Genomic DNA, 459,471 nt, shown 5'->3' with positions numbered 1-459,471 from the left:
TAACGCGTTAGCTTCGACACTGATCTCCGAGTTGAGACCAACATCCAGTTCGCATCGTTTAGGGCGTGGACTACCAGGGTATCTAATCCTGTTTGCTCCCCACGCTTTCGTGCCTCAGCGTCAGTGTTGTCCCAGATGGCCGCCTTCGCCACTGATGTTCCTCCCGATCTCTACGCATTTCACCGCTACACCGGGAATTCCACCATCCTCTGACACACTCTAGCTCGCCAGTATCCATTGCCATTCCCAGGTTGAGCCCGGGGCTTTCACAACAGACTTAACGAACCGCCTACGCACGCTTTACGCCCAGTAATTCCGATTAACGCTTGCACCCTCCGTATTACCGCGGCTGCTGGCACGGAGTTAGCCGGTGCTTATTCCTCAGGTACCGTCAGACTGCAAAGGTATTAACCTTGCAGATTTCGCTCCTGATAAAAGTGCTTTACAACCCGAGGGCCTTCTTCACACACGCGGCATTGCTGGATCAGGCTTGCGCCCATTGTCCAATATTCCCCACTGCTGCCTCCCGTAGGAGTCTGGGCCGTGTCTCAGTCCCAGTGTGGCTGATCATCCTCTCAGACCAGCTAGCGATCGTCGCCTTGGTAAGCCGTTACCTTACCAACTAGCTAATCGCACATCGGTCCATCCAACCGCGCGAGGTCTTGCGATCCCCCGCTTTCTCCCGTAGGACGTATGCGGTATTAGCGTAAGTTTCCCTACGTTATCCCCCACGTCTGGGTAGGTCCCGATGCATTACTCACCCGTCCGCCACTCGCCACCCACAGAGCAAGCTCTGCTGTGCTGCCGTTCGACTTGCATGTGTTAAGCATGCCGCCAGCGTTCAATCTGAGCCAGGATCAAACTCTTCACTTAAGTTTTCGACCATCCGAGGATGATCTATCTTTCTGAAGTGCTTAACCCCAACAAGAAATAAACTCATTGCTGACTTTGTTTCTAGTGGGACACTTGCATTTGGTTGACTACTTCAGTCCACCGCAAGGCGTCCACACAATTCACCTGCGCACACTGTCAAAGATCTTTCCGCTTACCGCCGAAGCATTTCGCTTTCTGCGTCAGGACGTTTCGTCCTAGTGAGCCGCCCATTCTATATCGTTTTTCGTTTCCGTCAACACCCTCGTGAAACTTTTTTTCGAGGTTGTCGCCGAGGCGATACAGCTGCCGTAGCGTTCGTCTTTCGACGTGGGCCGCTGCGGGGAGGCGAATAATACGGTTTTCAGAAAGGTCTGCAACCCCCTTTCGTGAATTATTTTTGAAATACGCGTTAAATCAGGCGGATACGGGCGAAATTTCTTTTGCCAACCTGGAGCACGCCTTCGAATCCGGCCGTGAATACGCGGGAAGCGTCCTCCACGACGTCGCCATCGATGCGGACCGCACGTTCCTTGATCTTCCGGTTTGCCTCGGAATTGCTCGGCGTGACGCCCGCGGCGGTCAGAAGAGCGGCCAGCCGGAAGCCTTCGACCGGAGCTTCGATGTCCGACAACGGAAGCAGACTGGTATCGCCCTGCCCGGTCACCACCGCGTTCCAGCCGGCGATCGCCTGCTCGGCCGCCGCCGCATCGTGGAAACGTGTCGCCAGTTCCCGAGCCAGGCGAAGCTTGGCCTCGCGCGGATTGAGCGCGCCCGAGGCGACATCCGCCTTCATGACGGTCAGCTCGTCCAGCGACACCTCGAAACTCAGCAGCTCGAACCAGCGCCACATGAGCTCGTCGCCGATCTTCATAGTCTTGGTGACGATGTCGATGGCTGGCTCATTGATACCGATGTAGTTGCCCAGGGACTTGGACATCTTGTTGACGCCGTCCAGGCCTTCCAGCAGCGGCATGGTCAGAACGATCTGCGGCGCCTGGCCGTGGTGCTCCTGCAGGGCACGGCCCATCAGCAGGTTGAACTTCTGGTCGGTACCGCCCAGTTCGACATCGGCCTCCAGCGCCACCGAGTCGTAGCCCTGGGTCAGGGGATACAGGAACTCATGGATGGCGATGGGCTGTTCGGACTTGTAGCGCTTCTGGAAGTCATCGCGCTCGAGCATGCGTGCGACCGTATGAGTGGCGGCCAGCCGGATCATGTCAGCCGCGCCCATCTTGCCGAACCACTCGGAGTTGAAGCGCAGTTCGGTCTTCTCCCGGTCCAGCACCTTATAGACCTGCTCGGCGTAGGTCTCCGCGTTGGCCAGGACATCCTCACGGGTGAGGGCCTTGCGGGTCACGTTCTTGCCGGTAGGGTCGCCGATCATTCCGGTGAAGTCGCCGATCAGGAAAATGACCTGATGCCCCAGGTCCTGAAACTGGCGCATCTTGTTGAGCAGCACCGTGTGGCCGATATGAAGATCGGGCGCGGTTGGATCGAAGCCAGCCTTGATGCGCAGCGGGCGCCCCGTCTTGAGGCGTGCCTCGAGGTCGTCCTTCTTGATGATCTCGTCCGCGCCTCGCGCGATCAGCGCCAGGGCCTGCTCCAGCTCGTTCATGCTCACTCTCTATAGGTATGTAGGTCTGCGACCTTCACATTTGTGTGTGAAGACGCCGTAGCGGTTAATTGTGCGTTAACCCTACGATGCGTTGCAAAGCCTTGATGGAAAAGGCGTTGACGGCCTTTACACGAGGCCGTTATGGTACGCGACAACTCGGGGCGAGCGGATATTACAAAGACAATGGCTGATCTGAACCGCGGAGCGCACAGCGCTCGCAAGCAGGCAATCCGGCGCAAGGCACAGCGCCGTCACGCGCACTTCTACGATACGCGTGCCCATTGGTCGTTCAGCCGCAACGCCTCGGCCGAGCCGCTCAGCTGGAGCCGCGAGCGCTGGATCCTCGCCGGTACCGCTTTCCTGCTGGTCATTCTGTCCGCTCTCGTGATCCCCGCCTGGGCCGGCGCTATGAAGAAGGAGACGGCGATCGTCGCCACCGCCGTCACCGTGCCCGCCGCGGCCCCTGGAACACCGACCGCCAATTCACTCGCGCATGCCGTCGTCCCGCTTGCCCTGCCCAAGATCGATCCCGCGTCGATCAAGCCGATCGCCCCGATCGAGGAATGGCAGACGGTGCAGGTCAAGGCCGGCCAGACCCTTGCCGACATCTTCCTCGCCCAGGGCCTGTCGATGACCGACCTGCAGCACGTCATCGACGGCGCGGGCGGTGCGAAGGTGTTCCACCAGATCAAGCCGGGCCAGGAGTTCCAGTTCCTGGTCGGTGCCGACCACACACTCAAGGGCGTGCGTTTCGATCAGGACGAGGCCAACATCGCCACCCTGCGTATCGACGGCGACAAACCGCAGCTCACCACCCAGACGCGTGACGTACAGCGTCGCGAGCACATCGCGCACGGCGTCATCGACAGCTCGCTGTTCGGCGCGGCCTCGCAGGCCGGCATGAGCAACGCGATGGTGCTGAAGCTCGCCGAGGTGTTCAAGTTCGATATCGACTTCGTGCAGGACCTGCGCGTCGGCGACAACTTCACCGTCGTCTACGATGACGTGTACAGCGATGGCGCGTTCCTGCGGGAAGGCGACATCGTCGCCGCCGAGTTCGTCAATCAGGGCAAGCGTTACACCGCCTACCGGTACAAGAACGGCGACGGCAAATACAGCTACTTCAGCGAGGAGGGTCGCCCGCTCACCGGTTCCTTCCTGCGCATCCCGGTCGACTTCACCCGCATCTCCTCGCAGTTCAGCGCCGGCCGCATGCATCCGATCCTCGGCAAGATGCGCGCTCACAAGGGCGTGGACTACGCCGCGCCCACCGGCACGCCGATCCACGCCGCCGGCGATGGCGTCGTCAAGTTCCGTGGCTGGATGAACGGCTACGGCAACTTCGTGGTCATTCAGCACAACGCCACGATCAGCACTGCCTACGGCCATATGTCCAGGTTCGCCAACCTGCGCGTCGGCCAGCGTGTCAGCCAGGGCAGCACCATCGGTTTTGTCGGCATGACCGGCCTCGCCACCGGCCCGCATCTGCACTACGAATTCCGCGTCAACAACGTGCAGCGCGATCCGCAGACGGTGACCCTGCCCAAGCCCGAGCCGCTTCCGGCCGCGCAGCTGGCCAGGTTCAAGAAGGAAGTGGTCGGTCCGCAGCTCGCCCGCCTGAAGCAGGTCGACAACAGCACCAGGCTTGCACGCGCCGACAACGGCACGAAAAGCACCGACTGATTCGTGGCCAACGCTGACGGCCTCTACATCGGCCTCATTTCCGGGACCAGCGCCGACGGCATCGACGCCGCGCTGGTCCGCTTCGAGAACGAGTCGCCGGCGCTTGTCGCCGGACTGACGCATCCCTGGAACGATGATCTGCGCCGGCTGATCCTCGCCGTAGCGCAGGACGAGGAGCGACTCGACCTCGACCGCTATGGGCGGCTCGATGTCGCCGTAGGCCTGGCCTTCGCGGAGGCGGCGCACGCCGTACTCGGCATGGCGGGCGTACGCGCCGATGAGGTCGTCGCCATCGGTTCGCACGGGCAGACGATTCGTCATCGCCCGGGTGGAGACCACCCGTTCACCCTGCAGATCGGCGACGCCTCCGTGATCGCGGAGCGTACGCGCATCGATACCGTGGCCGACTTCCGCCGCGCCGACGTGGCCGCCGGCGGCCAGGGCGCGCCGCTGGTGCCGGCGTTCCACGCGACGGTACTGCGTCCCTCGGCCGGTTCGCGCGTCGTACTCAATCTGGGCGGCATCGCCAACGTGACACGGCTGGGCGCGGACGGTGGCGTCACCGGCTTCGATACCGGTCCCGCGAACGGATTGATGGACGCGTGGTGTCTTCGTCATCGCGGCGAAGCGTTCGACAGGGACGGCCGCTTCGCGGCATCGGGCCGGATCGACGAACGCCTGCTTGCCCGGTTGCTGGACGACGCCTACTTCGCCCTGCCACCGCCCAAGAGCACCGGTCGCGAACATTTCCACCTCGCGTGGCTGGACATGCATCCGCGCGTGGCCGAACTGCCTCCTGAAGACGTGCAGGCGACACTGCTCGCCCTGAGCGCGGTGAGTATCGCCGACGCGATCGGGCGGCATGCGCCGGATGCCGTCGACGTCATCGCCTGCGGTGGTGGCGTGCATAACGCCGCGCTGATGGGCGCGATCGCCGCCCGCCTCGAAGGGCGCCCGCTGCTGCGGAGCACGCAGTTCGGGATCGATCCCGACATGATGGAGGCAATGGCGTTCGCGTGGCTTGCTTATCGCCGACTGCGCGGCGAGCCGGGAAACCTGGCGGCGGTGACAGGGGCGACTGGCCCCCGGCTGCTGGGTGCCCTCTACGCGGCACCGCTGAGCTGAATCCATCGAGCGACGGCTAGAACGTCTCGGACGGCTGTGACGCCTGCCGGGTCGCGGCGTCGGCGAGCGACGACGGCGAGGCTTGCGCCAGCGCCGCGAGTGCCTCCTGGAACGCCGCCTGCTCTTCGGCATCCCACGCACCGGTGAGGTGGGCGATGTCACCGGGTTCGAGCAACAGCTCGCTGAACACGTCGCCCGGACTCAGACCCAGCCCGTAACGCAACGCGTGGAGAATGACTTCATTGATCGACCAGCGGCGTTCCCGGGCGAGCGCTTTGATCCGCTCAGCCATTTGCTCGTCGATATGTCTTACAACAATATCTGGCACGTGCGTTACCTCCTCGCGCATGCCCCCTGTGCCGGAAATCTTACACAGTTTTGGCACGTTGCAAAGACAGGCCGTTCGGCCTAATCCGTGTTGACGGCCCCGGGACGCGGCATCTTACGCCACAGCAGACCCAGCAGAACGAGCGTCGGCACGATGGAAACCGTACTTACGATGAAGAGCGCCGCGTAACCGGAATCCTTGACCAGAAAGCCGGAAAGACCGCCCATCAGCTTGCCGGGCAGGTTCGCCAGCGCACTGAGCAAGGCGTACTGCGTGGCGGTGAACTGTCGGTTGACCAGCCCCGACATGAAGGCCACCAGCACGGGGCCCGCGAAACCTTGCGCGAAGTTGTCCCCCGACAACGTCGCCACGAAAGCCCACGTCTGCCCCGGATTCATCGCCATCAGCAGATAGAGCAGGTTCGACAACGCGACACCGACAGCGGCCACGGCGAGCAGGCGCCGCATCTCGAAGCGGGTCACGGCCCAGCCGCCCAGCAAGGCGCCGGCGATGCCGATGATGACGCCATACACCTTGGAGACCTCGGCGATCTGCGTCTTACTGAAGCCCGCATCCAGATAGAACGGATACGCCATGACGCCGAGCATCTGATCCGGTAGGCGGAACAAGGCCACGAAAAGCAGCAGCGCCAGTGCCAGGCCAAGGCCGTAACGGGACAGGAAATCGCGGAACGGACCGACGAAGCCCTCCTGAATGGCGACGCTCAGCGGCACGCGCTCGCGCACGCGGTGCTCCGGCTCGCGCGCCACCAGCACCGCCACGATGGGAACGACGAGCAGCGCGCATATCGCGACGTAGCCGCGCTGCCAGCCGAGCGCATCGGCCACGATCAGGATGCCTGCGCCGCCCGCAATGAGGCCGAGGCGGTAGCCGAGCGTGTACGTGGCCGCGAGGGCACCCTGCGCTTCCGGCGGAGCGATCTCGACTCGGTACGCATCCACCACGATGTCGATGGTCGCGCCGGCGAAGGCGGCCACCAGCGTCACGCCCATGAAACGCGCCAGCGAAAGGGTCGGCGGGAAGCTCGCCATGCCGAGCAGACCGATACCGAGCAGGATCAGGGCGAACAGCAACCAGCCGCGACGCAGTCCCAGTCGTCCGAATAAAGGCAGGCGCCACTTGTCGACCAGGGGCGCCCAGAGAAACTTGAAGTTGTAGGCAAACGTGACGTAACTGGCGACGCCGATGGCGCCGTAGTCGACGCCCGACTCCTTCAGCCACGCGGACAGCGTATTGCCGACCAGCAGGAATGGCAGGCCGGACGCCAGGCCGAAGAACAGCATGATGACCGCGCCCGGCTGGGCGAACGCGGCGCTGACGCCACGCAGGCCCTTGTAGCGGGACGCGCCTGGCGCCTGGCTCACTCGGCGTAATCCACGATGAAGGGGGCGTGGTCCGAGAAACGCTCGTCACGGTAGATCGAGCAGTCGCGCAGGCGGTCGCGCAGACCCGGCGTCACGATCTGGTAATCGATACGCCAACCCACGTTGTTGGCGCGGGCCTGGCCGCGGTTGGACCACCAGGTGTACTCGACGGCGTCGGGCTTCAGCGCACGGAAGCTGTCCACCCAGCCGATCTCCTTGAAGAGCAGGTCGAGCCAGGCACGTTCTTCGGGCAGACAGCCCGAGTTCTTCTGGTTCGACGTCCAGTTCTTGATGTCGTTTTTCGTATGGACGATGTTCCAGTCGCCACAGAGCACGTATTCGCGTCCGCTGGCCGCCCACTCACGGAAAATCGGGGTCAGCCATTCCATGATCCGGAACTTGTACTGCTGACGCTCGTCACCGGATGAGCCCGACGGGATGTAGAACGAGACTACGCTGAGGTTGCCGTAGCGCGCCTCGATATACCGCCCTTCGCAATCGAAGTCCTCGCGGCCCAGCGACACGCGTACTTCGTCCGGCTCGCGCTTCGAGTAGATCGCCACGCCGCTGTAGCCCTTCTTGCTGCGCGCGTCGTGATAGAAGCAGTGATGGCCGTCCGGACGGAACATCGGATCGGTGAGCTGCGACTCCTGGGCCTTGGTTTCCTGCAGGCAGACGACGTCCGCATCCTGTGCGCGAAGCCAGTCGAAGACACCCTTCGTGGCGGCGGAGCGGATACCGTTGGCGTTCAGAGAAATGATGCGCATGGGACCTTGATCGGGTATTCGACGATCCCGCCATCATACCTGCGCCTACAATGAGCGCATGAGCCAGCCCGTCCGCGTCACGCCTGTCACCGCCGAACTCCGCCACGCCGTCCTCGATGTCGCGGTGCACCCGGCCCAGCTGCCCTTTGTCGGACGCACGGTCGATTCGATGGCCGATGCCGCCGTCTGCCCGGGCAGCGAGGCCCTGGCCCTGCTGGTCGAGGATGATGTCGTCGGTTACGTGCGCATCGACCGTCATGCGGTGGCCCTGGGCGACCATCCCCTGGTGGACGGCGCGGTCGCGCTGCGCAGCTTCATGATCGATGCCCGCTGGCAGGGGAAAGGCCTGGGGCGTCGCGCCCTGGATGGCATCCAGGCTTATGTCGAAGGCCGGCACCCGGACAAGGAGCGCATCCTGCTGATGGTGAACGTACGCAACGAGGCGGCGGTCCACGTCTACCGCAGCGCCGGGTACCTCGAACACGACGAGCTGTACCATGGCGGCCCGATCGGCCCGCAGTACGTGATGTGGCGCCTGTTGCATCCCTGGAAACCCTGAGAGAGACCGACGTGCACGACTACCAGCGCGAATTCATTGAACTGACCCTTGCCCGTGACGTGCTGCGCTTCGGCGAGTTCACGTTGAAGTCGGGTCGCAGCAGCCCCTACTTTTTCAACATGGGCCGGATCGACTCCGGTGCCGCCCTCGCCCGGCTCGGCCGTTCGTACGCCGCCGCCGCGACGCGCTCCGGCGTCCCTTTCGACATGCTGTTCGGCCCGGCTTACAAGGGGATCGCCCTGGCCGCCGCGACCGCGATCGCTCTGGCCGACACCCAGGACCGGGACGTGCCGTGGGCCTACAACCGCAAGGAGGCCAAGGAGCACGGTGAAGGCGGCACGCTCGTCGGCGCACCGCTCAAGGGCCGCGTGCTGATCGTCGACGACGTGATGACCGCCGGCACCGCCGTGCGCGAATCGCTCGAACTGATCAGGTCGCAGGGCGCCGAGCCTGCCGGCGTGCTTATCGCGCTCGACCGCCAGGAACGCGGCCAGGGCGAGCTGTCGGCGGCACAGGAAGTGGCGGCACAGTTCGGTATCCCGGTCGTCGCCATCGCCACCCTCGCCGATGTGCTCACCTACGCGGGGGAGCGCCCTGAACTGGCCAGCGAACACGGTCGCCTGCTGGCTTATCGCGAACGATACGGTGTCAGCGCCTGACCGAAAACGGCGACTGCGTCACGCGTAAAAGGCCGCTTGCGTCCGGCAAGCTGGCCTCTCCCCGTGCGCTGGCTATACTCAGCCGACAGGAGGGGGACATCATGCAGGCAGTTCGTTACATCCTCGCGGGGGCGGCACTGTGCCTTGGCACGACCGCGTTCGCCGCGGGTCAGGACAATACGAGAAACAACAGCGCGTTCCGTTACAAGTGGAAGGATGCGAGCGGCCAGTCGTTTTTCAGCGACAGCCTGACGTCCGATGCGATGAAAGCCGGCTACGACGTCGTCAACTCGCAAGGCGTCGTGATCAAACACGTCGACCGTCAGCTGACCACGGACGAACGCGCCGCCGCGAAGAAGCTGGCCGATCAGCAGGCAGCCGCCCAGGCCGCCGCCGATCAGCAAAGGCGCGACGACGCGCAGCTGCTCAACGCGTATCCCAATGAAGCCGCCTTCGCCACGGCGAAGCAAGCCGAACTGGACAACGTCGAACAGGCGGCGCGCACCACGCGGCTGAACCTGCAGGGACAGGAGAAGGCACTGGCTGACCTGCTCAACCGCGCAGGCGACCTCGAACGCGGCAAGCAGCCCGTACCGCCGTATCTGAGTTCCCGTATCACCGATCAGCGCAACACGGTGGCCGCCCTGCGCGCCACGTTGCAGCGCCAGATGTCCGCGAAGGACGCGGCCCAGGTGAACATGGACGCACAGCTGAAGCACTACCGCGAACTGAAGGCCGCCGCCGGCCGCTGAGGCCGGCGGATCACCGCTCAGAACGGCAGGGGCAGGTTCCGGTCGACCGCCAGCAGGCGCTGGCGGAAGGCCTGCTTGATACGCTCGAGCGACTTCGCGTTGTCGGCATCGAAACGGAAGATCAGGGCCGGCGACGTATTGGATGCACGCACCAGCCCCCAACCATCCGGCCAGTCGACACGGATACCGTCGATCGTCGTGACCCGGGCGTCTTCGAAGCTGGATACGGCGCTGAAGCTTTCCATAAAGCGGAACGCCGCGCCTTCCTCCGCGACCGGCATTTTCAGCTCCGGGGTGGACACGCTCCTGGGCAGCGCATCGAACAATTCCGCCACGCTGCGTTCCTCGAGATCGCCGGCAACGATCTCGAGCAGGCGGGCGGCGGCGTAGATGCCGTCGTCGAAGCCATACCAGCGATTGTTGTCCGCGAAGAAGAAGTGGCCGCTCATCTCACCGGCCAGCGCGGCCCCGGTGTCGCGCATCTTGCTCTTGATCAGCGAATGTCCGGTGCGCCACATCAGCGGAACGCCGGCGGCATCCTGGATGACCTTGCGAAGATGGCCCGTGCACTTGACGTCGTAGATGACGGTCGCACCCGGATTGCGGGACAGCACGTCCTGAGCGAACAGCATCAGCAGCCGGTCGGCGAAGATGATCTCCCCGCTGGCCGTGACCACGCCGAGCCGGTCGCCATCGCCGTCGAACGCGATGCCCAGATCGGCACCGATGGTATGCACCGCCGCGATCAGGTCGCCCAGATTACGCGGGTCGGACGGATCGGGGTGATGGTTCGGGAAACGACCGTCGACCTCGCAGTACAGCGGAATGACTTCGCAGCCGATGTCCTCGAGGACACGGGGCGCGACGACACCGGCTGCGCCATTGCCCGCATCGACCACCACTTTCAGGCGGCGCTCCGCGGAGACGTCACCGACGATGCGGGCCACATACGGCTCGATGATCGACTGCTCACGCCAGGTGCCGACGCCGTCTTCCCGCAGCCGGCCGTCTACGATCCGGCGGTACAGATCGGTGATGGCGGCATCGGCCAGCGTCTCGGCGCCGACCACGATCTTGAAACCGTTGTGGTCCGCCGCGTTATGACTGCCAGTGACGGCCACACCGCAGCCGGTACCCAGATGGTAGGCGGCGAAATACACCAACGGCGTGGGAACCAGGCCGATATCGATCACGTCGATGCCGGCGGCACGCAGGCCGTCCGACAATCCCGCGGTCAGCGCTTCACCCGACAGACGGCCGTCCCGGCCGACCACGATCTCGTGCAGACCGCGTTCGGTCATCAGACCGCCGATGGCCTGACCGATACGGCGTGCCACGTCGGCTGTGAGCGACGTGCCGACCACGCCGCGGATGTCGTAGGCGCGGAAGATCGACGGATCGATCGCCGCCGGAGCGGTTGCCGGCGCACGCACCGTCTCGCGGACCACGTTGCCGCCTGCCTGTGGCGTCGGCGGGAGGCGCGGCCTCCGCGGCACGTCGGCGACGAGGATCTCGGGCTCGGGCTCGGCTTCGACGACCGTCGGCTGACGACGGCTGGACCAGAGCAGGAAGGCACCGCCGCCCAGCCCGATGAGGGTGAGCAACACGGCCAGGAGTTCGGAATGCGGGATGACGATGAAGGCCTCGGGCATCGCCGCCTTTACATACAAGGAGGTACCGGCGATGACGATCTCCTGCCCGTCCACCCCGACGGAACGCGAACCTTTGGCAAGCAGCGTCGTGCCGGTGTCGCCATCGCCTTGCCTCAGGGCCAGGCGACCGCCGCCCGGCGAGGATGCTTCGAAACGCGCCGCCATGTCGTCGAACGGATACTCGAGCCACGCCCAGGCGCGCACCGTACCGCCGACCGAAATCGGTTCGGCGACCGAGAGATTGCGCTCGCTGCCATGCAGGGTCGTCGCCGCGACCGGCGGCTCGGACGAGCCGAGGGCCGCCATCAGCTGCGCCGCCTTGGCATAGCCGAATTCGCGGAAGTTGGCCCGGACCACTTCGTCCAGCCCGGCGCTGTACACCTCGACGACCTTCGCCGCCGGCAACAGGGCATGTAACCGCGCGGCCGCCGCGGCGTGATCGTCGATCGCCGCTTCCACGGATGGGTCGGCCGCCGCGCGAAGGAACTGCTGGCGTTTCGCGCCGTAAAGGCTGGCAAGCTCGCTCACGGTCTGCCGCTGCGCAGCACGCGTACGCTCGGCCGCGGCGCTTTCGTCCGCGATCAGCCAGGCCTGCCACGCACAGAACGCACCCGCCACGATAAGCAGCGTCGCGCCGGCCAGCGGCAGCAAACGTCGCAGATCGGTCCGGGACCCCCGCCCTTCCCCACCCTCTTTCCCAGCCATGGTGCCCCTTGTATCCCTCGGCGAATCAGCCAATACCGGTCGAACCGAACCCGCCTTCGCCCCGCTGCGAAGGTGCGAATCCTTCCACTACGCGCAACCGCGCTCGTCCCACCGGAACTAGCAATAATTGCGCAACCCGGTCACCCGGCGCGATGGTCACATGTGCGTTTCCACGATTCCAGCACGAAATCATCAGCGGCCCCTGGTAGTCGGCATCGATGACGCCCACCAGATTGCCCATGACCAGACCCTGTTTATGCCCCAGGCCCGAGCGCGGCACGATCAGAGCACACCAGGCCGGGTCGCCGATGTGAATGGCCAGACCCGTCGGTACCAGGAGGCTCTCACCGGGGGCCAGCGTCACGGGGGCATCCACCGCCGCCCGCAGATCCATGCCGGCACTGCCGCCGGTGGCCTGCTCAGGCAAGGGAATGGTGTCGCCGAGCCGCGGGTCGAGGATCTTCAGTTCGATGTCGATCAAGAGGTGTGTCCGTGTGCAGCCAGGAAATGATGGGCGACATGCTGGATCAGCTGGCGCGCCAGTTCGGTCTTCGGCATCTCGGGTAGCGCGATGTCGCCATCGGGCCAGTAGAGATGCAGTGCGTTGTCCGCCACCTCGAAGCCCTTGCCCACCCCCACTTCGTTGGCGGCGATCATGTCCAGGCCCTTGCGACGCAGCTTGTCCTGGGCGTAACCGGACACCTCCCGCGTTTCGGCGGCGAAGCCGACGAGGTACGGATGCACCGGTTGCGCGGCGAGCGTCCCGATGATGTCCGGGTTCTCGGCCAGTTCGAGGCGTAACGGCGCACCGTCGGCCTTCTTTAGCTTGTGACCGGCGACATCGGCGGGACGGTAGTCGCCGACCGCGGCGGCGCCGATGTAGATAGCCGCGCCGTCGGATGCGGACAGCACGGCGTCGTGCATCTGACGGGCGCTGCGCACATCCACGCGTCGTACGCCGTGGGGTGTCGGCAGCGATACCGGGCCGGCAACGAGGGTGACGTCCGCGCCGGCATCGCGTGCGGCGGCAGCCACCGCGAAGCCCATGCGGCCCGAGCTGCGGTTGCCGATAAAGCGTACGGGATCGATGTCCTCGTACGTAGGGCCGGCGCTGACCACGACGCGACGGCCGCGCAGCGACTGATCGCCGAACGAGGCGACGAGGATGTCGCGGAGTTCATGCGGCTCGAGCATGCGACCCGAGCCGATGTCGCCACAGGCCTGATCGCCGTCGGCGGGACCGAGGACGCCGACACCTCTGACCCGGAGCGTGCCGACATTCGCCTGTACGGCGAGGTTGGCCCACATCTGCTGGTTCATCGCCGGAGCGACGTAAACAGGCGCGGCGGTGGCGAGCACCACGGTGGTCAGCAGGTCGTCGGCATGGCCGTGCGCGAGCCGCGCGAGGGTGTCGGCACTCGCCGGGGCGATCAGGACGCGCTCCGCCCAGCGAGCCAGTTCGATGTGACCCATCGCGGCCTCGCCCTGCTCGTCCCACAGGCTGACCCGCACCGGCTGCCCCGAAAGCGCCTGGAAGGTGGTCGGTGTGACGAAATGCGTGGCGCCTTCCGTCATCACCACGCGCACCTCGGCCTCGAGGTCGCGCAGGCGGCGGACGAGTTCGCAGATCTTGTAGGCGGCGATACCACCGGTAACGCCAATGAGGATGCGACGCTGGCGAAGACTCATGGCAAAACGGCGCGGTGACGAGGGGTCATCAAGCTTAGCGGACCGGCTCATGCCTCGCACCCATATTGCCCCGCATTTTCAGAATCGTTCTATCGCCATTCGTCCGCGACGATCCTAAGTTGGGGATCTCTCCGGCCGCGGGCTGGTCATCAGGAAGAACGACTCATGAAGCGGGGGCACCTCCATCGTTCGGCCGTGCGCGACAACGCACCGGCATTCAACGCGACGACCGCCGGCGCGCCCGGCGTACGCGGTCTGACCATCCGGGAGTGGCCGGTCGGCGACCGCCCTCGCGAACGCCTGCTGGCTCACGGCGCGAGCGCGCTGTCCGACGCGGAGCTGCTCGCCGTCGTCCTCGGTAACGGTGTCGCCGGACGGGATGCCGTCGCCACCGGCCGGGCACTGCTCGCCCAGGCGGGCAGCCTGGGCCGTCTGCTCTCGGATCCCGACCAGCTGCCCAGACTCAGCGGCGTCGGGCCCGCCAAGCGGGCACGGCTGGTCGCGACCATCGAACTGGCCCGCCGGTCGTTGAAAGAAGAACTCACCGACCTGCCGGCCATCGGTTCCTCGGAAGATAGCGCCGCCTACCTCAAGGCCCGGCTGCGGCACCTTCCTTACGAGGTGTTCGCCTGCCTGTTCCTGGATACCCGGCACCGGGTGCTCGGGTATGAAGAACTGTTCCGCGGCACGCTCGACGGTGCCAGCGTCTATCCGCGCGAGGTCGTCCGGGCCTGCCTGCGCCACCACGCGGGGGCGGTGATCCTCGCCCACAACCACCCGTCCGGCGTAGCCGAACCGAGCCGGGCGGACCGCGAGATCACCCGCGTGCTGGTCGACGCCCTCAAACTCATGGATATCCGGGTTCTCGATCATCTGGTGATCGGGCAGGGCGAGCCGGTGTCCATGGCGGACCGGGGACTTATCTGAGACCGGATTTCAGGCAAAAAAAACGGCGCGAGTGCCGCTCGCGCCGTTGGGGTCACCATTTCGAGGGAGGGGCGTGGTGAGCCCTTTGTGCCGTTGGGCCGGGGAGACACCGGGCACACGATGAATTGTGACGATGGGCGATGACAGCCCCGTGACGCGGCGGCGCATCGCGTGTGACGCGTGCGGTGGAACGCTCCGGGAACGACGCCGCGGCACTTGCAGGATTCGAGTTATGCACATTGCGCCGATTTGCCACTTGGACGTCACAGCTTGTGTCTCGGCGCAAGTCAGTCTCGCAAGTCACTGTTTGAAATAGGCTTTAGTTGTTACGCGACGATGTCAACGAGGCGCGATGTGGCGCGGGGTCGCAGCGCGTCGTTATTGCCCACAGAGTTATCCACAGGCTGTGGAAAACGGGCCGTTGCCTTGGGCGACCGGCCGGCGCGGCCCTTCTGATAGGATTGCCGGTTCCATATCCGCGTCGCCCATCCCGTGAAAGCACAGTTGAAACAACTCGTCCTGCAGGCCATCGGGGCTATGCGGGAGTCCGGCAAACTGCCGTCCGATTTCGTCGCGCCCACGTTCGTGATCGAGCGCACGCGCAGCCGCGAGCACGGCGACTTCGCCACCAACGTGGCCATGATGATGGCCAAGGCCGCCGGCCGTAAGCCACGCGATCTCGCCACGGACCTGGTCGAAGCGCTTCCCGCTTCCTCCCTGGTCGGCAAGGTCGAGATCGCCGGCCCGGGCTTCATCAACTTCTTCCTGGCGCCGGCCGCCTTTCACGCCGAGATCGATCGCGCGCTGGCCGAAGGCGACCGCTACGGGCACAACCGGGACGGCGGTGGCCGTACGGCGGGCGTCGAGTTCGTCTCGGCCAACCCGACCGGCCCGCTGCATGTCGGCCATGGCCGCGCGGCGGCGATCGGCGACAGCCTGAGTCGCCTGCTGGCCGCCAGCGGCTGGAAAGTGTTCCGCGAGTTCTATTACAACGACGCGGGCGTGCAGATCGCAAACCTGGCCCTGTCCACGCAGGCGCGCGCCAGGGGCATCGCCCCGGACGAAGCGGGCTGGCCGGAATCCGGCTACCGCGGCGACTACATTGCCGAAGTGGCCCGCGCCTTTCTGGCGAAGGAATCGGTCGAAGCCGACGGCGAGACCGTTGTCGGTACCGGCGACGCCGACAACCTGGACGATATCCGTCGCTTCGCCGTGGCCTACCTGCGCAACGAGCAGGACCTGGACCTCAAGGCGTTCGGTGTCGGTTTCGACGTGTATTACCTCGAGTCGTCGCTCTACAGCGAGGGCCGGGTCGACGAGACCGTAAAGGAACTCGTGGCCCACGGACATACCTACGAGGAAGGCGGCGCGCTGTGGCTCCGCTCGACGGATTTCGGTGACGACAAGGACCGCGTCATGCGCAAGTCCGATGGTACGTTCACCTATTTTCTCCCGGACGTGGCCTACCACCGTACCAAGTGGCAGCGCGGCTACGAGCGCGCCATCACCGAGCTGGGTTCGGATCATCACGGGTCGCTGGCCCGCGTGAAAGCCGGCCTGCAGGCGCTGGATACCGGCATTCCGAAGAACTGGCCGGAATACGTGCTGCACCAGATGGTGACGGTGATGCGCGGCGGCGAAGAGGTGAAGATCTCCAAGCGCGCCGGTTCCTACGTCACCCTGCGCGACCTCATCGACGAAGCGGGCCGTGACGCCACGCGTTACTTCCTGATCGCCCGCAAGGCGGATTCGCAGCTGGTCTTCGACATCGACCTGGCCCGCTCGCAGAGCAACGACAACCCGGTCTATTACATCCAGTACGCGCATGCACGCGCCAGCCGCGTCTTCCGCGAACTGGCCGACCGCGGCCTGTCCACGGATCGGGGCAACGGTCTCGCGAAGCTCGACCTGCTCGCCACCGAGCACGAGTCGGCGCTGATGGTCGAGCTGTCGCGTTACCCCGAAATGGTCGAGTCGGCAGCCGCCAATCTGGAACCGCACCTGATCGCGCAGTATCTGCGCGAACTCGCGGGCGCGCTCCACAGTTACTATCACGAGCATAAGTGGATCGTGGACGACGCCGATCTGCGTGACGCCCGCCTCGCGCTTGTGGCGGCCACGCAGCAGGTGCTTCGCAACGGTCTGGATCTGCTGGGCATTTCGGCCCCGGAGAGCATGTAAATGGCAACACGCAAGAAGGCGACGAAAGGCCGTCAGGCCGTCCGCAACGGTTCGAGCGGCGGCATGCCCGGCTGGGGCTGGGCACTGATCGGCATCCTCGCCGGCGCCCTGCTCATGGCCTTCGCCATGCGCGGCACGCTGATTCCCATGATGCAGAAGCAGCAGGGCCCGGCGCCAAACCCGGAAGCCACCGCGCAGAAGGGCAGCGACCCGGGCGTCGTCGAGCAGACCGCACCCGAGAAACCGAAGAAGCCGTCGTACGATTTCTACTCGGTGCTCTCGGAGAAGGAAGTCCGCATTCCGGACGCCGAGATCCGCGCCCAGGCCAGTGCCGAAGCCCAGCAGCAGAAACAGCAGCAACTGGCCGCGCAACAGACCCAGCAGGCGCAGGCTCAGCAGGCTGCCGCCGCCCAGCAGCAGGCTCAGGTGCAGCAGGCCGCGGCGAATCTGCCGAAGGCCGCGACGCAGACGGTCACCGCCGCTCCGTCACAGCCCGCCGCCCCCGCTGCCGCGACGGGCAGCCCGGGTTACCTGTTGCAGGTTGGCGCGTTCCCGAGCGCCGCCGATGCGGAGGCATTGAAGGCCAAGCTCGCGTTGCAGGGCTTCGTTGCCAACGTCCAGTCGGTGAAGGTCGGCTCGCAGACCTACAACCGCGTGCGTCTCGGCCCGTTCAAGTCCGCGACCGATCTGGAAGGCACCAAGCAGCGCCTGCAGTCGGCGGGCATCAGCGCGATTGCCCTGAAGGAAGGCGGCTGAGGTCACTCCCCCGCCGCCGCCAAAAAAATCCCGCCGAACGGCGGGATTTTTTTTGAAGCGATGTACCCGCCTGTCAGTCAGCGCGTTTCAGGCGAATGAGTGCCGAAATGTCGTCATCGCCGTAGCCCTGCGACATCAGTTCGGCGAAGTCGGCCAGCGACTGTTCGATGATGGTGCGGTTGGTACCCGCGTCCTTCGCGATACCGCGCACGATGCCGAGGTCCTTGTGCAGCAGCGCCAGCTTGAAGCCCACCGAAAACTCGTTGCGCAGCATCGTCGCGCCACGCTTGTCGAGGAACCAGTTGCCCGCCGCGCCCGCCGCCAGCGTCGGAATGAGGCGATCCGCTTGCAGACCGAGCGCTTCACCCAGCGCGAGCCCTTCCGTCACCGCGTGGGCAATGCCCGCGACCAGCACCTGATTGACCGCCTTGGTTGCCTGGCCGCTGCCGACCGCGCCCATGTGCGTGATACGCGCCCCATAGGCTTCCAGCACCGGACGTGCTCGCTCGAGCACCTCCGCGTCGCCGCCGACCATCACGGACAACGTGCCGTTCTTCGCGCCTTCGACGCCGCCGGACACCGGCGCATCCAGGAACAGCGCACCCACATCGGCGAGCAGGCTGGCGGCCTTCTTCGCCGTGGCGGGAGCGACGGTCGAGTGATCGACGACGATCGCTCCCCTCTTCAATGACGGAGCCAACGCTTCCACCACGCCGATGACGTCCGCATCCGCACTGACGCACAGGGCGATCACGTCACATGACGAGGCAATGCCCGCGAGATCGGGCGCGTCGACACCAAGCTCCTTCGCCAGCGCATCGGCCTTCGCCTGTGAGCGATTACCGACCGCGGCCAGCAGGCCCTTCGCATGAAGATGTCCCGCCATGGGGGCGCCCATCGCGCCGAGTCCGATGAATGCTGCCTTGAGGGTCATCCCGAAAACCTTTGTCGATGTCTGAAAAGAGACGCGGCGCCCTGAGGCGCCGCGGTTGGAATCAACGCCCTGCGGTTTCCGCCAGGTACGTGTAGCCGGTGAGGCCCTTGTCCAGCGAGGCGGACAACATCTCCGCCTCGGCGCCGGTAATGCCTGCCGCGGCCAGCCGGTCGGTGTAGGACTGGCGCAGCTGCCTGAGGTCGTAACCCACGTAGTCGAGCATCAGGTCCGTCGTGTCGCCATGACGCACGTGCGCGAACTCGTAACCGTCGGCCGTCGCGCGGACATTCACCGCGTCGGTGTCGCCGAACAGGTTGTGGATGTCGCCCAGGGTTTCCTGGTACGCGCCGACCATGAAGATACCGAGGCGGTACGACTGGTCGTCACGCAGGGCGTGCAGCGGCAGGCTGACGTCCACGCCTTCGGCATCCACGTAATGATCGATACGGCCGTCCGAGTCGCAGGTGAGGTCGGCGATCACGCCCCGGCGCGTGGGTTCCTCGTCCAGACGTGAGATCGGCACGATCGGGAAGATCTGATCGATCGCCCAGATATCCGGCACCGACTCGAACACGGAGAAGTTCACGAAGTACTTGTCGACCAGCTTCTCGTCCAGGTCGTCCAGCGCCTGACGATGCGCGCGCTCCGCCGGCAGCAGGCGCGGACGCACCGCGTTGGCGATCGCGTAGAACAGGTCGTCGAGCTTCGCGCGGTCGCGCAGGTCGAGCTGACCCAGCGCGTAGAGCGCCTGGCCCTCGGCGAAGTGATGCTGCGCTTCGTGGAACAGCTCCAGCGGCGGGCGGCTGTCGAGCTCGGCGTGCGTCTCGCGAAGGTGACGCAGCACCGTCGGCTCGTCCGCGCGCGGCGCGGGCACCGAACCCTCGGGTACCTCTTCCACCTCGGTGACGTTGACCACCATCACCGCGTGGTGCGCGGTCATCGCGCGACCGGACTCGGTGAAGATGACCGGCGCCTTCATGCCGTGCTCGGCGACGGCCTCGGCCAGCGGCTGCACGATGCTGGCGGCGTACTGGCCCAGGCTGTAGTTGATCGAGTTATAGCTGCGCGAGCGGGTGCCTTCGTAATCCACGCCCAGACCGCCGCCCACGTCGACGACGTCGATGGGCACGCCCAGCCGGTGCAGTTCGACGAAGTAGCGCACGGCTTCGCGCATGCCGGCGGCAATATCGCGCACGTTGGAGATCTGCGAGCCCATGTGGAAGTGCTGCAGCCTCAGCGTGTGCTTGAGGCCCGCGGCGTCGAGGCGTTCGATCAGCTCCAGCACCTGACCGGGGCTGAGACCGAACTTGCCCTTGTCGCCACCGGTGTTCTGCCACTTGCCGGCACCGATCGAGGCCAGGCGCACGCGCACGCCGAGCAGCGGTTCGACATCCAGCGCCTTCGCCTCGGCGAACACGTGGTCGAGCTCGGAGAGCTTCTCGATGACGATGTGGACGCGCAGACCGAGCTTGCGCCCGATCAGGGCGAGACGGACGTACTCGCGGTCCTTATAACCGTTGCAGACCACCATGCTGCCGGGGCGGGCATAGGCGAGCACGGCCATCAGTTCCGGCTTGGAACCGGCCTCGAGGCCGAAACCCTCTTCGCCCGCGGCGACCAGTTCGCTGACGACGCCGCGCTGCTGGTTGACCTTGATCGGATAGATAGCCGTGTAGGAACCGGCGTACTTGGCGTCATCGATCGCCTTGGCGAACGCCTGCTGCAGGCGCGCCAGACGGTCGGCGAGGATATCCGGGAAGCGGACGAGCAACGGCAGGCGCAGGCCCTGGGCCGTGGCCTGATCGACAATGGCCGGCAGGTCGAGGGCCGGGCCCTCGTCGCCGCGCGGGCGCATCTGCAGGTGACCGTTGCCGGCCACATCCACGTAGCCGTTGCTCCAGTGTGGGATCGCGTAAGTCAGCTTCGCGCGTTCGGTGGTCCAGTTCGTCATGGTGGCGACGATCTCCCTCGTGATTGTGTCGTGTCCCCGTGGGGGGCGCGGAACAGTCGCAGCGGCGAACTTTGACCTGAAGCGAGTCTGGCGACCGGGAGCCTCGCACGCCGCGGGGCCGACCAGACAGGGTCTGCGCCGTCCGGGGAGACGGGGCAGACCGCGTATTGTAGCGGCGACGGATGACATCCGTGTATCGCCCCGCCCGGGGCAACATCGCCATCAGGGACGACCTACATTTGTGCCAGGGCAAGGACTTGGCCGATTCCGGACCCGGAGCCGGTACAATCCCGTGTTTGGTCCCTTACCTCTTTTCAGGATCCGAGTCATGTCGCAACAGCAGCTCAGCTGGTTTACCGAAGCCCACCAGGCCTCCGGCTCATCCATCGGTTTCCGTGTCGAGCGCCTGCTGCACGCCGAGAAGACCGAATTCCAGACCATCGAGATCTACCAGACCACCGACTGGGGCAATCTCATGGTGATCGACGGCTGCGTCATGCTGACCAGCCGCGACAACTTCCTGTACCACGAGATGATGACCCATCCGGCGCTGTTCACCCACGCCCGGGCCAAGCGTGTCGTCATCATCGGTGGCGGCGACTGCGGCACCCTGCGCGAAGTGCTCAAGCACGAGGAAGTCGAGAAGGCCACCCAGGTGGAGATCGACGAGCGCGTCACCCGGCTTGCCGAGCAGTACTTCCCGGAACTGTGCGACGCCAACAACGACCCGCGCGCCGAGCTGCTCTTCATCGACGGCATCAAGTACATGGCCGAGGCGGATCCGGAGTCCATCGACCTGATCATCGTCGACTCGACCGACCCGGTGGGTCCGGCCGAAGGCCTGTTCAACGCCGCCTTCTACGCCAGCTGCTACAAGGCCCTGCGCCACGGCGGCATCCTCGTGCAGCAGTCGGAATCCCCGCTGGCCCACATCGAGCTGATCAAGGCCATGCGTTCGGCCATGCGCACCTCGGGCTTCAAGGCCGTGCGTACCCTGCCCTTCCCGCAGCCGTGCTACCCCACCGGCTGGTGGAGCTGCACCATGGCCCGCAAGGACGGCGACCTGTCCGGTTTCCGCGAGCGCGGCGCCATCAGCAAGGGCTTCCCGACGAAGTACTACAACGCTGAAATCCACAAGGGTGCGCTGGCGCAGCCGGAGTTCATGCGGACCGAACTGGGCGACTGACTGAATCTGTAGGAGCGCGCCCTGCGCGCGATGTAAGGAATTCGCGCGCAGGGCGCGCTCCTACAGGCGGTTCAATAAAAAACGGGCGCCCATGGGCGCCCGTTTTTTTTGGCTCAATTCAGGCCGGCCTACTGCTCGACCTTAGCCGGCTCCCATCCCGCCGGGGCTTCCGCCGGCATGCCGTAGGCACGCAGCGAAGCCAGCACCACGCTCATCTCGGTGCCGCCGCTGCGCGCCAGCGACAGCAGCTTCTGCGCCGTCACCTTGTCGCCCTGGGCCTGGACGTTGAGCTGCGCGAAGCGCTGCATCTGCCAGACCAGGTTCATGCGAGCGGTCTTCGCGGACTGCTGCTCGGCGGTGTCGGTGGACAGCGTTTCACGCAGATGCAGGCCCAGCGAACGACCGAGCGGGCTGCTGCCCCACTCCAGAACCTTCGCGAGTTTCAGGCAGTCGCCCACCACGCCGGCATCGCTCTTGTTGTCTTCGCAGTACTTCGCCGTGACCTGGAACCCAGGCATCGGCTGCGCGCTGGCCAGACCGAAAACGATGACCATCTGCACGCCGGCCGCGCCCGCGCCCTGCAGCGGATTGAAGGTGTCCGGCGGTGGCGGCAGCTGGCTGACCGAGTTGGCCAGCGCCTTGAGGCTGGAGCCGAGATAATCGTCGTAAATCCTGGCGTTGGCGGCACGGGCGAGATCGCTGCGCGTATCCTTGCCGGCACCGTTATGGTCGTCGACGCCCAGCTTGAGCAACCAGACGGCCGCGTTGTCCGGCGCCTGCTTCTGCAGCGTGGCCAGGGCGTCCGCGTTCGGGCAGGCGCCCGCCTTGGCGTCACAGTCGGCCAGCGAGGCCCAGGTGACCGCCGGGCCCGCGTCGGCATTGCGCGACGCGCGCTCGAGAAGGGCGTGGTAGCTCAGCACCTCGGGCGGATTGGCCAGCGGGCGCGCCAGCAGCGCGGCGCCCAGCAGCGGCTCGGCTTCGGTGCGCAGCGCCAGGACACTGGCCAGATCTTTCTGGAACTGCAGCAGGGCCTTGGTCTGGTCCTTCTGCGCTACCGGCGCCTTGAGCGGCCCCTTTGCCGGACCCTGGGCACCGGCCCAGGGCGTGGCGGCAAAGGCCGGCATCGAGAGCAGACCCGCAAGGGCCAGGGTCAGCACGCGATATCCGCGCATCAGCCATCTCCGTGAAATAAAGCGACAAGAATACGGTTCGACCATGAACGCAGGCTGCGCCGTTTCGGGGTCATCGGCGGCGGACATTGTTACCATCGACATCCAATGTGGGGATCGCCGACTCGACATCGAGCATGGCAGCGACACAATCCTGCGACAGAACAGGAGTTTACGATGGATCAATTCGCACTTTTTAACGACGCGCGCACCGGCTTCTTCGTAGGCTGGGGCACGCTGTCGCTGATCAACGCAGGGCTGGCCCAGGGCAAGAACCGCGGCGGCCTGCTCTGGTGGTTCCTCTCGCTGTTTCTCGGCCCTGTCGCCACCCTCATTCTCGTGGTCATGCCGAAGGTTCGTACCAAACTGTTCTGATAGGCTAGAACCACTCCTATGGCAGGTGCTCGCGGATGCTTACGACGCTCGTGGCAAGCAGCAAGGGTGGTTGCGGAAAGACGACGCTGGTCACCCAGCTCGCGACCCACTGGGTCCAGTCCGGCAAGCAGACGGCGATCATCGACGCGGATCGCCAGCATTCCAGCCTGCGCTGGGCAGGCCGTCGTCCCGAGAACGTTCCCGCCGTCACCGCCATCGAGGGCAGTCGCAAGGCCTTCGACCGCCTGCCGGGCGACGTTCAGCGGGTGATCGTCGACACACCCGCGGGCGTCGATGAAAAAGACCTCGAGCCCTACCTGGAGAAGGCGGACGTCATCCTCGTGCCGGTACTTCCCTCGCACTTCGATCTCGACGCCACGCTCGATTTTCTTACCGTGCTGCGCGGCATCCCGCGCGTGAAGCGCGGAAAGCTGCCGGTCGGCCTGGTCGGCAACCGGCTCAAGCCGTGGACCAACGCCAGCCAGGCCGCCATTGCCGAACTCGGCGAGCGCGCGCCCTTTCCCGTCGTCGCGGAACTTCGCGACTCACAAGCGTACGTCTTGCTCACGGCGCTCGGTAAGGGCATCTTCGATTACCACTCGGAAAACGTACGCGGACACCAGGACGACTGGGGAAAACTGCTTCGCTGGATCAAACGAAGCACCTGAGCCGACGTGGGACGCGTCATGACCCGCCACGATACGTGGCCTAGCGGAGGACGGTACCCATGCACGAACTCATCCTGTTGCGCCATGCCGAGGCAGAGCCCGGCCATGACGGCAAAGACGACCGCGAGCGAAAACTCACCGAACACGGCCGCAACGAAGCCCGCGCCGCCGGCGAATGGCTGTCCAGCCATGGCGTGAAATACGACCGCATCCTGTGTTCCCCCGCGGAGCGCACCAAAGAGACCGCCGCGCTGGCCCTCGGCCAGGTCGAGCCCACTTACGTACAGGAAATCTACGACGCCACGCCCGGCGATCTGTTCGACGTGCTCGACACGCAGTCGGACGCGGAACGCGTGGTGCTGGTAGGACACAACCCCGGTATTGAACAACTGGTCGCGTTCCTTGTCGAAGGACGGTCCGAGGACTACCGCGGCATGCCACCAGGTGGCATGGCTCGACTCGTCTTCACCGGCAAGCTGGAGCCGGGCAAGGCCAAACTCGAGACATTCTGGTCACCTCCCAACTGAGTCCCCGTTGATGCGTCACCTGCTGTGGGCGATCGCCTTGCTTCTGTCGGCGGCTTCGGCTTCGGCCGCCGACCTGCGGATCGACCCGACCCGTTCGCGGGCCGAGTTCGCCGTTCGCCTGCTGTGGGTGAGTACCGTCTCCGGTAGCTTCGAGGGCATCCGGGGCGACCTGTCCATCGACCGCGAAGCGCGCACGGCCGTCGTGCGCGCCGTGCTCGACACCGAAAGCATCCGCATGGAATCGGCCCGCCTGCGCCGCTGGGTGCTGGCGCCGGAATTCTTCGACTCGGTGCACTACCCGCAGATCCTGTTCACGTCCGACCCGCTGCCCCTGGAACTCATCAGCCGCGGCGGCGAGATCAAAGGCAAGCTGACCATGCGCGGGGTCACCCGGGACGAAACCTTCCACCTGCAGGCCACCCGCTGCCCGGCCGACGCGCTGGCCGGTTGCGTGCTTCAGCTGCAGGGCACGATCGACCGTACCGATTTCGAGATGCGGGGCCGCCGTGGGGCCCTTTCGGACCGCGTGAACCTCGGCATGGCCATCGTCCTCGACCATCCCTGACGAAAACTCACGTGACGTTGGCGTGGGTCGCCTATGATCCCCGCCATGCGCCACCTCCGATTGTTCTTACTCCTTGCCGCCATCCTGGCTGCCACCGGCTGTTCGCTGTCCACACAGCGCATCCGGAAGGCCGATGCCGTGGTCACGCTGACCGTGGACCGGCAGAGCAATTGCGCGCGGGCGGACCACTGCGCCCAGCCCTCGGCGCTGCTCGACGCCGCCGTCGAAGCCGACGCCGCCTCGACCGACGCGCGCCCCGTGCACGTGGCCACGCTGCTGGAAGACGGCGAAACCGCCATGGCGGCGCGGATCAATCTGATTCGCGCCGCGAAGCGGACGATCGACGTGCAGACGTATATCTGGGAGCAGGACGACGCGGGCAAGCTGGTCCTCGACGAGCTGGTCCAGGCCGCGCGCCGCGGTGTGCGCGTGCGGATCCTCGCCGACCAGCTGTTCTCTTTTCGCGATGCCGGCCTGCTGGCGGGGCTGGCGCGCGCCAGCGATCACATGGAGATCCGCCTCTACAATCCGACCTTCCACAGCGCGCGTACGCCGCCGCTGGAGTTCGCGGCGGGCATCATCTGCTGCTTCTTCAAGTTCAACCAGCGGATGCACAACAAGCTGATCGTGGTGGACGACCTGATCGGCATCACGGGCGGCCGCAATTACGAAGACCGCTACTTCGACTGGGACGGCACCTTCGACTACGTCGACCGCGACGTGATGATCGGCGGCCCGGCCGCGAAGGCCATGGGCGCCAGCTTCGAGCAGTTCTGGAACCACAAGCGCGCCGTGCGCCTGACCCACCTGCGCGACGTGAACAGGGAGCTGGTTCGCGACACCGACGACCCACGCCACTGGACGACGCCTCAGTACGAAAACCCCGAACGTGTCGCCACCATGGTGGCGGACGCCGAGAATCCGGGCTGGATCGCCGACAGGATCCAGCGCGACACCCTGCGTTTGAACCGGGTGGAATATCTGTCGGACCTGCCAGGCAAGACCGACGAGCCCAAACGTCGTGAAGCCCGCGCGCTCACCCGGCACATCATGGGCCTGGTGCGTAACGCGAGAAGCGAAGTGATCCTGCAGACGCCCTATCTGGTGATGAGCAAGCCGGCGAAGAAGATCTTCAGCGGGCTGCATCGGAAGCCGGTCCCGCCGCGCGTCGTCGTGTCGACCAACTCGCTGGCCTCGACGGACGCCTTCGCGGTGTATGCGATGTCCTATAAGCACCGCAAACGCTACCTCACCGACTACGGCTTCGAGATCTACGAGATGAAGCCGCGCCCGGCAAACGGGGATCCCGACGCCCTCGAAGGCCAGAGCAATGACGTGGTCACGCCGCCGCTGCTCACCGGCTCGGGGAGCGGCAGCGGCGCCAGCAAGACCGGACGTCGTGCCGGCAACCGGCTGGTGCCGGCGGGCCCACCGTCGGAATCCACCGGATTCATGGCCCTTGGCGGCCGCCGCGTACGTCAGGGACCGCGCACTCGTCCGGCACCCCTGCTCACGCAGGGCGTGCGCTTCGGCCTGCATGCCAAGTCGATCGTGGTGGACGACACGTTCGCCATGGTCGGCACGCACAACTTCGATCCACGCTCCGACCACTACAACACCGAGTCCGGCGTCATCGTGTACGACAAGCGCTTTTCGGATCGCCTGCGTGACTCGATCATGCAGGACACCCGCCCGGAAAACGCCTGGGTCATCGGGCCGAGGGAGAAGAAAATCCCCGTGCTGTCGTCGGTCAACGAGTTCATCGGCGACGTCTCGGAACGGCTGCCGTTCTTCGACCTGTGGCCGTTCCGCTATGCCACGAGCTATGAGCTCAAGCCCGGCTGCATTCCGATGCGCTGGACCGACCCGAAGTTCTTCGAATGCTACGAGCCGGTCGGCGACTTCCCGGAAGTGGACGTGTCGCTCAAGCTGATCTACACGCGCATGATCACCGCCTTCGGCTCATCCGCCTCGGGCATTCTCTGACGCTCAGTAAGGGCGGGTGAGCTCGAAGCGGACCGGGAGGTCGGCGGTGTAGCGCGGGGCACGATTCTCCGCACTGGCGAAGCGCCAGTTGCGCACGGCTTCTTCGGCCGCATGGTCCAGATCCATGTCGCCGCTGGAACGCCCCACGGAGACCTCGGCGACATCGCCCTCGGGCGTGACGGTCACACTGAGGATGACCTGGCCTTCGCGATTGGCGCGCAGCGCTGACATCGGATAACGCGGCGACGGCGTATAGACCGGCACCAGCGCTTCGGGCACATGGCGTGGCGTGGCGGCGACGCGTGGCGGCATCGGCGCCGGGCGGCTCACCGCCGCGACGGATTCTGGCCGCGCGCGGGGCCTGGCGACCGGCCTGGACGACAGGTGCATGGCTTCGGGCATCACCACTTCGGCGAACGGTCGTGTGGCGGGCGCGCGCTCGTATGTGAGCGCGGTGAGCCAGCTCGTACCGGCGATGCCGAGCACGAGCCCAAGGGCACTGAGGGAAGTACTGGTGCGAAGTGCGAACATGCGGACTCTGGAGCAGGATCAGGGGCGTTCGAGGATCGCCGTCACACCCATGCCGCCCGCGGTGCAGATCGAGATCAGGCCACGGCCCGAGCCCTTCTGCTCCAGCATTTTCGCCAGCGTGGCGACGATGCGCGCACCCGTGGCCGCGAACGGGTGACCGGACGCGAGACTGGAACCGTTGACGTTGAGTTTTGCGGGGTCGATCGATCCCAGCGGACCATCGAGGCCCAGCCGGTTACGGCAATAGTCGTCGTTTTCCCATGCACGCAATGTGCACAACACCTGGGCGGCGAACGCCTCGTGGATTTCGTAGAAGTCGAAATCCTGCAAGGTCAGGCCCGCACGCCTGAGCATGCGCGGCACGGCCACCGTCGGCGCCATCAGCAGGCCTTCGCCGTGGACGAAATCCACGGCCGAGACCTCGGAGTGAGTGAAATACGCCTGGATGCTGAGGCCACGCGACGCGGCCCACTCGTCGCTGGCCAGCAGCACGGCGGCGGCGCCGTCGGACAGGCCGGTGGAGTTGCCGGCGGTCAACGTGCCCTGACCCGACGTCCGGTCGAAGGCGGGCTTCAGCGAGCCGAGCTTTTCCAGCGTGGAGTCCGGACGCAGAAAGCCGTCGCGCTTCAGACCACGGAAGGGCACGACCAGATCGTCGAGCAGGCCGGCGTCGTAAGCGGCGCCCAGCTTCTGGTGGCTGGCCAGGGCCAGCTGATCCTGCTCGAGGCGGCCGACCTTCCATTCCTTCGCCATCAGCTCGCAGTGGTCGCCCATGGACTTGCCGGTGCGCGGCTCGGCCACGCCGGGGAAAGACGGCTTGAGCTCCCTGAGCTTGAAGCCGCGCGTGGCGACCTGCAGCTTTTCTTTCAGGGTCCTGGCGCGGTTGAGCGCCAGCAGGCGCTTGCGCAGCTTCTGCCCGTAGACGATGGGCACGTCGCTCGTGGTGTCCGAGCCCCCGGCGATGCCCGCTTCGATCTGGCCCGTGGCGATCTTGTTGGCGATCAGGATGGCGTTGTCCAGCGAGGTACCGCAGGCGCGGGCCGAGGTGATACCCGGGGTGGTCGGCGCCAGGCCGGACGAGAGCAGCGCTTCACGCGCCAGGTTCCAGTCCGAGGAGTGCCGGATGACCGCACCCATCGCGACTTCACCCAGCTCCACGCCGTGCAGGCCGAACTTCTCGACGAGCGCGCCGAGCACCTTCACCGACATCCCGAAATTGCCGACATCCGCATAGGCGGTGTTATTACGACAGAACGGAATTCGGACGCCGCCGACCACACCCACACGCTTTTGCGTCTTTTCCATGCTTTTGAGGGACTGTCCAGATCGAAGTGGGAGCCCGACCGGCGGGCCGGATCGAAGGCGAAGGGATCGCGGACGCCGACGATCGCCGACGAACGCGTATCGGCAAGGCTAACCCGCATCCCGTCCCGGCGAAAGCCCGCCGGGTCGCAATGATAGAATCGCGTTCCTTTGCCGTTCGGAAAACGCCGCCGTGAACGAGTCGCTGATCGCCTGCCCCGCTGTCCTGGCCCTCGAACTGGCCGGGGGCGAGATGCCCGATCGCCTCGAGCTAACGCGCGACGAAGCGCAGACCCTCGCCGCACTGGTGGCCGACGACCTGCGCGCCCTGCTGCCCGGCGTCGAGTCCTCGCGCTTCGCGCTGGCCGGCGCCCTGTTCGACGGCGTCGAGCTGCTTCGCCCCGGCTTCCCGGTGCTGGCAACGCTGGAAGAACTGGCCCGTCGGGTGCCGCGCGTCGTCACCGCCGGGGGCGTGGTCGCCTTCGGCACGCACGAAGGCCATATGCCGGCCCAGCCGCTGGTGCCGGACCCGCACTTCGCCGGCGGTCCGATGCGACTGATTCCGTGGATGCTGCTGGTGCCCGCCGACCAGGTGGAAGACCTGTCCCAGGCCATGGAGCGCGAACTGGCCGCCAAGGGCGAGGCCGGTACCGCGACGTCGGATTTCCTGATGCGCACGCTGGGCATGCGCCTCGAGCACGCCCGCTACCTCACCCGCGACGACCTGCTGGCGCTGACCTGCGTGCAGTACGAGCACGTCAATCTGGCGCCGCTCTGGACGATGCTCGAAGCCGCGCTGCTCACGCCTTACAAGGACGAGACGGCCCTCGGCTCCCGCGGGCTGCCGCTGCGCTACGCCGAAGGACGCGTCGAGATCCCGGGTCTGGCCGCTTGGTTCGCGCGCGACGCGAACAAGGGTAGCAACGCCGCTCACGAGCTGGCTGGCACGCTGTTCGAACTGCGCCAGTACGCCGCGCTGCTCGCCGCCCATCACGTGCACCTGGTGATGCAGGACATGCCGGCGACCGAGGGTTTCCTGATCGAAACGATGGCCGACCCGGACCCGTCCGCAGCCGCGCCGCGTATCTATGCGCACGAAGCGGCCGGTCTCGGCATGGCGGCGATCACGATCGCCCAGCCGGTTCCCGGCAAGGCCCGCGTTCTGGCGAACGGCTTCCCGCTGGCGCCGGACGCGCTCACTCCGCTGCTGGAGGCGCTGGCCGAGCGGTACGGTACCGACAGCGAAGTGCACACGCTGGGCCGGATCATGCTGGACGCCGACGGCGCACTTACGGCACCGGCTCCGGCGCTGCATTGAAGGCGGCGGCAAGGCTTCACATTTAAGCCGAGTCCGAATATACGCGGGCAGTTCGACCCATTAGAGTGGGCGAACGTGAATACCCATACCACCGACTGGCCCGCGTACCTCCTCGACCGTGCACCGGCGATGATCGCTTACGTCGGTACGGATGGCTGCTTTCGTTACGCGAGCCCCGCGTTCCTCGCCTGGATGAACGTGACGTCCGATGGAATCACGGGGCAGCGTGCGGAAGATCGCCTGCCGGCCCCCATGAACGGGGCGATCGCGGACGGCATCCGTGCGGTGTTGACCGGCGAGCCGATGGTCGGCGACCTGGGCATCGCCCACGCGATCCCGGGCCGCTACGCACAGGCGACGTTCTCACCCGATCGCGACGAGTCCGGGCAACTGCTCGGCGTGTCCATCGTGCTCGCCGATATCTCCGGGCGTCGCGCGCTCGAGACACGAATGCGTGAGAGCGAACGACGATTCGCGCTGGCATTCCGTTACGCGTCGATCGGTGTCGCGCTCGTCCTCCCGGACGGTCGCTGGCTGCAGGTCAACGAAGCGCTGTGTTCGATGCTCGGATACACCGAAGACGAGTTGCTCGCTTCCGCATTCCAGGCCGTGACCCACCCCGATGACCTCGCCGCCGATCTGGCCCTCGTCAGGATGGTGCTGGCCGGCGAACACCCGTCCTACACGATGGAAAAGCGCTACGTGCACCGTGACGGCCACACCGTGCACGGCATGCTCAGCGTATCGCTCGTGCGTGACGAACACGGCGAGCCGCTCTACTTCATCTCGCAGGTGCAGGACATCAGCGAGCGCAAGGCCTTCGAAGACGCGCTGTTCCGCGAGCGCGAACTGGCCGAAGTCACGCTGAAGTCCATCGGCGATGCGGTCATCACGACGGATCCCGACATGATCGTGACCTCGCTCAACCCCATCGCCGAAGCGATGACGGGATGGACGAGCCACGAAGCGGTCGGGCGCCCGATGGACGAGATCTTCCAGTTGCGCGAGACGCTGTCGGGCCTGCCCATTCCCAATCCGCTGATCGCCGCCGTCCAGAAAAACGCCATCGTCGGCCTGACCACCGATGCGACCCTCATTCATCGCAACGGCTTCGAAAGCCCGATCGAGGATTCCGCGGCGCCGATCCATGACCACACCGGTAACGTCGTCGGCGGTGTCGTCGTGTTTCACGACGTGAGCGAGACGCGCGCGCTGGCGCTGAAGATGGCGCACCTGGCGCATCACGACACGCTGACGGGTCTGCCCAACCGTGCGCTGCTGCAGTCGCGCATGGAGTTCGCGGCGACGGTGGCGTCACGTCGCAACCAGCGCGCCGCGCTGCTCTTCGTCGACATCGATCACTTCAAGCAGATCAACGACACCATGGGCCACGCCGCCGGCGATGCGCTGCTGCAGGAAGTGGCGCGGCGCATCCGTGCGGCCGTGCGCTCCGATGACACGGTCAGTCGCCTCGGCGGTGACGAGTTCGTCGTGCTGCTCCCGCTGATCGACGGACCGTCGGATGCGAGCCTCGTGGCGGAGAAAGTACTCGCCGCCTGCAGCCAGGCGGTGAGCGTCGACGCCTCCGCGCTGACGATCAGTTTCAGCATCGGTATCAGCGTGTATCCGGACGACGCACCGGATGCCGAGTCCCTGCTGCGCAATGCCGACACGGCGATGTACGAAGCGAAGATGCAGGGGCGCAACGGATACCGGTTCTTCAATCCCAGCATGAACGAGCGAAACACCGCACGTGTGCGTATCGAAGTGGAACTGCGCAAGGCGCTCGCCCGCGGTGAGCTGAGCCTGCATTACCAGCCCAAGGTCGACGTGGACCTGGGTAGCATCGTCGGCGCCGAAGCGCTGCTGCGCTGGCAGGTCAACGGCGAGGATGTGTATACGCCAGAGCAGTTCATCCCGGTGGCCGAGGATTGCGGGCTCATCGTTCCGATCGGCGAATGGGCGTTACGCGAAGCCTGCCGCCAGGCGGAGATCTGGACGCGCCGCTACCGGCCGCTGTCGGTGTCCGTCAATGTCTCGGCGTTGCAGTTCCAGCACACTCGCTTCTTCGAATCGCTCAGCGGAATCATTGCCGACAGCGGCATCCATCCGACGCTGCTCGAGCTGGAACTCACCGAGCGCACCGTCATGGAAGGCGGCGACCACATCGCGGCGCTGCTGCATCGGATCAAGTCGCTGGGCGTATTGCTGAGCCTCGACGATTTCGGTACGGGCTATTGCAGCCTGTCGTACCTCAAGCACTTCCCCATCGACACGCTGAAGATCGATCGTGCCTTTGTCCGCGATGTCGCCGTCGACAACGACAGTGCCGCCATCGTCAGCGCCATCATCGCGATGGGCAGGGGGATGAACAAGCAGGTGCTTGCGGAGGGCGTGGAGAGCAACGAGCAGGCGCGCTTCCTCAGCCATGCCGGCTGCCCGTTGATGCAGGGCTTCCTCTTCGGGAAGGGGGTATCCGCGAAAGAATTCGAGGCGCGGATCGCGGCGGTGGATACCGGGGATTTGCGGGTCACCGGCACCTGAAGCGGCTTTTGCACGAGCCAGCCTGCTGGCGGTATCAGCCCGTCACCGCCCCAACGCCGCCTCATACATGAAGTAATGACACCGCTCCATTCCCAGTCCCGCGTAGGTCCGCTGCGCGCGCTCGTTCTCCAGCTCCACGTAAAGCCTGAGACCCACCGCACCCGCGCCTTCGGCCATCGCCTTCACGTGCCGGTATAACCCGGCAAACACCCCGTTCCGGCGAGCCTCGGCGATCACGTAAACGCTCTGCACCCACCAGAAATCGCCGCAGCGCCAGTCGCTCCACTCGTACGTGACGAGCAGGCAGCCCACGGCCACGCCGTTCAGTTCGGCAACAAGATAGAAGCCCCGCCGCGGCTCATCGAACACCGCGCGCACGCCTCGTCCGATCACCTCCGGGTCGAGCCGCTTTTCCTCCGTCTCCCACGCCATGGCGATATTCCAGCCGGCGATCGCGTCGGCGTCTTCGGGACCCGCGCGGCGAATGTCCAGGCTCATGTGTCTTATCCGTTGGAGGGCCGTCGCTTGCGCGACGCACCGAGTTTGCGTGTGAGGGTATTGCGGCCGACACCGAGCGCCGCCGCGGCATGCTGCCGGTGTCCGTCGTTGGCGACCAGCGCCACCTGTAACAGCGTTTTGTCCAGGGCGTCGCGGGCACGCGCGTGGACGTCCACCTCGCCTTGCGCGAGCGCGTCCTGCGCCCAGAGGCGCAGCGCGTCCGTCCATTCCGCGCTGCGCGTTTCGCGTGCCGGCAGGTTGCCGAGATCGCCCGCGAGGATTTCCAGCCCGGGCGCCACGACCGCCAGTCGGCGGCACAGGTTTTCCAGCTCGCGGACGTTGCCGGGATAGTCGCGCTGCTCCACGAGTTTCATGGCCCCGCGCGAAAAGCGCTTCGGCGGCACGCCGAGTTCGGCCGCCGCCCTGGCGAGAAAGTGGCGCGCGAGCAGCGGTATATCGCCGCGACGCTGACGCAAGGAAGGCAGTTCGATACGAACCACGTCGAGGCGATGTTTCAGATCCGCGCGGAACAGGCCCTGCGTCACCCGCGCATCCAGATCCTGATGCGTCGCCGCCACGATGCGCACATTGCTGCGAATGGACTCACGCCCGCCCACGCGGTAGAACTCACCGCCCGCCAGTACACGCAGCAACCGCGTCTGCAGACCGATCGGCATGTCGCCGATTTCGTCGAGGAAGAGCGTGCCGCCTTCCGCCTGCTCGAAGCGTCCGGCGTGGCGGCGCGTGGCACCGGTAAAGGCACCCGCTTCGTGGCCGAACATCTCGCTTTCCAGCAGTTCCGAAGGAATGGCCGCGGTGTTCAGCGCGACATAGGGCTTGCCGTTACGCGCACTCTCTTCATGCAGCGCACGGGCTACCAGTTCCTTGCCCGTGCCGGTCTCGCCGGTGATCAACACATTGAGGTCGCTGGCCGCGACACGACCGATCAGGCGAAACACCTCGCGCATCGCCATGCTCTCGCCAAGCAAGGCGTGCTCGTCGGTGCGCGGCGGCGGTGGCACGACTTCTTCGTGCGCGGCCGCGAGCGTGCGCTCAACCGCTTCCACCGCCTGATCGAGATCGAACGGCTTGGCAAGATAGTCGGCCGCTCCGGCGCGATACGCCGCCGCCGTCGTCGCCACGTCGGTATACGCACTCATGACGATCACGGGACCGATGTTCCGGCGCGTGAGGTCTTCGAGCAGGCGCAAGCCGTTCTCGCCCGGCATGCGCACATCGGTCACCAGTAAGGCGGGGCGACTCTCGTGCAGCGCCGCGCGTACCGCCTCGCCCGCGCTGAACTCGCGCACCGTATGACCCGCGTCGCGCAGGGCCTCCGCCAGGACGAAACGCACGCCGCGATCGTCGTCGGCGATCCAGATCTCAGTCATGGTGCCGCTCCATCGGGAGGTACAGGGAGAACACGGTCTCGCCGGGTCGGCTCGTGTAGCGTAAATCGCCGCCGTGTTCGAGCGCGATTTCGCGCGATAGCGCCAGGCCGAGGCCCGTGCCGTCGGCGCGTCCGGAGACCAGTGGCTGGAACAGGGAGTCGCGTAATTCGTCGGCCACGCCGGGGCCATCGTCGATCACGTCCACCCGCAGCGCCGCGCGCACCGTGCGCTCGCCCAGACGCGCACCGTGCTCGACACGCGTGCGTAGGATGACCGTCGACGCGCCCGCTTCGCTGGCGTTGCGGGTGAGATTCAGCAGAACCTGGAGCAGACGATCCGGGTCGCCGACGCTGTCCGGCAGGCTGGGATCGAAATCGTGGCGGACGCGCGGGGCATCGACCTCCGCCACGACGAGGCCTTCCAGCCGTTCGAGCAGTTCGTGGACGTTGACCGGGCCGAGGCGCGCGGCACCACCGTGCCGGAGCAGGCCGTCGGCCAGTGCGGCGAGACGATCGGCCTCGGAGATCACCATCTGCGCCAGCTGACGGAGGTCGCTGTCGACGACGCGGCGTTCGAGAAGCTGGGCGGCGCCACGCAATCCGGCGAGCGGGTTCTTCACCTCGTGGGCGAAGCCGCGCAGGGTGGCCGAGAGCGGCGTGCCGGTGTTAGTCGACAGGTCGGGCGCCAGCGGGTGAACTTCGATCAGGACGCGACCGTCGTCGAGGGGCTGGAGGATCAGATCGGCGGTGACTTCGCGGCCCCGGGCCACACCAAAGGTGACGGCGCGGAGGTTGTAGGCACGCCGTTCCAGGGCGGCGCGGTCGATCTGGCCGGCCAGCGCGGGCTCGCGCATCAGGGCGGTCAGATGCTGGCCGATGGCGGTCCGGGGGCCGACTTCGAGGAATTCGCCGAGCGCGGGGTTGATCCATGCCACGCGGCCGTCGATGGAAACGACCGCCAGGCCGGTGCCCAGGAGGGTTAAGAGGTCTGCCTGATCGGGTGCATGCATTGCACCAATGTAGGGAGAGGCAGGGGTTGGTGCAATGGGATAAATTCTGGGGGGCCGACGGAACCCGCAAGGCCAATCCCCAATGAACATGTCGCTCAACGACGAACAACTCCTGCGACGCATCGACGAAGTTCTGCACTACCGCTGGGACCCACTCGGCGTCTCGGATAGTCCCGAGGCCAGAGACGAATACGAAAGCTACGTCCCCCGGACCTTCCAGCTACTCAAAGCCACCACCGATGGCAGCGATGTTGCCGACTACCTGCACTGGTTGAATACCGAACAGATGGGCGTAGGCGCCAACCGAAAACACGATGCGGAAATCGTCGACTTGCTTATGCGTTGGCGCGACCAGCTGTCGGACTAGCGTTACACCGGTGGCAGCGACGCAAGCCCGTGCCGTCGCCGCTGCCACCGCTTCCTCTCCGACGCTTTACTTCGACGGCAGCTGCTTTGCCATCTCGAGGTGATGCTGGAGCGTCGGGAGGGTCTTCGTCGCGAAGGATCGGATCGCCCCGACCTGCCCAGTTGAAGGTGCCGCGGAACTCGTCGGCAGCATCCGAGCGGGTGTTGAACTCGACCATCACCCCGCCCGGCGCGCAGGAAGGAGCGCGATCCGCGATCGTTGTGTACATGGTGGGGACGATGACTTGTATAGATGGCGCCACGACAGCCGCGCTCAGTCGCAACAGTCATTAGACCGAAATCAGGAGACGGCCTCACCGAAGCACGGTTTCAGCGAGGCCTCTTACTACTGAACCGTGCTATCCGTCGGCATGGGCACAGGCGGTGCCGACACCCAGAAACATAATCCTGACCCGGTACTATCGTGGTGTGGCGTCGTGACTCACACCTCCGGAAGGCGTCTTCATCCCAAAGGCGAGGCGCAGCCATGCGAACCTTCGCACGCAACCTTCGTACAGGACGAAGGATGCGCCCATGCTTAAGGCCACGATGGCGACGTACTTTGTCCAGGGCATCCACTCGTACTGAACGACGTAATACCCAACGCCGACGATGACCGTCTGATGCAGGATGTAAAGAGGATAACTGGCCTCCCTCGCCCAGATGAGCAGCGGATTGGCAAAAGAAAGGTAACGATAGCCATAGCCAAGGAAAACCATGACCCATAACCACGTAAAGATATTAGCTCCGAGGTGATCGGCGATCGAATCATGGCTGATGACTCCGGTATTGAAGCCGGAGATAAGCAGGACGAACACCGCCATCCCCATAACTAGTGACCACCGCCGAAACTGACATAGCCACTTCCACATATCCGGCGTCGAGGCCATCAAGTATCCGTAGGTAGTCAGTAGCAGGTAGTGATTGAAGATGTACCAGTCACCGACTAGGTTATGTGTTTCCGGAAACAGTGGTTTCAGGAGGTGCTCGTTGATGCCGAGGGGCACCCCCAGGAGGAAAAGCCACGTTCCTGGTGCTATATGTCGCGCCGTCCGCTTCCACCAGAGCATCAACGGAAGCAGCAACAGGATGTAGACGTAGAGATAAAGGATGAACCAGAGGTGGTGCCAGCTCAGATTCCACTGTCCCTGAAGCCGCCATTCGTAGTAGACCTGCGGCGGCAAGACAAGGGACGCGCCCGCTATGAGGGGCAGGACCAGCTTCTTTGTCCGCTCCCGCAGGAATTGCTCCGTGGTGCGTCGTCTGAGTGCAAACCACATGCCGGCGCCGGCGATGACGAACAGAAGTGGCATGCGCAGCCGGTGAGTGATGTCCATAGGCCATTGCAGGGAGGGAATAGTCTCGTCGTTGACGATGTGCCAGCCCCAGCCGACAAAAATCATTCCCGCATGAAAGAAGAACAGCACGGAGATGGCGATGACACGCAGCCAGTCCAGGAAGTCGTATCGGTCGTGCAAATCGTCGGTAGCAACCATGGCTTGCGTCTCCTGTCTCGATGATGAGCAGGAGCCTGACCGACGGATCGTTGGCTGGCAGCAGATGAGGGGCGGATAGCGACGTTGGCGGGGTGAGGTGGGGTTACCGGCCCATGAGTGCGAAGAAGGCGTCGCGATATCGCCGGCTGAGCCGGAGAGCACGACCGTTGCGAAGATGAATCTCGTAGTCACCCTTGAAGAGCGGCGAGAGCGATCCGATGGCCCCAAGATTCACCGCTGTCGACCTGTGGATGCGCACGAATCGCGTTTCGCCCAATTGCGATAACAGGTCCTGCAGCGTCCTGCGCAGCAGGTAGGTGCGCGTCGTGGTGTGTACACGGACGTAGTTATCGTCGGCCTCGAGCCATTCGACGGATGTAGCATCGACCAGCTGAAGTCGTTCACCATCCGGCACAAGGAGACGCTCGCACGGGGCCCGTGCCCGTCCGATCGCCACGGCTGTTGAGCCGGATTCGCGGGAGTGCAGTCGCTCGCGGACACGCTGCACGGTGCGCGCCAGGCGGTCCCTGTCGTAAGGCTTGAGCAGGTAGTCGATGGCGTTAAGATCATAGGCCCTCACGGCATGCTCGTCGAAGGCCGTGACAAAGACGATCAGCGGCGCGCTCGCGGGCTCGAGATGCGCGGCCACTTCGAGCCCCGACAGCGTCGGCATCTGAACATCCAGAAACGCCACATCGGGGCGGAGCTGCTCGATACACCGCGCCGCAGATAGCCCATCCTCCGCCGATCCGACAACGGTCATGTCCGGTTGCTCCGCCAGCCAGCGCTCGAGCTTCTCGCGGGCGGGTGCTTCGTCATCGGCGACCAAGGCGCGAATCACGGCATGACCCCCGCCAGCGGTATCGCGATGCGCGCGGCAACGCAATCGCCCTCGTTGCGGATAACCAGGGACGCAGCAGCGCCATATATGATGCTCAGCCGCTCCCGGCAGTTGCGCAGTCCCACTCCGTCCTGCTGATCCTCCGCGAGGAGGGTGCCCGAGTTGCTTACGACGATTTGCAGCAGGCTGCCTGCGCGCCGGGCACCAACTTCGATATGAACGGGCGTCGTCGTGCGCTCGACGCCGTGCTTGAAAGCGTTCTCAAGCAGAGGTTGGAGCAACAGTGCGGGCACGGCGACACTTAGAATCGTATCGTCGGTCTGCCAGCTGAGTGTCACGCGGTGACGGAACCGCTCGCGCATGATCTCCGCGTAAAGCGCTAGCGTGCGGAGCTCCTCGGTGAGCAGCGTCATCTCATTCCCGTGAGTCCTCAGACTTATGCGAAGCAGGTCGCCGAGCGTCGTGACCAGCCGGTCCGCCCTTGCCACGTCGGTGTGCATCAGCGCGGAGACAGTGTTGAGTGCGTTGAACAGGAAGTGCGGTCGCAGCTGGCCTTGAAGTTGTGCGAGCTGTGCTTCGGCCAGCGCCCTCTGAGTTTGCAGCAAGCGGTGCCGTTGGACCCGCCATTGCGCATAGGAGTCGACGCCAAAGAGCACGCCTAACCAAAGACCCGTGAAGATCGTCAGCTTGACGCTTTCATACACCACAACGAAGCCCCACCCGGGATGCTGGTAGCTAAGACCCATCATGGCGTAGACGCCCGTTCGTATCGCGTAAGCCATCGCGATCCACGTGACGACAACCACTGGGAGCCATCGCAGGTAAGCACCAAACCATCGGAGGGGCTTCGCTAAATACGGGGCATAGCGCCCGCGCACGCGAATCGCGAGCAACATCCAGTTCGTCGCGATCAGCGCCGAGCTCCCCTCCCAAAGGACGGGTTCCCACCAGTGGGTCACTGGATTCCGGAGCGCATCCTGGAGCGAGGCGCTGATCATGAGCAGCCAGAAGGCCGCCCAGAACGCGGCGAAGGTTTTCACGGGGAATGTCGTGCCGTTCGTCATGGGTGCGAGTGTAGCCATCCCCGGGGTGCGGGGTGTCGACTATGGGGTGAGCGGGACGTCGCCTGCACGGCACGGGACACGATGCCCTCTCCGCTACCGTTGGAACCCACCCGGCGTCCCGTCCATGCCGTCCTGCCATCTTCCGGGCAGATCACAGGAACTTGGCCGCCATGCCCGAGGCAGCCAGCGGCTCGACCGTTTGTCTGCATAGCGGCTGCAACGCCGTGATGGATCGCGCACATCGCCGCTGCTACTGCTGTCTCTCCCGATTCGGAGACATCATGGACATCGCCGCCCACCTTATGAGCCCGGAGCCGCTTGGCTGGCTCGCCTCCCTGATACTGCTCGGGACGATCGGGCGACAAATCTGGCGACAAGCGCACGCGCCCACCGTCGAGGGCGTTTCGAAATGGCTTTTCATCGGGCAGATGGCGGCTTCGCTGCTGTATCTCGTCTACAGCGTTCTCGTGAAGAACCCGGTGTTCATCGCGAGTAACGCTGCCCTGCTGATCGCCGGCATCACCGGTCAGATCATTTACCTGAAACGAAAGCACAGGGACGAAGCCGCCAGGGAGTAACTGAGCTTTACTTCGACGGCAGCTGCTTTGCCATCTCGAGGTGATGCTGGAGCGTTGGGAGGGTCTTCGTCGCGAAGGCCTTCAGTTCGGGGTCTTTGCCGGTGCTGGACTCCGTCGTGAACAGCTTGATGACCTTTTCGTGGTCCGCGACCATTTTCGTCTTGAACGCCGTATCGAAAGCCGCGCCGTCCTTCTTACCGATCGATGCGGCCGCGGTAGCGTCCGCAGGCATTGGCGCGGTCGATACAGGTATGGACTTGGCCGCGGCGATGGTCTTGAGTTCGTCGCCCGCCTTTGTATGGTCGTCCACCATCGTCTGGCCGAACGTCTTGACGTCGCTGGACGCGCCCTTTTCCGCCCCGAGCTTTCCGAGCGTGACTTCAGCAAGCCCTGCCGCGCTTGCCTTTTTCACGAAGGCCGCATCCGGCGCTGTCGACGCTGCCATGTCGGCAGGGGGGTGGGCGAACGCGGCGGCGCCGAAAGACATTGAAACAGCGGCAGCAAGAATGAGGACGCGCGAACGGGACTGGCTCATGATGAAACTCCGTCGGAAGGTGCATACGGTTTGGCACCTATGGCATGAAGCACCTGTGCACGAACGGTCGTGGCCTGTCACGCAGACGCTCGGCGCATAGCCACTCACACAAAGTGAGCCGGCGCAACCGTACCTTTACCTGGCGTATTTCATCCATGTCCATGGCGCCGTCACGCGCGTCGCCCCGGTTGAACACACGGCATGTCGGACACTCGGTGCTCAGTCAGCCAGCACACAGGTGCAAGCCAATGTTCAGTCACAACAAGCGACTTCAGTACACCGTTCGCGTTTCGGAATCCAATCCTGCCCTTGCAAATCTGCTTCTCGAGCAGTTCGGCGGACCGCAGGGTGAGTTAGCCGCCGCTATGCGGTACTTCACGCAGGCTCTGGCTGAAGAAGATATGGGCCGGAAAGACATGTTGCTCGACATCGCCACAGAGGAACTGAGCCATCTCGAGGTGATCGGCTCGCTCGTCGCGATGCTCAACCGCGGCGCGAAGGGCAGGCTCGCGGAAGCGGTCGAGTCGGAGGCCGAGCTTTTCCGCTCGCTCCAAGGTGCTGGCAATGACAGCCACGTTACGCAGGTGTTGTTCGGTGGCGGTCCCGCACTGATCAACTCCGCCGGCGTGCCGTTCTCGGGTGCCTATGTCGACTCCATCGGTGAGCCGACAGCCGACCTGCGATCGAACATCGCTGCGGAAGCGAGGGCCAAGATCGTCTATGAGCGCCTGATCAATGTGACCGAAGACGTCGGCGTCAAGGATGCACTGACTTTTCTCATGACCCGCGAAATCGCGCATCAGAAATCGTTCGAAAAGGCCCTCTACTCCATGGACAAGAGCTTCCCGCCGGGTAAGTTGCCGGGCGATCCGCGCTTCACCAGCCTCTATGTCAACACGTCCACCGGTGAAGGTGACGCGGCAGGCCCCTGGAACCGCGGTGAGCAGTGGGAAGTGATGACGCCGAACGACCAGAACATCCCTGTCGATGGCGGTGACGGGCAGGCGTCGGTTCAACTGTCGAGTGATGAAGAAGCGGTGGTCGGTCTCTTCGCCACCCGCGGAGCGTCGGATTCGTCGCGGGATCCAGTGACGGGTGCCGATCTTGGCGTCCTTCAGCAGGAACCGAAAAAGTAAGCGCGCGCTACTAACGTCCGGTTTAAGCGACAGCGATAAAAAAGGTGCCTGCGATAACGCGGGCACCTTTTTTTAGATAATCCGTCCGATAACGACCGGTGTGCCCTCACTCGATGACGTAGTGGATCGGCTTGAACCGGAAGTTATTCGACATACCTGCCGAGCACGCGGTCAGTCCGATGACGAGATCCATGTGCGCCCTGAAGCGCGTCTTGTCGCCCGGTTTACTCAACGGCGGCTCGACAGTAAGCGTGCCTGTCTCGCCGTTGACAGGAACATTCATGAAGACGTTGAAGGCCGTCGGGATCTGATCCCCGGTAATACCGTGCGGCTCGAGTGCGGCGCGCAGATTGCCGAAGCAGCCACGATGCGGCTCCGTATGTCCATACAGCTTACGGAACATCTCCGCCGAGCATGGCGCGAGAAGAAAGTCGTGTCGTCCTACATCGTCCTCGGTGATTTCCAGCATCACCGAGCTGCGGTTGGAATAGAGAAGATCGCCGGTGGACAGGTAGATCTTGCTTGCATAATCGAGCGTCCGACCCGATGACAGGACCTCGGCTTTATCCGCCAGGGCAAAGGCGATGAGGTCCGCCACCTGCTCACCCTCGGGATCGATGACGGTCAGCGTCTGCCCGGCCCTCAACACGAAGGCGACACCGCTCTGAGGTTCGATCACCGTCGTCATTGCTTGCTTCCCACTGGCTTAAACGGGCACTCCCATGACCCCTCGATGTGGCGGCCGCTGTATTGCAGGGCCTCGGAGCTCTCGCCATGGACAGCGAGCATGGGGTTTGCGGAGCCATTGAGTTCCACGTCTCGCTCGATGATCGCTTCTCGAAGCCTGTCGTAGCGTCCCTGCTGGCGTAGGAATTCAAATTGAGCGTGCAGATTGAACACCATGGCCGGATGCGCCAGGCGTCGCGCCGCACGACTGGCGCCCGGGTGAAGACCGATCACGTAGAAACTCTTGCCGCCGACGCTCATGGAAAACTTCTCGGAGGTGGGATCGGCACTGACCGTCTCGTCCCACGCGAAGCGCTTGCTGTCGACCTCGTGAATACCCTGAAGACGCGCGAACAGGTGCGTCTCGAAGGCTTCTTCGTCGAGCGACGGCGTCCGGGGGAAATGCACCACCAGGCTATGAAACACGTGCTCGGGCTTGCGACGCGTGGCAAAGTCCTCGATCGCGGCGGCGATGGCCGCATCGTCTTTGCCGCAGCGCAGGTCGGTCGCCTCGAAGTGAGTGACCTGATCGCGGGCATGTGCCGTTTTTGCGGCAAGACACGGGAACTGCTGGCTGGAAAGGTGCGCTGCGAATACTGAAGTGACTGATGAGACCGACATGAGTGCGCCCGCTTATACAAGGCTCTCATGGTGGAATGGCGCCCGTGAAATGGCGGGCGGCTCGTCGTGAGCGCCTCGCGATCAATGTGGTCGCACGCTTTCATGAGCGGCACGCGCCGTTCACATGGGCCGAGGCTCGAGCCGCGCCCGCGTTGCCTTCTCGCGCCCCGGGCAGCATGCACTTCTCCGCCTGTCACGGCCACGGCTGAACAAGCAACCTAGTCTTCTTCCGCCGCCTCACGTCCCTGCTGGCGGATCAGCGCCTCTTCCCGGGCGTCATTGATCGACTGCCGGATACTGTCGAGATCGACTTCGCTTTCATCCGGTTCGAAATGGCCCGTCAGCTCGGTATCGGGGCGGAGTTCGCCAGCCTGGAACAAAGCCCACATCTCCTCGCCGTACCACGTCTCCAGCAACTCCGGCGCCGAACGCCCAAGGTAGGCCGTGAGATTGTTGACGTCACGCAGGAGCATCGTGCGCGCCGCATTGTTGCCCGCCGCACTGACGACCTGCGGAAAATCGATGACCACCGGGCCATCCGGCCCGACAAGCACGTTGTACGCGGAGAGATCACCGTGGATCAGTCCGGAGCACAGCATCAGCACGACCTGTCTGACCAGAATCCGGTGATATTCCAGGGCATCCGCGGCGCTGAGATCGACCTCGCCCAGACGGGGCGCTGACAGGCCATCGGCATCGGTAACCAGCTCCATCACCAGCACGCCGTGGAAATACCCAAACGGTTCGGGGACGCGAACGCCTGCGTCGCGCAACTGGTAGAGCGCGTCGACCTCGGCGTTCTTCCAGGCGACTTCCTGCTGCTTGCGGCCGTACTTGCTGCCTTTGCCGATAGCGCGCGCCTCGCGGCTGCTGCTTACCTTGCGGCCTTCCTGATACTGGACACGCTGCTGAAAGCTGCGGTGCGCCATGTCCTTATAGACCTTGGCGCAGCGCACGTCGTCGCCACTACGGACGACGTACACCGCCGCCTCCTTGCCACTTTTGAGGGGCCGGAGCACGTCGTCGATGATGCCGTCGTCGATCAACGGCTGCAGGCCTTGGGGGATCTTCAATTTATTTACGGGTCGGTGGCATGGCGGAGACTGCCATTAACCCTTAATTCTCACATTTTCCTGAACTTAGCGCCAATTCCGCGAATTAACGGACCACGACAACCTTGCCGATCATGCTTCCGGCTTCGACGAGGGCATGCGCCTTGATCAGACCCGCGGCATCGAAACCGTCGATGCGCTGCGTGAGCGTGTGCACCAGGTCACCGCGATCGACGAGTTCGGCGACACGGCGAAGCAACGCATGCTGTCGCGCGATGGTTCGGGTAGTGAAGATCGGCCGGGTATACATGAGTTCCCAATGGATCGAGATGGACTTGTTCTTGAACGGCCCGATATCCAGGGCCTTAGGATCGTCGATCAGCGCGAACTTGCCCTCCGGCCGTATGACGGCGGCAATCTGCGGGACGTAGACGGCGCTGGCATTCAGACCGGCGACGTAGTCGACGCTCTCGATACCCAGCGCTTTGAGCTGGTCTTCCCACGGCTGGCTGTGATCGATGACGTGATGCGCGCCATGCTGCAGAACCCAATCGCGTGTTTCAGCGCGGGACGCCGTACCGATCACCGTCACACCGGTCAGCCGACGCGCAAGCTGGGTCAGGATCGAACCGACACCACCGGCGGCTCCGGTCACCAGCAGCACCTGATTCTCGGTGGGGTCGGCCTCGTGGATACGCAGGCGGTCGAACAGCAATTCCCATGCGGTGATCGCGGTCAGCGGGAGCGACGCCGCCTCGGCGAAGTCCAATGACGTCGGCATCGGGCCGACGACCCGCTCGTCGACGGCCTGCAACTCGCTGTTGCTCCCCGGACGCGTGATATCACCCGCGTACCAGACCCGGTCGCCCGGCTTGAAGCGCGTGGCCAACGGTCCGGTCGCACGAACGATGCCTGCCGCGTCCCAGCCGATGATGCGCGCGCCGTCCGAGGGGACGTCGCCATGCTTGCGAACTTTGGTATCGACCGGATTGACAGATACGGCCCGCACCTCGACAAGGATGTCGTGGTCACGCGGCGTCGGCTCGGGGACCTCGATGTCCTGAAACGCCTGCGGATGGTCGATCGTCTGATTGCTGTAGAAGCCGATGGCTTTCATGGGTGCACCCTTCTGTTAGCGAGGAGCACATTGTGTCTTTACGTGGATTCAGGAAAAATCCCCAATCATCGTTAACACTTTCTGCGAAATCACGATAATGATCCGGCTCGATGATGTGCAGATATTCGTTCAGACCGTGGACGCGGGCACCTTCTCCGAGGCCGCCCGGCAGCTCAATATCGCGCCGGGTCTGGCGAGCGTTGCGGTACAGCGGCTGGAAAAGGCCGTTGAGGCCCGGCTCTTCACCCGCTCGACCCGCAGCATGCAGCTCTCCGAAGACGGCGAACGCTATCTCCCGCATGCCCGGGCGATGCTCGAAGCCCAGCTTCAGGGCAAGCAGGCCCTGGCGCATGCGCAGGAGGCGCTGTCGGGAACGCTGCGTCTGTCCGTCTCATCCGACCTGGGCCGCAATCTGCTGCTGGGCTGGCTGGATACGTTTCAGCACCGGCACCCCGGCCTGTCGTTGCATGTGCGCCTGAGCGACCGACTCGCCGACCTCGTGAAGCATCCCGTCGACGCCGCAGTGCGCTACGGCCCGTTATCGGACTCGTCGCTGGTAGCCATGCCGCTGATCGAGAACAATCGGCGCGCGCTCTGCGCTTCGCCCGCTTACCTGGAACGTCACGGCACACCCTCGGGCGTGGACGACCTGCGCAGGCACAACTGCCTGCGTTTCGTCTGGAGCGAGCAGGTCCACGAGCGCTGGCGGTTCACCCTGCCTGGCGGCGATAAGACGGTGACCGTAACGGGCAACCGCGTCAGCGATGACGCGGATGCCGTACGACGCTGGGCCGTGGCGGCTGAAGGCCTGATCTATAAGTCGCGACTGGACTTGATCAATGACATTGCCTCCGGTCGTCTGCGCGAGATATTTCCGCATGCCCACTGCGAGCCGTCACCGCTCAATCTCGTATGTGCGCACCGGTCGCGACTGACCCCGGCGATCACGCAGTTGAGGGATTTTCTGCGTGATCGATGTGAGGAGCTGGCGGCTAGCCTTCCGGCCGCCGTCTAACCATTTAGCAGCTTGCAGCTCTGACCGATGAGCCGTGAAGTCGAGGCCAGTGCGTTCGGCACCAGACTAACGCCTCCGAGATAAGAAGCTTCTATCGCTGAAGATTCATGGCGGGAGCTTGATGAGGCTGGCCATCCAGAACATCCTGACGAATCTGCTGCTGTTGCTGTTGCTGCTGCGCCCGATCTTGGTGTTGCTGAAATTGCAGCATGGCCGCGGGCCAAGCGGCGGAACTGAGTTCCACGGGTGTATTTACAGCACTGACTGTGTCCACGCTCGCGTGCTGCATAGTGTGACCACTTAACTGTCCCCCCAGCCCCTGCCCGGCCCATAAACGACTTGCGTCTTCGTTAAATGCCAAGCTATCTATACGCGAGAGACCCTGGGCCCTCGCCTCGACGGTCAGGGCGCATGCCAAGTTATCGCTACGTTGATCGGGAACGCGGCCGCAATCTCGATCAAGGCGATGGACTTGGTCACGCGTTCGTAAATAGAAGCCGTTATCAGGATGCGCAGGCGAATCTAGCCGTTGCGACTCCGAAGATCGAGCTTGATAAGTCGTTGCTCTGCCGCGCGCAACGATCTGATCATTCACGGCGACCAAATCTTGAGGGCTGGCCGCACCAGTTACCGGACGCCCTGCCGCGCGCTGGAACGATTCCAAAGCCTCTTTAGTCGCCCGTCCAAAATGTCCGTCGGGCACGATCGCTCGACCATCGTTTGTAAGATAGCCAAGCTCCGCGAGCTTGGTTTGGAGGTCATTTACCCGGTCGCCACTTCCCCCCACCTTCAGAGGTCGCGCTTCGCGCTCTAATTGTCCGATTTCCGCCTGAGTTGCCGGCACACCAGTTGAATCGAACTTAACAAGGGCTTCCTTCTCTGCCTGCATTCGAAACTCGAGGTTTTGCTGAATGCGCCCCGATGACCGATGAAAATCCTGATTCACATGGCGCAGCTTTGTATCGTGAGTGGCCTCAATAAGATCTTTATCTGAAACTTGCCCCAAGTCGTATCCGTCTCCGAAGCGCTCGCGCAGCCCGCGGTCGATTATCCCTGTCGTATTGCCGCGATACTGGACGGACATGCTCCAAACCATATCCTGCACGGCGGGACCGCGAGAACTCAAATCAAGGCCTGCATTAGCGAGCCGCGTCATCTGCGGGTCGTAATGGGTAGTTTTGATAAAGTCATGCTGACTGGTGCCGAAGGCCGGTTCATCGCGCGCCAGCCGAGACCACACTTCATCAAATGCCTCAGTCGCAGGAACTCGGCCTTCAAACTGCGACTTGTAAGCGGACCAGTTGACGTACTCGGTCGCGGTCCCCACAGCGCTGGACAACTGATATGTTCCGTAAGAAACCCCGCCGTGATCGCCCGCTCCACCTGATATGGTACCCGGTCCGGCCACGCCACTTTCGAAGTACGACGACGTTTGACCCAACGTCCATGCTGATTGATTACTCACGTAATTCTCCTTGTAAGTCAGTTCATTTGATGCGCGACTCTAAATCGGTAGCTCGCTTAGCTGTCTCGCCTACAAGACAGTCTGCGGATGCCACCTCCTGCCCCTGGCCCGAATCAGGTTCCGGCGCGCAATAGCGCTCCTTATGTTCGATCCATTGGCGTTCCTCATCTCGCAAGGCGTTTCGCTGCGGCTGGGCCAGCGTCTTCATGAGATTCTTGTACGACACGTTGAGACGCTTATCCTGGAAGTCGTATTCCAGCCGACTACACCTAAGCATCGTAGGCGTTACGCTGCCACTTTCGTTAAGACAACGTTGATATGACGGTCTAATTTTGATGGCGGCACTCTCGGCAACGACATCATCACCGGCGGAATCAGCAACTTTCGCAGCGTTACCCACGAGAGGCACTAGCGCGAACGCTAGGCATGAAAACATTCGTCCCGGCATCTCGCGAATCCTTACGGTGATAGGCATGACGAATCATAGCTCGACGAACGCCTTTACCCAAAGCACCAAACCGGCAACACCGCATGCCCTACAGACAACCCCAAGTTGTTTGATACGGCCACCACGTTGCCTGCGTCGATGCTCTTCACAGCCTCGCGGGCAGCCATGCGCAATGAGGTGAAAGTCGCGAGCCAGTGGTGCTAAGAACATCCCTGACCCGCTAACCACTACCAACTCAGGAACAGTCGATATGGCTACCACCGATCATACGGCACCCGCTCGCCCGTCGGAGCCCCCGGCGACAAACCCATCGGTCTCCAGACCGTCTGCGTATCCCGCTTACACGGTTGAAGATCCGCGGCGCCAGCTCGTTTTCTGAGTATTTTCTGGCTGCCGTCGCCACATACTTCGTCAATCACCAAGTCCGGCGCCCGGTCATGGGCAGCTGATCAAACCGCGAATCCGTTTGATCCGCGGCACGCCGTGCCATGTCCGGCGTGCCGCACCTCGATAGTGGTCGGCTTAGGCAAGGAGAACGTTATGGAGCATCGCGTCACCTACCACACGGATCCGGAGACGAACCCGCATGACCTCATGAACGAAGCGGCGTAGTGGCTTCAGTACGCGCGGGGTCTTGCTGGGCTTCTGGCCGATCTGATCCACGAGGCGGAATCCGTCGACTGCCAACGGATGGCACTGGGGCGGTAAGCGCCCTTCGCACATGGGCATTCAGTGCATGGCCCAGGCACACGTCCGCATGTGCTGGGAGCAATCGACGTCGCACACGCCGGGTCAGGCTTTTGCCTGCGCAGCATTCGCCTGTCGCAGCGCCGGCAGCATGTCCTGCGGGTCAGGACGACGCGTGTAATCCGGATTGACTTCGGCATACAGGATCGTTCCGTCGCGATCGATGACGTAACGTGCCGGCATGGGCAGCGTCCAGCTCGGATCGCCATTGAACGCGGGCAGGTCATTCTTCAGACCCCGGTACAACTCGATCAGATAGTCCGGCATCTGGAAACGCAGGCCGAACGCATCTGCCACATCGTTATGGCCGTCCGACAGAATCGGAAAACTTAGCTCGTTCTGCCGCGACGATTTCCGGCTGCTGGCAGGAAGCTGTGGCGAGATGGCGACCAGTTTCGCGCCCAACGCCGCGAACTCCGGCAGCGCGGCCTGCAGCGCCTGCAATTCCATATTGCAGTACGGGCACCACACGCCCCGGTAAAAGCTGATCACCAGCGACCCGGTGCGAAGGAGGTCGTCCGAGGACACCGGCCTGCCATCGGGATCGGGAAGGGTAAAGGCCGGTGCTTTGTCGCCCGCCTTCAGGGCGCGGGTGGCCGCGCCGGATGCGATCAGCTCGGCGGTGGCGCGATGCATGGTTTCAATGACCGTATAGGGGACGCTGTACGGCGGCTTGCCGGCTTCGAAGTCGGCCTTGAAGGCGTCGAGTCGTTCTTGCAGGGACATGGCGTTGTTCTCCTTAAGCCTGAGTCATCGAACGGGCGACTTCCGCCGCGCTGATACCTTCCAGTGCCAGGCCGTAGCCCGCACCTTCATCGACGATGCGGCGCAGTTTCTGGGTCAGCGCGATGCGGGTATAACGCGCGGTCAGTGGCGGCAGCGCGGCCAGCGACTCGGCGATTTCACGTGCACGCGGCAGAAGGTCGGCGGCGGGGACCACCTCGTTCACCGCACCCCATTCCTTCGCGGTCTTCGCGTCGAGCACCTGGCGGGTGAGCACGAAGTAGCGGCCGCGCACGCTGCCGATCACTTCGGGCCAGAGCAGGTTCACGCCGTCGCCCGGGACGATGCCGAAATCGAAATGCGGTTTGTCCTGGAAAACGGTCTCGGGCGTTGCCAGTACGATGTCGGCGAGCAGCGCGTATTCGGAGTGCAACAACACCGGACCATTGAGTGCGGCGATCAGCGGCACCTCGATGTCGAGGATGTTCATCAGGACCTTTTTTCCCTCACGGAAAATCTTGTCGTACCCGAGCGGACTGAAGAAGTCGAAACCCTCCGGGCTGATCGCATCCATGAAGGCATCGCCACTGCCGGTGAGAATGACCACGCGGTTCTCCGGATCGGAACCGATGTCGTGGAAGAGATCGACGAACTGCTCATGGGTGTGACCGTTGAACACCAGTTTGTCGCCATCGGTGTGCAATGCGACTTCGAGGACGCCGGTGTCGGAGCGGGTCAGGCGAGCATTGGCGTAGCGGTTGCGGTACGAATCGAAGCGGGACATGTCACGTTTCCTGTGGTGTGCGAGTCGGGAGAGTTCAGGCGGAAGGCACGAGCGCGTTGATCTTCGCGATGGCGCGCTGAGTAGCGGGTCGGCTTGCAACGGCGTCGTACCAGCGGGCTACGTGTGGCGTGGTGTCGAATGAGACACCGGCGAATTCGCGGCGCCAGAGCCAGCCGAAGTGCGCGATGTCGGCAATGGAGTAGTCGTCACCGGCGACGAAGGGGCGCAGCGCGAGCACGCTGTCGAGCATGCCCAGCGTGCGCTGCGCTTCTTTGCTGAAGCGCTCGATAGCGAGGGGCTGCGGCTCGGCCGCCTGGCGCTGGAAGAAACCACTCTGACCGAAGGCCGGGCCGAGACCGGATGCGTGGAAGAACAGCTGCTCGAAGACGCGGGCTCGTGCTTCGCCCGTTGCCGGGAGAAGCTTGCCCTCACGTTCGGCGAGGTAAACCAGGATGGCGGCAGACTCGGTCAGCACCAGCGTCTCTCCGGCCCTGGCGTCGATCAGCACCGGCACCTTGCCGTTCGGATTGAGGGCGAGGAAGGTGGGAGCGCGCTGCTCGCCCTGTTTGACGTTGACGCCATGCAGTTCGTAGTCGAGCCCGAGTTCCTCAAGGGCGACAGGCACCTTGATGCTGTTGGGGGTGGCGAAGGCGTGGACGTGAAACATGCGATGGGCTCCTCGGAGGGTTCTGAGCAGCATCTGTTTGCCGCCGGATGAGCACATGGTGGCCCTGCGCCCATCGACACGGCAGATGGCGCGAAGCGATAATGCTCATTCCTTTGAGGAATACCCATGGATCGCTTTCAGGCCATGACCGCCTTCGTCCGGGTAGTCGACACCGGCTCGTTTTCCGCCGCGGCGCGCCTGCTGCACGTCGGCCAGCCCGCTGTGTCCAAGACGGTGGCGCAGCTGGAAGACCGGCTCGGCGTCCGCCTGTTGAACCGCTCGACCCACGGCCTCAGCCCGACCGAGGCGGGACTTCGCTTTTACGAACGGGCTACCGCCTCGCTGCAGGAGGCTGACGAGGCGGAACTGGCGGCGCGCGACGCGAGCCTCGGGCTGTCGGGCCGGTTGCGCGTTTCGGCGGCGACGACGTTCGCCCGTCTGCATGTCGTGCCTCACCTGCCCCGTTTCCTCGCGGACCATCCGGAACTGCAGGTCGACATGATTCTCGACGACCGCGTCATTGACCTCGTGGCGGAGGGCGTGGATCTGTCGCTGCGCATGGGTACGCTGAACGACTCCGGCGCCGTCGCACAGAAGCTGGCGACGGGTGGACGCTCGCTCCTCGCGACACCGGCTTACCTCAAACGTGCGGGCGAGCCGAAGCGACCGGCCGACCTGGCGGACTATCAGGTCATCGCTGGCAGCCAGTTCGTCGGGGCATGGGCATTCACGCGTGACGGTACCGAAGTTTCCGTGCAAGTCAGCGGTCGCGCGCGCTTCAGCGCCGCCGAAGGTATCCGCGCTGCCGTGCTCGCGGGCATGGGGCTGACCGTCGCCTCGGACTGGATGTTTGCCGACGAGATCGCCAGCGGCACGGTCAAGCGCGTGCTGACCGACTGGACGCTGCCATCCATCGATCTGTGGGCCGTCTATCCGTCGGGCCGGCTGGCCAGCGCGAAAGCCAGGCAGTTCGCTTCGTTCGTGCAGGGAGCACTGGCTGGCCATTAACGAAAGCCCGTGCGATCCTTCGCCCACGAAGACCGCGAAAAACGGCTGCCACGTCCCGATCGGGGCAGCCGAATACACGTCACCCCGCTTTCGCGTGGTCGGCCAGCGTTCCCACCGATATCCGTCGGCCTCAGGAGCGCGCCATGACTATCCAGCACACCTCACGCATCGCCATTGTCGGCGCCGGCCTCGGCGGTCTCACCCTCGCACGCGTGCTGCACATCAACGGCATTGCTTCGACCATCGTCGAAGCCGAAACATCGGCGACGGCGAGAGCTCAGGGCCGCTTGCTCGACATCCACGCGTACAACGGTCAGATCGGCCTGAAGGCGGCCGGTCTCTACGAGGCGTTTCTCGCGCTCGCCCTCCCGGGAGAGGATGCGAAGCGCATCGTCGACAGGAACGGCGAGGTTCTGCTCGATAAACCGGGGTCGCCCGACACGGCGCGGCCCGAGGTCGATCGTGGCGCGCTGCGCCAGCTGCTGATCGATTCCTTGCCGGACGACACCATCCAGTGGGGCCGCAAGCTGACGCGGGCGAGCCGCCTTGGCGATGGCCAGCACGAGCTCGTCTTCGCGGACGGTTCGACCATGACCACTGACCTGTTGGTCGGTGCCGATGGCGCCTGGTCGAAGGTCCGGCCACTGCTGTCTTCCGCCAGGCCCGCGTACGTCGGCACCACCTTCGTCGAGTTACGCCTGTTCGCTGGGGATACGACACACAGAGTCAGCGCCGGGGCCATCGGCAACGGTACGCTGATGGCGGTTCAACCAGGCGAGGGCATCCTCGCGCACCGATATGCCGACGGAACGCTGCATACCTATGTCGCGTTGAACCGGCCGGAAACATGGATCGACGCTCTCGACTTCACCGAGCCAAAGGAAGCGCTCCGCCGTGTGGCGGAAGCCTTCGAAGGTTGGGCGCCGTCGCTGAGAGCTCTGGTCACCGACAGCGACACGCTTCCCATCGTGCGCGCGATCCACGCATTGCCGATCGATCACCGCTGGGCGCGCCTCGAAGGCGTGACCTTGCTGGGCGATGCCGCCCACCTGATGTCGCCCTTCGCGGGCGAAGGCGCGAACCTCGCCATCCTCGACGGCGCCGAGCTGGCTCTGGCGCTACGCGAGCATCGGGGTGACATCGAGGCCGCGCTCACCGCCTATGAAGCAGCGCTCTTCCCTCGCAGTGCGCACTTCGCCGCGCTGACGGCACACAACCATCGGCGCTTCTTCGGCGACGACGCACCACACAGCGTCGTCGAGCTGTTCAGCGCACACTGACCGCCTCAGAACGCGAGCGCCAGCGACGCCTGCGCCACGTTGTCGTTCAGCCCCTTACCCGAGTGTTCGTGGCGCACGTCGAGCCGAAGATGCAATCCGTTGAGGAACCGGGCCTCCGCGCCCACGGTATAGCGGCTGACGTTGCGCATCGCGCGCGTCGACAGACTCGTGTCGTCCATGGCGATCCGCGGCGAGTGGTTGTTGTGGATACGGTCGTAACCCGCATACGGCATCCAGTGCGTATCGCCGATCTGTCGCAGGTCGCCCGCCACCTGCAGGCCCGCAAGCACCTGCGTGTTCGGACGGCTGTCGAACCGGACGCGCGTAGCGCCCGCCTCGACGTGCTGCTCGCGCTGCAGCCGGCTTTGGGCGGCGGCCATATGCGGACGGAACACGATCGCCTTGTCGCCGCCCATCGGCCAGCGACTGTCATAGGCACCCTCGACCGTGAGATCGGCGGAGGTGAGCCGGTAGCTCTCGGACGGCAGACCTTGTCCGTGCACTTCGTTGCGGTAACGTGCGCCCGAAAGTTCCGCCGTCGCCGAGAAGCCGGACAGGCCCTGCGGATTCTGTCGGTAATCCGCGTAGACGCCCAGCTGCGTCCCCCTGGTTCGACCTGTGGCGTGGAAGCCGGTCAGCGGCGAGCGCGTCGACGTATGGGTATCGCCGAAACCGACGCGAGCGCCGATCGCCAGATGGTCACCGACCATCGCACCCGCGCCCGCCTGGACGACATTGTCCTGTGCCGCGATCGTGCCGCCGTCGGCACTGGCCTCGTAACGACGGTCGCTATGCTGGTTTGTCATCCACACGGAGCCACGCATATCCCAGTCTTCCGGCATGGCACCGACCAGACGGTTGCCCAGCCAGCGACCCTCCTGAAACATCGATCGTGCGGCGACGGACTGGGCCAGGTAAATGTTGCCTTCGGGGCGGATCGCGTTGATCTCCGGAGGCTGCGGGGCATCCGTCGGCGATACGGGGGGCGTAGCCGGTGTGACGACAACCGGGGGCGGCGTCGCCGTGTCGCCGGGCGGCGTGGGCACTGCCGGTACATCCGGAGTCGAACCGGCACCGGGATCGGGCGTCGCAGGCGGCGTGACCGGCGTCGTGGGCACCGGCGTCAGCGTGCTGCTCAGGTACCAGTTCTTGCTGGCGGCCACACCATGGGTGGTACCGCGCCGCACGAAGTAATCGTATGCGCCCGCGACGACGCGGCCTTCCTGCACGAACTCGCCGCCGGACGTACCGTCGACCTGCGCCAGCAGGTGGCCGTCCTGACTCGAAGGCGTACCCGCGATCAGTCCGCCCGGACCGCCCGCGTTCGCGATGGCGACGATGGACGTGCCCGTGGTGTTGCCGTGGACGTGCAGCACCGGCGTCCGGGTCGTCGTGTCGTCGCCCAGATAGGTGTTGATCAGCAGCAGGCTCAGATCGTGGCCGGTGTAATCGCCCATGACGTCGAACGTCGTGCCCACGTGCCGCAGTGCGAGCGTGCCCGCATTGTCCAGCGACCCGACCGACATGCCGGCGGTGTTGTCGCCGGACTGGAGGATGGCGCTCTTGCTCACCGCGAAGGCCGCGTTGTCGTTGCGCCCATTGACGACGACCATGCCGCCCAGCACGTTGCCCTTGCCGTGATAGGTGTTGTCGCCGTTGAGCACGAGCGTGCCGTCGCCGGACTTGTCGAAGCCGCCCGCGAGCGTCGTGCTGACGTTACCCAGCGTGGCGGCATCGTTGTTGTAGATGCCGGTGGTGACCGCGTCGGCGCGTTCGTCGCCGATATCGTTGTCGAAGTACGCCACCTGTCCCGCGGGAATGGCCAGCTTGCTCTGGCCCCAGGCGAACTGTTTGTAGCCGCCGATGGCGGCGTCACGATTGACCTCGCCCCAGCCGGTGTTCTCGTCGATATTGTCGGTACCCCGGGGATCGGCCGTCCCGAGGATCACTTCCGTGAGGTTGCGCGCCGTCATCCACGGATAGCGCTGCACGACTTCGGCGGTGACGCCGTTCGCGTTGGGGGCGGACCAGGACGTGCCGGCACCGTTGCTGTAGAGATACCGTCCGTTGGCGGAGCGGATGGGGTTACCGTCCGCGTCGCGTTGCAAGGTGCCCTGAGGGGCCGCCACGCAGTAGTACTTCGTGCCGTGGCACGAGGTGAGGTTGGTCGAGAAATCACCCGTGTACTGATTGGTCCCGGTGACCGGGATGACGTGCCCGAAGTATTTGGTGTCATAGCTCGGCGACATGCCGACAGGAACCGTGCTCGCCCACGATGGGTCGTTGCCGGCGGCAAGCAGCAGCAGGCCGTCGTTGGCCACGACCTTGTCGAGCGCGGCGATTTCCGACGGCTGGAGCGAGCCATACCAGACGAGTTCCGACGCGCTCATCACCCTTGCGTGATACCCGTTGGGATCGCTGGCGACGGCGAAGGTCTGCGCCCAGTTGCTGGTCCAGCCTGTCAGCAATGTCACACCCGGCGCCTGCTGGAGCAGGGTGTAGTTCATCCACGGGCCGTGATTGTTCTTCCTGGCGAGCGCGCCGTAGCCAATACCGCCGGGATCGCTGGCGCTGTCGTAAAGCCCGACGTAATTTCCGTCGACCTTGTAGACATTGTTCTTATAGCCGGACATGTCCGGGTAGTCGCCCTGCGAATCGACGACACCCGGCCCATTGAACGACAGCGGATTGATACCGCCGTCGTAATGAAACACGCGCACGCCGCTGCCATCGATATGCGAGCGCTCGGCATCGGAAGCCTGCTGGTAGATCGACGTCGTCGTCGCGCTCCAGGCGCTGGTCGGCACGGTCGTGGCGACCGCCGCCGTGACGACCAGGCACGCGCCGAGATTGACGGGGCGTCGTGGCGCCTCGGGCTCCTCGGGTGGCTCGCCCGGTACGTATTCGGTGATGACTTCCATGCGCCGCGTTTCGCGGTTCCACTCGATCCGACTGCTGATGTACATGTCGCCCCTGTCCCCTGCCCCTGACGCCAGCCACCTTCACGCCGGACAACAGCGGCGGGGACTTTGCGCATTTTCGGCAAAGTTAGCAAAAACTTGCCAACCGGTACGTGACGGACTGGGCGAAATCGCAACCTGCCCGGACGGCTATGCCAACAGGGAGACATCGGTGTCGGACATCAGGGTCTGCCGCTGACGCAGCCCAGGGAACCAGTGCATCCACAGCGCCGTGACCAGCAGGGTACCCACGCCGCCGACGATCACCGCGGGCACGGCACCCACCCACGCAGCGAGCATGCCCGACTCGAATGCGCCCAGCTGGTTCGATGTATTCACGAAGATCGAATTGATCGCGCCGACACGGCCGCGCATTGCGTCGGGGGTTTCGACCTGAACCAGTGCACTGCGAATCACCATGCTGACCATGTCGAAGCCGCCGAGCAGCACCAGCGCCAGTAAGGACGTCCACAGTTGCGTGGACAAGGCAAACCCGATGGTGGACAGACCGAACCCTGCGACGCAGCCGAACATGAGGTGACCGACGCGCTTGTCGAGCGGATAACGCGCCAGCCACAGACCCACCGCTACCGCTCCGATGGATGGCGCCATGCGCAACATGCCCAGACCTAACGGACCGGTATGCAGGACGTCCTTCGCGAACACCGGCAGCAGCGCCGTCGCGCCACCGAGCAGCACCGCGAACAGATCCAGCGAAATGACACCGACGATGTCGGGACGAGCGCGGATGAAGTGCACGCCGGCGAAAAGGTCCTTGCGTGTGACCGGTATGCGTGGCGCCAGCGCCTGCTGGTAGGGAAGCCGTGTGACCAGCGCCCCCGACACGATCGTCAACAGCGCGGCGATCGCGTAGACCGTCGCCGGCCCGGCGAGGTACAGCAGCCCGCCGAAGACGGGCCCCGCGATCGACGCGAACTCATCCACCGCCGCGCTTGCCGCACTGGCACGGGCCAGTCCGCTTGCGGGCACCAGGCCAGGCACCATGCTCTGAAACGCCGGGCCGCGGATCGCGGCGGCGATGCCACTGATATTGACCAGCGCGAGAACGTCGAGGCGGCTGACCGCACCCGTCGCCGAGCATGCCCACAACCCGGCCAACGCAAGGCAGGCGATCGCCTGTGCCGTCCCCACCAGCAGACGCCGGTCGTAACGGTCGGCCATATGCCCGGCGGGCAACACGAAAATCAGCGACGGAAGAAACCGCGCAAGGCCGATCAGCCCCAGGTCGGACGCACGGCCGGTGGTGGCGTAAAGCTGCCAGGCCACCGCGGTCGCGGCCATCTCGATGGCCACGCCCGAACAACAGAAGGCGATCAGGAAGGCGATCAGCCCTTGGCGGGCAGCCTGCGGAGGAAGGTCTCGGATCATCGGATCGACTCAATGGCGCGCTATCGACGCATCGTGAGGCGTGATGTTAGGGTGCCCTTTTCCAGCCTTCGCGCGGCAAATGGGCACTACCTATCGCAAAAAGGACATGGTCCAGTGCCAGCGGCAGCACTACCCCGCAGGGACGGTGATTCCGGAGCATCGCCACGACTACCACCAGTTGCTATACGCAAAGGACGGCCTGCTGGTGGTGCATTCGCCCGTGGGCCGCTGGGTCGTTCCACCTACCCGCGCCATCTGGATGCCTGCGGGCACCACGCACTCCTCGCGCTGTGTGGGCGACGTCCAGCAACGTAACGTGTCGGTCGAGCTCGAGGCCGGATTCGAGCTGCCCTCCACGCCCTGCGCCGTCGAAGTGGGACCGCTGCTCCGGCAGCTGATGCAGGCGGCGGAGACGGTCACCTACCCTTATGACGAGGACTCCCGGGACGGCCGTGTCATGCGGCTGATCGTGGACGAACTGCAGACGCTGGCCGTACTTCCGCTGCACCTGCCCCACCCTGCGGACGAGCGCCTCGCAGCGATCTGCGCGCACATCACGGCGCACCCGGATGACACCGCGACACTCGAGCAGTGGGCCACGCATACGGCCCTGCATGTAAAAACGATTCAGCGCCTTTTTACCCGCGAGCTCGGTATGACCTTCGGGCAATGGCGGCAGCGATCCCGCCTGCTCGCCGGACTGGAACGTCTGGCGCAGGGCCTGCCGGTGATCGACGTGGCGCTGAGCCTGGGCTATGACAGCCCGAGCGCGTTTTCAGCCATGTTCCGCAAGCACTTCGGGTTGTCGCCTGGTGCGTTTTTCAAACCGACCGGACGGCTTCGTTAGGCAACGGCCCTAGGCCGCGACAGGCGCCTCTACGCTGGCGGCGCGCTCGCCCCACTGGGTTTTCACCGCATGGGTACCCATAGAACGCTGATGCCACGTAGCCAGTCGTGGCCCCCAACCCAGCGGAGCACCATAGCCATGAGTGACACCACACCGTACGTACCGCCCAAGGTCTGGACCGTGCCGGACACCGGCGGCGGCGCGTTCGCCAACATCAACCGGCCGGTGGCCGGGGCCACGCATGAAGCGCCTCTGCCGGTCGGTGAGCATCCGTTGCAGCTCTACTCTCTGGCTACGCCCAACGGGCAGAAGGTCAGCATCATGCTCGAGGAGCTGCTGGCCCTGGGTCATGCCGGGGCCGAATACGATGCATGGCTGATCCGCATCAACGAGGGCAACCAGTTCGGTTCCGGTTTCGTCGAGGTCAATCCCAACTCCAAGATCCCGGCACTGGTCGACCGCAGCACGCCCACGCCGACGCGCGTGTTCGAATCCGGCGCGATCCTGGTGTATCTGGCCGAGAAGTTCGGCGCGTTGCTGCCGACCGAACCGTCGGCCCGTGCCGAAACCATGAGCTGGTTGTTCTGGCAGATGGGGTCGGCACCGTTCGTCGGCGGCGGTTTCGGTCACTTCTATGCGTATGCGCCGGAAAAGCTGGAATACCCGATCAACCGTTATGCGATGGAGACCAAGCGCCAGCTCGACGTGCTCGATCGCCAGCTGGCGACGCATCGCTACGTGGCGGGCGACGACTACTCGATAGCGGATATCGCCATCTGGCCGTGGTACGGCGGCCTCGTGCTGGGGCAGTTGTATGGCGCCGCGGAGTTCCTCGATGTCGGCACGTACACCCATCTCCAGCGCTGGGCCAGGGAGGTGGCGTCGCGCCGCGCGGTGATCCGCGGCCGGAAAGTGAACCGCGTGATGGGCGATCCCGCCGGCCAGGTGCCCGAGCGGCACCAGGCCAGCGATCTGGACTGACGCTGCGGATGCTGACCCTTGGCCGATAAGCGGGGCACCTTCACATAGTTTTCACCCATGTCAAAGTGGCACGTTCGATGTGGGAATACCGCACTCTTTCGGGCAACATAAAGCGCTTAGCCGTTGACGCTGCATCAGCTGATTAAGGCCATCGCGGCGGGTGCCGCGCGGTCGGTGTTCTCCACGCGCAGGGCGTGAAGACGATCAGTGGCTGGAGTTTTTATGCAATCGCAAATCGCGACCGCACCGGCGCTGGACTTGTCCAACTGTGCTGACGAACCGATTCGCACCCCCGGCGCCGTGCAGCCGTACGGCGTCGTGTTGGTCGTCGACCCCGAAACGCTGACGGTCAGTGAGTCTGCCGTCGCTGACGCCCGCATCGTCGAGGCGTTCGGCGAGCCGCTGGGCGCGGCGCTGGACAGCGTGTTGGGTGGCCACCTTTCCGGGTGGTCGGAGTCGATCACCGCACTGGAGGTCGGCACGTCGAGCTATCTGGGCATGGTGACCCTGGGCAGCCACGGACAGCATCACGCTCTCGCGCATCGCACCGATGCCGATCTGCTGATCGTCGAACTCGAGCAGTCAGTGCCGGGCGAGTCCGGCTCGCTCGAGGCGCTGTATCCCGTGATCCGCCGTTTCATGAGTGAGATCGAGCAGGCCTCCAGCGTCGGTAAGCTTTGCGAACTGGGTGCGCAATACGTGCGCCAGCTGACGCATTTCGATCGCACGCTCGTTTACCGCTTCGACGAGGAATGGAACGGGTCGGTCATCGCCGAGGACCGCAACGACGTACTGCCGTCCTATATGGACCTGCGCTTCCCGGAATCGGATATCCCGGCACAGGCCCGGGAGCTTTACCGGCGCAACCGCGTCCGCCTGATCCCGGACAACAACTACCGGAGCATCCCGCTCGTTCGCGCGCCACCGTATCGGGCGGCGCCACCCACGGACCTCAGCCCGTGCGTGCTCCGCAGTGTTTCTCCCATGCACCTGGAATACATGCGCAACATGGGCACGGGTGCCTCCATGTCCATATCGCTGCTGCACGACAGCCACCTGTGGGGCCTGATCTCCTGCCACAACGAGGCCACGAAGCGTGTTCCGTACCACGTCCGTACCGCTTGCGAGCTGATCGGGCAGATCCTTTCGCTCCAGATCGCCGAGAAGGAACGCGTCGGCAACGTCGAGGAGCGCGCCACGCGTCGCGCCGCACAGATGCATCTGTTGGGTCGCATGTCGGGCGAACAGGACTTCATCCTTGCGCTCAAGCGCGACCAGACGAGTTTCCTCGCCATGACCGGCGCGTCCGGCGCCGCCATCGTGCAGAACGACGAATGCATCCTCATGGGCGAATGCCCCACCGACGAGGAAGTACGCGCCCTGATTCCCTGGCTCACCGAGCGCAGGGGCAACGACGATGTCTTCAGCACGGACCGTCTGCCTGCCGAATGGCCGGCGGCCGAAGCGTATGCCGAGCGCGCCAGCGGCGTGCTGGCGATTACCATCTCGCAGTTGCACGACAGTTATCTGATCTGGTTCCGGCCGGAGGTCATCCGGACGGTACGCTGGGGCGGCGAGCCACGCAAAGTCATTTCTGGCGAGAAGATTTCGCCGCGACTGTCGTTTGAAGCATGGAAAGAGACGGTACGACTTCGTTCGCTGCCGTGGACCGATGTCGATCGCGACGCGGCCATGGATCTGCGCGTCGCCATCGTCGACATCGTGCTGCGCAAAGCCGAGGAAATGGCGCTCCTCAACGAGAAGCTCACACGCAGCAACAAAGAGCTGGAAGCCTTCTCGTATTCGGTGAGCCACGATCTGCGGGCACCCTTCCGTCATATCGTCGGGTACTCGGAGTTGCTGGCCTCGGCCGCGAACGACCGGCTCGACGACACGGAGCGACGCTTCCTCGACACCATCGTGGATTCCGCCAAATCGGCGGGCCGGCTGGTTGACGATCTGCTGAGCTTCTCGCAGCTGGGCCGTTCGACCATGGGCACCATGACGATCAACATGGGCACTCTGGTCGAGGACGTCCGGCAGCGTCTTGAGATGGAGGCGCTCGGCCGCAACATCCGATGGACCATCGCGACGCTGCCATCGGTCAAGGCCGACCCGGCCATGCTGCGACTGGTATGGCAGAACCTCATCTCCAATGCCCTTAAGTTCACTCGGGACAGTCCCGAGCCAGCCATCGAAGTGGGCCACGAGCGTGGCGACGAGGAATCGATCTTTTTCGTCCGCGACAATGGTTGCGGATTCGACATGCGCTACGTCGACAAACTTTTCGGCGTCTTTCAGCGTCTGCACCACGTAGAAGAGTACGAAGGAACAGGCATCGGTCTGGCGCACGTGCGCCGGATCGTCAGCCGCCATGGAGGCAGGACCTGGGCGGAGAGCATTCTCGGCCAGGGAGCGACCATTTATTTTTCCATTCCCGACTCAGTAAGAGGCCATTCGTGAGGGATCTCAGACCCATTCTTCTCGTTGAAGACAGCCCCAAGGACGCGGAGCTCACCCTGGCCGCCTTGTCCCGCTGCCAGCTGCTCAACGAAGTCACTCATGTGCGCGACGGTGTCGAAGCGCTCGAATACCTCCGCAGCGAAGGCAAGTATGTGGACGCCGCCCACGGCGGTCCCGTCGTCGTTCTTCTCGATCTGAAGCTGCCCAAGCTCACCGGCCTGGAAGTCCTCGAGGAGGTGCGTCGCGATCCCAAGCTGAGCAGCACGCCGATCGTGATGCTTACCTCGTCGCGCGAGGAACAGGACCTGGTGGCCAGCTACAAGCTGGGCGTAAACGCTTTCGTCGTAAAGCCGGTGGACTTCAAGGAATTCTTCGAGGCCATTCAGGGACTCGGCATGTTCTGGGGCATCACCAACCAGCCGCCGCCGCCCATCCGTCCCATTCTCCCCTCGAGCCGCGACGCATGATCGAAGCGGTACCCGGCACGCCGATACGTATCCTGCTGCTGGAAGACAGCGCGCTCGATGCGGAACTGATCACGGCCCAGCTGCGCCTCGCCAGGCTCAGCGTCGCCATCCACAGGGTGTGGACGCGCGACACGTTCCTTGCGGCGCTGTTCGAACGTCGCTTCGATGTCATCCTGTCGGATCACCTGTTGCCCGGCTTCGATGGAGACAGCGCGCTCGTGCTGGCGCGTGAACACGCGCCCGAGCTGCCCTTCATCTTTGTGTCCGGCACCCTGACCGAGGAACTCGCAGTTCAGGCACTGAAGCGCGGCGCCCGCGACTACGTGGTGAAGCAACGGCTCCAGCGATTGCCCGATGCCATCCTGCGCGGGCTTCGCGAAAACGAAGAGCTGAACAAGCTTCGCCTCGCGGAGGAAAACCTGCGACTGAGCCAGGAGCGCCTGCAGTCGATCGCCGATGCGCTTCCCGCCCTGATCGGACACCTCGATGCCGGACATCGCTACTTGTTCGCCAATGATGCGCACAGGCACTGGGTAGGCCTCGCGCCTGACCGGCTGGTCGGCATGCATGCCGGCGACGTCTTCGGAAGAGACTGGTTCGCCGGCGCCGAGCCGTTCCTCGTACGCGCCATCGCAGGCGAACGCACCACCTTCGAGATCGAGCTGCCCGGACACGCCGGTGACGCGGCCCGGCACGCCCAGATCGACTGCGTGGCCGAAATCGCATCCGACGGCACGATTGCCGGCTATTACATGCTCGCGCGCGATATCAGTGAGCTCAAGCGTGCCGAGCTCGCGCTCAAGGAAACCAACGGCTCGCTCGAGCGCCAGGTGATCGATCACTCCGTGGCCTTGCAGGGCAGTGAGAGCCGGCTGGAGGCCATCTTCGAGTCCAGCTTTCAGCTGCAGATCCTGCTTGCGCCCGACGGCACGATCATCGATGCGAATGTCGCCTCGCTCGCCGCGGTACTGCTGGAAAAGCGCGAAGTGCGCGGCCAGCGGCTGAGCGAGTCCGCCTGGTTCGCGTCGACACCCGGGTCGGCAAGCGTCGTGGAGACGGCCATTGCCGGCGCCGCGGACGGCAGATCGTCGCGTCAGGAGTTCGAGCTGCAACTGGCGACCGGCTTGCGCAGTTTCGAGTTCTCCTTCCGTCCACTACGCGACCCCGCGGGCGCGATTACCGCCATGGTGGCCGAGGCTGTGGAAACCACCGCGCGCCGCGAGGCCGAGCGCGCACTGCAGCAGGCTCAGAAGATCGAGGCCATCGGCCAGCTCACCGGTGGCATTGCTCACGACTTCAACAACATCCTGACGATCATCACGGGCAACATCGAAGTCGTGAAGATGCTCCTGGACCGGCCGGACTCGGCGGAGAAATCCGGGCGGGCGCTGGATAATGCGCTGAAGGGCGTATCCAACGCGGCAAGCCTCACACAGAGGCTGCTGGCCTTCGCTCGCAGGCAACCGCTGATCGCTCAGCCCGTCGACTGCCGGGCCCAGGTGCTCGGCATGGGCGACATGCTGCGGCGTGCGCTCGGCGAACTGGTCCAGCTGAAGATCGTTGCGCCGGAGGTGTGGTCCGTGGAACTCGACCCGGCCCAGTTCGAGGCGTCACTGCTGAATCTCGCCGTCAACGCCAGGGATGCGATGCCGTCGGGCGGCGCGCTTACCATCGAACTCGGCAACGCGCATCTGGGCGAAGGCGATACGGCCCGTCTTCCCGGTCTCGATCCGGGCCAATACGTCATGTTGCGCGTCAAGGACACGGGCGAAGGCATGTCCGCCGAGACCATGGCCCGCGTGTTCGAGCCGTTCTTCACCACCAAGGAAGTCGGCAAGGGGACGGGGCTGGGCTTGTCGATGGTGTACGGCTTCGTCCAGCAGTCGGGCGGGCAGGTGCTCCTCGAATCGACGGTCGGCGTCGGCACCGTGATCACGCTGATCTTCCCGCGTTCGATGAGCGCACTGCCGGTCTCGCACGATAGCGGCACCGGCAGCGACGAACACGAGAAGCGGGAGGCGACCATCCTGGTGTCCGAAGACAACGACGATGTCCGTGCCTATGTCGTCGAGGTGCTGAGGGACATCGGGTATCGCGTGCTCGAAGCGCACGACGGCGAGTCGGCGATCAGGCTCCTCGAACGCCCCGACGTCGCCGTGGACCTGCTGCTCTCCGACGTCGTCATGCCCGGGATGTCGGGATGGGAACTGGCGCAGCGGGCCCGGCGCATCAAGAGCGGACTGAAGGTGCTCTTCATGTCGGGCTACCCGCGAAACCTCGCCGCGAACGAAGACACGGTCAGGGACGCGGGTATTCTCGCCAAACCGTTCACGCGTTCCGATCTGGCGCATGCGGTAGGTCTCGCTGTCGACGGTGCGCAGGAAAAGGATTCACGGCGATCCCAGCAGAGGGACGCGCGCTGACGAGCGCGCGCCCTGCGCCTTATGCGACGGTGACCGGCCGTGGCGATTTCCTGAACGTCAGCCACAGCGCCGACAGCAGGAAGTAAAAACCGCCGAAGGCGGCGTACGGAGCGATCTGCGCCACGGACGGCGCGTTGTCGAAGGCCTTGAACACGAAGTGCACGCCCGCGAGTGCCGACTGGGCGCCGCTGATCATCATGAAGGCCTGGCCGCCCAGCTTGCGGCGACGGATACCCACGGCCAGCTGAAACAGGCCGGCAAGCAGTGCCCACATGCCAAAGACCAGCACGCCACCTTCGTTGCCGCGCAACGTGAAGGCAACGGCCATGGCGACCGCCGTAATGATGCTGGTCAGCGCATTGAAGCGCTGGCCCGGATTGGCCGCGAGCCCGCCACTGCGGCGCGCGTCGATGACATTCGCGATCGCGTCCCACGCCGGATAGATGACCAGCAGAGTGCCGGCGACCAGGGGAGGCGCCTTGGCGGCGGCAAAAACGATGGCGACCCAGGCAAAAGCCACGATGGCGCGGAGATAGTAAAAATTGCGAAGCGTATTCACGGGGAAGTCCATGGCGGGAGAGTCGCCACCCTACTAGTAGGATGGCTGGCCGTCAATGTGCCATGCCTGGACCAGCGCGCGCTACCTACCAGCTGGTAGACTTACCCGATGACTACGCAGCAGAAACTCGTCGATTCCGCGCGCCAGCTGATCCAGATGCGGGGCTACAACGGCTTCAGCTACGCGGACGTGGCCGAACAGGTGCAGGTGAAGAAGGCCAGCATCCACCACCATTTCCCGTCCAAGTCCGATCTGGCGAAAGCCGTGGTCGAGCGGTCGCGCGGCATCATCGCCGAGCAGACCCGGTCGCTCGCCGCCGGGGCGTTCGATCCGGAAGAACAACTGGCGATGTACACCGGTTACTGGGAGAAGTGCATCGCCGATGCATCGGCGCCCTTCTGCGTGGCGGGCATGCTCGCCACCGAGCTGCCGACGCTGCCGGGCGATCTCGCCGACGCCGTACGCGCGCACTTCCGCGACCTGTCGAACTGGCTCGAGACGCTGTTGACCCGCGGCGCGCAGATGGGGCGCTTCACGCTCCAGGGATCGGCTCGCCTGGAGGCCGAGTCGTTCATGTCGCTCGTCTACGGAGCGATGCTCACGGCCCGCGCGTACGGCGAGCCGAAGGTGTTCGCGGATATCGTCGACAACGGTCTCAGAAAGCTGCTGTTGCCCGAGGCGGGGCGATAGCTCTACCCGAACGGCGTTCCCGCCATGGCCGCCTTGACACCGAGCGTGCCCTGATCGATCAGCGCGAGAAAGGTGGCTGCCGCCCTCGCCGCATCCTGATCGCGACGGTACCGGCGGTGTGACTGGATGAGTGCGACGGACCACGTCGCCAGCAGCATGTCCGCCGCCAGGTGCGCGTCGGCGTCGTCCGCTTCCCGTCCGGCTCCCTCGGCCATGACCACCGCGATGAGCTGAGCGACCTCGTCGCGCAGGGCACGCACGCGAGCCTTCAGCGTTTCGCTGGCTTCGATCGTCTCCACCGAACGCTGGCCGCCGGGCGTAAAACGGATATACGGACTGCCTTCGGCGACCAGGTGATGAGCGAGCCTCCGCAACGCCTCGCCCGGGCTGACGCCAGGAGCGCGCTCGCGGAGAATGGTGCGAAGGAGTTCACGGGCCTGTTCGTCGTGATCGAAAAACATGTCCTCCTTGCGTGGGAAGTGATTGAACACCGTCATGCGGCCGACTTCGGCACCGGCGGCGATCTCTTCCACCGTGACGTGGTCGAAGCCCCGCTCGAGAAAGAGGCGGTTGGCAACGCGGGAAATGGTGTTCCGGATGACGAGCCGTCGGCGAGCACGGAGGTCCATGGTCGCGGAATCATTGGACGTAGACATAAGATATGGATATCACAAAATATGTACTAAGTACATAATGTTACGAAACCTTTCAGCGCGCCTTCCGGCGAGCGGCGCGGCCGGCGGCTAAAACAACTCGCTCTGCTGCGACACCAGCACGTCGAACCGGCCACCTACCTGCGGAAGGATCGCGTCGGCGATCGGCCTCAGCTGATGCTCGAGGTAGTGCTCGTAGTCGATGGAAGAGCGCCTCAATTCTACCGGCTCGGGACCGTTGAGCGTCATGACGTAACGGATCCAGCCACCGTTCTGGTATTGCTGCTGGCGACCTGTCCGCGCGTTGTACTCGTCGGCCATACGTGCCGCACGAACCTGCGGGGGCGTCGTGCGATCGTACGAATCGAGTTTTCCGCGAAGCCGCTTGCGGTAGATGAGTTGACCGTCTAGCCGTCCTTCCCGCATGTCGCGAACGTAAGACTTGATGAAATCGTCGTACGGCTCGCCGCGGAAGATCCTGCCGAACAGATCCTGCTGAAAACGCTTCGCCAGCGGGGTCCAGTCGCTGCGAACGGTTTCAAGACCGCGGAAGACGAGCTCCTCCCTTCCGTCGTCATCGACGACCAGCCCGGCGTACCGCTTCTTGCTGCCCATCTCGCTGTTGCGGATGGTCGGCATGAAAAACCGCTGGTAGTGCGTGTCGAACTCGATCTCGAGGAACGAGTCGATGTCGACATCCGCTTTCAGCTTCGCGGCCCACGCGGCATTGATGCGTGACACCAGCCCATCGGCGATGGCTTGTGCCTCTGCTTCACCGTATCGGCGCCCCAGCCAGATGAAGATGGAATCGGTGTCACCATAGATCGCCTCGTAACCCTCGGCTTCGACCCATGCGCGCGTCTGCCGCATGATTTCGTGCCCACGCAGTGTGATCGCGGATATCAGCCGGGGATCGAAGAAGCGTGCGTCCGGCGAACCCAGCACGCCGGTGAACGCATTCATCAGCAGCTTGAATGCCTGGGATAACGGCGTGTTGCCATCCCGCTTCGCCTTGTCCCTACCCGTCCACAACTGAGCGATCAAGCCCGGCAAGCAATGCGTCGTCCGCGAAAAGCGGGTATCGAGCGGACCGGGAATCGAGGCCGCCGGGTCGGTCGTCAACATGCCCTCGACGAGGCCGATAGGATCGACCAGGAACGTCCGGATGATCGACGGATAGAGACTTTTATAGTCCAGCACCAGGATCGAATCGTAGATGCCGGGACGGCTGTCCATCACGAAACCACCCGGATAGGACTCACCGGTGGGCCTGCCCATCCGCGGCGCCACGTAACCCTCGCGGTGCATGCGCGGCAGGTACAGGTACGTGAAGGCGGCGATCGAGCCACCCGAACGATCCACCTGCAGGCCAGTGACGTTGGCGCGCTCGAGAAGGAAGTCCATCAGGCGGGTCTTTTCGAAAATGCGCGTGACGAGTTCGCAGTCGTGCAGGTTGTAGCGGGCCAGTGCCACTTTGTCCTCATGGAACCTGCGCTCGATCTCCGCCATGCGACTGTACGGATCGTCGATGTCCTTGCCCTCGCCGAGCAGCTCCTGCGACACGGCCTCCAGGCTGAATGACGCAAAGCTCCATGAGCCCGACCGCAAGGCTTCGATGCCATCGATGGGAACACGTCCGGGAATGGATGCGAAGACGTAGTTGTCGCGCCTGCGATGGTCACGCCAGTCGATCGGGGTGCCACCCCTGCCGAGCGTCAGCACGAGTCCGGAGCGGTCAGCACATGCCTGCAGCAGGCGCAGGTCGAACTGGATCAGGTTCCATCCGATGATGACGTCGGGGTCGTAGTGCCGGAACCAGTTGTTCAGTGCGGTGATGAGCTGCGACCGGTCATCGACATACACCAGGTCGAAATCATCGGGCGCGGCATCGCCGTCCTGCGGACGGCCGAGCATGTAGACCTGCCGCTGGCCGCAGCCTTCCAGCGCGATGGAATAGACCTCGCCTTCGGCGCTGGTCTCGATATCCAGCGACACCCATTTCAACGTGGGACGGTATGTGTCGCCGGGGCGAAGACGCGGATTGACGAGCGTCGCCGCCTCGCCGTCTTCCGCCTCGATCGTCACCGCCGCGGTGATGAAGCGCTCCATCAGGTAGCGATCGTCCGGACGGATATCCGCTTCGTGCAGCGCGATGCCCCGCTCGGCGAGCTGCTTCTCCAGCGCGAGCATCGTCCGGTAGCCTCGGACGTAGACGCCGAGTACGGGATCCTGGCCGAAGGTTTTCAGCGGGAGGGGTGTCAGTTCCACCGATGCATCATTGCGCGCGACCGCTTCGATAGCGTCACGGGCTGACGCCGCCACGAAAGCGACGCTGCGTTGTCCGGTGATGACGATGCGACGCGCACCGGCCTCGGTGGCGACCCACAGTTCGATCTCGCTGCCGTCCTTGGTGTCACGCCAGTTGCGGGTGAGGATGTAGCCGTTCTGGAGGGGCGTGGTCACCGGAATAGTGTAGCGGTAGCATTTGCGGTTTCGGAAACGGAGTTGGTGCATGACCGACGGCGTAAAACTCCCGGAGCGGGTGGTGCCTTTCCCCCGGTCGATCAGCGAAGAGGCCCAGGCGGCGCTGCGGCGGCTGGTCGATGCACAGGGCGTGCCGGTGAATTCGCTGCACGTGATGCCAGCGCCTGAGGATCGCGATGCCTGGATGCAGGTCAAGGCGGCCGTCGACCGGCAATATGCGGCGGGTATGAAAGGTCTCGCCGGCACGCTCAAGGCCAGCGTCGAGACCCGTATCGTCGGCGATGCCACCGTACACGTAGCCACACCGGAAGACATGGCTTCCGCCGAGCGTGCCTATATCGACCTGCACGGCGGCGCCCTGGTATTCGGTGGCGGAGAGGCGTGCCGCGTCGGCGCGCAGATGCAGGCCGTCTTGCACCGTGTGCGCTGCTACGGAGTGGACTACCGCATGCCTCCGGAGCATCCCTATCCTGCCGCGCTGGACGACTGCATGGCGATCTATCGCCATGTGCTGGAGGAATACGCGCCCGACAACATCGTTATCGGTGGCCGCTCGGCGGGCGGCAATCTTGCCGCCGCCATGGTGCTCCGGGCGCGAGACGAAGGATTGCCGCTGCCGGCTGGCGTCGTGCTGCTGTCGCCCGAGCTGGACCTCACCGAGTCGGGTGACAGCTTCGAGGTCAATCGCCTTGTCGACGTGGTACTGGCGGGGTCGCTGATGCCGAACAACCTGCTGTATGCCGGTGGCGCCGATCTGAGTCACCCTTACCTGTCGCCACTGTTCGGTGATTTCAGCCAGGGATTTCCTCCGGTATTTCTGCAGAGCGGGACGCGCGATCTGTTCCTGTCGACCGCGGTGCGTATGCATCGACTGTTGCGCCGTGCCAACGTGCCTGTGGAGTTGCATGTGTTCGAGGCTATGCCCCATGGGGGATTCATGGGGGCGCCGGAGGACCGGGAGCTGGCTGGGGAGGTTGCGCGGTTTGTTCGCGAACGCTGGCTCTCGCCCCAGAGTCGGCCAGCATCTGGCGGCATCCACCTGTCGCCCAAGGGAGCTCCACTTAAGTAAATGATTCGAAATGGACTTCTTTTCTGACCCGGAAGGTTCCTGCGAAAGGTACGGGACCGAAACCGAGTAAAGCCGCTGGATCGAGCGTTGCGCCGAGATCGAGGTTCGTCAAATTGCGCGATTTCACATCACGCCTCCTGCCGAAATTTCGCCTACTATCACGCCATGAACACATCCCTGACGACACCGACCGAAAAGCGCCGCGGCAGCATCGCCTGCGTCGGCATGGGTATCACGCTGGGCTCGCATCTGACGCCGCTGTCGCGGAGTCATATCGAGCAGGCGGACGTGGTGTTTGCGGCCCTCGCCGACAACGTGACGGAGCTCTGGCTGCAACGTATGCATCCGGATGTGCGCAGCCTTCAGAAGTACTATTCCGCCGGCAAATCGCGCATGAAGACCTACCGGGAGTGGGTCGAACTCATGATCGCCGAAGTTCGGGCCGGCAAGCGCGTCTGCGCCGTCTTCTATGGTCACCCTGGCATCTTCGCCTGGTCCCCTCATAAGGTCATCCAGCTCGCACGCGCCGAAGGTTACGAAGCCCACATGGAGGCCGGGGTGTCAGCGGAAGACTGTCTCTATGCGGACCTGGGGATCGATCCCGGAAGCCTGGGATGCCAGCATATAGAGGCCAGCCAGATGCTGTTCTACGAACGAACGCTGGACACCACCGGCCACGTGATTCTCTGGCAGCTTGGCGTGCTGGGAGACCGGTCGCTGGGGCGTTTCACCACACCGCGCCCTTACCGCGAACTCCTCGTCGAACGCCTGCTGCGTGACTACCCTGCCGACCACCAGGTCATCGTCTATCGTGCGGCGACACTTCCGGTCGAGGCGACGCGTATCGAGAGGGTTTCCCTGGTCGACTTTCCGAATGTCGAACTGACGGGGCAGGAAACACTGGTACTACCGCCGACAGGACCGCTGAAGAGGAATGTCGCCATGCGGGCTCGCCTGGATGCCCTCGATGCCGTGCACGCCGCGGATCTGGAAATAGCTGCGTCGGTGTAGTGCGCTAAAGAAAGCGCCAGAGCCGCCGATATCGCGCCTGGCATTGGAAAGAAAGCGTCACCGGCGCGCCTGCTCAGGTCGCCGCGGAGTTGAAGACAGGGGGAAAATATGCACGATACGATCGATTTGCTCGAGGCCATCGGCAGCAATGCCGCGCTCCGGCATGCCTCACCGGAGGAGCTGGCATCACTGCTCGAAGAGAACGATGCTTCGCAGGGCTTGCGCGACTTCAGTGTGTCAGGCGATGACACCGCCCTGACGAAAGAGCTGGGCCTGACCAAGATGCACGGCGAGCACCACAGTCAGACGGGCGCTCACGAAGGCGACGACGACGACGACGATCACGATCACGATCACGATCATCACGATGACGAAGATGATGACGATGGTGATGAAGGTGACAGCGACGATTCACCCGATCAGCCGAACGATCCCGACAAACCGCGCTGAACCGTCGCCGGCATGGCAACCACGTGCTCACAGCGCCTGCTTTCCTGGCTACTCTCGGCAGGATTCATACTGTGCGTGCTGGCCATGCCGGCGGCTTCCATGCCGGTCGTCGCTGACGAAACCGGCATCGACCAGCTTGAGCGGGTGGATGCCATACGGACGTCGGATCACGCCAGCTTCGTCGAGGCGCTGGCACGCCTGCACAGGAACGAGGCTCGCCTGAGTTCCCGCGACAAGTGGTATCTGCGTTTTCTGGACGGGTGGGAGATCAACTTCGCAGGACGCTACCCGGAGGCCGAGTTGGTTCTTCGAGATGTCATCGAGCACTCTGCCGACGAGACGCTGGAAACACGCGCCACCGCGTTACTGATGAACAACCTCAGTCAGCAAGGTAAGTACGCCGAAAGCTACGCCCTGGCAACGCGTGCCGCCGAGACCCTTCCGCAGGTGCGAGATCCGCTCGCTCGCTTCGTTCTCCTTGCAAACCTGTCCGAGATGCTCACGTTTGCAGGTCAGCCGGAACTCGGCCTGAAGTACGCCGACATGATGGTGAGCGAAGTGCCGCCCGGCAATACGCCGTGCCAGGCTCTGGTCGAACGCGTTGCCGCGCTGGAAGGCAGCCGGTCGCTCAATTCCCGCAGTCCCGAGCTTCTGAAAACCATAGATATCTGCACGGCCGCGGGTCAACCCGTGTATGCGGATACGGTGTCTCTCATCCTGATCGACCGCCTTGTCGATGAGGGAAAGTTTCCGGAGGCGATGGCTGCCGTGGATCGCCTCACACCGACCATCAAGGCGACGCAATACTTCCCTCATGTCATGAGCGTGGCAACCCAGCGCGCCAGGATCTACTTCCAGCTAGGCAATTTCTCAGAAGCAGGAAAAGCTGCACTGGAAGCCGTGAACATGGGCCATCCCGGCGACGTCGATGACGCACTGAGGGGCGCGTACCGCGTTTTGTACCTGATCGAAAAGTCGAAGGGCCATTTCGCTGACGCATTGCGGTACTACGAACACTACGTATCTCAGGATCAGGGTTACCTTCGGGACGCGAGAGTGCGGAACGTCGCCTATGAGGCGGCACGCCAGCACTTCCTCACCGAAAAGCTCGAAACCGAAGGCCTCAGCAAGGAGAACCGCATCCTGCGTCTGCAACAGGACCTCGACGGTAAGGCGGTGGAGACCAGCCGTCTCTACATCGCCATGCTGGTGCTGGCGTTGCTTTCCATCGTCTTCTGGATGGTCCGCATCAAACGCTCTCAGCTGCGTTTCAAATGGCTGTCCGCCTGCGATGGCCTTACCGGCATCTTCCACCACCAGCACTTCATGACCGAGGCGGAGCGTGCACTGCGTACGCTGGAGAAGCGCCGGGGCCACGGCTGCCTTGTCTCGTTCGACCTCGACCACTTCAAGCAAGTCAACGACACTCACGGCCACGCCGTGGGCGATGCCGTACTTAAACATGCCGTGGCGATCACCAAGTCGCATCTCCGTCGCGCCGACATCTTCGGTCGTCTCGGCGGCGAAGAGTTCGGCATCCTGCTGGTGGATGCGCCTTGCCTGCAGGGCATGGTCATCGCCGAGCAGCTTCGCGCGGCGTTCGAGGTATCACCGCTGATCATCGACGATCTGGTGGTTCCGTTCTCGGCCAGCCTGGGCCTCGCCAGTACCGAGAGGATCGGCTACGACCTCTCGCCGCTGTGTCGCGCTTCCGATGCGGCGCTTTACCAGGCCAAGCGTGCCGGTCGCAATCGCCTTGTGATCCACGGCGATACGGGTGATGCAGGCACCCTTCCGCTGCCTCTTCCCTTCGGGCTGCCTGCTCGCCGCGGCACCGCATGACCGGTCGTTTGTGCTTTGTGCTGGTCGTTCTGCTGGCCTGTTCCGGCGTGGCTGTGGCCGCCGCCTCACCAGGTGACATCGACACGCGCATGATGCAGGCGGAGAAGCTTCGACTGAAGGATCACGCCCGCTTCGTGACGCTGCTGGAGAAGCTCCACCAAGATCTTCCGCAGATGGACCCGAAGCAGACGTGGCGACTGCGCTACAACGATGCTTGGGAAAGCATGTTCGAGGGGCACTATCCGGCCTCCGAAGCCGATTTCCGCGAGATCATCGCGCACTCGGGTGATGCCGCGCTTGTCGCCAAGTCGACGGCGTTGCTGATGGACAATCTCGCACTTCAGGCGCGTTATGCCGATGCCTATGTCGAGGCGAATCGTGCGACCGACATGCTCCCTCGCGTCACGGATCCGCAGGCACGCTTCACCCTGTTGTCGCATCTTTCGCAGACGCTCAATTTCGCCGGACAGCAGGACCTCGCGCTGAAATACGCCGAGATGATGGTACCCGCGACACCGCCCGGCGAATCGCCCTGCCCGGCCCTGTACATGAAGACCGCCGCGCTGGAGGGCCTCAAACGACTGACGTCGACGAGTCCCGAGCTCGCGGAAGCCATCGCCAGCTGTACGGCGAATGGTGAGCCGGTGATCGGAAACGCGGCCTCCCTCATCCTTGTCGACATGTACATCGCCGAGCGCGCGCCGACGGAGGCGATGGCCGTGCTCGACCGGATCGAACCGTCCATTCGGGCGAGCGGTTACTTTCCCGCGCTGGTGGCGATGACCAAGCATCGTGGCCAGGCGTACCAGCAGATGGGTAACCTCGCGGAGGCGCGAAGGTGGGCACTGCAAGCCGTCACCATGAGTCACCCTGGCGACTTCAACGAGTGGCTCAGGGATGCGTATCAGGTTCTCTACGAAGTGGAGAAGGCGTCCGGAAATGCCGCTGCGGCACTCCGGTACCACGAGCAATACGTCAGGCAGGAACAGAGCTTTCGCCACGATGTCAACGCACGGGCCATGGCCTATCAGGCGGCACGCCAGCGCGTGCTCGCACAGCGCATGCAGGCGGCGCAACTGATCGAGGAGAACGACATCCTGCGGCTGCAGGGCGAGCTGGACGAAAAGGCGCTGGAGATGAGCCGGCTGCATATCGGCCTGATGGTCATTGCGCTGTTGGCGCTCGGACTCTGGATGGTCAGGCTGAGGCGGTCGCAGCTTCGGTTCAAACGTCTGTCCGCCCATGATGGCCTGACAGGAATTTTCATCCAGCAGCACTTCATCGGCGAGATGGCGCGCATGCTCGGTAAGCTGAAGCGGCGACAGGCGACCGCCTGTTACGTCACGCTCGACCTCGATCACTTCAAGGTCGTCAACGATACCTACGGCCACACCGTGGGCGACGCGGCCCTGAAGCACGCCGTCGAGGTGTGCAAGGCGCAGCTTCGGCCGGCCGACCTGTTCGGGCGACTGGGCGGCGAGGAGTTTGGCATGGTGCTTCCCGCCACGTCACGCGAGCAGGGCCGAGCCGTCGCCGAGCGCATGCGATCCGCCGTCCACGGCAACCCTATGCCGACCGAGGACGGTTCGGTCGCGCTGGCCGCGAGCATCGGTGTCGCGTGTACCGATACCATCGGCTACGACGTGCAGCGCCTCTGCCGTGCGGCGGACACCGCGCTCTATCGTGCCAAGGGTGAGGGCAGAAACCGTGTCGTCGTCGACGGCGATTCCGAGCCAGACGACGGGTCGCCCTGAACGTATCGTGCCCTCAGACGAGGTCCGCGGCGAAGTATCCGAGATAGTCGAGCCCGGCGACCGCCATGCCGGCGGGTGACGCGTGCGATGCGCCAATTTCGACGAGCGCGTCATAGGTGGGCTGGCGATTCGTCACCAGCTGCCACGACCTGTCGTCGCCCGGAAAGCGATCGCCATCGGCACCGAGCGTCGCGTTGAGCGCAGCGAGCAGCGCCTCGCGCGACGGCGAATGAATCACCATGCCCTCATTGGACAAGGCCGCCGTCGCGCAACCGAGCATCGCGCACAGCTGCGGCTTGAGTGCCGCATCGTAGGCATCCGCATCGCGCGAACACACGATCGTCGATGCAAGGTCCGCATTGGCCCAGCGCCCGTCGTCCGCGATGATCGGCGTCTCGCCTTCCCAGGCCTCCGGTGGGCAGAGCTTGGCTCGAGGATCCAGCGCGATGAACGGATTCACCTCGGCGGGATAGATACGGCACGTCGCCGGCCGGCGGTCGTAGATACCGCAGCGCTTGTCCGGCAGCAGGTTGGGGCACGGCCCGTCGAACGACGCCATCAGCGTCACGATGACCCGGATCGGCAGGGAGCCGCTCATCGCCTCGAACGAACGTCGCCGTTTGTGCATGGCGGGCAGGTTGTCGTCGGACGGTTCCGACGGCCAGGGAATGGCTTCGCAAAAGAGCTGCACCTCGTGACCGTCGCGCAGCCAGCCGACGGCCTCCGCCAGGCTCAGTGGCAGGCGGAGGCCGTGGCAGCAGCGGCCACACATCGTGCAGTCGAACCGGACCATTGCTCAGTCAGGACATCGCAGGGAGACGGTCGAGGAGTTTATCCAGCGTGACGGGGTATTCACGAGTGCGTACGCCGGTGGCGTTGTGAACGGCGTTGGCGATCGCCGCCGCGACACCGCACAGACCCAGCTCGCCCACGCCCTTGGCCTTCATCGGTGACGAGATCGGATCGGCCTCGTCGAGGAAGACGACTTCCTGGTGCGGGATATCGGCATGCACCGGAACCTCGTAGCCCGCCAGATCGTGGTTGACGAAGAAGCCGAGGCGCTTGTCGACGACCAGCTCTTCCATCAACGCCGCGCCCACGCCCATGGTCATCGCACCGATCACCTGGCTGCGCGCGGATTTGGGGTTGAGGATGCGCCCGGCCGCGCAGACGGCGAGCATGCGCCGCATACGGATCTCACCCGTCGCGGCGTCGACACCCACCTCGACGAAGTGCGAGCCGAAGGTCGACTGCTGGTACTTCTTGGCGAGGTCGCCGTATTCCATGGTGTCTTCCGCGACCAGTTCGCCGTCGCGCGTGGCTTGTGCCAGCGGCAGCGTGCGTCCGCCGGACGCGACGTGGCCGTCTTCGAAGACGGCGGTGGCGGGGTCGAGACCCAGCTTTGCCGCGATAGCCTCACGGAGTTTGACGCAGGCCGCATACACGCCGGCCGTCGAGCTGTTCGCGCCCCACTGTCCGCCGGAACCGGACGATACGGGCAACGACGAGTCGCCAAGAACAACGTTCACGGCCTCCAGCGGAAGACCGAGCATCTCGGCCGCGGTCGCCGCGATGATCGTGTACGAGCCCGTGCCGATATCGGTCATGTCGGTTTCGACGGTGGCCCGGCCGTCCTTGCCCAGACGAACGCGCGCGCCGGACTTCATCACCAGATTGTTGCGGATGGCGGCGGCGACGCCCATGCCCACGATCCAGCGGCCGTCACGTACGCTGCCCGGGGTCTGGCTCCGTTTGCTCCAGCCGAACCGTTGGGCACCGTCGCGCAGGCACTTGACCAGCTGCCGCTGGGAGAACGGGCGCTCCGGATGCTCGGGGTCGACCTGGGTATCGTTGAGGATGCGGAACTCGACCGGATCCATCTTCAGCTTCTCGGCCATCTCGTCCATGGCGATCTCGAGGGCCATCAGCCCGGACGCCTCGCCCGGCGCGCGCATGGCGTTGCCCTCGGGAAGGTCGAGCACGGCAAGACGTGTCGCCGTCATGCGGTTGGCACCCGCGTAGAGGAGGCGCGTCTGCTGGACGGCCGTTTCGGGGCCACCACCGGGCAGGTCGCCCGACCAGCCTTCATGGGCGATGGCCTGGATCTTCCCCGCCGTGTCCGTGCCGATGCGAATACGCTGAATCGTCGCCGGGCGATGCGTGGTGTTGTTGAACATGACCGGACGCGGCAACGTGACCGCGACGGCACGCCGGGCCGCTCGCGCGCCCAGCGCGGCGAGCAGGGCGTCGGAACGGACGAACAGCTTGCCGCCGAAGCCACCGCCGATGTACGGGGAGATCAGACGCACGTTTTCCTTGGGGATGCCGAGCGTAAGCGCGACATCGCCCTTACCCCAGTTGATCATCTGGTTGGATGTCCACAGGGTGAGCTTATCGCCGTCCCACTTCGCGATGGAGGCATGGGGCTCCATCATCGCGTGCGCATGGTCGGGCGTGCGATAGGTCGCATCGAGCTTGACCGGCGACGCGGCGAACGCCCCGTCGAGATCGCCCCGCGAGGTGTCGGCGTCGGGATCGTCCGGTTTGATGGCACCGTCTTTCATCGCGGCCAGATCGAACTGTCCCGGCGTGCGCGCGTAATCGACATGCACTAGCGACGCGGCGGCGCGCGCCTGTTCGAAGGTCTCCGCGACCACGACGGCGATCGCCTGGTGGTAGTGCTGGATCTCCGGGCCACCCAGCAAGGTGGCCGTGTTGTATTTGCCCTTGCCAAGTTTTCCCGCGTCGGCCGCGGTGACGATGGCGAGCACGCCTGGCGCCCGTCGCGCGACGCTGGTGTCGATGTTGACGATGCGGCCGTGGGCGATCGCGGCGGGCACGATGTAACCGTAGGCGTGGTCCGGCGTGGCGGCATGCTGCTCGTAGGCGTAGGGTGCCGTGCCGGTCGTTTTCAACGGTCCGTCGATCCGGTCATGCGGCTGGCCGACGACCTTCATGCGATCGATCGGATTGGTCGTGGCGGGTTTATCGAATTTCATGGCTCAGCCCCTCGCCTCGGCCAGTACCGCGCTTAGTGTGCGCTCCACCAGCGGAACCTTGAACGCGTTCTCCCCGGTCGGTTGCGCGCCGGCAAGCAGCGTTGCAGTGACCGCCTTCGCGCCCTGCGGCATCGCCGCCTCGGCCGCCTCCACGCGCCATGGCTTGTGCGCCACACCGCCCAGCGCCACACGGCCGCTGCCATCCTTCTGCACCACGGCGGCGACGGAAATCAGCGCGAATGCATACGACGCGCGATCGCGCACCTTGTGATAGATATGCGTGCCGCCTGGCGGCTTCGGCAGCGTCACCGCGGTGATCAGCTCACCGGGCGCCAGCACGTTCTCGATGTGGGGTGTCGCACCGGGGAGCGTATGAAAGTCCGCGATGGGGATACGTCGTGTCTTGCCGTCCGGCTGAACGGTTTCGACGGTGGCATCGAGCGCCCGCATGGCGACCGCCATGTCGCTCGGATGGGTCGCTATGCAGGAGGTGCTGACACCGACGATGCCATGCGACCGGCTGAAGCCACCGATGGCGGCACAACCGCTGCCCGGCAGGCGCTTGTTGCATGCCTGATTGGTGTCGTAGAAATACGGGCAACGCGTCCGCTGCAGCAGATTGCCGGCCGTCGTAGCCTTGTTACGCAGCTGGCCCGACGCACCCGCGACGAGTGCTCGCGTCAGCAGACCATAGGCACGCCGCACGCGTGCATCGGCGGCAAGATCCGTATTGCGTACCAGTGCCCCGATGCGCAGACCACCGTCTTCGGTCGCCGCGATCGTATCCAGATCGAGACCGTTGACGTCGATGAGATGCTCGGGCTGCTCGATCTCGAGCTTCATCAGGTCGAGCAGGTTGGTGCCACCGGCGATGAATTTCGTATTGCGCTGACGAGCCGCGGCGGCGGCGGCGGCGGCGGGACTGGTGGCACGCTCGTACGTGAAGGGCTTCATGCCTTGCTCCCCGCTACTTCGGTGATCGCTTCCACGATGTTGGAGTACGCGCCGCAACGGCAGATGTTGCCGCTCATGCGTTCGCGGATTTCTGTCGCACTGACCGTGGCCCGTGTGGTGAGGCTGCCGCTCACGTGACTGGGAATGTCATCGTGAATTTCGTCGAGTACGGCGACCGCGCTGCAGATCTGTCCGGGCGTGCAATAGCCGCACTGATAGCCGTCGTGTTTCACGAAGGCGGCCTGCATCGGGTGAAGCTTTTGCGGCGTACCGAGGCCTTCGATGGTCGTGACCTGTGCGCCCTCGTGCATCACCGCCAGGCTCAGGCAGCTGTTGATGCGACGTCCGTCCACGATGACCGTGCATGCGCCACACTGACCATGGTCGCAGCCCTTCTTGGTGCCGGTGAGGTGCAGATGCTCGCGCAAGGCGTCGAGCAGAGTGGTGCGCGTATCCAGCGTCAGCGATTGTGGCTTGCCGTTGACGTGCATCGACAGTGTTGCCGTGACCGGCTGCCGGGGCGGTGCCGGCGTCGCGGCCCTGGCGACGAGAGGAGGTACGGCGGTTGCGCTGGCGGTGGCCGCACCCAACTTGAGGAAGGTGCGGCGGGAAAGTTTTGGTGCGTTCACTGTGTCCACTTGGGTGGGCCTCTGTCAGTGTCGATGCGATCGACCGGGATGGCCTGCCTTACTCGCCCGATGTTAAGGCGTAAAATGTCCTGTGATTGATAGCAAATTTCGAATGACGCGATGTATGGGTTTCATGAAAGCGGTGGCGCTTCTCGCGTGCCTGACGCTATGTAGCGCGTCATATAGCGCAAGAGCGACCGACGCCACGCGCACGCTCGCGCAGTTGCAGCACACGGCGTTACGCGGCGAGGACGGCGCGCCTGCCGGCGCGACCGCGATGGCGCAGACCGAGGATGGCTGGCTGTGGCTGAGCACGCCCGCCGGCCTGTACCGCTACGACGGCTTCTCGTTCGAGAAAGTGCCGTTGCTGCCACCGATGTCCAACGAGACCAACGCGACGTGGAGCCTGTTCGCCGCGCCCGGCGGCGACCTCTGGGTCGGACTCGCCAATGGCGGCGTCGCGCGCCTCCGGCACGGCGCCGTCACGCTGTACGACCAGGCGGATGGATTGCCGCACGGCGTCGTCGTGCTCGGTATGCGTTCGGCGAGTGACGGCGCGATATGGGGTGTGACCGAAGTCGGCCTGTTCCGCTTCGACGGCGTGCGCTGGAAGCACGTCGATGCCAGCTGGGGTGTGCCCGACAGGCCTAAGCAGCTGTTCGACGACGGTCGCGGCGGACTGTGGATCGGCGCGCCGGCGGGCTTCTACCGGTTGGCACCGCATGCGCGGCACTTCGAACGTATCGAGCTTTCGCCTCACGGCGGCGGCATGTTGTTGCGCGGACCGCAGGGCCGGATCGTGGTCATCGACCATGGCGGCGGTCAGGTACGTCTCGCGGAAGGCGACTGGGGCAAGCCCCATGCCGTCGACCAGGAGCGGCGCGCGAACAGCGATACGGTGACTTTCGACCGCGACGGCAACCTCTGGACCGTGGCCTGCGCCGCCGACCTCTGCCGTGGCAGCTGGCAGGACGTGCAGCGCGAGGGCATGCACGGATTCGACGCCTCGGTGCCGCAGACGTTCGGCGAATCGGCGGGCCTGAGCTCCGAGGCCACGATGACACTGATGGAAGACCGCGACGGGGACGTCTGGGTCAGCACGAAGATGGGCGTCGACCGCTTCCGCGACAGCTGGCTCGCGCGTGTGCGGTTCCCCAGCACGGAGTCTTACTTCGCACTGGTCGAGGATGGCGACGGCCGCGTGTTCACGGGGACATCGGCGCGTAGCGTGCACATGGACCGCCTCTGGGCACTGACGCCCGATCCGGTGGCGCTGTCCGGCTTCGGTGGCGCGGTGGTCAGTGCGTTTCGCGATACCGACGGCACGGTATGGCTAGGTGGCACCGGTCAGCTGTGGCGCATGCGCGACGGGCGACCCGTGGCCGTCGACCTGCCACGCGGTGCCGCGGCGCGCGATGCCATCGTACAGGCGATCGCGCGGGACGGCGCCGGTCGCCTGTGGATCTCCATGCGCCTGATGGGTGTCTTCGCGCTGGACGACGACGGCTGGGTGCCGGCGGCGCAGATCGCCGCGTTCCCCGAACTGGCCCCCGCACTCATCCACGTGGACCGCCAGGGGCGACCGTGGTTCGGTTACCTGGACGGGTCGGTCGCCCTGCTGGACGGCACGAAGCTGACGCGGTACGGCGCCGACCAGGGCCTTGGACTGGGTCCGGTGACGGCGATCGCCAGTGTGGACGGCCATCTGGTGGTCGCAGCCGAGCACGCGCTTACCTTCCTGGACGGCGACCGGTTCGTGCGCGTCGTGCCCGACCGGGCGGGCGCGCTGGATTCCGCCACCGGCATCGTTGAGAGCAAGGACGGCGGCATCTGGATCTACGGCACGGCCGGTGTCACACACTTCACGCGCGGCGAGTGGCGGGCGGTGCTCGCTCATCCGGAGCGTCCCGCGCATGTCGATCCGCTCACGATGGAAGATGGTCTGGGCGGCCCCGCGCAACTCGTGCGTCCGCTGCCGACCGCCCTTGCGGCACGCGACGGACGCCTCTGGTTCGCCGGCGCGCAAGGCCTGGCCTGGCTCGATCCCACGCGGCAGCCAGCGCCGCGGCCGCCGCCGCCCACGGTCATCCGTCGCATCGTCTCCGGCGGCAAGAGCTTCGATCCCGATGCCGTCGTCGTCATGAAACGGAGCCGCGACCTGGACGTGTCCTATACCGCCATCGCTCCGGGCTATCCCAACGGCGTGACGTTCCGCTACCGGCTGGACGGCGAAGACGCGGGCTGGCACGACGCCGGATCGCGTCGCGAGGCGTCTTACGGACAATTACGACCGGGACGCTATACGTTCATCGTCGAGGCCTCGTACGACCGCGTGCGCTGGAATCGCGCGGAGACGGTCGACATCGAAGTGCTGCCGCGTTTCATCGAATCCGTGTGGTTCAAGCTGCTGTGCGTGCTCGTGCTCGGCGCTCTGATCTGGTCGGTCCATCGCTGGCGTGTCGGTGCGCTGACCAGCCAGCTGCGGCTGCGCCTCAACGAACGCCACAACGAACGGGAGCGCATCGCCCGCGAGCTGCACGACACGCTGCTGCAAGGCGCGCAAGGGCTGGTCCTTCGCTTCCAGGCGCTGGTCGACCGCCTGTCCGACGACGACGCATCGCGTGCGGCGCTGGAGCGGGCCATCGACCGCGCCGAGCATCTGCTGGTCGAGGGTCGCGATCGCGTACAGGGCCTGCGTTCGGGACGCACGTCGGGTGGCGAGCTCGCGGACCGTCTGGCCATGCTCGCCCGCGACATGGACGAGACCATCGTCGTGCATGTCTCAGGCAAGCCCCGCAACGTCAACGGCCTGGTGCAGGACGAGATCTACAGCATCGTGCGGGAAGCACTGGGTAATGCGATCCAGCACAGCCACGCGCGGATCATCGCGGTGTCGCTGCAGTTCTCGCGACGGGTCCTGCAGGTCGCGGTGCACGACGATGGCGTGGGATTCCTGGAAAGCGTTGTCGTACCGCACGAGGACAAGCGCTTCGGTGTCATCGGGATGCGCGAACGCGCGGCGCACATCGGTGCCCGATTCACCCTGCGCACGGCGCCGCTTCGCGGCACCGAGATACGCCTCGCCGTGCCTGCACGGTTCGCGTACCTGCACGGGACTGCCGGCATCCTGCCGCGATGGCGGTCGTCGTGGCGGGCACGACGGGCACGGCGGCATCCGGATCGTTGAGCCTCACCCGCTTCGTTCTACCCGGACAAAATAGGTTCGTGAGCCGAATAAGCCGTCCATTCGGCTCATTTCGTGAGCCGAATAGACCCTATAATCGGCTCATGACATCGTACTCGCCCCGCTGGATCTGGCAGCAACCCGGATGGCCCACTTTCCACTGGGACGAACAGGCGCTGTCCACACCGCTGCGCGAATGCCATCTGCTGCAGGGCAAACTGCTCGGACTTGCAGGCACGGTGGCTGACGATGTCGAAGCCTCTGAAGAACTCGACAGCCTGCTCCGCAACGTCATCACCTCATCGGCCATCGAGGGTGAGACGCTCAACGCGGCGTCGGTCCGCTCGTCACTCGCGCGACGGCTCGGCGTGGTCACCGATGCCAGGGGCGCGACGCCACGTAGTGAGGGCCTCGCCTCATTGATGGTGGACGCAACGCACGGGTACGACTCCCCACTCGATATGGCTCGCTTGCTTCGCTGGCATGTCTGGCTCTTTCCGACAGGCGATTCGGTGCTTCCGTCGCGTATTCATGTGGGTGAGCTGCGCGGCAAGGAGCCGATGCAGGTGGTCTCGGGCCGGATCGATCGCCCCATCGTTCACTTCGAGGCGCCGCCCCGCGATGGCCTCGAAGAGCAGCTCACCGCCTTTCTCGCCTGGTTCGATGCCAGCCGCGAGGACCGCACGCTGGATCCGCTGCTGCGTGCCGGCCTCGCGCATTTCTGGTTCGTCACCCTGCATCCGTTTGACGATGGCAACGGCCGCCTGACCCGCGCGCTCACCGATCTGGCACTCGCACAAGCCGGCCATGAGGCGATTCGTTTTCATGCCATGTCGGTGAGCATCCTGGCCGACAGGCAGGGCTATTACGATGTCCTCGAAGCGAGCCAGAAGGGCGGCCTGGACATCACCCCATGGCTGCTCTGGTTTCTGACCACGCTGAAGGACAGCCTGGAGCGTGCCCTCGCGCAGATCGACCGCGTGCTGGCGAAGGCCCGTTTCTGGAACCGGCATCGGGCCGACCATCTCTCAGCGGAGCAGGTCAAGGTGCTCAACCGCCTGCTCGATGGCGGTGAGCGCGGATTCGCGCACGGCATCAGCGCGTCGCAGTACGGCGCGGTCGCCGGGGTTTCCAAAGCCACCGCCACGCGTCACCTTGCCGAACTGCTCGATAAAGGTTGCCTCGTCCGTCTTCCGGGCGGTGGCCGCAGTACGCGCTACGCCATCCCCTGACTCGGGTATAAGCAGAGCCATGAACATCACCCTCGACGAAATCCAGAACTTCATCGCAGTCGTCGATACCGGGTCGATCACCAGCGCCGCGCAGCAACTCGACCAGACCGTGTCCGCGGCGAGCCGCACACTCGCACGGCTGGAGCAGAAGCTGAAGACCACGCTGTTGCGCCGGACCACACGGCGGCTGGAACTCACCGATGAGGGCGAGGCGTTTCTCGAACGTGCCCGCGAGATCGTCGCCGCCGTCGAAAACGCGGAAGAGCAGATGGCGACGCGACAGAGCCGACCGGCGGGCCGGCTGCGCGTCGATGCCGCCACGCCGTTCATGTTGCACGTGGTGGTGCCGCTGATCGCGGGATATCGCGAGCGGTTTCCCGACGTCGAGCTCGAACTGCTCAGCAGCGAAGGCTTTATCGACCTGCTCGAGCGACGCACCGACGTGGCCTTGCGCATCGGTCGCCTGAAGGACTCCACCCTGCACGCGCGACCGATCGGAACGAGTCAGATACGTTGTCTCGCCAGTCCGGCCTATCTCGCTCGCCATGGCGAGCCAGGCACGCCCGCGGATCTACCGAAGCACTCATTGCTCGGCTTCACCGAGCCCGAGTCGCTCAACGAGTGGCCGCTGCTCGACGAGAAGCACTTACCCGTACGCATCAAGCCGACCATCCGTGCCGCGAGTGGCGAGACCCTTCGTCAGCTGGCGATCGAAGGCAACGGCATCGTCTGCCTCTCCGACTTCATGACGCACGCGGATCGCGCCGCGGGCCGGCTGGTCGAAGTACTGCCGCAACACCGTACCGAGTTTCGCCAGCCGATCAACGCCGTGTACTACCGCAATACCGCGATTTCGGCACGCATCGCGTCTTTCGTGACCTATCTCAGCGAAGCGATCGGCGAGAACGGATTCTGCGAATGACCACCCGAAGTGGGACGCGCATCCCACTTTCAGCACACGGGTGTCCCACGCACGTCATCTGACGTGGCAAGAATGACACCGCTCGCGAACAGGGGAAATCTCCAATCGCCTGGGGAATCAACATGCTCGATCGCTTCGCACGCGTACTCTGCGCCGTCGTCGTCTTCACCGTCGCCGGTGTGGTCCACGCTTCCGACACCGCTTGCCCACAGTTTTTTCAGGGGGAACAGGCGCCCGACCTCATCGACACGTCGCTCGCCGAACGCACCACCGTCGTCTGCAACGATGCCTATGCCTTGATCGCATCGGGCGTGACCAAGGGGCCGCTCTGGTCCGCCGAACACCTCACCGCCGCTCAGATCGCCGATGCGCAGAACACGCCGCGAAAGGACGCGTTCCACGCGGAAACCGCCATTCCCGAGGAGGATCGCTCCCAGCTGGCCGACTACAAGGGCAGTGGCTACGACCGCGGCCACATGACACCGTCAGGCGATGAGCCCAACGCCGCGGCGCAGAAGCAGAGCTTCTCGCTCGCGAACATGGTGCCGCAGAACCACACGCTCAACACGGGCAAGTGGGAGCGCATCGAAACCAGCCTGCGCACGCTGGTGACGGAAGACGGTGAGGCCTGGGTCGTCACGGGCCCCGCCTTCGATGGCCCCACGCCCGATACGATCGGCGCGGATGCCGTCATCGTGCCCAACTACACCTGGAAGGCGGTTTACATTCCGGCCGAAGGCGGCGCCGCCGTATGGCGCTGCTCCAACGTCGACGCCCCGGTCTGCGCGGTCGTGTCGGTCGACACGATCATCGACGAAACCGGCATCGATCCGTTCCCGACGCTGAGCGCCACGGTGAAGAGCAAGGCGATCTCGCTGCCGCTGCCCAACTGAAGCGCTTCGCGTCAGACGCCCGGCGGGTTCGAGTCGATCACCTCGACCTTCCCGCCCGTGCTCGCCGGCGACATGCTTTCGTCGGTCGCAAGCAACACGGAGCCGGGCGTCAACAGCGGCAGCAGCTTTTCCATGAATTCGCGCGGCACCGCGACGCGGTCGGCGAGGGCGTCATCCACGACCTTGCCCGCTTCGTCGCCGTGCCCGGGGATGCCGATGGTGATCCAGTTGGGCATCCGCAGGCCCGCGCGGTTCGGCGTATCGGCCATATAGCCCTGCCCGACGATGAAGGCATGCGTACCGGTCAACGGGTCGTTGACTTCCACGCGGCTGCGACCGATCTCGATGCCATTGCGGAAGACCACGACACGGCCGTCCGGCACGCTGAGCACCATCGAGATGGGCCCCGTGGGCGAGGCATCGGGATTCCAGCGGTATGGCTCGCCCTCGGCCAGCGGTGGCAGATCGAGGTCCGCGCCGTTGCGCGGATCGATCGGGATCACCGCACTCGGGTGGACGACGGTCACGGGCGCGGTGCCTTCCTTCGCGACCACCACGGTCATGCCCATGTTGGTCGACTCGAACAGCAACCGCGCGAACTCCGTCGGCAGATGCACACAGCCGTGCGACTCGGGATAACCCGGCAATCCGCCCGCGTGCAGGGCGACGCCGTCCCAGGTAAGGCGCTCCTGGTACGGCATCGGTGCGTTGTCGTACTTCTTGGAGTGGTGGTCCTTGTCCTTCTGCAGGATCGTGAACACGCCGGTGGGCGTCTCGTAGCCTTTTTTTCCAGTGCTCACGGTACTGACACCGATGAGGATGCCGTTGCGATACGCGTACGCGCGCTGCTCGGTCAGGCTCACGATCACTGCCATGGGCCCGGGTGAGGCACCTCGCCCACCCCATATCCATTCGCCCGGTTTCAGCTGCGACGGCGGCACATCGGCCGCGCTGGATTGCTTCGCACCCCACACCGGCACGGCCGCCGTAGCCGTCGAAGCGAGCGACAAGGACAACGCCATGGTCAGCAGCACACGTTTCATGCGAATTTCCGGTTTCCCGCGCCCCAGTGGCGGAATATATATCTAGCCCGAATGTAATGGCGACGGTTTGGTCCCGCTTGTAGCGGGTGACCGCCGCCGATGCCCCGCTTCGCCGGTGAGGATGCTGAGCATGGGCCGGCGAGCGCCGGGGGCCTTGCCCAGCGGACCGAAGCAGAGGTCGCGCCACCACGCGAGCACCGTGTAATCGGACTGGAACAGCGGGGTCAGCCAGCGGCTCATGCGCTGATATATGCGGACATGCGCGTGGCGCTGGCGGCGGTACGCCTCGAGCGCTTGCCCGACATCGGCTTGCTCATCCAGGCACTCGGCGAGGGCCGCCGCGTCCAGCAGCGCCATGTTGACGCCCTGCCCGAGTTGCGGACTCATGGCATGCGCCGCATCGCCGATGACGACGAGGCGGCCGCGATGGGGCTGACGCAGCACCACGTCGCGATAGCGGGCACGATTGAGTTGTTCCGCCCGGTCCAGATGCGCGATGTGCGGTGTGAGCTCGGGCCACAGCGTGGCGACCTGCGCCTTCAGCCCATCGATGGCACCATCGTCGAACCGTTCGACCGCGTCTCCGGGAAGGCTGTAGTAGAACGTGACCCAGCGCCCCTCGTGCCCTGGCCGTTCACCCACGGGGAGCATGCCGATCATGCATTTCGTGCCCGCGTAGCGCTGCAGCAGGTGTGTGGGCGCATGCCAGTCGTCGATACGCAGGAGGCACCACACAGCGCCCCATGGATACATGCGTTCGCGGCGAACGTTGCCTTCGCAGTGTGTTCGCAAGGCGGAATGCGCGCCATCCGCTGCGATCACCAGGTCATATGGGCCGCGTACCGTGCCGGCCTCGTCGCGAATCGTCCCCGCCGTCGGGTCGTACGCGACGATACGATGTCCCGTACGTACCTGGGCTGCGCCGGCATGCGCCTCGCGCAGCAACTCGAAGAGGGCGCCGCGCGTCATACCCAGGCCGAAGCATTCCGCACGACGATCGGCATAGCGCATGGCCATGACCGCCCGCCCGCGTGGCGTGGCACCGTGGAGTTCGTCGATACGCTGACCCAGTGCGAGCGCGCGTGGAAGCAGGCCCATCCGTTCCAGTACGGCGAGGCCCGTCGGCTGCAACAGAAATCCCGCGCCCACGGGACCCAGTAACGGACTCTTTTCGAAAACGGTCACGTCGTGCCCGCGCTCCGACAAGAGGATGGCGCTGGCCTGTCCGGCCGTTCCGTAGCCCACGATGCCGATCTTCATGCGTCCCTTCCTTCCGATGACGTGAGGATACACGACGAAATGTCCACACTGGACTCGATGTATTGCCACGGGCGATGATCCGCGCATGTACGATTTTCTTGCCGCCTTCGTCCCCGTCGCCGATGCGATCGCCACCGTGCTGCGTCCGCATGCCGAGGTCGTGATCCACGATCTCGGCACGGGAACCATTCGTCACATCGCCAACCGTCTGTCGCCGCGTCATCCGGGCGATGGCTCGCTGACGGAACTGGACGATATCGAATCGCTGGACGAAGCGGTGATCGGCCCGTATTCCAAGACGAACTGGGACGGACGCCGACTGAAGTCGATCACCGCCGTGCTTCGCGACGGGCGCCGACGCGCCGTGGGACTGCTGTGCATCAACGTCGACGTCAGCATGTTCGAGTCGATGCAGGCCATGGCGAAGGACTTCCTGCGCTTCGGTGAAACCGAGGCAAAGCCCTCCGCGCTCTTTCGCAACGACTGGCGCGAGGAGGTCAACGATCTCGTCGGGCAGTTCCTCACGGATCACGGCACGACGCTGGCGGTGATGGCGATCGAGCAGCGCGAGGCCCTCGTGCGACTGCTCGAGAGCCGCGGCCTGTTCGACGTGCGTAACGCCGCTTCCTATGTTGCGCCCCTGCTAGGGCTGTCGCGCGCGACGTTGTACAAGACCCTGAAAGCGGTCCGCGAGACCGTCTGACGGACCCCCGGTTGACGTCGGGACCAGGATGCGCTTAGATACTTAGCAACTTTGCTAATTAGCGAAATACATGGCCATCGACAAAGTCTTCGAAGCGCTCGCTTCCCGGCCTCGCCGCGAGATCCTGGCGTACCTGTCCGCCGCGGAGCTGAGCGCGGGCGAGATCGCCAGCCGTTTCGACATGAGCGCACCCTCCATTTCGCGCCACTTGTCGGTGCTGGAAGGCGCCGGTCTGGTGACCAGCGAGAAGCGCGGCCAGTTCGTCGTTTATCAGCTCAACCGGGACAGCCTGGTCAACACGCTGACCGGCTTCGCCTTCGAGATCTGCCCGGTGGGCAAGCCGCTCAAGCGGGAATCGCGCAAGTTGTCCACGAAGAAAACCGCGGGCTGATCGCCACCGTCACGGGATACAGGGGAGTTTCCATGTCGCATCGTTCGCACGCCGTCGCATCGTTTCCCAGCGTCACCCTGCCCTCGCCGGCGGGTGGCGTACCGGTCGAGATCTCATTGATCGCACAGCTGGGACACGGTGCGGGGAGCCAGCTGGTAGCCGCGTCCTCCGCGCGTCAACGGGCGCATGCCGCGTTCGTCGACGAACTCGACGAACCCTCGGCCAGGCTGGGCGGCACGCATTTCGAACACGGCGACCCGACTTCCCTTTATACCTTCGCCGTGGGCGCGGACGGCCACCCCTTCCACCGGCACGCGGGCCACCGCGTTTTCACGGCGATATCGGGAAGCAGCGGTGCACTGCTGCGCTTCTGCACGGCGACGCCCGCCCAGCTCGAGGCCGACCCGGCGCATTTTCTGCGTGCTCTGCGTCATGTGGAGATCCCGCCGGACTCGATGTTCACCGTGCGCTTCGGCGGTGGTACCTGGCATCAGTTTCTGCCGCTGCGGGCGGGTTCCGGTCACCCGGCCTTCTTCGCGCTGTCGTGCCATACCAACGAGCTCGGTGGCGACCTCACCGAGGAGGCGCGTCGCCGGGTGCTGGCCGATGACGCGACCATCCCCTCACTGACCGAACTGCTTCCGGATGCCGTGCTGGCCCTGCTCGAGCGGACGCCGGCGGCGAGCATGCACGTTCCCACGGCATCGCTGTCACTCGAAGCGCCGCCCGGCTCGCTACAGGTCACCCTGTGTGGATTCGCCCGCCGCGTCGTGGGCGCGGCGCGCGCCGCGATCGCCCGCTGGACTCGCCCGGGCGGCTTTCTCGCCAGGACCGACGGTTGGCATACCGTCATCGAACTCGCCGAGCCGGAGGCGGACTCGCTGCTGCGCGACCAGTTCGTCGGACGTATGGACCACCAGGACAGCTTTCGCCTTGCGCTGGCCGACGTGCAGCCCCTCCACGCCAGGGCGTCGGTGCTACTCGCCGATCTGCTCGAAGCCTTCGTGCAACATCCACCGGCGGGCGTCTCGCGGCTGATGGCGCTCCGCAACCTGCTGGTCCGGCCGCTGGGACTGCGCCGCTCGCCGCTGGCATGTCCGGTCTCGTCGCTACTCGCGCCGGCGGACAAGCATGTCTTCGCCGGGCGCTTTCCGGTACTCGACCAGCGCGTCGACGCGGGCGATACGTTCGCCCAGGTGGTTCTGGGCGCCGATGACAAGCATCTCGCCTTCCGCTCCTGCGTATCGCTGCGCGTCATCGATGGGCGCGTCGACATCACGCTCGGCACCCGCGTGCGCTGCCGCAACGCCTTCGGCCGTGCGTATCTGCGACTGATCGATGGTGTGCACCGGCGCTACGTCAGCCCGGTCGTGTTGCGCAGCGCCGTGCAGTATGCGTTCGCAACGGCCGGCAGGCAGGAGCCGGCCGCGCGTCGGGCGTCCATGCCCGCGGGATGGTGAGCGAGCGTTACGCCGCCTCGCTTTCCAGCACGAAGTAGGCGACCTCGCGGCGAAGGATTTCCGCGCTCTCGCGCATCGCGTGACTGGCCGAGGCCGCCTGCTGCACGAGCGCCGCGTTCTCGCGTGTCGTCTCATCGATGCCACGAATGGCCCCACCGATGCGTGCGATGCCTTCGCTCTGTTCACGGGTGGCGTCCATCACCGAGGCGACGAGACCGCTGAGGGTCACCACGCGGTCCGCGATGCTGTGCAGCACCTGGCCCGCGCGATCCACCGACACGACGCCGGCTTGCACCGCCTCATCGCTGGCCGCGACCAGGGCACGAATGTCCCTGGCGGTTGCGCCGCAGCGTTGCGCCAGTGCGCGGACCTCGGAAGCGACCACAGCGAAGCCACGGCCATGTTCGCCCGCCCGCGCCGCCTCGACCGCCGCATTCAGCGCGAGCAGGTTGGTCTGGAAGGCGATCTGCTCCACCAGATCCAGCATCTCGCTCATCTGCTCGCTGGTGCGCTGGATCTCGCGCATGTTGCCGACCGCATCCTGAGCCACACGGTGGCCCTCGTCCGTCATCTCACGGGTGTCGATGACGGCACGGCTGGCGGCAGTCGCATGGCCCAGGCCGTCCGAGACCGCGCCAGCCATCTCGCTCATCGAGGCCGTGGTGAGGTCGACGTGCGCGGACTGCGTGCGCGTGCGCTCGTTCAACGCCTCGTTACCCCGGGCGATGCCGGTGGCCGCGTGAGCGACGTGGTCGGCGCGGTCGCGCACCTGGGTCACCACGTTGCCGAGCTGGGCATCCATCGCCGCCAGCGACGACAGCAGCTTGCCGATCTCATCGTCGCGACCGATCTCGACGCGTGTGCCCAGGGTACCACCGGCGATGGAGGCTGCCACGTCCGCCGCCTGGCGCAGGCGCCGGCCAAGCGAGCGGATGATCGCGACATCCATGACGCTGGCGATCAGCAACGCGATACCGAGCAATACGGCGGAGAAAACGCCACCCTTCGCAATGTCGGCGCGCTGTGCCGCGGCTTCGGCCTTGCCGTTGTCGAGCGCCAGCGCGAAGAGGTTGGAGAAGTCGCTCTTCAGGGGGCCGACGGCCGACTGGACGTCGTTTGAAAGCTGCAGCTGCGCCAGATCGAACTGCTCCGTCTTGAGCAGCTCGATGACGTCGTCGACCGCCTTATCGGCCGCCTTGCGGTGTTCGGCAGCCAGGGTGACCAGCCTGGCCTGCGCCTTGCCCAGGCCGCTGGCCGTGAGCGACTTCCACTGTTTGTCGATGTCATGGCGGTTGCTGCCGATCGCGGTGACCGCGTCGTCGACGGCGGAGGGCAACCGCATCAGCGTCGCATGCACCAGCGCATCGAGCAGGTCGTTGTAATCGTTCTGGATGTGACCGACATCGGCGACGGGCGCCAGCGTGTCTGTCACCACGGACTGCAGGCGGTCGTCGGCGGTGCAAAGCTGCACCCCGCCGACGATCCAGAGCGCCAGCAGCAAAAAGATCGTGCCGGCGAGACGAAGCGAAAGACGTGCACGCAGGGTGAGCGTCGGCAGGGCGAAGCGAGGAAAGGGCATGACACACTCGGGGAGAGCGGGGGTGCCTCCCTATCGGCTCCGCGTGCCGGGACTTTAGCGAAAATCCGAATATTATGGTTTTATTTCAATGACTTGAAGATGTCATGACAGCGCCCGGGGGATGGCTCGTCGTGGCAGTCGCCACGTTCACGCCGTTACGTCGTCGTCGGCGTCGTATGCGCCACGTTTCTGCGTGCGAAGTTCCTCGAGGCGCGCGCTGAGTCCGGCCTCGACGTGGTCGTAGGCGTCGCCGCCCAGCACCAGCCGGCGTGGTGGATTGTCCAGGTCCACGGTTTCGATCATCGCGCGCGCCATCTTTTCGGGATTGCCGCGGATGACGAAGGCGCCTGACACGATGCCGCGCCGAAGCTCGCCCACCGGGGTGTCGTCGTAGACCGCCATCGGCTCAGGCGTCACCAGGCCCTTGCCGAAGTCGGTCTTCGACGGACCCGGTTCGACGATGAGGAAATCGATGCCGAACGATGCGACCTCCTGCAGCACCGATTCAACGAAGCCTTCGATGCCCCACTTCGAGGCGTGGTACAGGCTAAAGTTGGGATAGGCGATCTGGCCGCCTTCGGACGACACCTGCACGATACGGCCACCACCCCGCTCACGCAGCCGGGGGATGGCGGCACGGATGACCTGGATGGATCCGATGAGATTGGTATCGATGATGCGCTGGATCTGCTCGTCGGTGACTTCTTCCGCCGCACCGAAGAGCCCGTAGCCCGCGTTGTTGACGACGATATCGACGCGACCTCCGTCGAAGGCTTTCTGGACGCCTTCGCGGATCGACGCGGTGTCCGTCAGGTCCATGATGACGACATCGAGCGCGTCGCCATACCGCGTCTTGAGATCGTCGAGAGCGCCGGGTTGGCGCAGCGTGCCGACGACACGGTCACCGCGCGCCAGCAGCATTTCGGTCAGAAGGCGGCCGAAGCCGGAGGACGTGCCGGTAATGAACCAGGTCTTGCTCATGGTGCCCACCTCGGAGTGTGTCGTCGCGATGCGCGACGGGTCGACTACCAAGCTAGGGGCGGAAGCGAATGAAGACTATCCGACGAGATGCGGATGAGACGATGCAGGATCCGGGACAATCAGGCCGTCGCGACCTCGGCCGGACTGATGTTCCACCGGTCGACGATGAATCCGTCGGAGTTCACCCCCAGCGGCGTGTATCCGCAATTGCCATGCCGGTAACTCGCGTACTCGCCACCGTTCAGAAGCGCACCCAGCGTCGCCGTCATGCAATGCCCGTGCGTCACCACCGCCACGCGCCGGTAAGGCAACGCACGGATATCCGCCAGCGCGGCAAGCACACGTGACGCCACCTCATGCAACGACTCGCCGCCCACGGCGGCGACGGCGGGATCGTGGCCACGCAGCACCGCGACCATCGCCGGATCTTCCTCGAACACGTCCGCGACCGAACGACCCTCCAGCACGCCGAAGGCCCGCTCGACCAGACGCGCGTCCACGGTGGTGGTGCAACCGACGATACCCGCGGCGACTTCACCCGTGTGCATGGCCCGCCCCAGCGTGGATGTCACGATGTGCTCCACGCCCCGCGCGGCGAGCACGCGTCCCAGCGACCGTGCCTGTTCGATGCCCGCCGCGGTAAGCGGGCTGTCCGCGCGGCCTTGTGCGCGTCCGGCCACATTCCATTCGGTTTCGCCGTGACGGGCGAGGATCAGGTGTTCGAGCATGCGGATGTCTGCCGGTACTGCGGGGGAGCCCGCGATTGTACCGGTCCAATTCAACGCAGCTGACTGTCCTTGCTGCCGCGGCGGTTGTAGCCGCTGAAGCTGGCTTCCTCGCGATCGGCCTCTTCCTGACATGCCACGCACAGGCGTACGCCAGGCACCGCTTTCCGGCGCGCGTCCGGGATCGGTTTGTCGCACGCTTCGCAGTGCTCGAGACCCGGGCCGCTGGGCATATGGCTGCGCGCCCGTTTTACGGCGTCTTCGATGGTCGCGTCGATCTGGTCCTGTACGGCGGTATCACCCGCCCATCCGGTTGCCATGACTCACCTCCACGGCTGGCGCTCAGCCTTCTTAAATGGTGGCAAGTGACTGGTTTTAAAGGTGTGAAGAGTATCGCTCGTGCGGCCGGACTCGGTCAGCGCGGCTCGTCGTACAGACCCAGCTCCGTCACCCCGGGCTGCCTGCCGAACACCGTCAGTCGCACCCGTTTCGCCGTGACCCGCCCGATCTCGTGAAACTGGTAAGGGGCCGGGGTACCGCCGGAGGCGATCTCCACCCAGCCACCGTCACGCTCCATCTCCACCTTGTAACGGGTGATCCTGGACGTATCGCCATAGCCATCGACATGTATCGGCTCGACGATCGATATCGTATTGAACGACACCGGCTGTTCGGATCGAATCTCGATCCAGCCGTCGGTCTTCCCCTTGTCCGCCAGCCAGTACGAGCGGTAATCATCGTCGAACGCGAGATCGGGACCCACCGCCTCGTCACTGGCGCTGGCCCAGGCGGGCTTGCCGGCGGCCAGATCGGGTGTGGTGATGAGCACCGCGCGCCCCACCTTCGGTGCCGGACCCGTGTTCTTCCACAGTGAACCGATCTCGGCGAGCCGCGCCACCGCGTTGTCGTCGAACCGGCCGTGGCGGTTGGGCGCCACGTTGAGGATCAGGTTGCAATGGTTTTCGTTGAACGGCACCAGCCACTCGTCGACGATGGTCTTCGCCGAGGCGAGTTCGGAGGTGGGGTAGGCCTTCTTCCAGAACCAGTCGCTTTGCAACGTCGTACCTGACTGCGACGGCACCGGACTGTCCGCGGGAATCTTCTGGCCCGCGTGCTGCTCGTACTGTTTGATATCCGTGTAGAAGAGCGCCGTGCCCGGATAGCTTCCCGCGTTATGGTCCGTCACCAGGCAGTCCGGCTGCAGGGACTTCACCAGGTCGTAGATCTCGCGATACGGTAACTCAGCATAAGAAATGCGCGACCACGATGCGTTCCATCCATCGAGAATCAACGCGGTGAGCGGCCCGTAGCCCGTGAGCAGCTCGGTGAGCTGCGCCTTGATCAGCGCGATTTTTTCAGGTGTGACGGTGCGCGCGCGGATGTCCTGACGCAGGTCGAGGATCGAGAAATACAGGCAGACCTTCAGCCCGGCCTTTCGGAACGAGTCGACGTAGCGGCGCACCACATCGTGCGGATACGACGACTGCATGACGTTCGCGCTGCCGGTTTTCGTCGGCCACAGGCAGAAGCCGTCGTGGTGTTTCGTGGTCAGGCACGCGTAGCCCATGTTCGCGGATGTCGCCGCGCGCGCCCACTGGTCGGTGTCGAGGTGCTTCGGATCGAACAGCTCCGGCGAAAGCAGCGGATCGCCCCATTCGCGCTCTTCGAAGGTCGCCATATTCAGATGGATGAACATGCCGAAGCGAAGGTCGAGGAAGGACTGCTGCAACTGCTGCATGTGGACCGGATCGACGATGACGCCCGTTCGCGTGCCGATCAGCGGAGCCCCTGTCGACCTGGCAACCGGCCAGAGGCCGCTCCCGATGGTACCGGCGAAGGCAAGCGCCTTCGCGAAGTCACGACGATTCAAGGGCGCGCTCCCCGCATTGGATGACGATCGACTTTCGTCGGTACGGCGACACGTGTCAACGCGCCGGGGTCTCAGAGATCGTCGAAGTGCGACGGCGACGCATCCCTGAACTGCTCGACCAGCATGCCGATGAAGGCGGAGACTTTACGGGAGACATGCCGCTGCGGCGGGTACAACGCCCAGACCTCCAGACCGCGCCCGTCGATACGCCCCCATTCGACGAGCCTGCCTTCCTCGAGGTCCTTCCGGATGAGCGACGCGGGGAGGATCGCCGCGCCGATTCCCTCCAGCGCGGCGTCGTAAATCATCGCCATCGACGACAGACGAAGCACCTCGCGCGGCGTCAGCGTGGACACGCCATCGGTCACCCTCACGCGCCAGGGCTCGGCGCCCTGCGCCGCGCGCAGGACGATGGCCGGGAACTCGCCGCCGTCGGCCGGGCGCCTAAGCGACGGCACCGCGGCGACCGTCGGCCGGTCGCGAAGGAAGCAGCGGCCGGCCAGATCCGTGCTGGGCTCAGGGTTGGCCCGAATGACCAGGTCGAAGCCATCCTTCAGCGGGTCGACGAAGCGATCGTCGATCACGACGTCCAGCTGCACGCCGGGGTACCGTTGTGCGAAGCGCGCCGCCAGCCGGCCCAGCCCGCGATGGGCGAACAGGACCGGCGCGCTCACCCGGAGCTTTCCGCGAGGCGCGCCGGACGCCGATGCGAGGTCCGCCGCCACGTCGTCGATCCGGTCCAGCATGGCGCGCGTCTCGGCATGCAGGGTCGCCCCCTCGTCGGTCAGGCGGAAAGGCCTTGCGCCGCGGTCGATGAGCCGGGCTCCCAGTACATCCTCCAGTTCGCGTACCCGTCGCGACAAGGTTGCCTTGGGTCGCCCCGTGGCCCGGCTGGCCGCACCGAAGCCACCATGCAGCGCGACGGCGTTGAAGTCCGAGAGGGCATGCAGATCCATGGTGTTCCGCTGACGAGACAGGATGTCCCGATCTTGCGCCTTTCGTCTCATATGCGAAACACCGAGATTAGTGGTCATCCCAACCACCGAGGCATCGATCATGAGCATTCTCGTCACTGGCGCCACCGGCAGCATCGGCTCCGCCGTCATCGAACGGCTGGCCGCCGAAGGCGCGCCGGTCCGCGCACTCACCCGTGCACCCGGGAACTACAAGGCACCCGCCGGCGTCCAGTCCGTCGCCGGCGATATGACCGACATCCCATCCATGCGCGCCGCGCTGCAGGGCGTCGACACCCTGTTCCTGTTGAATGCCGTGGTCCCCGATGAACTCACCCAGGCCCTCGCTACCCTCGGTCTGGCGCGCGAGGCGGGCATCCAGCGCATCGTCTACCTGTCGGTGCTCAACGGCGACCGCTTCACCGACGTCCCGCACTTCACCGTGAAGTACGCCGTGGAGCGCGCGATCGAGCAGTTCGACCTGCCCGCGACCGTGCTGCGACCGTCGTATTTCATGCAGAACGACGCCAACATCAAGGACGTCATCGCCCAGCATGGGGTTTACCCGATGGCGCTGGGCAAGGTGGGCGTTTCGATGGTGGATACCCGCGATATCGCCGACGTCGCCGCCGCGTCGTTGCTTCGCCGTAGCCGCGCGTCGGGCGCCCTGCCCCGTGAAGTCATCGAGCTGGTCGGTCCCGACGCGATCACAGGCGAAGGCGCCGCGGCGATCTGGAGCGAGGCGCTGGGACGTCCCGTCGCCTACGGTGGCGACGACCTGGATGCCGCCGAAGCCAACATCGCCCGCCAGCAACCGTCGTGGGCGGCGTACGATCTGCGCCTGATGCTTGCGCGGTTCCACGCCGACGGCATGCTGGCCAAGCCGGCGGCGAACGGCATCATGACCTCGGTGCTCGGCCGCGCACCGCGCAGCTATCGCGACTTCGTCCGTGAAACGGTGGCGTCCATGACAACGACCTGACGACGGAGCTTGTCCAGGCGGCGGGCCGGGAGCGCATCGACATGTCTTCCGGCAGGTGCCTTTCCCGTCCGCCTCCCCCTAGGATGCTCCGGGAAAGGGAGAACGACGATGACGACGGAAGAATGGCTGAAGCACGGCATAAGCCTGGCCTGGTGGGTACTGCTGGCGTGGTGGATCTGGAGCGCCTGGGGTAACAAGACCGCGACCCGGGGCGAGCCATGGCTCACACGGCTGACGCTCTACTGGCTGCCTCTGGTGGTCGCTTTCGGCCTGCTCGGTCCGGGCGAGTGGTTCGGCCATACCTGGCTGCGTGAGGCGATTCTGCCGCACACCGTGCCCGTCTTCGCCGTCGCCTTCGCATTTGCCGTCTCGGGCGTGGCGCTGGCGATCTGGTCTCGCGTCATTCTGGGACGCAACTGGAGCAGCGTGGTGCAGATCAAACACGACCACGAGCTGATCGAAACCGGACCGTATCGCTACATCCGTCATCCCATCTATACCGGCATCCTGATGGCCTTCATCGGCTCGTCGATCCAGGCCGGAGACGTGCGCGTCATCCTCGCCGTAGCGATCCTGTTCGCTTCGTTCTGGCGGAAGCTGCGCATGGAGGAACGGATGCTCGGTGAGACGTTCGGCGACAGCTATGTCGCCTACAAGCGGCGCACGAAGGCCCTCATCCCCGGGCTGCTCTGATCCACGGTGGCGCGCCGCAGGACGCGCTACCCTTCGCACATGAGCCCGACCGACCATCCCTCCGGAGACGAGGTCGACGCCGTCCCCTGCTCCGCGGCGGCGCGACGCTGGACCCTGGTCGCCGCTATCGTCGGTTCGGGCATGGCCTTCGTCGACGGCACCATCGTCAACGTGGCGCTCCCTGCGATTCAGCGTGCCATGCAGGCGACCACCGCGGATGCACAGTGGGTCATGGAAGCCTATGCGCTGCTGTTGTCGGCACTCCTGCTGGTGGGCGGCGTACTGGGCGATCGCTTCGGTCGACGCCGCGTGTTCGCGCTCGGCGCCATCGTATTCACCATCGCCTCCGCGGCCTGCGCGGCCTCGCCGGGCATCGGCTGGCTGGTCGGGGCCCGGGCGGTGCAAGGCCTGGGCGCGGCGTTGCTGGTGCCCGGCAGCCTCTCCCTGATCACCTCGGCCTACCCGAAAAATCTGCGCGGTGCGGCGATCGGCACATGGTCGGCCTTCAGTGGCGTCACCGCCGCCATCGGTCCCGTGCTCGGCGGCTTTCTCGTCGAACACGTGTCGTGGCACTGGGCGTTTCTGATCAACCTTCCGCTGGGTATCGCGCTGGTGGCGATCTGTCACGCCCATGTGCCGGAAAGCCGTGGCGCGACGACGGGCCGGGTCGACATCGCGGGAGCGTGCCTGGCGACAGTCGGTCTCGCGGGTATCGTTTATGCGTTGATCGAAGCACAGATAGAAGGGTGGACGGCCGTCGATGTCGTGCTGGCGGCACTCACCGGCATCGCGGCGCTGATCGCCTTTGTCATCGTCGAGCGACGCGTCACCGCGCCAATGTTGCCACTCGGCCTCTTTCGCGACCGGCGGTTCGCGGGTGCCAATATCCTGACCCTTCTGCTGTATGCCGCGCTGGGTGGCAGCATGTTCTTCGTTCCGCTGAACCTGATTCAGGTGCAGGGCTACGGGGCCACCGCCGCCGGTGCCTCCTTGCTGCCCTTCGTCGCCATCATGTTCTTGCTGTCGCGCTGGAGCGGGCGCCTGGTGGACGTGGTCGGCGCGCGCCTGCCGCTGATCGTCGGTCCGACCGTGGCTGCCGCCGGCTTCGCGCTTTACACGGTTCCCGGTGTGGGCGGCTCGTACTGGACGACCTTCTTTCCGGCGGCCGTCGTGCTCGGCCTCGGCATGAGCATCACCATCGCGCCACTGACCACCACCGTGATGAACGCGCTTGCTCCCTCGCTGGCCGGCACGGCGTCCGGCATCAACAACGCCGTGTCGCGCGTAGCGGGGCTGCTCGCCATCGCCCTGTTCGGTGTCGTGCTGACGCATGGGTTCGACATGGCGCTGGAGTCGGCACGCATGCATACGCGCCTGCCCAGCGAGCTCGTCGAAACGATCTTCGCGCAGAAGGCGAAACTCGCCGGCATCGAGCTGCCGCCCGGTTCGGCCGCGGCCCGCCGTATGGTGGGCGAGGCCTTCGTCGCCGGCTTTCGCCACGTCATGTGGCTGTCGGCGGCACTCGCCGTGATGGCGGCGGTCGCGGCCGCCATCACGATCCGCGACACGCCGGACGAGCGTCAGAAGCCCTTCTGAATCTGTACCCAGGCGCGGACGTCGTGCGTCTCGCCGACGATCGCGGGACGAGCGCCGATCGGGTGGGCGACGTCGGCGCTGACCGACCACTGGTTCTCGCCCTGCCAGCGCAGGCCCAGACCGGCGTCCTGCGTGTGGACGCTGTTGGTACCCGGCGCGAACGTGTCCTTGTAGATGGATACGCGACCGCCGTCGACGAAGGCCATCGCGATCCACGTACCCGGCATGCCGGGATGCAGCGTACGGCGATACTCCAGGTTGAGCATCTGACCCTGCGTGCCGGCCAGTGCGCCGGTGTCGTAGCCGCGCACGTTGTTGGCGCCACCGAGATAGAACTGCTCGGCGGTGTCGACGTTCTTGTTCGCCCACTGGCCCTGGAAGCCGACGTAGATCGCGTTATTCTCCGACAGCTGCTGCAGCCGTGCGATGGACAGCGAGTACTTCAGGTAGTGGCCCCTGGTCTGCGCGCTGATCGCGTCGACGAACTCGGCGAACGCGTCGTCGAAGCCCAGCCGGCCGTAGGTCGCGGCCAGGCTGAAGTTGGTCACGCCGTGCATGTCGCGCTGGTCGCCGGCGAGCGTGGCCGTCCAGCCGTTCGTGTGACGCCGCGTACGCACGTCGACGATGTCGATCATGTCGTTGAGGCGGCGGCGGTCGTAGCCGAGCTGACCGTACAGGTTGCCTTCCGTGGAACGGATGATGGGCTGGCTGACGAACACGCTGGCCACCTGGGCCGTGCCGTGTGCGTCGAGCACGCGCAGATCGCCCTTGAGCTTGTAGTCGAGCGAGGAGACCGCCGCGCCGACCACGGTGCCCTGGCCATTGAGCAGGTAGCGGTAGCCCAGGCGCCCGTAGTTCATGTTGGAGCCGGCGCTGAGCGCCGTGGCATCGAGCACGTCGCCCTGGTGCAGCAGGCTGTTGACGCTGAACGTACCGGTCGCCCGCGCGCGGCCGGTGTATCGGTTGCCGTAGTCGTCAAGTGCGACCAGACCCGTGTAGCGCGGACGGTCATCCGCACGTACGGCCAGGTCGGAGGTGCCGGGCTCGTCGCCCGGGCGCAGCACCGAGCTCTCCGTCACACCCGGAATGTCACCGAACAACAGCAGGCTGCGATCGAAACCGTGCGAGGAGATCGGCATACCGCTGCTCAGCGGATCGAGTGTCGCCTGCAACGGACCGTCGTGCGTGGTGCTGTGATTCTCCAGCGTGACCTTGCCCAGCCGTGCTTCCTGCACGGCGATGCGCACCGTGCCGCCCGACAGCGTCTGCGCCGGCACATACGCGATCGTCAGCGGGTAACCCTTGTCGCGATAGGCGGCGGTGATCTTCGCCGCCAGTTCGTTGAGCTGGGACAGCGTCAGATCGCGGCCCTCGCCCGGCGCGACCAGGGCGTGCACATCGGCCGCCGGAAGCAACGTGGCACCGGTCACCTCGATCGTCGTGACGTGGAACGGTGCGCTGTCGCTGGTGGCTTCGGCGACGACCGGGGCGACTTTCAGGCCGGTGTCGTCGCTACGCGTCGGCTGCGGCGGCGCCGGCAGCTGACGCAGCAGGTCGCCGGTCTGAGGCGCGCGCGTCTGTGCCTGCGCGCCGCCGGCCAGAGCAAGGAGGATGCACGCACCGAGAACATGCGCGGTGCCGCGGGGGAACGAGACTGTCTTCATCGATAAGCCGTTACAAAAGGAAAAGGGAGGTCGGAGGCGGCGGAGCGACGCATCAATGCATCGCATCCGCCGGCGCGCGTACGCCGCCCTCGACCACCTGCAGGGAGAGGCCCGGCACGAAGTCCGCGCGCTGCGCGTTCTTCTCCACCGGCTGGCGCGTCTTCTTGTGGTTGCCGCTGTACTGACCCACGGTGACGTTGGAGGCGACACCGTAAGGCGTAGCGATCGCGTCCGGATTGAGCACCGCATCGATCTGCGTCAGCGCGGTAGCCGAGGCACCCTGCGACGAGTTCTGGTTGATGTTCGCCACCGTGTCGGCCGTCGTGTTGAACGCGTAGTTGCCCGCATCCACGCCGGTCGCGCCGATATCGCTGACCGACACCGGCTTGCGCAGACCGACCGCCGGATCGGCGAAGAGCGCGCTTCCCGCGATGAAGTTCACCACGTCACCCGGCAGGATGCCGCTGGTACCGAGCAACGCGCGGTCGGTGCTGTTGCCATCGAAGTACTTGTCGGTACCGACCGCGGTGACGACGACGGAACGCTTCGTGATGCTGGCCGTGGTCTGCGGGTTGAAGGTCAGCGCGTAGTTCGATGCGTCGTCGCCGGCGATACCGCCGGTCACGTTCACCGTCTTGCCGTTGCCCGCGTTCTTGTCGACGAAGCTCCCCGAGGTCGAGAGGCCGACCTGGTCACCGGCCAGCACGCCGGTGAGCGTCCCATGCGTCACCGCGCCGGTGCCGCCGTCATAGACCTTGTCGTCGGCAGCGATGCCGGCGGTGATGCCCAGCGGCGTGACCGTCGCCACATCGCGGCCACCGGCCAGCGTGTAGTTGTCGGCGAGCGTCGTGCCGTTGCCCGTCAAGGCGAGCGTGCCCAGCCCGGACAGTGCACGCTGGGTCGCGACGTTTTTGCTGGCCAGCACGCCGGCGCCGGAGAGCGTCAGCGACTCGCCCGCGATACCGGCGATCACGCCCTGGTTGCCGAACATCGCGGCGCCGGCGATGGCCGTCGCGTCGTAGACGCGGGTACCGGTCAGATCGAGCACGACCTTGCCGATGTCGGCGGTGGTCGTGGCGTTGCTGCTCAGCGTGTAGTTGCCCGCATCGGCACCCGTGAGGGTACCGGCGACGTTCACCGTCCTGGCCGTGCCCGCGTTCTTGTCGACGAAGTCGCCGCGGGAGGCGATACCGAGGTCGTCGCCGGCGAGTACACCGGTCAGCGCGCCCTGCGTCTGCGCCGTGGTGGTCCCGTCGTAGGTCTTGTCGTGAGCCCCGATCGTGCCGAGCACGATCAAGGGCGTAATGTCGCCGGTGGTCAGCGCCGTCGCGTTATACGTGTAGTTGGCGGCATCGGTACCGGAGGCCGAGATGCCGGTGACGGTAACCGTCTTGCCGGTGCCGACGTTCTTCGTGTCATAGAGCGCGCCGGTGCCGTTGAAGACCACCTGATCGCCACCGATGACGCCCGTGGACGACAGCGCGGCGGTGGCCAGCGTATTCGCGTCGTAGACCTTCGTGGCGCCCTGCGCGTCGACGGTGATCTGCTTCGGCGTGATGGTCGCCCAGTGCGAACCACCGACCAGCGTGTAGTTGGTCGACAGCGCGCTGCCGTTGCCCTGCAGGCCGAGCGTACCCAGCGACACGAGGCCCTTCCCGGTCCCGACATTTTTGTCGGCGACCGAACCCGCGCCCGAGAGCGTAAGGGTGTCGCCGTTGATGCCGTCCACCTGGAAGTCGCCGGCGAACGCGCTGGCGGCGATGGCGGTCGAGCCGTCGTAGACACGCTCGCCGTGCAGATCGATGACATACGGCGTGACCGTCGCGAGCGTCGTCGAGCTCGTATTCCAGATGTAGTTGCCCGCGTCGGCGCCGCCGGCGGCGATACCGCTGGTGGTCACGGTCTTGCCGGTACGCGCGTTGGCGTCGTCGAAGCTGGCCCCACTGCTGGAGAAGGTGACGACGTCGCTGCCGAGCACGCCACTGGCGGAGAGTGCGCTCGAGGCGCCCGTGTTGCCGTCGTAAACCTTGTCGCTCGCGACCGTGCTTACGATGACGCTGGCCCTGGCGATCGATGCCGTCGTCGTACTGTTGGCGGTGACGACATAGTTGTTCAGATCGTTGCCGGCCAGTACGCCCGATACGGTCACCGTCTTGTCAGCGCCAGCGTTCTTGTCCGCAAAGCTGCCGGTGGTCGAGCTGTACGACAGGCTGTCGCCGGAAATGACGCCGGTGAGCGTACCGTGCGTGGTCGCGTTCGTCGTGGTGTCGTAGGTGCGGCTGTCGGCGACGATGCTGCCCGTGATGTTCTTCGGGCTGATCCTGGCGATGGCGGATGCCGTGGTGTTCACGGTGTAGTTGCCTGCATCGGCTCCCGACGCACCGATCCCCGTCACGGCGATCGACTTGTTCGCGCCGCCGTTCTTGTCGCTGAACAGCGCACCCGTGTAACCGAGGCTCAGATCGTCGCCGCTGAAGATGTGATCCCCCGCCAGTGACACCGACGCGGTGCGCGAGGCATCGTAGACCTTGTCGACGCCCGTTGCCGTCACGGTCAGCGCATACGGCGTGATGACGAAGCGATCCACACCACCGGCGAGCGAGTAGTTGCCCGCGCTCGCCGTATCGATGCCCGTCAGCGCGAGGCTGCCCAGCCCCAGATTACCCGTGCCGTCGGCCGCCCGGTTGTAGGTGCCGACGTTCTTCGAGCTGGTCGTGCCGGCGCCGCTGAGGCTCAGCTTCTCGCCGTTCACACCGTTGACCACGCCATTGGTACCGAAGAGACTCGCCGCCACCGACGCCGTCTGGTCGTAGGCACGCGTGCCCGTCAGGCTGATGATGTAAGGCGTGACGTTCGCATGCGTCGTGGCCGCCGTATTGCTGAGCGTGTAGTTGGCAGCGTCGGCGCCGCTTGCGGTGATGCCGGTGAGTGACACCAGCTTGCCGTCGCCCACGTCCCTGGTATCGAAGGTGTTGGTCGACGCGCTGAACGTCACCTTGTCGCCCGGTGCCAGGCCAGCGCTGCCGAGCGTGGCGCCCGACGCCGTGGTGCCGTCATAGACCTTGTTCACGCCGGTGGCGGCCACCGCGATCGCCTTGGCCGTGATGTCGGCGCGGACATCCGTGGGCTGGACGATCGTATAATTGCCCTTGTCGGCGCCGTCGATGCCGATGGCCGTGGTCACGACCTTGTTGGTGCCGACGTTCTTCGTATCGAACGTACCGACCGCCGTGTTGGTCATCGTGACGACATCGGCACCCAGTACGCCTTCCAGGACGGAGCCGTGCAGCGCCGCATCTCGGGTGCCGTCATAGGTCCTGCTGTCCGCGAACGTACCGGTAACTCTCAGTGTCGCCTTGTTGACGATGTAGTTATACGTGCCGCCGGTCAGCGTGTAGTTCGATGCCAGGTAGGCGCCATTGTTGCCGAGCGTGAGGCCACTCGCATCGAAGCCGGCGCCGTTCTTGTAGGTGCCCACGTTCTTGCTGCTCAGAGTACCTGCGCCACCCAACACCAGCGATTCGCCGGAGACGAGGTTGCCGAGGCTCAGCGTACCGGCTGACGCGGCCGTCGTGGTGTCATAGGTCCGCGAACCGGACAGGTTCAGCACGCGCGGAGTGATGTTGGCCGTGGCCGTCGCGCTGCTGTTGCTCAGCGTGTAGTTGCCGGCGTCTCCGCCGCCCTTGGTGATGCCGTTGACCGTGACGGTACGGCCGTCCTGGACATCCTTGCCGTCGAAGTTGCTCGAGGTGCTGGCGAACGTGACCGTGTCACCCACGACCACCCCGGCGGACGCCAGCGCCGTGGTCGCTGCCGTCGTACCGTCGTACTGCTTGTTCTGCGCGGTGGCCGTGGCGGTGATGGCCTTCGCCGAGATCGTCGCCGAGATATCCGTCGGCTGAATCACGACGTAGTTGGTCGCGTCGTTGCCGGTCACCTGCATCGACGTCGTGACGCCACGCGTGCCGACATTCTTGCTGGCGAACGTACCGGTGGCCGTGGTCGCCCCATCGAGTGTCACGGCATCGCTGCCGAGCACACCCTGGAGCGTCGCACCGCTCAACTGCGCGACGGTGTTGCCGTCGTAGACCTTGTCCGCGGCCGTCGTGTTGATCACGGTAAGCGACGCGGGCGTAATGGTCACCCAGTCGATACCGCCGGCGAGCGTGTAATTGCCGACCGTGCTGCCGCCGCTGGCACCCAGGGTCAGTGTGCCGAAGTCCGCGAAGGCACGCTTCGAGCCGACATTCTTGGTCACCAGGTTACCGGAGCCGGTCAGCGTCAGCTTCTCGCCGTTGACACCGGCGACCGTGCCGCCGGAGGTGAACAGGGAAGCGTCCGCGCCGACGGTCGCGTCGTAGACCCGCGTGCTCATCAGGTTGATGATGAACGGCGTGATGGTGCCGAGCGTGCCGGTGGCCGCGGTCGGCAGCGAGTAGTTTGCGAGATTGGTACCGCTGTCGGCGACGAAGTCGGAAACCGACAACGTGGATTTCAGACCGATGTGGCTGCCAGCGTTCACCGTGACGTAATTCGCGGTGGATGACTGCGGGATGGTGGCGCCCTGGCCGGTGACGAAGCCGTCGAGCGTGTAATCGCTCGCCAGCAGGGTCACGGAGTCCGATCCATCGTACGGCTTGGTCGGATTGCCGGTGATGGACGCCGTCACGGCGCGCCTGGCGATATCGGCGGTGAGACCGGCGAACTGGTCGATACGGTAGTTCGACGCACGACTGCCGCTCAGGCCGAGGCCCGTCACGGTCACCGCCTGACCGGTGATCGCGTTCGCGGAGCGAACGGTGCCGGTGGCAACGGTGGCGTCGAGCGCGACATTGCCCTGATCGCTGGAGAACACGCCGCCGAGGACGGCGCCGCTCGAGTTCAGGCCGATCGTGGTGTTGCCGTCGTAGGTCTTGTTGATCGCCGTGATGCCGGTGAGCGTCAGGGTGTACGGATTGATCGTTGCGGTCAGGCCCGTGAGGGGCTGCAGCGCGTAGTTACCGGCGTCGCTGCCCGAGATCGAGAAGCCGAGCGGCGTCACGGCCTTGCCGGTACCCGCGTCCGCGGTGGCGAAGGTGCCGGTCGTTCCGCGAGTCAGCGTGACCGTACCGTTCCTCGCGTCGTCGGCGACCAGGCCGACAAGCGATGCGCCGGCGCTGTTGAGCGTGGCGGCGGTCGTCGTGTCGTAGGTCTTGTTCACCGCCGACACCCCGAGGATGTACAGCGGCGCCGCCGTGATCGAACCCGGACCGGTAGCGGTCAGATCGAGCGTGTAGTTGGACAGGTCGGTGCCGCTGTTGGCCAGGTACGACGTGGTCGCCATCTGGGCCGTGATGGTCTTGCCGGTGCCGACGTTGCGGTTGTCGAAGTCGACGAACTTCGAAGGAACGATCTGCGCGCCCTCACCGTTGGCGAAACCGGAGATCGCGTAGTCGTCCGCCGTGAGCGAGATATACGTGGTGCCGTTGTACACCTTCGTCGGCGTATTGACGATCGCGGCGGTAAGCAATGCCGGCGTGATCTCGCCCGTGCCGTAGGCGGCGGTGGGCAGCGGCGTGTAGTTGGAAAGGTCGGTGCCACCGTAGGGCGTGTAGTCGGAGTCGGTGAGCGAGACGCTGACCGGCTGCCTGCCGACGTTCTTGCTCGCGTATGTGCCCGTGGTCTTGGTGATGTAGACACCCTCGCCCGGCACGAATGCCTTGGCAGGGTCATTGACGGTGATCGTGTAGTCGCCGCCGCTGGTCGGGCTGCCCGCGATGAGCGTCGCCAGCAGGCTGCCGTCGTAGGCACGGGTCGGGTTGCCGCTGATCACCACCGACAGCGCGCCGAGGTCGCGCTGGGTGATCGTGCCGTAGCCACTGATGCTGGTGGGCAGGACGTAGTTGGAGAGCAGCGTGCTCCCGGTCGCCACGAAGTTGTTCGTGCCGACGGCCGCGGTGACGTCACGCGTGCCCACGTCCTTGTCGCTATACGTACCGACGGTCTGATTGACCGTGGCGCCCTCGCCGGCGATGAAACCGTACACCTGATAGTTGCTGGCGTTGAGCGTGGCGGCGGTCGTACCGTCGTACTGACGCGACGGGTTGCCGACGATGGTCCAGGTGAGCGGCGCCTTGGCGATCGTGCCCGCACCCACGATGTCGCTGGTGAAGCTGTAGTTCGACAGTGACGCGCCGTTGCCCAGCGTGAAGTCGGAACCTTCCAGGTGCGCCGTGACGGTACGCGAGCCCGCGTTGGCACTGTCGTAGGAAGCGGACGAAGCCTGCTTCACCGTCGCCGTTTCGCCGCCCTGCAGGCCGACGATCTGCACGTTGCCTTCCACCAGATTCGCCGTCGTGGTGCCGTTGTAGAGGCGTGTCGGGTTGCCGATGATGCTCAGGTCGAGGTGGCGCTGGGCGATATTGGCGGAAAGACCGGTCGGCTGGGTCAGTGTGTAGTTGCCCAGACCGTTGCCCGCCAGCGAAAAGCCGCTCGCCGACACAGCGATGCCCGTGCCGACATTCTTGCTGGCGAAGGTACCCGTGCCGCCCGTGGTCACCAGCGAGACCGTGGCCGCGTCGGAACCGACGACGCCGACCAGCTGGGGATTCTGCAACAGCAGAGCCGCCGCCGTGGTGGCGTCGTAGTCCTTGCTCACGGCGGACACGCCGTTGATGGTCAACGCCCTGGGCGTGATCGACGCGGTGATGTCCGACTGCAGTACCAGGTCGTAATTGGACGCCTTGCTGCCGACCAGCTGGAAGCCGGTCGCGGTGACCGACTTGCCGTTGCCGGCATTGGCGTTCGCGAACAGGCCGGCGCCGGCGCTCGTGTCGAGCGTCGCGTCCGCCGTGTCGCCCGAGATCACGCCGAAGATGGAGGCGCGCGACTTATCCAGTGTGTCGACCGCGCTGCCGTCGTAGATCTTGTCGGTACCGATCAGGCCCGAGAGCTGAACCTTGGCCTTGTTGATGGTGCCCATGCCCGTGGCGACCGTGGGCAACGCGTAGTTGGCCAGGTTGGTACCGTTGGCGGCGACGAAGTTCGATGCCACGAAGTTGGCGGTGATGTTGACCGCACCCGCACTGGCCGAATCGTATAGCACGCTGTTCGGCTGGCTGAACGTGATGCTCTCACCCGACACCAGGCCACTGGTCAGGTAGTTGGACGACGTCAGCGTCGCCGTCTGCGTCCCGTTGTACGTCTTGGTCGGGTTGTTGACGATCGCGATGCCGAGCTGCTTCGGATCGATCAGGCCGATGCTGGCCGTCTGGCCTGTCCCGGTGACGGTATAGCCGTAGACGGGGATCGCGCCGGTCGCGTCGGCGAACGTATAGGCCGACGTCGCGGAGGGGGCGGTGACGACAATGCCGCTCGCCGCGTCCTTACTCGCATACGTACCGGCCACAGCGCGCATCGTGTTGCCGTCGACGAGGCCGGTCCGGGTGAAGTTGGCGTCGGTCAGACTGGCGGCCGTGGTGCCGTCGTACGCTTTCTCAACCGTACCGGTCAGCGCCGTGATCGCGACCGTCGGCGCGAGCTGGTAGAGGAAACCGTTGCCGGTGCCCTGGGGCGTCGCGCCCGCCCCGGCGTTGTACTGGATGAACTGCGGGGTGAGGCCGCCGCGCGTGTCGCTCGTCGGGCTCGCCGAATACACCAGCCACTTGCCGGAAGCGGACGACAACGCACTGGCACCCGCGTTGTTGATGAACTGGTTCGCCGCGGTCAGCGTGACGCCGGTGCCGCCTGCGATCGTGCCCGCCGTGCCCAGCGTGATGTTGCCGTTGCCACCGTTGCCGTTGGCCTTGATCACGACGCCACCCGCGCCGGTGATCGCGCTGTTGACATTGACCGCCCGGTAGGCGTCGAGGGTAAGCGTGGCGCTGGCGTTGGTCCAGGCGATCGGCGCGTTGACGGTGATGTCGCCCGAGCCGGAGGCGTTCGTCACGCCCTGGCCGCTGGCGCCGGTGGCTGTCGTCTGCTCGGTGACGCTGGTGCCGCCGTTGAGCGTGGTGGAGATCGTATTCGCGGCGGTCGCGTCGATGGTCAGGTCATAGGGATCGACCAGCCACGTGCCCGACTTGCCCTTCGGCGCACTGGCGGTGATGGCCGCCGCACCGATGTGCGCGTAAGCGCCGGAGGTCTCGATCGTACCGCCATCGCCACCGTTCGGCGCGCTGGCGTCGAGCGCGCCTTCCACGTTGACGTGGCCGGCTTTCATGCCACCCAGCAGAACGATCTGACCGTTGTGGTTTTCGACGGTCTGCGCGCGCACGACGCCCGTGTTGTTCACGGTGCTGGCCAGCAGCGAGTCCGCCGCGCCCGCCGTCATGAAGACGCGACCGCCGTCGGCCTGCACCAGCTGACGGTTCTCGACCAGGTTGTCGAGCGTGCTGCGATCCACCTGCAGATGCATCAGGCGGCTGCCGTCGAAGGTCAGCGTGATGGCGCTGCCGCCGCCCATCGCCACCGTACCCAGCTGAGCCGAGACCGTGCCCTGGTTGGATACGCTGTTGCCGAGCAGCGCGATGTAACCACCGCTGGCGGCGCGCAGGCTGCCCTTGTTGACGACGCTGCCCTTACCGTTGCCGCTGAAGGTGCGGGTGCCGGACGTGAGCGCGTCATCGGAGGTGTCCAGCGTGGACGCCACCAGGCCACCCACGTTGACCTGCGCACCTTCACCGAACAACACGCCGTTCGGATTGATGAGCCAGACCTGTCCGTTGGCGTTGAGGTGACCGTAGATATCCGACGCCTTGTTACCGAGGATCCGGTTCACGGCGATGGCGTCGCTGCCCGGCTGGACGAAGTTGACCGTTTCGTTGGCGCCGATATCGAAGGTCTGCCAGTTCAGCGACAGGCGCTGGGTGGTCTGGTTGATCGTCGTGGTCGTGCCGTCCTGATGAATCGTGCCGATGCCGGCCGACACCTGTCCGCCCGTCTGCCCCGCCTGCGCGGCGCCGGTGGCGCTCAGTGCGAGCGACACCGCCACGGCGATGGTCGCGAGGCGCGGTGCGCGCGAAAGGCTGCCGCCTGCGACGGCGGGGCGGCTGTTGCGGGCGAGTTCGCTGGCGGCGACCCACTGGCAGGTGGCGACGTTCCAGCACAGACGATAGATACGGTTCATTCGGGCGGTCTTCCTTAGAGCGCATGCAAACGCAGGGGCGCACCCGGCATCGGAACCGAGTGGAAAAGACAGCTATCGGGAAGCCCCCCTGAGGACTTAGCGCGGCGACGACGTACGTGGCCTGCGCTTTTTCGGCATATTAAACGAGGCGATGCCGCCTTGTCTCGGGCGGGTTGTGAAATGCCGATTTAGTGCTCGTTTCGTCCGGGTAGAATATCGTTATTCGTGACGAGGGACACACAAAAGTCCACGAATGCCCTGACCTTTGGCGGTGCGTGTCGGCGCGAGGGGTAGAAGGCATAAAGAGGGAAGGTTTCGCCGTTCCACTCGGGAAACAGTTCGACGAGCCGGCCGTCGGCCAGGGCGCTCTGGACACTGGCGGCGAGTACCTGCGCCACACCCGCGCCGGCCAGGCACACGGCGTACATCGTTCCCGAGTCGTTGACCAGCAAAGGGCCGGTCGTCTGCACGGGCACCACCTTGCCGCGCCGATGAAACTCCCACTCGAACGGGCGCCGGGTGACCGGATCTCGGAACTGGATGCAGCGGTGTGCCGCAAGCTCGGACGGGTTCGACGGCCGACCGTGCTTTTTGAGGTAGGACGGCGCGGCAACGGTCAGCACACGGGTATCGAGCAGTTTGCGCGCTACGAGTGAAGACGAGGGTGGTTCGCAGAAGCGTACGGAGACGTCGATGCCCTCGCCAATCAGGTCGCCAAGGTCGTCGCGCGTCACGATCTCAACCTCGAGACCGGGGTAGCGCGAAAGGAAGGCCTCCAGTCGCGGTGCCACGATCTGCCAGGAAAACATCGGATCGAGACTGACCCGAAGGCGTCCACGTACGGCCTGTGCATCGCCGGCGGCCGACCATGCCGCGTCCTCGATCCCCGACAGCAGGGGGCTTACGCGGTCGTAGAGACGCTCGCCTTCGTCGGTCAGGCTCACCGAGCGTGTCGTCCGGTGCAGGAGGCGCACGCCCAGGCGCGTCTCGAGCCGGCCGATGGCGCGGCTGACGCCCGAAGGCGACAGCCCGAGCGCCTCGGCGGCGCGGGCGAAATTGCCGGTCTCCACGACCGAGACCAGCACGGAAAGGTTGCCGAGAAATCGGCCATCGGTGGACATGGGGGAGCACCTTGCGGGTGAAACGCACGGTCGGAGGATGCCACGTTCACTCATGACATAACCTCATGAAAGAACTGCATACAGGTCGCTTCAGTCACGACTGGCCGCTCACTAATCTTCTCCCGGTCCCCCACGCCCCAGGAAAAAGCTCATGTACGCCATCACCGGAATCACGGGCCAGGTCGGCAGCGCGCTGGCCGATGCCTTGTTCGCCGCAGGAAGGCCGGTCCGCGCCGTCGTGCGCGATGCGAGCAAGGCGAAGCCCTTCGTCGCGCGCGGCGCGGAAGTCGCGGTCGCCGAGCTTCATGACACGGCCGCGTTGACGCGCGCCTTCAGCGGTGCCGAAGCCGTGTTCATCCTGCTCCCGCCGGTCTTCGATCCCGCGCCCGATTTCCTGACGGCCGAGGATCCGGCCATCGCGTCCATCCACGACGCGCTGCTGGCCGCCCGGCCGAAACAGGTGGTCGCACTGTCGACCATCGGTGCCGACGCGACGCAGGAGAACCTGCTGTCGCGGCTCACCCGCATGGAACGGGTGCTCGGCGGCCTGCCCGTTCCCGTCACCTTCCTGCGGGCGGGGTGGTTTCTCGAGAACGCGCGGTGGGATGTGGCCTCGGCCCGCGATGACGGCGTCATCGACAGTTTCCTGGCACCCCTGGACCGGAAGATCGCGATGGTTGCTACCAGGGATGTGGGCCAGCTGGCGGCGTCCCTGCTCGACGAACGTGGCGAAGGCCATCGCGTGGTTGAGCTGGAGGGAGCCGGGCGTGTCAGCCCGAACGACATCGCCGCGGCATTCTCCAGGGCGCTCGGACGTGACGTGCGTGCGCGTCTGGTGCCACGCGCCACGTGGGCCGCGCGATTCACCGCCGACGGCATGAGCAACCCAACGCCGCGGATGCGGATGATCGACGGGTTCAACGAGGGCTGGATCGATTTCGGCGCCGACGCTATCAAGGGGACCACCAGCCTCGACGTCGTCATGGCCGGATTGTTGTCGAAGCCGGCCGGCTGAGTGCCTAGAACCAGAGACGAACGCCGGCCACCCAGCGGCGGTCGGTGATGCGTTGACCGCGGCCCGAGGCCAGATCCGCCGTGCCGCCGGTCAGGTGCTCCCAGGCGACACCCACATACGGGGCGACGGACCGGCGGATTTCATAGCGCAGACGCAGGCCGCCGTCGACTCTGGATATGCCGGATCGAATGCCACGGGCGATGTCGTTCTTGCCGTAAGCGTTGAGCTCGATTTCCGGCTGGAGGATCAATCGCTGCGTAAGCAGCAGTTCGTACTCCACGCGAACCCGTGCAGCCGTACGACCGCCCTGGCCCGCGTACGCGGTGGCCTCGACCTCGAACCAGTACGGCGCGAGGCCCTGCATGCCGAACGCCGCCCAGTTCCGTTTCGGGCCGGCGCCGAGGTCACGCCGCACGCCAAGCTGCGTATCCCAGAACGTCGCCACGGCGTGGCTCCAGAGCACTTCCACATCACCGTCCTGCGAACGGCCGTCGCTTCGATCGCCCTCGCTCCGAACCCAGAGCTTGTCGCGATCATTGCCGTACCAGCCCTCCGCCTCCCACGATTGCCCATGACCACCCTGCCCCGCATAAGCCTCGAGGTTGTCGATCAGCAACATACCCGTGGATGACGTGTCGTCCATGTCCATCATGTGCATGTCGTGCGCCGACATCGGGGCCACGCCGTCGGACCAGTCGCCACTGCGCGCATCGGCCGGCGCCTTGCCGCCCTGCATGGGGCCCATTTCCATCCCCCCGTTAGTGCTCGTGTGGCCCATGCCCGCCATGCCGCTCATGTCGTGACCGGCGTGGTCCGGCGAGTCATGCGGGTCCGCAGGCGATGCCGCGGGTGCGGACGCGGCCGGCGGCGGATCGTCATGCATCGTCGAATGATCCATGCCCTGCATGTCTTGCATGTCCTTCATGGACTGGGCCGCGACGATACCCGGCATCATCGCCAGCGCGACCAGCGCGGCACGCCACGTCATGACACCACCACTTCGCGGAACATGCCCGCTTCCATGTGATAGAGCATGTGACAGTGAAACGCCCAGCGTCCGGGATTGTCCGCCGTCACCGCATAGCTCACCTGTTGCGCGGGCTGGATGTTGACGGTGTGTTTGCGTACCTGAAACGCGCCGTCGGGAGATTCGATCTCGCTCCACATGCCGTGCAGATGAATGGGGTGATTCATCATGGTGTCGTTGACCAGCGTCACGCGAAGACGCTCGCCCGAGCGGAAGTGCACCGGCTTCGCCTCGGAATATTTCAGGCCATCGAACGACCACATGAAGCGTTCCATGTTGCCGGTAAGGTGAAGTTCGATCGTACGCGAGGGCTCGCGCGTATCGAGCGCGCCGCCGAGGGTATGCAGGTCCGCATAGGTCAGGACGCGATGCGCACGATCGCGCAGGCCGACGCCCGGGTCGTCCAGGTTGGTGCGCGGCATGTCCACACGCATATCCACACCGGCTCCATACTCGGAACGCGCGTGGTGAGCCATGACCATGCCGCTGTCATCGGCGGCATCATCCCCCATCGAACCCATCATGTCACGCATGGCCAGCCGTGGGCGCGGATCGAGCGGCGGTACGGCGGCCGCCATACCTTCTCGCGGCGCAAGCGTGGCGCGCGCGTAGCCTGAGCGATCGATGGACTGAGCGAAGATCGTGTAGGCGCGATCGTCGCCCGGCTCCACGATAACGTCATAGGTCTCGGCCGCCGAGAGTCGCAGTTCATCCACGAGCACGGGCTCGACGTCCTGACCATCGGCTGCGATCACACGCAGGCGCAGCCCGGGAATACGCAGGTCGAAAATCGAATTGGACGAACCGTTGATGAGCCGGAGGCGCACGCGCTCGCCGGGCCGGAACAGACCCGTCCAGTTGGCCGCCGGAGTCGCTCCATTCACCAGGTACGTGTAGGTTGCGCCGGATACGTCGGCAAGGTCGCTCATATTCATGCGCATGCGATTCCACATGCTGCGCATCGACGCGGCCTCGCCCAGGCCTTTGGCGCGTGCATCCCGGAGGAAATCGGATAGCGTCGGCTGTCCGTAGTTGTAGACGTCGCTCCGGGTCCGCAGCTTCGCATAGACGCGTTCGGGATCTTCGTCGGTCCAGTCGCTGATCAGGAGAACATAGTCCCGATCGGCGACGTGACGCTCACCCTCTTGCGGCTCGATGACGATCGCGCCATACAGGCCGCTTTGTTCCTGAAATCGACTGTGCGCGTGGTACCAGTACGTACCCGACTGCCGGATCGGAAAGCGATAGGTGAAGCTGGATCCTGCCGGGACGCCGTCGAAACTGATGCCAGGCACGCCGTCCTGATCGGCGGGCACGATCAGGCCGTGCCAGTGGATCGACGACGTCGTGTCGAGATGGTTTTTCACGTGCAGGCTGACGGTCTCGCCCTCCTTCCAGCGCAAAGTCGGACCCGGAACGCCGCCGTTGACCGTTACCGCACGGCGCGCCCGGCCCGTGAAGTCCACGGAAGCTTCGCGAATCTCCAGGTCCATGGCGTTGCCGGCCAATAACGACGCCGGCGACATCGGATCCGTGGCCCAGGCTGGCCGGATCAATCCCAACCCGAGACCGACGCCCGCCGTGGTCAGCCCCTGCACGAACCGGCGGCGCGGCAGAAGGATCGAAGGGACGTCGGAACGGCGCATGTCGGTGGGCTTTTTGGCGGTCGAAACCGCAGCCTAGCGATGGCACGACCTGATCGACAACTCTGGACGTGGCTCCGGGCGGTTTCGGCCTCAGCGATAAGCCACATTGATGGTGATGTGAGCATTGGCGACACCGGGAGCGATGTCCGCGCCCGTCGTCCGGTATCGCGCCCGAAACCCCAGCTGCTGCCCTTCCGTGCGCGCAGGCAGGACCATCGGCGTCGGGTTATTGGGGAGCGCCTGGGCGTCGGGGTCGTCGCTGCGTAGCTCGATGGCGACGCCTGTCGCCGCCCCCGGGCCGCTCAGCTTGAACAGCGACGCCTCGTCGGCGTCGGGCGTGCCGGTAAAACTCATCAGCATCTGCGTGGCGTTCGTGCATCCTGTGACGACCAGCGACTGTGTCGCCCAGTGACTACTGCCTGCCAGCCTGAGATCGCGTGCGTCGACGTTACCGAGTGCGAAGACGAGGTGCCTGGAGGCGAAGGCGCAGGTCGGTCGTTGTGGCTCGATACGCGCGTCCATCAGGTCGACCCAGACCTGAGACTGGTCGTCGTACCCAGCACGTGCCAGCGTCCCGGTCGACAGGTTACCGCCCGTGGTGACCTCGCCCGTCTTGATCAGCTGAACGCGGAAGTGAGCGTTCGACAGCTGACCCTTGAAGGTCCAGGGGATGAATTCGCGCTCCGGAAGGACGCGCTCACCGTAGCTGCTGTTGAAGAAATAGACCCGGATGCCGACACCGGGCACGTTGGTTTCATAGATGTTGTCGCCCAGGGCACTGGGTGAGCCGAACAAGGCCAGGCTGCCCGTACGCGTCGGCTTGATGCATTTGAACTGGGGTGCGTTCCACGCGGCTGTGCTCTTCTCCGCGAGCACCGTACCGCGCGCGGTCCCGGCCGGCACGGATACCGTCCCGAAGGAAAGGGCCTGACCGACACCCTGCGATGGATGCGTTATGCAACGTGCCGATGCCATCCCCGGTATGACGGACGCGGCGACGGCCATGACGACGGCGAGAAAGGAGGCGCGGCAGGGGCAGGAGCACATGATCGGACTCGCTCGGAAAGGGGCCCGGCCACTCTGCCTGTCAGTAGGACGCGACCCCATACGGCGATTCTGAAAATGGGATGTCGGCGCCCTGCCCGCTCCACGGCGCATTCACCGCACGTCATCAATGATCGCGGGATGAGCCTGCACGAGTACAAGCGCAAGCGAAACTTCGGACGTACGCGCGAGCCGGCCCCCGAAGGCTCCGCTCGCGCCGGACGCGCCATCTTCGTCGTCCAGCTGCACCATGCCTCACGTCGTCACTTCGATTTTCGTCTGCAGGTAGGCGATACGCTACGCAGCTGGGCCGTGCCCAAGGGCCCAAGTTACGACCCGAAGGTGAAGCGACTCGCCGTGGAGGTGGAGGACCACCCGGTGTCGTACGCGGACTTCGAAGGCGATATCGCCGAAGGCTACGGCAAGGGTCACGTCGATCTTTTCGACCGCGGCGTATGGGCAACCCGTGGCGATGCCGAGGCGCAGCTGCACAAGGGACATCTGGTCTTCGAGTTGTTCGGCGAACGGCTCAAGGGAACCTGGCACCTGGTACGCAGCGGCAGAAAAGAACGCCAGCCCGCATGGTTCCTCATCAAGGCCGACGACGCGTATGCCGGCGATGTCGAAGCGGACGACCTGCTCGATGCGACGATGCGCGAAAGCACGCGTCGTGCCGCGAAGACCCCGGCGAAGCGCAGCGCGGCCGCCAGGGCCACGGCTCGCGACAAGGTCGTCCCGAAGGTCCGCAAGGTGTCCACGGCCGTGCTGACGAAGGCGGCGGTGGCGCTCGACGGCTCGCACAAGGCAAAGGCGTCCGGCGACTTCTTCGCTCCTCAGCTTGCGCGTCTGCGCGAGGTGCCACCGCAGGGCGACGCATGGCTGCACGAGGTCAAATGGGACGGCTATCGCATCGTCGCGACACTGCTCAAGGGAAAGGCAAGGCTGTGGTCGCGTAACGGGTTGCCATGGAACGAGCGTCTGCCCGAGATCGTGCAGGCGCTGGAAGCGCTCGGCCTGGACAGCGCACGTCTGGATGGCGAACTCATCGCGCTGGACGGCGAAGGGCGCAGCAACTTCAACGCGCTGCAGCGCACGCTGTCCGGCGAGGCACAGGCGCCGCTGGTCTACATGCTGTTCGACCTCCCCTTCATCCAGGGACACGACCTGAGTCGCGTACCGCTGATCGAGCGCAAGGCACTCCTTCAGCGCCTGCTCGCACATGCACCCGCCCACCTTGGTTTCAGCTCGCATACCGTGGGGCATGGCGACGATGTCTTCGCCATGGCGATGGAGCAGAAGCTCGAAGGCATCATCGCCAAACGTGTCGACGGCGGTTACCACGGCGGGCGCGGCGACGACTGGCAGAAGATCAAACGGCTGGAGAGCGACGAGTTCGCCGTCGTCGGATACACGCCGGCCAAGGGCTCGCGACTTGCGTTCGGATCGTTGCTTCTCGCGCGACCGAACGGAAAAGGAAGCTGGACCTACGTAGGTCGCGTGGGCACGGGTTTTACCGATGCGATGCTGCGCGACCTCGGCGACACGCTGGCCAGAGGCGGCACGAAAAAACCCGGGGTACGCATCGAGAACATCGACCCGATGCTGCGTGGCGCGTTATGGGTCCAGCCCACTGTCGTCGCCGAAGTCTATTTCCGCGGCATCGGCAACAAGACACTTCTGCGTCAGCCGAGCCTCAAGGCCCTGCGCGTCGACAAGTCCATCGGGGATCTTGGCGACAGCGATCGCACGCCAGCGAAAACCCGCACTGCCGGCAAGACGGCGAAGCGAACCGGGGCGAAGGCGCCAGCGAAAAAAATCGACTCCGACGACACGATCATCATCACCCATCCGGACCGTCTCGTCTTTCCCGCTGACAAGATCAGCAAGCAGGACGTCGTCGACTACTACAAACAGGTCATGCCATGGCTGCTGCCCGGCATCCATGACCGCCCGACCTCGACCATCCGATGTCCCGGCGGCATCGATTCGCCGTGCTTCTTTCAGAAACACATGGTGGCGGGCCTCGAGCACACGGGTCAGGCGAAGCTCAAGGAGGAGACGGGTGCGCAGGCGGTCTATCTGTATCCACGTGACGAGACGGGCGTCATGGAACTGCTGCAGTTCGGCGCCGTGGAGTTTCACCCCTGGGGCTCGCACGTCGACAGTCCCGATGTGGCGGATCGCGTCGTGTTCGACCTTGACCCGGGTGACGACGTCGCGTGGTCGCGCGTCGTGGCCGCGGCGCGGATGACGCGCGGTTTCCTTGCCGACCTCGGACTGGTGTCGTTCGTTCGCACCACAGGAGGCAAGGGCCTTCACGTCGTCGTCCCGCTGAATCCCGGCGCGGCGTGGAAAGAAGTGAAGGCTTTCGCGCGCGGGTTTGCCGAAGCGCTCGCCGCGGCGCACCCGCTGGAGTTCGTCGCGACCGCGACCAAGCGATTCCGGCAAGGCAGGATCTATGTCGATTATCTGCGCAACGGACGCGGCGCCACCGCCGTGGCGTCCTACTCGCTACGGTCGCGGGTCGGCGCTCCCGTGGCGGTTCCGCTGCGCTGGGAGGAGCTTGGCAAGGTGCGCTCAGGCGCGGCGTTCGACATCCGGTCCACGCCTAAGCGGCTGGCCCGACTGAAGAAAGACCCCTGGGAGGGAATCGATAGCGTGAAACAGAGCCTGGATTCGGTCACCCGCAAGCTGGCGGGTCAATGAGCGCGCCGACCCTGTAAACTGCGCCATCTCCACCAAGCCGGCCCTTCATGCTCGCCTCGCTTCCCGCCTTCCTGCGCATACCCCTCGCCTGCGTGCTGCTGCTCGCCAACACGGTGCTGCATGTGACGCCGTTGTTCCTGCTGACGCTGGTGCGCCTGATCCTGCCCTTGCAGGTGCTGCGCCGGGGCGTCTCGAGAATACTGGTGTGGATCGCCGAGAGCTGGCTTGGCTTCAATGGCTGGATGTTCGGTGTTTTCACTCGCACGCGCTGGCTGGTCGAGGGCGACCAGGACCTCAGTCCACGTGAGAATTATCTGGTCGTGTGCAATCACCAGAGCTGGGTCGATATTCCGGCGCTGCAGAAAGTGTTCAACCGCCGTATTCCGTTCATGCGTTTCTTCCTAAAGAGCCAGCTGATCTGGGTGCCGCTGCTCGGACCCGCCTGGTGGGCGCTCGATTTCCCGTTCATGAAGCGTCATTCACGCCAGGAGCTCGAGGCCAGGCCGGAGCTGCGCGGCAAGGATCGCGAGGCGACGCGTCGCGCGTGCGAAAAGTTCCGTCACCTGCCGGTCGCGATCATGAACTTCACCGAAGGCACGCGATTCACGCCGGCGAAGCACGACGCGCAGGGTTCGCCGTACGAGCATCTGCTGCGTCCCAAGGCGGGTGGCGTCGCGTTCGTCATCGACGCGATGGGCGATGCGATACGGCAGATTCTCGATGTGACCATCGTTTACCCCGATGGTCCGACCTCGATGATGGACATGATCGCGGGACGCATCCGCGAGATTCGCATCCACATCCGTCGCATCCCCATCCCGTCCGCCATGCGCGGCGATTACGAAGGCGATGCCGTGTTCCGCGAGCGCTTTCAGACATGGGTCAACGAGCTCTGGGCGGAGAAAGACGCGCGCATCGCATCGATGCTGACGCGGCAGGTGTAACGGCCCTGCGGCAAGTGGCGACGGAGATGCAGCGTCAGTGAGCCGTCTCTTTCGCCAGGCGCTCTTCCAGTTTCCGCCTGCCTGCATCGGCGTAGGTGGCGCAGGTCTTGCCTTCGGCCTGTTCCGGGTGCGGCGCGAGCAGCACATCGCACGGTTGTAACGCCCCGAGGCGCTGGATGGCTTGCCGGTAAGCCGTGACATACGCGGGATGATCCGCAAAGCGATAGCCGTCCGCGGCGAAGGCGCCGAGACTATCCGCGAACACGATCTGCTTGCAGGCCGCGCCCTCGCACGATTGCCATGTCCACGCCGTGCCTCCCGGCGTGTGTCCCGGCGTGAGGTGCGCCGTCAGCGTGAGTGAGCCAACGCGGACGACGCTGCCTTCCACGATGTCTCCCTTTGCTTCTACCGCGGGATACAACGGTGCTTCCCCATGCTGCGGATCGTCCACGTCGTTGCCGCCAAGAGCAAGTTCCTTCGCGGCCGCCGCCGTGGCTCGCACCGGTGCGCCGGTATCGCGCGCCAGCCTGGCGATACCGCCCGCGTGATCGGCATGCGCGTGCGAGTTGAGGATCAGCTTGATGTCCTCGATGCGAAAGCCGAGCTTGCGGATATTGGCTTCAACCAGCGTCGCATTCTCCGGCAGCGTCGCATCGATCAGCACATGACCCTGCGGTGAGGTGATCAGGATCGAGGACAGTCCCCTGGTGCCGACGAAGTACGTGTTGCCATAGATGACATGCGGCGCGACCGGCTCGGTCCACGCCGGGTTCATGGCCGCGGAGGCGGGCAGGGCGATACAGGCGGCGAGGGCGGACAGGGTGCGGCGCATGGTGTGATTCCCTGGGACTGGAGATCCGCAGGATAGGGCGCCGCGCGGGACCGTGGAGGGGCGGGATTCTGTCGCGGCGATGGCACGGAATGCGCGGTGCCGCGGCTTACCGGTCCCTGGCTTTAGGCCTTCGCTGACGCGCCCGCCAGAACAGAAACCCCGTCACCAGCAGAAACATCGGCAGCAGGCCGGTGAAACAGGCAACGACGCGCCAGAGCCAGCCACCCACGGCGGCGGAATGGATCGGGAACAACGCGTTGGCCAGGCGGCCGCCTGGCCCCAGCTTCGTCGCATCGTCACCGCCCAGCACGGTCGCCGTGGCAGGGTCGATCCACAGCGAACTGCGGCCGGCGCGATTCCATTCCCCGGGACGGCGGATACGGGCCACCACGGTACCGCTTTCCTTCGACGGCAGGATCAGGCGGGTGATCACGGCATCCGGCGCGGCGGCCTGCGCCGCCACGAGCACGCGGGCCCAGTCGATGCTTACGGAGGCCGGGGCGACCTTCGGCGGTTTCGGGCGCGCCGGCTCGCTGAAGGCCGCGGCGAGACCGTTACGCACGGCGCCGCGATAAGCCATCGTAGTGCCGGTACCGATCATCACGATGAGCAGGGGCAGGGCGACGATGCCCACCGCACGGTGGAAGCTTGCCCAGCGAAGGGTGGGCGGATTCGTGTGCGGCTTCAGATGCCTGATCGCGCGCTGGCGGCCCGGCCAGTACAGCCACACGCCGGAGAAAAGCATGAAAAGGCCCGTGAAGGCGACCACGCCCAGCACGGTTTCACCGACCTCGCCCGTGAGCAGGTGCGTGTGCCAGTCGAGCAGCATCAGCAGGGGATCGCCATCCAGCTTGCGCTTCAGCAGCAGCTCGCCCGTGCCTGCGTCGTAGTACGCGCGATTGCCGCCGCGTTCCTGGGCTTCCCACACGGGAAATTCGGCGTCGGGCAGCGAGACACCGCGCATGCCCTTGCCCGCGGGTGAAGCGAGGATGGCCGAAAGCCCACGCCCCTGAATGGCCAGGTCGGGCAGGGGCCGGTGGGCGAGCGCGGGGTGGCTGCCGACGAACAGCGGCTCCTCGAAGAGCAGCACGCTGCCGGACAGGGTCACCAGCGCCAGCAACAGGCCCAGCGTGAGCCCGAGCCAGAGGTGCAGCGTTTTCAGCCAGGCACGAAAGCGGCGCGGGCGAACGGTCATAACGAGAGGGCCACCGGGCGTGCGGAAAGGCGGCCATCGTAAGTGCGAATGATTCTCAGATCAAATTCATCGGAGGATAGTCCCCGGGCTGACGCCTCAGAGTTCGATGATGCCGCGCCGAAGCGCGATAGCGACGGCATGGGTGCGGTCGTTGGCCTGCAGCTTCGCCAGGATGCTCTTCATGTGCGCCTTGACCGTTTCCTCGGCGATGCCGAGTGAGGCGGCCACGTCGCGGTTGGCCTCGCCGCGGGCCACGTGAGTAATGACCTGGGTTTCGCGCGGCGTGAGTTCGTCGTCCCCGGCATGACCGGCCATTTCCTGGGCGATCTCTTCCGGCACGCGTCGCTTGCCGTCCATGATCTGATGGATGGTGGTCAGCATCTCTTTGCGCAGCTCGCTCTTCAGCAGGTAACCCTGCGCACCCGCGCGAAACGCACGCAGTGCCTGCACGTCGCCGCGGTAGGTCGTCAGTACCAGGATGCGGGCGTCGGGGAACTCGGCGCGGATCGCCTCGATCGCCGCGATGCCGCCGATACCGGGCATCTGCAGGTCCATGAGGGTAAGGTCCGGGCGATACGCCCGGTAGCGTTCGATGGCTTCTTCACCACTACCCGCCTCGGCCACCAGGGTGAGCCCGTGCTGGCCTTCGATCACGGCCGCGATCCCCTCACGGAGGAGCGGATGATCGTCGACGGTCATGATTCGGATGGGTGTCATCGTCCCAGTATCGCCGAAGCGTATGCGCCGGCGCATGTAAAGACGTGCTCTCCACCATGGCCTTGCGAGCATCGCCCGATGGCGACGAAACGTTCCAGACCGACGAAAAAGGCCCCGGGCCGCCTGTATACGGGCATGGGCGGTTGGACGTTCGCGCCCTGGCGCGGGCCGTTCTATCCGGAGGGGCTGGTCCAGAAACGGGAGCTCGAATACGCCAGCAGGCAGGTGTCTGCCATCGAGATCAACGGTACCTACTACCGATCTCCCGATATCGACACGTATCGTCGCTGGGCTGCGGAAACGCCGGAGGATTTCGTGTTTTCGGTGAAGGCGCCGCGGCATATCGTGCAGAGTCGCGCCCTCGCCTCGACGGGCGAGCGGATCGGGCGGTTTCTCGATGGCGCCATCGGCCTGGGTGACCGGCTGGGAGCCGTGCTCTGGCAGTTCCTGCCCACGCGCAAGTTCGATCCCGACGATATCGCCGGCTTCCTCGACCTGCTGCCGGATCGTCATGAGGGCGTGGCATTACGCCACGCTGTCGAGGTGCGCCACGAGAGCTTCATGGACGAGCGCTGGCTGACGCTGGCCCGGGACCGTGGCGTCTCCACTGTGTTCACCGATTCTCCCGATCACCCCTCATTCGCGGATCTGACCGGCCCCTTCGTCTACGCGCGGCTCATGCGCAGCCGGGCCAGGGAGAAGCACGGCTATCCCGCGAAGGAACTGAAGGCATGGGCTGCCCACGCGGCGGCGTGGACGGCAGGCGACGACCCGGCTGACCTGCCGCATGTCGTCGAGCCGCAGGCGTCCGGCCAGCCGCGCGATGCCTTCGTCTTCTTCATTTCCGCCGCCAAGGAACGCAATCCGGCAGCCGCTGTCGCGCTCGGCAAGCTCGCCGACGACGCATAATTATCCCATTCCCCGAACGGACGAACCATGGACCGTCTTATCCAGAACCACCTGATCGACCTTTTCGCCGAACACGAGGTAGGCCTTGAGCCGGACGAAGACTGGCTGCTGACCGAAGGCGACGACTTTCCCGCCCTGCGCGGCATCTGGCACGAAGGCAAGGATGGCGGCATGGGCCGCCTGGACATCGACATCGTCCTGGACGAAGAGCGCACGATCGAAGAGAGCTTCGGTGGCATCGGCACGGGCAAAGCGGGTTGCCGCGATGCGCTGGACAGCTTCGCGCGTAACGATTTCTACGTCGTGCTGGCCGCGTGCTGGCACCTGGTCGACAAGCGTAAGCTGGCCGTGCATGAGCTGACCGCCGGCGCGCATCGGTTTACCGTTTACGTCGGCGATTTCACGCTGCGTGGTGAGCAGGATGCGCCAGTGGAGATTCCGGAGGACGGGTTGTCGGCTCTCGAGGCGGCGATCGCCACCGCGCCGCTGACGAACGACGTGCACTGGATTCGCGTGTTTTACGGCAACGTGGGCGACGGTAAGTCGCAGGTCGAGGTGTTGCTCGACAACGAGCCATGGGCGGCGGGGCACAAGGCGATCGCGTCCGTGGAATGGCCGAGGCATGAGGCTTATTACAGTTTGCGGAATTTTATTGCTTTGGTGCCTGTGGACTGAGGTATACGGGCTTTCGCGCGCGGGGCGCGCTCCTACGGGGTGCGTTGCCAGTCTTCGGGCTTCAGGATCTGGAACCAGCCTTCGCGCGCGGTACGCTTGCCGAGCTTCAACACCTCGGCGTCGCGGGAGAACAGCACCGCGGCGCCGGATGCCATCGCCAGTTCGAGAAACTTCTGGTCGTCCGGGTCGCGGCAGCGCGGCGGAGTCACGGCGGGCGTTTCCGCAGGCAACACCGCGACCAGGCGGTCGAAGAGCATCTCGGCCGCCATCCGACGTGACTGCTGCAGCTTCAACGCCGGATAGTCCAGTACCGCCAGCCATTCGTTGCGGCAGTCCGCGCGCGTCACCGCCTCGACGTCGCCTGACTCGATCGCCGCAAGCAGCGTCGCGGCACGCGGATCGCCGAAGACGAACGCGTCGAGGCAGACGTTGGTGTCCAGGACGACGCGCACGTGAGCCTCAGGCCGCGGCGCGAGCGGCCAGCACCGCGTGCTGCGCGGACACGATGCTGTACGAGCGCTTGCGTGCTTCGTGATCGAAGATCTGCGCGGTGATGATCAGCTCGTCGGCACCGGTGCGCGCGATGAACGCCTCGAGCCCGTCGCGGACGCTGCCGGGTGAACCGACCACGGCACACGACAGCGCATGGTCCACCTGCGCCTTCTCCATCGGCGTCCACACGCCCTCCATCGAATTCACCGGCGGCGGCAACAGACCCGGTGCGCCACGACGCAGATTCCAGAACGCCTGCTGTTGCGAGGTGAACAGCTTGCGTGCTTCTTCATCGGTGTCGGCCGCGACCACGTTGATGCCGAGCATCGCGTAGGGCTTATCGAGCACGGCGGACGGACGGAACATGTGCCGGTAGACCTCGAGCGCCTTCATCATCATGTCGGGCGCGAAATGCGAGGCGAAGGCAAAGGGCAGGCCGAGGTGCGCGGCGAGCTGCGCGCTGAACAGGCTGGAACCCAGCAACCAGATCGGGACGTTGGTATCCATGCCCGGCACGGCACGCACCGTCTGACCGGGCAGCTGCGGGCCGAGGAACATCTGCAGTTCCTGCACGTCGTCCGGGAAACGGTCGTCGCTGGGCCCCATGGAGCGACGCAAGGCACGGGCCGTGCCCTGATCGGTGCCCGGTGCGCGACCCAGACCGAGGTCGATACGACCCGGGTATAGCGAGGCCAGCGTACCGAACTGCTCGGCGATCACCAGCGGCGCATGGTTGGGCAGCATGACGCCGCCCGAGCCTACGCGAATCGTGCTCGTCCCTTCCGCGATATAGCCGATCACGACCGAGGTGGCCGCGCTGGCGATGCCGGTCATGTTGTGATGCTCGGCCAGCCAGTATCGGTGGAAACCCAGTGACTCCGCGTGGCGGGCGAGATCGCGCGAGTTGCGCAGCGATTCGCCCGGGTTGGAGCCACGGGCAACGGGGGACAGGTCGAGCACCGAAAACGGAATCATCCGCGAACACCTCAGAAAGTGGGGAGGCGGACGGACCGCCCATGCGTTCCAGATGGGCCGCGGGGACCCGGATTGCAACCCTCAAGAGGTCGTCCGGGAAACGATCCGTTCCGGTGAACGATGCGCCGCAACGCGTGCGGAAGAGGAAAATACACCCATTCACTCATCCAGTCCGGTAATCCCGGGGGAGCACGACATGATCGACGTCCGCAGCTTCGCCAGCCTCGGCGGCGCCAACCACGGTTGGCTCGACGCGAAGCACCACTTCTCGTTTGCGTCGTACCACGATCAGAAACGTATGGGCTGGGGCGCGCTCCGCGTCTGGAACGACGACACCATCGCCGCGGGTACCGGCTTCCCGGCGCACCCGCATTCGGACATGGAGATCATCACCTATGTGCGCGAAGGCGCGATCACCCATGAAGACAGCCTGGGCAACAAGGGCCGTACCGAAGCGGGCGACGTGCAGGTCATGAGCGCCGGCACAGGCATCCGCCACGCCGAGTACAACGCCGAGCCGGACGCCACCCGGATCTTCCAGATCTGGATCATCCCGGACGGCGAGCGCAAGGCGCCCTCGTGGGGTACCCGTCCGTTCCCGAAGGGCGAGCGCTCGGGTCAGTTCGTCGCCCTGGCCAGCGGCATGGCCGGCGACGGCGACGCCTTGCCGATCCGGACCGACGCCCGCGTGCTCGGCGCCAGCGTGAAGGCCGGCGAGACGGTGGAATACGTGCTGGGCGAAGGTCGCTATGCCTACATGGTGCCGGCGGCTGGTAGCGTTCAGATCAACGGCCAGACGCTGAACAAGGGCGATGGCGCCGCGATCCGCGACGAGACCCGCCTGAGCATCACCGCGACGACCGACGCGGAACTGGTCCTGGTCGATACCGCGGCCTGAGCCACACCGGAGGTATGCTGTGGGTCATGACGACCCACAGCACCGCCTACCTCGACAACCCCGTTCTCGATACGGACAGCTACAAGGCCAGTCACTGGCTGCAATACCCGCCCGGAACCGACGCGACGTTCTTCTACGTGGAATCGCGCGGTGGCACGTACGAGAGCACGGTGTTTTTCGGCCTGCAGGCCATCCTCAAGTCACAGCTGGGGCGCATCGTCACCCACGCCCATGTCGACGAGGCGCGCGACTTCTTCGCCGCCCATGGCGAACCTTTCAATGAAGACGGCTGGCGCCGCATCGTGGATGTCCACGGCGGTCGCCTGCCTGTACGCATACGCGCCGTTCCGGAAGGCCATGTCGTGCCGACGCACCAGGCGCTCGTCACGATCGAATCCACGGACCCCGAAGCCTACTGGCTGCCGTCGTACCTCGAGACCCTGCTGCTGCGCCTCTGGTATCCGGTGACGGTTTCGACCATCAGCTGGCAGGCACGCCGGACCATCCTGCACTACCTGGAGAAAACCTCGGACGATACCGCCGGGCAGATTCCTTTCAAGCTGCACGACTTCGGCGCGCGCGGCGTCTCCAGCGCGGAATCCGCCGGCCTCGGCGGCATGGCGCATCTGGTCAACTTCATGGGCACGGATACGGTGTCGGGCGTGCTCGCCGCACGTGCGTTCTATGGCGAGCCCATGGCGGGTTATTCGATACCCGCCGCCGAGCACAGCACGATCACCAGCTGGGGTCGCGAACACGAAGTGGACGCCTACCGGAACATGCTAAGGCGCTTCGCGAAACCCGGGTCGCTCGTCGCCGTCGTGTCGGACAGTTACGACATCTATCACGCGATCGGCGAGCACTGGGGCAAGACACTGCGCGACGACGTCATCGCCTCCGGTGCCACCGTCGTCATACGTCCCGACTCCGGCGATCCGGTCGAGGTGGTCCATCGCTGCGTCAGCCTGCTCAACGACGCCTTCGGCAGCACGGTCAACGCGAAGGGTTACCGCGTGCTCAACCACGTCCGCGTGATTCAGGGCGACGGCGTCAACCCCGGCAGCATCCGGGCGATCCTCGAACGACTCAGCGCGGCCGGGTATTCGGCGGACAACCTGGCCTTCGGCATGGGTGGCGCGTTGTTGCAGAAGCTCACCCGCGACACGCAGAAGTTCGCCCTGAAATGTTCCGCCGCGCGCATCGACGGCGAGTGGCGCGATGTCTGGAAAGACCCCGTCACCGATCAGGGCAAGATGTCCAAGCGCGGCCGCATGACGCTGGTGCGGCACCGTGAGTACGGCAGCTACCGCACCGTGGCGCTGCCGGACGGTGCGGTCTCGCTACCCGCCGATCAGCTGGAACACGGCTGGGAGGAAGCGATGGTCACCGTCTGGGAAAACGGTGAACTGCTGAGCGACTGGAGCTTCGCCGACGTACGCCAGCGCGCCGCATCGGGCCGCTGACGCGACCCATCGGTCGCGACACGGGGCTTGCGGGCACGCTGGTGTCGCGACCAGGGTCGCTCCTACAAGGAGCCGGGTGTGGTTGTCGCGGCCGTCTGGTGGGGCGCCCCGTGCTTCATCAGGCCGTTGGTAAACAGATACGCCGCCGACTGGTAGTACGTGATCGCCGCATCCGCGTCCGCCTGATCGAAGGTCTTCACGGGCGTGGCATCGCCCGTCGCCCGCTGCGGCAGCATTTCCTTTACCGGCTGACGCGGCACCAGCGAGGTCACGGTCTCACCGTGCAGGTAACCCAGCTCCTGATAGGTGCTGATGAAGGCGCGCTCGCGGCCCGGCTCCAGCTTGAACAGGTCATAGCCGTAGAAGCGCGACGCGTAGCTGAAATGCAGCAGGCCGAGGATCGTCGGCGGGATATCTATCTGGCTCATGAGCCGGTCCACGCGGCCCGGTGCGATGTGTGCCGGCGAGTAGATGTACAGCGGGATGTGGTAACGATCGACCGGCAGGCTCGTCTTGCCCGCGCTGGTGGCGCAATGGTCCGCGGTGATGACGAAGATCGTGTCCCTGAACCAGGGTTTCGTCGCGGCGCGCCTGAGGAAGTCACCCAGCGCCCAGTCCGTGTACGCCACCGCCGCGGTGCGACGGCCCTGGGGCAGGTTGACGCGCCCCTCGGGGAAGGTAAACGGGCGATGATTGGACGTCGTCATGACGTGGCCGAAATACGGCTTGCCTTTGGCATACGCGTCGTCCATACGCTTGATCACCAGCGTGAACAGGTCCTCGTCGGCCACACCCCAGACGTTCTCCGTGTGGATGTCCTTGCTGTCGATGGCATTGCGATCCACCGCGGTATAGCCATTGCTGGCGAAGAAGTGGTTCATGTTGTCGAAGTAGCCATAGCCGCCGTAGAGGAACTCGGAGGCGTAGCCCTTCGCGTTGAACACGTCCGCGAGCGACCAGAGGTTTTCGTTGTCCGGCCGCTTGACGATGGATTCGCCCGGGGTCGGCGGCACGGACAGCGCCAGCGCTTCGAGCCCGCGCACCGTACGCGTACCGTTGGCATAGAGCTGGCTGAAGAACAGGCTCTTCGAGGCCAGCGCATCCAGGTTGGGCATCAGGTGCTTGTGCTTGCTGACATCGAGGCCTTCGACGTAGTCGCCGGACAGGCTTTCGACGCTGATCAGCACGACATTGAGCTTCTGCTCGGGGCCGTCACCGGCGATGGTGCGCGTGATATCCATCGGATCGTCGCTGGTGAACGTCGCGTCCGGCGTCTTCAGCTGCGCGCGGAGGTTGGCGAACATCGCCTTGTCCGGCAATGTCGGGTAGTACTTGGCATAGTCGAGTTCGTTTTCGCGAAACGCGGCGAAGAACTGGTAAGGCCCGTTACCGGCCAGTTCGTTGACGTAGTTGTTGTCCGAGCGGTCCTTCATGGAGCCATCGACGGCGAAGCTGACGACGACGGTCAGTACCAGCCAGACGCCGACCACCGCGCTGCGGGCGCCGAAGCGCGAACCATCGTCTCGCGCCGCCAGCGCGTGGCGGCTGAAGAAGATCAGGGCGATGGTGGCGGCCAGCAGCATGAGCGACCAGGTGACGATCGGGTACGACTCGCGGATGTTGCCGACGACCTCGTGGGTGTAGACCAGATAGTCCACCGCGATGAAGTTGAATCGCGCGCTGAACTCACCCCAGAACACCAGCTCGGCCGCCGCCAGGTAAAGCACGAAGAAGGCGAGCACGAAACAGAAGCCGAGGAAGATCCGCTGGCCCCAGCGCGAGACGTAGGCGCGCCGCGGCAGGAGCCAGAGGACCAGCAGCATGGGCCAGGCGAAATAGACGAACTCGACCACGTCGTAGCCGAAGCCGACCAGGAACAGGTACACCCACTTGGCCGGGCTGGCCGGAACCTCGTGTCCCGTCTTGATCAGGAGGACCAGGCGGACGAGGAAGGCGACGCCGACGAACAGGATGCCGAACCACAGCAACGGCCGGAAGGGCTGGCGAAGGGCGCCTGGCGCGGAGGAAACAGGGGTCATGACGCCTCGCAAGAAAAAGCCGGCCGGTGCACGGCCAGGATCGGCCATGAGCGTATGCACGCGGGCTTACGTCTGGCTTTCCCGGAGCTTAGTTCCAGCTTCGCAGAATAAAGATGCGATTCCGGCCTCGCAGGAAAAGCCGATCTGCCGCGAGAACGCGCCTTGTGGCAACCTACGCAGTCTTAGGATCGATACGACTGGGAGCCACGGCACCGTGGGAGAAGAAACAAGGGCGGAGCTCCCGACGACCGATCAACCCCTGGCCACCAAGCCTGCGCTGTACGCGACGCTGATCCGTCGTGCCGGCGGCCCGTTGCTGTCCGTCGTTCTGCTCTGCCTCGCCCTGTGGGCGCTCAAGTCGATGGCCAGCGAAGTGACCTACCGCCAGATCGGCGGCTATGTCCACGCGCTGCCCAACAGCGATATCGCCCTGGCCGTGCTGCTGACCGGCGCCGGTTTCGCCGTGATGACGCTTTACGACTGGTTCGGTCTGGCCAGCGTCGGTAAACGGCTGCCGCCCAAGCGCGTAGGGCTGATCTCGTTCATCAGCTATGCCTTCTCCAACGCGCTGGGCATGTCGCTGCTCGTTTCCGGCTCGATCCGCTACCGCTTCTACGTGCAGGCGGGCCTGACGCCGGGTGAGATCGCCCGCGTGGTGCTCTATACGACCCTGAGCTTCTGGCTCGGCCTGTGCGCGCTGACGGGCGTCACCCTGCTGCTTGTGCCCATTCCGCCGGACGTGCCGCTGTCGGGCCTGCGCATCCCCCTGGCTATCGTCCTGTCTCTGGTGCCGCTGGCCTGGTTCGTCGCCTCGCTCACCGTGCGCCGCCCCATCCGCATCTGGCGCTGGGCGATTAACACGCCGACGCCGGCCATGGCGGCACGGCAGATTCTGATCGGCGCGCTCGACTGGGGTCTGGCGGCCGGTGTGCTCTACGTGCTGATGCCGCAGGAGATCTCGGCGGGTTTCGGTCACTTTCTGGCGATCTTCGTGCTGGCCCAGATGGCCGGCCTGATCAGCCATGTGCCCGGCGGGCTGGGTGTGTTCGAAGCGGTGATGCTGGCCGGCTTCGGCGCGACGGGTAACCACGGGCTCGAGGCTCCGATCCTCGGCTCGCTGACGGTCTTCCGCGCCGTCTATTACCTGTTGCCGCTGTGCGCGGCGACCGTGCTGGTGGTCTGGAGGGAGATCCGCGCGCTGCGCCACGCCGCCCTCATCACGCCGTGGTTCAGCGGCCTGTTGCCGCCGTTCTTCGCCGGGCTGACCCTGGTCGCCGGCGCGGTCCTCCTGTTCTCGGGTGCCACCCTGGCGATCCCCGGGCGCATGGAAATCCTGCGCGGCTTCGTCCCGCTGCCACTGGTGGAGGTCTCGCACTTCCTTTCCAGCGTCGTCGGCATGATGCTGCTGATCCTCGCGCGCGGTCTGCAGCGCCGCCTGGACGCGGCCTACGTCCTGACGCTGGTGCTGCTGGTACTCGGCGCCGTCCTCTCGATGCTCAAGGGCATCGACTACGAGGAAGCCACGCTGCTGTCGTTGCTCGCCCTGGCGCTGGCACCGGCCCACCGCCATTTCTACCGCCGTGCGTCATTGTTCCGCGCCAGCTTCTCGCCCGGCTGGGTGCTGGCCATCGGCGCCGTACTGGCGTGCTCGACCTGGCTGGTCTTCTTCAGCTTCAAGCACGTCGAATACAGCAACAACCTGTGGTGGGAGTTCAGTTTCCGCCACGGCGGTGCGCCGCGGGCACTTCGCGCGCTGGTCGGCGCCATGGCCGCGCTGCTGTTGTTCGGTCTGGCCAATCTGATCCGCCCGGCGCGTACCCGACGCACCCGTCCCGGCGAGGCGGAGATCGCGCGCGCCTTGCCGCTGGTGAAGTCGTTCGACTCCGCCCAGGCCCATCTGGCGCTGGTCGGCGACAAGATGCTGCGGTTCGCACCGGACGACCGCGCCTTCATCATGTACGACGTGGAAGGACGCAGCTGGGTCGCCATGGGCGACCCCGTCGGCACCGACGAGGACGCGCGCCGTGAACTGGTGTGGAGCTTCCGCGAGGAATGCGAGCGCGCCGGCGGCTGGCCCCTGTTCTACCAGGTGCGCCCGGAAGATCTGGACCTGTATCTCGACGTGGGCATGAGCCTGCTGAAGATCGGCGAGGAAGCACGGGTACGGCTGGAAACGTTCAACCTCGACGGCAAGTCGAAGAAGACGCTGCGCGGCACCGTGAACAAGCTGCAGCGCGACGGCCTGCGCATGGAGATCGTTCCCGCCGAGGGCGTACCCGCGTTGCTGCCGCGCCTCAAGGCGATTTCCGACGCCTGGATGCACGACAAGAAGGTCCGCGAGAAGCGTTTTTCCCTCGGTCTGTTCGACGAGCGTTATCTTTGTCGCACACCGATGGCCGTCGTCTGGCAGGGCGACGAGCCGGTCGCGTTCGCCAACATGTTCCTCACCGAGTCGATGGAAGAAGCCTCCGTGGACCTCATGCGCCACCTTCCCGACGGTCCTTCCGGCATCATGGATTTCCTGTTCATCGAGCTGATGGTCTGGTCGAAGGCTCAGGGCTATCGCTGGTTCAATCTCGGCATGGCGCCGTTGTCCGGCTTGCAGAACCGCCGTACCGCGCCGCTCTGGAGCCGTTTCGGCGCCATGGTGTTCGGCCGCGGTGAGCGCTTCTACAATTTCCGTGGCCTGCATCGCTACAAAGACAAGTTCGACCCCGAATGGGAACCGCGCTATATCGCGGTGCCCGGCGGTATCGCGCTGCCGCTGGCCCTGGCCAACGTCGCCAGCCTCATTTCCGGTGGCATCGGCGGCGTAGTCCGCCGGTGAGGAAGATCGTGAAAAAAACCCTGCGTTATGTGCTGTCCGCCATCGGCGTCCTCCTCGTGCTCGGCGTGCTGGCATGGCATCCGTGGACGCGTGCGTCCATGGAGAAGTCCACGGTCGAACTTCCCGCCCTGACGGCACCGCCCAGGGGCCAGGAGGATCTCCTCGTCGTCATCTACTCCGGTGACGGCGGCTGGTGGGATCTCGATCAGCGCCTGGGTGCCGTGTTCACCGGCCGGGGGCTGCCCGTGGCGGGAGTGAGCACGTTCACCTACTTCTGGCGTTATCGCTCGCCGGATGAGTCCGCCCATGACCTCGACGGGCTGCTGGACCGTTACACCAAGCTCTGGAACAAGCAGCGCGTGCTGCTGATCGGGTACTCGTTCGGGGCGGACGTGCTGCCGACCATCGTCGGTAAGCTGAGGCCGGACAACCGCGTCAGGCTGACGCAGCTGGTTCTGCTTTCAGCCAGCCGTGACGTCAACTTCGAGATCGAACTCGAGGGCTACATGCAGCAGGGCTGGTGGACGACGCACACTCACAATCTCATGCAGTGGATTCATCCCGTCGTACACACGGATGCGTTCCCCCCCATGGCCGCGCTGGGTGGCCACCCACCCATGGCATGCTACTACGGGACGGAGGACGCGGACGACAGCGGTTGCACCGATCCCAGGCTGCCGTCGTTCGTCACCGTGTACAAGAAGCCCGGTTCGCACCACTTCGATGAGAATTACGACGTCCTGGCGACGGAACTGATCGAACGGATGCCAGCGAAGGCGTCGACGTCGCCTTAACCTCGTTTCCGGCCGATGGCTCGCGAAACGCTGTCACGAAACGTTCACCGCCCTGCCACCGAAAGTTGCCTCCGGACCGCTCAACCTGCCGACTCGGGTGGGAAGTACGGCAGGAGACGATCGATGCAACGCACACCAGGTCAACGGAACTATGGATCCTCCGACGCCGCTCGCCTGCGCAGTCTGGCCAGCCGCGGTGTCGCTCTGTCGCCGCCGCAACCAAGGCCGGCGACGAGCAAGCGTAAGGAGCGCTCGGACGGCAGCCGGTCGGGTTCGGCGTCGGTGAATCCGTTGCCTCGCGGTCACTCGCCCGCCTGACGCGTGCGCGGGCAGCACCCGGCCGTGTAAGGCAATCCGGTGCTAATTTTAAGAATTCTCCTATATCCCTCGTCGGATCAGGTGCGGAAGATAGCGTCATGTCCCACCGGCCCCGTGCCGTGACGGACTAACGAATCGCCGATGACCGATCCGACGGCAGGATGCCGTCTGTCCCTAGAATCAGGATCGATCCCCCCCTTCATCGGCGGTGGTGCTGCGCCGGCTTCGTCGGGCCGCATCCAGGTGGTTTACCACCCGACCCAGGGACGGTCGTCATGGCCCTCCGCGTGAGCGCGAGGGCCATGTTTTTTTGTAGGCTTGCCTGATGGGCTGCCTACCGATTCCTCTCTTCGCGCTGCTGGGCTTCGGCCTCGGCTATCTCGTCGACAACCGTCCGGGCTCGCTGTGGGGCGGCGGAGTCGGGCTGCTGATCGGTCTGGTCGGAACGGCGCTGGTGATACGCGCCATGCGGCGGGCCAATCGATCGCCTTAGGCCTTCTTGCCGAAGAAGACGGAAATCCCCAGGCCACCGATGAAGGAAGGACCGTGGCCGCCGATGCGATGCAGGGCATACGCATCCAGTTGCGCATGGTCGCCGATGGAGTAGGCCACACCGCCGCCGGCCTGCAGCTCATTGCCGTCGTCGGCGTCGTGAATGGCGTCGGCTTCGAGGTAGGCCATCCAGTTTTCACCGAACTTGCGGCCGAACGTCGGTGCCAGCGTCCAGCTGTTCCTGCCCTTGAGGCGGTCGACATTGGCGTAAAGCGTGTTCTGGTGGTTGTCGTCCGGCTGCCACTGGCCGGTCGCGCCCAGGCTGTACTGCTTCGCGCCGTTGCCGAAATCCTCGTCGCCGTTGGCGAAGGTGACGTTGGCCAGCGCGGCCCAGCTGAAGCCGTTGCCGCTATCGGACGAGCCACCCGGTGCGATCTTCACACCGACGTTGGTGTCGCCGTGGCCGACGGCATGGCGACGCGAGCCCATGCCGCGTTCTTCCAGACGGTTCCAGGCGGAGCCACCGACCTGAAGTTCAGCCGGGCCACCGAGCCCGATGCGGATGAGGCTGTCGGCGGTGTACGTGCGATCGAGATACCCGTCCTGACGCTGGCGTTCGTAGGTCGGCAGGCCTTGTTCGAGCGCCAGCGTGCCGGCGGGGAGGACGCTGGTGGCGAAGCCGGCGCCGGGACGGTCGAAGTCCGGCGGATCGGCGAACGCCGGACCGGCGAGAGACAGGAGTAAAGCGGCGGTGAGGACGGGGCGCAGGTTCATGCGTGCATTTTGGCGATCGGGTGTCGCGACGCCGTGCAGGCCGTCGCGACCGGGCTCGCCGGCAGCGCCGGCTCCCACCAGCGCCTCGCCCCTACCCCGACCTCAGGGTGCCTTGACGACCGGAAAGCTCTCACCGATCGTCACGGCCTTCTCGCCGGCGACATCCGTCGCCGAGCGGGCGAGCCGCACGGTGTAACTACCGGGCGCCACGCGCCAGCGCTTGCCGGCGTTGTCGTAGCGCGCCAGCGCCAGCGGCTCGAGCGGGATGTCGACGCGACGGCTCGCACCCGGTTCGAGCGCGACCTTGCTCCACCCGGCCAGACGGCGCGTGGCCGCATCGGGCGCGGTGACGTAGATCTGTGGCACATCGGCGGCGGCGACCTTGCCGGTGTTCTTCACCGTCACATGCGCCACCGGGTTGCCCTTCGGGTCTTTATCGACCGCGAAGTCGCTGTAGGCGAAGCTCGAGTAGGTCAGGCCGTAGCCGAAAGCGAACAGCGGCTCGCGCTTCGTCTTCTCGAACCAGCGGTAGCCGACATCGGCCCCTTCGATGTTGTAGTCGATGCTGTCCGCCGGCGCGTCCTTGTTACCCAGGCCAGCCGCCTGAATCGCCGGGCGTGGCAGCTGCGATTCGTCCTTCGGCCAGCTGACCGGCAGACGACCCGAGGGCGAGACCTCGCCGTAAAGCAGGCGCGCGATCGCATCGCCGCCGCCCGAACCCGGGTACCAGGCCTGCAGCACACCGCCCACGCTGTCGAGCCACGGCATCTTCACCGCGCCGTTGGTTTCCAGCACGACGACGGTCTTCGGATTGGCTTTCGCCACGGCGGCGACCAGGGCGTTATCGGCCGCGGAAAGCCCCATGTCGGGCGCGTCGTACGATTCGGCAGCCCACTTGCTGACGAAGACCACCGCCACGTCCGCGGATGCGGCGGCCTTCGCGGCGGCCGCGGCATCGGTCCCGGCGTCGAAGCTGACCTTCTCGCCCAGCTGCTTCATGAAAGTCAGCGGCGCGGAGGCGTGATAGCGCACGGGACCCGGCCAGCCCGTGGGCTCCAGGCCCGGCACCGGATCGCCGCCTTCATCGGTGACGGTCGACGAACCACCGCCCGCGAGCACGCCCTTGTCGGCGTGGGCACCGATCACCACGACCGACTGGCCCTTGCGCGACAGCGGCAGCAGGCCACCCTCGTTGCGCAGCAGGACCGCGCCGGCTTCCAGGCCGTCACGTGCGATGCGACGGTCGGCCACGTACGGGACCGGCTTCGTCGCCCTGGTGGGGATCGGGTCGTCGATGACGCCGTGGGCGAACAGGCTGCGCATGATCCGCTTCGCCATGTCGTCCAGCCGCGCCTTCGGCACCTCGCCCGAGGCGACGGCCTTCCGCAGCGGCTGATCGAAGAACACTTCCTTGTCGAACACCTCGCCCGCCGATTCCTGATCCAGACCGGCCAGCGCGGCCTTGGCGCCGCTGTGAACGCCGCCCCAGTCGGACATGACGAAGCCCTTGAAGCCCCATTCCTGCTTCAGCACCTGGTTGAGCAGCCAGTCGTGCTCGCCCGCGAAGGTGCCATTGATGCGGTTGTACGAAGACATCACCGAGGCGGGATCGCCGTGGGCGATGGCGATCTGGAAGGCCAGCAGGTCGGACTCGCGCAGGGCGACCGGGTCGATCTCGGCGCTGTGCGTGTTGCGGCCGGTCTCGAGGTCGTTGATGGCGAAGTGCTTCACCGTCGCGACGATCTTCGCCTCCTGCACACCCTTCACGGTGGCACCGACGATGGTGCCGGCGAGCACCGGGTCTTCACCCGCGTATTCGAAGTTGCGGCCGTTGCGCGGATCGCGCACGAGGTTCACGCCGCCGGAGAGAAGCACGCCGTAGCCCTTGCCGCGCGCTTCGCCACCGATCATCCGACCGCCGGCATGGGCGATGGCGGTATCGAAACTGGCCGCGGTGGCAAGGCCGGCCGGCAGCGAGATCGCGCCCTTACCGTCGATGCCGGGCTTGTTCACGCCGAGGCCGGCGTCCGTTTCGTTGATGGCGGGCAGACCGAGGCGGGGCAGGGCCGGGACGTAGCCGGCACCGCCGACCGCACCCTCGGGCACGCCATGCTTGTCGCTGGCCAGGCCGAAGTCCGAACGGATGATGCGGAATTTCTCATCGTCGGTCATAGCCGAGACCAGCAGCTCGGCACGGCGGTCCGGCGACAGCGAGCGGTCCATCCAGGGCCGTCCGGGCGGCGTGGCGGCGCTGACAGAGGCGGAGAGGCCCGCGGCGACGGCGAAGGCGAGGGCGGAGCGGCGCGCGATATCGGACATGGTTTTCCATTCGATCCGGGGGAAACGAGCAACCATCGCCAAGTAACGTTTTCATCGCAACCGGCGAGACGGGTGAGGGTTAGTCTAGAGGCTTGTCCGGCAAGCTGTCGGCCCCCACTTAAGTGGTTCAATGAATTCACAAAAGTCGACGCCGCTCGCCGCTTTTCATCCCGCCGTCGCGGCCTGGTTCGCGAACACGTTTCCGGCGCCCACGGAGGCGCAGGTCGCCGCGTGGCCGGCGATCCGCTCGGGGCGCCCGACGCTGGTCGCCGCGCCCACGGGTTCGGGCAAGACACTGACCGCCTTCCTTTCCGCCATCGACGCGCTGGTGCGCGAAGGCGTGCGTGACGGCGGTCTGCGCGACCGCACCACCATCCTGTACGTCTCGCCGCTCAAGGCCCTGTCGAACGACATCCGGATCAACCTCGAGGCGCCCCTGGCCGGCATTCGCGAGCAGTTGCGCCAGCAAGGCCTGCCCGACCTCGAGATCCGCACCGCGGTACGCACCGGCGACACCCCGTCGTCGGACCGCGAGCGCATGAAGCGCCGGCCGCCGCACATCCTGGTGACCACGCCGGAATCGCTCTACGTACTGCTGGGCTCCGACTCGGGCCGGACGATGCTGCGCGACGTGCGCGAGGTCATCGTGGACGAGATCCACGCGGTGGCCGCGAGCAAGCGCGGCAGTCATATGGCGGTATCGCTGGAGCGGCTGGAAGCGCTCGCGCAGCGTCGCATTACGCGTATCGGCCTGTCCGCCACGCAGAAGCCGATCGAGAAGGTCGCCGCCTTCCTGACCGGGGGCGCGTACGACGACTGCGCCATCATCGACATCGGGCATGCGCGCAAGCGCGACCTCGCCCTCGAAGTACCGCCCGTACCGCTCGAAGCGGTGATGTCCAACGACATGTGGGAGCTGGTCTACAACCGGCTGGCCAACCTGATCGAGCAGCACCGCACCACCCTGATTTTCGTCAATACGCGGCGCATGGCCGAACGTCTCTCGCGCCATCTCTCCGAGCGGCTGGGCCGCGACGCGGTGACGGCGCACCATGGCAGCCTGTCGCGCGATCAGCGTCTCGACGCCGAGCAACGCCTGAAGAAAGGTGAGTTACGCGCCCTGGTGGCGACCGCGTCGCTCGAGCTGGGTATCGATATCGGCGACATCGACCTGGTCTGCCAGATCGCGTCGCCGCGCTCGATCGCGGCGTTTCTGCAACGCGCGGGCCGTGCGAGCCACAACGTCGGCGGTACCCCGAAAGCCCGCCTGTTCCCCACGTCGCGTGACGACCTGATCGAGTGCACGGCGTTGCTGGATTGCGTACGCCGCGGCGAGCTCGACGCGCTGATCATGCCGCACGAGCCACTCGACGTTCTGGCCCAGCAGATCGTCGCCGAAGTGTCCTGCCAGGAGTGGGACGAAGATGCCCTGTACGATCTCATCCGTCGCGCGTACCCGTTCCGCGAACTGAGCCGGGCCACCTTCGACGAGACCGTGCGCATGCTGGCCGAAGGCTTCACCACGCGCGTGGGCCCACGGGGGTCTTACATTCATCGCGACGCGGTCAACAAACGCCTGCGTGAGCGTCGTGGTGCCCGGCTGACCGCCGTGACCTCGGGCGGTACGATCCCCGAGACGGGCGATTACAACGTCATGCTGGAACCGCAAGCGACCGTGGTCGGCACCGTCAACGAAGACTTCGCCGTGGAGAGCCTCGCGGGCGACGTCTTCCAGCTGGGCAACCGTTCCTACCGGATCATCCGCGTGGAGATGGGCCGCCTGCGCGTCGAGGATGCGCAAGGGCAGCCGCCGAACATTCCGTTCTGGCTGGGCGAGGCACCGGGCCGTACCGATGAGCTGTCCATCGGTGTGTCGCGCCTGCGGACCGACATCTCGGCGAAGTTCGACGAAGGCGGTCGCGAGGGCGCGCTCGACTGGCTGATGTCCGACCTCGGCCTGTCGAAAGCGGCCGCGGAACAGATCGTGGACTACCTGTTCCGTGCACGCGCGGCGCTGGGTGCGTTGCCTACGCGCGACACGCTGGTCATGGAGCGTTTCTTCGACGAATCCGGCGGCACGCAGCTGATCATTCACACGCCTTACGGCAGCCGGATCAACCGGGCGTGGGGCCTCGCCCTGCGCAAACGTTTCTGCCGCAAGTTCAACTTCGAACTGCAGGCGGCCGCCACCGAAGACGCCATCGTGCTCTCGTTGTCGACCAGCCACAGCTTCCCGCTCGATGAAGTCGCGCGTTACCTGCACTCGAATTCGGCGGAGCACGTGCTGATCCAGGCCTTGCTCGATGCGCCGCTGTTCGGTGTGCGCTGGCGCTGGAACGCGACCACCGCGCTGGCGTTGCCGCGCTTCACCGGCGGCAGGAAAGTCGCACCGCAATTGCAGCGGATGAAAAGCGAAGATCTGCTGGCGACGGTATTCCCCGATCAGGTCGCCTGCGCGGAAAATCTGGTCGGCGAGCGGGAAGTGCCCGACCATCCGCTGGTGAAGCAGACGCTGGAAGACTGCCTGCATGAAGCGATGGACAGCGAAGGATGGCTGACGATACTTCGCGGCCTCGAGTCGGGAGCGATCAGGATGGTGGCGCGCGACCTCGCCACACCGTCGCCCCTGGCCGCCGAGGTGCTCAGCGCCGCCCCCTACGCCTTCCTCGACGACGCGCCGCTGGAGGAGCGTCGTACGCAGGCCGTGCAGTCGCGGCGCTGGAACGATGCCGAGACCGCCGACGATCTCGGCCGGCTCGACGCGGACGCCATCGCGTCGGTGCGCGAGGAAGCATGGCCGGAGGCGCGCAGTGCCGATGAGATGCATGAGGCGCTGGTGCAGCTCGGCGCGGTGACCGAGGCGGAAGTGTCGCAAAACACGAGCTGGGCGAAGCTGCTCGCCGCACTGGCGAAAGATGCGCGCGCGACGGCCTTGTCGACCGGCACCACGACCCTGTGGGTCGCGGCGGAACGCCTGCCCGCGTGGCGCGCCATCCACCCGGACGCCAGACTGACACCCGCCATTGCCGCGCCGGCCGAGTTCGAGTCGCCGCTGTGGACGCCCGAATCGGCGCTGATCGATCTGGTACGCGGACGCCTCGGCGGTCTCGGCCCGGTCCCGGCGGGTGTGCTTGCTTCATCGCTCGGGGTCTCCACAAGCGACGTGGATCTCGCGCTGACCTCGCTGGAAACCGAGGGCTACGTCATGCGCGGGCCGTTCTCGCCCGGCGTGACGGACACCGAGTGGTGCGAGCGTCATCTGCTCGCACGTATCCATCGGTACACCATCGGGCGCCTGCGTCGCGAAATCGAACCGGTCGCACCGCGCGACTACCTGCGCTTCCTGCTCGACTGGCAGCACCTCACCCGGGCCACTCAGGTCGCCGGTCCGGACGCGCTGGCGGGCGTCATCGGCCAGCTCGAAGGGTTCGAGGCGGCCGCTGGCGCGTGGGAATCCGAACTGCTGCCCGCGCGCGTCGGTGATTACGGTATCGGCTGGCTGGACGACCTCTGCCGTGCGGGCCGGGTCGTATGGAGCCGTCTCCGTCTGGGCACGGGCAGTGGCGGCCCCGTGCGCGCGACACCCATCGTGCTGCTGCCGCGTCGCCAGCTGTCGGTGTGGTCCGCCGCCGCACCGCCACCCGATGTCGAGACCGTGCTGTCTTCACGTGCGGAGGCGGTAGCCGATGCGTTACGCGATGAGGGCGCGTTGTTCTTCGACGAGATCGCGACAACGACTCGTCTCCTGCGTACCGAACTGGAGGATGCACTGGGCGAACTGGTCGCGGCGGGCCGCGTCACGGCGGACAGCTTCGCCGGCCTACGTGCGTTGCTGCTGCCCGCGGCGAAGCGTAACGGGAGCCGTCACCGCCGCACCCGGCGGCACATGCTCAGCGGCATCGAAGACGCGGGCCGCTGGTCGCTCGCGCGCCGGCCCAGCGAACAACGCAACGACGCCGATGGCCTGGAGCACATCGCGCGCACGCTGCTGCGTCGCTACGGTGTGGTCAGCTGGAAGATTCTCGAGCGCGAGGCCGCGTGGCTGCCGTCATGGCGCGAACTGCGTCGTGTGTATCACCGGCTGGAAGCGCGCGGGGAGATTCGCGGCGGGCGCTTCGTCGACGGTCTGGTCGGCGAACAGTTCGCCTTGCCGGAGGCGTTGCCGGCGTTGCGGCAGATCCGTCATCGCGAGCACGACGGCGAGATCGTCTGCATCGCGGGGACGGACCCGGCGAATCTGGTCGGCAACGTCGTGGCTTCGGGGAAAGTGCCTTCGGTCATCGGCAACCGCATCGCCATCCGTGACGGGATTCCGCTGGCGGCGATGGTGGCGGGGAAGTTCGTCGCGCTCACGCCGCTCGAGGGTGATGACGAGCGGGAAGCGCGCGGCGCGTTGCAGCGCCACGCGACCTTCCCGACCGCGTTGTCGTTTTAATCAGCGCAGCTGGATATCGCCGATCACCCAGAGCTTCGGGCCGGGCTTGCCCGTGACCACGAAGCAGAGATCATGCGTACCCTCGCGCTTGGGCAGGATGCCCTGCAAGGTGGCGCGGCTGTCCTTCGCGGGCGCCAGCGGGATGGTGCTCAGCTTCGGGCCGTCGCAGGTGTCCTGATGTACTTCGATCTCACCAGCCGCCGAGCGCGCCTTGCGTGACACGATGCCCGCCGTGTCCTTCCACAGGGCGTAGTTGTACGGCAGGCGGTCGACCGTGACATCGACGCCATAGCGACCATCGAGCCTGACCCCCTTCCACACCCAGCACGTATTCATGATGTCCACCTTGTAGACCGGGCGGACGCCATCGACGGCGTTGGCGGCCTCGAGGCGCAGCACGAGCTTGTCGCCGCAGGTGTCGAGCTCATCGCTGGAGCGGTGCAGCAGCGACTTCGCATCGATCGCGCGATCGCGCGGGCCGGCAAGACCGAAGCCACCCGCGAAGGCATTCGCACGCACCGTCGTCGGCAACGCGACGTCGAAGGGCGCGCTGTACGCGGTGGACTGCGCGGTCGGTGCCGAACCGTCGGTGGTGTAGCGGATCGTGCCGTAGCCGCTCTGGGTCGAGAGCGTGACGCGCGCCTTGTCGTCCGCGGCGGCCTCCGTGGCGATCGCTACCGCATAGACGCTGTCCGCCGGGACGATACCCGCCGCGCGATAGCGCGACATCTGCGCCGGCAGCCTTGCGATGAAGCTGTTCCAGTCGGCCTTCGGCGACCAGGTGCGCTCGGCGACCGCGGCGATACGCGGGAAGATGGCGTGCTGAATGCGGTACCAGTTAGGCTGGTACTCGGTGAAGAGCGTGACCTGCTCACCAAGCACGTGGTCGGCCTTGTCGGGCGCGATATCCGACGGCACCGGTTCGAAATCGTAGAGGGTCTTCAGCGTCTGGCCGGACGGGCGGCCCGGCGGCTCGTCCGGCAGCGTGGACTGCAGCTGGTCGAGGTACAGCGTCGGCGACGGCGCCATGACCACATCGTGGCCGGCATTCGCCGCCTTGATCGCACCCCTGGTCCCGCGCCACGACATGACGGTGGCGGTGGCCGGCACCTTGCCGTCGAGGATCTCGTCCCAGCCGATCAGGCGGCGACCGTGCTTGTCCAGGTAGTCGCCGATGCGGGCGACGAACCAGCCCTGCATCTTCTCTTCATCCGTGATGCCCAGCGACTTCATCTTCGCCTGCACCGCCTTCGAATGTTCCCACTCGTCCTTGGCCGCCTCATCGCCACCGACGTGGATATACGTCGACGGGAAGATCGCCATGACCTCGTCGAGCACGTCCTGCATGACCACAAAGGTGGCGTCGTCGGTATTGAACAAGGCCGTGTTGACGCCCCAGTCGCCGGAGACCGCCAGTTTCTTGCCGTTGCCGAGCTTCGGATAGGACGCGACCGCCGCCTGCGCATGACCAGGCATTTCGATTTCCGGCACGACGGTGATGTGGCGCTCGGCGGCATAGGCGACGATCTGCTTCGCCTCGTCCTGCGTGTAGAAGCCGCAGTACGGCTTGTCTTCGCCACCGGTGAGGGCGACGTCCGGCCCGATCGCCTTGCGGCAGGCACCGGTTTCGGTGAGCTTCGGGTACTTGTCGATCTGCAGTCGCCAGCCCTGGTCGTCGGTGAGGTGCCAGTGGAAGGTGTTGAGCTTGTGCATGGCCATCTGGTCGAGCAGGTGCTCGATCTCGCTCACCGACTGGAAATGTCGGCTGGAGTCGAGCATCAGGCCGCGCCATTCGAAGCGGGGGGCATCGACGATATGCACGCCGGGCACACCGCCCTGGGCCGCCGGATCGGTCAGCAGCTGCCAGTAGGTCACCGCGCCGTAGAAGAGGCCCGTTTCATCGTTGGCGGCGATGCGAACGCCCTTGCCGTCGACGTCGAGCGTATAGGCCTCGCGGCCCTTGATCGCCGCACTGGTGGCCAGGCTGATGCCGCCCGACTTCGGCTTGCCCTCGCCGATGGCGAGAGTGATGCCGCGCGCCTGACGAACCCAGCTCTGCAGCTGAGCGGCGACGTGCTTCGCCGCGGTATCGCCGGGCGTCACCGTGATGGTCGCCGTGGCGTCGAGCCTGAAGCGGCCCGGCGTGCGCTGAAGCTGCGCAGGCTGCGGAATGAGGGAAAGCGGCATGTTATCGACGGGACCCGTCTCGCGTTTCGGCTGCTGATCGGCACAAGCGGTGAGGCCGACGGCCAGGGCGAGCAGGAGGGTACGGCGCATCGATGACTCCGGAGGTCTGACGTTCGGGCCACGATTGTGGCGAACCATCGTGACGGTGGGAAGCAAAAAAAAGCGGGCCCGATAAGGAGGATCGGGCCCGTGGGGAATGGAGCTTCAGAGGGGTTGGCGGCCATCCATGGCCGCCCGGACGTACCGCGTATCAGAGGTCGAAGTGCACCGAGGCCATGTAGCGGCGACCGGTGGTGTACTTGGCGACCGGCATCGAGGTGACGGTCAGGTACTGCTTGTACTTCTCGTTGGTCAGATTCATGCCTGCGAGCGTGAACGAGACCGCCTTGTTGAGTTTCCAGCCGAGCGTGGCACCCAGGTCGCCATAGTCGGCCGTGGTGGCCGGCGGCGCACCGGCGATGTAACCGCCGGCCAGATACTTGCTGCGCCAGTTGTACGTGACGCGGGCACTGAAGGGACCGTTCTCGTAGTACGGGCTGATCGAGTAGGCGTTCTGCGAGTTGTACGGCAGGGCGCCGCCGGAATCGAGCGTACCCTTGGCGTAGGTATAGCTCGCCGTCGTGCCGAAGCCGGTATCCCAGAACGCCTGCTGATAGCTGATGCTGCCGCCGCGAACCTTGCCCGAGCCGGTATTGCGCGGACGGCTGATCGAGTACGTGCAGAAGCCGTCGGCGGTGCACAGACCCTGCGCGACCTGACGTGCGAACGTCGTCGGATCGTTGACCAGGCCGGAGTTGAACTGCGTCTCGTTGGCCGAGTCGACGACCGTGTAGTTGTCGATCTGCTTCAGGAAGCCAGTGACGGCCAGGTAGGACTGCGGTGCGAAATACCATTCGGCGGAGACCGAGTAGTTCTTCGACTTATAGTCCTTCAGGTCCGGGTTGCCACCCGAGCCGGTCAGCACCGAATCGTTGAGGAACAGGTTGTTCACCTGCATGTTGTACGGCGGACGCGCGATCACCTTGGCGGCTGCGGCACGCAGCACGACTTCATCGGTCAGGTCGTACGCGACGTTGAGGCTGGGCAGCCAGTTTTTCGACGTGCGCGACGAGGTCTGCCACGAACCGGCCGGTGCCGGGAGCACCGGGGCGCCGCTGTAGTTGAAGCCCGAGCCGTCGGTCTTGGTGTCGACGTAGCGGATACCGAAGTTGCCGTGGAAACCGCCACCCGCGAAATTCGCCTGGGCGTAAGCGGCATTGGTCTTTTCGACCAGATTATACGTGCCGTTGAGGTACGTACCCGGGTCTTCGTTGCCACCGTTGGTGTTACGCACCCACGCGTACTGTGCTGCCTTGTCCGGCATCACGTGGCTCGCGGAACCGTCGAGGCCATCGAGAGCGTCCAGCGTGTGGGTGAAACCGCCGAAGCCGAGCGCGGCAAGGTTGGTCGGTGCGTTGCCACCATAGACATGCGCCTGCATGCCTTCTTCATGACGATTCCAGCGGTAGCCGACGGCCACTTCGTTGATGAAGGAATCGAAATACTTCGAGAAGTCGAGCTGGCCGTACGTATCGCGCGACGAGGCGGAATAGTTGCCGTAGTTGCCCGGCCAGCCGCCGAGGCCGGCGACGTCACCCATATGCCAGTTGGCCGGATCGCGTGCGGCGGCGGGGCTGTCGAAATTGAAGCCCTTGTTGATGTCCCAGGTGTAACCGCCGGCGTAGACCGGCTCCATCACCGCCTGAGAAATGCTGTTGTTTTCGGCCTTGCTATAACCGGCGGCGCCGGACACCTTCCAGCTGTCGCCACGGTACTCGGACTTCAGGTCGAAGGCCGACGTGCGCACGACCGACTTGCGAATGTTGCTGTCGAACGTGTCCTGCGCGATGGCCGGGCAGTTCGGCGAGTCGTTGCCGCAGACATGGCCGCCCGTGACGACGCCGTTCGGACCCTGGTTGAAGCTGGTCACGTTACCCGGCGTGGCGCCGGTGAACGGATACAGCGACTGGTTCCAGTTGTCGAAGTTCTCGCGGACGAACAGGCTGTTGATGTCGATGTCCCAGTTGTTTGTGGGACGAATCTGGAAACCGAGCGTCGCGGTGTCGCGCTTGCGCTTCTGCTGGAACCAGGCCGAGTTGATCTCGTCGGGCACCTTGGCATTCGGGTCGAGCGTGCCATTGGCGATGCCGGCGGCGACGGCCGGGCTGGCGGCCCACTTGGATACCGGGCTGTAACTGAAGATCTCGAAACCCTGGCGGTCGATCTTCTCTTCGTAATGCTGGATGGAACTGATGATGCCGAAGGTCTTGCTGTCGTTATGCCAGCTGTACAGCGCCGAGCCGTTCGGGCGCGAGCCCGCGGTGCCCTGGTCGTTGTAGTTCAGGCCGAACGAACCGCGAACGGTGTTGGCCGGCAGGTCGAGCGGCTGCAACGTGTGCAGGAGCACGGTACCGCCAAGGCTGCCTTCGGTCAGGCGTGCTTCGGGCGACTTGTAGACTTCCAGGCGACCGACGATTTCCGGTGCCAGCATGGTGAAATCGAAGCCGCGGTTCGGCTGCGCGCCGTACTGCCACGGCGTCTGCGACACGGGCTGGCCGTTCAGGAACGTCAGGTTGAGGCTCGGATCGGTGCCATCGATCGACACGCGATCGCCCTGGCCGAACTGACGGTCGATGGTGACGCCCGGGATCTGCGTCATCGCTTCGGCGACGTTGGTGTTGGGGAACTTGCCGATGTCTTCGGCCGTCACGGCCTCGACGATCGCGTCGGCATTGCGCTTGGTGTCCAGCGACTTCTCGAGACTGGCCCGGATGCCGGTAACGGTGACGCCCTCGAGCTGCGCGGCCTTGGCGGCGTCAGCTTTTTCCTGGGCGGTCTGCGTCTTCGCAGGTGTTGTCGACGCGTCCTGCGCGGCGGCCATACCCGTGAAACAACACAATCCGGCGATGATGCTCGCCGCGAGCAGGTTTCTACGATGCGACATGGTGTCCTCCCCTCAGAGGAAAAGCTTTCGTTGCTATCGAAGGGTCTTGCGACCCGGTGGCTTACTGAGCCTGCGTTCCTTTCCCGCTCTTCACTGAGCGGTCGAACCGTGCAGGTAGAGACCGGCGGCACCGATCACTCCCAACTGTCCGTGGTCCATCAGACGTACCGGCACTTGCTGGAGAAAGGCGCGCATGACGCCCTTGTTGAAGAACCTGTTGGCAAAGCTGCTGGCGAGCAGGTGATCGCGGACCTGAGGCAGGATGCCGCCAGCCAGGAACACACCACCGCGTGCGCCGTAGAGCATCGCGAGATCGCCGACGAAACTGCCGAGCACGCCGCAGAACACATCCAGCGCTTCCACGGCGGCGGGATCGCTTCCGCTGAGTGCGGCGCTGGTGACAGCGGCCGGTTCGGTCAGGGTCGCGGGCGTCCCGCGCAGCGTCGAAATGGCTTTGTAGAGGTTGACGAGGCCCGGGCCCGAGAGGGCGGTCTCGTACGACACGTAATCGCGGCCGCGGGCGAGTTCGCCGAGGATGGCGACCTCGCGCTCGTTACCCGGCGCGAAGGAAATCTGACCGGCCTCGGTCGGCAGCACGGTGGCGTGCGGCGAGCCCGGCAGGAGCACCGCCGAACCCAGACCCGTACCCGGCCCCATCACCAGGACGGGACCCACGGCCGGCTCGGCGCTGGTCTCGATGATGGCGGTGGTTTCGTGGCTGCGCAGAAACTGGCAGGCGTAGGCCACCGCTTCGAAATCGTTGACCACGGCCAGGCCGTGCAGTCCGAGGGTCTCACGGATGTCACCGATGGAGACCGGCCAGGGCAGGTTCTCGTTGACGATGGCATCGCCCAGTACGTAACCGGCGCTGGCCACGGCGCAGTGTTCGATCGCTTCATGGCCGTCGAGACGGCCGATGAAATCGCCGAGCACGGCGGTCAGGCTGGGCCAGTCGGCGCAGGCATACCGCTCGTATATCAGGACATCGATGGCATTCGAACCGGACGAACGACGGACCAGGCCGATGCGGGCATGCGTTCCGCCCACGTCGGCGGCGATGAACGCCCCGGACCGCGACGCACGCAGAAGATCCCGCTGTTTGGCCGATTCGCCCACGCCCTGCCCCTTGATGCCCCTGATTCGTTTTCAGTCTGTGATTGGAATGACAACGTTGTCAACAGGACAAATGGCTAGGACATTGCGCAATCGATCACGCACTGCAGCAGGAAACGGTTTCACATGACGTCGACGGCCTCCACGACCTTGCGTCGCACGGCCTTCCGGCGGGCATGCGGTTGGCGCGCAAGCGGTTTGACGCGCCGCGACATCGAAAGTCAGAAAAGCGTGCGGCGGATTTCGTGGTGCGTTCGTTCCGATTGACAACGTTGCGCACACGAGTCAATAAAGGGACAAATTAGGGGCATACCACGTGAGGGGAACATCCATGTCGTCCACTGCAGGTGCTGTCGAAGAGACACGCCATTCCAGCCTGGTACCGATGATCATCATCGGCGTCCTGTTCTTCATCTTCGGCTTCGTGACGTGGCTCAACGGGCCGTTGATCACGTTCGTCAAGCTGGCCTTCAACCTGGACGACGTCAACGCCTTCCTCGTACCGATGGCCTTCTATCTCTCGTACTTCTTCCTCGCCCTGCCCTCGTCCTTCATCCTGAAGAAGACCGGCATGAAGAAGGGCATGGGGCTCGGCCTGTTCGTCATGGCCATCGGCGCCGTGATGTTCGGCCAGTTCGTCACGATGCGTATCTATCCGGGCGCACTCACCGGTCTGTTCGTGATCGGTGCCGGCCTCTCGCTGCTGCAGACCGCGTCCAATCCGTATATCTCGATCCTCGGTCCGATCGACAGCGCGGCACAACGCATCGCGTTCATGGGCATCTGCAACAAGATCGCCGGCGCGCTCGCACCGTTCGTGTTCGGTGCCGTGGTCATGAGCAACATCGGTTCGTTCGACAAGCAGATCGCCGCCGCGGCGACACCTGGCGAAAAAGACGCGCTGCTGGCCGCGTTCGCGGCCAAGGTGCACATGCCCTACATGGTGATGGCGGCACTGCTGGTCGTGCTCGCGGTCTGGGTGGTGCGTTCGTCACTGCCTGAAATCAAGGCGTCGCACGACAATTCCGAGCGGGCCATCGGTCACGACAAGGGCAGCGTTTTCAGCTTCCCGCATCTGTGGCTGGGCGTGCTCTGCCTGTTCGTGTACGTAGGTGTGGAAGTGATGGCCGGCGATGCCATCGGCACGTACGGTCAGGGCTTCGGCATGACGCCCGAAGACACCAAGCACTTCACCTCGTATACCTTGTTCGCCATGCTGCTCGGCTACGTCGCGGGCCTGCTGCTGATTCCGAAATTCGTGTCGCAGCAGCGCTATCTTGCGATTTCGGCGATTCTCGGTGTGCTGTTCTCGATCGGCACGTACGTGACCACCGGTTACACCTCGGTCGCCTTCGTCGCCGCGCTGGGTTTCGCCAACGCCATGATGTGGCCGGCGATCTTCCCGCTGGCGATCAAGGGGCTCGGTCGCCTGACCGAATTCGGCTCGGCCTTCCTGATCATGGGCATCGCCGGTGGCGCGCTCATCCCGCAGATTTTCGCGCACCTCAAGCAGGTCTATGACTTCCAGGCCGTGTTCCTCTGCGTGATGGTCCCCTGCTACCTGTACATCCTCTACTACGGCGCGGCCGGCCACCGGGTCGGCCAGCACGGCGGCAGGTAAGCCGGCATCTTCGCTCCGTGACGGCCATCCAGTAGGATGGCCGTCCTGCTATCGAGGGTCGTAGATTGCGAAGCCCTACCATCAAGGACGTGGCCGAACGGGCCGGCGTGTCACTGAAGACCGTCTCCCGTGTCATCAACCACGAGCCGTCCGTCCACGCCCGCACCCGTGAAAAGGTGCAGCGCGCTATCGATGCGCTGGATTACCAGCCCGACCAGGCCGCCCGCAGCCTGCGCAGCCAGCGCACGTATGCGCTGGGCCTGGTGTATGACAATCCCAATGCGCACTACGTCATCGCCATGCAGAATGGCGTGCTCTCGGTCTGCCGCGAGCGCGGTTTCGGCCTGCAGATCCATCCCTGCGATTCGTCGCTGCCCAAGCTGGCCGATCAGCTGTGCGATCTGGTCCGGCGCAACCGGCTGGCCGGCCTCGTTCTTTGCCCGCCGATGTCCGAGCAGCCGAAGCTGCTCGCCGCGCTGACCGAGCAGAAGGTGCCGTTTGTCCGCATCATTTCCGCGCGGCAGGATCCCCAGGACGGCTGGCCGTGCGTTTTCGTCGACGACCGCGACGCGGCGTATGCCATTACCGAGCATCTGATCCAGCTGGGCCATCACCGCATCGGCTTCCTCTGGGGTGGCAAGGAGCACCGGTCGAGCCCGGAGCGCTATCAGGGTTATGAGGATGCGCTGCGCGAATATGGCCTGCCGGTCGACAAGAAGCTGGTGGTTGAGGGCGACTATTCGTTCGACGATGGTTTTCGTGGCGCGCGCAAGCTGCTTGCGCTGAAGGAGCCGCCTACCGCGATCTTTGGCTCCAACGACGAGATCGCAGCCGGTGTCCTTGCTGCCGCGCGTTCGGGCGGTGTCGACGTGCCGTGGGAGCTGTCGATCGCCGGTTTTGAGGACAGTCCGTTTTCGAAGCAATCGTGGCCTGCGCTGACCACCGCGCGGCAGAACACCGAGGAAATCGGCCGGCATGCGGCGCAGCGGTTGATCGCGGAGCTCGAACACGACGATCCGGCGCATGTGCTGGCCAACGAGGGCTTCAGTCCGGATCTGGTGGTGCGTGGATCGACGGCGCCGCGGCGGCTCTGAGGCGGTTCGGGTTCGGGTTCCGGCTCGGCTTCGCCATTGCGGCGGGATTTGCACTGAGGGCAGGGCGCCGTCGGGTGCCATTCTCGTCGCTAGGTCCTCCTACGGCCTTCGCCTTCGTGCGGAAGCGCTCCGAGAACGGCACCCGACGGCGCCTTCCATGCGGTGCGGTTTAGGGGCGGCGAGCGCAAAGCGGCGTCCCGGCTCAGAACCGCGCTTTGCTCGCGCCGAAATGCGATGCCACGTATGGAGGGGAGTCGTTGGCTGCCGTTCCTGGAGCGCTTCCGCACGAAGGCGAAGGCCGTAGGAGGACCTAGCGACAGGAACGGCAGCCAACGGCTCCCCCGCCGCCACACACCCCCATCTACAGCCTTTTAACACCTTTTTTCCTATACTTCCCGGGTTGTCCGCGCCGCGTCGTGCTTCGATGCATCTTGCCGGCAACCACCGAGTCCCTTTAGCGGACCGTTCGCGCGCCGCCGTCTGGCCTGGCGCATCCCTTTCGATGGGCGGTATGCACCGGCTGCGTATGCGTGTGCCCGCTCGCGTGACAGGATTTATCTCCATGCAGGACCGACACGGGCAAGAAGCCCATTTCGGCTGGTTTACCCGCCGCCGCAAACATCTCAAGCCCGATGATCTGACCATCGTCGACGAGTCCATGCTCAGGCGTGCCGTGGGTGCCGCCGCACTCGGCAACGCGATGGAATGGTTCGATTTCGGTGTCTACGGCTACCTCGCCGTGACGCTCGGCCATGTCTTCTTTCCAGGGAGCAGCCCGACCGCGCAGGTGATCGCGACCTTCGCGACGTTTACCGTCGCGTTTCTCGTGCGGCCGATCGGTGGACTGGTCTTCGGGCCACTCGGCGATCGCTTCGGGCGGCAGAAGGTGCTGGCGGCGACGATGATCATGATGGCGGCGGGGACGTTCGCCATCGGCCTGATTCCCAGCTACGCCACGATTGGTTTGTGGGCACCGGCGCTGCTGTTGCTCGCACGACTGCTGCAGGGTTTCTCGACCGGCGGTGAGTATGGCGGTGCGGCGACCTTCATCGCCGAATACTCGACCGATGCGCGACGCGGACAGATGGGCAGCTGGCTCGAGTTCGGAACGTTGGGCGGTTACATCGCGGGTGCCGGTGTGGTGACCGCGCTGACGACGCTGCTCACCACCGGGCAGATGCTGGACTGGGGTTGGCGCGTACCGTTCCTGGTGGCGGGTCCGCTGGGCCTGCTCGGGCTTTACATGCGCATGAAGCTCGAAGAGACCCCCGCATTCAAGGCGCATGCCGATGCGATGGAGGCGGCGGGCGACATGCCGCGCGTATCGTTGAAGGAGCTCGTCTCCGTGCATGGCCCGCAGCTGCTGAAATGCATCGGCCTCGTGCTGGTCTTCAACGTCACCGACTACATGTTGCTGACCTACATGCCGAGCTATCTCACGGTGACGATGGGATACAGCGAGGCCAAGGGCCTGTTGCTGATCCTCATCGTGATGCTGGTGATGATGCCGCTCAATGTGGTGGGCGGTTTCTTCAGCGATCGTCTTGGCCGTCGTCCGATGATCATCGGTGCGTGTACCGCGATGTTCGTGCTCGCCATCCCTTGCATGTGGCTGGTGGGCACGGGCAACGACTGGCTGATCTTCGCGGGCCTCATGGGACTCGGCATCGCGCTCGTCTGCTTTACCAGCACGATGCCCGCCACGTTGCCGGCGTTGTTCTATACGCCGGTGCGTTACAGCGCGCTGTCCATTGCGTTCAACATCTCGGTGTCGCTGTTCGGCGGCACGACGCCGCTGGTGACCGCATGGCTCGTCGAGCGCACGGGCGATCCGATGCTGCCGGCGTATTACCTGATGGGCGCGGCGGTGATTGGCATCGTCACGATGCTCTTCGTACGCGAGACGGCGGGGCTGCCGTTGCGTGGGTCGCCGCCGGCGGTGGCGGACCATGCGGCAGCGAAGGAACTACTCGCGGGGGATGCGCCGTTGACGGTGGATGAGACGTTGCCGGTGGCGGCGGTGTCCGAGGGTCATGCGGAGCCCGTTGCTCGCTGATGAGCGTCGCCAGCAGGGCTGGCTCCTACCCGGTCGCGACGGACGGGTGGGAGCTTACGCTGTTGGCGATCGGGATCAGGCCCCGGTCATGATCCCGATCGCCGCGATGGCGATGGCCAGGCCCGTCCAGTTCAGCCAGGTCAGTTTTTCGCGGAAGGCGATCGCGCCGACCAGCGCGCCGAGCACCATCACCCCCACGTTCATCGATGCGAACACCAGCGACGGATCGTTGGGCAGCGCGATATGTCCGCGGATGTAGAAAAGAATGTTGGCGAAGTTGGCGGCTCCCAGCAGCACGCCGAAGCCGATGCTGCGCGGCGAGAGGGGCGCCTTACGCGCGATCGCCCGTCCGATCACGACGATCCAGCAGAGCACCATGGCGATCAGGAACGAGGCGAGCATCGCACTGGGGAAGGGTGCACCGGCCTTGGCGAGCATCTTGAAGCAGATGTCGATCACGCCGAAGCCGACGAAGACGGCAAGCGGTGCGGTCCAGCCGGCCCGATCGGTCTGCCCGCGATCCCGGCGCCAGAGCACGCACAGGACGGCGACGAAGGCGAGGGCGATGCCCAGGCCCTTGCGCTCGGTCATGACGTCGCCGAGGAAAGCGAACGCGGCGATCAGCGAGAAGAACAGCGACAGGCGCTGGGCGACGTCGGTGCGAACGATGCCCGCACTGCGGACGGATCGCGCCAGCATCACGAAGATGGCGGGGAGAAAGACGCCTAGCAGGAGGAGGGGGACGTAGGTCTCCTTCGCCGCGACGGCGGCCTGCGGCGTGGCGCCGAGCAGCCCGTACGCCATGGCGGCGGCCACTATGTAGTTGGTGGCGACGGCCTGGAAGATGTCGACGTTCGCGCGGCGCGCGAGTTTGAGCAGCACGGACACGGCCACGCTGAAGGCGATGGCTAGGGCGATGTAGAGCATGGCTGGGAGGGCCGGTGAGGCTTGGGGTGCGAAGGATCGCATGTGGATGGGGCGGGTTACGAGCCAGACGCCGCTTTGTGGGATCGGACAGCTGGCTCGTTGCGGTGCAAAGCCTCATTCGCGATAGGGCGGGTGAGGGTTCGCGCGCGGGGCGCGCTCCTACGTACGCACGGCGTGGGCGTGGGGCGTGCTAATACGTCAGGCGCGGGGCGCGCTCCTACGTTAGCGGCGCAGTTGCGCCGCTTCGCGCGCGAGGGCTTCGATGGCGGGCCAGTCGGAGGTGGCGAGCAGGTTGGCGGGGGTCAGCCACGAACCGCCGACGCAGACGACGTTGGGCAGCGCGAGGAACTCGGGTGCGTTGGCGAGGCTGACGCCGCCGGTGGGGCAGAAGCGGATCTGCGGCAGCGGGCTGGCCCAAGCACCGATGAGCTTCGGGCCGCCGGCCGGAATGGCCGGGAAGAACTTCTGGAAGCGATAACCACGCTCCAGCAGTTCCATGGCCTCGCTGGACGTCGCCGCGCCGGGAAGCAGCGGCAGCTCGTGATCGTCGGCGGCATCGAGCAGACGCGGCGCGCTGCCCGGCGACACGGCGAACTTCGCGCCGGCCTTGTAAGCGTTCTCGAGGTCGCGAGCGGTCAGCACCGTTCCCACACCGACGAAGGCCCCTTCGACTTCCGCGGCGATCGCGCGGACGGCGTCGAGTGCGGCGGGCGTACGCAGGGTGACTTCGATGGCGGGGATGCCACCGGCGACCAGCGCGCGCGCCATGCCGACCGCCTTCGAGGCGTCCTCGATGATGACGACCGGCACCACCGGCGCCAGGCGCAGCGTGGACTCGACACTCTGTTGCTTCGCTTCGTTACTCATCAGGAACTGCTCCAAAGGATCAGAAAACGCCGGCACCGAGGTCGGCCGTGACGGCGGACTGACGGAACATGGCGAAGAGCTCGCGGCCCATGCCGGTGTGGTGCATGGCCAGATCGATGTTGTCGGGGATGCGGCTGTTCCACTCGTCCGCGTCGACCAGGACCTCAATGGTACCTGCCACGGCATCGAGACGAACCATGTCGCCCGTGCGCACGCGGGCGATGGGACCGCCGGCTTCCGCCTCGGGGGTCACGTGGATCGCGGCAGGCACGCGCCCCGACGCCCCGGACATGCGACCGTCGGTGAGCAGGGCGACGCGATGCCCGCGATCCTGCAGCAGGCTCAGCGTCGGCGTGAGCTTGTGCAACTCCGGCATGCCACGCGCGCGCGGCCCCTGAAAGCGCACCACGGCGATGAAATCGCGATTGAGCTCACCGCGATCGAACGCGGCTTTGACGTCGTCCTGCTCGTCGAAGACGATCGCCGGTGCCTCGACGATCATGCGATCTTCCGGCACGGACGAGATCTTGATCACGCCGCGACCGACATTGCCCTTGAGCATGCGCAAGCCACCGTCATGACGGAACGGCTCCGCGATAGTGCGCAGTACGCCGCGGTTGCCGCTTTCCTTCGAGACCGGCTTCCAGACCAATGCGTCGCCTTCGAGAACGGGCGTGGTGCGATAGGCATCCAGGCCGCGGCCCATGATCGTGTCGACGTCGCCGTGCAGCAGGCCGGCATCGAGCAGCTGATCCATCAGGAAGCCCATGCCGCCGGCTTCGTGGAAGTGGTTCACGTCGGCGTAGCCGTTCGGATAGACGCGTGCGAGCAACGGCACGACCGCGGACAGCGCATCGAAGTCGTCCCAGCGCAGTTCCACGCCGGCCGCGCGTGCGATGGCGACGAGATGCAGCAGATGGTTGGTCGAGCCGCCCGTCGCGTGCAGTCCGATCACGCCGTTCACGATGGAGCGCTCGTCGACGATACGGCCGATCGGCAGGTATTCATCGCCCAGCGCATCGATCGCCAGCACGCGCTCCACCGTGGCGCGCGTGAGGGCGTCACGCAGCGGCGTATCCGGCGCCTCGAAGCTCGCGCCCGGCAGATGCAGGCCCATGATCTCCATCAGCATCTGGTTGGAGTTCGCGGTGCCGTAGAACGTGCAGGTACCCGACCCGTGATACGAACGCGCTTCCGCGTCGAGCAGTTCCGCGCGTGTCGCCTTGCCGGCGGCGAAGGCCTGACGGACCTTCGATTTCTCTTCGTTCGGAATACCGGACGGCATCGGACCCGACGGCACGAACGCGCTGGCGAGATGGCCGAAGCTCAGCGCGCCGATCAGCATGCCCGGCACGATCTTGTCGCAGATGCCGAGATACAGCGCGCCTTCGTACATGTCGTGCGAGAGCGATACGGCGGTCGCCATGGCGATGAGGTCGCGCGAGAACAGCGACAGCTCCATGCCCGGACGACCCTGGGTGACGCCGTCGCACATGGCCGGCACGCCACCGGCGACCTGCGCGGTGGCGCCGAAGTCTCGTGCGATCCGACGGATCAGTTCCGGGTAGCGCTCGTACGGCTGATGCGCCGAGAGCATGTCGTTGTACGAGGTGACGATGGCGATATTCGACGCGTGGCCGTTGCGCAGCGCGTCCTTGTCGTTCTCACCGCACGCGGCGAAACCGTGCGCGAGATTGCCGCACGACAGGTGATGGCGTTTGGCGCCCGTCCCGCGGGCGGCGTCGATCCTGGCGAGGTACGCGGCGCGCGAGGTGCGACTGCGCTCGACGATACGCTGCGTCACCTCGGCAACGATGGGATGAAGGGTCATGGCGTGTTCCTGAGGCTTTGACCGGGCGGTCGGTGCCGCGCGCCTGACGCGCGGCGGTTGAACGATGGATCAGGCGGCCCAGTAGACGTCCACGGGCACGCGGTCCTGCTTGAGCACGGCGGCGATCGGGAAGTCTTCACCGGCCTGAGCCCTGGCGAGCACGTCTTTCTTGTCCGCACCTTCGATGTGCAGGTAGAGCGTGCGCGTATCGAGCACGCGCGGCAGGCTGAGCGTGATGCGCGGCTCACCCGCACCGCCGGCACGCATCGAGAGCACGCTCCGCGTACCGTTGAGGTCGAGCGCTTCGGCGAGGTGGTCGCCGCCGGGGAAAAACGACGCGGTGTGGCCGTCCGGACCCATGCCGAGCACGACGACATCGAACGGCTTGCCGAGCGCGTCGACCTTCTCGCCCACGCCCTGGAGCGCGGCATCGACGTCGTCGGCATGCGCCTTGTCGAACAGCGGCAGGAAGGCGGCGACGTGCGCTTCGTGCGCGATCAGGGTGTTCCTGACCATGCGCGCATTGGAACGCTCGTTGTCTTCGTCGACCCAGCGCTCGTCGACCAGCGTGATGGTGACCTTCGACCAGTCGATCTCCTGCTCGGCGAGCACGGCGAACATGACCTTGGGCGTGCCGCCGCCGGAAACGGCGATGCTGGCCTTGCCGCGCGCCTTGATCGCGGCGTCGAGCTTGCCGGCGATGTCGCGCGCCAGCGCATCGGCGAGAGTGAGCTTATCGGCGAAATCGTGCTGATGGATCTTGGCGTTCATGCTGCGTCCTCGGCCCAGGTACGGCCATCGCGTTCAATGAGCGCCACGGCGGCGCTCGGACCCCAGGTACCCGCGGTGTACGGCTTCGGCGTATCGCCGCTGCCCTCCCAGGCTTCGAGGATGGGACCGGCCCAGTTCCATGCGGCTTCGACTTCGTCGCGGCGCATGAACAGGGTCGGGTTACCACGCACGACGTCGAGGATCAGCCGCTCGTAGGCATCGGGCTGCTGCACGCCGAACGCCGCCGCGAAACTCATGTCGAGCGGCACGTGGCGCAGGCGCAGGCCACCCGGACCCGGATGCTTGATGGTCAGCCACAGCTTGACGCCCTCGTCCGGCTGCAGACGCAGCGTCAGGCGGTTGGGCAGCAGCGGACCGTTGGTGGGATCGAAGATGGAATGCGGCAAGGCGCGGAACGTCACCACGATCTCCGAGACCCGGCTAGGAAGGCGCTTGCCGGTGCGCAGGTAGAACGGCACACCCGCCCAGCGCCAGTTACCGATCTCCGCCTTGAGGGCGACGAAGGTTTCGGTCCTGGACTGGTCGCTGCCGAGTTCGTCGAGATAGCCCGGGACGCCCTGACCTTCGGCCGCGCCGGCGCGGTACTGCCCGCGCACGGTGAGGTTGCCGGCGTTGCTGGCGTTGATCGGGCGCAGCGAACGCAGCACTTTGAGTTTTTCGTCACGCACGGCATCGGGCGCCAGCGACGAAGGCGGCTCCATGGCGAGCATGCAGACCAGCTGCAGGATGTGGTTCTGGACCATGTCGCGCAGCGCGCCGGCACGATCGTAGTAGCCCGCGCGATGACCGACGCCGACCGTCTCGGCGACGGTGATCTGCACGTGGTCGATGTGCTGGGCATTCCACAGCGGCTCGAACAGGGCGTTGCCGAAGCGCAGCGCCAGCAGGTTCTGCACCGTTTCCTTGCCGAGGTAATGATCGATCCGGTAGGTCTGCGACTCGTTGAAGACCCGGGCCACCGCGTCGTTGATCGCGTTGGCGCTTTCCAGATCGCGACCGATCGGCTTCTCCAGCACCACGCGCGAGCGCTCGCCGTTGAGACCGAGCGACCCGAGGCGCTGGCAGATGTCGGTGAAGATGTCCGGCGCGGTCGACAGGTAGAACACGCGGATGTGCTGCGCCTGCTGCTGCATCAGCGCGGCGAATTCATCCCAGCCTTCTTCCTTGCGCGCGTCGAGCGAGCGGTAGGAAACCATCTGGATGAACGCGTCCAGCTGGGCCGGAGCCACGTGGGACACGCCTTTCTCGACCGAGGAGCGGACCAGGTCGCGGTAGCCCGCATCGTCGAGGGCCTCGCGGGCCACGCCGATGAGGCGGCTGCTGGGCTGGATCTGGCCGTCCACGAAGCGATGGAACAGCGCGGGAAGAAGCTTGCGGACGGCGAGGTCGCCGGTGCCGCCGAAGATGACCAGATCGAAAGGTTCGATCGGGAGGAGATGAGCGCTCACGACAGTGGCCTGCTGGGATCGATGGGTATGCCGACGGATCGTACCAGTGACATACCAGGTCATACCAGCCCCGTACCACTCAGCGCGGCGTTTCCCGTCGCGTTTCAAGGCGATCGCGCCGCAAAAACGTTTACGGTCCTGCTTTGTATCGTGCAAACGCTTGTTTGAATCCCCCACTGGTATTCGCCGGCCTGGACAGTCTTGCCGCAGTGGTCGTTGATTGGTATCTTCTCGACCATGGAAAGCGCCCTCGTCGCCGAATACCAACGCCTGCAGTACGACCCGGCCGCCCGGCAGCCGCTGGCGTACATGCGCCTGCGTCGCGCCATCCGCAACGTGATCGAAAACGGCGAGGTGCAGGTCGGCCATGCGCTGCCCAGCGAGCGCGACCTGGCCAGGGCCCTCACCCTGTCCCGGGTCACCGTGCGCAAGGCCATCGGCGGCCTGGTCGAGGATGGTCTGCTCACGCAGCGTCATGGCGCGGGCACCTTCGTGTCCGAGCGCATCGTCAAGCCGCTGTCGCGGATGACCAGTTTCACCGAGGATCTTCGCGCCCGCGGCCTCAATCCGCGCTCGGAGTTCTTCGAACGCGCCATCGGTGAGGTCACGCCGGAAGAAGCCATGGCGATGAATCTCTCACCCGGCACCCAGGTGGTCCGGCTGCACCGCCTGCGCTACGCGGGCGACGAGCCGCTGGCGATCGAGCGCAGCGCCGTGCCGCTCAACCTGCTGCCCGACCCCAGCCTGGTCGAGGATTCCCTCTACGAAGCGCTCGACACGCTGGGCAACCGCCCGCGACGCGCGTTGCAACGCCTGCGCGCGGTGGTGCTGGGCCCTGCCCAGACCCGGCTGCTCCGGCTCGGCGCCGGCAGTGCCGGCCTGAATATCGAGCGGCGCAGCTTCCTCGACGACGGCCGCATCGTCGAGTTCACGTGTTCCTGGTATCGCGGGGACATCTACGACTTCGTCGCCGAACTGCAGAGCGACTGACGGACCCTTCTTCATGACGATCCAGCCGCAAGACACCCTGATGTACCGCGAAGCGCACGAGACCGCCGAGGTCGTCGAGCGGCAGCTTGCCCTTAACGACGCCGTGATCGGCGCCCTTGCCGAACGCCTGCGCGCGAATCCGCCGCGCATGGTGATCACCTGCGCCCGTGGCAGCTCGGATCACGCGGCCATGTACGCGAAGTACGTATTCGAAACGCAGCTGGGCGTCGTCACCGCCTCGGCCTCGCCGTCGGTCACCTCGATTTACCACGCCGCGCAGCGCCTCGATGGCGCGCTTTACGTCGCCGTATCCCAGTCGGGCAAGAGCCCGGATCTGGTCCGCAACGCCGAGGCCGCGAAGAAGGCCGGTGCGTACGTCGTGGCGCTGGTCAACGTGATCGACTCGCCGCTGGCGGACGTCGCGGACGTGGTCGTCCCGCTGCACGCGGGTCCGGAAACCAGCGTCGCCGCGACCAAGAGCTATCTCGGCGCGCTGTTCGCGATTCTGCATATCGCCGCCCGCTGGAGTGGCAAGGCCGAGATCGCCGACGCCCTTGTCGCGTTGCCCGCGCAGCTGCGCCAGGGCTGGGATGCCGACTGGTCGTCGCTGACGGAAGGCCTCGTCGATGCGCACAACCTGTTCGTGGTCGGTCGTGGCTTCGGCTTCGCCGGTGCGCTGGAAGCGGCGCTCAAGTTCAAGGAAACCTGCGGCCTGCATGCCGAAGCCTTCAGCGCGGCCGAAGTGAAACACGGCCCGATGGCGCTGGTCGGCCCGGACTTCCCGGTGCTCTTCTTCGCGCAGAACGACGACACGCTCCCGGGCGTGCTCGATGTCGCCGCCGAGTTCCGCAAGCGTGGCGCCAATGTCTGGATCGCCGCGCCGGGTGCGACGGGTGAGGGTGTGCTGCCGCTGGTCGCCACCGCACCGATCGCCGCGCCGCTGATCACGGTGCAGAGCTTCTACCGCGCCACGGCGGCGCTCGCGCTGAAGCGCGGCTTCAATCCAGACGTGCCGCCGCACCTGAATAAAGTCACCGAGACCGTCTGACCGCCACCCTCAAGGAATCGCCATGACCCTCGCCCTCGTCAACGGCCGTGTGCTTACCGACAACGGATTCCAGAGCGGCTTTGCCGTGCTGGTCGACGATGGAAAGATCACCGGACTGGCGCTGCCGTCCGATCCGCGCGTGCGCGCGGCGGAGCGCCATGACCTCGGCGGTCGCACCTTGCTGCCCGGCTTCATCGACTGCCAGGTCAACGGCGGCGGCGGCGTGTTGTTCAACGATTCACCGACGGTCGACGCGATCCGCACGATCGGCGAGGCACACGCGAGATTCGGCACCACGGGTTTTCTGCCCACGCTGATCAGTGACGACGCGGACGTCATGGCGAAAGCCATCGATGCCGTGAACGACGCGGTCGCCCAGGGCGTGCCGGGCGTGCTCGGCATCCATCTGGAAGGCCCGTTCATCGCACCCGAGCGCAAGGGCGTGCACGACCCGGCCAAGTTTCGCATCGCCGATGCCGACGATGTCGCGATGGTCGCGCGGCGCCACGGCGGCGTGACCCTGCTGACGCTGGCTCCCGAGCGCGCTTCCGCGGAAGTACTCCAGCAGCTGGTCGCCAACGGCGTCATCGTGGCCGCGGGCCACACGGCCGCCGACTACGAGACCACGCGCCATGCACTGGCGACGGGCGTGCGCGGCTTCACCCATCTGTTCAACGCGATGACACCCTTCACCAGCCGCGAGCCTGGCGTCGTCGGTGCCGCGCTCGAAGACCAGGCCAGCTGGTGCGGTCTGATCGTCGACGGCCACCACGTGCACCCGACCTCGCTGCGTGTCGCCATCGCGGCGAAGGCGCCACGGAAGATGATGCTGGTCACCGACGCGATGCCGCCCGTGGGGTCGGACAATCCGAACTTCGTGCTCAAGGGCGAAACCATCACCGTGCGCGACGGCGTCTGCCAGACGGCGGACGGCACGCTGGCCGGCTCCGCGCTGGACATGGCCACGGCCGTGCGCAATACGGTCGACATGGTTGGCGTGGCCTACGACGAAGCCGCGCGCATGGCGTCGACGTATCCGGCCGCGTTCCTCGGCCTCGGCGCCACCCACGGTCATATCGCCGCCGGTTACCGCGCCGACTTCGTCGTGATGGACGAGACCCATACGGTGATCGAAACCTGGATCGGCGGCGAGCGCGTTTACGCCGCAGGCTGATCGGGCGGTCGTGACAGCGCCCCACCCTCCGGTTAAAGTCGCGGGGTTCGGGTGTCCCCGGGGCGTCGCGCCACGGGGATGAAACGGGAAGCCGGTGCGCCGCCTCTGCGGCAAGGCCGGCACTGCCCCCGCAACGGTAAGCGCCCGGGGTCGTCACGGCCCCTCGGACACGGCTTCAGCCACTGCGACAGCGGGAAGGCGCCGGTCCGACACCCCCTCGGGGACGGCGTGAGTCCGGAGACCGGCCCGACGACGCGCCCCGTGAGCCATCCCGGGGCGTCGTCCCGTTTCGGGCGATTCGCGGAGGGCGAATCCGGACAGTCATCCGGGTTCCGCCCGTGTGCCGTTCGCCGTATGTCCTCCTCGCGCGCCCTTTGAGCTACGCATTGCCGCGCTATGCGGCGGAGGAAGACCGTTCCATGAAGAAGACCCTGCTCGCGGCAGCCCTGCTGTCGTCGATCGCCGCTGCCCACGCGGCCGACGCCCCTGACGCCCTCGATCCCGTGATCGTCACCGCGACCCGCACGGCCACGCCGCTGGACGAGGTACTCGCCCCGGTGACCGTGATCACCCACGAAGACATCGAGCGTCTGCAGCCGCGTAACGTCCAGGACCTGCTCGCCGGCCTGCCCGGCGTGGTCATGGCCAACACCGGCGGTATCGGCCAGCAGACCTCGCTGTTCATGCGTGGCAGCAACTCCTCGCACACGCTGGTCCTCGTGGACGGTGTCCGTGTGGGTACCGTGGGCGCGGGTCTGCCGGCTTACGAGCAGCTGCCGGTCGAGCAGATCGACCACATCGAGGTCGTCCGCGGTCCGCGCTCGAGCCTTTACGGGTCCGACGCGATCGGCGGCGTCATCCAGATCTTCACCCGCCACGGCCAGGCCGGCGAAGCGCCCACCCCGAGCCTCTCGGTCACCGGCGGCAGCCACGGCTACACCGCCGGCCAGGTCGGCGTGTCGGGCGGCACGACCCACGGCTGGTACAACGCCAGCCTCGGCGGCCAGTACACCTCGGGCATCAACGCCTGCCGCATCGGCGCGGGCACGGCGTTCAAGGGCTGCTTCACCGACGAGCCGGACCATGACGCCTATCGCACGTACAACGGCGCACTGTCGGGCGGTTACCGCTGGGACGACGGCACCGAGCTCACCGGCAGCTGGCTGCGCAGCAAGGGCGATATCGAATACGACGGCGACTACCAGAACCTGACCCGACGCTCGCAGCAGGTCGCCGGCGCGAAGCTGGCTTTCGACGTGCTGTCCGCATGGCGCATGTCGGTCAGTCTGGGCCAGAACCAGGACCGCGCCGACAACTACCTCAACGGCGCCGACAAGGGCTATTACGACGCAGACTTCAACTACGTCACCGGTGCCGACAAGCTGCGCGTGGGATATCTGTACTCTAAGCGCAATCAGGGTTCCTGGCAGAACGACTTCACGCTGGCCCCGGGCCAGACGCTGAGCGCCGGCGTCGACTACCAGCAGGAAAAGCTGAGCAGCGACACGGAATACCTCAAGGACACCCGCAACAATACGGGCGTGTTCGCGCTGTACCAGGGCGTGTTCGGCCCGCATGAGATCCAGCTGTCGGCCCGCCACGACCACAACACCCAGTTCGGCAACCACACGACCGGCTCGGCCGCCTATGGCTTCCGTTTCGACAACGGCATGAAGGTCACGGCCTCTTATGGCACCGCCTTCCACGCGCCGACCTTCAACGACGAGTACTACCCGTATGGCGTGCCCACGGTGAACCTCAAGCCGGAGAAGTCGCGCACCGCCGAGATCGGCCTGTCGGGTCGTCCGGGCATCTGGAACTGGGCCGTCAATGCCTACCAGAGCCAGGTCGACGACCTGATCGGCTACGACGCGAACTTCCTGCCGGTCAACGTCAGCAAGGCCCGCCTGCGCGGCCTCGAAGGCCAGGTGGGCGCGGACGTCGATGGCTGGCACGTGCGCGGCTACCTGACGCTGCAGCAGCCGCTGGACCGGGACAGCGGGTTCGAGAAGGACAACATGCTGGCCCGCCGTCCGCGTCGCACCGGTCGCGTGGATCTGGACAAGGACCTGGGCGCGCTGACGCTGGGTGGCTCGGTCTACGCCTCGGGTTACAGCTACGACGATGCGGCCAATACGACGCGTCTGGGTGGCTACACGACCGCGGATCTGCGTGCCACCTGGCACCTGGACGATGCCTGGAGCGTGCAGGGCCGGGTCGCGAACGTGGCGGACAAGCGGTACGAGACGGCGGCGTATTACAACCAGCTGGGGCGGACCTACTATGTGACCGTGCGGTTCTCGCCCGTACGCTGAGGGAGCACCGTGTAGGAGCGCGCCTGCGCGCGATGTTTCACGGCATCGCGCGCAGGCGCGCTCCTCCCCCTTGCGCCGGGTTCTGGCAAACGCCGCACCCCTGCCTTCCGGCAGGGCCCCCACTAAAGGCACACGCCACGGACCGGCGCGGACGTCATAAAGTCCCCGGGCGCGGGTATGCTTCCCGCGATCACAGGAAGTGTCGTGAACGTTTTTGCACCTTTCATTCGCCGGCCGATCGGAACCTCGCTGCTTGCGGCGGGGCTCGTGCTGTGCGGCTCCATCGCCTACATGCTGCTCGGCGTGGCGGCCCTGCCGTCCATCGAAGTGCCCGCCGTCTTCATCCAGACGCAGATGCCCGGTGCGAACGCGCAGACGATGGCCTCGACCATCATCGCCCCCCTGGAGCGCCACCTCGGCCAGATCCCGGGCGTGGACCAGATGTATTCCAACAGCTCGGAAGGCAGCGGCTTCGTCCGTCTGCGTTTCAGCATGGACCGCTCCACCGATGCCGCCGCCCGCGACGTGCAGGCCGCGATCAACGCGTCCGCCGCCGACCTGCCGGCCGGCATGCCCAGCCCCCCGCAGTACTTCAAGTTCGACACCGGCCAGATTCCCGTCCTGCTGGTCTCGTTCACCTCGAAGTCGCTGCCGCCGGACAAGCTCTACGACGTTGTCGATACCCTGATCCGGCCCGCGGTGGCGCAGATCGATGGCGTGTCGCGCGTACAGGTCTTTGGCGGGACCCCGCACGCCGTGCGCGTGGAGCTGGATACCCGCGCGTTGTCGTCCAAGGGGCTCACCGCCAACGATGTGTCCAATGCGCTGCACGCCGCCAACGTGACCTCGCCGCAGGGCCTGCTGTCCGACGGCAAGGCACAGATGACGGTCGTCGCGAATGACAGCATTCGCGACGCGAAGGACTTCGGCGACATCCTCATCGCGATGCGCAACAACGTGCCGGTGCGCCTCTCGGACATCGCCCGCGTCTACAACGGCCAGCAGGACCAGTACCAGGCCGCATGGTTCCAGGGCGAGCGCTCGGTCACCATGCAGATGAGCAAGCGTCCGGAGGCGAACTCCATCGCCACCGCCGACGCGATCCGTGCCGCGCTGCCGCGCTTCCGTTCGCTGCTGCCGGCGGACGCGAAGGTCACCCCCATCTTCGACCTGACCCAGACCACGCAGTCCGCGCTGCACGAGGTCAAGGTCGCGCTGCTGATCAGTATCGTCATGGTCTTCCTGGTCATGATGGTGTTCCTGCGCCGTCTCGGTCCGACGCTGATCGCGACGCTGAGCGTGCCGTTGTCCCTGGCCGGCGCCTTCGTGGTGATGTGGACACTCGGCTATACGCTCAACACGATGTCGCTGATGGCGCTGGTGCTGTGCATCGGCTTCGTCGTCGATGACGCCATCGTGGTCATCGAGAACATCGTCCGGCACATGGAGAACGGCAGCAAACCGATGCCGGCGTCACTTGAAGGCGTGCGCGAGATCGGCTTCACCGTGATGTCGATCACGCTGTCGCTGGTGGCGGTGTTCGCGCCGCTGCTGTTCGGCAACAACATGATCACCAAGTTGCTGCGCGAGTTCTCGGTGACCCTGGCGGCGGCCGTGCTGATTTCGGCCATCGTGTCGCTGACGCTCACGCCGGCACTCTGCGCGCGCTATCTCAAGCACGACGAGCCCGACCGCCAGCCAGGCCGCGTCGAGCGCGCGCTGGAACGCTTCGACCGCGGGTTTCTGCGCCTGTATGAGCGCGGACTGGACTGGGCGATGCGCCATCGGCGGGTCATGCGCTGGCAGCCACTCATCCTGCTTTTCGCCACCTTCGCGCTGGGCTTCGCCGTGGTGAAGACCGCCGGCGGCAATTTCATGCCCGACGAGGACACGGGCATGCTGCAGGCCGAGGTCACCGCGGACGCCAACATTTCGCCGGACGAGATGTCGCGACGGCTCAAACGCGTCGGCGAAATGATGCAGAACGATCCGGCCGTCGCCGATGTCACCACACTGCTCGGCAGCGGTAACGATGGCGCGGCCGTCGGCAACAGCGGCACCATGTTCATCGATCTGAAGAAGAAGGGGAGCGGCCCGGATCTGCGCCATGAATCCATGAAGGAATTCATGGATCGCAAGGGCAAGGAGTACGACAAGCTCTCCGATGTCCAGGTCTTCATGAATCCCGTGCAGTTCCTCGGCGGGAGCGGGGGTAACAGCAACCGCGGGCAGTATTCGTTCCAGCTGATCAGTACCGGCGGCGAACCGTTGCAGCCCTGGACGCTGAAGCTGGTGCGTCAGATGCGCAGCATGAAGGAGTTCCGCGACGTCGGCAGCGACTTCGACATCGTCGGCAAGCAACAGATGCTGAAGGTGGACCGCGATGCGGCGGGCCGCCTGAACGTCGGCATGGGCGATGTCGATTCGGCGCTGTACAACTCGTTCGGCCAGCGCCAGGTGTCGATCATCTATTCGGACATCAACCAGTACTGGGTGGTGCTGACCTCGGCGGCCGCGCAGGAGCTCAGTCCCGGCGCGCTGCTCAACACGTACGTGAAGAATTCACTCGGCACGATGATTCCGCTCTCGGCGGTGGCGCACATCGAGCCCGTGGCGACGCCGAGTGCGGTCACCCACCAGAACCAGCTCGAATCGGCCGACATCACCTACAACCTCGCGCCGAAGATCACGCCCGATAAGGGCAACAGTCTGGCCGAGGAGGCCGTACGCCGGATCAATTTGCCGGAAGGCGTGCGCATGGACGTCACCGGCACCAATCAGCGCATGCGGGACGCGCAGTCCAACGGCATGGTGCTGCTGGTCGGCGCGATCCTCGCCGTCTACATCGTGCTCGGAATTCTCTACGAGAGTCTCGGCCATCCGTTGACGATCATCTCGACGTTGCCGGCGGCGGGTGCCGGTGCGTTCCTGGCGATGCTGGTCACGCAGACGCAGCTGACCCTGATGGCGATCATCTCGGTCTTGCTGTTGATCGGTATCGTGAAGAAGAACGCCATCCTGATGGTCGACTTCGCACTCGTGGCCCAGCGTGAACACGGCATGTCGCCGGTCGACGCGATTCGTCAGGCGGCCCTGGTCCGCTTCCGTCCGATCACCATGACCACCCTCGTCGCGATGGGTGCCGCACTGCCGCTGGCGATCGGGTTCGGTGTCGGCTCGGAAATGCGACGGCCGCTCGGCATCGCGATCGTCGGCGGCTTGCTGGTCTCGCAGCTGCTTACGCTGCTGAGTACGCCCGCGATCTACCTGTGGAATCACGACCGCAAGGAGCGCAAGGTGAAGCGCTTACACCGGCGCATGCTGAAGCGTCGGTATAAGCGCTGGATGAAGATCCGCAAGGCGCGCAAGACCCGATAGCCTTCCATGCATACCGGCTTTTCGCAGGAGCCAGCCCTGCTGGCGACAGGAGTTACGGCAAGCTCCCATCGCCAGCAGGGCTGGCTCCTACCGAAGCTGGCGTCGCCGGAAGCATATGCGCCTTCTTCCAGCTGCCGCGCCGGTAATACACCGTCGTAATCGCGATCGACACCAGCGACCCGACCGGAAAGCTCCACCAGATGGCATCCGCGCCCCACCTCGGTTCCAGCAGGGCGGCAAACGGATAGCGCACCAGCCACATCGATATCACCAGCACGATCAGTGGCAGCATGACCGCGCCCGTGGCCCGCACCACGCCGAACATGACGAACGTGACGCCGAACAGCAGGAACGACCACACGACGATGTGATTGAGATGCTGGGCGATGCCGATGGCCGAGCTGTCCTCCCCGAGGAACAGCGCCAGCGCGGCGCGGTTGAACAGGTAGATGATGAGCACGAGCGTGCCGGTCAGCGTGAAGTTGGTCAGCACGCCTGCGCGGCCGATGCCCGCGACGCGATCCCAGCGCTTCGCGCCCACGTTCTGCGCGACCATCGACGACACCGCCGAACCGATCGCCAGCGCGGGCATCTGGATGTACGTCCACAACTGGGCCGCCGCGCCATAAGCCGCCGTGGTCTGCGAGCCGTGGCGGTTGACCAGCGACATCATGATGATCGCCGAGGACGAGATGACGATCATCTGCGCGCCCATCGGCAGACCCTTCATCACCAGCTGCCTGAGCAGGACCGGTTCCGGAATCAGCAGACGCAGTTCGTGCCGGTGAATGCAGAGGAAGTGCTTGCGGTGATAAAGCCACGCGATCAGCGCCAGCAACGAAACGACCTGCGCGATCAGGGTGGCCACGGCGGAGCCCGCGATACCCATCGCGGGGACCGGTCCCAGGCCGAAGATGAAGAGCGGATTGAGCGCGACGTCGAGCACGACCGAAACCAGCATGAAGGCGAAGGGCGTGCGTGAGTCGCCCGCACCGCGCAGCGTCATCATCAGAAACGTGTACAGATACATCGCCGGCAGAGCGACGAAGATGATGCGCAGGTAGTCGGTCGCGAACGGCAGCGCATCGTGCGGCGTGCCCATGGCCCGCAGCATGAGCGGCGTCGCGATGAAACCGCCCAGCGCGACGAGCACCGACAGCACGACGAAGAAACCGAGACCGGTGCCCACCACACGCCGCGCCTCGGGCACGTCGTGCGCGCCGAGCGTCTGGCCGACCATGATGGTCGTCGCCATGCCGACGCCGAAGACGACTCCGAGCAGGAAGAACAGGATCAGGTTGGCATTGGAGGTGGCCGCGAACGCTGACTCGCCGAGAAAGTGTCCCACCCAGATCGCATTCACCGATGCGTTCAGCGACTGGAGGACGTTGGCGCCCAGGATAGGCAGCGAAAACAGCAGCAGGGTCCTGGCGATCGGCCCTTCCGTCAGCGCGCCACGCGGCGGCGTCATGTCTCGTCGCCGGCGCGCGACACCAGCAGGCGCACGTAGTGGCGTACATCGGCCGGCCATGCGTCGGTCAGCGCGGTGAAGCGAGCGGCGTCCTGACGGTGGAACGCGCGGGAGGCTTCTTCGTAGCCGGGAAGATCGCCGGCCAGCGCCAGCATGACGCGATCGACCGCCTCGCGCGCCGCACGGACGCGGTCGGCCGGTGCGCCCTCGCGGCTTGCCGCTTCCACCAGACGACGCAGCGCCACGGAGGCGCCGCCCGGCTGCGCCGCTAGCCACTCCCAGTGACGCGGAAGCAACGTGACCTCCCGGGCGACCACGCCAAGTTTTGGACGCCCCGGCCCGCGGCGGGCTGGCGGCTCGGCGACGGGGAGGCGCGCAAGCACATCTTGGACAGTGCCCCGGTAGTCGATGTCGACGACACGGCCGGTCGCATCGTCGTAGACGGTGGGTGTGACGTGCGGGTCGGCGTCGAGGCGGACCTTGCAGCGTTCCGCGACCGCCGCCAGCGATCCGTGGGCAATGCGCTCGGTAGCGATGAAGGCGGTGTAAGTCGACATGGAGGTGGCCGGGACAAGAGCGATGATCAATTTTTACCCGGATCAAACGTGTCGTCAATAGTCTCCGGGTAAAACCGATCCCGATTCTGCCGCGGCGATCCGCCTGGGCAGGGCTTCCGACAGCCAGTCGACGAATGCCCGAAGACGCGCGTTGTGTCGGCGGGCGGGTGGATAGACGAGATAGATCGGCAGAGCCGTGGGTCGCCAGTCGTCCAGCACCGACACGAGCGCGCCGCGAGCGATGTGCGGCGCCACGGTGAAGGCCAGCGCCTGCGCTATACCCAGACCGGCGAGCGCCGCAGCCGTGTGGGCATTGCTCTCGTTGACCTCGATAGCTGCCGGCACATGCACCTCGACGTCCCGGTTGTCGCGCCGGAAGCGCAGCGGGACAGGACGCCCCGTGCGGACCGCGGCATAGCCGATGACCTCGTGACCATCGCGCTCGATCGCCTCAGGTGTATCGGGCGTGCCGCGGCGCGCGAAGTAGCCGGGCGTTGCGCAGAGGGTGATCGAGGCATCCGCGATCTTCTTGGTCACGAGGTTCGGATCGTCGGCGGTGCTGCGGATCGCGCAGTCGATGCCTTCGCCGATGAGGTCCACCGTGCGATCGGTCACACCGACCTGCACACGAATGCCGGGATAGCGGGCACGGAAATCGGGCAGGTCCGGAAGGATCAGGCGGGCGGCGACGGAGCCGCCCGTGTCGATGCGCAGGTTGCCGACGGGACTGGCCTGACCACCGGCAAGCGTGGTCTCAAACGCGTCGAGCTCGCCCAGCAACTGCTGCGTGTGTTCGTAGTAGGCGGCGCCTTCGGTGGTGACCGTCACCCGCCGGGTCGTGCGCTCGAGAAGGCGGACGCCCAGTTCCGCCTCGAGGCCCTGGATCAGCTTGGTCACGGTGGACTTGGGCATGCGCAAGGCGTCCGCCGCCCGGCCGAAGCCGCCGGTCTCAACGAGACGCCCGAACACTCTGATAGCGAGGAAGTGATCCATCTTTGTTTCCGTGCGGGAATAATCAAATCGCGATTCGATTATTTATCCACGCAGCGCAAATAGCCAGAATGCTCTCCAACGGCCGCACCGCGGCCATCGGAGCGCTGTCATGAAAACCCTCGCCACCAGCAACATCCACACCACCCGTCACGCCGGCAAGATCGTCCTGGTCACCGGCGGCAGCTCGGGCCTCGGGCTTGCCACCGCGGAGCGCTTTGTCCGCGAGGGCGCCACCGTGTACATCACCGGCCGCCGCCAGGCCGAGCTGGACGAGGCCGCCGCGAAGCTGGGTGTCATCGCCATCCAGGGCGACATCGCGAAGGCCGCCGATCTCGATCGTATCTTCGCCACGATCCGCGAGAAGAGCGGTCGCCTCGACATCCTGTTCGCCAATGCGGGCGGCGGCGAGTTCACTTCGCTGGACCAGGTGACCGAAGCGCAGTTCGACAAGTACTTCGGGATCAACGTCAAGGGCACGCTGTTCACGGTGCAGAAGGCGCTGTCGCTCATGGGCCCGGGTAGTGCGATCGTGCTCAACGGTTCGGCGGTGTCGATCAAGGGCCCGGCCGCGTTCGGCGTATATGCCGCGACCAAGGCGGCCGTGCGCTCACTGGCGCGGACCTGGGCGAGCGATCTGAAGGGTCGCGACATCCGCATCAATGTGGTGGCGCCGGGCACCGTCGTGACGCCGGGCTACAAGACGGAGCTTGGCATGAACGACCAGCAGATCGCCGACTTCACGGCATATACCGCAAGCATCACGCCACTGGGTCGCACGGGTACGCCGGATGAGGTCGCCGCGGCGGTCTCGTTCCTCGCCTCGGACGACGCGAGCTACATCACCGGTGTCGAGTTGTTCGTGGATGGCGGGCAGACGCAGATCTGACCGGTGAACGTCGCCTGCAGGCTGGCTGCCAGCCCGCAGGCGATCCCGCGGCGGCGGGTGGCTTACAACGGCATCTGCACGGTGTCGGAAACGGCCATCTCCAGCGCCTCGATCGGCACCGGCCGGGAGAACAGGTATCCCTGCATGGACACGCAGCCCTCCGCGAGCAGCCAGCGACGCTGGCTCTCGGTCTCGACACCCTCGGCGACGACTTCGAGATTCAGGCTGCGCGCCAGAAAGACGATCGAACGACAGATGGACGCATTGCCCGCGTCGTCGAGCAGACTTACCGTGAAGTGACGGTCCACCTTGATCTTGTCCAGGGGCAACCGCGACAGGTAAGTGAGATTGGAATACCCGGTGCCGAAGTCATCCAGCGAGATGCTCACGCCCATCGCGCGCAACTCGTGCAACGTGCGAATGGCCCGCTCGGGTTCCTGCATGAAGGCGCTTTCGGTCAGTTCGAGCTCGAGCGACGACGCACTCGCCCCGGTCTCCGCCAGCGCGAGTTTGACCTCGGCCACCAGATCGCTGTGCACCAGCTGTTGCGCCGAGATATTCACCGCGATCCGGCAATCCGGACCCAGCCGTTCGGTGACCCGACGCTGTTGACGGCATGCCTCACGCAGCACCCATTGACCGATCTGCACGATGGCGCCGGTCTCTTCCAGGAGCGGCACGAGCTTGTCGTTACCGACGAGGTCCGCCGGCGCCGATGGCCAGCGCAGCAGCGCCTCGACACCGATCACGCGCCCGTCGTCACCGGCGTGCTGGGTCTGCCATGCCAGCGCCAGCTCATGGCCCAGGTTCGCACCGGACAACCGGGTAAGGACGGTCAGACGCGCCATCGCCGTGGCGTGCATATCCGCCGAATAGCGTCTCCAGGTGTGACGGCCCGACCGCTTCGCGTCGTACATGGCCGTATCCGCGTTACGGATGAGCGTGTCCGCGTCGCTGCCATCGCGCGTGGCGAAGGCGACACCGATGCTGCACTTCAGACGCTGCATCGAACCGCCGACGGTGAGCGGCTCTTCGATCGCTTGCTGGATCACCGGCAATACGGCAAGCACTTCGGCGGGCGGGCAGGTGAAGGGGAGCATCGCCACGAACTCGTCGCCACCGAATCGGCCGACCTGTCCCACACCGTCCAGCGCGTCGCCAAGCCGCAAGGTCACGTCGCGCAGCACCTGATCGCCAAGTGCATGGCCGAGCGCATCGTTGATCACCTTGAAATGGTCGAGGTCGATGAACAGGACCATCAGGCCCGAGCCGTCGCGGATGCAGTCCGCCACGAGCTCGTCGAGCCGCTCGCGCAGGGCGCGCCGGTTGGGCAGCCCCGTCAGTTCGTCGTGCATGGCCTGATGATTGAGGCGCTCTTCATAAAGACGCTGCTCGGTCACGTCGCGCATGATCACCAGGGCGCCGGTGCCTTTCGTGTCGCGGTAATTGGACAGTGCCAGTTCCGCTTCGAAGGGCATGCCGTGATCCGGGTTGAGCCAGGCCATGATGTTGGCGCCTTCGGGCGGCCGCGCACCCAGCGCTTCGAGCGCCTCCTCATCCATGAAGCTGGCCGCCAGACGACCGACCAGGCTGTGTCCCGCACTGCCCATCCGCTCTTCCGCCAGCGGGTTGGCGTAGTCGATACGCCCGTCGCGGACGATGGCGAGCGGCAACGGGACGCGCGCCAGCAGCTGACGGTAGGCCGTCGCGCTGGCGGCCAGATCGCGGTCCGTGCTTTCCAGGCGCTGACGGGTCTCGTGCAGCGCGGTGATTTCAGTGATCGTACCGGCCACGATCGCGTGGCCTTCTTCGTTGGTGATTCGTTCGGCGCGCAAATGGACCCGCACCTCTCGCCCGTCCTCACGACAAAGACGGTGCTCCAATTCAAACGGACCCTCTTCCGATCGGAAACGCTGAACCCACGCATCAATGCCGGGGCGGTCGTCGGGGTGGACGAGTTCCCGATAGGCGCCATGGAAGGAAATGTGCTCGTGAGGAGAGCCCGTGATCTCGTGGACATGCCCCGACCAGATGACGGATCCGGTATCGAGGTCGCTCTCCCACAGGCCGATGCGCCCGGTTCGCTGGACGTCACCCAGATGACGGGCCGAGCGCGACAGCGCATCGACGAGCCGTGACTGGCGGCGGTACACGCGATCGAAGGCGGCCGCGAAGACCTGGATCAGGACGATGAGAGCCAGCGCGGCCAGCAAGGTCTCCCGTGCCTGGCGCCACCAGTCGGCACGTAGGACTGCGCGGTCCAGGGAGGAACGGGCGACGAAGGGATAGGTGGTCGATACGGCCCACGCGCCCAGCCGACGGTCATCGTCCGCGGAGCCCGCGGCGCCCAGCGTCACCGCGCCTTGCGTCCATCCAGGCACGTCCCGGTCGACGTTGCTGGTGAACCGCTGTCCCGACACCGAGAACACCGCGATCTCGGCGCTGCTCCCGAGCATGGTCCGGCGCATGGCGTCACGCAGGCGCTCCGCGTCGATAACGGTACCGAACGCGGCCGGCTGCGCGACGCGTGCGTCCACGGTGACACGGACGCTGGAAGGCCGACCGGGCTCGCCTGCGACGACGGCCACCCGTACGCTCGCACCGAGTGCCCGCTGCCGCGGCGCATCGAGCACGTCGCGCCAGGCCGCCCAGGGCGCCGAGGTAAAGGCGACGACGTTACCTGCGCCATCCAGGGCGACAAAGGATGGCAATTCCGGGTGGCGCACCTGCACCTCCCCCAGGCGCATGTGCAGCGGGCCCGGGTCGGGACCGTCGACGGCGTTGCGAAGAGCGAGCAGCGGACCAAGGCTCCAATTGACCTGTTGGTCGAGCAGGCGCACCACGGCTCCCGCGGATGCCGCGAGCTGCCGCTTGTGCGTGGCCAGCATGCGGGAGTAGGCCTGCGATTGCAGAAGGGCGACCAGCGCGGCGATGCCCAGGGACAGGACGGCGGATACGGCCCAGATCGCCAGACGAATCCGGCGAGCGCGCACCCTCGTCGCTCCCTTTACCGTCGCGCCTCCCACCGTGCCTAGCCCCCTGATGTCGTGCGGGCGCCGCCCCCGGCCAGGCCCCGTCGCTCTGTAACGGCAACTCGGGGTGTGCCTTGAACGCCACGGTGAAAGAAACTGGCGGCACGGTCCGACAAGCCCGGGAAAGATACGGCGCGAATAATTGCAGGAGCGCCCCTTTTTTCACGCCGACTCAACACTATTTACCGAACCATCCGGTTCATAAAAATACGTCCCAGCATAAGGACCACCCCCCGCCATGCGCTCTTCCCGTTTCGCTCTCGGCGCCCTCGCCGCGCTCTCCCTCGCCGCCACGGCGCTCCCCGCGGCTGCCGAAACCCACCTGGAAGTGCAGGGGGGCCGCAGCTACATGGACGACTACGGCACCAACGCTTTCTTTGTGGAGTCCGTGTTCGACGCCCGTCAGATGGGCCAGAGCCGGTTCACCTGGTCCCCGGACGTCTCCATCGGCTACATCAAGGGCCGCGACATCGGCCGGTATGAGAACTCCCATCCCGGCGTGACCAACAACGTCTGGGTCGGCGCCGCCGGTGCCCGCCTCCACTACGGCAGCGAAGGCGACTGGTACCGCCCCTTCTTCTTCAGCTTCCAGGTCGCGGGCACCGCCGGCGGTCGCACGCAGGCGCTGTCGAGCGGTTACGAGTTCGTCAGCACGCTCGGCTGGCAGTACAAGAACGTCAGCTTCCAGGTCCGTCACATCTCCAACGGCAGCTTCCAGGAGCCGAACCGTGGCGAGACGATGGCGCTGGTGGGTATCGGCTTCGATATCTGAGCGCGTTGGTGGCAAAAAAAGAGCCGGCGCTGCAAAGCGCCGGCTCTTTTTTATTTCCCGATGGCCGGATCAGTGTCCCGAAGCGGCCGGTCCTGCCTTCGCCGCGAACGGCGGCTTCGCCAGCCATACGACGAAGATCAGGGCGACGAACACGAAACCGAGCAGGTAGAACACCTCGTTGAACGAGATCTGGTACGCCTGATTGGTGATCATCGCGTTGACCGACGACACCGCGTACTGCGGGTCGCCATGGCCGATCTGAGTCAGCGCAGCCTGCGTCGTCGGGTTGAAGGGTGTGAAGTTCTCCGCCAGCCGCTCATGGTGGACGATGGCACGGTGATCCCACAGGAACGTGGTCAGCGACGCCGCGAAGCTGCCGCCCAGCGTGCGCAGGAAGGTGGCCAGACCGGAGCCCGCCGCGATCTCACGCGGCTGCAGGTCCGACAGCAGGATGCTCAGCACCGGCATGAAGAACAACGCCACGCCCAGGCCCTGAATCAGCTGGACCATCGCGACACTGTAGAAGTTGATGTCGAGATAGAAGTCCGACCGCATGAAGCACGTCGCACCCATGACGATGAACGCACCCGAGGCCAGCACGCGCAGGTCGAACTTGTGCGCATAGCGTCCGACGAACGGCGTCAGGATCACCGGGATGATGCCGAGCGGCGCCGCCGCGAGACCCGCCCATGTCGACGTGTACCCGACGTTTCGCTGCAACCACTGCGGCACCAGCAGACCGATGGCGAAGAACGCCGCGTACGCCAGCACCAGACACAAGGTGCCCATCGCGAAATTGCGATGCCTGAAGAGCTTCAGGTTGACGATCGGATCCTTGTCGGTGAGCTCCCAGATCAGGAACACGGCCAGGCCGATGGCGGCGATGATCGCGGTGATCACGATGAAGGTGGACGAGAACCAGTCCTCGTCGTTGCCCTTGTCGAGCACCACCTGCAACGCGCCCACGCCGATGATCAGCGTGATGAGGCCCACGTAGTCGATCTTGGGCTTCTCGGTGACTTCCGGCCGGCCCTTCATCTGGTTCGCCACGACGAAGCTGGCGAAGATGCCGATCGGCACGTTGATGAAGAAGATCCACGGCCAGGTGTAGTTGTCGGTGATCCAGCCGCCGAGGATCGGACCCGCGATGGGCGCGACGACGGTGACCATCGCCAGCAACGCGAGCGCCATGCCTCGTTTGGCCGGTGGGTAGATCGAGATCAGGAGCGACTGCGTGATCGGGTACATCGGTCCCGCGACCGCGCCCTGGATGGCGCGGAACACGATCAGCATGGTCATGCTCTGGGCGATGCCGCACAGGAACGACGCGAGCGAGAACAAAAGCGTCGCCCATACGAACAGCTTGGTCTCACCGAAACGACGGGTGAGGAAGCCGGTCAGCGGCAGGGCGATCGCGTTGCTCACCGCGAACGAGGTGATCACCCAGGTGCTCTGGTTGGAGCTGACACCCAGGTTACCCGCGATGGTCGGCAACGACACGTTCGCGATCGTCGTGTCGAGCACCTGCATGAAGGTAGCGAGCGATAACCCGACCGTGGACAGCGCCAGATTGGGCGGTCGAAATTCGGTGCTCATGAATAAACCTTACCTGGGAGCCTGCTGCTGCTCGGCACCTTCACCGGCGGACGCGTTTTCATGGATCACGCGGGCGATGTCCTTGTCGGCATCGGCAAGCTGCTTGTCGTAGATCGGCGTCGAGAACTCGGGCTTCGTGGGCGACTGCTTCGCCAGCAACGCACCGCTCTGGTCATGCAGCGACACGGTCACCTTGGTCGACAGGCCCAGGCGCAGCGGCTTGTCTTCCAGCTGCTTCGGCTCGGTGAAGACGACGCGGACCGGCACGCGCTGCACGATCTTGATCCAGTTACCCGTGGCGTTCTGCGCCGGCAGGATGGAGAACGCGCTGCCGCTGCCGACACCCAGGCTGCGGATCTTCGCCTTGTACACCGTGTCGCCACCGTAGACGTCGGCGGTGACGTCGACCGGCTGGCCGATACGCATTTTGGTCAGCTGCGTTTCCTTGAAGTTGGCGTCGATCCAGACCTCATGCAGTGGCACGACGGCCATCAGGGCGGCGCCCGGCTGGACCCGCTGACCGACCTGTACGCTGCGCTTGGCGACATAGCCGTCGACCGGGGCGACCAGCGTCGAGCGGACGAAGTCGAGGTAGGCGGAGCGAAGCTTGGCGGCGGCGGCACGCACGTCCGGATGCGAGGACACCACGGTGTCGTCGACCAGCACCTTGTTGCTGCTGTACGACTGCCTGGCGGACGCGAGGCTGCTCTCGGCGGAGGTCAGCGTATCGGCGGCGTGCGACAGTTCTTCCGCGGAGATGGCACCCGACTTCGCGAGATCGCGACGGCGGTTGTAATCCTGGCGGGCGCGGTCGACGGCGGTCTGGCGCACCGCGACATCGGCCTGCGCCGAGGTCACGTTGTTGTAGAGGCCACGCACGCGACGCACGGTGTTGGCGAGGTTGGCGCGCGCGCTTTCCAGGTTCACTTCGGCGTCGCTGGGGTCGAGCTTGACCAGCACGTCGCCCTGGTGGACGAGGTCGCCGTCGTCGGCGCCGATCGAGGTGACCGTACCGGCGATCTGCGGGGTGATCTGCACGACGTTGCCGTTGACGTAGGCGTCGTCGGTATCTTCATACCAGCGGCCGTCGACGAAGTACCAGATCACCCAGCCGATGATGGCGAGGACGATGACGAGTACCAGCAGCTTGAGGAAGAAGCCGCGGCGGCTCTTCGGCGGCGGTGCGACGACGGCGCCGGCGGGGGCGGTGGTTTCTTGTGACATCGGAAGAGGCCTCGAGATGAATGCTTAGTGGGTTGCCGGCGCTGCGGTGACGACCGACGGGTCATCGGCCGCGGGGCGGAAGCCGCCACCAAGCGCCTGAATGAGTTGGACGGACGTGTCGACCTGCTGGGCCTTCAGCGATGCCATGCGCTGCTCGGCTTCGAGCAGCTGCTGGCGCACCACGAGCGATTCCAGGTAGCTGCCGACACCGGCCTTGTAGCGCTGCTGCGACAGGTCGTAGGCCTGCTGGGCCGCATCCTGCGCGCGCTGCTGCGCCTGAATCTGCGTGCCGATCGAGTCGAGCCCGGACAGGTCGTCCTGCACTTCGTTGAGCGCGCCGACCAGCGTCTTGTTGTACTGCGCGACCGCCAGATCGTAATCCGCATCCTTGCCGGCGAGATTCGCGCGAAGGCGACCGCCGTCGAAGATGGGCAGCGAGAACGCCGGCAGCACCTGCCAGAAGCGCGCCTGCGAGGCGAACAGGTTTTCCGTGCCCCCGGCGAGCTGCGCGGCGAGTACGCCGAGCGTCACGTTGGGCAGAAATGCCTTCTTCGCCGAGACGATGTCCTTCGAGGCCGCCTCGACGCGCCAGCGCGCGGCGACGAGGTCGGCACGGTGACCGAGCAGATCGGCCGGCAGGTTGGCCGGGATGGCGACGGCGGCCGGCGTGAGCGCGGCGGGGCGGGCGATGTCGAGGCCGCGATCCGGGCCCTTCCCGAGCAGCACGCTGAGCGACGTGCGCGAGCTGTCGATCGCACGCTGCGCCACCGCGATCTCACGTTCGGCCGAGGCCACTTCGCTGTCGGCCTGCTTCACCTGCATCTGGTTGTCGACACCGGCGGCTACGCGCTGCACGGTCAGCTTCTGTGATGCATGCGTCCGGTCGAGTTCGGCATTGGCGACGTCGAGCTGCGTGAACGCGTAGCCCAGCTGCGTGTAGGCACGGGCAACGTTGGTCGAGATTTCGATGCGTGCGGCGCGCGCATCGACCTCAGCCGCACGCTGCGAACCCACGGCCGCTTCGAACGCGGCACGCTTGCCGCCCCACAGGTCGAGGTCCCAGTTGAAACTACCGTAGCCGTACTTGGTCCACGAGAAATGGTTGCCCGGGGGATCCGGCAGCAACGAGCCCGGCAGATGCGCACCGGCGACACCGCCACCTACGTTGAACGTGGGATCGCGCGCTGCGTCAGCCGAACCGGACTGCGCCTGAGCCTGACGCACGCGGGCGTCGGCGGTGGCGAGGTCGGGGTTGTCTTTCAACGCCTCTTCGATCAGCGAGGAGAGCTGGCTGTCACCCAGTCCGGTCCACCAGTCGGCGGCCGGCCACCCCGCCGGAGACACGGGGACCTTCGCCAGGCTGCGCTCGGCGTGAAGGGAGGACGGGTCGGTCAGGGTGCCTTGCGGATCCAGGCCACGGCTGGTGACACAGCCGGAAAGGATCAACGCGGCCCCGACGGCCGCCACGAGAGTGTGCAGACGCATTGCGTATTGCCTCGGACGTTTAGTTCAGTCTTTTTCGCGAAGCGCGTTGAGCACGCGCCCCAGGTAGTCGTGCAGCTTCTCGCGCTCGTCCTCGGTCAGCCCCTTCTGGGCGCGCTCGAGGGTCGCGAGGTTGCTTTCGTGCAGGTGCTTCCACAGCGCCACGCCGGCCTCGGTAAGGTCGATGCGCAGCGCGCGGCGGTCCTGCTCATGCGGCTGGCGGCGGAGGTAACCCTTCGCTTCCAGCTGGTCCAGCTGCCGGGTCATGGCGCCGCCGTCGAGGTCGACCGAGCGGGCCAGTTCGGTGGCGGTCATCGCGCCGCAGGTCGCCAGGCGCTTGAGCACATGAAACTGGGTGAATTTGAGATCCGCGCCCTGCGCGGCAAGATCGAACTCGATAGCCCGGACGATCTCACTACGCACCATGCCGACGAGGGCACCCAGGCTGTCGGGGTTGTCGTAGACGGGGCAAGGATTGTTCATGGACGAGCATTCTATTGCCCGAATTATAGTTGTCAAGGCAAATATGCGTTCAGCATATATTGCCGTGTGTGAATCAGTTCATCCTTCGTCGGCCAGGAGGGCCGCGAGCGCAGGGTCGCGGACCGCGAAAAGGTCGAAGACGCCGAGCGCGCGGAGGGTCGGAAGCTGTGCCAGGAGCCTCGGCTCCAGCCGCCGGCGCTGTTCTTCCGGGGTGCCGGGATCGAGCATGGCGTGCGCGCAGGCGACGAAGGTCACCAGGGCATCGCCGGCTTCGCGGCCTTCAGTGGCGTCGTGGAAATCGTTCGTGACGAGACGGATCATGCGGGTCTCCTTCGTCGAAACGGGACAGATACTTGGGGAAGCAGATATTAGCCATGACGGGTATAGGCCTGATATCGTTAGTTGGCCAAGTTATGTCGAGGAACGGCCAAGATGGGTCATGATGCAGTCCACGCCCTGCTCGAAAGCGCCGAGGGTCCGCCGCTGGTGGCCTACGAGGTTCGCGGCCAGATCCCAAAAATGGAAAGCGACTGGCACAGCCACGTGCGAGGTCAGTTTTTTTATGTGGAAGAAGGCTTTGTCACCAACCAGACGGAGCACGGCTCCTACCTGCTGCCTCCTCATCGCGCCGGCTGGATGCCCCCGGGCACGCTGCATACCATCAGCATGACCGGACCGATGCACGCCTGGGGTGTCTTCATCGCGCCCTGCGCGGCGGGAGGTCTGCCCGATCGTCCCTGCGTGGTCGGGGTCAACGACCTGATCCGGTCGATCATCCGGCGCGCCGCGAGCTGGCCGGTGGACGTCGCCGAGCCCGACCCGGCTCGCGACCGCCTGCTGGCGGTGCTGCTCGATGAGTTGCACGGCGCTCCCGTCGAGCCCCTCCATCTGCCGATGCCCACGGACCGGCGCCTCCGTCGCGTGGCCGTCGCGATGTACGAGCACCCGGAGGACACGCGCGGCATCGAGGACTGGGCGAACTGGGCAGGCATGTCGACGCGTACCCTGACGCGGCTGTTCCGGCAGGAGACCCAGTGCAGCGTCGCGCAGTGGCGGCAGCAGGCAAGGCTGACTCGGGCGCTCGAGCGCCTGGCGACCGGCGAGCCGGTCTCGGTGGTATCCGACGCGCTGGGCTACGCGACGCCCAGCGCGTTCGTCGCGATGTTCCGCAAGGCGTTCGGCGATTCGCCAGGACGCTATCTGGCGAGACAGGCGGCTCTCACCTGACCCCGTTCTCCCAGAACGCCTCTTCCTCGACCGGCTTGCACATCCACAGCCCTTCGAACGTATAGCTGTCGCCGCCGTCCCGGGTCACGACATCGACGGCGACCCGGCCGTAACGCCAGGGCCCGCGCTGACCCGGGTCGCCTTCGTCATGACACGCGCGCGTCGCGGTGTAGGTGCCCGTCACCGGATCTGTCATCGCCGCTGCCTGCTCCCGGCACTTCGCCATGGCTTCGTCGTGGCTGGGCAAGGTGTGGTCGCCGGAAACGAAACGTTCTTCGCCGCATTCCACGGCGGCGGCGAAGACGGGAACGAAGACGAGCAGGGCGCCCACCAGGGTGAGGACGTGGGAAACGCGCCGGTTACAGAAACGGAGATACGAAGACTGCACGTGGATGCCTCAGGCGTGGGGGACGCCGAGGCTGCGCAAACGAGCGGGGTAAAAGAATCCGAAAATTCTGAAAAATCACGCCGCTTCCAGCCGGTGCGACGCGGATCACACGGAGGCGCCGGTCAGCCTGCCGGAAACCGGTATCCCACGCCGGGTTCCGTCCTCAGCCAGCGTGGCGTGGTCGGATCGTCGCCCAGTTTCTGACGCAGCTTGCCCATCACGATGCGCAGGTAGTGCGTGTCCTGCGTATGCGTCGGTCCCCAGACCTCACGCAGGATCTGCTGCTGGCTGACCACGCGACCCGGATGGCGGACCAGCAGCGACAGCACCGCGAACTCCTTGCGCGTGAGCGCCACCGGCGCACCGTCCAGCAGCACTTCCCGGCGGGCAAGGTCGATCGCGAGACGGCCATCGTCGTAACGCACCGCGGCCTCCGCGTCGCCGCCACGGGCGGCTTGCCGAAGCAGCACGCGCAGACGCGCCATCAACTCCTGAATGCCGAACGGCTTGGTCACGTAGTCGTTGGCGCCAGCGTCGAGCGCGCGGACCTTCTCCGCTTCGGTATCGCGCACCGAGAGCATCAGTACGGGTACCTGACTCCACTGACGGATCTCGCGAAGCACGTCGTGCCCTTCGAGGTCGGGCAGGCCGATGTCGAGGATGACCACGTCGGGCGACTGCGTCGCCGCGAGGCCGAGGCCTTCCTGACCTGTCGAGGCCAGCAGCACGTGATAACCCTCGGCGCGCAGACCGATGTCCAGGAAGCGGCGGATCTGAGCTTCGTCGTCGATGACCAGGACACGGGGGGCCGAGGCATTCATGGGGCTTCGTCAGGAGGCGGCGGCAAGGGCAGCGAGACGCGAATGGTCGTGCCTCCGCCGACGTGGGGCAAGGCCTCCACGCTGCCGCCGTGCGCGCCGATCATGCCCCGGCAGATCGCGAGGCCCAGCCCGGTGCCGTGGCCGCCCCGGTCGCCACGCGACACCGAATAGAACATGTCGAAGATCCGCGCCCGCTCGTCCTCGGGAATGCCGGGCCCACGGTCGGCCACATCGACCAGCAGGCGGCCCGCTTCGGTACGCACCGTCACGCGCATCGGCTCCCCGGGCGGCGTGAACCGGGCACCGTTCTCGAGGATGTTGAACAGCGCCTGCTCGACGAGCGCCGGGTGGACGTGCAGGAGGACGGTGTCATGTGGCAGGTGCATGTCGACGCGCACCTCCGGAAAGAGCTTGCGCATGCGTGATACGGCGGCGGCGACGATCTCGCCCGCGTCGACCCAGTCGCGATTGAGTTTCAGCGTACCGTGGCCCAGCCGCGTCATGTCGAGCAGGTTCTGGATGTAGCGGTCCAGGCGCTGGCCTTCACCGAGGATCGCCTGCAGCAGCTCCTGGCGCTCGCTGTCGGGCAGCTGCTTGTCGTAGCTGATCAGCGTACCGGCGGAACCGATCATGGAGGCGAGCGGAGACCGCAGGTCGTGCGAGACCGAGGAGAGCAGTGCGTTGCGCAGGCGCTCGGTCTCCCCCTGCACGCGCGCGCTTTCCAGTTCCGAGGCGAGGCGCGCGCGGTCGAGCGCCTGCCCGATGTCCTGCACCATCGCCAGCGCCAGGCCGCGGCGGTCGGCATCGGGTTCACGCATGCCCGGCGGAAAGCGCAGGGCGGCCACGCCGCCGCGCTGATGCTCGCTGCCCAGCGGCAGCATCCAGCAGGAAGCGCCGTTGAGGGTGTCGGTGTACCGACCGGCGGGCTCCGCGTGTCCGTCGGACCAGTCGGCGGCGGCGAGATCCTGGGCGGAGAGCAGGAAGGCCGAGGGTGCGGTGCTGGCGACCCCGAGTTCGCCACCGGCTTCCCGCGCGAGTATGGCGACGTCGATGTCCAGTGCCCTCGCCAGCGCCTGCGCACCGGCCGCTCTCACGCTTTCGGCATCCGCGCTCGTCGCCAGCTGTTGCCCGAGCGCGACGAGCGCGCGGGCGCGAACCTGGGCCGCACGCAACGACGTGACCTGTCCGGCGAGGCGGGTGGCCAGGCGGCTGCAGACCAGCGCGGCCACGAGAAACAGTGTCACCGCCAGTACGTCGTCCGCGTTGGCGATCGCCAGCGTGTAACGCGGCGGGGCGAAGAAGAAGTTGTAGCCCAGGAAGCTCAGCAGCGCCGCATACACCGCCACCGCCATGCGGGTGCGTACCGCGACCACCAGCACCGCCGTCAGGAAAATCAGCGAGAGGTTGGCCACCGAAAGAAACCGGTCGGCGACGAAGGACAGGGCCATCGCGATCGCGGTGGCGAGTGTGGCGAACCCGTAGTCACGCCGCGAACCGCCGTCTTCGATCCGCAGCCGCAGGCGCGACTGGGCGCGCTGCGTCGGGGTGGCGACGATGGTCAGTTCGAGGTGAGCGGCGCGCCTCAGCAGTTGCTGGGTCAGCGAGTAGCCGAGCCGGCGGGCGATGGGCCGCTCTCGCGTGCGACCGACGATGATCTGACCGGCGCCTTCGCGATCGGCCCAGGCGATCAGTTCCTCCGCGACCGCATGGCCGCGCAGGATCACCGCCTCACCGCCAAGACGGCGAGCAAGACGCATCGCGGCGTCCACACGTTCGCGACGGGCGCTGTCGGGACCGCCGCGGTCGACGAACAGCACGCTCCACGGGGCACCGCGACGCTCCGCGATACGCCGGGTGATGCGGACGAGATATTCGCTCTGGTCGTGACCGTCGATCGCGGCCATGACCCGTCGCCGTACGGGCATCGCGTCGCCGCGCGCGAGCATGTGCTCGCGCAGGTCGCTGTCGACGTGGGCGGCCACGGTTTCCACGGCAAGCTCGCGAAGCGCGGCGAGATTGGTCGGTGAGAAGAACGCGTCCAGCGCCACGGCCGCCGTTTCCGGCACGTAGACCTTGCCTTGCTTGAGCCGGCCGATCAGTTCGCGCGGCGGCAGGTCGACCAGGACGATATCGCGTGCGCGGTCGAGGAAGACGTCCGGCACCGTTTCGCGCACGGCGACGTTGGTGATCCTCCTCACCTGGTCGTTGAGGCTCTCGACGTGCTGCACGTTGAGCGCCGTGTAGACCTCGATGCCGGCATCGAGCAGTTCGGCGATGTCCTGCCAGCGGCGCGTGTGCCGACCGCCAGGCAGATTGGTATGCGCGAGTTCGTCGACGAGGATGACCGCCGGCTTGCGCGCAAGCGCCGCCTCGAGATCGAACTCCCTGAAGTCGCGGCCGGCATAGCGAACCGGACGGGTCGGGAGTATCTCGATCCCTTCGAGCAGGGCCGCGGTCTCGCTACGACCGTGGGTCTCGACCAGGCCCACCACGACATCGACGCCCTGCCGTTTCAGATCCCGCGCGGCGGACAGCATCGCGTACGTCTTGCCGACGCCGGGGGCGGCGCCGAGGAAGATCTTCAGGCGCTGGCCGTCCTCCTCCTTCACCGCGTTGAGCAGCGCGTCGGCGCGGGCGTCTCGGACATCGTTCATGGCGTGGGGCCGCAGGAGTTGAGGAAAGGGTAGCCGAAGTGCTGCCGGCTCCGGTGGGAGCCGGCCCTGGCGGCGACCCGGTGTTACCTCCCCGCCTGATCAAGCGCGAGGTTCAGCCGCAACACGTTGACCCGGGGCTCCCCAAGCACACCGAACTGACGCCCTTCGGTGTTCGCCGCGATCAGCTCCCGCACCTTCTCCGCGCGAATACCCCTCGCCCGGGCCACGCGCCCCGCCTGAAACTCCGCCGCCGCCGGAGTGATCTCCGGATCGAGGCCACTGGCCGAGGCCGTCACCAGATCCACCGGCACGGGCGCCCGGTTCTCCGGGTCCGCGGCGCGCAGTGCGGCGATACGCTGCTTCACCGCGTCCGTCAGGGCCGGATTGGTGGGACCGAGATTGGAGCCCGTGGATGCCGCCGCATTGTTCGGCCCGGGCGTGGTCGCCGACGGGCGCCCCCAGACATAACGCGGTGCGGTGAACGACTGTCCGATCAGTGCCGAACCGACCGGCTTACCGTCGCGCTCGATCAGGCTGCCAGCCGCCTGCTTCGGAAACAGCAGCATGGACAGTCCGCCAACCACGACGGGATAAGCGACGCCGGTGATCGCGGTCATCATAAGCAGCATCACGAAGGCGTTACGCAACAGGGTAGTCATGGCCATGATCCTCAGTAGTGCCAGATCGCATCGACGATCGCGCTGAGCTGGTAGCCCTTGCGGCCACCGTCGTAAGCGTCGACGTCATAGGATTTCTCGTAACGGATTTCGGGGCGGATCTCGACGTCCGGGCTGACCCAGTGGGTCATGCCGAGCGTGTGGGTCGTGTAGCGCGTGGCGTAGCCGGTACGCTGACCTTTCTGGTCGTTGTACCACTCGTTGCGGAACGAGATCATGTTGAGCGGACTGATCGCCACGTTGATGTAGTTGACGATGCCGTACTCGCCCGCCTTGCCCGCCACCGGCGAGGAACCGGCCACGCCGGGCTCGCCACCGGGGCCATAGCCCGCGATGTTGCGGCCGTACATGTAGTACGCCTCGGTGAGGATGTGGACGTCGTCGCTGAAGCGGTGGCCCCAGGTCGTGACGTACATCTGCACGTTGTTGTAGTTGTAGTCGTCGGTGTTGAAGCTGTTGACGCAGGGGTACAACATGTCGTTGTTGTCTTTCGACACCCAGCGCACGCAGGCCTGCAAGGTCGGACGCGACGAGTGGTTCCACACGGCGGTGTCGTTGCCGCCGTTGATACCCAGCTGCACGGTCCACTGCGCGTTGAGCCGTGTGGTCGTCATCACGCCCATCTGCGTATACGGATCCGCCGTGTAAAGCACCGAATGCGTGACGAGGTAGTTGTTGGGCGAAAACTGGGCCTCGATGTCCGGCAGCGACAGATAGCGTCCCACGCGCACGACCATGCCCTCGGCGATATGCGGCAGGTAGAGATCCGCATAGAACAGCATGGGATCGTAGCCGTAGGTCTTGCCCGTCTGCGGCTGATCGGCACGGGGGTTGTTCAGCAACTGATTGCTGAAGACGCCCTTCATGGTGGTGTAGTGATAGTCGTAGCCGTAAAGGTTGTCGAGGTGGAAGCCCCAGTCGATATGGTCGGTCTGCACCGTGTCGGGGATACGCTCGATGCGCAGCAAGGCCTGGTTGAACTCGGCGCGGTTGGGGCGCGTCGCGTACGACAGCGGGTAGTTGGTGTGGGACGAGCTGCTCGCATTGACCGACCCGTTCAGCCAGCCGTAGATCTCGATGCGGTTATCGGTCATCCATTTGCCGAAGCGGTTGCACGCCAGCGCCTTCTCCAGCGGATACCTCGAATTGAGGTTGGGCACGCCGATCGGATAGGCGACACCGCCGAGCTGCCATTCCGCCGAGGGGAACGGCGGTGACGGGAGCGGCGAGGCCATGGCACGGCGTGGCGCCGCCGGTGCATCGGGGTCGGCGGGCTGGGCGTCTTCGCGATAGGCGGCGGCGAAGCGCGAAGCGAAGCCCTGAGAGCAGTCGTCGCTGCCGGAAGCCATCGCACGGGTGACGGGGGCGATGGCGAGACAGGCGGCGAGAAGAGCATAACGAGTGGTGCGCATGGCGTTGTTTACCGATCCCTTCCGGGACCCCTTTTCGGTGAGTAGGAGAGTGGTGCTTTGAATCAGATACCGGCGTAGCCGCCGAGCGCGTAGTCGTCCTCGTCGCGCGTCACGGTCGTCACGACGACGCGCGGTCCGATGACCCTGGCCGGCACGCTGGCGACCGTCGCGGGGACGTCGGGGGCGACGACGCGAACTTCCATGTCGAGGTCGGCGCTGTCTTCGATGAGCACGGTGAGCTTCACGGAATGCATGGGATGACGCCTCTTTTCAGGCCAGTCCGATCAGGACCAGCAACATGTCGATCAGCTTGATGCCGATGAACGGCACGACGATGCCGCCCAGACCGTAGACCAGCAGGTTCCGGCGCAGCAGGGCGGCGGCACCCAGGGCGCGATACGCGACACCCTTCAACGCGAGCGGAATCAGAAAAATGATGATGAGCGCGTTGAAGATCACCGCCGACAGGATCGCGCTCTGCGGTGTGGCCAGGTGCATCACGTTGAGCGCATCGAGTGCGGGATACGTCGTGGCGAATGCCGCGGGGATGATCGCGAAATACTTGGCGATGTCGTTGGAGATCGAGAACGTGGTGAGCGCGCCGCGCGTGATGAGCATCTGCTTGCCGATACCGACCACTTCGATCAGCTTGGTCGGATTCGAATCCAGATCCACCATGTTGCCGGCTTCCTTCGCCGCCTGGGTGCCGCTGTTCATGGCCACGGCGACATCGGCCTGTGCAAGGGCGGGCGCATCGTTGGTGCCGTCGCCACACATCGCCACCAGGCGGTTCTCGGCCTGCATGTCACGGATCAGCTTGAGCTTCGCTTCCGGCGTCGCCTCGGCCAGGAAATCGTCCACGCCCGCTTCGGCGGCGATCGCCGCGGCGGTCAGGGGGTTGTCGCCGGTGACCATCACCGTACGGATGCCCATCTTGCGCATCTCGGCGAAGCGCTCCTTGATACCGTCCTTGACGATATCCTTCAGTTCGACGACGCCGAGCGTGAGCGAGCCGTCCACGACGATCAGCGGTGTGGCGCCGCGACGTGCGACATCCTCGGCCATACGACGCACCAGCGGTGGCATGTGGCTGTCCTGGGTGTCGAGATAGCGTTCCACGGCATCCATCGCACCCTTGCGGATATGCCGCGTGCCCACATCGACGCCGCTCATGCGGGTCTGCGCGGTAAAGGGTACGAAGACGGCGCCGCGATCGGTGGCCGGACGCCCGGCCATCGCGACGAAGCGTGCCGCGAGCGTCACGATGCTGCGGCCTTCCGGAGTCTCGTCCGCCCGCGAGGCGAGCTCGGCGGCTTCAGCCAGTTCGCGCTCCTCGATACCCGGTGCCGGATGGAAGGCGACGGCCTGGCGGTTGCCCAGCGTGATGGTGCCGGTCTTGTCGAGCAGCAGCACGTCGACGTCACCGGCCGCCTCGACGGCGCGACCCGACGTGGCGATGACGTTGGCGCGGATCATGCGGTCCATACCGGCGATACCGATCGCCGACAGCAGGGCACCGATCGTGGTCGGAATCAGGCAGACGAGCAGCGCGATGAGGACCGTGAGGGTGATCGGATGGCCGACACCCGCGGCCTGCACGCTGTAGATCGAGTACGGCAGCAGCGTGGCGCAGGCGAGCAGGAAGATCAGGGTGAACTTGGCCAGCAGGATCGTCAGCGCGATCTCGTTCGGCGTCTTGCGGCGCGATGCGCCTTCCACCATCGAGATCATGCGGTCCAGAAAGCTCTCGCCGGGGTTGCTGGTGATGCGGACCACCAGCCAGTCGGACAGCACCCGGGTGCCTCCGGTCACCGCGCTGCGGTCGCCACCGGATTCCCGGATGACCGGTGCCGATTCGCCGGTAATGGCGCTCTCGTCGACGCTGGCGGCGCCGACCACGACTTCGCCGTCGCCCGGGACGATGTCGCCCGCGTCGACCAGCACGAAGTGGCCGGTGCGCAGTTCGCTCGACGGCGTGAAGACGATGGCGGCATCACGGTCCGCCGAAGCCAGCTTCTTTGCCGCGACATCGCGGCGCGAACCTCGCAGGGCATCGGCCTGTGCCTTGCCGCGGCCTTCGGCCAGGGCTTCGGCGAAGTTCGCGAACAGCAGGGTGAACCACAGCCAGAGCGCGACCCAGAAGATGAAGGTCGTCGGCGCTTCACCGTGTCCTGTCAGCGCCTGGATCCAGAGAAGGCTGGTCAGCACGCTGCAGACGAAGACGACGAACATCACCGGGTTACGGAACTGCAGGCGCGGTGAGAGCTTGCGGAACGCGTCACCGAGGGCGCGTGTCACCAGCGCGCGGTCGAAACCGCGCGGGGCGTTATGGGCTTGGGTAGTCATGGATCAGTGGCCCGTGGCGGACATCAGTTGTTCGGCGATAGGCCCAAGGGCCAGTGCCGGAAGGAAGGTCAGTGCGCCCACGACGATGACGATGCAGGCAAGCAGCGTGATGAACAGCGGCGTGTGCGTGGGCAGTGTCCCGGCGCTCTCGGGGACGTGCTTCTTCGCCGCGAGCGAGCCGGCCATGGCCAGCATCGCGATCGCCAGCGGGAAGCGAGCGAGGAACATGCAGATGCCGAGCAGAACGTTCCAGAACGGCGTGTTCGCCGACAGACCACCGAACGCGCTGCCGTTGTTGTTCGCCGCCGAACTGACCGCGTAGAGCATCTCGCTGAAGCCATGAGCGCCGGGATTGGAGACGCCCGCGACGCCGGCCTTCGACATCACCGCGATGGCGGTGCCGATGACGACCAGCGCGCACGGCAGAAGCACCGCCAGGCTGGCCATCTTCATCTCGTGCGCCTCGATCTTCTTGCCGAGGTATTCCGGTGTGCGTCCCACCATCAGGCCGGCGATGAAGACCGCGACCACGGCGAAGGCAAGCATGCCGTACAGGCCCGAGCCGACACCGCCGAAGATCACCTCGCCCAGCTGCATGAGCCACATGGGTACGAGACCGCCCAGCGGTGTCAGCGAGTCGTGCATGGTATTCACCGCGCCGCAGGACGCGGCCGTGGTGATCGCGGCGAACAGGCCCGAGGCGGCGATACCGAAGCGGGTTTCCTTGCCTTCCATGTTGCCGCCCGCCTGCAGGCTGGAGGCCTGGGCATCGATGGCCAGACCGTGCAGCGCGGGGTTGCCCGCCTGCTCCGCGGCGACCAGACCGACGGTCAGCGGCACGAAAATGAGCAGCATGGTGGCGAGGATCGCCCAGCCCTGGCGGCGATCGCCGACCATGCTGCCGAAGGTGTAGCAAAGTGCCGCCGGAATCAGGAAGATCGAAAGCATCTCGACGAAGTTCGAGAACGGTGTCGGGTTCTCGAACGGGTGCGCGGAGTTGGCGTTGAAGAATCCGCCGCCATTCGTGCCGAGCATCTTGATCGCGATCTGCGAAGCGGCCGGGCCCATCGGCAGCGTCTGCGTGCCCTGCTGCACCGTGGCGACGTCGAGGTAGGGCGCCAGGTTCTGGACCACACCCTGCGATACGAGAAGCAACGCGATGACCAGCGAGAATGGCACCAGCACGTAGAGCGTGGCGCGGGTCATATCGACCCAGAAGTTTCCGACGGCGGACGCGCCCCGGCGACTGAAGCCGCGGATCACCGCGATCAGCACGGCGATACCGGTGGCGGCGGACAGGAAGTTCTGCACGGCCAGGCCGAGCGCCTGGGTGAGGTAACTCATCGTCGACTCACCCGCGTAACCCTGCCAGTTGGTGTTGGTGGCAAAGCTGATCGCGGTATTCATCGCCGAGTCCGGCGACACGGCGCCGAAGTGCTGCGGATTCAGCGGCAACCATGCCTGAGCACGCTGCAACAGATAGACCACGGCAAGACCCGCCACGTTGAACGCGAGCATGGCGATGGCATAGCGGGTCCAGCTCATGTCTTCGCCGGCGCGGATGCCCGAGACGCGATAGAGCGCGCGTTCGATACGACCGCCGAAACGGGTGACCTTGTTCGGTTCGTCGGCGAAGACCAGCGCCATGTACTGGCCGACCGGCTTCACCAGCACCAGCAGGATCGCCAGGAAGAGGCCGATCTGAAAGATGTCGTTAGCGCTCATTCGAACCACTCCGGCTTGAGGAGGGCCACGCAGAGGTAACCGGTCAGCGCCACCGCGATGGCGGTGGCCAGGATGTAAACGAGAGACATAGGGGTTTCCTCAGCGCCGGCCGAGCCGGTCGCAGATCATGAGGAAGCCGATCGTCATGGCCGTGAGCACGATGACGAGAAGGACGTACAGGAGTTCCACGGGTGTGTTCCGTCGAAGAGGACGGTGCGCATTGTTCGCTTTGCGCGATATTTACGGTGTATCGGCCAGCCCCCCGGGCGTAACGTTTGCGTAAAGAAACACACGAGTTGACAGTTGCCAGAGACGAGTTCAAGAATCCATGGGCGCTCCGAGCGCTGAACGGACCCTTGCACTCAGAGGAGCAGGATGCTCATGGACCCGGCATATATCGACACGGTGAAAGCGCTGTGCGGACGAATCTCGATGTCAGCCTTTGACACCGTGTTCCGGCTTCGCGTCGAGCGTGACGTCAAGGCGCCCAAGGACGGCCGTATCTTTCTTCAGGTGGAATACGACACGCCTTGCGCGAACACGGGCGAGCGCCGCGCGTTTCGGGGGCGGAAGTGGTACCTCTCGGACCACATGATCGACGACGAAGTGGTCAAGACCGCCCTGGCCGCCTTCGAGGCCACCATGCGCCACGAGTGCCTCGAGGGCTTCAAGGTCGACGGCGTGACGCTGGTCAATCCGCATGTTCATTTCGAGGAGCTTTTGCGGATTTCATCGAGAGAGGTCTCGCGACCCGATCCGGTCACCGTCGAAGATAGCTAGGTTACGTCGCGGCTTTCGCCGGGTTCGGCCGTATTCGTGCAGGCGGCGCCTACGACGGATGGCCGGTGCCGTGGTACCGAAGGCCAGCGTAGGGTGGATTGGGCGCAACGACGCCCACCGCAAAAGGACTTGCCGATGTCTGCCCCGACTCCCACCGCGACGCCCCGGGCCAATACGTTTTCCGCGGACTACCCGTCTCTGTTCGGAGACCTTTCGGTCGACCAGTGCCTTCCGGACGCGCTACAGAGCAAGCTCGGGCCCTTCGCCTATCTGAAAATGCTGTTCGACGTGGCGAGTTCTCTGGAGAAACGGTTCGACGACGCACCGAAAAGCCCGCTCGAAAGGCGTCGTCCGGACATCCCTGCGTTGCTTCTGGACGAGCCCGCGTTGAAGCGCCGCGTCCCCCGGCTCACGCTGGTCAACGACATCCTTGAAGCCTTGATCGTGGGTACCGCCAAGGCCGATCGAACGAACCGCGCAGCGTGCGCGGACATCCTGGCGGAGGCCAGCTGGCCTCCGACGCTGCCGTTCGACGGTGCCTGGGACAGGATCATGCAGGTCCATTGGTATAAGGATCTCCTGCGCTGGGACACCTTGAGGCAGGTCGATCGCGACTATCCCGGCTTTGCCTGCGGTGCGCCCGCCGCCGTCGGTATGCGCGAGGTGCTGCCGCTGTGCACCCACCTGTCGCCCGCCCAGATACGTAACCTGGTGGTTCCGGAGTCCACGTCGCTTGATGCCGCTCCCGGGGCCACCGATCCCTCTTCCGCCTCACTGCGGACGCGTCTCGGACTCCCGGCCGACGTGTCCGTCGACAGTCTCACGGCGAGCGCCTCATTCCTGAAGGTGACCGGCCTCAACCGCAAGCGGCTTCGGCAGCTCCTTGCGGTCAATGGTGTAGCCGGGGCAGGCGACACCGCCCAGGTGTCCTCCGTGCGGGTGAGTGACGCGGGAAAGCCAGGCGCATCGCCGGATAGCAGTGCGTTCGGTGCAAGCTACCTCAACGACGGCGCCACAGCGCCGCTGCGTCTCGTCCGCGCCGGCAGCGACAGCGGGTCGGCGGTGACGATCGAAGGGCTGACCGCCGCCCATCTCGACCGGGTCTGGCGAATCCTGCGCATTCAGGCAGGCATGGACCTGTCCTTTGCGCACATCGACCGCTTGCTCCAGGCGGCCTTCGGTGCGCAGCAGATCGAAAAAGGGCGGCGTATCGACCTCAACGTCCTTCGCGTGCTGGGTCTCTACGCACACTTGCGCGATAGCCGATCCGTGGATCTCGACGCCTACGCGGCGGTCGTACATGAGATCTCCCCTTATGCCACCGGGCGCGACACCTCGTATTTCGATCGGCTATTCGCGCCGGGACGTGCCCATGCGCCGCCGGTCATGGATGGTGCGCCCTTCGCGATCGAGGCGTCGTCCGCTGAAAGTTCTGCTGCCGCGCCACTGGTGGCAGATGCGACCGTGCGCGCGTTATGCCTGGGGCTGGGTCTTCGTGAAGAGACTGTGCTTCGCTACCTTGGCTGGATCCGGGATGCGCGAGGCGAGCGCGCACCCACCCGCACGCTGGATTTCATCTCCGCCTGCCATCGTCTCGCGTTACTGCCGCGGTGGCTGGGCATAGCCGATGAGAATGAAGCGTCCGCCCTGCTGGAACTCTTCCGGAGCACGCAAGGCACACTCTTTGCGCAGCTGGCTCAGCCGCGGCTGAACACCGAAAAAGGGACCGACGCTCCTGACATCGTCGATGCGATCGTCACGCTGATGAACATGCGGGACTGGTTGCGCGAGCACGAACTGCCTCCCGCACGCCTCTTCGCCGTGCTCGCACCGGGCGCCGCCCGGACCGCGACCATCGATTCCGCGGACCAGGTCGTCACATACCATCGGACCGGCGGAACCACGGGCCTGATTCACAAGACCGACCTGGCGCCCATCTTCGACCGCCTTGCTTTTGCCGTCGATGCGGACGACGAGGACACCGACCCCTTCGTGCTGCTTGCGTCGCTGATTCGACCGGACGGCAGGCTTCAAAAGGCCGCCTTCCTGATGACCGACATGGAGAGCATGCGCGCGACGGTCCACGACCTGCTGGTCGAGGCGCCCTTCCAGCTCACGCGGGAAGATGTGGCGACGGGAACGTACGCCGCCACCCTGGATAGCCTGTTTCCGGAACACTTGCTTGAAGAGGCAGACGCCGAGTCGCGGTTCGACGAAGCCGTCCGGAAAACAACCGACATCCTCTGGGCAGCGCGACGTACCCAGATGGATCGCGCAAGCGATATGCTCGCGGCCATCGTGCCCAGCATCAAGGATGCGAAGCTTCGGGAGTGCGTCGGGCGCTGGATCGCCGTGAGCCAGGAAGACCTGCTCGCGCTATACCTGGAACACGCTGGACGCACACAGATCGGCCGCCTGGCGGGCGCGTTTCGACAACCCGGCGAACTGGTCGCCCTGCTCGGCCTCACCACGGACGATGTGGATGCGGTCGCCGCGCTTCCACGGAAGTTCGGGCTCGATGAGCGAACGGAAGATGGATCCCCGGGCGTCATCGACCTTCGCACGGTCTACCGGCTGACGGAGTGGAACCTCGTCGTGAGCGAAGCGGCACGCCGGGCAGGCAACGCGCCATCCGATACAGCCTCACGGCTGATCGCATGGCTGCGCGGTGACCCGGTCACACTGGAGGCCACCCTCGGTGTACCCAAGGAATTATTGAAACTGGGCAACGCCGCCCCAGCCGACGTGCACGACCTGGCGTGGCTTCTCCGCGTTCTGGCGCTTGCCGATCGATCGGGTATCGCGCCGGGTGCGATCGTCGCCCTGTCGGCCTCGCATGCGGGCAGCAACCCCGCGTGGCTTTCGGCGGTCGCCAATCAACTCATGGCCAACTTCGGTGAAGCCGACCGGGCGACGATGATCGGTCGGCACGACGCATCCCGCCGCGATGCCATGCTTGCCTGGCTACACGTTCATGCGAGGGATGCCGATAACCAGCCATTTGCCGACCGGGATGCGTTAGCCGACTGGCTTTTGACGGACATCTCCGTGGGTCTCGAACCCCAGACGACACGTGTCGATGCGGCGGTAAGCAGCCTTCAGCTATACATCCATCGACTGCTGAGCGGGCTGGAGAGGCGCCTCGATACCGCCAAAGACATGAGGGCGGTTCGGGAAGCCTGGACGACGTACCAGGCGCGTTACGAGGACTGGCGCTCTCGCGAAGAGCGAGCGCTCTACCCCGAGAACTACATCGAGCCGGGCCGCCGGCAACACAAGACGCGTGCTTTCAGCGACCTCGAAACGCAGCTTGCCCAGGGGCAGGCACGTCCCGCCGATATCGAAACGAACCTGCTTTCGTATCTGACGACGTTCGAGCGCGTCAGCAACATTCAGGCCATATCCGGTTATCACGACGGCATAGATCCCGTCAGCAACAAGCTGCACATCATCGGGCAGAGCAACGCAGAACCGCCGGAGTACTTCTGGCGCACCGCGGATATGTCGGTCAAGGCACCGGGTGATCAGTTCTCCATGCTTGCATGGAGTGACTGGCGAGCGATCGATCTTCCACTGGTAGGCGAACTGGTCACGTGCAAATTGCCACCCAGGCCAGACAAGGCGCAACTCGATAAAGCGGCTGCCGACCTGGATGCGAAGCGCGAACGCAAAGGCGAAAGTCAGAAGGCCGAAGAAACTGCAACGAAGAAGGCACTCGCATCGCGAGCCGTCGCAGCCAGGCCTCAGCCCACCAAGGAGGAGATTGACCAGGCTACCGCCGACGAAGCGGCATCCTCTGTTGCCATCGAACAGGCGAATAAGGCAGCCGCGGATTTCTACCAGGCGGAATTCTCATTGAAGGCTGCGCATGCGAGAGCCAACGACCCCCGGGATGAAGTGCCGGTCATTCGTCCGCTGACCATCGACGGGCGCCCTTATGTCGTCTGGGTGGAGCGGGACGTTTCACCCATCGTCTTCGACGATCAGGACCGCGCGAGCGCCTACTACGTCATGAGAGTGTGCTTCTGCTATCAGGAATCGGACGGACACTGGAGCTCGGCAAACAAGCTGCTCGAACTGAACGGGCGGTCTGCCGACGGCAATCGACGAAAGCCCACAAGCGACGACCAGATTAACGGCATGTGCAAGCAACGTCTCAACCTCGTCACCCGTGAGTACCAACCGACGTTGGCCGTCATGGAGAACCGCAAGGGAAAGCGGCGTCGCCATGAGCCCTTGCTGGTGGCACTGCTGCTCGACAGCAAGATGGCGACTTCCGATGTGTTCCTCATCCGCGCCGTCGACGAAGGCGCGGCTTCCCTCGATATGTCGAACAAGGTCGAGCGAGAGCGCCGCACGCAACTGAAGTTAGCCCCGCCGGCAGCATACAGCCCTTATTTCATCGCCGTGCGTGATCTTCTGCTCGTCGACAAGCGACGGCTCGACGCGGATGCCTCGGACAAGCTCGAGCGGAAGCTCGTTTTAAACTGGCAAAAGCTTTTCAGCGACCCTCGCGTCGTACAGCATCCCTATCTTGGAACACGCTATCGCCTCACTTCAGGGAAAGATTCGGAAACCTCGGATGAGGACGTGAGGGAAGCGGTTGCAAAGAAAGCGATCATGCTGGACTCGCAGCCAGCGACGCTGACGGCTGTGCTTTCCGAAGATGGCGAGCGCATGAAAGTCACGGGGACCGTCGACAGCGTGTGGCGGAACCGCGAACGCGTCATCGTCGACGACAGGGATATTCACGGTCGTGAGGATGTCGCGGAAATCCTCGTCGACGAGAGCATGATCGTCACCATTGAGTCGGCGACTGGAAGATTTCCTCATCTCCAATGGGTTAAGGGCGCGCTCTTTCCTGACGGCGATTTCACCGCGATCGGCGCTCGTTCATCTCGCACCTTCGCTGTCCGTTTTACCGCAGACGCTAGACCCGATAGGGCGATTCCTGTCAGCTACCGACTCCTCACGGAGCACGCGACGCCCACAAGGAAGCGCAAGTTCTCGGTAATTCATTCCGGAGAAATTCACGTTCTCGCTGGCGATCTCAGACCTTTTCTTCAACCTTCACCGGCTGACGATCGTGTAAGAGAAGAAATTGACGCGATAGCGGTATATGTTGCCTTTCTCATAAGCAGATCGGCTTGGAAAACGAATGAACTGGGTCCCGGTGTCGGAGACTACGACGAGTTGATCGATTTTGAGCCAGTTCGACTCGATGTAGATTACGAAAACAAGAGGGTTAAGCTTGACACATCGGATTGGATCGGCACGGTGGTCTACGTGAATGTCGGCCACGACTGGGTCCGATATACCGTTAGAGGCATCAAACAGCTATCCAACCAATCCGTCGGTTCCGTTTTCGTTCCGAAAGCCCGCGCCGAGCAGGGAGAAGCGATCAAATACGTCCCTCTGCCGATCACCGCAAAGCTTCAGTCCGGCGCGGTGACGACCACCATATCCGACGACTCGAGTCTATTGGGCGACCTGCAGAATGTGCATCTGGATGCACTCCACGCTTGTGCCGAAGCAGATAAACAGGCGGCCAGAACATGGCTGCCGAAACTCGACCCTTTTACGTGGCGTGTCGACAACCGCTCCTACGATGAGGCGATGGGTCGTCCTGGAGCCGAGCAGGACACCAACGTCGCCGTCGCGCTGAAAGGTTCCGTACCATTCCTCCGGGCGGTTCAGTCGCTGAACCGCGAACAAAAAGAGGCATTGCGCGTAGCCTTCTCCGCATCCCTCTTTCAAACCGTATCGGACGCCGGAGGGGCTGAACTGGGCGCGCGAGCGGTCGAGAATATCGTCCGCTTCGCCATGAGTCATGCCGAGTCGTACGGCAACCTTTACGCTCGTCTGATCGCCGCCTTCGGTAGTGAAGGCACGAGGGGCAACGAGCCTTTCAAGAAAAAGCTGTACATGGAGAAAATGGGCCGAAAGAAGATCGAGGCATATTTCCCCGTCGATCCCGACACCAGAACCTATCCGATCACCCTGTCGCTCGAGGTTCCGGACGATCCCGCCAACGATCCGGAGGGCAAAGCGAGCACGTGGCTCACGCTGAAACGCACGTTTACCCTGGTCGACCGGGCCGAGGAAGCATCGTCGCCGGACGATCGCGTGCCGACCGTCTACATCTGGCACAACACATCGAATGCGCAATATCTGGACCTGGATGAGTCCGGTCGGCCGCCGGTGCGCCTGAACACCTTGTTCGGAAAACCGCTCGTCGGCCGGGCCGCTCGCTCGATGGACGCCGTTCTCTCCTTCGACACGCAGACGCTGCCGGAGCCTGCCCTTCGCAAGGGTGAAAGCGGCGGTTTCGTCGATTTTCGTGGAGCCAACGGACTTTATTTCTGGGAGTTGTTCTTCCATGTCCCCTGGCTGATCGCGTGGAACCTGCGCGAGAAGCGCGAGTACGCAGCGGCGTGGAACTGGTGCAGTCAGTATCTCTTCGACCCCTATCGCGGACAGACGACGAGCGCGACACCCCCTCGCCCGTTCTGGAACAGCATGCCACTCGTGTATCCGATGTCGGTAGCCTCCGATACGGGCGAGGCACCGGAGCTGGCAGGTTACGCGGACCACGTGCATTTCCAGAAAGCCCTACATGCTTTCGCGGTTGGCCTGTGGCTGATGCAGGGCGATGAGCTGTTTCGCAAGCTGACGCCGGAGAGCCTGCAGGAAGCATGGCTGTGCTACCAACGTGCCCTGCGGCTTATCGGTACGCTGGAAGAGCCAGGTGACGCCGCGCCCTGGAGGCCAGTCACGTTACGTTCGCTGGGTGACGCCTTTGTCGCGCCGGTCAACCTGCGTCTTCGGGAGACACGGGATCTCATTCTCAGTCGCTTGTCCAACCTTCGCCACGGCCGGGCGATCGATGGGACGTTGCTACCGTACATCGGCCGCGGTGTGGATGAATCGCTGACGTTTAGCGGTGGCCGGGGTGGCACCGGCGCCATGCAGGACCTCCTGCGAATGAACCAGATTCCTCATCACCGGTTCCGTGATGGGCTGGCTTTCGCGCAGGCCGCCGTGGAGCGGCTGACCGATCTGGGGCGCTACCTTTTCCACATCGCGGAACATGAAGCGGATAACGCGTACGAGGTCGAAAAGCAGACGACCCTGATGGCGGTTTCGGATTTCGATGTGTCACTGCGCAGGCAGGCGATCGTGACGGTCGAGCGCGAAGGTATGACCTTGAAGGCCAGCCGACGGAATGTGGAAAAGCGAGTCAGGCATTACACCGAGCAAATGGGTCGCAGTCCACTCGAAATTCTTGCTTCGACGACCGGGTACAGCGCCGTTGCGATGCTTTACGCGACGAGCGCTCCCCTTCTGGCAAAGGTTCCCCTTAAATCCCTGATGAATGTGCTTGGGATGTCGACGGGCGGTAATAAGTGGGACGCTGCCCCCGAAGCCATCGAAAAAAAGATGGAGACCTTTGCCGAAGCGACCCGCCTCCTGGCCGAGGATTTGCGTACGGAAGCTGCCTATAACCGGCGGGATGACGAATTCAGGCTCGAGATCGAACTGGCGCGAGGTGACCTCGAGATTTTGTCGGCTCAGGAGGCGGAGCAGGCGTCTCGCCTCGCCACGGCCAGAAAGGAACTCGACCAGGCCGTCGCACAGCAAAGTCGCCTACGCACCGAGTTCGCGACACTGACCAGCGGCTTCGCCATCGCCGACACCTATACCTGGATGCTCGGACGCCTCGGCGAACTCTACGCGTCCGCCTACCAGTCCGTATTGAGCCTGTGCCTTTCGGCGGAAGCCAGCTACATGTTCGAGACCGGCGATTTCGGCACGCGCCATGTACGGCTGGATGCGTGGCAGGGTGCGTGGCGGGGCATGTTCGCCGGCGAGGCGCTACAGAACGACCTGCAGGCGATGCAGAGCTCGTACCTGCGAGTACACGAACGACGCCCGCTGATTCACAAAGACATCTCCATCGCCACGCTCGCTGGCGGTGGGCCCAGGACGACACCGGGCAAGGATGCCGCGGGCAGGGATGTTTCGGTGAGGACGTTCGACAACAAACAGCTCGCCGAAGGACTCAGGAAGAACCGCCTGTGGATCCGTTTGAGCCAGAAGGTGTTCGACGAAGATTATCCCGGCCACTACCTGCGGCAGATCAGGCACGTGTCGGTGGAGTTCAAGCTGAAGCCGGACGCGAAGACGCTCACCGAAACGAGCGTCCTCCGTGCGGTTCTCACCCAGCGGGCCAACAACCTGCATGTCAGCCCCGACATGGAAGGCGCGAGATGGCTACGGGGGCCGGGTTCCGAGACCCCGTCCTCGATTCGGCGCAACCTGCGAGCCAACGAGTCCATCCTGATTTCATCCACAAAACCGCGCGTGCACGACGATCCGATGGCGACCGTCGTACTGCGGAATGAATTCATGGACGGCCGATATACGCCCTTCGAAGGTACGGGCGCGGTTTCCGACTGGACGCTGACGCTTCCCGGCGATGAGGCGATGAGGGCGGCCTACGCCGAGGACATAGAGGACATCGTCCTGCGGCTCGACTACTCGGCCGTATGGGGCGGGGGGACCTTCACCTTTCAGGTGAAAGAACTCATGCAGGAGAATACCAAGGCACCGCCGACGACAAGGGTGGTTTCTAGCCATGCGCCTGCCCAACCGGGTGCAGACGCCCGGAGCGAAGCGGGTGTCCGTCGTTTCATCGCGAACCTCGCTATCGCGTGGCGGGCGTTGAAGGCTTCAACTAAAGAGACGCGGGACGAAAAGCTGAAATTGCTTCAGACCTTCTACGTCCTGAGGGACGTCAAGGGCATCGACATAAGCATTGATAACGAGCAGCACAGGCTAGGTCGGACCGCATTGCAATCCGCGGATTGCGTCGTCAGCGACCCGGGAGAGTCGCCGACCGTCACCTATGAGCATCCGTACGATCTTGGCGGCATCAAGGAACAGCTCAAGCTGCGGTGGACACGCAACGGTTACCAGGTTGTCGAACATACCGTGGGAAATTCCCCGGCACAGCCGCCCGGCGAGCCCGGCAGCCCGGAAGCACCTGGCTCGCCACAGACGTCCGATGAGCCCGACGAGCCGCAGGCGCCCGATGTACCGGGGGTTCCGGACGTGCCGGATGTCCCGCCTGTCTCGCCTGTCCCGCCTGTCCCGCCTGTCCCGCCTGTCCCACCTGTCCCCCCTGTCCCGGATGTTCCGGATGTTCCCGATCAGCCCGCTGAGCCAGAGGATACCCAGCGCCCATCGGCCAACCTTTCGTGGCCCCAGCGCAGTGGCGAAGGTGGCGAAGCACCAGACTGGGATACTGCCGAAGAGATCAGTGCAAAAAAGATGATCGAGACGTTCTACGCAATCTGGCCTGGCACCTCCGATGACAAAGCTAAGGCCGAGATCAACGAGCTCTTCGCTCTACAAGACATCGACGACGTCGTATCGGCTTTTCACGACACATCCGTCCTGGCGATCGTCCGATACAGCGCGAGCATCTTCTACCCTGGCACGCCAGAGCGTGTGTTTGCCTTGAAGCTCTTCGTCGACGTCAAGGACGGCAACAGACGCTTCTACAAACGACGCGACCTCTTCCAATTCCAGGCGGGCAAACTCAACTTCGCAATGCGATATTGGGAGCCCAGTTAGCCTTCAGGGGCTGCGCTCCAGCCGCTCACGAAACAGCTCATCGATCCGCCGATACTCGTCGTACCAGGAGTCGGCATGGACGAACCCATGCCGCTCCATCGGATACAGCGACATCCAGAAATTTTTCTTGTGCAGTTCGATGAAGCGCTGGTACAGGCGGATCGAATCGCTCGCGAGCACGTTGTCGTCGATGAGACCGTGCTCGATCAGCAGCGGGTCGGCCAGCTTGTCGGCGTAGTTAATCGGCGAGCTGGTCGCATACGCCTCGGGATCGATCTGCGGATCGTTGAGGATGTTGGATGTGTACTCGTGGTTGTAGCTGGTCCAGTCGGATACCGGACGCAACGCGGCACCGGCAGCGAATTCGCCCGGCGCGCGCAGCAGGGCGATCAGCGTCATGAACCCGCCGTAGCTACCGCCGTAGATGCCCACGCGCTTGCTGTCCACGCCCTGGTTCTTCACCAGCCAGGCCTTGCCGTCGAGCAGGTCATCCAGTTCGGGATGGCCCATCTGGCGGTAGATGGCGGTGCGCCAGTCGCGGCCGTAACCCTTCGACGCGCGGTAATCCATGTCGAGCACGACGTAGCCCCGCTGGACGAGCAGGTTGTGGAACATCTGCTCGCGGAAGTACGCGGGATACGACAGGTGCACGTTCTGCAGGTAGCCCGCCCCGTGCACGAAGATCACGGCAGGGCGCGATGCGGCTGCCGCAGCGTCGGCCGGTCCGTAGAACTTGGCGTAGATGCTGCCCGCCCCGTGGCTCGAAGGCACTTCGACGATCTTCGGCGCGATCCACTCGCGTTCCTTGTAGCCCGGCTTGCGCGTATCGGTGAGTTCGCGCGGTGCGCCGCCGTCGACGCCAACGGTCGACAACTGCGAAGGCACGTACGGCGACGAGTGCAGCACCGCCAGCGAACGTCCGTCCGGCGACAGCGAGAAATCGTCGAGACTGCCGTACTGCGTGACACGGCGCAGTTCGCCACCCGTTGACGGCACACGGTAGATGTCGTAGCTGTACGGCGCGACCTTGTTGCTGCGCACGTAGAACGTACCGCCATCCGGGCTGAGCACCGGGTGGTCGACCTCGAAGCGGCCGGAGGTCAGCGCCGTGGCCTTGCCGCCCAGCGCACGCGTATAGAGCTGCGCAAAGCCGGATTCTTCGCTCAGGTACCAGAGCGTACGGCCATCGTTCAGCCAGCCGAAGTCGTTGCCGTCCCAGTTGATCCAGGCCTTGTCGGTCAGGCGGTGCTGGCTGACCAGCATGTGCCTGCCGAAGTCGACCGTGGCGATCCAGCGATCCTTGTTGTCGATCGCGCGAAGCTGCACGGCGACGTTGCGGCCATCGTCGCTCCAGACGATGCCCGGGCTGTATTCGCCATTGACGATGACCGGGCGCGTCTTCGGAGCGGCCAGCGCATCGGCTCGGTCGTTCTTGCCGCCCTTGCGCAGCGCGGCGACGGTTTTCGCACGCAGGTCGGCCAGCGGGTCGACGCCGATGCCGGGCAACGTCTTCGTGTCGAGGTCGTAGCTGGTGTGCGTGCTCAGGTCGAGCAGACGCAGCGACTGCGGCGCGGGGTCGCTGCGGCCGACGTACGCGCGCGTCGCTTCAGGCTCGGCGTAGCCCGAGTCGGTCACGTAGTGGGTGAGGTCGGCGATCTTGCCGGCGTCCGCATCCTTGGCCTGGGTGACGACGAGGAGCCAGTGGCCGTCGGGCGAGAGCGAGGTATCGGCGACGCTGACGTTCTTGCCCAGCCAGAAGGGCGCGGGCGCACGACCGGGGTCGGCGGCGGCGAGGGCGTCCTTCTCGGCCTTCATTGCCGCCTCGTCGGCGCGCAGACCGCGCAGGGTGGAGAACAGCTTTTGCTGATCGTCTTCGAGGTCGTCGGAGGTCTTTGCCCTGGGGTCGTCCTTTTCCTCGAGCACCGCCGCTTTGCCGGCAGGGCCACCGGCAACGGCATAGGCGAACCAGTCGTTGCCCGCGCGGAACGTCAGCAGGCGCCCATCGAGGGAAAAGCGCGGCTGACTTTCAGTCGCTTCCGTACGCGTGACCTGCACCGTGGTCCCCCTTCCAAGGTCGCGGAGAAAGACGTCACCGTGGCGGATGAAAGCGGCATGGCGATGGTCGCGGTCGAACACCAGCTTCGTACCGTCGGCATTCGCCGCCGCCTTCGGATCGAGGCGTTCCGGCGCCCCGCCGTTGGCGCCGACGCGGTAGAGGTCGCGCACGGGCGTGCCGTCATGTTTCAGCGAGTAATACACCTCGCGGCCATCGACGCCCCAGTACGCGTCTTCCACCGCCGGCCCGATCCAGTCCGGGTCCGCCATGATCGTCTCCATGTCGAGCGGAGGCAGCGGCGGCGCGGCCAGCGACGGCGCGGCGGCAAAGGCGGTGAGCAGGGCGGCGGCAAGTACACGCATCGGGCGGATCCCGGGAATGGCAAAGCGGACGAGCATAACCCGCCAGCCACCCCTTTCGGCACGGCAAGTCCCCCCGCCCGGTTTGCTACGCTCGACGCCTTCCCACCCTGGAGTCGATCCCATGCGCGCCTTTGTCCCCCGCCTGCTCGCCGTGAGCCTGTTCGTCGCCTGCGGTGCCCATGCCGCGACGAGCCAGGCCCCCGCCACGCCGAAGCGCATGGTCTCCGAAACCCTGGCCGGCCAGCCGGTCAACGACCCGTACCGCTGGCTCGAGAACCCCGAGGCCGCCGACGTCAAACAGTGGATCGATGCCCAGAACGCCTACACCGAAGCCACCATCGGCGCGATGCCGCTGGGCAAGGCGCTGAGCACCCGCGTCCGCGAACTGGCGATCACGTCGACCACGCGCAGTTCGCCGACGCTCGCCGGCGGCACCCTGTTCTACTTCGAAAACACCCCGCCGCAGGCACAACCGCTGCTGGTGGCGAAGGCGTGGCCCGATGGTCCGACGCGCACGCTGGTCGACCCGAACCAGGGTGACGGCGGTACCGCGATTACCGAATACTGGCCGTCGCCCAGCGGCAGGTACCTGGCCTATGGCACGGCGGAAGGCGGCAGCGAACTGACCACCATCCACATCCTCGACACCACGACCGGTAAGGCGTTGCCCGACCTGCTGCCCCTGGCCGGCGGCGGCACCACACCGCAGGCGCTCGCCTGGGATGCCGATGAGAAGGGCGTGACCTACGCGCGTTTCGAGACGCCCGCCGCGGGCCAGGCGCTGCGCGAGTTCGACGCGGTGCTCGCGCATCACACGATCGGCGAGGCCGCCACGAAGGACCGCACCGTTTTCGGCAAGGGCTACTCGCATGTCGCCGAGTACATCCTGCTCGAGGGCAAGGGAGGTGCGTCCACCGCGCTGCTCGCCAATGAAGGCGACGGCGGCCCGGCGGAGGTGTACCTGCGGCAGGGCAAGGGCGAGTTCAAGCGCGTGCTGGGCCGCGATGCGGACGTGCGCTCCGCCGCGTGGGTCGGCGACCGCCTGATCGTCGTCGCTTTCGCCGATGCGCCGCGTGGCAGACTCGTCGCCGTCGGCGCCGATGGCAAGCGCAGCGATGTGCTCGCCCAGGGTGACGGTGCGATTCAGCGTGTCTCCGCCATGGGCGACGGGTTTCTCGTCGTGCGCAGCGCCGGCCCCGACTGGTGGGCGGATCAGTACGACGCGAAGGCCACCCTGATCCGCCGCGTGCCGTTGCCGGCGACCGGCATCACGATCGGCGGCGTCGCTTCCGAAGCCGGACAGAACAAGGCCTTGCTGAGCTACGGCGGCTGGACCACCCCGACCCGCTGGGCGGAGTACGACGGCGCCAGCGGCACGTTGAAAACCGTGTTCGAGGTAAAGCCCGCCGCGGACTATTCGAAGGTGAAGGTGTCGCGCATCGACGGCGTCTCGAAGGACGGCACGAAGATTCCCGTCACCGTGATTTCGATGGATGGGATCACCCCGAACGGCAAGCGGCCGACCATCCTCTACAGCTATGGCGGTTTCGGTCTTCCGGTCACGCCGGGCTTCGTCGGCGCCAACCTGGCCTGGCTGGAGCGTGGCGGCGTGCTCGCTTACGCCAACATTCGCGGCGGCAACGAATTCGGTGAAGCGTGGCACGAGCAGGGCCAGAAGCAGCGCAAGCAGAACGTGTTCGACGACTTCTACGCCGCCTCTCAGGCGCTGATCGATACGAAATGGACCGACCGCGGCCACCTCGGCATCCTCGGCGGCAGCAACGGCGGCCTGTTGATGGGCGCCGCGCTGACGCAGCATCCGGAGCAGTACCGCGCCGTGGTCGGCGCCGTCGGCATCTATGACGTGCCGCGTCACGAGACGGCTTTTGCGAATGGCCCGTACAACGTGAGCGAGTACGGCAGCACGACGGATCCGGTGATCGCGAAGGCGATGCTGGCGTATTCGCCGCTGCACAACGTCAGGGCGGGGACGAAGTATCCGGCGGTGCTGCTCACCACGGGCGCCAACGATCCACGCGTCGCGCCATGGCAGTCGCGCAAGTTCGCCGCCGCGTTGCAGGATGCCTCGACTTCCGGTCAGCCGGTGCTGTTGCTCACGCGGATGAACGCGGGGCATGGCATCGGTGCGCCTTTCAGCCAGCGGGTAGGTAATGCGGCGTTGCAGTTGACCTTCTTTGCGACGGAACTGGGGCTCGGCGAGTAAGCGTTCGCCAACGGGGCTGGCTCCCACCGGGTAGCCAGCCTATCCTTGCGAGGCGGCCAGGGGAGGCCGCCTCAAACAAGGATGCCTGCGTGATCGTGTCGGACCTGTTCACCCTGCCCGCTTTCGTGGCCTATCTGGCCCTGGGCGTGTTTTATTTCGTCGCCTTCGTGGTGACCTACATCTGGATCACGCCGCAGCGGGAAATGGCGCTGATCCGCGAGGGCAATCTCTCGGCGGCGATCAGCCTCGGCGGTGCGGCCATCGGCTTCGTACAGCCACTGGCGAGTGCGATCGCGCACAGCGTGAGCCTTCTGGATCTCGCTCTCTGGGGTCTGGTCGCCTGGGTCGTCCAGTTGTTGACCCACCTCGTCCTGCGCCTCGTCGTGCGCGACCTGCGTGGCCGGATCGAAGCGGACGTCCGCTCCGTGGCACTGTTCGTGGCGATCGTGGCGGCCTGTGTCGGCACGCTCAACGCCGCGGCGATGACGTACTGAGGACGGCTCACCATGTCCGAACGTCCTGAGTCCGATCGTCCCGTCAAACCGGCCTCCTGGTCCATCGATCTGCCGCGCGGTTACAACGCTCCGACACGCCTCTCTGAGGAGCCGCTGACCCGACGCCGGTCGGTTGCGATCGCGCTTGGCCTCCTGGGTGCGACGGTGGCCGGCTATGCCGCCTTCGGCGGCAAGGATGTCCAACGCAACAGCTACGCCTCGCTTGAGGACTGCGAGCACGACTACGCCACCGGGCAGTGCACGCAGGACCAGCCCGTGTCGGGAAGCGGCGGTGGCCATTCGGCCGGCTATCACTACTACGGCCCCTGGTATCGCAGCGACTGGCGCGGCAACGCGTTCAAGGGTGACCCGGGTCCGGGGCGCACCGTTGCGGGTGGCGGCGGCTTCGCCGGCCACGGCCCGACCGGCTTCGATTTCGGCAGCCGCGGAGGCTTCGGCTCGAGCGGACGCGTCTCGGCGCGGGGCGGCTGATGCGCCGCGAGACCATCGTCCCTCGCAAGGACTGGCAGACGCACGTCGAAGCCATCGGCTTTGGTTTTCACACCATCGACGGCAAAACGTACTGGCGCGAGGATGCCTGCTACGTGTTCGACGAAGCGCAGGTCGACGTGCTCGAGGCCGCCACGGCCGAATTGCATGCGCTGTGTCTCGAAGCCGTCGACCGGATCGTGCGCGACGGCCGCTACACCGAGCTCGGCCTCGATGACCGCGCCGCACGATTGATCGAGCGCAGCTGGTTCGACCGGGACCCTGCGCTTTACGGTCGCATGGACCTGTCGTACGACGGTCGCTCGGCGCCGAAGCTGCTCGAGTACAACGCGGATACACCGACGTCGCTGTTCGAAGCCTCGGTCGTGCAGTGGTACTGGCTGGAAGAAGTCGCCTCCGACGCGGATCAGTTCAATTCGATCCACGAGAAGCTGATCGACCGCTGGCGCACCGTCGGAGGTGGACCGCGTGTGCACTTCGCGGCGTGTTACGACAACCCTGAAGACGCGACCACGACCGACTACCTCGTGGACACCTGCCGGCAGGCCGGGCACGACGTGCAGGCGCTGGACATCGAGGACATCGGCTGGTCGGGCAAGGCATTCATCGACCTGGCCGACCGTCCCATCGACCGGCTGTTCAAGCTGTATCCGTGGGAATGGCTGATGAGCGAAGCGTTCGCGCAACACATTCCCGCAAGCGGCACGCGCTGGCTCGAGCCGCCGTGGAAAATGCTGCTGTCGAACAAGGCGATTCTCCCGTTGCTGTGGGAGTTCTTTCCGGGGCACCCGAATCTTCTCGCAGCGAGCAGGCGGCGCGAAGACATCGTCGGCGCGGCGGTCGCCAAGCCTTACTGGGGTCGCGAAGGTGAGGGCATCGCGGTGCTCGATACCCATGAGCGGGGTGCGCAGACGCCGCTTACCGTGTATCAGGCGCTCGCACCGCTGCCGGTGTTCCAGGGTCGGCACGCGTTGGTCGGTTCCTGGGTGATCGGCGATGAGCCGGCCGGCATCGGCATCCGCGAGGATGACGACCGGATCACGCGCAACACCAGCTGCTTCGTGCCGCATCTGTTTCGTTGAGGGCGGTTACTCGAAGGGGCGACGCTCTGATGGGAGCCAGCCCGCGCAGGTGTCACGTACCTGCGGGCAACACCCGGTCGAGATACGCCTGCAATGCCTCGGCCTGCGCGGCAGCAAAGACGCCCGCCACATAACCGTCCGGCCGGATCAGCATGGCCGCACGATCCGGCACACCGTAAAAGGCGGCGAACTGACCGAGATGGTCGTCGAACTCCAGTCCGGGTCCGATCCGGTGGATGTGCATACCGGCGCGTGGAGCGAACGACGCCGACCCGCTCACCAGCAACGTCCAGTGCGTTCCCCTGAAAAGATGAAAGAGCCGCGTGGCGCCGCCACCCGCGCCGCGCACGTTTGCATCCGGTGCGCGACTCCCCGGTGCAAGATGACTGGCGGCGTCTGACACGAAGGACAGCGGCGATTCGGCGTAATCCAGATCCAGCTGCTGTACCTCGCGGCCCCGGCGGTTATCGCCTTTTTTGAATCCCTCGAGCAGACGCGTGGAAAGGCCCAGCATCCCGGCGGCGATCGGGCGACGCTCGGCCTCGTAGGTATCGAGCAGCGACCCGGGTGCACCGCGAAGCACGGCCGCCAGTTTCCAGCCGAGGTTGTAGGCATCCTGGAGACTGGTATTGAGGCCCTGGCCGCCGGTCGGCGGATGGATATGCGCCGCATCGCCTGCGAGAAAGACGCGGCCGTCGCGATAGCGATCCGCCAGCCGCGCGTTCATGGTGTATGCCGAGGCCCAGGACACCGAACGCAGCACGATGTCCTCACGACCCGTCGCCTCGACGACACGGCGAGTCAGCCCTTCGGCGGAAAGATCGATGTCGCCTTCGAGCGGAATGGGGCCCTGAATCTGGAACAGTTCGCTGCCCGCAAGCGGACAGATGCTGAGGTGCTTACCATCACCGCCGTCGAACCGATGCCAGACGTCGCGCGACAGACCTTCCAGAATCACGTCGGCCACGATCGCTCTCACGCCCAGTGTCTTACCGGGAAAGTCGATGCCCAACGCACCGCGGACCAAGCTTCGTCCGCCGTCGCATCCGATCAGATAGCGGGCGCGGATGACCTCGTCGCCTCGTTCGTTCCGCACGGTGGCTTCAACGCCCGTGTCAATCGTAGCGAAGCCGGTCAGCTCCACACCGAATTCGACCGCCGATCCGAGCTCGAGAAGACGCTCGCGCATCAGCTTCTCTGTGAGGAACTGCGGAAGCATCAGCGGCAGCCGATACGGCTCCGCTGGCGTCGGGGGGTGATCGGCCCCGACCATTTCCTCGTCGACGAAGGAGCCGTCGGCGGCGTACTTGCGCACCGGAGGATAGATGCCGCCCGTCGCCATGGCCCGGTCCAGGAGGCCTAAGTCTTCGAAGACCTCCTGGCTGCGCGGCTGAATACCCTTGCCACGGGAGCCCTGAAAGGGCGAGGGGAGCTTTTCGATCAGGCGAAAAGCGATGCCACGGCGGGCCAGATCGATAGCCAGGGTCAGGCCGGCCGCTCCGGCACCGCAGATCAGGACGTCAACGGAATCACGCATGGGGAACCTCCGAATCGTGTGCAATATGCACATATCGGAGGCGAGGCTAAGCCTGCATCAAAGAAAGTGCAAGATACACATATCTCGTCAGATCCAGGCGTCCGCGTGTATCTGGCGTCGGCGCCGATCGATCTCCGGGGGATATCGGGGCTGGTAGGATTCGGAGTCTTCGAATACCGGGACACGTCATGCTGCCTACCGTCGAACAGGAAACCCGTCCATCGCCCGTCTGGTCGGTGATCTGGCTGCATGGGCTCGGCGCGGACGGCAATGACTTCGCGCCGATCGTGCCTGAGCTGGCCGATCCATCGTGGCCGGCGATCCGCTTCGTGTTTCCGCATGCGCCGGTCAGGCCGGTGACGGTGAACAACGGCGTGCCCATGCGCGCCTGGTACGACATCAAAGGCTTGTCCATCGCGGACAAGCAGGACGCCGAAGGCATCCGCGCTTCCATCGACGAAGTCGAGGCGCTGATCGCCCGCGAGGTGGAGCGTGGCGTGCCCGCATCACGGATCGTACTGGCCGGCTTTTCGCAGGGCGGCGCGATGGCGTTGTCGGCTGGCCTGAGACATCGCGAAGGTCTCGCCGGCCTGCTGATTCTTTCGGCCTACCTGCCCCTGCACGACACCATCGAAGCCGAGCGCAGTGGCGCCAACCACGCCACGCCGATCTTCTGGGGCCACGGCAGCGCCGATCCGGTCGTACCGATGGCGCTGGGCGAGCACTCGCGGCAGGTGCTCGAGCTGCTCGGCCATCGCGTGGACTGGCACAGCTATCCGATGGCTCATCAGGTAAGCCTGCCGGAGCTCGTCGACATCCGCGCCTGGTTCTCCGGGCTCTTCGCCAACGCGTGATCCCGCGCGCGTCGGCGCGTGCGGGCATCCGGCATACTCGCCGCATGTCCGCCGCCCCTACCGACTCGACCCAGGGCTTGCGCCCTCCGTCGGCGCCTCTGCCCGACTTCTGCAGCCTGCCGCTGCTGTTCGCGTTGCTGGTGGTCGGGTCGCTCACGGTCACCCTCATGTGCCTGGCACCCGGCAGCCACGCCGACTGGCGCGACTACGGCACGGCGGTGCTTTTCACCAGCTGGCTGTCGGTCCTGCTGACGGTGGCGCTGTGCAAACTGCGGCCGTGGATGCAGCGTCTTCCCGGGATGCTGCCGTATGCCGCGGTGTGGCTCGTACTCGTCATGCTGGTGGCGGCGAGCGCCGCTCTGCTTGGCTGGGTCGACCACAGCATCAGGACAGGCATGACGCCGGCGTCGCGCACCGGCTTCGTGCGCGACGCCAGCATCGCCACGGGGCTGCTCGGTGCCGGCTTGCTCCGCTACTTCTACGTCGTCGCGCAATGGCAGGCCCGGGTCGCCGCTGCCGCACAGGCACAGGTCGCGGCGCTGCAGGCACGCATCCGCCCGCATTTCCTCTTCAACAGCATGAATGCGGTGGCCGCGCTGATTCGCGTCGATCCGGACGCGGCCGAACGCACCGTCGAGAACCTGGGCGAGTTGTTCCGCGCGGCGCTGGGCAGCGATCATCATGCGGTAGGCACGCTGGGCGACGAGTGGACGCTGGTCGACCGTTATCTCGAGATCGAGTCCCTGCGCCTGGGCGACCGGCTGCGCGTCGAGCGCGACATCGACGTACCCGCCGATCTGCCGTTGCCCCACCTGCTGCTGCAGCCGCTGGTCGAGAACGCGGTTCGTCATGGCGTGCAGCCCAGCCGCACCGGTGGAAGCATTCGTCTTGCCGGACGACGTGTCCCCGGTGGCGTGGAGATCGTGATCGAGAACTCGCTTTCCGATGCTCTGCCGACGCCCGGTACGGGACATGGCCTGCGCAACGTGCGCGAACGCGTCGCCTATCATTTCGGCCAGCGCGCCAGCGTGCGTGCGGAACAGCGCGAGGGCCATTTCATCGTCACCGTTTTTCTGCCGGAGTCCGCGCATGCGCGTCCTGATCGCCGATGACGAGCCGCTGGCGCGCGCACGCCTGAAGGCGTTGCTGGCGCCACGCGACGACGTGGAAATCGTCGGCGAGGCCGCAGACGGCGATGCGGTGATCGCCGCCTGCGCGTCGTTGCGACCGGACCTCGTGCTGCTCGATGTGGAAATGCCTGGCTTGTCGGGTACCGCCGTCGCCGTGCAACTGGCCACGCTCGTCGAGCGTCCGCAGGTCATTTTCTGCACGGCCTACGAGCAACACGCGCTGAGCGCTTTCGACCTCGGTGCGACCGACTACGTGCTCAAACCCATACGCGCGGAGCGTCTGGCCGAGGCGCTGGATCGTGCCGCGACGCGCACGGTACGCGCCTCTCAGCCGTCGCGTAACGCGTGGCTCCGTGCGCGCAGTGGCAACGACGAAGTCCGTGTGGCGCTCGACGACGTGCTCTATCTCCTCGCCGACGAGAAGTACGTCGCCGTGCATCATGGCGGCGGGATGTGGCTGATCGACGAGTCGCTGCGCCAGCTCGAGATCGCGCATGGCGAGCGCCTGATCCGCCTGCACCGCAACTGCCTGGTGCCGCGTACACGCCTGGTAGGTCTGAAGACACTGACGGACGGTCGCGTGATGGCGCGCCTGGCCGGTACCGAGGTCACACCCGAAGTCAGCCGGCGCAACCTTCCCGCGGTACGCCAGCTGCTTCGCGCGGAGGCCGGCTGAGGCCGCGTGACACGTCGCCGCGCTGCACGCCGGGTTGGATTGCGGGACAATCACGCTTTCGACCGAGCCAGCGCCAGGATCCCATGACCGCACCGCTTCGCATCGCCACGCGCAAGAGCGCGTTGGCCCTCTGGCAGGCCGAACACGTGGCCAGCCTTCTGCGCCAGGCGCATCCCGGCCTGGTCGTGGAACTGGTTCCGCTTTCCACGCGGGGTGACGAGATCCTCGACCGTTCGCTGGCGACCATCGGCGGCAAGGGCCTGTTTCTCAAGGAGCTCGAAGTCGCGATGCAGGACGGTCGCGCCGACATCGCCGTGCATTCGCTGAAGGACGTGCCGGCCGAGCTCGAACCCGGCTTCACGCTGTCGGCGATCCTGCCGCGTGCCGATGCCGCCGACGCCTTCATCAGCAACGACTACGCCACGCTGTCCGACCTGCCGAACGGCGCCCGGGTCGGTACCTCGTCACTGCGGCGTCAGGCACAGCTCCGCGCTGTGCGCGGCGACCTCCAGCTGCTCGACCTACGCGGTAACGTGAATACCCGACTGGCCAAGCTGGACGAGGGGCATTACGACGCCATCATCCTCGCCTGCGCAGGCGTCGAACGGCTCGGCCTCGGCCATCGCATCACCGCACGCCTGGCCAGCCCGGACTGGCTGCCGGCACCGGGGCAGGGTGCCATCGCGGTGGAATCCCTCGCCAGCGACACACGCGTCAACGAGCTGCTGGCCGTACTGACGGATGAAGACACGCTACTAGCCGTCAACGCGGAGCGTGCCATGAACGAGCAGCTGGGTGGCAGCTGCGCCGTGGCCATCGGCGCCTGGTGCGTGGTCGCGGAACACGGCCTGACGTTGCACGGCATGGTCGGCAATGCGCTCACGGGCGAGTTGCTGCATGCGCAGGCCGACAACGCCTCGGACGACCCGGTCACGCTGGGCCACGAAGTGGCGGCGATGCTGATCGGCCTGGGCGCGGACGAGTTTCTGAAACCGCAGCGCTAGCTGCGGCTGACGCTGGCAACGGCTCACGCTTGCTGCCGCTGACGCTGGCCGCTGCTGTTGTAGGAGCGCGCCCCGCGCGCGAAAAGCCAACGAAGCGAAGATGCGGCAAGGCTACCGCTTCACCGCTCCGTTGGCTTTTCGCGCGCGGGGCGCGCTCCTACAAAAAGGCGCGCTTCGCTTAGAAGTTGTAAACCAGGTTAGTCGTGGTCAGCTTATCCGTGCTGACGGTACCCGGCTGCGTGTCGCTGTTGTAGCGGATCTGGTAGCCGATCTTCAGCGCCAGCTTCTTCGTCATGCTGACCGAGAGGCCGATGTCGTTCTGGTAGTACTGGTTCTTCGAGCCCGCTTCCACCAGCAGCGTGTCTTCCAGTGCCGTGTTGTCGGTCAGGCGGTATTTCGCGTTGATCAGGCCACGGCCGACCACTTCGCTTTCAGCGTCGGGCTTGTATTCCTCGGTCGCCGCGGTGCCATCGGCATTCAGTACCGGCGTGCCGTCGGCGTTGACCAGATCGCGGGTCGACTTCGCCGGCTGGTAGCGCTTGAAACCGGGACCGATTTCGAAGGAAAGCTCGGCTTTCTCGTTCTTCAGAGCGATATAACCGTAGCCGACCGACACGATGCCCTGCCAGAGATTGGCGCCGAAGTCGTCGTGCTCGTAACGCGCCGCCGTGACGACGTAGCTGCGCGGATCGAATTTGTAGCCCACCGACGCACCGGTGTCGTAACGGTTCGCCGTGGTGCTGAACTGACTGTTGCCGTCCCCGTCATCCACTTCGCCCTTGGAGCGCAGGCCGTTGAGGTAGAAGTTGTTCTTCCACAGCTCGTTTTCCTGGTTGAATCCGATCTTGGCGTTGGCATTTTCCGAGCGGGAGTTGCCCCGCGAGGACGCGAAGCCGAATTCGCCGTTGCCGGTCCACCCGCCGTTTTTCGCGGCGTCGGCGTTCTGGTCGGGAGTGGCAGCCGGATTGGCGGTCGCGTCCTGGGCCGACGCGGTGAACGGCAGCGCGGCAAGGACGAGCGTGGCGAGAAGGAGTTTTTTCATCGTCTACCCGTAGATGGAATGGAAGGTGGCGTCAGCCGTGAACCCACTGTGCGTAAGCCCGGCCATAAAGCCGCTGCTCGAGACATTGACCGATAATGCAGCTTAACGCGGCCAGACCGGCGGCCACCGGCAGCAGCGGTCCCGCGGGGTGCGAAACGAGCAAAACGCAGGGCAAACCGACCGAGAGCACCGCGACGGTGAAGCGCCAGGCCAGCAACGAGACCGCCGTCCGCCCCGTCGTGAAGTACCCGGTGGCACCGCTCTCTTCGGCAAGCTGGCGCAAGGCGCGCCAGCGCATGCCCTCGACGACGCCCAGCGCGAGCGCCACCGCGAGCAGCGCGAGTCGCCACGGATTGAGCGGATTGATCGGGACCTCGCTCTGCAGCGCGACGCATAGCCAGAACCACAGGCCGCCGGCGAACAGCGCCGACACGGTGCGGCCCAGGGGCAGGGCGTTGGCAACCGATGCCACGGACACCGGCAGATGGCGCGAGGCACCTCGCGCCGTATAGACCAGCGTGGCGAGGCTGCAGAGCATCAGCGCGGCGCCTGCCAGCCGCGTCGCCCAAAAGTCGTTGCCACCCCGCGCCAGCCCGGCAAGCGCCAGCATCGGCAGGTAATTGGCCATGGCCACCATGCCCTCGGCCGTGGGCATCATGCGCTTGACGGGGTCCCAGCCATGCCACGCCGGCGCGAAGGGAAGGCGCAGGCACGTCGCCACGAGGCCGAGGCTTACCAGTACCAGGCCGATCGAGAGCGGGACCAGTACCTCGCCCCGGCCATCGGGATACAGGCCGAGCGCCAGGGCCGTGCCCAGCACCATCCACAGGCCATAGCCGGCCGCCATCGCGGTCTGGACGACGACACCTGGCGTCGAGAACAAGCTCTGGACAGGCGTGACTTCGCCAGGCCGGTCCAGGGGATCCAGCGCGACGGAAGGGGCGTCGTTGGGTTCCGCCATGGTCGGGGAGGGCCTTCGGCGAATCGCAAAGAGGCATTTTTGCGCCTTATGGCGCCCGGCGCAAACGGGCATGTCGCGTCGCCCGCGAGACTCCCTTGCGGACGGCTCCCGGCGACGCCATGCTTGGCCTGCGTAGATACGGGCGTCACGCCCGCGCGGACACACTTTCCGAAGCTCCATCCTGCCGGCGACACACATGGACCGCTACGAGCGCATTCTCACCCTGCACCGACTCCTGAAGTCCGCCCATTACCCGGTACCCCTGTCCCGGTTGATGGACGAGCTGGAGTGTTCACGCGCCACGCTCTACCGCGATGTGGCCTTCCTGCGCGATGCGCTCGGCGCGCCCGTGCAGAGCGTCGCAGGCGAGCAGGCGTCGTTCCGCTACGAGGCGGGCGAGGGCGATTCGTTTGAATTGCCCGGCTTGTGGCTGACCAGCGACGAGCTGGCCGCCCTTATGGCGCTGAACGAACTGATCGGCCGCTCCGACCCAGGCGTGCTCGCCGGCGCCCTGGCGCCGTTCAAGGCGCGCATCGAACGTCTGCTGTCCGATCACGGCAGCGGCAAGGCGCTGCCGGTCGATCGCATCCGGGTGATTTCCTGGGGCGCGCGCAAGATGGACCAACAGGTCTTCCGCATCGTCGCGGGCGCCACGCTGGAGCGACGTCAGGTCAGCTTCCGCTACCGCGCGCGCACCACCAATTCCGACACGAAGCGTACGGTCTCGCCGCAGCGCCTGACCCACTATCGCGACAACTGGTACCTCGATGTCTGGGACCACGACCGCGAAGCGCTGCGCAGCTTCGCCGTCGACCGCATTGCCGACCCGCAGGCGCTCGACGCGAAAGCCAGGGATGTCGAGGACGCCGAGCTCAACGATCTGCTCGCGTCCAGCTATGGCATCTTCGCCGGCAAGCCGAAGGCCTGGGCGACCATCCGCTTCTCGTCGCATGCCGCTCGCTGGGTGGCCGACGAGCACTGGCACTCGCAGCAGAAGGGCGAATGGCTGGGCGACGGCCGTTACGAGCTCAAGGTGCCGTATTCCAACTCCCGCGAATTGCTGATGGACGTGCTGAAGTACGGTCCCGACGCCGAGATCGTCGCACCGCTGCCGTTACGCGAAGAAATGAAGATCCTGCTGCAACTGGCCTTGTCCGGTTACCAGAACGGTTCGAACCACTCCCACTGAGCGCCGCCGTTACATGAGTGACTTCGATATCGCCGAAACCGGCGCCCTGCCCGCTCTCAGCACCGAACCCCGTAAACCCCGCGTCGCGCTTGCCCTCGGGGCGGGCGCGGCCAAGGGTCTGGCCCACATCGGTGCCATCGAGGTCCTCGAACAGCGCGGCTTCGAGATCGTCGCCATTGCCGGCACGTCGATGGGGGCGCTGATCGGCGGCATCTACGGCATGGGCAAGCTCGACATCTATCGCGACTGGGTCTCCACGCTGGCCCGCTTCGACGTGCTGCGTCTGGTCGACTGGAGCTTCTCCGGCGGTGGCTTCATCAAGGGCGACCGGATCATGGCCGCCCTGCGCGAGCTGATCGGTGAGGTCAATATCGAGGAGTTGCCGATCGCCTATACGGCGGTGGCGACCGACATCGACCGGGAACGCGAAGTCTGGCTGACGCGCGGGCCGCTGTTCGACGCCATACGTGCATCGATCGCCATTCCGACGCTGTTCCGGCCCTATACGCATGAAGGTCGTCGTCTGGTCGACGGCGCCTTGCTCAACCCGTTGCCCGTCCTGCCGTTGATGCGCGAAGAGGCCGATTACGTGTTCGCGGTAAGCGTCGATGGCGCGGCTGAAATGCAGAAGCCGCCCGAGAAAAACGTCACCGCCGTGGCCGATCATGGCTACACGGCGAAGCTGGGGCGGCTCTTCGGACGGGTGTTACCCGCCGGCGACGGCAAGCCGAAGCTCAAGGACCCCGGCGCGTTCGACCTGATGACCCAGTCGATGGACCTGATGCAGGCCAATCTGTCACGGTTGCGTCTGGCGGCCTATCCGCCCGACCTGCTGATCGAGATCCCGCGTAACGTGTCCACGGTGTACGAGTTTTACCGGGCGCGCGAACTGATCGAACTCGGCCGCGTGCGTACCGAGCAGATGCTCGACAGCTGGCAGCCGCGGCACCTGCACCTTGGTTAGAGTTCTTCGGTACGCGTGACCTTGGCGCGGCGCATGAGCCACGCCACGCCACGCAGGTCGGCAAGGCCGACCCAAAGGCGGTCCAGCATGCCGTACTTGGAGGTGCCCGCCGTGCGCGGACGATGACCGACCGGCACGCTCTGGCTGGCAAACCCCGCACGCTTCACCAGCGCCGGCAGATACCGGTGCATGTGATCGAAATAGGGCAGCCGCATGAACGTCTCCCGCTCGAACAGCTTGAGGCCGCAGCCGGTATCCGGGGTGCTGTCCTTGAGCATGCGCGAGCGCACCGCGTTGGCGACCCTGGACGAGATCCGCTTGTTGAAGCTGTCGCGACGGGTCACGCGCCATCCGGCGAACAGCTTCAGATCCGGTGCCGCGCCCGCCCGCGCCTCGAGCAGCTTCGGAATATCGGCCGGATCGTTCTGGCCGTCGCCGTCGAGCGTGGCGATCCACGGCGCGCGCGCGTTGCGCACACCGTTCCAGACGGCCGTGCTCTGGCCGCTTCGGGTAACGTGGCGAATGATCCGCAGTTCCGGGTACTGAGCGCGGGCGGCGGTCAGCACGGCGACGCTGTCGTCGGTGCTGTCATCGTCGACGTAGATGATCTCGAAGTCGATCCGGCCACGCAGTGCCGAGGCGATCTCGGCGAGGAGGGGCGGGATGTTGTCGCGCTCGTTGAAGACGGGCACGACCACGGCGAGGTCGGTCATCGCTTTTCCGGGGCTGGAGGATTCGGGGCGGCATTATCGCCCAAGCGGCCGCCCATGGGGCCGCGAAAGCGGCCGTTCGTTCAGATCTGGCCGACGCTGGGAGCGACCGGCCCCTCGAGGGCCTCGCGCCAGCCGCGGGCCACGGCGTCCATGGTGTTGCGGCTCGCGCCTTGCGCCATCACCACCAGGGTGCCGCCGCTCAGGGCGATCTGCCGGCCATCCCAGCCGTCGCGGTGGAAGTCGCTGTCGGCATCGCTCATCTTGCCCGGCATATAGAGGGCGACCACGGGCTCGTCGTTCATCCGCGTCACCAGATGCACCGCCGGGTACGGCCCAACGGTGCAGTCGTGCACGTAGGTGACGCCAGCGGGCGCGGGCCCCTTCAGATGGGCGGAACGGCCGATAAAACCGGCTTCGACCTGGGCGTCGGTCATGGGGCGAGTCATGTTCAGGGAGTCCATTTCCCAGGGCATGTGCGCCACGGCGAGCGCGGGCAGTGAGGTGCCATCCATGTGACGCCACAACAGGCCGACACCGCCGAAGGCGATCAGGACGGATGCCGCCATGGCCATCCACGACCGGCGTCGGCGCACCTGTCCGCGACGCTCCTGGGTCGCATGGGCGAGCAGAATGCGATCGGCCAGCCCGTCGGGCACGGGGATACCCGCCAACGCCGTTTCGAAGTCGTCCTCGAAACGCTGCGCACGCTGCCAGAACGGGGCGCAACCCTCGTCGCAGCTGTCACGATGCGCCAACAGGTCGGCATCGCGGGAACGCGGTTCGGCGGTGATCCGGCGGCGGAAGTCGAGGCAGTTCACGTCCGTCCCCCTTCGGCCGCGGCACGTCCGCCAAGCATCGCCTTGAGGCGCTGACGGGCACGAAACAACTGGGTCATGACCGCACCCGGCTGTTGCTGGGTGGCTTCGGCGATCTCGTCGCAGCTCATCCCGCCCAATACCTGCATGGCCAGCGGCTCCCGATATTTTTCAGGCAGTTTCAGCATCGCGTCGCGCACCTGGGCGGCGTCGCCACTCCGTTCGGGGCTGGCAAAGGCAGCATCCTCGGGGACGTTGTCGTCCAGCTCCACCGTGTCGAAACGTTTGCGCTCGTAGAGTCGGGCATGCTCCCGGCGAAGGATGGTAATCAGCCACGGCTTGGCCGATTCCGCGTCACGCAGGGCGTCGAGGTTCTTCCACGCGCGCAGGAAGGTCTCCTGGACCAGATCCTGGGCGACGGTTTCGGAGCGCGACAGCCAGAAGGCGAACCGGTAAAGGTCGGCCGACAGGGCGCGCACCATGGCTTCGTACTGGCGCTGCTTCGGGTTCACGTCCTTATGGACCGGAGGCATACGGATTTCCTTTCAGGCCGGCCGCTCAGCGGACCTTCGTCAGGATGCCGTCCAGCTCGTCGAGGCTGTGGTAATGAATGACGAGCTTGCCCTTGCCGCCGCGACCGTGCGCCAGCTCGACACGGGTGGCGAAGCGCTCGGCCAGCTCGCGCTCGAGGTTGGCGATGTTCGGGTCGACCGCGTTGGTTTTGGCCTTGCCCTTCGGCGCCAGCTGGGCCTTGCGGGCCGCTTCTTCCAGTTCGCGCACGGTCCAGCCGTGGCGTGCCGCCTCGAGCGCGAGCGGCTCGGCAATGCTGGCGGGCAGGGTCAGCAGGGCGCGGGCGTGGCCCATCTCGAGCTTGCTCTGGTCGAGCAGCTGCTTGATCGACTCGGGCAGGTCGATCAGGCGCAGGAGGTTGGAGACCGCCGCGCGCGACCGGCCCACGGCATCGGCCGCCTGCTGGTGGGTCAGGTCGAACTCGTCGATGAGGCGCTGAAGTGCCTGGGCTTCCTCGAGCGGTGTCAGCTCCTGGCGCTGGATGTTCTCGATCAGCGCCATGGCCAGCACGGACTGCTCGGGCACGTCCTTCACGAGCGCCGGGATCTCGCTCATCGAGGCACGCTGGGCAGCGCGCCAGCGGCGCTCACCGGCGATCAGCTCGTAGCTGTTCTTGCCGATGGCGCGGACGACCACTGGCTGGATCAGGCCCTGAGCCTTGATCGAGGCGGCCAGTTCGTCGAGGGCTTCGTCGTTCCAGTGCCGGCGCGGCTGGTACTTGCCCGCCTGGATCTGATGGATGGGCAGCGTACGCAGCTCGCCTTCCTGCTCGATCACCGAGGGAGGCGCCTCCGGACCGGTGCCGCCGCCAAGCAGGGCATCCAGGCCACGGCCAAGACCACGTTTCTTAGGTGCTGCCATGGGGGTTCCTCAGGAAGTCGTCGGGGCGGCGTCGGAGGCGCCGGTCGCCGCTTCGTCGACAGCGGGCTCCGCGGCGACGTCGCCGCCGGCCGCCGCGTGGCGGGCGCGCTCGCGGCGGATGATCTCGCCGGCAAGACCGATGTAAGCGATGGCGCCGCGCGAACCGCGGTCGTACAGATGAATGGGCTGGCCGTGGCTGGGCGCCTCGGCAAGACGCACGTTGCGCGGGATGATCGAGCGCAGTACCTGGTCGCCGAAATGCTGGGTCAGCTGGGCCGACACCTCGTTACCGAGGTTGTTGCGCACGTCGTACATGGTCCGCAGCAGGCCTTCGACCTCCAGCTGCGGATTCAGGCGCTGGCGCACGGCCGAGATGGTGTCGAGCAGGCTCGAGAGTCCCTCGAGCGCGAAGTACTCGCACTGCACGGGAATCAGCACGCCGTCGGCGGCGGTCAGCGCGTTCAGCGTCAGCAGGTGCAGGGACGGCGGGCAGTCGATGATGATGGTGTCGTAGTTATCCGACACCTTGCCAAGCTGTTCTTTCAGGCGGTGCTCGCGCGCCAGACCGTCCATCAGCTTCAGCTCGGCGGCGGTGAGGTCGCCATTGCCCGGAAGAAGATCGAAGGCGGCTTCGGTACGGACGAGAACGTCGGCGATACCGACCTCATCGAGCAGCACTTCGCAGCCATTAGGCTTGGTTTCGTACTTGTCCACACCCGAGGCCATGGTCGCGTTGCCCTGCGGATCCAGGTCGACGAGCAGCACCTTACGCTTCGCGGCGGCCAGGGCCGCGGCAAGGTTGACGGAGGTGGTGGTCTTGCCAACGCCGCCCTTCTGGTTAGCGACTGCGATGATGCGGGCCATGGGCTGTGGTTCGCTGCCGTGCGCGGAAAGGGCGTTAGCGTAGCATCGACGGGCGGTTTCGCCCTAGACAGCCTGCAGACGGTTCAGTCCCGCCGGATCACCACGAGATGCCGCTCACCTTCCACACCCGGCACGGTCAGCGCGTGAATCGCCTCGACCTTGAACCCATCGGGCACGCCGTCCAGCTCCTCGGCGGGATGCTTGCCCTTCATCGCCAGCCACACGCCACCCGGCGCCAGCAGGTGGCCGCCCCAGCCGAGCATGTCGGCCAGGCTGGCGAAGGCACGCGCAGTGATGCACTCGTACGTGCCCTCGACCTCCTCCACGCGACTCTGAAGGGCTCGCCCATTAGTCAGCTTCAGCGAACGGATGGCCTCGCGCAGGAATCGGACCTTCTTGCCGTTGGAGTCGACCATCAGCACTTCGCGCGCCGGCTCGGCGATGGCTAACGGAATACCGGGCAAGCCTGGGCCCGTGCCCAGGTCGGCAAGAGTGCGGCCTTCCACGAAGGGAATGATCGCCAGCGAGTCGAGCAGGTGCCGCGTGACCATCTCGTCCGCGTTGCGGACCGCGGTGAGGTTGTACGCCGAGTTCCAGCGCTCCAGCAGCTCGCGGTAGTCGAGCAGACGGGAGACCGCATCCTCCGGGAGGGTGACACGGAGGGCGGCGATGCCGCGTTCGAGCTGGAATTTCAGGGCTTCGCGGGTGGTCATGTAGGAATGTATCGATCGTCGAGGACGTCATTATGCGTCAGGAGCGGAACAGATCTCTCAACGGGTTGCCAAGCTCTCGTTCCGATCGGAACATGCTCGGTATTACGTCCAGGACCGACGTTGAAACTCCTATGACCCATACGATCCCACCCGCCGAGTCATTGATCGTCGAATTCAAGAGCGACCGATCGCGCCTGGGTGATGACCAGCTAATCGATGCGATCGTAGGATTTGCGAACGCGCAGGGCGGCGAACTGTGGCTTGGTGTAGAGGACGACGGCACGCCAACTGGGCTGCACGCCGATCACATGAGGCTCGATGGCATGGCGGGGCTCGTGGCGTCACGGACGTCGCCTTCCGTGACGGTATCGGTCAGCGCCATCGAAGTATCAGGCACCACCGTTGCCCGCATCTTCGTGAGACCGTCTGTGGGAGAGGTGTGTACTAAGAGCGGAAAATACTTGCAAAGGCGGCTTAAGTCGGACGGAACGCCTGAGAACGCGCCCATGCTTCCCCACGAACGATCAAGCAGGGCAGCCTCGTTTGGCGAAATGGATGTCTCCGCGCATCCGGTAGCCAACAGCACGCTGGACGATTTCGATCCACTTGAAATAGAGCGACTTAGACAAAGCATCCGGCGGTACGGTGGCGACGAGAAGCTCTTGGAGCTCGATGACGAGGCCCTGGAAGGAGCGCTGGGGTTCTTTCGGGTACATGAGGGGACCCGCACGCCGACGCTGACCGGCATTCTCCTGATCGGCCGAGAAGAGTCGCTGCGCCGCCTGGTGCCGACGCACGAGCTTGCATTTCAGGTGCTTGATCGGGAGGCCGTTGAGTTCAACGAATTTCAACGCTTTCCATTGCTCAAAGCACTGAACTGGCTTGAGACCAATTTCCGGCCGTACAACCGGGAAAGGGAAGTACAGGTTGATCTCTTCCGCGTGCCGGTCCCGCTAGTCGACATGAATGCATTTCGCGAAGCCGTAGCGAACGCTTTGGTCCACCGTGATTACCATCGACGTGGTGCGGTGCACGTTCGCCTTGAAGACGATGCGCTGGCCGTCAGTAATCCCGGCGGCCTCGTAGATGGTGTCACGCTGGCTAATCTGCTCACCACCGAGCCCCGTCCACGAAACCCCTGTCTTGCCGATGCCATGAAAAGAATCGGGCTGGTAGAGCGATCGGGGCGAGGCGTCGATACGATTTACAGGGGTATGCTTCGTTTTGGCAGACCCGAACCTGCCTACGAGGTGACCGACAGCAGTGTGGCCTTGCGCATGTCAACGGTCGATCCCGACATGGCGTTCCTCAAGTTGATCATCGACGAAGAGGCGCGAACTAACCGCACGCTTCCCATCGATAGCCTGATTGCGCTTGCTTCTCTCAAAGATGCAAAGCGGCTTTCCGTAGAGGACATCGCGAAACGGATTCATCGAGATCCGGCTCGTGCCAAACGCACCCTTGAAGCCCTGGTTGAGGCGGGTCTTGTCGAGGCTCACGGGGGAACCCCGAGGACTCGTAGTTACATGCTCGCGGCTCGCCTGTACCACGTTACCGGCAAGCGCGCGGAGTTCACGCGGCAAGTCGGTTTTTCTTCGATCCAGCACGAACAGATGGCGCTCAACTTCGTGAAGCAGCACGGCCGAATCAGGCGATCGGACGTAATCGAGCTCTGCCGGATCACGCCTGAACAGGCTCGCCTGCTGCTGAAGAAGCTAAGAGACGAGGACGCACTTATTCAGCACGGAATGAGACGTGGGGCTTTTTATACGCTGGGGGAGGCGGGCTAGTCTCACCAGTTTCGAGATTTGAATTTGTCGTTTGAAGTTGCCACACACGCCCCTGGCCAGTTGCGTCACTGCATATGTGCCGCACTTTCAGCGAGTTGCGAATTGCTGAAGCTTCCTACGCGGAACATTCCCAAGGACTTTGAGGTTACGTTTGCGGTACCTGAAACAGTAAAGGCGGCCGTTGGCCGCCTCTGGATATCGTGCTTCGAAGCTATCAGGCCGCGTCGAGTTCGACGCGGGTCACCAGCATGCCGCGGGCACGCAGCGAACCGTTGACGGCGTGCTTGAGCTGGGTGCCGAAGGCGCGGCGATCGGCATGGTGAGCCGTGGCGGAGTCGCGCAGTGCGGCAACGACGTTGCTGCGGATCATTTCCGGCGCGTCGTCGATCACTTCATCGGCCGCTTCCGGCTCGAGGACCTGCCAGTACACCGTGCCGCCGTCGAAACGCAGCACCTGGCCACCGAGGTCGATCTTATGGGCAACGCGATCGATCACCGGGAGCACCACGTGCGTACCGGCGGTGAGCAGCGACGTGGCGCCGCCGAGACGGCGAACGCTGTAGACCTGACCCTCGGGAATGCGACGAACCGACGCCGCTGCGAGAGCGAAGGCGATGACGGTGGTGGCGATGAGGGCGGTGGTCAACATGGCTGCTACATCAATCGGTTATCGGCTATTCCTGTCGCATCGCATAGCGAGACACGCCATGACGATGATCGGTGAGGTGTTAATTCTAATTTAACGAGAGGGGTTAACGCTAGTTTTACGAACCCCCTGTATTCAGTTAGCGGACGGTTTGGTCAAAACTTGAGCAGTGGTTACCGTTTGACCACCGATCCCGGCGACCCGGCCGATGCATTGAGAAATTTCCTAGAGCGTCTGGCCGTCGAGACCGGGCCTTTTGCCATACGCAGGGCGTAACAGCCCGACGCGTTGCTCTCCCGCCAGCAAATGATAATAATTATCAATCAGTCACTTGTCCGGCGCGTCCCATGAATGTCCTCGGTTGCCTGGCGGCGCTCATCGCCATGGCGCTCGCTTATCTCTGCTCGCGCAACCAGCGGCTGCTGGCTCGTCCGATCGGTCGAGCTGGCCGCATCGGAGCGTGGGCGTTCGCCGTGATGGCGCTGCTGGCATGGATCGCCGCCGAGACGTCGCTGCCGGGCGTCTTCGCCGCCCTGACGGCCCTGATGTTCGGCGCCGTGGCATGGCCCTACGTCACCTGGCTGTTCAGGCCCGCCACCGAACGGAAGCCTCGCTGATGCTCGCCAAGACCTTCGCCGGCATCCTGCTCGGCCTGCCCCTCACGCTGGCGCTCATTTCCGTCGTGATCTGGATCTGGCCGGGCTCCAGCGAGGCGGTGACCCTGCCGGTGATGATGGCTTTCTTTCCGCTCTGGGTCGGGATCATGGGCGCGACCTATATGTTCCGCAGCGGTCCCCGTGCCTGGGCCTGGCTGGCGGTCGCCAACCTGAGTGCCTTCGCGGCGCTGTGGGTGGCCAAACACACGCTCCCGGGGCTATGAGCCGATGAAAGCCTCCACGATCCGCACCTTCACCACCGTGCATACCTGGACCGGCCTCTTGGCCGGCTTCGCGCTGTTCATCGCGTTCTACGCGGGCGCGCTGACCATGTTCCACGACGAGATCGACACCTGGGCCGTGCCGCGTGCCGAGATGGCCCGGGCCGACGCGCTGGACCGCGGACACGTGATGCTCGCCGACATCGTCGCCAGACATCCCGCGGCAGGCGAAAGCATCGGCGTCACGTACCCGGCCGAACATCCGTCGCACGAAGTGGCGGCGTACTGGATGGAAAAGGACGGCAGCTGGCGCACCCAGTCGCTGGACGACACCGCGGCCCGCGATGCGGAAGACCACGAGCACGGTCTGGCCGACTTCATCTACGAGCTGCATTACGACCTCTGCATCCCCGCGATCGGTATCTACCTGATGGGCGTGGTCAGCATCATTTACGGGCTGGCCCTGCTGACCGGCGTGCTGATTCACCTGCCCAATCTCGTCCGCGAGATGTTCGCGCTGCGCCCGGGCCACAACCTGAAGCGGTTGTGGCAGGACGCGCACAACGTTATCGGTATTCTCAGTCTGCCTTTCCACATCATTTTCGCCGTCACCGGCGCGTTGCTCTGCCTGACCCTGGTGATGCTGGTCGCCTTCAACACGGTGGCCTTCGACGGCAAGCTCATGGGCGCGTTCGAGCGGATGACCAGCGCGTTGCCGGAGACGAAGGACAAGGGCGGCAGTGCCGTCATGCTGACCCCGGCCGAGCTGGGCGCGCGGGCACGGCAGGCCGCGATCGCCGCGGGCGCGGCGGATTTCGAGCCCGATTACATGCGCTACGTGCATTACGGTCATCAGGGGGCGGCGGCGGAAGTGCGCGGCACGTCGACCAGGACTCTGGGCGAGTACGGCATGGTCGCGCTCGATGCGGTGGACGGACACGTGATGAAGGTACAGGTGACCGGCGCCCGGGACGCGAACCACGCGACTTACTCGGCGATCTTCGGCCTGCACTTCGGTACCTTCGGTTCCCTGTCGCTGCGCTGGCTGTACTTCCTGCTGGGCCTCGCCGGCGCCTTCCTTTTCTATTCGGGCAACCTTCTCTACATAGAGACGCGCCGCAAACGCCGCCAGGCGGACCAGCCGATGAAGGTGCGTGCGATGGCCACCGCGACCGTCGGCGTGTGCATCGGCTCGTGCTTCGCCATCTCGTGCACCTTCCTGGGCAACCTGCTCGGAGGGCTCTCCGGCATCGAGGCCACGTCGCTGGTTCAGCCCGTGTGCTTCGCGACGTTTGCGCTCGCCATCCTGTGGACGTTCTGGCGCAAGCCGGCCAAAGCGGCCGTCGACCTGCTGTTCGCAACGGCGGCGATCAGCGTGGCGGTGGGCGTTCTCGATATCGCGGTCCATAACGACCGCCTGGTGCGCATGCTGGGCGAAGGTCGCTATGAGGTCCTCGGCCTCGATCTGGTGGCCATCGCCATGGCCGCCGGATTCGCCTGGCTTGGCGTCGCCACGCGTCGCCGCGCGGTCGAAGGCGATCCCTGCAGCGTGTGGTCGTCGCGCCGCCGGGATCCCCAGCACGTGACGACAAAGGCGCGGGAAGCCTGAGCGTCGCCCTGCGGCCGCAAGAGTCGCAGGGACTTTCGAACCGCAGGCATTTCCACGTAACGCGCGTTACTGAGCACGACAGTTATTAACGTTCGTGACGCGACACTCTCACACCGCTGCTGCATCGCCGCAAACGTTTACATACCACTCAAGCCGTTGACCCTACGCGCTTTTTCGCTGGTCTTCGCCAAGTGGTATCGCACTTCACATCATTTCGTACCGCAGTGCAGCAAGCGGTTGATTTCGCACGCTTTACAAGCTCCTATGAAAACGTTTACGTTCCGCGCCGTCAGCCCCGGGAGGGGCAGGGGTAAAGGGCGATAACCACGTGAGTGTGACGATCAAAGACGTCGCGAGAATGGCCAACGTATCGGTGGCCTCGGTATCTCGCGCCCTCAACGGACACGGCGGCGTCACGGCGGAAACGCAGAAGCGGATCCGCGATGTGGCCGCACGCCTGCGTTACGTGCCGCACAGCGGCGCCCGCAGCCTGATCACGCGTCGCACCCAGACCATCGGTGCGCTGCTTCCCGATCTGCACGGGGCGTTCTGGTCCGAACTGATCCGCGGCATCGATCTCGCCGCCCGCGCCCGTGGCCTTTATCTGCTGGTCTCCAGTTCCCACGGCGACTCCACCGAAGCCGCCATCGCCCTGCGCTCCATGCAGGGCCGGGTCGACGGCCTGCTGGTGATGTCCCCGCACGCCGATGAAGCCTTCCTCGACGAAAACCTTCCGGTGATCGTGCCGACGGTGCTGATCAACAGCCACGTCCGCTCGGAGCGCCAGGCGTCCCTCGACGTCGACGATTTCGGTGGTGCCCGCGCCATGGTCGAGCACCTGCTCGGGCTGGGTCGCAAGCGCATCGTGTTCATCGCGGGACCCGAGGTCAACCACGACGTGCAGGAACGCTGCCGTGGTTATCGCACCGCGCTCGAAGCCGCCGGCCTCGGCGATCGTGCGTCGATCCTGCCCGGCGACTTCACTGAGGAATCCGGCTATCGCGCCGGTAAGCAGGCGCTTGCGATGGTGCCGCGCCCCGACGCGATCTTCGCCGCCAACGACATGATGGCGATCGGCTGCCTGTCCGCCTTGGCCGAAGCCAGGGTGCGCACGCCCGAAGACATCGCGGTGGCCGGCTTCGACGATATCCCGATGGCGCGTTATGTCTCGCCGCCGCTGACTACCGTGCGCATCCGGATCGCCGAACTCGGCGAAGCCGCGCTCGGCCGTCTTGCCGGAATGATCGAATCACCCGATGACGCCACGCCTGAACCGAGCGTCGTCGGCACCGAACTTGTCGTGCGCGCCTCGTGTGGCGGCAACGACGCGGTAAGACGACGGGCCTGACCGGCCCTGACGCAACACGGCTTGCCGGGCCGTGGCTGGTTTACCAGGACGGCGACACACAGGACTTGCGCACATCCACCGGTCCGCCATGCGGATCGGGCGCCCACACGGGGGCAGAACGCTCTCAACGAAGAAAAGTGGCACGACCACCGCGTCACGACATCAACGTCGACCCCGTGAAAAGCGCCCTGCCGGGCCGGAACAACACACACAAAACGTTTGGGAGAGGGGAAACATGAAGGCCTCGATGCATTTGAAGAAGAAGTTGCTGGTCAGCGTTATCGCCGCCGCCGTCGCCACGGCCATCGCGCCGACCATGGTCATGGCGCAGAGCGCCAACGCGACCCTGCGCGGCAAGGCCACGCCGGGTGCGAACGTCACCGTATTCAACCCGCAGACGGGCCTGACCCGTCACGCGACGGCCGGCGCCGATGGTTCGTACACCATCAACGGCCTGCCACCGGCCACCTATCAGCTGGACGCCGGCCCGGGCACCGAGCAGAACATCACGCTCACCGTGGCTTCCACCGCGACGGTCAACATCGTCGCGCCGACCGCCGCTGCCGCCGCGCCTGCGGACGCAGCCAACGCCAAGCAGATGGAAGGCGTCTCGGTCGCCGCGACCACCATCCAGGAAGTGAAGACCCCGGAAGTCGGCCAGACGATCTCGCTGCACCAGATCGCGACCATTCCGCAGGCCTCGCGTAACTTCCTCGAATTCGCCGACACCGTGCCGGGCATGGTATTCAGCGTCGACGCGAAGGGCCGCACCTCGCTGCGAGGCGGTGCGCAGAACGACAGCGCCGGCAACGTGTACATCGACGGCGTCAGCCAGAAGAGCTACGTGAAAGCGGGCGGCGTGTCCGGCCAGAGCGATAGCCAGGGCAACCCGTTCCCGCAGCTGGCCATCGGCGAATACAAGGTCATTACCTCCAACTACAAGGCGGAGTACGACCAGGTTTCGTCCGCGGCAATCACCGCCGAGACCAAGTCGGGCACGAACGAATTCCACGGCGAGGTGTTCGGCACGTACACCAACGATGCCTTCCGTAACCGCACCCCGATCGAGAAGGACACCGACAACAAGGTGCCTTCCGAATCGAAGGAATACGGCTTCGCACTCGGCGGTCCGATCATCAAGGACCAGATGCACTTCTTCATCGCCTATGAGCAGAAGAAGTTCGATACGCCGATCTCGGTGGTACCGAACAGCATCAACTACGCCGGTGCCGTGGCTCCCCTGCTGCCCGCCAGCGTGCAGTCCGAACTCGGTTCGTCCAATCTGCCGTTCGACGAAAAGCTGTACTTCGGCAAGATCGACTGGGAACTCACCGACCGCGACCGCATCGAGGTGAGCACTCAGGTCCGTCGCGAAACGCAGACCTCGAGCATCGGCTCGGGCGTGACGGCATCGGCCGGTGTCGCTGTCGAGAACCACGATACGCGCGGCACCTTCAAGTGGGCCCACAGCGCTGACAGCTGGTACAACGAATTGATCTTCTCGTATGAGAATTCGTTCATCAACCAGGTCCCGTTGGTGGCAGGAAACGGCTACACCTACAGCTGGCAGCCGGATCCGAACAACCCCACGATCATCACCACCGGCTCCGCCGACCCTCGCGCGACGCAGACCAAGAGCCAGGAAGGTCCGAGCATCGCCGACAACTTCACCTTCAACGACCTGGAATGGCACGGCGACCACGTGGTCAAGCTGGGCTACAAGTTCAAGTCGATCGAACTGAAGGCCGCCGATGCGTCCGCGCAGAGCCCGCAGTTCTTCTACGACGTCAATCCGACGGGCACCTCGGCGCAACCCTGGCAGGTGTTCTATGCGTCGACGCTTCCGGGCCAGGACGGCGTGGCCAAGACGAACGCACGTCAGTACGGTGTGTTCGCACAGGACGACTGGACCGTCAACGATCACCTGACGCTGAACCTCGGTGTCCGCTGGGACTACGAAGTCAATCCGTCGTACAACAATTTCGTGACGTCGCAGCGTGTGCTCGATGCCATCAACTCGCCCAATCCGTACGCTGGCGCCACGCCCGGCGAAACGTACGGCGACGCGCTGGCCGCTGGCGGTGTGAATCTCAACAATTACGTGAGCAACGGCCATAACCGCAGCTCGTTCCGCGGCGCCTGGCAGCCCCGCCTGGGCTTCTCCTACGACCTGTTCGGCGACGAGGAACACGTCATTCACGGCGGTGCGGGCCGTGCGTACGACCGCAACCTGTATGACTACCTCCAGACGGAGGTGACCAAGCAGTCGCTGCCGCAGACCACGCTTCGCTTCAACATCCCGACGCATCCCTGCGATGTCACGTCGTCCACGTGCGTGCCGTGGAACCCCGAGTTCCTGAACGGTCAGAATGTCCTGCAGAACTACCTCGTCGGCGGCAATGCCGGTCAGGAAGTCGACATGCTGAACAACAAGCTCAAGGCGCCGCATACCGACCAGTACAGCCTCGGCATGTCGAACACGATCGGCGACTGGCTGACCGATGCCACCGTGTCGCGCATCCTCAGCAAGGACGGTTTCGCGTTCACGCTCGGCAATCGTTACCCGAACGGCGACTTCTTCCAGAACGGGACCCAGCCGTGGGATTACCCGATCCCGAACGTGGGCGGTCTGATCCTCGGCGACAACGGCATCGAAACGAGGACCACGCAGGTACTCCTTTCCGCCCAGAAGCCGTACACGAAGGAATCGGGCTGGAGCACCAGCTTCTCCTACACGTTCTCGCACGCAAAGCAGAATCGCGACATCAACGAGCACTACTCGTTCGACGAAGCGACCATCGGCGACTACCCGTACATCACCTCCAACGCGGTGGCGAAACATCGCTTCGTCGGTACGGGCGCGATCGATCTTCCGTGGGGTATCAGCGGCTCGATCAAGCTGACCCTGGCCACGCCGCTGCCGAAGAACGCTGGCGCGTGCTACGGCCAGATCGAAGCGAACGGTGCGAGCTGCGTCCCGATGGCCGCCACGCCCACCGGTGCCAAGTTCCTGGTGGGCGGCGATATCTGGGGTTACCGCGACATCGACCTGCAGCTGACCAAGGACTTCGTCATCAACAAGGACACGAAGATCTACGCGCGCTTCGACGTGCTGAACGTCTTCAACTGGGCCAACTACGCCGATAGCGACTACCTCACCAACTGGGGCTCGAACGGTGAGCTCAACAGCCGTCCGGTGGCCGTCAACAAGAAGGGCAACATCACTTACCTTCCGCGTACCGCCCGCTTCACCGTCGGCCTGAAGTTCTGATCCACCTGGCGCATCCGGACCTCCGGATGCGCCATACTTTGGCGCCCGCGAGTCTCCCCGCGGGCGTTCTTTTGTTCCGGCGAGAAACAGTCCTTCGGGACTTTTATTTGCCTCGCGGCCGTAAACGTTTACGCGCGAAAGGATCCACGTCATGCAAGCCACCAAGTTCAAGCGTCTTTCCCTCGCACTGGGCGCACTGCTCGCCCTGGCAGCCCCGTTCGCCATGGCGCAGAACGCACCGATGAAGGTCAAGCACCCCCCCTCCGTCGCCAGCCTGAAAGACCTGCACCCCGTTCCGCCGATGGTCGCCGACCTCGAGAAGCGCACCTTCCAGTGGTTCTGGGACAGCGGCAATCCGACCAACGGGCTGGTTCCCGATCACTACCCCACGCAGTCGTTCGCCTCCATCGCCTCGGTCGGTTTCGGCCTGACGGCGTACGGTGTCGGCGTCGAGCGCGGCTACATCACGCGGGACCAGGCGATCGACCGCACGCTGGCCACGCTGCGCTTCTTCAACGATGCGCCACAGAACGACAGCGAAGACGAAGCTACCGGCTTCCACGGATTCTTCTATCACTTCCTGAACATGGAGACGGGCAAGCGCGAGGCGCGCTGGGTCGAAGTCTCTACGGTGGACACGACGCTACTGCTCGGCGGCGTGCTGTTCGCGCAGAGCTACTTCGATCGCGACGACGCGAAGGAGAAGGAAATCCGCGATCTCGCCGATGCGATCTACCGGCGCGTGGAATGGCCGTGGGCACAGAACCACGGCGCGCTGATCAGCATGGGCTGGACGCCGGGCGGCAAGATGATTCCGCACGACTGGGCCGGGTACAACGAAGGCATGCTGGTCTATATCCTCGCGCTGGGCTCACCGACGCACCCGGTGGGCGACGATGCGTGGCAGGCCTGGACGAAGACGTACGACAAGACCTGGGGTGAATTCCACGGGCAGACCTTCCTCAACTTCGCACCGATGTTCGGTCACCAGTACAGCCATACCTGGGTGGACTTCCGTGGCATCCGCGATGCCTGGGGCCGTTCGCACGATATGGATTATTTCGAGAACAGCCGTCGCGCGACTTACTCGCAGCAGGCGTATGCCGTCGCCAACCCGGGCGGCTGGAACGGTTACGGCAAGAACGTCTGGGGCCTCACGGCCAGTAACGGTCCCGGCGGCCTGATCATCAAGCAGGGCGACCGCGAGCGGACCTACCAGGGCTACACCGCGCGTGGTGCGGGACTCGATTACATCTCCGACGACGGCACCATCGTGCCCACGGCGGCGGGTGGCTCGATCGCGTTCGCGCCGGAAATCGTGATCCCCGCGCTCGAAGAAATGAAGAAGAAGTACGGCGCGAACATCTACACGAAGTACGGCTTCGTCGATGCGTTCAACCTGACCTTCGATACGCATACCGAGGTGCGCACGGGCCGGATCATTCCGGGCTTCGGCTGGGCCGACACCGTGCACCTGGGCATCGATCAGGGTCCCATCGTGCTGATGATCGAGAACTACCGCAGCGATTTCGTGTGGAGCGTGATGAAAAAGAACCCGTACATCCGCAAGGGCCTGCAGCGCGCGGGCTTTACGGGTGGCTGGCTCGATGCGGAAACGGCCGCCAACCTATGGTGAAGCGCGCCACCCGTCTGTTACGTATGACCGCGGCGCTGGTCCTCACTGGCGCCGCGGTGGCTGGCTGCGCGAAGCCGGAAGACGGTTCACGGACCCTGCAGTTCTGGACCATCGGTCGCGAAGGCGAAGCGGTGGCCAGGCTGCTGCCCGAGTTCGAGCGTGAACATCCCGGTCTGCATGTCGAAGTGCAGCAGCTGCCGCTGACGGCCGCGCACCAGAAGCTGCTGACCGCGTACGCGGGTGATTCGACGCCGGATCTCACCCAGCTCGGCAACACCTGGGTACCCGAGATGGTGGCGCTGGACGCGATCGAGCCGCTCGATGCACGCGTCGCCGCGTCGAAGGTGATCGATCCGAAGGATTACTTTCCCGCCATCTGGTCGACCAACGTCATCGACGGCACCCTGTACGGCGTGCCCTGGTATGTCGATACGAGACTTCTGTTCTATCGCAAGGACCTGCTGGCGAAGGTCGGCTACGACCACCCCCCGCGTGACTGGGCGGAGTGGAAGGCGATGATGGTCAAGCTGGCCCAGCCGGTGGGTCAGACATATGGCGTACTGTTGCCGACCAACGAATTCGAACAGCTGTTGTCGCTGGCCCTGCAGCAGAACGAGCCGCTGCTTCGCGATGGCGGTCGTTACGGCAACTTCCGCAGCGCCGGTTTCAGAAAGGCACTGGGTTTCTACGTGTCGATGTTCAAGGACCAGCAGGCGCCGATGATGACCAATGTCGGCGTGGGCAACCCGTGGGCCGCGTTCGGCCAGGGCTTCTACGCGTTCTACCTGTCCGGCCCGTGGAACATCGGCGAATTCCGCAAGCGGCTGCCACCGGAGCAACAGGGCGACTGGGGGACCGTGGCCCTGCCGGGACCGAACGGACCGGGCGCGTCGAACGCCGGTGGTTCCAGCCTGGTGATCTTCCGCCAGTCGAAGCATAAGGACGACGCCTGGGCACTGGTCGAATTTCTCTCGCGGCCAGCCATCCAGGAGCGCTTCTACCAAATCCTCGGCGACATGCCGCCGCGCCGTTCGTCGTGGGACGCTCCTGCGCTGAAGAACGACGACAAGGCCGCCGCCTTCCGCGATCAGCTCGACCGCGCCAAGCCGACACCGCCGGTGGCGGAGTGGGAGCGTATCGTCACCGAGATGCAGCTGGTCGCCGCACAGGCATCGCATGGCGACATCTCCGTGGACGATGCGGCGGCGGAGATCGACCGTCGTGCGGACCGCCTGCTCGAGAAACGTCGCTGGATGCTCGACCACGGCCATAAGGCAAGCCCATGAATACGTCCCGTGCCGCCTGGTTGTTCATCACGCCCGCAATGATCGTGCTCGGCCTGTTCTTCCTGTTGCCGGTGATCGCCGCGCTGGTACTTTCGGTCACCGACTACGACCTCTACGCGCTGGCCGATATCCGCAACCTGCGTTTCGTCGCCTTGCAGAATTACTGGTCGCTGCTGCAGCGTCCGTTGTTCTGGTCGGCGCTGGGCCATACCGTGTACTTCGTCGTGGTCGGTGTGCCGCTGTCGCTGATGGCGTCGCTCGGTGCGGCGATGCTGCTCAACTCGCCGCTGGCCCGGTTCAAGCCGTTCTTTCGTACGGCGCTCTTCGCGCCCGTGGTGACGACCGTGGTGGCCGTCGCCGTGATCTGGCGCTACCTGTTCAACACGAAGTACGGCCTGATCAACTACGTGCTCGACAACATCGGCCTGCCGACGGTGGACTGGCTCGGCGATCCGCACTGGGCCATGCCCACGATCATCCTGTTCGCCGTATGGAAGAACTTCGGCTACAACATGATCATCTTCATGGCGGGGTTGCAGGCGATTCCCGGCGATCTCTACGAAGCCGCACGCATCGATGGCGCTTCGGCGATGGCGCAGTTCCGGCACATCACGCTGCCGATGCTGAAACCGACGATGGTGATGGTCAGCATCCTCACGGTGTCGGGTTACTTCCAGTTGTTCGCCGAACCGTATGTCATGACCGAAGGTGGCCCGTTGCAGAGCACCACATCGGTGCTGTACCTGATGTACGAAGAAGGCTTCAAGTGGTGGAACCTCGGCTCGGCTTCGGCCGTCGCCTTCATCCTCTTCGTGATCATGTTCGCGGTCACCGCCGCGATGCTTCGCCTGTCGAAGCAGGGAGAGCCGGCATGAGCCCGCGCATCGCAAAAGCGCTGATCAATGGCCTGCTGATCGGTGCGGCCGGTATCGCGATCGCGCCCTTGCTGTACATGCTCTCGGTGTCGTTCATGACGCCGGGCGAGGCCAGTGCATTGCCTCCGCCCGTCTTGCCGACACACTGGACCTTCGGCAACTATCGTCAGCTCTTCCTCAACGCGGGCATGGGTCGGTACCTGTTCAACAGCCTGCTGATCTCCACCGCGATCACCGTCGTGTCGCTCGCCTTCAACCTGATGGCCGGCTATGCGTTCGCCAAGCTGGAGTTCAGGGGTCGTCAGCGGATCTTTCAGATGCTGCTCGGCGCGCTGGTGATTCCGGCCCAGGTAGCGATGCTGCCGTTGTTCCTGTTGCTGAAGTACATGGGCCTGGTCAACACGTATGGCGCGGTCATCGTGCCGGCGCTGGCGACCATCTTCGGCATCTTCCTCGTTCGCCAGTATGCCAGCGGCATTCCGAACGATCTGATGGAGGCCGCGCGTATCGACGGTGCGGGCGAGTTCCGCATCTTCGCCACCATCGTCATGCCCCTGCTCAAGCCGATCATGGTCACGCTGGCGATCTTCACCTTCCTCGCCGCGTGGAACGATTTCATGTGGCCGCTGATCGCGCTGACGGGGCAGGAGCATTACACGTTGCCCATTGCGCTGGCGTCGCTGTCGCGCGAACACGTGCAGGACAGCGAGCTGATGATGGCCGGTTCCGTCGTCACGATTCTGCCGGTGCTGGTGCTGTTTCTCGCCTTGCAGCGTTACTACCTCGAAGGCCTGCTGATGGGCAGCGTCAAGGGATAACTCGATGTCGCGTCTCGCACCGTTTTTTCTGGCTTTCGCGGGTTGCCTGCTCGTCCTGCCCGTCGACGCGGCCGAAAGCGCACGTGTGCTGGACACTTTCGATACCGCGACGGGATGGAGCGCCACGCATACCGACGATGTCTCGGCATCGTTGCGTACCGTGGCTGGCGCCCAGGGGCAGGCGATCTGTCTCGACTACGACTTCAACGGCGTATCCGGCGCGGCTTCTCTCAAGAAGCTGCTGCCGATCGATTTCCCGGAAGGCTTCGTCCTGCGCTTCGACGTGCGCGGACAGATGCCGCCGAACACGTTGCAGCTGAAGCTGATCGACGACACGGGCGACAACGTGTGGTGGTTCCAGAAGCCGTCCTTCGTGCCGACCGCATCGTGGCAGACGATCGAGGCGAGCAGCCGGCAGGTGGAGTTCGCGTGGGGCCCGGTCAGGGACCGCACCTTGCGGCACACGCGGGAAGTCGAGTTCGTCGTCTACAAGGAGAGCCTTCGCGACGGACTGCCGAACCGCGGATCGGTGTGCTTCGATAACCTGACGCTGAGCGCACGCCGGCCCGAGGCTGTGCCCGCGGCAGTGCCGACAGCCAATGCGGTGTTCGAAGCCAGGGCGAAACAGGTGCGGCGCGGTCTCTATCCGCGCGGGTTTTCGGGCGAACAGTCGTACTGGACGATCGTCGGCGTGGATGGTGGCAGCCGCGACTCCGCACTGATTTCCGAGGACGGGGCGGTCGAAGTCGCACGGGGTAGCTTTTCCGTCGAGCCGTTCCTGATCGACAACGGCAAGCTGCTTACGTGGGCCGACGTCACGACGACGCAGTCGCTGCGCGACCGCTACCTGCCTATGCCGTCGGTGCAGTGGAAGAAGGGCGACGTGTCGCTCACCACGAGCGCCTTCGCCCAGGGGGCGCCGGGCGCATCGCAACTGGTGGTGAGCTATCGCCTCGCCAATGACGGCGACGCGGCACGCGAGCTGACCCTGGCCCTGGCGGCGCGTCCGTTTCAGGTCAATCCGCCCACCCAGTTTCTCAATGCGCCGGGCGGAACGAGTCCGGTGCGCGACCTCGCCTGGGACGGTCATGCACTCACCGTCAACGGCGCGCGCAAGGTCATTCCCCTGCAGCCGACCTCGTCGTTCGTGGCAAGCGCCAGCCAGCCGACCACCCTGACCGAACGGCTGGATGCGGGCCAACGCCCGGTCGTCCGCTCGATCCATGCGGACGACGGGTTCGCACAGGGCGCGCTGCTGTATGACGTCCATGTGCCTGCACACGGGCATGTCGACCTCGGCGTCGTGATTCCCGTGAAGCAGACCGATGACGTGACGCTGCCGTCCAGCGCTGGGCAGTGGTTGTCGGCCCATGCGGATGCGGTCGCGGCGCTATGGCGCGACAAGCTCGACCGTGTCGATGTACGTGTGCCCGCGCAGGCGCAGCCCGTGGTCGACACCCTGCGGAGCGGGATCGCGCAGATCCTGATATCCCGTGACGGTCCGGCGCTGCAACCGGGCACGCGCTCGTATTCGCGCACCTGGGTACGCGATGGCGCGATGATGCTCGAAGGTCTGCTGCGCACAGGCCACGAAGATGTCGCGGCCGAGTTCGTCCGCTGGTACGCACCGCATCAGTTTTCGAACGGAAAAGTGCCCTGCTGCGTGGATGCGAGGGGTTCCGACCCCGTACCTGAGAACGACAGCCAGGGGGAGCTGATCTTCAGCATCGCCGAGTTGTGGCGTTACACGCACGATCGCGAGGCGCTCGACGCGCTGTGGCCGCACGTGACCCGCGCCGTCGCGTACATGGAAACGTTGCGGGCCAGCGAACGACAGGCCACACGTCTGCAGGGTCCGGACCGTGCGTTGTACGGCCTGATGCCGGCATCGATCAGCCACGAAGGCTATTCGACCAAGCCGATGCATTCGTACTGGGACGACTTCTGGGCGCTCAAGGGCTACGACGACGCGGTCGATCTTGCCGGCGTACTCGGACATGCCGAAGAGCAGGCATCGTTCCGCCGTTCACGCGATCAGTTCCGCGGCGACCTGCATGCATCGATCGGCGCGGCGGTGAAGGAGAAGGGCATCGACTTCATTCCCGGCTCGGCGGAGCTGGGTGACTTCGATGCGACCTCGACGACCATCGCCTTGTCACCGGGTGGTGAGCAGGCGCGCCTGCCGAAGGCGCTGGTCGACGCCACGTTCGAGACGTATTGGCAGAGCTTTGTCGCGCGACGCGACGGCAAGACCGCCTGGAAGGACTACACCCCTTACGAGTTGCGCACGATCGCCAGCTTTGTCCGGCTCGGCTGGCGCGACCGGGTGGGCGACCTCATCGCCTTCTTCTTTGCGGACCGTCGTCCGGCCGCGTGGAATCAGTGGGCGGAGGTGGTCGGGAGAGATCCGCGCGAGCCGCGCTTCGTCGGCGACATGCCGCACGCGTGGATCGCCTCGGACTATGTGCGCTCGGCGCTCGATCTGTTCGCCTATGACCGCGCGGCAGATCGGTCGGTGGTGGTCGCCGCCGGTGTACAGCCTGACTGGCTGGCGGGCGAGGGCATCGCGATCCGGGATCTGCGCACGCCCTATGGGCGCTTCGGGTACACGTTGAAGGCGACGCATGGGAAAGCCGTGCTGACCATCACCCAGCCGATCGACCCGCCGGGCGGGGTGGTCTTGTCATTGCCTTCGGGAGAAGTGAAGGTGGAGAAGGGCCGGACGAGCCTGACCGCGCCGCTTCAGTGAGTCGCCACGCGAGTCCGCAGCAAGGCATCCACCGCCTGCTGCCACTCCGCCGAGCCCGGCGCCGCCTGCGGCGCTTCCTGACCGAGCTTCGTATTCACCGCCTGATTCCACGCCGGGGTCTCGGGGCGGGGGCCGTGCCCGTCATCACTCACCGCCAGCGTCCTGTCGACCCAGGCATACCATTCTGGCGAGCCCAGAGCCGCGTTGGCCGGGGCCGTCTTGCCCGGAGCGGGCGTACCGTCCGACGGGGCGGAGGCTACGGCCGAGGACGTCGCGGCCGCGGGAGCACCGGACGCCGCCTCCGGTGAAGACGGCGAACAGGCGGCGATGATCAATGCCGCACTGAGTGGCACGATGGTGAGCAAAAAGCGCATGGGCAATGAAACCTTCGCGAATGCGTAGGGGGCCGATCGTAGCTAGGCCTTCCCGTCCGCCGGTTAAACGGCGGAGGGAACTCATGGCATTTGTTCAGTTTCGGATCATCGCGGAATCAGAACTTGCCGGCGCGAAAATCGGCGATCGCCTCGTGAATCTGTGCTGGAGTATTCATGACAAACGGGCCGTAGCGGGCAACCGGCTCGTCCAGCGGCCGCCCCGCCACGAGAAGGACACGCGCGGCTTCGTCGGCGGCGAAGCTGACCGTATCTCCCTTCGAGAGCACGGCCAGTTCGCTGCGCGCCAGCGGCCCGTCCGCGACCGTCGCCGAGGTGCCGTCGAAAACGTAGGCGAACGCACTGTGCCCCTCGGGGAGGCTGAGATCGAAACGGGCGCCAGCGTCGAGGGCGATGTCCAGATAGACCGGCTGGGTGGCGATGCCCGATACGGGTCCCGTCGCGCCAGCCAGTTCACCGGCGACCACGCGAACCGTCACGCCATCGGCAGGTTGCACGACCGGAATGTCACCGGGCGGAATGTCCTGGTAACGCGGGGCGATCATCTTGTCCGAGGCGGGCAGGTTCACCCACAGCTGGAAGCCCCACATGAGGCCGGCTTCCTGCTGCGGCATCTCGGAGTGAATCAGGCCACTACCGGCGGTCATCCACTGGACGCTGCCGGGACCGAGGTCACCCCGATTGCCCTTGTTGTCGCCATGCTGCATGCGACCGGCGAGCATGTAGGTCACGGTTTCGAAGCCGCGATGCGGGTGGTCCGGGAAGCCTTCGATGTAGTCGCCCGCCTGATCCGAACGAAACTCGTCCAGCAGCAGGAACGGGTCGAGCATGTCGAGGGCCGGCTGGCCAATGACACGCTTCAGCTTCACGCCGGCGCCGTCGGCGGTATCCATGCCGCGCACGCGGCGGACGATGGTTCGTTGGGTCATGACGGTGCTCCGGATTCGATCGCTAAAAGATGCCGGTATTCACACGGGAGACCAAGTCGTCTGACAAGAACGGACTGTTCCGCGAATGGCTGCACTGCCGCACGGATCGCCGTCAGGGCCGGCGATGTGCTCAGTGCACCCAGTGTCCGGAACGCTGCCGCGGCGGACCGTCTTCGTTCTCGCCGCGCGGGCGGGTCATCGCCTTGAGCTCGTCTTCGGTCGGGCCGTTGGTCCGCCAGTACTCACCGACGGCATTGAGCACCTCGGGCAGCTGACCCAGGCATTCGTCGTATTCGTCGTCGGTCAGTTTCTCGAACTCCGCATCCGCCTGCAGCACGCCCTCATCGACCGCCAGGGCCATGATCGGTCCCAGCAACTGCATCAGATTCGCGTCTTCGGCCAGGCGGTTTTCCCAAAGCTGCGCACGCATGTCGATGCCGCGGCTGAAACCTTCGCACCAGCCGGCCGCCGACAGCATCGGGCCATCCTCGGTATCGATTTCACCGAGAATCGGCTCGTAGGCGTCGACGTCGAGCTCGGCGCTGATCGAATCGTTGAGCTTGGCGAGCAGGGCGAGCACGGCATTGCCTTCGTCTTCGTCCTCGAAAGCGTCGTGCAGCACTTCGTGCAGCCATTCCTCAGGCTTGACCTCGAGCGGACCGACCGCGATCGCCGACAACAGGCCATGGACGCCGTCGAGCATCAGATCGCCGTCGTTGCCGTGGGCGCGCAGATAGATGTCGAGTTTTTCGAGCTCGGCGTCATCCAGCGAGCTCGGCCATTCGGACTTGGGTGTGTTCAAAGCTTCAACTCCAGCGCGACGGGCGCGTGGTCGGACGGCTGTTCCCACGTGCGCGGTGCCTTGTCGATGATCGACGAGGTCGCCAGGGATTTGAGCGCATCACTGATCAAGATGAGGTCGATCCGCAGACCGAGGTTGCGGCGGAATCCCGCCTGGCGGTAATCCCACCAGCTGAAAAGGCCGGCATCTTCGTTGAAAAGACGGAAACTGTCGTGAAGACCGACGTCCAGCAGCGCCTGCAGGGCGGCGCGTTCCGGCGGCGAGCAGAAGATGTCCTCGCCCCATGCCACGGGATCGTAGACGTCGCGATCGTCGCGGCAGATGTTGAAATCGCCGAGAACGACCAGCTTCTCGTGCCTGGCGCGCTCGGCCTCGAGGAAATCACGTACCCGCGCCAGCCAGTGCAGCTTATAGGTGTACTTCTCGTCACCCAGCGCTTTGCCGTTCACCACGTACAGGTTCACGACGCGGATGTCGCCGACGGTAGCCGCCAGGATCCGGCGCTGCGGATCGTCCAGGCCGTCGATGTCGGTGACGACATCGGTCAGCTCCTCTCTGGCGAGGATGGCGACGCCGTTATAGGTCTTCTGCCCGGAGAACACCGAGCGATAGCCCATCGCGGCGATTTCGTCCGCCGGGAACTTGTCGTCGGTGAGCTTGGTTTCCTGCAACGCCAGTATGTCGGGCTGCGCCTCCCCCAGCCATTGCTGGACATGGGGCAGGCGGACCTTGAGCGAGTTGACGTTCCACGACGCGATCTTCATCGCGCCATTGTAAAGGAAAGCTGCGCGCGGCTAGGGCGGTGGACGCCAGCTCCCGCCGGGAGTTCAGGCCAGGCCGTAGCTCTTCAACAGCGCGTCGGGCTGAGGTTCCCGGCCGCGGAACGCCGTGAACGACGCCAGCGCCGGCCGGGTCGAGCCGACCGCCAGCACTTCCTTGCGGAACCGCTCGCCGGTCGCCCGGTCGAGCACGCCAGCTTCCTCAAAGGGCTCGAACGCGTCGGCGGACAGGACCTCGGCCCACAGGTAGCTGTAGTACCCGGCCGAATAGCCGCCGGCGAAGACATGGGTGAAGGCGTGCGGAAAACGCTGCCAGGCCGGCGGATGCAGCACGGCCACTTCATGGCGAACCTTCTCCAGCACGTCCATCGGACGGGCGCCGACGGCCGGGTCGTACTCGAGATGCAGCAGGAAGTCGAACAGGCCGAACTCCAGCTGCCGGACCAGGAACAAGCCGGCGTGGAAGTGGCGCGCGTCGAGCATCCGCTGGTACAGCTCATCCGGAAGCGGCTCGCCCGTCTCGTAATGGCGGGCGAATTCGCGCAGGGCCTGACGATCCCAGGCGAAGTTTTCCATGAACTGACTGGGCAGTTCCACGGCATCCCATTCCACGCCCTCGATGCCGCTGATGGACGGAATATCCACCTCGGTCAGCATGTGATGCAGACCATGGCCGAACTCGTGGAAGAGGGTGAGCACGTCGTCGTGGGTGAGCAGCGCCGGCGCGCCATCGGTCGGCGGCGGGAAGTTGCAGGTCAGGTAGGCGATCGGCAGCTGCAGCTGCTCGCCGTCGCGGAAACGCGAGGCGGCGACGTCCATCCAGGCGCCGCCGCGCTTGCCCGAGCGCGCGTACATGTCGAGGTAGGCACCGGCGAATACGCTGCCGTCGGCATTGACCACGTCGTAGTACTTCACATCCTTGTTCCACGTGTCCACGTCGTCGCGCGGCACGAAGCGGACGCCGTACAGACGCTCCACCACCATGAACAGGCCGTCGATGGCTGCGGAGGCCGGGAAGTACGGCTTGATCTGTTCCTCGTCCAGCGCATAACGCTGCTGGCGCAGGCGCTCGGCGGCGAAGCCGACGTCCCATGGCTCGAGGTTGTCGATCTTCAGTGTCTCGGAGGCGAAGTGGCGGAGCTCTTCCAGTTCCTTCTTCGCGACCGGCCTGGCCCGCGCGGCGAGGTCGCGCAGGAAGCGAAGCACGACCTCGGGCGAGGTGGCCATCTTGGTCGCCAGCGATTCTTCGGCGGCGTTGGCAAAGCCGAGCAGCTGGGCGGCCTCGTGCCGCAGCGCGACGATCTTCTCGATGCGCCCGGAGTTGTCGAACTTGCCCTTGTCCGGGCCCTGGTCCGAGGCGCGGGTCTGGTAGGCGTAGTAGACGGCCTCACGCAGATCGCGGTTTTCGGCGTAGGTCAGCACAGCCTGCACGCTGGGCTGTTTCAGGGTGACGAGGTAGCCGTCGAGTTTTTCTTCCCGTGCGTATTCGCGCAGCACCGCCCGGCCCGACGCCGGGATACCGGCCAGGTCGCGTTCGTCGGTGATGTGCTTGTGCCAGGCCTCGGAGGCATCGAGCACGGCGTTGGAAAACTCGGTGGTCAGCCGCGACAGCTCGACGCCGATCTCGCGGAAACGGGTGCGCGCAGGCTCTTCGAGCGCGACGCCGGACAGGCGGAAATCGCGCAGCGCGTGCTCGACGGCCGCGCGCTCGGCGACCGGCAGCTCCGCGAAATCCGCACGGTCGGCCACGGCCTGCACGGCGGCGTAGAGGTTGCGGTTCTGGCCGACTTCCATGCCATGCTCAGTGAGCTTTTCTTCCGCGGCGCCATGCGCCTTGCGCAGCGCTTCGGAGTCGGCGACGGAGTGCAGGTGGCTGACGGGCGACCAGGCGCGCGACATGGTCTGGTCGAGGCGCTCCTGGGCCAGGATCACGTGCTCGAAGTCGCGCGGCGCGTCGGCCGCCGCGATGGCATCGATAGCGGCACGTTCGGCGGCGATCAGGGTGTCGATGGCCGGCTCGACATGTTCCGGACGGATGGCCGAGAACGTCGTCAGGCCGTTCGGATCAAGAAGCGGGTTGGTGCTGGTATCCATGGTCGATCTCCTCTCAGGCACCCAGCGTGGAGCCCTGAGGGAGGCAAATCAAGCGGCAGTGCGTCGCGCCGGCCGCAACGTTCAGGGCCTGTCAGGCCAGGTAGTCGTCTTTCAGGCGCACATAGTTGGCGGCCGAGTAATAGAGCTGTTCGACCTGCTTGTCGCTCAGCACGCGGACCAGCTTGCCGGGATTGCCCAGCCAGAGTTCGCGCTCGCCCACGATCTTCCCCGGCGGGATGACCGTCCCCGCGCCGACGAAGCCGTATTTCTTCACGACCGCGCCGTCGAGCACGGTCGCGTGGATGCCGATCAGGCAGGCATCCTCGATGGTGCAGGCGTGGATGACCGCCCCATGGCCGATGGTGACGTCCTCACCGATGATCGTCGGGAAGCCGCCCGGGCTGTATGGGCCGTCGTGCGTGACGTGAATGATCGCGCCATCCTGCAGATTGCTGCGCGCACCGATGCGGATGTGGTGCACGTCACCGCGGGCCACCGCGCCGGGCCAGACCGAGACATCGTCGGCCAGTTCGACATCGCCGATAACCGTGGCGGCCGGGTCGACGTATACGCGGGCGCCAAGGCGGGGAAGGATGCCCTTGAAGGGCCGGATCGAGTGGGTCATGGCGCGATTCTAAACCCTCGCGCCATCGACCCGCCCGGCCGGTTACATGAACGAGCCGCCGATGATCCGGCCTTCGCTGTCCAGCTTGGGGAAGTAACGGCTGTTGTTCTGGCGCATTTCCCGGGTGCTCATCATGTCCGGAGTGACCAGCGTGACATCGGGATAGGCCGCGTGGAACTGCGCCGGCGTCGGCTTCGTGGCGATGAACGCGTCGAAGGCTTTCATGTCGGTGACGAACCCGGCGACGGGTTTCGGCTGAGCGGCCGGAGCCGTCTGGCAGGCCACGAGGGCGGCGGCGCCGAGCACGGCGGTGAAAAACAGAACAGCGAGACGATGCATGGGGCGAGGCTCCTTGCCTGGGGGAGCATGGATTATGCCGCCGGAGGGTGCGACGGTTCATGAATCCCGTCGCACCTCCATCGATCGTTCAGCCGTTGCGGCGGCGGATCTGCTCGGCCCTGGCCTCGTCCTCGGCCGTGATCACCTGCTGCTGGGCATCGAGCTTGGCGCCCAGAATGATCAGGGTGTAGTTGGTCGGATCGTAGTCGCGAAGCAAGGCGATCTCGCGCCGCGCGTCTTCCAGTTCACGACGGTTGATCTGCCGCTCGATTTCCCTGGAGGCAAACGGCAGCGTCTCACGCAGCGCGTCCTGCGCGGTGGCGTTGTTCGCTTCCAGCTGCAGCACGCTGAGGTAGTACTCGTAGGCATTGTTGCCCTGAGGGGCGATCAGCCTTCCTTCGCGCGAGGCGTCACGAGCGAGCCCCAGCAGGATGTCGACGCCCGACGGGTCGCTGCCCGCGTTCGCGGGAGCGGCCGCTGCGAGATCGGCCAGGCTGGCTTCGGCCGTGGCGGTCGTACGCTGGTGCAAAATGACCGCGGCTGTACCGGCGAGGGCCGCAGCCGCGATAACCATGGTGATGATCGCGCGGAGGGGAACCGCGGCGATGTTTGGCTTGGACATGGGGAGATCCGGGGGGAACCGCCCGCGACCAGGCCGGCCCCCTGTCGGACGGCCCCGGCGGGCGGGACATGTTCCCGCCCCATTGTTTCAATTCCGCGACGGTGGGCCTTAAGTAACCGGTCAGAACTGCGCGTTGAGGTTCACGAAGTACTGCCTCGGCGCGCCGGCCATCAAGGTCTGGTTGTAGCCGTCCGGGTCGGAGGCGACATAGCCGTTGGTACCGGTGGAGGCGAAGTAGCGCTTGTCGAACAGGTTGGTGACGTTGGCACCGATGCTCAGCGCCTTGAACACCGAGACCGCGCCGAAGTCGTACGCGATACCGGCGTTGGCCACCCAGTACGACGGCACGGCCGAGTCATTCGTATACGTGATGTAGCGGCGACCGGTGTACTTGGCTTCGAGGTTGGCGCGCCAGCCGGAGAACTCGTAGTTGACCGAGCTGGAGAACATCGTCTTCGGCACGCCGACCACGTACTTGTCCGCCGTCGCGACGGTACCGGCGTTCTGGTAGTCGTCCTGGTACTTCGAGTTGTTGTACGAGAGCGAGTTGAGCCAGCTCAGACCGCTGACCGGCTTCCACAGAAAGGCGAGGTCGGCGCCCTTGCTCTTCACGTCACCGACGTTGTTGAGCGAGGAGGCGCAGGTGACCACGGCCGGGCACGGCGTGGTGACGAGCAGTCGGTTTTCGAAACGCGTATAGAAAAGGCCAAGCGATGCCTCGAAAGTTTCGCCGTGTGCGCGGTAACCGACCTGCCAGGTCTGCGACTCTTCCGGCTTCAGCTGGCTCTTCGCCGCATCGAACGACGCCTGCGACGTGCTGAAGGGCGTGATGCCGAACGCGGCGATGTTCTTCGCGTACGAACCATAGATGTCCTGATTGGCGTCGAGCTTGTAGTCGACACCAGCCTGCGGCAGGAAGCCCTTGCTCGCCTTCATCTGCCCTTGCGCGAACGCGGTGGTCGGCACGAGCGAGGTGGCATCGGTGGTCACGCGCAGCGACTTCGCACCGACGTTGATCGTCAGGGCGTCGTCGAGAAGATGGATCGTGTCCTCCGCATAACCCATGCGGGTCCTGGTCTCGTAATGCTGCAGGAACGCGCGCAGGAACGGCGACTGGTCGTTGTACACGGTGTACAGCGAGGTGTACTGGCCGCTGAGTGTGAAGAAGTTGCGTTCCTGATTGGTGTTGGCGTTTTCACCCCACACGCCGACTTCGATGTCGTTGTTGCCCAGCGAAAACTTCAGAGCCGAGGTCAGGCCGTAGCGATCGAGGCCGTAGTCGGTGGTGCGCATCGAGATGGGCACGGTGGGTGAGGACGCCTGATACGGCGTGGCCCACTGACCTTCGCCGCGATCGGCGTGATAGTAACCCGTCGTATCGAGTGTGACGCCGCCGCCCAGGTTGAATGAACCGGACAGCCCGGCGAGGGTGTCACGACGGATACCGCCACCGGCGTAATACGTGGCGTCGCCCTTGTCGTAGTCGGCCGGCAGCACATTGAGCGAGGCGGGATACGCGCCGTTGCCGTTCAGCGCATTGGCGATACCGACCGCCGTGTTCCAGTCCGGCTGCAGATAGTCCCAGTTCCAGCCCAGCGCCTTCTGGCTGGTCAGGGACAGATCCATGTAGTCGTATTCCTTACGTTTGCTGCTGTCGACGAACAGGCTCACGCGGTTGCCGTCACCCCACTGGTACAACGCCTTGAGATTGGCCTGGTTCGACTTCTGGTCGCCATAGCCCTTCCATTTGTCGGTATCGGCGTGATCGAACGATACGTACATCGAGAAGCCGTGGTAGTCACCGCTGTCCGCACGCACGAAGGTGCGCCTGGTGGAGTCGGAACCCATGACCTGATTGAAGCGCACGCCCGGCTTCATATCCGGGTCGGCCGAATAGAACTGCACGGTGCCACCGAGGTTGGTGTTGGAGGCGGTGCCCAGCGCACCTGCACCCTGCGCCAGTTCCACCGTCGCCAGGTTCTCCGAGGTGATCGCGCGGGTGACCTGCAGGCCGTCGGTCACGCCATAACCCATGGTGCCCAGCGGAATGTCGTCGAGGGTGAAGCCCAGGCGCGACTGATCGAAGCCGTGCAGCGTGATCTGCGTGGACCACTCGTAGGCGCCCCAGGGATCGGCGGACTGGAACTGCACGCCCGGCAGTTTATCCAGTGCTTTCAACGCGCTGGTGCCCGGCGTCTGCTGACGCACGATCTCGTCGATGCCGATGCTCTGAACCTGCCGCGTTTCGCCCGGTGCGATGACCGAGACGGCTTCGAGCTGCTTGGGATCCTTGTTCGTGGCTGCCGACGTGTCGGCGGCGGGGCTGCCCTTGTCGTCATCGGAAGCGTGGACGAAGCCGGCGTGCAGCGAAAGTGCAAGCGCTGTGGCAAGTGCGGTACGACGAAGCGAAGCACGTGCGAACGTCATCGGGTGGGGTCCCTGGAGGAATGAACCGATGAGACTCATGGCTGCGCATGTAACGTCGTTTACTCGCAGATGACGGCTGGTTGACGGTCGACGAATATGTGACCGTGTCGACCGACGCAGGATCTTTCGATCTTCGCGCGGACGTTTAGCCGTCCGTGCCCTTTCAAGGTGCCATCCATCCGGGGCGATGACATGGAGGCCGGAAGTCGCTACCTTCTGGTATCGCCTTCCCCAGCGCGGAGTTCCTGCCCCATGATCGACTGGGCCGCCATCGCCACTGTCTTCTCCGTCTACGCGGTGGGCGTGGTCATCCCGGGACCGAACTTCGTCGCAGTGGCGCACAAGGCGGCCTCCACCAGTCATCGCGAGGCACTGGCCATGGTCGGCGGCGTGGTGGTGGTCAACCTGTTCTGGGCCAGCTGCGCGATTCTCGGCATCGGCATCGTGTTCGCCACCTTCCCGTGGATCGCCCTGGCGGTGAAGGTGACGGGCGCCGCTTACCTCATCTGGTTCGGTGGACGCCTGCTGGTGAAGGCGGGCAGTGCGGGCACCGCGGTCATGCAGCAGGAGAAGAGCAGCTGTCTGCAATCCTTCCGCGCCGGCTTCGCGACCAATATCGCGAATCCGAAATCGATGGCGTTCTATGCGGCCGTGTTCGCATCGGCGGCACCGAAGCATGTGTCGTTGCCGACTTTCATCGGCATGATCGCCACTGTCGCGGTGGTCGCCTCGCTCTGGTACGGCTTCGTCGCAGTGGTGTTCGCCACCCCGAGCGTGGCCGCCCGCTACCGTCGCGGCAAGGCGTGGATCGACCGGATCTGTGGATCGGTCATCGTCGCGCTGGGGATTCGCCAACTGGTTCGCTGAAAACATCCGTTCGCACGGCTTGCCTGGGCTCGAGTGAAGACTGCGGACGCGCCCTGACGTTTGTAGCAAGACCTCATCTCAAGCTGAGCGGGCCGACACCAGGCGTGATCATGGGCTCGTCGCTTGTTCCAGCCTGTCGAGCCATGCGACGGCGTAATTCCTGTCGGGGCCGCACATGCTGGGATCGGGTCGAAGCCCGCCGCACACCTTCGGACGCTCCGGTTTTCCAAAGATCGCACAGCGATTGTCATCGGTCAGCTGGATACAGCGCACCCCCGCCGGCTTGCCGTTCGGCATGCCGGGGATGGGTGAGCTGATGGACGGAGCGATGCAGCAGGCCCCGCAGCCGGTGCGGCAGGCCATCACCACGATCAGAACCGCTGGCGAAGGAGCTGATACACCGGATCCGTATCCGGCCGCTGGCCATGCCAACGCTCGAACGCGTCGGCGGCCTGCTCGATCAGCATGCCCAGACCATCACGGAAGTAGCGCGCGCCGGCGGCCGTCGCCCAGCCCTTGAAGCTCGCCGCGGCGGCGCCGTAGCACAGGTCATAGCAGGTGCTGTGGTCCTGCAGGATCGACATCGGCAGGTCGAAGGTGCCACCGGTGACGCCGATGGAGGTCGCGTTGACGACCAGATCGAAGCACTCGCCGTCGAGGCCGTCCCAGTAGCGCGTATGGCAGCGGGCAGGTTCGCCGATGGCGTCGGCGATAGCGTCGGCGCGCTCGGGCGTGCGGTTGACGATGGTCAGCGTCTGCGCGCCGGCGTCCATCAGGGCCCAGGCCACGGCTTTGGCCGCGCCGCCGGCACCCAGTAGCAGGGCGTCATGGCCGCGCAGATCGAGCGAGTGGCGCTCGGTGACGTCGCGGACGAATCCGCTGCCGTCGGTGTTGTGTGCCTGAATCTTGCCGCCGACCAGCGCGGTGAGGGTGTTGACCGCACCCGCGCGGGCGGCGGCGTCGGTGCGCTCGGTGGCCAGCGCGAAAGCGGCTTCCTTGTGGGGAAGCGTCACGTTGGCGCCCAGGCCACCCTCGGCGAAGAACCGGCGGACGGCTTCTTCGAATTCGGCGGGCGCGGCATCGATAGCCTCGTAGCTCAGCCGGATGCCCATCTGCCCGGCGAAGGCGGCATGGATCTGCGGGGACAGCGAATGCGCGATCGGGTGACCGAAGACGGCGTAACGGTGCGCTTCAGCGCTCATGGAGGCTCCTGGCTCTCGATCCGGACTCACGATCCGTGCGCGGATTCTAGCAACGGCTACTGGAATCCGGGCTTGCCCGCGTCTTCGGGACGTTGCGGAACCTTACGCATCTGCTCCACCGGGAAACCCTGCGCCCGCGCTTGCTCGAGCAGACGCTGATACGACGCGTCGTCCAGGGTCCGGTCCTTCGACATGATCCACAGCAGCTTCCGCGAAGGCAGGCCGACCATGGTCACCCGGTAATCGGGGTCGAGGGCCAGGATCGTGTAGTCGGAGCGGAACGGCCAGAGCAGCTGGACCTTCCAGCGGGCGGTGTCCTTCGGATCGGGCAGCCATGCCTTGCCGTGCCAGATCTTCTCGGGCTTATCGAAGCCCTTCCGGTAGTGGTAGAGGTTCTCGATGGTCCCGTCCGGCTTCAGCCGGTACTCGTCGGCGGTGGCGACCTTGCCGCGCTCGGCGAAGTTGGGAATGTTGCCGATGACGTACCAGGTGCCCATGTAACGGGGCAGGTCGACGTGATCGACGGCCTTGAGGGGCGCGTCGGCCGCGCAGGAGGCAGTCGCCATGCCGGCCACCACGAGTAACGTCATCGGGATTCGTTTCATGGGGCTAGCTTCCGCCGGTCGGCATCAACGGCGGGTCAACGGGTCGCGGATTTTGAGACGCGGGGCGCCTAGCCTCCACCTCGACACCTCGTCTTCCGGAATGCCGCCATGAACGACACGCTCTCGCCCCGCCGTATCCGTGCACTGATCGCCATGGTCTGGCTGGCCCTTGGCACCCTGGTGCTGCTGGTCACCCCGTTGTCGGGGCATAGCGAGACACTGGGCTGGACGCCGGTGTTCTGGTTGCTGCTGGCGCCGGCCAGCGTGCTGGTGGCGATGAAGCCGGGGTTGCCGGTGTCGCTGCTGGTGGCCCTGTTTCGGCGGTGATCCGCCTCAGGTCGGGATGCCCAGCCGCTTCAGCTCCAGCCGGCGCAGGAACTCCTGCATGATCCGCAGGTACAGGTCCTCGCCCAGGTAGGCATCCTCGACACCCGCATCGATCGACGGGTTGTCGTTGACCTCGATCACCACCGGCTTGTCGCCGACCTGCTTCAGGTCGACCCCGTAGAGACCGTCGCCAATGGTCTGCGTCGCCTTGAGCGCCAGCTTCACCACTTCCGGGGGCGCGTCACGCACGGGCACGGTCCGAAACCCGCCCGACTTGGCCGTGCCCTTGGCGCCGTGGTTGTAGATCTGCCAGTGGCCGCGCGACATGTAGTACTGGCACGCATAAAGCGGCTCGTGGTTGAGTACGCCGATACGCCAGTCGTACTCGGTGTACAGGTATTCCTGCGCGATCAGCAGCGCACTGTGCGAGAACAGTTCGCCGGCGGCTTTTTCCAGGGCCTCGCGTGTCTCGACCTTGACGACACCACGCGAAAACGACCCATCGGGAATCTTCAGCACGATCGGCAGGCCGAGGCGATCGGGTAGCTCGTGCAGACGCCTGGCATCGTCGCGGTAGATGATCTCGGTCGCCGGCGTCGCCAGCTTGCGCGCCACCATGAGGTCGTTGAGGAAGATCTTGTTCGTGCAGCGCAGGATCGACGTCGGATCGTCCATCACCACCATGCCTTCCTTCTCCGCACGATGCGCGAAACGATAGGTATGGTTGTCGCTCGCCGTGGTTTCACGAATGAAAAGGCCGTCGTATTCGGCCAGACGCTGGTAATCGTTCTTGCCGATCGGGTCCACCTCGATCCCGAGGTGTTTACCCGCTTCGATGAAGTGCTTCAGCGCCTTCTTGTTCGACGGCGGCATCGTTTCGTTCGGATCGACCAGCATCGCGATGTCGTAGCGGAAACGACGACGCGCACGCGGCTTGCGCCAGAGTTTCTTCGAGAACTTGTCCAGCGCCTGCGCGAAAGCGTCTTCCTGCGCATCGTCCAGCGTGTGCAGGCCGACCGGCTTGATCGCCGATACCTGCCACACCCGCTCGCGCTCGAATTCGATGCGCATCAGCGGGCAGGGGAACATCTCGAACAGCTGCCTCGCAAGATCCTGCAGATCCGGATAGGCCGTCTCGCCGAAATAGACGAGCACTCCGAAGTCGGTCGTGTCACGGCCACCGGCAGGCAGGAAGTTGGACAGCTTCTGGTTGAGATCGTCGATGTCCAGGCCATACAGCGAACGACGGCGAAGATCGTTCACCGTGCGCACGGAGGGAATGACCTTGTGACCGCGCGCTTCGGCCAGCAGCGACACGTAATAGCCCGTGCCCAGGTACTTGTAGCTGCGACAGAGGTTGATGACGTGGGTACGTTCGTCGTCGCCGCCGACCGGCTCGCGCAGATAGTCCATAGCACTGACGACATTCGCGGACGGGTAATACGAGCCCCAGTCCGAGGCTTTCTCCACGACGATGACGAGCCGGCTCATGAGACCTCGACAGACGACGAATGCCTCGTACCGACCCCACCGGGAGTCGTTCGCTTCGTCGGTGCCGCAGTGTGTGCCGCGATGTCGCGACGCACAAGGCATCCGCCGACGTTCTCTTGAACGAATTCATGAAAAAGTCATTGATCCGCCGGACCCCGAGGTCTACAGTGCCGCGCTTGCCGTTTCCCCCTCCTTCCAGCGCCGGAGTCCCCAAGCGCATGCGTCCACCCCCGGTTACCGCCGCGGTGCGCGTTCGACGCGCCGAAGTCAGCGATCTCGACGATCTGGTCGCGCTCGAAGAATCGAGTTTCGCGCAGGATCGTCTGAGTCGCGCCCAGTACCGCAAACACCTGGATTCCGAAACCGCCCTGGTGCTCGTCGCCAGCGCCAACCATCGCCGGTTCCTCGGTACCGCCGTGGTGTTCTTCCGCAAGGCCACCACTATCGCCCGCCTCTATTCGCTGGCGACCACGCCCCAGGCACAGGGCAAGGGTGTGGGTTCCGCGCTGGTCGAGACCTGCGAGGATGCGGCACGGTCGCGTGGTTGCCGGGCACTGCGCCTCGAAGTCCGCAAGGACAACGCGGTCGCCATCCGCCTCTACGAGCGTCTCGGTTACCAGCGGATCGGCGAGTACGCGGCGTATTACGCCGATGGCGCGGACGCGCTTCGCTTCGAAAAGGCGCTTTGACCGGAGCCGGGGCTATACTGGCCGCCGTTTTCGGGGAATCGCCCATGCGCCGACTTATCCTCCCGCTTGCCCTCGTCGCTGCCTCCGTCGCCGGCCTGTCCGGTTGCGGCCAGAAGGGCAATCTGTATTTTCCGCCGCCGCCCGCCCCAGCCGGCACGGCCAAGCCGCAGGCCGGCGTGCAGCCCGCGCACGCCACCACGACGGCCGAGTCGCCGGCTTCGATCTCGACGACGTCGTCACCGTTCAACTCGGTCATTCACCAGTAAGTCGCCATGACGTCGCGCTTCACCAAGATGCATGGGATCGGCAACGATTTCGTGATCGTCGACTGGCGTGAAGACGCCGGCCGCGTGCCGAATGCGGCGCGTATCGCCGCGCTGGCCGATCGCCACACCGGCATCGGCTTCGATCAGCTGATCAGCATCGAGCCGCCGCGCGATCCGTCCTGCGCTTTCTACTACGGCATCTGGAACGCCGACGGCACGCCTTCGGGGCAGTGCGGTAACGGTGTCCGTTGTGTGGCCGCCTGGCTGTTCCGCGATGGTGTGATCGGGCGCGACACCGACGTCCGACTGGAGAGCCCCTCCGGCCCGGTCACCGTCCGTGTGCTGGAGGAAGGTCGCGTCGTGGTGGACATGGGTGAGCCTGACTTCGTGCCGTCGTCGATCCCGCTCGACCGCCCCGCCCATGCGACCTACACCGTCGAGCTTGATGGAGAAGACGTCAGCTTCGGCGCGGTTTCCATGGGCAACCCGCATGCGGTGGTCTTCGTCGACGATGTCTCGGATCCGCGCGTCGATCGCCTGGGGCCCTTGCTCACCGCCCATCCGGTGTTCCCCCAGGGTGCCAACGTCGGCTTCGCTCAGCGCCTCGGGCCCGACCGCATCCGCCTGCGCGTGCATGAACGGGGCAGCGGCTGGACGCAGGCCTGTGGCACGGGTGCCTGCGCGGCCGCCGCGGTGGCCCACGCGCTGGGCCTCACCGGCACCGTCGTCGGCATCGACCTGCCCGGCGGCTCCCTGACCATCGAGTGGCAGGGCCCCGGCCATACACTCTGGATGACCGGCCCCGCCGCCTTTGTCTTTGAAGGCGAAGTGTGACGCCAGCCCGCTAAAGCGGCACACTGCGACCGGCACCCGCAGGAGCGCGCCCCGCGCGCGATGCTCTACCCAGCACAACCGAGGAAGTACCCATGACCGACTCCGCGATCGACGGCGACATCAAACCAGCCACCGTCGCGTCCTACCTGCGGCGGCATCCGGACTTCCTCGCCGACTACCCCGATCTCGCCGACGCGCTGACGCTGCCGAGCAGCAACGGGCCGGCCACCTCGCTGGCCGTACGCCAGCTGCGCGGCCTGCGCGAGAAGAACGCCGAACTGGAGCGCCGCCTCAAGGACCTCACCGGTATCGCCGGTGACAACGAGGCGCTGATGCGTCGCGTGCACGGCCTGATGCTGGCACTGCTCAGCTCACGCGACGTCGAGGAAACCGTACGCAACGTGGTCAGCCGGTTGACCGAGGACTTCCAGTCGGAACGCATTCGCCTCGTCTTCTTCGGCGACCTTGCGGGCCTGCCGGACGAGCCGTGGCTGCTGCGCGAACCGCGCGGTACGGCGGGCCTGCCGGAATTCGCTTCGTTTCTGGAACATGGCGACCCGGTGGCGGGCCGCCTTGCGCCGGACAAGCTGCACCGCCTGTTCGGCGACGCGGCACCCGACGTGCGCTCCGCCGCGTTGATGCGCGTGGGCCCGGACGCGCTCCTGGCCATCGGCAGCGCCGACGCGGACCGCTTTCATCCGGGCATGGGCACCTTGTTCCTCAACATGATTTCGACCACGGTCGGCTCGGCCATCGAACGGGCCCGGAAGGCGGCGTGACCCCGCGCGAGGCCGTCGAAGCCTTCCTTCGGCATTTCGAAGCCGAGCGTGTGCCATCGGCGCATACGCTTGCCGCGTACCGGCGCGACCTCGACAAGCTGATCGCTTATATGGATGCCGAGGGGCTGTCGTCGTTCGACGCCCTCACGCCCGACCGGCTGCGCACACTGATCGCACGGCTGCACCGGCCCTTGCCCGAGAAAGGTAACAAGCAGGCCAAGGGCCTGGAGCCCAACAGCCTGCAGCGGCTTCTTTCCGCGTTCCGCACGCTGTTTCGTTACCTCACCCGCGAAGGGCAGCTGGCCCACGACCCGGCGCTGGGCGTCCGCGGGCCGAAGGTCAGGCGCAAGCTTCCCGTCGTGCTGGACGCCGACGAGGCCAAGGAGCTGGTCGAAACCAATCTCGGCGGCTCGCTGGCCCCGCGCGACACCGCGATGATGGAGCTGTTCTATTCGAGCGGCCTGCGCCTGTCGGAACTCTGCGGCCTGCGCTGGGGCGACCTGGACCTGGAAGACGGACAGGTGCGCGTGCTCGGCAAGGGCAACAAGACGCGCATCCTGCCGGTGGGCCGCTTTGCCGTCGCCGCGCTGAAGGCGCTCGCCGCGCTGGGTGAGGCGGGCCCGGAGCATCCCGTCTTCAAGGGCCGGGGCGGTGCCCCGATCGGGGCGAGGGCGGTCCAGCTTCGCCTGGCCAGGCTCTCCAGCGGGCAGGCCAAACGGGTGCACCCGCACATGCTCCGGCACAGCTTCGCCAGCCACATGCTCGAGTCCTCCGGCGACCTGCGCTCGGTGCAGGAGCTGCTCGGCCATGCGGACATCGCCACCACACAGATCTATACCCACCTCGATTTCCAGCATCTGGCCAGGGTCTACGACGCGGCGCATCCACGGGCGAAACGCAAAGGGTAGGAGCGCGCCATGCGCGCGAGCTCTTCACGCCTTGGGTCGGGCCCCCTGCGGCCCCACCTCTTGCCGACTCCCCCAAGGAACGCACTATGGAACCGATGCACGCCACGACCATCGTCTGCGTCCGCCGCGACGGCAAGGTCGTCATCGGCAGTGACGGACAGGTCACCCTCGGCAACACCGTGATGAAGGCCAACGCCCGCAAGGTGCGCCGCCTCGGCAAGGGCGACGTCCTGGCCGGGTTCGCCGGCGCCACGGCTGACGCCTTCACCCTGTTCGAGCTGTTCGAGGAGAAGCTGGTCAAGCACGGCGGCAATCTTACCCGCTCCGCCGTCGAGATGGCCAAGGAATGGCGCACCGACCGTCGCCTCGGCCGGCTCGAAGCCATGCTGGCCGTGGCCGACAAGGACGCGTCGCTGCTGATCTCCGGCAACGGCGACGTCCTCGAGCCCGAGCATGGCCTGATCGCCATCGGCTCCGGTGGCCCTTATGCGCAGTCCGCCGCGCTGGCCCTGATGGAAAACACCGAGCTGGATGCACGCACGATCGTCGAAAAAGCGCTCAAGATCGCTGGCGATATCTGCATTTATACGAACCACAACACATCGATCGAAGAGCTCTGAGCCCATGTCCGAACTCACTCCCCGCGAGATCGTCAACGAGCTGGACCGGTTCATCATCGGCCAGAACGACGCCAAGCGCGCCGTCGCCATCGCCCTGCGCAACCGCTGGCGCCGCATGCAGCTGGAACCGGGCATGCGCGAAGAGGTGACCCCGAAGAACATCCTGATGATCGGCCCAACCGGCGTGGGCAAGACCGAAATCGCCCGTCGCCTGGCCACGCTGGCCAATGCGCCATTCGTGAAGGTCGAAGCGACCAAATTCACCGAAGTGGGCTACGTCGGTAAGGACGTGGAGTCGATCATCCGCGATCTGGCCGATGTCTCGTACAAGCTGGTGCGCGACCAGGCGAAGAGCCGTGTGCGCAGCCAGGCCGAGGACGCCGCGGAGGATCGTCTGCTCGACGCGCTGCTGCCGCGCCGACAGGCGGCCTCCGGCTGGGACGACACCGGCTCCAACGTGACGGCCATCGACAGCGACACCCGGCAGAAGCTGCGCAAGCAGCTGCGCGAAGGCGCGCTGGACGACCGCGAGATCGAACTGGATTTCGCCATGAACGTCGGCGTCGAGATCATGACCCCGCCGGGGATGGAAGAGATGAGCCAGCAGCTCGGCAAGATGTTCCAGAACCTGGGCGGCGCCAAGTCGCAGAAGCGCAAGCTCACCATCCGTGCCGCTCGTCCGCTGCTGGTCGAGGAAGAAGCCGGCAAGCTGCTCAACGACGAAGAACTGCGCAGCCGCGCCGTGGACATCGCCGAGCAGAACGGTATTGTCTTCATCGACGAGATCGACAAGGTGGCCCAGCGCTCCGAGTGGGGCGGCGCGGGCGTGAGCCGCGAAGGCGTACAGCGCGACCTGCTCCCGCTGGTGGAAGGCTCGACCGTCTCGACCAAGTACGGCGCGATCAAGACCGATCACATCCTGTTCATCGCCTCGGGCGCGTTCTCGCTGGCCAAGCCGTCGGATCTCATCCCTGAACTGCAGGGTCGCCTGCCGATCCGCGTCGAGTTGAGCGCCCTGTCGGTGGAGGATTTCAAGCGGATCCTGCGCGAGCCGAACAACGCGCTGACCAAGCAGTATGTTGCGCTGCTGCAAACCGAAGGGGTCACGCTGGAGTTCACCGAGACCGGTGTCGATCGCCTCGCCGACGTGGCGTTTCAGGTCAATGAGCGCACGGAGAACATCGGCGCCCGCCGCCTGCATACGGTGATGGAGCGCCTGCTCGAGAGAATTTCTTTCGAAGCGGCCGACAAGTCCGGCGAAAAATATCTGATTGACGCCGAATATGTCGATAAAAATCTCTCGTCGCTGGTCAAGGACGAGGATCTGAGCCGTTACATCCTCTAAACATCGAGGGCGCCCCCTCTGGTAAACTATTGACCGATATGGGCAAGGTTATTCAACTCAAAACCAACGGTCAGCGTGCGAGCCTGCGTGAAGCGCAGGACTCGCAGCAGCTGATCCGTCTGTGGCGCGGCGAACTCGAGCACGGCAGCTTCTGCGGCTATGTCGGCGGAGTCGGCCGCGAGTTCTTCCTGTTGTGGGTCATCGGCGATGGTGTCAGCTACGACGGCATGTACATCATGCGGCACCGCGACATCTCCGAATTCGAGGCGCCGGATAAACACGCGGGCTTCCTCGAAAAGGCGCTCGCGCTGAAGGGCATCAAGCCCACGCCACCGGCGGATTTCCCGCTCGACGACATCGCGCAGGTGGTCAAGGCCGCTTCGGCGCACGCGCCGGTGATCGGCGTGCACGTCGACAGCGAAGACGAGTCCGAGGTCTGCTACATCGGCCGGCTGGTCAGCGCCGACGACGAAGGCTTCAACATGCAGGAGATCACTCCCGACGCGGAATGGCTGCGTGAGCCGTCGTTCTTCTCGTGGGATGAAGTGTCGACCGTGAGCATGGAAGACGCTTACGCGACGTCCCTGCTGGCTGTGGCGGGCGATCCGCCACCGCTGGAGCAGGGTACGGGCGATGGGTTTGGTCGCGCTCACTAGCGACCAGCCCATGCAACGCCCGCGACCCGTCGATATCGTTCTCCACGCCGCCTCGCGCTTTCTCGAAGTCACCTTCGACAACGGCGAGCGGTTCGAACTTCCCTGCGAGTACCTTCGCGTCAATTCCCCCAGCGCCGAAGTCCAGGGCCACGGTCCCGGACAGAAAGTGCTCGTGCACGGCAAGCGTCACGTCGGCATCAGCGCCCTTGAGCCCACTGGTCACTATGGCGTCTTGATTCGCTTCGACGACGGCCATGCCAGCGGTATTTTCGGCTGGGATACGCTGTACGACCTTGGCCGTGCCTACGACACCTCGTGGCCTGCATACCTCGCCGAACTCGACTCCAGAGGCCTCTCCCGGTAGCGGAGGATGGAAAGCACGCGCGTGAAAGCCACACACGCGCGTAAAGGCGTATATTTGCGCGCCATCCCATCCCCTGGCGAAACAACGGACGTTCCGCAGTCACCATCCGGAGCACTTGAGGCATGACGCGAATCGTTGTCGTCGGCAGCATCAACATGGATCTGGTCACGCTTGCGCCGCGCTTCCCCGCGCCGGGCGAAACGCTGACCGGCGAACGCTTCCTCACCATCCCCGGTGGCAAAGGCGCCAATCAGGCGGTGGCCGCCGCGCGCCTCGGTGCATCGGTAAGCATGGTCGGCTGCGTGGGCGACGACGCGTTCGGTGAGCAGCTCTACGACGGTCTCGTCGCCGAGGGCATCGACGTCAGCCACGTGACTCGCATCGACGGTATCGGCAGCGGTACCGCGTCGATCACGGTCGCCGGTGGCGAGAACCAGATCGTCGTCGTGCCCGCCGCCAATGGCCGCGTCACCCCTGCGCACGTCGAAGCCGCCCGCGAGCTCATCCGCGGCGCCGACGCCGTTCTGGTACAGCTGGAGATTCCGCTGGACGCCGTCGAAGCCACGCTGCGCATCGCGCACGAGGAAGGCGTTGCGATCATTCTCAACCCCGCTCCGGCGCAGAAGCTGCCGGTCGAGTGGCTGTCGCGCGTGCGCTTTCTTACGCCGAACCAGCACGAACTCGCGATGGTGCTCGGCCAGCCGGGCGATACCGATTTCCGTGAACTGATGCGTCTCGCTCCCTGCCCGGTCGTGCTGACCCGTGGCGAAGACGGCGCGTGGTTCCGTGACAAGGACGACGAGCCGCGCCATCAGGGCGGTTTCAGGGTCGACGCGGTGGACAGCACCGGCGCCGGTGACACCTTCAATGCCGCGCTCGCGGTGTTCCTCGCCGAGGGTCTCGACGTGGCCGTGCGCAAAGCCTGCGCCACCGCCGCGATCGCCGTCTCGCGCCTGGGCGCCCAGGGCGGCATGCCGCGCCTCGACGAGGTCACGGCATTCCTGGAGACACACTGATGAGACGCAGCGGGCTGCTCCATGCCGAACTCAACCGCATCATCGCCGCGATGGGCCATACCGACACGCTGGTGATCGGTGATGTCGGCCTGCCGGTGCCGCACGGCGTGCCGTGCATCGACCTGGCCGTGCTGCCGGGTACGCCGTCGTTCGCGCAGGTCTTCGATGCGATCTATGCGGAGCTGGCGGTGGAGGCCGTGACGGTCGCCAGCGAGATCCACGAGAAGAATCCCGCGCTCGTCGCGCTGGTCGGGCGCCTGGCGAATCAGGGCGTGACGCGCTCGGAAGTGAGCCACGAGGACTTCAAGCGCCTGACCGCGCGCGCGGTCGCCGTCGTGCGCACGGGGGAAACGGCGCCGTACGCCAACGTGATCCTGCATGCGGGCGTGACCTTCTGATGAGTGCATCCCCGCCACTGGTCAGGATGCACGACATCCACAAGGCCTTCGGTCCGGTCAAGGTGCTCGAAGGCGTCGACTTCGAACTCGTCCGCGGCGAAGTCCATGCGCTGATGGGCGAGAACGGCGCCGGCAAGTCCACGCTGATGAAGATCCTCACGGGGATCTACGCGCCCGACCAGGGCGGCATCGACGTGGACGGGCAGGCGGTGTCGATCACCTCGCCCGCCGAGGCCGAGAAGTACGGCATCGCGATCATCCACCAGGAACTGAACCTGATTCCCGCGCTCAGCATCGCGGACAATCTTTTCCTCGGACGCGAGCTTTCGCGTTTCGGCCTGCTCGATCGCAAGGCGATGACGAAGCGCGCGATGGAATGGCTGGCGCGCGTCGGCATGACCCGACTGGATCCGGACACGCGCATCGAGCGACTGTCGGTCGGCCAGCAGCAGATGGTCGAGATCGCCCGCGCGCTGGGCCAGAACGCACGCGTGCTGATCATGGACGAGCCGACGGCCGCGCTTACCGAAAGCGAGACCAATACGCTGTTCAAGCTGATCCGTGAACTGCGCGAACAGGGCACCGGCATCGTGTACGTTTCCCATCGCATGGAAGAGATCTTCGCGCTGTGCGATCGCATCTCGATCCTGCGTGACGGGCAGTTCGTCGGCACGCGCGACGTGCCGGGCCTGGCCTTCGACGAGGTCGTGAAGATGATGGTCGGGCGTACGCTCGACGCACGCTTCCCGGCGCGCACGCCGAAGATCGGCGAGGTACGTCTGAAGGTCGAGCACCTCTCGGGCGGTATGGTGAAGGACGTGAGCTTCGACCTGCACGCGGGCGAAGTGCTCGGCGTCGCCGGCCTGCTCGGTGCGGGACGCACCGAGCTTGCGCGCCTGCTGTTCGGTCTGGACAAGGCCGGGTCGGGCCAGGTGTCGCTCGACGGCGTCACGGTGACCCCGAAGACGCCGACCGAGGCGATCCAGGCCGGCCTCGGTTTCGTCACCGAAGACCGCAAGGCCCAGGGCCTCGTCCTCGACATGAGCCTGCGCGAAAACGTCAGCCTGCCGCGCGTTCCCGCGCACGCGGGACTGGTCGATCGCCCGGGTGAGAAAAAACAGACGCGCGGTCTGATCGACGCGCTGAAGATCCGTACGCGCGACATGGAGCTGGATGTCCGTGCGCTCTCCGGCGGCAACCAGCAGAAGGTCGTGCTGGCCAAGTGGCTGGCGTTGAAACCGCGTGTGCTCATCCTCGATGAACCCACGCGCGGCGTCGACGTCGGCGGCAAGGCCGAGATCTATCACATCATCAATCAACTCGCGGAACAGGGCGTAGCCATCCTCATGATCTCGTCGGAACTGCCGGAGGTGCTCGCCATGAGCGATCGCATCCTCGTCATGCACGAAGGAAAGGCGACCGCCTTGCTCGAAGCCCACGGCGCCACTCAGGAAGCCGTAATGACCGCCGCGACCGGAGGCAAGTGAAATGACGCTTCAACTCAACTGGAGCCGTGCGATGACGCTGATGCAGCGTCTGGGCTCGGTGATCGGCTTGCTCCTGCTCTTCGTCGTGCTCTCGATCATGAGTCCCGATTTCCTTTCCACCGGCAATCTGCTCACGGTACTGCGTCAGGTCTCGATCAACGCGTTGATCGCCTTCGGCATGACCTTCGTGATCCTCGCCGGTGGCATCGATCTGTCGGTGGGTGCCATCCTCGCGCTTACCGGCGCCGTCACCGCGGGCCTGATGGCCTCGGGGCACGGCATGGTGCTGGCGGTCGGCGCGGGTCTCGGTCTTGGCCTGGTGCTGGGCATCATCAACGGTGTGCTGGTGTCCTGGGGCAAGGTCGCGCCCTTCATCGCCACGCTCGGCACGATGACCCTTCTGCGCGGCCTTACGCTCTCGTATACGCAGGGCAGTCCGATCCCCGTCACCAACCAGAGCTTCGCACTGCTCGGCGGCGGTTACGTCGCCAACCTGATCCCGCTGCCGGTGATCTGGATGTTCGTCGCTTTCGTGGTATGCGCGTTCCTGTTGCGCGGCACGGTGTTCGGTCGTCACGTCGTGGCCATCGGCGGTAACGAAGAAGCGGCGCGCCTGTCGGGTGTGCGCATCTCGCCGATGAAGCTGGCGATCTACGGCCTGTCCGGTCTTCTCTCCGCGTTCGCGGGCGTGGTGCTTACCTCGCGCCTGTATTCCGCGCAGGCCACGGCCGGTGCGGGTTATGAACTGGACGCCATTGCCGCCGTGGTTCTCGGTGGTACCAGCCTGGCCGGCGGCCGCGGCTGGTTGTTCGGGACGCTGGTCGGCGCGCTGCTGATCGGCTTCCTGAACAACGGTCTCAATCTGCTCGGCGTAAGCTCTTTCTACCAGCAGGTGGTGAAGGGCATCGTCATCCTGATCGCCGTCCTGCTCGACAGGCGGCAGTAATATCAACGAGGGAACACACCATGCGTAAGCTCACATTCTTCGCCGCGGCAGCGGCCACGCTGCTCGCGGCCTGCTCCCAGCAGGGTCCGGGCGAATCCGCTCCGGCGGCGGCTTCCACGGCCGGCGGCGCCGCGGCCTCCGGCACCCCGGTGGTCGGTCTCGCGCTGTCGACGCAGAACAATCCGTTCTTCGTCGAACTCAAGGACGGTGCCGAAAAGGCCGCCAAGGACGCCGGCGTGCAGTTGGTCGTCGTCGACGCGCAGGACGATCCGGCCCGCCAGATCTCGTCGGTGGAAGACCTGATCCAGAAGCGCGTTTCGGTCATCCTGCTCAACCCGACCGATTCCTCGGCTCTGGCCGGTGCCGTGCAGTCCGCCCAGCGCGCGAACATTCCGGTGATCACGCTGGACCGTGGCGTCGACGGCGCCGAAGTCGCGTCGCACATCGCGTCCGACAACATCGCCGGCGGCAAGATGGCGGCCGATTACCTGACCAAGGCGCTTGGCGGCAAGGGCAACATCATCGAGCTGCAGGGCGTGGCCGGTACCTCGGCCGCGCGTGAGCGCGGCAAGGGCTTCGACGACGAGATCGCCACCACGGGCATGAAGGTCGTGGCGCAGCAGCCGGCCAACTTCGATCGTGCGCAGGGCCTCTCGGTCAGCGAGAACCTCCTGCAGGGCAACAGCGACGTCCAGGCGATCTTCGCCCAGAACGACGAAATGGCCCTCGGTGCGGTGCAGGCGCTGGCCGGCAAGAACAAGAAGGTGCTGGTCGTCGGCTTCGACGGCACGCCGGACGGCAAGACCGCCGTGCAGAACGGCAGCATGGCCGCTACGGTCGCGCAGCAGCCGGAAGAGATCGGCAAGCTCGGCGTCGAAACGGCGAAGAAGCTGATCGACAAGCAGACGGTCGATAAGTCGATCGCGGTGCCGCTGAAGCTTCTGACAAAAGAATAAGCCAGAAAGAACGGGCCGATGGCCCGTTCTTTTTTCCTTCGGTAGGAGCGCGCCCTGCGCGCGAAAGGCCTACAGGGCGGTGAGGCGGAGGCATGGCTTCATCGCGCTGTAGGCTTTTCGCGCGCGGGGCGCGCTCCTACAGGGGATGCCGCATCCGTGGGAGATTCCGCATCCGTGCGTGGTACCGCGTCCGTATGGGGCCCCGCATCAGCGGGTTCCGCACCGGTGAGATTTCGGTCAGTCCTGTGGCACCGGCGCGATCACCTCGCGCTGCCCGTTGATGCCCATCGCCGAGACCAGTCCGGCTGCCTCCATCGCTTCGACCAGACGCGCCGCGCGGTTGTAACCGATACGGAACTGCCGCTGCACGAACGAGATCGACGCACGACGCGAACGCAGCACGAAGGCGGCCGCTTCGTCGTACAGCGGATCCAGCTCCGCATCGAGGCCATCCTCACCCGGTTCGCCTTCGACCGCCTCACTCGGCGGCCCCGCAAGGATCTCGTCCTTGTAATCCGGCTCGCCGAACTGCTTCAGCCAGGCGACGATGCGGTGCACTTCCTCGTCGGCGACGAACGCGCCGTGGATGCGCTGCGGATAGCCCGAGCCCGGGGGCAGGAACAGCATGTCACCCGCACCGAGCAGGCTCTCCGCGCCCATCTGGTCGAGGATGGTGCGCGAATCGATCTTCGACGACACCTGAAACGCCACGCGCGTGGGGATGTTCGCCTTGATCAGACCGGTGATGACGTCGACCGACGGACGCTGCGTGGCGAGGATCAGATGGATGCCCGCGGCACGTGCCTTCTGCGCCAGCCGCGCGATCAGTTCTTCGATCTTCTTGCCGGCGACCATCATCAGGTCGGCGAGCTCGTCGATGACGACGACGATCATCGGCATCGTGTCGAGGTGCTCGGGGATTTCCGGATGCGCGGGAAACGGATTGAACAGCGGTTTGCCAGCCGCGCGCGCCTCGCGCACTTTCTGGTTGTACCCGGCAAGGTTGCGCACGCGCAGGTCGGACATCACCTTGTAGCGGTTTTCCATCTCGGCCACGCACCAGTTCAGCGCGTTGGCGGCGAGCTTCATATCCGTGACCACGGGCGCCAGCAGATGCGGAATACCCTCGTAGACCGAGAGCTCGAGCATCTTCGGGTCGATCATGATCATGCGAACGTCTTCAGGCGTGGCCTTGTAGAGCATCGACAGGATCATCGCGTTCACCGCGACCGATTTACCCGAGCCGGTGGTGCCGGCAACGAGCATGTGCGGCGCCTTCGCCAGATCGGCGACCACCGGTTCGCCGGTGATGCCCTTGCCCATCGCCAGGGTGAGCAGCGAGTCGGAATCACGATACTCGCTGGAGTCGAGGATCTCGGACAGCGCGATCATCTGGCGCTGTTCGTTCGGCAGCTCGAGCCCCATGCATGTCTTGCCGGGAATCGTCTCGACCACGCGAATCGTGGTGCGACCCAGACCGCGCGCGAGATCCTTCATCAGCGCGACGATCTGGTTGCCGCGCACGCCGACGGCCGGCTCGACCTCGTAGCGGGTAATGACCGGACCCGCCGACGCACCGACCACCTGCACCGGTACCTTGAACTCGCGCAGGCGTTGCTCGATCAGTTCGCCCGTGTCGACGAGTTCCTGTTCGGAGACGGCGAGGGTGTTCTGAGACGCGGCGGCGAGCAGGGTGAGCGGCGGTATACCCACGGCACTGGCGGTGCTCGTCGCGAGCAGGGGACGTGTCGGCGTGAGCGTCACCATCCGCGCTGGAGGAACGTTAGTCGCCTCCGTCGTCGTGGCCTGCTCATCGTTGGCGGCGATGGCGAAGCGCGACACCGGGGCGACCGGCGGGGGTGAGGGCATGGCGGGCACGGGTACGGGCGCCTGCGGACGGGAAGGCTCGGTGACCCGGGGCGTGACGTCCGCAAGAGGCTGGTCGTTCCGGACGACCTCGTCGGCCTCCGTGTCCGAAGCGTCGTGGCTTGAGGGTTCCCAGGGGGTCGTCGGCGACACCGACGAGCGCTCGGGACCATGCTTCGATCGCATCGACGGTGCAAGGAAAGCCTGGCTCTCCATGGGGCGCCGACGCTTGATGAGCATCGGTGCCTCGTCGGCGACGTCGGCGGCAGGCGGCGCGATCGGTAAACCCGGCGTAGCGGAGACGTGCGCCGCCGCCGCGGCGGCCTCCGGCGAGGAGGTGGTGGGCACGGTCTGGCCGCGAGGCGCAAGCCACGGTTCGCTGATCACCGTGTCCGGCTTCGCGCGGTGGCGCGGCGGCACCGGTGTGGTCACCGACGGGCGAACGCGCGTCGCGCGCAGAGGCTCGCCGCGCACGGTTTCCGTGCCGACATGCAGGGACGAGGAGGGCGGTGTCGATGCGGCGGCCGGAGTGACCTTGCCGCGGGTGGCGGCCGATGGCGTGCGACGGCGCGCCGGCCCGCGATCCGCGCGGCGCACGGCGCCGGCAGGGCGACGACCCGTGGCGCGCGCTGCCGAACGGGTGAACAGGCGCCGTGTGCCTTCGATAGCCAACGCACCCATCGGCTCGAGGATCCCATTCGCGCGGGCCACGGCCGTCGACCAGGTGATCCCGAGGTACCAGGGCAGCGCGACGACGATCACCGCCAGCGCGATCACCGCGGCCAGTGCGCCGCCGGGGAAGGCGCCGAAGAGATCGCCGAGCCAGCGACATACGACGCCACCCGTGGTCGGGTCGTCGGTGTAGTGCGAGATGACGATGCCTTCCAGCGTGGTGCTGGCGAGCAGAACGAGGACAAAGCCCGTCCAGAAGCGAATGGCTCCGGGCCCTACGGTGGGCGGCCTGCGCCGACGGATCAGCGACGCGATGACACGCCACAGCAGGGGAAGCAGCCAGAGGGTGGACAGCCCGAAGGCGCCGAACACGTAAGAAAGCATGCCTAACCGCGAAGAACCGAGCGAGCCCCGTAGTTTAGCGCGCATTCGTTCGGAAGCACGCGCGAATGCGCTGTAAGCCGCTGGTGAGACTGGGAAGGTGTGAAGACCGCCGATCTGCGCCGACGCATCCACGCGTCGCGCTATGACACCGTGAATTCCGCATCAGGGCGTCGTTCGATAAGGGAATTTGCGATGGAATCGCGGGTTTGGGCGATCCGGGCTATTCCGAGGCAGCGACGTCACCCTCGAACCACGTAGTTTCTTGCGACCACTCCCCGCACAAGGATCCTGTCATGCGTCGCCTGCCGCTTCTTGTCGTCCTGCTTGGGGGTGCGATCGCCGCCCCCTGCGCCTTTGCGCAAACGTCGTCGTACAACGCACGCGTCGCCGGCGCTCAGACCGAACCGCCCGCACCGTTCGTCATTACCGATCTTGCACCGTTCGACAATCCGTGGGGACTCGACTTCCTTCCGGACGGCCGCATCGTGGTCACGGAGAAGAGTGACCACATGTACATCGTGAACTCGAGAGGCGCCAAGATGCCCGTGACAGGCTTGCCTGTTTCCGTCGGCGCGAATGGCGGCGGCGGACAGAGCGGCTTCCACGACGTAGCCGTGCCCGCGACCTATGCGAAAGATCACGTCTTATGGTTCAGCTACGTGGCGAAAGCCGCCGACGGCAATAACCACCTCACGCTGGCGAAGGCACGCGTTGTCGAGGCGTCGAACACCGCGCACATCGAGAACCTGACGATCGTCTGGCAGGAACCGTCGAAGTGGTCGGTTCGCGGCCAACCGGGTGCACGCATCGCGTTCGCGCCCGACGGCAAGCATGTCTTTCTCTCCGTCGGCGACGGCGACATCCCCGACGTCAATCAGGATCGCGGATTTACCGCGCAGTTGCCGGACAGCGGACTGGGCAAGATCATCCGCCTCAATCTGGACGGCAGCACGCCGTCCGACAACCCGAATGCAGGCCAGGGCGGCGTCGCCGGCCAGATCTGGGCCAGCGGTTTTCGTAACCCCTACGGGCTCGCCTTCAGTGAAGACGGAAAGCTGTGGGAGACCGAGATGGGCCCGTCGTCGGGTGACGAGTTCAACCAGATCGTGAAGGGCGGGAATTATGGATGGCCGCTGGTGAGCAACGGCAATCACTATCCCAGTGACGCCTATATGCCGGGTCAGCCGTATCCGCGCCACGACACGGCGCCGCAGTACGTTCAGCCGTCCGCGTACTGGGGCTGGTTCCCCACCACGAATTCGATGTCTCCTTCGGGGCTGGTGTTCTACAAGGGCAAGCAATTCCCACAGTGGCGGGGCTCGGCACTGCTCGGTTCGACGTCGTCGGTCGCGCTGTATCGCGTCGTGCTCGATGCGAGCGGAAACGTGACAGGTGTCGAACGCTATGGGCGTGACGCCGCCGGCGTGTATACCGGCAGCGTGCGCGCCATCAAGGTGAACCCGTCCAACGGCAGCATCTGGTACGTACGCGGCGGCAGTGACGGGATGCTCCGGAAGATCATGCCAAAAACCTGACTCCACCACCTCGTGTAGGAGCGCGCCCCGCGCGCGAAAAGCCAACAGGGCGGTGATGGGGTGCCCCCGCTTCACCGCCCTGTTGGCTTTTCGCGCGCGGGGCGCGCTCCTACATGTTCAGATCAGGCGCGATAACGCGGCGCCACGTCCTTGCGCGACAGATTCGGTCCCATCGCGACGCGCGCGGCGTCATACGTCAGGAACTGCTGCTCATCGGCCAGCGGCGGAATCGTCACCACTTCGCCGCGGTCATAGCCCAGCAGTGCGGCATCCACCAGATCGGCGGTCTCCATGACCATCCCCGGCAGCATCGCATCGATGTCTTTACCCGAGTTTTCCCAGATTTCCGAGCGGGTCGCACCCGGCAACACCGCCTGCACGCGGACGCTGGTGCCCTTCAGCTGCGTCGCCAGGCTCCGGCTCACGTTGAGCAGGTGCGCCTTCGAGCCACTGTAGATACCGTCGAACATCTCCGGTGCGAAGGCGAGCACGGACGCGATATTGATGATGCCGCCATGGCCGCGAGCGACGAACGCCTTGGCCGCCGCGGCGGTCAACAGGGTGGGTGCGGTGATGTTGATGGCGATGAGCTTTTCGATTGCGTCGCTGTCGTTGTCGAGGAAGCTGCCGTTGAGCGAGATACCGGCATTGTTCACCAACAGGGTGATCGAAGCATCCTCCGCCACCCGCTTCTCCACCGCGGCCACGTCGGCACGCTGGGTAAGGTCCGCCTTCAGCGTCTCGACCTTGCGCCCCGTCGCGGCGCCGATTTTCCTGGCCAATGCTTCCAGGCGATCCAGACGACGTGCGACCAGAATCAGATCGTAGCCGCGCGCCGCCAGACGCTCGGCGTAGACCTCGCCGATGCCCGACGAAGCGCCCGTAACCAGTGCCGTGCCTTTGTTTTCAACGCTCATGAGGGTGACTCCGTATGGGTAAGTTGCAAAGTGATATCGACTACGTTGCCATACGATAGTGACCTAGATATCATTATGCAATGGACATCGACAAACTTTCTTCAGGTACCTGCTCGATTGCCCGCAGCCTCGCGCTGGTGGGCGATACCTGGAGCGTGCTGATCCTTCGCGATGCCAGCCGGGGGATGACGCAGTTCGACCAGTTCCGGACGAGCCTCGGCATTGCGCCGAACATCCTGTCGCGTCGATTGAAGGGCCTGACCGAGGCCGGTGTTCTGGAAAAGCGCCGCTATAGCGATCGGCCGCCGCGCGACGAGTACGTGCTGACCCAGGCCGGACGCGAGTTCCTGCCGATCATGGCCGCCATGGGCGAATGGGGCCGTCGGCACAACGGCGGCGGCGCGACGTTGTCCCATCTCGTCGCCGACGAGACGGGTGAGCGGGTGAGTGCGGTGGTGATCGATGAGGTGACGGGGCGTCGTCTCGACCAGTTGCCGATGCGTCTGGTGATGCCGGACTGATAAGCCCGTTGATTCGTAACGAAGCAGGGCATCATCGCAACCGGGAGCGCGGAGTTAATGCATCAGGGCGCGGGTTGTGACAGTGCATAGACCGTCCGCAACATGCATCCCTGAGCGGCACCGGCTTACCGACAGACCGGTATATCGAATTTATGGGCAGGGTTCCCGTCGCGTGACGCGACGATCGGATGCTGCACCCCCGTGAACCATGGCTCCTTCGGCCACCAGCGTGGGACCACCGGATGCGTCGTCGGTTCCACGGCCTGTCCGGGTTCCGGAATCAATACCTCGGCCTTGCTGCAACGTGCCGCCGCCAGAATGCGCTCGGCGGGTTCGGTCCAACCGTGATGCGCCAGCTTGATAAGGCCCCAGTGCACGGGGATCAGCACCTTGCCGCGAACCTCTTCGTGCACCTGCATTGCCTGCTCGGGTCCGAGGTGCCAGTCCGGCCACTGTTCGTCGTACTGACCATCTTCGATCAGCGTGACATCGAAGGGACCGAACTTCGCACCCACATCGGCGAAGGTGTCGTTCATGCCGGTATCGCCGGAGTAGAACGCGCGATGCTCGGGACCGATGAATGCATAGCCCGTCCACAACGTGGCATCGCTATGCGCCTCGAGGCGACCGGATGCATGACGGGACGGTGTGGAAACGATACGAAGTGCGCCCACCTTCGCGTCCTGCCACCAGTCCAGTTCGGTGATCTTTTCCTTCGGTACGCCCCAGTCGATCAGGTGCGCCGCGATACCGAGCGGCACGATGAATCGTGCGCCGCGTGCGTTGAAGGCCCGCACGGAGGCGCGATCGAGATGGTCGTAGTGATCGTGTGAGACGACGACGACGTCGACTCGCGGCAGGTTATCGAGCGGGACGGGTGCTTCGTACCAGCGCTTCGGGCCGAGCCAGGGAAAGGGCGATGCACGCTCGCTCCAGAAGGGATCGATCACGACGTTGACGCCGTCGATCTCCAGTAATGAAGACGAATGGCCGAACCAGGTGACGCGAAGGCCGCTCTTCGGTGGGGCTTTGTACAACGCCGATGAGTCCATCGTCGGAACCGGCGCATCGGGTTCCTCGCCTGGCTTCGACTGCAGGATCTGCCAGATGCCGCCCTTGAGGTTCATGAACATCGGTGCGGGGTTGGCGAAGCTCTGGCCACGCCATTGCGGCGATTTTGCCTCGGCGGCCGTCGGTGTTTTGCTGGGCCATGCGCCGATGTTCGGCCATGCGGTGACCGCGACGAAAGCCACGAAGAGGACGACGAGAGCGAGGAAGATGCCGAGGTAACGGAGTAAACGCTTCAAACCGGGTCCTTTTCGGGGGATGGGTTTGAAGATAGCGGGACAGGTGGCCTTCGTCACCGTGAATCGCCAGCAGGGCCGGCTCCTACAAGAGCAAGAATGCGTGCTCGTGTAGGAGCCAGCCTGCTGGCGACCGGTGTTATCTCAAGCCAACAAGGATCAAGCCGGCATCGTCGCCATGTCGATCACGAAGCGGTAACGCACATCGTTCTTCGCCAGACGCACATAAGTCTCGTTGATCGAGGTCATGTCGACGACTTCGATGTCCGACACGATGTTGTGCTCGGCGCAGAAATCCATCATCTCCTGCGTTTCCGCCATGCCACCGATGGCGGAACCGGCGATCGTGCGACGCGGGAGCATCAGGCTGCCACCGATCACGCCGTCGAGCGGAGTGAGCGCACCGACCAGCACCATGGTGCCGTCGAGCTTGAGCAGGCTGGTGTACGGGTTGATGTCGTGCGACACCGGCACCGTGTTGAGCAGGAAGTCGAAGCTGCTGGCCTGGGCCTTCATCGCCTCGGCATCGGTCGAAAGCAGCACGGCGTCCGCGCCAAGACGCTTGGCGTCCTCACCCTTGGAGGCCGAAGTGGTGATCATCGTGACATGCGCGCCCATGGCCTTGGCGAACTTCACGCCCATGTGGCCGAGACCACCCAGACCGATGACGCCGACCTTCTGACCCGGGCCCACCTTCCAGTGACGCAGCGGCGAGTACGTGGTGATACCGGCGCAGAGAAGGGGAGCGGTCGCCTTGAGATCGAGCTTCTCGGAGATCTTCACCACGAAGCGCTCTTCCACGACGATCTCGGTCGAGTAACCGCCCTGGGTCGGCGTGGTCTTGTCCTGCTCGGTGCCGTTGTAGGTGAAGCTGGTGTGCGTCGTGCAGTACTGCTCGAGGTTCTGCTTGCAGGAATCGCACTCGCGGCACGAATCGACCATGCAGCCGACGCCGGCGAAGTCGCCGACCTTTAGCTTTCCGACGGCCGAGCCAACCGCAACGACACGGCCCACGATTTCATGGCCCGGGACCATCGGGAACACGGAGTTGCCCCAGTCGCCCTTGGCCTGGTGCAGATCCGAATGGCAGACGCCGCTGTAGAGGATCTCGATGCGCACATCGTGCGCGCCCGGGTCGCGGCGCTGGAAGGTGAAGGGAACGAGGGGCGTCGTGGCGCTCTTGGCGGCAAATCCGCGGACTTCGATCATGGGAGTCATCCTCGATAGGTGGGATCAGGAAAGCGGGTAACGATAAAGCCTCAACAATACCGGGCGCCAATGTGGATTTCGGCATGTATCGTTGAGGTATTCTTGATAATCATGCGTCCCGACAACCTCTCCCATCTGGCGGCGTTCGCCGCCGTCGCCCGACACGCCAGCTTCCGCAAGGCGGGCGCCGAGCTGATGCTGTCCACATCGGCCATCAGCTATGCCATCCGTGGGCTGGAAGAACGGCTGGGGGTGGTTCTCTTTCACCGCACCACGCGCAGCGTTTCGCTGACGGAAGCGGGTCAGCGGCTGCTCGAGCGACTGGAGCCGGCGCTGCTCGGCGTGAACGACGCCCTGGAAGAAATGAACAACTTCCGCGCGGCGCCCGCCGGTACGTTGCGGATCAACATGCCCCGCGTGACCGCGCAGCTGCTACTTCCGATGCTCCTGCCTCGTTTTCTGGCGACGTATCCCGACATTCACTTCGAAGCTGTGGATAACGATGGCCTGATCGACATCGTCGCGTCGGGCTTCGACGCCGGCATCCGGTTCCTGGAGCAGGTGCCGGAGGACATGATCGCCGTGCCCATCGGCGGTGCGCAGCGGGGTGCCATCGTCGCCTCGCCCGACTATCTCGCCCGCTACGGCAGTCCCCTGATCCCCGACGACCTGTTCCGCCATAACTGCATCCGCTTCCGGTTCCCCAGCGGGCGGGTCTATAAGTGGGAACTGGAGCGGGGTTCGACCAAGCTCGAACTCGACGTGCGCGGGCGGCTGACCTTCGGGGACATGCGCCTGGCGCTGGATGCCGCGGTCGCAGGCATCGGCATCGCCGCCGTGCTCGACGATCAGGTCAAGGCACTGGTCGAGGACGGTAAGCTGGTCCGGCTGCTGGAGGACTGGTGCCCGCCGTACCCGGGATTCATGCTCTATTACCCCCGCCAGCGACGAGTCACGTCGGCCCTCCGCGCGTTCATCGAATACATCCGCGAGCACGCGGGCGCCTGAATCGCCAGCAGGGCTGACTCCCGCCCAGCTGCCCGACCGCGTATCCTAGGCCCATTGCTGCGACGCACCATGACGCCGCGGCCCACCTACCTCCCCGAGCACCCCTCATGTCTGGTTCCGCCCCCGTCCTCGATCCGGGCACCGCGCCCGTCCGCGCGCCTCACGTCGGCCTGGTGATCCTCGCGCTGGCCGTCGGTGGCTTCGCCATCGGTACGACCGAGTTCGCCTCGATGAGCATGCTGCCACTGTTCGCACAGGGTCTGGGCATCGACGCGCCGACCGCGGGCCATGCGATCAGCGCCTATGCGCTGGGTGTCGTCATCGGCGCTCCGGTGATGACCGTGCTCGGCGCGCGCGTGCCGCGCCGTCGGCTGCTGCTGATCCTCATGGCGATGTTCACGCTGTTCAACGGACTGACCGGCTTGTCGCCGAACTATCACTGGATGCTGGTGTTCCGGTTTCTGGCTGGCCTGCCGCATGGCGCGTACTTCGGTGTCGCCGCACTGGTCGCCTCATCGCTGGTTCCCCCCAACCGGCGCACGCGCGCGGTCGGGCAGATGTTCCTCGGCCTCACGTGCGCCACCATCGTCGGCGTTCCGCTGGCCAGCTGGCTGGGTCAGCTGGTAGGCTGGCGCTGGTCGTTCGCGCTGGTGGCCGTCCTTGGCCTGCTGACGATTCTCGCCGTCGCGATTTACGCACCCAGGACGCCCGCCAATCCGAAGGCCAGTCCGCTTGGCGAGCTCAGCGCGCTGAAACGCTCGCAGGTCTGGTACACGCTGGCGATCGGTGCCATCGGTTTCGGCGGCATGTTCGCTGTGTATACCTACCTCGCCGACATCCTTATCAGCGTGACCGGGATGCCACTGTCGAGCGTGCCCTGGGTGATGGCCATCTTCGGCGTCGGCATGACCGTCGGCAACATGGTCGTGCCCGTCTTCGCCGATCGCGCGCTGATGCGCACGGCAGGTGCACTGTTACTGTGGAGCCTCGTGATCCTCGCCATCTTCCCGTTCACCGCGGGCAATATCTGGCTGCTGAGCCTCGACGTGTTTTTCATTGGTGTGGGTGGGGCACTCGGTACGGTGCTGCAGACACGGCTCATGGATGTGGCGGGCGATGCGCAGGGTCTTGCCGCGTCGCTCAATCATTCCGCCTTCAATACCGCAAATGCGCTCGGGCCGTACCTGGGCGGCCTGGCCATCGCCGGCGGTTACGGGTGGACGTCGCCCGGCTGGGTGGGAAGTTTGCTGGCGCTGGCGGGGCTCGCTATCTGGGCGGCGTCGGTGGCGGCTGAAAAGCGGACCGCTCGCCGGGTGGCTGCGGAAGCCTGCTGACCCGGAGGGGCCAATCGCGCCGGGACGCAACCGCCGCAGTTACTTCCCGATACAGAACGAACTGAAAACCGCACCCAGCAAGTCATCGGAAGAATAAGTCCCCGTGATCTCACCGAGCGCCTGCTGCGCATGACGTAGTTCTTCAGCAGCCAGCTCACCCGCATGCGAGCCGTGCAGTGCGTCGGCCGTTCGCGACAGATGATCGCGCACGACTTCCAGCGCCACCACGTGACGGCGACGCGCACTGAAGGCACCGTCGCCCGCACCAGCCGTAGCGAGATCTTTCAGGATTGTGCGAAGCGCGTCGACACCGTCGCCCGTAAGCGCCGATAACCAGAGCGTGTCGTGCGCACCGCTCGACTCTCGACGTGCCTCGACATGGGCCAGGTCGATCTTGTTGATGACCACGATACGCGTCGCATGCGTCTGTGTCCCGTCGAAGAGACCGAGGTCTTCGGTCACGTGCTGCTCGTCTGTGATCAAGAGTGCGACGTCGCAGCGCGCGAGCTGTGCACGCGCACGTCGTATCCCTTCCTTCTCGACGACGTCGTCGGACTCGCGAAGTCCCGCGGTGTCGGCGAGTTCGAGCGTTGCGCCATCGATGCTGATCGACTCACGCAACACATCGCGTGTCGTACCGGCGATATCGGTAACGATCGCACGGTCTTCCCCGGCGAGCGCATTCATCAGGCTCGACTTGCCGGCGTTTGGACGACCGATGATGGCGACGGCAATGCCATCGTTGAGCCGGACACCGCGACGCGTTTCGACGAGTAACGCATCGAGGTTTTCGCGCAACGTGTGCAACTGCGCACCGATGACGGGGTTTGCGAGGAAGTCGATTTCCTCCTCCGGAAAATCGATCGCGGCTTCGATATGTACGCGCAGGCCGATCAGCTCCGCGAGCAGGTCGTCGACGCGCGCGGAGAACACACCTTCCATCGAGCGCAACGCCGCGCGCGCACCGACTTCGGATGTCGCCGCGACGACGTCGGCGACGGCTTCGGCCTGGGCGAGATCCAGCTTGCCATTCAGGAATGCGCGTTCGGTGAATTCACCCGGCCGTGCAAGTCGCGCACCGAGTTCAATGCAGCGGCGAAGCAGGGCGTCGAGCAACACAGCACTGCCATGGCCCTGAAGCTCAAGCACATGCTCGCCGGTGTACGACGCCGGACCTGGAAAGGAAATAAGCAGCCCGCGATCGATCAGCTCGCCGCCCGCATCGCGGAACGCCGCGAAGTGCGCATGACGCGCTTTCGGTTCGCGGCCGAGGAACGCGGCGGCAATAACGGGAGCCAGCGGCCCCGACACGCGAACGGCGCCGACCCCGGCCGCGCCGGCGCCGGTAGCGATGGCTGCGATGGTGTCGTCGCCGTGAGTCATGTCGTGCCTGTGGATAGCGAAGCGGCGCGTCTTTCGACGCGCCGCTTCAGGTGTTATGCCTTGGTGATCTTCGCCGCGGCGTCGGCTTGTTCGACACTACGGTTGATCCACCACTGCTGGAGCAGGCTGGTCGCACCGTTGACCGTCCAGTAAAGCACCAGACCTGACGGGAAGAAGGCGAAGAAGACACCGAAGATCAGCGGCATCACCTTCATCATCTTTGCCTGGGTCGGATCCATGCCCGCGGTCGGCATCATGCGCTGGGTGAGCAGGGTGACCAGGAAGTAGAGCACCGGCAGCACGTAGAAGGGATCCGGTGCCGACAGATCGTGGATCCAGCCGAAGAACGGCGCATGGCGCAGCTCAATGGATTCGGACAACACGCGAAGGAGGCCGATGAAGATCGGGAAGGTGATCAGGATGGGCAGGCAGCCAGCCATCGGATTGATCTTTTCCTTCTTGTACAGCTCCATGGTGGCCTGCTGCATCTTCATCCGGTCGTCGCCGTAACGCTCCTTGAGCGCGGCGATGCGCGGCTGCAGCTTGCGCATACGAGCGCCCGAACGGAACTGCGCGTCGGTCAGCTTGAACAGCGCGGCCTTGATAAGCAGCACGAGCAGGATGATCGCAACGCCCCAGTTACCGCTGATCGCGTGCAGCTGGGAGAGCAGCCAGTGCAGCGGCTGGGCGATGATGGTGAACCAGCCGTAGTTGCTGGTCAGCTCGAGGCCCGGCGCGATCGCGTCGAGCGTGCCCTGCAGCTTCGGACCGATGTAAAGACGAGCGACGCTGTCGGCGGCCTGACCCGGCGCAACCTGGATGGCCGGACCGAAAGCGCGGACGAGGTAACGCGGCGTAGCCGAGTTGGGATCGACGACCGCACTGCTATAGGTGACGTTCTGATTCGCCGGCGGAATCCACGCGACGAAGAAGTAATGCTGGAGCATGCTGACCCAACCGCCCGTGATGGAGCGATTGAGCGGCTTCTTCGCGAAGTCGGCCAGCGGCAGCGTTTCGAACTTGGTGTCCGGGCTGAACCAGGCGGCGCCGAAGAAGCTGTGCTGCGCCGGATCCGTATACGCCTTGAACCAGTTGACCTTCTCGTTCGCGACGCGCTGCAGCTGGTGATAAGCGTTACCCGTCCACACCGCCGTCGAACCGTTTTCGACGCGCTGGTCGAGATCGACCACGTAGTCCATGCGCTTGAGCGTATAGCGCTTGACCACCTTGACGCCCGACGGATCGGTCCAGGTCAGGTCGAGGCTGACGGACTTCTGGCCATCGGCCAGGGTGGTCTCGGTCTTGTCGGCGTTGAAGAGGGCGCGGTGATCCGGCGCGGCACCGTTGCTGCTGACCAGGCCATCCTGTGCCGCGAAAAAGTGCGCGCCCTCATCGTCGAGCAGACGGACGGGCGGCGACACCGGTTCCTTCTTCGTGACCGGGTTGGTCGGGTAATAGAGGAGTTCCGAACGGACGATGCTGCCGCCACGGGTATCGATGGTCAGGCGCAGGACGTCGTTCGAGAGGGTGACCAGCTCGGCCTTGCCTTCCGGGGCCGCGCCGTTTTCGGTCGGCACGGTGGCGGGAGCGGTGGAACCCGGCACGCTGGCGTCGCCGCCCGGCTTGCCGCTGGCATCGACCTGGGCTGCCGGCGCGGCTGGAGTCGGGGGCTGGACATAGTCCTTCTCCCACTCGGTCCACAGGAGATACGCCACGAACATGAGCGCGAAGAAGAGAAGCGTGCGCGTTTGATTCATTGCAGGGCCAGATTGGAATGCATAAGAGAGGTCAACGCGCGATTGTGCCGTCGGCACCCTCACGCTTCAACGGCCGGATGCGACGCAGCAGTGTCTCCAGCTCGGCCAGAAGGGCCGCGCCGGTCTCTTTCACTGCGATGTCTTTAGCCATGACCAGGATGTCGACCGGAGGCAGGTCGGGGCGGGCAAGGCGAAAAGCCTCACGCGCCAGGCGCTTGATTCGGTTACGGTCGACCGCGCGCTTGGAACAGCGTTTGGAGATGGCCAGGCCGAGCCGGGCCGTGTCGACGTCGTTGTTTCCGAAGCGCAAAAGAAAACAGCGGCCGCCGAGGCGACCGCTGACTGTTCGCAACGCGGCGAAGTCGGCGGCGCGGCGTAACCGCGCATCGCGCGGCATGGCGGCGGCACGCACGACCGTCGCCCGATTACGGGATCAGACGCTTGCGACCCTTGGCACGGCGGGCGTTGATGATCTTGCGGCCGTCGGCGGTCGCCATGCGTGCACGGAAGCCGTGGGTACGGGCGCGCTTGAGCAAGCTGGGCTGGAAAGTACGCTTCATGGCGAAGACATCCGGGTGAAGATTGAATATGGCCGGCAAGTATGTCCGACAATCCCGAGGACTGTCAACCGGTTGGGCCATAGCCCGTGATCGGCCTTCGCCGTGGGGGAGTCCGGCGGGGGGCCGGAACGCTGGTAGACTTGGCCGTCCACCCCGCGCGCAAGCGCCCCTTCTGTGGCAAGAATACCCGATGAGTGATCTTTGGAGGCGCTGTCTCGAGCGTCTTGAAGGCGAATTGACCGCCGAGGAAGTCCATACCTGGCTCATGCCGCTGCAGGCCAGGGAAGACGCTTCCGGGCTGCACCTGTATGCGCCCAACCCGTATTCGCTGGACACCATCCGCGATCAGTACCTGGACAAGATCCAGACGATCGCGGGACATCTGATCGGTCACCCGGTCACGGTGCGGCTGGAAGTCGGTTCGTCCGGCGGCCGGCCGGTGCCCGTTCGTGTCAGCAGTGCGACTCCATCTCCCTCGCCGTCGCACCAGCCGGCATCGCGTGCGCCGGAAGCCGCTCCGGAGCCGCCGCACGTTCATAACCTGGATCTGCATTACACGTTCGAAACCTTCGTCGAAGGCAAGTCGAACCAGCTCGGCAAAGCCGCGGCGATGCAGGTGGCGATGAATCCCGGCCGCGCTTACAACCCGCTGCTTCTTTATGGCGGGACCGGCCTGGGCAAGACCCACCTGATGCATGCCGCGGGCAACATGCTGCTGCAGAACAATCCCGGGGCGAAGGTGCTCTACCTACGCTCGGAGCAGTTCGTCAGCGGCATGGTCAAGGCGCTGCAGCAGAAGAACATGGATGAGTTCAAGCGTCGCTTCCGGACGGTGGATGCGCTGCTGATCGACGATATCCAGTTCTTCGCCGGCAAGGACACGACGCAGGAGGAGTTTTTCCACACCTTCAACGCGTTGTTCGAATCCAAACAGCAGATCATCCTCACCTGCGATCGCTATCCGAAGGAACTCGACAAACTCGAGCCCCGCCTGAAGTCGCGTCTGGGCTGGGGTCTGTCGGTAGCGATCGAACCGCCGGACTTCGAAACCCGCGCCGCCATTCTTCTGTCCAAGGCGGCGGAGAAGGATATGGAGGTGTCGGAGGACGTGGCGATGCTGCTGGCCAAACGGATCCGGTCCAACGTCCGCGATCTCGAGGGCGCGCTGAATACCCTGGCGGCACGGGCCAACTTCTATCGCAAGCCGATCACCACGGACTTCGCGGAAGAGACGCTGCGTGACCTGCTGAATACGCACGCGCAGGCGGTCACGGTGCCGAACATCCAGAAGACGGTGGCCGACTATTACCAGGTGCGTCTGTCGGATCTTCTCTCCAAACGCCGTGTGCGCTCTCTGGCGCGCCCCCGGCAGGTAGCCATGGCCCTGTCCAAGGAACTGACCGAGCACAGCCTGCCTGAGATCGGAGAGGCCTTTGGCGGCCGTGACCACACGACGGTGCTCCATGCATGCCGGACGATCCGGGGCTTTTGCGAGAAAGACGTACGGATGAGGCAGGACTGGGAACAGCTGATCCGTATCTTGACGGGCTGAGAACCTGTGGATAATAGGTGGATGGACAGAGGATGAAATCGACCCTCGAAGTTATCCACAAGACACCCACATAGCACGACCGGTTAGGCGCAATCGATATGAAATGCCAAGGTACTGAAATTCAATAGTTTTTCCGTCTTGTCTACTTATCCACCGCCCTAACAACAACCACTAAATAAATCTTAAAAACATTAAAAGCAGGAGAAGGGGCGCATGCAATTCAGCATCCAGAGGGAAGTTCTGCTCAAACCCCTGCAGCAAGTCGTAGGCGTTGTCGAACGTCGACAGACGCTGCCGGTACTGGCCAACCTCCTGGTTCGCGCTTCCGGTAATGAGGTTTCGTTCACCGGTACCGACCTCGAAGTCGAAATGGTCGCGACGACCGCGGCCGACTCGGTGCAGGACGGTGAAATCACGATTCCAGCTCGCAAGCTGTTCGACATCGTTCGCGCACTGCCGGACGGCGCGAAGATCGACCTCAAGCTCAACGGCGAGCGCATCGCGCTGAACGCGGGCCGCAGCCGCTTCACGCTGGCGACGCTGCCGTCGAGCGAGTTCCCGACCATCGACGAGATCGAACTGGTCGAGCGCGTGACGCTGCCTGAAGAAGTTCTGCGCGATCTGATGGACCGTACGGCGTTCGCGATGGCCAATCAGGACGTCCGTTACTACCTCAACGGCATGTTGCTCGATCTGCAGGAACACACGTTGCGTTGCGTCGCGACCGACGGCCACCGCCTGGCGCTGAAGGAAACGAAGCTGGAGAGCTCGGTGTCGGCCCGTCGGCAGATCATCATCCCGCGCAAGGGCGTGAATGAGCTGATCGGCCTGTTCGAAGCGGGGGAGGGTTCGGTAGAACTCGAATTCGGGCGCAATCACCTGCGCGTTCGTCGCGGCGGTGTCGTGTTCACCTCGAAGCTGATCGATGGTCGCTTCCCGGACTACGAGGCGGTCATTCCGCTCGGCGCCGACAAGTCGGCCACGATCGAGCGCGATGTACTGCGCAGCGCCCTGCAGCGCGCCGCGATCCTGTCCAACGAGAAGTACCGCGGTGTAAAGCTCGAGCTGACACCGGGTCGCATCAAGATCGTTGCGCATAATCCGGAGCAGGAAGAAGCCCAGGAAGAAGTCGAAGCCGAGACCGTCGTCGACGACCTCGCCGTCGGATTCAACGTGGGTTACCTGCTCGACGCACTGGGTGCGCTACGGGGCGACAAGGTCCGGATCAACCTCCGTGATGCCCAGTCGAGCTGTCTTCTGCAGGAAGAAGGCAACGACGAGGCGCGCCACGTGGTGATGCCGCTTCGCCTCTGACACCTATCCACGTTAAAGTTCGGCCACCGACGCCGGGGATGTCTTCGACACCCCGGCGTCGTTCGTTTCGACGCATGGCCAGGAAAAGCAGGGCAGCATGAAGTTCGAGTCACTCAGGATTGCCGGATTGCGAAACCTCGAGGGGGTTTCACTGACCCCCGCAGCTGGCATCAACGTGTTTGTCGGCCCTAATGGCGCCGGCAAGACCAGTGTTCTCGAAGCGGCTTACCTGCTCTCACACGGTCGATCCTTTCGTGCCGGCTCCCGTGATGTTCTTCTCCAGCGTGGTGCGAGCGCGTTGTCGGTGTTTGCCGAGGTGCGGGGCAATGACGACCGGGTTCGGCGTCTGGGGCTGGGGCGGGAAGGCAGTCGCTGGCAAGCGCGTGTGGACGGCGATGCCGCCGCTTCGTTAGGCAGCCTTGTCCAGGAATGTGCCGTGGTCTGCTTCGAACCGGGCTCGCACGATCTGATCGCTGGTGCCTCGGACGAACGCCGCCGCTTCCTCGACTGGGGTTTGTTCCACGTGGAACACGCTTTTGTGAATCAGTGGCGTCGTTACCAGCGCGCGCTCAAACAACGAAACTCTCTTCTTCGCGCCGGGGGCCCGATTGAGGCGGCATGGATCGAGCCGTGGGAGGCGGAGCTTGCTACGACAGGCGAGGGGATCAGCGCGTTCCGTCGCGGCTATATCGACCGGTTGCTTCCCCACATTCGCGGTGTCATGGGAAGCGTCCTGCCCGAGCTGGGCGAGTTCACCATTCGTTACAAGCCTGGCTGGGACGACGCGGCGGATCTGCTCTCTACCTTGTCGGACCGGCGCCACCGGGATCTGGCGCGCGGTCACACCACCGTAGGACCCCATCGCGCGGACTTCTCCGTGACCTTTGAACACGCCCCGCTACGGGAACACCTGTCGCGCGGGCAGGAGAAGCTGTGCGCCCTGGCTTGCCTGTTGGGACAGGCCTCGCTTCACGCCGACATCCGCGGCGAATGGCCGGTCATATGTCTCGATGATCTTGCATCTGAGCTCGATCGTACCCATCAAGAGTGGGTAGTCGCGCAGCTTCTCGGCCGCGACGCTCAGGTCTTCGTCACGGGAACGGAGATCCCTGCCGCCCTTTCGGCACAACCGGTCACTGTGTTCCACGTGGAACAGGGTGCCGTCACGGCTTTGCTATAATCGTCCGACTGTCCCGACGCTTCCGCGCCGCATCGGGGCCGCACTCTGGCGCTACCACCAGGCATCGCATGAACGAACCTCTCGATCCGACCCATTCGAACGCGTACGACTCCGGCAGCATCAAGGTCCTCAAGGGCCTGGACGCCGTTCGTAAGCGCCCTGGCATGTACATCGGCGACACTGACGATGGCACCGGCCTGCACCACATGGTTTTCGAAGTCGTCGATAACGCCATCGATGAAGCGCTGGCAGGCTATTGCGACTACGTCACCGTCGTCATCGGCCAGGACGGCTCGGTGGGGGTTTCTGATAACGGTCGAGGCATCCCGGTCGAGATTCATCCGGAAGAGGGCATCTCGACCGCCGAAGTCGTCATGACCGTGCTCCATGCCGGCGGCAAGTTCGACGCTAATTCGTACAAGGTCTCCGGCGGCCTGCACGGCGTTGGTGTGTCCGTTGTAAACGCGCTTAGCGAGAAGCTCTGGCTGACGATCTGGCGTGACGGCAAGGAATATCGCCAGGAATACGCTCACGGTGAGGCCCAGGCTCCCATCGCCGCGTTCGGCGACACCACGCGCCGGGGCACCATGGTGCGCTTCCTGCCCAGTCCGGCCACGTTTACCAACAACATCGAGTTCCACTACGACATTCTCGCGAAGCGTCTCCGCGAGCTGGCGTTCCTGAATTCCGGTGTGACGATCGAGCTCGTCGACGAGCGCAACGATCGCAAGGACATCTTCGCGTACGAGGGCGGCATCAAGTCCTTCGTCCAGCACCTGGCCCAGCTGAAGACGGCCCTGCACCCGAATGTCGTGAGCTTCAGCTCCGAGACCGCGGACGGCATCACCGTGGAGGTGGCCATGCAGTGGACGGACGCCTACCAGGAAACGATGTTCTGCTTCACCAATAACATCCCGCAGCGCGACGGCGGCACACATCTCACGGGTTTCCGCGCCGCGCTGACGCGCACGCTGCAGAGCTATATCGAGAAGGAAGGTCTGGCGAAGAACGCCAAGGTCGGTCTGTCAGGCGACGACATGCGCGAGGGCATGATCGCCGTTCTTTCAGTGAAGGTGCCGGATCCGAAGTTCTCGTCGCAGACCAAGGACAAGCTGGTCTCCAGCGAGGTCAAGACCGCGGTGGAGCAGGTCGTCAACGACAAGCTCGCTGAATTCCTGCTGGAGCATCCGGCGGAAGGCAAGGCCATCGCCTCCAAGGCGGTGGACGCCGCCCGCGCCCGCGAAGCGGCCCGCAAGGCTCGCGAGATGACCCGCCGCAAGGGCGCGCTGGATATCGCCGGCCTGCCGGGCAAGCTGGCCGACTGCCAGGAGAAGGATCCGGCGCTGTCCGAACTGTTCCTGGTCGAGGGTGACTCCGCCGGTGGCTCGGCCAAGCAGGGCCGTAACCGTCGCACCCAGGCCGTGCTGCCGCTGAAGGGCAAGATCCTCAACGTCGAGAAGGCACGCTTCGACAAGATGATCGCCTCCGCGGAAGTCGGCACCCTCATTACCGCGCTCGGTACGGGCATCGGTAAGGAGGAATACAACCCGGACAAGCTGCGCTACCACCGCATCATCATCATGACCGATGCCGACGTGGACGGATCTCACATCCGCACGCTGCTGCTGACCTTCTTCTATCGCCAGATGCCGGAGCTCATCGAGCGCGGCCACGTGTATATCGGCCTGCCGCCGCTGTACAAGGTGAAGCAGGGCAAGCAGGAGATGTACATCAAGGACGATGTCGTGCTCAACGAGTACCTGATCTCGGGTGCCGTGGATAACGCGTCGCTGGCACCGGAAGACGGCGCGCCTGGCGTCAACGGCGAAACGCTCGAGAAGCTCCTGCACGACTACCAGTCGGCGCTCGATCAGATCGCCCGCCTCAGCCACCGTTTCGACACCGCGTCCCTCACTGCGATGATCGAACACGCGCCGATGGAAGAGGGGCTGTGGGCCGATGCGTCCGGTATGCAGGCCTGGCTGGATGCCGTTGCCAAGCGTCTGAGTGCCAGCGGTCTGGGTAAGCCGACTTACGCGCTTCGCTTCCGTCCCGCGCTTAACGAGCAGGGCGCCGCCATCGAAGTCGAGCGCATGCAGCACGGCCTGAGCCACACCTGGATCATGCCGCAGTCGTTCTTCGGCGGTGTCGAGTTCCGGGCCATCCTGACCATCTCGCGTCAGCTGGCCGAGCTGCGCATCCAGCCGGGTGCCGTCGTCCGCCGCGGTAACGCTTCGCGGGGCATCGTCAACTTCGCCGATGCGCGCAACTGGCTGCTCGACGAAGCGAAGAAGGGTCGTTCGATCCAGCGATTCAAGGGTCTGGGTGAAATGAATCCGGAGCAGCTCTGGGAAACCACGGTCAATCCGGAAACGCGCCGCATGCTCCAGGTGGGTATCGAAGACGCGGTGGCCGCGGATCAGATGTTCTCGATGTTGATGGGCGAGGCGGTGGAACCACGTCGCGACTTCATCGAATCGAATGCGTTGAAGGTCGCCAACCTGGATATCTGATCCACGGTCGCCCTTGCCGATGTCGAGCCCGGTCGCAGCGATGCGACCGGGCTCTTCTTTTTTGCGCAACGCGGCATCGCTCCGAGGAAAGACGAAAACGCCGTTTTCAAGGGCCGAAAGGCTGGCGAATTTGCACCGCGCCAACAAACATATAACAAGTCATTGTTTTGACTCTTCTTTTTTATCGCACTGCGACTTGTTCTTAGGAATGAAATCGGGTTAACCTCTGTAGTCCCCCGGTGCTGCTTGTTGTGCGCCGAGTCCTACAGCCTGAGGTCATTCGATGAAACAGGGTTCCTTCGCAAAGCTCGCGCTCGCCACGGCGGTCGCTCTTTCCCTCGCCACTGGCGCAGTCTCTGCCAAAGACGCGGCGCCCAAGGACAAGAAAGAAGCGCTGTATCCGAACGCCACGCGTACGGAGCCCAAGCTCGACCTCAAGAGCGAGAAGGACCAGAAGGCCATCAACGAGGGCCTCGACGCCGCCAACAACGGCGACAAGGAGAAGGCCACCCAGATCCTGACGCCGCTGGCTGACGGTTCGGCCACCAGCAGCAAGTACGCGCAGGCGCTCGCTCTTCAGGGCCTCGCCAACATGAAGTACAACGACGGCGACGTGAAGGGCGCGATCACCACGCTCAAGCAGGCGCTCGATATCGGCGTCATGCCGAACGACACGTACTTCCAGCTCAAGTACATGTACACCCAGTTCCTCGTCGCCGACGAGCAGTACGCTCCGGCGCTGCAGTCGCTGCAGGAATGGCGCGCCGAAGGCAAGAAGGAAACCGCCGATTCGTACGGCCTCGAAGGCAACATCGATTACCGCCTCGAGAAGTACCCGGAAGCCATCGCCGCCATCAACAAGGCGAAGTCGATGCCGGACGCGAAGCCGCAGGGTTCGTGGGACCAGATTCTTGCCGCCAGCTATGCGGAGACGGGCCAGGGCGACAAGGCCGCCGAGCTCGCATCGGCCGAACTCGCCAAGAATCCGAACGACCCCACCGCGATGCAGAACGCGGCTTCCTCGCTCATCCAGGCGCAGAAGTATCCGGAAGCGATCGCGCTGCTCGAGAAGGGCCGTGCCGCCGGCGCGTTCAAGGACGAGAAGCTCTACATCAATCTCGCCAAGGTCTACCTGATCGACGGTCAGGACCATACCGACCGCCAGGAAGCCAACGCGTCGAAGGCGCAGGCGGTTCTCGAAGACGGTCTGGCCAAGGGCATCGTCAAGCCGTCGGCTGAGGTCTACAAGCTCCAGGGCGACGCCGCCATCACCGGTGGCAACGAGAGCGCGGCTCTCGCTGCCTACCAGAAGGCCGCCCCGCTCGCGAAGGATGGTGAGGTCACGCTCAGCGTGGCGCGCCTCCAGCTGCAGAAGAATCAATACGCCGCCGCTGAGAAGTCGGTGACGGATGCCATCAGCAAGGGCGTTCAGCATAAAGGCCAGGCCTATATGGTGCGCGCGGAAGCCAAGCGTGGTCAGAAGAACAAGCAGGGTGCTATCGCGGACATGAAGCTCGCGGCGCAGGACCCTGAAACGTCTGCCAAGGCCAACGCCTGGTTGAAAAATGCAAACAACACCAAGTAAGCGTCTGTAAAGTGCCGGGAGTGGGGATTTTCAAGCGTCATAAATCCTCCCTTCAGGCGCTATACAAACGCCATATGCTGGTGTAACTTGCATATCTTTCCGCTTGCAGAAACCTGCGTTTTCGGCAATGTCAAATGCCGAACGTCGGACTCAGCAGTGCGGGCTCACTTCCGCTTGATTAGCTCTTGATAGTGACTGATGGCCTCAAGTAACGAATCAACCGGCCAAGCGCCGTTTAGTTGGGGGCGCACCAGCGCGTTGGCAGTCGCCATCGCTCTGCACTCGTTCGCTTTCCTTGTGCTTGTTGCGCCGATGGCGCCGCCCAAGACGCAGGAAAAGCAGAAGGAGAAGGTTGTGCAGGTCGATTTTATCGAGCCGCCGCCGCCCCCGCCCCCTCCGCCGCCGCCGCCGCCGGAACCACCCAAGCAGCCGCCGCCGAAAATCATTCAGCAGGTGAAGCCGCCGCCGACTCCGCCGCCGCCGGCTCCACCGCCGCCGGCAGTTGAAGAGGCGAGCTCGAACCCTGTTCCGGCACCGCCGCCGGCGCCTCCCGCGCCGCCAGCTCCGCCGGCAGATATCGCAGCTACCGCGGATATGTCGTACCGTCAGCGTAACCCGCCAAAGTATCCGCCTCAGGCGGTGCGTCAGCGGCACGAAGGTACGGTGGTACTTCTGGTTCTCGTTGGTGTCGACGGTTCGCCGAAGGATGTCAAAGTCGATCAGTCGAGCGGTTTCCGCGAACTGGACAAGGCAGCAGAAGACGCGGCCAGGAACTGGAAATTCAACCCGGGTAAACGAGGCGGCCAACCTGTAGAAGGCTATGCACGTGTCCCCGTTACGTTCAACCTAAACCAGCTGTAAGCCCCCACACTTACATCTTTTAAGTTCACGCTTGACTTCCCAAGGGTAGCGTTATGTTGCAAGACACCTCCGCTCAGCCTGCACAGCCAGGTCAAAACTCCAACGCCGACGCCCTCAAGCAGATGGGCTTCGATCACCTTATCCACAACTTCGATCCGCTCGGTTGGATCGTGTTCGTGGTGCTGGTCGCGATGTCCGTGCTCTCGTGGTACTTCATCGTCGCCAACTTCATCCGTAACAGCATGGTGCGTGCGCGCGCCGACAAGGTCATCCAGGGCTTCTGGAACACCTCGTCGACGCAGGAAGCCATCCGTATGCTCGAAGAGCAGCCGAAGGGCGAACCGTTCTCGAAGATCGCGCTCGACGCCGCTTCGGCCGTTGCTCACCACCAGCAGGCTGCTGGCGGTCGCCTCGCCGAGACGCTGTCGCGTTCGGAATTCATCGACCGCGCTCTCCGCCAGGCCGTGGCTCGCGAGAGCCTGCGTCTGGAAGGCGGCCTGACCCTGCTCGCCACGGTCGGTTCGTCGGCCCCGTTCATCGGTCTTCTCGGTACGGTGTGGGGTATCTACCACGCGCTTATCGGTATCGCCGCTTCGGGTTCCGCGTCGATGGATAAGGTTGCCGGTCCCGTCGGTGAAGCTCTGATCATGACTGCGTTCGGTCTGTTCACCGCTATCCCGGCCGTGCTCGCGTACAACTTCTTCATGCGCTCCAACCGCCTGACCTACGCCAAGTTCGACGAATTCGCGCACGACCTGCACGACTTCTTCGCCACCGGCGCTCGCGTCGAAGGTACGGCGCCGGTCGTCGTCAAGAAGTAAGGAGCTGACCCATGGCTATGTCCAGCGGTGGCAACAGCGGCGGTCCGATGTCAGATATCAACGTCACGCCGCTCGTCGACGTGATGCTGGTTCTGCTGATCATCTTCATGATCACGGCGCCCCTGATGTCCCATAAGGTCCAGATCGATCTGCCGAAGGCTAATCCGAACGTTAAGGATGACACCCCGGTCGAACCGATGGATCTCGCGGTCAAGCCGGACGGTACGTACTTCCTCAATGACGGTGAAGTCAGCGAGGCTGAACTGAAGGCTCAGTTCGCGGTTGCGGCGGCGAAGTCGCCGCAGCCGGAACTCCAGATCCGTGCGGACCGCACCACCGAATATAAGGTGGTGAAGAAGATCCTTGGCGATGCCAAGGAAGCCGGTATGGTCCACGTCGGCTTCATGTCGACCGGCAAGGAGTAACGAACATGGCATTCAGCTCAGGCAACTCTGGTGGTCCCATGGCGGACATCAACGTGACGCCGCTCGTCGACGTCATGCTGGTTCTGCTCATCATCTTCATGATTACGGCGCCGATGCTGTCGCATAAGATCAAAATCGATCTTCCGCAGCCGAACCCGAACGTGCAGAACCCAGAGAATCCGCCGGATCCCGTCCGGCTGCAGATTCGCCAGGATGGCTCGCTGTACTGGAACGATACGCCGGTTGACGAGCTTGGCCTCAAGGCCCAGATCGCGGTGATCGCCACGCAGTCGAACCAGCCGGAATTGCAGATCGACGCGGACGACGCGGCACAGTACGAGGTCGTGGCTCGCGTGCTTTCCGACGCTAAGGGCCAGGGCCTGACCAAGATCGGTTTCGTTAACTCGAACTGATCCACGGTCTGTCCGGTTAGACGAAAAACCCCGCCATTCGGCGGGGTTTTTTTTGCTCCTGTAGCAGCCAGCCCTGCTGGCGATTCCAGCCGCCTCAGGACAAGATCTCGAGATAAGCCTTCACCGTATTGGTAAGCCCCTGATACAACGCCTCACCGATCAGCGCGTGCCCGATCGACACCTCGGCCAGGCCGGGAATCGCCGATTTGAACGTGCCCAGGTTTGCCTGGCTCAGATCGTGACCCGCATTGACGGCAAGGCCTGCCTGCTGCGCACGTCGTGCGGTGTCGGAAAACGCAGCCAGCTCCTTGCGCGCATCACCCTCGGCAAATGCCTCGGCATATGGCCCGGTATAGAGTTCGATGCGCTGCACACCGATGGCCGCCGCTTCGGCAAAGCCCTCACCCCCCGCGTCGACGAAGACGCTGACACGGCAACCGATCTCGCGAAACGCCGCGACGATGGGCTTGAGCGTGTCGATGTCTTTCGTCAGATCGAAGCCGTGATCCGAGGTGATCTGACCGTCGCCATCGGGTACGAGCGTGACCTGGTTCGGCCGCACTTCCCGGGCGAGTTCCAGAAGACCGGGATAAGCGCCGCGTGCGCCGGCAAACGGATTGCCTTCGATGTTGTATTCCACGCGTCCGCGCAACAGACCCGCTATGACACGGACATCGGCTGGCGTGACATGGCGCATGTCCGGCCGCGGATGCACGGTGATGCCGCCACACCCCGCTTCGATGCAGGTATGCGCCGCGGTGGCGATATCGGGCTCGTTGCCGCCGCGCGAGTTGCGCAGCACGGCGATCTTGTTCAGGTTTACGCTGAGTAGTGTCATCGACCGTCCAAAAAAAACGCACGCCACCATTGCGACGTGCGTAATGACTGTCTTCCCAGCATAACTCGCCACATCCCTGTGGCGCACTCCACGGTCACGCACACACACGTAACTGAGACACGGCTCGCGGGGAAAAGGTTCAAAGCGAAGATGTGAAGACGCGGACCGAGCGTTCACCAGCGCGCCATGCCGTCGCGGCAACCGTTCCGTCGACGAGCTGTAGCGGATGCACCTGCCAGGCTTCCGCCGGCGCGATTTCGCCGTCGAAGTCCGTGGGGCGCGCACGGCTGCCCTCGATCTCAAAGGCCACGCGATGCAGGCCGTAGGAAAGGCCGCCGCCGTGGGCCTTGAGCACGGCTTCCTTGGCTGTCCACAGCGCGAGGAAGGCGGCCAGCCGGTTCGCTGAAGGCAGCGTCTCCAGCCAAGCGGTCTCGCTGGCCGCGAAAAAACGACGCGACAGCTCGAGCGCCCGGGCGCGGGGCCGGATCGTCTCGATGTCGACGCCGACCTGAAAACCGGCAGGCCCCCTTCCGACCGCCAGAACGGCGACGTCACCGCTGTGCGACCAGCTGAAACCAAGGGTGTCGAAGGGAGCCGGGAAATACGGCTTGCCGTGTTCAGCGCGCGCGATACGAGGAGCGGCTGGTCCGGCGTACGCCGCGAGGAGTTCGGCGAAATGCGTCTCGCCGGCACCCCCGGCCCACGACCCATGCCAGATATGGATCTCATCGTCGTGCAACGGAGGAACGGAGAGTGGCGACGTCATGCCGACGATGCTGCTTCGTATCGGGCGTTCGGGCAAGTCCTGCAACGGTTGCCGCAAACCCCTAGAATCGACCTGTGCAAACCGGGGAGCACCATTCGTGATCGCAGGCTGGCTTCTGCTGCTGGTCGCCCTTCTGTATGTGGGGCTGCTGTTCGTCATCGCGTACGTCGGTGACCGGCGGCCGCTGTATCCCCGTCAGCCCCGTGTGCGTCCGCTGGTCTACAGCCTGGCGCTCGCCGTTTACTGTTCGTCGTGGACGTTCTATGGCGCGGTCGGCACGGCGGCGCGATCGGGCTTGTCCTATCTGCCGATCTATCTCGGTCCTCTGTTGCTGTTCGTCTTCGGATTCGGCCTGCTGCAGCGCCTCGTCCTCGTGGCGCGCGAGCGCAACATCACGTCGATCGCCGATTTCATCGCCGCGCGCTTCGGCAAGTCGCACGGCCTCGCGGCGCTCGTCGCCATCATCGCTGTCATCGCGATCATTCCGTACATCGCGCTGCAGTTCAAAGCCGTGGCGATGTCGTTTGCCGTGCTCGGTGCCGGTAACTCGGCATGGTGGTTCGGCGACACCGCGTTATGGTGTGCCGCCCTCCTCGCGGTCTTTGCGATCCTCTTCGGTACGCGCAACATCGACGCCACGGAGCACCACCACGGCATGATGCTCGCCGTCGCGGTGGAGTCGCTGGTCAAACTGCTGGCCTTCGTCGCCATCGGCATCTATGCCTGCATGCATGGTCCCGGATTGCAGGAAACGCTTCGCGCGCCGGTGCTCCAGATCGAGAAAGGCAGCCTGCCGCCCGGGTTTGTCGCACAGACCCTGCTCGCCTTCTGCGCGATGTTCTGCCTGCCCCGTCAATTCCAGATCGGCGTGGTCGAATGCGAAGATCCACGCGACCTGCGCCGTGCACGATGGCTGTTCCCGATCTACATGATCCTTATCTCCGCGGCCGTGCTTCCCATCGTCAGTGCCGGCATGGGCGTGAGTCAGGTCAGGGGTGGTCACCTCGATGCGTGGGTGCTGAATCTTCCCCTGGCGCTGGGCGATAGCGGCATGGCGCTGCTTGCTTTCGTTGGCGGCTTCTCCGCGGCGACCGGCATGGTCATCGTCGCCGCCGTCGCCCTCGCGACGATGATCAGCAACGATCTGGTCATGCCCGCGCTGTTGCGCATTCGTCGTCTCGACCTGGAGGAACGTGGCGATCTGTCGAACACCGTGTTGCTGATCCGTCGCATCGCGATCGTTGGCCTGGCGGCGCTCGCGTACATCTATTATCGGATCATCGCCGACGCGGAGAACCTCGCCGCTACCGGCCTGCTGTCGTTCGCGGCCGTCGCCCAGTTCGCTCCCGCGATCGTTTCGGCACTTTACTGGCGTGGTGCCAGCCGCATGGGTGTGCAGGTGGGCCTGCTCGCCGGCTTCGTCGTCTGGGCTTATACGCTGCTGCTACCGGCGATGACCCGTGCCGGCTGGCTTGGCACGCCGTGGATGGAAGAAGGCCCGTTCGGCATCGCCTGGCTGAAGCCGACGGAGCTCTTCCACCTGACCGGATGGGAGCCGGTGACGCACGGCACGTTCTGGTCGTTACTGATCAACGTCGGCTGCCTCGTCTTCATCTCGCTGCGTTTTCGACCCAGCGTGGCGGAACGCCTGCATGCGGCGCTCTTCGTGGACCCGTTCGTGCGCAGCGTCGGTGGCGCGGGCGACTGGCGCGGCCGCGTCACCGTTCGCGACCTCGGCACGATCGCCGGTCGCATCGTCGGCGAGCGCGTCACCGCACGTGCCTTCCACGAGTACGGTGAGCGCCACGGTGTCACCCTCACCCCGTCGGACGCCGCCGATCGACCACTGATTCAGTTCACGGAGCGATTGTTAGCCAGCGCCGTCGGCGCCGCCAGCGCGCGCCGCATTCTCATGGGCGCCCTCTCCGGTACCGGCCTGGATATCGCCGAAGCGATGGCGCTGCTCGACGAGGCATCGCAGGAGTTGCGTTTCAACCGCGAGCTGTTAGCTACCACGCTGGAAAACGTCTCGCAAGGAATCAGCGTGGTCGACGGCGACATGCGCCTGGTCGCGTGGAATCGCCGCTACGTGGAACTGTTCGACTACCCGGACGGGATGGTGTACGTCGGCCTTCCCGTCGCCGATCTCATTCGCTGGAACGCCGAGCTGGGCGAGTGCGGACCGGGCGAGGTGGACGAACACGTCGCCAAACGAATCCGCTATATGCGCGCGGGCTCACCGCATGTGTTCTCACGCGTGCGTCCCGATGGCACCGTCATCGAGATGCGTGGACGCGCGTTACCGGGCGGCGGATTCGTTACCACCTTCACGGACGTCACCGCGTACAAGTCGGTCGAACAGGCGCTGATCGACGCGAACGAGACACTGGAACAGCGTGTCGAAGACCGTACGGCCGAGCTGTCCGAAGCGCTCAACGCCACCGCGATGGCGCGTCGCGATGCGGAAGCGGCGAACGCGTCGAAGACACGTTTCCTCGCGGCCGCGAGTCACGATCTGTTGCAGCCATTGAACGCCGCGCGTCTCTTCACCTCCGCATTGCGACAACACCCTGGCCTGGATGGTGAAGCGGCCGGACTGGCCGAACGCATCGACGCGTCGTTCCGTGCCGCCGAAGATCTCCTCGACGCGCTACTGGATGTGTCGCGGCTGGATGCGGGCAGCTACCGCCCCGAGGTCGTTCCGTTCGCACTGGCCGATCTGTTCGACTCACTGAAACAGCAGTTCGCCGTCGTGGCCGAACAGCGTGGACTCACGCTGCGAGTGGTTCCTTCGTCGTTGTCCGTGCGATCCGATGCACAGCTCCTGCGCCGTATCGTCGCGAATTTCCTGTCCAACGGACTCCGCTATACGCGTTCGGGTGGCGTACTGCTCGGCGTCCGCCATGTCGGACAACATCTTCGCATCGAGGTCTGGGACAGTGGCCCAGGCATCGCGGAAGAACAGCAGGCACGCATCTTCGGTGAGTTCCAGCGCCTCGAGCGACCGTCGCCCTGGGGTGAGAAAGGACTGGGCCTCGGCCTGTCGATCTGCGATCGCCTCGCCGGCATTCTCGAGCATCCGCTGGGACTGCGCTCGCGCGTCGGACGCGGTAGCTGCTTCAGCATCACGGTACCGCGCACGGCGTCGGTGTCGCGTAAGCGCGCACCGGCAATGGCGCGGCCTGGCGGCGGTGAGCAGCTGCCATTGACGGTATTGTGCCTCGACAACGACGAGACGATCCTGGACGGGATGCAGGCGTTGCTCGGTCGCTGGGGTGTGGATTGTCGTGTGGCGATCGACTTGCCGACGGCACTCGATATCCTGTCGAGAACGCATGTGGATCTGATTCTCGCGGACTACCATCTCAGCGACGACATGGATGGGCTCGAGGCGTTACGCCTGATCGGAACGAAAGTCGCACCGATGCCGCCGGCGGCGATGGTGACGGCGGACGGGAGCACCGAGTTGAAACAGCGTGCGCGGGCGTTGGGTTATCCGTTGCTGCATAAGCCGGTGAGGCCGGCGGCGTTACGGGCCATGTTGGTTGCATTGGCCAAGCGGGCGGGGTCGAACGCGGCGTAATGGAAGAGCATCGCGCGCAAGGCGCGCTCCTACAGGTAGCAGCGCGCCCTGCGTGCGATGCACATAAATGTAGCAGCGCGCCCTGCGCGCGACGCTCTTAATTGGCGCCGGGAAACGCCTCCTTCTCCACATCCAGATGACTCGCCGCCAGAGCGACCTGCGTGCGGTTGGATACGCCGAGCTTGCGCATGATCGCCGTCATATGCGCTTTGACGGTCGCCTCGGATACCCCAAGGTCATAAGCGATCTGCTTGTTGAGCAACCCTTCGGCAATCATGTTCAGCACGCGAAACTGCTGTGGCGTGAGCGACGCGACGCGCGCGGCGACGTCGGCCTCGTCAGGCTTTAGTTCGACATTACCGCCGACCAGCTGATGAGGCAGCCACACGTCGCCGTCGAGCACGGTGCGTACCGCTTCGACGATCTGATCGACCGCCGCGGACTTCGGAATATAGGCCGAGGCACCGTGCGCAAGCGCACGACGCGCGACCTGCGCTTCCTCATGACCCGAGACCACGATGGTGGGCAGGCCCGGATACTGACCGCGAATGTGCGCGAGCGCGGAATACCCGCGCGCGCCGGGCATATGCAGATCCATCAGCAACAGGTCCGCATCCGGCACGGACTCGATCACCGCGAACAAGGCGGGCACGCTGTCGGCCGTGTGCACGGTGGCGTCGGGTAACGCGGCCAGCACCGCGCGCTGTAAGGCGTCGCGGAACAGAGGATGGTCGTCGGCGATGATGACATCGGCCATGCGGATTACTTGATCAGCCTTTCTTCCACGAGACTCTTCACCACACCGGGATCGGCCAGGGTCGATACGTCGCCGAGCTGATCCGGCTGGTTCTCGGCGATCTTGCGCAGAATGCGGCGCATGATCTTGCCCGAGCGCGTCTTCGGCAGGCCGGGTGCCCATTGCAGATAATCCGGTGCGGCGATGGGTCCGATCTCCTTGCGGACGCCGGCGATCAGTTCCTTCACGAGCGAGTCGTCGCCGTTCTCTCCCGCGTTGAGGGTGACGAACGCATAGATGCCCTGGCCCTTGATGTCGTGCGGGCAACCGACCACGGCCGCCTCGGCCACCTTGGGATGCGCGACCAGCGCGCTCTCCACTTCCGCCGTGCCGATCCGGTGGCCGGAGACGTTGATCACGTCGTCCACCCGGCCGGTGATCCAGTAGTACCCGTCTTCGTCGCGACGGGCGCCGTCACCCGTGAAATAGTTGCCCGGGTAGGTCTTGAAGTACGTGTCGACAAAACGCTGGTGATCGCCGTACACGGTGCGCATCTGACCGGGCCAGGAATCGGTGATGACCAGATTGCCACTTGCGGCGCCCTCCTGCGGCTTGCCTTCGGCATCTACGATGGCCGGCACGATACCGAAGAACGGCGTGGTCGCTGAGCCAGGCTTCAAGGCGGTGGCGCCGGGTAGCGGCGTGATCAGAAACCCACCCGTCTCCGTCTGCCACCAGGTGTCGACGATCGGGCAGCGTTCTTCCCCCACCACCCGGTAGTACCAGTTCCAGGCTTCGGGGTTGATCGGCTCACCCACGGTGCCGAGGACGCGAAGGCTCTTGCGTGAGGTCTTCTTTACCGGCGCATCGCCCTCGCGCATCAGCGCGCGGATAGCGGTGGGCGCGGTGTAGAACAACGTCACCTTGTGCTTGTCGACCACCTGCCAGAAGCGGCTGAAGTCCGGATAGTTCGGTACGCCGTCGAACATCACCACGGTGGCGCCGTTGGCCAGCGGGCCGTAAACCACGTAGCTATGCCCCGTGATCCAGCCTACATCGGCGGTGCACCAGTAGATATCGTCTTCGCGCAGGTCGAAGGTGAGCTCGTGCGTCAGGCTCGTATAGACGAGGTAGCCACCACTGGTGTGCAGCACGCCCTTGGGCTGGCCCGTGGAACCCGACGTGTACAGCGTGAACAACGGATCTTCCGCGTTCATCGCCTCATACGCGCAGTCCGCGGACTGGCCTTCCATCAGCGTGTGATACCAGCGATCGCGCGGCGACTGCATGTTGATGGCGCCGCCGGTACGACGCACCACGATCACGGTGTCCACGCTGTTGGTACGCGGACGGGTCAGGGATTCGTCGACGTTGGCCTTCAGCGGAATCTTCTTGCCACCCCGGCAACCCTCGTCGGCGGTGACGACCAGCTTGGCGCCCGAGTCCGCGATGCGCGCAGCGACCGAATCGGGCGAGAAGCCACCGAACACCACGGAATGCACCGCACCGATACGCGCGCAGGCCAGCATGGCGACGGCGGCTTCGGGAATCATCGGCAGGTAGATCAGTACGCGATCGCCCTTGGCCACGCCGAGGTTCTTCAGCGTGTTGGCAAACTTGCAGACCTCAGTGTGCAACTCCTTGTAAGTGAGGCTACGCGTTTCGTTCGGATCGTCACCCTCGAAGATGATGGCGGTCTTGTCGCCGCGCGCCTCCAGGTGACGGTCGAGGCAGTTGGCAGCCACGTTGAGCTGCCCATCCTCGTACCAGCGGATATGCAGGTCGGCCGGGTCGAACGAGACATCCTTGATCTTCGTCGGCGGCACGATCCACTCCACCCGCTCGCTCATCTGCTTCCAGAAACCCTGTGGATCCTGGACGGAGCGGGCGTACATGGCGTCGTAGTCGGCCTTGCTGACGCGCGCGGTGGCGGCGAAGGCGGGATCGACCGGGTGGATGTCGGACATGCATGCTCCTGGAGACGATGGCGTAGTGGCTATGCCCGAAGTTTAGCCTCGCGGCGCAACATAAAGCTGCGAAGCGGCTACGACTTTGGTCGAGGTTCGACCTTTGGCCAATGGCACGCGTGATGGGCCTGCCACATGCTCGCCCTGCCAATGGTTGGGGAGACCATGATGAAGACGAACCGTTCCGGTGGCCGCAAGGCCATCGCCCTGAGTGTCGCCTGTGCCTTGATGCTGCCGATGGCGGTCGTTCCCGACCTCGCCCACGCGCAAACCAGGTCGAAGAAAACCACGAGTCGCGAAGCCCAGCTCGAGTCCCGGGTGAACCAGCTCGAGCAGCAGCTCGCCGAGCTCAAGGCGATGATCCAGGAGCAGAAAGCCGCGACCTCCGAGGCCACCACGACGGCGCAGGCCGCCCAGGTCCAGTCACAACAGACCGAAGAGAAGGTAACGAAGGTCGAGAAGGTCGTGGCCACGGTGCCTGCCAAACCGGCCTTTACGACAGGTACCGCACCGGGGGTATCGCTCGCGCTGCATGGCTTCATCAACGCCAGTGCTTTCACGCAGAACAAGGCGTACACCTATGGTAACGGCGCCAACTCGGAGTATCCGATTCCCGCCGGCGGAGCCAACCGCGCCGACGGCCGGGTCAGCGGCGTCGATGTGCGCAACACCCGCTTCTGGCTGGACCTCACTGGCGCGAAGTTCAACGAAAACTGGGCTGGCAGCGGCCGCATCGAGATGGATTTCTTCGGCGGCTTCAACGGCACCGGCGCCTACGCCGGATCGCAGCCGGAACTGCGGATGCGTCAGGCCTACATGGACATCACCAACGCGAACGCCGGCACGACGTTCCGCATCGGCCAGATGTGGGACCTGATGTTCCCGCTCGATTACATCCCCCAGTCGCTCTCGCATATCGCGTTTCCGCTCGGCTATGGCAGCGGCGTGATCGGCTGGCGTTTCCCGGGCGTCGTCTGGATGCAGGACCTCAATCACGGGTCGGAAGGCACCAGGTGGCGCTTCGACATGGCTGTGTTGCAGGGCAGCTGGAATGGTCCTGGCGCGACGGCGACGACGAACTATCAGACCGCGGGCAACGCGGGCTTCAAGCCGCAGATCGAGGCGCGCCTCACCGCGAAAGGCAGCAACTGGCAGGTCTTCACCGCCGGTCACTACAGCAAGGTCGACCTGCACGGTGTCGACGGCCTGACTCCGACGCCGATCAAGAGCAGCCTCAAGAGCACGGCTGTCGAAGTCGGCGGTATGTGGACACCGGGTCAGTTCATCTTCAAGAGCGTGGTCTATACCGGCAACGCGATCGGCGAACTGTTCGGCGACCTCTCGCAGTTCGGCGACATCAAGGACAAGGGCGGCTACCTGCAGGCGGGTTACAAGTTCGACACGCACTGGACGGTCTACGCGTTCGCCTCGGTGAGCAAGCCGGACAAGGACGACGTGCTCCGCTGGCGTGCCGCCAATACGCCGGGCTTGCTGAAGAACCGACAGAAGGCGGCGAGCCTGCAATACACCACGGGCCCGTTCGATTTCAGTGTGGAGTGGATCCACGCCAACCTCGACTCGACCACGGCGAACGGCCTCGGCCGGCAGAAGACCGCCGGCAACGAGTTCACGCTCAACGGCAATTACCGGTTCTGATCGGAGACCGACATGGCGACTACCGCAAGCGGCCTGAGGGCTGACGGCACCATCGGAACCAGCCACAAGCGCGTGATACTCGCGTCCAGCCTGGGCACCGTTTTCGAATGGTATGACTTCTATCTTTACGGCTCGCTCGCCGCGCTCATCGGCAAGCAGTTCTTCACCGGGTTGAACGAGACCAGCCAGTTCATCTTCGCGCTGCTTGCGTTCGCGGCCGGCTTTGCCGTCCGCCCGTTCGGTGCGATCGTTTTCGGTCGCATCGGCGATCTCATCGGTCGCAAGTACACGTTCCTGGTCACCATCATCATCATGGGCACGTCGACCTTCCTGGTCGGTGTGTTGCCCGGCTATTCGACGATCGGTGTCGCCGCGCCCGTGCTGTTGATTCTGCTACGCCTTCTCCAGGGTCTGGCGCTCGGTGGCGAGTACGGCGGCGCGGCCACCTATGTGGCCGAACACGCACCCGACGGAAAGCGTGGTCTGTACACGAGTTTCATCCAGATCACGGCGACGTTCGGTCTGTTCCTTTCGCTGCTCGTGATCCTCGGCACGCGTCTCGGGCTCGGCACCGAAGCGTTCGAAGCCTGGGGCTGGCGCATTCCGTTCCTGATTTCCGCCGTGCTCGTCGGCGTGTCCGTCTACATCCGGCTGCAGCTGCACGAGTCGCCGGTGTTCCAGCAGATGAAGGCCGAGGGCAAACAGTCCAAGGCCCCACTGACCGAAGCGTTCGGACAGTGGAAGAACCTTCGTCTCGTGATCCTCGCGCTGCTCGGCGCGACGGCGGGGCAGGCGGTCGTCTGGTACACGGGACAGTTCTACTCGCTGTACTTCCTGACCCAGAGCCTGAAGATCGACGGCACGACGGCGAACCTGCTGATCGCGGCCGCGCTGCTCATCGGTACACCGTTCTTCGTGTTCTTCGGCTGGCTATCCGACAAAGTAGGCCGCAAACCCGTCGTGCTTGCCGGTTGCCTGATCGCCGCGCTGACGATGTTCCCGATCTTCCGGGGCCTGACGCACTTCGGCAATCCCGCTGTCGAAGCGGCTGCCGCTGCCGCACCGGTCGTTGTCACGGCCGATCCGGATGCCTGCACGTTCCAGTTCGACCCGGTCGGCAAGAAGACCTTCACCAGTTCGTGCGATGTCGCCAAGAGCGTGCTGGCCAAGAAAGGTATTCCATACACCAACGCGGCCGCACCGGTCGGCACGCTGGCGACGGTGAAGATCGGCGACGAGGTCATCGAGTCGTTCGAGGGCGGTTCGCTCGACAAGGCGACGTTCACCGCGCAGAACAAGGACTTCACCGCGAAGATCGGCGTGCAGGTCAAAGCCGCGGGTTATCCCGAGAAAGCCGACCCCGCGCAATCGAACTACCCCATGCTGGTGTTGTTGCTGGCGATCCTCGTGCTCTACGTCACGATGGTCTACGGCCCGATCGCCGCCTGGCTGGTGGAGATGTTCCCGACACGCATCCGTTACACCTCGATGAGCCTTCCCTATCACATCGGCAACGGCTGGTTCGGCGGATTCGTCCCCACGATCGGCTTCATGCTGGTCGCGTGGAAAGGCGACATCTACTACGGCCTCTGGTATCCGGTCGCGGTCGCCCTGATGACCTTCGTCATCGGCCTCTTCTTCGTCCGTGAAACCAAAGACGCGCCTCTCCAGGACTGAGCCCGAACGCGCCGCGCGCGCCTGCAGGAGCCAGCCCCGCTGACGAAAGCAACCTGGCCCCGGTCCACGATGACCGGGGCCAGTGCTTTGCAAAACCCCCATCTCACAGCTCATTGATCCCCGACACGCGATAGTGTCGTGATGAACCCGCTAGACCTCCTCCTCCGCCTGAGCACCGCCGCCATCCTCAGCGGCATCATCGGCGTGAACCGCGGTCGCCTCGAATGGACCGCCGGCCTGCGCACCCACATGCTGGTCGGCGTGGGCGCCGCTCTCGCGATCATCGTCTCCGCCTTCGGCTTCTCCGACGTCATCAACCAGGAACACGTCGTTCTCGACCCCTCGCGCATCGCCGCGCAGGTCATCAGCGGCGTCGGCTTCCTGGGTGCGGGCACCATCCTCTTCGTCGAACGCGACCAGATCGTCCGTGGTCTGACGACAGCGGCAAGCCTGTGGGCCGTCGCATCCGTCGGCCTCGCCGCCGGCAGCGGGCTTTACGTCGCCGCCGTTCTGGCGACGGCGATCATCTGGATCATCCTGGCGTTGCTGAAGCCGCTCGAGCGCAAGCTCACCGGCAAGCGGAAGACGCGTCCGCGGCTTACAGCACGGTTGAGTGGGACCAATGCGTTGTCCGCCTGCGAAACTGTGCTGGCAGAGCAGCACCTTCCGTTTGCGAAAACGATCCTGCGTCGCGAGCCGGACGGCGATGACGTGGTGACGATTCTCTTTGCGAAGCCGGTACGTCGCGAGCAGCTGGCGACGTTGGCGGATGCGATGCGATCGGTCGAGGGATTGAAGTCGGTAACTTACGATGCGCCGCCGGAGACGCGTCGTCGCTGATCCTGGGGACGGCGCACGCAGCCGATACCGATTTGTGGCCGAGGTTTCTTCATTCGCGCCGTCGGAAGTACACGATAGATTTTGGCATCTGGACCGGCCCACTTAAGCACCGCGACATAAGACGGTGGATTGAGCATCCACTCTACCGTCCCTTCGCGCCGTCAGATCACGCCCGGGTTCTTGATCGCGTACATCGTTTCGATGCGGTCGCGGATACCGTTGAGGTAGGCGTCCGGATCGGGATGGCCAGTCGATACGATGTGGGCAGCAGCCCTGATGAGGTCCTTTACGGCGAGCCCCATGTAGATGAGCAAGCTTAAATTCCTTTTTTGCGTCCACGCGTCTTCGCGATCCTGGGAGACGATGCTACCACCGGCTCCAGGTTTCGCTTTGCAACCATCGCAGCCGTCGCCTTCTTTACATCCTCCCAGACATCGGCATGCTCATGCCACGTCGCGACGCCTTGTTCCTCTTGTTGCAATGCCTCGTCCACCTTCGCCCGGAACCAGCGTTCGTGCTCAAGCGCTTCGGATGCGCGTTTTGCGCGATCGGAAACGTCAGTGCGCGGAGCGCGGAGCAAGCCCTTCTGATACTGAGAAATATCCACAAGAAAAGACGAAAGTCCGGCACGTGCGAGTTCACGCACTGCGGTATCGGTCGTGGCAAACATTTTTACCTGACCCGCGCGATTGGTCAGTACGCGCTCGCTGCTTCCCGCGTCGGCATGCACTGTAAAGCCCCCCTTCTCCCCTAGGATCGTTGCGGTCTTTACTGCGCCACTGGACACGAGATCCCGAAGGGCGTCGAGCTTGATCGGATGCGGCATGCGATAATCAGATTATTAATAAGTCGGAACAGATTAACATTAATCGGTGTCGTGTCGCAGAAGCTCATCCGGCTCGCCACGTCCACCTTAGAACTGCGAGCGCGTCGACAACGCCTGACACACCGCATCATCCGACCCGGCACTGCTGGAGTTGCAAGCAACGCGGTTTGCTTCGAGGCCTTTCGTCACAGCCGGGCTCCTGCCTGCCGACGTATACGGAATCTCCGCATTCCCCGGCGGATGCCAGGTCTCTCGCGGTGCCTCAACGCTGGAGGTCTCGGACGGCGGAAACGTCTGGTAACGCGCGGGATCCCATGGCGTACCCGCGGCCTGCTGGTCGCGTTGCTTCACGAGCTTGCCGTACTCGTGCTTCTGCCCGGGCGTCCCGTTCGGGATCGACGCCTGAAGCCGGCGCGTCTCCTGGCCGGTGTACTTCATGCGCTTCAGATCCTTATCGATCGTCTTCTGCTGGGCCTGCTTCTGCTCCGGCGTGAGCTCGGCGTGCGCGGGGAGCGCCATGACGAGGGCGAGAACCATAATCCACTGACGCATGCCGGATCCTTCTAGCGGGACAGGTATCCGAGGTTACCCTTGAGGAAACGCCCATCGACGCCCTTCCGATCCGCCATTAAGTCACGAGAAGGTTGCGACTACCGATCAGGATCGGCGCGCCGCCCGAGCAGTCAGGCCGTCGCCCCAATATCGCAGTCCCTGAGACACGAATTGCGTACATTTGTATGCATGTCCACACCCATCCCCATAATCCGCCAGCACAAGGGCCGCGGCGCCGCTTCGAACCCGGAGGGCCGCTTCGAATCCACTCGGTACCAGGCCGAGGACGACGGCTGGCATCGGGAGGACGAGGACCGCCGCCCCGCCACCGAAGTTCGCGAGGAACTGGCCCGGAGCGTCATCTCGCGCAACGACTCACCCGACGTGGGTTTCGATCGGGCGACCAATCCGTATCGCGGTTGCGAGCATGGGTGCATCTATTGCTACGCCCGACCCTCCCACGGTTACCTCAACCTGTCGGCCGGCCTCGACTTCGAGACCAAGCTCTTCGCCAAGACCAACCTCGAGGAAGTGCTTCGCGACGAACTGGCGCGTAAAAACTACACCTGCCAGCCGATCAACATCGGTAGCAACACCGATCCGTACCAGCCGATCGAAAAGAAGTGGCGGCTCACGCGTGCGGCGCTCGCGCTACTCAACGAGTGCAACCATCCGTGCACGATCGTGACCAAGAACGCGTTGATCGAACGCGACCTGGACATCCTCGTACCGATGGCGGAACGAAATCTCGTGCAGGTCTTCATCTCGATCAACTCGCTGGACAACAAGCTGGCGTCCAAGCTGGAACCGCGGGCGAGCGCGCCGCACCGGAGGATGAAGGCGGTGGAAACCTTGAGTAAGGCAGGTGTGCCGGTGGGCGTGCTGGTCGCGCCGATTATCCCTGCGCTTAATGAGCGCGACGTTGAGGCGATCATCGAGCAGGCCGGTGTGGCTGGCGCACGATCTATCGGCTATACCTGCGTGCGTCTGCCGCATGAGCTCAAACAACTTTTCCGCGAATGGCTGGAGCTGCACTATCCAGATCGCGCATCGCACATCATCAGCCTGATTCAGCAGATGAATGGCGGAAAGGATTACGACTCGAACTTTGCGACGCGTATGCGGGGGCAGGGGGTGTTCGCGGACATCATCCGCAAGCGGGTGCAGGTGGCATCGAGAAAAGCGGGGCTGCACCGGGCGTGGGATACGGTGCTCGATACCTCGAAGTTTGTGCCGCCGAGGATTCATTCGCCGCAGGGCGATCTGTTCTAAGATCGCCGAGGCGTTCGACGGGCAATTGCACTCTTCGATTGGCCTATCGGAAGAGAATCAGACGATACCCTCGATAGCCTTCAGAGGCTGCAGAACGATATCGGCAATGGCCGATACGCCAACCTTGAACGCAACCTGGTAATCCGGATCGGCGACCATCGTCTGAAACGCCGACCGTCGCGGATACTGAACCAGCACGACGGCATCCCATCCCTGAGTTTGCCCTTCGCTGAGCACGGACAAACCATCCCCGCCGAACACGATCTTTGCGCCGAATCGAGCGAGGATCGGCTTGGCCATACCGAGGTACTCGAGGTATCTCTCCCGGCCGCCCTCGGGCTCGAACCGGATGAGATTCAACATGACGACCGGCGATTCGTCGTTCTCGGCAAAGAAGGCCTCTAACGCAGGTTGCGACAGCGAAGCCATGGTTGTTCCTTTGAGATGGCGCGGGAGGTGCGCCCATCAAGGAATATCACCGCGGTGTGTCAGAAACTGTCAGCAGAAAATCGTAGCGGGGAATTCCTGCGAGAGTCTGCGCATGACGAATGCGCGCTAACCCTCTGTCGCCCTTTCCAGCGCATCGGCAAACCTGCGCATCAGGCGGACCAGGTCCGAGATATCGTCAGAGGGCCAATCCTTGAAGATCTCACGCCCCATGCGCTCTCTTGCCAGATCCAGCTGATCGGTGACCGCCTTGCCCTTCGCCGACACGACGGCCTCCCGCATCCGCCGGTCCTGCGCATTCTCGTTTCGGATGACCAGCTCCATGCGCTCCAGCTTGCTGACCTGTCGACTGATCGTGGTGTAGTCGCGACCCAGCCGGTCCGCAAGATCGACCACGCCGATCGGTCCGACTCGTTCGATCACCACGAGCAGACGAAACAGGGCCTGGTCGAGCCGTACGCCCGCTTCGGCGATAAGCCGCTCGTCGTTTCGCGGCCGGTTCATGACACTGACGATCGAGATCAGGGAGCGATGGAGGTCCTTCAGATCTCCGGCGATATGGATGTCCGGCACTTTCTTCGTGGTGGGCATGGCGTGCCTCCTGTTGCGTGCATTTTACACGCACCATAAAAGTCCTCCCGGAGGGAATATGACGCGGCCTCGTTCCCCCGATGCGAGGTCAGTTCCGTTCGTCGCCCGGGCTACGAATACGTGACATCTCGCGCAGATAGCCGAAAACTGCGGCCTCGACCCGCGGCCTCAGCGCCGCTTCGTCGATCTCGCTTCGCTGGCCAGCTCCATCGACCATCCCTCTGGCGATCGACATGACGTCGCCCGCTTGCTGGACGGCATCGCCTGATTCGACCCCCATCTCCCCGAGACAGCGCACGATCAGGTCTCTCGCGTCGTTTCCCGCTGCCGCCATATCGTGATGCATGGGGAGGCGGGCCTCCTCGAAATCGAGGATTCTGCCGAGCAACGGCCGGCGTAGCTGGTGGTGCACGGCGACGGCGATCATCGCCCTCAGCGCCTCCGCGCCATGCGCCTTCGAGACGGCATGACTCAGGTCAGCGAACAGTGCACGGCTTTCCCTCTCGATCAGCGCACGCGTGACGGCGTCCTTCGTAGGAAAGTACTGGTACAGCGACCCGATGCTTACTCCGGCGCGCTCAGCCACCGCGTTGGTCGAGTACGCCGACGGCCCGGCTGACTCCAGAATGTGAGCCGCCGCGTCGAGAATGGCCGTGACCGTGACGATGGAACGCGCCTGAAGCGGTTTTTTCCGGGGCTGTGACGACGCGTCGCGAGCATGCTTTGGCATCGGGAATGCGAGTAGAGAAGGTGAGCGATGACTCACATCATAAGGTCTACTCCGCAGTGCATGAAACCTTCCTATGTCGCTATCCGAATCCTTGATGACCATCACGTGCGCCGCCCTGCAGAGGGCAGGTGTCGCTCTTCTCGATCGCTTTAGCGCCGATGCCCGACCCTCTACGGCGGCAGGCTTCCTGCAAGCTATGGCGGACAACGAGCTCGCGGTGAAGGGGCCGCTCGAGTCGGCCCTTCTGGCCGCGGTGCCGGGAAGTACTCTGCTCGCCGATGATGCTCCCTTGCCTGTGAGCGAGGACACCTATGGCTGGGTGATCGACGCCGTCGAGGGCAATATCAACCACGTGCACGGACGGGAGGAGTGGGCTGTCACCGCCTGTCTGGTTCGCGGCCGGGAGCCTGTCCTGGCCGCGGTGCATGTCCCGCGGTCCGGCTCGCTGTTCACGGCTGTCGCCGGGGAGGGCGCGACGGACGGTGAGCGCTCGTTGCATGTATCGGGTAAGGAGGAACTCACGGCATCCATCGCCGCAACGGCGCAGGCGCAGCCATTCGAGGCAGCGGAGACGCTTGCCATCGCCGCGCACAGCTTCCATCGCATGCTGACCGCATCGCTTCTGGTGCGAGCATCGGTCCCCTCCACGATCGAGCTCCTGGATCTCGCTTCGGGCAGACTCGATGCCTTCTGGCAGTATGCCGGTGTGGCTTCAGGGCTGGCCGCTGGCGCACTTCTGGTACGTGAAGCGGGAGGTCTCGTCACCGACGAGGAGGGACGTCGCTGGCGACTCGGCTCGCGTGGTTTCGTGGCCAGCACGCCCGGCATACATGACGAGTTGCTGCGCAGCCTGGGAGCGACGGCATGAAACGCTACGCTGTCGTGGGAGCCAGTAGCGGAACCGGTCTTGCCATCACGCAACGGCTGGCAGCACGTGGCGATCACGTCACCGCCATTTCGCGGCGTCCCATGGAAGCCAGCATCAACGTTGCGCCGGTGGCCGCGGACGTGCGTGACCGCGAGTCCCTTGAGATCGCGTTGCCGGAGCAACTCGACACGGTCTTCTTTACGGTCGACATCCACGGATTCAGAAAGCCCAGAGGCGACATCCGGCACGTGATGGTCGATGGATGCGTCCACGCCATGGAAGCCGCCCTGAAGCGTGGGGCCCGGCGTTTCATACTTCTATCGGTCATCGGTGCCAATCGATCGTCGTGGGTATGGCAGCTGTTGAACACGGTGAAGCCCGGTATGCGCGCCAACATCCTCGAACGGGAGGAAGCCTTGAGGCGCTCAGGCATGCCTTTCATCATCGTGCGCGCGCCTCGCCTCAGCGACGCGCTGGCTGAGGGAACCCATACGCTCTCTCGCGCGTCGACGAAAAAACTGGGTATGGGACAAAGCGTCTCCCGCACCGAACTGGGCAGGCTACTTCTCGCGGTGGCCGACGCTGGAACGTCGTACGAGGGCGCGACGTGGGACGTCGTGCAACCGTCGAAACCCGGGTCAGACTGATGCCCCGGGTATCGGGCCTACCGATGAGGCGCCTACCACCTCCTGGCAGGAAGAGACGGTCGCGCCCTTCACCCTTCTCATGGCACGCTAGCTTCATGAATGAGACCGATCGCAACACGCCCGTACGTCCCGTCGTCACCGCGCTCGCACTGGCCCTCCTTGTACTGGCGCCGTCGCTTCACGCCGAAGACGGCCCGGTATACGGCAGCGAACTCCAGGGCTTCGATTATCCGTACCCTGTCGCGCAGTTCCGCTTCACGTCGCAGCGTCAGGACGTGCAGATGGCCTATATGGACGTCGCCCCGAAGGGATCTAAGGCCAACGGCCGTACGGTCGTCCTGCTTCACGGCAAGAATTACTGTGCCGCCACGTGGGCTCCGACCATCGACGTGCTCTCGCACGCCGGCTATCGCGTGATCGCCGTGGATCAGATCGGTTTCTGCAAATCATCCAAACCGCAAAGCTATCAGTTCACCTTCCAGCAACTCGCACACAACACGAACGACCTGCTGAAGTCGCTGCACATCGACAAAGCCGTCGTCATGGGTCACTCGACCGGCGGCATGCTGGGCATTCGCTACGCGCTGATTTATCCCGATCAGGTCGAGCAGCTCGTGCTCGTCGATCCCATCGGTCTGGAAGACTGGCGCGCCAAGGGCGTACCGCCGGTGTCCGTGGACCAGTGGTACGACCGCGAACTGAAGACGACGGCCGATCGTATCCGGAATTACGAGAAAACGACCTACTTCGCCGGTCAGTGGAAGCCCGAATACGAGGCCTCCGTGCAGATGCTTGCCGGCATGTACCGGGGGCCGCAACGCGACCTCGTCGCCTGGAACTCGGCGCTGCTCTACGACATGATTTTCAATGAGCCAGTCGTCTACGAGCTTCCGCGCCTCCAGCCGCGCACGCTGCTCATGATTGGCGACAAGGACGTCACCGCCATCGCGAAGGATTTCGCGCCGGCCGACGTGCGGCCCACACTCGGTAATTACCCGAAGCTCGCGAAAGAGGCCGTGGCCGCGATGCCCCACGCGACGCTCGTCGAGTTTCCCGACGCGGGGCACGCGCCGCAGATGCAGGAGCCGGAGCGTTTCCACGAAGCGTTGCTCAAGGGCCTGCAGAGCGCCCATTGATCGCGCGGGCGCCGGGCGTTGGTGCGTCTTCACCGTCAGGCGGAATGCGTAGCCCCACGCTTCACCCGCTTCCCGCGCATTCCCCAAAACACGGTCCATCACAGCGCCGTGCTTTTTCAGATTCAGTCTTTTCCCGATAGTCCTCCGACAGACGGATGGACACGATGGTCATGCCGGCGCGTGACAGATGCCGGTCCACTTACCATCGAGGAGAAACGAACATGTTGGAGAACCTGCTGGGTTATTGGGGAGGCAAACCCACGGCCGGACTTGCGCACGCCGGTGAAGAGCTCAAGAAAGCGGCCACGACGGCAACCGCGGCAACGGCCGAAGAGGTCGAAGGCTATCGTAACGATCGCCGTGCCATACACCTCGCCATCGAAGAGGGGATTTACAGCAACCACGGGCGCCATAAAGGCCCTGTCCAGACGGCTGTCGGTTACCTCGACGATTGCATCGATGCGGCGCTGAAAGAGCATTACCGTCTGAGCAACGAAAAGGTGAAATCATCGCTGGGTTACTTCGCCCTGGCGCTGGCAACGGCCGGCTTCGACGGTGAGGACACGACGGGCACCCAGATGGGCCAGTTTCTTGGGGAGTGGCGCGGCGGGGGCTTCTGAAGCCCGCCGACTGATCCGATCGGTGCGGGCTACGGCTGGCGCGTGACTATCCGCTATCGGTCGTCGTGAGACGGCGGTCGGGGCCCGGTGGCCCCGACCGTCGCGAGCTTACTTCGACGGCGCGGGCTTGGCGCCGGCCGTGTTTTCCGGCAGCGCGAACGCCACCAGCGTGTCACCCATCTTCGTGCCCAGCGAGCCATGGCCACCGGCCATCACCACCACGTACTGACGACCGGTGGTATCCGAGACGTAGCTCATCGGGGTGGCCTGGCCGCCGAACGGCAGACGACCTTCCCACAGCAGCTTGCCGTCACGCACGTCGAACGCGCGCAGGTAGTAGTCGAGCGTGCTGCCGAGGAAGGCGACGCCACCACCGGTGGTAACCATGCCACCCAGGCTCGGAACACCCAGCGGCAACGCGATCGGCACCGGGGCGCTGTCACGCGTCGTACCGTTCTTGTGCATCCAGACCTTCTTCATGGTGCGCAGGTCGACCGCGGCCACATAGCCCCACGGCGGCGCCTGGCACGGGAAGCCGAGCGGCGACAGGAAGGCCTTGATCTCCACCGCGAACGGGGCGCCGGTCTGCATCTGCAGACCCATCTCGTTGCCTTTGGTGCCACCGGCTTCCGCATCGGCTTCGGCACGCGGTACCAGGCGCTCGAGGAAGCCCATGTAATCCGGGTTGAGGATCATCAGCTGGCGCACCGGGTCGATCGTCGCGCCGCCCCACTCGAAGATACCGAGCGGTCCCGGGGAAATGATCGCGCCACGGCCGGCGGTCTGCGGCGTGAACGGACCTTCGTAACGACGGGACTTGAAGGTGATGCGGCACATCATCTGGTCGATCGGATTCGTGCCCCACATGTCCGCTTCGGTGATGTTGCGGTCGGGCAGGAAGGTCAGCGCCGAGAACGGCTGCGTCGGCGACACGTGATCACCCGCGGCGACGTTATCCTGCGGCACGGGACGCTCGGGTGCCGGCACAACGAGCTTGCCGTCACGACGATCGATCACGTAGATGTCGCCGCGCTTGGTCGTGGCGACCACCGAGGGCACCTTGCCGTTCGGCGTATCGATATCGACCAGCGACGGCTGACCACCGATGTCCATGTCCCAGATATCGTGATGCACGGTCTGGTAGACCCAGCGCACCTTACCCGTCGCCAGGTCGAGCGCGACGATGGCGCTATTGTACTTCTCGCCATACGGGTTGCGCTTGCCGCCCCAGGTATCGGGCGTCTCGTTACCCATCGGGATGTAGACCATGCCGAGCTTCTCGTCGACGCTGGATACGCCCCACGAATTCGGCGAGTTGGGCACGTAGGTCTGGCCTTCCGGCAGCGGAGTGGTCTCGTCCGGACGCGAGGCATCCCAGTTCCAGACCAGCTTGCCGGTGATGGTGTCGTAGCCACGAATCACGCCGGAGGGCTCGTTCGTTGACGCGTTGTCCGTGACGCTCGCGGCGACCACCAGCACGTGGGCGGACACCGTGGGCGGCGAGGTCGGCATCAGGAAGCCGCGCTTCTTCATGCTCATGCCGTGGGTCAGGCCGATGACGCCGTTCTCGCCGAACGACTTGCACAGCTCGCCGGTGTCGGCGTTCAGCGCGATCATCGTGGCGTCCATCGTCGGCGCGAAGATGCGGCGCGGGCATTCGATCGATTCCGGCGAGCCGGCCACATCGGCGGGCGTGCCCGGCGCGGTGGTGTCACCGGCGGCGTCGGCGGCGACCTCATCGTGCACGTCCCAGTAGCTGACGCCACGGCAGATCATGTGCTGATAAGTCGATGCGTCGCGATTGATCTTCGGATCGAAGCGCCACAGCTCCTTGCCGGTGTCCGGGTCGAGCGCAATGACGATGTTGTGCGGCGTGCAGATGTACAGCTTGCCGTTGACCTTGAGCGGGGTGACCTCGTTGGCGATTTCCACCGGGTCGTCCGGGCCCTTGAAGTCGCCGGTATGGAACGTCCATGCGGGTTTCAGGTTGGCCACGTTCTCGGGCGTGATCTGCGTGGCCGGCGCGTAGCGCGTGCCTTCGCCGGTCGAGCCATAGGCGCGCCAGTCCTTCGCTGCCTGCGAGGCCGGGTCCGGTCCCTGGCCAGCCATCGGCTCACCTGCCGCGACACCTGACAGATCGGTGTAATTGGTGAATGCCGACGCGATACCGACCGCCACGGTCGCCACCATCGCCACGGCAAGGCCGATACGACCGGCACGCAGGCTCGCGCCCCTGGTCAGGCCGCCAACGATGAAGGGCAGCAGCAGCCAGACACCCAGCGCGAACCATAGGTCCATGCGCGGCAGCAGCTGCCACCAGTCGAGGCGGACTTCGCAGACCGACCAGATCAGGCTCCCCGCCAGCATGACTGCGAACAACGCGAGTACTTCGCGACGCCGCGCGAAGATGAGCACGGCGCACACCAGTGCGGCGACGCCCATGATCAGGTAGTAAAGGGAGCCGCCGTAGCCGGCAAGGATGCCGCCACCGATGCCGCTGGCAAGGCCAAGCAGCACGAACACAACGCCTGTCGCGACCCTGAGGCCCGACGCCAGTGATTTCTTCATGACACGCCCGAGGATGGAATAAGTGACCCGATGGAAGGGAAATGGGGTGGCGCCGTCCCGTTCGGGAAAGGACGACGCGGGCCATCAGGGACGCGCGATGCGCACCTTCGGGTCACTGGCGTGACGGGCTTTCGGGAGGGATCGGGACAACGACTCTAATATATGGTACCGCGAGGTTTCCTAAATCTCAAGTCAAGCTGAACGGCGACTTGGACCTATGAAAAAAAGCCATGGATAGTCCATCCCCGGGCCTTAAGAGGTCGGCGTCGTCGTTAGCCATTCTTTAAAAAGCTTGTAGTGCCGTGCTCGCCGAAGCCAAGCGACCTGGACCCGCCGGGGTACCACGCGCTTGATCAGACGCACGATTGGCAGGAGATACAACGTCAAGCCGACGACCACCTGTAGCTCGAGCATCGAGAACGCAATGTCTATACCCACGGAGTCGACGTAGGCCGCAAAGGGAACTAACACAGCATTAGTGCTCAACATGACGACTACAAGGACCGTCAGCATACGGACGCACTTGGCGCCAATCCTTTCCTCTACCCAGGTCCTTGCGAGGTTGTCTGGACGAAACCAGACCGGATCCAGGAATGACTTTAGAAAATCGAACATTCTCTTCTCGATAGACCAACCGTCTTAAGCCGCAACGGCGCCCTGATGCTATTACAGGACAGTGCGCGCCAGCCCCGGCGTGGAAAACGGAGGAGGCACGTCACGCGCGCCTCCTCCTTGCATCATTACAGAGTGGTCAAGATGGTCGTACAAACCGCAGAACTCTCCGTCACAGTAACCGTGACCGTGACCGAAGTCAGCGTCGAGGTATTCGGCAACATCCCACCTGCGACGCCATTCATCTCAGACGGCGTCAGCTCGAGCAGCGGAGCACCGACCGATGAGCATTCATGCGGAGAGTGATAAAGTAGCGCAACGACATCCGCTGGACTCAATGGAACCGTGCCTTCAATCCAGTCAGCCCGAAGGCGCGGTCGCCCGCCCATGCATACGTCGAACGAGCAGATGGAACGCATCCTCGTCGCGGCGGAGCAGCTGCTTGCGCAGCACGAACTCGACGCGCACAGCATGGCTGAGGTCGCCAAGCAGGCTGGCATGTCAAAGCGCACGGTCTACGGTCTTGTCGGCAGCAAGGCCGTACTGATCGAGAAGATCATCGAGCGCGTCGCGCTGAAGGCGCTCGACCTGCTCGATGCGAAGGTGAGTTCGACGACCGAGGCGACCGACCTGCTCGAGCTGTTCCTCCTGAGCTGGATCAAGGCCGCGCATACGGCGACGGCTGTGAACCTGTTCCGCCTCGTCATCGACGAGCGCAAAAGCTTCCCCGATGCGACCCGGGACTACTTCGCTCTCGGAAACATCCACCTGCGTGCACGCCTTACACAGTGGCTCAAAGCTCAGGTCACGAAGAAACACCTGGTCATCGCCGATCCGGCGTTCTTTGCGGACGTGGCCGCCGACTATCTCGTGTCACGTCCGCTGATGGGCATGGCCCTGAACGCGGAATTCAAGGACGGCGGGCAAAAGCCCACCGTCCGCGTCGAGAGGATCATGAAGCTGTTCGGGCTTCGCCAGGGCGGCCTCCCGGTTACACCTTCCGTACGGCGGGAAACCAGCTGACGGTCGTCAGAACGACGCTGCCACACGCAACCCGAGAACCGCCGCATTCGAATTCGTGGCCAGACCGCCCGGGTGACGGATGTACTGGAAGTTCGGCATCAGCACCACGCCTCGGCCGAGGCTGAAGTTGTAGTTCACTTCGGCGTCGTATTCGTAACGCGGAACGGCGACCGGACCGAGGCCCGCGGCATTGGCGATGCGCGCGTTATCGGCAACGCGATCACTGACACGATCGCGTCCCAGCGCGAAGCTGATCCTGTCGGCGGGACGCGCGGCGAACGGTGCGTCGAGGAAGAAGCCGAGCGACAACAACTGGTCGACGGTGTCCGTATGCGAATCCGCCTGTACCACGTTGGCGAACAAGGTCAGCCCGCCGCCGGAGGCATTCGTGCCGAGCTTCTGCTTCACCGTGGCGTACACACCGTGCAGGCCGTTGCGCATCATCGAATCGGCATCGGTCAGCACGGCCGGATCGCCGTTCACGTCATCGCGCAAGTCCGCGTAGGGGGCCGTGTTGCGCCACGCGCCGACGACCCAGGAGCCCGGCAGTTCACCCTGTCCCTGGCCTGACTTGAAGCCGAGCTCCACGATGCCGAGCTTGCCGATGTCACGACCGGGTGCCGACACGCGGAAGCGCTGGTCGGTGTTGAGGTTGTTCGGGTTGACCTGATAGCCACCGACCTTGACGTACCACGACGGATCGGGACTGATCCTGACCACCGCACCGGTCTGCGAGATGGGCATGGTGTACCAGCCTTGCGTCACATAACCCGGCAAGCTCGCGCAGAAGTTCAGGCTCTGGAAGTCGCAGGTAAACGGGAAGAAGTCGTTGCTGACGTCCATGCGACCGACACGCACATCGATCAGGTCGCCAGCGAATTTCTGTTCCAGGTAGAACCGCGTGAGGCGCGTGACGTTGCCGCGACCGTAGATTTCCTGCGTCTCCAGCAGCGAGCCGAGGCTGGCCTTGTTGTCGAGCTGCGTGCCGTTACGGTCGACCACATCGACATGCAGGGAACCGCCTTGCCAGCCGAACATCTTCTGGAAATCGAAGTCGCCACTCAGCCAGATCTGGTCCGCATAAGCGGACGTCTTGCGTGTGCCACCGGAGGTGTTCGTGGCGAACTCGCCGACGTAGCCGCCGCCGAGGGCGACACCGCTATCAGCCCACGAGGAGCGTGTGCCACCCCAGTCACCGGTCAGGGTGTTTTCATAGCCGTTGTCGGTGGCGAAGGCGGCCGACAACGGGGCGAGCGCCAGCAGCGCGCCGAGGGCGCGGGCGAGAGGATGAATGCGCATGGATGGGTCCTTGGGCTGGATGGCGGGCAAAGCGCCGCCAGGGGGCCGCGTTGCCGCGGCCCGGTCAGATGTCGTCAATCAGGTGTGTCTGGCGCGGACGCTTACTTCGCGAGATAGCTACGCGAGTTGGTGCCGATATCCCAGATGGTGAAGTTAGGCGAAGTCGGGTGGTCGAAATCCATCGACGTGTCGACAAAGCGATTCAGATGGCCGCTGCTCACGTAGAGGTGACCGTTCGGACCGAAACCGATGGTGTCCGGCCACGACATGTCGGGATGAATCACCACGGTGCTGAACTTGCCCGTGACGTGATCCCAGCGCAGGATGCCGTTCAACTCGAGCGCGGTGAGGTAAAGGTTGCCGTCACGGTCGGCGACCATGCCATCGGCATTGGAAGGCAGCGTGGCCACATTTTTCACGGCGGTACGAAGAGCCGCTTCGCTGGTCTTCGGGTCGCGCAGCAGGGCGGTGTCGAGCGAATACAGGGCATGGCTGGAGAGGTTGGTCCAGTACAGCGTCTTCTTGTCGCCCGAGAGTGCGATGCCGTCGGCACCCGTACGCATCGGCTTGTCCGGCGTGACGTCGCGGTTGTCGATGCGGAAGCGGAAACCCGTCTGGTCGGTGGTGAACACCGTGTCGGAAAGCACGCGTCGCGCCGTGTTGGTCTTGCGGTCGTAAACAATGAGGCCGCCCTTGAGCGGATCGCAGAAGATGCCCGAGTCCGTGATGTAAGCGACATCGCGATCGTTATCGACGACCACGTCATTGAGGAACGAGCACTTGCTGTCGGCGAGCGAGTCGTCGAAGGTGAAACTCTGCAGTTCCTTGTTTTGCTTGATGTCCCACAGCACCAGCTTCTGGCTGCCCGGCTGCGACGGCTTGCCGCCGACGTGGCCCTGGTCGAGGATCCACATCACGCCATTGCGATCGATCTCGATACCGAGCACGGCCTGCAGCGCCTTGGGATCGCCGACGCGGTTCATGGCGACGCTCGGATACGGCTGCAGCACCCATTTACCGTCTTTCTTCACCAGCTTCGAGAGCGTCGCGGGAACCTCGGGGCCACCCCAGCGCGCGGTGGTCGCGTAGATGTTGCCGTCGGCGTCGACCTTGGTGCCCTGCAGGAGGACCTTCTTGTACGTCTGGTTCTTGTCGTAGGCGGTCTGCGCCGTCTTGTCGAGATCGAACTCCAGGCGGTTCCACTGGGCGACCGGCGTGATGGACGGCGTGGCGGCGGATTGCGCCACGGCCGCGCAGGGCAGGGCCGCTACAAGACAGGCCACCAGCAGCGACATGACATTCGAATGATTCACAGTTGACTCCCGGGAAACGAAGATTCGTCCCGCCCCCCCACAACGGCAGCGGCACGGCTGTGGCGACCGTAAAGGCGCCAGTCAACTGATATCTTAGATATGTTCGACGGAGCCACAAGTCGCACTGCAACAATTCACAGTGAGAACAGCCGCTCTCTCGCCCATCGGTGTGCCGGCGAACGATGAGTCCGCTCGTGCCACGCCGCCGTCTTGGTGAATCCGGGAATGGGTAAGGGTGGGTCACGAACCACCAGTCCTGGCGCGCGTCGGGCCAGCCGCTCGGGAATGACGGCAATCAGGTCGCTGGCTTCGAGAATCTCCGGTAGCACGAGGAAGCTGGTCACCGACAGACTCACACGCCGCGTGCGGCCAACCCCGGCCAGGGCGTCATCGGTGACGCCGCGGAAGCTACCTCCGCCATAGGACACCAGTGCGTGCTCCAGTGCGCAGAATCGATCGAGCGACAGGGTGGCTTCCGCGGCATCGGGATGACCGCGGCGCATGACGCAGACATAGCGTTCGTCGAACAGCGGCCTGGCATGCAGCCCCGGCGACGTCTCGGACGGGGTGATCAGAGCCAGATCGAGGTCGCCCCGCTCCAGTTGGGCATGGACGGGCTGATTCTGCACGGGCAACACGGCAACCCGTGCCCCGGGGGCCTCTCGTCGCAGTACCGCAAGCAATGGGACCACCACAGCCTGCAAGGCGTAGTCGGTGGCGGCGATCGTCATGCTCCACTCCGCCGTCGTCGGATCGAACGCCACGGGTCGCAACAGCGAGTCGATATCGCCCAGCACCTGTTTGACCGGACCGGCCAGTTCCATGGCGCGTGCCGTCGGCAGCATCCCGCGCTGGGTTCGCACCAGCAGTGGATCGGAGAAGCTGTCCCGCAGACGCTGCAGCAGGCCGCTTACAGCAGGCTGCGTCAGCGAAAGACGTGCCGCGGCTCGGGTGACGCTGCGCTCATCGAGCAACGCATCCAGCGCTTTGAGCAGGTTGAGATCCAGGTTCCTGATATCGGTCTTCATGATGATACAAATCAGGCATATCGATTGGCGTTATGACAGGGTAATCCGCATTCTCTTACTCGTCCACGGGCGTCCCGCCCGTCACTTTCGGAGAGAACAGCCATGAACGAGATCATCTGGCCGGCGGACTACCTGCCCGGCACCACCGCCAACTTCGCCTCCAACGAGGAGATCGTCGCTGGCGTGGACCTCGCCGCTGCCTGGGCCGCCCTGGTCGACACCTCGGCATGGCCCGCCTATTACGAAAACGCGTCAGACATCCGTTTCCACGACGGGAGCGGTCCCGTGCTGTCGGCCGGTGCCCGATTTCGCTTCACCACCTTCGGTTTTCCGGTGGAAGCGGAAGTGACCGAGTTCATCGCACCGGCGGCCGGTCAGCCGGGGCGCGTCGCCTGGCATGGTTGGGTCGAGGGTGATGCGGAGTCCCGTCTCGACGTGCATCACGCCTGGCTGCTGGAGACGCTCGATGGTGGCCGCTTACGCGTGCTGACCCAAGAAACCCAGACGGGCAAGCCCGCCGAAGCCCTTGCGACCACCCGGCCCAATCCGATGATCAACGGTCACCAGGCCTGGCTGGATGGTTTGCTGGCTACGGCACGCCGGGCGATCTGAGAGATCAGGTCGACACCGGCTGAGCGTGGATCGCGTTGACATAGGACTGTTCGGTGCTGCGGATATGGTCGCGTAGCGTGTCGCAGGCGCCGGACACGTCGCCTGCCGCCGCAAGGGCCGCGATGCGTGTATGCGTGTCGTGGCAGGCGTCGACGCCGTTGTCTTCAGGCAAGCGGGCGCGCAGCGCCTGGATCTTGTCGGCAACGAGCTGATATGACGAAGCCAGATAAGCGTTCCGCGAGCCGGCGATGATCGCGCCGTGGAAAACGGCGTCTTCGGCATGCTTCCCGCCGAGCGCCGTGCCCTGGGCAAGGGTGTCACGCAGGACGCGGGCAAGGTCGGCCGCATCGATCCGGATGGCCTCGGCCAGCGCCGCCGTCTCAACGATCTCGCGGAAGCGGCAGATCTCGCGGACCTGATCTTCGGCGGGATCGAAGACGAACGTACCTTTCTGGGGCAGGATCTCGACCAGGCCTTCGGACTTGAGCTGCAGCAGGGCCTCGCGAACGGGCGTCTTGCTTACCCCGAAACGAAGCGCGAGTGCGCTCTCCGAAAGCTGCGCGCCAAAACCCAGCTCGCCACCGGTGATGGCGTTGCGGATGCTTTCCTTGGCGATGGACGTCAGGGATTGCGGGCGCGCGAGCTTGGTTCCGATCGTCATGAGTCTCCACTCCAGACGGGCATCTTAGGACGCGCCTCCGCGACGCGGCAAGGACGGGGGTCAGGGATGCCTTTTATGTTGCAGTGCAACTTGAGAGATGCTTTCCTTGGTATCTAAGATATCAGTTCGGTGGCAACACGACCACCGGCCGTTCCAAGGAATCCCATGTCCGAGCAGAAGCAGGTCGTCATCATCGACGATGGTTATGAAACGTACGACGTCGAAACCTCGATCCTCGCCGCGGTCGGCGCGACGGTTCAGGTCACTCCCTGTCACGGCGACGCAGGCAAGGTCATAGCCGCCACGGCGCAGGCCGATGCCGTGCTGGTTCGCGAGTCGCCGGTCAACGCCGCCGTTATCGATGCCATGCAACGCTGCAAGGTGATCGTTCGATACGGCATCGGTGTCGACAACATCGATCAGAAAGCCGCTGCCGCGAAGCACATCCATGTCGCCAACGTGCCCGACTATGGCGTGGAAGAAGTCAGCGATCATGCGCTGGCGCTGCTGCTCACGATCGCGCGTCGTACGAATACCCGTGACGTGGCGGTGCGCCAGGGCGCGTGGAACGTATCGCGTGCCGAGCCGATGTACCGGATGCAGGGCAGCACGCTCGGCCTGATCGGGTACGGCCGTATCGCTCGCGCGCTCGAGCGGAAGATGCGCGCCATCGGCGCGACCCGCGTACTGGTATACGACCCGTGGGTGAAACCCGGGCAGTATCCCGATATCGAACTGACCGATGTCGACACGCTCTGTGCCGAAGCCGACTACGTCTCGCTGCATTGTCCGCTCACCGAGCAGAATCACCACATTGTCGACGCGAAGCGCATCGCCGCGATGAAGCCGCACGCCATCGTCGTGAACACCGCACGCGGCGGGCTCATCGATGAAGACGCGCTGGCCGAAGCACTCGCCGGACGGCGCCTCCTTGGCGCGGGCATCGACGTGTTCGAGAAAGAGCCGCTGCGCGCGGACCATCCACTCAAGCAGTGCGCCAACGCCGTCCTGACCGATCACACCGCGTGGTATTCCGAGCAATCGGTGGCCGAGCTGCAGCGCAAGGCGGCTGAAGAAGCGGCCCGCGTGCTCAGCGGCCAGGCACCGCTGAACTGGCTCAACCGCTGGTAAGCCCCTTTTCCTATCGATCCATCCAGGAGCAAGCATGGAACTCAACGCACTCATCCAGGGCTTCCACGCCGTCGCCACCGCCTCCGTCGCCGATGCCGTCGACACGGTCTGCGGCAAGCGCGGTTACATGGACCAGCAGATCAAGCCGCGCATCAACGACAAGAAGATCGTCGGCCCGGCTGTGACCATTGCCGAAGGCCCGACCGACGAGAAGCTGCCTCCGCAGCACGCCCTCGACGCGATCGACGAATCGGAAGCGGGCAGCGTCATCGTCATCAGCATTCAGGCGGAAGAGAACGTCGCGGTCTGGGGTGGTCTGATGACCGCCGGCGCCTTGGCCAACGGCCACGTCGGCGCCGTGCTCGACGGCGGCGTCCGTGATCTCACGGAGATCCGACGCGACTACGACTTCCCCGTCTACGCGCGCTCCGTCTCGCCGGGAACCACCGTAGGCCGCTATCGCACGCTGGCTTCCAACGTTACCGTCGAGATGGCTGGCGTCACGGTCAACCCGGGCGACATCATCGTGGCCGACATTGACGGCGTGATCGTCGTTCCTCGGGCGCAGGCTGCCGAAGTGCTGGCGCTTTCACAGGAAATCGATGCGCGCGAACTCGAGCAGGCGAAGCTGATCATCGCCGAGAAGTCGCTGCGGAAGGGGTTGGCGAAGTATGGCCGCATCTGACACCGCACCGCTGGTGCTCGCTATCGGCGAGCCTCTGCTGGAGTTCAACCAGGTACCTGGCGAGCCCGAGCGCTACCTGCGTGGGTTCGGTGGCGACACCTCGAACTTCGCGATCGCCGCCTCGCGCCAGGGTGCGCGCGTCGGCTACGTCACGCGAGTAGGCGACGACGATTTCGGTCGCAGCCTTACGGCGCTGTGGAACGATGAGGGTGTGGACACGGCGGGCGTCGCGATCGATCGCAGCGCCACGACCGGCATCTACTTCGTCACGCATCACGACGGCGGCCACGAGTTCACCTACTTCCGCAAAGGCTCGGCGGCGAGCAAGCTCGCACCCGAGAACCTGCCTTACGATCTGCTCGACCGCGCAAAATACGTGCACCTGTCGGGCATCACGCAGGCCATCAGTGTCGAAGCCTGCGATGCTGTCTTCGCCGCGATCGCGCACCTGCGTGGACGGGGCAAGGTCATCACCTACGATCCCAACCTCCGTGTCCGCCTGTGGCCGGTCTCGAGAGCGCGGGCGATCGTCGAAGCGACTCTCGCGGATGTGGATTACTTCCTGCCCAGCCTGGAGGACGCGACTTCGCTTACGGGCCTGGAACGTGCGGACGATGTCGCCTCGTACTACCTCGACAAGGGCGCGCGTCACGTCATCCTCAAAATGGGTGCCGACGGCGTGCTGATCGCCGATGCGAAGGGGCGTCAGCGTGTGGCCGGACACGTCGTGGACGCGCGTGACACCACCGGAGCGGGCGACTGCTTCGACGGCAGCTTCGTCGCGCGTATCGCCGCCGGCGACAGCGTGGCGACCGCGGTCGCCTACGCGAACGCGTCCGCGGCGCTATCCACGCAGGGCTACGGCGCGGTTGGGCCTATTCCCCGTCCCGAACAGGTGCGCGCTCTGATGCATCCGGCCGCCTGACGCACCACGTCAACCCACAGGCTCCGCGTCCATGTGCGGAGTCGGAGCCCACGCAGTGAATACTCCGTCCGAACTCGAACGCAGGGTGGTGAAGAAGGCCATGTGGCGCCTGATTCCCTTCCTCGTGGTGCTCTATATCGCCGCCTTCATCGACCGCGTGAACGTCGGCTTCGCCGCGCTTACGATGAACCACGATCTGGGCATCGATCCGTATACCTACGGATGGGCCGCGGGGATTTTCTTTCTGGGTTACTTCGTACTCGAAGTGCCGAGCAACCTGATGCTGGTGAAGTTCGGGGCGCGCACGTGGCTCGCACGCATCATGGTGAGCTGGGGGCTGATTTCCGCGGCGTGCGCTTTCGCCCAGGGCGCGACCAGCTTCATGGTCCTGCGCTTCATTCTCGGGGCTGCCGAAGCGGGTTTCTTTCCGGGAATCATTTTCTTCCTGACGTTCTGGTTTCCCGCACGCTATCGAGCACGCGTCGTCGCATTGTTCATGCTGGCGAATCCGGTAGCCAGCGGCGTCGGTTCGATCCTGTCCGGTCTCGTTCTGAAGATGGACGGCATGGCGGGGCTCGCTGGATGGCAGTGGCTCTTCATCATCGAGGGCATGCCATCGGTGGTACTTGGCGTGGTCACGTACTTCAAGCTCGTCGAAGGGCCGTCGACGGCGAAGTGGCTCGCGCCCGAAGAGCGCGAATGGCTCGAGAATGAACTGAACACCGAGGCGGCGGAGCGAGAGAAGCGGCACAAGCCACGCATACTGTCGGTACTGACGGATCCGCGCATGATTGCCTTCGGCCTCATCTACCTGCTGATCGTCACCGTCAACAACGGACTGGTGCTATGGCAGCCGCAGATTCTGTCTAGCTATGGCATGAGCGAGACGACGGTGACGTTGCTCAATGCGCTGCCGTTCTGGATCGGTGCGGTCGCCATGGTGTTCTGGGGACGCATGGCCGACAAGACGCGTCGTTATCGTGCATTTCTTGCCGGGGCATGCCTGATCACCTGCTCCGGACTGGTGATCGCCGCGCTGGGGCACGGCCAGCCTGTGGTTTTTGGCGGACTGGTGATCGCCGCGATTGGCGGTTACTGCGTATTGCCCGTGTTCTGGACCCAGCCGGGTGCTTACCTGACGGGCGCGGCGGCGGCAGCGGGCATCGCCTTCGTCAACTCCGTCGGTAACCTGGGCGGATTTGCCGGGCCTTACGTCCTGGGTTATTTGCGCAGTGTGTCGCCTGGCTTCGTCGGCGGGCTCGTGTTTCTCGCGGGCTGCGCCGTGGCGGCAGCGTTGCTCGGCCTGATCACCGTACCGCGGAATCAGCATACGAGCTGACGACAGGTGCCGAGCCGCGAAAAATGACCGACCTCGTGATCGGCGAGGTTGCAGGCAAGGTGAGGCGCGTACGAGGCCCGTGTCCGGGGGGGCACTGACTTCGACGAGCCGGCGGATGCGTAACGACCACAGAAATCCAACATGTGGTTGGTTATGTTCGGGACACACCAGGCACGGAGCTCAGCAATGTCCCGAATTGTCATCATCGGCGGTCACGGTAAGGTCGCGCTCGAGCTGATTCCTCGTCTCGTGGCCGCCAATCACGAGGTCCGGGCGATTATCCGCAATCCTGCGCATGGGCCGGATGTGTCGAAGGCAGGCGCTGAGCCGTCGGTCTTCGATATCGAACACGCCGACGCGGAAGCGATCGCCGGGATGCTCCGCGGCTTTGACGCGGTGGTTTGGTCCGCAGGCGCGGGCGGCGGCAATCCGGGTCGAACCTATGCGGTCGACCGCGATGCCGCGATCCGAACCATCGACGCCGCCTCCCTGGCCGATGTCGCCCGGTTCGTCATGGTGTCGTATATCGGCGCGGGATCGGACGATGTTGACCCGGAGAACGGTTTCTACGCGTACGCGACGGCGAAGGCGGCCGCGGACGAGCATCTGCGGGACAGCCCGCTGCAGTGGACGATCCTGGGCCCCGGCGCGCTCACACTCGATGCCGCCTCTGAAAACATCACGGTCGTCGAGCCCACGTATGATGGCGACAATGCGACTTCGCGAGCCAATGTCGCCGCCGTGATCGAACGAGCGCTTCACAGCGACACATCGGTACGGAAGACGATCCGCTTCATCGACGGCGATACGCCGGTGACTGAGCTCGTCTGACAGGTAAGATCGCATGCCTCGACGCTTCGCGATCTTCTCCAGGGCCTGACCATGCGTGCAACCATCTATCACAATCCCCGTTGCGGGACGTCCCGCAACACGCTCGCGATTCTACGGCACGCCGGTATCGAACCGACCGTCATCGAATATCTTACGGCGCCACCCGACGAAGCAACCCTGCTGCGCCTGCTCTCCGATGCGGGTCTGACCCCTCGTCAGGCGATACGCGAAAAAGGTACCCCGTTCGATGAGCTTGGGCTGGGAGGCGCGTCGATAAGCGATGAGGCGCTGATCGCGGCGATGCTCGCGCATCCCATCCTGATCAACCGCCCCTTCGTCGTGACGGATATCGGCACGCGCCTCTGTCGCCCGTCCGAAACCGTGCTGCAGATCATTCCCCCATTAGACACGCCCTTCGTGAAAGAGGACGGCGAAATCATCGGCTAGCAACGGCAATCGCGGCGATCGCTTCCTCCGCCGCGCGGATGCCACTCGCATACGCACCATGCGCGGTGGAAAACGCGCTCTCATGCGTCGCCTCACCCGCGAAGAAGATGCGGTTCTCGAAGGGAGCCGCGAGCGTGCGCCGTGCGGAAGAGTATCTCGGCAAGGCATGGCTATAAGCGCCGCCGACGCGCGCGTCGTGGCGCCACTGCGATGTCGTCAGGAAGCGCAGGCCGCACCGGGCTTTCGCACCGAATAAGCCCGTGAGTTCCTTCATGATGTGTTCGTAAGCCGCTACGGGCCCACCGTCGGCGAGAAGTTTCGCGCTGACGCCACCGAGAAAACATTCGATCATGGGGCGACCAAGCGGGCGAATGTGATACGCCACGGTCGCCTCATCGTACGGGTTCCCGATGGCGTGAAGCTCCTTCGGAAAAGTCGCTTCATCCACGATACGTAGAAATAGCTTCTCGTCGTAGCCCAGCGGAAGCCGACCTGCCGCCTCGCGCCACGGCTCAAGTTCGTCGGGAAGCTGCATCGTCCCACCAGCCAGCACGTTGGACGATACGGTCAGGATCACCGTTCTCGCATGCAATTCGCCGCGAGGTGTCGCCAGCATCACGCCGCCTTTCGGCGATAGGATCAGTCGCTCGAGCGGCGTAACGAGCATGCACACGGTTTCAGGGGGAAGGTGGGAAGCGATGAGCGTCCCATAGCCCCTCAACGGCCGCCAGTTCTCCTCTGTGGCGACCGCCTCGTAGTTGGCGTAATCCTGGATCGACAAGTGCTCCAGCGCCGTCCCGTTGATGAACCCACTCAACGCCTGAAGGTAAGGGTTCCATCGATCCCCCGGTACGAGATGGTCTGCCGCGATATCGCGCGGCAAAGGCCTCGTAAGCATCCGGTCGTGCCAGCGGTCATAGGCCTCGCCCGCCGCCGCTTGCTCGTCGATTGAGAATCCAGGACGCGGAACGGAGCGTCCCCAGGGCGGGTTACGCCGGTCGATCTCAAAGCCGGTTTGCTCGGCGATCCGCGTCCACGGGTTGCGGTCGGCCGAGTGCAGCCAGCCACAGCCCAGATCAAGAGCCATGCCGTCGAGTTCGACGGTCCAGGCCCGCCCGCCGATGCGTGACGATGCCTCCAGCAGTATCGTGTTCAGGCCTGACCCGGCGAGCCGGCCAGCGGCGGCGATACCCGCAGCCCCGGCTCCGACGATGGCGACATCGAACGTTGTATTCAAAGCACATGATCCGTGTCGACGGTAAGACCGCCCATGGATCTCTTGATACCTCAAACGGCATCGCTATGTTGCGAACGTGATCTGTCCCGATCCATTCAGGCGGGAATCTTTGCAATGACCTTGATCTCGAACTGAAACCCGTACAGCCAGGTCACCCCTACGCACGTGATGTTCGGATAAGGCGCCTCGCCCCAGAACTCCGGAACGATCTTCCACATCGCCTCGAAGTGTTTCTCGGGATCGACGATGAAGACGGTTACATCGACCACATCGTCGAACGTGCAACCGGCGGCGCTCAGCACGGCGTTGAGGTTCGTGAACGCCAGACGTACCTGCGCGTCGAGATCCGGCTCGGGTGACCCGTCTTCGCGGCTGCCGACCTGACCTGAGACGAACAGGAAGCCATCGGAACGAACGGCGGGGGAATAGCGATTGCGCTCGTAGAGCGCCTGGCGCCCAGGCGGAAAAACGACGTCGCGCTTGCTCATAAAAGTCTCCAGTGGTGTGAAACCAATCTATGGACCCCTGGCGTGTTGATAAACGACCAAGTCCACCCATCACTGTTTGTAGAATCCAAACAATCTCGACAGCCGGGTGGGGCAGGGTATGGACCGTTTCGATGCGATGCAGGCCTTCGTCCGTGTGGTGGAGACGCGTAGTTTCACCAGGGCCGCCGACACGCTGCACATGAGCAAGACCACGGTGACCCAGCTTATCCAGCAGCTGGAGTCGCGTCTGAGGGTCCGGTTGCTCAACCGGACCACCCGCAAGGTCAATGTGACGGCGGATGGCGCGGCGTACTACGAGCGGGCCATCCGGCTGTTGGCCGACCTGGACGACGCCGAGACGAGCCTGTCGAGCGCGGCAGCCGCACCGCGCGGTCGGTTGCGCGTGGATGTACCCAGCCCGTTCGCGCGCATGATCCTGGTCCCCGCGCTTCCGGCCTTCCACGCCATGTATCCGGACATCCAGATCGACATGGGCGTGAGCGACCGCGTGATCGATATCATCGGCGAGAACGTGGATTGTGTCGTGCGTGGAGGCACCATCACCGACGAATCGCTGGTGGCGCGCCATATCGGCGATCTGCGCCTCGGCGCGTACGCGGCACCGACGTACCTGAGGCGCGAAGGCGAACCCGCTCATCCGCGGACGCTGGAGGATAGCCGCCACAGGGTGGTCGGCTTCCTATGGTGGCGTTCCGGTAAGACTTATCCGTACGTCATGCATCGCGACGGAGTCACGATCACCGTCCAGGGCCGCTATGACTATGCCTTCGACGACGGCAACGCGTATCTCGCCGCCGGCCTGGCGGGGCTTGGGGTGATCTGGCTCCCGGAATACATGGCGAAACCCGCGCTGAGCGATGGCACGCTGATCTCCCTCTTCCAGGAGTGGCGATTCGATCCGATGCCAATGTACGTGGCGTATCCTCCGAACCGCCACGTCAGCGCCAAGCTGCGCGTCTTCATCGACTGGGTCGCGCAGCTCACGGAGAGCCACGCGCCCGTCCTGAATCCTTAACGAGGCGGTTCCAGTTCCGCCATATCGAACAGCAGTACTTCGCTGTCCACACCATCGGAGAGCACCACGCGCGATTCATCCGTGATCTTCGCCGCATCGCCGGCGGACAGCGGATGCCCGTTCACGTGTACCGTCCCACGCACCACGTGTACGTAGATCAGGCGCTCGAAGTCGACGTTGTGGCGGGCGGTTTCGTCGGGACCGAACAATCCCGCATAGATCCGCACATCCTGATGCACCGTCACCGACCCGTGCTCACCACTCTGACTGGCGACGAGACGAAGCTTGCCGCGCTTCTCGTCATCCGGGAAGAACGTCTGCTCGTAGCCCGGTTTGAGGTTCAGCTGGTTCGGAATGATCCAGATCTGCAGAAAGTGCGTGACCGTCTGGGCATGGTTCTCTTCGGAATGCGTGACGCCATGACCGGCGCTCATCCGCTGCACTTCGCCCGGCCGGATGACGACAGCGTTGCCCATCGAATCCTTATGGGCCAGCTCGCCTTCGAGCACGTAGCTGATGATTTCCATATCGCGGTGCGAATGCGTGCCGAAGCCGGCACCGGCCGCGACCCGGTCTTCATTGATGACGCGCAGCGGACCGAAGTGCACATGGTCTTCGTCGCGGTAGTCGGCGAACGAGAAGCTATGGTGGGAATCGAGCCAGCCGTGATTGGCGTGGCCGCGCTCGGACGCGTGGCGGATGACGAACATGGGATGCTCCCTGGAGAAGAGGCCCACGGTACAGCGCGCCCTGTCCGCTGGCTTGGAGAATCGACATGCATCGTGCGGTTTCTGCCGTCGGCGGACGGGGCGGAACGACGATAAAACGCTTCGCTTGCCGCTAATGCCTATGCACATTCGGCGCGCGAAGAAAATGATGGGCGAAATCGCAAGTGATATTCGGCAACGGTGCATTCGCGGTCCACGCGTCAAGAGATCGCCGCAGGGCCGTCGAGACGTTTGTTAAATCGCCACGATGAAATACGGAAATGGCGTGAACACTGAGATTCCTTAAGTATCTCTACCTGGTTTCTGACGACATCAGGTCGTCTTTTCATGCCGTATTTGTAGATGTGCACGAATTCCGCGAGCGACGTTTTCGCTTTCTGGAACGGTCGCGGAAATGCATCGCCAGATTTGTGCATAGACCCCTCACGACCCTCGCTTAGGCTTGCGCCGAATACCAAGGGCCTGATTCCGTCAGGCTCATCGGCGTCACCAATCAGACGTCTATTTGCGGCACGGATTTTCCGGCGTCGCGGCTGAAGTGCGGCCGATATTTCCCGGTCAGGGAACACGCCGTGCGGACCGGGGAGCGTTATGAGCAAGCGTCACATGGGAAACATCCGCCGCACGTCGCTGAGCAGGGGTATCTACCTCACCTTTGCCTCGACCCTGTTCGGTCTCGTCAGCCAGCAGGCCATCGCCGACTGTGCACCCATCGCTCCGGCCAACGGCTCGACCATCACCTGTTCCGGCGGAACGCTGGTCGGCAACCCTTTCAGCACGAACGCGAACAACCTCACCGTTAACGTCACGAGCGACGGGCGCATCGCATCGGCACTCGGCCTCGGTACGGCGATGACTTTGTCGGGTAACAACGTCACCCTCAATAACTCGGGAAGCATCGACCCCTCGCTGCTGGGTCTTCTGACATTGCTGTCGGAAGGCACGGTCGTCGGTAATGCGAACGCGAGCAACCACGTCATCACGAACAACGCGGGCGCCAGCCTGTACGGCACCATCGGCCTGGCGTCGGTCACGATCGGCGATCTCGGTGGCGTGGCGCTCGACATCCGCAATGGCGCGGGTGGCACGACGACGCTTACCAACAACGGCTTTATCGGTGGCAAGCCCCTCGTCGGCGTGGCGGTGCTTGCCGCCGACGCGCCAGCGATCGTGGCGTCCGGCCTGGGCAACACCGTCATGACCAACGGTGCGACGGGCACGGTGCAGGGCCGCATCAGTCTGCATGGCACCAGCAACTCCCTGACCAACAATGGCACCATCACCGGCAGCGTCTACATGGGCCAGGGCAACGACACCTTCGTTGCCGATACGGGGTCCGTCGTCAGCAGCACGGGTACGGGCGTGGCCGCATCCATCGGCGATCTGCTTGGCGTGGGTGTGCTCAACTTCGCCGCCGCCGGCATCGTCGATGGCGGCACGGGCACGGACACGCTGACGCTGAAGAGCGCGGCGGGTAACGGCACCAGCAGCGCTTCGGCGGCGCAGTACATCAACTTCGAAAATCTGGCGATCAGCAGCGGCACCTGGAACCTCTCCGGCCGCCTGGCCAACGCAACCACCATGACGGGCGGTACGGCGATCCTCGCCGATCCCGCCAATCTGGGCGACAGCGCGAACGTCTCGGGCGGCACTATCCAGGCCGCGACGAACGGGCTCGGCGTTACCACGGCATTCAATATTCAGGCCGGTACGGGCCTTATCGTCGCCGGTACGAACAATCTCGGTCTGAGCGGTGCCGTGTCGGGCTCGGGTCCTCTGACGAAGACGGGCACAGGCGCCCTGACGCTGGCGGCCGGCAACACGTGGACAGGCGGTACCACGCTCGCCGCGGGCAGTCTGCTGCTTTCGGGTAACGGTGCGCTGGGTACCGGCGCGGTCAACGTGACGGGCGCCGCCACGACGATCACCGCCCTGAATGCGACCACGCTTTCGAGCGGCAACGCTATCGCGGTAGACGCCGGCAACACGCTCACCATCAACGGAACGCAGAACCTGACCCTCAACGGCGCCCTTTCCGGCGCGGGCAACGTAACCAAGGCGGGCACGGGTGTGCTCACGCTCGGTGCCGTCAATACACTCTCTGGCACGTTCTCGATCACTGGCGGCTCGCTCGCCGTCGGTGCGGGCGGCATGTTGATGCCGACGCAGGTGATCACGCTGTCGCCGGGCGGCACGCTCGATCTCTCCGCGGGTGCCAGCCAGACGATCGGCTCGCTGGCCGGCCTCGGTGGCACCGTCAACCTCGGCGCGACGACGCTCACGACCGGCGGGCTCAACACCAGCACGAGTTACGCGGGCCTGATCACCGGCACCGGCGGCATCGTCAAGGTCGGCACCGGCGTGCAGACGCTTTCCGGCGCGAACACCTTCAACGGTGGTGTCGCGCTCAATGGCGGTGGCCTGCTGCTCGGCAACAACGGCGCGCTTGGTACCGGCGCGCTTGGCGTCGGCGCGAACGTCACGCTCGACGGCACGGCACCGCTCGCGCTGGCCAACAACTTGAACCTCGGTACGGGCGGCACGCTCAACCTGCTCGGCGGGCAGCCGCTTGCTTTCGGCGGCGTCATCGCCGGCACCGGCAACGTGGTGAAGACCGGCGCGTCATCGCTCACGTTGACTGGGGCGAACACGTTCAGCGGCGGCCTCACCGTCAATGGTGGCGCGTTGTTGCTCGGCAACGACAGCGCACTCGGCACGGGCGCGCTCAACGTCGCGGCATCGACCACGATCGATGGCAACAACGTTGCGCTGACTCTCGCCAACGGGGTGAATCTGGCATCCGGTGCCGCGTTGAACGTGCTCGGCGGCCAGCCGCTGACCTTCAACGGTCCGATCACCGGCGCGGGGAGCCTGATCAAGAGCGGCGCGTCCACGACGCTGACGCTCGGCGGTGCGAACACCTTCACCGGCGGCCTCAACATCGGCGCGGGCACCGTGGCGCTTGGTGCCGGTGCCTCGCTCGCCGCGACGGGCGCGGTGAATCTGAGCGGAACCGGCGCGAGCTTCGACATCGCGGCGGCAGGCAACCAGACGATCGGCGCGCTGTCGGGTGTGCCCGGCACCACGATTTCGCTGGGTGGCAACGCGCTGACCTTCGGCGACGCGACCAACCAGACTTACGCCGGCGTCATCGGCGGTACGGGTTCGCTGGTCAAGGCGGGCGCAGGTATCCAGACACTCAGCGGCGCGAACACCTTCACCGGTGGCGTGAGCCTCAATGCCGGTGGCCTGCTGCTCGGCAACAGCGGCGCGCTGGGCACGGGTGACCTCACGGTCAACGGTGCCAGCACGCTCGACGGTACGGCGGCGCTGAACCTTGGCAACAACGTCAATCTGGCGGGTGGATCGCTCGTCCTGCCCGGTGCGCAGAATCTCGTGCTGGGCGGTGTCGTCACGGGTGCCGGCGGTCTGATCAAGAACGGCGGGTCACAGCTGACCCTCAACGGCGCGAACACCTTTACCGGTGGCGTGAACCTCAATGCCGGCAGCCTGCTGCTGGGTAACGCGGGCGCACTCGGCACCGGTGCGCTCAACGTCGGCGGCACCGGGTCGCTCGACAGCACGACGGCGCTCAACCTCGGCAATGCCGTGAACCTCGGTGCGGGCACCGCGCTCACACTCGTCGGCAGCCAGGCGGTCACGCTCAACGGTGCGGTGGCCGGTGCGGGCAGCCTGATCAAGAACGGGGCGTCGGTGCTCACGCTGAATGGTGCGAATACCTTCAGCGGCGGACTGACCGTGAATACGGGCGGTCTCGTGCTCGGCAACAGTGGTGCCATCGGTACGGGCGCGCTGAACATCGGCGGCGCGGTGTCGCTGGATAACAGCGCCGCGATCAGCCTCGGTAATGCGGTCAACCTCGGTGCGGGCAGCGCACTCAGCGTTCTCGGCACCCAGGATCTCGCTCTGGGCGGCACGGTGTCAGGCACGGCAAGCCTGACCAAGAATGGGACATCGGTGCTCACTCTGGGTGGTGCCAATACCTTCAACGGCGGTGTGAACCTCAACGGTGGCGGGCTGCTGCTCGGTAACAGCGGTGCGCTCGGTACCGGCGCGCTGAACGTGGGTGCCGATGCGTCGCTTGATGCGAGTGCGCCGATCAACGTGGTCAACAACGTCGGCCTCGCCGCCGGTGCGAACCTGAGCGTGCAGGGTAGCCAGGCACTCACGCTGGCTGGCGCATTGTCGGGCGCGGGCGCCCTGACCAAGAACGGCGCCGCGACGCTGACGCTGTCCGGCGCAAACACGTACACCGGCGGTACGACGATCAACGCGGGCACACTCGCGCTCGGCGCAGGTGGCAGCCTCGCCGCGACCGGTGGCGTCACGCTGGCCAATTCGGGAGCCGGCTTCGACATCTCAGGCGCGGGCAATCAGACCATCGGCGCGCTGTCCGGCACGGCCGGCACGACGATCGCGCTCGGCGGTAACGCACTTACCTTCGGTAACGGGACCGACCAGATCTTCAACGGCTCGCTCACCGGTAACGGCGCACTGATCAAGGCGGGCGCGGGCGTGCAGACGCTCGGCGGTGCCAGCACCTTCGGCGGCGGCCTGACCGTCAACGCCGGTGGCCTGATCGTCGGAAACGATGCGGCGCTCGGCAGCGGCACGCTGACCATCGGCGGCGCGACCACGCTCGATGCGAGCGGCCCGGTCGCCCTGGCCAATGCGATCGCGCTCAACGCCGACCTCACCGTGCTCGGCAGCAACGCACTCACCCTCAACGGCAACATCGCGGGCACCGGCGGCCTGACCAAGGACGGCGCGGCACTCCTGACGTTGAACGGCAGCAACACGTACACCGGCGGCACCAACATTAACGCCGGTACGCTGGCGCTCGGTGCGGGCGCCAGCCTGGCGAGCACCGGCATCGTCAATCTGGCGACGGGCGCCACGTTCGATCTCTCGGCAGGCAACGGCACGCAGACGTTCGGCACGCTCACCGGCGGCGGTACCGTCAATCTCGGTGCGAACTCGCTGACCGTCGGGGGCCCGACCAACGGTGTCTTCGCCGGCTCGATCGCGGGTACCGGCGGTCTGATCAAGGAAGGCACCGGTACCGAAACCCTGACCGGTACCAACACGTTCACCGGGGGCACGCTGATCAACGCCGGCACGCTGGCGATCGGCGCAGGCGGCAGCCTGGCTGCGACCGGTGCGGTGAATCTCGCGGCGCCGGGTACGGGATTCGACATGTCGGCGGGCGGTAACCAGGCCATCGGTCTGCTCAACGGCGTCGCGGGCAGCACGGTGACGCTGGGTGGCAATGCGCTCACCCTGGGTGGTGTCGGCAACAGCGTGTACGACGGTCTCATCGCGGGCACCGGCAGCGTCATCAAGAACGGTGCGGGCATCCAGGCGCTCGGCGGCGCGAGCACCTTCAGTGGCGGCGTCGCGCTCAATGCGGGAGGCCTGGTGCTGGGTAACGACGATGCGCTCGGCACCGGGGCCCTGTCGGTCGGCGGCAATGCGTCGCTCGACACGACGGCGGCGCTCAATGTCGGCAACAGCATCACCCTCGCTTCCGGCGTGAACCTCGATCTGCTGAGCAGCAACGCGCTGACGCTGAGCGGTGCGGTGTCGGGTGCGGGCGGCATCATCAAGGACGGCGCCTCGACGCTGATCCTGACGGGCGCAAACACCTTCACCGGCGGCACGACGATCAACTCGGGCACGCTGGCCATCGGCGCCGGTGGCAGCCTTGCGTCGACCGGTGCGGTGAATCTGGCTGGCACGGGTACGTTCGACATCTCGGCGGGCGGCAGCCAGTCGATCGGTTCGCTCACCGGCGTCGCGGGCAGCGCGGTGTCGCTCGGCGGCAACGCGCTGGCGCTCGGCGGTGCGACGGATGCGACCTTCAACGGCAGCATCGGTGGCAGTGGCGGCCTGGTGAAGAACGGCGCGGGCGTGCAGACGCTCAACGGTGCGAGCGCGTTCACCGGCGGCGTGATGCTCAACGCGGGCGGCCTGGTCGTCGGCAACGAAACCGCGCTGGGCACGGGGGCGCTGACCGTGGGCGGTGCATCGACCCTCGATGCGTCGGTCGCCACCACGCTCGCAAACGACGTGATCCTCAACGCCGGGCTCGTGGTGCTGGGCACTAACGACCTCACGCTCAACGGTGCCATCTCGGGTGCCGGCGGCCTGACCAAGGACGGCGCGGCGACGCTCACGCTCAACGGCACGAACACATACTCGGGCGGCACCTTCATCAACGCCGGCACGCTGGCGCTGGGTGCGGGTGCGAGCCTGCTGAGCAGCGGCACGGTGAATCTCGCCACCGGCGCCACGTTCGATCTCTCGGCCGGCAACGGCACGCAGAGCTTCGGCACGCTGGTCGGCGACGGTACCGTCAACCTCGGCGGCAACTCGCTGGTGGTCGGCGGCCCCACGGACGGCACCTTCAGCGGCAGCATCGGCGGCACCGGTGGGCTGATCAAGGAAGGCACCGGCATCGAAACGCTGACGGGTACGAACACGTATACCGGCGGTACCACGATCAATGCGGGGATCCTCGCCATCGGCGCGGGTGGCAGCCTGTCGCCCACGGGCGCCGTGACGCTCACGGCGGCAGGTACCGGCTTCGATATCGCGACCGGCGGCAATCAGGCGATCGGCGTACTCAACGGCGTCGCCGGCAGCGCCGTCACGCTCGGCGGCAACACGCTGACACTCAACGGCGTCGGCAACGGCACCTACGACGGCGTCATCTCGGGCGCGGGCGCCCTGATCAAGGACGGCCCGGGGTCGCAGACGCTGGCCGGTGCGAATACCTTCAGCGGCGGTGTCACCCTCAACGCGGGCGGTCTCGTGGTCGGCGACAACGCCGCCCTCGGCACGGGCGTGCTGACGGTGGCCGGTGCGGGAACACTGGATGCCAGCGCGCCGGTCACGCTGGCGAACGACATCGCACTCAACGCCGGCCTGACCGTGCCCGGCAGCAACGACCTGACGCTTGGCGGCGCGATATCGGGTGCGGGGAGCCTGACCAAGAACGGCGCCGCGACGCTGACGCTTACGGGCGCCAGTAGCTACACCGGAGGCACGACGATCAACGGAGGCACGCTGGCGATCGGCGCCGGTGGCAGCCTGTCTCCCACCGGCGCGGTGACTCTGGCCGGTACCGGCACGTTCGACATCTCGGCGGGCGGCGACCAGACGATCGCTTCCCTCGACGCGGTGGCGGGCAGCACGGTCGGTCTCGGTGGCAACCTGCTTACGCTCGCCGGTGCTGCGGACTCGCTCGTCAATGGCACGGTCAACGGTACGGGCGGGCTGGTGAAAGACGGCACGGGCACGCTCACCCTCAGCGCCGCCAACACCTTCAGTGGCGGCGTGACCCTCAACGCCGGTGGCCTGAGCGTCGGCAACGACGCGGCGCTGGGCACGGGCGCGCTGACCGTCAACGGCGCGACCACGCTGGATGCGACGGCAGCCACCACGCTGGCGAACGACCTCGCACTCAACGCCGCACTGACCCTGCCGGGCAGCAACAAACTGACGCTCAACGGTGCGATCTCCGGCGCCGGTAGCCTGATCAAGCACGGCGTGATCCGTCTGGCCGTGAACGGCAACAACAGCTACACCGGCGGCACCACGGTCGACGGCGGCACGCTCGTCGTCGGCAGCGACACCGCGCTGGGTACGGGCGGTCTCGACATCGACGGCGCCGCTCTTGAAGCGAGTACCGCGGTAACGCTCGGCAACGACGTCACGGTCGGTGGAAACGGCGTGACCGTGCAGGGTCCCGCCGACCTCACCTTGAACGGCACGCTCAGCGGCACCGGCGGCCTCGACAAGGAGGGCACCGGTACCCTCAATCTTGGCGGATCGCTGGCCGGTTTCACCGGTGGTCTGACGGTCAATGGCGGCATCCTCAATGCCAGCAACCCGTACACCGGTGGCGTCGCCGTCGGCTCGGACGGCACGGCCAGTCTCGACGGTACCGGCAACGTCGTCACGGTGACCGGCCCGATCGCCGGCACCGTCAACCTGGGTGGCAACAGCACGATCGATATCTCCTACGGCCAGCTGCCGGGTGTCACGGGTACGGTCAACGGGACGGGGCCGGGTAGTACGGTCAACATCACGGGTAGCGGCGAGGCCAGCTTGCCGGGCGGCTCGATCACCCACATCGACAACCTCAACATCGGTGCCGGCACGCTCACGATCGCCAGCGGTACGACCGCGACCTTCCCGGGTGGCACCACGGTCGGCGGCAACATCGTAGTCAGTGGCACGCTGGGCGGACCGGCGACCGTGACCCCCGGCGGCGGCATCGTCGGTGGCGGTACGGTGACGGGCCCCGTGGTGGTCGATGGCACGATCGCGCCGAGCGGCATTCCGGGTGCGACCGGCGCGGCTGGCGGCACCGGGACGCCGGGTACCGTGCTCACGACGGGCGACCTGACGCTTGGCAATGGTTCCACCACGCAGATCCGCACGGGCACCGGCAATACGAGCGACACCATCAACGTCAATGGCGCGGCCACCGTCGGCGGCACGTTGGCGGTCACGCCGACGAGCACCACCTTCAGGCCGGTGAGCCGATTCACGATCCTGCGGACGACCAATGGCATCAACGGCGCTTACGGCAACGTGCCGACCAGTCCCTTCCCGTTCCTCGACACGAATCTGGCGACCGAAGGCAATGACCTCGTCCTGACGTACAGCCAGGCGGGCAGCGGTCTCGGCGCGGGCGGTATCGGCTTCGACCAGTTCCCCGGCCTCAACGCCAATCAGGGCGACATGGCCTCGGTACTGCAGCGCATCGCTGTCTCGGGGGGCGACCCGCTGCCGACCCTGCTGGGCAATGCGCGTGGTCTGACCTCGGAGCAGGTCTACCGCGCCTTCGATTCGCTGACCGGTGAAACGTACGCGTCGGCGGCCAATGCCGAGCTCTCCGGGCAGAGCCAGTATCAGGACACGCTGTTTTATCGTCTCAAGCTGCAGCGTGACACCGGCGAGCCGGGTCCGGCGGTCTGGGCGGAACCGTACACCTCGAGCAGCAGCTTCGACCACAGCGTCGACGTCGCAAAGACCGACTACCGCATCCATGGCGTCATCATCGGCACGGACGCGCCGGTCACGCCGGACCTGCGCCTGGGTGTGCATGCCAACTTCGCCAACTCGCGTACCGAGGCGGATCGTCGCGGCGATTACACCGATGTCGATCAGGCGGCGATCGGCCTGCATGCGCTCTACTTCAACGACAAGCAGTGGTGGGCGGAAGGCCTGGCGTCGTACGGCTGGCAGAATGCGGACAGCTCGCGTCGTATCGCGGTGGGCAGCTTTACGCCGCAGGCGACCGGCAGCTATGACGGCAAGACCGCCAATGCCTCGCTGGAGGGTGGCTACCGCTTCCAGCTCGGCCAGTCCATGCACCTGGAGCCGTTCGTCGGTGCGTACTACGCGAAGGTCAAGTACGACGCCTTCACCGAGAAGAACGCCGGTGACGCTGATCTCCGCGTCGGCAGGACCAGCGCCAGCAGCCTGCAGTACGGCGTCGGCGCCCGCCTCGTCGGCGATGTCGACCTGGGCGTGGAAGGCACGAAGTTGCACCCGATCGTTATGGTCCGCTACCTGCACAACACCCGGGACGATACGACCACCGTGAACAACGCCTTCGCGGACGCACCGGCCGAGACCTTCTCGGTCCAGGGCTCGCAACCGGTACGCAACCACTGGCAGGCCGGCGTGGGCGTGAGCTTCGACATCACGCCGAAGGCCAGCACGTTCGTGTACTACAACGCGGACGTCGCCACGCATCAGCGCAGCGACGCGGTGAACCTGGGCTTCCGCTGGAGCTTCTGACCGAGCCGACCTGACGAGCCGCCACGTCTCGTCAGGTCGTTCGCGGTGTGACCGCCGGTGTCCGCGCGGGAACGTCCGCGGACACGGTCCTTGCCGGCCCAGACCGGGTATCCCTTCGCCCGAAGGATGTTGCGACCCGCCCTTTGCCCTTGAGAAACAACGCCTGAGCGTTACCGCGATGGCACGCATGTCCGTCCGCACGTGCTGGCATATCGCTTGCAACGTGCCCCGGATAATCGGCGTGCTTAGAGGCGGACATGCAAACAAGGTATCTATCGGGCTGTCTGGCGGCGTTGCTGTCCATGGCTGGCGCGCTGCCGGCGGTCGCCGGCGCGGAAGACCTGCTGGACATCTATCGCGAAGCGGTAGCCAACGATCCCGTCCTGGCGGGCGCCGATGCGCGTCGTCTGGTGGTGGCCGAGGGTGTGCCGCAGGCGCGGTCGGCCCTGCTTCCCCAGCTGTCCGCCGGACTGGAGCTGCAGCAGTTTCATCCCGGTTACGCCGGTGTGGAATCCGGCAACGGCGGCACCTCGTCCGAAACGACGGGCGGCCACAGCCGGCAGCGTGACCTGACGTTTCAGCTCGACCAGACGGTGGTCGACCTGTCGAAATTTTCGCGCGAACGCCAGGCGAAGCTCACCGCCGAATCGCAGGACGCCACGTACGAAGGGGAGCTGCAGGACCTCTATGTCCGCGCGACCACCGCGTATTTCAACGTACTGATCGACCAGGACCAGGTCGAGGTATTCCAGTCGTACGAGGACGCTTACAAGCAGCAGTACGACCAGGCCGTCATCAAGTTCGCGAACGGGCTGGCGCCGCAGGCGGACCTCAGCCAGTCGAAGGCTTATTACCTCTACATCAAGTCGTCGCGTGTGGACGCGGAGTCCGCGTTGAAGGATGCGCGTCGCGCGCTGCAACAGCTGACCGGCAAGGCACCCGGCACGCTGAAGAGCCTGCGTGAAGACCTCCCGATGGAGACACCCACGCCGAACAACGCCGAGGCGTGGGTCGAAGAAGCCATGCGTCAGAACCCGAACGTGCTCGCGGCGAGCCGTCTGGTGACGGCCGATGAGCATTCGATCTCGGCGGCGCGCAGCGGTCATCTGCCGACGCTCAATTTCTCGGTGGGCTACGACAAGGCCGGCGCGTGGTCGAACACGGTTCGTGGAGGCGCAGGTTATGGCCCGGGCAGTACGACGGTTGGCCTGGTGCTGGCCGTGCCGCTGTTCAGCGGCGGCCTGACCCAGTCGCAGGTGCGACAGGCGATACACCAGCGCGATGCGGACCAGGACGACCTGGAGTCGCTGCGCCGACAGACCGCGCGGGATGCCACTAATTATTTCAACCTGATCACCGCGGGCATCGAACAGGTCAGCGATGCGCGCGATGCGGTGAAGTCGGCTAACGACGCGCTGGCTTCGATGCGCGCGGGTTACGACATCGGTACCCAGAGCCTGACCAACGTCGTCGTCGCGATCGCGCAGCTGGCGAACATCCGTACGCAGTACACCGCGCTACGCCACCAGTTCATCCTCAACAAGTTGTTGCTCAAGCGCAGTGTCGGTGCCGCGGAGCTGAAAGACATCGAGGAGATCAACCGGCTGCTGCAGTAAGTCCGCAGCGCCGGAATGCAGCCGGTCGGCGATGCTCTGCCAGGGAGCCGGCCCCGATGGCGAAAGCAACCCGCTTCAGTTGCCGGTTGACGCCACCCATTCCGATTCCGCGTGCGCCTCACGATGCACGAAGAACAACGCCCGCACCGTCGCATCGACCATGCAGCTCGTCGTCAGCATCGCATCCGTGCCGTCCGCCGGCGCAAACGCATAACTGACGTCGATCTTCTTCACCTTCGCGATGAAGTTGCCCGCCGTTCCATGTAACCGTAGATCGAGATGATCGACATAAGGACGCCCCCCGGCATCCTTCGTCACGGTGACCACGCCATCGAACCGTTCGTCGTCGCCCTTGCCGTCGCTGCTCACGTTGATATGCCCGGCCTGGACATTGCCGCGCGGCAGACGCGTCGTCGTAAACGCGTACGTCGTCCGCCCGGCCTCCTGTTTCGTCACGTGCGCATCGGTACCGATGACGTCCCGCAGTTCGTCGTAGGAAGCCATGATCTTTTTCGGCTCCTTGCGCGGATCCACGGATTCGGAATCCAGCTCGGGCTTGTCGCCGCCCTTGACCGTCGTGGTCGTACGGATGACGCCGTGCAGATCGGCCAAGGGCACGGCCTTGCGGGCGAGTGCCTGTTCCAGCAGCGCATCGTGGGCCGTGACGGTCGATGCCCCGGCGAGCAACAGCAATCCCAGATAAGCGGCTCGCATCGGCATCCCTCCTTCGGTTCGGATATATCCATGGAAGGTAGGCCGGCCATCGCCGGGCGCCATGGCCCATTCGTCACGACCGGCCCATAGGTCATGCCGCGCCGGAGGCACCCCGGTCAGAACACCTGCTGCGTCGGCCGGATCACGATGTTGTTGATGTCGACGTCGGCGGGCTGCTCGATCGCGAACGCGATAGCCCGTGCGACCGACGCCGCCGGAATCGCCTGCTTGTAGAAATCCAGCACGGTGTCCTTCGCGGTGCCCGATGTGCTGAGCTTGAGGTCGCTCTCGACCGCGCCCGGTTCGATGCAGGTCACCCGGATATCACCACCCACTTCCTGGCGAAGGCCTTCCGAGATCGCGCTGACCGCGAACTTGGTACCCGAGTAGACCGTGCCGCCCGGCGCGAAGACCTTCACGCCGGCGACCGAGCTCAGGTTGATGATGTGGCCGCGCTTCTGCTCGATGAAGAGCGGGAGCACCGAGGCGATGCCGTACAGCGTGCCCTTCAGATTGACGTCGATCATCGCGTCCCACTCGTCGGTGTTGACCTCGGACATGGGACGGATCGGCATCAGGCCGGCATTGTTGATGAGGACGTCCAGCGTGCCGAAGTCGGCCACCGCGGCGCCGACGACCTGGGCGAACTGCGCCTTGTCGGTGACGTCCAGCGTATAGGCCGCGGCTTGCCCACCGGCCGCGACGATCTCGGCCACGACGGCATCGAGCATCGACTTACGCCGTGCCGCGAGCGCGACTTTTGCACCGCGGGCCGCGAGATGCTTCGCGACTTCCGCACCGATGCCCGTGCTCGCGCCCGTGATCAGGACGACCTTTCCTTCGATTTGCTTGCTCATGGTATTGCCCTCTATGTAATGGGTGCTTACTTGACCGACTTGCTGGCGGCCTGCTCGATCAACTTCGCCACGTCGGCAGGATGCGAGAGAAAGGCGACGTGGCTGGAGGTGACCTCGACCGTGGTGCTGCCCGCGCGCTTCGCCATGAAGCGCTCGAGATCCGGATTGACCGTTCGGTCGAGCGTGGCGACCAGCGCCCAGCTTGGCTTGGTCTTCCACGCCGCGGTCGACACGGGTGCCGTGAAAGCCTGGACGGAAGGCATGACCTGCGAGGCCGCCATGAAGCGGGTTTCCTTCTCCGGCACGTCGGCGGCGAAGTCGGCATGGAACTGCGCGGGGTCGATGTAGAGGAAGTTGTCCGCCGTCTTCTTGATCGCCTTGGTCGCGCCGGGATTCTTCTCGGTCAGCGTAGCCAGGCTCTCGCCGGCCTCGGGCTGATAAGCGGCGATGTAGACCAGGCCGGCGACCTGCGGATCGTTGCCCGCTTCGGTCACCACGGCACCGCCGTAGCTGTGGCCGACGAGGATGCTGGGACCGTCCTGCATGTGGACGACGCCCAGCGTCGCCTTGACGTCATCGGCGAGCGAGGTTTCCGGCTCCTGCACGATGGAAACCTTGTAGCCGTCGCGGGTCAGGATGTCGGAGACCGCTTTCCAGCCGGAGCCATCCGCGAAAAATCCATGGACGAGGACGATGTTCTTCACGGGTGCGGCGGTGACGGCGCCGGCGCCGAAGACGGAGAGGGAGATCGCCAGGGCGGCGGCGAAACGGGTGCGACGGAATGCTGTTTTCATGAGGTTCTCCTTGGGCGCTTACTTGCGGATCAGAATGGTTTTCGGATTGGTGAAGAGCTGGCGCCCTTCGCTGCCGTGCTCGGTGCCGACGCCGGATTGCTTGTGGCCGCCGAAGGGCACGTCGACGCCCTGAGTATGGATCTCGTTGACCCAGACCATGCCCGTCTCGAGGCGGTTGGCCACCGCGACGGCCGCGGCGGTGTCGCGACCCCAGACGGAGCCGCCCAGACCGAACGGACTGTCGTTGGCACGCTCGATCACGTCGTCGACGTCGTCGTAGGCGATGATCGGCACGATCGGAGCGAACTGCTCTTCCTGCACGATCTTCGAATCTTCCGGCGGGTTGTCGACGACGGTCACGGGGATGAAGTAGCCGGGACGGTTCGGGTCGATCTCGCCGCCGAGGACGATCTTCTGACCGTTCGCCTTGATGTCGTCGAGGAACGTGACGACCTTGTCGAACTGCATCTTGTTCTGCACCGGGCCGACGGTAACCTCGGGGTCGAGCCCGTCGCCGAGCTTCTGCCGCCTGGCGTATGCCACGAATGCGTCGACGAAGTCCGCGTGGAACGAACGGTGGACGTACAGGCGCTTGATGCCGACACACCACTGACCCGAATTGCCGACTGCGCCCCAGAACAGCGCGGGCACGATCGAACGCCAGTCGGCATCGGGCAGCACGATCGCCGCGTCGTTGCCACCCATCTCGAGCGTAAGTCGCTTGATCGTCCCGGCAGCGGAGCGGATCACATGCTTGCCGGTCTCGGTGGAGCCGGTGAAGCTGATCTTGGCGATGTCCGGGTGCGCGGTCATCTGCGGGCCAAGCTCGTTGCCGCCGGAAACCACCGAGAGCACCCCGGGTGGCAGTACGGACTGCGCGATCTGCCCGAAGCGCAGTGTGGACAACGGCGTAAACGGCGAGGGCTTGATCACCATCGTGTTGCCGGTGATCAGTGCCGGCGCCACCTTCCACAAGGCGAGCAGCACGGGGAAGTTCCACGGTGTGATCGCACCGACGACGCCCAGCGGCGTGTGGTGAAGCTCGACGACGTGGTCGTCGGTCTCCTCCACGATCTCGACGGGGATGCGCCGCGCGGCGATCTGCCGGATCCAGGAGATCGACTGGTCGACCTCCGGCTCCGCCATCGTCTTGAGCGGTTTGCCCTGCTCGAGGGTGAGCAGTCGGGCCAGCTCGTCGCGGTGGGCTTCGAGCGCATCGGCATAGGCGTTGAGATAGACCTGGCGCCGCTCGTAGCCAAGGGCCGACCAGGTCCTGAAGGCCGCTTTCGCGGCGGCGATCGCTTCGTCGAGCTGCGCGGTGCTGGCGGCCGGCGCCTGCGCCAGCACCGTCCCGGTCGCCGGATTCATGACGTCGAAGCGATCGCTCGTCTCGATGAGCTTGCCGGCGATGCTCAGGTAATACGGACCGTCGAAGATGTTCATGCCGACAGCTGCTTCATCAGCACAGCGGCGGCTTCCGACGACGACGCGGGGTTCTGGCCCGTGATCAGCAGGCCATCGGTAACGACGTACGAACCCCAGTCCGGACCCTTCGAGTAGATGCCACCCCTGGTCTTCAGTTCGTCTTCGACGAGGAAGGGCACCACATTGGTGAGGCCAACGCCTTCTTCTTCCGTATTGGTGAAGCCCGTGACCTGTTTGCCCTCGACCAGCGGCTTGCCGTTCGACGCCTTGACGTGGCGGAGCACGCCCGGGGCATGACAGACGAGGGCGACCGGCTTACCCGCTTCGATGAACGATTCGATCAGCGCGATCGAATTTTTGTCCTCGGCCAGATCCCACAGCGGGCCGTGACCGCCCGGATAGAACACGGTGTCGAAGTCGGCCTGCGAGACGCTGTCGAGACGGACGGTGGCGGCGAGCTGGGCGTTGGCGGCGGCGTCGGCTTCAAAGCGACGGGTGACGTCGGTCTGGAACGACGGCTCGTTGCTCTTGGGATCGAGCGGCGGCTGGCCGCCCTTGGGCGAGGCGAGAACGATCTCGGCGCCGGCGTCCTTGAAGGTGTAATAGGGCGCGGCGAGCTCTTCGAGCCAGAAGCCGGTCTTGCGGCCGGTGTTGCCAAGCTGGTCGTGCGAGGTCAGAACGATGAGGACTTTCATGGGAATCTCCTGATTGATTGAGTAAAGTAGACCAGTCGTCTAGTAACTAGGGGTAAAAAACGCTTCGTGAAGAAGCGTCCGTATCGCCTCCCGGCCTCAGGCCGGGAGCTTCAAAACCTGGCGGGTGGTAGCCATCGCCTTGTCGAACGGCTCGGTGTTGCGAACGATCTTGACCATTACGCTGGCGCCCAGCCAGAGCTGGTAGAGGCTCTGCGCCACGTCCGCCGCCGGCTCGTCGACCGACAGTGAGCCGTCGGCCACCCCGGCCTCGATCGCTTCGGCGAGGTAGCGGATGATCCTCGTGGTGCCGCGCCTGAGCGAGGCGCGCATCACTTCGGACAGATCCGCCACCTCGGCGCCCAGCTTCACGGCAAGGCACTTACCCTGGCAGTCGTGGAAGGACTGGTTGTCCCGCCACGCCTGAAAGTAGTTCTCCAGACGAGCCGCCACCGGGCCGCCGGCCTGGCGCAGCGTGCGGTCCATGTCGGCCAGGTAGTCCTCGAAGTAGTCCTCGAGCAAGGCCTCACCGAACGCGTCCTTCGATCCGAAGTAGTGATAGAACGACCCCTTCGGCACACCGGCGGCCGTCAGCACTTCATTGAGGCCCACCGCCGAGAACCCCTTGCCGCCCATGATGCGCTGGCCTGTGGCCAGGATCCTGGCGCGCACGTCGGACGATTCGTTGATGGCGGTGGCTGGGCTCATGGGAAGAACTCTACACGCCATTAGACCGGTCGTCTAGTATTTTTTTCGAGGAATATCTGAACTGACGGGTTTTAAGTCCGGCAGGCCATCCACATGTCGAACGCAGCGATATTCCCAACCCACCGAGCAAGGATCTGGAATGAACACCACGCAGAAAGTCGCCCTCGTCACCGGCGCCACCCGCGGCATCGGTCAGGAAACCGTCCGTCAGCTGGCGAAGGAAGGTGTGATCGCGCTGCTGGCTGGCCGCGACGCCGGTCGTACCAAGGCGGCGGCGGACAAGCTCAAGGCCGAGGGCCTCACCGTCGAACCGATCGCGCTCGATGTGACCGACAGCGAGAGCATCAAGAAGGCCGTGGCGGAAGTCACCGCCAAGTACGGCAAGCTCGACATCCTGGTGAATAACGCAGGCATCCTCGTCGACGACATGAGCAAGGCCCCGTCCGAGCAGACCCTCCAGGCGTGGCGCGAGACGTTCGACACCAACGTCTTCGCGGTGGTCGAAGTGACCAATGCCTTCCTCCCGCTGCTCAGGAAAGCCCCGGCGGCGCGTATCGTCAACGTCTCCAGCCAGCTCGGCTCGATCACGCTGCACGTCGATCCGAACTCGCCGATCTACAGCTTCAAGGTGCCGGCGTACGACGCGTCGAAGACCGCCATCAATTCGTGGACCGTGCATCTTGCTTATGAACTGCGCGACACGCCGATCAAGGTCAACGCGGTGCATCCGGGTTATGTGCAGACCGAGATGAACGGTGGCAACGGCGAGATCGATGTGCCGACCGGTGCGAAGAGCAGCGTCGGTATGGCCTTGCTCGATGCCAACGGTCCGACAGGTAGCTTCACCTACCTCGGCAAGACGCTTCCCTGGTAAGTCCACCCATCCATCAGGATCTGAACTATGGCGACTTATGTCGTGTTTTCCCGCGATCGCACGAAAGATCCGGAAGAGATGAAGATCTACGCAGAGAAAGCCAGTGAGGCGCGCGGGAACCATCCCATTACGCCGCACGCGTTCTACGGTGAGATCGAGACGCTAGAGGGGCCCGAGGTCGAGGGCGCGGTCATCATAAGCTTCCCGACGAAGGCCGAAGCGCTGGCCTGGTACAAGAGTCCGAAGTACACCGAGGCGCGCGCGCATCGGTTCAAGGGTGCGGACTACCGGGTGTTCATGGTCGAAGGGGTCTGACCGACACCCACGGAACCCGGTGCTCGGTCCGTACGATCGAGCATCGGGTTTCGAGCCATGGGCTCCGCTTCAACAGGGTGCCGTGCCAGTGTCCTGATGAAGTCCGAATCCGACCGTATCCTGTCCAAGCCCGTCACGCAGACGCAAGCTCGGTATCTCGTAGTCGCCCCCATTCTGTCGCCGGAAAGGAATCGGAGACGTGATCGCCAGATTGCGCATGCGCTCGCGTAACGCTTCGGCCATCGCGGGAAACGCGTCCTCGCCCATGCGATCCAGACGGTAAGCGACGAACGGCGGCAGGACGTCGAACCCCGGGTAGTGCAGTACCCCGTGGTTGATCGGAAAGAGCAGGTCATCGATAGGCCCGTTGATCCCGCGTGGCCCGTAGTGCTCCTCCCAGCCACCGGCGGTCACGACTAGCATGGCGCGCTTGCCCGCGAGCGTGCCTTCGCCGAAACGGTCGCCCCAATGCCTGTCGCTATGCTCGCCGACGCCGTACGCGAAACCATAGGCGTACACGCGATCGATCCATCCTTTGAGAATCGCCGGCATCGTGTACCACCACAGGGGGAACTGCAGAATGACCGCGTCGGCCCAGAGCAGCTTCTCCTGTTCCTCGCGCACGTCATCGGTCAGGGTTCCCGAGGCAAAGGCTTCAGCCGAAGCACGTGCGGGATGCAGACGGTCGTCACTCCGGAGGGCAGGGAAGTCATCGCGATCGACCACCGCTTTCCACCGCTGAGCGTACAGATCGGTCTGACGCACGTCGTGGCCCTGAGCCAGCAGCTCCGCGATGGCGACATCGCGCAGTGAACCATTGAGTGAGCGGGGCTCAGGATGAGCAAAAACAAGCAAAACCTTCATAAAGACTCCGGATGTCGAATGACCTCACGGTAGCCAACACGTGATCCATCCACTATATGGATGGATGCATAACTTAGTGCCGAAAAATGGATAGATCCGATCTGACGCTGGAACGCATGCGCACCTTCGTGCGCGTCGCGGAGCGAGGCAGCCTGTCTGCGGTGGCACGCGAAAGCGGCCTGGGACAGTCGACGGTCACGCGCCATCTGCGCGAACTCGAGGCCGCTGTGGGAGCACCATTGCTCAGTCGGACGACGCGCCGCATGACCCTGACCGACGAAGGCGCGCGCTTCTACGCCTCAGCTCTGCAGATCCTCCGGCTGGTCGAGAAGGCCGCCGACGAAGTCAGCGATCATCGCGGCGCTAATGCCGGTACGGTCCGTCTCTCGACGACGAGCGCTCTGGGCATCCTCCACATCACGCCGTTGATCTTCGCATTTCAGGATCGCTACCCCGATATCCAGGTGGAACTTGGGCTCACCGATGAGCGGATCGATCTGGTGCGGGAAGGTGTGGATATCGCCATTCGCCTCGGGCCCCTCGACGACAGCTCGATGAAGCTGCGCGCCCTCGGCTCCAGTCAGCGCTTGCTGGTGGCCTCTCCCGCCTACCTGGCCTCTCGCGGCACACCTGCATCGCCAGACGATCTCATCGGGCATGACAGCATCCGCATGTCGAACGTGATCGGCAGCGACGTCCTCCTGCTCGACGGTCCGGACGGTGTGCGTCACGCGATCCCGGTCACAGGTCGTCTGCGTGTCGACCACGGTCTGGCTGCGCGAGCGGCTGTCGTGGCAGGGCGAGGCATCGTGTCGGCTCACCGATGGATGGTGGACGACCTGCTGGTGACAGGGACGGTGGTCCCCGTGCTGCCGGATCATCGCCCGGTGGCCGTGCCGCTCAACCTGTTGATGGTTCCGGGGAGATCGGACGTCGCGCGCGTGCGACGTCTGATCGACTATCTGGTGGACGCCATCGCCACCCTCCCAGGTATCGCTTAGGGCGAATCGATCAGATCGCCTGACCGCCCGACACCTCGATTCGCTGCGCCGTCACCCAGCGGTTATCCGCCGAAAGCAGGCTGGCGATCATCGGGCCGATATCGTCGGGCACACCTGCGCGACCGAGCGCCGTCATGTCGGCAAAGATCTTGTTGATCTCCGGATTGTCGCGCACGGCGCCGCCACCGAAGTCGGTTTCGATGGCGCCGGGCGCGACGGTGTTCACGGCGATACCGCGGCTGCCCAGTTCTCTGGCCATGTAGACGGTCAGGACTTCTACCGCTGCCTTGGCGGCGGCATACGCGGCATATCCGGGATACGAGACGCGCGTGAGTCCCGAAGACAGGTTGATGATGCGACCGCCATCGGCGAGCAGGGTCAGCAGCGACTGGGTGAGGAAGTACACGCCCTTGAAGTGGACGTCGACCAGCGAGTCGAACTGTGCCTCGGTCGTGTCCTGGATCAGTGCGTAATCGCCGTGCCCGGCATTGTTGACCAAATGGTCGAACGTATCGCGGTTCCAGGTTTCGCGCAGGACCTTCGCAAGGCTCTCCGCGAACGCCGCAAAGCTTCGGCTGTCGCCGGTGTCCAGCGGAAGCGCGACCGCCTTGCGACCGAGCGACTCGATCTCGGCGACCACCGCATCGGCTTCGTCGCGACGGCTGCGGTAGGTGATGACGACATCGCCGCCGTGGCGCGCGACGCTCAGTGCGGTGTTGCGGCCGAGGCCGCGGCTGCCGCCGGTAATCAGGGTGATCGTGGTCATGTCGCTGGCTCCGTTTGGGATGAGGAAACGATAGGTGTCGGCGTCTCCCGCGTCGTTGCCGTAACCTCGACGTTGTTTGCCTTTTCCTCCAACGGCGGCTATGCGGCGCCTGGGATGCGTTAGCTTTCACCTCATGACCGAGGCACTTCTCACCGCCGTTCGCCGTTACGTCGCCGCGCATGCCGATGCGACGGGGCTTGCCCAGACGCCCATTCCCGGCCTGACGACGATCCGTTCGACCGAGCCCAGCGGGCTGGTCTACGCCATCTCCCAGCCGCTGGTCTGTCTGGTACTTCAGGGCGGCAAGCAGGTGACCCTGGGTGCGCAAACCGTGTCGCTGGAACCGGGCGATTCGCTGCTGATCACGGCCGACGTTCCCACCGTGAGCCAGATCGTGACGGCGAGCCAAGACGCGCCGTACTTTTCACTGGTCATGGATCTGGACACGCGCCTGATCGCCGAGCTGGCGCTCGCGATGGAAGCGGGCACGCCGGCCGGTGGCCCGGATGTCCGTGCCGAGCCGACCGATGCCGAGGTGGCCGCCAGCGCGCTGCGCCTCATGCAGCTGCTCGACCGGCCGGGTGCGGTGCCTGTCCTGCACACGTCGCTGGTGCGCGAGTTGCACTACTGGTTGCTTGCCGGGCGGCATGGTCCGGCGATAAGGCGCCTCGGCTGGCAGGAGGGGCAAGCCCAGCGCGTGGCACGCGCGGTAGCGGTGCTTCGCTCGGAGTTTGCGCAATCCATCCCGGTCGAGCGGCTCGCTGCCATCGCCGATATGAGCCCGTCGTCGTTTCATCAGCATTTTCGTGCGGTGACGTCGTTGTCGCCGAAGCAGTTTCAGAAACAGCTGCGGCTGATCGAGGCGCGTCGCCTCATGACGGGTGAGGGCAGGTCGGCGAGCGGTGCCGCCTTCGCCGTGGGATACGAAAGTGTTTCGCAGTTCACCCGGGAGTATTCGCGGATGTTTGGCTTGCCGCCGGGCAGGGACGCAGAGCGGCGCACGGCACCCCTGTAAAAAACGCAATGCAGATATGACGACATCGGTCGATAAGACACCTGTAACATGCACGTGTCACATTAGTTCATAACTGAAGTATATCGACCGACAGTAAGACCGTCGGTGGTTTTTCTATTGCCTTAAGCCAGCCTGCCGCCCCGGAGCCAGCCATGTCCTCACCGGACGAAACCAACGCCGCGTTGCAATCGCGACGCCGTATCCTGCTTGGCCTGACCATGGCCCCGCTCGCTGCCGCTCTCCCGCTCGCCGCGACAGCCACGCACAAGCCAGGTGACGGCGCCACCGCTGAGAGCGGTGCCGGGTACAAACCGAATTTCTTCAAGGACGTGGAATGGACCTGCATGGTCGCCATCTGCGACCGGCTGATTCCCAGTGACGACGTCGGCCCCGGTGCCGTCGAGACCGGCGTGCCCGAATTTCTCGACCGCCACATGCAGACGCCGTACGCCAATGGCGCCATCTGGTACATGCAGGGTCCCTTCCTCGAAGCCCCGCCGGAGTTCGGCTATCAGGGCCGCCTCACCCTGCGCGACATCATCCGCGTGGGCCTCAATGCGATCGACGCGCATTGCAGGAAGACCTTCGATGGCAAGACCTTCGCCCAGCTCGAGCATGCCCAGCAGGAAGAACTGCTCAAGGCGGCCGAGAGCGGCAAGCTCAAGCTGGAGGACATCTCGTCCAAGCTGTTCTTCACCAACATCCTCAACGAAGTGAAGAACGGCTACTTCGCCGATCCCCGTTATGGCGGCAACCGCGGCATGGCCGCGTGGAAGATGATCGGCTACCCCGGCATGCGCGCCGATTACCTGGACTGGATCACGGTGCGCGACAAACCGTATCCGCTGCCGCCGGTCGATCTGTCCGGCAAGAGGGGTTGAGACGATGGCTACCGTGAAACCGAAAGTGGACGCCGTCATCGTCGGCATGGGCTGGACCGGCGCGATCCTCGCGAAGGAACTGACCGAGGCGGGCCTCCATGTCGTGGCGCTCGAGCGCGGTGCCGACCGCGATACGCAGCCCGACTTCGCCTATCCCAAGGTCGTGGACGAGCTCGAAGGCTCGGTGCATCGCCGGTTCCTGCAGAGTCTCAATCAGGAAACCGTCACCATTCGCCACAACAGCGCGTCGGACGCCGTGCCGTATCGTCAGATGGGTTCGTTCAAGCCCGGTACGGGCGTAGGTGGTGCGGGTACGCACTGGTCGGGTTGCCATTTCCGTCCGCTGCCCGAAGACATGTACCTGCGTACGAATATGGAACATCGTTACGGCAAGGCCTTCATTCCTGCCGACATGACGATCCAGGATTTCCCGGTCAGCTATGACGACCTGGAACCGCACCTGGACATGTTCGAGCGCGTCTGCGGCACCTCGGGCAAGGCGGGCGTGATCAACGGCGTGCTGCAGGAGGGCGGCAACCCCTTCGAAGGCTCGCGTTCGAAGGAATACCCGCTGGGGCCCAACCCGAATTATCTCGGCGCCGAACAGTTCTACAAGGGCGCGAAGGAAATGGGCTGGCATCCGTATCCCATTCCCACGTCCAATGCCTCGGGTCCGTACGTGAATCCGTACGGCTGCCAGATGGGTCCGTGCAATGCCTGCGGTTTCTGCAGCGATTACGGTTGCCTGAATTACTCCAAGGCCAGCCCTAACGTTTCGATCCTTCCGGCGCTGCGTATCAAGCCGAACTTCGAGCTGCGCGCCAACTCGCAGGTCCTCAAGGTCAACCTCGACAGCACGGGCAAGAAGGCGACGGGCGTTACGTACCTCGACGCGCAGGGCCGTGAAGTGGAGCAGCCGGCGGACATCGTCCTGCTGTGCGCGTTCCAGCTGTTCAACGTGCACCTGATGCTGGTGTCGGGCATCGGCAAGGCGTATGACCCGGTGACGCAGACCGGCACCATCGGTCGTAACTACTCGTACCAGAACCTCAACCGCACGGTCATGTTCTTCGACAAGAGCGTGCAGGCCAACCCGTTCATCGGTATCGGTGGCGCGGGCGCGACGATGGACGATCTCAACGGCAATCAGCTCGACAACGGCAAGCTCGGCTTCGTCGGCGGCGGCCTGGTCTGGGCGCGTCAGCCCGGCGCGGGTCCGGTGCGCGGCATCAACGTGCCCGCCGGTACCCCGAACTGGGGCACCGACTGGAAGCGTGCGGCGGCGGACAACTTCCGTCACTCGTTCTACTTCGAGGTGCAGGGTGCCTGCATGTCGTATCGCCAGAACTACCTGAGCCTGGATCCGACCTATAAGGATTCGTTTGGCCGTCCGTTGTTGCGGATGACCTTCGACTGGCAGGACAACGAGATCAAGGCGTCGCAGTTCCTCGTAGGTCAGGCGCTGCAGATGGGCCGCACCCTCAATCCGTTGTCGATCCTCGGCGATGCGAAGAAGGACGGCGAGCACTACAACATCACCAAGTACCAGAGCACGCACACCTGCGGTGGCGCGACGATGGGCTCGGATCCATCGACCTCGGCGCTGAACCGTTATCTGCAGTCGTGGGACGTGCCCAACGTGTTCGCCATCGGCGCCAACGCGTTCCCGCAAAACAACGGCTACAACCCGACCGGTCTGGTCGGCGGCCTCGCGTACTGGGCCGCCACGGCCATCCGCGAGAAGTACCTGAAGGACCCCGGTCCCATGGTCCAGGCGTAAGGAGAACGAGATGAAAAAGTTCTTCCTCACCCTGATCGCCCTCGGCGTGGTCGTGCTCGTGGCTGCGCTGGCGTTCGCGTTCTGGCCCACGCACACGCGTGCGATCGCCGGCGATGCGCCCGCGGACGACAAATCCCTGATCGAGAAGGGCCACTACCTGGCCCTGGCCAGCGACTGCACGGCATGCCACAGCCGTCCGGGCGGCAAGCCGTTCGAAGGTGGCCTGCCGATGGCGACGCCGCTGGGTACGATCTACAGCAGCAACATCACGCCCGACGCGGACCACGGCATCGGCAAGTACACGCTCGACCAGTTCGACCGCGCGCTGCGTCATGGCATCGCGGCGGATGGCTCGAGCCTTTACCCGGCCATGCCGTTCCCGTCGTATGCGCGTCTCAGCGACGACGACGTGCGCGCGCTGTACGCGTACTTCCGGCACGGCGGCATCGAGCCGTCCTCGCGCGCGAACCAGGGCACGGCGATTCCGTGGCCGCTGTCGATGCGTTGGCCGCTGGCGATCTGGCGCAAGCTGTTCGCACCGGATGCCGACAGCGTGGTATTCGATCCGAAGGCGTACCCGGACGAGAAGATCGCCCGCGGCGCCTATCTCGTCCAGGGCGCGGGTCACTGCGGCAGCTGTCACACGCCACGCGGCTTCGCTTTGCAGGAGCGGACGCTTGACGAGAAGGGTGGCTCGTACCTGTCCGGTGGCCAGGTGATCGACGGCTGGTATGCGGTGAATCTGCGTGGCAACACGGCCGACGGTCTGGGTCGCTGGAGCGAACAGGACATCGTGGACACGCTGCGTACCGCGCGTAACGCGCACAGCGCCGTGGTCGGTCAGCCGATGGCCGACGTGGCCGTGCACAGCATGCAGTGGCTGAAGGACGACGATCTGCATGCGATCGCGGCTTACCTGAAGACGCTGCCGGCCACCGCGGATGATCCGTCGCGCTTCGCGCCCGACGACACCACCGCCAAGGCCCTGCAGGCCGGCATCAACGATAGCCGTGGCGCTGAAATCTACGTCGATAACTGCGCTGCTTGCCATCGCACCGACGCGGAAGGTTACGCGCACGTGTTCCCGACGATCGCGGGCAACCCGACCGTGCTCGCGGACGACCCGACCACGCTGGTGCGGCTGATCCTCGGCGGTAGCCACCTGCCGTCGACCGAAAAGGCACCGTCGCCGCTGGGCATGCCTGGTTTCGCCGAGCGTCTGAGCGATGCGGAGGTGGCGCAGGTGGCAACCTTCGTGCGTACGGGTTTCGGCAACCATGCGTCCGCTGTCACCGAGAGCCAGGCCGCGGCGGCACGCACGTCGCTGCGGAAAGCCGAAGCACACTGAAGACTTTACGCGACGCGGAGGTCGACCGGTCTATCCTTGCCGGTATCGACCTTCGCGGTTCGCTTCGAGGAGTTTACTGTGCCTGTCTGGACCGACCGTCGCGTGCTCGACCTGTTCGCCATCGAGCATCCTTTTCTTCTCGCGCCGATGGCCGGCTCCGGCGGATCCGCTCTCGCGATCGCCGTGGCGCGTGCCGGTGGCCTCGGTTCGCTGCCGTGCGCCTCGATCACCGCCGACAAGGTGCGTGAGGAGGTCGCGGTGTTTCGTGCGGCGGTGTCCGGACCGATCAACCTCAATTTCTTCGCGCATACGGCGGTGACGCCGACCGAGGCGCAGACACGTCGATGGCTGGACCGGCTGGCGCCCTACTTCAGCGAATTCGATGTGGATCCGGCGAAGCTGCCCGCCGCCGGTGGGCGCGCGCCGTTCGATGCCGCCATGTGCTCGCTCGTCGAAGAGCTGAAGCCCGAAGTGGTGAGCTTTCACTTTGGCTTACCCGAGACGGCTCTGCTCGACAGGGTAAAGGCGACCGGTGCCATCCTTCTTGCCACCGCGACTACGGTCGCCGAAGGCCGCTGGCTGGCCGAGCGCGGCTGCGATGCCGTCATCGCCCAGGGGTATGAAGCCGGAGGCCACCGCGGCAACTTCCTCACCGACGACATGACGACGCAGCCCGGCACGATGGCGCTCGTGCCGCAGATGGTCGACGCGCTGAGCATCCCCGTGATCGCCGCCGGTGGCATTTCCGATGGTCGCGGCATGGCCGCTGCGCTGTGTCTTGGCGCCTCCGCCGTGCAGATGGGCACGGCCTTCCTGCTGTCGCCGGAATCGACCAGCGCCGCCGTGCATCGCGCCGCGCTGCGCGGCGTGCGTGACGACAACACCGTGGTCACCAACGTGCTGACCGGGCGCCCGGCACGCGGCGCCATCAACCGCCTGATACGTGAAGTAGGTCCCCTTTCCGCCGATGCACCGCCGTTCCCCCTGGCGGCCGGGCCGCTGACGCCGTTGCGGGCAGCGACGGAAGCGATGGCGCAGGGCGATTTCCAGCCATTGTGGTCGGGTCAGGCCGGTGCCCTGGCCAGGGAGGTGCCAGCGGAGGAGATCGGGCGTACCATCGTTGCCCAGACGGCGGCGGTGCTGCGCCTGGGTTGATGCTCGCGGGCGCATCCGCGGGAAGGGGGAAACATGATCGACAATGCCAACGAATGGATTCGGCTGCGTGTCAGCGACGATCCCGATGACAACCAGCGCGCCGCCAGCGAGACGGTGCCGCTCGCGGTGTGGATGCAGATCCACGCACGCGCTCCCGAACTGCGGCCGTTTATCGCCTACAACCGCACGTCGCCGCCGGAGATGCTGGAACGTCTGGCCAGCGATGCGAACTGGATCGTCCGCCACGCCGTGGCCGAGCGCGTCGACGCCTCGGAGACGCTGCTGCGCGAACTGGCCGACGACGTGAACGAGAAAGTGCGCGTGTGTATCGCCGCCAATCCTTCGACGAAGCGTGACGTGTTGCAGTACCTGTCGCGGGTCGACGGGTCGGATGCGGTAAGAGCGCGGGCGAGTGCCCGGCTCAGGGCCCAGGCGCACCCGTCGTCACATTCCTAGCCGACGGCATGCGCAGGCGCGGATGACGCTTCGTCATAACGAACCCGCGCCGCCTCGACCTCATCCAGGTTCTGGTGCATCCAGATGTAGAGCTCCTTGAACGGCCGATGCAGCGATCGGCCGAGATCGGTGAGCGCGTACTCCACACCGATCGGCGCGGCCGGAATGATGCGTCGCGTAAGCAGCCCGTTGCGCTCGAGACGGCGCAGGCACTGCGTGAGCGCCTTCTGCGTGACGCCTTCGAGCTGCCGCCGGATCGCGTTGAAGCGCAACGGCCCGCCGTGCAACACGGTGAGGACCATCATCGACCACTTATCGGCGACCTGCTCGAACAGCACGCGGCTGGGGCATCCGGCCGAGAAGTGCGTGGGAGAGCAGGTCGGGTCAGCGCGGGTTTCCATGGAGATACCTGAGAGCTTTCAAGTGCCTTATTGACGCCAAGTATATCCTGTATACCCTCGCACGCATCTTCAATAAAGGTGCGATATTTCTCATGACCCAGGCCGCTGTCGACGCGCTGTTCCGCCCTTTCACCCTCAAAGGCCTCACGCTGGCCAACCGCATCGTCATGGCGCCCATGACCCGTCTGTTCACTGACGCGGGCGTGCCGGGCGAAGCCAACGCCGCTTATTACCGCCGCCGTGCCGCCGATGGCGTCGGCCTGATCCTCTCCGAAGGCACGGTGATCGACCGCCCGGCCTCGCGTAACGAACCCAACATCCCCTCGTTCTTCGGCGACGCCGCGCTGGCCGGCTGGCGTCACGTGATCGACGAAGTGCACGCCGTCGGCGGTCGCATGGGGCCGCAGATCTGGCACACCGGCGGTACGCGTGGCATGTCGGGTTGGGTGGGGCCGGTATCGGCGGAAAGCCCGTCAGGCATCAACGGCCCCGGCGACAAACACGGCGTGGCGATGACCGATGAAGACATCGCAGACACGGTGGCCGCTTTTGCGCGCGCCGCCCTGAGCGCGAAAGACCTCGGCTTCGACGTCGTCGAACTGCACGGCGCGCACGGCTACCTGATCGACCAGTTCTTCTGGCATGGCTCCAACGAGCGTACCGACCGCTACGGCGGCGCCACGTTGCCGGAGCGCGCGCGCTTCGCCGCCGAAGTCGTCGCCGCCGTACGCGCCGCGATCGGCCCGGACATGCCGCTGATCCTCCGCGTCAGCCAGTGGAAGCAGCAGGACTATCAGACGCGTCTGGCCCATACGCCGGCCGAGCTCGAAGCGTGGCTGTCGCCGCTGGTTGCCGCTGGCGCGGATGTCCTGCATTGCTCGCAGCGTCGTTTCTGGGAACCGGAGTTCCCGGACGTCGACGGCGCCGAGGGTCTCAACTTCGCCGGCTGGGCGAAGAAGGTGACCGGCGCGGCGACGATCTCCGTGGGTTCGGTTGGCCTCGATGGCGAGTTCCTGGCCTCGTTCGGTGGTGCGACGTCGTCGCCGGTGGGCGTCGAGCGTCTGGCCGAGCGCCTGGAGCGCGACGAGTTCGACCTGATCGCCGTGGGCCGCGCGTTGCTGGGCGATCCGCAGTGGGTATCGAAGGTGCGCGCGGGGGATACAGCGGCGATGAAGTCGTTCGATCCGGCGTCGCTGGCTGAGCTGGTCTGACAACGACACCCCCGTCTATCCGCGTCACATCGCGGGTAGACGGCGTTCGCATGGGACGCTTAAACCTACGAAGCCCGCCTGAGTCCGTGGATCGCCGCGCGGCAACACCAGCGTCGCGGCGAATCCGCCTTCCGGCAGGTTGCGCAGATGCAGTTCGCCGCCGTGCTGGATCGCCGTGCGTCGAACGCTGGCCAGGCCCAGACCGCTGCCCGTGGCATCGCTGCGGGCGGCGTTTCCGCGGAAAAACGGCTGGCCGAGGTGGGGCAGCAAGGCCTCGGGTACGCCGGATCCATGGTCGATCACCGTCGTCATGATCTCCGTCGCGCTGACCTCGATCGTCGCCTCGAACGGTGCCGCACCATGTCGGCTTGCATTGCGGACGAGATTCTCCACGGCGCGACGCAAGGTCAGAGCCTTGCCCTGGATGATCGGCGTATCGGGCAGCCGCAACGTCCACACCTCGCCATGCGCCGATGCGACAGCCGCCACGTCGTGCACGATCGCGCTCAAGTCGACGTCGCCCGTCGCTTCGTCACGACCGTCGCGTGCGAAGGCGATGAAGTGTTCGCAGAGGCTGTCGAGCGCATCGATGTCCGCTTCCATGCCGCCGCGCAACGCGGGATCGGTCACGGGCGAGAGCTCCAGTCCGAGGCGCAGCCGGGCGAGCGGCGTGCGCATGTCGTGCGACAGCGCGGCCAGCATGAGGTCGCGCTCACGTGCGCTGGCACGAACGTCGGCCGCGGCGCGGGCGAGGGCAGACCGTAGCTCGGTCAGTTCACGCGCGACCCCGTCGGGGAGCGATGGCGGCTCGCTTCCGTTCACCATGTGGGCGGCACTGTCGGCAAGCTGCCGCAGCGGTGCGGTGATGCTGCGCGCGTAAAGTCCGGCGAGCAGCACGATCAGCACGCCGCCCAGCGCAATGGCGAGCAGGCCGGCGCGAACAGCCGGCTTTCCGGTGTTGGTCACTGGCACACCCAGCCAGCCTGTCGCGGGCGCCGGCGCAGCGATCCACAGCGTGGCATCGTGCATGCCATCGATGCGCACTTCACGACCGGGAAAGGCCTGGCGGATGTCCTCCAGAGTGCGGCGAACGACGAGAAGGACGGGCTCCCTGCCTGCGGGCGCGGTGGGCGCGCGGATCACGTGGATCTCGGCCAGCCCGGCCTCCTTGCCGCTGGCGATGAGCGTATCCGCGACGACGATACGTGCCGTCGCGCCGCGTATGCCCACGCGGCCCGCGCCTTCGTCGCTGGTGATCCGGATCGCGACGATGCTCAGGACGAAGCACAACCCGACCGTAACGGCGAGCAGCGTGGCGATCCTTGCGAACAGGCTGGATGGCCGCCGGTTCACGGGCCGTCCGGAACGAAGACGTAGCCGTGTCCCCAGACGGTCTGCAGCCAGCGCGGTTCGCGCGGATCGTCTTCCACGACCCGGCGCAGCCGGCTCATCATCACGTCCATGCTCCGGTCGAAGGCCTCATGGTCACGACCGCGCGCGGAGCTCATCAGCTGGTCGCGCGTGAGTGGCTGGCGCGGGCGCTGTACCAGTGTCGCGAGCACGGCGAACTCACCGGTCGTCAGGTGCTGCGGTTCGCCATCGCGGAGCAGGCGGCGCGTGCCGAGTTCGAGTACGAAGGGCCCGAAGACGACGCGCCGGTTGTCGGTGAGCGGTGCGCCGGGCGCGGCGCGCCCACGGCGAAGCACGGCGTTGATCCGGGCGACCAGCTCGCGCGGGCTGCCCGGCTTGGCCAGGTAGTCGTCGGCGCCGATCTCGAGCCCGACGATGCGATCCACCTCGTCGCCGCGCGCCGTCAGCATGATGATCGGCGTATCCACGCCCTGGCCACGCAGGCGACGACAGATGGCAAGGCCGTCTTCTCCCGGCATCATGATGTCGAGCACGATGAGGTCGACGTGTCGACGCTTCAGCTCGCGGTCCAGCGCCTTGCCGTCCTCGGCCGTCACCGTCGCGAAGCCCTGGCTCTGCAGGTAGCGCGAGAGCAGATCGCGCAGGCGCGCGTCGTCGTCGACGATCAGGATGCGGGAGGGCGTGGACTCGGTCATGGTGCGATTCTGCCGTGTCCGGGACGCGACCGGGAGCGAAGATGTAACAGGATGTTTCGTAAGCGGGGCAAGGAAACGTTCGGTTGCGAAGTGTGACGGCGGGCCGCCCTGGCATTCGTCAGAGTGACGCCTCCGGCCGGACGGCCATCGAGATGGAGTTTGCTCATGTATCGCACGATTGCCTGCTCCCTGGCGCTTCTTCTCGCATCCGGCGTGGCGACCGCATCGGGTCGTTTCGTCGCCTATGGCGCTCACGGGCAGGCCGCGGGAGGTGCCGTCGCCGGCCACGCGGCGGGGTTCCGGGGTCCCAACGGTGCGGCGGGCGCGCACGGTCGTCGTACGGTCTCCGACGGCCAGGGCAATGTGACATCCAACGCCGGAGGTAGCTGGCGTGGAGCTGGCGGCGGCACGGCAACGACCCGCGCGACAGCCACCCATAACGCCGATGGCACTGGGAGCTTCGATCGCAACACGAACGCTACCGGGTCGCAGGGTGGAACGTTCGCGGGACAAACCACGGGTGCGCAAGGGCAGGGCATCACGCATACCGCCTCGGCGACCGGCGCGGCTGGGAACAGCTACAGCGGCAGCACGACGGTCACCCGGGACGGGGTCACTCACACCGGCAGTTGCAGCAACGCGGCTGGCGAAAGCATCGCCTGCCACTGAGGAAGCTCCGGTGTACCCCATCCTCCGACTCATCGCCTGGCTGATTGCCTTCATCGTCTTGCCGGCATCGGCGGCTGATGTGTCCTATGGACCGTCGCGCGAACAGACCCTCGAGGTTCACGTGCCGGCAGGCGCGCATGACGCACCGATTCTCGTCATGGTCCATGGTGGCGCATGGATCGTCGGCGACAAGGACAACCCCGGCGTCATCGACGGCAAGCTGGCGCACTGGGGCTCGCGAGGTGCGATCGTCGTGTCGGTCAACTACCGGCTATGGCCTGCCGCGTCACCGCTGGAGCAGGCGGCCGATGTCGCGAGCGCACTGGCCTGGGTGCAGCGTCACGCGCATGAGTGGCACGGCGATCCGTCACGCATCGTGCTGATGGGGCATTCGGCCGGCGCGCACCTCGTCAGCCTGCTTGCCGTGTCGCCCGACATAGCCCGTCAGGCCGGCGTGGCGCCGTGGCTGGCCACGGTATCCCTCGACAGCGGTGCCGTGGATCTTCCCCAGATCATGAACGCACCACATGCGCGTTTCTATGACCGCGTGTTCGGCCGCGACCCGGCGGGCTGGCCGGCGGTGTCGCCGCTGGACCGGCTGGTCCGCGCGCCCGCCACACCGATGCTGATGGTGTGCTCGTCGGCGCGGGCGCAGTCGTGCGGGGCGAACGAGCGCTTTGCCGCGAAGGTGAACGCCCTGGGTGGACGAGCCGCGACGTTGCCGGTGGCGCTGGATCACATGGGAATCAACCGGGAGCTCGGGACCGATCCGGGATATACGCGGCAGGTGGACGCGTGGCTGCGTGCGGTGGGCTGGCCTTGAGGTAAGCGTGTCGCCCGCCCTGTTGGCGGCATGCTTCGCCGGGGGATAATGACCACCCCGAAACGCCTGGACCGCCGTCATGCCCGCAGCGACCGCCGAGAACGTCGGCAGGAAATTCGATCTCGCCCGGATGCTGGGTGCCCGCGAGCGCGCCTGGACCGCCCTGCGCGACATCGCCTCGCGCATCCGTCCGGGCATGACGGAGCCCGAGGCCGTTCAACTGGCGAAGGAACGGCTCGAGGCTGCCGGTATGGATCGCATCTGGCATCCGAGCATTCTGCGTTTTGGCGCCAACACGCTGAAGACGTTCCGCCAGCGCTCGGCACCCGACACGGTGCTCGGTGAGAACGACATCTACTTCGTCGACCTGGGGCCCGTCTTCGATGGCCACGAGGGCGATGTGGGCGACACCTTCGTGGTCGGCGACGATCCGGTCATGCATGCCTGCGCAGCCGCGTCGCGCGAGCTGTTCGCCAGGGGTGAGGCACGCTGGCGCGACGGTGTTACGGGCGTCGCGCTTTATGACTATGTCAGCGCCCAGGCTGACGCCATGGGCTGGCGCCTCAACCACGCGACCAAGGGCCACCGGGTCGGCGACTACCCCCATGCGGTGCACAAGGCCGGCAACCTCGGCGACTTCGCCGGCGCGCCGGTACCGGGTCTGTGGATCCTCGAGATCCAGATCGCCCACCCGACCCTGCCGATCGGAGCGTTCTACGAAGATCTGTTGATGGCGTGAGGCCACCCGTGCGTCAATGGAAGGATCGCCAAAGGACAGGGCAGGGAATGGCACATCGCACGACGTTTGTTTTACTGGCGCTTTGCGCCGTCGTTATCGCCTGTTCGAGGCCAGCGGCGACGCCGGTAGCGCAGACCGCATCCCATGCCGCGGCCACCGCATCGGCGACCGCCGCGGCCCCGGTTGCTTCCTCGACCGCTCCGAAACCGTACGTTCTCGACGACACCGAGGTACGCACGCTGCATGCGGACGGTACCGATCGGGACTATCAGGTCTTCGTCAGCCTGCCGGTTGGCTATGCCGATCATCCGGAGCGCACGTATCCGGTGCTGTTCGTCACCGACGCCAACTATGCGTTTCCGCTGATCCGCAGCATCGCGCGTCGGGTCGGTGACCATGGCGACGGCACGGAGGATTTCATCCTCGTCGGCCTGTCGTATGCGGTGGGCGACACGCCGGTGTACAGCCGCCGCCGCGATTACACCCCGACGGCGGACGGCGATCCGACGCTGACCTCCGACATGCCGGGCCGGCCGGTGGTGCATGGCGGCGGCGAAGCCTATGCCCGCTTCATCAAGGACCAGGTGTTCCCGCTGATCGCGCAGCACTATCGCGCCGACATGCATCGCAAGATCTACGCGGGTCACTCCTACGGCGGCCTGCTCGGCGCGGACATCCTTATCCACGACCCGACGATGTTCGAGCAGTACATTCTGGGGAGCCCGTCATTCCAGTTCGGTAAGCAGGTCGAATTCGCACGGCTGCGCGATGCGATGGCGAAGCAGAAAGACATGCCGGCCAACGTGCTGATCGTGCTCGGTGGCTACGAGACCATCGAGCCTGCCTCCAGGGATCCCCGTTACAACAGCAGCGTCGACATGATCGGCAACGCAAAGCGCTTCGTCGCCCAGCTCAACGCGAAGCACTACCCGAACCTGCACATTCGCATGGCCACGGTCGCCGATGAGGATCACCTCACGGTCTTCCCGGCCATCATTACGCGCGGTCTGCTCTGGGCCCTGCCGGGTAAGCATGCCTGACGGCACTCCCCCCCCCCCACGCGAGTGAGGCAGTGGCATGATCGGCGCGTGGCACCCCGGGCGAGCCACTCACGTTGAGCTGGCTACCGGCAAGCTACCTGGACATTCCGGTAACCGTGAACGCCACGACCAGCGCGCCGAAGGTGAGCACGCCGACCCCATAAACGGCGCCGAGGGCGGCACCTTCGATCAGCATGCTGCCGCCGTAGGCAAGCACGACGAGGGTCCAGCCGATCCATCTCGCCGCCACGGTACGCCCAGGCGACATTGCGCGGCCGAACAGATCGCGCTGATGTCGCGACAGGCCGAGGCACAGCAACGTGAATCCAAGCAGGGAGGCAAGCATCGGTAAGAGGATCATGCCGATACCTCCCGCGTCGCCGCCCGTTTGCGTCCCACGACGATGGTCGGCCGCTTGTACACCTTCCACGTGGCGAACCCGAGCGCGCCGGCAAGGGCGATCATGGTCAGGTCGAAACCTGCGAAAACCCAGTCGCCCTGCAACAGGCTCGGCACCAGCCAGCGGTCCGTGGTCAGCGCGTCCACGACGGGGATGGCGGCAAAGGCGGCGGTCGACGCCGCCAGCAGCGTGAGCCATCCGCGTCGCGACGACAGAAGGCAGGCGAGCAGCAGCGATCCGCCCCAGGCGATGAAGAACGCATGCACTTCCCAGTCCGGACGGCCTTCCATGCGCAGCGGCAGCAGGCGGTTGGCGAGGAAGTGGCAGGCGAACGCGAGCGGGAGACCGGCGACGCTGGCGATATTCAGCCGCTCGACCAGCCGGAAGCCGACGTGCGGGCGCTCGGGATCGGGCAGCTGCACGCGCCGTTTGGCCGTCCACAGGATGAGCCCCGTCGCGACCATCACCGTACCGGCAAGGCTGCACAGGAAATACAGCCAGCGCAGCAGATAGGGTGCGTAGCGTCCCGCATGCAGGCCCACCATCACGCTCTCGGTCTCGCTCGCAGCACCCTTCGCGGCCGGTACCGGATGCATGTGGCCGGTGGCCGCATCGAACTGCAAGGTCTTCGCACGCGCCGCCATACCGTCGCCGCCGCCGCGGAACATGCGTACGATGCCGTTGGCGTCGCCGGGGAACGCGATGTCGATATAGCCCGGCTCCGCGCCACCCCAGGCCACGCGCGCCTGGCGAATCATTTCCGCGATCGGTGCCACAGGCGCGGCGTTGCCGGAACGCACCGGTGGCGCCTCGCTGCCGTACGCATCGGCGGAGTACGCCGCCACCGTGGGATAGGCCACCGTCATGCCCCATGGCATGTACAGCGACTGCAACGTGACCAGCCCGGTAAAGGTGATCATGGCGTGGAAAGGCAACGCGAGCACGGCGCTCAGGTTGTGCGCGTCTAGCCACGAGCGCTGCCCCTTGCCGAAACGCAGGGTGAAGAAGTCCGCGAAGATCTTCTTGTGCGTGATGACCCCGCTGACGATCGCCACCAGCATGAACATCGCGCAGAAGCCGACGATCCAGCGCGCCCAGAGCACCGGCATGTAGTGCAGGTCGAAATGCATACGGTAGAGGAAGAAACCGCCGATGGTCGCGCGCGACACGACAGGCTGCCCGTTGCCATCGAGCGTGATGGTGTGGTCGCGCAGCGACCGGCGCGTCTCGCCGGCCGGTTTCCAGTAAAGGGTGGAGGCGATGGCGCGCCGACCGGGCAGGGTGATCGACCAGCTGTCCGCGCCGGGCTGGTTCTTCTGTAACCAGTCGACGGCGCGCTCGGAGGCAAGGGTGATCTGGCGCTGGCCGGTGATCTCCGGCTGCATCCATCGGGTGATCTCGTCCTGGAAATACGCACTGGTGCCAGTGGCGAAGATCGCCAGCAGCAGCCAGCCGACCAGCAGGCCGGCCCAGGTATGCAGCCAGGCCATCGACTGGCGCAGGCCGCCGTTGACACCGTTCATGCCGCACTCCCGTGCATCGACCACGCGAGCGCACCCGCAAGGGGAAGGCCGAACGCAGCCAGCCACAACCACACCCGCGTCGCGCTGCGCATGGCGAAGGCGAGAATGACAACGGTGGCGTACACGGCGAACGAGGAAAGCATGCCTGTGATCACCGCCTCGACGCGCGCGACAGGCAGCCAGCGAGCGAAGGCTGAGGCGACCAAAGCCGCCATCGCGTAGCCGCCGAAGACGGCGGCAACCGTACGCGACGTGATTTCCAGCACGCGAGTGGACTGAATGCCTGCGGCCTTGCGCCTGGCCATCGTCAGAATCTCCTTTCCAGGTTGAGCATCACGCTGCGGGGCTCACCCCAGTTGGTGCGCGTCGAGGACGCGGTCACGAAGTAATGCCGGTCGAAGGCGTTCTTCACGTTGAGTCGCATATCGGATAGCGCTTGCGTCGACGACGTGCGACTGGCTACCCGATGAGCGAACGGAATGGCGGGACCGCGGAGGAATCGAGTTCAACGATTTTACGGAAATACGATCCATTCGCAATCTCTGCGCTGAAGAGACGTCGCGCTACAGCATGGCCTGACCTTCGCCTACGCCACAGGATCTTGCGAAACCAGACGCAAATCGTCATCATGGTAATGAGAGTCGTTCGCATTGCCGACGACAACGACATCCAGCCACGGACCCAAGCTCATGACCCTTCCTTCGAAGGCGCTGCCTCTGCTCATCGCAGGGGTACTGGCGTCGCATGCCTCGTTCGCTCAGGACACCGCCCGCAGCGACAAGGCTGTTCAGCTCGACGCCGTCGACGTGCACGGGGTGAGGGTGGACGAAGGCTACGCCCGGCAGGACGCCTCCGGCGCGACCAAGACCGACACGCCGATCATCGAGACCCCCCAGGCGATCTCCGTGATCTCAAACACGCAGATGATCGACCAGGGCGTGCTGACGGTGCAGGATGCGCTGCGTTACTCCGCTGGCGTACGCTCGGACGCTTACGGCGTGGACAGCCGCGGCGACGACGCGTTCGTCCGTGGCACATCCTTTACGCAATATCTGGACGGCCTTCGTCAGGCGCTTGGGTCTAGCTACGCCCGTACGGAGCCCTATTTCCTCGACCGCATCGAAGTAGTCCGTGGCCCGTCGTCGGTCCTCTACGGACAGGGCACCACCGGCGGCCTGATCGGTCTGACCTCGAAGCGTCCCCAGTTCACGGCGGCGCACGAAGTGCAGGTGCAGCTGGGAAACCATGCGCGCAAGCAGACGGCCTTCGACTTCACCGGTCCCCTCGACGCCGCCGGGCACTGGGCGTATCGCCTGATCGGTGTGTTGCGCGATGCGGACACGCAGATCGACCACGTATCCGACGACCGTCGCGCCATCGCACCGTCGATCACCTGGCAGCCGGACGCGAACACGCGCTGGAGCCTTCTGGTCAATCTCCAGTTCGACCGCAACGGCTCGTCGCTGAACTTCCTGCCGCATGCAGGCACCTTGCTGCCCAATCCGAACGGGCGCATTCCGACGAATCGCTTCGTCAGCGAGCCGGGCTTCGATCGCTACGATACCGATCAGCGCTCGGTATCGTCGTTCTTCGAACATCGCTTCAACGACACGTGGAAGTTCGTGCAGAACGCGCGGTACTCGCACGACAACGTCGACTATCGCTCGCTCTACCCGAACGTCTATTCGAACCCTGCGTACCCGTTCCTCGACGACGACCAGCGCACCGTGTCGCGATACAGCTATGTCGCCATCAGCCGGCACAAGCGTCTGGTCACCGACACCCATGCGGAAGGGGATTTCGATACGGGAAGCATGCATCACCGTGTCCTGTTCGGCCTTGATATCAGCTACTCGCACACCGATAGCGCGCAGGGCAACGGCTTCGACGCCACGCCCTTCGATCTCTATGCGCCGGTCTACCACAACGGTTTCGTGCCGCCCGATGTTTTCCCTGTCGCATCCAGCCACACCCGTCAGACCGGCCTCTACGTCCAGGATCAGATCAACTGGGGCGATCACTGGATCGGTACCGTCGGCGTGCGTCACGACCGTGCGACGCTGACGACCGGCGGCAGCCGCTCCGTCGATAACGCGACCACGTCGCGCTTCGGTCTCATGTACCGGTTCGATAGCGGCATCGTGCCGTACGTCAGCTACACCGAATCGTTCCAGCCGCTGGATAGTCTCGACTTCTACAACCGGCCCTATGAGCCCTTGCGCGGCAAGCAGTACGAGGCCGGCCTGAAGTACCAGCCTGTTGGCGGATCGACGCTGATCACGGCAACGTATTTCGATCTGCGCGAGGAAAATCGACTCGCACCGGATCCGCAGAATCCCCTGAACCAGATACAGGCGGGGCGGGCGAAGACGCGCGGCGTCGAACTGGAAGGCAACTCGCGGATCGGCAATCATGTCGACCTGATCGGCACGTACACCTGGACCAGGGCGCGTCCCGACGATGGCACGATCGTCGCGGGTCTGCCGAAGACCCAGGCATCGGTGTGGGGCGTCTATCACGTGAACGCGGCCGACAGCGACGGCTTCAGTTTCGGCATCGGTGCGCGTTATATCGGTACCAACTACGACGAGACGGGCACGCTCGTGGTTCCCCACAAGACCCTGTTCGACGCGATGGTCGCGTACACGCAGGGCCCATGGCGTTTCTCCGTCAACGCGGCCAACGTCACCGACCAGGTTTACAACGCCTCATGCCTCGCGCGCGGCGACTGCTTCTACGGTCCGCGCCGCAGCATCATGGGAAGTGCCAGCTACCGGTTCTGATGGCATCCGGACGGCCGAAACGTTATGGTCGTCCGCTCTCCGTACAGACGAACGGGGTGCCAAGCTGTGGATTTGCTTGACGGTCAGCGTGATGAGGCCAACATCAGCCATGATGGGGCTTTGGAGGGCGGGCTGAACCTGAAAACCGCCTGGTCGAGCCCCAATCAAGGCAAGCAGTTGCACGAGCCGCGGGTCGCGCAACCTTTCCAAATCGCAAAATCACGGCTGCACTGGCGATGCTTTCAGCATGATGTCCAGCTCGAAGTGCCTGGCATCGGCACCCGGTTGTGTCTCGAAGCTCAGCATCACATCCCGCCCTTCCTGCCGATTCGTCCACCGATGCTTCCCCGCCGCCTTCCACAATCCACTCTTCCGGGCACCCGCATCCAGCCGGTCGAGCAACTCCGCCGCTGGCGTCGCCGTCTCCACGTGATATCGCGAGACCCACTGATCGAGATCGCCCGTCGACACGTACTCATCGAACTTCGCGTCCTTCGGCCACTCGACCCCCGCCTGAAGCAGCTTCTTGGTCAGGAAGCGATCTGCCATCCGTGACCGCACAAACCCACCGTCGGGCTTCCAGTCGTATTCCAGGCGCATGGCGACGGTACGTGCCTCATCGGTACCGCGAACCCTGGCGACGACATGCAACGCCGCGTCGATGCCGGACGAAAGGCCAGCCGACGTGATCAGCTTGCCGTTATCGGCCCAGCGCACATCGCGGATCACATCGATCTTCGGAAAGGCGGTTGCCAGCTCATCGATCCGCGGCGTAAAGGTCGTGGCCTTGTCGCCGTCGAGCAGCCCCGTTGCGCCGAGAATGAAGGCGCCCGTGCATACGGAGAGCACCTGCCGTGCGGGCACCGAACGCTGCCGGATGAACTCAAGCACGCGTGGATCCTTCTGGGCATCCTCGACGTCGCCACCAGGGATCAGCAACACGTCGAACGGAGGCGCCGTGGCGAAGCTCGCATCGGGCGTGACCTTTAGCCCCATCGCCGTCGTCACGGGCTTGCCATCCGGCGATACGGTAACCACGCCGAAGCCCGCCGTACCGAAAACCTCGTAAGGGCCTGCGAAATCGATGATCTGCACGCCATCGAACATTACGATGCCAACCCGGACCGGCGCCGCGGACCCGTGCGGTTCGTGCGACGCGAGCGCGGGCAGGGCGAAGAACATGGCGAGCAACAGCAGCAGGCGGCGCATGGGCGGATACTCCGTGAACGATGCCGCACGCTAAAACGTTTCTGGGTGCTTTTGCGGACATGGAACCCGCGCAAACGGTCACTTAGCCGCGAAGCGCGCCCGGTACTCGGCCGGCGTGCTACCCAGCCGGCGGACGAAAGCCCGGCGCATCGCCTCGTCGGAAGGAAACCCGCACTCGTCGGCGACACGCTTGATGTCCTTGCCGGTGCTCTCGAGCAGGGGCTTTGCCGCTTCGACGCGCAAGCGCTCGATGTACTTCAGCGGTGTCACGTCGAAGTGCGCACCAAACCGGCGCGTGAACTGGCGAGGGCTCATGTGCAACCGATCGGCGAGTATCCCGACATCGAGTCGCCTGCGCAGGTTTTCGCCGATCCATGACGCCAGCGACGCGAAGTGCTCCGGCTGTTCCAGTGCATGCAGTTGTTCGCTGAACTGGCTTTGCCCGCCCGAGCGCTTGTTGGCCATGACCATGCGCCGCGCGACTTTCAGCGCCAGCGTGGCACCGTGGTCGGCGCTGACCATCGCCAGCGCCAGGTCCATCCCCGTCGTGATTCCCGCCGAAGTCCAGATATGGCCGTCGCGCGTGTAAATCGCGTCCGGCAACACGCGCACGGCAGGATAGCGGTCGCGCAGCTCGCGGATGTCGCTCCAGTGGGTGGTCGCCTCCCGGCCGTCAAGCAGGCCTGCCTCGGCGAGCAGCAAGGCGCCGCTGCAGATCGAGGCGACGCGGGGCACCCGTTGCGCCGCCTCGTGCAGCCATGTCACCAGGTTCGTGTCGGCGCGCACCCGCTCGACGGCGTCACCCATGCCGCCGCAGACCAGCAAGGTATCGGTTTCGTCGGGCATATCGCGGTAGTGGGTATCCGGCAGCAGGCGCATGCCGGATGCCAGTTCCACGGGCTTGTCCGTCGCGGCCAACACCTGCATGCGATAAAGCGGCGCACGTCCGGGCTCGTCATCCTGGGCCTGGCGGCTGGCCAGCGCGAACACCTCAAGGGGGCCGCTGATGTCCAGCGACTGCGCCTGAGGGTAGACGAGCATGCAGATGGTGCGGGGAGCGACGGACATGCGTACGTTTTCATTCCTTGGGCGGATCACGGTAAACGATACCTCCGATGGCATCCGGACGGCCGAAACGTTATGGTCGTCCGCTCTGCACAGACGAACGGGGTACTCGGCATGCGGTTAGCTCAATGGGTTGGGGGTGCGGTGCTCGCCGCGTGCATGTCCACGGCGGCATTCGCCGCTCCACCGCCGGGGCACGCCGGCAACCCCGTCTTCCCCGGCTGGTACGCCGACCCCGAAGCCGCGATCTTCGATCATCAGTACTGGATCTACCCGACCACGTCGCTGAAGTACGCGCAGCAGACCGGCTTCGACGCGTTCTCGTCCCCGGATCTGGTGCACTGGACGAAGCACAGCAGCGTGCTGGCGATGAAAGACATCCCCTGGGCGAAGAAGGCGCTGTGGGCGCCCGCGCTGGTCGAGAAAGGCGGCAGGTACTATTTCTTCTTCGCCGCCAACGACATCCAGAACGACAACGAGGTCGGTGGCATCGGCGTGGCCGTCGCCGACAAGCCCGACGGTCCGTTCAGGGATCTGCTCGGTAAGCCCTTGATCGACAAGTTCCATAACGGCGCGCAGCCGATCGACCAGTTCGTCTTTCATGACGACGACGGCACCTACTACATGATCTACGGCGGCTGGAAGCACGCCAACATCGTGAAGCTGAGGCCGGATTTCACCGGCGTCGAGCCGATGGCCGATGGCACGACCTTCAAGGAAATCACGCCCGCGCCCGAGTACGTCGAAGGCCCGCTGATGTTCAAGCGCAACGGCAAGTACTACTTCATGTGGTCGGAGGGTGGCTGGACCGGGCCCGACTATTGCGTCGCCTATGCGATCGGCGACTCCCCGACAGGCCCGTTCAAGCGCATCGGCAAGATTCTGGAGCAGGATCCGAAGATCGCCACCGGCGCCGGGCATCATTCGGTATTTCACGTCGCAAAAGACGACAGCTGGTACATCGTCTATCACCGCCATCCGCTCGGCGATACCGACGGCAACCATCGTGTGACCAGCATCGACGAGATGCACTTCGACAAGGACGGTCACATCCTGCCAGTGAAGATGACCAACGAAGGCGTGACCGCCAAGCCGCTGCGCTGACGCAGCGGCTGGCTCCGAACCGCTCAATGGAGTCGACATAAAGCGCGGCACATAACGGGCGCGATGTGCCGGTTCCTCGTCACGCCGCAAGAAGTTTCTGCAAAAACACCTCCTCTCGCGGAATGCACGGCTCCCGATTCGGCGTAATCTGTCGCCCGACATCTGATCAAGCCAGTGGACGCGAGCGTCCACCCAGCCGAGGGGAAGGGGACATGTACACGCTGCGCGTGAATGGTGAGGATCGGCAGGCCGACGTGCCACCCGATATGCCGTTGCTCTGGGTGCTGCGCGACGTGGTGGGACTGACCGGCACGAAGTTCGGTTGCGGCATCGCGCAGTGCGGCGCGTGCACGGTGCACCTCGATGGGCAGCCGGTCCGCTCCTGCCAGATGCCCGTGTCGGCCGTGGGCGACCGCGCCGTCACGACGATCGAGGCGATCGGCGCGACACCCGAAGGCGCGAAGGTGCAGCAGGCCTGGCTGGCGGTCGACGTGGTGCAATGCGGTTACTGCCAGTCCGGACAGATCATGTCCGCCGCGGCGTTGCTCGCGCGTACCCCGAACCCCAGCGATCGAGACATCGATGCCGCGATGGCCGGCAATATCTGCCGGTGCGGCACGTACGTGCGCATCCGCGAGGCCATCAAGCAGGCGGCGACGGGACTGCCGCAAGGTCTGCAGGTCATCGTCGACGGGAGTACGCCATGAGTGCCTCCCCTCACGACGAGCACGGGATCGATCCGCGGCGCCGCTCGGTGCTGAAGCTCGCAGGCGGTGGTCTTGCCGTGGCCTTCCTGTGGACGGCCGGGCTCGGTCCCGCGGTCGCGCAGATGAATCCCCGACGCCAACCGGCGGATGACGCGGCGGCCGCCGCCGATGGCCACCCGACGTTCGCACCCAACGCGTTCATCCGGATCGACGCGGATGGGCGCATCCGCCTCGTCATGCCCACGGTCGAAATGGGGCAGGCCATCTACACCGGCATTTCGATGATGCTCGCCGAGGAGCTCGGCGTCGGCCTGGATCAGATCACCGTCGAACATTCGATTCCCAGTGATGCGCTGTACGGTCAGGTGTTGCTTGGGGGCGGCCAGATCACCGGCGGCTCCACGAGCACGCGCGGACAGTGGCAGTCGTTGCGCGAAGCGGGTGCGGTGGCGCGCGAGATGCTTGTAGCCGCCGCCGCGGCGCAGTGGCACGTGGATGCGGCCAGCTGTTCGGTGGCGCGCGCCACCATCACGCACGTGCCGTCGGGTCGCACCCTCGGGTTCGCGGCGGTGGCGGAAGCCGCCGGTAAACTGCCGCAGCCAGCGACCGTCACACTGAAAGACCCCAAAGACTTCACCGTGATCGGCAAGCCGCTGCGTCGCGTGGACTCGCCGGATAAGGTCAACGGCGGTACGCAGTTCGGCATCGACGTCAAAGTGCCGGGCATGAAATACGCCGCCGTACGTACCAGCCCGGAACTCGCCGGTACGCTCGGTGCCGTCGATGAGACGAAGGCACGCGCCGTGCCCGGGGTCATCGATGTGATCAGGCTGGCCGATGCCGTGGCCGTGGTGGGTGAGCACTACTGGGCCGCACATCGTGGCCTCCAGGAACTCACGATCGAATGGCGCCACGGCGTCAACGAGAAACTCGATACCGCCACGCTCATCGCCGCCTTGCAGGAAAGCTCGCGCAAAGGCCCCGCCCTGGTCGGGCGCAAGCCGAAGGGCGAGGCGGGCGCGGATGGCAAGGCGGTGGAGATGACCTTCGTATCGCCCATGCTGGCGCACGCGCCGATGGAGCCGCTCAACGCCACCGTGCACGTCACGCCAGGCAAGTGCGAGATCTGGACGGGCACACAGGTTCCGACGCGCGCGCAGAAGGAAGCCGCGCGCATCTGCGGCATCCCGCTCGAGGCGGTGACGGTGAACAACCAGTACCTCGGCGGCGGTTTCGGCCGTCGCCTCGAAACCGACCAGGTCGAACAGGCCGTGGCCTTCGCGAAGCAGGTGGCCTACCCGCTCAAGGTCATCTGGAGTCGCGAGGAAGACATCCGTCATGACCGCGTGCGGCCGCTGTACTTCGACCGCATCTCGGCCACGCTGGATGGCGATGGCCGCCCGACCTCGTGGAAGCATCGCATCACCAGTGGCACGGTACTCGGGCGCTGGGCGCCCGGTGGCATGGGCAAGGACGGCATGGACAGCGACGCCATCGAGTCCGCGGCCGATCTGCCTTACGAGATGGACAATGTGCTCGTCGAGTGGGTCCGCCACGACATGCCGCCCGGGCTCGTCGTCGGCTGGTGGCGTGGCGTCGGTCCGACGCATAACCTTTTCATCGTCGAGAGCTTCATCGATCAGCTCGCTCACACCTCGGGCAAGGACCCGCTGGCGTACCGGCGTTCGCTGATGAAGCCCGGTTCACGACCCCTGGGCGTGCTGGATCTCGCCGCCGGGAAGATCGGCTGGGGCGGCCAGCCGTTACCGGCGCGGGTCGGACGCGGTATCGCCGTGGCGTCGCCGTTCGGTAGCCACGTCTGCGCGATCGTCGAGGTCGAGGTGACGGCACAGGGCCAGGTGCATCTGCGACGCGCCGTGGTCGCCGTCGACGTGGGCATCGCCATCAATCCGAGTTCCGTGCAGGCGCAGGTGCAGGGTGGTCTGTTGTTCGGCCTCAGCGCCGCCCTGTTCAACGGCATCACCCTCAAGGACGGCATGATCGAGCAGAGCAACTTTCACGACTACCGCACGCTGCGCATCAACGAAGTACCGAACGTGGAGGTCTATACGGTCGCCAGCGGGGAGTCGCCGGGAGGACTCGGCGAAGTCGGTACGGCGATCGCCGCGCCGGCCCTGGCCAACGCGATCTTCGCCGCCACAGGCGTGCGTCTGACGGAGTTGCCGGTCTCGCGTACCTCGCTCGCCGCATCGGCGGATGCGCTCAAACGTGTCGCGGATGCGGGAACCGGCAAGGAGGGCGTCGCATGAAGCGCTTCTTTCTGTTGATCGTCGTCGTCCTGATCATCGGAGCGGTGGCCTATGTCGCGCTCAATCGCACCGATCCGGCCGATGGCACCGCTCCGGTGCTCGCCGGTGCGCCCTTGAACGCCGATCCCGTCGCACGCGGCGAGTATCTGACGCGCGCGGCCGATTGCATCGCCTGTCATACGGTGCCGGAAACCGGTAAACCCTTCGCGGGAGGCCTGCCCTTCAAGCTGCCGTTCGGCACGATCTATTCTTCCAACATCACCGCCGACGTCGAGACAGGCATCGGCGGCTGGAGCGACGACGACTTCGTGCGTGCGGTCCGCGAGGGCATACGCAAGGACGGCAAGCATCTCTATCCCGCTTTCCCGTACACCGCGTACACGCAGCTGAGCCGTGCCGATGTCCTGGCGATCAAGGCCTATCTGTTCACCTTGCCCAGGGTGCGCCAGCCGGAACGTCCGAACGATCTCGGCTTCCCGTTCAACCAGCGCTGGGCGATGGGTTTCTGGAATGCCGCGTTCTTCCGCAGCGAACGCTTCGAGAACGATCCCTCGCGATCGCCGGCGTGGAACGCGGGTGCCTATCTCGCCGGACCGCTCGGTCACTGCGCGGAATGCCATACGCCACGTAACGTCGGTTTCGGGCTGAAGCATGGCGAGTCGCTCGCCGGTGCGGAACTGCAAGGCTGGCGCGCGTGGAACATCACCTCGGACGCCACGCACGGCATCGGCAAGTGGAGCGACGAGGCGCTGACGCAGTATCTGCGTACCGGCCACGCGGATGGCCATGCGTCGGCCATGGGGCCGATGGGCGAGGCGGTCGCGCACAGCCTGCAGTTCCTGAAACCGGAAGACACGGCGGCGCTCGTGGCCTGGCTGCGCACGGTGCCTGCGCGCGAAGGCGATGACCCGGTGGTCGTCGACCCGTCGCCCAAAGCCGTACTCGCCTCCAGTGCGGCCGCGCCTGGTGGAGACGATGAAACGGCCGACGCGGACGGTCTGCGCCTGTTCGAAGGTGCGTGTGCCAGCTGCCATCAATGGAATGGCGCCGGACAGCAGACATCGTATGCCAGCCTCGTCGGTACGCGCGGCGTCAACGACCCCAGCGGGCGGAACGTCACCCAGGCGATCCTGCACGGCGTGACGATGCGGATCGGCGAAACGGATGTCTACATGCCGGCCTTCGGTCACGCGTACAGCGATCCGGAGGTAGCCGCCCTGGCCAACTACGTCATCCGTCATTTCGGCGGAAAACAGGGTGAAGTGACCGCGGAGGACGTCGCCAGACGCCGGGCACTTTAGGCCCGGCGTCTCCAGGCAAATCAGGCTTTCTCGGCCAACGCCTTCTCGAGCACCTCCTGCAGGCGTGCATCGCTTGCTTCGACGTCCGGTGCGAAGCGTGCGATCACTTCACCGCGGCGGTTCACGACGAACTTCTCGAAGTTCCAGAGCACCTCCGGTGCCTCGTTGGTCGGAATGCCATGACCCTGCAGGCGCTCACGCATCGGGCCTTCACCGATGCGTTCGGGCTGCGCTTCGATCAGCGCGCTGTACAGCGGGTGGCGCTGCGGACCGACCACCGGAATCTTGGAGAACAGCGGGAACTGCACGTCGAACGTCGTCGAGCAGAAGGACTTGATGTCGTCGTCGCTGCCGGGCTCCTGCGCGAGAAAGTCGTTGGCGGGAAAGCCGAGGATGGTGAAGCCCTTGTCGCGCCAGCGCTGGTAGAGCGCCTCGAGGCCTTCGTACTGCGGCGTCAGCCCGCACTTCGAGGCGACGTTGACCACCAGCAGCACGTCGCCGCGCCAGGTGTCGAGCGTGGTGGAAACACCGTCGATCTGCTTCACGGCGATGTCGTACAGATGGGCCTGGCTCATGTGGGATCCTCGTTGGCGTGACGGAAATACGCCAAGCATAGGCCAACACGCAGTGCCTTGAACGTCGCGACGATGTGATCCCCATGACGTTCGACATTTCAATATGCAAGCATTGCTAGAATCGGCCCAGGGCAGGGGAATCGATCCCCAGGGGAGCGAAAGCAATGCGTTATGAGAAAGGTCACAAGGAGCAGACTCGGCAGAAGATCGTCGAAGCGGCTTCTGAACGGTTTCGCGCGGACGGCATCGACGCCGTCGGCGTGGTGAGCCTGATGAGCGACGTCGGGCTGACCCAGGGTGGGTTCTACAACCATTTCGGTTCGAAGGAAGACCTGGTGCGCGACAGCGTGGCATCGGCGGCGACGTCGGCAAAAGACCGGATGGCCGTGCGTGTCGCGGGCTCACGTTCGGAGCCGCATCGTGCGATGGTCAACACCTATCTGTCGGCGGATCACCGCGATCATCCCGCATCGGGCTGCGTGGCGGCGGCACTGGCGGCCGAGATGGGCCGCCGTCCGGAAGAGACCCGCGCGGCGTTTTCGGAAGGCTATGCCGAGATGGTCGAGCTGATCGCGTCGACCCTGCCGGCGTCGGTGCGTGGCAAACGCCGTCGCACGCTGGCCATGTCGGTGTTCGCATCGATGGTGGGTTCGATGTCCCTCTCGCGCGCCGTGGCGGAACAGGGACTGTCGGACGAGGTGCTTACGCTGGGCCGTCAGGCGGCGCTGGCGTTGATCGACGCGGGTTGATCAGCGCGCCGGGACGGGCGGCCTGCCCATGGCGGCCGTCTTCTCGGCGATCTTCGCCCTGATCGCGGGAATGGCGGCCAGTGCGGCCCGCTCGCCTTCGAGGATCGCCACGTTTTTCTGATCGAAGTCGGTCGGTCCGATCTGACCGACCTTCGGCCGGATCACGATGTCGGCACGGCCGAGCTCCTGCTCCGCCAGGCGACGGCCCATGATGGTGATGGACTGGCCGACGATGCCGACCATGCTGTCGGGATTGGTGCCGTCAGGCCGCGCCGAGATATCCACCGCGATGACGATGTCCGCGCCGAGCTGACGGGCGGCATCCACCGGCACGGGGCTGACGACGCCGCCGTCCACGAAATGCTTGCCGTTGATGTCCACCGGTTCGAACACGCCGGGGATGCTGCTGGACGCACGCACGGCCTGGCCCGCGTTGCCGCGAATGAAGATGGCGCGGTCGCCGTTCTCCAGCTGGGTGGCCACCGCCGCGAATGGCGTATGCAACTTCTCGATCGGGGTGTTCTTCAGGAGTTCGTTGACGTAGTCCTGCAGCTTCTGGCCTTGCACGAGGCCACCTGAAAAGAAGCGAACGTCGCGGATCTTGCCCTCATCGAGCGCAAAGGCCTGCTCCTGCAACTGGAAGGCATCCATGCCGGAGGCATACAGCACGCCGACCACGCTGCCGGCGCTGGTACCGGAGACGACGTCGGCATGAATGCCGCTGGCCTCCAGCATCTTGATGACCCCGATATGGGCAAAGCCCTTGGCCGCGCCGCCGCCCAGCGCCAGTCCGATACGCGGCTTGGCCGCGAGCACCGGCACGGCGGTATCCGGGCGCTGATCCGGCCTGGTTCCACCGAAGCAACCGGTGAGCAGGGTCGCGAGTACGAGCGGAAGCCAGGAGCGGGCGCGGCGGAGCGTCATGGAAGAAAACCGTGAGAAGGGCAGGCGGATCATCGGGCACGCCGGCGGCGGCCGGATGACGGACGGATGGCTAAAACCGGGCAGCGCGTGTGCGCCGCCCGGCGGTCGATCAGTCGCGGGTGTGGTCCGCGTCGAGGTGGTAGCGGGTCGCCACGTCGATTTCGTTCTTCGAACCCAGAAACACGGGCACACGCTGGTGAAGCGCCGTGGGCTGCAGGTCCATGATGCGCTCGCGGCCGGTGGTGGCGGCGCCGCCGGCCTGCTCGACGATGAACGCCATGGGGTTGGCTTCGTACATCAGGCGCAGCTTGCCGGTGCCACCGTGGCCGGTGATCTTCGCGTCCAGCGGATAGATGAAGACACCGCCGCGGGTGATGATGCGATGCACGTCGGCGACCATCGAGGCCACCCAGCGCATGTTGAAATCTCGCCCGCGCGGGCCGGTCGAGCCTGCCAGCAGTTCACCGATGTAACGCTGCATCGGCGCTTCCCAGTGGCGCTGGTTCGCCATGTTGATCGCGAACTCGGCCGTTTCGGCGGGAATGGTGATGCCCCGACGGGTGAGCACGAAACTGCCGTGCTCGCGGTCCAGCGTGAACTCATGCACGCCGTGACCGAAGGTCAGCACCAGCAGGGTGCACGGGCCGTAGACCACGTAACCGGCGGCGACCTGTTCCGTCCCCGGCTGCAGGAAATCGGCCGCCTTGGGTTCGGTGACGCCATCCGGGCAGCGGAGCACGGAGAAGATCGTGCCGACCGAGACGTTGACGTCGATGTTGGAGGAGCCGTCGAGCGGATCGAACAACAGCAGGTGGTTGCCCTTGGGGTAGGCGTCCGGAATCGGCTGCGGATCTTCCATTTCCTCGGACGCGCACGCCGCGAGGTGACCGCCCCAGGCGTTGGCTTCGAGGAGGATCTCGTTGGAGATGACGTCGAGCTTCTTCTGGGCCTCGCCCTGGACGTTGTCCGAACCCGCATTGCCGAGCACGCCGCCGAGGGCGCCCTTGCCGGTGGCGACGGAGATGCGCTTGCACGCGCGGGCGACGACCTCGATCAGCAGGCTGAGCTGGGCGTTGATATGCCCCTCGCGCTTTTCTTCGATGAGGAACTGGATCAGCGAAATCGGTTTCGTCATTCGGACGGACTCAGGCGCGAAACCATGCATTGTCCGGGTGTGGCGTGAACGACGCCAGAGGGCTGCTGACAGAACGTTGTCAGCAGGCCCCGCGCAGACTGTCCCTTCACCGCCGAACCGGGGAGGGAACGCGTCATGAATCGATTTATGGATCGTCTCGCCGAGCTGTATGCGCCGCTGGGCAAGCGGGGACCGCTGATGGACGGGCAATACCGTTTCACCCCCGATGAAAGATCGCCGGCAACGTCGCTGACGCCCGTAGGAGCGCGCCCCGCGCGCGAAAAGCCTGCCGACGGCCGCGCCGGCCGTGACCCTGCTCCCGTCTCCGGAAGCATCGCGCGCAAGGCGCGCTCCTACAGTCTCCGCCACCCGAAAGGAAGCTTCACCGCATGAACCCGAATCGCGTCGTTTTCCACCATGCCCCCAACAGTCGGTCGGGCAGCGTCCTCATGCTGCTGGAGGAACTGGGTGCGCAGTACGACCTGCACGTGATGAACCTGGTCGAGGGTGAGCAGCGCCTTCCCGCGTATCTGAAGATCAACCCGATGGGCAAGGTGCCCGCGATCGAACACCGCGGTGGTCTCGTGACCGAACGCCCGGCGATCTTCACCTACCTCGCCGATCTCTATCCCGAGGCCGGACTGGCGCCCGCGTTCGACGATGCGCTGCGCGGCCCCTACCTGCGCTGGCTCGCCTTCTACGGTTCGTGCTTCGAGCCCGCCGTCGTCGATCGCTGGGCGAAGAACGTTCCGATGCCGGCGATGCAGTCGCCCTACGGTGACTTCGACACCGTCATGAACCTCCTGGAGGCCCAGCTCGCGCAGGGCCCCTGGATGTTCGGCGACCGCTTCACCGCCGCCGATATCCTCTGGGCCAGCGCTCTGACCTGGACGATGGGTTTCGGCCTGGTGCCGCGTCGGGATGTCTTCGAGGCCTACGTGGCCCGCGTGATGGCGCGTCCGGCGGTGGTTCGCGCCGCCGCGCAGGACGCGGCGCTGGCCAAAGCCCAGACGCTGGCCGCCGCCTGAGCGCGGGACGATGCACGGGCATGACCACTGCCGCTTTCCGCGCCACGCGCAGCAGGCGATGATCCGGGTATGCGCCGCGCCGACCGTCTGTTCCTCATCATCAACGCCCTGCGCGGGCGGCGCACCGCGCTGCCCGCGCGCCAGCTGGCCGCCACACTCGAGGTCTCGCTACGCACGGTCTACCGCGACGTGGCGGACCTGCAGCTTTCCGGTGTCCCCATCGAGGGCGAGGCCGGCGTCGGCTATGTCCTGCGCAAAGGCTCGGACATCCCGCCGCTGATGTTCTCCGCCGACGAACTCGAAGCACTCGTTGCCGGTACGCGCTTCGTCCGCGCGTTCGCCGGCGAGCGGCTGGCGCGCGAGGCGCAGGCCGCCATGATCAAGATCGAGGCCGTGCTCCCCCCGGACCTGCGCGAGCGCTCGGCACAGTCGCGCATCTTCGCCCCCATCTGGCGCGATACGTTCCAGAACGAGGTGGCCGCCATGCTCGATCGCCTGCACGAGGCCGTGCTCGCGCATCGCGTGCTCTGCCTCGACTACAGCGACGCGGAAGGGCGTGCGAGCACCCGTGAGGTCGAACCGTTGTGCCTGTCCTTCTGGGGTGGCGCATGGACGCTGGGCACCTGGTGCCGGCATCGTCAGGCCTTCCGCAACTTCCGCCCGGATCGCATCGTGGGTTGCCGGGATTCGGGAGAAACCTTCGTCGATGCACCGGGGCGGGACATCAGGGCTTACCTCGACACCATGCGCACGCACTACGCCGGCCTGGAATAGTTTTCGGGTTCGGCGGTCCGGATGCGATGATCGGGGTTTACCCGTCCCCCTACGGAGCCCGCATGTCCCCCTGGATTCGCGCCATCGCCTTCGCCGGCCTCGTCGCCGGTACCGCCCATGCCGCCACACCGACCGATGACGCCTTCAAGGCGATCTACACGAAGGAATGGGCATGGCGTAGCGGGCAGGCGGGCATCCTGACCTCGGGCGAAGCGCAGCCCGGCGAGGGCCGCCTGGACACGGTGGATGCCGCCAGCCAGGCCCGGCGCCTCGCCTACTGGAACGATGTGCTGGCGCAGCTGGGTCGCATCGATCCGGCCTCGCTGAGCGGCACGGTCCGTGTCGATTACGCCGTGTACCGCGCGCAGATCGCCAACCTCGCCGCCGCCCAGCGCTTCCAGCAGTGGCAGATGCCGTTCAACAGCGACTCGGCCTTCTGGTCCGACATCGGCTACGTGCTGCACGGCGACGACCTGCGCACGCGCGACGATTATCGGAAGTACATCGATCGCCTGCGCCAGATCCCCGCCTATATGGACCAGGAGATCGACAACATGCGTCTGGGCCTGGCGCGCGGTTTCACCGTCCCGCGCGAGGTGCTCAATGGACGCGATGTATCGATCGCCGCCGTCGCCGAACTGAAGAACCCTGAAGACAGTGCACTCTACGGTCCGTTCAGGTCGCTGCCGAAGACCCTTCCCGCCAGGGACGCCGACCTGCTGCGTGCCGAGGCACGCAAGGTCATCGCCGAGGATGTGATTCCCTCCTACGGCAAGCTGCTGACGTTCTTCCGCAACGAGTACGTCCCCGGGGCGCGCCCGACCCTGGCGGCCGAATCGCTGCCCGACGGTAAGGCCTATTACCGGCAGCAGATCCTCGAATACACGACTCTGGACCTGACACCCGATGCCATCCACGCCATCGGCCTGCGCGAGGTCGACCGCCTCCACAAGGAGATGGTCGCCACGATGAAGGAGACCGGGTTCAAGGGCGATTTTCCGGCCTTCCTCGCTTTCCTGCGCAGCGATCCGCAGTTCTATGCGAAGACGCCCGACGAATTGTTGATGCGCACGGCCTGGGTGGCCAAGCAGGTCGACGCGAAGCTCGGCAAGTACTTCGGCCTGTTACCGCGCCAGCGCTTCGCCATCGAACCGGTGCCTGCGGATATCGCGCCTTACTACACGTCCGGCCGCGGCGGCCCGGATACGTACCTCGTGAATACCTACGACCTGCCATCCCGTCCGCTGTTCAACATGCCGGCGCTGACGCTGCATGAGTCGATGCCCGGGCACGCGTTGCAACTGGCTCTTTCGGCCGAGCAGCAGGGTCTGCCCGACTTCCGTCGCGACGGTTACATCTCCGCCTATGGCGAGGGCTGGGCGCTGTACTCGGAATACCTGGGCGAGGAGATGGGCATCTACCACACGCCTTACGAGCGCTTCGGGTTTCTTACGTATCAGATGTGGCGTGCCTGTCGCCTCGTCGTCGATACCGGCATCCACCATCTCGGCTGGACGCGTCAGCAGGCGATCGACTACCTCACTGTCAATACGGCGCTGAGCCAGCGCGAGATCGCCAACGAGGTCGACCGCTACATCAGCTGGCCGGGACAGGCGCTGTCGTATGAGTTGGGCTACCTGAAGATCCGCGCGTTGCGTGAGAAGGCGGAGAAGGAGCTGGGCGAGAAGTTCGACCTGCGGGCCTTCCACGACACGGTGCTGGCGCTGGGATCGGTGCCGCTGCCGGTGCTGGAGCAGCATGTCGACGCGTGGATTGAGTCCAGGAAATGAGCGGTTCCACGGCGCTCAGGTAAAAGCCAGCCCTGCCGACGGCGGCCCGCATACGAAAAGCTCCACAAATGGAGTAGACTGCATCACAAGTCCACAGGTGGAGCCGTCGATGCAGCCAGCCATCCACGTCGAACCCGGTTACGCCCATGATCTCGGCGGGCCGGCCTTGCGCGCCTTCTTCGCCCTCGCGGAGCGCTGGAAACTCCGCGGCGCCGAGCAGCGCACGCTATTGGGCGACCCCCCGGAGTCCACGTACTTCAAATGGAAGAAGCTCCAGGACGGAACCCCCTCGAGGGACGTCGTGGAGCGCATCAGCTACCTGCTTGGCATCTGGAAGGACCTCCAGATTCTTTTCCCCGACCCCGGCCAGGCGGATGCCTGGGTGCGCAAGCCCAACACGGCGCCGCTGTTCGGCGGCCACTCGGCGCTGGATCGCATGCTCTCGGGCAACGTCGCCGACCTCTATGTCGTCCGTCAGTACCTGGACGCGCAGCGCGGCTGGAACGGATGACGACGGCACCGCCGTCGCGGCGGATTCGCTGGACTCACGCCTACCGCATCGTCCCCAGCCGCTTTCCACCGGTGGGACTGTTCGACCGTATCGCCGATCCCAGGGACATCGATGCCGTCATGGCGATCGAGTCGATGACCAACCCCCGCCTGCGCGAGGAAATGGGCGCGCTGAGCATGCTGCCGCCCGACCGGCGCGTCTCCGGCCCCGGCACGACACCGATCATGGCCGCGTTCACCCACATTCCGCCTGAGGGCAGCCGCTTCTCCGATGGTCACTGGGGCGTGTTCTATGCGGCGCATACCATCGCCACCGCGATCGAAGAGACGGTCTACCACCGCGAAGCCTTCCTGGCGGCGACGCGGGAACCGCCCACCGACGTCCAGGTGCGGTGTTACAGCACCTCGATCGCGGGACGCCTGCACGATATCCGCGGGGGCTGGGCCGCCGAGCACGATCCGGACTCCTATCTGGCCAGCGTCAAGCTCGCCCGGACCCTGCGCGATGAGGGCTCCAACGGCATCGTTTACGACAGCGCGCGCCACCCGGGCGGGGAGTGCGTCGCGGTGTTCTTCCCCGACCTGATCGCGCCCTGCGTGCAGGCCGAACATTTCATCTATCGATGGAACGGCCAGCGCATCGAAGCGGTGCTGAAGGTCACCGCGGTGGATCGTCCCGGTTTGCCCCCGGAGGCCTGAGCGGTTACGGTCGTCCGGATGAAACGCCTGACGATCCTCCTTACCTTCCTCGTCCTGTCCTTCGGCGCACACGCCAAAGATCCCGACCACAGCCGGTGGGAAGCCGACATCCAGGCCTTCGAGGCCTCGGACAAGGCCAATCCTCCGCCGGCCAACGCCGTGCTGTTCGTCGGCAGTTCGTCGATCCGCTTCTGGAAGAGCCTGGCCTCCGATTTCCCGCACTACCGCGTGATCAACCGCGGCTTCGGCGGCTCGGACATGGACGACTCGACCGCCTTCGCCGATCGCATCGTGCTTCCGTACAAGCCCGCGGCCATCGTGGTCTACGCCGGCGACAACGACCTGCAGGGCGGCGACACCCCGGAACAGGTGCGTGACGATTTCGCCGCCTTCGTGACCAGGGTGCGCGCCGCGCAGCCCAACGTCCCGATCGCCTTCATCTCGATCAAGCCCAGCGTCGCCCGGGTCAACCTGCTGCCCAGCATCAACGCCGCCAACAAACTGATCAGCACCTGGGCCATGGCGCAGAAGAACGTGGCTTTTCTGGACGTGGCGCCCGCGATGATCGACGCGCAGGGCCAGCCCAAGCCGGATCTCTTCATCGAAGACGGGCTGCACATGAACCCGAAGGGCTATGCGCTCTGGGTCGCGCAGGTGGGTCCCTGGCTTGCCGACCACGCCACGGCGGCCGAAGTTAAACAGACCCCAAACACGACCACCCCGTGATACGGGAACTTCACGGCAAAGCCCTTATCTAAGTATTCGATCGCCGAGAGGCGACCTGTTGGCAGACGCCGCGTTTCATTGGCCATCTGTCCCGGGTCCCGCTATTTCCCCTGATAGCCTGGACCCGACGCGACCCCGGCAGCTCCTCCCCTGGCTGCCGGGGTTTTATTTTGTCCGCGCAAAGAAAAAGGGCAGGTCAGCTCTTACGCCAACCTGCCCCTCAGGGAATCCTGCTGGTTTATCCGGCGGATCAGGCCGCCTGCATGCGGCACGCGTAGGGCCGGATCGATGTGTCGAATGCCCGCCACACGCCGTCGTTGCCTTCGATGTTCAACACGATGTCCGACGCCGCGTTCAGTGCCTCGATACGACGGGCCTCAGCCAGCGCGCACTCGAGGGCATCCTCGCGGGAACAGAACTCGGCATATTCATTCTCATTCTTCTGGAGCACCCAGAGGCCCGGACCGACGGACTCGAACGGAATATCGAAGACGACCACAATGAACCCACCCTGTTGACTGAACGTGCGTCCATCCTAAGGGGCGATTCGTTAGGGCGCCGTTGAGGCTCAGTTATCTCCGCCGGAAACGAAGCCTTCGCGGGTGCCGATATTGAAAATTTTGTCCGTCGGGACGACATCGGACGCCGCCACGGCGGTGCCGTCGGCCAGGCGGGCATAGATCGGCGTGAAGTCCGGACCGGTCGCCTCGAACAGCTGGGCGAAGTCGTCGACGACGAAGTACGTCTGCTGGTAGGAGTCGATCCGGTACCGGGTGTTCATCACCCGCTCGAGGTCGAAGCCGACCCGGTTTGGCGATGCGGAGTCGATCGAGTAGATCGACTCGCCCTTGGAGCTGACGATACCGGCGCCGTAGATGCGCAGGCCGGCTTCGGTGCGTATCAGGCCGAATTCCACCGTGTACCAGTACAGGCGCGTCAGGTTCATCAGCGCCTCGGGGCCGATCGCGTAGGCCTTCATACCGCCCTTGCCGTAGGCCTGCATGTAATCGGCGAAGACCGGGTTGAGCAGGAGGGGCACATGGCCGAAGAGGTCGTGGAACAGATCCGGCTCGGACAGGTAGTCCAGCTGGTCCGGCCGGCGGATCCACCAGCTGACCGGGAAACGGCGGTTGGCCAGGTGGTCGAAGAACACCTCGTCCGGCAGCAGGCCTTCCACGGCCACGATCTCCCAGCCGGTGGCCTCGCCCAGCACCTTGTTCAGATCCTCGAAGCGGGGAATGCCGCCCTCGCCAAAGCCGAAACGCTCGACGCCGTCGAGGAATTCCTGGCAGGCGTACGCGGGCAGCAGGTCGCGCTGGCGCCGATAGAGCGTGTCCCAGACCTCATGCTCGGTCTTCGAGTAGCTCGTCCACGGTTGCTCCACGATGCCGGTCGCGTAGACGGGCACGTATCCGCGGTCGGTTTGCTGATGCTCGACGCGGCGGGGGCTTTCCATGGGGCTCTCCTTGAACGCTTGCTTGGGTGAAACAACAGCTTAGCGCCGAAACGGCGCAATGAGCTTGTGTTGTTGCGCCAAGCCGACCGTTGAGCGCAATATTCATGCGTATAAGATCGATCAAGAGAAATAATCATGCATTCCACGCTCGATCGCACCGATCTCCGTATCCTCGCGACCCTTCAGTCCAGCGGCCGTATGAGCAATGCCGATCTGGCGGCCGAGGTGAACCTGTCGCCGTCGGCCTGCCTGCGCCGTGTCCAGAAACTCGAGGCGGATGGCGTGATCGGTGGGTACGGCGCGCGGCTGGAGCCCCGGGCGGTCGGGCTGGGTCTGCAGGCCTTCGTCCGGGTGCAGCTTTCCCGGCACGAGTCGCCCGCCATCGACGCGTTCACCGAGTCGGTGGCCGGCTGGGAGGAGGTGGTCGCCTGCTATGCCCTGACGGGCGACATGGATTACCTGCTCCAGGTCTACGTGGCCGATCTGGACGGCTTTTCGCAATTTCTTTTGGATCGTCTGCTCAACGCCTCGGGCGTGGCCGACGTGAATACCAGCTTCGTCCTGCGCACGGTGAAGGCTTCGACGGCCCTTCCACTAGGAAATGTCTCAAGCTAGCCTGAGGCAAGCCCGCGTGGCGTAACGAGAAAGACAATGTCCTCTAGCGGCAGGGTTCGCCGGTCGTTAATCTTGTGTGCTTGATGGAAGCCGCCACCGCCAATCCGACACCCCGCGACCGTTTGCGTCCGCTGCGCTATGTGTGGCGGATACCCTTGCTGTTGCTCCACGTCCTCTTCGCCATCGTCATCTGTGCCGGCATCCTTAGCTGGTCGCGCGGTGTCATGAAGGACGGCAAGGAGCCGTTCGCGCACCGCGCGATCCGCCTGTGGTCGACCCTGCTCCTGCGCATCTTCGGCCTGCGCAGCGTCCGCATCGGTACGCCGTTGCCCGATCCGGTCCTGTTCGTGGCCAACCACACGTCGTGGCTGGATATCGTGCTGCTTCATTCGCAGCGTGCCGCCTGCTTCGTGGCCAAGGCGGAAATCGCCGGCTGGCCGCTCGTCGGCTGGATGGCCGCCCGTGGCGGCACGATCTTTCACCGTCGCGGCAATAACCACTCGCTGGCCTCGGTGATGGCGGTGATGGTGGAGCGCCTGCGCGAAGGGCGCGCGGTCGCCGTGTTCCCCGAAGGCGGCACGGGCCACAACGGCGTGCTTCGCGTCTTCCATGCCCGCATCTTCCAGGCGGCGCTCGACGCCGGGGTGCCGGTACAGCCGGTGGCGCTGCGCTTCGCTCGTCAGGGTCGTCGCATCATCGATGCGGGCTTCCGGGAAGACGAAAGTTTCGTGGGCAATATCCTGCGCCTGCTGGGCGAGGCTCCGATGGATGCGGAAGTGCACTTCCTCGAGCCTGTGCCGCTATCCGACGACGGGCGCCGCCGCATGGCGGAGGCCTCGCGCGAGCGCATCGCGCTGGCCCTGGATACCGATACCTCCGCATGAGCCTGCCGAAGGGCGTCGACCTGAATCCGCCGTGGCCGCTGCGTAGCGGCCATATCCAGACCATGCTCTCCTCCAGCGGCATCCGTCGCACCCTGCTGCCCAAACGGGCGCACAAGGTGCAGGAAGACGCGCGCGAAGTGCTGGTCGACGTAGGCAGCGGCGATCGCCTGAGCGGGCGCTACACCCCGCAGACCACCGGTGGCGCGTCGCGCGGTCTGGCCATTCTTTTCCACGGCTGGGAAGGCAGCGTCGATTCCACCTACGTCCTGCAGACCGGCAGCCGCCTGCTCGAAGACGGCTGGGACATCTTCCGCCTCAACTTCCGCGACCACGGCGACAGCCACGGCCTCAACGAGGCGCTGTTCCACTCGTGCCGCATCGACGAGGTGGTGACGGCGCTGGGTGAGATCGCCCGGATGTTCCCCTCGCGCGTGATCGGTGTCGCCGGTTTCTCCCTGGGCGGCAACTTCGCACTGCGCGCCGCCATGCTGGCGTCGAAGCAGGTCATTCCGATCGACTACGTGCTGGCGGTCTGCCCGATCATCGATCCGGCCGAGGGCCTGTTCTCGCTGGAAAGCGAGGCGCCGTGGTTCTACAACGCGTACTTCATGCACAAGTGGCGACGCTCCCTGCGGCTCAAGCAGGAGGCGTTCCCGCAGCAGACCTACTTCGAGCTCGACGAGCTCAAACAGAACATGCGCGACCTGACCAGTTCGCTGGTGCTGCGCCATACGGATTTCGGCTCGCTCGAGGCCTACCTCGACGGCTACTCCGTCGCGGGCGACCGGCTCATGGGCCTGCACGTTCCCGCGACCATCCTCACCTCGCGCGACGATCCCGTCATTCCGGTGAGTGCCTTCCATCAGCTTCGCCTGCCGCCCAACATCGAGCTCGATATCTCCAACTATGGCGGACATTGCGGTTTCATCCGCGATTTCAGCATGACCAGCTTTACCGACGACTACATCGCGGCCCGCTTCAACGCCATCGCGGGCTGAATCACCGCAACGGGAGTCCGTCCATGCGTAGCGCCCTCGTTCTTGCCCTGTCCCTCCTCGCCGCCCCCGCTTTCGCCGCTACGCCGGCGATGGAATCGCTCAAACTGCCTCCGGGTTTTCATATCGCCGTGTGGACCGACAAGGTGCCCAACGCGCGCGAGATGGCGGTCGGCACGAACCGCACCGTCTTCGTCGGCTCGCGCGACGCGGGTCGCGTCTATGCCGTGAGTTACGCGGCGGACGGCACCGTGGAAAAGGTACGCACCGTCGCCAGCGGGCTGCAGCTGCCCGTCGGCGTCGCGTTCCACAAAGGTGACCTCTATATCTCGGCCGTCAGCAGGATCGTGGTGCTGCGCGACATCGAGAACCACCTCGACGCGCCGCCCGCGCCCGAGGTCATCACCGACAAGCTGCCGACGGAAACGCATCACGGATGGAAGTACATCGCGTTCGGGCCGGACGACAAGCTCTATGTGCCGGTCGGCGCGCCGTGCAATATCTGCGATCGCGACTCGGAAGGCTTTGCCCAGCTTCGCCGCATGAACGCGGATGGCAGCGGCAGCGAAGTCGTGGCGCGCGGCATCCGCAATACGGTGGGTTTCGACTGGCGCCCGAGCGACAAGACGCTGTGGTTCACCGACAACGGTCGAGACATGCTCGGCGACGACCTGCCCAGCGATGAACTCAACCATGTGACGAAGACCGGCCAGCATTTCGGCTACCCCTTCTGCCATCAGGGCGACACACTCGACCCCGACTTCGGCAAGGGCAGGAACTGCAAGGACTACACATCTCCCGTGCTTAAGTTGGGCGCTCATGTCGCCGCGCTGGGTGCCCGCTTCTACCAGGGCAAGCAGTTCCCGGCGGCATATCAGGGCGCACTCATCGTCGCCGAGCACGGTTCGTGGAACCGTACGGCCAAGTCGGGTTATCGCGTGATGACGGTGCGCCTCAACGGCGACAAGGTGGCCAGCTATGAACCCCTCGTGGAGGGCTTCCTGGCTGGTGAGAACGCCACCGGCCGTCCCGCCGACGTGCAGCCGCTTCCCGATGGCAGCCTGCTGATCAGCGACGACGACAACGGCGCCATCTATCGCGTCACCTACAAGAAGTAATTCGTAAGCCAGGAGAACCGCCATGCGTTTAACCAGCGACAGCATCGAACACGGTAAGCCGATTCCGGCCAACTTCGCCTTCATGGAAATCGGTGAGCCGATCAAGCCGGCCGGCAACGTCACCCCGCATCTGGCCTGGACCGAAGTGCCGTCGACGGCGAAGTCCTTCGTCATCGCGGTGATCGACACCGACGTGCCCTCGAAGCCGGACGACGTTAACGTCGAAGGCCGCGAGGTGCGTCGCGACCTGCCGCGCGTCGAGTTCGTCCACTGGCTGATGGCGAACATTCCGCTCGAGTGCCGGGAGCTGGGCGAAGGCGCCTGTGGCGAGGGCATCGTGCCGCGCGGCAAGAAAGATCCCGTCGGCCCCCCGGGCTCGGTTCAGGGCCTGAACGACTACACCGGCTGGTTCAAGGGCGACCGGGACATGGAGGGTCACTACCACGGCTACGACGGCCCATGCCCGCCGTGGAACGACAGCATTCCGCATCACTATCACTTCCACGTCTACGCGCTGGACGTGGAGACGGTCCCGCTCGAGAAAGGGTTCAACCTTGCCGAGCTGCGGGACGTGATCGAGGGGCACGTGGTGGGTGAAGCGGTAATCACCGGGACGTACTCACTGAATCCGAAGGTCAAGGCCTGACCTGGTCGCCGACCGGCCGGCCCCCATCGGAGCCGGCCGGTCGATCACCGATTCCATCAGCCTGAACGGCTTTTGACAGGTTGCCCCAGGCTTCACGCGCCCTGCGCAGCTCCCGGGACTAAATGGCACCGCGTCCTACCTGCCGGAGAATCCCACCATGCTGCATTACGCCCTCGTCTTCCTTGTCATCGCCATCATCGCCGCCGTTTTCGGCTTTGGCGGTATCGCGGGTACGGCGGCAGGTATCGCGAAGATCCTCTTCGTGGTCTTCCTGATCCTCGCCATCATTTCGTTCTTCCGCGGGCGTGGACCGCGCGTCTGACCGGGTGAGACCCCATGCCCTGGCGACCCGCGTGGAAGCCGGTACATCGGCGACACGCTCCCGAGTCCGAGGCGGAGAAAGGCCGGACAGCCCACCTCCGCCTCAATGACCCAACGCTCACTCTCTTTGTCGTACCGTCCCAAATCCAGCCTATCCCGGAGATGCATGCCATGAACAAGCCCGCCGACCATGTCGCCAACGCCGCGACTGCCGCCGCGAACACCGTCTCGGCTGCCGAGCGCATCGACGCACGTGCCGAGCAGGTGAAGCAGGCAACCTCCAGCGCCGTGGACCGCACCAAGGATGCCGTCGATCGCGCGGCGGACAAGGTGGAAGACACGCTGCATAGCGCTACCGACAAGGCCGCGTACGGCGCGACCCGCGCCGCTGAGAAAGCGGAAGAAGCCAAGCTTCGCGGCAAGGAAGCTTATGGTGAAGCGGTCGACACCGCGAACGACTGGCTCGACACCGCCCGCGATTACGTGCGCGAGAAGCCGGTCCAGTCGATCGCGCTGGCGCTTGCCGCCGGTTGGCTCGCGGGCCGTATCCTGCGCAACTGATCCACCACCCGCAGGGGCTTTGACGCATGTTGGAAGACGGTCCCTCGGGGCGAGAAAACATGGACGGACCGGCGCCCGGAGACGAGGCGCCGGCCGGTCCGCGGTTCGCCATGCCGGCGTGGACGGACGACGTCCGTCGCCTCGGCGTCGGTCTGAAGAACCTGTTCGCGGCGCAGATCGCGCTGGCGGGCGCTGAATTCAGCCTGGCCCGCAGTGGCATCGTCATGATGCTGTTCATGGGTCTGGCGGCCATCGTCTTCGCCGTTGCGCTGGGACTGACTTTGCTGGCGCTTGCCGGCTGGGGCCTGGCGCAGTGGTTCGGCTCCTGGGCCTGGGCACTGACCGCACTGGCGGGCGTCCAGCTGGTCCTTTTGATCGTCGCCATCCTCGTGTTCCGGCGTAGCATGCACTGGCTTAGCCTGCCCGGCACCCGTAACGAGCTGGCTCTGCTGGCGAAAGAAGCGGCCAGACAGGGCAAGGCGGAAGGCGAAGCGAAGGTAGGGGGCTGACGACGATGGGTATTTTCCGAAGCATGGCGAAAGTGACCGAGGCGCGCGCACGCGTCGTCGCCGCACGCGCCGAAGTCGTCGAGCCTGCCGCCGCGCTCATCGCGCGCGGCTACGAGAATCCCCTGACGGTGCTCGGCATCGCGGCCGGCGGCGGTTTTTTCCTCAGTAACATCAAGCTCAACCCGCTCGCGGTGCCTGGCGTCAGCGGGCTCGTCGCGGGTGGGACGGCCGATATCATCGGAAAGGTGATATCGATGGCCGCCGGCAGCTTGCTCGGAGATCTGGCCGGCGATGTCGCCGACGTGGCCGACGACGTGTCATGAGCGACTTTCCCAGTCCACTCCCTACGCCGTTGCCATCGACGACGGCGCCGGGGGCCGCCGTGTCCACGCTGGTCACGCGCGGGCGGCGTAAACCCGGCAGCAGTCGCAGCACCCGGCGTATCTCCCGCCACCTTCGCGCCATACGTATTTCATTGACCGGCATGATCCTGCTGGCGGTGCTCTATACCGTCGTTCTGGGCAAGTCGTTGCTGGTCCCGCTCGTACTCGCGGCCTTTATCGGCCTTGCACTGAACCCGATCGTCGTCGCCGCGGCGCGGGTGCGTTTTCCACGCTGGCTGGCCGCGGTCATCGTGATGGTGACGCTTAACGTGGGGCTCGTTTCAGCGATCGCGACGCTGTCGACGCCCGCGTTGAACTGGTTCCACGAAGCACCGACGGCGATGCGTGCGTTCGCGCCCAAGATCAAGCCGATGACGCAGCAGATCGAAGCGGCGAGCCGGGCGACACAGAATCTGGTTGGCGGCGCCGTGACGCGTAACGCGCCTCAGGCGAACGCGGGTTTCGCGTTCACCGCATGGGATATCGTGGCCGGTGCGCCGAAGGTTCTGGCAAGCGTGCTAACCGTTGCCCTGCTGGTGTTTTTCTTTCTGGTGTACGGCGACGAGATCCTCCGCCGCGCGGTGGAGATATCGCCCACCTTCGCGTACAAGCGGCACACGGTGAGCATCGTGCGCAGCATCCAGGTCGAGGTGTCGAGCTACCTGCTGCTCACCGCCGCGATCAACGTCACGCTTGGCCTCGTCACCGCTGGCATGCTCTATCTGTACGGCGTGCCCGATCCGCTGCTCTGGGGCACGGTTGCGACTGTCGCCAACTTCATTCCCTATGTGGGTGCGATCACGACAACCACGGTGCTTGCCGTCGTCGGCGTCCTTCATTTTCAGGAAGTCGGCCCGGCGCTGCTTCCCGCCGCGACCTTTGCTGGCATCACCGCCATCGAAGGCAACCTGCTGACCCCGATGTTGCAGGGGCGCCGGTCACGGCTCAGCCCCGTGGCCATTCTTCTCTGGCTGCTGATCTGGGGCTGGCTGTGGGGTATTCCCGGCGCGCTGCTGGCCGTACCGATGCTGACCTGCGTGAAACTCGTCACCGCCAAACTGCGCGGATGGGAGTGGTTCGCGCACATCATTTCCCGGTGAATCGCAGCCGGAGCTGAAGGGTTTTGTTTCGACAGGTGGCATACGTTCCGCCGGACTTACCCGACGGTCGTCTGACAAGAGGGGAGCTACCAGGCGATCCTGAGCTTGTCGCGAAAGAACTGACCGTGCGCGGCGTCGCGCTCGGACAACAATGCCGCCCACACGATGCCCTCGGCGCTCTCCGCCACCGGTCGGCCGCCGCTTCCGCCCATGGCCGTCGCCGTCCATCCGGGGGAGACCGCATTGATGAGCACGCCGCTGCCTTCGAGTTCGCGCGCGGCGACCTGCGTATATGCATTCAACGCCGCCTTGGAAATGCGATACGCCGGTGCGTTGTCGCCGCACATCTCATGCGTCGCGCATTCGCTCGACACATTGACGATCCGGCCGTAACCATGGCGACGCATCAGGGGAAGCGCGGCGGCCGTGAGACACCATGCCCCGAGTAGATTCACGTCGAGCGCGCCACGGATGTCATCGATGTCGGGCTTCGACGTGCGGGCTCGCACGTCGAAATGCCCGCCCGCGTTATTGATGAGAATGTCGAGCCGACCGAAGCGGCCATCGATGGTCGCGATCGTCGCTTCGATATCGTCGGCACGGGTGACGTCGAGCCGTATGGCGTGGGCGTCTCCGCCCAGTTCGCGTACCGACTTCGCGGCTTTCTCCGCCTTGGCGAGTTCACGCCCGCCGAGAAATACCGTGACACCCAGCGAAGCGAGCTGCTTCGCCACTTCAAAGCCGATCCCGCGATTGGCGCCGCTCACCAGCGCGATGCGCTGGCTGAGCGGCGGTTCCACGGCGGTCGGGTTCATACGCTTCGTCTTTACGGGCAGGCGATGAACCTTGGCCGAGCTCATGGGGCTTTCGCAACCTCGCTGCACGCGTTGTCGCCGCACGCCTGCCATCCACCGCCCAGGGCCTTGTACAGCTGCACGGCACGGGTGTTGATGGCGGCCTCGGCTTCCGCGAGCTGATCTTCGGCGGAGAGCTGGGTGCGCTCCGCGTCGAGCAGTTCGAGGTAGTCGGTACGACCCGCGTCATAGCGCAACTTGGCCAGCTCCGCCGCACGACGGCTCTCCGTCGCCTGGACGACCAGCTTTTCGACACGCACGCGCTGCTGGTTGAAACCGACCAGTGAGTTGTCGACGTCCTCCAGCGCGGTGAGCACCGTGCGGTCGTAGTTGGCCTGCGCTTCCTCCGCCTGAGCACGTGCGCCGCGCACGCCGGAAGCGACGCGCTGCACGTTGAGCCCGGACCAGGAGATGCTCGGCGCGACCTGGAACGCGCGCGAGTCGGCACCGCCGAAGTCGTTGCTGCGGCCCGCGAGGAAACCGATGAAACCGCCCAGCGAGATATGGGGGAAGTAGTCGGCCTTGGCCACACCGATGCGCGCGTTCGCGGCGGCAAGCTGACGCTCGGCGATCCGGATGTCGGGACGGCGCTGCAACACTTCGTCGGCACCGCCGATGGCCAGGCTGACGTCGATCGGCTTGAAGGTCGCCGGTGACAGATCGACGTCCAGTTCACCCGGTCGCGAACCGAGAAGCACCGCGATGCGGAACGTATCGGCCTGTGCCTGGGTCTCGAGCACCGGCAGCTGCGCCTCGACCGCCGCGAGGCGGGCCCTGGCGCTGGCCAGATCCTGCTCGGCGCCGGTGCCGACCTCCACCCGTGCGTTGATCACTTTCAGCGAATCGCGCTGGTTGGCGATGTCGCGGTTGGCCACATCGATCCGCAGCTGCGTGCCGCGCAGGTCGAAGTAGTTGCGTGCGACTTCGGCGAACAGGGTGACCTGAGCGTCCTGCAACGAGGCTTCGCCTGCGGCTGCATCGGCGCGGGCCGCCTCGACCGAGCGCCGGACGCCGCCGAACAGGTCGAGTTCCCACGATGCATCGAAGCCCGCCTGGTACTGCGTCACCGTCGTGCGCTGATCGGTGAAGCCCGGCTGCTGGGCACGCGTGCGCTGGTACGAGGCAACGGTTTCCACGTCGGGAATCTGCTGCGACTTCGCGGTACCCAGCGCGGCACGCGCCTGATTGAGCCGGGCCATCGCGATGCGCAGGTCCGGGGCGCCCTTCGCCGCGCGGACGATCAGCGCATCGAGCGTCGGATCGCCGAACTGCTTCCACCACTGCGCCTGCACGTCACCATGGTTCTGGTGCGTGGCGTCGACGCCTTGCAGGGTGACCGGTGCTTCCTTCGGCGCGTGGTAATCGGGGCCCACGCTCGCGCACCCGGCGATAACGAGGGCCGCGAACAGGGCCGTACTACGGAACATGACTTTCATGAATTACGACTCCCGGGCCGCGTTGTCGAGGAGACGGCGTTCGCGGCGCGCGTTGCGGCGAGCCTCGGAGCGTTCGTTCCAGGCGCGGATCAGCACATAGAAGAGCGGGGTGAAGATCAGGCCGAAGAAGGTCACGCCCAGCATGCCGGCGAACACCGCCACGCCCATCGCATGACGCATCTCCGCACCCGCGCCGTGCGAGGTCACCAGCGGCACCACGCCCATGATGAAAGCGAACGAGGTCATCAGGATCGGGCGCAGTCGCAGGCGGGCGGCTTCGAGAACTGCATCCACACGGTTCATGCCACCGATCTCCGCCTCTCGGGCGAACTCGACGATAAGGATCGCGTTCTTACAGGCCAGGCCCACGAGAACGATCAGGCCGATCTGGGTGAAGATGTTGTTGTCACCACCGGTCACGATCACACCGACGATCGCGGACAGCAGCACCATCGGCACGATCAGGATCACGGCCAGCGGCAGGCTGAGGCTTTCGTACAGCGAGGCCAGCACGAGGAAGACGAGCAGGACGGACAGCGGGAACACCAGCACCGCGGTATTGCCGGCGAGGATCTGCTGGTAGGTAAGCTCGGTCCACTCATAGGTCATGCCGTTGGGCAGGTTGGCCTGGACGAGCTTCTCCATCGCGGCCTGAGCCTGACCCGTGCTGTAGCCCGGCGCCGCGCCACCGTTGATTTCGGCGGTGGGATAACCGTTGTAGTGCTGCACACGATCCGGGCCGTTGGTCTGGCGTACGGTGAGGAACGAACCCAGCGGCACGAGGTCGCCCGCGGCGTTGCGCGTCTTCAGCCCCACGATGTCGGACGGCTCATGACGGAACGACGGTTCGGCGGACACGTTCACCTGATAGGTGCGGCCGAAGCGGTTGAAGTCGTTGACGTAGAGCGAACCGAGGTACGCCTGCATGGTCTGGAACACGTCGCCAAGGTCGATACCTTCCGACTTCGCTTTCTCGCGATCGATGTCGGCGTCGAACTGCGGCACGCTCACCTGGAAACTGGTGAACAGGTGCGCGAGCTCCGGTGTCTTCTGGCTGGCGGCGATGATGCCCTGGGTCTGCTTGTACAGCTCCTCGAAGCCCAGGTCGCCACGATCCTCGATCTGCATGCGGAAGCCGCCGATCGTGCCGAGGCCGTTGACCGGCGGCGGCGGGAAGATGGCGATGTACGCGTCCTGGATGCCGGCGAACTGGCCGTTCAGACGAGCCGCGATCGCCTCGGCCGACAGATCGGCGGAACGACGTTCCTCGAACGGTTTGAGCGTGACGAACACGATGCCCGCGTTGGTGCTGTTGGTGAAGCCGTTGATCGAAAGGCCGGGGAACTGCACCGCGCTTTCGACGCCCGGATCCTTCAGCGCGATATCGCCCATGCGGCGGATCACGCCTTCGGTACGATCCAGCGAGGAGGCATCCGGCAACTGCGCGAACGACACGAGGTACTGTTTGTCCTGCGTCGGCACGAAACCCGTCGGCGTCTTCGCGAAGCCGAGCACACCGAGCGCGACGAGACCGGCGTAGAGCACCAGCACGACCGCCGAGAAGCGCAGGATCTTCTGTACACCGCCGACATAGCCGTGCGATGCGCGGTCGAAGCCACGGTTGAACGGCCGGAACAACCAGCCGAGGCTGCGCTCCATCCAGATCGTGAGCTTGTCTTTCGGCTCGTCGCGGCCCTTCAGCAGGATCGCGGAGAGCGCCGGGCTCAGGGTCAGCGAGTTGAAGGCCGAGATTACCGTCGAGATGGCGATGGTCAGGGCGAACTGGCGATAGAACTGTCCGGTCAGACCGCTGATGAAGGCGGCCGGCACGAACACCGCGCAGAGCACGAGCGCCGTCGCCACGATCGGACCGGTAACTTCGGTCATGGCCTGACGTGTCGCCATCTTCGGGTCGAGACCGTGCTCGATGTGTCGCTCGACGTTCTCCACGACCACGATCGCGTCATCGACGACGATGCCGATCGCCAGCACGAGGCCGAACAACGACAGCGCGTTGAGCGAGAAGCCGACCAGATACATCACGGCGAAGGTGCCGATCAGCGATACCGGTACCGCGACGAGCGGAATGATCGATGCACGCCAGGTCTGCAGGAACAGGATGACGACGAGCACCACGAGGACGATCGCTTCGAACAGCGTATGCACGACCGCTTCGATGGAGCCGCGCACGAACACGGTCGGATCGTAGACGATCGAATAGTCGACACCCTGCGGGAAATCCTTCTTCAGCGTCGCCATCTCGGCACGGACTTCGTCCGAGATCGCGATCGCGTTCGAGCCCGGACGCTGGAAGATCGGGATCGCGACCGCCTCGCGGTTGTTCAGCAGGCTGCGCAGCGCATAGTTGTTCGAGCCGAGCTCGACGCGGGCGACGTCGCGCAGATGCGTGACCGAGCCCGACGCGTCGCTGCGCACGATGATGTTGAGGAAGTCGTCCTCGGTCACCAGCCGGCCGCGCGTGTTGATGTTGACCTGGAACGCGTTCGAGTTCGGACCGGGCGGCGCATTCAGCGAGCCCGCGGCGACTTCGATGTTCTGCTCGCGTACGGCCTTGATCACGTCACCCGTGGTCAGGTTGCGGATGGCCAGCTTTTCCGGGTTCATCCACACGCGCATGCTGTATTCGCCGGCGCCGAACAGCTGGACGTCACCCACGCCGTCGAGACGGGCGAGCTGATCCTTGATGCGCGTACGCGCATAGTTCGACAGGTAGAGCATGTCATAGCGGTGATCGGGCGAGGTCAGATGCACGACCATGGTCAGGTCGGGCGAGCTCTTCGTCGTCGTCACGCCGAGACGCTGCACTTCTTCCGGCAGACGCGGCAGGGCCTGGGCGACGCGGTTCTGCGTCTGCACCTGCGCGTTGTCGAGGTCGGTACCCAGGGCGAAGGTGACCGTGAGGGTCATCTGGCCGTCGCTGGTCGCCTGCGAGGAGGTGTACAGCATGCCTTCCACGCCGTTGATCTGCTCTTCGAGCGGCGTGGCGACGGTCTCGGCGATGACCTTCGGGTTGGCACCCGGGTAGCTCGCCTTGACCACGACGGTCGGCGGAACGACCTCCGGGTATTCGCTGATCGGCAGTTTGAACACGGCGATACCGCCCGCGATCAGGAACAGCACCGACAGCACGCCCGCGAGGATCGGGCGGTTGACGAAGTATTGGGCGATTTTCATGGTGGATCAGTCCTGGTTCTGCGCCACGCTGTCGACGCCGGCCGGACGGTTGGCGGCGACGTTGCGCATGCCCTCCGCTACCAGCGAGGCCATCGCCACGCGCTTCGCATTTACTTCGACGCCGGGGCGTACGTGCTGGAGGCCGTTGACGATGACGACGTCGTCGGCATTGAGGCCGGTATCGACGACACGCAGGCCGTCGACCAGTGCGCCCGTGGAAATGCGGCGGTACTCGACCTTCTTGTCCTTGCCCAGCACGTAGACGAACTTGTTGCCCAGATCGGTGCCGACCGCCTTGTCGTCGATCAGCGCGCGCGGCTGGGTGTTGCCGCTGCGCAGTTCGACGCGGGCGAACAGGCCGGCCGTATAAGCGCCGTCCGCGTTCGGGAACACCGCACGCAGGCGGATCGTGCCGGCGCCGGCGCGGATCTGGTTGTCGACGAAGTCGATCTTCCCGGCGTGCGGATAGCCGGTCTCGTCGGCCAGCCCCATTTCGACCTCGGGCGCGTGACCGCTCTGGCGGCGCAGGCGATCGAGCTTGAGGAAGGTCTGCTCATCGACATCGAAGTAGACGTACATCGGATCGACGGTAACCACGCTGGTCAGCGTGTCGCTGGGCGTCACGAGGTTGCCGGCGGTGATCTGCGCGTTGCTGACCTTGCCGTCGACCGGGGCGCGAACCTCGGTGAACGACAGGTTGAGGCGGGCGTTGTCGAGTGCGGCCTGCACCGATGCGGCCTGCGCCTTGGCGCTGGCGGCCGCGGTATCGAGACGGTCGGCCTCTTCCTGCGAGACGGCATGCTGCTGGACCAGTTTGGCGCCGCGGGCCGCGTTGGCGTCGGCATTCTTCGCTTCGGCGCGGGCCTGCGCGAGGTTCGCGGCCAGACGGTCGGACTCGGCCTTGTAGGGACGAGGGTCGATGGTGAAAAGCAGGTCGCCCTTCTTCACCGAGGTACCTTCGCGGAAATGCACGGTGTCGATATAGCCACTGACGCGCGGCTTGATCTGGATCGAGTCGACCGCCTGAATGCGGCCCGTGAACGCGCTGGCGTCGGACACCGGGCGCAGGAGGACCTGGGCTACCGTGACTTCGGGCGCCGGCATGGCCGGGGCGGGCTCGGCAGCGTGGGAGGGCAGGCCGCCGCTGCTCAGCCACAGCGCGGAGGCGATGGCGACAGCGAGTGCGGACGAACCGAACAGGAGTTTCTTTTTCATGACGGGGTCCTAGAGAGCATCGAAACGAAGGCTGGAAGTCGTGCGGCGGCGCAGCGTACGACCTCAAGCGCGCTCGAGGTCAAGCCGGTTTCACCCAGGCGACGTAATCTAGGTCTTGACCGTCAAGCGAAAAATGGGTCTACAATCACCTCGCCTGTGACGCACAGTCACGAATGACGGTCCCCGGAGTTGGCGATGGAAGACTTCTCAGCGATCAGCGTTTTCGTCCGCGTGGTGGAAGCCAAGAGCTTTTCTTCCGCGGCGCAGCATCTGGAAATGACCCCTTCGGGCGTTAGCCGGGCGATCTCGCGACTGGAGGAAAGCCTCGGTGCGCGGCTGTTCTTCCGTTCGACACGTTCGCTGCGGTTGACCGACGATGGCTCCGCGTTCTATTCCAGATGTAAGGAGATCCTCGCGGACCTTACCGAAGCCACCGAGGCGCTCGGGTACGCGAAAACCAAGCCGGCCGGTAAGCTCAGGGTGGCGGCGTCGTCGGCCGTGGGCCGGGCCGCGCTGATACCCAATCTGGCCGAGTTCGAGCAGCGCTTCCCGGACATTCGGCTGGAACTGACCATGTGCGACTTTCCCTTCGATCTGAATGAGGAAGGGTTCGATTGCGCGATCCGGATGGGCGAGCTCGCCGATTCCAGCCTGATCGCGCGGAAGATCGGGCACTTCAGCAACGTGTTGTGCGCGGCGCCGTCGTATCTGGCGCGCCACGGGACGCCGACCAGCATCGAGGATCTCAAGGCCCATCGCACGGTCAACTTCGTGCATCCCAGCACGGGCAAGCCGTACCAGTGGCAGTTCGATTCGCCGAGTGGCCGGGTCGCCGTCGATGTCGATGCGCACATGCTCATCAATGACGGCGAGTCGGTGATTCAGGCGGCGGTCGCGGGCCTCGGCATCATCCAGGCACCGCATTGCCTGGCGGCCACCGCCCTGCAGAAGGGCGCGCTCGAAATCATCATGACGGACACGATCTCCACCGGTTCCAACCTGTGGATCGTGTACCCGCAGAAGCGCCACCTCTCCGCGCGCGTGCAGGCCTTCATCGAGTGGACCAGCGAGCTGTTCCAGCGGACCAGCACGCCGCAGTGCAAGCTGCTAGAACAGCAGGAAGCCGAACTGGCGCGTTTGCGTGCGGCCCCGCCGGTGGAGCGTATCGCGGCTGTTGCGTGAGGTTTTCTTGCGGGAAAGCATCACCGGCGGGGCTGGCTCCTACGGGATTCGCGGACCCGGCGGGCGTGCCGCAGCGCTGTAGGAGCCAGCCCTGCTGGCGAAAAGCCAACGAAGCGGCATAGCCATGCCCCGGCTAGCCGTTAACCTCCAGCCGGCAGAAACAGCAACAGCGCAATCCCCAGCACGATCCGGTAAATCGAGAACACCGTAAACCGGTGTGAGCGGATATACCCCAGCAGCCACTTCACCGCGACGAACGCGACAATCGTCGACACGACGAAAGCCACCGCCAGCCCGGTCCAGTCCTCGCCGGCCGCGCCGCCGTGCGTGAAGGTCTTCAGCAACTCGTAGCCGGTCGCCGCATACATGGTCGGGATGCCGACGAGGAACGCGAACTCGGTAGCGGCCGCGCGATTGGTGGTGCCGCCCAGCATGGCCACGAAGATGGTGGATGCCGAACGTGACGTACCGGGGAAAATGCCGGCGACCATCTGCGCCAAGCCGACCAGGATGGCGACACGCCAGCTGACGAACACCTGATCGGGCCGATTGGCAGCCACTTTCTCGGCCACCATCATCCAGATGCCGCCGATGATCAGCGCCCATGCGATCGGCGTGATCGTCTCGGGGAGCTTGAAGCCGAGCTTGGTGACGATCAGGCCAAGCACCGCGGTGATCAGGAAGGCCACACCCAGCTTCATGACGTAATCGCGCGTTTCCGGGCGACGCCAGTTGGTCAGCAGGCTCCAGATGGTCCGCCAGTAAATGAACGTTACGGCGAGGATCGCACCGGCCTGAATGGCGACATTGAACAGGTCGGAGCGCGCGCCGAGCCAGCGTTCGGCGATGAGCAGGTGACCGGTGCTGGAGATGGGCAGAAATTCGGTGATCCCCTCGACGATGCCGAGGAGGATGTCGCTGATCAGGTCATTCACGGGCGGGGAAATCCGGTGGTCGAGCAGGTCCCCTAGCTTAGCCGCACCGCAGCACGAATCCGTGCGACTTGCTTCACTCAATGAACCGTCACGCGTTGCCCACGTCAACCACTGTTAATTTTCGGCGACGCAGCAAGGGCATGTCATCGCCTCTCGCAAGAAATTTCACACGGATTCGACATGCACACATTCCTCCGGCTCCGCCGTCGAACCGGCGGGCTACGCATTGGCGTACTTGTCGCGGCGCTTGCGGTCGCCGCCTGCGCGCCCGCCGTGCGTCCTCCGGCCTTCGTTCCGCGCGACGAAGTACCTGTCGCCGGGCTGCCCACGTCCCAGGCGGGATGGCCGCAGCCTGAGTGGTGGAAACGGTACGACGACGCGCAGCTCGATCGTATCGTCGACCTCGCCATGCGCGGCTCGCCCAACATGGAGCAGGCCGAAGCCCGGTATCGGGCGGCGCTCCGCGCCGTGGATGCCTCGAAGGCGGAACTGAACCCGCAGGTACGCGGGCTTCTGAATGGCGGGCACGGGTACAACGACGTGTCCCTGCAGGGTCAGGCACCCGGTGCCGCCGGAAACGCTCAGGGGTTTCAGCTGAATCCCGGCAAGAGCTGGAGCAACAGCGGCGCCGCAGGGGCGCTCGCGACGTGGGACCTCGACCTGTGGGGCAAGCAGAAGGCTGCGGTCGAGGCAGCCGTCGGCCAGGCCCGTGCCGCCGAGGCCGAGCGGGCCTCCGCGGCGACGTCGCTGCAGTACAACGTCGTCAACACCTACTTCGACTGGCAGGCGCAGCAGGCACGCCTCGCCGTCGCCCGCCATGCATCCGACAGTTCGTCGCAGTACCGCGAGCTGGTCGAATTGCGTGTGCATGGCGGTCTGGACGATCCGACCACCCTCGATCAGGCCGATGGGCAGCTCGCGCAGACGCGGCAGAACGTGGCGCAGCTGGAAGGCGCCGCAAGCCTGGATCTCGTCCAGCTCGCCGCGCTGGCCGGCGTATCGCCGAAGGACCTGGGTAGCCTCACGCCGTCGCCGCTGCCCACACCCGATACGCGGCTGCCCGACGACGCCCGGCTGGGTCTGCTCGCACGGCGGCCCGATATCGCAGCGGCGCGATGGCAGATCGAAGCCTCGTCGAAGAACATCGACCAGGCGCGCAAGGCCTATTACCCCGACGTGAGCCTGATGGCGCTGGGTGCCTTCCTGCGTACCTATCCGGATCTCGGCTCGGGAACGCGGACCGACCTGACGCTGGGCAACATCGGCGCGTCGGTACAGTTGCCGATCTTCAGTGGCGGCCGCCTGCGTGCGCAGTTCGAGAATGCGCAGGCCCAGCTCGACAGCGCCGTGGCGCAGTACGACGGGGCAGTGGTGCAAGCGGCCGGCGATATCGCGCAAGGTGTCGCCACGCTGCAGATGCTGGATAACCAGCGCGTGCAGGTCGACCGGCAGTACGACGCCAGCGCCGCGCAGAAGGCCAAAGCCGCCGACCGTCGGTCCAAAGGCCTGATCGACGACCGCACCTGGCTCAATGCCGATATGCAGCTGGACCAGCAGCGCGATGCGCGCCTGCAGCTCACCAGCCAGATGCTTTCCGCCAATCTTTCCCTCATCCACGCGCTCGGCGGCGGTTACCACGCCGACGACCTGCCCGATCTTCCGGCCACCGCCGCCGGCAAGGACTCCCCGCGATGACCATTGAAAACGACGATCAGCGCGAAGGCGCCGAAGGCGGCCTGACGCCGCAGCCGTACAAGTACCGCTACAAGTACCTGCACAAGTACGGTGACGAATCGCCGCGTGGCGAGCGCGACGACGATGGTCGTCACGACGGCGACGATGACGAGAAGAAGCCTCAGGACAAGCCCGACGGCAAGGACGACGAGAAGAAGGACGCCGACAAGAAAGACGGCGACAAGGACGGTAAGGACAAGGACGGTAAGGACAAGAAGGACGAGGACCCGAAGGCGAAGCGCAAGAAGGTCATCATCCTTTCCATCATCGCCGCGGTCTTCATCCTCGCCGGCCTGGCATGGCTGCTTCTCTACATCTTCGTGCTGTCACAGCGCGAGACGACCGACGATGCCTATGTGAAGGGCGATATGGTCACGATCTCCTCGCGCATCGCCGGCACGGTGGTGGAGGTGGGCGTGGAAGAAACCGAGCGCGTCCATCAGGGTCAGGTGCTGATCAGGCTCGACCCCGTCGATGCGAAGGTCGCCCTGATGAACGCCGAAGGCCAGCTCGCCCAGGCTGTGCGCGAAGCACAGGCCAGGATGCAGCAGGCCAACCAGGCCGACGCCGCGATTCCGCAGCGCCGTGCGCAGTATGAGCAGGCACGTGACGACTACAACCGTCGCCATCCGCTGCTCGAGCGTCGCGCCGTATCGGCCGAAGAAGTCGACACGGGCAAGCGCCAGATGCAGCAGGCCAAGGCCGCACTGGATGCCGCGGAGCGCGAGGCCGCAGCCGCTCATGCGCAGGTCGATGGCACCACGATCGAGAACTATCCCGCGGTGATTCAGGCGCGTTCGCAGTTCCGTAACGCATGGGTCAACAACGGGCGCAATGCGATCGTCTCTCCGATCGAAGGCTATGCCGCCCGTCGCCAGGTACAGGTCGGCCAGCGTATTCAGCCGGGCCAGGATCTGCTCACCGTCGTGCCGCTCGCCGACCTCTGGGTGGATGCGAACTTCAAGGAGACCCAGCTCGAGCACATCCGCATCGGCCAGCCGGTGAAGCTGACGACCGACATGTATTCGGATGTGGAATATCACGGCAAGGTCGTCGGTCTGAATGCCGGCACCGGCAGCGCGTTCTCGCTGCTGCCCGCCGAGAACGCGACCGGCAACTGGATCAAGGTGGTACAGCGTCTGCCTGTGCGCGTGGCGATCGACGCGGAGGATCTCCGCAAGCATCCGCTGCGGATCGGTCTGTCAACCGACGTGAACGTCGATACGCACGACCGCGATGGCCGTGTGCTGTCCGACACGATCCGCAGCAAGCCTCTGGCCAGCACCAACGTCTATGAGGAGGAGATGGGCGAAGCCGACCAGCGCGCCGAACAGATCATCCGCGAGAACACCGTGGATACGACGCCTAAGCCGGTCCCGGCGAAGCGCGGCGGCTGATCGATGGCTGGGCAGAACGGCAACGGCGCATCCCGGCCGCCGCTCACCGGCGGTGCGCTGGTCCTGCTCACCGCGGGCGTGGCGCTCGCCACGTTCATGGAGGTGCTCGACATCTCCATCGTCAACGTGTCGGTGCGCACCATCGCCGGCAACGTAGGCGTGAGCAGCAACGAAGGCACGATGGCGATCAGCGCCTACTCCATGGCCAGCGCGGTGATGCAACCGCTGACCGGCTGGGTGGCGCGTCGCTTCGGTGAAGTGCGGACCTTCATGGTGTCGGTGATGCTGTTCGTCGTGTTTTCCGCACTCTGCGGATTTTCCACGTCGATGCCGATGCTGATCGTGTTCCGCCTCCTGCAGGGCGCGGTGTCGGGTCCGATGGTCCCGCTTTCGCAGACGCTGCTGCTCAACAACTACCCCGTCGCGAAGCGACCTATCGCGCTGGCGCTTTGGGCAATGACCGTGGTGGTTGCGCCGGTCTTCGGCCCGATTCTCGGTGGCTGGATTACCGACAACTACCACTGGTCGTGGATCTTTTTCATCAACATCCCGGTCGGCATCTTCGCGGTCGTCGTCACCTATGCGCTGCTTCGCGACCGCGAGTCGAAAGTCACGAAGATGCCTATCGACGCGGTCGGCCTGTTCCTGCTGGCCGTCGGCGTGGGCTGCCTGCAGTTCATGCTCGACAACGGCAACGACGACGACTGGTTCAGTTCGACGACCATCGTCGTACTCGCCATCGTGTCGCTGGTCTGCATCACCTTCCTGGTCGCATGGGAGCTGATGCACAAGCATCCGGTGGTGGAGCTGCGCCTGCTGGGCCGGCGTAACTTCTTCGTGGGTGTGCTGTGCCTCTCGCTGGGCATGTTCGCCTTCTTCGGCGGTACGGTGGTCATGCCGATGTGGGTTCAGGAGGTACTCGGCTACACGGCCACCTGGGCAGGCTTCGTCGTCGCTCCCATCGGCATCCTGGCTATCGTGCTGTCGCCCATCGTCGGCGTGTTTCAGAGCAAATTCGACCTGCGTCTGCTCAATACGATCGGCTTCGCGGTGTTCGCTGCCGCATCGTTCTATATGTCGACGCTCAGCACGAACGCGCCGTACAGCGAGCTGGCCATCCCGCGGCTCTGCATGGGTGCGGGCATCGCGTTGTTCTTCGTGCCGGTGAACCAGATCATCCTCTCGGGCATGCCCGATGAGGAGGTCGCGAGCGCATCCGGGTTGTCGAACTTCTTCCGCACGCTGGCAGGCAGTATCGCGACGGCCGTGAGTACGACGATGTACTCCCATCGCACGACGTATCACCACGCGGTGCTGTCGGAGAACGTCGTCGAGGGCAGCCGCACGACGACGGAGTACCTCGATCGCTTCCAGGCACTCGGCGTGCAGGGCCCGACCGCCAATGCGGCGCTCAACCGCATCGTCGACATGCAGGCGGCGACGCTGGCGGTCAATGACGTGTTCTGGGTCTTCGGGCTGATCTTCGGACTGGCGATGATCGCCATCTGGTTTGCCAAGCCGCCGTTCGCGTCGGGCGGTACCCCCGGACACTGAGGGTCCGGGCTGTCGCCAGCAGGCGGGCTCTTACGAGCAGGCTGGCTCCCACCACTGCCGGCGTCCCGAGGTCGTGGCTGCGGGAGATGGTCCGGTGGGAGCCCACCCTGTTGGCGATATCAAGTCGCCGAAAAGTCGAGCGTTTCGGTAAGATCGCCCGCCGCCGGCCCACCCGCCGCCACCATCGCATCCTCACGGATCTTCAGCCCCGGCAGCTTTTCCAGCTTGAACCGGCGCGTCAGGAAGCGCGCGATGGATCCGGTGTCGTAGATCGTGTGCTCGACGTGGCCCTTCTTCGCATAGGGCGAAACGACCAGCGCAGGGATGCGCGTACCCGGCCCCCAGCGGTCGCCCTTCGGCGGAGCGACGTGATCCCACCAGCCGCCGTTCTCATCGAAGGTGATCACCACCAGCATGTTCTTCCACTGCGGGCTCTTGCGCAGCGCATGTACGACGTTGGCGATATGACGATCGCCGGCTTCCACGTCGGAGTAGCCGGCGTGCATGTTGAGGTCGCCTTGCGGCTTGTAGAACGCCACCGGCGGCAGCTTCCCAGCCGCGATGTCCGCAAGAAAATGATTCGTCGCCGCCGTCTCGCCAAGACCGCCATCGCGCAAATGCTTCTTGCGCGCTTCGGTTCCCGGAGCCAGCGTCACGAAGTAATTGAGCGGCTGGTGATGTGGCTGGAAGTTCGGCGTCTGCGGGAAGCTGGCGTCGTCACCGTCGCCCTTACCGTCGAGCGCGGCCTGGAAACCGCCGCCATACCAGGCCCAGTCGACATCCTTCGCCGAGAGCACGTCGCCGATGTGTTTATGCTTCTGCGGCACCAGCGTGTTGGCGCTGGTGGCGTCGGCAAGCAGCGGATTCCTGCGATCGACGTTGAAGCCCGGCGAATAGGGCGGACCGATGGTGTTCACCGCCCAGAAGTCCGGGGTCAGCGTATTGTGGTGCGCGAATTTGGGTTTGCCATCCATCGCGCTCTTCGGCGATTCCTCGTCCATCTTCAGGCGATGGTCGAGCGGGTCGCCGCTTTCGGTGACCGCGATGTTGAACTGCGCGGGGCTCTTGTCGGCGTCCGGATAGAACGGCGGCTGCGCGGCGACGAGGTACTGGTGGTTGAGGAACGAACCGCCAAAGGCACCCATGAAGAAGTTGTCGCACAAGGTGAACTGCGAGGCGATATTCCACAGGCGCAGGTGCACGGGCGCGCTGGCATAGTGCCCCATGGTCAGCGCACCGTTGTCACCCCACGCGACGAAGCCGTCGTTCTTGCCGCCGTTGATCTGCAGCTGGTTGTTATAGAACGCGTGGACGAGATCGCGCGTGACCAGACCGTGCGGCAGCGGGGTGCCGTCGCCGGTGTGCAGTGCCCACGGCGCGTTCGGCAGGCCGGTAATGTCCTTTTCGCCGATCTTGTACGTTTTATGGTCGACGACCTGCTCGTGCGGCACGAGCCCGCCCCAGATGGGTGGCAGGGTCTTCAGCGGGGTGCCGTCGCGATCCCGCTGGATCAGACGTTCTGGCGGAACTTCGCTCAGCGGCTGCTGCAGACCGGGGAAGTCCCCGAACAGATTGTTGAAGCTGCGGTTTTCCGCGTAGATCACGACCACGTTGTCGATGTGTCTTTCGAGCAACGCATCCAGTGCGGCACCGGTCGGCGCTGGGCCAGCCGCCTTCTTGCCGGCTGCGGTCACCTCGCTTGCGCCACCCAGCGCGAGCATGGCGCCGGTCGTGGCCATGCCGCCCAGCAACCGGCGTCGCGCGGCGTCGGGGGTGTCGTTATCGGTTTTCTTGGTCATGGAGCGGCTCTGCGTGCGCCGGCCCGGGGAAAGGCGGCGGTGTGGGAGGGGCGAGGCCCCGCTAGGGACCGAAGCGTAAACGATGTGGGTGGCTCGGGAAAACGCGACGGCATCGGGAACGAGGCGTGAACGCTCGCGGACCTATTTACTGCGGCATGCGCGAGTCGGATGATGGCGCCGGCGCAAGGTTGCGCGACAGGGGAAATCGCGATGGCTATCAGATCTGGCCTCGGCATCGCCGTGGCTGTCGTACGGGGACATGGGCGGACGCTTTGCGCGGTCGGCGTCTTCGTATTGTCGATGACGCTCGCTGCTTGCTCCGGCAATCGGCGGCCAACAACGCCCCCGCCTCCGATGCCCGTTGAGCCGCTCCTTCCCGTCCCGCCCGAAGCGACGGATGTCACCGGACCCGCGGTCGTCGATCACCGTCCGCCGGCGGACCGGGCATACGACATCCACTCGTTGCTGATCACCAGCTGTGATTACGGGATTTATACGGTGCCCCAGAAACCGGCTTCCCTGTCGGCTGTCGCGTTGCTTCGCAACGAAATGGCTACCGCGCCAGGCGACCCATGGCACGGGCACACCATCGAGGTACGCCGTTACGCTGCCTATCTCAACGCCAAGCGCGCGTTGAAAGGCAGCGTAGGGTCGATGTATGGGGGCCTGCTTCCGATGCTCATGCTTCGAGCCGGCGAGAAATGCTCCGAGACGGAGATGCATGGCGGATGGTATGCGGGATCGGAGATTGTGAATGCGCTGTCGCCACTGATCGTCGAAATGATCGTCAGTGTCGACGGCAAGGTCTACAACGTGCGCTCGGTGTATTCGCCGCGCGTCGGCGTCACGCCCAAGCTCAAGCAGCCGACCGATGACAGCGAACTGACGCAGGCGATGATCAAGGCGGATCGCGCATTGCTCGCGCGGATGGGAACCGCGGTGCCGACAGCGCAGCCGGTGACTCCCGGTCCGGTCGCGCCGCCGACCTCGACGGCGCCCGCAAAGTCGTCGGACGACGATGGCTTTGTGAACTTTCCTTCCCACCAGCCTTGAGCGACGACGCTGGCGGATCGGCCGAAATGGTGCGTGAGCGAGAACGATGCACCATGATGGTGCATTTGCGCATCTTCCTCACACCCGTTCTATGATGGGAGAGCTTGATTCCGGCGCCCCGTCGATGGCGGATACGCTGGCATAGCGATTGCTACACGCATTCCGCCCACACCCATTTCGAGGTTTGTATGTCCGCCGCTTCCAAAGTGCTGAACCTGATCCAGGACGAGGAAATCGAGTTCGTCGACCTGCGCTTCGCCGACATGCTCGGCAAGCACCACCACGTCACGTTCCCCGCCCACGCCATCGACGAGAGCACCTTCGAAGACGGCAAGATGTTCGACGGCTCGTCGATCGCCGGCTGGAAGGGCATCAACGAGTCCGACATGGTTCTCATGCCGGATCCGGAGACCGCCCACCTCGACCCGTTCAGCGCCCACAAGCAGCTGATCGTGCATTGCGACGTGCTCGAGCCGAGCACCATGCAGGCTTACGGTCGCGACCCGCGCTCCATCGCCAAGCGCGGCGAAGCCTTCCTGAAGTCGACCGGCATCGCCGATACCGCCTTCTTCGGCCCGGAACCCGAGTTCTTCATCTTCGACTCGGTCCGCTGGCAGAACGACATGGGACGCGTGTTCTACGAAATCGGCTCCGAAGAAGCAGCCTGGTCGTCGCGCTACAAGTACGACGGCACCAACAGCGGCCACCGTCCGGGCGTCAAGGGCGGCTATTTCCCGGTCAGCCCGGTCGACAGCCTGGGTGACCTGCGCGCCGACATGTGCAAGGTGCTCGAGTCGCTCGGCCAGGTGGTCGAAGTGCATCACCACGAAGTCGCCAACGCGGGCCAGTGCGAGATCGGCACGCGCTTCAACACCCTGGTGAAGAAGGCCGACGAACTGATGACGATGAAGTACGTCATCAAGAACGTCGCCCACCAGCAGGGCAAGACCGTGACCTTCATGCCGAAGCCGATCGTCGGCGACAATGGCTCGGGCATGCACGTGCACCAGTCGCTGTCGAAGAACGGCGAGAACCTCTTCGCGGGCGACCTCTACGGTGGCCTGTCGCAGACGGCGCTGTGGTACATCGGCGGTATCTTCAAGCACGCCAAGGCCATCAACGCGTTCGCGAATTCGACGACCAACAGCTACAAGCGTCTGGTCCCGGGCTTCGAAGCGCCGGTCATGCTCGCCTACTCGGCGCGTAACCGTTCGGCATCCTGCCGTATCCCGTACGTGTCGAGCCCGAAGGGTCGTCGTATCGAAATCCGTTTCCCCGATCCGATGCAGTCGGGCTACCTGACCTTCACCGTGCTGATGATGGCCGGCCTTGACGGCATCCTGAACAAGATCGACCCGGGTGCACCGGCCGACAAGGATCTCTACGATCTGCCGCCGGAAGAAGAGAAGAACATTCCGCAGGTCTGCGCCAGCCTCGACGAAGCGCTCGCCGCGCTCGACAAGGATCGCGACTTCCTCAAGGCCGGCGGCGTGTTCACCGACGACTTCATCGACGCGTATATCTCGCTGAAGATGCAGGAAGTGACCCGCTACCGCGCGAGCACCCACCCGCTCGAGTTCCAGATGTACTACGCGATCTGATTGCGAGAGCGATCATCGGGTAAAAGAAAGGGGCGCTTCGGCGCCCCTTTTTCTTTGGTTCTCTCGCCGTGTTCAGCGCGTCATTCCCAAAGGCCCGGCGTCCAGTCGGCGCTGATCTTCCCGATTCTTTTCCGACCTCTGTATCTCGTTGCGCTTCCGCTCGTAAAAGGCCTCTATTCGCGCCATGGTTGCCGCATCAGAGCATCGGGTCGTATCGGCCAACATGAATCCACCGATGTTCACTAAACGTCGTCCCGTCTTTCCTGTATCTCCGCAATCGACATAGTCGAAGGTGGATGAGGGATCGTAGACGATGGTCTCACCGAGAAAGGCCCCGGTGCTCGCTTCGTATGCGCGATCAGAGACAGCGGCGTGCCACCGCTTCGCAAAGCCAACTTGCAGCGATGGATCGGGATGAGGAATACGGTGAAAAACTGAGGGCAGTACGCGGAAAGCGCTGTACGTGTCGACTCGGATACAGCCGTTCGGGCTGATCTCTGATGACACATACGTAGCGAAGGCTCGCTCCTACCAAACTGACCCGCTAAGGAGCACAACGGAGGCGGAAACCACGAGAGCAATAAGGAATCCTTGCGATCTCATTGCTCCGGTGCCGAGAGGGTACGCCTGATCGGGCGCCCGTTTTTCCACTCCGTCTGTATTCGTTGGCTCTCCTCCCGCTCTCGCTCGTAGAACGCTTCTAGCTTAGCGAGAGTGGCTTCGTCAGAGCAGCGGTCGGTATCCGTGAGTGAAAACTGATTGGCAACTACAACACGCCGCCCGGGTGTTCTCGTGTCACCCCAGTACATGATGCTCGTGGACGCCGATGGATCGAAAACGACAGTCTCTCCCAGGAAAGTGCCAGTGCTGGCTTCGTAAGCGCGTTTGAATATCTCGTCTTCCCACGACCTCCCGAGCGCATACCTAATCGTCGGATCAGGATCCGGAATACGGTGAAATACTGACGGAAGTACGCGGAACGCAGAGTACGTGTCGATGCGCAGACAGCCGTCGGGACTCGTCTCTGAAGATACGAGGGTTGCATATGCGCGTTCCCACCAGTTCGACGCATGATAGAGCGTGACTCCGGCCGCGACCGCCATAACGAACACGACTGTCTTCGTCTCCATTAACCCAGGTCCAGAAGAAGGCTCACAGGTTCCCAATGAACATCGGAATAGATGATGAAATCACCGCCATAGCCGGTCTGACAACGATAAGTATCGAAGTCCTTGTTGAATATGTTTCCGATCGGTTCGCCGCCCCAACGAAAGACCATGCCGTTCGACGCCGCATTCATGAGCATCTGGCCCTTGCTGAGGACGCCATCCTTAGTCCATGTGCCGAGGTATTGAAAGCCCTCAAAATCATAAGTGTCGCGTATGTAGTAGCCGGCGTGCGTAACCTGTAAGGAAATTCTTCCTGTTCTAGCGTCGCGCGTAGCTTCGCCAATGAGTACGACTTTCATGGCGGCCTTTCCCAGGCTTCCATAAAGATCGTCCATCGTGCCCAGGTTGTCCCCAAAAAGTTCGATATTCGACTGGCAAGTAGCCTCGAGCTGGATAGCTGTGTGATCCTTACTTCCAAACGCGACTCGATTGCTTGTGCCCCATGCAGCTCCACTCATACGCTTGCGAAGCAGTTCTCTGGCCGGACCATTCGCCATTTTCGCGCGCAATCTGGTCATGGCCATGGCTACATGCCCGTGCGAAAGCGCCCAGCTCATGCGAACGGCGTGCATGTTCACTTGACTAGGCGACAGGGTTCGCGGATCTGGTGGGTTGATCGATTTCCATTCGTGCGGAAGCACCCACGCCGCACCATGCAGCCAATGTTCCATCAATTCGGCGGAAACTGCCCATCCCATGTGACGCATCGCTCGGGGAATCGACTCGATCTTGTCTCTGATGCCAATGACCCTCTGGCAAGACGATGTGTTCTCAATCATGGTGACGCTCCTTGTTAGTTCGCGTGAGCGATCGCGCGTTCCGTAGCGCGCGATGCTTCCTTCTCCAATCATGCCTCGGTCTTGGGCCTGACCATCCGGCGCGGATAGTAGTCGTACCGGCAATCGCCATGTACCAAACGCGCGCCACGCATTCAGCAAGCGAAGCATCTTCATGAACGAACGATGTGCGGGAAATTGCGCTGTCCCTCAGTCTCAAACATTCGTCGACGAATTCCGGTACAACGCATGCCCGCACGCCGATGCGAGGCTGCGGATCGACATTATCGACATCATCAAGGAATCCGATGAAAAGCATCTATCTGAAACTGAGTGGCCCTGACATCGCGGGCGAGTCCACTGACAAAGAACATGCGCAGTGGATCGAGTTGAGTCGGCTACATCACCAGATGCAGCAGCCCGCGTCCCCGGTAGCCTCGACTGCAGGCGGGCATGCCGTAGGCCGTACCTCGCACGGCGACTTCCTCGTCGTGAAAGAGATCGACTTGTCGAGTCCCGTGATGTACCAGGCTTTGTCCGGCGGGACGACCTTTCAGTCCGCGCAGATAGACCTCTACAGGGACGCGGGGGATGGACGACGCGTCAAGTATCTCGAGGTGCAACTTAAGAATGTTCTGATATCGAGCATCACCCTCAATGTTGACGGGGCCCCGCTACCCACCGAAACCATCGCTTTACGATATGCGGCGATCCAGTGGAAGTATCAAAAGCAGAACACCGATGGCGGTCAGGGCGGGATGACGCTGGGAGCATGGAGCCTGACGAAAAACGACAAAACCTTCAGTGTTTAAGCGAGAATAAAGGTCAGACTAGATCGTCACTCATTTCCGGCTGATTCCTGCGAACTTTACGGGACGCCTGAGCGCTGTCGAACAGTGCACTGACGGTAGCGAAGTCTTCGGTGGGGTAATGCGTAAAGAATCGGTACGCTTTGCACATTGTCGTCTCGATCATGCCCGCCCCGGTGCCGGAAGGTAGCCTCACTCATGGGGGCGGCAGTCTGGACACGGCCGCCCGGACGCATCGCGACAGCGTGAACCGTCAACGGCGACCGGTTCCTTCTCGACCTGACGGTGCCGTCTGGCAGCAGTGCCGACGCCACGCTGCCGGACCCGACCTATCGCACCCTCGGCCCCCGCAGCCACGGGGTGGGTGCGATCTTGCGAGCCGCCGTCGCCCCTTGATCGTGGCGAAACTGCCGTTAGGATGCCTGCAATTCACACACAGGTATCCCGGCATGACAACCTCTCCGATTCGCGTGGCGGTCCTGGCCGCGTTTGCGTGGCTGGTCGGATGTGGCAGTGTCGCGACGGCCTCCGATATTCCCGTGTACGGCTACACGGTGGTGCGCACCTACCCGCACGACCCGAAGGCTTTTACGGAAGGGCTGTTCTACGACGGCGGTTTTCTCTACGAGAGCACGGGCGAATACATGGGCTCGGGCGTGCGCAAGGTCCGGCTCGATACCGGTGAGGTCGCGCAGCATCTCGACACCCCGCCCGGATACTTCGGCGAAGGCATCATCGTCTCGGGCGACCACCTGTTGCAGCTGACCTGGCGCGATGGTGTCGGCTTCATCTACGACCGCAAGACCTTCGCGCCCGTTGGCAAGTTCAGCTATCCCGGCGAAGGCTGGGCGATGACGCGCGACGCGAAACATCTCTACATGAGCGACGGCACGCCCACCATCCGGGTTCTTGATCCGGTGACCCTGGCGCAGACGGGTCGCATCGACGTGACAGCCGATGGCGTGCCACTGCGCATGATCAATGAACTGGAGTGGGTGAAGGGGGAGATCCTCGCCAACGTCTGGCAGACCGAACGCATCGCCCGTATCGATCCGAAAACCGGACGCGTGACCGGCTGGATCGACCTTTCGGGGCTCGTCGACACGAGCCGCATGGATGACCCGGCCGATGACGTCCTCAACGGCATCGCCTACGACGCGGCCCACGATCGCCTGTTCGTGACCGGCAAGCGCTGGCCCGCGCTCTTCGAGATTCGACTGAAACCGAAACGTTCCCGCTGAGTGGCACCGCGGTAAACCGCGATCGCCCTCAGGTAATTACGATTCAGGCCGATCATATTCGCAAGATCTGAGGATATTCTTATATCCGTTGTATAGTCTTACGAATAACGCCCGGCTGTCCGCCGGGAGCCTCGGGAGGGGACCCGCTTGAAGACCATCATCCTCGGCGCGCTGGCGCTGATCGCTCCCGCCTACGCGCTCGCCGCCGACGTACCCGCCACCAGCTACGACTGGCGAAGCAACTGGCCGACCCATCACGTTTTCGCCGACGGCACGGATCTCGGCCTCACGCTGAAATACCAGTTCGACCTCGACCGCTTTTCGCACGACGAAGGCACCTACGAAGACGCGCAGACCAATCGCCGGAAGGAGTTCGGGTTCTTCGTACGCAAAAAAGGTGTCTACGACGCGACGGTCGTATTCGACTTTCAGGCGAAGACGTGGCTGGATACGTTTTTTCGCGTGCAGAGCAAGGCACTGCTCGGCGACGACTACGGCGCGCTACGCGTGGGTTTCATGAAAACGCCCGTCGGCTTCGAGGGCAACACCAGCACGGGAACGACGTCGTTTCTGGAATCCTCGCTGCCGATGCAGGCGGTGTACGCGAACCGACGCCTCGGTATCGACTGGGCTCTGACCCGCAAGCAGTACCTGATACAACTCGGCTACTACCACGGCGGCAACCTGCAGGGTGATCTCGACGGCCGCATGGTGGCAGGGCGCGCCGCATGGACGCTGCACAACTCGCCGGGCGACGTGTTGCACCTTGGCCTGTCCCTTTCGCGCGAGACACCTGACGGCACGACGGACGGACGCGGGCGCTACACCCCGCCGAACATCCGTCTGCGCGCCTTGCCCGAGGCCGGCCTGATCACCCAGCGACTCATCGATTCCGGCACGCTCAGCGTGGCCGATCATGTCGATCGTCGCGGTCTCGAAGGCCTGTGGATCGGGGGGCCGTGGTCGGTTCAGAGCGAATACCTCGACGCCCGCGTCAAGCTGGTCGACAAGCCCGCCTTCATCGCACACGGCTGGTACGCGTTCGGCAGCTGGGTGGTCACCGGCGAATCGCGCACCTATAACAGCGGCAACGTCGCCGATGTCGTTCCGAAGGGGCCCTGGGGCGCACTCGAATTCCTCGTTCGTTACAGCACGCTCGACCTCGACGACGGCCCGGTGCTGGGCGGCACCGAGCACGACTGGACGTTCGGTGCGAACTGGTACATCACGAAATACCTGAAACTCCAGGGCAACTACGTCAGGGCGACCAGTGACCGGCGCGATCTGCGCATCGACCCGCACATCGTCGAGGTGCGCGCTCAGATCATGTTCTGAGCGCGCTTTCCCGATCAGAGCCGTGCGTCATCCCACTCATACGACGCCGTGAGATCTTGGTAAGGCTCGCCGGGCACGAAAGCGCATGCCGTTTCCCTGTCCGGGCCTTCGGGGAGGCGGCCCTCCAGGAGATAGGCCATGGCGGCTTTCTCCACACATGGTGTCGCGGACTGAGCCAGCAGGCCGTGCTGTGAGCTGCCCTTCGCGACGACGAGCCGACTGGAAGGGAATCGGTCGAGCATGGCGCGCGCACCGACCAGTGGCGTCGATGCATCATGCTCGGACTGGATCAGCAGGAAGGGAGCACGCGTTTCGAGCACGCCGAAGTCGGGGCTGCGCGCGACCCGCGACGGCCACGCCGCACAGGTCAGCTGGTCGAAAATCTGCGAGCCGTCAGCCTGGGTGTAAGTGAATGCATCGCGGTCCGCGCGGGCGCGAATCTTCTCCTGCATCGGCTCCCAGGATTCGTCGTTGCACATCACCGCGAGGTTGAGCCACTCGCCGTGACGGTCGACCAGCGAGTCATGCCGATGTGCGTTGCCGTGGCGCCCCCGGACCTGGCCCGCCACGGTGCTCGCACCACGCTGGGTGAGCTCCAGCGCGGCCTGTCGTATCGCACCGTCTGTCGCGGCATCGAGGCTGAACCGGTTGGCAGCCGCCAGACTCTGCAGGCTTCGCCAGTTGCGCCAGCCGGATGCCTTGACCCACCTGTCCATCGTCATCGCGGCGGCGAGATGGGCGGGACTGATCAGCGCATCGTGCCATGCGGGCCTCAGCTCGTCGGCGAAGCCACGGATCGCGCCCTGGAGTTCGCCGGCATCGCTTACCTGCCCATAGCGCCATGGCTCGTGCAGGATGGGAGCCAGCACGCGTTTTTCGAAGGCATCCTGCTGCGCGTCATTCGTCAGCTCCATGGCGGTGCGGTAGCCGCGGTGAAACATCAGAGACGAGTCGAGCAGCATCCTGCCCATGCGCTCCGGGTAAAGTGCCGCATACGTCGCACCCACCCGGCCCCCGTACGAGATCCCGTAAAAGTTCAGCGTGTCGTCGCCCAGCGAAGCGCGGACGGCGTCCATGTCCCTTACGTGCTGCTCCGTACTGAGGTACGCGGTTTCGGCGTGCACCGAACACGCGTCGGCTTGCGCACGCGCATCGGCGATGGCGCTCTTCCAGTTGGCGTCGTCGCGATGTGCTGGCAGGAAGTGACGTGTCGGTGCGACCGCGTCGCACTCGTAGGTCCAGCCGCCCCGGAGTCCGCGAGGAATCACCGCGATGAGATCGAAGCGTTCGACAAGCCGCCGTCGGTCGCCGTGTAATGGATCGGACGCTTCAACCGCGCCGAATGCCGCGGCCATCGACGCGACGAAGGCCGCCGGTTGCCCGCCGGGGCCACCCACATTGACGAAGAGCGCTCCTTCGCGTTTGAACTGATCCCCGGCGGCGATCCTTACGATGCCGACTTCGATGGTGCGCCCATCCGGCCTGAGATGATCGAACGGCATGCGCGCCTTCCCGCAGTGCAGCCGCTCACCCAGCTCAGGCCACGTGCCGCCGGTAAGCTCGGCGGGACAGCTGGCCCACGTGATGAACGGCACGCGCGCCAGCAGGGAAGGCGACGCGACGGCGCCGAGCAGCGCCAACGTCAGAGGTAGCAGGGTTTTCATGATCGTCCTTGATCCGTCATCGGAATTCGTCGTGCGTTGCGGGCGTGGCCGGCGTCGACGCGGGCGCCGGCGTGTGTGGCAGCGCGGACAGGGGATTCTCGTTGGTACCCTCGCAATACGACTCGCGCGACTCACTGTCGGGGAGGCTGCCGTCGAGGAGATACCGGGCCACCGTTCGCTCGATGCATTGCGATGTCGTGAAGTTGAACACGCCGTGCACCGATGAGCCGCGAGCCGTCAGAAGCCGGGCATTGGGATAGCGGTCGAGGAGATTTCTCGAACCCTCCGCCGGCGTAGCCACGTCATGCTCGGACTGGAGCAGGAGAAACGGCGGTGCCTGCTCCACACGCGTGAGGTCCGGCAATCGTGCGGTGGCATGGGGCCAGCGGGAGCACACCAGTTCCTCGAGAATGTCGTCACCGTTCGAGTGCAGGTATCGCGCGGCGCCGTTTACAGCGCGTGCGCGGATCTGGTCATCGGAGAACGCCCATCGCGAGTCGTTGCAGCCGACGGCAAGACGGACGGAGTCGCCGTCCTGTCCGGCGTCGAAGCGGGGGACGGTGGGTGCCGGCGCGAAGTAATGTGCCGCCAGTTGCATCGCGGCCCAACGGATGCCGCGATCCAGCGAGGCGTCCGCGCTGAAGGTCTGGCGGCGGATACGGCCTTCGAGCTTCGACTGCGACTCAGGCTCCGCTTCGCGGATCCAGCCCGCGATCCACAACGCGGCCGCCAGCCGTGGCGTCGAGTCGAGGAAGGGATACCACATTTCCCTCGTGCGTCCCGGAAGGTCGTCGAACGACGAGGTGATCGCGGACGGGTCGTCCGGAAGGCCATAAAGAACGGGATCGGCGACGATGGGCGCGAGTGCCTTCTGGAATTGCTTTCGCCGCGCCGTCTGCGTCATCTCCATCGCCGCACGGAAGTCATGGGTGAAAAGCATGGTCGAGTCGAGCAGCATGCGACCGATACGCGTCGGGTACGTGGCGGCATACCAGCCACCGACCCTCCCGCCATACGAGATGCCGTAGAAGTTCAGTGAGTCGTCACCCAGCGCACGGCGGACCATGTCCATGTCGTGGACGTGTTGTTCGGTACTGATGAAGCGTGCTTCGGGTGGCGCGGCGCACGCCGACGATTGTTCGCTGGCCTCCTCGATGACTTTCCGCCAGTTGTCGTCGTCCAGGTGGCTGGGCAGGAACGCGTAGCGAGGTGGTAACCCGGTGAGGCACCGGTACTCCGTGCCACCGCGAAGCCCACGGGGAATGACGGCGATCATGTCGAAGCGCTGCGCCAGGCGATATTTGTCTGCGGTGTCGGGATCTTCAGGGTCTTCCTGGCTCCACCCGCGGGCGATGGCTAGGAGGAGCCTTCCCGGATGGGCTCCGGGCCCGCCGGTGTTTACGAACAGCGAACCTTGCCGTTGGTCGGCGGCGGCGGCGCGTATGCGCACGACGCCGACATCGAAAAACCGGCCATCCGGTGCCATGTGGTCCAGAGGCGCCCGCAGCGTGCCGCACTGCAGCCGATCACCCAGGGCCGTTCCGCCGGATCCCACCAGATCGGTGGTGCAATCGGTCCAGGCGATCTGCGGGTTCGCGAAGCTGGCCAGCGGAAGCAGGGCCAGTGCGAAGGCCGTGAATCGTTGTTTCATCGTGGTCGTCCTTTACAGATGGAAAACGGGCCGTCATGGCCTTCAGTGAGATGTCGTGCGCAGGGACGGGTAGAGTCTCGGCTTCTGCCCGAACAGGCGATCGAGCCGGTCACGCCACTGCTGTACGCGAGCGGTGTCCGTGAACCTCGTCACCTGTGGGGTCGCGGAGGTCGGCGCCGGCGCGCTCGCGCCATCCACCTGGCATTCGGTCAGCTGTTCGGTGGGCTTTCGCCCATCGAGCAGAAAACGGGCTCCGGTACGCTCGACGCAGGCTTCGTCGGTCAGCGTGAATACCGAATGGCGGTCGCTGCCACGAAGTACCAGCAACGAAGCATTCGGCAGGGCGTTGACCATCCGCAGTGCGCCGGACACCGGCGTCACCGTATCGTGCTCGGAAGCGATGATGAGGATCTGGCCCGCGCGCGCCAGTCGCTCGACCGGGGGCTTCACCGCATTGGGACCTGGCCAGAACACGCATGCGTTGACCAGGTCGCCACTGCGCGCGGCGGGGTAATCGCGCGCGTAGCGCGCAATGGTCTCGTGCCAGATACCGGCGTCGCGCGTTCCAGGCGTGTCATTGCAAGGCACGGCGACGAGCATCGCGGACATGGCCGTAAGTGGGGAAGGCGTGTCGTCGGCCACGGGGGTGTAGAGCGCCGCCAGCATGCGCGACGCTTCGGCGCGGATTCGCTGGTCGACCTCCGCGTCCCGATGAAGCACGTCCGTCGCGATTCGCGTGGCCATCGAGTCGCGGTCGAGCTCAGGCTGGACACGCAGCCACTCGGACATGGCCAGCGCCGCTTTAAGGCTTTCAGGCGAGCGGTATTCTCCCGTCCATGTCCGCTGTACGCGATAGGGCATCGTCGCGAGAACGCCGCGGACGGCGGCCTGGTCCTCGCCCAGGCCGTAGAGCGCGGACGCGGCCACCGCGGGTTTGACGACGAGCCGGTCGAAGCGCTCCTGTTCCGCCTGCGCGGTAAGCAGGAAGTTTTCCTCCATGGATGAGGTGTAATCCATGGACGAGTCCAGCAACATCCGACCCACCTTGTCGGGATAAGTCGCTCCGTACCACGCGCCAAGCCACGTGCCGTACGACATGCCAAGGTAGTTGAACGTACGCTCGCCCAGGGCCCGACGAACGAGGTCGAGGTCGTACACGGTCTGTTCGGTACTGATGTACGGGTGGAGAGGGTCAGCGCGACACGCGTCCGCGAGCCGGCGTTGCAACAGGTCCCACCGGGCGATGTTGCGCGTCGTGCGGTCGAGCAGGATGGAGCGGGCGTCGGGAAATTCTCCCGCGCAGGTCAGAGGCGCACTGCCCGGCATGCCCCGGGGCACGACGGCGACCAGGTCGAACGCATCGGCCATGCGTCTCTTCTCGCCGTGCACGCGGTCGTCCGGCTTCGCGTGCATCCAGATCGCGGCCAGCATGGCGGCGAATTGCCTGGGATCGCCGCCGGGACCGCCCGGATTGACGAAGAGCGTGCCCTGGCGTTTCGCGGCGTCCGCCGCCGCGACGCGGAAAACGCGAAGATGGATGCTGCCGTCGGCAGGACGGTGGTGATCGCGGGGAGCGCTCACCGTACCGCAGCGCAGCCGCTCGCCGAGAAGGGTCTGGATCGCCGGGTCCGCATCCTGATCCGTGCATGCCGACCACGTGATGCCCTGGGTGGCGACCGACGGCACCTGATAGACCGGTGACGGGGCGACTTGTGCGGCGGCCGGGAGCACGAACGCGGCGAGCATGCCGGCCGATGAAGCCAGCGAGCGTAATGGTGTCATGAGGACGTCCTTGGCCTGGATGGCGGAAAAGGACGCTCACGTTAGTAAAGCGGGGTGTCGGGTCGTATCAGCCTCATGCCTGCATGGGGCCGGTGCTTCCCGACGGATCATGTGGTTGCCGGCCGTCGTTCCGCTTACTGCATATGCCAGCCGTGCGAGACGAGGAGCGACTGACCGGTCAGCGCATTCGACCCGAAGCCCGCAAGGAACAGTGCGGTGTCGGCGATATCTTCCAGCGTCGTGAATTCACCATCCACCGTGTCGCGGAGCATGACATCGCGAATGACGGCGTCTTCGCCGATGCCCAGTTCCTTCGCCTGCTCGGGGATCTGCTTTTCGACCAGCGGCGTGCGCACGAAGCCCGGACAGAGGACGTTGGCACGGATGCCGTGGGTGGCGCCTTCCTTCGCGACGACACGCGCAAGCCCGAGCAGGCCATGTTTTGCCGCCACGTAAGGTGCTTTGAATTTCGAGGCGACATGCGAGTGAGCCGATCCCATCAGGATGATGGATCCGCCGCGGCCGGCATCGATCATGTGGCGCATGGCCGCGCGCGTGGTGAGAAACGCACCGTCCATGTGGATGGCGAGCATCCGCTTCCAGTCGGCGAATGCAAAGTCGACGATCGGCGCGATGATCTGCACGCCCGCGTTGCTGACCAGGATATCGACCGGACCCAGTTCACGCCGCGTGCGCGCGAAGCCCTCGTCGACCTGTGCCTCATCGGTGACATCCATGGCCATGCCGATGGCGCCGTGGCCCATCGCGCCGGCTGTCTCGGCCGCCTTGTCGGCGGCGATATCGGCGACCACGACACGCGCTCCCGCGTTCGCATACGCCGTGGCGATGGCGCGACCTATACCGCTGGCGGCGCCGGTGACGAGGGCGATCTTGCCGGTGAGGTCGTGCATGGCGCGCTCCGCTTCGAGGACGAAGGCGCCATTATGACGATCAGGGCTGCTCGAGCATGAACGTGGCCGCTTCGCCCTGGGCGGACGAGCCGGCGATCCAGACATGGAACTCACCCGGCTCCGCTTCGAACGTCGTGCCGTCGCGATGGGTGAAAGCGAGATCGCGGCGGGTCAGCTCGAAGGAGACTTCTTCGGAGGCACCTGGAGCGAGCAGGATCTTGCGGAACGCCTTCAGTTCACGCACGGGCCGCACGCGACTGGCGACACGATCGTGGATGTAAAGCTGCACCACCTCTTCGCCGGTGACGCCACCGGTATTGGTCACCGTGGCGGAGACGACGATGGTTTCGTCCCAGCGCACGCGGGCCTTCACGCGTGGCGCGTCGTAACCGAAGGAGGTATAGCTGAGCCCGTGGCCGAAGGGGTACAGCGCTTCGAAGGTGACTTCGCGATAGCGCGCCTTGAACGCGGGCGGCTGATCCGCCAGTTCCGGGCGGCCGGTGCGCAGGTGATTGTAAAAGTACGGCTGCTGGCCCGCGTCCTGCGGGAAACTCACCGGAAGACGCCCGGCCGGGTTGTAATCGCCGAACACGACATCGGCGATCGCCGGGCCGGTCTGCGTACCGAGGAACCACGTCACCAGAATGGCCGAGGCGCTGCGCACGGCACCGGTAAGGGCCAGCGCGCGACCGTTCTTCAGCAGGACGACGACCGGTGTGCCGGTGGCGGCGACGGCCTCGGCCAGCGCCTGCTGGGCGGGCGGCACGATGATCTGCGTACGCGACTGCGCTTCACCGGAATAGACCTGCGGTTCGCCGATGGCGAGGAGAACGACGTCGGCACGTTTCGCCGCCGCGACAGCGGCATCGATGCCGCCGCCGATCGCATCTTCGATGCCGCTGCCGGCGACCACCTCGAGCGAGCCCGCATCGTCGAGAGCGGCACGCAGGCCGGCCTCGATGGTCACGTACCGAGTCTTGTCGCCGAACAACGTCCAGCAGCCTTCGATGTTGTCGACATCGGTACCGAACGGACCGATGAGGGCGATCTTCTGACCCGCCTTGCGCAACGGCAACACGCCGTCGTTCTTCAGCATCACGATCGAGCGACGCGACGCCTCGCGCGCCAGCTCGTCGTGCCCGGCCCGCTTCGACGTATCCGCTTCGGCTACGGCGTCGAGCGAGCGGTAGGGATTGTCGAACAGGCCGATCGCCTGTTTCACGGTGAGCACCCGACGGACGCCTTCATCCAGCACGTCCATCGGCACGTCGCCCTTCTCGACGAGGTCGGGCAGGTTCGCCGCGTAGAAGCCGCTCTGCATGCTCATGTCTACACCCGCGACGAAGGCAAGGCGCGTGGCGTCGCGCTCGTCGGCGGCAAAGCCGTGCGCGATCAGTTCCATGTCGGCGGTGTAATCGGAGACGACGAGGCCTTCGAAACCCCATTCCCCGCGCAGGATATCGGTCATCAGTTCGCGGTTGGCCGATGCGGGTACACCGTTGATGTCGTTGAACGCGCTCATGAAGGTCAGCGCACCGGCGTCGACCGCCGCCTTGAACGGCGGCAGGTGCACGTCGCGCAGCGTCTGCGGGGAGATATCGACGGCGTTGTATTCCATGCCGCCCGCGACCGCGCCGTAGGCGGCGAAGTGCTTCGGCGTGGCGAGCAGCGAATCGTCGGCCTTGAGGTCGGCGCCCTGAAAACCCCGCACACGCGCGGCGGAGAACGCCGAGCCCAGCACCACGTCTTCACCCGCGCCCTCGGCCACACGTCCCCAGCGCTGGTCGCGTGCGATGTCCACGGCGGGAGCGAAGGTCCAGTGGATGCCGGCGGCGGTGGCCTCGACGGCCGTCACGCGCGCGGTGCGCTCGGCGAGGTCCGGCTCGAACGTCGATGCCTCACCCAGGGGAATGGGAAACACGGTGCGCATGCCATGAATGACATCGGCTCCCAGCAGCAGCGGAATACCGAGGCGGCTTTCTTCCACGGCGATGCGCTGCGCCTCGCGGCCCTCGGCCGCGCCGACGCCGTTGAACAGCGAGCCCACGCGGCCCGCGCGGATCTGTTCGCGAACCTCCGCCGCACCCAGCGCATTCGCTTCCGGGTTGATGTCGGGCGCGAACGGACGCAGGGCATCCGCAAAGCACCCGAGCTGGCCGACCTTCTCTTCGACGGTCATGCGGGCGATCAGGTCTTCGATGCGGGGATCACGATTCATGGGTTCTGCCTTGAAAGCGGAGTGGACGCGTGAGGGCGCGTCAGGCGGGCAAGGATACCGGCATCGGCCCCGGATGTGGGCACGTAAATGCCGTTACATGTAAACGATTACGTCGTTGCGCCACAATGCGTTGAGGTGCACCGATCGGACCGCTCAGCGCGCCGGAAACAGGCGGCTGACCGCCCTGGTCAGTGCCTCCGAGCCGTACGGTTTGGACAGCACGACGCTGCGCTCATCGTCGGGGAGGCCGGCCGTACCGGCGTGGCCCGTGGCGAAGATCACCGCCAGGTCCGGAAAGCGCTGGCGCAGCGTCGCGGCGAGTTCGATGCCGGAAATGCCCGGTAGTCCGACATCCGTGATGACCAGATCCGCCGCTTCCTGATCGAGCAAGGCGGTGGCCCGCGTGCCGTCCCCCGCCTCGCGGACGTCGTGGCCGCGCAACTGCAACATCTCCACGACCGTGGTGCGTACCAGCCAGTCGTCTTCGACGACGAGGATGCGCAGGGCCTTTGCAGGTGGCGGTGTGGACGTCGCGACCGAAGGCGTCGCCGGATCGGCGGCATCGCGCTGCGCCTGTGCGGCCAGGATCTGGCGCAGCTTGCGACCCAGCGTTTCCCGCGTATAGGGTTTGCTCAACAGCTCGACTCCTTCGTCGAGGCGGCCGCCGTGCACGATCGAATTCTCGGTGTAGCCCGAGGTGAACAGCACAGCCAGCCCGGGAAGGCGCTCGCGCGCCTTGCGGGCCAGTTCCGGGCTTTTCAGCGGGCCGGGCATCACCACGTCGGTAAACAGCAGATCGATCGGAATACCGCTGTCGACGATCGACAATGCGCTCTGCGCGTCGCGCGCCTTGAGTACGCGGTAGCCCAGGTTTGCGAGCAGAGCGACGACGGTATCGCGTACCGCTTCGTCATCCTCGGCGACGAGGATGGTCTCATGACCACCCGTCACCGGACCGGCATCGATGTCGACGATGATGTCCTCCGACTGCGTGGTTCGCGGCAGATAGAGCTTCACTGTCGTGCCTTCGCCCGGCTCGCTGTAGACCTTGATGTGGCCGCCGGACTGTTTGACGAAGCCATAGACCATGGAAAGGCCGAGACCGGTGCCGCGACCTTCCGGTTTGGTGGTGAAAAACGGTTCGAACACCTTGTCGACGATGGTCGCGTCGATGCCATGGCCCGTGTCGGTCACCGCAAGCAGCACGTACTGGCCCGCGGTGACTTCGCCGTCGTCGAGCGAGCTGACGTAGTGCGCGTCGAGATAGGCGTTGCCGGCTTCGATCGTGAGCCTGCCCTGGCCGTCCATCGCGTCGCGCGCGTTGATCGCCAGGTTGAGCAGGGCGTTCTCCACGTTGCCCGGGTCGATCAGGGTATTCCACAGGCCGCCGGCGACGATCGTCTCGACCTCGATGGCTTCGCCCAGCGTCCGCCGCAGCAGGTCGTCCATGTTGCGGATGAAACGGCCGATGTTGACCACCTTGGGCGCGAGCGGCTGCCGCCGGCCGAACGACAGCAGCTGCGATGCGAGTTTCGAGCCTCGCGCCACGCCCGCCAGGGCGTGCCGGACGCGTCGCTCCGCACGCTCGTTGCCACCGACATCCTCGGCCAGCAGCTGGAGATTGCCGCTGATCACCTGCAGGAGGTTGTTGAAGTCATGGGCAACGCCGCCGGTCAGGTTGCCGATCGCTTCCATCTTCTGGCTCTGGCGCAGCGCGTCCTGGGTGCGCAGCAGCTCGGCGGTGCGCTGGGCGACGCGCTCCTGCAGCGTCGCGGCGAACGCGGCGAGCTCGGTTTCGGCCGCTTTCCGCGCGGTGATATCCATGACGATGCCGATGAAGCGGCGGCGCGCCTGACCCGGGTGCGCGATGACTTCCCCCCGCCGTGCGATCCAGCGGACCTCGCCCGTGAGGGGATCGATGCGCCGGTACTCGGTGTAGTCGAGCGGATTCGCCCGGTCCAGCCGTTGCGGCGCGGCCTCGTGGCGATCGTCGGGATGAAGCAGTTCGCCCAGCATCGCGTCGGTGACGACGCCTTCGGCGGGAAGGCCCCAGATGCGGCGGTATTCCTCGGACACTTCGAGGCGGCCGGTCTCCGGAAACCACTCGAACGAACCGACGCCGCCGGCCTGCTGGGCGATGCGCAGACGCTCTTCGACCTCCACGCGCCGGGTCGTTTCCTTGATCACCACCAACACGCCACCGGCAACGCCGGAGGTATCCACGAGCGGGCTGAAGTCGAGGTGCAGCCAGGCGTCCTCCGATTCACCGGAGCGATCGAGCACGACATGCTGATCGCGATAGGCGAGCGTGCCGCCGGCCAGCACGACGTCGAGGACGTTCCGGTTGAACTCCGCCAGTTCGGGCCATGCCTGCATGATCGGCCGGCCCAGAACCTCGGGGTGTCGCACGCCGGCAATGGCGCGATAGGCATCGTTGTAGAGAAAAACACCTTCCGGTCCCTGGAAGATCGCCATCGGCGCGTCGGCGCGAAGCATCGCGGCGAGCGCATGCCGAAGGGTCGGCGGCCATCCGTCGATGGGCCCGAGCGCGGTCGCCGACCAGTCCAGATCGCGGATCAGCCGCCCCAGTTCACGGTCGAGCGGAAGAAACCAGGACGAATCGGTCGAGGGGACAGCCATGCGGCGAACCTTGGAAGGAGATCGGGGCGACGCCGGATGGTAACGCGCCGGCGCACTCAGGTCGTGGCGCGCTGGACCACGGCCATCATTGCCAGCCACATGTCGCAGTCCCCGTCGCTGGCCAGATCGACGATGAACGCACCGATCGCCAGCAGTGCGAAGCCTTTGCGCATGGCGCCGATCGCGCCCGCCATGGCGGCCGTCTTGCGACCGAGCAGGCGTCCGGCACGCTCCAGAAAGCTCAGACGCTGGGCGATGCGGCGCACTTCGGAGGCCACGGCGGGTTCCATCGCGACCGCCTCGTCATGGATCAGGCCCGTAAGGACATCCATACGACCCGTGAAATACGGACCTACGCCGGTAGTGAACATCACCCAGTCACGTGCCTGTGCCTGCGACAGGCTCATGATCTCGCTGGGATCTTCCTCGAAGTCGATGAAACCGACGCCCGAGTCGCCCACGGTGATGTTGCGCGCGAACGCCTGACCGAGATAGCCGCCGTGCCGATGGAGCTCGCCGATGGCCCGCGCGGTCTGCCTGACCAGTACATCGGCATCGTTGGCACTGGTGAGGCGCTTCAGCCGGTGCGCGAGCGTAGGACCCATATCGCTGAGGATCAGGCTGCGCGGGCCCTCGCCCAGGATGCGGGGCACCGGTGCGCCGCAGGCGCTGAGCGTCTGCAGCCGCCGGGCCTCCACGGCTTTGGCCGCCTCACCCGCGTGGCGGGGCGGCGAACGCAGTGCCTGGAGATCCAGGCGGGTGACCAGGCCGTTCCACAATGTGACGAGCGCCGGCCGCAGCCAGCCATCCGGGTCGTAGCGCTTGAGCCAGGCGACACGGCCACCAAGAGAAAAACGTTGAACCATCGAGAGAACTCCGTACCCGCGCCGTCGGGCCGCCCCGCTGACGACCCCGCGCATTCCGATTGCCGCGGAACAGACTTCCGCGTTCCTCCCCATAAGCCAATTCTAAGCTTTGTCATAAAGGAGGGCTACCGGGCCTGGGTATGAGCGGCCTTCAACCAAAGGCTGAGGAGGTCGTATCCCGTCTCGGGATCACCACGCAAATCCGGCAATACGCCCGCCATCGCTTGCATCGCACGGCTCGGTGACACGACAACGTGAAGTTGGCGCGCTAGTCTCGGAGTCCCCCGCACGAACGCAGGAAACGCGTCATGGAACCGCGTGCGAACTCCCCCGTGATCGCCATGCGCGGCATCGCCAAGGTGTTTCGTGCCGGAAGCATCGAACACCATGCGCTCACCGACATTCACCTCGACGTCCGCCCCGGGGAGTTCCTCGCCATCGCCGGCCCGTCGGGATGCGGCAAAACGACGCTGCTTTCGCTTATGGGACTTCTGGACCATCCCAGCGGGGGTGAAGTGCGTTTTGAAGGCGTGGAGGCAGGGCAGCTTGGCAGGGTGGCACGGTCGAGGCTGCGCAACGAGCGGATCGGCTACGTCTTCCAGGCGTTCAATCTGATCAGCGCCATGGATGTCTTCGACAATGTGGCCTTGCCACTGACGTATCGCAGCGGCATCGGGCGGCGGGAGCGTCGCGAGAGGGTGCTGCGGGCACTCGAAGACGTCGGCATGTCGCACCGCGCGCGTCATTACCCGGCCCAGTTGTCGGGTGGCCAGCAACAGCGGGTCGCGGTGGCGCGCGCCCTTGCCGGGGATCCCGCCATTCTGCTGGCCGACGAACCCACGGGAAGCCTCGATCTTGCCAGCGGCGAACGGATCATGGCGCTGCTGGGACGCCTGCATGCCGAAGGCCGGACCATCTGCGTGGTGACTCACGAGGAGCGGTTTCGTGGAGCCGCCGACCGCATCGTCAGGCTGCTCGACGGCCGACTGGTCGATGAGACGAGCTACGCCGAGTGGCAGAGAGAGGCGGGGTCCGGACTCGACGAGCGGCAGCTTGCGGGCTCGCTCCCGTGAACGGCGGAAGTGGGGCGCGCGTCGGCTTTCTCGCGCTTGCCGCGATCACCTTGTCCATAGGGATCGCGGCCTTCACCGCGGCGCTCACCCTGGTCGATTCCCTGCTCTGGCGGCAGCCGCCTTTCGCGGACGTCGACCGTCTTGCCGTGTACGGTGCCAGCTACCGCGGCGATCCGACGCGCGTCGCATCGCCGCGATTCGTCGGGGCGATGGGCGGCCTTGCGAGCGTCGAATCGCGCGGCGCGACGCGTCTTCCCCGCGCCGTGAATCTCGTGATGGGTGAGCAGCGATGGTTGCTGCAGGGCCAGCGTGTGGACCCGGGCTTTCTCTCAACGCTCGGGATCGTGCCTGCCGCGGGGAGGAATCTCGCCGCCGGCGTGGGCGTCATGGTGTCCTTTGATTTCTGGCATCGCCACGGGGGCGGTCTCCCGTCGATACTCGGCAGGGAGGTTATCGTCGACGGGCGCCGCATGCCGGTGATCGGCGTCCTGCCGGAGGGATACCGGTTTTTCCACGATGTGGACGTGGTCCTGCCGATGCGTGTGTCCAGTTCGGCAGACGACGCGGCCGACAACCTGATCGCTGTGGCGCGTCTCCGGCCGGACGCCACGATCGACGCCCTGTCGTCCGAGGTCGCCGGGCGCACGGCCCGGGAAACGAGTCGTCGCGATCTCGACACCGGCGCCGATGCCGACGTCGGTGCGACGCCGCTGGCGCTCGTTCTGGTGAGAAATGCCAGGTCTCCACTGCTCGGCCTCATGGCATGCGCGGGAGGCGTTCTCGCGGCGGCGGGCATCGCGCTGTCGAACCTCATGCTCGGGAGAGGTCTCACCCGGTCGCGCGATACCGCCATACGTATGGCGCTCGGAGCGCGTGGGCTTTCACCCTGGTCGTCCACCGTAAAGGAAGCGCTCGCCATCGGTGTGCTGGCCGCGGGCATCGGCCTCCCGGCCGGCGCACTTCTCGTGCAGGTATTCAAGGACGTCGTCCCGGCCACGTGGTTGAGCAGCACCCTGCCGATCGAGACGTCGCCGCGTGTGTATCTGACCGCCATGGCGGTGGACGTGACTATGGTGCTGATGGCCGCGGTTTCCGGAATGGTGCACGAAAGCCTCGCCGATCTCCTGCGTGAGCGTATCGCGGTGGACGGACGTCATGGGCTGGGAAGGCTGGCGCGGGCGACCCGTATCGCCTTGATTCTGGTTCAGTCCGCCTTTGCCGGTGCGCTGCTGGTTTTTGCGACGGTGGCGGTCGCTCGCCTCGTCAGCCTCGAAAAAGTCGCACCGGGCTTCGATGCGAAAGGCGGTACGTTTGTCCCGATGCACCTCGACGTCTCCTCCTATCCGACACGCGACCACGTGCTCGCCATGCTTGACGACCTCCGCCGGGGCACGAATGGAACGCGGCTGAGCGGGCCACCCGGCTTCACCAACCTGCTGCCCCGAGGTGACGGTCTGGTCATGCCCTTCCTCGATGCGACGGGTCACCGCCGCTTCGTCCGCTTCGCCGTCGTGACGCCGGGCACGACGGAAGCTCTGGGCCTCACGCGCCTCGCGGGCCGTGCCATCGACGATACCGACCGGGCCGGCGCCATGCCGGTCGCCGTCGTGAACACGACGTTCGTGCAGACCATGGGCGGGACGCTCGGCGGCTTCGTCCGGTCCGATTCCCGCCTGGCGGTGACGCCGCCGATGCGCATCGTCGGCATCGTCGCGGACACACGCGTGGCGGGACCGTCGGAGCGCGCGGTCGCCACGGTGTTCGTCCCGCTCAGCCAGGTCGACCCTGCCATCTATGCGTTCATTCGCCGCCTGATGCCGATGTACGCGGTGTGGCGGGTGCCGGCCGCCGAGGAGCGACGCAGCGACGAGGCGTTCGCGTCCCGACTGCGCGAGGTGGCGCCTGTTGTCGCGGCAGGCGCGTACCGGCGGCTCGCCGACCTCGTGGGTGAGCCGACGGCGGAGGCGCGGCGCAACGCTAATCTGCTCGCCGCCGCGGCACTTGCCGCCCTGGTCCTGGCGACCGTGGGTCTGTATTCGAGTCAGTCCGTCGATCTGGCTGTACGCCACCGCGAGTTCGCCCTGCGTACCGCGCTGGGCGAACCGCGACGGCGACTGGTCCATGGCGCCGTCACCGGCTATTTCCTGGCGGCGGTCGCTGGCGCGGCGTTCGGGTCTGCCGCGGCCGCGCTGACGCGTACCTGGCCTCAGGTCGAGTGTGTCGACGCCGTGGCGGCGGCAGCCGCCGTGCTCGTATTCATCGCCGCCGCGCTCGTCGCGATCGCACGTCCCGCATGGTGGGCGGCTCATCTTCAACCACTCCCCATCCTGCGTGGCGGCTGAGTGTGGCAACGCCGTGTCATGCATCTCAGGAGCATCGAGCGCCATGTCCGAAAGTCATCATGCCTTGCCCGTCCTGATCGTTGACGATCACCCGGACATCCGGTTGTCCCTGCGCCTGCTGATGCGTGCCGAAGGCATTCCCTCGGTGGAAGCGGAATCGCCCGCTGGCGCCTGCGACGTCGTCAACCGGACGGCCGTGGCCTGCGCGATCCTGGATCTGAACTACGGTGCCGATACGACCTCGGGCACGGAGGGACTCGACCTGGTGGCACGCCTGCGTCATGAATGCCCGGACCTGCCGCTCATCGTGATGACGGCGTGGGGCAGCATCGACCTGGCCGTGCGCGCGATGCGCATAGGCGCTGCGGACTTCGTCGAAAAACCCTGGAACAACGCGCGCATGGTGCACACCGTGCGTGCGCAGATCGCCCTGCGGACGATGCGTGAGGAGAACCTTCGCCTGCGCACGGAAACCGCGCTCGCACGCCGGTCGGCCGACGCGACGCGGATCTGCGAATCGACGTCGATGCGGCGGGTGGTGGACCTCGCGCATCGCATCGCCGCCAGCGACGCCAGCGTGCTGGTGATGGGCGAAAATGGCAGCGGCAAGTCTTTGCTGGCGCGGGAAATCCACGCCATGTCACCCCGTGCCGACCAACCACTGATCCGCGTCGACATGGCCAGTCTGTCGGACATGCGTTTTTCGGAGGAGATGTTCGGGGACGACGAGCCGTCGCCCCGACCCGGGCGTTTCGAACTGGCGCACGGCGGCAGTCTGATCATGGAGGAGGTCGGCAACATGACGCTGCAGCAGCAGGCGAAGCTGCTTCGCGTACTCGACGAAGGAGAGTTCGAGCGAAGCGGTTCGATGCGCACACGGCGCGCGGATGTGCGGGTGATCTCGACGAGCCATACCGACTTCGATGCCGCGGTAAGGGACGGCCGGTTCCGTCGCGACCTGCTCTACCGCCTGAATGCGATGCAGATCAGGCTCCCGGCCCTGCGCGATCGCGGGGAGGATATCGTGCCGCTCGCCCGCCATTTCCTCCTGCGCGAATGTGCCCGTCTGCGACGCGGCGCGATGAACCTCAAGCCATCCGCCGAGCGTGCCCTGCGTGCCTACGGATGGCCGGGCAACGTGCGCGAACTCGAGCATGTCATCGAGCGCGCCGTCCTGCTCGCCCCGCGTGACGACATCGATGCGGAGACGCTGGCGCTTCTTCCCCCGTCCGGCGCACCGCTGGTGCTGGATCGACTCACCTTGCCCGAAGCGGAGGAGATGCTCATCCGGCAAGCCCTTGAACGCAACGACAACAACCTGCAGAGAGCCGCCGACGCGCTGGGCATTTCGCGGCAGTCCTTGTACCGTCGCATCGACAAGCATCGTGCCAAGGGCGGATTCGACCAGGTCAACTGACAGGGATGGACATGGCGATGCTGTTCGCGCTCGGAATGGGCCTCGGTGCGGCCGCCATCGCGTGCTTCGCGTGGCGCATGCTGGCGGCCTGGCGCACGCTGGGAAGTCTTCTCGCCGCACTGCGCGAGGGCGATTATGGCGTGCGCGGCAGCCTGCCTTCGCGGCATCACCCGCTCAGAGGCATGATCGCGGACATCAACGCCGTCTCGGACACCCTGCGCGAAGGGCGGCGAAAACGCACCGAAAGCCTGCGCTTCCTGGGCAAGACGCTCACCGCCCTGCAGGACCCGATCTTCGTCGTCGACCGTGAGCAGCGCCTGGTCATGATCAATCCTGCCGCGCGTGAGCTGATCGGCGCGGCTCACGACAGCGTCATCGGGCGCGACGCCGATGCCATGGGCCTGATGCCGGTGGTCGTCGCGTCGGACAACGCGATTCTCTCATGGGAGTTTCCTGCCCGAACCGGGCGCTGGATCGTCCGCCGCGCTGTCTGGTACAGCGAAGGCTACGAGAACACGATGGTGATGCTGCACGATGTAAGTGCAGCACTCGGGGACGAGGAGCGCAACGCGTGGCAGCGACTGATTCGCGTGCTCAGCCACGAGCTCAACAATTCGCTCGCACCGATCGGCTCGCTGGCGGGCAGCCTGTCGGCCCTGCTCGATCAGCACGGTGGGGACGCCGTCGAGGACGACTTGCGTGAAGGCCTGGAGGTTATCGAGCGGCGTTCGGATTCGCTGGCACGTTTCCTGGCGGGCTACGGGCGCCTTGCTCGTTTGCCACCCCTGCGCGCCCAGGCGTTCCGGCTCGACCTTTCCTTGCGTCGGCTCGCACGTCTGGAAGACCGGATGCAGATCGGCGTCGAAGGTTCGGCCGAGGTCGTGGTCAACGGTGACGAGGCCCAGCTCGATCAGGCCTTCATCAACCTGCTGCGCAACGCGGTGGAGTCGGCGCTGGCGTCGGGAGGCGGCGTCCGTGTGAACTGGATGGTGGCAGGTGCGCAGGTTCGCGTGACGATCGAAGACGAAGGCGGTGGCCTGCCCGAACGATCCTCACTGTTCGTGCCTTTTTTCACCACCAAGCCAACCGGCTCGGGTATCGGCCTGAGCCTTACCCGGCTGATCGTCGAAGCGCACGCGGGAAGCGTCGACCTGCGTAACCGGTCCGACGGTCCCGGTGCGGTGGCCGTCGTGGTGCTCCCTCTCGGCACCTGACCCTGACGTTGTCCGTTTCCGGACGCGCTGTCCGATTCCGGACAGGCGGCTCGACCGGTTTCGAACGGGACGGCGATTTATGTGCCCTTCGCGTGCGAAAAAGGCGGTCTGGCGCATCTCTCCCGCTGTTTTCCATCGCGCTGCCCTCCTAGATTGGCTTACGCGCTTCTCCATGGGGGGGAGGCAGCACGTCGATATCGCCAGGAGAATCACATGGACCACGTCCTCCGCTTGCAGATGCTCGAAGCCGATCCGCTGACCGCGGGAGAGGCCGATACGCCGACCAGCTCATGCAGCAACGGCGCCTGCTCGTTCGCCAACGTCGACGGTATCGACGGCCAGTAACTCCCGCCGTGATCCGGCTGGGGCGAAGGCATGCGGTGCGACGTCCGGGTCGCACCGCATGCCGGTTTTTTGTGTGCCATTCCAAGGACAGTCATGCCCGCCGAACGACGGACCGAACTGCTGTACTACACCGCGGTGGACCGCGAATTCTTCGAAACACACGGCAGTCGCGTCATCGACGAGCGGGATTTCGTCGAGCCGGTGCGCCGGATCGTCCCGTCCAGCTGGCGCATGCACCGCTCTGGGGTCTGGATGCATTGCCTGCTGCCGGATACGCCGTTGCCGGCGCAGGGCTGGAAGATTCACGTCTCATCCGTAGCGTCCACCGCACCGATCGTGCTTTCGATCGTGGCGGCAACGCTCAGCGCGCTGGGCGTCGCGTTCAAATTCGCCGCCGACGCGCGCATGCACGCCGCGATGAATGGCAAGCGGTGGCCGCGCGGAGGCTCCGGAAAGTTCATCACGATCTACCCGGCCGATCCGAAAGCCTTCCGCTACGTCATGGAAGAGTTGCAGGCCGTTCTGACCGGCTATGAGGGACCGCACATTCTCAGCGACCGGCGCTTTCCGGGATCGCGCATCCTGCATTACCGGTTCGGTGGCATCCGTGGCGAATACGAGGTGTCGGCGGGTGGGCAGCGCGAATATTTCCTGCGCAACCCGTCAGGCGAGAAGGAACCGGATATACGCGCCGCATACGTGCACCTGCCGCCGTGGGTCCGCGACCCGTTTCCGCAGGATACCGATGCCGGCGATTCATCGGTACTGCGCCTGGACGGCGGACGCTATGAGGTTCGCGGCGCGCTTACATTTTCCTCGGCCGGGGGCATCTATCTGGCGTTGAATCGCGACTCGGGACGCCACGTCGTCATCAAGGAGGCCCGTCCCCACATCGGCGGCACGCAGTCGGCCACCACTCTGCTGCTCAAGGAGTACCGCCTGCTGGGCAAGCTCGCTCCACTTGGCGTCACGCCGTCGCCCGTCGCCTACTTCACCGAATGGGAGCACCAGTATCTGGTTGAGGAGTACATCGACGGTCAGACCCTGCGCCGGTGGCTCGCCGAGCGCTACCCGTGGCTGAAGACACGAGCGACGCAAGCCCACGTCGCGAGCTTCCTGCGTGAGCTGTGCGACGTGTTCCAGCGCATAGCGGACGCGCTGGAGGCCATCCACGCGACAGGCGTCACGCTGGGCGATTTCTCGTTCCACAACATCATGATCGCGACGGACGGGCGTGTTCGCATCATCGACCTCGAAGCGGCCGTCGATCGTGGGCTCGACCGCCCCTCGGGTCTGTGCACGCCGGGGTTCGCGTCGCGATCGCCACAGCGTGACGACCACGCCAGCGCGTGCGCGGAGGATCGCTACGCCTTCGGCGCCAACCTTTTCGCCGCCATGCTTCCGGTCAATGCGATGCTGCCGCTCGATCCCCGCGCCGCCATGCGCATCACGCATCGCCTGTGCGAAGACATGGGGTATCCGGCGCTCGTCGCCACGACGATCGTCGCGCTCATGGACAGCGAGCCGACCAAGCGGCCGTCGCCTGTCGCCGCGATGAAGAAGGTGCGCGGTGCGCTCACGCATCTCGCCGATGACCGGCTTCTGGTCCCGCATCTGCGGCGCACCGTTGCACCCGTCGCGAACGCCGCGGGCGATCTGTTCCGTTACATCGACACACTGTCGGCAGGCGCGCGGCCCGATCGCTACGTGCCGGCGGACCCGCAGGTCTTCGAGCGCCATCCCTGGGGCGTCGCGTACGGCGCGGCAGGCATCGTGCACGCCTGCCAGCGCGGAGGCCGGCCCGTCCCCGACCGCCTGATGGATTACCTGCTCGCAGGCGTGCACGAGGGACGACATCGGGGGTGCGACCTGATGCACGGTGACGCGGGCATCGCATGGGTCCTGCTCGATGCGGGCAGGGAAGACCTCGCGCTGTCGCTGCTGGGCGCGTCGACCCTCGACGGGCCCATTCGCGAGCGCTATGGGTTGTACGACGGGATCGCCGGCTGGGGCCTTGCGCGGATCGCGGTCTGGCGGCGTACGCAGGATGACGCGATGCTGGCGGCGGCGATCGCGGCGGGTGACGCGCTGCTGGCGGCAGGGCCGTGCGTGCACGGCAAGCGCGGCTGGCACCACGGCGAAGCCATGCAAGCGGTGGGGCTGGGCTACGGTGCCGCCGGTATCGCGTTGTTTCTGCTGCACCTGTTCAGGGCGACGGACGAGTCCCGCTTCTTCGACGCGGCGCGCGAAGGGCTCGCCTTCGACCTCGATCACTACGGATTCAACGCGGACGGGGATCGCACCTGGCGTCGCGCCGTGGAGGGCGGCGCCCTGGTGCCTTACCTGCGCCATGGCACGGCCGGCGTCCTTGCCGTCGTGGCGCGCTTCCTTGCGGCCACCGGCGACAGCCGTTACCGGGACATTCTGCTGACCAGCGAGGCGGACCTGATGCGTAGCCACGCCATCTCACCGGGACTGTGCGACGGCCTCGCCGGGATCGGTGAGACCTTGCTCGATCTGGCCGCGGTGTTGCCCGAGCGTGCCGCGCACTATCTGACGCAGGCCCATCGCGTCGCCGGCGGCATCGAACTGTTCCTGGTCCGGCGGCCTGAAGGACTGGCCGTCCCCGGGACGGAACTGCTTCGTTTCACCTGCGATCTGGCCACCGGCAACGCGGGTGTCGCCGCGTTCTTCGACAGGCTCTGGAACGGCGGCCCGGCATCGTTCATGCTCGACGAGCATCTGACGATGGCGCAGCATCGCGGCGGGGCAGTCATGGCCTAGAGCCGGAACTTCGCCTCCACCATGTACGTGCGTGAGGGGTAAGGGTAGTAGACGTAATAGCGCCGGTCGGTGAGGTTATCCACGCCGATACCCAGGTTCACGTGCTCACTGGCCTGCCACTGCACCTTGGCGTCGAAGGTGAGGAACGCGCTGGCTCCGCCGAAGGTGTCGGGGTCGATGTCACTGTGGTCGAGCGTGTTGTACTGCCGCCCGGAATAACGACCGGCCAGCGTCAGTGCCACCGTTTCGCTCGCATGCCAGGTGGCGATCAGGTTCGCACGCCATCGCGGCACGCGATAGAACTGCTTGCCCTCCGACGAGGGGTTACGATGGTTCCGAACCGTGGTCGCCTGCGTATACGCCGCGTTCGCCGTGAGATCGAGCGCATCCCAGACCACGCCACGTCCGTCATAGCTTGCCTCGGCACCGCGCGTGCGTACGAGGTCGATGTTCTGCACGCTGGTGACGTTCGGAAAGACGGTTGTATCGGTCTGGCTCAGGAGCGTGTCGCGTGTATCGCTGCGGAACACCGTGAACCGCGCGACGCCATGGGCCTGGTACCACTCGGCCGACAGTTCGCGGGAGAGGTCGTTTTCCGGCTTCAGATTCGGATCGTTGTTGACGATCGCGATACCGTTGAACGTGCCCTGGAAAAGCTCGTTCACGGTGGGGAAGCGCCAGGCGCGTGCTCCGGACAGACGCAGCAACAGGTTGTCGCTCGCGGCATAGGTCAATGACAGCTTGGGAGAGGTGTGCGACTCCTTGCGCTCCGGGTACCCGATGGTCGCGCTAGCGGTGGAACGCGTGCCACCGAACGCGCGCCACTGCTCGTAGCGCGCACCGGCGGTGAGGCGCCAGCGCTCGTCGAGTTGCCAGGCGTCCTGTACATAGAGCGCCTGCGTCTGCGTGCTGCCACCGTTGGCCGCGGTGAGTGCGCCGGTGCCGCCGTTACGCCATGCGGAGAGCAGATTCGTGACGTTATCGAGGCGGTAGCCGTCGAAGTGGTAACCGAAGCTCACCGTGTGCGAGTTGGCGTCCAGCGAGTCCGGGGTATGGCTGACCCGCAGGTCGAAAGTCCGCCAGCGACTGCCGTCGCCTGCCGTCGACAGGCCGCTGCCGTTGTAGGTCACGGCGTCGGCCACACGGTCGCGGTTGCGGTCCATGTCGAAGTACGACGCGTTGCCTTCGATATTCCACCCGCTGTCCCGGTGCGTGCCGAGCGAAACGCCATAGAGATAGTTGCGGCTCTGCCGCGTGCTGGGGGCGAAGAAACTGGCCGGTAGTGTGTACTGGCGGCCATCGATGCTCACCGGACCGGACCAGACCGGCTGGCCGTCGGCGTCACGCAGGTACGTCGTCGTGCGATGGGAGAGATCCTGGTTCCAGTAGCCCGCGGTGATGCCGCCGGTCAGCTCCGGGGTGAAGTCATAGGTCAGGCGCACATGGGCTTCGTCCTGGCTGGTCGCCTCCTGGCCTTCGCTGTTGATGCCGACGATCTCACGCGGAAGCCCCGTGGCGCCCGTGTCACCGATGGCTCCCGTGACCGGGTTCGTCGTACCGGCGCGGCTGGCGCGGTTCTGCACGGCGTAGACCAGCGGCTGCCCGTTGGATTGCAGATGGGCGACACCGATCAGGAACGCGAACCTGCCCGAACGGTCGCCGAAGGTCGCGCTCTGCCGGCTGCCGCCGTAGTTGCGGTCCGTGCCATAGGTATCGACATGCTGGGTGAAGGCCTGGACCTCGCCCGTCACCTCGAGTTTGTCGGGCATGCGCGTGGTCATCAGCACCGTGGCGCCGATGGCGTTGCCCGGGTACAGCGCGGAATACGCGCCATAAAGAACTTCGACACGATCGAGGTTCTCCGGAAAGGCCATCGACCAGCGTGGCGGATTCGACCAGCTGTTGCCCAGCAGGTTCGACAGCAGCAAGCCGTCCAGGTAGACGAGGCCGCGCGCGCTCTGCTGGTTGCTGGTGCCGCGCACGGAGAACGTGGCGTTTTCGTCGCCGACGAATCGCTTGCGGATACCGAAGGAGGGCAGGTACTTCAGCGCGTCTTCCGCGTTGATCACGTTGAGGCGGCCGAGCCTGGCGGCGTCGACGGTCTCGACCGCCGAAGGCATGTCGGGATCGTCATGGGTTCCCTTGCTGACGGCGGAAACGCGCACTTCGCGAAGGTTGGTGGTCTGGGGGGCGTCCGGCGTGTCGGCCGCATGGGCGGCAAGCGCGGAGGCACCGATGGCGCAGGCGACGGCGCGCGCGAGCGCGCGTCCATCGAGAGGAAGCAGGGTCATGGCGATAGTCCGTGGGTCGTTGGCGTACGGCGGGATCGGAAACGATCAGGCGTGCGCGGCGACCGGCGGACCTCGGGAGGGAGCGTGATGGCGGACCAGCGATGGTGCGGCACGCCGGGCCGGCAGCGTCGCGTCGACGTAGCCGGCCAGCGGGAGCCACCGGGCGACGAAGAAGTCGCCGCCGAGGGCAGGCGTCTGTGCGAACAGGGCGCAGTAGCCGCAGGCGTCGTCGGCGTCCTGATCGCCGCCCATGTCGTGACCGTGGTCCGGCATACCGTGGTGCGCCGTGACAGCTTCCCTGTCGCACCAGGCGCCGAGATCGGGAAAGGCGAACGCGGGCAGCGCCCTGGACACGGTGGGCGCAAGCACGGTGAGCCAGACGGCGATCGTCGCCATCCATCCCAGCCAACGCATGTGTCCCTGTGTTCGACGCAACGCGGCGTCCCCTCGATCAACCCTGGATGCGGGTCCAGGGATGATGCCACGTCCGGGTGTAAAGGCGCTGCGGCGCGGTGTCGCTGAGGTATGTCGGCCAGGAGGCGCCCTCACGTTTTCCTGTCGTGCGCTGGGTCATCGTGCGCCACCCCCACGAGGACGCCGCCATGCCCGATCGCCGTTACGACTCCGCCTCCCCCGTCCGCGAGGGTTCGCCGTTTCCGCGCGGAGCGACCTGGGATGGAAAAGGCACCAACTTCGCCCTGTTCACCGCCCATGGCACGCGGGTCGAGGTCTGCTTCTACGACGAAGCGGGTAACGAAACGGGCCGCATCGACCTGCCCGAGTACACCGATGAGGTCTGGCACGGTTACGTGCCGGGCGTCGGTCCGGGACAGCTTTACGGATACCGCGTCCACGGCCCTTACGAGCCGGAGAACGGGCACCGCTTCAACCCGAACAAGCTGCTCCTCGATCCCTATGCCCGGCACATCGTCGGTGAGCTGATCTGGGCCGACGAACTCTACGGATACACCGTGGGCCACGCCGACGGCGACCTCAGTTTCGATGAGCGCGACAGCGCGCCGTTCATGCCCAAGGCGATGGTCGTCGATCCGACGTACAAGTGGATCGAACACGGCAAGCCGCACATTCCCTGGAACCGTACCGTCATCCAGGAAACGCACGTGCGTGGCTACACCATGCAGCACCCGTCGGTGCCGGAAGACAAGCGCGGCACGTTCGCCGGCCTGGCGACGGAAGAGGTGATCGACTACGTGCGCCAGCTGGGTGTCACGTCGATCGAGTTGCTGCCCGTGCATGCCTACCTCGACGACCAGCACCTGCTGGAACAGGGCCTGCGCAACTACTGGGGTTACAACACCATCGGCTTCTTCGCGCTGAAGACGCGCTACATGTCGAGCGGCGACCCCCGCGAATTCAAGGACATGGTGGCGGCGTATCACCGCGCCGGTCTCGAGGTCATCCTCGATGTGGTCTACAACCACACGGCCGAAGGCAACGAAATGGGCCCGACGCTCTCGTTCAAGGGCATCGATAACGCCAGCTACTACCGACTGGCGGAAGACAAGCGCTATTACATCAACGACACGGGCACCGGTAATACGGTCAACCTGAGTCACGCCCGCGTGCTGCAGATGGTCACCGACTCGCTGCGCTACTGGGCCACGGACATGAACGTGGACGGTTTCCGTTTCGACCTCGCCACCATCCTCGGTCGCGAGCCGTACGGATTCGACGAGAACGGCGGCTTCCTCGACGCCTGCACCCAGGACCCCGTGCTCAACCAGACCAAGCTGATCGCCGAGCCGTGGGATTGTGGTCCCGGCGGCTATCAGGTGGGTGAGTTTCCGCCGGGCTGGGTGGAGTGGAACGACAAGTTCCGCGACACGGTGCGCGCGTTCTGGATCGGTGAGGAAGGCAAGTTGCCGGAGTTCGCACGGCGTTTCACGGGCTCCGCCGATCTGTTCGACAAGCGTGGACGTCGCCCGTACGCGTCGCTGAACTTCATCACCGCGCACGACGGGTTCACGCTGCGCGATCTGCTGAGCTACAACGGCAAGCACAACGATGCCAACGGCGAAGACAATCGCGACGGCTCGGACAACAACCATTCGTTCAATCACGGTGCCGAAGGCCCGACGGACGACATGGGCATCCGCGCCATGCGGCAGCGCCAGTCGCGCAACCTGCTGGCCACCCTGCTCCTGGCGCAGGGGACGCCGATGCTGCTCTCCGGCGATGAGCGCGGCAACACGCAGAACGGCAACAACAACGTCTACGGTCAGGACAACGAGCTGAGCTGGATCGACTGGAATGACGATCCGACCGAGGGCAGCCTGGCCCAGTCGGTGCGTGAATTGCTCGCCTTGCGCGAGCGTTATCCGATCCTGCGTCGCGGTCGCTTTCTCAACGGTCGTTACGACGAGGAATCGGGCATCCGCGACATCGTCTGGCTCAACCCCGGCGGTGGCGAGATGCAGCCTGAGCACTGGGACGATCCGCGTGCGCGTTCCATCGGTATCCTGCTCGACGGGCGCAGCCAGGCCTCCGGCGTGCGAGAGCATGCGGCGGATCAGACGGTGCTGATCCTGATCAACGCCTTCGATGGCGGGGTGGAGTTCGCGTTGCCCGAGGGTGCCTGGAGCGTGGCGTTCTCGAGCGATCTGGATCTCGCGGTGGATACCGTGGCCGAAGGCGGCAAGATGATTGCGCCACCGCGCAGCTTCGTGGTGCTGGCGGCGGGCTGAGGCGCATCGGCAGCGGGGATGGCCCGACCGGGAGGCGGTGACCGTGGAGGTCCCGCTCCCCGCTCCCCGGTTCGCGCCAGCCAGCGCATTTGACCCCCCGCCATATACCTTCCTATATTGCCCAACCTCTCCTTGCCGGACTGACGCCATGCGCTTCCGCCCTCTCGTCGCGCTGTGCCTTTTTATCGGTCCCGGCATGGCTTCCGCCGCCGATCTCGTCGTCTCGGCGGCTTCCAGCCTCACCGACGCCTTCCAGTCCGTCGGCAAGGCCTACGAAGCGAAACACCCCGGTACCCACGTCGTCCTCAACTTCGCGGCGTCCGACGTGCTGCTGCGCCAGATCGCCAGTGGCGCCCCGGCGGACGTGTTCGCCTCGGCCGACCAGGCCGCGATGGACAAGGCGGTCGAAGCGAAAGCCATCGACGTGTCGACGCGGCAGGACTTCGCGACCAACCGTCTGGTTCTGATCGTGCCTAAGGACGCGACGGTCAGGGTTACTTCACCCGCTGATCTGAAAAACGCGGCGGTGAAGCGCGTCGCTTATGGTGACCCCGCCTCTGTTCCTGTCGGCCGTTACACGAAAGCCGCCCTGGAGCAGCAAGGCCTCTGGGATGCTGTTTCAGCGAAGGGCGTGCTCGCGCAGAACGTGCGCCAGAGCCTCGACTACGTCGCCCGCGGTGAAGTCGAAGCGGGTTTCGTTTTCGCTACCGATGCCGCGATCGCGAAAGACAAGGTCACCGTCGCCGCCACCGTGCCGACCCCGAAGCCGATCAGCTATCCGATCGCCGTGGTCGCGGCCTCGAAGCAGGTGGCCGAGGCGAAGTCGTTCGAAGCCTTCGTGCAATCCGCCGAGGGACGCGGAATTCTCGCCCGCTTCGGCTTCGAAGCACCCTGAGCCGGCGTGGGCGACGTCTGGATTCCCCTCGCGCTGTCGCTCAAGGTCGCCTTGTGGGCGACCGCGATCAACCTCGTGCTCGGCGTCGCGGTGGCTTTCGGCTTGTCGCGCTGGCGCTCCCCTGCGCGCGAGCTCGTCGATTCGATCCTGACCTTGCCGCTGGTGCTGCCGCCGACGGTCCTCGGCTACTACCTGCTGGTCCTGCTCGGTCGCAAGGGCGCCTTCGGCGGCTGGCTCGACCGGCACGGGATCGAACTCGTGTTCACCTGGCAGGGCGCGGTCATCGCCTCGACGCTGGTCGCCTTTCCGCTCGTGCAGAAGGCGGCACGTGCCGCCTTCGAAGCGGTCGATCCCCAGCTGGAAAGTGCCGCGCGCGTCCTGGGTCTGCGCGAGGTCGCGGTGTTCTTTCGCGTGTCGCTGCCACTCGCCGCGCGCGGCATTACCGCGGGTGCGCTGCTCGCCTTCGCCCGCGCACTCGGTGAGTTCGGCGCGACGTTGATGATCGCGGGCAATCTGCCCGGGCGTACGCAGACCCTGTCCGTCGCGATCTATGCGGCCGTGCAGGCCGGCCACGACGATACCGCTGCGATCATGGTCGTCGTCACGTCGGTGACCTGCGTGGTGGCGCTCCTGCTCGCCGGCTGGCTGTCGCCGGATCACACGCGGCGGTCGCGGCCATGAGTGTCGACGTGGCGGTCCGCAAAACGCTGCACGCCGACGACCGCCGCTTCGAGCTGGACGTCGCCTTCGCGTCGGAGCATCGTCGCGTGGTGCTGTATGGACCCTCGGGTGCCGGCAAGAGTCTGACGCTGCGCGCGATGGCCGGACTGATCTCTCCGGACGCAGGGCACGTGCGTGTCGACGGTCGGACACTGCTCGACACGCAGGCGCGGGTGGATGTTCCCTCGCGCGAACGCGGCGTAGCGTATCTGTTTCAGGATTACGCGCTGTTTCCTCACCTGACGGTCGCGCAGAACGTCGGTTTCGGACTGTCGCGTGGCTGGTTGAACCCGGCGCGGCGTCGCCATGGCGAACGGGTCGGTCGGTGGCTCGAGACGTTCGAACTCACGGCGGTCGCGGATAGCTACCCGTCACGCATCTCCGGCGGGCAGCGCCAGCGTGTCGCACTGGCGCGCGCGCTGGTTTCCGAGCCGCGCCTGCTCCTGCTCGACGAGCCGTTCGCCGCGCTGGATCCCGCCTTGCGCGGCCGCATGCGTGGCGAGCTGCTGGCGCTGCAAACCCGTCTCGATCTGCAACTGCTGGTGATCACCCATGATCCGGCCGATGTCGACGCGCTGGACGGCCATACCATCGAAATTCGCGACGGCAAGGTCAGTCGGTGACCCCGACAATCACCGACGATGCATCGAAGATCGCCAGCACGGCTGTGCCCTCCGCCAGTTCCATTCCCTCAGCGCTCTCCTTCGTCACGATCGCCGCGATCGTCCCGCCGCCGTCCAGCGCGATCGTCACTTCCGTATTCACCGCACCGGGAACGACCTCCGTCACCCGCCCCGGCAGCTGATTGGCCGCGGACAGACGCCCGGCGCCCGGCATGCCCACCATGACCCAGTTCGCCTTCACCAGCGCCACGACGGGCCGTCCAGGCGAGAGCGCGAGACTGGCGGTGCTCTCACGGGTGACGGTGGCGACGACGGTCGTCCCCCCGGCCAGCGCGATATCGATACGGTCGTTGACCACTCCTTCGGCGACGGCGCTGACCGTGCCGGCCAGCTGGTTGCGTGCACTCGTGCGCATCGTGAAACGTCTCAGCAGATGAATGTCGTCGGTAGCATCCTCGCCGAGCGACGCCAGCCGCTCCACGAATCGCTTGTGCTCGGTCTCGATGCCACGGAACGAGGCGATCAGGCGTTCGGCCCGCGCCGTCAACCGCGCCCCGCCGCCGCCCTTGCCGCCCGTGGAACGGACCACGAGATCCTCGCCCGCCAGGTTGTTCATGGCGGCGATGGCATCCCACGCGCCCTTGTAGCTCATGCCCACCGCCTTCGCCGCCGCCGTGATGGAACCGGTCTGTCCCACCTGGGCGAGGAGCTCGATGCGGTCGGGGCCGCCCCAGCGGCGGGTGCCGTCGGTCAGCCAGAGAGAGCCGTCGTAATGAAGCATGCGTCCACCGCAGAGGAATCGGTCCCCCAGTCTATCCCCCGCGCCGCTCGCCGTCGTGGGATGATGCCCGCCTTTCTCGGGCGAGGCCCGACGGTCAGAGTGATGCGGTGACGGACAAACACGCCCAGCCAACCCTGAAAGCCCTCGCGAGCCGTGCGACGAAATATCTGCTGGCGGCGGCCTTCGTGGGCGTGGCGATCTTTCTGCTGCATCGCTATATCGCGCGCATGTCCTGGCAGGACATCCGCGCGGCCATCGACCGCATTCCGCGCTGGCATGTTATTGCGTCCATCGGCGCCACGCTGGTCAGCTGGTCCTGCCTCACGGCCTACGATGTCTTCGCCGTGGAGACCGTCGTGCCAGGCAAGGTCTCGATGCGCATGAAGATCTTCTCCGGTGCGACCACGCACGCGATCTGCAACGCGCTGGGTTTTCATGCGATTACGGGTACCGCGCTGCGTTACCGCATGCTGTCGACACGTGGGGTGAGTGCCCCCGATGTGGCCCGCGTGGTCGGGCTGGTCGGCTTCGCGGTAGCGCTCGGTTTCGCCTCGGTCACGGCGATCGCGTTGCTGCTCGAACCGTCGATCGCGCATGGGTGGGGGCGCTGGCCCGGCGTCGCTCTGGTGATCCTGTTCGTCCTGCTCCTGCGCTGGCTGGCCGGCAAGCACGATGAACTGCGGATCTGGAAGTTCTCCACGCCGGTGCCTTCGGCGCGTTCGGCGGCCGCACAGGTCGCGATCGGCACCGTGGAAATGATCGGCGCGATCGCCGCCATGTATTTCCTGTTGCCTGCGGACGTCGCCGGCAGCTTTCTCGATTTCGCGCCGATTTACGTCGGCGCCATCCTCGCCGGCATCATCAGCAACACCCCCGGTGGCATTGGCGCGTTCGAAGCGCTGACCCTCGCGGCGTTCCCGCAGGAACAGCGCGCGCAGGTCCTCGCCGCACTGCTCGCCTATCGTGTCATCTACGGCCTCGGACCCTTCGCCATCGCGTCGCTGGCGCTGGGCGCGTTCGAAATCCGCCGCCGCACCAGGACATCCCGATGAACACACATCGCCCATCGAACCTGCCATGGCGGGAGCCAGCCCTGCTGGCGAAAGCGTTCTGCCTCGTGCTCATCCTGAGCCTCCTCACGGCCTGCGCCACGCCCCACGCCCGCCGCACCGACGTGCTCTTCTGGAACCAGTCGCAGCGCGAAGCGAACTTCCGCGCGATGGAAACCCAGTACGCCAGCAACGTCGTCCGTCACGGCGTCGCTCACCCGTTATCCGCCGGCATGCCGCTGACGCCGCACTTCGCCGATGGCACCACGCTCGACAGCTACATGGCCGAGCACCGCGTGGCTGGCGTCATGGTGCTTCAGCACGGCAAGGTGCGCCTCGAACGCTACGGCCTCGGCGCCACGCCATCGACGCGATGGACTTCCTTCTCGGTCGCCAAGTCGTTCACGTCCACCCTCGTCGGCGCCGCGCTGCGTGACGGCTCGATCCACAGCCTCGACGACAAGGTCATGCGCTACATCCCCAAACTCGCCGCGGGTGCCTACCGAGACGTCACCGTCCGCCAGTTGCTGACGATGACCTCCGGCGTCCGTTGGAACGAGGACTATGTCGATCCGACATCGGATGTCGCGCAGATGTATGAGGGGGCGCGTCAGCCCGGCGTGCCGCTGCTCGTCTCGTACATGTCGAAGCTGCCGCGCGAATTCGCGCCGGGCGAACGCTGGGTCTACAAGACCGGCGAGACCGATCTGATCGGCATTCTCGTCGAGCGCGCCACCGGCACGTCGCTGGCGGCGTATCTCTCGGAGAAGGTCTGGAAGCCCTACGGCATGGCCGCCGACGCGATCTGGCTCAAGGACGGGGTCGATGGCACCGAAGCCGGAGGTTCCGGCGTGTCGGCCACGCTGGGCGACTACGCGCGCCTCGGCCAGTTCCTCCTCGATGGCGGCGTGGCCGACGGCAAACCGGTGCTCGCCGACGGCTGGCTTGCCGATGCCACGCACAAGCATGCCGACATCGGCGTTCCCGGCCGCGGGTATGGCTACCAGTGGTGGACCTACGACAACGGCGATTTCGCCGGCATTGGCATCTTCGGCCAGCTGCTCTACGTCGATCCGGCGCGCGAGCTGGTGATCGTCCAGCTGGCCGCATGGCCCGTCGCCACCAATGACGCCCAGGCCACGGCCCGTGCCGCGTTCGTCAGAGCCGTCATCGCCGGTGCGGAGGACTGATCGGCCCGGGGGAGGGTAAACTGCGGCATCCCAACGATCTGAAAGGCCCATCCCCATGGCCCTCGCCTGGAACGACCTCATCTGCACCCCGGACAAGGAAGCGATCAAAGCGCTCGCCGAATCCTGGGCATGGCGCATCGGCGACGGCTACACGCCGCTGCTGTTCACGGCGCTCGGCGACATGTTCTACGAGGCCGACGAAGGCGGCATCTTCTGGCTCAATACGGGCACTGCGGAAGTGGAGCGCGTGGCCGAGAGCGTGCCCGGCTTCAATCAGCTGCTACGCGAAGAGATCGCCGACGACTGGCTCCTGCCGCCGTTGATCGAAGCGCTGCTTGAGGCGGGCAAGACGCGGGCGGAAGGGGAGTGCTACACCTACGTCACGCTGCCGATCTTCGCCGAAGGCGAGTACACCGTCGAGAATCTGAATCCGGTGCCGGCGATCGAGCATTTCGAACTGACGGGTTCGGTGCTGCAGCAGATGCAGGATCTGCCGGATGGGACGGATGTGAAGATCGACATTACTCACTGATCATCAGGAGTAGTTCGAGATCTCGATCAGATTCCGGTCGGGGTCGCGGATGTACACCGACTGGATCGGGCCCATGGCGCCGGTTCGCGCAACAGGGCCCTCCTCTATCAGAACGCCCGCCTGGGCTAGTTCCTCGACGATTTGCAGTAGGGGCGTGCTTGATATCAGGCAAAGATCGATCGCACCGGGCGTCGGCAGGGCGGCCTTTGGCTCGAACTCCTTACCCCGCTGGTGAAGGTTGAATTTCTGGATACCGAAAACGAGGGCCTTGCGGCCTTCGCCGAACGTCGCGAGATCGAACCCGAGAACGCTCGTATAGAAGTCGACAGTTGCTTCGATGTCGGCGACTGTGAGAACTAGATGGTCTAAATGTTCGATCTTCATGGTTTCAACGATGCCTCACTGAACGAAAGAATGCACCATCCAGCGTAAGTGGTGCCGCCACCAACTGTTCGCTTCGAGGACTGGGGGCGTGTATTGATAGTCACGCGCACTGTTGCAGTCATGGCGCCGTCAATGCTTTTTGTATGTCGACGGGGATTTCCCCTTCGCGACTTATGCGCATAGATACAACACCTTTCTTTATCGCTGCCGATTCGATGTCCTGTAGCAGATCCTCGTTTTGATTCTGTGGCAAAGAAATGAATTCAGTCGGCGCGTCATGGTCAAACAGCTTTTGGACAAAAGCCCTCTTGCCCTGAACGACAAGAACAAGGTCGTTTTCAAGGTCCTCGGAGATGACGACGGAGTAGGGTCCCGACTGACCTCTACCTGCGCGGTAGTAATAGGCGATGCTACACGCAGTGCCGCAAGGTGACTTTGCGACGTAGGTGTTCTCAGTGAATGAAAGCGAGCTAGGTGCAATCGCCAGCCGCATGATTACGTCCCGCTTCGAATCGGTGGCCAGCTCCACTGTGCAGTCGTGCGCATCGGAATTGCCGTCGACACAGCTTGTGAATAGCTTCCCCGGAGCGTCCTCGGCGTCAACGGTGACCCAGTTGACTACCGTTCGATCCGGTACCTGCTATGCGCGATAGAAGGCAAAATCGTCGTCACTAATATCAGAAGGGTCTGGAATTTTTTAAGGGTCGGCAAAATCAGGTGCCTGTTGTCATTGCATACAGCCAAAGAGTGGATCGTCAGAGCAACCTATATCAGTGGTTTCCCGAAAATGACTGTCCTCGACATCCGAGGTGCAAGTCATTCTCATAGGTTTGCGTGATTCAGAAGGAAATTGAACAATCACCCCGCTTTCCGGTTCAGGGCTATCTTCGCTCCACTCATGAAAAACAGTGTATTCGTGGGCCTTTCTTGTGAACGACACGTCAAAGTAGTCCCGCTGATAGCGGGAGTATTGCTCGTATCTGAAGTTACTTGATCGCCCGACGGAATCGGTAAATTCCATCTCGGATTTGCCGTTCCGCCCGAACCGATACGTCAGTTTATCAACTGCTTCGTGCCTCCGGCATAATGAGACAAATTTCTCATTGCTCAGCTTGCATGAGAATGCGATCGATTCGTCACTCTTACAGAGTGATGCGCTATTGGACGCAGCCGTCAAAGGAAAACTCAGGACGCTACAAAGAACCATCACCCGTCCTTCGCGCCTTTTCTTCTTGATAATTTGAAGCCATCCTCTCATCGTAATGACTCTTCGCTTGATTTCTGCCGTTGTAAGCAAGTGCGAACTCCTTCCAGTCCTTTCTGCGTAGTGATTTTTGAAGTCTTTGATCGTTAAGGATGAATGCGACAAGCGACTTGAGCTGACTGAGCTCGTTCTCGGATTGCGCGCACACAAATTCGGTAACAGTTGCGAATCCACACGCACCGAAATTCTTCCCCAATATCTGGAATTTTCCCCATGACGCAGCCTTCAATGCGGCGTCAGGATGGAGCTCGTATGCCTTGAGCAACTTTGCATATTGCGATGAAAATGGACCGTAGGGAATGTCGTCGTTGCTGTATGGGTGAGGACTGCTGATGTCGCTTTGTGTGTCGTATGCTCCATTCGAGCAAGAATGGAAGATGTGCCTTTCAAAAAGAATTGAAGGAACGGGGTCGTCGCCGTCGGGATGAACGTCGCCCGGTACGAAGTAGGCGCCAACTTTCTTGGATTCCGTCTTTGCTATCGCGACCAGAGCTTCAGGCTCACATTGAAGGCTCTCAGCGGCGCTTTCATAGTTCGCATAAGTTAGGCGTGACGAATCGGGAATCCATAGGAACGGGATTTCGATGTGTCGCCCGGCCACGGTGATTGTGGGGTGTTGCCTAGTCTTGATGAAGAAGTTGTCCACCCACCCGAACGGATGAATAAAATACACATTCGGATCCGACGGAAACCCATCCAGATGGGTCGCGACTTTCTTCCACCAGCCGCGTTTCCGTTGCCGTTTCATTTCCGCCTGCCAGTCGCTGGTCGCGATCGAGGTGAGCTTCTCCCACCGTTCGATGTCATGACTCCACTGGCTATGCAGACGGACAATCAACCGGCTCAGCGGTCGCGCCAGCCAGTGCGTTTTCCGTGCATGCGCGATGTCATCCGCCGTGACCTTGCCATCGAGCGTGCCAGAGTGATCGATGGCTTGTTCGAGCTTGACCACCAGATCGCTGGCGCCCAGCGCGGTGGCGACAGGCTGAAAACTTTCCTCGTGCGAGGGATGGACCATGCCGTTGATGCAGACGATGCGCTGTAACGCTTCCATCGGCTCGAACATCGAGCCATTGGCGAGCTGAAAGCCGGGCCAGGCGTGCGGACTTTCCCAGCGGGTGCCGGCATGGTTCCGGTTGCAGACCCAGCCAACGAGCGGCTCATTGTTCTCGCCGCCCACCGCGACCCGCCACCAGATCGTCCCGTCGCTGTCGGCGAAGTGCTGATCCTCGCCCAGGGCATCCAGTTCGGCACGGACATCGATGACGCGAAGCCGACGACCGCTTGCGCCGCGTCGACCTCGAACGGCGGGCTCGTCCAAATGGCGATACAGGCGTTCGGGGTCGGCTTACGCAACGTCCAGTACACGGTCTCGCCGAGGGGTACGAAGATGTCACGCTGCTGGAAGCGGATGCGTCGGGAGGCTTTCAGCTGGTGATAGGCGGTGGCGTCGATGCGCTCGCCTTTGGCGGGATCGACGTAGTCCCCGGCCTGTTCGCCGGGCTGCAACGGCGACTTCGCCGACCGGGTCTCGGTGCGATAGGCGCGGCCGGAGACGAACCGTCCGCTGCATGGCTTGCCGGGTTCCGGGAGGATGCGCGCCTCCGGCATGAGGCTGCAGTCGGGCATACGGGCGAGCTTGCACAGCCGGGCGCCGCGCTCGATGACGAGGATCGGCTTTTCGCTGTCCGGTAAAGCCGCCGCCCGTCGGCGGGCTTCCTTAAGGTAGGCGGGGAAATCATCGCCAGCGAAGACCTCGATCGCGACGCGGGGCCGGTCGGGCTGGACCCCGCTGGGCGGCTGGGCCAGGTCCTTGCCCGGGTTTTCGCCAAGGAAGCCGAGCCGTTCTCCGGCCTTGACCCGGTAGGGCTCGTCCAGCACCACCACGCTGTCCATCGGACTGGGGCTTGGGCTGTGATCCAGTTCGTCGAGATAGACCCAGCCGGTGGCGACCTCCGGGCTGACCGGCAGGCCGGCGGCGTACGCCAGGGGCTCGCCGCGCTCGATCGAGGCGATCCGGGCCCAGCCGTGGGTTGCGTTGCCCTGCACGGTGAGGATGCAACCGCGCGGCAGGAGGCCGATGATCGTCGCGCCGCTTTTGCCCTGCGCGCGCACCCGAAGGCCGGTGGCGAGGTCGGGCCCTGGCTCGGGGGCCAGGCCGGGATCCGGGACGGGCACGACGGCGCCGAACGACAACGCCATCGCCCGTTGCGCGAGCGCCTCGGCAAGCGGGTCGATCGGCACGATCTGTCGGTCTTTGGCGCGTGCGCCGACCCGGTATTTGCGCGGGCCTTGCCAGAAGGGCAGCGCGTCGATCAGGAAACCGTCTTTATCGCGCCGATAGCCCACCAGCGGGCGGTTATACGAATACAGGCTGTAGATGTGGATGCCGTCGGCTGACTCGTCCGGCGCTTTGGGCTGAGGTGCGGACGCGGCTGTCGATGTCTCGGCCGATGCGGGCGGCGGGACCGGTGGCAAGACCAGACGGTGGCGTACCAACACGAAGCCGAGCGAGTAGCGAAGCTTGGTGTCGTCCTCGTAGTGCAGGATGTGCCGCTTGCTGTCGAGCTGGTAGGCGACGACCTCGCCATCGGCCAGGCAATGGAAGCCGTCGTCGATGGCCAGGTCGGTGCATTCCTTGCCGAAGAAGATGCTGCCGTTGGGCATGCCGGAGGTGGCCAGGGGAAAGAAGCCGACCGGCATGGCGGAAAGTGCGTCGAAATGGCGTCGCATGTCGTTCGGGGCATTCTTGTCGAGCAACGCGAACGGGTAGCTCCAGCGCTCGGCGGCTGGCTGTGCGCTGGGCGTCTTTGACCCTTCAGCGGGTGTGCGTGGCGTATGAGCGAGCGGGGACATGCGATGCGCCTCCTGCGACATGGGAGACGGACCATAGCGTCCGGTGGTACGCCCTGGCTCTAGGACAATTCTGAAAAATGCGACTGATTTTGGGGGCTGAGGTAACCCCGTGTCGCGAGCAGGCTCGCTCCTACAACCGCGGCCAAGGTTTCAGTTCGAGGGTGTGCATGCCTCGGCATGCACAGCGCGCGCATGACGCGCAATGATGGCCTCAGTCCGGGGACTTCTCACCAGCGTTGACCATCCAGGGCACGCCGAACTTGTCGGTCAACATGCCGAAGCCGTCGCCCCAGAAGGCCGGCCCGAAGGGCATGTCCACGTTGGCGCCGTCAGACAGGGCGTCGAACACCTTCTGGCCCGTGGCGAAATCGGGAACGGATATCGCCACCGAACACCCGTGGATGCCGTGGTATGGATGCAGAGGATGGCAGTCCGATCCCATCAGCAACTGCTCACCCACCTGCAGACGCGTGTGCATGATTTTCTCGCCGACGGCGCGCATGGCTTCGGCCGCGCCCGGTTCGGGTCCCGCGCCACCTTCCGGCAGATCCTTGAATCGGCTGGTCATCAGGATCTTGCCGCCAAGCGCCTTTTCATAGAAAACGAAGGCTTCTTCGCAGTTCCCGTTGAAGTGCAGGTAGGGCTGGATCTTCATGGTCGTCGTCCTTCGCGGATAGCGGGAGGGTTCAGCGGCGGGCGTCGATCTCGGCGCGCAGGCGTTCATTCACTAGGAATCGCATTGTCGTTCTCCCGTGCCATCGATAGGCCTGAGGAAAAAACATCTGCCGCCATTTTGCGCCAGTGGCCGGGAACGCGAAAACCGCGATGGCAGCTATCGGCCCGGCACAAGGTCGCCGGGAATCAGGCGACCTGGGTGCGATGGGCAGACGTCGCCGGAAGTTCGGTTTCCAGGATCCAGCGCACGCCGTCGGGTTCGAAAAGCAGACTCGAACCACCGCCCTGCCGGCACCCGACACCTCGCTCGATGAAACGTGTGCCGAAGCCGCGCTCCAGCGGAGTGGACACGGTCGGGCCACCCTGTTCCTTCCATTCCAGCCGGAACCTGCCACAGGTGGGATCGCCGCAAGACCAGGTGATCGTGACGGTGCCGCTGTCATTGGACAGCGCGCCATACTTGACCGCATTGGTCAGCAACTCATGCAGCGCCATGGTCAGGCTGGCCGCGGTCTCGGCGCTGAGAATCAGTGGCGGGCCCTCCCGGCGAATGCGTGCTCCGCCGCAGTCGAAGGGCAGGACGGTGGCCTCGACCACGTCGCTCAACGGCACATCCTCCCATGCCGTGGCGATCAGCCTGTCCTGTGCGGCGGCGAGCGCGCGCAGGCGGCCACCGAAACACGTCACCGCGGCATCCATCGGTCGCCCTTCGCGAAAGGTCTGCTCCGCCATCGCCTGGACGACCGCCAGCGTGTTCTTGAGGCGATGGCTGAGCTCGTTGATCAGCACCCGCTGGCTGCGCTGCGCCACCCGATGATCGGTGATGTCGGTGCAACTGCCCCAGTAGCCCGCAAACGCGCCACCCCGCTCGAACGGGGTGCCGGTTTCGACGATCCATCGATAGACGCCATCGTGTCGGCGCAGCCGGTACTCCAGCGAGTAGGGCTCTCGTGCGTCGAACGCGTGGAAAAACACCGACGAACACCGGTCGAGGTCATCCGGATGGATGCCGTCGGCCCAGCCTTCGCCGACTTCCTGGGCCAACGACCGGCCGGTGAAGGCCAGCCACGGTTTGTTGAACCAGTCGCCCTGGCGATCGGTGCCGGTACGCCAGATCATCACCGGCGCGAAGTCCGCCAGTTCGCGGAACTCCCGTTCGCCCGCGGCGACGGCGCGGTCGATGGGAAGGGTGGCGTGATCGCTCATGGTGTTCACCGTCTCTGTCCGCACGTCGCCCTGCTTCCCCCGGTGCGGATAATTCATGTCAGCCCGGCCGACATCCTTGCCCGTCGCGCCGCCCGCTGGTCGGTAAGCGGGCGCCCGCACCATAACGTAAGTTCCCCGACGGCGACACGACGACAACCCACGCCCGTGACATCAGTCACGGGGTGGCGCATGCGGCCGATTTTTCAGAATTTTCCTATTGCCAGCGCGCCCGAAAAAGCCCGAAGAGGGGCGCGGGTATGCCAGAATCCCGTCGCCGCCGTGACATCGATCGCGTGCAGCATGTCACTGGGGATCACGAACGACCGCTGGTTCGCCGCTTGTGCGGCGGACGGACGTGCTCGTCAACTTTTGAATGGATCGGAAGGGAAACATGGATCTGCTTCGTTTCATCCTGATGCTGCCCGTACGCCTGCTGCGCGGACTGGGTTGGTTGCTCGGTCGCGTGCTGCGGCCTGTCTTCGGCAACATGGCCTGGTCGGCACCCGCCTGGGTCCCCGCGACCGGCCGCGTCGCCCGCAGCCATCCCCTGAAGTTCACGGCCACGGTCGCCGGTGCGATCCTGATCGCCGCCGCCGGCTGGTTCGGCTGGCACTGGTGGGAAAACCGACCGAAGCCGGTCGAGCCCAACCGCATCACGTTTGAAGCCCCCGCGCCCGACATCAGCGACTACGAGCATGTCCCGGTGACGATCCATCCGCTCACGGTGACCTTCTCGGGGTCGGCAGCGAAGATCGAGTCGCTCGGCAAGCCGGTGACCGACGGCATCGCCATGGATCCGAAACTGCCCGGCCAGTGGAAGTGGGAGAGCGATCGCGTACTCACCTTCGTGCCGTCCGCGGACTGGCCGGTGGGCCGGAAGATCGAGGTCAGTTTCGACAAGGCGAAGGTGTTCGCGCCGCAGGCGGTGCTGGCCGACGACCACTTCACCGTGTCGACCGCCCCCTTCACCGCGCGCGTCGTCAATGGCGAGTTCTACCAGGACCCGCAGGATCCGACCAAGAAAAAGACCATCGTCCAGCTGGGCTTCAATTACCCGGTCGATGCGGCGCAGCTCGAGAAGCGCCTGAAGCTCGACCTGCGCAACGGGAACGAAAAGCGCGGCAGCGAGCTGAAGTTCTCCGTCACCTATGACGATCGTCGCCTCAACGCGTTCGTCCACTCGCAGCCCCTGCAGCTGCCGCGCGACGACGGTTCGGTCGGCCTCAGACTGGACGATGGCGCGGTGAGCAGCCGTGGCGGCGACGGCACGGAGAAGGCGCTGGAAACCGCGGTGCGCGTACCCGGCCTGTATAGCCTGAAGGTCGACGAGATCTCGGCCACGCTCGTGGACAACGCCCGCTTCGAGCCGGAGCAGGTCGTGGTCATGAACTTCGGCGGCCCGGTCAGCGATACCGAACTGGCGAAGCGGCTGCACGTCTGGGTGGTGCCCCGCAGCGATAAGGGCTACGGCGTTTCCACCATCGGCGAGAGCGACCTGCGCTCGTTCACGGCGATCAAGCCCGACGTGGTGCCGACCGAAAACGACTGGTCGGCCACGCAGAGCTTCAAATACCACGCCCAGCCGGGCCAGCAGATCTATGTCCGTGTGGACAAGGGCCTGACCTCGTTCGGCGGCTACATCATGGCGAAGTCGCGCGCCGAGCTGCTCACGGTGCCCGACTACCCGCGCCTGCTCCGCTTCATGGCCGACGGCTCACTGCTGTCGCTCAGCGGTGACAAGCGGATCTCCGTGGTCTCGCGCAATATCCCCGGCATGCGGGTGGAGATCGGCCGCGTGCTGCCGGACCAGCTGCAGCATCTGGTCTCGCTCAACGAGGGTAGCTACGCGAAGCCGGAAATGTACGGCTTCACCTCGGACCACATCGTCGACCGCTTCGTAAAGAAGGTTTCGTTCCCGGACGAAGGCCCGGGCAAGGCGCATTACGAAGGCTTCGATCTTGGCCAGTACCTCGCGTCCGGCAAGAAGGGCGTGTTCCTGCTCAAACTGTCCGGCTATGACGAGAACGCCGAGAAGGAAGCACGCGACCGGCGCGTCAAGGCAGCCCGCGAAGCCGCGGCCCGCGACGCGGGCGCCGATGCGGACGCCGCCGCGGCCGAAGCGGCGAAGGACGATGACGATAGCGTTCATGCACCTTACGACTGGCCGAAGGACGAGCGCCTGGTCGTCATCACCGACCTCGGCGTCATCGCCAAGAAGTCGATGGACGGAAGCCAGGACGTCTTCGTGCAGTCCATCCGCAATGGCTCGCCGGTAAGTGGCGCCTCGGTCGCCGTGATCGCCAAAAACGGCAGCACGCTGTTCACGCAGACCACGGGCGCCGATGGCCTGGCTCACTTCGCCAGCCTGAAGGGCTTCACCCAGGAAAAAGCGCCGGCGATGTACGTCGTGCGCCAGGGCGAGGATCTGTCGTTCCTGCCCGTGACCTCGTACGACCGTACGCTGGACTTCTCGCGCTTCGACATCGGCGGTGAGCCCAACGCGCATAGCCAGGGCCAGCTCTCGGGCTACCTGTTCTCGGATCGCGGCATCTACCGTCCGGGCGACCTGTTTCATATCGGCATGATCGTGCGCGCCAACAGCTGGACGCGCAGCGTGGCGGGTATGCCCCTGATCGCCGAGGTGGTCGACCCGCGCGGCACCACCGTGCGCCAGCAGACCGTGTCCATGGACGCCGCCGGTTTCGCCGAGCTCGACCACACCACGTCCGAGACGTCGCCCACCGGCAACTGGACGGTGAACCTGTACATCGCCAAGGACGGCAAGCCGTACTCGCAGATCGGCAGCACGACCGTGCAGGTCAAGGAGTTTCAGCCGGACCGCATGAAGGTCGCGGCCAGATTGTCGACCGCCGTGACCGAAGGCTGGGTGAAGCCCGCGCAGCTGAAGGCACTGGTCGACGTGCAGAACCTGTTCGGCACCCCTGCGGCGGACCGCCGCGTCGAAGGGTCGCTGACGTTGCGCCCCGCGTATCCGTCATTCCCGAGCTACAAGGACTATCACTTCTACGACATCCGTCGTGCGAAGGAAGGCTTCGAAGAAAAGCTCGCCGATGCGAAGACCGACGACAAGGGTCATGCGGAGTTCGCGCTGGACCTGTCGAAGTATGCCGACGCGACCTACCAGCTCTACTTCCTCGCCAAGGCGTATGAAGCCGAGGGTGGCCGCAGCGTAGCCGCCGCGACCCAGGGCATGGTTTCGTCGAACGACTGGCTGGTCGGCTACAAGGCGGTCGATAACCTCGACTACGTGAGCCGCGACGCGAAGCGCACGGTCAACCTCGTCGCCATCGATCCGTCGGCGAAGCGCATCGACCTCAACGGCCTCAAGCAGGACATCGTCGAAACGCGCTTCGTTTCCGTGCTGACCAGGCAGGACTCAGGTGTCTTCAAGTATGAGTCGAAGGCACGCGAGACGGTGGTCTCCGAAACCCCGCTGACGATTCCCGCCGCCGGCCTCGACGTGGGGTTGCCCACGGACAAGCCGGGCAACTTCGCCCTGGTGGTGAAGGACGCGCAGGGCAAGGAGGTCAACCGTGTGGCCTGGTCGGTCGCCGGTGAGGGCAACGTGTCGCGCTCGCTCGAGCGCAACGCCGAGCTGCAGCTCACGCTGTCGAAGAAAGACTATGCGCCGGGTGAGGCGGTCGATATCGCGATCCGCGCACCGTACGCGGGTAGCGGCCTGATCACCATCGAACGCGACAAGGTCTATGCGCACGCCTGGTTCCATGCCGACACCACCAGCAGCGTCCAGCACATCACCGTGCCGGCGGATTTTGAAGGTAACGGCTACATCAACGTGCAGTACGTGCGCGATTCGTCGTCCGACGAGATCTTCATGAGCCCGTTGTCGTTCGGTGTCGTGCCGTTCTCGGTGAACATGGACGCGCGTCGCAACGTGCTCGCCGTGGAGTCGCCGTCGCTGGTGAAGCCCGGCGACACCGTGACCTTCCACGTCACCTCGACCACGCCGACGCGTGCGGTGGTCTTCGCGGTGGACGAGGGCATCCTGCAGGTCGCGCACTACAAGCTCGGCGATCCGCTGCAGTACTTCTTCCGCAAGCGCATGCTCGAAGTGTCGACCTCGCAGATCCTGGATCTGATCATCCCGGACTTCCAGAAGCTGATGACGATGGCGGCGCCCGGCGGTGACGCGGACGGTGCCATCGGCCGCCAGCTCAACCCGTTCAAGCGCAAGCGTGACAAGCCGGTGGCCTACTGGTCCGGCATCGTCGATGTCGACGGCTCGAAGGACCTGACGTACAAGGTGCCCGACTACTTCAACGGCAAGCTGCGCGTCATGGCGGTGAGTGTGTCGCCGGAGAAGATCGGTACGTTCGAAGGCGCGACCACCGTGCGCGGTGATTTCGTGCTGTCGCCGAACGTGCCCACGACGCTTGCCCCGGGTGACGAAGCCGAAATCAGTGTCGGCGTCGCCAACAACCTGACCGGACTCGGCGGAAGAGAAATCCCGGTGGCGGTGAGCCTCAGGCTCGGTCCGCAACTGCAGCTGGTCGGGGACGCGTCCAGGACGCTGAACCTCGGCGAGATGCGCGAAGGCGTGGCGATCTTCCGCGTACGGGCGACGAACAAGCTCGGTTCGGGCAATCTCACCTTCACCGCGGGCGCGAACGGCAAGTCGGCGAAACAGTCGGTGGATCTTTCGGTCCGTCCCGCCTCGCCGATGCGCACCGACCTGGCTTTCGGCCGCGTCGATGCCCACGGCCGTGCGGACGTGACCTCGTTGCGCGACATGCATGACGAATACGCCAAGCGCGACGCGGCGTTCTCGTCGGTGCCGGTGGTGCTGGCGCGTGGCCTTGCCGCGTACCTCGTCGACTTCCCGCACTACTGCACGGAGCAGGTCATCAGCGCGGCGATGCCGGCGCTGATCCTCGGCAACCGTCCGGAGTTCGGCGACGTGAAGAAAGCTCGCATGCTCGGTGACGATACGCCTCCCGCCGATCCGGTGGCCGCGTTGTTCGACGTGCTGCGCGCGCGCCAGAACGGGCAGGGCGGTTTCGGCCTGTGGACGGCGACGCCGGATACGCACACCTTCGCCACCGACTACGCCGTGCATTACATGATCGAAGCGACCGATCACGGCGTGGCCGTGCCGCGCGACATGCTGGCCTCGGCCGATGAAGCGCTTCGCCAGATTGCCGCCGACGATAGTGGCGACACGCTGGTGCAGATGCGGCAGCGCGCCTATGCGATTTACCTGCTGACCCGTCAGGGTAACGTCACGACCAACGATCTGGCTTCGGTGCAGGGACGTCTGCAGGACGTTTTCCCGAAGGACTGGAAGAACGACCTCGCCGCCGCGTGGATCGCGGCGTCGTACCAGCTGTTGCATCAGGACAAGCTGGCGAACGACCTGATGGCGCAGCCGCGCAAGCTGCTCGGTCGCAAGCCGGCGGATGAGTCGTACGCGTACTTCGATTACTACGACGCGCCGATTCGCGATGCCACCGTGCTGTATCTGCTGGCGAAGCACTTCCCCGCACAGGCGAAGGCACTGCCGCCCGAGACCATCGACAACCTCGTGCGTCCGCTCGGGCAAGGCCACTACAACACCCTGTCCTCCGGCATGATCATCCTCGCGCTGGATGCATGGGCGACGGAGACCGGTGGCGATGTGAGCAAGCTGTCGATCGGTTCGGTCGCGGCCGATGGCACCGTTACGCCGGTCGGCGCGCCGAAGGGCGTGCTGGTCGACGCACACTGGGCGGCAGGTACGCAGCGGCTGCGTCTGGTCAACGATGCCGACGCCCCGGCGTGGTATGGCGTGGCGCAGACCGGTTTCGATCGCAAGCCGTCGGCCGAAACGCGCAAGGACGGTCTGGAAATCACCCGTACGTACACCGATACCAAGGGCAAGTCGATCGACAGCGTCGCCACGGGCGACGAGATCGACGTTCACGTGCGTATCCGCGCGACGAAGAGCGACGCCGTGGACGACATCGCTATCGTCGACCTGTTGCCAGGTGGTTTCGAACCGGTGTTGCAGACGGCGCCGGCCGCGGATGCCGATGCGCCCTCGTCGGACGAAGCCACGTCGGATAACGATGCGAACGGCGGTGCCGACGAGCAAGCGAGCGACGACGGCGAAGGTGACGGCGAAGGCGACAACACCCCGGCATGGCATTCGCCGATCGGCAATCCGGAATCCACGTGGAAGCCCGACTACGCGGACGTTCGCGAGGACCGTGTGGTGGTGTATGGCATGGCCAGCACC

General features: G+C 65.0%; 375 protein-coding genes, 1 rRNA gene, 2 pseudogenes and 1 riboswitch (1 of these 379 running past the window's edge). Of the genes and pseudogenes, 198 read left to right on the top strand and 180 right to left on the bottom strand.

Annotation, left to right across the window (positions count from 1 at the left end; translation table 11 throughout):
* A 16S ribosomal RNA gene (locus BLT40_RS13315) occupies positions 1-873 on the bottom strand; the annotation flags it as partial.
* 409 nt (positions 874-1,282) lie between these two features.
* Complete coding sequence (gene tyrS / locus BLT40_RS13310) at positions 1,283-2,488, bottom strand: tyrosine--tRNA ligase (RefSeq protein ID WP_090353790.1); 1,206 nt, start codon at positions 2,486-2,488, stop codon at positions 1,283-1,285.
* Between the two features lie 183 nt (positions 2,489-2,671).
* Between tyrS and BLT40_RS13305 the strand changes: the two genes are divergently transcribed.
* On the top strand, positions 2,672-4,171 hold the full coding sequence (locus BLT40_RS13305) for an OapA family protein (protein ID WP_090353787.1): 1,500 nt from the start codon (positions 2,672-2,674) through the stop codon (positions 4,169-4,171).
* A 3-nt stretch (positions 4,172-4,174) separates the two neighbouring features.
* A complete protein-coding gene (locus BLT40_RS13300; protein ID WP_090353784.1) occupies positions 4,175-5,296 on the top strand; it encodes an anhydro-N-acetylmuramic acid kinase in 1,122 nt (373 codons plus the stop codon).
* Positions 5,297-5,312: 16 nt separating this feature from the next.
* Here BLT40_RS13300 and BLT40_RS13295 read toward each other — a convergent pair whose 3' ends face one another.
* The 3 genes from BLT40_RS13295 to BLT40_RS13285 all read right to left on the bottom strand — a co-directional run bounded on the left by BLT40_RS13295 (position 5,313) and on the right by BLT40_RS13285 (position 7,776).
* Entirely contained in the window at positions 5,313-5,624 is a 312-nt protein-coding gene (locus tag BLT40_RS13295; protein ID WP_051944325.1) for a ribbon-helix-helix protein, CopG family, read from the bottom strand.
* 80 nt (positions 5,625-5,704) lie between these two features.
* A complete protein-coding gene (locus BLT40_RS13290) occupies positions 5,705-6,928 on the bottom strand; it encodes an AmpG family muropeptide MFS transporter (protein WP_090353974.1) in 1,224 nt (407 codons plus the stop codon).
* Positions 6,929-7,005: 77 nt separating this feature from the next.
* Positions 7,006-7,776 carry an exodeoxyribonuclease III gene (locus tag BLT40_RS13285; protein WP_079523064.1) on the bottom strand — a complete coding sequence of 257 codons (771 nt, stop codon included), beginning with the start codon at positions 7,774-7,776 and terminating at the stop codon, positions 7,006-7,008.
* Between the two features lie 58 nt (positions 7,777-7,834).
* Between BLT40_RS13285 and BLT40_RS13280 the strand changes: the two genes are divergently transcribed.
* The 3 genes from BLT40_RS13280 to BLT40_RS13270 all read left to right on the top strand — a co-directional run bounded on the left by BLT40_RS13280 (position 7,835) and on the right by BLT40_RS13270 (position 9,746).
* Positions 7,835-8,335: a GNAT family N-acetyltransferase gene (locus BLT40_RS13280; RefSeq protein WP_090353780.1), complete on the top strand. Its 501-nt coding sequence runs from the start codon at positions 7,835-7,837 to the stop codon at positions 8,333-8,335.
* An 11-nt stretch (positions 8,336-8,346) separates the two neighbouring features.
* Positions 8,347-8,994 carry an orotate phosphoribosyltransferase gene (gene pyrE, locus BLT40_RS13275; protein ID WP_079523066.1) on the top strand — a complete coding sequence of 216 codons (648 nt, stop codon included), beginning with the start codon at positions 8,347-8,349 and terminating at the stop codon, positions 8,992-8,994.
* Between the two features lie 101 nt (positions 8,995-9,095).
* Positions 9,096-9,746, top strand: coding sequence for a DUF4124 domain-containing protein (locus BLT40_RS13270; protein WP_255364011.1), 651 nt, complete (start codon positions 9,096-9,098; stop codon positions 9,744-9,746).
* Between the two features lie 17 nt (positions 9,747-9,763).
* Here the strand turns inward: BLT40_RS13270 and BLT40_RS13265 are convergent, their stop codons facing one another.
* From BLT40_RS13265 to coaBC, 3 genes are read right to left on the bottom strand one after another with little or no spacing between them, the layout of a single operon-like run.
* Entirely contained in the window at positions 9,764-12,103 is a 2,340-nt protein-coding gene (locus BLT40_RS13265) for a phosphomannomutase/phosphoglucomutase (protein WP_090353774.1), read from the bottom strand.
* A 25-nt stretch (positions 12,104-12,128) separates the two neighbouring features.
* Complete coding sequence (dut, locus tag BLT40_RS13260) at positions 12,129-12,584, bottom strand: dUTP diphosphatase (RefSeq protein WP_090353771.1); 456 nt, start codon at positions 12,582-12,584, stop codon at positions 12,129-12,131.
* Positions 12,581-13,792: a bifunctional phosphopantothenoylcysteine decarboxylase/phosphopantothenate--cysteine ligase CoaBC gene (coaBC, locus tag BLT40_RS13255; RefSeq protein WP_090353768.1), complete on the bottom strand. Its 1,212-nt coding sequence runs from the start codon at positions 13,790-13,792 to the stop codon at positions 12,581-12,583. The genes dut and coaBC overlap by 4 nt, the downstream gene beginning before the upstream one ends.
* A gap of 255 nt (positions 13,793-14,047) precedes the next feature.
* Here coaBC and radC point away from each other — a divergent pair, with 255 nt between their 5' ends.
* The 3 genes from radC to BLT40_RS13240 all read left to right on the top strand — a co-directional run bounded on the left by radC (position 14,048) and on the right by BLT40_RS13240 (position 17,656).
* Positions 14,048-14,719 carry a RadC family protein gene (gene radC, locus BLT40_RS13250; RefSeq protein WP_036118650.1) on the top strand — a complete coding sequence of 224 codons (672 nt, stop codon included), beginning with the start codon at positions 14,048-14,050 and terminating at the stop codon, positions 14,717-14,719.
* 492 nt (positions 14,720-15,211) lie between these two features.
* A complete protein-coding gene (argS, locus tag BLT40_RS13245; RefSeq protein ID WP_090353766.1) occupies positions 15,212-16,900 on the top strand; it encodes an arginine--tRNA ligase in 1,689 nt (562 codons plus the stop codon).
* The gene (locus tag BLT40_RS13240) at positions 16,901-17,656 is read left to right on the top strand and encodes an SPOR domain-containing protein (protein ID WP_043691654.1); all 756 of its coding nucleotides are present in this window, start codon (positions 16,901-16,903) and stop codon (positions 17,654-17,656) included.
* Positions 17,657-17,729: 73 nt separating this feature from the next.
* Here the strand turns inward: BLT40_RS13240 and BLT40_RS13235 are convergent, their stop codons facing one another.
* Both BLT40_RS13235 and speA read right to left on the bottom strand, forming a co-directional pair.
* Complete coding sequence (locus BLT40_RS13235) at positions 17,730-18,590, bottom strand: NAD(P)-dependent oxidoreductase (RefSeq protein ID WP_090353762.1); 861 nt, start codon at positions 18,588-18,590, stop codon at positions 17,730-17,732.
* 61 nt (positions 18,591-18,651) lie between these two features.
* Positions 18,652-20,541 (bottom strand): arginine decarboxylase, encoded by a 1,890-nt coding sequence (gene speA / locus BLT40_RS13230; protein WP_043691650.1) that lies wholly within the window; start codon positions 20,539-20,541, stop codon positions 18,652-18,654.
* 328 nt (positions 20,542-20,869) lie between these two features.
* Between speA and speE the strand changes: the two genes are divergently transcribed.
* Complete coding sequence (gene speE / locus BLT40_RS13225) at positions 20,870-21,727, top strand: polyamine aminopropyltransferase (RefSeq protein ID WP_036116666.1); 858 nt, start codon at positions 20,870-20,872, stop codon at positions 21,725-21,727.
* A gap of 128 nt (positions 21,728-21,855) precedes the next feature.
* On the opposite strand, the gene BLT40_RS13220 is transcribed toward speE, so the two are convergent.
* Entirely contained in the window at positions 21,856-22,899 is a 1,044-nt protein-coding gene (locus BLT40_RS13220; RefSeq protein WP_176809174.1) for a hypothetical protein, read from the bottom strand.
* A 174-nt stretch (positions 22,900-23,073) separates the two neighbouring features.
* Between BLT40_RS13220 and BLT40_RS13215 the strand changes: the two genes are divergently transcribed.
* Genes BLT40_RS13215 through BLT40_RS13195 form a run of 5 tightly spaced genes read left to right on the top strand, consistent with a single transcriptional unit; the run spans position 23,074 to position 27,017 of the window.
* Entirely contained in the window at positions 23,074-23,271 is a 198-nt protein-coding gene (locus tag BLT40_RS13215) for an antitermination protein NusB (protein ID WP_079521657.1), read from the top strand.
* 35 nt (positions 23,272-23,306) lie between these two features.
* Positions 23,307-23,939, top strand: coding sequence for a ParA family protein (locus BLT40_RS13210; protein WP_079521656.1), 633 nt, complete (start codon positions 23,307-23,309; stop codon positions 23,937-23,939).
* Between the two features lie 59 nt (positions 23,940-23,998).
* Complete coding sequence (locus BLT40_RS13205; RefSeq protein ID WP_079521655.1) at positions 23,999-24,466, top strand: SixA phosphatase family protein; 468 nt, start codon at positions 23,999-24,001, stop codon at positions 24,464-24,466.
* 10 nt (positions 24,467-24,476) lie between these two features.
* Entirely contained in the window at positions 24,477-25,031 is a 555-nt protein-coding gene (locus BLT40_RS13200) for a YceI family protein (RefSeq protein ID WP_036116674.1), read from the top strand.
* A gap of 45 nt (positions 25,032-25,076) precedes the next feature.
* Complete coding sequence (locus BLT40_RS13195; protein WP_090353966.1) at positions 25,077-27,017, top strand: phospholipase D family protein; 1,941 nt, start codon at positions 25,077-25,079, stop codon at positions 27,015-27,017.
* 3 nt (positions 27,018-27,020) lie between these two features.
* Here the strand turns inward: BLT40_RS13195 and BLT40_RS13190 are convergent, their stop codons facing one another.
* Together BLT40_RS13190 and BLT40_RS13185 are read right to left on the bottom strand one after the other, a co-directional pair.
* Entirely contained in the window at positions 27,021-27,548 is a 528-nt protein-coding gene (locus tag BLT40_RS13190) for an energy transducer TonB (RefSeq protein WP_079521653.1), read from the bottom strand.
* 18 nt (positions 27,549-27,566) lie between these two features.
* Positions 27,567-28,853 (bottom strand): acetyl-CoA C-acetyltransferase, encoded by a 1,287-nt coding sequence (locus tag BLT40_RS13185; RefSeq protein WP_079521652.1) that lies wholly within the window; start codon positions 28,851-28,853, stop codon positions 27,567-27,569.
* Positions 28,854-29,043: 190 nt separating this feature from the next.
* Here BLT40_RS13185 and BLT40_RS13180 point away from each other — a divergent pair, with 190 nt between their 5' ends.
* Both BLT40_RS13180 and BLT40_RS13175 read left to right on the top strand, forming a co-directional pair.
* Positions 29,044-30,168 carry a hypothetical protein gene (locus BLT40_RS13180; protein WP_090353760.1) on the top strand — a complete coding sequence of 375 codons (1,125 nt, stop codon included), beginning with the start codon at positions 29,044-29,046 and terminating at the stop codon, positions 30,166-30,168.
* A gap of 75 nt (positions 30,169-30,243) precedes the next feature.
* Complete coding sequence (locus BLT40_RS13175) at positions 30,244-32,712, top strand: sensor domain-containing protein (protein ID WP_255364010.1); 2,469 nt, start codon at positions 30,244-30,246, stop codon at positions 32,710-32,712.
* A 42-nt stretch (positions 32,713-32,754) separates the two neighbouring features.
* Here BLT40_RS13175 and BLT40_RS13170 read toward each other — a convergent pair whose 3' ends face one another.
* From BLT40_RS13170 to BLT40_RS13160, 3 genes are read right to left on the bottom strand one after another with little or no spacing between them, the layout of a single operon-like run.
* Positions 32,755-33,210 (bottom strand): GNAT family N-acetyltransferase, encoded by a 456-nt coding sequence (locus tag BLT40_RS13170; RefSeq protein ID WP_036116682.1) that lies wholly within the window; start codon positions 33,208-33,210, stop codon positions 32,755-32,757.
* A gap of 5 nt (positions 33,211-33,215) precedes the next feature.
* Entirely contained in the window at positions 33,216-34,601 is a 1,386-nt protein-coding gene (ntrC, locus tag BLT40_RS13165; RefSeq protein WP_043691639.1) for a nitrogen regulation protein NR(I), read from the bottom strand.
* Positions 34,594-35,610, bottom strand: coding sequence for a two-component system sensor histidine kinase NtrB (locus tag BLT40_RS13160; RefSeq protein WP_079521650.1), 1,017 nt, complete (start codon positions 35,608-35,610; stop codon positions 34,594-34,596). The genes ntrC and BLT40_RS13160 overlap by 8 nt, the downstream gene beginning before the upstream one ends.
* An 82-nt stretch (positions 35,611-35,692) precedes the next feature.
* Here BLT40_RS13160 and BLT40_RS13155 point away from each other — a divergent pair, with 82 nt between their 5' ends.
* Positions 35,693-35,977: a hypothetical protein gene (locus BLT40_RS13155; protein ID WP_090353757.1), complete on the top strand. Its 285-nt coding sequence runs from the start codon at positions 35,693-35,695 to the stop codon at positions 35,975-35,977.
* A gap of 457 nt (positions 35,978-36,434) precedes the next feature.
* On the opposite strand, the gene BLT40_RS13150 is transcribed toward BLT40_RS13155, so the two are convergent.
* The 3 genes from BLT40_RS13150 to BLT40_RS13140 form a co-directional block, all read right to left on the bottom strand.
* A complete protein-coding gene (locus BLT40_RS13150; protein WP_079521648.1) occupies positions 36,435-37,511 on the bottom strand; it encodes an acyltransferase family protein in 1,077 nt (358 codons plus the stop codon).
* Between the two features lie 103 nt (positions 37,512-37,614).
* Positions 37,615-38,352: a LytR/AlgR family response regulator transcription factor gene (locus BLT40_RS13145; RefSeq protein WP_143025885.1), complete on the bottom strand. Its 738-nt coding sequence runs from the start codon at positions 38,350-38,352 to the stop codon at positions 37,615-37,617.
* A complete protein-coding gene (locus BLT40_RS13140; protein ID WP_176809173.1) occupies positions 38,349-39,392 on the bottom strand; it encodes a sensor histidine kinase in 1,044 nt (347 codons plus the stop codon). The genes BLT40_RS13145 and BLT40_RS13140 overlap by 4 nt, the downstream gene beginning before the upstream one ends.
* A gap of 194 nt (positions 39,393-39,586) precedes the next feature.
* Between BLT40_RS13140 and BLT40_RS13135 the strand changes: the two genes are divergently transcribed.
* A complete protein-coding gene (locus BLT40_RS13135) occupies positions 39,587-39,994 on the top strand; it encodes a hypothetical protein (RefSeq protein ID WP_254857273.1) in 408 nt (135 codons plus the stop codon).
* 7 nt (positions 39,995-40,001) lie between these two features.
* Here BLT40_RS13135 and BLT40_RS13130 read toward each other — a convergent pair whose 3' ends face one another.
* On the bottom strand, positions 40,002-40,529 hold the full coding sequence (locus tag BLT40_RS13130) for a DUF4142 domain-containing protein (RefSeq protein ID WP_218124558.1): 528 nt from the start codon (positions 40,527-40,529) through the stop codon (positions 40,002-40,004).
* Between the two features lie 248 nt (positions 40,530-40,777).
* Between BLT40_RS13130 and BLT40_RS13125 the strand changes: the two genes are divergently transcribed.
* On the top strand, positions 40,778-41,665 hold the full coding sequence (locus tag BLT40_RS13125; RefSeq protein WP_079521644.1) for a manganese catalase family protein: 888 nt from the start codon (positions 40,778-40,780) through the stop codon (positions 41,663-41,665).
* 106 nt (positions 41,666-41,771) lie between these two features.
* Here BLT40_RS13125 and BLT40_RS13120 read toward each other — a convergent pair whose 3' ends face one another.
* From BLT40_RS13120 to BLT40_RS13105, 4 genes are all read right to left on the bottom strand, one after another.
* Positions 41,772-42,353 carry a DUF1989 domain-containing protein gene (locus BLT40_RS13120; RefSeq protein WP_079521643.1) on the bottom strand — a complete coding sequence of 194 codons (582 nt, stop codon included), beginning with the start codon at positions 42,351-42,353 and terminating at the stop codon, positions 41,772-41,774.
* Complete coding sequence (gene gntA, locus BLT40_RS13115) at positions 42,350-43,012, bottom strand: guanitoxin biosynthesis heme-dependent pre-guanitoxin N-hydroxylase GntA (protein ID WP_090353749.1); 663 nt, start codon at positions 43,010-43,012, stop codon at positions 42,350-42,352. Before gntA ends, BLT40_RS13120 begins: the two co-directional genes overlap by 4 nt.
* Before the next feature lie 218 nt (positions 43,013-43,230).
* Positions 43,231-44,085 carry a PA4780 family RIO1-like protein kinase gene (locus tag BLT40_RS13110; RefSeq protein ID WP_079521641.1) on the bottom strand — a complete coding sequence of 285 codons (855 nt, stop codon included), beginning with the start codon at positions 44,083-44,085 and terminating at the stop codon, positions 43,231-43,233.
* 85 nt (positions 44,086-44,170) lie between these two features.
* Positions 44,171-45,181, bottom strand: coding sequence for a zinc-binding alcohol dehydrogenase family protein (locus BLT40_RS13105; protein WP_090353747.1), 1,011 nt, complete (start codon positions 45,179-45,181; stop codon positions 44,171-44,173).
* Positions 45,182-45,296: 115 nt separating this feature from the next.
* Here BLT40_RS13105 and BLT40_RS13100 point away from each other — a divergent pair, with 115 nt between their 5' ends.
* Positions 45,297-46,196, top strand: a complete 900-nt coding sequence (locus BLT40_RS13100; protein WP_255364009.1) for a LysR family transcriptional regulator — start codon at positions 45,297-45,299, stop codon at positions 46,194-46,196.
* Between the two features lie 91 nt (positions 46,197-46,287).
* On the opposite strand, the gene BLT40_RS13095 is transcribed toward BLT40_RS13100, so the two are convergent.
* From BLT40_RS13095 to BLT40_RS13070, 4 genes are all read right to left on the bottom strand, one after another.
* A complete protein-coding gene (locus tag BLT40_RS13095; protein ID WP_143025884.1) occupies positions 46,288-47,661 on the bottom strand; it encodes a peptidoglycan-binding domain-containing protein in 1,374 nt (457 codons plus the stop codon).
* Between the two features lie 1,240 nt (positions 47,662-48,901).
* A complete protein-coding gene (locus BLT40_RS13080) occupies positions 48,902-49,582 on the bottom strand; it encodes a peroxiredoxin-like family protein (RefSeq protein WP_090353734.1) in 681 nt (226 codons plus the stop codon).
* A 13-nt stretch (positions 49,583-49,595) separates the two neighbouring features.
* Positions 49,596-50,363: an enoyl-CoA hydratase/isomerase family protein gene (locus BLT40_RS13075; RefSeq protein WP_090353731.1), complete on the bottom strand. Its 768-nt coding sequence runs from the start codon at positions 50,361-50,363 to the stop codon at positions 49,596-49,598.
* A 34-nt stretch (positions 50,364-50,397) separates the two neighbouring features.
* On the bottom strand, positions 50,398-51,030 hold the full coding sequence (locus BLT40_RS13070; RefSeq protein WP_090353729.1) for a glutathione S-transferase family protein: 633 nt from the start codon (positions 51,028-51,030) through the stop codon (positions 50,398-50,400).
* Positions 51,031-51,156: 126 nt separating this feature from the next.
* On the opposite strand from BLT40_RS13070, the gene BLT40_RS13065 reads away from it, so the two are divergent.
* Both BLT40_RS13065 and BLT40_RS13060 read left to right on the top strand, forming a co-directional pair.
* A complete protein-coding gene (locus tag BLT40_RS13065; protein WP_090353726.1) occupies positions 51,157-52,038 on the top strand; it encodes a LysR family transcriptional regulator in 882 nt (293 codons plus the stop codon).
* 143 nt (positions 52,039-52,181) lie between these two features.
* Positions 52,182-53,318 (top strand): FAD-dependent oxidoreductase, encoded by a 1,137-nt coding sequence (locus tag BLT40_RS13060; RefSeq protein ID WP_090353723.1) that lies wholly within the window; start codon positions 52,182-52,184, stop codon positions 53,316-53,318.
* 5 nt (positions 53,319-53,323) lie between these two features.
* Here the strand turns inward: BLT40_RS13060 and BLT40_RS13055 are convergent, their stop codons facing one another.
* Together BLT40_RS13055 and BLT40_RS13050 are read right to left on the bottom strand one after the other, a co-directional pair.
* A complete protein-coding gene (locus BLT40_RS13055) occupies positions 53,324-56,284 on the bottom strand; it encodes an autotransporter outer membrane beta-barrel domain-containing protein (RefSeq protein WP_090353721.1) in 2,961 nt (986 codons plus the stop codon).
* A gap of 144 nt (positions 56,285-56,428) precedes the next feature.
* Positions 56,429-57,667 carry an MFS transporter gene (locus tag BLT40_RS13050; protein ID WP_090353718.1) on the bottom strand — a complete coding sequence of 413 codons (1,239 nt, stop codon included), beginning with the start codon at positions 57,665-57,667 and terminating at the stop codon, positions 56,429-56,431.
* A gap of 79 nt (positions 57,668-57,746) precedes the next feature.
* Here BLT40_RS13050 and BLT40_RS13045 point away from each other — a divergent pair, with 79 nt between their 5' ends.
* The 5 genes from BLT40_RS13045 (at position 57,747) to BLT40_RS13025 (ending at position 64,848) form a co-directional block, all read left to right on the top strand.
* Complete coding sequence (locus tag BLT40_RS13045; protein WP_255364008.1) at positions 57,747-58,514, top strand: AraC family transcriptional regulator; 768 nt, start codon at positions 57,747-57,749, stop codon at positions 58,512-58,514.
* Positions 58,515-58,652: 138 nt separating this feature from the next.
* The gene (yghU, locus tag BLT40_RS13040; protein WP_079521633.1) at positions 58,653-59,495 is read left to right on the top strand and encodes a glutathione-dependent disulfide-bond oxidoreductase; all 843 of its coding nucleotides are present in this window, start codon (positions 58,653-58,655) and stop codon (positions 59,493-59,495) included.
* A gap of 222 nt (positions 59,496-59,717) precedes the next feature.
* Positions 59,718-61,958 (top strand): ATP-binding protein, encoded by a 2,241-nt coding sequence (locus BLT40_RS13035; protein WP_090353713.1) that lies wholly within the window; start codon positions 59,718-59,720, stop codon positions 61,956-61,958.
* On the top strand, positions 61,955-62,425 hold the full coding sequence (locus tag BLT40_RS13030; RefSeq protein ID WP_090353709.1) for a response regulator: 471 nt from the start codon (positions 61,955-61,957) through the stop codon (positions 62,423-62,425). Before BLT40_RS13035 ends, BLT40_RS13030 begins: the two co-directional genes overlap by 4 nt.
* Positions 62,422-64,848 (top strand): response regulator, encoded by a 2,427-nt coding sequence (locus BLT40_RS13025; RefSeq protein WP_079521630.1) that lies wholly within the window; start codon positions 62,422-62,424, stop codon positions 64,846-64,848. Before BLT40_RS13030 ends, BLT40_RS13025 begins: the two co-directional genes overlap by 4 nt.
* Positions 64,849-64,867: 19 nt before the next feature.
* On the opposite strand, the gene BLT40_RS13020 is transcribed toward BLT40_RS13025, so the two are convergent.
* Positions 64,868-65,407: a hypothetical protein gene (locus BLT40_RS13020; protein ID WP_217699766.1), complete on the bottom strand. Its 540-nt coding sequence runs from the start codon at positions 65,405-65,407 to the stop codon at positions 64,868-64,870.
* A gap of 108 nt (positions 65,408-65,515) precedes the next feature.
* Here BLT40_RS13020 and BLT40_RS13015 point away from each other — a divergent pair, with 108 nt between their 5' ends.
* Entirely contained in the window at positions 65,516-66,097 is a 582-nt protein-coding gene (locus tag BLT40_RS13015) for a TetR/AcrR family transcriptional regulator (protein ID WP_036116739.1), read from the top strand.
* A gap of 2 nt (positions 66,098-66,099) precedes the next feature.
* Here BLT40_RS13015 and BLT40_RS13010 read toward each other — a convergent pair whose 3' ends face one another.
* Both BLT40_RS13010 and BLT40_RS13005 read right to left on the bottom strand, forming a co-directional pair.
* Positions 66,100-66,726, bottom strand: coding sequence for a TetR/AcrR family transcriptional regulator (locus tag BLT40_RS13010; RefSeq protein WP_217699765.1), 627 nt, complete (start codon positions 66,724-66,726; stop codon positions 66,100-66,102).
* Positions 66,727-66,840: 114 nt separating this feature from the next.
* Positions 66,841-69,213, bottom strand: coding sequence for a DNA polymerase II (locus tag BLT40_RS13005; protein WP_218124557.1), 2,373 nt, complete (start codon positions 69,211-69,213; stop codon positions 66,841-66,843).
* A 49-nt stretch (positions 69,214-69,262) separates the two neighbouring features.
* Between BLT40_RS13005 and BLT40_RS13000 the strand changes: the two genes are divergently transcribed.
* The 5 genes from BLT40_RS13000 (at position 69,263) to BLT40_RS12980 (ending at position 75,360) form a co-directional block, all read left to right on the top strand.
* Positions 69,263-70,303, top strand: coding sequence for an alpha/beta hydrolase (locus tag BLT40_RS13000; RefSeq protein WP_090353703.1), 1,041 nt, complete (start codon positions 69,263-69,265; stop codon positions 70,301-70,303).
* A 165-nt stretch (positions 70,304-70,468) separates the two neighbouring features.
* On the top strand, positions 70,469-71,314 hold the full coding sequence (locus tag BLT40_RS12995; protein ID WP_052191050.1) for an SAM-dependent methyltransferase: 846 nt from the start codon (positions 70,469-70,471) through the stop codon (positions 71,312-71,314).
* Positions 71,315-71,422: 108 nt separating this feature from the next.
* Entirely contained in the window at positions 71,423-71,764 is a 342-nt protein-coding gene (locus BLT40_RS12990; protein ID WP_090353700.1) for a hypothetical protein, read from the top strand.
* 99 nt (positions 71,765-71,863) lie between these two features.
* Positions 71,864-73,606, top strand: coding sequence for a GGDEF domain-containing protein (locus BLT40_RS12985; RefSeq protein WP_176809172.1), 1,743 nt, complete (start codon positions 71,864-71,866; stop codon positions 73,604-73,606).
* A complete protein-coding gene (locus BLT40_RS12980) occupies positions 73,603-75,360 on the top strand; it encodes a tetratricopeptide repeat-containing diguanylate cyclase (protein ID WP_090353693.1) in 1,758 nt (585 codons plus the stop codon). The genes BLT40_RS12985 and BLT40_RS12980 overlap by 4 nt, the downstream gene beginning before the upstream one ends.
* 13 nt (positions 75,361-75,373) lie before the next feature.
* Here the strand turns inward: BLT40_RS12980 and BLT40_RS12975 are convergent, their stop codons facing one another.
* The 4 genes from BLT40_RS12975 to paoA are packed head-to-tail and all read right to left on the bottom strand — an operon-like array spanning position 75,374 to position 79,942.
* Positions 75,374-76,153 carry a YkgJ family cysteine cluster protein gene (locus tag BLT40_RS12975; protein WP_218124556.1) on the bottom strand — a complete coding sequence of 260 codons (780 nt, stop codon included), beginning with the start codon at positions 76,151-76,153 and terminating at the stop codon, positions 75,374-75,376.
* 7 nt (positions 76,154-76,160) lie between these two features.
* Positions 76,161-78,359, bottom strand: a complete 2,199-nt coding sequence (gene paoC, locus BLT40_RS12970) for an aldehyde oxidoreductase molybdenum-binding subunit PaoC (RefSeq protein WP_090353689.1) — start codon at positions 78,357-78,359, stop codon at positions 76,161-76,163.
* A gap of 3 nt (positions 78,360-78,362) precedes the next feature.
* Positions 78,363-79,313: an FAD binding domain-containing protein gene (locus BLT40_RS12965; RefSeq protein WP_090353685.1), complete on the bottom strand. Its 951-nt coding sequence runs from the start codon at positions 79,311-79,313 to the stop codon at positions 78,363-78,365.
* Positions 79,310-79,942, bottom strand: a complete 633-nt coding sequence (paoA, locus tag BLT40_RS12960; protein ID WP_217699763.1) for an aldehyde dehydrogenase iron-sulfur subunit PaoA — start codon at positions 79,940-79,942, stop codon at positions 79,310-79,312. The genes BLT40_RS12965 and paoA overlap by 4 nt, the downstream gene beginning before the upstream one ends.
* Positions 79,943-80,066: 124 nt before the next feature.
* Here paoA and BLT40_RS12955 point away from each other — a divergent pair, with 124 nt between their 5' ends.
* The 4 genes from BLT40_RS12955 (at position 80,067) to BLT40_RS12940 (ending at position 86,173) form a co-directional block, all read left to right on the top strand.
* Entirely contained in the window at positions 80,067-83,129 is a 3,063-nt protein-coding gene (locus BLT40_RS12955) for a sensor histidine kinase (RefSeq protein ID WP_176809171.1), read from the top strand.
* Positions 83,130-83,230: 101 nt separating this feature from the next.
* Positions 83,231-84,358 carry a Fic family protein gene (locus tag BLT40_RS12950; RefSeq protein WP_090353680.1) on the top strand — a complete coding sequence of 376 codons (1,128 nt, stop codon included), beginning with the start codon at positions 83,231-83,233 and terminating at the stop codon, positions 84,356-84,358.
* A gap of 19 nt (positions 84,359-84,377) precedes the next feature.
* Positions 84,378-85,280 carry a LysR family transcriptional regulator gene (locus tag BLT40_RS12945; RefSeq protein WP_043691573.1) on the top strand — a complete coding sequence of 301 codons (903 nt, stop codon included), beginning with the start codon at positions 84,378-84,380 and terminating at the stop codon, positions 85,278-85,280.
* 122 nt (positions 85,281-85,402) lie between these two features.
* Positions 85,403-86,173 carry a DNA/RNA non-specific endonuclease gene (locus BLT40_RS12940; protein WP_043691570.1) on the top strand — a complete coding sequence of 257 codons (771 nt, stop codon included), beginning with the start codon at positions 85,403-85,405 and terminating at the stop codon, positions 86,171-86,173.
* A gap of 11 nt (positions 86,174-86,184) precedes the next feature.
* Here BLT40_RS12940 and BLT40_RS12935 read toward each other — a convergent pair whose 3' ends face one another.
* Both BLT40_RS12935 and BLT40_RS12930 read right to left on the bottom strand, forming a co-directional pair.
* Entirely contained in the window at positions 86,185-87,216 is a 1,032-nt protein-coding gene (locus BLT40_RS12935) for a L,D-transpeptidase (RefSeq protein WP_090353677.1), read from the bottom strand.
* Between the two features lie 42 nt (positions 87,217-87,258).
* Complete coding sequence (locus BLT40_RS12930; protein ID WP_176809170.1) at positions 87,259-88,476, bottom strand: FAD-dependent oxidoreductase; 1,218 nt, start codon at positions 88,474-88,476, stop codon at positions 87,259-87,261.
* A gap of 85 nt (positions 88,477-88,561) precedes the next feature.
* On the opposite strand from BLT40_RS12930, the gene BLT40_RS12925 reads away from it, so the two are divergent.
* The 3 genes from BLT40_RS12925 to BLT40_RS12915 all read left to right on the top strand — a co-directional run bounded on the left by BLT40_RS12925 (position 88,562) and on the right by BLT40_RS12915 (position 91,030).
* Positions 88,562-89,179, top strand: coding sequence for a helix-turn-helix transcriptional regulator (locus BLT40_RS12925; protein WP_090353670.1), 618 nt, complete (start codon positions 88,562-88,564; stop codon positions 89,177-89,179).
* Between the two features lie 70 nt (positions 89,180-89,249).
* Positions 89,250-89,570 carry a metalloregulator ArsR/SmtB family transcription factor gene (locus BLT40_RS12920; protein WP_036116759.1) on the top strand — a complete coding sequence of 107 codons (321 nt, stop codon included), beginning with the start codon at positions 89,250-89,252 and terminating at the stop codon, positions 89,568-89,570.
* Positions 89,571-89,602: 32 nt separating this feature from the next.
* The gene (locus BLT40_RS12915) at positions 89,603-91,030 is read left to right on the top strand and encodes a DUF2867 domain-containing protein (protein ID WP_090353667.1); all 1,428 of its coding nucleotides are present in this window, start codon (positions 89,603-89,605) and stop codon (positions 91,028-91,030) included.
* A gap of 7 nt (positions 91,031-91,037) precedes the next feature.
* Here the strand turns inward: BLT40_RS12915 and BLT40_RS12910 are convergent, their stop codons facing one another.
* From BLT40_RS12910 to BLT40_RS12885, 6 genes are all read right to left on the bottom strand, one after another.
* Positions 91,038-92,609: a methyl-accepting chemotaxis protein gene (locus tag BLT40_RS12910; RefSeq protein ID WP_090353664.1), complete on the bottom strand. Its 1,572-nt coding sequence runs from the start codon at positions 92,607-92,609 to the stop codon at positions 91,038-91,040.
* Positions 92,610-92,756: 147 nt separating this feature from the next.
* Entirely contained in the window at positions 92,757-93,590 is an 834-nt protein-coding gene (locus BLT40_RS12905) for an SDR family oxidoreductase (protein ID WP_090353660.1), read from the bottom strand.
* Positions 93,591-93,709: 119 nt separating this feature from the next.
* Positions 93,710-94,318, bottom strand: coding sequence for a histidine phosphatase family protein (locus BLT40_RS12900; RefSeq protein ID WP_176167803.1), 609 nt, complete (start codon positions 94,316-94,318; stop codon positions 93,710-93,712).
* A gap of 50 nt (positions 94,319-94,368) precedes the next feature.
* Positions 94,369-94,635, bottom strand: coding sequence for a DksA/TraR family C4-type zinc finger protein (locus BLT40_RS12895; protein WP_043691564.1), 267 nt, complete (start codon positions 94,633-94,635; stop codon positions 94,369-94,371).
* A 95-nt stretch (positions 94,636-94,730) separates the two neighbouring features.
* Entirely contained in the window at positions 94,731-96,185 is a 1,455-nt protein-coding gene (locus tag BLT40_RS12890) for an alpha-L-fucosidase (RefSeq protein WP_218124555.1), read from the bottom strand.
* A gap of 71 nt (positions 96,186-96,256) precedes the next feature.
* On the bottom strand, positions 96,257-97,141 hold the full coding sequence (locus tag BLT40_RS12885) for a LysR family transcriptional regulator (RefSeq protein WP_090353657.1): 885 nt from the start codon (positions 97,139-97,141) through the stop codon (positions 96,257-96,259).
* A 100-nt stretch (positions 97,142-97,241) separates the two neighbouring features.
* On the opposite strand from BLT40_RS12885, the gene BLT40_RS12880 reads away from it, so the two are divergent.
* The 3 genes from BLT40_RS12880 (at position 97,242) to BLT40_RS12870 (ending at position 100,409) form a co-directional block, all read left to right on the top strand.
* On the top strand, positions 97,242-98,120 hold the full coding sequence (locus BLT40_RS12880; RefSeq protein WP_090353655.1) for an NmrA/HSCARG family protein: 879 nt from the start codon (positions 97,242-97,244) through the stop codon (positions 98,118-98,120).
* 108 nt (positions 98,121-98,228) lie between these two features.
* Positions 98,229-98,813, top strand: a complete 585-nt coding sequence (locus BLT40_RS12875) for a methyltransferase family protein (protein WP_079521606.1) — start codon at positions 98,229-98,231, stop codon at positions 98,811-98,813.
* Positions 98,814-98,852: 39 nt separating this feature from the next.
* Complete coding sequence (locus tag BLT40_RS12870) at positions 98,853-100,409, top strand: DHA2 family efflux MFS transporter permease subunit (protein ID WP_090353653.1); 1,557 nt, start codon at positions 98,853-98,855, stop codon at positions 100,407-100,409.
* On the opposite strand, the gene BLT40_RS12865 is transcribed toward BLT40_RS12870, so the two are convergent.
* From BLT40_RS12865 to BLT40_RS12855, 3 genes are all read right to left on the bottom strand, one after another.
* Positions 100,394-102,073, bottom strand: coding sequence for a ShlB/FhaC/HecB family hemolysin secretion/activation protein (locus BLT40_RS12865; RefSeq protein ID WP_176809169.1), 1,680 nt, complete (start codon positions 102,071-102,073; stop codon positions 100,394-100,396). The genes BLT40_RS12870 and BLT40_RS12865 overlap by 16 nt on opposite strands.
* 52 nt (positions 102,074-102,125) lie before the next feature.
* Entirely contained in the window at positions 102,126-111,179 is a 9,054-nt protein-coding gene (locus BLT40_RS12860) for a YDG domain-containing protein (protein ID WP_090353953.1), read from the bottom strand.
* 188 nt (positions 111,180-111,367) lie between these two features.
* Positions 111,368-112,300 carry a LysR family transcriptional regulator gene (locus tag BLT40_RS12855; protein ID WP_090353649.1) on the bottom strand — a complete coding sequence of 311 codons (933 nt, stop codon included), beginning with the start codon at positions 112,298-112,300 and terminating at the stop codon, positions 111,368-111,370.
* A 151-nt stretch (positions 112,301-112,451) separates the two neighbouring features.
* Here BLT40_RS12855 and BLT40_RS12850 point away from each other — a divergent pair, with 151 nt between their 5' ends.
* Positions 112,452-113,315 carry an NmrA family NAD(P)-binding protein gene (locus BLT40_RS12850; RefSeq protein WP_090353646.1) on the top strand — a complete coding sequence of 288 codons (864 nt, stop codon included), beginning with the start codon at positions 112,452-112,454 and terminating at the stop codon, positions 113,313-113,315.
* 4 nt (positions 113,316-113,319) lie between these two features.
* On the opposite strand, the gene BLT40_RS12845 is transcribed toward BLT40_RS12850, so the two are convergent.
* From BLT40_RS12845 to BLT40_RS12835, 3 genes are all read right to left on the bottom strand, one after another.
* On the bottom strand, positions 113,320-114,303 hold the full coding sequence (locus BLT40_RS12845; protein ID WP_176809168.1) for a copper resistance protein B: 984 nt from the start codon (positions 114,301-114,303) through the stop codon (positions 113,320-113,322).
* Complete coding sequence (locus BLT40_RS12840) at positions 114,300-115,988, bottom strand: copper resistance system multicopper oxidase (RefSeq protein ID WP_090353644.1); 1,689 nt, start codon at positions 115,986-115,988, stop codon at positions 114,300-114,302. Before BLT40_RS12840 ends, BLT40_RS12845 begins: the two co-directional genes overlap by 4 nt.
* A gap of 90 nt (positions 115,989-116,078) precedes the next feature.
* A complete protein-coding gene (locus BLT40_RS12835; RefSeq protein ID WP_176809167.1) occupies positions 116,079-116,891 on the bottom strand; it encodes a fimbrial protein in 813 nt (270 codons plus the stop codon).
* Between the two features lie 282 nt (positions 116,892-117,173).
* On the opposite strand from BLT40_RS12835, the gene ligD reads away from it, so the two are divergent.
* Both ligD and BLT40_RS12825 read left to right on the top strand, forming a co-directional pair.
* On the top strand, positions 117,174-119,738 hold the full coding sequence (ligD, locus tag BLT40_RS12830) for a DNA ligase D (protein ID WP_090353638.1): 2,565 nt from the start codon (positions 117,174-117,176) through the stop codon (positions 119,736-119,738).
* Between the two features lie 47 nt (positions 119,739-119,785).
* Positions 119,786-120,682 (top strand): acyltransferase, encoded by an 897-nt coding sequence (locus BLT40_RS12825; protein WP_090353635.1) that lies wholly within the window; start codon positions 119,786-119,788, stop codon positions 120,680-120,682.
* Positions 120,683-120,716: 34 nt separating this feature from the next.
* Here the strand turns inward: BLT40_RS12825 and bla are convergent, their stop codons facing one another.
* The 3 genes from bla to BLT40_RS12810 form a co-directional block, all read right to left on the bottom strand.
* Positions 120,717-121,514 (bottom strand): subclass B3 metallo-beta-lactamase, encoded by a 798-nt coding sequence (gene bla, locus BLT40_RS12820; protein WP_090353633.1) that lies wholly within the window; start codon positions 121,512-121,514, stop codon positions 120,717-120,719.
* Between the two features lie 106 nt (positions 121,515-121,620).
* Entirely contained in the window at positions 121,621-122,709 is a 1,089-nt protein-coding gene (locus BLT40_RS12815) for a PepSY-associated TM helix domain-containing protein (protein WP_090353631.1), read from the bottom strand.
* A 96-nt stretch (positions 122,710-122,805) separates the two neighbouring features.
* Positions 122,806-123,426: a response regulator gene (locus BLT40_RS12810; RefSeq protein WP_036116785.1), complete on the bottom strand. Its 621-nt coding sequence runs from the start codon at positions 123,424-123,426 to the stop codon at positions 122,806-122,808.
* Between the two features lie 78 nt (positions 123,427-123,504).
* Between BLT40_RS12810 and BLT40_RS12805 the strand changes: the two genes are divergently transcribed.
* Together BLT40_RS12805 and BLT40_RS12800 are read left to right on the top strand one after the other, a co-directional pair.
* The gene (locus BLT40_RS12805; RefSeq protein WP_090353629.1) at positions 123,505-124,335 is read left to right on the top strand and encodes a DUF72 domain-containing protein; all 831 of its coding nucleotides are present in this window, start codon (positions 123,505-123,507) and stop codon (positions 124,333-124,335) included.
* 27 nt (positions 124,336-124,362) lie between these two features.
* Positions 124,363-125,010 carry a DUF6348 family protein gene (locus tag BLT40_RS12800; protein WP_090353626.1) on the top strand — a complete coding sequence of 216 codons (648 nt, stop codon included), beginning with the start codon at positions 124,363-124,365 and terminating at the stop codon, positions 125,008-125,010.
* Positions 125,011-125,042: 32 nt separating this feature from the next.
* Here the strand turns inward: BLT40_RS12800 and BLT40_RS12795 are convergent, their stop codons facing one another.
* A complete protein-coding gene (locus tag BLT40_RS12795; protein WP_090353624.1) occupies positions 125,043-125,462 on the bottom strand; it encodes a putative toxin-antitoxin system toxin component, PIN family in 420 nt (139 codons plus the stop codon).
* A 7-nt stretch (positions 125,463-125,469) separates the two neighbouring features.
* Positions 125,470-126,477 (bottom strand): LLM class flavin-dependent oxidoreductase, encoded by a 1,008-nt coding sequence (locus tag BLT40_RS12790; protein ID WP_090353623.1) that lies wholly within the window; start codon positions 126,475-126,477, stop codon positions 125,470-125,472.
* Between the two features lie 196 nt (positions 126,478-126,673).
* On the opposite strand from BLT40_RS12790, the gene BLT40_RS12785 reads away from it, so the two are divergent.
* Together BLT40_RS12785 and BLT40_RS12780 are read left to right on the top strand one after the other, a co-directional pair.
* Entirely contained in the window at positions 126,674-127,375 is a 702-nt protein-coding gene (locus tag BLT40_RS12785; RefSeq protein WP_090353620.1) for a pirin family protein, read from the top strand.
* Between the two features lie 26 nt (positions 127,376-127,401).
* Positions 127,402-128,838, top strand: a complete 1,437-nt coding sequence (locus tag BLT40_RS12780) for a nicotinate phosphoribosyltransferase (RefSeq protein ID WP_090353949.1) — start codon at positions 127,402-127,404, stop codon at positions 128,836-128,838.
* Between the two features lie 62 nt (positions 128,839-128,900).
* Here the strand turns inward: BLT40_RS12780 and BLT40_RS12775 are convergent, their stop codons facing one another.
* Complete coding sequence (locus BLT40_RS12775) at positions 128,901-130,877, bottom strand: LTA synthase family protein (protein WP_090353947.1); 1,977 nt, start codon at positions 130,875-130,877, stop codon at positions 128,901-128,903.
* 214 nt (positions 130,878-131,091) lie between these two features.
* Here BLT40_RS12775 and mprF point away from each other — a divergent pair, with 214 nt between their 5' ends.
* The 4 genes from mprF to BLT40_RS20325 all read left to right on the top strand — a co-directional run bounded on the left by mprF (position 131,092) and on the right by BLT40_RS20325 (position 135,309).
* Complete coding sequence (gene mprF, locus BLT40_RS12770; RefSeq protein ID WP_239708921.1) at positions 131,092-133,704, top strand: bifunctional lysylphosphatidylglycerol flippase/synthetase MprF; 2,613 nt, start codon at positions 131,092-131,094, stop codon at positions 133,702-133,704.
* A gap of 8 nt (positions 133,705-133,712) precedes the next feature.
* Positions 133,713-134,498, top strand: coding sequence for a virulence factor (locus BLT40_RS12765; protein WP_255364006.1), 786 nt, complete (start codon positions 133,713-133,715; stop codon positions 134,496-134,498).
* Between the two features lie 123 nt (positions 134,499-134,621).
* Positions 134,622-134,816 (top strand): hypothetical protein, encoded by a 195-nt coding sequence (locus tag BLT40_RS20055; RefSeq protein WP_139382728.1) that lies wholly within the window; start codon positions 134,622-134,624, stop codon positions 134,814-134,816.
* 325 nt (positions 134,817-135,141) lie between these two features.
* Positions 135,142-135,309 (top strand): hypothetical protein, encoded by a 168-nt coding sequence (locus BLT40_RS20325; RefSeq protein WP_176809166.1) that lies wholly within the window; start codon positions 135,142-135,144, stop codon positions 135,307-135,309.
* On the opposite strand, the gene BLT40_RS12760 is transcribed toward BLT40_RS20325, so the two are convergent.
* Together BLT40_RS12760 and BLT40_RS12755 are read right to left on the bottom strand one after the other, a co-directional pair.
* Positions 135,306-136,082, bottom strand: a complete 777-nt coding sequence (locus tag BLT40_RS12760) for a transporter (protein ID WP_143025883.1) — start codon at positions 136,080-136,082, stop codon at positions 135,306-135,308. The genes BLT40_RS20325 and BLT40_RS12760 overlap by 4 nt on opposite strands.
* Positions 136,083-136,184: 102 nt before the next feature.
* Positions 136,185-138,401, bottom strand: a complete 2,217-nt coding sequence (locus BLT40_RS12755; protein WP_090353611.1) for a beta-glucosidase family protein — start codon at positions 138,399-138,401, stop codon at positions 136,185-136,187.
* A 130-nt stretch (positions 138,402-138,531) separates the two neighbouring features.
* Between BLT40_RS12755 and BLT40_RS12750 the strand changes: the two genes are divergently transcribed.
* Positions 138,532-142,836: a DEAD/DEAH box helicase gene (locus tag BLT40_RS12750; RefSeq protein ID WP_090353608.1), complete on the top strand. Its 4,305-nt coding sequence runs from the start codon at positions 138,532-138,534 to the stop codon at positions 142,834-142,836.
* Here BLT40_RS12750 and BLT40_RS12745 read toward each other — a convergent pair whose 3' ends face one another.
* The 3 genes from BLT40_RS12745 to glk form a co-directional block, all read right to left on the bottom strand.
* Entirely contained in the window at positions 142,837-145,113 is a 2,277-nt protein-coding gene (locus BLT40_RS12745) for a family 20 glycosylhydrolase (RefSeq protein ID WP_176809165.1), read from the bottom strand.
* 160 nt (positions 145,114-145,273) lie between these two features.
* Complete coding sequence (locus tag BLT40_RS12740) at positions 145,274-148,006, bottom strand: TonB-dependent receptor (protein ID WP_090353601.1); 2,733 nt, start codon at positions 148,004-148,006, stop codon at positions 145,274-145,276.
* 90 nt (positions 148,007-148,096) lie between these two features.
* A complete protein-coding gene (gene glk / locus BLT40_RS12735) occupies positions 148,097-149,122 on the bottom strand; it encodes a glucokinase (RefSeq protein ID WP_255364005.1) in 1,026 nt (341 codons plus the stop codon).
* 328 nt (positions 149,123-149,450) lie between these two features.
* Between glk and BLT40_RS12730 the strand changes: the two genes are divergently transcribed.
* From BLT40_RS12730 to proP, 3 genes are all read left to right on the top strand, one after another.
* Complete coding sequence (locus BLT40_RS12730; protein ID WP_036116805.1) at positions 149,451-150,740, top strand: sugar MFS transporter; 1,290 nt, start codon at positions 149,451-149,453, stop codon at positions 150,738-150,740.
* Positions 150,741-150,805: 65 nt separating this feature from the next.
* Positions 150,806-151,834 (top strand): LacI family DNA-binding transcriptional regulator, encoded by a 1,029-nt coding sequence (locus tag BLT40_RS12725; RefSeq protein ID WP_036116807.1) that lies wholly within the window; start codon positions 150,806-150,808, stop codon positions 151,832-151,834.
* A gap of 562 nt (positions 151,835-152,396) precedes the next feature.
* Complete coding sequence (gene proP, locus BLT40_RS12720) at positions 152,397-153,890, top strand: glycine betaine/L-proline transporter ProP (RefSeq protein ID WP_090353599.1); 1,494 nt, start codon at positions 152,397-152,399, stop codon at positions 153,888-153,890.
* Positions 153,891-153,965: 75 nt separating this feature from the next.
* Here the strand turns inward: proP and BLT40_RS12715 are convergent, their stop codons facing one another.
* From BLT40_RS12715 to zwf, 5 genes are all read right to left on the bottom strand, one after another.
* A complete protein-coding gene (locus BLT40_RS12715; RefSeq protein WP_090353597.1) occupies positions 153,966-154,817 on the bottom strand; it encodes a DMT family transporter in 852 nt (283 codons plus the stop codon).
* 222 nt (positions 154,818-155,039) lie between these two features.
* On the bottom strand, positions 155,040-155,684 hold the full coding sequence (gene eda / locus BLT40_RS12710; protein WP_176809164.1) for a bifunctional 4-hydroxy-2-oxoglutarate aldolase/2-dehydro-3-deoxy-phosphogluconate aldolase: 645 nt from the start codon (positions 155,682-155,684) through the stop codon (positions 155,040-155,042).
* Between the two features lie 19 nt (positions 155,685-155,703).
* The gene (edd, locus tag BLT40_RS12705; protein ID WP_079521581.1) at positions 155,704-157,515 is read right to left on the bottom strand and encodes a phosphogluconate dehydratase; all 1,812 of its coding nucleotides are present in this window, start codon (positions 157,513-157,515) and stop codon (positions 155,704-155,706) included.
* A gap of 69 nt (positions 157,516-157,584) precedes the next feature.
* Positions 157,585-158,286, bottom strand: a complete 702-nt coding sequence (pgl, locus tag BLT40_RS12700; protein ID WP_090353594.1) for a 6-phosphogluconolactonase — start codon at positions 158,284-158,286, stop codon at positions 157,585-157,587.
* The gene (zwf, locus tag BLT40_RS12695; protein WP_079521665.1) at positions 158,283-159,755 is read right to left on the bottom strand and encodes a glucose-6-phosphate dehydrogenase; all 1,473 of its coding nucleotides are present in this window, start codon (positions 159,753-159,755) and stop codon (positions 158,283-158,285) included. The genes pgl and zwf overlap by 4 nt, the downstream gene beginning before the upstream one ends.
* A gap of 237 nt (positions 159,756-159,992) precedes the next feature.
* Between zwf and BLT40_RS12690 the strand changes: the two genes are divergently transcribed.
* The 5 genes from BLT40_RS12690 to BLT40_RS12670 all read left to right on the top strand — a co-directional run bounded on the left by BLT40_RS12690 (position 159,993) and on the right by BLT40_RS12670 (position 168,660).
* Positions 159,993-160,745 (top strand): GntR family transcriptional regulator, encoded by a 753-nt coding sequence (locus tag BLT40_RS12690; RefSeq protein ID WP_036118723.1) that lies wholly within the window; start codon positions 159,993-159,995, stop codon positions 160,743-160,745.
* Between the two features lie 13 nt (positions 160,746-160,758).
* Positions 160,759-161,793, top strand: coding sequence for an SIS domain-containing protein (locus BLT40_RS12685; RefSeq protein ID WP_090353589.1), 1,035 nt, complete (start codon positions 160,759-160,761; stop codon positions 161,791-161,793).
* A 22-nt stretch (positions 161,794-161,815) separates the two neighbouring features.
* A complete protein-coding gene (gene nagA / locus BLT40_RS12680) occupies positions 161,816-162,967 on the top strand; it encodes an N-acetylglucosamine-6-phosphate deacetylase (protein ID WP_090353586.1) in 1,152 nt (383 codons plus the stop codon).
* 32 nt (positions 162,968-162,999) lie between these two features.
* Positions 163,000-163,232, top strand: a riboswitch (cobalamin riboswitch).
* Between the two features lie 154 nt (positions 163,233-163,386).
* On the top strand, positions 163,387-165,282 hold the full coding sequence (locus BLT40_RS12675; protein WP_090353580.1) for a TonB-dependent receptor domain-containing protein: 1,896 nt from the start codon (positions 163,387-163,389) through the stop codon (positions 165,280-165,282).
* Positions 165,283-165,486: 204 nt separating this feature from the next.
* Positions 165,487-168,660, top strand: a complete 3,174-nt coding sequence (locus BLT40_RS12670; RefSeq protein ID WP_090353579.1) for an efflux RND transporter permease subunit — start codon at positions 165,487-165,489, stop codon at positions 168,658-168,660.
* A gap of 52 nt (positions 168,661-168,712) precedes the next feature.
* Here BLT40_RS12670 and BLT40_RS12665 read toward each other — a convergent pair whose 3' ends face one another.
* The 3 genes from BLT40_RS12665 to BLT40_RS12655 are packed head-to-tail and all read right to left on the bottom strand — an operon-like array spanning position 168,713 to position 171,681.
* Positions 168,713-170,131, bottom strand: coding sequence for an MATE family efflux transporter (locus BLT40_RS12665; protein ID WP_090353576.1), 1,419 nt, complete (start codon positions 170,129-170,131; stop codon positions 168,713-168,715).
* Positions 170,128-170,688, bottom strand: coding sequence for a DUF2239 family protein (locus BLT40_RS12660; RefSeq protein WP_090353938.1), 561 nt, complete (start codon positions 170,686-170,688; stop codon positions 170,128-170,130). Before BLT40_RS12660 ends, BLT40_RS12665 begins: the two co-directional genes overlap by 4 nt.
* Before the next feature lie 54 nt (positions 170,689-170,742).
* Positions 170,743-171,681: a LysR family transcriptional regulator gene (locus tag BLT40_RS12655; RefSeq protein ID WP_051944129.1), complete on the bottom strand. Its 939-nt coding sequence runs from the start codon at positions 171,679-171,681 to the stop codon at positions 170,743-170,745.
* Positions 171,682-171,790: 109 nt separating this feature from the next.
* On the opposite strand from BLT40_RS12655, the gene BLT40_RS12650 reads away from it, so the two are divergent.
* Complete coding sequence (locus BLT40_RS12650) at positions 171,791-172,567, top strand: SDR family NAD(P)-dependent oxidoreductase (RefSeq protein WP_051944131.1); 777 nt, start codon at positions 171,791-171,793, stop codon at positions 172,565-172,567.
* A gap of 62 nt (positions 172,568-172,629) precedes the next feature.
* Here the strand turns inward: BLT40_RS12650 and BLT40_RS12645 are convergent, their stop codons facing one another.
* Positions 172,630-175,560, bottom strand: a complete 2,931-nt coding sequence (locus BLT40_RS12645; RefSeq protein WP_090353574.1) for a putative bifunctional diguanylate cyclase/phosphodiesterase — start codon at positions 175,558-175,560, stop codon at positions 172,630-172,632.
* A gap of 277 nt (positions 175,561-175,837) precedes the next feature.
* Here BLT40_RS12645 and BLT40_RS12640 point away from each other — a divergent pair, with 277 nt between their 5' ends.
* The gene (locus tag BLT40_RS12640) at positions 175,838-176,371 is read left to right on the top strand and encodes an acyloxyacyl hydrolase (protein WP_255364004.1); all 534 of its coding nucleotides are present in this window, start codon (positions 175,838-175,840) and stop codon (positions 176,369-176,371) included.
* A 69-nt stretch (positions 176,372-176,440) separates the two neighbouring features.
* Here BLT40_RS12640 and BLT40_RS12635 read toward each other — a convergent pair whose 3' ends face one another.
* From BLT40_RS12635 to BLT40_RS12615, 5 genes are all read right to left on the bottom strand, one after another.
* Positions 176,441-177,967, bottom strand: a complete 1,527-nt coding sequence (locus BLT40_RS12635) for a DHA2 family efflux MFS transporter permease subunit (RefSeq protein ID WP_079521573.1) — start codon at positions 177,965-177,967, stop codon at positions 176,441-176,443.
* Between the two features lie 9 nt (positions 177,968-177,976).
* The gene (locus BLT40_RS12630; protein ID WP_043696967.1) at positions 177,977-179,191 is read right to left on the bottom strand and encodes an HlyD/EmrA/EmrK family protein; all 1,215 of its coding nucleotides are present in this window, start codon (positions 179,189-179,191) and stop codon (positions 177,977-177,979) included.
* A 24-nt stretch (positions 179,192-179,215) separates the two neighbouring features.
* A complete protein-coding gene (locus BLT40_RS12625) occupies positions 179,216-180,676 on the bottom strand; it encodes an efflux transporter outer membrane subunit (protein WP_090353571.1) in 1,461 nt (486 codons plus the stop codon).
* A gap of 24 nt (positions 180,677-180,700) precedes the next feature.
* Entirely contained in the window at positions 180,701-181,156 is a 456-nt protein-coding gene (locus BLT40_RS12620) for a MarR family winged helix-turn-helix transcriptional regulator (protein WP_090353568.1), read from the bottom strand.
* 78 nt (positions 181,157-181,234) lie between these two features.
* Positions 181,235-181,477: a hypothetical protein gene (locus BLT40_RS12615; RefSeq protein WP_043696958.1), complete on the bottom strand. Its 243-nt coding sequence runs from the start codon at positions 181,475-181,477 to the stop codon at positions 181,235-181,237.
* A gap of 111 nt (positions 181,478-181,588) precedes the next feature.
* On the opposite strand from BLT40_RS12615, the gene BLT40_RS12610 reads away from it, so the two are divergent.
* Positions 181,589-182,383 (top strand): AraC family transcriptional regulator, encoded by a 795-nt coding sequence (locus BLT40_RS12610; RefSeq protein WP_079521570.1) that lies wholly within the window; start codon positions 181,589-181,591, stop codon positions 182,381-182,383.
* Here BLT40_RS12610 and BLT40_RS12605 read toward each other — a convergent pair.
* The 9 genes from BLT40_RS12605 to kdpF all read right to left on the bottom strand — a co-directional run bounded on the left by BLT40_RS12605 (position 182,376) and on the right by kdpF (position 192,495).
* Positions 182,376-182,771: a hypothetical protein gene (locus BLT40_RS12605; RefSeq protein ID WP_090353565.1), complete on the bottom strand. Its 396-nt coding sequence runs from the start codon at positions 182,769-182,771 to the stop codon at positions 182,376-182,378. The two genes, BLT40_RS12610 and BLT40_RS12605, sit on opposite strands and share 8 nt — an antisense overlap.
* A gap of 122 nt (positions 182,772-182,893) precedes the next feature.
* Positions 182,894-183,592 carry a response regulator gene (locus tag BLT40_RS12600; RefSeq protein WP_090353560.1) on the bottom strand — a complete coding sequence of 233 codons (699 nt, stop codon included), beginning with the start codon at positions 183,590-183,592 and terminating at the stop codon, positions 182,894-182,896.
* A complete protein-coding gene (locus tag BLT40_RS12595) occupies positions 183,589-186,246 on the bottom strand; it encodes a sensor histidine kinase (RefSeq protein ID WP_090353557.1) in 2,658 nt (885 codons plus the stop codon). Before BLT40_RS12595 ends, BLT40_RS12600 begins: the two co-directional genes overlap by 4 nt.
* An 83-nt stretch (positions 186,247-186,329) precedes the next feature.
* Positions 186,330-186,905, bottom strand: coding sequence for a potassium-transporting ATPase subunit KdpC (kdpC, locus tag BLT40_RS12590; protein WP_090353555.1), 576 nt, complete (start codon positions 186,903-186,905; stop codon positions 186,330-186,332).
* An 11-nt stretch (positions 186,906-186,916) separates the two neighbouring features.
* Complete coding sequence (locus BLT40_RS12585; RefSeq protein WP_090353552.1) at positions 186,917-188,335, bottom strand: outer membrane beta-barrel protein; 1,419 nt, start codon at positions 188,333-188,335, stop codon at positions 186,917-186,919.
* A gap of 62 nt (positions 188,336-188,397) precedes the next feature.
* Positions 188,398-188,589 (bottom strand): hypothetical protein, encoded by a 192-nt coding sequence (locus BLT40_RS12580; protein ID WP_090353548.1) that lies wholly within the window; start codon positions 188,587-188,589, stop codon positions 188,398-188,400.
* A 16-nt stretch (positions 188,590-188,605) separates the two neighbouring features.
* Positions 188,606-190,681, bottom strand: coding sequence for a potassium-transporting ATPase subunit KdpB (gene kdpB / locus BLT40_RS12575; protein ID WP_036116842.1), 2,076 nt, complete (start codon positions 190,679-190,681; stop codon positions 188,606-188,608).
* A gap of 3 nt (positions 190,682-190,684) precedes the next feature.
* Positions 190,685-192,406, bottom strand: a complete 1,722-nt coding sequence (gene kdpA / locus BLT40_RS12570; RefSeq protein WP_090353546.1) for a potassium-transporting ATPase subunit KdpA — start codon at positions 192,404-192,406, stop codon at positions 190,685-190,687.
* Positions 192,403-192,495: a K(+)-transporting ATPase subunit F gene (kdpF, locus tag BLT40_RS12565; protein ID WP_079521563.1), complete on the bottom strand. Its 93-nt coding sequence runs from the start codon at positions 192,493-192,495 to the stop codon at positions 192,403-192,405. The genes kdpA and kdpF overlap by 4 nt, the downstream gene beginning before the upstream one ends.
* A gap of 292 nt (positions 192,496-192,787) precedes the next feature.
* Here kdpF and BLT40_RS12560 point away from each other — a divergent pair, with 292 nt between their 5' ends.
* Together BLT40_RS12560 and BLT40_RS20320 are read left to right on the top strand one after the other, a co-directional pair.
* Positions 192,788-193,186, top strand: a complete 399-nt coding sequence (locus tag BLT40_RS12560) for a hypothetical protein (RefSeq protein ID WP_143025881.1) — start codon at positions 192,788-192,790, stop codon at positions 193,184-193,186.
* Between the two features lie 135 nt (positions 193,187-193,321).
* Positions 193,322-202,825 (top strand): Tc toxin subunit A-related protein, encoded by a 9,504-nt coding sequence (locus BLT40_RS20320; protein WP_090353541.1) that lies wholly within the window; start codon positions 193,322-193,324, stop codon positions 202,823-202,825.
* Between the two features lie 3 nt (positions 202,826-202,828).
* On the opposite strand, the gene BLT40_RS12550 is transcribed toward BLT40_RS20320, so the two are convergent.
* On the bottom strand, positions 202,829-205,243 hold the full coding sequence (locus BLT40_RS12550; RefSeq protein ID WP_090353933.1) for a S9 family peptidase: 2,415 nt from the start codon (positions 205,241-205,243) through the stop codon (positions 202,829-202,831).
* A 121-nt stretch (positions 205,244-205,364) separates the two neighbouring features.
* Between BLT40_RS12550 and BLT40_RS12545 the strand changes: the two genes are divergently transcribed.
* The 4 genes from BLT40_RS12545 (at position 205,365) to BLT40_RS12530 (ending at position 209,553) form a co-directional block, all read left to right on the top strand.
* Positions 205,365-207,467, top strand: coding sequence for a prolyl oligopeptidase family serine peptidase (locus BLT40_RS12545; RefSeq protein WP_090353539.1), 2,103 nt, complete (start codon positions 205,365-205,367; stop codon positions 207,465-207,467).
* Between the two features lie 89 nt (positions 207,468-207,556).
* On the top strand, positions 207,557-207,961 hold the full coding sequence (locus BLT40_RS12540) for a DUF350 domain-containing protein (protein ID WP_218124554.1): 405 nt from the start codon (positions 207,557-207,559) through the stop codon (positions 207,959-207,961).
* Positions 207,962-207,973: 12 nt separating this feature from the next.
* Positions 207,974-208,453 carry a hypothetical protein gene (locus BLT40_RS12535; protein ID WP_090353536.1) on the top strand — a complete coding sequence of 160 codons (480 nt, stop codon included), beginning with the start codon at positions 207,974-207,976 and terminating at the stop codon, positions 208,451-208,453.
* Positions 208,453-209,553: a glutathionylspermidine synthase family protein gene (locus BLT40_RS12530; RefSeq protein ID WP_090353533.1), complete on the top strand. Its 1,101-nt coding sequence runs from the start codon at positions 208,453-208,455 to the stop codon at positions 209,551-209,553. Before BLT40_RS12535 ends, BLT40_RS12530 begins: the two co-directional genes overlap by 1 nt.
* A 52-nt stretch (positions 209,554-209,605) precedes the next feature.
* Here the strand turns inward: BLT40_RS12530 and BLT40_RS12525 are convergent, their stop codons facing one another.
* Positions 209,606-211,090, bottom strand: a complete 1,485-nt coding sequence (locus tag BLT40_RS12525) for an FAD-dependent oxidoreductase (protein WP_090353530.1) — start codon at positions 211,088-211,090, stop codon at positions 209,606-209,608.
* Positions 211,091-211,278: 188 nt separating this feature from the next.
* Between BLT40_RS12525 and BLT40_RS12520 the strand changes: the two genes are divergently transcribed.
* From BLT40_RS12520 to hemC, 4 genes are all read left to right on the top strand, one after another.
* Entirely contained in the window at positions 211,279-211,944 is a 666-nt protein-coding gene (locus BLT40_RS12520; RefSeq protein ID WP_090353527.1) for an alpha/beta hydrolase, read from the top strand.
* Between the two features lie 44 nt (positions 211,945-211,988).
* The gene (locus BLT40_RS12515; protein ID WP_079521555.1) at positions 211,989-213,056 is read left to right on the top strand and encodes a sensor histidine kinase; all 1,068 of its coding nucleotides are present in this window, start codon (positions 211,989-211,991) and stop codon (positions 213,054-213,056) included.
* Positions 213,034-213,750 (top strand): LytR/AlgR family response regulator transcription factor, encoded by a 717-nt coding sequence (locus BLT40_RS12510; protein ID WP_090353524.1) that lies wholly within the window; start codon positions 213,034-213,036, stop codon positions 213,748-213,750. The genes BLT40_RS12515 and BLT40_RS12510 overlap by 23 nt, the downstream gene beginning before the upstream one ends.
* A gap of 83 nt (positions 213,751-213,833) precedes the next feature.
* Positions 213,834-214,754: a hydroxymethylbilane synthase gene (hemC, locus tag BLT40_RS12505; protein WP_079521553.1), complete on the top strand. Its 921-nt coding sequence runs from the start codon at positions 213,834-213,836 to the stop codon at positions 214,752-214,754.
* Between the two features lie 178 nt (positions 214,755-214,932).
* Here hemC and BLT40_RS12500 read toward each other — a convergent pair whose 3' ends face one another.
* Together BLT40_RS12500 and BLT40_RS12495 are read right to left on the bottom strand one after the other, a co-directional pair.
* Entirely contained in the window at positions 214,933-215,796 is an 864-nt protein-coding gene (locus BLT40_RS12500; protein ID WP_090353522.1) for a DUF481 domain-containing protein, read from the bottom strand.
* 31 nt (positions 215,797-215,827) lie between these two features.
* Positions 215,828-216,757 carry a hypothetical protein gene (locus BLT40_RS12495; protein WP_090353519.1) on the bottom strand — a complete coding sequence of 310 codons (930 nt, stop codon included), beginning with the start codon at positions 216,755-216,757 and terminating at the stop codon, positions 215,828-215,830.
* Between the two features lie 196 nt (positions 216,758-216,953).
* On the opposite strand from BLT40_RS12495, the gene BLT40_RS12490 reads away from it, so the two are divergent.
* Together BLT40_RS12490 and BLT40_RS12485 are read left to right on the top strand one after the other, a co-directional pair.
* The gene (locus BLT40_RS12490) at positions 216,954-217,946 is read left to right on the top strand and encodes a helix-turn-helix transcriptional regulator (RefSeq protein WP_036108893.1); all 993 of its coding nucleotides are present in this window, start codon (positions 216,954-216,956) and stop codon (positions 217,944-217,946) included.
* A gap of 13 nt (positions 217,947-217,959) precedes the next feature.
* Complete coding sequence (locus BLT40_RS12485; RefSeq protein ID WP_052191463.1) at positions 217,960-218,910, top strand: patatin-like phospholipase family protein; 951 nt, start codon at positions 217,960-217,962, stop codon at positions 218,908-218,910.
* On the opposite strand, the gene BLT40_RS12480 is transcribed toward BLT40_RS12485, so the two are convergent.
* From BLT40_RS12480 to rsmG, 6 genes are all read right to left on the bottom strand, one after another.
* Complete coding sequence (locus BLT40_RS12480) at positions 218,907-219,623, bottom strand: glycosyltransferase (protein WP_036108895.1); 717 nt, start codon at positions 219,621-219,623, stop codon at positions 218,907-218,909. The two genes, BLT40_RS12485 and BLT40_RS12480, sit on opposite strands and share 4 nt — an antisense overlap.
* Before the next feature lie 80 nt (positions 219,624-219,703).
* Positions 219,704-220,441 carry a DUF3379 family protein gene (locus BLT40_RS12475; protein ID WP_090353517.1) on the bottom strand — a complete coding sequence of 246 codons (738 nt, stop codon included), beginning with the start codon at positions 220,439-220,441 and terminating at the stop codon, positions 219,704-219,706.
* Entirely contained in the window at positions 220,438-220,971 is a 534-nt protein-coding gene (locus BLT40_RS12470) for a sigma-70 family RNA polymerase sigma factor (protein ID WP_090353514.1), read from the bottom strand. The genes BLT40_RS12475 and BLT40_RS12470 overlap by 4 nt, the downstream gene beginning before the upstream one ends.
* A gap of 25 nt (positions 220,972-220,996) precedes the next feature.
* Positions 220,997-221,869 carry a ParB/RepB/Spo0J family partition protein gene (locus BLT40_RS12465; protein WP_036108901.1) on the bottom strand — a complete coding sequence of 291 codons (873 nt, stop codon included), beginning with the start codon at positions 221,867-221,869 and terminating at the stop codon, positions 220,997-220,999.
* 9 nt (positions 221,870-221,878) lie between these two features.
* Positions 221,879-222,733 carry a ParA family protein gene (locus BLT40_RS12460; protein WP_043696923.1) on the bottom strand — a complete coding sequence of 285 codons (855 nt, stop codon included), beginning with the start codon at positions 222,731-222,733 and terminating at the stop codon, positions 221,879-221,881.
* Positions 222,734-222,816: 83 nt separating this feature from the next.
* Positions 222,817-223,446: a 16S rRNA (guanine(527)-N(7))-methyltransferase RsmG gene (gene rsmG, locus BLT40_RS12455; protein WP_090353511.1), complete on the bottom strand. Its 630-nt coding sequence runs from the start codon at positions 223,444-223,446 to the stop codon at positions 222,817-222,819.
* 131 nt (positions 223,447-223,577) lie between these two features.
* On the opposite strand from rsmG, the gene BLT40_RS12450 reads away from it, so the two are divergent.
* A complete protein-coding gene (locus BLT40_RS12450) occupies positions 223,578-225,236 on the top strand; it encodes an ATP-binding protein (protein ID WP_079521547.1) in 1,659 nt (552 codons plus the stop codon).
* Between the two features lie 214 nt (positions 225,237-225,450).
* On the opposite strand, the gene BLT40_RS12445 is transcribed toward BLT40_RS12450, so the two are convergent.
* The gene (locus BLT40_RS12445) at positions 225,451-225,885 is read right to left on the bottom strand and encodes an SPFH domain-containing protein (RefSeq protein ID WP_090353509.1); all 435 of its coding nucleotides are present in this window, start codon (positions 225,883-225,885) and stop codon (positions 225,451-225,453) included.
* 344 nt (positions 225,886-226,229) lie between these two features.
* On the opposite strand from BLT40_RS12445, the gene BLT40_RS12440 reads away from it, so the two are divergent.
* From BLT40_RS12440 to BLT40_RS12395, 10 genes are all read left to right on the top strand, one after another.
* A complete protein-coding gene (locus BLT40_RS12440) occupies positions 226,230-226,499 on the top strand; it encodes a hypothetical protein (protein ID WP_090353506.1) in 270 nt (89 codons plus the stop codon).
* Positions 226,499-226,762, top strand: coding sequence for a hypothetical protein (locus tag BLT40_RS12435; RefSeq protein ID WP_090353503.1), 264 nt, complete (start codon positions 226,499-226,501; stop codon positions 226,760-226,762). Before BLT40_RS12440 ends, BLT40_RS12435 begins: the two co-directional genes overlap by 1 nt.
* Positions 226,763-226,766: 4 nt before the next feature.
* Positions 226,767-228,368 carry a PepSY-associated TM helix domain-containing protein gene (locus BLT40_RS12430; protein ID WP_090353501.1) on the top strand — a complete coding sequence of 534 codons (1,602 nt, stop codon included), beginning with the start codon at positions 226,767-226,769 and terminating at the stop codon, positions 228,366-228,368.
* 328 nt (positions 228,369-228,696) lie between these two features.
* Positions 228,697-229,716, top strand: coding sequence for a LacI family DNA-binding transcriptional regulator (locus BLT40_RS12425; protein ID WP_090353497.1), 1,020 nt, complete (start codon positions 228,697-228,699; stop codon positions 229,714-229,716).
* Positions 229,717-229,951: 235 nt separating this feature from the next.
* Complete coding sequence (locus BLT40_RS12420; RefSeq protein WP_079521542.1) at positions 229,952-232,987, top strand: TonB-dependent receptor; 3,036 nt, start codon at positions 229,952-229,954, stop codon at positions 232,985-232,987.
* A 151-nt stretch (positions 232,988-233,138) separates the two neighbouring features.
* Positions 233,139-234,623: a glucoamylase family protein gene (locus BLT40_RS12415; protein WP_090353494.1), complete on the top strand. Its 1,485-nt coding sequence runs from the start codon at positions 233,139-233,141 to the stop codon at positions 234,621-234,623.
* A complete protein-coding gene (locus BLT40_RS12410) occupies positions 234,617-235,909 on the top strand; it encodes a sugar ABC transporter substrate-binding protein (protein WP_090353492.1) in 1,293 nt (430 codons plus the stop codon). Before BLT40_RS12415 ends, BLT40_RS12410 begins: the two co-directional genes overlap by 7 nt.
* A complete protein-coding gene (locus tag BLT40_RS12405) occupies positions 235,906-236,784 on the top strand; it encodes a carbohydrate ABC transporter permease (protein ID WP_036108921.1) in 879 nt (292 codons plus the stop codon). The genes BLT40_RS12410 and BLT40_RS12405 overlap by 4 nt, the downstream gene beginning before the upstream one ends.
* Positions 236,781-237,602, top strand: coding sequence for a carbohydrate ABC transporter permease (locus BLT40_RS12400; RefSeq protein WP_043696916.1), 822 nt, complete (start codon positions 236,781-236,783; stop codon positions 237,600-237,602). Before BLT40_RS12405 ends, BLT40_RS12400 begins: the two co-directional genes overlap by 4 nt.
* Positions 237,603-237,606: 4 nt before the next feature.
* Entirely contained in the window at positions 237,607-240,351 is a 2,745-nt protein-coding gene (locus tag BLT40_RS12395) for a glucosidase family protein (RefSeq protein WP_090353489.1), read from the top strand.
* Here BLT40_RS12395 and BLT40_RS12390 read toward each other — a convergent pair.
* The 9 genes from BLT40_RS12390 to BLT40_RS12350 form a co-directional block, all read right to left on the bottom strand.
* Positions 240,345-240,725 (bottom strand): hypothetical protein, encoded by a 381-nt coding sequence (locus BLT40_RS12390; protein WP_090353486.1) that lies wholly within the window; start codon positions 240,723-240,725, stop codon positions 240,345-240,347. The genes BLT40_RS12395 and BLT40_RS12390 overlap by 7 nt on opposite strands.
* A 116-nt stretch (positions 240,726-240,841) precedes the next feature.
* Positions 240,842-241,672: a pirin family protein gene (locus tag BLT40_RS12385; RefSeq protein ID WP_090353483.1), complete on the bottom strand. Its 831-nt coding sequence runs from the start codon at positions 241,670-241,672 to the stop codon at positions 240,842-240,844.
* Between the two features lie 130 nt (positions 241,673-241,802).
* Complete coding sequence (locus BLT40_RS12380) at positions 241,803-242,474, bottom strand: YecA/YgfB family protein (protein WP_090353480.1); 672 nt, start codon at positions 242,472-242,474, stop codon at positions 241,803-241,805.
* Positions 242,471-243,238 (bottom strand): exodeoxyribonuclease III, encoded by a 768-nt coding sequence (gene xth / locus BLT40_RS12375; RefSeq protein ID WP_090353475.1) that lies wholly within the window; start codon positions 243,236-243,238, stop codon positions 242,471-242,473. Before xth ends, BLT40_RS12380 begins: the two co-directional genes overlap by 4 nt.
* Positions 243,239-243,301: 63 nt before the next feature.
* A complete protein-coding gene (locus tag BLT40_RS12370) occupies positions 243,302-245,347 on the bottom strand; it encodes a M3 family metallopeptidase (protein WP_090353472.1) in 2,046 nt (681 codons plus the stop codon).
* A 91-nt stretch (positions 245,348-245,438) separates the two neighbouring features.
* Positions 245,439-245,972 (bottom strand): gamma carbonic anhydrase family protein, encoded by a 534-nt coding sequence (locus tag BLT40_RS12365; protein WP_090353470.1) that lies wholly within the window; start codon positions 245,970-245,972, stop codon positions 245,439-245,441.
* 42 nt (positions 245,973-246,014) lie between these two features.
* Positions 246,015-246,311, bottom strand: a complete 297-nt coding sequence (locus BLT40_RS12360; RefSeq protein WP_036108943.1) for a hypothetical protein — start codon at positions 246,309-246,311, stop codon at positions 246,015-246,017.
* Between the two features lie 88 nt (positions 246,312-246,399).
* Positions 246,400-246,933, bottom strand: coding sequence for an energy transducer TonB (locus tag BLT40_RS12355; protein WP_255364003.1), 534 nt, complete (start codon positions 246,931-246,933; stop codon positions 246,400-246,402).
* 120 nt (positions 246,934-247,053) lie between these two features.
* Positions 247,054-249,360: a TonB-dependent receptor family protein gene (locus tag BLT40_RS12350; RefSeq protein WP_090353467.1), complete on the bottom strand. Its 2,307-nt coding sequence runs from the start codon at positions 249,358-249,360 to the stop codon at positions 247,054-247,056.
* 252 nt (positions 249,361-249,612) lie between these two features.
* Here BLT40_RS12350 and BLT40_RS12345 point away from each other — a divergent pair, with 252 nt between their 5' ends.
* A complete protein-coding gene (locus tag BLT40_RS12345; RefSeq protein WP_090353465.1) occupies positions 249,613-250,227 on the top strand; it encodes a LysE family translocator in 615 nt (204 codons plus the stop codon).
* A gap of 108 nt (positions 250,228-250,335) precedes the next feature.
* Here BLT40_RS12345 and BLT40_RS12340 read toward each other — a convergent pair whose 3' ends face one another.
* From BLT40_RS12340 to BLT40_RS12330, 3 genes are read right to left on the bottom strand one after another with little or no spacing between them, the layout of a single operon-like run.
* Complete coding sequence (locus tag BLT40_RS12340) at positions 250,336-250,590, bottom strand: YkgJ family cysteine cluster protein (RefSeq protein WP_079521532.1); 255 nt, start codon at positions 250,588-250,590, stop codon at positions 250,336-250,338.
* A gap of 8 nt (positions 250,591-250,598) precedes the next feature.
* Positions 250,599-251,429, bottom strand: coding sequence for a shikimate dehydrogenase (gene aroE / locus BLT40_RS12335; RefSeq protein WP_090353462.1), 831 nt, complete (start codon positions 251,427-251,429; stop codon positions 250,599-250,601).
* 56 nt (positions 251,430-251,485) lie between these two features.
* The gene (locus tag BLT40_RS12330; RefSeq protein ID WP_081996663.1) at positions 251,486-252,034 is read right to left on the bottom strand and encodes a lipocalin family protein; all 549 of its coding nucleotides are present in this window, start codon (positions 252,032-252,034) and stop codon (positions 251,486-251,488) included.
* Between the two features lie 108 nt (positions 252,035-252,142).
* Here BLT40_RS12330 and BLT40_RS12325 point away from each other — a divergent pair, with 108 nt between their 5' ends.
* The gene (locus BLT40_RS12325; RefSeq protein ID WP_090353460.1) at positions 252,143-252,361 is read left to right on the top strand and encodes a hypothetical protein; all 219 of its coding nucleotides are present in this window, start codon (positions 252,143-252,145) and stop codon (positions 252,359-252,361) included.
* A gap of 6 nt (positions 252,362-252,367) precedes the next feature.
* On the opposite strand, the gene BLT40_RS12320 is transcribed toward BLT40_RS12325, so the two are convergent.
* Positions 252,368-253,852 (bottom strand): RimK family protein, encoded by a 1,485-nt coding sequence (locus BLT40_RS12320; protein WP_090353457.1) that lies wholly within the window; start codon positions 253,850-253,852, stop codon positions 252,368-252,370.
* Positions 253,853-254,070: 218 nt separating this feature from the next.
* Here BLT40_RS12320 and BLT40_RS12315 point away from each other — a divergent pair, with 218 nt between their 5' ends.
* The 14 genes from BLT40_RS12315 (at position 254,071) to rbsB (ending at position 265,116) form a co-directional block, all read left to right on the top strand.
* Positions 254,071-254,541 carry a GNAT family N-acetyltransferase gene (locus BLT40_RS12315; RefSeq protein ID WP_090353456.1) on the top strand — a complete coding sequence of 157 codons (471 nt, stop codon included), beginning with the start codon at positions 254,071-254,073 and terminating at the stop codon, positions 254,539-254,541.
* Positions 254,542-254,585: 44 nt separating this feature from the next.
* A complete protein-coding gene (locus BLT40_RS12310) occupies positions 254,586-254,807 on the top strand; it encodes an LPS translocon maturation chaperone LptM (protein ID WP_043696893.1) in 222 nt (73 codons plus the stop codon).
* A gap of 6 nt (positions 254,808-254,813) precedes the next feature.
* Positions 254,814-255,641, top strand: a complete 828-nt coding sequence (dapF, locus tag BLT40_RS12305; RefSeq protein ID WP_090353452.1) for a diaminopimelate epimerase — start codon at positions 254,814-254,816, stop codon at positions 255,639-255,641.
* A 92-nt stretch (positions 255,642-255,733) separates the two neighbouring features.
* Positions 255,734-256,420, top strand: a complete 687-nt coding sequence (locus BLT40_RS12300) for a DUF484 family protein (RefSeq protein ID WP_036108969.1) — start codon at positions 255,734-255,736, stop codon at positions 256,418-256,420.
* The gene (locus BLT40_RS12295; protein WP_043696888.1) at positions 256,417-257,328 is read left to right on the top strand and encodes a tyrosine recombinase XerC; all 912 of its coding nucleotides are present in this window, start codon (positions 256,417-256,419) and stop codon (positions 257,326-257,328) included. Before BLT40_RS12300 ends, BLT40_RS12295 begins: the two co-directional genes overlap by 4 nt.
* 86 nt (positions 257,329-257,414) lie before the next feature.
* The gene (gene hslV, locus BLT40_RS12290; RefSeq protein WP_090353449.1) at positions 257,415-257,948 is read left to right on the top strand and encodes an ATP-dependent protease subunit HslV; all 534 of its coding nucleotides are present in this window, start codon (positions 257,415-257,417) and stop codon (positions 257,946-257,948) included.
* Between the two features lie 4 nt (positions 257,949-257,952).
* Positions 257,953-259,293, top strand: a complete 1,341-nt coding sequence (gene hslU, locus BLT40_RS12285; RefSeq protein WP_036108981.1) for an ATP-dependent protease ATPase subunit HslU — start codon at positions 257,953-257,955, stop codon at positions 259,291-259,293.
* A 38-nt stretch (positions 259,294-259,331) separates the two neighbouring features.
* Positions 259,332-259,949 (top strand): hypothetical protein, encoded by a 618-nt coding sequence (locus BLT40_RS12280; RefSeq protein ID WP_036108984.1) that lies wholly within the window; start codon positions 259,332-259,334, stop codon positions 259,947-259,949.
* Positions 259,950-259,959: 10 nt separating this feature from the next.
* Positions 259,960-260,313, top strand: coding sequence for a gamma-butyrobetaine hydroxylase family protein (locus tag BLT40_RS12275; RefSeq protein ID WP_036116873.1), 354 nt, complete (start codon positions 259,960-259,962; stop codon positions 260,311-260,313).
* 122 nt (positions 260,314-260,435) lie between these two features.
* On the top strand, positions 260,436-261,329 hold the full coding sequence (gene rbsK, locus BLT40_RS12270; RefSeq protein ID WP_036108986.1) for a ribokinase: 894 nt from the start codon (positions 260,436-260,438) through the stop codon (positions 261,327-261,329).
* The gene (gene rbsD, locus BLT40_RS12265) at positions 261,329-261,727 is read left to right on the top strand and encodes a D-ribose pyranase (protein WP_036108987.1); all 399 of its coding nucleotides are present in this window, start codon (positions 261,329-261,331) and stop codon (positions 261,725-261,727) included. Before rbsK ends, rbsD begins: the two co-directional genes overlap by 1 nt.
* Positions 261,727-263,214 (top strand): sugar ABC transporter ATP-binding protein, encoded by a 1,488-nt coding sequence (locus BLT40_RS12260; RefSeq protein ID WP_143025879.1) that lies wholly within the window; start codon positions 261,727-261,729, stop codon positions 263,212-263,214. The genes rbsD and BLT40_RS12260 overlap by 1 nt, the downstream gene beginning before the upstream one ends.
* 1 nt (position 263,215) lies before the next feature.
* Entirely contained in the window at positions 263,216-264,160 is a 945-nt protein-coding gene (locus tag BLT40_RS12255; protein WP_090353444.1) for an ABC transporter permease subunit, read from the top strand.
* A 20-nt stretch (positions 264,161-264,180) separates the two neighbouring features.
* The gene (rbsB, locus tag BLT40_RS12250) at positions 264,181-265,116 is read left to right on the top strand and encodes a ribose ABC transporter substrate-binding protein RbsB (RefSeq protein WP_090353441.1); all 936 of its coding nucleotides are present in this window, start codon (positions 264,181-264,183) and stop codon (positions 265,114-265,116) included.
* A 237-nt stretch (positions 265,117-265,353) separates the two neighbouring features.
* Here rbsB and BLT40_RS20635 read toward each other — a convergent pair.
* Positions 265,354-266,844: pseudogene (locus tag BLT40_RS20635) on the bottom strand (DNA translocase FtsK); the annotation flags it as partial.
* Positions 266,845-267,696: 852 nt separating this feature from the next.
* Positions 267,697-268,083 (bottom strand): annotated as a pseudogene (locus tag BLT40_RS20630) (DNA translocase FtsK 4TM domain-containing protein); the annotation flags it as partial.
* Positions 268,084-268,331: 248 nt separating this feature from the next.
* On the opposite strand from BLT40_RS20630, the gene BLT40_RS12240 reads away from it, so the two are divergent.
* Entirely contained in the window at positions 268,332-269,573 is a 1,242-nt protein-coding gene (locus BLT40_RS12240; protein ID WP_090353438.1) for a PQQ-dependent sugar dehydrogenase, read from the top strand.
* A 122-nt stretch (positions 269,574-269,695) separates the two neighbouring features.
* On the opposite strand, the gene BLT40_RS12235 is transcribed toward BLT40_RS12240, so the two are convergent.
* Positions 269,696-270,490, bottom strand: a complete 795-nt coding sequence (locus BLT40_RS12235; protein WP_090353433.1) for an SDR family NAD(P)-dependent oxidoreductase — start codon at positions 270,488-270,490, stop codon at positions 269,696-269,698.
* 80 nt (positions 270,491-270,570) lie between these two features.
* Here BLT40_RS12235 and BLT40_RS12230 point away from each other — a divergent pair, with 80 nt between their 5' ends.
* Complete coding sequence (locus BLT40_RS12230) at positions 270,571-271,011, top strand: winged helix-turn-helix transcriptional regulator (RefSeq protein ID WP_090353431.1); 441 nt, start codon at positions 270,571-270,573, stop codon at positions 271,009-271,011.
* Positions 271,012-271,136: 125 nt separating this feature from the next.
* Here BLT40_RS12230 and BLT40_RS12225 read toward each other — a convergent pair whose 3' ends face one another.
* On the bottom strand, positions 271,137-272,318 hold the full coding sequence (locus tag BLT40_RS12225) for an MBL fold metallo-hydrolase (RefSeq protein ID WP_079521138.1): 1,182 nt from the start codon (positions 272,316-272,318) through the stop codon (positions 271,137-271,139).
* A gap of 156 nt (positions 272,319-272,474) precedes the next feature.
* A complete protein-coding gene (locus tag BLT40_RS12220; RefSeq protein WP_090353428.1) occupies positions 272,475-273,524 on the bottom strand; it encodes an NAD(P)-dependent alcohol dehydrogenase in 1,050 nt (349 codons plus the stop codon).
* A gap of 111 nt (positions 273,525-273,635) precedes the next feature.
* Here BLT40_RS12220 and BLT40_RS12215 point away from each other — a divergent pair, with 111 nt between their 5' ends.
* Positions 273,636-274,532, top strand: a complete 897-nt coding sequence (locus BLT40_RS12215; protein ID WP_090353425.1) for a LysR family transcriptional regulator — start codon at positions 273,636-273,638, stop codon at positions 274,530-274,532.
* A gap of 107 nt (positions 274,533-274,639) precedes the next feature.
* Positions 274,640-275,866, top strand: a complete 1,227-nt coding sequence (locus BLT40_RS12210) for an MFS transporter (protein WP_090353422.1) — start codon at positions 274,640-274,642, stop codon at positions 275,864-275,866.
* A 39-nt stretch (positions 275,867-275,905) separates the two neighbouring features.
* On the opposite strand, the gene mnmE is transcribed toward BLT40_RS12210, so the two are convergent.
* From mnmE to rpmH, 4 genes are read right to left on the bottom strand one after another with little or no spacing between them, the layout of a single operon-like run.
* Positions 275,906-277,249, bottom strand: a complete 1,344-nt coding sequence (gene mnmE, locus BLT40_RS12205) for a tRNA uridine-5-carboxymethylaminomethyl(34) synthesis GTPase MnmE (RefSeq protein ID WP_090353419.1) — start codon at positions 277,247-277,249, stop codon at positions 275,906-275,908.
* Between the two features lie 53 nt (positions 277,250-277,302).
* On the bottom strand, positions 277,303-279,006 hold the full coding sequence (gene yidC, locus BLT40_RS12200; RefSeq protein ID WP_090353416.1) for a membrane protein insertase YidC: 1,704 nt from the start codon (positions 279,004-279,006) through the stop codon (positions 277,303-277,305).
* Between the two features lie 31 nt (positions 279,007-279,037).
* On the bottom strand, positions 279,038-279,418 hold the full coding sequence (gene rnpA / locus BLT40_RS12195; RefSeq protein WP_090353413.1) for a ribonuclease P protein component: 381 nt from the start codon (positions 279,416-279,418) through the stop codon (positions 279,038-279,040).
* A 13-nt stretch (positions 279,419-279,431) separates the two neighbouring features.
* Positions 279,432-279,566, bottom strand: coding sequence for a 50S ribosomal protein L34 (gene rpmH, locus BLT40_RS12190; RefSeq protein ID WP_036109021.1), 135 nt, complete (start codon positions 279,564-279,566; stop codon positions 279,432-279,434).
* Positions 279,567-279,756: 190 nt separating this feature from the next.
* On the opposite strand from rpmH, the gene dnaA reads away from it, so the two are divergent.
* The 9 genes from dnaA to BLT40_RS12145 all read left to right on the top strand — a co-directional run bounded on the left by dnaA (position 279,757) and on the right by BLT40_RS12145 (position 290,230).
* Positions 279,757-281,118: a chromosomal replication initiator protein DnaA gene (dnaA, locus tag BLT40_RS12185; RefSeq protein WP_036109024.1), complete on the top strand. Its 1,362-nt coding sequence runs from the start codon at positions 279,757-279,759 to the stop codon at positions 281,116-281,118.
* 213 nt (positions 281,119-281,331) lie between these two features.
* The gene (gene dnaN / locus BLT40_RS12180) at positions 281,332-282,432 is read left to right on the top strand and encodes a DNA polymerase III subunit beta (RefSeq protein WP_036109027.1); all 1,101 of its coding nucleotides are present in this window, start codon (positions 281,332-281,334) and stop codon (positions 282,430-282,432) included.
* A 97-nt stretch (positions 282,433-282,529) separates the two neighbouring features.
* Positions 282,530-283,612: a DNA replication/repair protein RecF gene (gene recF / locus BLT40_RS12175; RefSeq protein WP_090353411.1), complete on the top strand. Its 1,083-nt coding sequence runs from the start codon at positions 282,530-282,532 to the stop codon at positions 283,610-283,612.
* A gap of 68 nt (positions 283,613-283,680) precedes the next feature.
* A complete protein-coding gene (gene gyrB, locus BLT40_RS12170) occupies positions 283,681-286,125 on the top strand; it encodes a DNA topoisomerase (ATP-hydrolyzing) subunit B (protein ID WP_036109033.1) in 2,445 nt (814 codons plus the stop codon).
* Between the two features lie 283 nt (positions 286,126-286,408).
* Positions 286,409-287,710 carry a tetratricopeptide repeat protein gene (locus tag BLT40_RS12165; protein WP_079521146.1) on the top strand — a complete coding sequence of 434 codons (1,302 nt, stop codon included), beginning with the start codon at positions 286,409-286,411 and terminating at the stop codon, positions 287,708-287,710.
* 198 nt (positions 287,711-287,908) lie between these two features.
* Positions 287,909-288,571, top strand: a complete 663-nt coding sequence (locus tag BLT40_RS12160; RefSeq protein WP_036109037.1) for an energy transducer TonB — start codon at positions 287,909-287,911, stop codon at positions 288,569-288,571.
* Between the two features lie 53 nt (positions 288,572-288,624).
* Positions 288,625-289,392, top strand: a complete 768-nt coding sequence (locus BLT40_RS12155) for a MotA/TolQ/ExbB proton channel family protein (RefSeq protein ID WP_036109039.1) — start codon at positions 288,625-288,627, stop codon at positions 289,390-289,392.
* 11 nt (positions 289,393-289,403) lie between these two features.
* On the top strand, positions 289,404-289,817 hold the full coding sequence (locus BLT40_RS12150; protein ID WP_036109042.1) for an ExbD/TolR family protein: 414 nt from the start codon (positions 289,404-289,406) through the stop codon (positions 289,815-289,817).
* Between the two features lie 5 nt (positions 289,818-289,822).
* Positions 289,823-290,230, top strand: coding sequence for an ExbD/TolR family protein (locus BLT40_RS12145; protein ID WP_036109046.1), 408 nt, complete (start codon positions 289,823-289,825; stop codon positions 290,228-290,230).
* A gap of 94 nt (positions 290,231-290,324) precedes the next feature.
* On the opposite strand, the gene BLT40_RS12140 is transcribed toward BLT40_RS12145, so the two are convergent.
* Positions 290,325-291,068, bottom strand: a complete 744-nt coding sequence (locus tag BLT40_RS12140; RefSeq protein WP_090353407.1) for a pyridoxine 5'-phosphate synthase — start codon at positions 291,066-291,068, stop codon at positions 290,325-290,327.
* A 139-nt stretch (positions 291,069-291,207) separates the two neighbouring features.
* A complete protein-coding gene (locus tag BLT40_RS12135; protein ID WP_176809163.1) occupies positions 291,208-291,807 on the bottom strand; it encodes a 4'-phosphopantetheinyl transferase family protein in 600 nt (199 codons plus the stop codon).
* A gap of 124 nt (positions 291,808-291,931) precedes the next feature.
* Between BLT40_RS12135 and BLT40_RS12130 the strand changes: the two genes are divergently transcribed.
* A complete protein-coding gene (locus BLT40_RS12130) occupies positions 291,932-295,417 on the top strand; it encodes a hybrid sensor histidine kinase/response regulator (protein ID WP_218124553.1) in 3,486 nt (1,161 codons plus the stop codon).
* 97 nt (positions 295,418-295,514) lie between these two features.
* Here BLT40_RS12130 and BLT40_RS12125 read toward each other — a convergent pair whose 3' ends face one another.
* Positions 295,515-296,174, bottom strand: a complete 660-nt coding sequence (locus BLT40_RS12125; protein ID WP_090353405.1) for a response regulator transcription factor — start codon at positions 296,172-296,174, stop codon at positions 295,515-295,517.
* Between the two features lie 5 nt (positions 296,175-296,179).
* Positions 296,180-298,120 (bottom strand): acetate--CoA ligase, encoded by a 1,941-nt coding sequence (gene acs, locus BLT40_RS12120; RefSeq protein WP_090353402.1) that lies wholly within the window; start codon positions 298,118-298,120, stop codon positions 296,180-296,182.
* A 168-nt stretch (positions 298,121-298,288) separates the two neighbouring features.
* On the opposite strand from acs, the gene BLT40_RS12115 reads away from it, so the two are divergent.
* The 3 genes from BLT40_RS12115 (at position 298,289) to BLT40_RS12105 (ending at position 302,293) form a co-directional block, all read left to right on the top strand.
* Positions 298,289-299,776 carry a porin family protein gene (locus BLT40_RS12115; RefSeq protein ID WP_043698548.1) on the top strand — a complete coding sequence of 496 codons (1,488 nt, stop codon included), beginning with the start codon at positions 298,289-298,291 and terminating at the stop codon, positions 299,774-299,776.
* Positions 299,777-299,788: 12 nt separating this feature from the next.
* Positions 299,789-301,453, top strand: coding sequence for an MFS transporter (locus BLT40_RS12110; protein ID WP_090353399.1), 1,665 nt, complete (start codon positions 299,789-299,791; stop codon positions 301,451-301,453).
* A 141-nt stretch (positions 301,454-301,594) separates the two neighbouring features.
* Positions 301,595-302,293: an MgtC/SapB family protein gene (locus BLT40_RS12105; protein WP_218124552.1), complete on the top strand. Its 699-nt coding sequence runs from the start codon at positions 301,595-301,597 to the stop codon at positions 302,291-302,293.
* A 161-nt stretch (positions 302,294-302,454) separates the two neighbouring features.
* On the opposite strand, the gene BLT40_RS20315 is transcribed toward BLT40_RS12105, so the two are convergent.
* The 3 genes from BLT40_RS20315 to BLT40_RS12095 form a co-directional block, all read right to left on the bottom strand.
* Positions 302,455-302,607: a hypothetical protein gene (locus BLT40_RS20315; RefSeq protein ID WP_176809162.1), complete on the bottom strand. Its 153-nt coding sequence runs from the start codon at positions 302,605-302,607 to the stop codon at positions 302,455-302,457.
* A 2-nt stretch (positions 302,608-302,609) separates the two neighbouring features.
* The gene (locus tag BLT40_RS12100) at positions 302,610-303,119 is read right to left on the bottom strand and encodes a hypothetical protein (protein WP_051943136.1); all 510 of its coding nucleotides are present in this window, start codon (positions 303,117-303,119) and stop codon (positions 302,610-302,612) included.
* Between the two features lie 87 nt (positions 303,120-303,206).
* Positions 303,207-303,671 carry a hypothetical protein gene (locus tag BLT40_RS12095; protein ID WP_090353392.1) on the bottom strand — a complete coding sequence of 155 codons (465 nt, stop codon included), beginning with the start codon at positions 303,669-303,671 and terminating at the stop codon, positions 303,207-303,209.
* Between the two features lie 189 nt (positions 303,672-303,860).
* Here BLT40_RS12095 and BLT40_RS12090 point away from each other — a divergent pair, with 189 nt between their 5' ends.
* Complete coding sequence (locus tag BLT40_RS12090; RefSeq protein ID WP_090353389.1) at positions 303,861-304,943, top strand: PA0069 family radical SAM protein; 1,083 nt, start codon at positions 303,861-303,863, stop codon at positions 304,941-304,943.
* A 57-nt stretch (positions 304,944-305,000) separates the two neighbouring features.
* Here BLT40_RS12090 and BLT40_RS12085 read toward each other — a convergent pair whose 3' ends face one another.
* The 3 genes from BLT40_RS12085 to BLT40_RS12075 all read right to left on the bottom strand — a co-directional run bounded on the left by BLT40_RS12085 (position 305,001) and on the right by BLT40_RS12075 (position 306,747).
* On the bottom strand, positions 305,001-305,372 hold the full coding sequence (locus BLT40_RS12085; RefSeq protein ID WP_079521155.1) for a DUF1330 domain-containing protein: 372 nt from the start codon (positions 305,370-305,372) through the stop codon (positions 305,001-305,003).
* Between the two features lie 126 nt (positions 305,373-305,498).
* Complete coding sequence (locus tag BLT40_RS12080; protein ID WP_079521156.1) at positions 305,499-305,981, bottom strand: MarR family winged helix-turn-helix transcriptional regulator; 483 nt, start codon at positions 305,979-305,981, stop codon at positions 305,499-305,501.
* An 88-nt stretch (positions 305,982-306,069) separates the two neighbouring features.
* On the bottom strand, positions 306,070-306,747 hold the full coding sequence (locus tag BLT40_RS12075) for a TetR/AcrR family transcriptional regulator (protein ID WP_217699747.1): 678 nt from the start codon (positions 306,745-306,747) through the stop codon (positions 306,070-306,072).
* Between the two features lie 58 nt (positions 306,748-306,805).
* On the opposite strand from BLT40_RS12075, the gene BLT40_RS12070 reads away from it, so the two are divergent.
* The 4 genes from BLT40_RS12070 to BLT40_RS12055 all read left to right on the top strand — a co-directional run bounded on the left by BLT40_RS12070 (position 306,806) and on the right by BLT40_RS12055 (position 309,982).
* The gene (locus BLT40_RS12070; protein ID WP_079521158.1) at positions 306,806-307,579 is read left to right on the top strand and encodes an inositol monophosphatase family protein; all 774 of its coding nucleotides are present in this window, start codon (positions 306,806-306,808) and stop codon (positions 307,577-307,579) included.
* The gene (locus BLT40_RS12065) at positions 307,576-308,226 is read left to right on the top strand and encodes an NAD(P)H-binding protein (protein ID WP_079521159.1); all 651 of its coding nucleotides are present in this window, start codon (positions 307,576-307,578) and stop codon (positions 308,224-308,226) included. Before BLT40_RS12070 ends, BLT40_RS12065 begins: the two co-directional genes overlap by 4 nt.
* Positions 308,227-308,321: 95 nt before the next feature.
* Positions 308,322-309,362, top strand: a complete 1,041-nt coding sequence (locus tag BLT40_RS12060) for an alpha/beta fold hydrolase (RefSeq protein ID WP_090353387.1) — start codon at positions 308,322-308,324, stop codon at positions 309,360-309,362.
* Positions 309,363-309,583: 221 nt separating this feature from the next.
* The gene (locus BLT40_RS12055; protein WP_079521161.1) at positions 309,584-309,982 is read left to right on the top strand and encodes a hypothetical protein; all 399 of its coding nucleotides are present in this window, start codon (positions 309,584-309,586) and stop codon (positions 309,980-309,982) included.
* Positions 309,983-310,090: 108 nt separating this feature from the next.
* Here BLT40_RS12055 and BLT40_RS12050 read toward each other — a convergent pair whose 3' ends face one another.
* A complete protein-coding gene (locus BLT40_RS12050; RefSeq protein ID WP_090353385.1) occupies positions 310,091-312,550 on the bottom strand; it encodes a membrane-bound PQQ-dependent dehydrogenase, glucose/quinate/shikimate family in 2,460 nt (819 codons plus the stop codon).
* Between the two features lie 999 nt (positions 312,551-313,549).
* Here BLT40_RS12050 and BLT40_RS12040 point away from each other — a divergent pair.
* Positions 313,550-314,185, top strand: coding sequence for a TetR/AcrR family transcriptional regulator (locus tag BLT40_RS12040; RefSeq protein ID WP_090353380.1), 636 nt, complete (start codon positions 313,550-313,552; stop codon positions 314,183-314,185).
* Positions 314,186-314,191: 6 nt separating this feature from the next.
* Here BLT40_RS12040 and BLT40_RS12035 read toward each other — a convergent pair whose 3' ends face one another.
* The 3 genes from BLT40_RS12035 to BLT40_RS12025 form a co-directional block, all read right to left on the bottom strand.
* A complete protein-coding gene (locus BLT40_RS12035) occupies positions 314,192-315,484 on the bottom strand; it encodes a carbohydrate porin (protein WP_090353377.1) in 1,293 nt (430 codons plus the stop codon).
* Positions 315,485-315,585: 101 nt separating this feature from the next.
* On the bottom strand, positions 315,586-316,797 hold the full coding sequence (locus tag BLT40_RS12030) for an L-dopachrome tautomerase-related protein (protein ID WP_218124551.1): 1,212 nt from the start codon (positions 316,795-316,797) through the stop codon (positions 315,586-315,588).
* Between the two features lie 134 nt (positions 316,798-316,931).
* The gene (locus BLT40_RS12025) at positions 316,932-317,825 is read right to left on the bottom strand and encodes a LysR family transcriptional regulator (RefSeq protein WP_036109091.1); all 894 of its coding nucleotides are present in this window, start codon (positions 317,823-317,825) and stop codon (positions 316,932-316,934) included.
* Positions 317,826-317,927: 102 nt separating this feature from the next.
* On the opposite strand from BLT40_RS12025, the gene BLT40_RS12020 reads away from it, so the two are divergent.
* On the top strand, positions 317,928-318,437 hold the full coding sequence (locus BLT40_RS12020; RefSeq protein ID WP_090353375.1) for an SRPBCC family protein: 510 nt from the start codon (positions 317,928-317,930) through the stop codon (positions 318,435-318,437).
* 4 nt (positions 318,438-318,441) lie between these two features.
* On the opposite strand, the gene BLT40_RS12015 is transcribed toward BLT40_RS12020, so the two are convergent.
* The gene (locus BLT40_RS12015; protein ID WP_090353373.1) at positions 318,442-319,098 is read right to left on the bottom strand and encodes a GntR family transcriptional regulator; all 657 of its coding nucleotides are present in this window, start codon (positions 319,096-319,098) and stop codon (positions 318,442-318,444) included.
* A gap of 165 nt (positions 319,099-319,263) precedes the next feature.
* Between BLT40_RS12015 and BLT40_RS12010 the strand changes: the two genes are divergently transcribed.
* From BLT40_RS12010 to arsC, 6 genes are all read left to right on the top strand, one after another.
* Positions 319,264-320,229 carry a C-terminal binding protein gene (locus tag BLT40_RS12010; RefSeq protein WP_090353371.1) on the top strand — a complete coding sequence of 322 codons (966 nt, stop codon included), beginning with the start codon at positions 319,264-319,266 and terminating at the stop codon, positions 320,227-320,229.
* Positions 320,230-320,263: 34 nt separating this feature from the next.
* Entirely contained in the window at positions 320,264-320,914 is a 651-nt protein-coding gene (locus tag BLT40_RS12005; RefSeq protein ID WP_090353368.1) for an RraA family protein, read from the top strand.
* Positions 320,901-321,839 carry a sugar kinase gene (locus BLT40_RS12000; protein WP_090353365.1) on the top strand — a complete coding sequence of 313 codons (939 nt, stop codon included), beginning with the start codon at positions 320,901-320,903 and terminating at the stop codon, positions 321,837-321,839. Before BLT40_RS12005 ends, BLT40_RS12000 begins: the two co-directional genes overlap by 14 nt.
* 55 nt (positions 321,840-321,894) lie before the next feature.
* On the top strand, positions 321,895-323,178 hold the full coding sequence (locus BLT40_RS11995; RefSeq protein WP_218124550.1) for an MFS transporter: 1,284 nt from the start codon (positions 321,895-321,897) through the stop codon (positions 323,176-323,178).
* A gap of 186 nt (positions 323,179-323,364) precedes the next feature.
* A complete protein-coding gene (locus BLT40_RS11990; RefSeq protein WP_090353360.1) occupies positions 323,365-324,009 on the top strand; it encodes an SDR family oxidoreductase in 645 nt (214 codons plus the stop codon).
* A 51-nt stretch (positions 324,010-324,060) separates the two neighbouring features.
* Positions 324,061-324,456, top strand: coding sequence for an arsenate reductase (glutaredoxin) (gene arsC / locus BLT40_RS11985; protein WP_090353358.1), 396 nt, complete (start codon positions 324,061-324,063; stop codon positions 324,454-324,456).
* Here the strand turns inward: arsC and BLT40_RS11980 are convergent.
* Positions 324,446-325,693 carry a flavin monoamine oxidase family protein gene (locus BLT40_RS11980; protein ID WP_090353356.1) on the bottom strand — a complete coding sequence of 416 codons (1,248 nt, stop codon included), beginning with the start codon at positions 325,691-325,693 and terminating at the stop codon, positions 324,446-324,448. The genes arsC and BLT40_RS11980 overlap by 11 nt on opposite strands.
* Before the next feature lie 95 nt (positions 325,694-325,788).
* Positions 325,789-326,181: a RidA family protein gene (locus BLT40_RS11975; protein ID WP_090353353.1), complete on the bottom strand. Its 393-nt coding sequence runs from the start codon at positions 326,179-326,181 to the stop codon at positions 325,789-325,791.
* Positions 326,182-326,299: 118 nt separating this feature from the next.
* On the opposite strand from BLT40_RS11975, the gene BLT40_RS11970 reads away from it, so the two are divergent.
* Complete coding sequence (locus BLT40_RS11970; protein ID WP_090353351.1) at positions 326,300-327,217, top strand: LysR family transcriptional regulator; 918 nt, start codon at positions 326,300-326,302, stop codon at positions 327,215-327,217.
* Here the strand turns inward: BLT40_RS11970 and BLT40_RS11965 are convergent.
* Complete coding sequence (locus BLT40_RS11965) at positions 327,214-327,927, bottom strand: pirin family protein (RefSeq protein ID WP_090353349.1); 714 nt, start codon at positions 327,925-327,927, stop codon at positions 327,214-327,216. The two genes, BLT40_RS11970 and BLT40_RS11965, sit on opposite strands and share 4 nt — an antisense overlap.
* Positions 327,928-328,536: 609 nt before the next feature.
* Between BLT40_RS11965 and BLT40_RS11960 the strand changes: the two genes are divergently transcribed.
* Positions 328,537-337,782: an autotransporter-associated beta strand repeat-containing protein gene (locus tag BLT40_RS11960; protein WP_090353343.1), complete on the top strand. Its 9,246-nt coding sequence runs from the start codon at positions 328,537-328,539 to the stop codon at positions 337,780-337,782.
* A gap of 257 nt (positions 337,783-338,039) precedes the next feature.
* Positions 338,040-339,398, top strand: a complete 1,359-nt coding sequence (locus BLT40_RS11955; RefSeq protein WP_079521169.1) for a TolC family outer membrane protein — start codon at positions 338,040-338,042, stop codon at positions 339,396-339,398.
* A gap of 75 nt (positions 339,399-339,473) precedes the next feature.
* Here the strand turns inward: BLT40_RS11955 and BLT40_RS11950 are convergent, their stop codons facing one another.
* The 6 genes from BLT40_RS11950 to BLT40_RS11925 form a co-directional block, all read right to left on the bottom strand.
* Positions 339,474-340,112, bottom strand: coding sequence for a hypothetical protein (locus BLT40_RS11950; protein ID WP_090353339.1), 639 nt, complete (start codon positions 340,110-340,112; stop codon positions 339,474-339,476).
* Positions 340,113-340,228: 116 nt separating this feature from the next.
* The gene (locus tag BLT40_RS11945) at positions 340,229-340,969 is read right to left on the bottom strand and encodes an SDR family oxidoreductase (protein ID WP_079521171.1); all 741 of its coding nucleotides are present in this window, start codon (positions 340,967-340,969) and stop codon (positions 340,229-340,231) included.
* A gap of 26 nt (positions 340,970-340,995) precedes the next feature.
* The gene (locus BLT40_RS11940; protein ID WP_079521172.1) at positions 340,996-341,763 is read right to left on the bottom strand and encodes an alpha/beta hydrolase; all 768 of its coding nucleotides are present in this window, start codon (positions 341,761-341,763) and stop codon (positions 340,996-340,998) included.
* 18 nt (positions 341,764-341,781) lie between these two features.
* Positions 341,782-343,206, bottom strand: a complete 1,425-nt coding sequence (locus BLT40_RS11935; protein ID WP_090353337.1) for an aldehyde dehydrogenase family protein — start codon at positions 343,204-343,206, stop codon at positions 341,782-341,784.
* Complete coding sequence (locus tag BLT40_RS11930) at positions 343,203-343,883, bottom strand: type 1 glutamine amidotransferase domain-containing protein (RefSeq protein ID WP_079521174.1); 681 nt, start codon at positions 343,881-343,883, stop codon at positions 343,203-343,205. Before BLT40_RS11930 ends, BLT40_RS11935 begins: the two co-directional genes overlap by 4 nt.
* A 96-nt stretch (positions 343,884-343,979) precedes the next feature.
* Positions 343,980-344,588 carry a TetR/AcrR family transcriptional regulator gene (locus BLT40_RS11925; protein WP_090353335.1) on the bottom strand — a complete coding sequence of 203 codons (609 nt, stop codon included), beginning with the start codon at positions 344,586-344,588 and terminating at the stop codon, positions 343,980-343,982.
* Between the two features lie 139 nt (positions 344,589-344,727).
* Here BLT40_RS11925 and BLT40_RS11920 point away from each other — a divergent pair, with 139 nt between their 5' ends.
* Entirely contained in the window at positions 344,728-345,462 is a 735-nt protein-coding gene (locus BLT40_RS11920; RefSeq protein ID WP_079521176.1) for an SDR family oxidoreductase, read from the top strand.
* 27 nt (positions 345,463-345,489) lie between these two features.
* A complete protein-coding gene (locus BLT40_RS11915) occupies positions 345,490-345,777 on the top strand; it encodes a DUF1330 domain-containing protein (protein ID WP_079521177.1) in 288 nt (95 codons plus the stop codon).
* A 69-nt stretch (positions 345,778-345,846) separates the two neighbouring features.
* Here BLT40_RS11915 and BLT40_RS11910 read toward each other — a convergent pair whose 3' ends face one another.
* The gene (locus BLT40_RS11910; protein WP_090353333.1) at positions 345,847-346,641 is read right to left on the bottom strand and encodes an NAD(P)H-dependent oxidoreductase; all 795 of its coding nucleotides are present in this window, start codon (positions 346,639-346,641) and stop codon (positions 345,847-345,849) included.
* An 86-nt stretch (positions 346,642-346,727) separates the two neighbouring features.
* Here BLT40_RS11910 and BLT40_RS11905 point away from each other — a divergent pair, with 86 nt between their 5' ends.
* The gene (locus tag BLT40_RS11905; protein ID WP_043696717.1) at positions 346,728-347,642 is read left to right on the top strand and encodes a LysR family transcriptional regulator; all 915 of its coding nucleotides are present in this window, start codon (positions 346,728-346,730) and stop codon (positions 347,640-347,642) included.
* Between the two features lie 10 nt (positions 347,643-347,652).
* On the opposite strand, the gene BLT40_RS11900 is transcribed toward BLT40_RS11905, so the two are convergent.
* Positions 347,653-348,408, bottom strand: a complete 756-nt coding sequence (locus BLT40_RS11900; RefSeq protein WP_036109151.1) for an SDR family NAD(P)-dependent oxidoreductase — start codon at positions 348,406-348,408, stop codon at positions 347,653-347,655.
* Between the two features lie 133 nt (positions 348,409-348,541).
* Between BLT40_RS11900 and BLT40_RS11895 the strand changes: the two genes are divergently transcribed.
* The 6 genes from BLT40_RS11895 (at position 348,542) to BLT40_RS11870 (ending at position 355,043) form a co-directional block, all read left to right on the top strand.
* Entirely contained in the window at positions 348,542-349,423 is an 882-nt protein-coding gene (locus tag BLT40_RS11895) for an AraC family transcriptional regulator (RefSeq protein WP_090353330.1), read from the top strand.
* Positions 349,424-349,575: 152 nt separating this feature from the next.
* Positions 349,576-350,304 carry a gluconate 2-dehydrogenase subunit 3 family protein gene (locus tag BLT40_RS11890; protein WP_090353328.1) on the top strand — a complete coding sequence of 243 codons (729 nt, stop codon included), beginning with the start codon at positions 349,576-349,578 and terminating at the stop codon, positions 350,302-350,304.
* A 4-nt stretch (positions 350,305-350,308) separates the two neighbouring features.
* Positions 350,309-352,084 (top strand): GMC family oxidoreductase, encoded by a 1,776-nt coding sequence (locus BLT40_RS11885; protein ID WP_036109157.1) that lies wholly within the window; start codon positions 350,309-350,311, stop codon positions 352,082-352,084.
* Between the two features lie 10 nt (positions 352,085-352,094).
* On the top strand, positions 352,095-353,432 hold the full coding sequence (locus tag BLT40_RS11880) for a cytochrome c (protein ID WP_090353326.1): 1,338 nt from the start codon (positions 352,095-352,097) through the stop codon (positions 353,430-353,432).
* A 78-nt stretch (positions 353,433-353,510) separates the two neighbouring features.
* Entirely contained in the window at positions 353,511-354,587 is a 1,077-nt protein-coding gene (locus tag BLT40_RS11875; protein WP_090353323.1) for an NAD(P)H-dependent flavin oxidoreductase, read from the top strand.
* Positions 354,588-354,620: 33 nt separating this feature from the next.
* A complete protein-coding gene (locus BLT40_RS11870; RefSeq protein WP_051943153.1) occupies positions 354,621-355,043 on the top strand; it encodes a hypothetical protein in 423 nt (140 codons plus the stop codon).
* On the opposite strand, the gene BLT40_RS11865 is transcribed toward BLT40_RS11870, so the two are convergent.
* On the bottom strand, positions 355,040-355,444 hold the full coding sequence (locus tag BLT40_RS11865; RefSeq protein ID WP_079521182.1) for a winged helix-turn-helix transcriptional regulator: 405 nt from the start codon (positions 355,442-355,444) through the stop codon (positions 355,040-355,042). The genes BLT40_RS11870 and BLT40_RS11865 overlap by 4 nt on opposite strands.
* 92 nt (positions 355,445-355,536) lie before the next feature.
* Between BLT40_RS11865 and BLT40_RS11860 the strand changes: the two genes are divergently transcribed.
* Complete coding sequence (locus BLT40_RS11860; protein WP_079521183.1) at positions 355,537-356,655, top strand: NADH:flavin oxidoreductase; 1,119 nt, start codon at positions 355,537-355,539, stop codon at positions 356,653-356,655.
* Between the two features lie 24 nt (positions 356,656-356,679).
* On the opposite strand, the gene BLT40_RS11855 is transcribed toward BLT40_RS11860, so the two are convergent.
* Positions 356,680-358,008 carry an ATP-binding protein gene (locus BLT40_RS11855; protein WP_090353321.1) on the bottom strand — a complete coding sequence of 443 codons (1,329 nt, stop codon included), beginning with the start codon at positions 358,006-358,008 and terminating at the stop codon, positions 356,680-356,682.
* Complete coding sequence (gene ompR, locus BLT40_RS11850) at positions 358,005-358,721, bottom strand: osmolarity response regulator transcription factor OmpR (protein ID WP_036109177.1); 717 nt, start codon at positions 358,719-358,721, stop codon at positions 358,005-358,007. Before ompR ends, BLT40_RS11855 begins: the two co-directional genes overlap by 4 nt.
* Before the next feature lie 165 nt (positions 358,722-358,886).
* On the opposite strand from ompR, the gene BLT40_RS20310 reads away from it, so the two are divergent.
* From BLT40_RS20310 to BLT40_RS11835, 4 genes are all read left to right on the top strand, one after another.
* On the top strand, positions 358,887-359,390 hold the full coding sequence (locus BLT40_RS20310) for a hypothetical protein (protein WP_051943154.1): 504 nt from the start codon (positions 358,887-358,889) through the stop codon (positions 359,388-359,390).
* A 10-nt stretch (positions 359,391-359,400) separates the two neighbouring features.
* Positions 359,401-360,213, top strand: a complete 813-nt coding sequence (locus BLT40_RS11845) for an alpha/beta hydrolase (protein WP_176809161.1) — start codon at positions 359,401-359,403, stop codon at positions 360,211-360,213.
* Between the two features lie 79 nt (positions 360,214-360,292).
* A complete protein-coding gene (locus BLT40_RS11840) occupies positions 360,293-360,952 on the top strand; it encodes a M24 family metallopeptidase (RefSeq protein WP_090353315.1) in 660 nt (219 codons plus the stop codon).
* A 47-nt stretch (positions 360,953-360,999) separates the two neighbouring features.
* Positions 361,000-361,992 (top strand): alpha/beta hydrolase, encoded by a 993-nt coding sequence (locus tag BLT40_RS11835; protein ID WP_090353313.1) that lies wholly within the window; start codon positions 361,000-361,002, stop codon positions 361,990-361,992.
* 94 nt (positions 361,993-362,086) lie between these two features.
* Here BLT40_RS11835 and BLT40_RS20305 read toward each other — a convergent pair whose 3' ends face one another.
* From BLT40_RS20305 to BLT40_RS11820, 3 genes are read right to left on the bottom strand one after another with little or no spacing between them, the layout of a single operon-like run.
* A complete protein-coding gene (locus tag BLT40_RS20305) occupies positions 362,087-362,353 on the bottom strand; it encodes a DUF3325 domain-containing protein (RefSeq protein WP_090353311.1) in 267 nt (88 codons plus the stop codon).
* Positions 362,350-363,915 carry a PepSY-associated TM helix domain-containing protein gene (locus BLT40_RS11825; protein ID WP_090353309.1) on the bottom strand — a complete coding sequence of 522 codons (1,566 nt, stop codon included), beginning with the start codon at positions 363,913-363,915 and terminating at the stop codon, positions 362,350-362,352. Before BLT40_RS11825 ends, BLT40_RS20305 begins: the two co-directional genes overlap by 4 nt.
* Positions 363,912-364,220, bottom strand: a complete 309-nt coding sequence (locus BLT40_RS11820) for a hypothetical protein (RefSeq protein WP_079521190.1) — start codon at positions 364,218-364,220, stop codon at positions 363,912-363,914. The genes BLT40_RS11825 and BLT40_RS11820 overlap by 4 nt, the downstream gene beginning before the upstream one ends.
* A gap of 384 nt (positions 364,221-364,604) precedes the next feature.
* Here BLT40_RS11820 and BLT40_RS11815 point away from each other — a divergent pair, with 384 nt between their 5' ends.
* A complete protein-coding gene (locus BLT40_RS11815) occupies positions 364,605-366,698 on the top strand; it encodes a TonB-dependent siderophore receptor (RefSeq protein WP_090353306.1) in 2,094 nt (697 codons plus the stop codon).
* 219 nt (positions 366,699-366,917) lie between these two features.
* Here BLT40_RS11815 and BLT40_RS11810 read toward each other — a convergent pair whose 3' ends face one another.
* Both BLT40_RS11810 and BLT40_RS11805 read right to left on the bottom strand, forming a co-directional pair.
* Complete coding sequence (locus BLT40_RS11810; RefSeq protein WP_090353303.1) at positions 366,918-367,907, bottom strand: DJ-1/PfpI family protein; 990 nt, start codon at positions 367,905-367,907, stop codon at positions 366,918-366,920.
* Between the two features lie 78 nt (positions 367,908-367,985).
* Entirely contained in the window at positions 367,986-368,975 is a 990-nt protein-coding gene (locus BLT40_RS11805; RefSeq protein WP_176809160.1) for a GlxA family transcriptional regulator, read from the bottom strand.
* Between the two features lie 111 nt (positions 368,976-369,086).
* On the opposite strand from BLT40_RS11805, the gene BLT40_RS11800 reads away from it, so the two are divergent.
* The 4 genes from BLT40_RS11800 (at position 369,087) to BLT40_RS11785 (ending at position 374,354) form a co-directional block, all read left to right on the top strand.
* Positions 369,087-370,076, top strand: a complete 990-nt coding sequence (locus BLT40_RS11800; protein WP_090353915.1) for a glycoside hydrolase family 43 protein — start codon at positions 369,087-369,089, stop codon at positions 370,074-370,076.
* Between the two features lie 212 nt (positions 370,077-370,288).
* Entirely contained in the window at positions 370,289-370,783 is a 495-nt protein-coding gene (locus BLT40_RS11795) for a (2Fe-2S)-binding protein (RefSeq protein ID WP_036109200.1), read from the top strand.
* Positions 370,780-373,053 (top strand): xanthine dehydrogenase family protein molybdopterin-binding subunit, encoded by a 2,274-nt coding sequence (locus BLT40_RS11790; RefSeq protein ID WP_090353298.1) that lies wholly within the window; start codon positions 370,780-370,782, stop codon positions 373,051-373,053. Before BLT40_RS11795 ends, BLT40_RS11790 begins: the two co-directional genes overlap by 4 nt.
* Positions 373,050-374,354, top strand: coding sequence for a c-type cytochrome (locus BLT40_RS11785; protein WP_090353295.1), 1,305 nt, complete (start codon positions 373,050-373,052; stop codon positions 374,352-374,354). The genes BLT40_RS11790 and BLT40_RS11785 overlap by 4 nt, the downstream gene beginning before the upstream one ends.
* 20 nt (positions 374,355-374,374) lie before the next feature.
* Here BLT40_RS11785 and BLT40_RS11780 read toward each other — a convergent pair whose 3' ends face one another.
* Positions 374,375-374,929 carry a glutathione peroxidase gene (locus BLT40_RS11780; protein ID WP_090353292.1) on the bottom strand — a complete coding sequence of 185 codons (555 nt, stop codon included), beginning with the start codon at positions 374,927-374,929 and terminating at the stop codon, positions 374,375-374,377.
* A 164-nt stretch (positions 374,930-375,093) separates the two neighbouring features.
* Here BLT40_RS11780 and BLT40_RS11775 point away from each other — a divergent pair, with 164 nt between their 5' ends.
* Entirely contained in the window at positions 375,094-375,678 is a 585-nt protein-coding gene (locus tag BLT40_RS11775; protein ID WP_036109212.1) for a TetR/AcrR family transcriptional regulator, read from the top strand.
* On the opposite strand, the gene BLT40_RS11770 is transcribed toward BLT40_RS11775, so the two are convergent.
* Both BLT40_RS11770 and BLT40_RS11765 read right to left on the bottom strand, forming a co-directional pair.
* The gene (locus tag BLT40_RS11770; RefSeq protein WP_051943164.1) at positions 375,679-376,602 is read right to left on the bottom strand and encodes a patatin-like phospholipase family protein; all 924 of its coding nucleotides are present in this window, start codon (positions 376,600-376,602) and stop codon (positions 375,679-375,681) included. It abuts the gene before it with no gap.
* A gap of 109 nt (positions 376,603-376,711) precedes the next feature.
* Positions 376,712-377,737 carry a class 1 fructose-bisphosphatase gene (locus BLT40_RS11765; protein WP_043696669.1) on the bottom strand — a complete coding sequence of 342 codons (1,026 nt, stop codon included), beginning with the start codon at positions 377,735-377,737 and terminating at the stop codon, positions 376,712-376,714.
* Positions 377,738-377,872: 135 nt separating this feature from the next.
* Here BLT40_RS11765 and BLT40_RS11760 point away from each other — a divergent pair, with 135 nt between their 5' ends.
* The 7 genes from BLT40_RS11760 (at position 377,873) to BLT40_RS11730 (ending at position 383,264) form a co-directional block, all read left to right on the top strand.
* Positions 377,873-378,130: a hypothetical protein gene (locus tag BLT40_RS11760; protein ID WP_143025877.1), complete on the top strand. Its 258-nt coding sequence runs from the start codon at positions 377,873-377,875 to the stop codon at positions 378,128-378,130.
* The gene (locus BLT40_RS11755; protein ID WP_090353284.1) at positions 378,127-378,765 is read left to right on the top strand and encodes a glutathione S-transferase family protein; all 639 of its coding nucleotides are present in this window, start codon (positions 378,127-378,129) and stop codon (positions 378,763-378,765) included. The genes BLT40_RS11760 and BLT40_RS11755 overlap by 4 nt, the downstream gene beginning before the upstream one ends.
* Positions 378,766-378,834: 69 nt before the next feature.
* Positions 378,835-379,539, top strand: coding sequence for a helix-turn-helix transcriptional regulator (locus BLT40_RS11750; RefSeq protein ID WP_036109223.1), 705 nt, complete (start codon positions 378,835-378,837; stop codon positions 379,537-379,539).
* A 62-nt stretch (positions 379,540-379,601) separates the two neighbouring features.
* The gene (locus BLT40_RS11745; protein WP_079521200.1) at positions 379,602-381,329 is read left to right on the top strand and encodes a DUF885 domain-containing protein; all 1,728 of its coding nucleotides are present in this window, start codon (positions 379,602-379,604) and stop codon (positions 381,327-381,329) included.
* Between the two features lie 109 nt (positions 381,330-381,438).
* The gene (locus tag BLT40_RS11740; protein ID WP_043696663.1) at positions 381,439-381,840 is read left to right on the top strand and encodes an MbcA/ParS/Xre antitoxin family protein; all 402 of its coding nucleotides are present in this window, start codon (positions 381,439-381,441) and stop codon (positions 381,838-381,840) included.
* Positions 381,837-382,538 carry an RES family NAD+ phosphorylase gene (locus BLT40_RS11735; protein ID WP_079521201.1) on the top strand — a complete coding sequence of 234 codons (702 nt, stop codon included), beginning with the start codon at positions 381,837-381,839 and terminating at the stop codon, positions 382,536-382,538. The genes BLT40_RS11740 and BLT40_RS11735 overlap by 4 nt, the downstream gene beginning before the upstream one ends.
* Before the next feature lie 18 nt (positions 382,539-382,556).
* Positions 382,557-383,264 (top strand): SGNH/GDSL hydrolase family protein, encoded by a 708-nt coding sequence (locus BLT40_RS11730; protein WP_090353281.1) that lies wholly within the window; start codon positions 382,557-382,559, stop codon positions 383,262-383,264.
* A gap of 250 nt (positions 383,265-383,514) precedes the next feature.
* Here the strand turns inward: BLT40_RS11730 and BLT40_RS11725 are convergent, their stop codons facing one another.
* Positions 383,515-383,763 (bottom strand): hypothetical protein, encoded by a 249-nt coding sequence (locus tag BLT40_RS11725; protein WP_036109231.1) that lies wholly within the window; start codon positions 383,761-383,763, stop codon positions 383,515-383,517.
* Positions 383,764-383,832: 69 nt separating this feature from the next.
* On the bottom strand, positions 383,833-384,720 hold the full coding sequence (phhA, locus tag BLT40_RS11720; protein WP_090353277.1) for a phenylalanine 4-monooxygenase: 888 nt from the start codon (positions 384,718-384,720) through the stop codon (positions 383,833-383,835).
* Between the two features lie 135 nt (positions 384,721-384,855).
* Here phhA and BLT40_RS11715 point away from each other — a divergent pair, with 135 nt between their 5' ends.
* The 10 genes from BLT40_RS11715 (at position 384,856) to BLT40_RS11670 (ending at position 391,852) form a co-directional block, all read left to right on the top strand.
* On the top strand, positions 384,856-385,335 hold the full coding sequence (locus BLT40_RS11715; RefSeq protein WP_090353274.1) for an Lrp/AsnC family transcriptional regulator: 480 nt from the start codon (positions 384,856-384,858) through the stop codon (positions 385,333-385,335).
* Between the two features lie 83 nt (positions 385,336-385,418).
* Positions 385,419-386,219: a lysophospholipid acyltransferase family protein gene (locus BLT40_RS11710; RefSeq protein ID WP_036109236.1), complete on the top strand. Its 801-nt coding sequence runs from the start codon at positions 385,419-385,421 to the stop codon at positions 386,217-386,219.
* Positions 386,216-387,217 (top strand): YheT family hydrolase, encoded by a 1,002-nt coding sequence (locus BLT40_RS11705; RefSeq protein ID WP_090353271.1) that lies wholly within the window; start codon positions 386,216-386,218, stop codon positions 387,215-387,217. Before BLT40_RS11710 ends, BLT40_RS11705 begins: the two co-directional genes overlap by 4 nt.
* A 23-nt stretch (positions 387,218-387,240) precedes the next feature.
* Entirely contained in the window at positions 387,241-388,332 is a 1,092-nt protein-coding gene (locus BLT40_RS11700; protein WP_090353268.1) for a PQQ-dependent sugar dehydrogenase, read from the top strand.
* Positions 388,333-388,354: 22 nt separating this feature from the next.
* Positions 388,355-388,978 (top strand): YbhB/YbcL family Raf kinase inhibitor-like protein, encoded by a 624-nt coding sequence (locus BLT40_RS11695; RefSeq protein ID WP_090353266.1) that lies wholly within the window; start codon positions 388,355-388,357, stop codon positions 388,976-388,978.
* Positions 388,979-389,135: 157 nt separating this feature from the next.
* Positions 389,136-389,300, top strand: coding sequence for a DUF1328 domain-containing protein (locus tag BLT40_RS11690; protein WP_036109241.1), 165 nt, complete (start codon positions 389,136-389,138; stop codon positions 389,298-389,300).
* Positions 389,301-389,470: 170 nt separating this feature from the next.
* Positions 389,471-389,860 carry a DUF883 family protein gene (locus BLT40_RS11685; protein ID WP_036109244.1) on the top strand — a complete coding sequence of 130 codons (390 nt, stop codon included), beginning with the start codon at positions 389,471-389,473 and terminating at the stop codon, positions 389,858-389,860.
* A gap of 26 nt (positions 389,861-389,886) precedes the next feature.
* The gene (locus BLT40_RS11680) at positions 389,887-390,369 is read left to right on the top strand and encodes a hypothetical protein (RefSeq protein WP_090353264.1); all 483 of its coding nucleotides are present in this window, start codon (positions 389,887-389,889) and stop codon (positions 390,367-390,369) included.
* 23 nt (positions 390,370-390,392) lie between these two features.
* The gene (locus tag BLT40_RS11675) at positions 390,393-390,692 is read left to right on the top strand and encodes a hypothetical protein (protein ID WP_176167771.1); all 300 of its coding nucleotides are present in this window, start codon (positions 390,393-390,395) and stop codon (positions 390,690-390,692) included.
* A complete protein-coding gene (locus BLT40_RS11670; RefSeq protein ID WP_036109255.1) occupies positions 390,689-391,852 on the top strand; it encodes an AI-2E family transporter in 1,164 nt (387 codons plus the stop codon). Before BLT40_RS11675 ends, BLT40_RS11670 begins: the two co-directional genes overlap by 4 nt.
* A gap of 86 nt (positions 391,853-391,938) precedes the next feature.
* Here BLT40_RS11670 and BLT40_RS11665 read toward each other — a convergent pair whose 3' ends face one another.
* Genes BLT40_RS11665 through BLT40_RS11650 form a run of 4 tightly spaced genes read right to left on the bottom strand, consistent with a single transcriptional unit; the run spans position 391,939 to position 398,552 of the window.
* Complete coding sequence (locus BLT40_RS11665; RefSeq protein ID WP_255364002.1) at positions 391,939-392,712, bottom strand: SDR family NAD(P)-dependent oxidoreductase; 774 nt, start codon at positions 392,710-392,712, stop codon at positions 391,939-391,941.
* A complete protein-coding gene (locus BLT40_RS11660) occupies positions 392,709-394,142 on the bottom strand; it encodes an efflux transporter outer membrane subunit (RefSeq protein WP_090353261.1) in 1,434 nt (477 codons plus the stop codon). The genes BLT40_RS11665 and BLT40_RS11660 overlap by 4 nt, the downstream gene beginning before the upstream one ends.
* 3 nt (positions 394,143-394,145) lie before the next feature.
* Complete coding sequence (locus tag BLT40_RS11655) at positions 394,146-397,337, bottom strand: efflux RND transporter permease subunit (protein ID WP_043696638.1); 3,192 nt, start codon at positions 397,335-397,337, stop codon at positions 394,146-394,148.
* 6 nt (positions 397,338-397,343) lie between these two features.
* Positions 397,344-398,552, bottom strand: a complete 1,209-nt coding sequence (locus tag BLT40_RS11650; protein ID WP_090353258.1) for an efflux RND transporter periplasmic adaptor subunit — start codon at positions 398,550-398,552, stop codon at positions 397,344-397,346.
* A gap of 195 nt (positions 398,553-398,747) precedes the next feature.
* Between BLT40_RS11650 and BLT40_RS11645 the strand changes: the two genes are divergently transcribed.
* On the top strand, positions 398,748-399,734 hold the full coding sequence (locus BLT40_RS11645; RefSeq protein WP_079521212.1) for a LysR family transcriptional regulator: 987 nt from the start codon (positions 398,748-398,750) through the stop codon (positions 399,732-399,734).
* A 140-nt stretch (positions 399,735-399,874) separates the two neighbouring features.
* Here the strand turns inward: BLT40_RS11645 and BLT40_RS11640 are convergent, their stop codons facing one another.
* Positions 399,875-400,669 carry an undecaprenyl-diphosphate phosphatase gene (locus tag BLT40_RS11640; protein WP_090353256.1) on the bottom strand — a complete coding sequence of 265 codons (795 nt, stop codon included), beginning with the start codon at positions 400,667-400,669 and terminating at the stop codon, positions 399,875-399,877.
* 180 nt (positions 400,670-400,849) lie between these two features.
* Here BLT40_RS11640 and BLT40_RS11635 point away from each other — a divergent pair, with 180 nt between their 5' ends.
* From BLT40_RS11635 to BLT40_RS11625, 3 genes are read left to right on the top strand one after another with little or no spacing between them, the layout of a single operon-like run.
* Complete coding sequence (locus BLT40_RS11635; RefSeq protein WP_090353253.1) at positions 400,850-402,364, top strand: efflux transporter outer membrane subunit; 1,515 nt, start codon at positions 400,850-400,852, stop codon at positions 402,362-402,364.
* Complete coding sequence (locus BLT40_RS11630; RefSeq protein ID WP_079521215.1) at positions 402,361-403,800, top strand: HlyD/EmrA/EmrK family protein; 1,440 nt, start codon at positions 402,361-402,363, stop codon at positions 403,798-403,800. The genes BLT40_RS11635 and BLT40_RS11630 overlap by 4 nt, the downstream gene beginning before the upstream one ends.
* A 3-nt stretch (positions 403,801-403,803) precedes the next feature.
* Complete coding sequence (locus BLT40_RS11625; RefSeq protein ID WP_036109272.1) at positions 403,804-405,354, top strand: DHA2 family efflux MFS transporter permease subunit; 1,551 nt, start codon at positions 403,804-403,806, stop codon at positions 405,352-405,354.
* Positions 405,355-405,473: 119 nt separating this feature from the next.
* Here BLT40_RS11625 and acpA read toward each other — a convergent pair whose 3' ends face one another.
* Positions 405,474-407,153 carry an acid phosphatase gene (gene acpA / locus BLT40_RS11620; RefSeq protein ID WP_079521217.1) on the bottom strand — a complete coding sequence of 560 codons (1,680 nt, stop codon included), beginning with the start codon at positions 407,151-407,153 and terminating at the stop codon, positions 405,474-405,476.
* A gap of 354 nt (positions 407,154-407,507) precedes the next feature.
* On the opposite strand from acpA, the gene BLT40_RS11615 reads away from it, so the two are divergent.
* Together BLT40_RS11615 and glnA are read left to right on the top strand one after the other, a co-directional pair.
* Positions 407,508-408,206, top strand: a complete 699-nt coding sequence (locus BLT40_RS11615; RefSeq protein ID WP_079521218.1) for a hypothetical protein — start codon at positions 407,508-407,510, stop codon at positions 408,204-408,206.
* 188 nt (positions 408,207-408,394) lie between these two features.
* The gene (glnA, locus tag BLT40_RS11610; protein ID WP_090353251.1) at positions 408,395-409,807 is read left to right on the top strand and encodes a type I glutamate--ammonia ligase; all 1,413 of its coding nucleotides are present in this window, start codon (positions 408,395-408,397) and stop codon (positions 409,805-409,807) included.
* Between the two features lie 1,129 nt (positions 409,808-410,936).
* Here the strand turns inward: glnA and BLT40_RS11600 are convergent.
* Positions 410,937-411,755, bottom strand: coding sequence for a DUF6402 family protein (locus BLT40_RS11600; RefSeq protein ID WP_090353245.1), 819 nt, complete (start codon positions 411,753-411,755; stop codon positions 410,937-410,939).
* A 305-nt stretch (positions 411,756-412,060) separates the two neighbouring features.
* On the opposite strand from BLT40_RS11600, the gene BLT40_RS11595 reads away from it, so the two are divergent.
* The 3 genes from BLT40_RS11595 to BLT40_RS11585 all read left to right on the top strand — a co-directional run bounded on the left by BLT40_RS11595 (position 412,061) and on the right by BLT40_RS11585 (position 415,137).
* Entirely contained in the window at positions 412,061-412,564 is a 504-nt protein-coding gene (locus BLT40_RS11595) for an Hcp family type VI secretion system effector (RefSeq protein WP_090353243.1), read from the top strand.
* A gap of 446 nt (positions 412,565-413,010) precedes the next feature.
* A complete protein-coding gene (locus BLT40_RS11590) occupies positions 413,011-413,802 on the top strand; it encodes a glutaminyl-peptide cyclotransferase (protein WP_090353241.1) in 792 nt (263 codons plus the stop codon).
* A gap of 147 nt (positions 413,803-413,949) precedes the next feature.
* Complete coding sequence (locus BLT40_RS11585; protein ID WP_090353238.1) at positions 413,950-415,137, top strand: OprO/OprP family phosphate-selective porin; 1,188 nt, start codon at positions 413,950-413,952, stop codon at positions 415,135-415,137.
* A gap of 14 nt (positions 415,138-415,151) precedes the next feature.
* Here BLT40_RS11585 and BLT40_RS11580 read toward each other — a convergent pair whose 3' ends face one another.
* From BLT40_RS11580 to BLT40_RS11550, 7 genes are all read right to left on the bottom strand, one after another.
* Entirely contained in the window at positions 415,152-416,801 is a 1,650-nt protein-coding gene (locus BLT40_RS11580) for an alpha/beta hydrolase (RefSeq protein WP_090353235.1), read from the bottom strand.
* 16 nt (positions 416,802-416,817) lie between these two features.
* Positions 416,818-418,452 carry an alpha/beta hydrolase gene (locus BLT40_RS11575; protein WP_090353232.1) on the bottom strand — a complete coding sequence of 545 codons (1,635 nt, stop codon included), beginning with the start codon at positions 418,450-418,452 and terminating at the stop codon, positions 416,818-416,820.
* Positions 418,453-418,494: 42 nt separating this feature from the next.
* Positions 418,495-420,234 (bottom strand): alpha/beta fold hydrolase, encoded by a 1,740-nt coding sequence (locus tag BLT40_RS11570; RefSeq protein ID WP_090353229.1) that lies wholly within the window; start codon positions 420,232-420,234, stop codon positions 418,495-418,497.
* Between the two features lie 134 nt (positions 420,235-420,368).
* A complete protein-coding gene (locus BLT40_RS11565; protein ID WP_090353225.1) occupies positions 420,369-421,145 on the bottom strand; it encodes a 3-hydroxybutyrate dehydrogenase in 777 nt (258 codons plus the stop codon).
* A gap of 40 nt (positions 421,146-421,185) precedes the next feature.
* Positions 421,186-423,363: a glycoside hydrolase family 3 N-terminal domain-containing protein gene (locus tag BLT40_RS11560; RefSeq protein ID WP_090353222.1), complete on the bottom strand. Its 2,178-nt coding sequence runs from the start codon at positions 423,361-423,363 to the stop codon at positions 421,186-421,188.
* 153 nt (positions 423,364-423,516) lie between these two features.
* Positions 423,517-426,003, bottom strand: coding sequence for a response regulator (locus BLT40_RS11555; protein ID WP_090353219.1), 2,487 nt, complete (start codon positions 426,001-426,003; stop codon positions 423,517-423,519).
* Positions 426,004-426,059: 56 nt separating this feature from the next.
* Positions 426,060-426,869: a BUD32 family EKC/KEOPS complex subunit gene (locus BLT40_RS11550; protein WP_079521229.1), complete on the bottom strand. Its 810-nt coding sequence runs from the start codon at positions 426,867-426,869 to the stop codon at positions 426,060-426,062.
* 308 nt (positions 426,870-427,177) lie between these two features.
* Between BLT40_RS11550 and BLT40_RS11545 the strand changes: the two genes are divergently transcribed.
* From BLT40_RS11545 to lanKC, 6 genes are all read left to right on the top strand, one after another.
* Positions 427,178-427,942 carry an ABC transporter ATP-binding protein gene (locus BLT40_RS11545; protein WP_090353217.1) on the top strand — a complete coding sequence of 255 codons (765 nt, stop codon included), beginning with the start codon at positions 427,178-427,180 and terminating at the stop codon, positions 427,940-427,942.
* A complete protein-coding gene (locus BLT40_RS11540) occupies positions 427,939-430,284 on the top strand; it encodes an ABC transporter permease (RefSeq protein ID WP_176809159.1) in 2,346 nt (781 codons plus the stop codon). The genes BLT40_RS11545 and BLT40_RS11540 overlap by 4 nt, the downstream gene beginning before the upstream one ends.
* 43 nt (positions 430,285-430,327) lie before the next feature.
* Positions 430,328-431,701 (top strand): sigma-54-dependent transcriptional regulator, encoded by a 1,374-nt coding sequence (locus BLT40_RS11535; RefSeq protein WP_079521232.1) that lies wholly within the window; start codon positions 430,328-430,330, stop codon positions 431,699-431,701.
* 11 nt (positions 431,702-431,712) lie between these two features.
* A complete protein-coding gene (locus BLT40_RS11530; protein ID WP_176809158.1) occupies positions 431,713-432,915 on the top strand; it encodes a sensor histidine kinase in 1,203 nt (400 codons plus the stop codon).
* A 213-nt stretch (positions 432,916-433,128) separates the two neighbouring features.
* On the top strand, positions 433,129-433,260 hold the full coding sequence (locus BLT40_RS20625; RefSeq protein ID WP_255349726.1) for a hypothetical protein: 132 nt from the start codon (positions 433,129-433,131) through the stop codon (positions 433,258-433,260).
* Positions 433,261-433,353: 93 nt separating this feature from the next.
* Positions 433,354-436,044, top strand: coding sequence for a class III lanthionine synthetase LanKC (gene lanKC / locus BLT40_RS11525; protein WP_176809157.1), 2,691 nt, complete (start codon positions 433,354-433,356; stop codon positions 436,042-436,044).
* Here the strand turns inward: lanKC and BLT40_RS11520 are convergent.
* Positions 436,041-438,335 (bottom strand): TonB-dependent receptor, encoded by a 2,295-nt coding sequence (locus tag BLT40_RS11520; RefSeq protein ID WP_090353205.1) that lies wholly within the window; start codon positions 438,333-438,335, stop codon positions 436,041-436,043. The two genes, lanKC and BLT40_RS11520, sit on opposite strands and share 4 nt — an antisense overlap.
* A 45-nt stretch (positions 438,336-438,380) precedes the next feature.
* Entirely contained in the window at positions 438,381-438,749 is a 369-nt protein-coding gene (locus BLT40_RS11515; RefSeq protein ID WP_079521236.1) for a DUF2946 domain-containing protein, read from the bottom strand.
* Positions 438,750-438,937: 188 nt separating this feature from the next.
* On the opposite strand from BLT40_RS11515, the gene glgX reads away from it, so the two are divergent.
* The 4 genes from glgX (at position 438,938) to BLT40_RS11495 (ending at position 443,278) form a co-directional block, all read left to right on the top strand.
* Positions 438,938-441,040, top strand: coding sequence for a glycogen debranching protein GlgX (gene glgX, locus BLT40_RS11510; RefSeq protein ID WP_079521324.1), 2,103 nt, complete (start codon positions 438,938-438,940; stop codon positions 441,038-441,040).
* Between the two features lie 148 nt (positions 441,041-441,188).
* On the top strand, positions 441,189-441,935 hold the full coding sequence (modA, locus tag BLT40_RS11505) for a molybdate ABC transporter substrate-binding protein (protein WP_090353201.1): 747 nt from the start codon (positions 441,189-441,191) through the stop codon (positions 441,933-441,935).
* 6 nt (positions 441,936-441,941) lie between these two features.
* Positions 441,942-442,616, top strand: a complete 675-nt coding sequence (gene modB / locus BLT40_RS11500; protein ID WP_090353199.1) for a molybdate ABC transporter permease subunit — start codon at positions 441,942-441,944, stop codon at positions 442,614-442,616.
* The gene (locus BLT40_RS11495; RefSeq protein WP_079521239.1) at positions 442,613-443,278 is read left to right on the top strand and encodes an ABC transporter ATP-binding protein; all 666 of its coding nucleotides are present in this window, start codon (positions 442,613-442,615) and stop codon (positions 443,276-443,278) included. The genes modB and BLT40_RS11495 overlap by 4 nt, the downstream gene beginning before the upstream one ends.
* Here the strand turns inward: BLT40_RS11495 and BLT40_RS11490 are convergent.
* The gene (locus BLT40_RS11490; RefSeq protein ID WP_090353197.1) at positions 443,268-444,059 is read right to left on the bottom strand and encodes a TOBE domain-containing protein; all 792 of its coding nucleotides are present in this window, start codon (positions 444,057-444,059) and stop codon (positions 443,268-443,270) included. The genes BLT40_RS11495 and BLT40_RS11490 overlap by 11 nt on opposite strands.
* Before the next feature lie 107 nt (positions 444,060-444,166).
* Here BLT40_RS11490 and BLT40_RS11485 point away from each other — a divergent pair, with 107 nt between their 5' ends.
* From BLT40_RS11485 to BLT40_RS11475, 3 genes are read left to right on the top strand one after another with little or no spacing between them, the layout of a single operon-like run.
* The gene (locus BLT40_RS11485; protein WP_176809156.1) at positions 444,167-445,111 is read left to right on the top strand and encodes a lysylphosphatidylglycerol synthase transmembrane domain-containing protein; all 945 of its coding nucleotides are present in this window, start codon (positions 444,167-444,169) and stop codon (positions 445,109-445,111) included.
* Positions 445,108-446,298, top strand: a complete 1,191-nt coding sequence (locus BLT40_RS11480; RefSeq protein WP_090353192.1) for a serine hydrolase domain-containing protein — start codon at positions 445,108-445,110, stop codon at positions 446,296-446,298. Before BLT40_RS11485 ends, BLT40_RS11480 begins: the two co-directional genes overlap by 4 nt.
* A 55-nt stretch (positions 446,299-446,353) precedes the next feature.
* The gene (locus BLT40_RS11475) at positions 446,354-446,830 is read left to right on the top strand and encodes a T6SS immunity protein Tdi1 domain-containing protein (protein ID WP_090353187.1); all 477 of its coding nucleotides are present in this window, start codon (positions 446,354-446,356) and stop codon (positions 446,828-446,830) included.
* 3 nt (positions 446,831-446,833) lie between these two features.
* On the opposite strand, the gene BLT40_RS11470 is transcribed toward BLT40_RS11475, so the two are convergent.
* The 6 genes from BLT40_RS11470 to BLT40_RS11450 form a co-directional block, all read right to left on the bottom strand.
* Positions 446,834-447,214, bottom strand: a complete 381-nt coding sequence (locus BLT40_RS11470; RefSeq protein ID WP_079521244.1) for a VOC family protein — start codon at positions 447,212-447,214, stop codon at positions 446,834-446,836.
* A 118-nt stretch (positions 447,215-447,332) separates the two neighbouring features.
* Complete coding sequence (locus BLT40_RS11465) at positions 447,333-447,707, bottom strand: hypothetical protein (protein ID WP_143025876.1); 375 nt, start codon at positions 447,705-447,707, stop codon at positions 447,333-447,335.
* Between the two features lie 700 nt (positions 447,708-448,407).
* Positions 448,408-449,430, bottom strand: a complete 1,023-nt coding sequence (locus BLT40_RS11460) for an N-acetylmuramidase family protein (protein WP_176809155.1) — start codon at positions 449,428-449,430, stop codon at positions 448,408-448,410.
* Entirely contained in the window at positions 449,322-451,334 is a 2,013-nt protein-coding gene (locus tag BLT40_RS20300; protein ID WP_176809154.1) for a hypothetical protein, read from the bottom strand. The genes BLT40_RS11460 and BLT40_RS20300 overlap by 109 nt, the downstream gene beginning before the upstream one ends.
* Before the next feature lie 211 nt (positions 451,335-451,545).
* Entirely contained in the window at positions 451,546-451,989 is a 444-nt protein-coding gene (locus BLT40_RS11455; protein WP_079521247.1) for a VOC family protein, read from the bottom strand.
* 206 nt (positions 451,990-452,195) lie between these two features.
* Positions 452,196-453,215 (bottom strand): sensor histidine kinase, encoded by a 1,020-nt coding sequence (locus tag BLT40_RS11450; RefSeq protein WP_176809153.1) that lies wholly within the window; start codon positions 453,213-453,215, stop codon positions 452,196-452,198.
* Positions 453,216-453,606: 391 nt separating this feature from the next.
* Here BLT40_RS11450 and BLT40_RS11445 point away from each other — a divergent pair, with 391 nt between their 5' ends.
* Positions 453,607-459,471: the 5' portion of an alpha-2-macroglobulin family protein gene (locus BLT40_RS11445; RefSeq protein WP_090353180.1), read on the top strand. It continues 147 nt past the right edge of the window; 5,865 of the gene's 6,012 nt are visible here — the first part of the coding sequence; the start codon lies at positions 453,607-453,609; the stop codon falls past the right edge of the window.

The sequence above is a fragment of the Dyella sp. 333MFSha genome, assembly GCF_900102405.1.
GTDB lineage: Bacteria > Pseudomonadota > Gammaproteobacteria > Xanthomonadales > Rhodanobacteraceae > Luteibacter > Luteibacter mycovicinus.
Note: the sequence above shows the minus strand (reverse complement) of the source record. Positions and strands in the feature narration are given on the sequence as shown.

What these genes read in the sequence shown, in the direction of transcription:
- BLT40_RS13045 (WP_255364008.1), top strand. Translation starts at nt 57,747, where the DNA reads ATGGGCACTACCTATCGCAAAAAGGACATGGTCCAGTGCCAGCGGCAG.
- BLT40_RS12845 (WP_176809168.1), bottom strand. Translation starts at nt 114,303, where the DNA reads ATGACGTGGCGTGCCGCGCTGGTCGCGCTGGCGATGATGCCGGGTATC.
- BLT40_RS11655 (WP_043696638.1), bottom strand. Translation starts at nt 397,337, where the DNA reads ATGAAAATCGCCCAATACTTCGTCAACCGCCCGATCCTCGCGGGCGTG.
- BLT40_RS12085 (WP_079521155.1), bottom strand. Translation starts at nt 305,372, where the DNA reads ATGGCTTCGCTGTCGCAACCTGCGTTAGAGGCCTTCTTTGCCGAGAAC.
- BLT40_RS12025 (WP_036109091.1), bottom strand. Translation starts at nt 317,825, where the DNA reads ATGAAGACCGATATCAGGAACCTGGATCTCAACCTGCTCAAAGCGCTG.
- eda (WP_176809164.1), bottom strand. Translation starts at nt 155,684, where the DNA reads ATGAGTAACGAAGCGAAGCAACAGAGTGTCGAGTCCACGCTGCGCCTG.
- BLT40_RS12145 (WP_036109046.1), top strand. Translation starts at nt 289,823, where the DNA reads ATGGCATTCAGCTCAGGCAACTCTGGTGGTCCCATGGCGGACATCAAC.
- BLT40_RS11740 (WP_043696663.1), top strand. Translation starts at nt 381,439, where the DNA reads ATGCAGCCAGCCATCCACGTCGAACCCGGTTACGCCCATGATCTCGGC.
- BLT40_RS12655 (WP_051944129.1), bottom strand. Translation starts at nt 171,681, where the DNA reads ATGGATCACTTCCTCGCTATCAGAGTGTTCGGGCGTCTCGTTGAGACC.
- BLT40_RS13235 (WP_090353762.1), bottom strand. Translation starts at nt 18,590, where the DNA reads ATGACCCTCAAGGCAGCATTCATCGGACTCGGCGCGATGGGCGCCCCC.
- BLT40_RS12595 (WP_090353557.1), bottom strand. Translation starts at nt 186,246, where the DNA reads ATGAACGATGTCCGAGACGCCCGCGCCGACGCGCTGCTCAACGCGGTG.
- BLT40_RS11670 (WP_036109255.1), top strand. Translation starts at nt 390,689, where the DNA reads ATGAGCGACTTTCCCAGTCCACTCCCTACGCCGTTGCCATCGACGACG.
- BLT40_RS13290 (WP_090353974.1), bottom strand. Translation starts at nt 6,928, where the DNA reads ATGCTGTTCTTCGGCCTGGCGTCCGGCCTGCCATTCCTGCTGGTCGGC.
- BLT40_RS12450 (WP_079521547.1), top strand. Translation starts at nt 223,578, where the DNA reads ATGACCCATACGATCCCACCCGCCGAGTCATTGATCGTCGAATTCAAG.
- BLT40_RS12340 (WP_079521532.1), bottom strand. Translation starts at nt 250,590, where the DNA reads ATGGCCTGCCGCACCGGCTGCGGGGCCTGCTGCATCGCTCCGTCCATC.
- BLT40_RS13240 (WP_043691654.1), top strand. Translation starts at nt 16,901, where the DNA reads ATGGCAACACGCAAGAAGGCGACGAAAGGCCGTCAGGCCGTCCGCAAC.
- BLT40_RS11470 (WP_079521244.1), bottom strand. Translation starts at nt 447,214, where the DNA reads ATGAAGATCGAACATTTAGACCATCTAGTTCTCACAGTCGCCGACATC.
- lanKC (WP_176809157.1), top strand. Translation starts at nt 433,354, where the DNA reads ATGCCCGCCGAACGACGGACCGAACTGCTGTACTACACCGCGGTGGAC.
- BLT40_RS12160 (WP_036109037.1), top strand. Translation starts at nt 287,909, where the DNA reads ATGGCCTCAAGTAACGAATCAACCGGCCAAGCGCCGTTTAGTTGGGGG.
- BLT40_RS11730 (WP_090353281.1), top strand. Translation starts at nt 382,557, where the DNA reads ATGAAACGCCTGACGATCCTCCTTACCTTCCTCGTCCTGTCCTTCGGC.
- BLT40_RS11755 (WP_090353284.1), top strand. Translation starts at nt 378,127, where the DNA reads ATGAACCCGAATCGCGTCGTTTTCCACCATGCCCCCAACAGTCGGTCG.
- BLT40_RS11630 (WP_079521215.1), top strand. Translation starts at nt 402,361, where the DNA reads ATGACCATTGAAAACGACGATCAGCGCGAAGGCGCCGAAGGCGGCCTG.
- BLT40_RS11835 (WP_090353313.1), top strand. Translation starts at nt 361,000, where the DNA reads ATGGCACATCGCACGACGTTTGTTTTACTGGCGCTTTGCGCCGTCGTT.
- BLT40_RS11530 (WP_176809158.1), top strand. Translation starts at nt 431,713, where the DNA reads ATGGCGATGCTGTTCGCGCTCGGAATGGGCCTCGGTGCGGCCGCCATC.
- coaBC (WP_090353768.1), bottom strand. Translation starts at nt 13,792, where the DNA reads ATGAGTCTTCGCCAGCGTCGCATCCTCATTGGCGTTACCGGTGGTATC.
- BLT40_RS11705 (WP_090353271.1), top strand. Translation starts at nt 386,216, where the DNA reads ATGAGCCTGCCGAAGGGCGTCGACCTGAATCCGCCGTGGCCGCTGCGT.
- BLT40_RS13195 (WP_090353966.1), top strand. Translation starts at nt 25,077, where the DNA reads ATGCGCCACCTCCGATTGTTCTTACTCCTTGCCGCCATCCTGGCTGCC.
- BLT40_RS13055 (WP_090353721.1), bottom strand. Translation starts at nt 56,284, where the DNA reads ATGTACATCAGCAGTCGGATCGAGTGGAACCGCGAAACGCGGCGCATG.
- BLT40_RS12945 (WP_043691573.1), top strand. Translation starts at nt 84,378, where the DNA reads ATGAACATCACCCTCGACGAAATCCAGAACTTCATCGCAGTCGTCGAT.
- BLT40_RS11800 (WP_090353915.1), top strand. Translation starts at nt 369,087, where the DNA reads ATGCGGTTAGCTCAATGGGTTGGGGGTGCGGTGCTCGCCGCGTGCATG.
- BLT40_RS11950 (WP_090353339.1), bottom strand. Translation starts at nt 340,112, where the DNA reads ATGCGAGCCGCTTATCTGGGATTGCTGTTGCTCGCCGGGGCATCGACC.
- ntrC (WP_043691639.1), bottom strand. Translation starts at nt 34,601, where the DNA reads ATGACTGAGATCTGGATCGCCGACGACGATCGCGGCGTGCGTTTCGTC.
- BLT40_RS11570 (WP_090353229.1), bottom strand. Translation starts at nt 420,234, where the DNA reads ATGACACCATTACGCTCGCTGGCTTCATCGGCCGGCATGCTCGCCGCG.
- BLT40_RS20305 (WP_090353311.1), bottom strand. Translation starts at nt 362,353, where the DNA reads ATGATCCTCTTACCGATGCTTGCCTCCCTGCTTGGATTCACGTTGCTG.
- dapF (WP_090353452.1), top strand. Translation starts at nt 254,814, where the DNA reads ATGACGTCGCGCTTCACCAAGATGCATGGGATCGGCAACGATTTCGTG.
- BLT40_RS12815 (WP_090353631.1), bottom strand. Translation starts at nt 122,709, where the DNA reads ATGACCGTTCGCCCGCGCCGCTTTCGTGCCTGGCTGAAAACGCTGCAC.
- glnA (WP_090353251.1), top strand. Translation starts at nt 408,395, where the DNA reads ATGTCCGCCGCTTCCAAAGTGCTGAACCTGATCCAGGACGAGGAAATC.
- BLT40_RS12500 (WP_090353522.1), bottom strand. Translation starts at nt 215,796, where the DNA reads ATGAAAAAACTCCTTCTCGCCACGCTCGTCCTTGCCGCGCTGCCGTTC.
- BLT40_RS12545 (WP_090353539.1), top strand. Translation starts at nt 205,365, where the DNA reads ATGCGCGCCTTTGTCCCCCGCCTGCTCGCCGTGAGCCTGTTCGTCGCC.
- BLT40_RS12390 (WP_090353486.1), bottom strand. Translation starts at nt 240,725, where the DNA reads ATGCGCTTTTTGCTCACCATCGTGCCACTCAGTGCGGCATTGATCATC.
- recF (WP_090353411.1), top strand. Translation starts at nt 282,530, where the DNA reads ATGAAGTTCGAGTCACTCAGGATTGCCGGATTGCGAAACCTCGAGGGG.
- BLT40_RS11940 (WP_079521172.1), bottom strand. Translation starts at nt 341,763, where the DNA reads ATGAAAACAGCATTCCGTCGCACCCGTTTCGCCGCCGCCCTGGCGATC.
- BLT40_RS12715 (WP_090353597.1), bottom strand. Translation starts at nt 154,817, where the DNA reads ATGCTCTACATCGCCCTAGCCATCGCCTTCAGCGTGGCCGTGTCCGTG.
- BLT40_RS13220 (WP_176809174.1), bottom strand. Translation starts at nt 22,899, where the DNA reads ATGCGCGGATATCGCGTGCTGACCCTGGCCCTTGCGGGTCTGCTCTCG.
- BLT40_RS13075 (WP_090353731.1), bottom strand. Translation starts at nt 50,363, where the DNA reads ATGTCCCGCTTCGATTCGTACCGCAACCGCTACGCCAATGCTCGCCTG.
- BLT40_RS12260 (WP_143025879.1), top strand. Translation starts at nt 261,727, where the DNA reads ATGAGTGCATCCCCGCCACTGGTCAGGATGCACGACATCCACAAGGCC.
- BLT40_RS13025 (WP_079521630.1), top strand. Translation starts at nt 62,422, where the DNA reads ATGATCGAAGCGGTACCCGGCACGCCGATACGTATCCTGCTGCTGGAA.
- BLT40_RS12070 (WP_079521158.1), top strand. Translation starts at nt 306,806, where the DNA reads ATGACCATCACGTGCGCCGCCCTGCAGAGGGCAGGTGTCGCTCTTCTC.
- BLT40_RS12775 (WP_090353947.1), bottom strand. Translation starts at nt 130,877, where the DNA reads ATGACCCCTGTTTCCTCCGCGCCAGGCGCCCTTCGCCAGCCCTTCCGG.
- BLT40_RS11760 (WP_143025877.1), top strand. Translation starts at nt 377,873, where the DNA reads ATGAATCGATTTATGGATCGTCTCGCCGAGCTGTATGCGCCGCTGGGC.
- BLT40_RS12365 (WP_090353470.1), bottom strand. Translation starts at nt 245,972, where the DNA reads ATGACCCACTCGATCCGGCCCTTCAAGGGCATCCTTCCCCGCCTTGGC.
- BLT40_RS12050 (WP_090353385.1), bottom strand. Translation starts at nt 312,550, where the DNA reads ATGAAGAAATCACTGGCGTCGGGCCTCAGGGTCGCGACAGGCGTTGTG.
- BLT40_RS12985 (WP_176809172.1), top strand. Translation starts at nt 71,864, where the DNA reads ATGCCGGTCGTCGCTGACGAAACCGGCATCGACCAGCTTGAGCGGGTG.
- BLT40_RS11870 (WP_051943153.1), top strand. Translation starts at nt 354,621, where the DNA reads ATGATCGACAATGCCAACGAATGGATTCGGCTGCGTGTCAGCGACGAT.
- BLT40_RS12400 (WP_043696916.1), top strand. Translation starts at nt 236,781, where the DNA reads ATGAGCCCGCGCATCGCAAAAGCGCTGATCAATGGCCTGCTGATCGGT.
- modA (WP_090353201.1), top strand. Translation starts at nt 441,189, where the DNA reads ATGCGCTTCCGCCCTCTCGTCGCGCTGTGCCTTTTTATCGGTCCCGGC.
- BLT40_RS12810 (WP_036116785.1), bottom strand. Translation starts at nt 123,426, where the DNA reads ATGACACCCATCCGAATCATGACCGTCGACGATCATCCGCTCCTCCGT.
- hemC (WP_079521553.1), top strand. Translation starts at nt 213,834, where the DNA reads ATGACCGCACCGCTTCGCATCGCCACGCGCAAGAGCGCGTTGGCCCTC.
- ompR (WP_036109177.1), bottom strand. Translation starts at nt 358,721, where the DNA reads ATGACCGAGTCCACGCCCTCCCGCATCCTGATCGTCGACGACGACGCG.
- BLT40_RS12310 (WP_043696893.1), top strand. Translation starts at nt 254,586, where the DNA reads ATGCGCCGACTTATCCTCCCGCTTGCCCTCGTCGCTGCCTCCGTCGCC.
- BLT40_RS12745 (WP_176809165.1), bottom strand. Translation starts at nt 145,113, where the DNA reads ATGCGCCGTACCCTCCTGCTCGCCCTGGCCGTCGGCCTCACCGCTTGT.
- BLT40_RS13170 (WP_036116682.1), bottom strand. Translation starts at nt 33,210, where the DNA reads ATGAGCCTGGACATTCGCCGCGCGGGTCCCGAAGACGCCGACGCGATC.
- BLT40_RS12410 (WP_090353492.1), top strand. Translation starts at nt 234,617, where the DNA reads ATGGTGAAGCGCGCCACCCGTCTGTTACGTATGACCGCGGCGCTGGTC.
- BLT40_RS13155 (WP_090353757.1), top strand. Translation starts at nt 35,693, where the DNA reads ATGAACATGTCGCTCAACGACGAACAACTCCTGCGACGCATCGACGAA.
- BLT40_RS11805 (WP_176809160.1), bottom strand. Translation starts at nt 368,975, where the DNA reads ATGTCCGTCGCTCCCCGCACCATCTGCATGCTCGTCTACCCTCAGGCG.
- hslU (WP_036108981.1), top strand. Translation starts at nt 257,953, where the DNA reads ATGTCCGAACTCACTCCCCGCGAGATCGTCAACGAGCTGGACCGGTTC.
- BLT40_RS12535 (WP_090353536.1), top strand. Translation starts at nt 207,974, where the DNA reads ATGTCCGAACGTCCTGAGTCCGATCGTCCCGTCAAACCGGCCTCCTGG.
- BLT40_RS11680 (WP_090353264.1), top strand. Translation starts at nt 389,887, where the DNA reads ATGTTGGAAGACGGTCCCTCGGGGCGAGAAAACATGGACGGACCGGCG.
- BLT40_RS11595 (WP_090353243.1), top strand. Translation starts at nt 412,061, where the DNA reads ATGAAAAGCATCTATCTGAAACTGAGTGGCCCTGACATCGCGGGCGAG.
- BLT40_RS11515 (WP_079521236.1), bottom strand. Translation starts at nt 438,749, where the DNA reads ATGCGTTGGCTGGGATGGATGGCGACGATCGCCGTCTGGCTCACCGTG.
- BLT40_RS11900 (WP_036109151.1), bottom strand. Translation starts at nt 348,408, where the DNA reads ATGACCACGATCACCCTGATTACCGGCGGCAGCCGCGGCCTCGGCCGC.
- BLT40_RS11860 (WP_079521183.1), top strand. Translation starts at nt 355,537, where the DNA reads ATGACCCAGGCCGCTGTCGACGCGCTGTTCCGCCCTTTCACCCTCAAA.
- BLT40_RS11555 (WP_090353219.1), bottom strand. Translation starts at nt 426,003, where the DNA reads ATGGCTGTCCCCTCGACCGATTCGTCCTGGTTTCTTCCGCTCGACCGT.
- BLT40_RS13070 (WP_090353729.1), bottom strand. Translation starts at nt 51,030, where the DNA reads ATGTTTCACGTCCACGCCTTCGCCACCCCCAACAGCATCAAGGTGCCT.
- BLT40_RS12730 (WP_036116805.1), top strand. Translation starts at nt 149,451, where the DNA reads ATGTCGTCCACTGCAGGTGCTGTCGAAGAGACACGCCATTCCAGCCTG.
- BLT40_RS13130 (WP_218124558.1), bottom strand. Translation starts at nt 40,529, where the DNA reads ATGAGCCAGTCCCGTTCGCGCGTCCTCATTCTTGCTGCCGCTGTTTCA.
- BLT40_RS12750 (WP_090353608.1), top strand. Translation starts at nt 138,532, where the DNA reads ATGAATTCACAAAAGTCGACGCCGCTCGCCGCTTTTCATCCCGCCGTC.
- BLT40_RS11675 (WP_176167771.1), top strand. Translation starts at nt 390,393, where the DNA reads ATGGCGAAAGTGACCGAGGCGCGCGCACGCGTCGTCGCCGCACGCGCC.
- BLT40_RS12740 (WP_090353601.1), bottom strand. Translation starts at nt 148,006, where the DNA reads ATGTCGCATCGTAGAAACCTGCTCGCGGCGAGCATCATCGCCGGATTG.
- BLT40_RS11475 (WP_090353187.1), top strand. Translation starts at nt 446,354, where the DNA reads ATGGCCCTCGCCTGGAACGACCTCATCTGCACCCCGGACAAGGAAGCG.
- BLT40_RS12460 (WP_043696923.1), bottom strand. Translation starts at nt 222,733, where the DNA reads ATGGCCCGCATCATCGCAGTCGCTAACCAGAAGGGCGGCGTTGGCAAG.
- BLT40_RS12580 (WP_090353548.1), bottom strand. Translation starts at nt 188,589, where the DNA reads ATGCATTCCGTGAAGCTCACCGTGCTCATCGAAGACAGCGCCGACCTC.
- BLT40_RS13060 (WP_090353723.1), top strand. Translation starts at nt 52,182, where the DNA reads ATGACTATCCAGCACACCTCACGCATCGCCATTGTCGGCGCCGGCCTC.
- BLT40_RS13280 (WP_090353780.1), top strand. Translation starts at nt 7,835, where the DNA reads ATGAGCCAGCCCGTCCGCGTCACGCCTGTCACCGCCGAACTCCGCCAC.
- BLT40_RS11545 (WP_090353217.1), top strand. Translation starts at nt 427,178, where the DNA reads ATGGAACCGCGTGCGAACTCCCCCGTGATCGCCATGCGCGGCATCGCC.
- BLT40_RS12630 (WP_043696967.1), bottom strand. Translation starts at nt 179,191, where the DNA reads ATGTCACAAGAAACCACCGCCCCCGCCGGCGCCGTCGTCGCACCGCCG.
- mnmE (WP_090353419.1), bottom strand. Translation starts at nt 277,249, where the DNA reads ATGACTCACGGCGACGACACCATCGCAGCCATCGCTACCGGCGCCGGC.
- BLT40_RS11895 (WP_090353330.1), top strand. Translation starts at nt 348,542, where the DNA reads ATGACCGAGGCACTTCTCACCGCCGTTCGCCGTTACGTCGCCGCGCAT.
- BLT40_RS11920 (WP_079521176.1), top strand. Translation starts at nt 344,728, where the DNA reads ATGAACACCACGCAGAAAGTCGCCCTCGTCACCGGCGCCACCCGCGGC.
- BLT40_RS11665 (WP_255364002.1), bottom strand. Translation starts at nt 392,712, where the DNA reads ATGAGCTCGGCCAAGGTTCATCGCCTGCCCGTAAAGACGAAGCGTATG.
- BLT40_RS12930 (WP_176809170.1), bottom strand. Translation starts at nt 88,476, where the DNA reads ATGAAGATCGGCATCGTGGGCTACGGAACGGCCGGACAGGCCAGCGCC.
- BLT40_RS12905 (WP_090353660.1), bottom strand. Translation starts at nt 93,590, where the DNA reads ATGAGCAAGACCTGGTTCATTACCGGCACGTCCTCCGGCTTCGGCCGC.
- BLT40_RS12055 (WP_079521161.1), top strand. Translation starts at nt 309,584, where the DNA reads ATGTTGGAGAACCTGCTGGGTTATTGGGGAGGCAAACCCACGGCCGGA.
- BLT40_RS11910 (WP_090353333.1), bottom strand. Translation starts at nt 346,641, where the DNA reads ATGAAGGTTTTGCTTGTTTTTGCTCATCCTGAGCCCCGCTCACTCAAT.
- BLT40_RS12090 (WP_090353389.1), top strand. Translation starts at nt 303,861, where the DNA reads ATGTCCACACCCATCCCCATAATCCGCCAGCACAAGGGCCGCGGCGCC.
- BLT40_RS12690 (WP_036118723.1), top strand. Translation starts at nt 159,993, where the DNA reads ATGGAAAGCGCCCTCGTCGCCGAATACCAACGCCTGCAGTACGACCCG.
- BLT40_RS13125 (WP_079521644.1), top strand. Translation starts at nt 40,778, where the DNA reads ATGTTCAGTCACAACAAGCGACTTCAGTACACCGTTCGCGTTTCGGAA.
- BLT40_RS12385 (WP_090353483.1), bottom strand. Translation starts at nt 241,672, where the DNA reads ATGACCCAACGAACCATCGTCCGCCGCGTGCGCGGCATGGATACCGCC.
- aroE (WP_090353462.1), bottom strand. Translation starts at nt 251,429, where the DNA reads ATGAGCGCTGAAGCGCACCGTTACGCCGTCTTCGGTCACCCGATCGCG.
- BLT40_RS11945 (WP_079521171.1), bottom strand. Translation starts at nt 340,969, where the DNA reads ATGAGCAAGCAAATCGAAGGAAAGGTCGTCCTGATCACGGGCGCGAGC.
- BLT40_RS13305 (WP_090353787.1), top strand. Translation starts at nt 2,672, where the DNA reads ATGGCTGATCTGAACCGCGGAGCGCACAGCGCTCGCAAGCAGGCAATC.
- BLT40_RS12105 (WP_218124552.1), top strand. Translation starts at nt 301,595, where the DNA reads ATGAACCCGCTAGACCTCCTCCTCCGCCTGAGCACCGCCGCCATCCTC.
- BLT40_RS11990 (WP_090353360.1), top strand. Translation starts at nt 323,365, where the DNA reads ATGTCCCGAATTGTCATCATCGGCGGTCACGGTAAGGTCGCGCTCGAG.
- BLT40_RS11715 (WP_090353274.1), top strand. Translation starts at nt 384,856, where the DNA reads ATGCATTCCACGCTCGATCGCACCGATCTCCGTATCCTCGCGACCCTT.
- kdpF (WP_079521563.1), bottom strand. Translation starts at nt 192,495, where the DNA reads ATGTCTCTCGTTTACATCCTGGCCACCGCCATCGCGGTGGCGCTGACC.
- BLT40_RS12010 (WP_090353371.1), top strand. Translation starts at nt 319,264, where the DNA reads ATGTCCGAGCAGAAGCAGGTCGTCATCATCGACGATGGTTATGAAACG.
- BLT40_RS11975 (WP_090353353.1), bottom strand. Translation starts at nt 326,181, where the DNA reads ATGAGCAAGCGCGACGTCGTTTTTCCGCCTGGGCGCCAGGCGCTCTAC.
- BLT40_RS11750 (WP_036109223.1), top strand. Translation starts at nt 378,835, where the DNA reads ATGCGCCGCGCCGACCGTCTGTTCCTCATCATCAACGCCCTGCGCGGG.
- BLT40_RS11580 (WP_090353235.1), bottom strand. Translation starts at nt 416,801, where the DNA reads ATGAAAACCCTGCTACCTCTGACGTTGGCGCTGCTCGGCGCCGTCGCG.
- BLT40_RS11660 (WP_090353261.1), bottom strand. Translation starts at nt 394,142, where the DNA reads ATGAAAGTCATGTTCCGTAGTACGGCCCTGTTCGCGGCCCTCGTTATC.
- BLT40_RS12315 (WP_090353456.1), top strand. Translation starts at nt 254,071, where the DNA reads ATGCGTCCACCCCCGGTTACCGCCGCGGTGCGCGTTCGACGCGCCGAA.
- BLT40_RS12440 (WP_090353506.1), top strand. Translation starts at nt 226,230, where the DNA reads ATGAATGTCCTCGGTTGCCTGGCGGCGCTCATCGCCATGGCGCTCGCT.
- yghU (WP_079521633.1), top strand. Translation starts at nt 58,653, where the DNA reads ATGAGTGACACCACACCGTACGTACCGCCCAAGGTCTGGACCGTGCCG.
- arsC (WP_090353358.1), top strand. Translation starts at nt 324,061, where the DNA reads ATGCGTGCAACCATCTATCACAATCCCCGTTGCGGGACGTCCCGCAAC.
- BLT40_RS13135 (WP_254857273.1), top strand. Translation starts at nt 39,587, where the DNA reads ATGCCCGAGGCAGCCAGCGGCTCGACCGTTTGTCTGCATAGCGGCTGC.
- BLT40_RS12920 (WP_036116759.1), top strand. Translation starts at nt 89,250, where the DNA reads ATGGCCATCGACAAAGTCTTCGAAGCGCTCGCTTCCCGGCCTCGCCGC.
- BLT40_RS12005 (WP_090353368.1), top strand. Translation starts at nt 320,264, where the DNA reads ATGGAACTCAACGCACTCATCCAGGGCTTCCACGCCGTCGCCACCGCC.
- BLT40_RS12600 (WP_090353560.1), bottom strand. Translation starts at nt 183,592, where the DNA reads ATGAATGCCTCGGCCCCCCGTGTCCTGGTCATCGACGACGAAGCTCAG.
- BLT40_RS13285 (WP_079523064.1), bottom strand. Translation starts at nt 7,776, where the DNA reads ATGCGCATCATTTCTCTGAACGCCAACGGTATCCGCTCCGCCGCCACG.
- pgl (WP_090353594.1), bottom strand. Translation starts at nt 158,286, where the DNA reads ATGAACGCCAAGATCCATCAGCACGATTTCGCCGATAAGCTCACTCTC.
- BLT40_RS12550 (WP_090353933.1), bottom strand. Translation starts at nt 205,243, where the DNA reads ATGCGTGTACTTGCCGCCGCCCTGCTCACCGCCTTTGCCGCCGCGCCG.
- BLT40_RS12485 (WP_052191463.1), top strand. Translation starts at nt 217,960, where the DNA reads ATGAGTGACTTCGATATCGCCGAAACCGGCGCCCTGCCCGCTCTCAGC.
- bla (WP_090353633.1), bottom strand. Translation starts at nt 121,514, where the DNA reads ATGCGCCGCACCCTGTCCGCCCTCGCCGCCTGTATCGCCCTGCCCGCC.
- phhA (WP_090353277.1), bottom strand. Translation starts at nt 384,720, where the DNA reads ATGGAAAGCCCCCGCCGCGTCGAGCATCAGCAAACCGACCGCGGATAC.
- BLT40_RS12165 (WP_079521146.1), top strand. Translation starts at nt 286,409, where the DNA reads ATGAAACAGGGTTCCTTCGCAAAGCTCGCGCTCGCCACGGCGGTCGCT.
- BLT40_RS12140 (WP_090353407.1), bottom strand. Translation starts at nt 291,068, where the DNA reads ATGACACTACTCAGCGTAAACCTGAACAAGATCGCCGTGCTGCGCAAC.
- rsmG (WP_090353511.1), bottom strand. Translation starts at nt 223,446, where the DNA reads ATGACCACCCGCGAAGCCCTGAAATTCCAGCTCGAACGCGGCATCGCC.
- BLT40_RS13000 (WP_090353703.1), top strand. Translation starts at nt 69,263, where the DNA reads ATGACCGACGGCGTAAAACTCCCGGAGCGGGTGGTGCCTTTCCCCCGG.
- rbsB (WP_090353441.1), top strand. Translation starts at nt 264,181, where the DNA reads ATGCGTAAGCTCACATTCTTCGCCGCGGCAGCGGCCACGCTGCTCGCG.
- BLT40_RS12530 (WP_090353533.1), top strand. Translation starts at nt 208,453, where the DNA reads ATGCGCCGCGAGACCATCGTCCCTCGCAAGGACTGGCAGACGCACGTC.
- BLT40_RS12560 (WP_143025881.1), top strand. Translation starts at nt 192,788, where the DNA reads ATGGACCCGGCATATATCGACACGGTGAAAGCGCTGTGCGGACGAATC.
- dnaA (WP_036109024.1), top strand. Translation starts at nt 279,757, where the DNA reads ATGAGTGATCTTTGGAGGCGCTGTCTCGAGCGTCTTGAAGGCGAATTG.
- BLT40_RS11955 (WP_079521169.1), top strand. Translation starts at nt 338,040, where the DNA reads ATGCAAACAAGGTATCTATCGGGCTGTCTGGCGGCGTTGCTGTCCATG.
- BLT40_RS12510 (WP_090353524.1), top strand. Translation starts at nt 213,034, where the DNA reads ATGCGCGTCCTGATCGCCGATGACGAGCCGCTGGCGCGCGCACGCCTG.
- BLT40_RS12665 (WP_090353576.1), bottom strand. Translation starts at nt 170,131, where the DNA reads ATGACGCCGCCGCGTGGCGCGCTGACGGAAGGGCCGATCGCCAGGACC.
- BLT40_RS20325 (WP_176809166.1), top strand. Translation starts at nt 135,142, where the DNA reads ATGGGCTGCCTACCGATTCCTCTCTTCGCGCTGCTGGGCTTCGGCCTC.
- BLT40_RS12080 (WP_079521156.1), bottom strand. Translation starts at nt 305,981, where the DNA reads ATGCCCACCACGAAGAAAGTGCCGGACATCCATATCGCCGGAGATCTG.
- BLT40_RS12650 (WP_051944131.1), top strand. Translation starts at nt 171,791, where the DNA reads ATGAAAACCCTCGCCACCAGCAACATCCACACCACCCGTCACGCCGGC.
- BLT40_RS12965 (WP_090353685.1), bottom strand. Translation starts at nt 79,313, where the DNA reads ATGAAGCCCTTCACGTACGAGCGTGCCACCAGTCCCGCCGCCGCCGCC.
- BLT40_RS11695 (WP_090353266.1), top strand. Translation starts at nt 388,355, where the DNA reads ATGCGTTTAACCAGCGACAGCATCGAACACGGTAAGCCGATTCCGGCC.
- BLT40_RS12490 (WP_036108893.1), top strand. Translation starts at nt 216,954, where the DNA reads ATGGACCGCTACGAGCGCATTCTCACCCTGCACCGACTCCTGAAGTCC.
- BLT40_RS12020 (WP_090353375.1), top strand. Translation starts at nt 317,928, where the DNA reads ATGAACGAGATCATCTGGCCGGCGGACTACCTGCCCGGCACCACCGCC.
- BLT40_RS12635 (WP_079521573.1), bottom strand. Translation starts at nt 177,967, where the DNA reads ATGAGCACCGAATTTCGACCGCCCAATCTGGCGCTGTCCACGGTCGGG.
- BLT40_RS13065 (WP_090353726.1), top strand. Translation starts at nt 51,157, where the DNA reads ATGGATCGCTTTCAGGCCATGACCGCCTTCGTCCGGGTAGTCGACACC.
- BLT40_RS12785 (WP_090353620.1), top strand. Translation starts at nt 126,674, where the DNA reads ATGATCGACGTCCGCAGCTTCGCCAGCCTCGGCGGCGCCAACCACGGT.
- nagA (WP_090353586.1), top strand. Translation starts at nt 161,816, where the DNA reads ATGACCCTCGCCCTCGTCAACGGCCGTGTGCTTACCGACAACGGATTC.
- BLT40_RS11650 (WP_090353258.1), bottom strand. Translation starts at nt 398,552, where the DNA reads ATGAAAAAGAAACTCCTGTTCGGTTCGTCCGCACTCGCTGTCGCCATC.
- speE (WP_036116666.1), top strand. Translation starts at nt 20,870, where the DNA reads ATGTCGCAACAGCAGCTCAGCTGGTTTACCGAAGCCCACCAGGCCTCC.
- BLT40_RS11825 (WP_090353309.1), bottom strand. Translation starts at nt 363,915, where the DNA reads ATGAACGGTGTCAACGGCGGCCTGCGCCAGTCGATGGCCTGGCTGCAT.
- kdpA (WP_090353546.1), bottom strand. Translation starts at nt 192,406, where the DNA reads ATGAGCGCTAACGACATCTTTCAGATCGGCCTCTTCCTGGCGATCCTG.
- BLT40_RS11735 (WP_079521201.1), top strand. Translation starts at nt 381,837, where the DNA reads ATGACGACGGCACCGCCGTCGCGGCGGATTCGCTGGACTCACGCCTAC.
- kdpB (WP_036116842.1), bottom strand. Translation starts at nt 190,681, where the DNA reads ATGACTACCCAAGCCCATAACGCCCCGCGCGGTTTCGACCGCGCGCTG.
- BLT40_RS13080 (WP_090353734.1), bottom strand. Translation starts at nt 49,582, where the DNA reads ATGTCCCTGCAAGAACGACTCGACGCCTTCAAGGCCGACTTCGAAGCC.
- BLT40_RS11765 (WP_043696669.1), bottom strand. Translation starts at nt 377,737, where the DNA reads ATGACGAAACCGATTTCGCTGATCCAGTTCCTCATCGAAGAAAAGCGC.
- BLT40_RS12760 (WP_143025883.1), bottom strand. Translation starts at nt 136,082, where the DNA reads ATGAACCTGCGCCCCGTCCTCACCGCCGCTTTACTCCTGTCTCTCGCC.
- BLT40_RS13150 (WP_079521648.1), bottom strand. Translation starts at nt 37,511, where the DNA reads ATGGTTGCTACCGACGATTTGCACGACCGATACGACTTCCTGGACTGG.
- BLT40_RS12395 (WP_090353489.1), top strand. Translation starts at nt 237,607, where the DNA reads ATGTCGCGTCTCGCACCGTTTTTTCTGGCTTTCGCGGGTTGCCTGCTC.
- BLT40_RS13160 (WP_079521650.1), bottom strand. Translation starts at nt 35,610, where the DNA reads ATGCATGCACCCGATCAGGCAGACCTCTTAACCCTCCTGGGCACCGGC.
- BLT40_RS12790 (WP_090353623.1), bottom strand. Translation starts at nt 126,477, where the DNA reads ATGATTCCGTTTTCGGTGCTCGACCTGTCCCCCGTTGCCCGTGGCTCC.
- BLT40_RS12825 (WP_090353635.1), top strand. Translation starts at nt 119,786, where the DNA reads ATGCTCGCCTCGCTTCCCGCCTTCCTGCGCATACCCCTCGCCTGCGTG.
- glgX (WP_079521324.1), top strand. Translation starts at nt 438,938, where the DNA reads ATGCCCGATCGCCGTTACGACTCCGCCTCCCCCGTCCGCGAGGGTTCG.
- BLT40_RS11905 (WP_043696717.1), top strand. Translation starts at nt 346,728, where the DNA reads ATGGATAGATCCGATCTGACGCTGGAACGCATGCGCACCTTCGTGCGC.
- BLT40_RS12035 (WP_090353377.1), bottom strand. Translation starts at nt 315,484, where the DNA reads ATGCGCATTCATCCTCTCGCCCGCGCCCTCGGCGCGCTGCTGGCGCTC.
- BLT40_RS11690 (WP_036109241.1), top strand. Translation starts at nt 389,136, where the DNA reads ATGCTGCATTACGCCCTCGTCTTCCTTGTCATCGCCATCATCGCCGCC.
- rpmH (WP_036109021.1), bottom strand. Translation starts at nt 279,566, where the DNA reads ATGAAGCGTACTTTCCAGCCCAGCTTGCTCAAGCGCGCCCGTACCCAC.
- BLT40_RS11840 (WP_090353315.1), top strand. Translation starts at nt 360,293, where the DNA reads ATGCCCGCAGCGACCGCCGAGAACGTCGGCAGGAAATTCGATCTCGCC.
- BLT40_RS11590 (WP_090353241.1), top strand. Translation starts at nt 413,011, where the DNA reads ATGACAACCTCTCCGATTCGCGTGGCGGTCCTGGCCGCGTTTGCGTGG.
- BLT40_RS12685 (WP_090353589.1), top strand. Translation starts at nt 160,759, where the DNA reads ATGACGATCCAGCCGCAAGACACCCTGATGTACCGCGAAGCGCACGAG.
- BLT40_RS11700 (WP_090353268.1), top strand. Translation starts at nt 387,241, where the DNA reads ATGCGTAGCGCCCTCGTTCTTGCCCTGTCCCTCCTCGCCGCCCCCGCT.
- BLT40_RS12950 (WP_090353680.1), top strand. Translation starts at nt 83,231, where the DNA reads ATGACATCGTACTCGCCCCGCTGGATCTGGCAGCAACCCGGATGGCCC.
- BLT40_RS12000 (WP_090353365.1), top strand. Translation starts at nt 320,901, where the DNA reads ATGGCCGCATCTGACACCGCACCGCTGGTGCTCGCTATCGGCGAGCCT.
- BLT40_RS11455 (WP_079521247.1), bottom strand. Translation starts at nt 451,989, where the DNA reads ATGAAGATCCAGCCCTACCTGCACTTCAACGGGAACTGCGAAGAAGCC.
- BLT40_RS11795 (WP_036109200.1), top strand. Translation starts at nt 370,289, where the DNA reads ATGTACACGCTGCGCGTGAATGGTGAGGATCGGCAGGCCGACGTGCCA.
- BLT40_RS12520 (WP_090353527.1), top strand. Translation starts at nt 211,279, where the DNA reads ATGCTGCCTACCGTCGAACAGGAAACCCGTCCATCGCCCGTCTGGTCG.
- BLT40_RS11685 (WP_036109244.1), top strand. Translation starts at nt 389,471, where the DNA reads ATGAACAAGCCCGCCGACCATGTCGCCAACGCCGCGACTGCCGCCGCG.
- proP (WP_090353599.1), top strand. Translation starts at nt 152,397, where the DNA reads ATGCAGGACCGACACGGGCAAGAAGCCCATTTCGGCTGGTTTACCCGC.
- BLT40_RS12885 (WP_090353657.1), bottom strand. Translation starts at nt 97,141, where the DNA reads ATGGATCTGCATGCCCTCTCGGACTTCAACGCCGTCGCGCTGCATGGT.
- BLT40_RS13105 (WP_090353747.1), bottom strand. Translation starts at nt 45,181, where the DNA reads ATGAAAGCCATCGGCTTCTACAGCAATCAGACGATCGACCATCCGCAG.
- BLT40_RS12980 (WP_090353693.1), top strand. Translation starts at nt 73,603, where the DNA reads ATGACCGGTCGTTTGTGCTTTGTGCTGGTCGTTCTGCTGGCCTGTTCC.
- BLT40_RS13200 (WP_036116674.1), top strand. Translation starts at nt 24,477, where the DNA reads ATGCGTCACCTGCTGTGGGCGATCGCCTTGCTTCTGTCGGCGGCTTCG.
- BLT40_RS12955 (WP_176809171.1), top strand. Translation starts at nt 80,067, where the DNA reads ATGGGTTTCATGAAAGCGGTGGCGCTTCTCGCGTGCCTGACGCTATGT.
- BLT40_RS12865 (WP_176809169.1), bottom strand. Translation starts at nt 102,073, where the DNA reads ATGAAGACAGTCTCGTTCCCCCGCGGCACCGCGCATGTTCTCGGTGCG.
- tyrS (WP_090353790.1), bottom strand. Translation starts at nt 2,488, where the DNA reads ATGAACGAGCTGGAGCAGGCCCTGGCGCTGATCGCGCGAGGCGCGGAC.
- BLT40_RS11820 (WP_079521190.1), bottom strand. Translation starts at nt 364,220, where the DNA reads ATGGCCAGGCGCAAGGCCGCAGGCATTCAGTCCACTCGCGTGCTGGAA.
- BLT40_RS12495 (WP_090353519.1), bottom strand. Translation starts at nt 216,757, where the DNA reads ATGGCGGAACCCAACGACGCCCCTTCCGTCGCGCTGGATCCCCTGGAC.
- BLT40_RS12910 (WP_090353664.1), bottom strand. Translation starts at nt 92,609, where the DNA reads ATGCCCTTTCCTCGCTTCGCCCTGCCGACGCTCACCCTGCGTGCACGT.
- BLT40_RS11550 (WP_079521229.1), bottom strand. Translation starts at nt 426,869, where the DNA reads ATGGTTCAACGTTTTTCTCTTGGTGGCCGTGTCGCCTGGCTCAAGCGC.
- gyrB (WP_036109033.1), top strand. Translation starts at nt 283,681, where the DNA reads ATGAACGAACCTCTCGATCCGACCCATTCGAACGCGTACGACTCCGGC.
- BLT40_RS11645 (WP_079521212.1), top strand. Translation starts at nt 398,748, where the DNA reads ATGGAAGACTTCTCAGCGATCAGCGTTTTCGTCCGCGTGGTGGAAGCC.
- BLT40_RS11615 (WP_079521218.1), top strand. Translation starts at nt 407,508, where the DNA reads ATGCCCGTTGAGCCGCTCCTTCCCGTCCCGCCCGAAGCGACGGATGTC.
- BLT40_RS20320 (WP_090353541.1), top strand. Translation starts at nt 193,322, where the DNA reads ATGTCTGCCCCGACTCCCACCGCGACGCCCCGGGCCAATACGTTTTCC.
- ligD (WP_090353638.1), top strand. Translation starts at nt 117,174, where the DNA reads ATGAGCCTGCACGAGTACAAGCGCAAGCGAAACTTCGGACGTACGCGC.
- BLT40_RS12465 (WP_036108901.1), bottom strand. Translation starts at nt 221,869, where the DNA reads ATGGCAGCACCTAAGAAACGTGGTCTTGGCCGTGGCCTGGATGCCCTG.
- BLT40_RS12870 (WP_090353653.1), top strand. Translation starts at nt 98,853, where the DNA reads ATGAGCCCGACCGACCATCCCTCCGGAGACGAGGTCGACGCCGTCCCC.
- dnaN (WP_036109027.1), top strand. Translation starts at nt 281,332, where the DNA reads ATGCAATTCAGCATCCAGAGGGAAGTTCTGCTCAAACCCCTGCAGCAA.
- BLT40_RS12040 (WP_090353380.1), top strand. Translation starts at nt 313,550, where the DNA reads ATGCATACGTCGAACGAGCAGATGGAACGCATCCTCGTCGCGGCGGAG.
- BLT40_RS11535 (WP_079521232.1), top strand. Translation starts at nt 430,328, where the DNA reads ATGTCCGAAAGTCATCATGCCTTGCCCGTCCTGATCGTTGACGATCAC.
- BLT40_RS12255 (WP_090353444.1), top strand. Translation starts at nt 263,216, where the DNA reads ATGACGCTTCAACTCAACTGGAGCCGTGCGATGACGCTGATGCAGCGT.
- BLT40_RS12210 (WP_090353422.1), top strand. Translation starts at nt 274,640, where the DNA reads ATGTCTGGTTCCGCCCCCGTCCTCGATCCGGGCACCGCGCCCGTCCGC.
- BLT40_RS12470 (WP_090353514.1), bottom strand. Translation starts at nt 220,971, where the DNA reads ATGCCTCCGGTCCATAAGGACGTGAACCCGAAGCAGCGCCAGTACGAA.
- BLT40_RS12280 (WP_036108984.1), top strand. Translation starts at nt 259,332, where the DNA reads ATGGGCAAGGTTATTCAACTCAAAACCAACGGTCAGCGTGCGAGCCTG.
- BLT40_RS12215 (WP_090353425.1), top strand. Translation starts at nt 273,636, where the DNA reads ATGCGTCCCGACAACCTCTCCCATCTGGCGGCGTTCGCCGCCGTCGCC.
- BLT40_RS11450 (WP_176809153.1), bottom strand. Translation starts at nt 453,215, where the DNA reads ATGAGCGATCACGCCACCCTTCCCATCGACCGCGCCGTCGCCGCGGGC.
- BLT40_RS12325 (WP_090353460.1), top strand. Translation starts at nt 252,143, where the DNA reads ATGAACGACACGCTCTCGCCCCGCCGTATCCGTGCACTGATCGCCATG.
- BLT40_RS11880 (WP_090353326.1), top strand. Translation starts at nt 352,095, where the DNA reads ATGAAAAAGTTCTTCCTCACCCTGATCGCCCTCGGCGTGGTCGTGCTC.
- BLT40_RS20625 (WP_255349726.1), top strand. Translation starts at nt 433,129, where the DNA reads ATGGACCACGTCCTCCGCTTGCAGATGCTCGAAGCCGATCCGCTGACC.
- BLT40_RS11935 (WP_090353337.1), bottom strand. Translation starts at nt 343,206, where the DNA reads ATGAACATCTTCGACGGTCCGTATTACCTGAGCATCGCCGGCAAGCTC.
- BLT40_RS12150 (WP_036109042.1), top strand. Translation starts at nt 289,404, where the DNA reads ATGGCTATGTCCAGCGGTGGCAACAGCGGCGGTCCGATGTCAGATATC.
- BLT40_RS12935 (WP_090353677.1), bottom strand. Translation starts at nt 87,216, where the DNA reads ATGAAACGTGTGCTGCTGACCATGGCGTTGTCCTTGTCGCTCGCTTCG.
- BLT40_RS11465 (WP_143025876.1), bottom strand. Translation starts at nt 447,707, where the DNA reads ATGCGGCTGGCGATTGCACCTAGCTCGCTTTCATTCACTGAGAACACC.
- BLT40_RS13050 (WP_090353718.1), bottom strand. Translation starts at nt 57,667, where the DNA reads ATGATCCGAGACCTTCCTCCGCAGGCTGCCCGCCAAGGGCTGATCGCC.
- BLT40_RS11625 (WP_036109272.1), top strand. Translation starts at nt 403,804, where the DNA reads ATGGCTGGGCAGAACGGCAACGGCGCATCCCGGCCGCCGCTCACCGGC.
- BLT40_RS12110 (WP_090353399.1), top strand. Translation starts at nt 299,789, where the DNA reads ATGGCGACTACCGCAAGCGGCCTGAGGGCTGACGGCACCATCGGAACC.
- BLT40_RS11495 (WP_079521239.1), top strand. Translation starts at nt 442,613, where the DNA reads ATGAGTGTCGACGTGGCGGTCCGCAAAACGCTGCACGCCGACGACCGC.
- BLT40_RS12015 (WP_090353373.1), bottom strand. Translation starts at nt 319,098, where the DNA reads ATGACGATCGGAACCAAGCTCGCGCGCCCGCAATCCCTGACGTCCATC.
- BLT40_RS11560 (WP_090353222.1), bottom strand. Translation starts at nt 423,363, where the DNA reads ATGAATCGTGATCCCCGCATCGAAGACCTGATCGCCCGCATGACCGTC.
- BLT40_RS12990 (WP_090353700.1), top strand. Translation starts at nt 71,423, where the DNA reads ATGCACGATACGATCGATTTGCTCGAGGCCATCGGCAGCAATGCCGCG.
- BLT40_RS11575 (WP_090353232.1), bottom strand. Translation starts at nt 418,452, where the DNA reads ATGAAACAACGATTCACGGCCTTCGCACTGGCCCTGCTTCCGCTGGCC.
- BLT40_RS12370 (WP_090353472.1), bottom strand. Translation starts at nt 245,347, where the DNA reads ATGGATACCAGCACCAACCCGCTTCTTGATCCGAACGGCCTGACGACG.
- BLT40_RS12360 (WP_036108943.1), bottom strand. Translation starts at nt 246,311, where the DNA reads ATGCATCGTCTCGCTGTTCTGTTTTTCACCGCCGTGCTCGGCGCCGCC.
- BLT40_RS11600 (WP_090353245.1), bottom strand. Translation starts at nt 411,755, where the DNA reads ATGATTGAGAACACATCGTCTTGCCAGAGGGTCATTGGCATCAGAGAC.
- BLT40_RS13210 (WP_079521656.1), top strand. Translation starts at nt 23,307, where the DNA reads ATGCTTACGACGCTCGTGGCAAGCAGCAAGGGTGGTTGCGGAAAGACG.
- BLT40_RS12115 (WP_043698548.1), top strand. Translation starts at nt 298,289, where the DNA reads ATGAAGACGAACCGTTCCGGTGGCCGCAAGGCCATCGCCCTGAGTGTC.
- BLT40_RS12430 (WP_090353501.1), top strand. Translation starts at nt 226,767, where the DNA reads ATGAAAGCCTCCACGATCCGCACCTTCACCACCGTGCATACCTGGACC.
- BLT40_RS12095 (WP_090353392.1), bottom strand. Translation starts at nt 303,671, where the DNA reads ATGCGTCAGTGGATTATGGTTCTCGCCCTCGTCATGGCGCTCCCCGCG.
- BLT40_RS12780 (WP_090353949.1), top strand. Translation starts at nt 127,402, where the DNA reads ATGACGACCCACAGCACCGCCTACCTCGACAACCCCGTTCTCGATACG.
- BLT40_RS13015 (WP_036116739.1), top strand. Translation starts at nt 65,516, where the DNA reads ATGACTACGCAGCAGAAACTCGTCGATTCCGCGCGCCAGCTGATCCAG.
- BLT40_RS11960 (WP_090353343.1), top strand. Translation starts at nt 328,537, where the DNA reads ATGAGCAAGCGTCACATGGGAAACATCCGCCGCACGTCGCTGAGCAGG.
- BLT40_RS12850 (WP_090353646.1), top strand. Translation starts at nt 112,452, where the DNA reads ATGTACGCCATCACCGGAATCACGGGCCAGGTCGGCAGCGCGCTGGCC.
- BLT40_RS13205 (WP_079521655.1), top strand. Translation starts at nt 23,999, where the DNA reads ATGCACGAACTCATCCTGTTGCGCCATGCCGAGGCAGAGCCCGGCCAT.
- BLT40_RS12675 (WP_090353580.1), top strand. Translation starts at nt 163,387, where the DNA reads ATGAAGAAGACCCTGCTCGCGGCAGCCCTGCTGTCGTCGATCGCCGCT.
- hslV (WP_090353449.1), top strand. Translation starts at nt 257,415, where the DNA reads ATGGAACCGATGCACGCCACGACCATCGTCTGCGTCCGCCGCGACGGC.
- BLT40_RS11925 (WP_090353335.1), bottom strand. Translation starts at nt 344,588, where the DNA reads ATGAGCCCAGCCACCGCCATCAACGAATCGTCCGACGTGCGCGCCAGG.
- BLT40_RS12435 (WP_090353503.1), top strand. Translation starts at nt 226,499, where the DNA reads ATGCTCGCCAAGACCTTCGCCGGCATCCTGCTCGGCCTGCCCCTCACG.
- BLT40_RS11780 (WP_090353292.1), bottom strand. Translation starts at nt 374,929, where the DNA reads ATGAGCCAGGCCCATCTGTACGACATCGCCGTGAAGCAGATCGACGGT.
- BLT40_RS11775 (WP_036109212.1), top strand. Translation starts at nt 375,094, where the DNA reads ATGCGTTATGAGAAAGGTCACAAGGAGCAGACTCGGCAGAAGATCGTC.
- BLT40_RS20300 (WP_176809154.1), bottom strand. Translation starts at nt 451,334, where the DNA reads ATGTCCCCGCTCGCTCATACGCCACGCACACCCGCTGAAGGGTCAAAG.
- BLT40_RS11970 (WP_090353351.1), top strand. Translation starts at nt 326,300, where the DNA reads ATGGACCGTTTCGATGCGATGCAGGCCTTCGTCCGTGTGGTGGAGACG.
- BLT40_RS12100 (WP_051943136.1), bottom strand. Translation starts at nt 303,119, where the DNA reads ATGCCGCATCCGATCAAGCTCGACGCCCTTCGGGATCTCGTGTCCAGT.
- BLT40_RS12900 (WP_176167803.1), bottom strand. Translation starts at nt 94,318, where the DNA reads ATGCTCGAACACCTGATCCTCGCCCGTCACGGCGAAACCGAATGGAAT.
- paoC (WP_090353689.1), bottom strand. Translation starts at nt 78,359, where the DNA reads ATGAAATTCGATAAACCCGCCACGACCAATCCGATCGATCGCATGAAG.
- BLT40_RS12515 (WP_079521555.1), top strand. Translation starts at nt 211,989, where the DNA reads ATGTCCGCCGCCCCTACCGACTCGACCCAGGGCTTGCGCCCTCCGTCG.
- BLT40_RS12065 (WP_079521159.1), top strand. Translation starts at nt 307,576, where the DNA reads ATGAAACGCTACGCTGTCGTGGGAGCCAGTAGCGGAACCGGTCTTGCC.
- BLT40_RS12640 (WP_255364004.1), top strand. Translation starts at nt 175,838, where the DNA reads ATGCGCTCTTCCCGTTTCGCTCTCGGCGCCCTCGCCGCGCTCTCCCTC.
- BLT40_RS12420 (WP_079521542.1), top strand. Translation starts at nt 229,952, where the DNA reads ATGAAGGCCTCGATGCATTTGAAGAAGAAGTTGCTGGTCAGCGTTATC.
- acs (WP_090353402.1), bottom strand. Translation starts at nt 298,120, where the DNA reads ATGTCCGACATCCACCCGGTCGATCCCGCCTTCGCCGCCACCGCGCGC.
- BLT40_RS12615 (WP_043696958.1), bottom strand. Translation starts at nt 181,477, where the DNA reads ATGATCCGTCTCGTCACGAACGATTTCCACGACGCCACTGAAGGCCGC.
- BLT40_RS12275 (WP_036116873.1), top strand. Translation starts at nt 259,960, where the DNA reads ATGCAACGCCCGCGACCCGTCGATATCGTTCTCCACGCCGCCTCGCGC.
- BLT40_RS11965 (WP_090353349.1), bottom strand. Translation starts at nt 327,927, where the DNA reads ATGTTCGTCATCCGCCACGCGTCCGAGCGCGGCCACGCCAATCACGGC.
- BLT40_RS12755 (WP_090353611.1), bottom strand. Translation starts at nt 138,401, where the DNA reads ATGTCCGATATCGCGCGCCGCTCCGCCCTCGCCTTCGCCGTCGCCGCG.
- BLT40_RS12805 (WP_090353629.1), top strand. Translation starts at nt 123,505, where the DNA reads ATGGCGACGAAACGTTCCAGACCGACGAAAAAGGCCCCGGGCCGCCTG.
- BLT40_RS12800 (WP_090353626.1), top strand. Translation starts at nt 124,363, where the DNA reads ATGGACCGTCTTATCCAGAACCACCTGATCGACCTTTTCGCCGAACAC.
- BLT40_RS12415 (WP_090353494.1), top strand. Translation starts at nt 233,139, where the DNA reads ATGCAAGCCACCAAGTTCAAGCGTCTTTCCCTCGCACTGGGCGCACTG.
- BLT40_RS12940 (WP_043691570.1), top strand. Translation starts at nt 85,403, where the DNA reads ATGCTCGATCGCTTCGCACGCGTACTCTGCGCCGTCGTCGTCTTCACC.
- BLT40_RS12875 (WP_079521606.1), top strand. Translation starts at nt 98,229, where the DNA reads ATGACGACGGAAGAATGGCTGAAGCACGGCATAAGCCTGGCCTGGTGG.
- BLT40_RS11930 (WP_079521174.1), bottom strand. Translation starts at nt 343,883, where the DNA reads ATGAAAGTCCTCATCGTTCTGACCTCGCACGACCAGCTTGGCAACACC.
- BLT40_RS11745 (WP_079521200.1), top strand. Translation starts at nt 379,602, where the DNA reads ATGTCCCCCTGGATTCGCGCCATCGCCTTCGCCGGCCTCGTCGCCGGT.
- BLT40_RS12660 (WP_090353938.1), bottom strand. Translation starts at nt 170,688, where the DNA reads ATGTCGACTTACACCGCCTTCATCGCTACCGAGCGCATTGCCCACGGA.
- BLT40_RS12350 (WP_090353467.1), bottom strand. Translation starts at nt 249,360, where the DNA reads ATGACGTTCGCACGTGCTTCGCTTCGTCGTACCGCACTTGCCACAGCG.
- gntA (WP_090353749.1), bottom strand. Translation starts at nt 43,012, where the DNA reads ATGTCGGTCTCATCAGTCACTTCAGTATTCGCAGCGCACCTTTCCAGC.
- BLT40_RS12995 (WP_052191050.1), top strand. Translation starts at nt 70,469, where the DNA reads ATGAACACATCCCTGACGACACCGACCGAAAAGCGCCGCGGCAGCATC.
- BLT40_RS12620 (WP_090353568.1), bottom strand. Translation starts at nt 181,156, where the DNA reads ATGAACAATCCTTGCCCCGTCTACGACAACCCCGACAGCCTGGGTGCC.
- BLT40_RS12925 (WP_090353670.1), top strand. Translation starts at nt 88,562, where the DNA reads ATGTACGATTTTCTTGCCGCCTTCGTCCCCGTCGCCGATGCGATCGCC.
- BLT40_RS11710 (WP_036109236.1), top strand. Translation starts at nt 385,419, where the DNA reads ATGGAAGCCGCCACCGCCAATCCGACACCCCGCGACCGTTTGCGTCCG.
- BLT40_RS12060 (WP_090353387.1), top strand. Translation starts at nt 308,322, where the DNA reads ATGAATGAGACCGATCGCAACACGCCCGTACGTCCCGTCGTCACCGCG.
- BLT40_RS12975 (WP_218124556.1), bottom strand. Translation starts at nt 76,153, where the DNA reads ATGGTCCGGTTCGACTGCACGATGTGTGGCCGCTGCTGCCACGGCCTC.
- BLT40_RS11785 (WP_090353295.1), top strand. Translation starts at nt 373,050, where the DNA reads ATGAAGCGCTTCTTTCTGTTGATCGTCGTCGTCCTGATCATCGGAGCG.
- BLT40_RS12320 (WP_090353457.1), bottom strand. Translation starts at nt 253,852, where the DNA reads ATGAGCCGGCTCGTCATCGTCGTGGAGAAAGCCTCGGACTGGGGCTCG.
- yidC (WP_090353416.1), bottom strand. Translation starts at nt 279,006, where the DNA reads ATGAATCAAACGCGCACGCTTCTCTTCTTCGCGCTCATGTTCGTGGCG.
- BLT40_RS12585 (WP_090353552.1), bottom strand. Translation starts at nt 188,335, where the DNA reads ATGCGCACCACTCGTTATGCTCTTCTCGCCGCCTGTCTCGCCATCGCC.
- BLT40_RS11790 (WP_090353298.1), top strand. Translation starts at nt 370,780, where the DNA reads ATGAGTGCCTCCCCTCACGACGAGCACGGGATCGATCCGCGGCGCCGC.
- BLT40_RS13035 (WP_090353713.1), top strand. Translation starts at nt 59,718, where the DNA reads ATGCAATCGCAAATCGCGACCGCACCGGCGCTGGACTTGTCCAACTGT.
- BLT40_RS11635 (WP_090353253.1), top strand. Translation starts at nt 400,850, where the DNA reads ATGCACACATTCCTCCGGCTCCGCCGTCGAACCGGCGGGCTACGCATT.
- BLT40_RS11480 (WP_090353192.1), top strand. Translation starts at nt 445,108, where the DNA reads ATGAACACACATCGCCCATCGAACCTGCCATGGCGGGAGCCAGCCCTG.
- BLT40_RS11770 (WP_051943164.1), bottom strand. Translation starts at nt 376,602, where the DNA reads ATGACGCTCCGCCGCGCCCGCTCCTGGCTTCCGCTCGTACTCGCGACC.
- BLT40_RS13265 (WP_090353774.1), bottom strand. Translation starts at nt 12,103, where the DNA reads ATGGCTGGGAAAGAGGGTGGGGAAGGGCGGGGGTCCCGGACCGATCTG.
- BLT40_RS20055 (WP_139382728.1), top strand. Translation starts at nt 134,622, where the DNA reads ATGCAACGCACACCAGGTCAACGGAACTATGGATCCTCCGACGCCGCT.
- BLT40_RS12345 (WP_090353465.1), top strand. Translation starts at nt 249,613, where the DNA reads ATGATCGACTGGGCCGCCATCGCCACTGTCTTCTCCGTCTACGCGGTG.
- BLT40_RS12355 (WP_255364003.1), bottom strand. Translation starts at nt 246,933, where the DNA reads ATGTCCAAGCCAAACATCGCCGCGGTTCCCCTCCGCGCGATCATCACC.
- BLT40_RS11815 (WP_090353306.1), top strand. Translation starts at nt 364,605, where the DNA reads ATGACCCTTCCTTCGAAGGCGCTGCCTCTGCTCATCGCAGGGGTACTG.
- rbsK (WP_036108986.1), top strand. Translation starts at nt 260,436, where the DNA reads ATGACGCGAATCGTTGTCGTCGGCAGCATCAACATGGATCTGGTCACG.
- BLT40_RS13270 (WP_255364011.1), top strand. Translation starts at nt 9,096, where the DNA reads ATGCAGGCAGTTCGTTACATCCTCGCGGGGGCGGCACTGTGCCTTGGC.
- acpA (WP_079521217.1), bottom strand. Translation starts at nt 407,153, where the DNA reads ATGACCAAGAAAACCGATAACGACACCCCCGACGCCGCGCGACGCCGG.
- BLT40_RS11520 (WP_090353205.1), bottom strand. Translation starts at nt 438,335, where the DNA reads ATGACCCTGCTTCCTCTCGATGGACGCGCGCTCGCGCGCGCCGTCGCC.
- BLT40_RS11565 (WP_090353225.1), bottom strand. Translation starts at nt 421,145, where the DNA reads ATGCACGACCTCACCGGCAAGATCGCCCTCGTCACCGGCGCCGCCAGC.
- BLT40_RS20310 (WP_051943154.1), top strand. Translation starts at nt 358,887, where the DNA reads ATGTATCGCACGATTGCCTGCTCCCTGGCGCTTCTTCTCGCATCCGGC.
- BLT40_RS12480 (WP_036108895.1), bottom strand. Translation starts at nt 219,623, where the DNA reads ATGACCGACCTCGCCGTGGTCGTGCCCGTCTTCAACGAGCGCGACAAC.
- BLT40_RS13215 (WP_079521657.1), top strand. Translation starts at nt 23,074, where the DNA reads ATGGATCAATTCGCACTTTTTAACGACGCGCGCACCGGCTTCTTCGTA.
- BLT40_RS12895 (WP_043691564.1), bottom strand. Translation starts at nt 94,635, where the DNA reads ATGGCAACCGGATGGGCGGGTGATACCGCCGTACAGGACCAGATCGAC.
- BLT40_RS12220 (WP_090353428.1), bottom strand. Translation starts at nt 273,524, where the DNA reads ATGATCGAAGTCCGCGGATTTGCCGCCAAGAGCGCCACGACGCCCCTC.
- BLT40_RS12330 (WP_081996663.1), bottom strand. Translation starts at nt 252,034, where the DNA reads ATGAAACGAATCCCGATGACGTTACTCGTGGTGGCCGGCATGGCGACT.
- BLT40_RS12855 (WP_090353649.1), bottom strand. Translation starts at nt 112,300, where the DNA reads ATGTCCACCGATGGCCGATTTCTCGGCAACCTTTCCGTGCTGGTCTCG.
- edd (WP_079521581.1), bottom strand. Translation starts at nt 157,515, where the DNA reads ATGACCCTTCATCCCATCGTTGCCGAGGTGACGCAGCGTATCGTCGAG.
- BLT40_RS12860 (WP_090353953.1), bottom strand. Translation starts at nt 111,179, where the DNA reads ATGAACCGTATCTATCGTCTGTGCTGGAACGTCGCCACCTGCCAGTGG.
- kdpC (WP_090353555.1), bottom strand. Translation starts at nt 186,905, where the DNA reads ATGACTACCCTGTTGCGTAACGCCTTCGTGATGCTGCTTATGATGACC.
- speA (WP_043691650.1), bottom strand. Translation starts at nt 20,541, where the DNA reads ATGACGAACTGGACCACCGAACGCGCGAAGCTGACTTACGCGATCCCA.
- xth (WP_090353475.1), bottom strand. Translation starts at nt 243,238, where the DNA reads ATGAAGATCGCGTCGTGGAACGTCAACTCGCTCAAGGTCCGCCTGCCC.
- BLT40_RS13010 (WP_217699765.1), bottom strand. Translation starts at nt 66,726, where the DNA reads ATGGACCTCCGTGCTCGCCGACGGCTCGTCATCCGGAACACCATTTCC.
- BLT40_RS12155 (WP_036109039.1), top strand. Translation starts at nt 288,625, where the DNA reads ATGTTGCAAGACACCTCCGCTCAGCCTGCACAGCCAGGTCAAAACTCC.
- BLT40_RS13185 (WP_079521652.1), bottom strand. Translation starts at nt 28,853, where the DNA reads ATGGAAAAGACGCAAAAGCGTGTGGGTGTGGTCGGCGGCGTCCGAATT.
- BLT40_RS12915 (WP_090353667.1), top strand. Translation starts at nt 89,603, where the DNA reads ATGTCGCATCGTTCGCACGCCGTCGCATCGTTTCCCAGCGTCACCCTG.
- BLT40_RS12445 (WP_090353509.1), bottom strand. Translation starts at nt 225,885, where the DNA reads ATGTTGACCACCGCCCTCATCGCCACCACCGTCATCGCCTTCGCTCTC.
- BLT40_RS12300 (WP_036108969.1), top strand. Translation starts at nt 255,734, where the DNA reads ATGACCGACTCCGCGATCGACGGCGACATCAAACCAGCCACCGTCGCG.
- BLT40_RS11885 (WP_036109157.1), top strand. Translation starts at nt 350,309, where the DNA reads ATGGCTACCGTGAAACCGAAAGTGGACGCCGTCATCGTCGGCATGGGC.
- BLT40_RS12235 (WP_090353433.1), bottom strand. Translation starts at nt 270,490, where the DNA reads ATGAGCGTTGAAAACAAAGGCACGGCACTGGTTACGGGCGCTTCGTCG.
- BLT40_RS11865 (WP_079521182.1), bottom strand. Translation starts at nt 355,444, where the DNA reads ATGGAAACCCGCGCTGACCCGACCTGCTCTCCCACGCACTTCTCGGCC.
- BLT40_RS12230 (WP_090353431.1), top strand. Translation starts at nt 270,571, where the DNA reads ATGGACATCGACAAACTTTCTTCAGGTACCTGCTCGATTGCCCGCAGC.
- BLT40_RS12525 (WP_090353530.1), bottom strand. Translation starts at nt 211,090, where the DNA reads ATGCGTGATTCCGTTGACGTCCTGATCTGCGGTGCCGGAGCGGCCGGC.
- BLT40_RS12840 (WP_090353644.1), bottom strand. Translation starts at nt 115,988, where the DNA reads ATGCGCCGTTCCGACGTCCCTTCGATCCTTCTGCCGCGCCGCCGGTTC.
- BLT40_RS12240 (WP_090353438.1), top strand. Translation starts at nt 268,332, where the DNA reads ATGCGTCGCCTGCCGCTTCTTGTCGTCCTGCTTGGGGGTGCGATCGCC.
- BLT40_RS12610 (WP_079521570.1), top strand. Translation starts at nt 181,589, where the DNA reads ATGGGTCATGATGCAGTCCACGCCCTGCTCGAAAGCGCCGAGGGTCCG.
- BLT40_RS12880 (WP_090353655.1), top strand. Translation starts at nt 97,242, where the DNA reads ATGAGCATTCTCGTCACTGGCGCCACCGGCAGCATCGGCTCCGCCGTC.
- BLT40_RS13120 (WP_079521643.1), bottom strand. Translation starts at nt 42,353, where the DNA reads ATGACGACGGTGATCGAACCTCAGAGCGGTGTCGCCTTCGTGTTGAGG.
- BLT40_RS12405 (WP_036108921.1), top strand. Translation starts at nt 235,906, where the DNA reads ATGAATACGTCCCGTGCCGCCTGGTTGTTCATCACGCCCGCAATGATC.
- BLT40_RS11890 (WP_090353328.1), top strand. Translation starts at nt 349,576, where the DNA reads ATGTCCTCACCGGACGAAACCAACGCCGCGTTGCAATCGCGACGCCGT.
- BLT40_RS11915 (WP_079521177.1), top strand. Translation starts at nt 345,490, where the DNA reads ATGGCGACTTATGTCGTGTTTTCCCGCGATCGCACGAAAGATCCGGAA.
- rbsD (WP_036108987.1), top strand. Translation starts at nt 261,329, where the DNA reads ATGAGACGCAGCGGGCTGCTCCATGCCGAACTCAACCGCATCATCGCC.
- BLT40_RS11490 (WP_090353197.1), bottom strand. Translation starts at nt 444,059, where the DNA reads ATGCTTCATTACGACGGCTCTCTCTGGCTGACCGACGGCACCCGCCGC.
- BLT40_RS12625 (WP_090353571.1), bottom strand. Translation starts at nt 180,676, where the DNA reads ATGCGTCTGCACACTCTCGTGGCGGCCGTCGGGGCCGCGTTGATCCTT.
- BLT40_RS13190 (WP_079521653.1), bottom strand. Translation starts at nt 27,548, where the DNA reads ATGTTCGCACTTCGCACCAGTACTTCCCTCAGTGCCCTTGGGCTCGTG.
- BLT40_RS12125 (WP_090353405.1), bottom strand. Translation starts at nt 296,174, where the DNA reads ATGGCCGATGTCATCATCGCCGACGACCATCCTCTGTTCCGCGACGCC.
- BLT40_RS11810 (WP_090353303.1), bottom strand. Translation starts at nt 367,907, where the DNA reads ATGCGCCGCCTGCTGCTGTTGCTCGCCATGTTCTTCGCCCTGCCCGCG.